Source organism: Asanoa ferruginea (assembly GCF_003387075.1).
Classification (GTDB): Bacteria; Actinomycetota; Actinomycetes; order Mycobacteriales; family Micromonosporaceae; genus Asanoa; species Asanoa ferruginea.
Genome location: NZ_QUMQ01000001.1, coordinates 6,859,427 through 7,304,838, shown reverse-complemented (window position 1 = coordinate 7,304,838; position 445,412 = coordinate 6,859,427). Strand labels below are relative to the sequence as shown.

Annotated in this window: 440 protein-coding genes, 4 pseudogenes and 1 riboswitch (2 of these 445 running past the window's edge); of the genes and pseudogenes, 229 read left to right on the top strand and 215 right to left on the bottom strand. The window is 71.3% G+C overall.

What is annotated here, in order from left to right:
- Window positions 1-1,415, top strand: partial view of a sensor histidine kinase gene (locus tag DFJ67_RS34205; RefSeq protein WP_116072657.1) — the 3' portion only. 142 nt of this gene lie to the left of the window's left edge; 1,415 of the gene's 1,557 nt are visible here — the last part of the coding sequence; the start codon falls outside the window, past its left edge; the stop codon is at window positions 1,413-1,415.
- Window positions 1,412-2,086, top strand: coding sequence for a response regulator (locus DFJ67_RS34200; protein WP_203783371.1), 675 nt, complete (start codon window positions 1,412-1,414; stop codon window positions 2,084-2,086). The genes DFJ67_RS34205 and DFJ67_RS34200 overlap by 4 nt, the downstream gene beginning before the upstream one ends.
- 3 nt (window positions 2,087-2,089) lie before the next feature.
- On the opposite strand, the gene DFJ67_RS34195 is transcribed toward DFJ67_RS34200, so the two are convergent.
- On the bottom strand, window positions 2,090-2,788 hold the full coding sequence (locus tag DFJ67_RS34195) for a polysaccharide deacetylase family protein (protein WP_239097077.1): 699 nt from the start codon (window positions 2,786-2,788) through the stop codon (window positions 2,090-2,092).
- Entirely contained in the window at window positions 2,785-3,870 is a 1,086-nt protein-coding gene (locus DFJ67_RS34190) for a glycosyltransferase (protein WP_116072655.1), read from the bottom strand. The genes DFJ67_RS34195 and DFJ67_RS34190 overlap by 4 nt, the downstream gene beginning before the upstream one ends.
- Before the next feature lie 129 nt (window positions 3,871-3,999).
- Between DFJ67_RS34190 and DFJ67_RS34185 the strand changes: the two genes are divergently transcribed.
- From DFJ67_RS34185 to DFJ67_RS34150, 8 genes are all read left to right on the top strand, one after another.
- Window positions 4,000-5,424, top strand: coding sequence for a sensor histidine kinase (locus DFJ67_RS34185; RefSeq protein WP_116072653.1), 1,425 nt, complete (start codon window positions 4,000-4,002; stop codon window positions 5,422-5,424).
- Window positions 5,405-6,082, top strand: a complete 678-nt coding sequence (locus DFJ67_RS34180) for a response regulator transcription factor (RefSeq protein WP_116072651.1) — start codon at window positions 5,405-5,407, stop codon at window positions 6,080-6,082. The genes DFJ67_RS34185 and DFJ67_RS34180 overlap by 20 nt, the downstream gene beginning before the upstream one ends.
- Window positions 6,083-6,127: 45 nt before the next feature.
- Complete coding sequence (locus DFJ67_RS34175; RefSeq protein WP_116072649.1) at window positions 6,128-6,760, top strand: VTT domain-containing protein; 633 nt, start codon at window positions 6,128-6,130, stop codon at window positions 6,758-6,760.
- An 83-nt stretch (window positions 6,761-6,843) separates the two neighbouring features.
- Window positions 6,844-8,013 (top strand): lysylphosphatidylglycerol synthase transmembrane domain-containing protein, encoded by a 1,170-nt coding sequence (locus DFJ67_RS34170; protein ID WP_116072647.1) that lies wholly within the window; start codon window positions 6,844-6,846, stop codon window positions 8,011-8,013.
- Between the two features lie 35 nt (window positions 8,014-8,048).
- Window positions 8,049-9,179, top strand: a complete 1,131-nt coding sequence (locus DFJ67_RS34165) for a glycosyltransferase (RefSeq protein WP_170216103.1) — start codon at window positions 8,049-8,051, stop codon at window positions 9,177-9,179.
- On the top strand, window positions 9,176-9,991 hold the full coding sequence (locus DFJ67_RS34160) for a PIG-L deacetylase family protein (RefSeq protein ID WP_116072643.1): 816 nt from the start codon (window positions 9,176-9,178) through the stop codon (window positions 9,989-9,991). The genes DFJ67_RS34165 and DFJ67_RS34160 overlap by 4 nt, the downstream gene beginning before the upstream one ends.
- 68 nt (window positions 9,992-10,059) lie before the next feature.
- Window positions 10,060-10,677, top strand: coding sequence for a DedA family protein (locus DFJ67_RS34155; RefSeq protein ID WP_147315709.1), 618 nt, complete (start codon window positions 10,060-10,062; stop codon window positions 10,675-10,677).
- Complete coding sequence (locus DFJ67_RS34150) at window positions 10,674-11,312, top strand: glycerophosphodiester phosphodiesterase (RefSeq protein ID WP_239097078.1); 639 nt, start codon at window positions 10,674-10,676, stop codon at window positions 11,310-11,312. The genes DFJ67_RS34155 and DFJ67_RS34150 overlap by 4 nt, the downstream gene beginning before the upstream one ends.
- Here the strand turns inward: DFJ67_RS34150 and efeO are convergent.
- Complete coding sequence (efeO, locus tag DFJ67_RS44135) at window positions 11,296-13,263, bottom strand: iron uptake system protein EfeO (protein ID WP_116072639.1); 1,968 nt, start codon at window positions 13,261-13,263, stop codon at window positions 11,296-11,298. The genes DFJ67_RS34150 and efeO overlap by 17 nt on opposite strands.
- A gap of 118 nt (window positions 13,264-13,381) precedes the next feature.
- Between efeO and DFJ67_RS34140 the strand changes: the two genes are divergently transcribed.
- On the top strand, window positions 13,382-14,563 hold the full coding sequence (locus tag DFJ67_RS34140) for a hypothetical protein (RefSeq protein WP_116072637.1): 1,182 nt from the start codon (window positions 13,382-13,384) through the stop codon (window positions 14,561-14,563).
- Here the strand turns inward: DFJ67_RS34140 and DFJ67_RS34135 are convergent.
- From DFJ67_RS34135 to DFJ67_RS34100, 8 genes are all read right to left on the bottom strand, one after another.
- Window positions 14,454-15,041, bottom strand: coding sequence for a phosphatase PAP2 family protein (locus DFJ67_RS34135; RefSeq protein WP_170216102.1), 588 nt, complete (start codon window positions 15,039-15,041; stop codon window positions 14,454-14,456). The genes DFJ67_RS34140 and DFJ67_RS34135 overlap by 110 nt on opposite strands.
- Window positions 15,042-15,117: 76 nt before the next feature.
- The gene (locus DFJ67_RS34130; RefSeq protein WP_147315708.1) at window positions 15,118-15,816 is read right to left on the bottom strand and encodes a hypothetical protein; all 699 of its coding nucleotides are present in this window, start codon (window positions 15,814-15,816) and stop codon (window positions 15,118-15,120) included.
- A gap of 71 nt (window positions 15,817-15,887) precedes the next feature.
- Window positions 15,888-17,294, bottom strand: a complete 1,407-nt coding sequence (locus DFJ67_RS34125) for a hypothetical protein (RefSeq protein WP_116072631.1) — start codon at window positions 17,292-17,294, stop codon at window positions 15,888-15,890.
- Window positions 17,291-18,037, bottom strand: coding sequence for an ABC transporter ATP-binding protein (locus DFJ67_RS34120; protein WP_116072629.1), 747 nt, complete (start codon window positions 18,035-18,037; stop codon window positions 17,291-17,293). Before DFJ67_RS34120 ends, DFJ67_RS34125 begins: the two co-directional genes overlap by 4 nt.
- Window positions 18,034-18,714 carry a hypothetical protein gene (locus DFJ67_RS34115; protein ID WP_203783372.1) on the bottom strand — a complete coding sequence of 227 codons (681 nt, stop codon included), beginning with the start codon at window positions 18,712-18,714 and terminating at the stop codon, window positions 18,034-18,036. The genes DFJ67_RS34120 and DFJ67_RS34115 overlap by 4 nt, the downstream gene beginning before the upstream one ends.
- A complete protein-coding gene (locus DFJ67_RS34110; protein WP_116072627.1) occupies window positions 18,711-19,250 on the bottom strand; it encodes an RNA polymerase sigma factor in 540 nt (179 codons plus the stop codon). The genes DFJ67_RS34115 and DFJ67_RS34110 overlap by 4 nt, the downstream gene beginning before the upstream one ends.
- Window positions 19,251-19,308: 58 nt before the next feature.
- Window positions 19,309-19,977 (bottom strand): response regulator, encoded by a 669-nt coding sequence (locus DFJ67_RS34105; RefSeq protein WP_116072625.1) that lies wholly within the window; start codon window positions 19,975-19,977, stop codon window positions 19,309-19,311.
- Complete coding sequence (locus DFJ67_RS34100; protein WP_203783374.1) at window positions 19,974-21,140, bottom strand: sensor histidine kinase; 1,167 nt, start codon at window positions 21,138-21,140, stop codon at window positions 19,974-19,976. Before DFJ67_RS34100 ends, DFJ67_RS34105 begins: the two co-directional genes overlap by 4 nt.
- Before the next feature lie 176 nt (window positions 21,141-21,316).
- Here DFJ67_RS34100 and DFJ67_RS34095 point away from each other — a divergent pair, with 176 nt between their 5' ends.
- Together DFJ67_RS34095 and DFJ67_RS34090 are read left to right on the top strand one after the other, a co-directional pair.
- Window positions 21,317-22,054, top strand: coding sequence for an ABC transporter ATP-binding protein (locus DFJ67_RS34095; RefSeq protein ID WP_116072623.1), 738 nt, complete (start codon window positions 21,317-21,319; stop codon window positions 22,052-22,054).
- The gene (locus tag DFJ67_RS34090) at window positions 22,051-23,097 is read left to right on the top strand and encodes an ABC-2 membrane transporter-related protein (protein ID WP_116072621.1); all 1,047 of its coding nucleotides are present in this window, start codon (window positions 22,051-22,053) and stop codon (window positions 23,095-23,097) included. The genes DFJ67_RS34095 and DFJ67_RS34090 overlap by 4 nt, the downstream gene beginning before the upstream one ends.
- On the opposite strand, the gene DFJ67_RS34085 is transcribed toward DFJ67_RS34090, so the two are convergent.
- Entirely contained in the window at window positions 23,090-24,328 is a 1,239-nt protein-coding gene (locus DFJ67_RS34085; protein WP_203783376.1) for a HAMP domain-containing sensor histidine kinase, read from the bottom strand. The genes DFJ67_RS34090 and DFJ67_RS34085 overlap by 8 nt on opposite strands.
- A complete protein-coding gene (locus tag DFJ67_RS34080; RefSeq protein ID WP_116076969.1) occupies window positions 24,325-24,975 on the bottom strand; it encodes a response regulator transcription factor in 651 nt (216 codons plus the stop codon). Before DFJ67_RS34080 ends, DFJ67_RS34085 begins: the two co-directional genes overlap by 4 nt.
- A 127-nt stretch (window positions 24,976-25,102) precedes the next feature.
- On the opposite strand from DFJ67_RS34080, the gene DFJ67_RS34075 reads away from it, so the two are divergent.
- From DFJ67_RS34075 to DFJ67_RS34050, 6 genes are all read left to right on the top strand, one after another.
- Window positions 25,103-25,717, top strand: a complete 615-nt coding sequence (locus DFJ67_RS34075; protein WP_147315707.1) for a hypothetical protein — start codon at window positions 25,103-25,105, stop codon at window positions 25,715-25,717.
- Entirely contained in the window at window positions 25,710-26,789 is a 1,080-nt protein-coding gene (locus tag DFJ67_RS34070; RefSeq protein ID WP_147315706.1) for a peptidoglycan-binding protein, read from the top strand. Before DFJ67_RS34075 ends, DFJ67_RS34070 begins: the two co-directional genes overlap by 8 nt.
- Window positions 26,786-27,478, top strand: a complete 693-nt coding sequence (locus DFJ67_RS34065) for an ABC transporter ATP-binding protein (RefSeq protein ID WP_116072615.1) — start codon at window positions 26,786-26,788, stop codon at window positions 27,476-27,478. The genes DFJ67_RS34070 and DFJ67_RS34065 overlap by 4 nt, the downstream gene beginning before the upstream one ends.
- Entirely contained in the window at window positions 27,475-28,659 is a 1,185-nt protein-coding gene (locus tag DFJ67_RS34060) for an ABC transporter permease (RefSeq protein ID WP_116072613.1), read from the top strand. The genes DFJ67_RS34065 and DFJ67_RS34060 overlap by 4 nt, the downstream gene beginning before the upstream one ends.
- Window positions 28,660-28,760: 101 nt before the next feature.
- Window positions 28,761-29,717, top strand: a complete 957-nt coding sequence (locus tag DFJ67_RS34055; protein WP_116072611.1) for an alpha/beta hydrolase — start codon at window positions 28,761-28,763, stop codon at window positions 29,715-29,717.
- Window positions 29,714-30,610 (top strand): alpha/beta fold hydrolase, encoded by an 897-nt coding sequence (locus tag DFJ67_RS34050; protein WP_116072609.1) that lies wholly within the window; start codon window positions 29,714-29,716, stop codon window positions 30,608-30,610. Before DFJ67_RS34055 ends, DFJ67_RS34050 begins: the two co-directional genes overlap by 4 nt.
- A gap of 1 nt (window position 30,611) precedes the next feature.
- Here DFJ67_RS34050 and DFJ67_RS34045 read toward each other — a convergent pair whose 3' ends face one another.
- Entirely contained in the window at window positions 30,612-31,235 is a 624-nt protein-coding gene (locus DFJ67_RS34045) for a hypothetical protein (protein WP_203783378.1), read from the bottom strand.
- Between the two features lie 229 nt (window positions 31,236-31,464).
- Here DFJ67_RS34045 and DFJ67_RS34040 point away from each other — a divergent pair, with 229 nt between their 5' ends.
- Together DFJ67_RS34040 and DFJ67_RS34035 are read left to right on the top strand one after the other, a co-directional pair.
- The gene (locus DFJ67_RS34040) at window positions 31,465-32,058 is read left to right on the top strand and encodes a malonic semialdehyde reductase (RefSeq protein WP_116072607.1); all 594 of its coding nucleotides are present in this window, start codon (window positions 31,465-31,467) and stop codon (window positions 32,056-32,058) included.
- Between the two features lie 13 nt (window positions 32,059-32,071).
- Window positions 32,072-32,821: an SDR family NAD(P)-dependent oxidoreductase gene (locus DFJ67_RS34035; RefSeq protein WP_116072605.1), complete on the top strand. Its 750-nt coding sequence runs from the start codon at window positions 32,072-32,074 to the stop codon at window positions 32,819-32,821.
- Window positions 32,822-32,889: 68 nt separating this feature from the next.
- On the opposite strand, the gene DFJ67_RS34030 is transcribed toward DFJ67_RS34035, so the two are convergent.
- Entirely contained in the window at window positions 32,890-33,633 is a 744-nt protein-coding gene (locus DFJ67_RS34030; RefSeq protein ID WP_147315705.1) for an IclR family transcriptional regulator, read from the bottom strand.
- Between the two features lie 158 nt (window positions 33,634-33,791).
- On the opposite strand from DFJ67_RS34030, the gene DFJ67_RS34025 reads away from it, so the two are divergent.
- From DFJ67_RS34025 to DFJ67_RS34000, 6 genes are read left to right on the top strand one after another with little or no spacing between them, the layout of a single operon-like run.
- The gene (locus tag DFJ67_RS34025) at window positions 33,792-35,240 is read left to right on the top strand and encodes an aldehyde dehydrogenase family protein (protein WP_116076966.1); all 1,449 of its coding nucleotides are present in this window, start codon (window positions 33,792-33,794) and stop codon (window positions 35,238-35,240) included.
- Between the two features lie 7 nt (window positions 35,241-35,247).
- Window positions 35,248-36,630, top strand: a complete 1,383-nt coding sequence (locus DFJ67_RS34020; RefSeq protein WP_116072601.1) for an MFS transporter — start codon at window positions 35,248-35,250, stop codon at window positions 36,628-36,630.
- Window positions 36,631-36,639: 9 nt separating this feature from the next.
- Window positions 36,640-40,026, top strand: coding sequence for an AMP-binding protein (locus DFJ67_RS34015; RefSeq protein ID WP_116072599.1), 3,387 nt, complete (start codon window positions 36,640-36,642; stop codon window positions 40,024-40,026).
- Window positions 40,026-41,156, top strand: a complete 1,131-nt coding sequence (locus DFJ67_RS34010) for a DUF3419 family protein (protein WP_170216101.1) — start codon at window positions 40,026-40,028, stop codon at window positions 41,154-41,156. Before DFJ67_RS34015 ends, DFJ67_RS34010 begins: the two co-directional genes overlap by 1 nt.
- A complete protein-coding gene (locus DFJ67_RS34005) occupies window positions 41,153-41,752 on the top strand; it encodes a class I SAM-dependent methyltransferase (RefSeq protein WP_116072595.1) in 600 nt (199 codons plus the stop codon). The genes DFJ67_RS34010 and DFJ67_RS34005 overlap by 4 nt, the downstream gene beginning before the upstream one ends.
- On the top strand, window positions 41,749-42,567 hold the full coding sequence (locus tag DFJ67_RS34000; protein ID WP_170216100.1) for an alpha/beta fold hydrolase: 819 nt from the start codon (window positions 41,749-41,751) through the stop codon (window positions 42,565-42,567). The genes DFJ67_RS34005 and DFJ67_RS34000 overlap by 4 nt, the downstream gene beginning before the upstream one ends.
- Here the strand turns inward: DFJ67_RS34000 and DFJ67_RS33995 are convergent.
- On the bottom strand, window positions 42,545-44,236 hold the full coding sequence (locus tag DFJ67_RS33995) for a methyltransferase (RefSeq protein WP_116072591.1): 1,692 nt from the start codon (window positions 44,234-44,236) through the stop codon (window positions 42,545-42,547). The genes DFJ67_RS34000 and DFJ67_RS33995 overlap by 23 nt on opposite strands.
- Before the next feature lie 101 nt (window positions 44,237-44,337).
- Here DFJ67_RS33995 and DFJ67_RS33990 point away from each other — a divergent pair, with 101 nt between their 5' ends.
- Both DFJ67_RS33990 and gap read left to right on the top strand, forming a co-directional pair.
- Complete coding sequence (locus DFJ67_RS33990; RefSeq protein ID WP_116072589.1) at window positions 44,338-44,922, top strand: TetR/AcrR family transcriptional regulator; 585 nt, start codon at window positions 44,338-44,340, stop codon at window positions 44,920-44,922.
- Window positions 44,923-44,926: 4 nt separating this feature from the next.
- On the top strand, window positions 44,927-45,937 hold the full coding sequence (gene gap, locus DFJ67_RS33985; RefSeq protein WP_116072587.1) for a type I glyceraldehyde-3-phosphate dehydrogenase: 1,011 nt from the start codon (window positions 44,927-44,929) through the stop codon (window positions 45,935-45,937).
- On the opposite strand, the gene DFJ67_RS33980 is transcribed toward gap, so the two are convergent.
- Entirely contained in the window at window positions 45,934-46,683 is a 750-nt protein-coding gene (locus DFJ67_RS33980) for an SDR family oxidoreductase (RefSeq protein WP_116072585.1), read from the bottom strand. The genes gap and DFJ67_RS33980 overlap by 4 nt on opposite strands.
- A gap of 78 nt (window positions 46,684-46,761) precedes the next feature.
- Here DFJ67_RS33980 and DFJ67_RS33975 point away from each other — a divergent pair, with 78 nt between their 5' ends.
- Both DFJ67_RS33975 and DFJ67_RS33970 read left to right on the top strand, forming a co-directional pair.
- Window positions 46,762-47,751, top strand: coding sequence for a lysylphosphatidylglycerol synthase transmembrane domain-containing protein (locus DFJ67_RS33975; RefSeq protein WP_116072583.1), 990 nt, complete (start codon window positions 46,762-46,764; stop codon window positions 47,749-47,751).
- 27 nt (window positions 47,752-47,778) lie between these two features.
- The gene (locus DFJ67_RS33970; RefSeq protein WP_147315703.1) at window positions 47,779-48,267 is read left to right on the top strand and encodes a hypothetical protein; all 489 of its coding nucleotides are present in this window, start codon (window positions 47,779-47,781) and stop codon (window positions 48,265-48,267) included.
- A 10-nt stretch (window positions 48,268-48,277) separates the two neighbouring features.
- On the opposite strand, the gene DFJ67_RS33965 is transcribed toward DFJ67_RS33970, so the two are convergent.
- Window positions 48,278-48,688: a TIGR03618 family F420-dependent PPOX class oxidoreductase gene (locus DFJ67_RS33965; protein WP_116072579.1), complete on the bottom strand. Its 411-nt coding sequence runs from the start codon at window positions 48,686-48,688 to the stop codon at window positions 48,278-48,280.
- Window positions 48,689-48,723: 35 nt separating this feature from the next.
- Between DFJ67_RS33965 and DFJ67_RS33960 the strand changes: the two genes are divergently transcribed.
- Complete coding sequence (locus DFJ67_RS33960; RefSeq protein ID WP_116072577.1) at window positions 48,724-49,494, top strand: hypothetical protein; 771 nt, start codon at window positions 48,724-48,726, stop codon at window positions 49,492-49,494.
- Window positions 49,495-49,547: 53 nt separating this feature from the next.
- Window positions 49,548-50,588, top strand: a complete 1,041-nt coding sequence (locus tag DFJ67_RS33955) for a fatty acid desaturase family protein (RefSeq protein WP_116072575.1) — start codon at window positions 49,548-49,550, stop codon at window positions 50,586-50,588.
- 4 nt (window positions 50,589-50,592) lie between these two features.
- On the opposite strand, the gene DFJ67_RS33950 is transcribed toward DFJ67_RS33955, so the two are convergent.
- The gene (locus DFJ67_RS33950; RefSeq protein WP_116072573.1) at window positions 50,593-52,188 is read right to left on the bottom strand and encodes an FAD-dependent oxidoreductase; all 1,596 of its coding nucleotides are present in this window, start codon (window positions 52,186-52,188) and stop codon (window positions 50,593-50,595) included.
- A gap of 86 nt (window positions 52,189-52,274) precedes the next feature.
- Between DFJ67_RS33950 and DFJ67_RS33945 the strand changes: the two genes are divergently transcribed.
- From DFJ67_RS33945 to DFJ67_RS33935, 3 genes are all read left to right on the top strand, one after another.
- Window positions 52,275-52,502, top strand: coding sequence for a 2TM domain-containing protein (locus DFJ67_RS33945; protein ID WP_116072571.1), 228 nt, complete (start codon window positions 52,275-52,277; stop codon window positions 52,500-52,502).
- A 134-nt stretch (window positions 52,503-52,636) separates the two neighbouring features.
- Window positions 52,637-53,689, top strand: a complete 1,053-nt coding sequence (locus DFJ67_RS33940; protein ID WP_116072569.1) for a hypothetical protein — start codon at window positions 52,637-52,639, stop codon at window positions 53,687-53,689.
- Window positions 53,690-53,829: 140 nt separating this feature from the next.
- Window positions 53,830-54,354, top strand: a complete 525-nt coding sequence (locus DFJ67_RS33935) for an IPT/TIG domain-containing protein (RefSeq protein ID WP_116072567.1) — start codon at window positions 53,830-53,832, stop codon at window positions 54,352-54,354.
- 127 nt (window positions 54,355-54,481) lie between these two features.
- Here the strand turns inward: DFJ67_RS33935 and DFJ67_RS42405 are convergent, their stop codons facing one another.
- From DFJ67_RS42405 to DFJ67_RS42400, 3 genes are all read right to left on the bottom strand, one after another.
- Window positions 54,482-55,123, bottom strand: coding sequence for a hypothetical protein (locus DFJ67_RS42405; RefSeq protein WP_147315702.1), 642 nt, complete (start codon window positions 55,121-55,123; stop codon window positions 54,482-54,484).
- Window positions 55,120-55,404, bottom strand: coding sequence for a hypothetical protein (locus tag DFJ67_RS33925; RefSeq protein ID WP_147315701.1), 285 nt, complete (start codon window positions 55,402-55,404; stop codon window positions 55,120-55,122). The genes DFJ67_RS42405 and DFJ67_RS33925 overlap by 4 nt, the downstream gene beginning before the upstream one ends.
- A 266-nt stretch (window positions 55,405-55,670) precedes the next feature.
- Window positions 55,671-56,699 (bottom strand): LacI family DNA-binding transcriptional regulator, encoded by a 1,029-nt coding sequence (locus tag DFJ67_RS42400; RefSeq protein ID WP_170216099.1) that lies wholly within the window; start codon window positions 56,697-56,699, stop codon window positions 55,671-55,673.
- A gap of 175 nt (window positions 56,700-56,874) precedes the next feature.
- Between DFJ67_RS42400 and DFJ67_RS33905 the strand changes: the two genes are divergently transcribed.
- The 11 genes from DFJ67_RS33905 to DFJ67_RS33855 all read left to right on the top strand — a co-directional run bounded on the left by DFJ67_RS33905 (window position 56,875) and on the right by DFJ67_RS33855 (window position 69,318).
- Window positions 56,875-57,942, top strand: coding sequence for a Gfo/Idh/MocA family protein (locus tag DFJ67_RS33905; protein WP_170216098.1), 1,068 nt, complete (start codon window positions 56,875-56,877; stop codon window positions 57,940-57,942).
- A 52-nt stretch (window positions 57,943-57,994) separates the two neighbouring features.
- Complete coding sequence (locus DFJ67_RS33900) at window positions 57,995-58,978, top strand: Gfo/Idh/MocA family protein (protein ID WP_116072554.1); 984 nt, start codon at window positions 57,995-57,997, stop codon at window positions 58,976-58,978.
- A complete protein-coding gene (locus DFJ67_RS33895) occupies window positions 58,975-59,979 on the top strand; it encodes a Gfo/Idh/MocA family protein (RefSeq protein ID WP_116072553.1) in 1,005 nt (334 codons plus the stop codon). Before DFJ67_RS33900 ends, DFJ67_RS33895 begins: the two co-directional genes overlap by 4 nt.
- Window positions 59,976-61,064 carry a Gfo/Idh/MocA family protein gene (locus DFJ67_RS33890; protein WP_116072551.1) on the top strand — a complete coding sequence of 363 codons (1,089 nt, stop codon included), beginning with the start codon at window positions 59,976-59,978 and terminating at the stop codon, window positions 61,062-61,064. Before DFJ67_RS33895 ends, DFJ67_RS33890 begins: the two co-directional genes overlap by 4 nt.
- A gap of 32 nt (window positions 61,065-61,096) precedes the next feature.
- Complete coding sequence (locus DFJ67_RS33885) at window positions 61,097-62,446, top strand: extracellular solute-binding protein (RefSeq protein WP_116072549.1); 1,350 nt, start codon at window positions 61,097-61,099, stop codon at window positions 62,444-62,446.
- A gap of 7 nt (window positions 62,447-62,453) precedes the next feature.
- Window positions 62,454-63,392 (top strand): carbohydrate ABC transporter permease, encoded by a 939-nt coding sequence (locus DFJ67_RS33880; protein ID WP_116072547.1) that lies wholly within the window; start codon window positions 62,454-62,456, stop codon window positions 63,390-63,392.
- On the top strand, window positions 63,389-64,204 hold the full coding sequence (locus DFJ67_RS33875) for a carbohydrate ABC transporter permease (RefSeq protein ID WP_116072545.1): 816 nt from the start codon (window positions 63,389-63,391) through the stop codon (window positions 64,202-64,204). Before DFJ67_RS33880 ends, DFJ67_RS33875 begins: the two co-directional genes overlap by 4 nt.
- Window positions 64,201-66,210 carry a beta-galactosidase gene (locus DFJ67_RS33870; protein ID WP_116072543.1) on the top strand — a complete coding sequence of 670 codons (2,010 nt, stop codon included), beginning with the start codon at window positions 64,201-64,203 and terminating at the stop codon, window positions 66,208-66,210. The genes DFJ67_RS33875 and DFJ67_RS33870 overlap by 4 nt, the downstream gene beginning before the upstream one ends.
- Before the next feature lie 49 nt (window positions 66,211-66,259).
- Window positions 66,260-67,639, top strand: coding sequence for an FAD-binding oxidoreductase (locus DFJ67_RS33865; protein WP_203783409.1), 1,380 nt, complete (start codon window positions 66,260-66,262; stop codon window positions 67,637-67,639).
- 67 nt (window positions 67,640-67,706) lie between these two features.
- Entirely contained in the window at window positions 67,707-68,303 is a 597-nt protein-coding gene (locus DFJ67_RS33860) for a HEAT repeat domain-containing protein (RefSeq protein ID WP_116076964.1), read from the top strand.
- 7 nt (window positions 68,304-68,310) lie between these two features.
- Complete coding sequence (locus tag DFJ67_RS33855) at window positions 68,311-69,318, top strand: HEAT repeat domain-containing protein (protein ID WP_116072539.1); 1,008 nt, start codon at window positions 68,311-68,313, stop codon at window positions 69,316-69,318.
- On the opposite strand, the gene DFJ67_RS33850 is transcribed toward DFJ67_RS33855, so the two are convergent.
- The gene (locus tag DFJ67_RS33850) at window positions 69,296-69,865 is read right to left on the bottom strand and encodes a hypothetical protein (protein WP_147315699.1); all 570 of its coding nucleotides are present in this window, start codon (window positions 69,863-69,865) and stop codon (window positions 69,296-69,298) included. The two genes, DFJ67_RS33855 and DFJ67_RS33850, sit on opposite strands and share 23 nt — an antisense overlap.
- A 252-nt stretch (window positions 69,866-70,117) precedes the next feature.
- Here DFJ67_RS33850 and DFJ67_RS33845 point away from each other — a divergent pair, with 252 nt between their 5' ends.
- Window positions 70,118-70,702, top strand: coding sequence for a VOC family protein (locus DFJ67_RS33845; protein WP_239097079.1), 585 nt, complete (start codon window positions 70,118-70,120; stop codon window positions 70,700-70,702).
- A gap of 56 nt (window positions 70,703-70,758) precedes the next feature.
- On the top strand, window positions 70,759-71,574 hold the full coding sequence (locus tag DFJ67_RS33840) for an SAM-dependent methyltransferase (RefSeq protein ID WP_116072533.1): 816 nt from the start codon (window positions 70,759-70,761) through the stop codon (window positions 71,572-71,574).
- Between the two features lie 402 nt (window positions 71,575-71,976).
- Here DFJ67_RS33840 and DFJ67_RS33835 read toward each other — a convergent pair whose 3' ends face one another.
- Complete coding sequence (locus tag DFJ67_RS33835) at window positions 71,977-72,546, bottom strand: TetR/AcrR family transcriptional regulator (RefSeq protein ID WP_116072531.1); 570 nt, start codon at window positions 72,544-72,546, stop codon at window positions 71,977-71,979.
- 48 nt (window positions 72,547-72,594) lie between these two features.
- On the opposite strand from DFJ67_RS33835, the gene DFJ67_RS33830 reads away from it, so the two are divergent.
- Window positions 72,595-73,545 carry a zinc-dependent alcohol dehydrogenase family protein gene (locus tag DFJ67_RS33830; RefSeq protein ID WP_116072529.1) on the top strand — a complete coding sequence of 317 codons (951 nt, stop codon included), beginning with the start codon at window positions 72,595-72,597 and terminating at the stop codon, window positions 73,543-73,545.
- A 2-nt stretch (window positions 73,546-73,547) separates the two neighbouring features.
- Here the strand turns inward: DFJ67_RS33830 and DFJ67_RS33825 are convergent, their stop codons facing one another.
- Complete coding sequence (locus tag DFJ67_RS33825) at window positions 73,548-76,082, bottom strand: DUF4062 domain-containing protein (RefSeq protein ID WP_147315698.1); 2,535 nt, start codon at window positions 76,080-76,082, stop codon at window positions 73,548-73,550.
- Between the two features lie 27 nt (window positions 76,083-76,109).
- The gene (locus DFJ67_RS33820) at window positions 76,110-76,544 is read right to left on the bottom strand and encodes a hypothetical protein (RefSeq protein WP_116072525.1); all 435 of its coding nucleotides are present in this window, start codon (window positions 76,542-76,544) and stop codon (window positions 76,110-76,112) included.
- A gap of 154 nt (window positions 76,545-76,698) precedes the next feature.
- Between DFJ67_RS33820 and DFJ67_RS33815 the strand changes: the two genes are divergently transcribed.
- From DFJ67_RS33815 to DFJ67_RS33805, 3 genes are all read left to right on the top strand, one after another.
- Window positions 76,699-77,271 carry a dihydrofolate reductase family protein gene (locus DFJ67_RS33815; protein ID WP_116072523.1) on the top strand — a complete coding sequence of 191 codons (573 nt, stop codon included), beginning with the start codon at window positions 76,699-76,701 and terminating at the stop codon, window positions 77,269-77,271.
- A 110-nt stretch (window positions 77,272-77,381) separates the two neighbouring features.
- Window positions 77,382-77,819 (top strand): Rid family detoxifying hydrolase, encoded by a 438-nt coding sequence (locus DFJ67_RS33810; RefSeq protein WP_116072521.1) that lies wholly within the window; start codon window positions 77,382-77,384, stop codon window positions 77,817-77,819.
- Window positions 77,816-78,109 carry a DUF1330 domain-containing protein gene (locus DFJ67_RS33805; protein WP_116072519.1) on the top strand — a complete coding sequence of 98 codons (294 nt, stop codon included), beginning with the start codon at window positions 77,816-77,818 and terminating at the stop codon, window positions 78,107-78,109. Before DFJ67_RS33810 ends, DFJ67_RS33805 begins: the two co-directional genes overlap by 4 nt.
- An 18-nt stretch (window positions 78,110-78,127) precedes the next feature.
- On the opposite strand, the gene DFJ67_RS33800 is transcribed toward DFJ67_RS33805, so the two are convergent.
- Window positions 78,128-79,273: a hypothetical protein gene (locus tag DFJ67_RS33800; protein ID WP_116072517.1), complete on the bottom strand. Its 1,146-nt coding sequence runs from the start codon at window positions 79,271-79,273 to the stop codon at window positions 78,128-78,130.
- Between the two features lie 42 nt (window positions 79,274-79,315).
- On the opposite strand from DFJ67_RS33800, the gene DFJ67_RS33795 reads away from it, so the two are divergent.
- Window positions 79,316-80,521, top strand: coding sequence for a PP2C family protein-serine/threonine phosphatase (locus tag DFJ67_RS33795; RefSeq protein ID WP_116072515.1), 1,206 nt, complete (start codon window positions 79,316-79,318; stop codon window positions 80,519-80,521).
- Here the strand turns inward: DFJ67_RS33795 and DFJ67_RS33790 are convergent.
- Genes DFJ67_RS33790 through DFJ67_RS42395 form a run of 4 tightly spaced genes read right to left on the bottom strand, consistent with a single transcriptional unit; the run spans window position 80,495 to window position 86,532 of the window.
- Complete coding sequence (locus DFJ67_RS33790) at window positions 80,495-81,358, bottom strand: hypothetical protein (RefSeq protein ID WP_116072513.1); 864 nt, start codon at window positions 81,356-81,358, stop codon at window positions 80,495-80,497. The genes DFJ67_RS33795 and DFJ67_RS33790 overlap by 27 nt on opposite strands.
- A 50-nt stretch (window positions 81,359-81,408) precedes the next feature.
- Complete coding sequence (locus DFJ67_RS33785) at window positions 81,409-82,323, bottom strand: NADP-dependent oxidoreductase (RefSeq protein ID WP_116072511.1); 915 nt, start codon at window positions 82,321-82,323, stop codon at window positions 81,409-81,411.
- A gap of 50 nt (window positions 82,324-82,373) precedes the next feature.
- Window positions 82,374-84,179: a response regulator gene (locus DFJ67_RS33780; RefSeq protein ID WP_170216097.1), complete on the bottom strand. Its 1,806-nt coding sequence runs from the start codon at window positions 84,177-84,179 to the stop codon at window positions 82,374-82,376.
- Entirely contained in the window at window positions 84,157-86,532 is a 2,376-nt protein-coding gene (locus DFJ67_RS42395) for a GAF domain-containing protein (RefSeq protein ID WP_147315697.1), read from the bottom strand. Before DFJ67_RS42395 ends, DFJ67_RS33780 begins: the two co-directional genes overlap by 23 nt.
- A gap of 513 nt (window positions 86,533-87,045) precedes the next feature.
- On the opposite strand from DFJ67_RS42395, the gene DFJ67_RS33775 reads away from it, so the two are divergent.
- Complete coding sequence (locus DFJ67_RS33775) at window positions 87,046-87,516, top strand: hypothetical protein (RefSeq protein WP_147315696.1); 471 nt, start codon at window positions 87,046-87,048, stop codon at window positions 87,514-87,516.
- Between the two features lie 76 nt (window positions 87,517-87,592).
- Window positions 87,593-87,880 (top strand): DUF2277 domain-containing protein, encoded by a 288-nt coding sequence (locus DFJ67_RS33770; protein ID WP_116072505.1) that lies wholly within the window; start codon window positions 87,593-87,595, stop codon window positions 87,878-87,880.
- On the opposite strand, the gene DFJ67_RS33765 is transcribed toward DFJ67_RS33770, so the two are convergent.
- Complete coding sequence (locus tag DFJ67_RS33765; RefSeq protein ID WP_203783390.1) at window positions 87,870-88,514, bottom strand: CPBP family glutamic-type intramembrane protease; 645 nt, start codon at window positions 88,512-88,514, stop codon at window positions 87,870-87,872. The two genes, DFJ67_RS33770 and DFJ67_RS33765, sit on opposite strands and share 11 nt — an antisense overlap.
- 52 nt (window positions 88,515-88,566) lie before the next feature.
- Here DFJ67_RS33765 and DFJ67_RS33760 point away from each other — a divergent pair, with 52 nt between their 5' ends.
- Genes DFJ67_RS33760 through DFJ67_RS33750 form a run of 3 tightly spaced genes read left to right on the top strand, consistent with a single transcriptional unit; the run spans window position 88,567 to window position 89,774 of the window.
- Entirely contained in the window at window positions 88,567-88,959 is a 393-nt protein-coding gene (locus tag DFJ67_RS33760) for an SRPBCC family protein (protein ID WP_116072503.1), read from the top strand.
- Window positions 88,960-88,967: 8 nt separating this feature from the next.
- Entirely contained in the window at window positions 88,968-89,363 is a 396-nt protein-coding gene (locus DFJ67_RS33755; protein ID WP_116072501.1) for an HIT family protein, read from the top strand.
- Window positions 89,364-89,366: 3 nt separating this feature from the next.
- Window positions 89,367-89,774 (top strand): YkvA family protein, encoded by a 408-nt coding sequence (locus DFJ67_RS33750; RefSeq protein ID WP_116072499.1) that lies wholly within the window; start codon window positions 89,367-89,369, stop codon window positions 89,772-89,774.
- Window positions 89,775-89,826: 52 nt separating this feature from the next.
- Here DFJ67_RS33750 and DFJ67_RS33745 read toward each other — a convergent pair whose 3' ends face one another.
- On the bottom strand, window positions 89,827-90,291 hold the full coding sequence (locus tag DFJ67_RS33745) for a YdbT family protein (RefSeq protein WP_116072497.1): 465 nt from the start codon (window positions 90,289-90,291) through the stop codon (window positions 89,827-89,829).
- A 177-nt stretch (window positions 90,292-90,468) separates the two neighbouring features.
- Here DFJ67_RS33745 and DFJ67_RS33740 point away from each other — a divergent pair, with 177 nt between their 5' ends.
- Window positions 90,469-91,608 carry a serine hydrolase domain-containing protein gene (locus tag DFJ67_RS33740; RefSeq protein WP_116072495.1) on the top strand — a complete coding sequence of 380 codons (1,140 nt, stop codon included), beginning with the start codon at window positions 90,469-90,471 and terminating at the stop codon, window positions 91,606-91,608.
- On the opposite strand, the gene DFJ67_RS33735 is transcribed toward DFJ67_RS33740, so the two are convergent.
- The 3 genes from DFJ67_RS33735 to DFJ67_RS33725 form a co-directional block, all read right to left on the bottom strand.
- Window positions 91,601-92,203 (bottom strand): dihydrofolate reductase family protein, encoded by a 603-nt coding sequence (locus tag DFJ67_RS33735; protein WP_116072493.1) that lies wholly within the window; start codon window positions 92,201-92,203, stop codon window positions 91,601-91,603. The two genes, DFJ67_RS33740 and DFJ67_RS33735, sit on opposite strands and share 8 nt — an antisense overlap.
- 6 nt (window positions 92,204-92,209) lie before the next feature.
- Window positions 92,210-93,373, bottom strand: coding sequence for an acyltransferase family protein (locus tag DFJ67_RS33730; protein ID WP_116072491.1), 1,164 nt, complete (start codon window positions 93,371-93,373; stop codon window positions 92,210-92,212).
- A gap of 67 nt (window positions 93,374-93,440) precedes the next feature.
- A complete protein-coding gene (locus DFJ67_RS33725; RefSeq protein WP_116072489.1) occupies window positions 93,441-94,022 on the bottom strand; it encodes a copper resistance CopC family protein in 582 nt (193 codons plus the stop codon).
- A 143-nt stretch (window positions 94,023-94,165) separates the two neighbouring features.
- Between DFJ67_RS33725 and DFJ67_RS33720 the strand changes: the two genes are divergently transcribed.
- Entirely contained in the window at window positions 94,166-94,711 is a 546-nt protein-coding gene (locus DFJ67_RS33720) for a hypothetical protein (protein WP_116072487.1), read from the top strand.
- Entirely contained in the window at window positions 94,683-95,105 is a 423-nt protein-coding gene (locus DFJ67_RS33715; protein ID WP_170216096.1) for an Imm1 family immunity protein, read from the top strand. The genes DFJ67_RS33720 and DFJ67_RS33715 overlap by 29 nt, the downstream gene beginning before the upstream one ends.
- Here DFJ67_RS33715 and DFJ67_RS33710 read toward each other — a convergent pair.
- Window positions 95,097-96,032 (bottom strand): EamA family transporter, encoded by a 936-nt coding sequence (locus DFJ67_RS33710; RefSeq protein ID WP_116072483.1) that lies wholly within the window; start codon window positions 96,030-96,032, stop codon window positions 95,097-95,099. The two genes, DFJ67_RS33715 and DFJ67_RS33710, sit on opposite strands and share 9 nt — an antisense overlap.
- 68 nt (window positions 96,033-96,100) lie before the next feature.
- Between DFJ67_RS33710 and DFJ67_RS33705 the strand changes: the two genes are divergently transcribed.
- The 9 genes from DFJ67_RS33705 to DFJ67_RS33665 all read left to right on the top strand — a co-directional run bounded on the left by DFJ67_RS33705 (window position 96,101) and on the right by DFJ67_RS33665 (window position 105,304).
- Window positions 96,101-96,625, top strand: coding sequence for a CGNR zinc finger domain-containing protein (locus DFJ67_RS33705; protein WP_116072481.1), 525 nt, complete (start codon window positions 96,101-96,103; stop codon window positions 96,623-96,625).
- Between the two features lie 32 nt (window positions 96,626-96,657).
- A complete protein-coding gene (locus DFJ67_RS33700) occupies window positions 96,658-97,332 on the top strand; it encodes a hypothetical protein (protein ID WP_116072479.1) in 675 nt (224 codons plus the stop codon).
- 220 nt (window positions 97,333-97,552) lie between these two features.
- Window positions 97,553-99,034: a sugar ABC transporter ATP-binding protein gene (locus DFJ67_RS33695; RefSeq protein ID WP_116072477.1), complete on the top strand. Its 1,482-nt coding sequence runs from the start codon at window positions 97,553-97,555 to the stop codon at window positions 99,032-99,034.
- Window positions 99,031-100,089: an ABC transporter permease gene (locus DFJ67_RS33690; protein WP_116072475.1), complete on the top strand. Its 1,059-nt coding sequence runs from the start codon at window positions 99,031-99,033 to the stop codon at window positions 100,087-100,089. The genes DFJ67_RS33695 and DFJ67_RS33690 overlap by 4 nt, the downstream gene beginning before the upstream one ends.
- Entirely contained in the window at window positions 100,079-101,113 is a 1,035-nt protein-coding gene (locus tag DFJ67_RS33685) for an ABC transporter permease (protein ID WP_239097080.1), read from the top strand. Before DFJ67_RS33690 ends, DFJ67_RS33685 begins: the two co-directional genes overlap by 11 nt.
- Window positions 101,110-102,180 (top strand): rhamnose ABC transporter substrate-binding protein, encoded by a 1,071-nt coding sequence (gene rhaS, locus DFJ67_RS33680; RefSeq protein WP_116072473.1) that lies wholly within the window; start codon window positions 101,110-101,112, stop codon window positions 102,178-102,180. The genes DFJ67_RS33685 and rhaS overlap by 4 nt, the downstream gene beginning before the upstream one ends.
- A 74-nt stretch (window positions 102,181-102,254) precedes the next feature.
- Window positions 102,255-103,424 carry an L-rhamnose isomerase gene (gene rhaI / locus DFJ67_RS33675; protein ID WP_116072471.1) on the top strand — a complete coding sequence of 390 codons (1,170 nt, stop codon included), beginning with the start codon at window positions 102,255-102,257 and terminating at the stop codon, window positions 103,422-103,424.
- Window positions 103,425-103,453: 29 nt separating this feature from the next.
- Window positions 103,454-104,278, top strand: coding sequence for an alpha/beta fold hydrolase (locus DFJ67_RS33670; RefSeq protein WP_239097081.1), 825 nt, complete (start codon window positions 103,454-103,456; stop codon window positions 104,276-104,278).
- A gap of 93 nt (window positions 104,279-104,371) precedes the next feature.
- Window positions 104,372-105,304 carry a hypothetical protein gene (locus tag DFJ67_RS33665; RefSeq protein WP_203783391.1) on the top strand — a complete coding sequence of 311 codons (933 nt, stop codon included), beginning with the start codon at window positions 104,372-104,374 and terminating at the stop codon, window positions 105,302-105,304.
- A 38-nt stretch (window positions 105,305-105,342) separates the two neighbouring features.
- Here DFJ67_RS33665 and DFJ67_RS33660 read toward each other — a convergent pair whose 3' ends face one another.
- From DFJ67_RS33660 to DFJ67_RS33650, 3 genes are read right to left on the bottom strand one after another with little or no spacing between them, the layout of a single operon-like run.
- On the bottom strand, window positions 105,343-106,812 hold the full coding sequence (locus DFJ67_RS33660) for an MFS transporter (protein WP_116072467.1): 1,470 nt from the start codon (window positions 106,810-106,812) through the stop codon (window positions 105,343-105,345).
- A 28-nt stretch (window positions 106,813-106,840) separates the two neighbouring features.
- Window positions 106,841-107,182 carry an ArsR/SmtB family transcription factor gene (locus tag DFJ67_RS33655; RefSeq protein WP_116072465.1) on the bottom strand — a complete coding sequence of 114 codons (342 nt, stop codon included), beginning with the start codon at window positions 107,180-107,182 and terminating at the stop codon, window positions 106,841-106,843.
- Window positions 107,179-108,084 (bottom strand): LysR family transcriptional regulator, encoded by a 906-nt coding sequence (locus DFJ67_RS33650; protein ID WP_116072463.1) that lies wholly within the window; start codon window positions 108,082-108,084, stop codon window positions 107,179-107,181. The genes DFJ67_RS33655 and DFJ67_RS33650 overlap by 4 nt, the downstream gene beginning before the upstream one ends.
- Before the next feature lie 72 nt (window positions 108,085-108,156).
- Here DFJ67_RS33650 and DFJ67_RS33645 point away from each other — a divergent pair, with 72 nt between their 5' ends.
- Complete coding sequence (locus DFJ67_RS33645) at window positions 108,157-109,122, top strand: EamA family transporter (RefSeq protein WP_116076956.1); 966 nt, start codon at window positions 108,157-108,159, stop codon at window positions 109,120-109,122.
- 153 nt (window positions 109,123-109,275) lie between these two features.
- Here the strand turns inward: DFJ67_RS33645 and DFJ67_RS33640 are convergent, their stop codons facing one another.
- The 6 genes from DFJ67_RS33640 to DFJ67_RS33615 form a co-directional block, all read right to left on the bottom strand.
- Window positions 109,276-110,526, bottom strand: coding sequence for an enolase C-terminal domain-like protein (locus DFJ67_RS33640; RefSeq protein WP_239097082.1), 1,251 nt, complete (start codon window positions 110,524-110,526; stop codon window positions 109,276-109,278).
- Complete coding sequence (locus tag DFJ67_RS33635) at window positions 110,523-111,413, bottom strand: NAD-dependent epimerase/dehydratase family protein (protein WP_203783393.1); 891 nt, start codon at window positions 111,411-111,413, stop codon at window positions 110,523-110,525. Before DFJ67_RS33635 ends, DFJ67_RS33640 begins: the two co-directional genes overlap by 4 nt.
- Complete coding sequence (locus DFJ67_RS33630) at window positions 111,397-112,221, bottom strand: carbohydrate ABC transporter permease (RefSeq protein WP_116072459.1); 825 nt, start codon at window positions 112,219-112,221, stop codon at window positions 111,397-111,399. Before DFJ67_RS33630 ends, DFJ67_RS33635 begins: the two co-directional genes overlap by 17 nt.
- The gene (locus DFJ67_RS33625) at window positions 112,218-113,177 is read right to left on the bottom strand and encodes a carbohydrate ABC transporter permease (RefSeq protein WP_203783394.1); all 960 of its coding nucleotides are present in this window, start codon (window positions 113,175-113,177) and stop codon (window positions 112,218-112,220) included. The genes DFJ67_RS33630 and DFJ67_RS33625 overlap by 4 nt, the downstream gene beginning before the upstream one ends.
- Entirely contained in the window at window positions 113,178-114,536 is a 1,359-nt protein-coding gene (locus DFJ67_RS33620) for an extracellular solute-binding protein (RefSeq protein ID WP_116072457.1), read from the bottom strand. It abuts the gene before it with no gap.
- Between the two features lie 113 nt (window positions 114,537-114,649).
- The gene (locus DFJ67_RS33615; RefSeq protein WP_116072455.1) at window positions 114,650-115,657 is read right to left on the bottom strand and encodes a LacI family DNA-binding transcriptional regulator; all 1,008 of its coding nucleotides are present in this window, start codon (window positions 115,655-115,657) and stop codon (window positions 114,650-114,652) included.
- Window positions 115,658-115,813: 156 nt separating this feature from the next.
- Between DFJ67_RS33615 and DFJ67_RS33610 the strand changes: the two genes are divergently transcribed.
- Complete coding sequence (locus DFJ67_RS33610) at window positions 115,814-116,404, top strand: AMP-binding enzyme (protein WP_116072453.1); 591 nt, start codon at window positions 115,814-115,816, stop codon at window positions 116,402-116,404.
- Here DFJ67_RS33610 and DFJ67_RS33605 read toward each other — a convergent pair whose 3' ends face one another.
- The 4 genes and pseudogenes from DFJ67_RS33605 to DFJ67_RS44125 form a co-directional block, all read right to left on the bottom strand.
- Complete coding sequence (locus DFJ67_RS33605) at window positions 116,405-118,729, bottom strand: putative bifunctional diguanylate cyclase/phosphodiesterase (RefSeq protein WP_116072451.1); 2,325 nt, start codon at window positions 118,727-118,729, stop codon at window positions 116,405-116,407. It abuts the gene before it with no gap.
- 7 nt (window positions 118,730-118,736) lie between these two features.
- Window positions 118,737-119,786, bottom strand: a complete 1,050-nt coding sequence (locus tag DFJ67_RS33600; protein WP_170216094.1) for an FIST signal transduction protein — start codon at window positions 119,784-119,786, stop codon at window positions 118,737-118,739.
- Window positions 119,787-120,060: 274 nt separating this feature from the next.
- The gene (locus DFJ67_RS44130) at window positions 120,061-121,665 is read right to left on the bottom strand and encodes a hypothetical protein (protein WP_244940447.1); all 1,605 of its coding nucleotides are present in this window, start codon (window positions 121,663-121,665) and stop codon (window positions 120,061-120,063) included.
- Window positions 121,666-122,251: 586 nt separating this feature from the next.
- Window positions 122,252-122,581 (bottom strand): annotated as a pseudogene (locus DFJ67_RS44125) (M14 family zinc carboxypeptidase); the annotation flags it as partial.
- Between the two features lie 528 nt (window positions 122,582-123,109).
- Between DFJ67_RS44125 and DFJ67_RS33590 the strand changes: the two are divergent.
- Window positions 123,110-123,406 (top strand): DUF4287 domain-containing protein, encoded by a 297-nt coding sequence (locus DFJ67_RS33590; protein WP_116072447.1) that lies wholly within the window; start codon window positions 123,110-123,112, stop codon window positions 123,404-123,406.
- A 22-nt stretch (window positions 123,407-123,428) separates the two neighbouring features.
- A complete protein-coding gene (paaK, locus tag DFJ67_RS33585; RefSeq protein ID WP_116072445.1) occupies window positions 123,429-124,706 on the top strand; it encodes a phenylacetate--CoA ligase PaaK in 1,278 nt (425 codons plus the stop codon).
- On the opposite strand, the gene DFJ67_RS33580 is transcribed toward paaK, so the two are convergent.
- The 3 genes from DFJ67_RS33580 to DFJ67_RS33570 form a co-directional block, all read right to left on the bottom strand.
- Window positions 124,703-125,830 (bottom strand): acyltransferase family protein, encoded by a 1,128-nt coding sequence (locus DFJ67_RS33580; protein ID WP_116072443.1) that lies wholly within the window; start codon window positions 125,828-125,830, stop codon window positions 124,703-124,705. The two genes, paaK and DFJ67_RS33580, sit on opposite strands and share 4 nt — an antisense overlap.
- A gap of 106 nt (window positions 125,831-125,936) precedes the next feature.
- Window positions 125,937-126,566: a maleylpyruvate isomerase N-terminal domain-containing protein gene (locus DFJ67_RS33575; protein WP_116072441.1), complete on the bottom strand. Its 630-nt coding sequence runs from the start codon at window positions 126,564-126,566 to the stop codon at window positions 125,937-125,939.
- A 16-nt stretch (window positions 126,567-126,582) separates the two neighbouring features.
- Window positions 126,583-127,005, bottom strand: coding sequence for a TOBE domain-containing protein (locus tag DFJ67_RS33570; protein ID WP_116072439.1), 423 nt, complete (start codon window positions 127,003-127,005; stop codon window positions 126,583-126,585).
- Between the two features lie 177 nt (window positions 127,006-127,182).
- Here DFJ67_RS33570 and DFJ67_RS33565 point away from each other — a divergent pair, with 177 nt between their 5' ends.
- From DFJ67_RS33565 to DFJ67_RS33550, 4 genes are read left to right on the top strand one after another with little or no spacing between them, the layout of a single operon-like run.
- Window positions 127,183-128,370 carry an acyl-CoA dehydrogenase family protein gene (locus DFJ67_RS33565; RefSeq protein WP_116072437.1) on the top strand — a complete coding sequence of 396 codons (1,188 nt, stop codon included), beginning with the start codon at window positions 127,183-127,185 and terminating at the stop codon, window positions 128,368-128,370.
- Entirely contained in the window at window positions 128,367-129,449 is a 1,083-nt protein-coding gene (locus tag DFJ67_RS33560) for an acyl-CoA dehydrogenase family protein (RefSeq protein ID WP_203783397.1), read from the top strand. Before DFJ67_RS33565 ends, DFJ67_RS33560 begins: the two co-directional genes overlap by 4 nt.
- Window positions 129,446-130,198, top strand: coding sequence for an SDR family oxidoreductase (locus DFJ67_RS33555; protein WP_116072434.1), 753 nt, complete (start codon window positions 129,446-129,448; stop codon window positions 130,196-130,198). The genes DFJ67_RS33560 and DFJ67_RS33555 overlap by 4 nt, the downstream gene beginning before the upstream one ends.
- Complete coding sequence (locus tag DFJ67_RS33550) at window positions 130,198-130,812, top strand: TetR/AcrR family transcriptional regulator (protein ID WP_116072432.1); 615 nt, start codon at window positions 130,198-130,200, stop codon at window positions 130,810-130,812. Before DFJ67_RS33555 ends, DFJ67_RS33550 begins: the two co-directional genes overlap by 1 nt.
- Before the next feature lie 658 nt (window positions 130,813-131,470).
- Here DFJ67_RS33550 and DFJ67_RS33545 read toward each other — a convergent pair.
- The 4 genes from DFJ67_RS33545 to DFJ67_RS33530 form a co-directional block, all read right to left on the bottom strand.
- Complete coding sequence (locus tag DFJ67_RS33545; RefSeq protein WP_170216093.1) at window positions 131,471-134,062, bottom strand: tetratricopeptide repeat protein; 2,592 nt, start codon at window positions 134,060-134,062, stop codon at window positions 131,471-131,473.
- A 1,243-nt stretch (window positions 134,063-135,305) separates the two neighbouring features.
- Window positions 135,306-136,253, bottom strand: coding sequence for an FAD-dependent oxidoreductase (locus tag DFJ67_RS33540; protein ID WP_116072428.1), 948 nt, complete (start codon window positions 136,251-136,253; stop codon window positions 135,306-135,308).
- A gap of 77 nt (window positions 136,254-136,330) precedes the next feature.
- A complete protein-coding gene (locus tag DFJ67_RS33535; protein WP_116072426.1) occupies window positions 136,331-137,119 on the bottom strand; it encodes an SDR family NAD(P)-dependent oxidoreductase in 789 nt (262 codons plus the stop codon).
- A gap of 94 nt (window positions 137,120-137,213) precedes the next feature.
- The gene (locus DFJ67_RS33530; RefSeq protein WP_116072424.1) at window positions 137,214-137,777 is read right to left on the bottom strand and encodes a TetR family transcriptional regulator; all 564 of its coding nucleotides are present in this window, start codon (window positions 137,775-137,777) and stop codon (window positions 137,214-137,216) included.
- Between the two features lie 107 nt (window positions 137,778-137,884).
- Here DFJ67_RS33530 and DFJ67_RS33525 point away from each other — a divergent pair, with 107 nt between their 5' ends.
- The 3 genes from DFJ67_RS33525 to DFJ67_RS33515 are packed head-to-tail and all read left to right on the top strand — an operon-like array spanning window position 137,885 to window position 140,305.
- The gene (locus tag DFJ67_RS33525; protein ID WP_170216092.1) at window positions 137,885-138,460 is read left to right on the top strand and encodes a TetR/AcrR family transcriptional regulator; all 576 of its coding nucleotides are present in this window, start codon (window positions 137,885-137,887) and stop codon (window positions 138,458-138,460) included.
- Window positions 138,461-138,520: 60 nt separating this feature from the next.
- A complete protein-coding gene (locus DFJ67_RS33520; RefSeq protein ID WP_116072420.1) occupies window positions 138,521-139,459 on the top strand; it encodes an NADP-dependent oxidoreductase in 939 nt (312 codons plus the stop codon).
- A 12-nt stretch (window positions 139,460-139,471) separates the two neighbouring features.
- Window positions 139,472-140,305, top strand: coding sequence for an enoyl-CoA hydratase/isomerase family protein (locus DFJ67_RS33515; protein WP_116072418.1), 834 nt, complete (start codon window positions 139,472-139,474; stop codon window positions 140,303-140,305).
- 262 nt (window positions 140,306-140,567) lie between these two features.
- Here the strand turns inward: DFJ67_RS33515 and DFJ67_RS33510 are convergent, their stop codons facing one another.
- Genes DFJ67_RS33510 through DFJ67_RS33500 form a run of 3 tightly spaced genes read right to left on the bottom strand, consistent with a single transcriptional unit; the run spans window position 140,568 to window position 143,786 of the window.
- The gene (locus tag DFJ67_RS33510; RefSeq protein ID WP_116072416.1) at window positions 140,568-141,650 is read right to left on the bottom strand and encodes an alcohol dehydrogenase catalytic domain-containing protein; all 1,083 of its coding nucleotides are present in this window, start codon (window positions 141,648-141,650) and stop codon (window positions 140,568-140,570) included.
- A complete protein-coding gene (locus tag DFJ67_RS33505) occupies window positions 141,647-143,098 on the bottom strand; it encodes an aldehyde dehydrogenase family protein (RefSeq protein WP_116072414.1) in 1,452 nt (483 codons plus the stop codon). The genes DFJ67_RS33510 and DFJ67_RS33505 overlap by 4 nt, the downstream gene beginning before the upstream one ends.
- Before the next feature lie 4 nt (window positions 143,099-143,102).
- Window positions 143,103-143,786, bottom strand: a complete 684-nt coding sequence (locus tag DFJ67_RS33500) for a TetR/AcrR family transcriptional regulator (protein WP_116076951.1) — start codon at window positions 143,784-143,786, stop codon at window positions 143,103-143,105.
- 87 nt (window positions 143,787-143,873) lie between these two features.
- On the opposite strand from DFJ67_RS33500, the gene DFJ67_RS33495 reads away from it, so the two are divergent.
- From DFJ67_RS33495 to DFJ67_RS33475, 5 genes and pseudogenes are all read left to right on the top strand, one after another.
- Window positions 143,874-145,022, top strand: coding sequence for an acyl-CoA dehydrogenase family protein (locus tag DFJ67_RS33495; protein WP_116072412.1), 1,149 nt, complete (start codon window positions 143,874-143,876; stop codon window positions 145,020-145,022).
- Between the two features lie 24 nt (window positions 145,023-145,046).
- A complete protein-coding gene (locus tag DFJ67_RS33490) occupies window positions 145,047-146,231 on the top strand; it encodes a thiolase family protein (RefSeq protein WP_116072410.1) in 1,185 nt (394 codons plus the stop codon).
- A gap of 32 nt (window positions 146,232-146,263) precedes the next feature.
- Window positions 146,264-147,025, top strand: coding sequence for a 3-oxoacyl-ACP reductase FabG (gene fabG, locus DFJ67_RS33485; protein WP_116072408.1), 762 nt, complete (start codon window positions 146,264-146,266; stop codon window positions 147,023-147,025).
- 32 nt (window positions 147,026-147,057) lie between these two features.
- Window positions 147,058-148,231: pseudogene (locus tag DFJ67_RS44605) on the top strand (acyl-CoA dehydrogenase family protein).
- Window positions 148,228-148,683 carry a MaoC family dehydratase gene (locus DFJ67_RS33475; RefSeq protein WP_116072406.1) on the top strand — a complete coding sequence of 152 codons (456 nt, stop codon included), beginning with the start codon at window positions 148,228-148,230 and terminating at the stop codon, window positions 148,681-148,683. Before DFJ67_RS44605 ends, DFJ67_RS33475 begins: the two are co-directional and overlap by 4 nt.
- Before the next feature lie 178 nt (window positions 148,684-148,861).
- Here the strand turns inward: DFJ67_RS33475 and DFJ67_RS33470 are convergent, their stop codons facing one another.
- Window positions 148,862-149,257: a hypothetical protein gene (locus DFJ67_RS33470; RefSeq protein WP_116072404.1), complete on the bottom strand. Its 396-nt coding sequence runs from the start codon at window positions 149,255-149,257 to the stop codon at window positions 148,862-148,864.
- Window positions 149,258-149,434: 177 nt separating this feature from the next.
- Between DFJ67_RS33470 and sthA the strand changes: the two genes are divergently transcribed.
- From sthA to DFJ67_RS33385, 17 genes are all read left to right on the top strand, one after another.
- A complete protein-coding gene (sthA, locus tag DFJ67_RS33465) occupies window positions 149,435-150,835 on the top strand; it encodes a Si-specific NAD(P)(+) transhydrogenase (protein WP_116072402.1) in 1,401 nt (466 codons plus the stop codon).
- A gap of 1,813 nt (window positions 150,836-152,648) precedes the next feature.
- Window positions 152,649-153,248, top strand: coding sequence for a sulfite oxidase-like oxidoreductase (locus DFJ67_RS33460; protein ID WP_116072400.1), 600 nt, complete (start codon window positions 152,649-152,651; stop codon window positions 153,246-153,248).
- Window positions 153,218-153,985, top strand: coding sequence for a ferredoxin reductase (locus DFJ67_RS33455; protein ID WP_116072398.1), 768 nt, complete (start codon window positions 153,218-153,220; stop codon window positions 153,983-153,985). The genes DFJ67_RS33460 and DFJ67_RS33455 overlap by 31 nt, the downstream gene beginning before the upstream one ends.
- An 11-nt stretch (window positions 153,986-153,996) precedes the next feature.
- Window positions 153,997-154,278 carry a DUF6510 family protein gene (locus DFJ67_RS33450; protein ID WP_116072396.1) on the top strand — a complete coding sequence of 94 codons (282 nt, stop codon included), beginning with the start codon at window positions 153,997-153,999 and terminating at the stop codon, window positions 154,276-154,278.
- Between the two features lie 25 nt (window positions 154,279-154,303).
- Window positions 154,304-154,636, top strand: a complete 333-nt coding sequence (locus DFJ67_RS33445) for a type II toxin-antitoxin system PemK/MazF family toxin (RefSeq protein WP_239097084.1) — start codon at window positions 154,304-154,306, stop codon at window positions 154,634-154,636.
- Between the two features lie 85 nt (window positions 154,637-154,721).
- A complete protein-coding gene (locus tag DFJ67_RS33440; protein ID WP_116072394.1) occupies window positions 154,722-155,507 on the top strand; it encodes an alpha/beta fold hydrolase in 786 nt (261 codons plus the stop codon).
- A gap of 168 nt (window positions 155,508-155,675) precedes the next feature.
- Entirely contained in the window at window positions 155,676-156,266 is a 591-nt protein-coding gene (gene clsA / locus DFJ67_RS33435) for a cardiolipin synthase ClsA (protein WP_239097085.1), read from the top strand.
- A 44-nt stretch (window positions 156,267-156,310) separates the two neighbouring features.
- A complete protein-coding gene (locus DFJ67_RS33430; RefSeq protein ID WP_116076946.1) occupies window positions 156,311-157,165 on the top strand; it encodes a DUF881 domain-containing protein in 855 nt (284 codons plus the stop codon).
- Window positions 157,166-157,498, top strand: a complete 333-nt coding sequence (locus DFJ67_RS33425) for a small basic family protein (RefSeq protein ID WP_116072392.1) — start codon at window positions 157,166-157,168, stop codon at window positions 157,496-157,498.
- 16 nt (window positions 157,499-157,514) lie between these two features.
- On the top strand, window positions 157,515-158,582 hold the full coding sequence (locus DFJ67_RS33420; RefSeq protein WP_116072390.1) for a DUF881 domain-containing protein: 1,068 nt from the start codon (window positions 157,515-157,517) through the stop codon (window positions 158,580-158,582).
- A gap of 21 nt (window positions 158,583-158,603) precedes the next feature.
- Window positions 158,604-158,981 (top strand): glycine cleavage system protein GcvH, encoded by a 378-nt coding sequence (gcvH, locus tag DFJ67_RS33415; RefSeq protein ID WP_116072388.1) that lies wholly within the window; start codon window positions 158,604-158,606, stop codon window positions 158,979-158,981.
- 158 nt (window positions 158,982-159,139) lie between these two features.
- Window positions 159,140-159,592, top strand: a complete 453-nt coding sequence (odhI, locus tag DFJ67_RS33410) for an oxoglutarate dehydrogenase inhibitor Odhl (RefSeq protein ID WP_089243529.1) — start codon at window positions 159,140-159,142, stop codon at window positions 159,590-159,592.
- Between the two features lie 72 nt (window positions 159,593-159,664).
- Entirely contained in the window at window positions 159,665-160,336 is a 672-nt protein-coding gene (ftsR, locus tag DFJ67_RS33405) for a transcriptional regulator FtsR (protein WP_116076945.1), read from the top strand.
- A 173-nt stretch (window positions 160,337-160,509) separates the two neighbouring features.
- Entirely contained in the window at window positions 160,510-160,977 is a 468-nt protein-coding gene (locus DFJ67_RS33400) for a bifunctional nuclease family protein (protein WP_116072386.1), read from the top strand.
- Window positions 160,978-161,139: 162 nt separating this feature from the next.
- Window positions 161,140-161,715 (top strand): MerR family transcriptional regulator, encoded by a 576-nt coding sequence (locus tag DFJ67_RS33395; protein WP_116072384.1) that lies wholly within the window; start codon window positions 161,140-161,142, stop codon window positions 161,713-161,715.
- Between the two features lie 53 nt (window positions 161,716-161,768).
- Window positions 161,769-162,107, top strand: coding sequence for an ArsR/SmtB family transcription factor (locus tag DFJ67_RS33390; protein WP_116072382.1), 339 nt, complete (start codon window positions 161,769-161,771; stop codon window positions 162,105-162,107).
- Complete coding sequence (locus tag DFJ67_RS33385; RefSeq protein ID WP_116072380.1) at window positions 162,104-162,571, top strand: SRPBCC domain-containing protein; 468 nt, start codon at window positions 162,104-162,106, stop codon at window positions 162,569-162,571. Before DFJ67_RS33390 ends, DFJ67_RS33385 begins: the two co-directional genes overlap by 4 nt.
- On the opposite strand, the gene DFJ67_RS33380 is transcribed toward DFJ67_RS33385, so the two are convergent.
- From DFJ67_RS33380 to mgrA, 3 genes are read right to left on the bottom strand one after another with little or no spacing between them, the layout of a single operon-like run.
- Window positions 162,568-163,623 carry a hypothetical protein gene (locus DFJ67_RS33380; protein ID WP_116072378.1) on the bottom strand — a complete coding sequence of 352 codons (1,056 nt, stop codon included), beginning with the start codon at window positions 163,621-163,623 and terminating at the stop codon, window positions 162,568-162,570. The genes DFJ67_RS33385 and DFJ67_RS33380 overlap by 4 nt on opposite strands.
- 31 nt (window positions 163,624-163,654) lie before the next feature.
- Window positions 163,655-164,395: a SanA/YdcF family protein gene (locus DFJ67_RS33375; RefSeq protein ID WP_409362898.1), complete on the bottom strand. Its 741-nt coding sequence runs from the start codon at window positions 164,393-164,395 to the stop codon at window positions 163,655-163,657.
- A 21-nt stretch (window positions 164,396-164,416) separates the two neighbouring features.
- Window positions 164,417-165,415: an L-glyceraldehyde 3-phosphate reductase gene (gene mgrA, locus DFJ67_RS33370; protein WP_116072376.1), complete on the bottom strand. Its 999-nt coding sequence runs from the start codon at window positions 165,413-165,415 to the stop codon at window positions 164,417-164,419.
- Between the two features lie 63 nt (window positions 165,416-165,478).
- Window positions 165,479-165,579: riboswitch (glycine riboswitch) on the top strand.
- Between the two features lie 85 nt (window positions 165,580-165,664).
- On the opposite strand from mgrA, the gene gcvP reads away from it, so the two are divergent.
- The gene (gcvP, locus tag DFJ67_RS33365) at window positions 165,665-168,487 is read left to right on the top strand and encodes an aminomethyl-transferring glycine dehydrogenase (RefSeq protein ID WP_116072374.1); all 2,823 of its coding nucleotides are present in this window, start codon (window positions 165,665-165,667) and stop codon (window positions 168,485-168,487) included.
- A gap of 185 nt (window positions 168,488-168,672) precedes the next feature.
- Here the strand turns inward: gcvP and DFJ67_RS33360 are convergent, their stop codons facing one another.
- Window positions 168,673-168,873 carry a DUF5999 family protein gene (locus DFJ67_RS33360; protein WP_116072372.1) on the bottom strand — a complete coding sequence of 67 codons (201 nt, stop codon included), beginning with the start codon at window positions 168,871-168,873 and terminating at the stop codon, window positions 168,673-168,675.
- 123 nt (window positions 168,874-168,996) lie between these two features.
- On the opposite strand from DFJ67_RS33360, the gene DFJ67_RS33355 reads away from it, so the two are divergent.
- The 3 genes from DFJ67_RS33355 (at window position 168,997) to DFJ67_RS33345 (ending at window position 171,911) form a co-directional block, all read left to right on the top strand.
- Complete coding sequence (locus DFJ67_RS33355; RefSeq protein ID WP_116072370.1) at window positions 168,997-170,211, top strand: chorismate-binding protein; 1,215 nt, start codon at window positions 168,997-168,999, stop codon at window positions 170,209-170,211.
- Window positions 170,212-171,208: 997 nt separating this feature from the next.
- Complete coding sequence (locus tag DFJ67_RS33350; RefSeq protein WP_116072367.1) at window positions 171,209-171,643, top strand: SRPBCC domain-containing protein; 435 nt, start codon at window positions 171,209-171,211, stop codon at window positions 171,641-171,643.
- Window positions 171,644-171,719: 76 nt separating this feature from the next.
- On the top strand, window positions 171,720-171,911 hold the full coding sequence (locus DFJ67_RS33345) for a CsbD family protein (RefSeq protein ID WP_116072365.1): 192 nt from the start codon (window positions 171,720-171,722) through the stop codon (window positions 171,909-171,911).
- Between the two features lie 39 nt (window positions 171,912-171,950).
- On the opposite strand, the gene DFJ67_RS33340 is transcribed toward DFJ67_RS33345, so the two are convergent.
- Window positions 171,951-173,339 (bottom strand): KamA family radical SAM protein, encoded by a 1,389-nt coding sequence (locus DFJ67_RS33340; protein ID WP_116072363.1) that lies wholly within the window; start codon window positions 173,337-173,339, stop codon window positions 171,951-171,953.
- 126 nt (window positions 173,340-173,465) lie between these two features.
- Here DFJ67_RS33340 and kdd point away from each other — a divergent pair, with 126 nt between their 5' ends.
- The 9 genes from kdd (at window position 173,466) to DFJ67_RS33290 (ending at window position 184,239) form a co-directional block, all read left to right on the top strand.
- A complete protein-coding gene (kdd, locus tag DFJ67_RS33335; protein WP_116072361.1) occupies window positions 173,466-174,491 on the top strand; it encodes an L-erythro-3,5-diaminohexanoate dehydrogenase in 1,026 nt (341 codons plus the stop codon).
- A 4-nt stretch (window positions 174,492-174,495) separates the two neighbouring features.
- Entirely contained in the window at window positions 174,496-176,052 is a 1,557-nt protein-coding gene (locus DFJ67_RS33330) for an amidohydrolase (protein ID WP_116072359.1), read from the top strand.
- A gap of 8 nt (window positions 176,053-176,060) precedes the next feature.
- Window positions 176,061-177,623 (top strand): lysine 5,6-aminomutase subunit alpha, encoded by a 1,563-nt coding sequence (gene kamD / locus DFJ67_RS33325; protein WP_203783481.1) that lies wholly within the window; start codon window positions 176,061-176,063, stop codon window positions 177,621-177,623.
- A complete protein-coding gene (kamE, locus tag DFJ67_RS33320) occupies window positions 177,620-178,363 on the top strand; it encodes a lysine 5,6-aminomutase subunit beta (protein WP_275407646.1) in 744 nt (247 codons plus the stop codon). The genes kamD and kamE overlap by 4 nt, the downstream gene beginning before the upstream one ends.
- Window positions 178,360-178,740: a 3-aminobutyryl-CoA ammonia lyase gene (gene kal / locus DFJ67_RS33315; protein ID WP_459348953.1), complete on the top strand. Its 381-nt coding sequence runs from the start codon at window positions 178,360-178,362 to the stop codon at window positions 178,738-178,740. Before kamE ends, kal begins: the two co-directional genes overlap by 4 nt.
- Window positions 178,737-180,419 (top strand): glutamate mutase L, encoded by a 1,683-nt coding sequence (locus DFJ67_RS44110; protein ID WP_239097125.1) that lies wholly within the window; start codon window positions 178,737-178,739, stop codon window positions 180,417-180,419. The genes kal and DFJ67_RS44110 overlap by 4 nt, the downstream gene beginning before the upstream one ends.
- 545 nt (window positions 180,420-180,964) lie before the next feature.
- Window positions 180,965-182,761, top strand: coding sequence for an apolipoprotein N-acyltransferase (gene lnt, locus DFJ67_RS33300; protein ID WP_409362902.1), 1,797 nt, complete (start codon window positions 180,965-180,967; stop codon window positions 182,759-182,761).
- Window positions 182,758-183,555 carry a polyprenol monophosphomannose synthase gene (locus tag DFJ67_RS33295; protein WP_116072352.1) on the top strand — a complete coding sequence of 266 codons (798 nt, stop codon included), beginning with the start codon at window positions 182,758-182,760 and terminating at the stop codon, window positions 183,553-183,555. Before lnt ends, DFJ67_RS33295 begins: the two co-directional genes overlap by 4 nt.
- 45 nt (window positions 183,556-183,600) lie before the next feature.
- Window positions 183,601-184,239: an FxsA family protein gene (locus tag DFJ67_RS33290; RefSeq protein ID WP_116072350.1), complete on the top strand. Its 639-nt coding sequence runs from the start codon at window positions 183,601-183,603 to the stop codon at window positions 184,237-184,239.
- Between the two features lie 60 nt (window positions 184,240-184,299).
- Here DFJ67_RS33290 and DFJ67_RS33285 read toward each other — a convergent pair whose 3' ends face one another.
- The 4 genes from DFJ67_RS33285 to DFJ67_RS33270 form a co-directional block, all read right to left on the bottom strand.
- Window positions 184,300-184,641, bottom strand: coding sequence for an RNA polymerase-binding protein RbpA (locus DFJ67_RS33285; RefSeq protein WP_116076937.1), 342 nt, complete (start codon window positions 184,639-184,641; stop codon window positions 184,300-184,302).
- Between the two features lie 282 nt (window positions 184,642-184,923).
- Complete coding sequence (locus DFJ67_RS33280) at window positions 184,924-186,105, bottom strand: coiled-coil domain-containing protein (RefSeq protein ID WP_116072348.1); 1,182 nt, start codon at window positions 186,103-186,105, stop codon at window positions 184,924-184,926.
- Between the two features lie 146 nt (window positions 186,106-186,251).
- Window positions 186,252-187,052 (bottom strand): ABC transporter permease, encoded by an 801-nt coding sequence (locus DFJ67_RS33275; protein ID WP_116072346.1) that lies wholly within the window; start codon window positions 187,050-187,052, stop codon window positions 186,252-186,254.
- Entirely contained in the window at window positions 187,049-187,993 is a 945-nt protein-coding gene (locus DFJ67_RS33270) for an ATP-binding cassette domain-containing protein (protein ID WP_116072344.1), read from the bottom strand. Before DFJ67_RS33270 ends, DFJ67_RS33275 begins: the two co-directional genes overlap by 4 nt.
- An 80-nt stretch (window positions 187,994-188,073) precedes the next feature.
- Here DFJ67_RS33270 and DFJ67_RS33265 point away from each other — a divergent pair, with 80 nt between their 5' ends.
- Both DFJ67_RS33265 and DFJ67_RS33260 read left to right on the top strand, forming a co-directional pair.
- Entirely contained in the window at window positions 188,074-188,817 is a 744-nt protein-coding gene (locus tag DFJ67_RS33265; RefSeq protein ID WP_116072343.1) for a TetR/AcrR family transcriptional regulator, read from the top strand.
- A 43-nt stretch (window positions 188,818-188,860) separates the two neighbouring features.
- Window positions 188,861-189,142, top strand: a complete 282-nt coding sequence (locus DFJ67_RS33260) for a DUF2087 domain-containing protein (protein WP_116076935.1) — start codon at window positions 188,861-188,863, stop codon at window positions 189,140-189,142.
- Here the strand turns inward: DFJ67_RS33260 and DFJ67_RS33255 are convergent.
- Complete coding sequence (locus tag DFJ67_RS33255; RefSeq protein WP_116072342.1) at window positions 189,127-190,332, bottom strand: RNA polymerase sigma factor; 1,206 nt, start codon at window positions 190,330-190,332, stop codon at window positions 189,127-189,129. The genes DFJ67_RS33260 and DFJ67_RS33255 overlap by 16 nt on opposite strands.
- A 50-nt stretch (window positions 190,333-190,382) precedes the next feature.
- Between DFJ67_RS33255 and DFJ67_RS33250 the strand changes: the two genes are divergently transcribed.
- The 5 genes from DFJ67_RS33250 to DFJ67_RS33230 are packed head-to-tail and all read left to right on the top strand — an operon-like array spanning window position 190,383 to window position 195,651.
- Window positions 190,383-191,156 (top strand): alpha/beta hydrolase family protein, encoded by a 774-nt coding sequence (locus DFJ67_RS33250; RefSeq protein WP_116072341.1) that lies wholly within the window; start codon window positions 190,383-190,385, stop codon window positions 191,154-191,156.
- Between the two features lie 54 nt (window positions 191,157-191,210).
- Window positions 191,211-192,155, top strand: a complete 945-nt coding sequence (locus DFJ67_RS44105; protein ID WP_116072340.1) for a hypothetical protein — start codon at window positions 191,211-191,213, stop codon at window positions 192,153-192,155.
- Window positions 192,152-193,819, top strand: coding sequence for a peptidase M16 family protein (locus tag DFJ67_RS33240; protein WP_147315694.1), 1,668 nt, complete (start codon window positions 192,152-192,154; stop codon window positions 193,817-193,819). The genes DFJ67_RS44105 and DFJ67_RS33240 overlap by 4 nt, the downstream gene beginning before the upstream one ends.
- Window positions 193,820-193,835: 16 nt before the next feature.
- Complete coding sequence (locus DFJ67_RS33235) at window positions 193,836-194,786, top strand: threonine ammonia-lyase (protein WP_116076934.1); 951 nt, start codon at window positions 193,836-193,838, stop codon at window positions 194,784-194,786.
- Window positions 194,787-194,829: 43 nt separating this feature from the next.
- Window positions 194,830-195,651: an alpha/beta hydrolase gene (locus tag DFJ67_RS33230; RefSeq protein ID WP_116072336.1), complete on the top strand. Its 822-nt coding sequence runs from the start codon at window positions 194,830-194,832 to the stop codon at window positions 195,649-195,651.
- A 10-nt stretch (window positions 195,652-195,661) separates the two neighbouring features.
- Here DFJ67_RS33230 and DFJ67_RS33225 read toward each other — a convergent pair whose 3' ends face one another.
- Complete coding sequence (locus DFJ67_RS33225) at window positions 195,662-196,033, bottom strand: YciI family protein (RefSeq protein ID WP_116072334.1); 372 nt, start codon at window positions 196,031-196,033, stop codon at window positions 195,662-195,664.
- 250 nt (window positions 196,034-196,283) lie between these two features.
- A pseudogene (locus tag DFJ67_RS44800) lies at window positions 196,284-196,409 on the bottom strand (Type 1 glutamine amidotransferase-like domain-containing protein); the annotation flags it as partial.
- A gap of 64 nt (window positions 196,410-196,473) precedes the next feature.
- On the opposite strand from DFJ67_RS44800, the gene DFJ67_RS33215 reads away from it, so the two are divergent.
- Both DFJ67_RS33215 and DFJ67_RS33210 read left to right on the top strand, forming a co-directional pair.
- Window positions 196,474-197,016, top strand: coding sequence for a P-loop nucleotide/nucleoside kinase family protein (locus DFJ67_RS33215; RefSeq protein WP_116076932.1), 543 nt, complete (start codon window positions 196,474-196,476; stop codon window positions 197,014-197,016).
- Window positions 197,013-197,690: a nucleotidyltransferase domain-containing protein gene (locus tag DFJ67_RS33210; RefSeq protein WP_170216091.1), complete on the top strand. Its 678-nt coding sequence runs from the start codon at window positions 197,013-197,015 to the stop codon at window positions 197,688-197,690. Before DFJ67_RS33215 ends, DFJ67_RS33210 begins: the two co-directional genes overlap by 4 nt.
- On the opposite strand, the gene DFJ67_RS33205 is transcribed toward DFJ67_RS33210, so the two are convergent.
- Complete coding sequence (locus tag DFJ67_RS33205) at window positions 197,680-198,603, bottom strand: NAD(P)/FAD-dependent oxidoreductase (protein ID WP_116072330.1); 924 nt, start codon at window positions 198,601-198,603, stop codon at window positions 197,680-197,682. The genes DFJ67_RS33210 and DFJ67_RS33205 overlap by 11 nt on opposite strands.
- Window positions 198,604-198,671: 68 nt before the next feature.
- On the opposite strand from DFJ67_RS33205, the gene DFJ67_RS33200 reads away from it, so the two are divergent.
- Window positions 198,672-199,232, top strand: coding sequence for a helix-turn-helix domain-containing protein (locus DFJ67_RS33200; protein WP_116072328.1), 561 nt, complete (start codon window positions 198,672-198,674; stop codon window positions 199,230-199,232).
- Window positions 199,233-199,249: 17 nt separating this feature from the next.
- Here DFJ67_RS33200 and DFJ67_RS33195 read toward each other — a convergent pair whose 3' ends face one another.
- Window positions 199,250-199,660 carry a DUF2000 domain-containing protein gene (locus DFJ67_RS33195; RefSeq protein WP_116072326.1) on the bottom strand — a complete coding sequence of 137 codons (411 nt, stop codon included), beginning with the start codon at window positions 199,658-199,660 and terminating at the stop codon, window positions 199,250-199,252.
- 50 nt (window positions 199,661-199,710) lie between these two features.
- Here DFJ67_RS33195 and DFJ67_RS33190 point away from each other — a divergent pair, with 50 nt between their 5' ends.
- Entirely contained in the window at window positions 199,711-200,526 is an 816-nt protein-coding gene (locus DFJ67_RS33190; RefSeq protein ID WP_116072324.1) for a helix-turn-helix domain-containing protein, read from the top strand.
- Between the two features lie 21 nt (window positions 200,527-200,547).
- Window positions 200,548-201,504, top strand: a complete 957-nt coding sequence (locus DFJ67_RS33185; RefSeq protein ID WP_116076930.1) for a tyrosine-type recombinase/integrase — start codon at window positions 200,548-200,550, stop codon at window positions 201,502-201,504.
- Window positions 201,505-201,773: 269 nt separating this feature from the next.
- Here DFJ67_RS33185 and DFJ67_RS33180 read toward each other — a convergent pair whose 3' ends face one another.
- Entirely contained in the window at window positions 201,774-202,949 is a 1,176-nt protein-coding gene (locus DFJ67_RS33180) for a winged helix DNA-binding domain-containing protein (protein ID WP_116072322.1), read from the bottom strand.
- Window positions 202,950-203,045: 96 nt separating this feature from the next.
- Between DFJ67_RS33180 and DFJ67_RS33175 the strand changes: the two genes are divergently transcribed.
- From DFJ67_RS33175 to DFJ67_RS33145, 7 genes are read left to right on the top strand one after another with little or no spacing between them, the layout of a single operon-like run.
- Window positions 203,046-203,612, top strand: a complete 567-nt coding sequence (locus tag DFJ67_RS33175) for an ArsR/SmtB family transcription factor (protein WP_116072320.1) — start codon at window positions 203,046-203,048, stop codon at window positions 203,610-203,612.
- Window positions 203,609-204,856: an MFS transporter gene (locus tag DFJ67_RS33170; protein WP_116072318.1), complete on the top strand. Its 1,248-nt coding sequence runs from the start codon at window positions 203,609-203,611 to the stop codon at window positions 204,854-204,856. The genes DFJ67_RS33175 and DFJ67_RS33170 overlap by 4 nt, the downstream gene beginning before the upstream one ends.
- Window positions 204,857-204,911: 55 nt before the next feature.
- On the top strand, window positions 204,912-205,478 hold the full coding sequence (locus tag DFJ67_RS33165) for an RNA polymerase sigma factor (RefSeq protein ID WP_116072316.1): 567 nt from the start codon (window positions 204,912-204,914) through the stop codon (window positions 205,476-205,478).
- Window positions 205,475-206,431, top strand: coding sequence for a zf-HC2 domain-containing protein (locus DFJ67_RS33160; protein WP_116072314.1), 957 nt, complete (start codon window positions 205,475-205,477; stop codon window positions 206,429-206,431). The genes DFJ67_RS33165 and DFJ67_RS33160 overlap by 4 nt, the downstream gene beginning before the upstream one ends.
- A gap of 41 nt (window positions 206,432-206,472) precedes the next feature.
- Window positions 206,473-207,159, top strand: coding sequence for a hypothetical protein (locus tag DFJ67_RS33155; RefSeq protein ID WP_147315693.1), 687 nt, complete (start codon window positions 206,473-206,475; stop codon window positions 207,157-207,159).
- Window positions 207,156-207,989 carry an ABC transporter permease gene (locus DFJ67_RS33150; protein ID WP_116072310.1) on the top strand — a complete coding sequence of 278 codons (834 nt, stop codon included), beginning with the start codon at window positions 207,156-207,158 and terminating at the stop codon, window positions 207,987-207,989. Before DFJ67_RS33155 ends, DFJ67_RS33150 begins: the two co-directional genes overlap by 4 nt.
- Window positions 207,990-208,002: 13 nt before the next feature.
- A complete protein-coding gene (locus DFJ67_RS33145) occupies window positions 208,003-208,881 on the top strand; it encodes an ABC transporter ATP-binding protein (protein ID WP_116072308.1) in 879 nt (292 codons plus the stop codon).
- 81 nt (window positions 208,882-208,962) lie between these two features.
- Here the strand turns inward: DFJ67_RS33145 and DFJ67_RS33140 are convergent, their stop codons facing one another.
- Entirely contained in the window at window positions 208,963-210,510 is a 1,548-nt protein-coding gene (locus tag DFJ67_RS33140) for an Hsp70 family protein (RefSeq protein ID WP_170216090.1), read from the bottom strand.
- A gap of 43 nt (window positions 210,511-210,553) precedes the next feature.
- Here DFJ67_RS33140 and DFJ67_RS33135 point away from each other — a divergent pair, with 43 nt between their 5' ends.
- The 9 genes from DFJ67_RS33135 (at window position 210,554) to DFJ67_RS33095 (ending at window position 220,331) form a co-directional block, all read left to right on the top strand.
- Window positions 210,554-211,312, top strand: a complete 759-nt coding sequence (locus DFJ67_RS33135; RefSeq protein ID WP_409362901.1) for a glycerophosphodiester phosphodiesterase family protein — start codon at window positions 210,554-210,556, stop codon at window positions 211,310-211,312.
- Between the two features lie 14 nt (window positions 211,313-211,326).
- Complete coding sequence (locus DFJ67_RS33130; protein ID WP_116072304.1) at window positions 211,327-212,727, top strand: MFS transporter; 1,401 nt, start codon at window positions 211,327-211,329, stop codon at window positions 212,725-212,727.
- Between the two features lie 37 nt (window positions 212,728-212,764).
- Window positions 212,765-213,454, top strand: a complete 690-nt coding sequence (locus tag DFJ67_RS33125) for a thymidine kinase (protein ID WP_409362900.1) — start codon at window positions 212,765-212,767, stop codon at window positions 213,452-213,454.
- Window positions 213,455-213,509: 55 nt separating this feature from the next.
- Window positions 213,510-214,055 carry an RNA polymerase sigma factor gene (locus tag DFJ67_RS33120; RefSeq protein ID WP_116072300.1) on the top strand — a complete coding sequence of 182 codons (546 nt, stop codon included), beginning with the start codon at window positions 213,510-213,512 and terminating at the stop codon, window positions 214,053-214,055.
- Window positions 214,052-214,837 carry a cupin domain-containing protein gene (locus DFJ67_RS33115; RefSeq protein ID WP_116072298.1) on the top strand — a complete coding sequence of 262 codons (786 nt, stop codon included), beginning with the start codon at window positions 214,052-214,054 and terminating at the stop codon, window positions 214,835-214,837. The genes DFJ67_RS33120 and DFJ67_RS33115 overlap by 4 nt, the downstream gene beginning before the upstream one ends.
- Window positions 214,834-215,712 (top strand): ABC transporter ATP-binding protein, encoded by an 879-nt coding sequence (locus DFJ67_RS33110; protein ID WP_116072296.1) that lies wholly within the window; start codon window positions 214,834-214,836, stop codon window positions 215,710-215,712. The genes DFJ67_RS33115 and DFJ67_RS33110 overlap by 4 nt, the downstream gene beginning before the upstream one ends.
- A complete protein-coding gene (locus DFJ67_RS33105; protein WP_116072294.1) occupies window positions 215,709-217,307 on the top strand; it encodes a hypothetical protein in 1,599 nt (532 codons plus the stop codon). Before DFJ67_RS33110 ends, DFJ67_RS33105 begins: the two co-directional genes overlap by 4 nt.
- A gap of 4 nt (window positions 217,308-217,311) precedes the next feature.
- Window positions 217,312-218,004, top strand: a complete 693-nt coding sequence (locus DFJ67_RS33100; RefSeq protein ID WP_147315692.1) for an ABC transporter — start codon at window positions 217,312-217,314, stop codon at window positions 218,002-218,004.
- A 644-nt stretch (window positions 218,005-218,648) separates the two neighbouring features.
- Window positions 218,649-220,331: an acyl-CoA dehydrogenase family protein gene (locus DFJ67_RS33095; protein ID WP_170216089.1), complete on the top strand. Its 1,683-nt coding sequence runs from the start codon at window positions 218,649-218,651 to the stop codon at window positions 220,329-220,331.
- Between the two features lie 70 nt (window positions 220,332-220,401).
- Here DFJ67_RS33095 and DFJ67_RS33090 read toward each other — a convergent pair whose 3' ends face one another.
- Genes DFJ67_RS33090 through DFJ67_RS33080 form a run of 3 tightly spaced genes read right to left on the bottom strand, consistent with a single transcriptional unit; the run spans window position 220,402 to window position 224,499 of the window.
- Window positions 220,402-221,082 carry a hypothetical protein gene (locus DFJ67_RS33090; protein ID WP_116072288.1) on the bottom strand — a complete coding sequence of 227 codons (681 nt, stop codon included), beginning with the start codon at window positions 221,080-221,082 and terminating at the stop codon, window positions 220,402-220,404.
- The gene (locus tag DFJ67_RS33085; protein ID WP_116072286.1) at window positions 221,079-222,926 is read right to left on the bottom strand and encodes a dynamin family protein; all 1,848 of its coding nucleotides are present in this window, start codon (window positions 222,924-222,926) and stop codon (window positions 221,079-221,081) included. Before DFJ67_RS33085 ends, DFJ67_RS33090 begins: the two co-directional genes overlap by 4 nt.
- 52 nt (window positions 222,927-222,978) lie before the next feature.
- Window positions 222,979-224,499: a dynamin family protein gene (locus DFJ67_RS33080; RefSeq protein ID WP_116072284.1), complete on the bottom strand. Its 1,521-nt coding sequence runs from the start codon at window positions 224,497-224,499 to the stop codon at window positions 222,979-222,981.
- A 236-nt stretch (window positions 224,500-224,735) separates the two neighbouring features.
- Between DFJ67_RS33080 and DFJ67_RS33075 the strand changes: the two genes are divergently transcribed.
- Both DFJ67_RS33075 and DFJ67_RS33070 read left to right on the top strand, forming a co-directional pair.
- The gene (locus DFJ67_RS33075; protein WP_116072282.1) at window positions 224,736-228,098 is read left to right on the top strand and encodes a LuxR C-terminal-related transcriptional regulator; all 3,363 of its coding nucleotides are present in this window, start codon (window positions 224,736-224,738) and stop codon (window positions 228,096-228,098) included.
- Between the two features lie 25 nt (window positions 228,099-228,123).
- Entirely contained in the window at window positions 228,124-228,654 is a 531-nt protein-coding gene (locus tag DFJ67_RS33070) for a LuxR family transcriptional regulator (RefSeq protein ID WP_116072280.1), read from the top strand.
- A gap of 260 nt (window positions 228,655-228,914) precedes the next feature.
- On the opposite strand, the gene DFJ67_RS33065 is transcribed toward DFJ67_RS33070, so the two are convergent.
- The 10 genes from DFJ67_RS33065 to DFJ67_RS44100 form a co-directional block, all read right to left on the bottom strand.
- A complete protein-coding gene (locus DFJ67_RS33065; protein WP_116072278.1) occupies window positions 228,915-229,283 on the bottom strand; it encodes a hypothetical protein in 369 nt (122 codons plus the stop codon).
- Between the two features lie 132 nt (window positions 229,284-229,415).
- Window positions 229,416-230,207, bottom strand: a complete 792-nt coding sequence (locus DFJ67_RS33060; protein WP_116072276.1) for a lysophospholipid acyltransferase family protein — start codon at window positions 230,205-230,207, stop codon at window positions 229,416-229,418.
- A 29-nt stretch (window positions 230,208-230,236) separates the two neighbouring features.
- Entirely contained in the window at window positions 230,237-230,713 is a 477-nt protein-coding gene (locus DFJ67_RS33055) for a pyridoxamine 5'-phosphate oxidase family protein (protein WP_116072274.1), read from the bottom strand.
- Between the two features lies 1 nt (window position 230,714).
- Window positions 230,715-231,449 carry a hypothetical protein gene (locus DFJ67_RS33050; protein ID WP_116072272.1) on the bottom strand — a complete coding sequence of 245 codons (735 nt, stop codon included), beginning with the start codon at window positions 231,447-231,449 and terminating at the stop codon, window positions 230,715-230,717.
- 94 nt (window positions 231,450-231,543) lie between these two features.
- Window positions 231,544-232,380, bottom strand: a complete 837-nt coding sequence (locus DFJ67_RS33045; protein ID WP_116072270.1) for a patatin-like phospholipase family protein — start codon at window positions 232,378-232,380, stop codon at window positions 231,544-231,546.
- Between the two features lie 239 nt (window positions 232,381-232,619).
- Window positions 232,620-233,258, bottom strand: coding sequence for a hemerythrin domain-containing protein (locus tag DFJ67_RS33040; RefSeq protein WP_116072268.1), 639 nt, complete (start codon window positions 233,256-233,258; stop codon window positions 232,620-232,622).
- 15 nt (window positions 233,259-233,273) lie between these two features.
- Complete coding sequence (locus DFJ67_RS33035) at window positions 233,274-233,624, bottom strand: DoxX family protein (protein WP_116072266.1); 351 nt, start codon at window positions 233,622-233,624, stop codon at window positions 233,274-233,276.
- Window positions 233,621-234,043, bottom strand: a complete 423-nt coding sequence (locus tag DFJ67_RS33030; RefSeq protein WP_116072264.1) for an ester cyclase — start codon at window positions 234,041-234,043, stop codon at window positions 233,621-233,623. The genes DFJ67_RS33035 and DFJ67_RS33030 overlap by 4 nt, the downstream gene beginning before the upstream one ends.
- A gap of 43 nt (window positions 234,044-234,086) precedes the next feature.
- Complete coding sequence (locus tag DFJ67_RS33025) at window positions 234,087-235,247, bottom strand: RNA polymerase sigma factor (RefSeq protein WP_170216088.1); 1,161 nt, start codon at window positions 235,245-235,247, stop codon at window positions 234,087-234,089.
- 2 nt (window positions 235,248-235,249) lie between these two features.
- Window positions 235,250-235,588: a YciI family protein gene (locus tag DFJ67_RS44100; protein ID WP_116072262.1), complete on the bottom strand. Its 339-nt coding sequence runs from the start codon at window positions 235,586-235,588 to the stop codon at window positions 235,250-235,252.
- A 156-nt stretch (window positions 235,589-235,744) separates the two neighbouring features.
- Between DFJ67_RS44100 and DFJ67_RS33015 the strand changes: the two genes are divergently transcribed.
- A complete protein-coding gene (locus DFJ67_RS33015; protein WP_116072260.1) occupies window positions 235,745-236,281 on the top strand; it encodes a DUF6817 domain-containing protein in 537 nt (178 codons plus the stop codon).
- Between the two features lie 319 nt (window positions 236,282-236,600).
- Here DFJ67_RS33015 and DFJ67_RS33005 read toward each other — a convergent pair whose 3' ends face one another.
- A complete protein-coding gene (locus tag DFJ67_RS33005) occupies window positions 236,601-237,029 on the bottom strand; it encodes a GNAT family N-acetyltransferase (RefSeq protein ID WP_116072258.1) in 429 nt (142 codons plus the stop codon).
- 154 nt (window positions 237,030-237,183) lie between these two features.
- Between DFJ67_RS33005 and DFJ67_RS33000 the strand changes: the two genes are divergently transcribed.
- Together DFJ67_RS33000 and DFJ67_RS32995 are read left to right on the top strand one after the other, a co-directional pair.
- The gene (locus tag DFJ67_RS33000; protein ID WP_116072256.1) at window positions 237,184-238,116 is read left to right on the top strand and encodes an NAD-dependent epimerase/dehydratase family protein; all 933 of its coding nucleotides are present in this window, start codon (window positions 237,184-237,186) and stop codon (window positions 238,114-238,116) included.
- Window positions 238,113-239,048 (top strand): RNA polymerase sigma-70 factor, encoded by a 936-nt coding sequence (locus DFJ67_RS32995; RefSeq protein WP_116072254.1) that lies wholly within the window; start codon window positions 238,113-238,115, stop codon window positions 239,046-239,048. The genes DFJ67_RS33000 and DFJ67_RS32995 overlap by 4 nt, the downstream gene beginning before the upstream one ends.
- On the opposite strand, the gene DFJ67_RS32990 is transcribed toward DFJ67_RS32995, so the two are convergent.
- Window positions 239,049-239,840, bottom strand: coding sequence for an endonuclease/exonuclease/phosphatase family protein (locus tag DFJ67_RS32990; protein WP_116072252.1), 792 nt, complete (start codon window positions 239,838-239,840; stop codon window positions 239,049-239,051). It lies immediately after the preceding gene.
- Between the two features lie 178 nt (window positions 239,841-240,018).
- On the opposite strand from DFJ67_RS32990, the gene DFJ67_RS32985 reads away from it, so the two are divergent.
- Genes DFJ67_RS32985 through DFJ67_RS32970 form a run of 4 tightly spaced genes read left to right on the top strand, consistent with a single transcriptional unit; the run spans window position 240,019 to window position 244,887 of the window.
- Window positions 240,019-241,401 (top strand): IucA/IucC family protein, encoded by a 1,383-nt coding sequence (locus DFJ67_RS32985; protein ID WP_116072250.1) that lies wholly within the window; start codon window positions 240,019-240,021, stop codon window positions 241,399-241,401.
- The gene (locus DFJ67_RS32980) at window positions 241,398-242,960 is read left to right on the top strand and encodes an IucA/IucC family protein (protein ID WP_116072248.1); all 1,563 of its coding nucleotides are present in this window, start codon (window positions 241,398-241,400) and stop codon (window positions 242,958-242,960) included. The genes DFJ67_RS32985 and DFJ67_RS32980 overlap by 4 nt, the downstream gene beginning before the upstream one ends.
- Entirely contained in the window at window positions 242,950-244,086 is a 1,137-nt protein-coding gene (locus DFJ67_RS32975) for a type III PLP-dependent enzyme domain-containing protein (RefSeq protein WP_116072246.1), read from the top strand. The genes DFJ67_RS32980 and DFJ67_RS32975 overlap by 11 nt, the downstream gene beginning before the upstream one ends.
- A 9-nt stretch (window positions 244,087-244,095) precedes the next feature.
- Entirely contained in the window at window positions 244,096-244,887 is a 792-nt protein-coding gene (locus tag DFJ67_RS32970) for a PDDEXK family nuclease (protein WP_116072244.1), read from the top strand.
- On the opposite strand, the gene DFJ67_RS32965 is transcribed toward DFJ67_RS32970, so the two are convergent.
- The 4 genes from DFJ67_RS32965 to def all read right to left on the bottom strand — a co-directional run bounded on the left by DFJ67_RS32965 (window position 244,869) and on the right by def (window position 248,656).
- On the bottom strand, window positions 244,869-246,821 hold the full coding sequence (locus DFJ67_RS32965) for a sigma-70 family RNA polymerase sigma factor (protein ID WP_116072242.1): 1,953 nt from the start codon (window positions 246,819-246,821) through the stop codon (window positions 244,869-244,871). The two genes, DFJ67_RS32970 and DFJ67_RS32965, sit on opposite strands and share 19 nt — an antisense overlap.
- 160 nt (window positions 246,822-246,981) lie before the next feature.
- Window positions 246,982-247,716 (bottom strand): arginase family protein, encoded by a 735-nt coding sequence (locus DFJ67_RS32960; protein ID WP_116072240.1) that lies wholly within the window; start codon window positions 247,714-247,716, stop codon window positions 246,982-246,984.
- 8 nt (window positions 247,717-247,724) lie between these two features.
- Window positions 247,725-248,042, bottom strand: coding sequence for a hypothetical protein (locus DFJ67_RS32955; RefSeq protein ID WP_239097124.1), 318 nt, complete (start codon window positions 248,040-248,042; stop codon window positions 247,725-247,727).
- A 116-nt stretch (window positions 248,043-248,158) separates the two neighbouring features.
- Window positions 248,159-248,656 carry a peptide deformylase gene (gene def, locus DFJ67_RS32950; protein ID WP_116072234.1) on the bottom strand — a complete coding sequence of 166 codons (498 nt, stop codon included), beginning with the start codon at window positions 248,654-248,656 and terminating at the stop codon, window positions 248,159-248,161.
- Window positions 248,657-248,778: 122 nt separating this feature from the next.
- Between def and DFJ67_RS32945 the strand changes: the two genes are divergently transcribed.
- Window positions 248,779-249,351, top strand: a complete 573-nt coding sequence (locus tag DFJ67_RS32945) for a histidine phosphatase family protein (RefSeq protein WP_116076917.1) — start codon at window positions 248,779-248,781, stop codon at window positions 249,349-249,351.
- Here DFJ67_RS32945 and DFJ67_RS32940 read toward each other — a convergent pair.
- The gene (locus DFJ67_RS32940) at window positions 249,323-249,793 is read right to left on the bottom strand and encodes an Lrp/AsnC family transcriptional regulator (protein WP_116072232.1); all 471 of its coding nucleotides are present in this window, start codon (window positions 249,791-249,793) and stop codon (window positions 249,323-249,325) included. The genes DFJ67_RS32945 and DFJ67_RS32940 overlap by 29 nt on opposite strands.
- A 104-nt stretch (window positions 249,794-249,897) precedes the next feature.
- Here DFJ67_RS32940 and DFJ67_RS32935 point away from each other — a divergent pair, with 104 nt between their 5' ends.
- On the top strand, window positions 249,898-250,248 hold the full coding sequence (locus tag DFJ67_RS32935; protein WP_116072230.1) for a YciI family protein: 351 nt from the start codon (window positions 249,898-249,900) through the stop codon (window positions 250,246-250,248).
- 8 nt (window positions 250,249-250,256) lie between these two features.
- Window positions 250,257-250,610, top strand: a complete 354-nt coding sequence (locus tag DFJ67_RS32930; RefSeq protein ID WP_116072228.1) for a YciI family protein — start codon at window positions 250,257-250,259, stop codon at window positions 250,608-250,610.
- 197 nt (window positions 250,611-250,807) lie between these two features.
- Here the strand turns inward: DFJ67_RS32930 and DFJ67_RS32925 are convergent, their stop codons facing one another.
- The 4 genes from DFJ67_RS32925 to DFJ67_RS32910 are packed head-to-tail and all read right to left on the bottom strand — an operon-like array spanning window position 250,808 to window position 255,262.
- Window positions 250,808-251,965, bottom strand: a complete 1,158-nt coding sequence (locus DFJ67_RS32925; protein ID WP_239097123.1) for an RNA polymerase sigma factor — start codon at window positions 251,963-251,965, stop codon at window positions 250,808-250,810.
- A 10-nt stretch (window positions 251,966-251,975) separates the two neighbouring features.
- Window positions 251,976-253,118, bottom strand: coding sequence for an acyl-CoA dehydrogenase family protein (locus DFJ67_RS32920; RefSeq protein ID WP_116072226.1), 1,143 nt, complete (start codon window positions 253,116-253,118; stop codon window positions 251,976-251,978).
- Window positions 253,115-254,218 (bottom strand): M24 family metallopeptidase, encoded by a 1,104-nt coding sequence (locus DFJ67_RS32915; RefSeq protein WP_116072224.1) that lies wholly within the window; start codon window positions 254,216-254,218, stop codon window positions 253,115-253,117. The genes DFJ67_RS32920 and DFJ67_RS32915 overlap by 4 nt, the downstream gene beginning before the upstream one ends.
- 9 nt (window positions 254,219-254,227) lie before the next feature.
- The gene (locus DFJ67_RS32910) at window positions 254,228-255,262 is read right to left on the bottom strand and encodes a DUF4037 domain-containing protein (protein WP_116072222.1); all 1,035 of its coding nucleotides are present in this window, start codon (window positions 255,260-255,262) and stop codon (window positions 254,228-254,230) included.
- A gap of 53 nt (window positions 255,263-255,315) precedes the next feature.
- Between DFJ67_RS32910 and DFJ67_RS32905 the strand changes: the two genes are divergently transcribed.
- Window positions 255,316-255,963: a DUF899 domain-containing protein gene (locus tag DFJ67_RS32905; protein ID WP_116072220.1), complete on the top strand. Its 648-nt coding sequence runs from the start codon at window positions 255,316-255,318 to the stop codon at window positions 255,961-255,963.
- A 50-nt stretch (window positions 255,964-256,013) separates the two neighbouring features.
- Here DFJ67_RS32905 and DFJ67_RS32900 read toward each other — a convergent pair whose 3' ends face one another.
- From DFJ67_RS32900 to DFJ67_RS32870, 7 genes are all read right to left on the bottom strand, one after another.
- Window positions 256,014-257,201: an RNA polymerase sigma factor gene (locus tag DFJ67_RS32900; RefSeq protein WP_275407647.1), complete on the bottom strand. Its 1,188-nt coding sequence runs from the start codon at window positions 257,199-257,201 to the stop codon at window positions 256,014-256,016.
- A gap of 19 nt (window positions 257,202-257,220) precedes the next feature.
- Complete coding sequence (locus DFJ67_RS32895) at window positions 257,221-257,571, bottom strand: YciI family protein (protein ID WP_116072218.1); 351 nt, start codon at window positions 257,569-257,571, stop codon at window positions 257,221-257,223.
- A gap of 104 nt (window positions 257,572-257,675) precedes the next feature.
- The gene (locus DFJ67_RS32890) at window positions 257,676-258,359 is read right to left on the bottom strand and encodes a response regulator (RefSeq protein ID WP_116072216.1); all 684 of its coding nucleotides are present in this window, start codon (window positions 258,357-258,359) and stop codon (window positions 257,676-257,678) included.
- Window positions 258,356-261,145: a sensor histidine kinase gene (locus DFJ67_RS32885; protein ID WP_116072214.1), complete on the bottom strand. Its 2,790-nt coding sequence runs from the start codon at window positions 261,143-261,145 to the stop codon at window positions 258,356-258,358. Before DFJ67_RS32885 ends, DFJ67_RS32890 begins: the two co-directional genes overlap by 4 nt.
- Window positions 261,146-261,208: 63 nt before the next feature.
- Entirely contained in the window at window positions 261,209-261,736 is a 528-nt protein-coding gene (locus DFJ67_RS32880) for a 2'-5' RNA ligase family protein (protein WP_116072212.1), read from the bottom strand.
- Between the two features lie 69 nt (window positions 261,737-261,805).
- Entirely contained in the window at window positions 261,806-263,260 is a 1,455-nt protein-coding gene (locus DFJ67_RS32875; protein WP_116072210.1) for a hypothetical protein, read from the bottom strand.
- A gap of 1,247 nt (window positions 263,261-264,507) precedes the next feature.
- Window positions 264,508-264,924, bottom strand: coding sequence for a MarR family winged helix-turn-helix transcriptional regulator (locus DFJ67_RS32870; protein WP_203783477.1), 417 nt, complete (start codon window positions 264,922-264,924; stop codon window positions 264,508-264,510).
- A gap of 84 nt (window positions 264,925-265,008) precedes the next feature.
- On the opposite strand from DFJ67_RS32870, the gene DFJ67_RS32865 reads away from it, so the two are divergent.
- Complete coding sequence (locus DFJ67_RS32865; protein WP_239097121.1) at window positions 265,009-265,470, top strand: MarR family winged helix-turn-helix transcriptional regulator; 462 nt, start codon at window positions 265,009-265,011, stop codon at window positions 265,468-265,470.
- Window positions 265,471-265,490: 20 nt separating this feature from the next.
- Here the strand turns inward: DFJ67_RS32865 and DFJ67_RS32860 are convergent, their stop codons facing one another.
- Window positions 265,491-267,194: a glycoside hydrolase family 10 protein gene (locus DFJ67_RS32860; RefSeq protein WP_116072204.1), complete on the bottom strand. Its 1,704-nt coding sequence runs from the start codon at window positions 267,192-267,194 to the stop codon at window positions 265,491-265,493.
- Between the two features lie 262 nt (window positions 267,195-267,456).
- Here DFJ67_RS32860 and DFJ67_RS32855 point away from each other — a divergent pair, with 262 nt between their 5' ends.
- The gene (locus tag DFJ67_RS32855) at window positions 267,457-269,532 is read left to right on the top strand and encodes a putative bifunctional diguanylate cyclase/phosphodiesterase (RefSeq protein WP_239097120.1); all 2,076 of its coding nucleotides are present in this window, start codon (window positions 267,457-267,459) and stop codon (window positions 269,530-269,532) included.
- A 179-nt stretch (window positions 269,533-269,711) separates the two neighbouring features.
- Window positions 269,712-270,566: an SGNH/GDSL hydrolase family protein gene (locus DFJ67_RS32850; protein ID WP_239097119.1), complete on the top strand. Its 855-nt coding sequence runs from the start codon at window positions 269,712-269,714 to the stop codon at window positions 270,564-270,566.
- Window positions 270,567-270,602: 36 nt separating this feature from the next.
- Here the strand turns inward: DFJ67_RS32850 and glgB are convergent, their stop codons facing one another.
- The 3 genes from glgB to glgC all read right to left on the bottom strand — a co-directional run bounded on the left by glgB (window position 270,603) and on the right by glgC (window position 277,282).
- Window positions 270,603-272,705, bottom strand: a complete 2,103-nt coding sequence (gene glgB, locus DFJ67_RS32845; RefSeq protein ID WP_116076906.1) for a 1,4-alpha-glucan branching protein GlgB — start codon at window positions 272,703-272,705, stop codon at window positions 270,603-270,605.
- A gap of 52 nt (window positions 272,706-272,757) precedes the next feature.
- Window positions 272,758-274,740, bottom strand: a complete 1,983-nt coding sequence (locus tag DFJ67_RS32840) for an alpha-1,4-glucan--maltose-1-phosphate maltosyltransferase (RefSeq protein ID WP_116076908.1) — start codon at window positions 274,738-274,740, stop codon at window positions 272,758-272,760.
- 1,309 nt (window positions 274,741-276,049) lie between these two features.
- Window positions 276,050-277,282 (bottom strand): glucose-1-phosphate adenylyltransferase, encoded by a 1,233-nt coding sequence (gene glgC, locus DFJ67_RS32835; RefSeq protein WP_116072202.1) that lies wholly within the window; start codon window positions 277,280-277,282, stop codon window positions 276,050-276,052.
- A 92-nt stretch (window positions 277,283-277,374) separates the two neighbouring features.
- Between glgC and glgA the strand changes: the two genes are divergently transcribed.
- Window positions 277,375-278,568, top strand: a complete 1,194-nt coding sequence (gene glgA / locus DFJ67_RS32830; protein WP_116072200.1) for a glycogen synthase — start codon at window positions 277,375-277,377, stop codon at window positions 278,566-278,568.
- A gap of 682 nt (window positions 278,569-279,250) precedes the next feature.
- On the opposite strand, the gene DFJ67_RS32825 is transcribed toward glgA, so the two are convergent.
- From DFJ67_RS32825 to DFJ67_RS32805, 5 genes are read right to left on the bottom strand one after another with little or no spacing between them, the layout of a single operon-like run.
- Window positions 279,251-280,270, bottom strand: coding sequence for a zinc-dependent alcohol dehydrogenase family protein (locus DFJ67_RS32825; protein WP_203783475.1), 1,020 nt, complete (start codon window positions 280,268-280,270; stop codon window positions 279,251-279,253).
- Window positions 280,267-281,100, bottom strand: a complete 834-nt coding sequence (locus DFJ67_RS32820) for a class I SAM-dependent methyltransferase (RefSeq protein WP_116072198.1) — start codon at window positions 281,098-281,100, stop codon at window positions 280,267-280,269. Before DFJ67_RS32820 ends, DFJ67_RS32825 begins: the two co-directional genes overlap by 4 nt.
- An 11-nt stretch (window positions 281,101-281,111) precedes the next feature.
- Entirely contained in the window at window positions 281,112-281,351 is a 240-nt protein-coding gene (locus DFJ67_RS32815) for a hypothetical protein (RefSeq protein ID WP_116072196.1), read from the bottom strand.
- A gap of 44 nt (window positions 281,352-281,395) precedes the next feature.
- Window positions 281,396-281,824, bottom strand: a complete 429-nt coding sequence (locus DFJ67_RS32810; protein ID WP_116072194.1) for a hypothetical protein — start codon at window positions 281,822-281,824, stop codon at window positions 281,396-281,398.
- Between the two features lie 55 nt (window positions 281,825-281,879).
- Window positions 281,880-284,567 (bottom strand): helix-turn-helix transcriptional regulator, encoded by a 2,688-nt coding sequence (locus DFJ67_RS32805; RefSeq protein WP_116072192.1) that lies wholly within the window; start codon window positions 284,565-284,567, stop codon window positions 281,880-281,882.
- A 143-nt stretch (window positions 284,568-284,710) separates the two neighbouring features.
- Here DFJ67_RS32805 and DFJ67_RS32800 point away from each other — a divergent pair, with 143 nt between their 5' ends.
- The 3 genes from DFJ67_RS32800 to DFJ67_RS32790 all read left to right on the top strand — a co-directional run bounded on the left by DFJ67_RS32800 (window position 284,711) and on the right by DFJ67_RS32790 (window position 287,282).
- On the top strand, window positions 284,711-286,057 hold the full coding sequence (locus tag DFJ67_RS32800; protein WP_116072190.1) for an alpha/beta hydrolase family protein: 1,347 nt from the start codon (window positions 284,711-284,713) through the stop codon (window positions 286,055-286,057).
- A gap of 75 nt (window positions 286,058-286,132) precedes the next feature.
- Complete coding sequence (locus tag DFJ67_RS32795; protein ID WP_170216086.1) at window positions 286,133-286,594, top strand: VOC family protein; 462 nt, start codon at window positions 286,133-286,135, stop codon at window positions 286,592-286,594.
- Between the two features lie 28 nt (window positions 286,595-286,622).
- Complete coding sequence (locus DFJ67_RS32790; protein WP_147315690.1) at window positions 286,623-287,282, top strand: hypothetical protein; 660 nt, start codon at window positions 286,623-286,625, stop codon at window positions 287,280-287,282.
- 106 nt (window positions 287,283-287,388) lie between these two features.
- Here the strand turns inward: DFJ67_RS32790 and DFJ67_RS32785 are convergent, their stop codons facing one another.
- Window positions 287,389-288,027 carry a hypothetical protein gene (locus DFJ67_RS32785; protein WP_116072184.1) on the bottom strand — a complete coding sequence of 213 codons (639 nt, stop codon included), beginning with the start codon at window positions 288,025-288,027 and terminating at the stop codon, window positions 287,389-287,391.
- Between the two features lie 112 nt (window positions 288,028-288,139).
- Here DFJ67_RS32785 and DFJ67_RS32780 point away from each other — a divergent pair, with 112 nt between their 5' ends.
- Genes DFJ67_RS32780 through DFJ67_RS32770 form a run of 3 tightly spaced genes read left to right on the top strand, consistent with a single transcriptional unit; the run spans window position 288,140 to window position 291,200 of the window.
- Window positions 288,140-288,655, top strand: a complete 516-nt coding sequence (locus DFJ67_RS32780) for a PadR family transcriptional regulator (protein ID WP_116072182.1) — start codon at window positions 288,140-288,142, stop codon at window positions 288,653-288,655.
- Complete coding sequence (locus DFJ67_RS32775) at window positions 288,652-289,389, top strand: ABC transporter ATP-binding protein (RefSeq protein ID WP_239097118.1); 738 nt, start codon at window positions 288,652-288,654, stop codon at window positions 289,387-289,389. Before DFJ67_RS32780 ends, DFJ67_RS32775 begins: the two co-directional genes overlap by 4 nt.
- A 5-nt stretch (window positions 289,390-289,394) precedes the next feature.
- Window positions 289,395-291,200: an FtsX-like permease family protein gene (locus DFJ67_RS32770; protein ID WP_116072180.1), complete on the top strand. Its 1,806-nt coding sequence runs from the start codon at window positions 289,395-289,397 to the stop codon at window positions 291,198-291,200.
- A gap of 4 nt (window positions 291,201-291,204) precedes the next feature.
- Here the strand turns inward: DFJ67_RS32770 and DFJ67_RS32765 are convergent, their stop codons facing one another.
- Genes DFJ67_RS32765 through DFJ67_RS44795 form a run of 3 tightly spaced genes read right to left on the bottom strand, consistent with a single transcriptional unit; the run spans window position 291,205 to window position 293,325 of the window.
- On the bottom strand, window positions 291,205-291,597 hold the full coding sequence (locus DFJ67_RS32765; protein WP_116072178.1) for a DUF3052 family protein: 393 nt from the start codon (window positions 291,595-291,597) through the stop codon (window positions 291,205-291,207).
- 9 nt (window positions 291,598-291,606) lie between these two features.
- Window positions 291,607-292,518: a YobF C-terminal domain-containing protein gene (locus tag DFJ67_RS32760; RefSeq protein ID WP_116072176.1), complete on the bottom strand. Its 912-nt coding sequence runs from the start codon at window positions 292,516-292,518 to the stop codon at window positions 291,607-291,609.
- Window positions 292,519-292,533: 15 nt separating this feature from the next.
- The gene (locus DFJ67_RS44795; RefSeq protein WP_116072174.1) at window positions 292,534-293,325 is read right to left on the bottom strand and encodes a MerR family transcriptional regulator; all 792 of its coding nucleotides are present in this window, start codon (window positions 293,323-293,325) and stop codon (window positions 292,534-292,536) included.
- A gap of 193 nt (window positions 293,326-293,518) precedes the next feature.
- Between DFJ67_RS44795 and DFJ67_RS43010 the strand changes: the two genes are divergently transcribed.
- Window positions 293,519-293,686 (top strand): hypothetical protein, encoded by a 168-nt coding sequence (locus DFJ67_RS43010; protein ID WP_170216085.1) that lies wholly within the window; start codon window positions 293,519-293,521, stop codon window positions 293,684-293,686.
- A 3-nt stretch (window positions 293,687-293,689) separates the two neighbouring features.
- On the opposite strand, the gene pepN is transcribed toward DFJ67_RS43010, so the two are convergent.
- Window positions 293,690-296,053, bottom strand: a complete 2,364-nt coding sequence (pepN, locus tag DFJ67_RS32750; protein WP_116072172.1) for an aminopeptidase N — start codon at window positions 296,051-296,053, stop codon at window positions 293,690-293,692.
- Between the two features lie 267 nt (window positions 296,054-296,320).
- Entirely contained in the window at window positions 296,321-297,745 is a 1,425-nt protein-coding gene (locus DFJ67_RS32745) for an MFS transporter (protein ID WP_116072170.1), read from the bottom strand.
- 128 nt (window positions 297,746-297,873) lie between these two features.
- Here DFJ67_RS32745 and DFJ67_RS32740 point away from each other — a divergent pair, with 128 nt between their 5' ends.
- The 7 genes from DFJ67_RS32740 to DFJ67_RS32710 all read left to right on the top strand — a co-directional run bounded on the left by DFJ67_RS32740 (window position 297,874) and on the right by DFJ67_RS32710 (window position 303,444).
- Window positions 297,874-298,455, top strand: coding sequence for a TetR/AcrR family transcriptional regulator (locus DFJ67_RS32740; RefSeq protein WP_116072168.1), 582 nt, complete (start codon window positions 297,874-297,876; stop codon window positions 298,453-298,455).
- Between the two features lie 46 nt (window positions 298,456-298,501).
- A complete protein-coding gene (locus DFJ67_RS32735; protein WP_170216084.1) occupies window positions 298,502-299,407 on the top strand; it encodes a phytanoyl-CoA dioxygenase family protein in 906 nt (301 codons plus the stop codon).
- Window positions 299,408-299,418: 11 nt separating this feature from the next.
- Window positions 299,419-300,171, top strand: a complete 753-nt coding sequence (locus DFJ67_RS32730) for a class I SAM-dependent methyltransferase (protein ID WP_239097117.1) — start codon at window positions 299,419-299,421, stop codon at window positions 300,169-300,171.
- A gap of 76 nt (window positions 300,172-300,247) precedes the next feature.
- Window positions 300,248-301,348 carry an S-(hydroxymethyl)mycothiol dehydrogenase gene (locus DFJ67_RS32725; protein WP_116072164.1) on the top strand — a complete coding sequence of 367 codons (1,101 nt, stop codon included), beginning with the start codon at window positions 300,248-300,250 and terminating at the stop codon, window positions 301,346-301,348.
- A gap of 15 nt (window positions 301,349-301,363) precedes the next feature.
- Entirely contained in the window at window positions 301,364-302,152 is a 789-nt protein-coding gene (locus tag DFJ67_RS32720; protein ID WP_116072162.1) for an SAM-dependent methyltransferase, read from the top strand.
- A 69-nt stretch (window positions 302,153-302,221) separates the two neighbouring features.
- Window positions 302,222-302,485, top strand: a complete 264-nt coding sequence (locus DFJ67_RS32715) for a hypothetical protein (protein ID WP_147315689.1) — start codon at window positions 302,222-302,224, stop codon at window positions 302,483-302,485.
- Between the two features lie 95 nt (window positions 302,486-302,580).
- Window positions 302,581-303,444 (top strand): alpha/beta fold hydrolase, encoded by an 864-nt coding sequence (locus tag DFJ67_RS32710; protein ID WP_116072158.1) that lies wholly within the window; start codon window positions 302,581-302,583, stop codon window positions 303,442-303,444.
- 40 nt (window positions 303,445-303,484) lie between these two features.
- Here the strand turns inward: DFJ67_RS32710 and DFJ67_RS32705 are convergent, their stop codons facing one another.
- Together DFJ67_RS32705 and DFJ67_RS32700 are read right to left on the bottom strand one after the other, a co-directional pair.
- On the bottom strand, window positions 303,485-304,261 hold the full coding sequence (locus DFJ67_RS32705; RefSeq protein WP_116072156.1) for a hypothetical protein: 777 nt from the start codon (window positions 304,259-304,261) through the stop codon (window positions 303,485-303,487).
- Window positions 304,262-304,333: 72 nt separating this feature from the next.
- Window positions 304,334-305,422 (bottom strand): serine hydrolase domain-containing protein, encoded by a 1,089-nt coding sequence (locus tag DFJ67_RS32700; RefSeq protein WP_116072154.1) that lies wholly within the window; start codon window positions 305,420-305,422, stop codon window positions 304,334-304,336.
- A gap of 122 nt (window positions 305,423-305,544) precedes the next feature.
- Between DFJ67_RS32700 and DFJ67_RS32695 the strand changes: the two genes are divergently transcribed.
- The gene (locus DFJ67_RS32695) at window positions 305,545-306,201 is read left to right on the top strand and encodes a phosphotransferase family protein (RefSeq protein WP_239097116.1); all 657 of its coding nucleotides are present in this window, start codon (window positions 305,545-305,547) and stop codon (window positions 306,199-306,201) included.
- On the opposite strand, the gene DFJ67_RS32690 is transcribed toward DFJ67_RS32695, so the two are convergent.
- A complete protein-coding gene (locus tag DFJ67_RS32690; protein ID WP_116072150.1) occupies window positions 306,202-307,035 on the bottom strand; it encodes an SDR family oxidoreductase in 834 nt (277 codons plus the stop codon).
- 103 nt (window positions 307,036-307,138) lie between these two features.
- Here DFJ67_RS32690 and DFJ67_RS32685 point away from each other — a divergent pair, with 103 nt between their 5' ends.
- From DFJ67_RS32685 to DFJ67_RS32670, 4 genes are read left to right on the top strand one after another with little or no spacing between them, the layout of a single operon-like run.
- On the top strand, window positions 307,139-307,975 hold the full coding sequence (locus tag DFJ67_RS32685) for a helix-turn-helix domain-containing protein (RefSeq protein ID WP_239097115.1): 837 nt from the start codon (window positions 307,139-307,141) through the stop codon (window positions 307,973-307,975).
- Window positions 307,976-308,014: 39 nt separating this feature from the next.
- Window positions 308,015-308,338: a PadR family transcriptional regulator gene (locus tag DFJ67_RS32680; protein ID WP_116072146.1), complete on the top strand. Its 324-nt coding sequence runs from the start codon at window positions 308,015-308,017 to the stop codon at window positions 308,336-308,338.
- 5 nt (window positions 308,339-308,343) lie between these two features.
- Complete coding sequence (locus DFJ67_RS32675; RefSeq protein WP_170216083.1) at window positions 308,344-308,856, top strand: PspC domain-containing protein; 513 nt, start codon at window positions 308,344-308,346, stop codon at window positions 308,854-308,856.
- Between the two features lie 18 nt (window positions 308,857-308,874).
- Window positions 308,875-309,603, top strand: a complete 729-nt coding sequence (locus DFJ67_RS32670; protein WP_116072142.1) for an SDR family NAD(P)-dependent oxidoreductase — start codon at window positions 308,875-308,877, stop codon at window positions 309,601-309,603.
- Here the strand turns inward: DFJ67_RS32670 and DFJ67_RS32665 are convergent.
- The 6 genes from DFJ67_RS32665 to DFJ67_RS32640 form a co-directional block, all read right to left on the bottom strand.
- Complete coding sequence (locus DFJ67_RS32665; protein ID WP_116072140.1) at window positions 309,578-310,234, bottom strand: HAD family hydrolase; 657 nt, start codon at window positions 310,232-310,234, stop codon at window positions 309,578-309,580. The two genes, DFJ67_RS32670 and DFJ67_RS32665, sit on opposite strands and share 26 nt — an antisense overlap.
- Window positions 310,235-310,347: 113 nt before the next feature.
- Entirely contained in the window at window positions 310,348-310,854 is a 507-nt protein-coding gene (locus DFJ67_RS32660; RefSeq protein ID WP_116072138.1) for a monooxygenase family protein, read from the bottom strand.
- Window positions 310,855-310,935: 81 nt separating this feature from the next.
- Window positions 310,936-311,439 carry a nitroreductase family protein gene (locus tag DFJ67_RS32655; protein WP_116072136.1) on the bottom strand — a complete coding sequence of 168 codons (504 nt, stop codon included), beginning with the start codon at window positions 311,437-311,439 and terminating at the stop codon, window positions 310,936-310,938.
- Window positions 311,440-311,444: 5 nt separating this feature from the next.
- Window positions 311,445-312,836 carry an FAD-binding oxidoreductase gene (locus tag DFJ67_RS32650; RefSeq protein ID WP_116072134.1) on the bottom strand — a complete coding sequence of 464 codons (1,392 nt, stop codon included), beginning with the start codon at window positions 312,834-312,836 and terminating at the stop codon, window positions 311,445-311,447.
- Between the two features lie 57 nt (window positions 312,837-312,893).
- Window positions 312,894-313,502, bottom strand: a complete 609-nt coding sequence (locus tag DFJ67_RS32645; RefSeq protein WP_116076898.1) for a TetR/AcrR family transcriptional regulator — start codon at window positions 313,500-313,502, stop codon at window positions 312,894-312,896.
- Window positions 313,503-313,507: 5 nt separating this feature from the next.
- Window positions 313,508-314,869 (bottom strand): FAD-binding oxidoreductase, encoded by a 1,362-nt coding sequence (locus DFJ67_RS32640; protein WP_116072132.1) that lies wholly within the window; start codon window positions 314,867-314,869, stop codon window positions 313,508-313,510.
- A gap of 123 nt (window positions 314,870-314,992) precedes the next feature.
- Between DFJ67_RS32640 and DFJ67_RS32635 the strand changes: the two genes are divergently transcribed.
- The 3 genes from DFJ67_RS32635 to DFJ67_RS32625 are packed head-to-tail and all read left to right on the top strand — an operon-like array spanning window position 314,993 to window position 316,529.
- Window positions 314,993-315,292: an antibiotic biosynthesis monooxygenase gene (locus tag DFJ67_RS32635; protein WP_116072130.1), complete on the top strand. Its 300-nt coding sequence runs from the start codon at window positions 314,993-314,995 to the stop codon at window positions 315,290-315,292.
- A complete protein-coding gene (locus tag DFJ67_RS32630) occupies window positions 315,292-316,284 on the top strand; it encodes an NADPH:quinone reductase (protein ID WP_116072128.1) in 993 nt (330 codons plus the stop codon). Before DFJ67_RS32635 ends, DFJ67_RS32630 begins: the two co-directional genes overlap by 1 nt.
- A gap of 41 nt (window positions 316,285-316,325) precedes the next feature.
- The gene (locus DFJ67_RS32625; RefSeq protein ID WP_116072126.1) at window positions 316,326-316,529 is read left to right on the top strand and encodes a hypothetical protein; all 204 of its coding nucleotides are present in this window, start codon (window positions 316,326-316,328) and stop codon (window positions 316,527-316,529) included.
- A 90-nt stretch (window positions 316,530-316,619) separates the two neighbouring features.
- Here DFJ67_RS32625 and DFJ67_RS32620 read toward each other — a convergent pair whose 3' ends face one another.
- Both DFJ67_RS32620 and DFJ67_RS32615 read right to left on the bottom strand, forming a co-directional pair.
- A complete protein-coding gene (locus DFJ67_RS32620; RefSeq protein WP_116072124.1) occupies window positions 316,620-317,807 on the bottom strand; it encodes a CapA family protein in 1,188 nt (395 codons plus the stop codon).
- 89 nt (window positions 317,808-317,896) lie between these two features.
- On the bottom strand, window positions 317,897-318,202 hold the full coding sequence (locus tag DFJ67_RS32615) for a putative quinol monooxygenase (RefSeq protein WP_116072122.1): 306 nt from the start codon (window positions 318,200-318,202) through the stop codon (window positions 317,897-317,899).
- Between the two features lie 96 nt (window positions 318,203-318,298).
- On the opposite strand from DFJ67_RS32615, the gene DFJ67_RS32610 reads away from it, so the two are divergent.
- The 3 genes from DFJ67_RS32610 to DFJ67_RS32600 all read left to right on the top strand — a co-directional run bounded on the left by DFJ67_RS32610 (window position 318,299) and on the right by DFJ67_RS32600 (window position 320,864).
- Window positions 318,299-318,835 carry a winged helix-turn-helix transcriptional regulator gene (locus tag DFJ67_RS32610; RefSeq protein ID WP_116072120.1) on the top strand — a complete coding sequence of 179 codons (537 nt, stop codon included), beginning with the start codon at window positions 318,299-318,301 and terminating at the stop codon, window positions 318,833-318,835.
- 93 nt (window positions 318,836-318,928) lie between these two features.
- A complete protein-coding gene (locus DFJ67_RS32605; RefSeq protein ID WP_116072118.1) occupies window positions 318,929-319,255 on the top strand; it encodes a putative quinol monooxygenase in 327 nt (108 codons plus the stop codon).
- Window positions 319,256-319,370: 115 nt separating this feature from the next.
- Window positions 319,371-320,864 (top strand): sensor histidine kinase, encoded by a 1,494-nt coding sequence (locus DFJ67_RS32600; RefSeq protein ID WP_116076896.1) that lies wholly within the window; start codon window positions 319,371-319,373, stop codon window positions 320,862-320,864.
- Here the strand turns inward: DFJ67_RS32600 and DFJ67_RS32595 are convergent.
- A complete protein-coding gene (locus DFJ67_RS32595; RefSeq protein WP_203783472.1) occupies window positions 320,861-321,148 on the bottom strand; it encodes an AAA family ATPase in 288 nt (95 codons plus the stop codon). The two genes, DFJ67_RS32600 and DFJ67_RS32595, sit on opposite strands and share 4 nt — an antisense overlap.
- Window positions 321,149-321,227: 79 nt before the next feature.
- Between DFJ67_RS32595 and DFJ67_RS32590 the strand changes: the two genes are divergently transcribed.
- From DFJ67_RS32590 to DFJ67_RS32580, 3 genes are read left to right on the top strand one after another with little or no spacing between them, the layout of a single operon-like run.
- Entirely contained in the window at window positions 321,228-321,731 is a 504-nt protein-coding gene (locus DFJ67_RS32590; protein ID WP_116072116.1) for a SigE family RNA polymerase sigma factor, read from the top strand.
- A complete protein-coding gene (locus tag DFJ67_RS32585; protein WP_116072114.1) occupies window positions 321,728-323,104 on the top strand; it encodes a PD40 domain-containing protein in 1,377 nt (458 codons plus the stop codon). The genes DFJ67_RS32590 and DFJ67_RS32585 overlap by 4 nt, the downstream gene beginning before the upstream one ends.
- Before the next feature lie 9 nt (window positions 323,105-323,113).
- Window positions 323,114-323,842 carry a class I SAM-dependent methyltransferase gene (locus tag DFJ67_RS32580; protein WP_116072112.1) on the top strand — a complete coding sequence of 243 codons (729 nt, stop codon included), beginning with the start codon at window positions 323,114-323,116 and terminating at the stop codon, window positions 323,840-323,842.
- Here the strand turns inward: DFJ67_RS32580 and DFJ67_RS32575 are convergent.
- Both DFJ67_RS32575 and DFJ67_RS32570 read right to left on the bottom strand, forming a co-directional pair.
- Complete coding sequence (locus DFJ67_RS32575) at window positions 323,839-324,951, bottom strand: TolB-like translocation protein (RefSeq protein ID WP_211333979.1); 1,113 nt, start codon at window positions 324,949-324,951, stop codon at window positions 323,839-323,841. The genes DFJ67_RS32580 and DFJ67_RS32575 overlap by 4 nt on opposite strands.
- A gap of 38 nt (window positions 324,952-324,989) precedes the next feature.
- The gene (locus tag DFJ67_RS32570) at window positions 324,990-325,550 is read right to left on the bottom strand and encodes an RNA polymerase sigma factor (RefSeq protein ID WP_116072110.1); all 561 of its coding nucleotides are present in this window, start codon (window positions 325,548-325,550) and stop codon (window positions 324,990-324,992) included.
- Between the two features lie 44 nt (window positions 325,551-325,594).
- Here DFJ67_RS32570 and DFJ67_RS32565 point away from each other — a divergent pair, with 44 nt between their 5' ends.
- Window positions 325,595-327,007: a serine/threonine-protein kinase gene (locus DFJ67_RS32565; RefSeq protein ID WP_116072108.1), complete on the top strand. Its 1,413-nt coding sequence runs from the start codon at window positions 325,595-325,597 to the stop codon at window positions 327,005-327,007.
- Here DFJ67_RS32565 and DFJ67_RS32560 read toward each other — a convergent pair.
- The 4 genes from DFJ67_RS32560 to DFJ67_RS32545 all read right to left on the bottom strand — a co-directional run bounded on the left by DFJ67_RS32560 (window position 326,998) and on the right by DFJ67_RS32545 (window position 331,206).
- On the bottom strand, window positions 326,998-327,603 hold the full coding sequence (locus tag DFJ67_RS32560; protein ID WP_147315688.1) for a hypothetical protein: 606 nt from the start codon (window positions 327,601-327,603) through the stop codon (window positions 326,998-327,000). The genes DFJ67_RS32565 and DFJ67_RS32560 overlap by 10 nt on opposite strands.
- Before the next feature lie 91 nt (window positions 327,604-327,694).
- Window positions 327,695-329,122: an MFS transporter gene (locus DFJ67_RS32555; protein ID WP_239097113.1), complete on the bottom strand. Its 1,428-nt coding sequence runs from the start codon at window positions 329,120-329,122 to the stop codon at window positions 327,695-327,697.
- A gap of 30 nt (window positions 329,123-329,152) precedes the next feature.
- The gene (gene sigJ, locus DFJ67_RS32550) at window positions 329,153-330,052 is read right to left on the bottom strand and encodes an RNA polymerase sigma factor SigJ (RefSeq protein WP_116072104.1); all 900 of its coding nucleotides are present in this window, start codon (window positions 330,050-330,052) and stop codon (window positions 329,153-329,155) included.
- Entirely contained in the window at window positions 330,049-331,206 is a 1,158-nt protein-coding gene (locus DFJ67_RS32545) for an NAD(P)/FAD-dependent oxidoreductase (protein ID WP_116072102.1), read from the bottom strand. The genes sigJ and DFJ67_RS32545 overlap by 4 nt, the downstream gene beginning before the upstream one ends.
- A gap of 174 nt (window positions 331,207-331,380) precedes the next feature.
- Here DFJ67_RS32545 and DFJ67_RS32540 point away from each other — a divergent pair, with 174 nt between their 5' ends.
- Both DFJ67_RS32540 and DFJ67_RS32535 read left to right on the top strand, forming a co-directional pair.
- Window positions 331,381-332,328 (top strand): hypothetical protein, encoded by a 948-nt coding sequence (locus DFJ67_RS32540; RefSeq protein WP_147315687.1) that lies wholly within the window; start codon window positions 331,381-331,383, stop codon window positions 332,326-332,328.
- 52 nt (window positions 332,329-332,380) lie between these two features.
- Window positions 332,381-333,088 (top strand): helix-turn-helix domain-containing protein, encoded by a 708-nt coding sequence (locus DFJ67_RS32535; protein WP_116072098.1) that lies wholly within the window; start codon window positions 332,381-332,383, stop codon window positions 333,086-333,088.
- Here DFJ67_RS32535 and DFJ67_RS32530 read toward each other — a convergent pair.
- Entirely contained in the window at window positions 333,073-333,645 is a 573-nt protein-coding gene (locus tag DFJ67_RS32530) for a dihydrofolate reductase family protein (RefSeq protein ID WP_116072096.1), read from the bottom strand. The two genes, DFJ67_RS32535 and DFJ67_RS32530, sit on opposite strands and share 16 nt — an antisense overlap.
- A 103-nt stretch (window positions 333,646-333,748) precedes the next feature.
- Here DFJ67_RS32530 and DFJ67_RS32525 point away from each other — a divergent pair, with 103 nt between their 5' ends.
- The gene (locus DFJ67_RS32525) at window positions 333,749-334,369 is read left to right on the top strand and encodes an L-threonylcarbamoyladenylate synthase (RefSeq protein WP_116072094.1); all 621 of its coding nucleotides are present in this window, start codon (window positions 333,749-333,751) and stop codon (window positions 334,367-334,369) included.
- Between the two features lie 15 nt (window positions 334,370-334,384).
- Window positions 334,385-335,587, top strand: coding sequence for an MFS transporter (locus tag DFJ67_RS32520; RefSeq protein WP_116072092.1), 1,203 nt, complete (start codon window positions 334,385-334,387; stop codon window positions 335,585-335,587).
- Window positions 335,588-335,590: 3 nt separating this feature from the next.
- Here the strand turns inward: DFJ67_RS32520 and DFJ67_RS32515 are convergent, their stop codons facing one another.
- A complete protein-coding gene (locus tag DFJ67_RS32515) occupies window positions 335,591-336,751 on the bottom strand; it encodes an RNA polymerase sigma factor (protein WP_203783483.1) in 1,161 nt (386 codons plus the stop codon).
- 21 nt (window positions 336,752-336,772) lie between these two features.
- Complete coding sequence (locus DFJ67_RS32510; protein WP_116072088.1) at window positions 336,773-337,183, bottom strand: YciI family protein; 411 nt, start codon at window positions 337,181-337,183, stop codon at window positions 336,773-336,775.
- A 138-nt stretch (window positions 337,184-337,321) separates the two neighbouring features.
- On the opposite strand from DFJ67_RS32510, the gene DFJ67_RS32505 reads away from it, so the two are divergent.
- Window positions 337,322-337,831 carry an NfeD C-terminal domain-containing protein gene (locus DFJ67_RS32505; protein WP_116072086.1) on the top strand — a complete coding sequence of 170 codons (510 nt, stop codon included), beginning with the start codon at window positions 337,322-337,324 and terminating at the stop codon, window positions 337,829-337,831.
- A gap of 11 nt (window positions 337,832-337,842) precedes the next feature.
- Complete coding sequence (locus DFJ67_RS32500) at window positions 337,843-339,348, top strand: flotillin family protein (RefSeq protein WP_116072084.1); 1,506 nt, start codon at window positions 337,843-337,845, stop codon at window positions 339,346-339,348.
- A gap of 2 nt (window positions 339,349-339,350) precedes the next feature.
- Here the strand turns inward: DFJ67_RS32500 and DFJ67_RS32495 are convergent, their stop codons facing one another.
- The 3 genes from DFJ67_RS32495 to DFJ67_RS32485 form a co-directional block, all read right to left on the bottom strand.
- Complete coding sequence (locus tag DFJ67_RS32495; protein WP_116072082.1) at window positions 339,351-339,911, bottom strand: DJ-1/PfpI family protein; 561 nt, start codon at window positions 339,909-339,911, stop codon at window positions 339,351-339,353.
- A 112-nt stretch (window positions 339,912-340,023) separates the two neighbouring features.
- On the bottom strand, window positions 340,024-341,655 hold the full coding sequence (locus DFJ67_RS32490) for an MDR family MFS transporter (protein ID WP_116072080.1): 1,632 nt from the start codon (window positions 341,653-341,655) through the stop codon (window positions 340,024-340,026).
- 96 nt (window positions 341,656-341,751) lie between these two features.
- The gene (locus tag DFJ67_RS32485) at window positions 341,752-341,952 is read right to left on the bottom strand and encodes a hypothetical protein (RefSeq protein WP_116072077.1); all 201 of its coding nucleotides are present in this window, start codon (window positions 341,950-341,952) and stop codon (window positions 341,752-341,754) included.
- Window positions 341,953-342,015: 63 nt separating this feature from the next.
- Between DFJ67_RS32485 and DFJ67_RS44470 the strand changes: the two genes are divergently transcribed.
- Together DFJ67_RS44470 and DFJ67_RS44465 are read left to right on the top strand one after the other, a co-directional pair.
- Complete coding sequence (locus DFJ67_RS44470; RefSeq protein WP_280525920.1) at window positions 342,016-343,677, top strand: glycoside hydrolase family 38 N-terminal domain-containing protein; 1,662 nt, start codon at window positions 342,016-342,018, stop codon at window positions 343,675-343,677.
- 25 nt (window positions 343,678-343,702) lie between these two features.
- Window positions 343,703-344,980, top strand: coding sequence for a glycoside hydrolase family 38 C-terminal domain-containing protein (locus tag DFJ67_RS44465; protein ID WP_280525919.1), 1,278 nt, complete (start codon window positions 343,703-343,705; stop codon window positions 344,978-344,980).
- Here the strand turns inward: DFJ67_RS44465 and DFJ67_RS32475 are convergent.
- Entirely contained in the window at window positions 344,977-345,846 is an 870-nt protein-coding gene (locus DFJ67_RS32475; protein ID WP_116072075.1) for an NAD(P)H-binding protein, read from the bottom strand. The two genes, DFJ67_RS44465 and DFJ67_RS32475, sit on opposite strands and share 4 nt — an antisense overlap.
- A 93-nt stretch (window positions 345,847-345,939) precedes the next feature.
- On the opposite strand from DFJ67_RS32475, the gene DFJ67_RS32470 reads away from it, so the two are divergent.
- Window positions 345,940-346,320 (top strand): winged helix-turn-helix transcriptional regulator, encoded by a 381-nt coding sequence (locus tag DFJ67_RS32470; RefSeq protein ID WP_116072073.1) that lies wholly within the window; start codon window positions 345,940-345,942, stop codon window positions 346,318-346,320.
- 21 nt (window positions 346,321-346,341) lie between these two features.
- Here DFJ67_RS32470 and DFJ67_RS32465 read toward each other — a convergent pair whose 3' ends face one another.
- Window positions 346,342-346,782 carry a universal stress protein gene (locus tag DFJ67_RS32465; protein WP_239097112.1) on the bottom strand — a complete coding sequence of 147 codons (441 nt, stop codon included), beginning with the start codon at window positions 346,780-346,782 and terminating at the stop codon, window positions 346,342-346,344.
- A gap of 256 nt (window positions 346,783-347,038) precedes the next feature.
- On the opposite strand from DFJ67_RS32465, the gene DFJ67_RS32460 reads away from it, so the two are divergent.
- A complete protein-coding gene (locus tag DFJ67_RS32460) occupies window positions 347,039-347,632 on the top strand; it encodes a TetR/AcrR family transcriptional regulator (RefSeq protein WP_239097111.1) in 594 nt (197 codons plus the stop codon).
- Between the two features lie 3 nt (window positions 347,633-347,635).
- On the opposite strand, the gene DFJ67_RS32455 is transcribed toward DFJ67_RS32460, so the two are convergent.
- The 4 genes from DFJ67_RS32455 to DFJ67_RS32445 all read right to left on the bottom strand — a co-directional run bounded on the left by DFJ67_RS32455 (window position 347,636) and on the right by DFJ67_RS32445 (window position 350,022).
- Window positions 347,636-347,836: a DUF4926 domain-containing protein gene (locus DFJ67_RS32455; RefSeq protein WP_116072069.1), complete on the bottom strand. Its 201-nt coding sequence runs from the start codon at window positions 347,834-347,836 to the stop codon at window positions 347,636-347,638.
- Window positions 347,833-348,297: a DUF6883 domain-containing protein gene (locus DFJ67_RS42390; RefSeq protein WP_147315686.1), complete on the bottom strand. Its 465-nt coding sequence runs from the start codon at window positions 348,295-348,297 to the stop codon at window positions 347,833-347,835. The genes DFJ67_RS32455 and DFJ67_RS42390 overlap by 4 nt, the downstream gene beginning before the upstream one ends.
- Window positions 348,298-348,404: 107 nt before the next feature.
- Window positions 348,405-349,397 carry a hypothetical protein gene (locus tag DFJ67_RS32450; protein ID WP_147315685.1) on the bottom strand — a complete coding sequence of 331 codons (993 nt, stop codon included), beginning with the start codon at window positions 349,395-349,397 and terminating at the stop codon, window positions 348,405-348,407.
- Between the two features lie 22 nt (window positions 349,398-349,419).
- Complete coding sequence (locus DFJ67_RS32445; RefSeq protein WP_116072065.1) at window positions 349,420-350,022, bottom strand: hypothetical protein; 603 nt, start codon at window positions 350,020-350,022, stop codon at window positions 349,420-349,422.
- 511 nt (window positions 350,023-350,533) lie between these two features.
- On the opposite strand from DFJ67_RS32445, the gene DFJ67_RS32435 reads away from it, so the two are divergent.
- The 3 genes from DFJ67_RS32435 (at window position 350,534) to DFJ67_RS32425 (ending at window position 354,932) form a co-directional block, all read left to right on the top strand.
- Window positions 350,534-352,345, top strand: a complete 1,812-nt coding sequence (locus DFJ67_RS32435) for a CocE/NonD family hydrolase (RefSeq protein ID WP_116072060.1) — start codon at window positions 350,534-350,536, stop codon at window positions 352,343-352,345.
- 61 nt (window positions 352,346-352,406) lie between these two features.
- Window positions 352,407-354,626, top strand: coding sequence for an SEL1-like repeat protein (locus DFJ67_RS32430; RefSeq protein WP_147315684.1), 2,220 nt, complete (start codon window positions 352,407-352,409; stop codon window positions 354,624-354,626).
- Between the two features lie 81 nt (window positions 354,627-354,707).
- On the top strand, window positions 354,708-354,932 hold the full coding sequence (locus tag DFJ67_RS32425; protein WP_116072056.1) for a hypothetical protein: 225 nt from the start codon (window positions 354,708-354,710) through the stop codon (window positions 354,930-354,932).
- On the opposite strand, the gene DFJ67_RS32420 is transcribed toward DFJ67_RS32425, so the two are convergent.
- The 10 genes from DFJ67_RS32420 to DFJ67_RS32375 form a co-directional block, all read right to left on the bottom strand.
- The gene (locus DFJ67_RS32420) at window positions 354,929-356,245 is read right to left on the bottom strand and encodes an Nramp family divalent metal transporter (RefSeq protein WP_116072054.1); all 1,317 of its coding nucleotides are present in this window, start codon (window positions 356,243-356,245) and stop codon (window positions 354,929-354,931) included. The two genes, DFJ67_RS32425 and DFJ67_RS32420, sit on opposite strands and share 4 nt — an antisense overlap.
- An 8-nt stretch (window positions 356,246-356,253) precedes the next feature.
- Window positions 356,254-357,945, bottom strand: coding sequence for a chaperonin GroEL (gene groL, locus DFJ67_RS32415; RefSeq protein WP_116072052.1), 1,692 nt, complete (start codon window positions 357,943-357,945; stop codon window positions 356,254-356,256).
- An 11-nt stretch (window positions 357,946-357,956) separates the two neighbouring features.
- Window positions 357,957-358,982, bottom strand: a complete 1,026-nt coding sequence (locus DFJ67_RS32410; RefSeq protein ID WP_116072050.1) for an NAD(P)-dependent alcohol dehydrogenase — start codon at window positions 358,980-358,982, stop codon at window positions 357,957-357,959.
- Window positions 358,979-359,659: an iron-sulfur cluster assembly protein gene (locus tag DFJ67_RS32405; protein ID WP_116072048.1), complete on the bottom strand. Its 681-nt coding sequence runs from the start codon at window positions 359,657-359,659 to the stop codon at window positions 358,979-358,981. The genes DFJ67_RS32410 and DFJ67_RS32405 overlap by 4 nt, the downstream gene beginning before the upstream one ends.
- Complete coding sequence (locus DFJ67_RS32400; RefSeq protein ID WP_116072046.1) at window positions 359,656-360,705, bottom strand: amidohydrolase family protein; 1,050 nt, start codon at window positions 360,703-360,705, stop codon at window positions 359,656-359,658. The genes DFJ67_RS32405 and DFJ67_RS32400 overlap by 4 nt, the downstream gene beginning before the upstream one ends.
- A 5-nt stretch (window positions 360,706-360,710) precedes the next feature.
- Window positions 360,711-361,085 carry a propane 2-monooxygenase effector subunit MimD gene (mimD, locus tag DFJ67_RS32395; RefSeq protein ID WP_116072044.1) on the bottom strand — a complete coding sequence of 125 codons (375 nt, stop codon included), beginning with the start codon at window positions 361,083-361,085 and terminating at the stop codon, window positions 360,711-360,713.
- Complete coding sequence (locus DFJ67_RS32390) at window positions 361,082-362,251, bottom strand: ferritin family protein (RefSeq protein ID WP_116072042.1); 1,170 nt, start codon at window positions 362,249-362,251, stop codon at window positions 361,082-361,084. The genes mimD and DFJ67_RS32390 overlap by 4 nt, the downstream gene beginning before the upstream one ends.
- On the bottom strand, window positions 362,251-363,294 hold the full coding sequence (locus tag DFJ67_RS32385) for an NADH:ubiquinone reductase (Na(+)-transporting) subunit F (RefSeq protein ID WP_116072040.1): 1,044 nt from the start codon (window positions 363,292-363,294) through the stop codon (window positions 362,251-362,253). Before DFJ67_RS32385 ends, DFJ67_RS32390 begins: the two co-directional genes overlap by 1 nt.
- 9 nt (window positions 363,295-363,303) lie before the next feature.
- On the bottom strand, window positions 363,304-364,956 hold the full coding sequence (locus tag DFJ67_RS32380; protein ID WP_116072038.1) for a ferritin family protein: 1,653 nt from the start codon (window positions 364,954-364,956) through the stop codon (window positions 363,304-363,306).
- A 79-nt stretch (window positions 364,957-365,035) separates the two neighbouring features.
- Complete coding sequence (locus tag DFJ67_RS32375; protein WP_116072036.1) at window positions 365,036-365,275, bottom strand: hypothetical protein; 240 nt, start codon at window positions 365,273-365,275, stop codon at window positions 365,036-365,038.
- Between the two features lie 149 nt (window positions 365,276-365,424).
- Here DFJ67_RS32375 and DFJ67_RS32370 point away from each other — a divergent pair, with 149 nt between their 5' ends.
- Together DFJ67_RS32370 and DFJ67_RS32365 are read left to right on the top strand one after the other, a co-directional pair.
- Entirely contained in the window at window positions 365,425-367,224 is a 1,800-nt protein-coding gene (locus DFJ67_RS32370) for a sigma-54-dependent Fis family transcriptional regulator (protein WP_116072034.1), read from the top strand.
- A gap of 23 nt (window positions 367,225-367,247) precedes the next feature.
- On the top strand, window positions 367,248-367,769 hold the full coding sequence (locus DFJ67_RS32365; protein ID WP_116072032.1) for a DUF2716 domain-containing protein: 522 nt from the start codon (window positions 367,248-367,250) through the stop codon (window positions 367,767-367,769).
- Between the two features lie 25 nt (window positions 367,770-367,794).
- Here the strand turns inward: DFJ67_RS32365 and DFJ67_RS32360 are convergent, their stop codons facing one another.
- From DFJ67_RS32360 to DFJ67_RS32320, 9 genes are all read right to left on the bottom strand, one after another.
- A complete protein-coding gene (locus DFJ67_RS32360; protein WP_116067088.1) occupies window positions 367,795-368,820 on the bottom strand; it encodes an IS30 family transposase in 1,026 nt (341 codons plus the stop codon).
- A gap of 116 nt (window positions 368,821-368,936) precedes the next feature.
- On the bottom strand, window positions 368,937-369,959 hold the full coding sequence (locus tag DFJ67_RS32355; protein WP_116072030.1) for a phosphotransferase family protein: 1,023 nt from the start codon (window positions 369,957-369,959) through the stop codon (window positions 368,937-368,939).
- A complete protein-coding gene (locus tag DFJ67_RS32350; RefSeq protein ID WP_203783964.1) occupies window positions 369,956-370,672 on the bottom strand; it encodes an SDR family oxidoreductase in 717 nt (238 codons plus the stop codon). The genes DFJ67_RS32355 and DFJ67_RS32350 overlap by 4 nt, the downstream gene beginning before the upstream one ends.
- A gap of 53 nt (window positions 370,673-370,725) precedes the next feature.
- The gene (locus tag DFJ67_RS32345; protein WP_116072026.1) at window positions 370,726-371,355 is read right to left on the bottom strand and encodes a TetR/AcrR family transcriptional regulator; all 630 of its coding nucleotides are present in this window, start codon (window positions 371,353-371,355) and stop codon (window positions 370,726-370,728) included.
- Complete coding sequence (locus tag DFJ67_RS32340) at window positions 371,352-373,286, bottom strand: acetoacetate--CoA ligase (protein ID WP_203783967.1); 1,935 nt, start codon at window positions 373,284-373,286, stop codon at window positions 371,352-371,354. Before DFJ67_RS32340 ends, DFJ67_RS32345 begins: the two co-directional genes overlap by 4 nt.
- Window positions 373,286-374,494: a sugar ABC transporter permease gene (locus DFJ67_RS32335; RefSeq protein ID WP_116072022.1), complete on the bottom strand. Its 1,209-nt coding sequence runs from the start codon at window positions 374,492-374,494 to the stop codon at window positions 373,286-373,288. Before DFJ67_RS32335 ends, DFJ67_RS32340 begins: the two co-directional genes overlap by 1 nt.
- Window positions 374,491-375,258 carry an ATP-binding cassette domain-containing protein gene (locus tag DFJ67_RS32330; RefSeq protein ID WP_239097410.1) on the bottom strand — a complete coding sequence of 256 codons (768 nt, stop codon included), beginning with the start codon at window positions 375,256-375,258 and terminating at the stop codon, window positions 374,491-374,493. The genes DFJ67_RS32335 and DFJ67_RS32330 overlap by 4 nt, the downstream gene beginning before the upstream one ends.
- Window positions 375,255-376,403, bottom strand: coding sequence for a substrate-binding domain-containing protein (locus tag DFJ67_RS32325; protein ID WP_116072020.1), 1,149 nt, complete (start codon window positions 376,401-376,403; stop codon window positions 375,255-375,257). The genes DFJ67_RS32330 and DFJ67_RS32325 overlap by 4 nt, the downstream gene beginning before the upstream one ends.
- Before the next feature lie 107 nt (window positions 376,404-376,510).
- Window positions 376,511-378,259, bottom strand: a complete 1,749-nt coding sequence (locus DFJ67_RS32320; protein ID WP_116072018.1) for a flavin-containing monooxygenase — start codon at window positions 378,257-378,259, stop codon at window positions 376,511-376,513.
- A gap of 134 nt (window positions 378,260-378,393) precedes the next feature.
- Between DFJ67_RS32320 and DFJ67_RS32315 the strand changes: the two genes are divergently transcribed.
- Window positions 378,394-379,566, top strand: a complete 1,173-nt coding sequence (locus DFJ67_RS32315) for an acyl-CoA dehydrogenase family protein (protein WP_116072016.1) — start codon at window positions 378,394-378,396, stop codon at window positions 379,564-379,566.
- A 378-nt stretch (window positions 379,567-379,944) separates the two neighbouring features.
- Here the strand turns inward: DFJ67_RS32315 and DFJ67_RS44790 are convergent.
- The 6 genes and pseudogenes from DFJ67_RS44790 to DFJ67_RS32285 form a co-directional block, all read right to left on the bottom strand.
- Window positions 379,945-380,898: pseudogene (locus tag DFJ67_RS44790) on the bottom strand (B12-binding domain-containing radical SAM protein); the annotation flags it as partial.
- 38 nt (window positions 380,899-380,936) lie between these two features.
- Window positions 380,937-381,851: a phosphatase PAP2 family protein gene (locus DFJ67_RS32305; RefSeq protein WP_116072014.1), complete on the bottom strand. Its 915-nt coding sequence runs from the start codon at window positions 381,849-381,851 to the stop codon at window positions 380,937-380,939.
- Between the two features lie 43 nt (window positions 381,852-381,894).
- The gene (locus DFJ67_RS32300; RefSeq protein ID WP_116072012.1) at window positions 381,895-382,779 is read right to left on the bottom strand and encodes a siderophore-interacting protein; all 885 of its coding nucleotides are present in this window, start codon (window positions 382,777-382,779) and stop codon (window positions 381,895-381,897) included.
- Window positions 382,776-384,878: an iron ABC transporter permease gene (locus DFJ67_RS32295; RefSeq protein WP_116072010.1), complete on the bottom strand. Its 2,103-nt coding sequence runs from the start codon at window positions 384,876-384,878 to the stop codon at window positions 382,776-382,778. Before DFJ67_RS32295 ends, DFJ67_RS32300 begins: the two co-directional genes overlap by 4 nt.
- Entirely contained in the window at window positions 384,878-385,855 is a 978-nt protein-coding gene (locus DFJ67_RS32290) for an ABC transporter substrate-binding protein (protein WP_239097412.1), read from the bottom strand. Before DFJ67_RS32290 ends, DFJ67_RS32295 begins: the two co-directional genes overlap by 1 nt.
- A complete protein-coding gene (locus DFJ67_RS32285) occupies window positions 385,852-386,670 on the bottom strand; it encodes an ABC transporter ATP-binding protein (RefSeq protein WP_116072006.1) in 819 nt (272 codons plus the stop codon). Before DFJ67_RS32285 ends, DFJ67_RS32290 begins: the two co-directional genes overlap by 4 nt.
- 118 nt (window positions 386,671-386,788) lie before the next feature.
- Here DFJ67_RS32285 and DFJ67_RS32280 point away from each other — a divergent pair, with 118 nt between their 5' ends.
- The 7 genes from DFJ67_RS32280 (at window position 386,789) to DFJ67_RS32250 (ending at window position 395,327) form a co-directional block, all read left to right on the top strand.
- Window positions 386,789-387,709, top strand: coding sequence for an endonuclease/exonuclease/phosphatase family protein (locus DFJ67_RS32280; protein ID WP_116072004.1), 921 nt, complete (start codon window positions 386,789-386,791; stop codon window positions 387,707-387,709).
- 117 nt (window positions 387,710-387,826) lie between these two features.
- Window positions 387,827-388,843: a LacI family DNA-binding transcriptional regulator gene (locus tag DFJ67_RS32275; RefSeq protein WP_116072002.1), complete on the top strand. Its 1,017-nt coding sequence runs from the start codon at window positions 387,827-387,829 to the stop codon at window positions 388,841-388,843.
- Window positions 388,844-388,870: 27 nt separating this feature from the next.
- On the top strand, window positions 388,871-390,136 hold the full coding sequence (locus DFJ67_RS32270; protein WP_116072000.1) for a sugar ABC transporter substrate-binding protein: 1,266 nt from the start codon (window positions 388,871-388,873) through the stop codon (window positions 390,134-390,136).
- Window position 390,137: 1 nt separating this feature from the next.
- Window positions 390,138-391,097: a carbohydrate ABC transporter permease gene (locus DFJ67_RS32265; RefSeq protein WP_239097413.1), complete on the top strand. Its 960-nt coding sequence runs from the start codon at window positions 390,138-390,140 to the stop codon at window positions 391,095-391,097.
- Window positions 391,094-391,945, top strand: a complete 852-nt coding sequence (locus tag DFJ67_RS32260; protein ID WP_116071996.1) for a carbohydrate ABC transporter permease — start codon at window positions 391,094-391,096, stop codon at window positions 391,943-391,945. Before DFJ67_RS32265 ends, DFJ67_RS32260 begins: the two co-directional genes overlap by 4 nt.
- 8 nt (window positions 391,946-391,953) lie before the next feature.
- Window positions 391,954-393,489, top strand: a complete 1,536-nt coding sequence (locus tag DFJ67_RS32255; RefSeq protein WP_116071994.1) for a glucoamylase family protein — start codon at window positions 391,954-391,956, stop codon at window positions 393,487-393,489.
- Window positions 393,486-395,327 carry a GH39 family glycosyl hydrolase gene (locus DFJ67_RS32250; protein WP_116071992.1) on the top strand — a complete coding sequence of 614 codons (1,842 nt, stop codon included), beginning with the start codon at window positions 393,486-393,488 and terminating at the stop codon, window positions 395,325-395,327. The genes DFJ67_RS32255 and DFJ67_RS32250 overlap by 4 nt, the downstream gene beginning before the upstream one ends.
- Before the next feature lie 778 nt (window positions 395,328-396,105).
- Here the strand turns inward: DFJ67_RS32250 and DFJ67_RS32245 are convergent.
- Window positions 396,106-397,098, bottom strand: coding sequence for an NADPH:quinone oxidoreductase family protein (locus DFJ67_RS32245; RefSeq protein WP_116071990.1), 993 nt, complete (start codon window positions 397,096-397,098; stop codon window positions 396,106-396,108).
- 96 nt (window positions 397,099-397,194) lie between these two features.
- Between DFJ67_RS32245 and DFJ67_RS32240 the strand changes: the two genes are divergently transcribed.
- Window positions 397,195-397,800: a TetR/AcrR family transcriptional regulator gene (locus DFJ67_RS32240; protein ID WP_116071988.1), complete on the top strand. Its 606-nt coding sequence runs from the start codon at window positions 397,195-397,197 to the stop codon at window positions 397,798-397,800.
- Here DFJ67_RS32240 and DFJ67_RS32235 read toward each other — a convergent pair.
- On the bottom strand, window positions 397,790-398,635 hold the full coding sequence (locus DFJ67_RS32235; protein ID WP_116071986.1) for a serine hydrolase: 846 nt from the start codon (window positions 398,633-398,635) through the stop codon (window positions 397,790-397,792). The two genes, DFJ67_RS32240 and DFJ67_RS32235, sit on opposite strands and share 11 nt — an antisense overlap.
- Window positions 398,632-400,161 carry an arylsulfotransferase family protein gene (locus DFJ67_RS32230; protein WP_116071984.1) on the bottom strand — a complete coding sequence of 510 codons (1,530 nt, stop codon included), beginning with the start codon at window positions 400,159-400,161 and terminating at the stop codon, window positions 398,632-398,634. The genes DFJ67_RS32235 and DFJ67_RS32230 overlap by 4 nt, the downstream gene beginning before the upstream one ends.
- A 117-nt stretch (window positions 400,162-400,278) precedes the next feature.
- Here DFJ67_RS32230 and DFJ67_RS32225 point away from each other — a divergent pair, with 117 nt between their 5' ends.
- Window positions 400,279-400,638, top strand: coding sequence for a hypothetical protein (locus DFJ67_RS32225; RefSeq protein ID WP_203783968.1), 360 nt, complete (start codon window positions 400,279-400,281; stop codon window positions 400,636-400,638).
- 1 nt (window position 400,639) lies between these two features.
- Here the strand turns inward: DFJ67_RS32225 and DFJ67_RS43005 are convergent, their stop codons facing one another.
- The 5 genes from DFJ67_RS43005 to DFJ67_RS32200 form a co-directional block, all read right to left on the bottom strand.
- Window positions 400,640-401,962 carry a hypothetical protein gene (locus DFJ67_RS43005; RefSeq protein ID WP_170216082.1) on the bottom strand — a complete coding sequence of 441 codons (1,323 nt, stop codon included), beginning with the start codon at window positions 401,960-401,962 and terminating at the stop codon, window positions 400,640-400,642.
- Window positions 401,959-402,438 carry an RNA polymerase sigma factor gene (locus DFJ67_RS32215; protein ID WP_239097414.1) on the bottom strand — a complete coding sequence of 160 codons (480 nt, stop codon included), beginning with the start codon at window positions 402,436-402,438 and terminating at the stop codon, window positions 401,959-401,961. Before DFJ67_RS32215 ends, DFJ67_RS43005 begins: the two co-directional genes overlap by 4 nt.
- Before the next feature lie 51 nt (window positions 402,439-402,489).
- Window positions 402,490-403,323 (bottom strand): NmrA family NAD(P)-binding protein, encoded by an 834-nt coding sequence (locus DFJ67_RS32210; protein WP_116071980.1) that lies wholly within the window; start codon window positions 403,321-403,323, stop codon window positions 402,490-402,492.
- A gap of 68 nt (window positions 403,324-403,391) precedes the next feature.
- Entirely contained in the window at window positions 403,392-403,940 is a 549-nt protein-coding gene (locus DFJ67_RS32205) for a carboxymuconolactone decarboxylase family protein (RefSeq protein ID WP_116076883.1), read from the bottom strand.
- On the bottom strand, window positions 403,922-404,887 hold the full coding sequence (locus DFJ67_RS32200; protein ID WP_239097415.1) for a nucleoside hydrolase: 966 nt from the start codon (window positions 404,885-404,887) through the stop codon (window positions 403,922-403,924). Before DFJ67_RS32200 ends, DFJ67_RS32205 begins: the two co-directional genes overlap by 19 nt.
- 95 nt (window positions 404,888-404,982) lie before the next feature.
- Between DFJ67_RS32200 and DFJ67_RS32195 the strand changes: the two genes are divergently transcribed.
- Entirely contained in the window at window positions 404,983-406,116 is a 1,134-nt protein-coding gene (locus tag DFJ67_RS32195; protein ID WP_116071976.1) for an anhydro-N-acetylmuramic acid kinase, read from the top strand.
- 3 nt (window positions 406,117-406,119) lie between these two features.
- Here DFJ67_RS32195 and DFJ67_RS32190 read toward each other — a convergent pair whose 3' ends face one another.
- The 4 genes from DFJ67_RS32190 to DFJ67_RS32175 all read right to left on the bottom strand — a co-directional run bounded on the left by DFJ67_RS32190 (window position 406,120) and on the right by DFJ67_RS32175 (window position 415,707).
- Window positions 406,120-407,262 (bottom strand): multicopper oxidase domain-containing protein, encoded by a 1,143-nt coding sequence (locus DFJ67_RS32190; protein ID WP_147315683.1) that lies wholly within the window; start codon window positions 407,260-407,262, stop codon window positions 406,120-406,122.
- A 102-nt stretch (window positions 407,263-407,364) separates the two neighbouring features.
- Window positions 407,365-411,351 carry a ThuA domain-containing protein gene (locus DFJ67_RS32185; protein ID WP_116071972.1) on the bottom strand — a complete coding sequence of 1,329 codons (3,987 nt, stop codon included), beginning with the start codon at window positions 411,349-411,351 and terminating at the stop codon, window positions 407,365-407,367.
- Window positions 411,352-411,386: 35 nt separating this feature from the next.
- A complete protein-coding gene (locus DFJ67_RS32180; protein WP_203783974.1) occupies window positions 411,387-412,574 on the bottom strand; it encodes a multicopper oxidase domain-containing protein in 1,188 nt (395 codons plus the stop codon).
- Between the two features lie 16 nt (window positions 412,575-412,590).
- A complete protein-coding gene (locus DFJ67_RS32175) occupies window positions 412,591-415,707 on the bottom strand; it encodes a 3-keto-disaccharide hydrolase (protein WP_147315682.1) in 3,117 nt (1,038 codons plus the stop codon).
- A 318-nt stretch (window positions 415,708-416,025) separates the two neighbouring features.
- On the opposite strand from DFJ67_RS32175, the gene DFJ67_RS32170 reads away from it, so the two are divergent.
- A complete protein-coding gene (locus DFJ67_RS32170) occupies window positions 416,026-416,790 on the top strand; it encodes a class I SAM-dependent methyltransferase (RefSeq protein ID WP_116071968.1) in 765 nt (254 codons plus the stop codon).
- Here the strand turns inward: DFJ67_RS32170 and DFJ67_RS32165 are convergent.
- From DFJ67_RS32165 to DFJ67_RS32150, 4 genes are all read right to left on the bottom strand, one after another.
- Window positions 416,785-417,414: a LysE family translocator gene (locus tag DFJ67_RS32165; RefSeq protein ID WP_116071966.1), complete on the bottom strand. Its 630-nt coding sequence runs from the start codon at window positions 417,412-417,414 to the stop codon at window positions 416,785-416,787. The two genes, DFJ67_RS32170 and DFJ67_RS32165, sit on opposite strands and share 6 nt — an antisense overlap.
- Window positions 417,411-417,965 (bottom strand): DUF4232 domain-containing protein, encoded by a 555-nt coding sequence (locus DFJ67_RS32160; protein ID WP_116071964.1) that lies wholly within the window; start codon window positions 417,963-417,965, stop codon window positions 417,411-417,413. The genes DFJ67_RS32165 and DFJ67_RS32160 overlap by 4 nt, the downstream gene beginning before the upstream one ends.
- The gene (locus DFJ67_RS32155; protein WP_116071962.1) at window positions 417,962-418,942 is read right to left on the bottom strand and encodes an MBL fold metallo-hydrolase; all 981 of its coding nucleotides are present in this window, start codon (window positions 418,940-418,942) and stop codon (window positions 417,962-417,964) included. The genes DFJ67_RS32160 and DFJ67_RS32155 overlap by 4 nt, the downstream gene beginning before the upstream one ends.
- Window positions 418,943-419,016: 74 nt before the next feature.
- Complete coding sequence (locus DFJ67_RS32150) at window positions 419,017-419,904, bottom strand: serine hydrolase (protein ID WP_116071960.1); 888 nt, start codon at window positions 419,902-419,904, stop codon at window positions 419,017-419,019.
- A 17-nt stretch (window positions 419,905-419,921) separates the two neighbouring features.
- On the opposite strand from DFJ67_RS32150, the gene DFJ67_RS32145 reads away from it, so the two are divergent.
- On the top strand, window positions 419,922-420,908 hold the full coding sequence (locus tag DFJ67_RS32145; protein WP_239097416.1) for a LysR family transcriptional regulator: 987 nt from the start codon (window positions 419,922-419,924) through the stop codon (window positions 420,906-420,908).
- Window positions 420,909-421,056: 148 nt separating this feature from the next.
- On the opposite strand, the gene DFJ67_RS44460 is transcribed toward DFJ67_RS32145, so the two are convergent.
- Both DFJ67_RS44460 and DFJ67_RS44455 read right to left on the bottom strand, forming a co-directional pair.
- A complete protein-coding gene (locus DFJ67_RS44460) occupies window positions 421,057-421,344 on the bottom strand; it encodes a LysE family translocator (RefSeq protein ID WP_203783980.1) in 288 nt (95 codons plus the stop codon).
- Window positions 421,344-421,787 carry a LysE family translocator gene (locus DFJ67_RS44455; protein WP_203783981.1) on the bottom strand — a complete coding sequence of 148 codons (444 nt, stop codon included), beginning with the start codon at window positions 421,785-421,787 and terminating at the stop codon, window positions 421,344-421,346. The genes DFJ67_RS44460 and DFJ67_RS44455 overlap by 1 nt, the downstream gene beginning before the upstream one ends.
- Before the next feature lie 91 nt (window positions 421,788-421,878).
- On the opposite strand from DFJ67_RS44455, the gene DFJ67_RS32135 reads away from it, so the two are divergent.
- A complete protein-coding gene (locus DFJ67_RS32135; protein WP_116071956.1) occupies window positions 421,879-422,448 on the top strand; it encodes an RNA polymerase sigma factor in 570 nt (189 codons plus the stop codon).
- Complete coding sequence (locus DFJ67_RS43000) at window positions 422,445-422,867, top strand: hypothetical protein (RefSeq protein WP_170216081.1); 423 nt, start codon at window positions 422,445-422,447, stop codon at window positions 422,865-422,867. The genes DFJ67_RS32135 and DFJ67_RS43000 overlap by 4 nt, the downstream gene beginning before the upstream one ends.
- A 4-nt stretch (window positions 422,868-422,871) precedes the next feature.
- Here DFJ67_RS43000 and lysA read toward each other — a convergent pair whose 3' ends face one another.
- The 5 genes from lysA to DFJ67_RS32105 all read right to left on the bottom strand — a co-directional run bounded on the left by lysA (window position 422,872) and on the right by DFJ67_RS32105 (window position 426,931).
- Window positions 422,872-424,221, bottom strand: a complete 1,350-nt coding sequence (gene lysA, locus DFJ67_RS32125; RefSeq protein ID WP_116071954.1) for a diaminopimelate decarboxylase — start codon at window positions 424,219-424,221, stop codon at window positions 422,872-422,874.
- Window positions 424,157-424,489: an Lrp/AsnC ligand binding domain-containing protein gene (locus DFJ67_RS32120; protein WP_170216080.1), complete on the bottom strand. Its 333-nt coding sequence runs from the start codon at window positions 424,487-424,489 to the stop codon at window positions 424,157-424,159. The genes lysA and DFJ67_RS32120 overlap by 65 nt, the downstream gene beginning before the upstream one ends.
- Window positions 424,490-424,662: 173 nt before the next feature.
- Window positions 424,663-425,031 (bottom strand): hypothetical protein, encoded by a 369-nt coding sequence (locus DFJ67_RS32115; RefSeq protein ID WP_116071950.1) that lies wholly within the window; start codon window positions 425,029-425,031, stop codon window positions 424,663-424,665.
- Between the two features lie 128 nt (window positions 425,032-425,159).
- The gene (locus DFJ67_RS32110; protein ID WP_116071948.1) at window positions 425,160-425,822 is read right to left on the bottom strand and encodes a response regulator; all 663 of its coding nucleotides are present in this window, start codon (window positions 425,820-425,822) and stop codon (window positions 425,160-425,162) included.
- Window positions 425,819-426,931 (bottom strand): sensor histidine kinase, encoded by a 1,113-nt coding sequence (locus tag DFJ67_RS32105; protein ID WP_203783982.1) that lies wholly within the window; start codon window positions 426,929-426,931, stop codon window positions 425,819-425,821. The genes DFJ67_RS32110 and DFJ67_RS32105 overlap by 4 nt, the downstream gene beginning before the upstream one ends.
- Window positions 426,932-427,066: 135 nt before the next feature.
- Between DFJ67_RS32105 and DFJ67_RS32100 the strand changes: the two genes are divergently transcribed.
- Genes DFJ67_RS32100 through DFJ67_RS32090 form a run of 3 tightly spaced genes read left to right on the top strand, consistent with a single transcriptional unit; the run spans window position 427,067 to window position 430,271 of the window.
- Entirely contained in the window at window positions 427,067-427,996 is a 930-nt protein-coding gene (locus tag DFJ67_RS32100; RefSeq protein WP_116071946.1) for an ATP-binding cassette domain-containing protein, read from the top strand.
- Entirely contained in the window at window positions 427,993-429,498 is a 1,506-nt protein-coding gene (locus tag DFJ67_RS32095; protein WP_116071944.1) for an ABC transporter permease subunit, read from the top strand. The genes DFJ67_RS32100 and DFJ67_RS32095 overlap by 4 nt, the downstream gene beginning before the upstream one ends.
- Window positions 429,495-430,271 (top strand): ABC transporter permease, encoded by a 777-nt coding sequence (locus DFJ67_RS32090; RefSeq protein WP_116071942.1) that lies wholly within the window; start codon window positions 429,495-429,497, stop codon window positions 430,269-430,271. The genes DFJ67_RS32095 and DFJ67_RS32090 overlap by 4 nt, the downstream gene beginning before the upstream one ends.
- 68 nt (window positions 430,272-430,339) lie before the next feature.
- Here the strand turns inward: DFJ67_RS32090 and DFJ67_RS32085 are convergent, their stop codons facing one another.
- Complete coding sequence (locus DFJ67_RS32085; protein ID WP_116071940.1) at window positions 430,340-430,852, bottom strand: LPXTG cell wall anchor domain-containing protein; 513 nt, start codon at window positions 430,850-430,852, stop codon at window positions 430,340-430,342.
- Window positions 430,849-431,448 (bottom strand): sortase, encoded by a 600-nt coding sequence (locus tag DFJ67_RS32080; RefSeq protein ID WP_170216079.1) that lies wholly within the window; start codon window positions 431,446-431,448, stop codon window positions 430,849-430,851. Before DFJ67_RS32080 ends, DFJ67_RS32085 begins: the two co-directional genes overlap by 4 nt.
- 176 nt (window positions 431,449-431,624) lie before the next feature.
- Here DFJ67_RS32080 and DFJ67_RS32075 point away from each other — a divergent pair, with 176 nt between their 5' ends.
- Window positions 431,625-431,903 carry a hypothetical protein gene (locus DFJ67_RS32075; protein ID WP_147315681.1) on the top strand — a complete coding sequence of 93 codons (279 nt, stop codon included), beginning with the start codon at window positions 431,625-431,627 and terminating at the stop codon, window positions 431,901-431,903.
- Between the two features lie 49 nt (window positions 431,904-431,952).
- Here the strand turns inward: DFJ67_RS32075 and DFJ67_RS32070 are convergent, their stop codons facing one another.
- The 3 genes from DFJ67_RS32070 to DFJ67_RS32060 are packed head-to-tail and all read right to left on the bottom strand — an operon-like array spanning window position 431,953 to window position 433,714.
- Window positions 431,953-432,597 (bottom strand): NIPSNAP family protein, encoded by a 645-nt coding sequence (locus tag DFJ67_RS32070; protein ID WP_239097417.1) that lies wholly within the window; start codon window positions 432,595-432,597, stop codon window positions 431,953-431,955.
- On the bottom strand, window positions 432,594-432,974 hold the full coding sequence (locus DFJ67_RS32065) for a hypothetical protein (RefSeq protein WP_116071932.1): 381 nt from the start codon (window positions 432,972-432,974) through the stop codon (window positions 432,594-432,596). The genes DFJ67_RS32070 and DFJ67_RS32065 overlap by 4 nt, the downstream gene beginning before the upstream one ends.
- Before the next feature lie 23 nt (window positions 432,975-432,997).
- Window positions 432,998-433,714: a M15 family metallopeptidase gene (locus DFJ67_RS32060; protein ID WP_116071930.1), complete on the bottom strand. Its 717-nt coding sequence runs from the start codon at window positions 433,712-433,714 to the stop codon at window positions 432,998-433,000.
- A gap of 27 nt (window positions 433,715-433,741) precedes the next feature.
- Here DFJ67_RS32060 and DFJ67_RS32055 point away from each other — a divergent pair, with 27 nt between their 5' ends.
- Both DFJ67_RS32055 and DFJ67_RS32050 read left to right on the top strand, forming a co-directional pair.
- On the top strand, window positions 433,742-434,584 hold the full coding sequence (locus DFJ67_RS32055) for a L,D-transpeptidase family protein (RefSeq protein WP_147315680.1): 843 nt from the start codon (window positions 433,742-433,744) through the stop codon (window positions 434,582-434,584).
- Between the two features lie 158 nt (window positions 434,585-434,742).
- Window positions 434,743-435,726, top strand: a complete 984-nt coding sequence (locus tag DFJ67_RS32050) for a sporulation protein (protein WP_116071926.1) — start codon at window positions 434,743-434,745, stop codon at window positions 435,724-435,726.
- A gap of 219 nt (window positions 435,727-435,945) precedes the next feature.
- Here DFJ67_RS32050 and DFJ67_RS32045 read toward each other — a convergent pair whose 3' ends face one another.
- The 9 genes from DFJ67_RS32045 to DFJ67_RS32005 form a co-directional block, all read right to left on the bottom strand.
- Entirely contained in the window at window positions 435,946-437,562 is a 1,617-nt protein-coding gene (locus tag DFJ67_RS32045) for an AMP-binding protein (RefSeq protein WP_116071924.1), read from the bottom strand.
- Between the two features lie 23 nt (window positions 437,563-437,585).
- The gene (gene amaP / locus DFJ67_RS32040; protein ID WP_116071922.1) at window positions 437,586-438,161 is read right to left on the bottom strand and encodes an alkaline shock response membrane anchor protein AmaP; all 576 of its coding nucleotides are present in this window, start codon (window positions 438,159-438,161) and stop codon (window positions 437,586-437,588) included.
- The gene (locus DFJ67_RS32035; RefSeq protein WP_116071920.1) at window positions 438,161-438,694 is read right to left on the bottom strand and encodes a DUF6286 domain-containing protein; all 534 of its coding nucleotides are present in this window, start codon (window positions 438,692-438,694) and stop codon (window positions 438,161-438,163) included. The genes amaP and DFJ67_RS32035 overlap by 1 nt, the downstream gene beginning before the upstream one ends.
- Window position 438,695: 1 nt before the next feature.
- On the bottom strand, window positions 438,696-439,136 hold the full coding sequence (locus DFJ67_RS32030) for an Asp23/Gls24 family envelope stress response protein (protein WP_170216078.1): 441 nt from the start codon (window positions 439,134-439,136) through the stop codon (window positions 438,696-438,698).
- Window positions 439,137-439,171: 35 nt separating this feature from the next.
- On the bottom strand, window positions 439,172-439,414 hold the full coding sequence (locus DFJ67_RS43415; RefSeq protein WP_211333978.1) for a hypothetical protein: 243 nt from the start codon (window positions 439,412-439,414) through the stop codon (window positions 439,172-439,174).
- A gap of 5 nt (window positions 439,415-439,419) precedes the next feature.
- Complete coding sequence (locus DFJ67_RS32020) at window positions 439,420-439,728, bottom strand: Asp23/Gls24 family envelope stress response protein (RefSeq protein WP_116071916.1); 309 nt, start codon at window positions 439,726-439,728, stop codon at window positions 439,420-439,422.
- A gap of 11 nt (window positions 439,729-439,739) precedes the next feature.
- Window positions 439,740-440,240: an Asp23/Gls24 family envelope stress response protein gene (locus tag DFJ67_RS32015; protein ID WP_116071914.1), complete on the bottom strand. Its 501-nt coding sequence runs from the start codon at window positions 440,238-440,240 to the stop codon at window positions 439,740-439,742.
- An 89-nt stretch (window positions 440,241-440,329) separates the two neighbouring features.
- Complete coding sequence (locus DFJ67_RS32010) at window positions 440,330-444,550, bottom strand: P-loop domain-containing protein (protein ID WP_116071912.1); 4,221 nt, start codon at window positions 444,548-444,550, stop codon at window positions 440,330-440,332.
- A gap of 67 nt (window positions 444,551-444,617) precedes the next feature.
- Window positions 444,618-444,941, bottom strand: coding sequence for a hypothetical protein (locus tag DFJ67_RS32005; protein ID WP_116071910.1), 324 nt, complete (start codon window positions 444,939-444,941; stop codon window positions 444,618-444,620).
- Between the two features lie 79 nt (window positions 444,942-445,020).
- Here DFJ67_RS32005 and DFJ67_RS32000 point away from each other — a divergent pair, with 79 nt between their 5' ends.
- Both DFJ67_RS32000 and malQ read left to right on the top strand, forming a co-directional pair.
- Entirely contained in the window at window positions 445,021-445,371 is a 351-nt protein-coding gene (locus tag DFJ67_RS32000) for a hypothetical protein (protein WP_116071909.1), read from the top strand.
- Window positions 445,371-445,412, top strand: partial view of a 4-alpha-glucanotransferase gene (gene malQ / locus DFJ67_RS31995; RefSeq protein ID WP_116071907.1) — the beginning only. 1,872 nt of this gene lie beyond the right edge of the window; only the first 42 of its 1,914 coding nucleotides appear in the window; its start codon is at window positions 445,371-445,373; the stop codon falls past the right edge of the window. The genes DFJ67_RS32000 and malQ overlap by 1 nt, the downstream gene beginning before the upstream one ends.

The following is a 445,412-nucleotide window of genomic DNA, read 5'->3' as shown; positions in this document are numbered from 1 at the left end:
CGATCGCGGCGAACCTCGCGGCCAACGACACGGTCCGACAGGGCGTCGGCGATCCGATCTGGCAGGAACCGCTGGCCGCGGTGGCGGAGACCGCGCGCAGCGTCTCCGGCTCCTCCTTCGTCGTGCTCACCGACGCCGGCGGGACCCTCCTGACGGGCCCCGACCGGGGTCGACGGGCGCCCCTCGCCGACAGCGACGGGCTGGCCGGCCGGGGCTGGCTCGGCGTCGTCGACGACGGGTCACGGTTCCTGGTGGCACACGAGCCCATCCTGGACCCGGCCGACGCGCACGTCCTGGGTCTGGTGATCGCCGGCAAGGCCTACCCGTCGTTGCCGGAATTGATCGCGGCCGCGACGCCCGACCTGCTGACCTACCTGCTGCTCGGCTCGGTCCTGGGTGTCAGCGGCTCGCTGCTGCTCGCCCGGCGGGTGAAGCGGCAGACGCTCGGGCTGGAGCCGCGCGAGATCGCCGGCCTGGTCGAGCACCGCGAGGCCATGCTGCACGGCATCAAGGAAGGCCTGATGGGGCTCGACACCGCGGGTCGGGTGACGCTCGCCAACGACGAGGCGGTCCGGCTGCTCGGCCTGCCCGCCGACGCCACCGGCCGGCCGTTGCGGGCGATCGTCGGCGAGCCGCTCGCCGAGCTGTTGACCGGCGGCGCCGACGAGCCCGACGCGGTGGTCGTGCAGGACGCCCGGGTACTGGTGCTCAACCGGATGCCGGTCGTCGTGCGCGGCACCGCGGTGGGCACGGTCACGACGCTGCGCGACCAGACCGAACTGTCCTCATTGGAGCACGAGCTGGCGCTGAGCCGCACGGCGACCGACACGCTGCGGGCCCAGGCTCACGAGTTCACCAACCGGCTGCACACCATCTCCGGGCTGCTCCAGCTCGGTCAGTACGAAGAGGCGGTCAACTTCATCATCAGCGCCGGCGAGGCACAGGAGGCGTTGAGCAACGAGGTGCAGTCGCGGATCGCCGACCCGGCCCTCGCCGCGCTGATCATCGCCAAGGCCAGCGTCGCGGCAGAGCAACTCGTGTCGTTGGTCGTGCGGCCGGACAGCCGCATTCCCGGGCCGCTGGAGGACCGGCTCGCCGCCGACCTCGTCACGGTCACCGGCAACCTGGTCGACAACGCCATCGACGCGGTGTCGCCGGGTGGCCAGGTCGAGGTCAGCGTCCGGCGCGACGGCGGCGACGTGGTGGTCGTGGTGCGTGACTCCGGCCCGGGTGTCGCCAGCGAACTGGCCGAGAAGGTGTTCCGCAGCGGGTTCAGCACCAAGAGCGGCGACGGCCACCGCGGGCTGGGTCTGGCGTTGGTCAGCAAGGTCTGCGCGGCCCGGGGCGGTTCAGTCTCCGTGGCGGGACCGACGTTCACGGCGCGGCTGCCGCGCCAGAAGCGGAGCGGGTCGTGATCCGGGTCCTCGTCGTCGACGACGACTTCATGGTCGCCCGGGTGCACACCGGGCTCGTCGAACGGGTGCCCGGGTTCACCGTCATCGGGGTGGCGCACACCGGCGAGGAGGCGCTGGCCGCGGTCGACCAGCTCGCGCCCGACCTGGTGCTGCTCGACATCTACCTGCCGGACATCTCCGGGCTCGAGGTGCTCCGCCGCCTCCGCGAGCAGGACAGCCCGGTCGACGTGCTGGTGGTGACCGCGTCGCGCGACGCGCAGACCGTGCGCGGCGCGCTCCGCGGTGGCGTCGTGCACTACGTGGTCAAGCCGTTCTCCTTCGAGACCTTGCGGTCCAGTTTGGAGCGTTACGCCACCGCACTGCATCGCTTCGCCGCGGCCGGCGCGGACGCGGCGGCGCAGACCGACGTCGACAAGCTGTTCGGTGCCCTCCGGCAGACCGACACGACGCTGCCCAAGGGCCTCAACCCGACGACCGCCGATCTCGTGATCGCGGTGCTCCGCGACAGCCCGACCGACCTGTCGGCGGGGGAGTGCGCCGAGCAGGCCGGGTTGTCGCGGGTCAGCACCCGCCGCTATCTGGAATACCTGGCGCAGACGGGCAAGGCCGAGGTGCGGCGGCGGTATGGCGGCACCGGCCGGCCGGAACACCGCTACCGCTGGGTCCGCTGACCCTCACGCCATCCGGTGCTCGCCGAGCGGGCCGATCGTCCACCCTCGACGGTCGCAGGCCCCGGCGAGTGGGGTGACCGCGCCGAGGGTGGCGCGCCAGGAGCCCGGTGCCGACTGGGTGTCGCTGTCGTGCAGCAGGACCGTGGCGCCTCCGGCGAGCCGGCGCGTGACGGTGTCGTACACGGTCCCTGGGGTGGCCCGGGCCGTCCAGTCGCGACCCCAGTCGGTCCAGAGGACGGGGCGCATGCCGAGCTCGGCCGCCGCCGCTTGGGCGGCCGGGGTCAGCACGCCGTAGGGCGGTCGGTACCACCGCGGCTGAACCCCGGTCACGGTGGCCACGCTGGCGTAGCCCCGGTGCAGGTCGTCCCGGGTGGCCGACGGGCTGCGGGTGGGTAGCAGGCGATGGCGGTAGCCGTGCAGCGCTACCTCGTGGCCGTCGACGACGATCCGGCGCGCCAACGCAGGGTAGGCGGCGGCCTGTTCGCCGAGGAGGAAGAACGTCGCGCGTACGCCCAGCCGGTCGAGCAGCTCCAGGAACGCCGGTGTCGACGACGGATGGGGTCCGTCGTCGAAGGTGAGCGCGACGTGCCGCCGGTCCCCGACGCCGGCGAGCGCCGGAGCCACCACCTGCAGCGAGGGCGCGAGCGCCGGAGCGACGGCCGTCGCGGCGATGGCCAGCGCCGCACGCCAACCTCGGTTCACGTCGCCGGCGCCAGGTCGGCGACCGGCGCTCCCAGCAACCGCGCCAGCGCGTCGGCCGGCAGGGGCGCGGTCACCGGCTGCGGCGGCACCGGGCACGGATCGCGCAGCGCCGCCCTGAGCTGGGCACGGTCACGGCACCAGGCGGACAGTCCGGCCTGTTTGAGCGCCGCGGCGTTGGCGGTGCCGTGGCCGGGCAGAGCCCGGTAGGCCAGCAGCGGCACACCCGCGGCGATCGCCTCCCAGCAGGTCATCCCGCCGGCGTTGTGCACCACGACGTCGGCGGCCCGCAGCAGTTCGGCCATGTCGGCGACCCAGCCCAGGGTGATGCCCGGCCCGCCACTGACCAGCCGCCGGTGCAGCCGCGTGTTGTGGCCGCAGACGGTCACCGGCGTGGCCAGCCCGGTGGCGGCGATGTCCCGCGCGGTGTGCGCGAGCTGTCCGGCACCCCAGGATCCGCCGACCACCAGCGCGATCGGGCCGTCCGGCAGGCCCCAGCGCGCGCGGGCCGCGCGCCTCTGCGCCTCGGTGCCCGGGCGGAACTCGGGACCGACGGCCGGAGCGCAGACGAGGATCCCGCGCGCCCCGAGCCGATGGGCCTGCGCCGCGGCGACGGTGTCCACCGCCATGTGCGTGTCGACGCCGTCGGACACCCACAGCGGATGCACCGACGGGTCACAGAGAAAGGTGGCCACCGGCGAGGCCAGCCGGCCGGTGGCCCGGAGCCGGCCGAGCGTCTGGCTGGCGAACGGGAAGGTGGACACGACGAGGTCCTCCTGCCCGGTCAGGGCCGCCTGGACCCCCGGAGCCGCCGCCCGGGCGACGGCGCCGGCGGCCGCCCCGGCCAACGCCGGCCGGCGCAGGGCGCCGACGAGCGCGCCCCAGCTACCCGGTGCCCTGCGGAGCTGGGCCGCGTAGAGCTCGGAGAGCCGATGCCCGGCCCCGGCCGGCAGCAGATCGAGGAAGTCGTGCCGGGTCACCGTGCAGCCGCGCGCGACAAGTGCGGTCGTCAGCTGGTCGGCGGCCTGGTCGTGCCCGGCGCCGATGCTGGCCGAGATCATCGCTATCCGCGGGGTTGGTCGCATGCTCTGGGGCCCTCCTGCTGGCAGCGGTCGCCGCCCGTGCCTGCGGGACGCTAGGAAGGCCGCCCTGAGAATGGGCTGAAGCGCGCCTGTTCAGCGTGTTCTCAGGCAGGGGGGTCCTACGCTTCGAAGGTGACGGCCGCCCTTCGACGCAGCGCGCAGCCCTGGGCTGCGCGGCTGGGCAGCGTCCGCGTGCGCACCGCGCTGGCGGCCGCCGCAGTCGTCGCCTGCGCCGTCCTCCTCGCCGGCCTTGGCCTGCTGCTCACGACCCGGGCCACCCTGACCGGCAACGTCGACGCCGCCGCCGACCAGCGGACCGGGCAGGTCGTCGCCGCCCTCCAGGCCGACGACCCCACCCGCCTCACGCAGACGCTGCAACCCGGCGCCGGCGATCGCACCGCCGTGCAGGTGCTCGACCGCTCCGGCCGGGTCCTGGACGCCTCGCCCGACCTCGCCGGCCGGGGCCCGCTGACCACCGCCCGCCCGGCTCCGGGGCAAAGCGTGACGCAGGAACGGCTGCTCTCACCCGGCGACGAGGACAAGTTCCGGATCGTCGTCACCGGGGCGCAGACCCCCGAGGGTGCGCGGATCGTGGTGGTCGGCCAGTCGTTGCGACCGGTCAACGAAAGCGTCGAGGCGATCGTGCGGGCGGCGCTCGTCGGGGTGCCGGTCCTGGCGGTCGTCGTAGCCCTGGCGACCTATCTGTTTGTCGGCAAGTCGCTGCGCCCCGTCGAGGCGATCCGCCGCCGCGTGTCGACGATCACCGCCAGCGACCTGCGTACCCGGGTCCCGGTCCCGTCCGCCCGCGACGAGGTCGCGGCGCTGGCCGAGACGATGAACGCGATGCTCGACCGGCTCCAGGGCGCCGCGGAGACGCAACGCCGGTTCGTCGCCGACGCGAGCCACGAGCTGCGCAGCCCGCTGGCCACCCTCCAGGTCGGGCTCGAGCTCCTCGAGGCCGCCGATCCCGCCCACGGCCGGCAGGTGCGGCGCATGCGGGGCGAAACCGCCCGGCTGAGCCGGATCATCTCCGATCTGCTGTTGCTGGCGCGGGCCGACGAGCACGGGTTGGCCGTGCGGCACGACGACGTCGACCTCGACGACCTCGCCTACGTCGAGCGCGATCGCCTGCACGCCGAACATCCCGAACTGCGCATCGAGTCGCGCATCCGGCCGGCCCGGGTGCGCGGCGACGCCCACCAGCTCGAGCGGGCGATCCGCAACCTGTGCGACAACGCCGCCCGCTACGCGCGACACGTCGTGACGCTGACGGTCGCGGCCGACGACCACGGCACCGACCTGCGGGTCGACGACGACGGTCCGGGCATCGACGAAGCCGACCGGGAACGGGTCTTCGACCGGTTCGTGCGGCTCGACGACAGTCGTACCCGATCAGATGGTGGCTCTGGCCTCGGACTGGCGATCGTGCACGAGATCGTCGCCAGTCACGGCGGGCGCATCACGGTCGAAACCTCGGCCAGCGGTGGCGCTTCGCTGCACATCTGGCTGCCGAGCGGTTCCGGAAAAGGGGGCGACGATGCGGATTCTGCTCGTTGAGGACGAGGTCGCGCTGGCCGAGATGGTCCGCGAGGGGCTGACCGGGGAGGGCTTCGCGGTCGACGTCATGCACACCGGGCCCGACGGGTTGTGGGCGGCGACCGAGCATCCCTACGACGTCGTCGTGCTCGACATCATGCTGCCGGGCATGAGCGGGTACGAGGTGTCGCGGCAGTTGCGGGCCCGCGAGGTCTGGACGCCGATCCTGATGCTGACCGCCAAGGACGGCGAGTATGACCAGGCCGACGCCCTCGATCTGGGCGCCGACGACTACCTCACCAAGCCGTTCTCGTTCGTGGTCCTGGTCGCCCGCCTGCGCGCGCTGACCCGCCGCGGCGCGCCCGCACGGCCGACCGTGCTCACCGCCGGCGACCTGTCGGTCGATCCGGCCCGGCGACGCGTGACCCGTGGGAACGATGAGATCACCGTGACGAGCCGCGAGTTCGCGTTGCTGGAGTTCCTGATGCGCCATCGCGGCGACGTGGTCAGCAAGACGGCGATCATCGAGAACGTGTGGGACATGAACTTCGATGGCGACCAGAACATCGTCGAGGTGTACGTCCGCTACCTGCGCCGCAAGATCGACCTGCCCTACGGGAAGGCGGCGATCGAGACCGTGCGCGGCACCGGCTACCGGCTCGCGGCCGACGGGGGCTGACGGGCTTTCAGGCTACGTTCAGCCTCGCCGACGCACGGTGGTCAGGTGACAGCCAACCTCGGGTTCCTCGACCCCGCCCAGTTGATCTCCACGTTCGGGCTGATCGGGATCCTGGTCGCCGTCTTCGCGGAGTCGGGCATCCTCGCGGGCTTCTTCCTGCCCGGCGACTCGTTGCTCTTCACCGCCGGGCTGCTGGTCGCCGGCGGCGCCCTGCACGCTCCACTGTGGTTGGTCTGCCTGCTGATCAGCATCGCGGCGATCGCCGGCGACCAGGTGGGCTACCTGTTCGGCCGCAAGGTCGGGCCGGCCTTGTTCCGCCGGCCGGACTCACGGCTGTTCAAGCAGGAGAACCTGCGCCGGGCGGAGACGTTCTTCGCCAACCACGGCGGCCGCTCGGTGGTGCTCGCGCGGTTCGTGCCTATCGTGCGCACGTTCACGCCGGTCGTGGCCGGCGCCGGCCGGATGTCCTACCGCACTTTCGTGACTTACAACGTCATCGGCGGCATCGCCTGGGGCACCGGAGTCACCGTCGCGGGCTACTTCCTGGGCCAGATCGGCTTCGTCCGCTCCAACGTCGAGCTCATCCTGATCGCCATCGTCGCGGTGTCGTTCATCCCGGTGGTCATCGAGTTCGTGCGGCGCCGGCGGGCGACCATGGCCGCGACCTCGCGGCCCTGACCGCGACGTCCGTTTCAGCGGTCCTTCAGCCGCCGGTTGCGAGATTCGGTCCGGCAACCCGTGGACGGCGTACGGAGGACGGCATGACCTGGCGTCGGCAGCGACGTATCGGCCTGTTCGTCATCGGCGTCGTCGTGGCGGGCTGGGCCGCGCTGCACGCCTCTTCCGTCGGTGCGTCCTGGTCCTCGGCGTGGCACTTGATCGACCAACTGGGCTGGCGCTGGCTGGCGGGGCTGGCCGCCCTGTGGTTCCTCGGCCTGTGCGTGCACACCGTCGTGTTGACCGCCTCGATGCCGGGGCTCTCGCACCGGCGGGCGCTGACGCTCAACCTGTCGGGCAGCGCGGTCGCGAACGTGCTGCCATTGGGCGGGGTCGCCGGAACCGTCCTGAATCTCGGCATGGTCCGCGGCTGGGGCCACAGTGGACCGGACTTCGCGCGGTTCGTCGTGGTGTCCAAGGCCGCCGATCTGGTGGCGAAGCTGCTGACCCCGGCGCTCGCCCTGGCCGGCCTGCTGCTGTGGGGGCTGATAGAGCCCGCCCGGCACGACGTGCCCTGGGCGTTGGGCGCGGCGGCCGGCGCGGTGGCCGGATGCCTGGTGGTGTGCGCCCTCGTGGGCCGGGTCGGCCCGCTGCTGCGGCTGGTGACGCTGGCGGAGCGGGGGTGGACGTGGCGCTCGCGCCGCTCGCACCGCTTGGGCCGCTCGCACCGCTCGGGCCGCTCGGGCCGCTCGGGCTGCTCGGGCTGCTCGGGCCGGTCGGGCCGCTCGGGCCGCTCGGGCTGCTTGGGCTGCTCGGGCCGCTCGAACCGCTCGGGCCGATCCGGCCGCTCGGGCCGTGATCCGGCGCCGGGATGGACCGCGGCGGTCACCCGGCTCCTCGACGGCACCGACCGGTTGGTGCGGCGGCGCTGGGCGTCGCTGACCTGGGGGATGGCCGGCTACTGGGTGCTCCAGGGCGCGCTGCTGTGGCTGTGCATGGTGGCGGTCGGCGTGCACGTCGCGGCGCCGGTGGTGTTCGCCGGCCTGGTCGCCGAGCGGCTGTTGACCCTGCTGGCCCTCACCCCGGGCGGCGCGGGCGTGGTCGAGGCCGGTGCGATCGCGGTCCTGATCGCCCTGGGCGTCGCACCCACCGGAGCGCTGGCCGGCATCCTGCTCTACCGCGCTTTCGTCTTCCTCGCCGAGATCCCCGTCGGGGGCATCGCCACCCTCGCGTGGCTGATCAGCCGCCGCGCTGTCGCGCGCCGGCCGGCATGAGCGGCCCCGATCCTTCCGCCTGGAGGCCACCAGCCATGCGCATCGCCCATGTCACCGACGTCTACCTGCCGCGCCTGGGCGGTATCGAACTCCAGGTGCGTGACCTGGCCGCGCGCCAGAGAGCCGCCGGCCACGACACGGTCGTGGTCACCACCACCGCTGGACCGCACCCGTTGGCGGACAGCGGCGATCCACCGGTGGTGCGCCTCGACGCGTCCGGCGCCGGCTTCGGCCCGTACCGCGTCATCCGGGGTCATGCCCTGGCCCGGTCCTTGGCCGAGCGCCGGGTCGACGCGGTGCACGTGCATCTGTCGGCGTTCTCGCCGTTGAGTTGGGCCGCGGCGCGCGTGGCGGCCGGCGAGGGGCTGCCGACGGTGGTGTCGGTGCACTCGATGTGGCACGACATCGCCCCGATCGCCCGCCGCTACGCGCGTTGGCAAGGGGCCGGCGACTGGCCGGTCGCGTGGGCGGCGGTCAGTTCGGCGGCAGCCGGGGCCGTCCGGGAGGTGCTCGACGGCGCGGCGGTGGCGGTGCTGCCCAACGGCATCGACCCCGACGCCTGGCTCCTGCCCGCCGGCCCGGCGGGCGACGTGCCGACGGTCGTCAGCGTGCTGCGGATGGTGCGCCGCAAACGACCACGGGAGCTGCTGCGGGCGTTGCTCACGCTGCACGCCTCCCACCCCGGACGGTTCCGAGCGGTGCTCGTGGGTGACGGCCCGCTGCTGCCGCGCCTGCGCCGCGACCTCGACGCGGCCGGGGTCGGCGGCGTCGAGCTGACCGGGGCGCTCGACCGCACCGAGATCCGGACGCTGCTGGCGGGCGCGGATCTCTACCTGTCGCCGGCGCCGCGGGAGTCGTTCGGGATCGCCGCGTTGGAGGCCCGAAGCGCCGGCCTGCCGGTCATCGCCCGCGCCGGCACCGGGGTGGCGGACTTCATCCACGACGGGGTCGAAGGGTGGCTGGTCGACTCCGACGACGGCCTGATCGCGACGGTCGCCGCGCTGCTCGACGATCCGGGGCGGCTGAGCGCTGTCGCCGCGCACAACCGCGCCGTCGCCCCGCGGGTGCACTGGCAGAGCGTCCTCGACCGCGCCGACGCCCTCTACGCCGACGCGGCGCGGCGCCAGGGGCGCCTGCTCGGCGAGCTGATCGGCAGTCCGGCATGAACTCCGTGGACGAGCGGCGCTTCACGGTCGTCGCCTTCCACGCCCACCCCGACGACGAGGCGCTGCTCACGGGTGGGACGCTCGCGCGGATCGTCGCCGAAGGGCACCGGGTCGTGCTGGTGGTCGCCACGCTCGGGCAGGCCGGTCTGGCTGCCGGGCCCGGCGGTGACGCGCTGGCCGCCCGGCGCCGCGGCGAACTGCTGACGTCGGCGTCGATCCTCGGCTGCGCCCGGGTGGTGACGCTCGACTATCTGGATTCCGGTCTGCACGACGAATCCGCGCCGCAACGGTTCGCGGCGGTCGCGGTGGAAGTCGCGGCGGCACGGCTGGCGGAGATCCTGCGGATCGAACACGCGGACGTGCTGACCACCTATGACGCGCGGGGTGGCTACGGACATCCCGACCACGTCCAGGTGCACCGCGTCGGCGCGCTGGCCGCGCGGCTGGCGGGCACGCCGGTGGTGCTGGAGGCGACGGTCGACCGCCGGTCGCTGCGCCCGCTGCTCGCCGCGCTGCGGGTCGCCGGACGGCTGCTACCGAGACTGCCGTTGCTCGGCGCCCGCACGGCGTTCACCGCTCACGCGGAGATCACGCACATGGTCGACGTGCGGCCGTTCCTGAGGCGGAAACGCGCGGCGCTGCGAGCGCACACGAGCCAGACCGAGGGCGGGCGCGGGTTACGCACGATCGCCGTACTCAGCCGGCTGCCCGGCCCCGTGTTCGCCGCGGTGGCCGGTCACGAGTGGTATGTCGAACCCGGCCGCCGCCCCGGCGAGCCGTTCGCCGACGACATCTTCGCCAGCCTGCGCTGACCTGTTAAGGCCAGTCTCAGGGCCCGTCCGCAATGCTGTGAAATATCCGGGCGAAAGGGGCGAGCGTGGTGGGACAGCTGATCCACGCGGTGCTGACGATGCCCGCCTGGGCGGTCTACGGCGCCGTGGCGGCGTTGGCGTTCGGCGAATCGGCCGCGTTCGTCGGGTTGGTGCTGCCGGGCGAGACCGCGTTGCTGCTCGGCGGTGTCGTCGCCGCGAGCGGCCGGATCAGCTTGCCGGTGATGGTCGTGCTGGCGATCGTGGCGGCGGTCGTGGGTGATTCGGTGGGCTACGAGATCGGGCGGGTCGGCGGTCTGGCGATGCGCGGCAGCCGGGCTGGGAGGTTCATCGGTGCGGCGCGGTGGGACCGGGCGGAGACGTTCATGACCCGCCACGGTGGCTGGGCGGTGTTCGGCGGGCGCTGGGTCGGCCTGATGCGCGCGCTCGTGCCGGCGCTGGCGGGGATGACCCGGATGCCATACCGGCGGTTCCTGCTGTTCAACGTCGCCGGTGCGGCGCTGTGGGCCACCGCCGTGGTCCTGGGCGGTTACCTCGCCGGTGCGTCCTGGCAGCGCGCACAGGCCTATCTGGGCCAGGCCAGCGTGGTCCTGGCGATCGTGGTCGCCGGCGTGATCGCGATCGCGGTCGCGGGCCGCTGGCTGATGCGTCGGCGGGCGAAGGCATGAACGGCGGACCGGGTTTGATCGCGGTGGCCCATCGCGGCGGCAACCGGATGGCCGACCTGCGCGCGGCCCTGGCCTCGGGCGTCGACGCGATCGAGGCCGACGTGCACTTCATACACGGCACGCTGCGCGTTCGACATGGTGCGATCGCCGTAAGCCGACATGCGCCGACCCTTGAGGAGATCCTGACGACCGCCGACGGTGGTCCGCGCCTGCTGCTCGACCTGAAAGGGCCGTCGCTGGCCGTCGCCGACGAGGTCGCCGCGATGCTCAGCGACCGCTTCCCCGATCTTCCGGTCGCCGTGTGCACCAAGCAGTGGCGCATGTTCGACGCCTTCGCCGAGGGCTCACCGGTTCAGCGGGTCTACACCGCACGCACGTCGCGGCAGCTCACCCGGCTCCGGTTCCTGATCCGCCGCTCACCGGTCGGTGCCGCCTCCGTGCGGCAACAGTTGCTGAACCCGGACGTCGTCGACGAGCTACGGGCGGCCGGGGTGACCGTGCTGGTCTGGCCGGTCGACTCCGACGCGGCCCTCGCGGACGCGCGTCGCCTGGGCGCCGACGGGGTGATCGGGAAGAACCTCGCGTTGCTCAGGTCCCTCGTGACCGAACGGGAAGCGACTAGCGGGTGGCGATGACCGCGGCGACCGTGCTGACCGGCTCGGCGAGGGCGTCGATCGCGTTGGCGAGCGCCCGCACCTGTTCGCGGGTCAGGTCGGCGTAGGAGACGTAGCCGTCGCCGCGCCGATGGGTTGCCAACAGCTCGGTGACGGTCGCGAAGCCCTGGTCGATCCGCACGCCGAGATCGGGCTGCCGCGCGTCGAGAATCGGGCGCAGCGCGGCGATCGCCGCTTTGGAGCCCTCGACGTTGGCCGCGAAGTCCCACAGGTCGGTGTGCGAGTAGCGGTCCTCCTCACCGGTGACCTTCTTGGTGGCGACCTCGTCGAGCAGGCTCTTGGCGCCGTTGGCGAGGTCGAGCGGGCGCAGGGTGGTGGTCGCCAGCCGGTCGCGCAGCGCGGTCACGTCGGCGAGCAGCGTGTCGGCGATCGCCGCGTCGGCCTTCAGATCGGCGTTGCTCCAGAGGTCCTTCTCCAGCCGGTGGTAGCCCGTCCACGCCGTGCCGGGATCAAGGTCGCCGTCGCGGGCGTCGATGCGCGGATCGAGGTCGCCGAACGACTCCGCGACGGTCTCGATCCGTTCGAAGTAGGTCCGCGCGGTGGGGTAGAGCCGCTTCGCGGTGGCACGGTCTCCCTTTCGGACGGCCGTGGTGAAGGCGGCGGTGGCGTCGACGAAGGCACCCGCCTGGGTGCGGACGTAGCGTTCGTAGCTCGCGGCCGCGGCGGCCAGCGCGGCGTCGTCGGCCAACGCCGGCGATGACGAGCCGGTGACGGTCAGGGTGGAACGGATGCCGTCACCAACCATCCCGGGTTTGCAGACCGCGGCGTAGGAGCCGGCCGGTAGCTCGACCGTGAGCCGCCGGGCCAGGCCCGGTGCGATGTTCTCGACCTCGCCGACGATGCGCTCGCCCTTGGCGTACACGTAGAACTCGGTGATCTTGGATCCGCTGTTGGTGATCTCGAACGTGTGGGTGCCCGACGCCAGGCTGGCGGTGGCGAGCCCGCACGTCGTGTCGCCGGCGTCGACGGCGATCGGCGGGTTGGCCGGCGCCTCTGCGGTCGGGCTGCCTCCGCAGCTCGCCGGCAGCAGCGCGACGATCGCGGCGACTCCACCGATGCCAAGGGCGCGGGCCGGGGCCTGGGCGGTCGGCGTGGGGCGGGTCGGCGTGGGGCGGAAGAACAGGGCCAGGACGATCGCCGCGAAGCCCACCCACGCGACGACTTCCAGGACGGTCGCCTGCGGCGTGATGTTGACCGTGCCGGCCAGCACGGTGGCATACCAGGAGGTCGGGTCGATGGTGGTGGTCAGGTCGTAGGCCTGCTGCTGACCGCCGGGCAGGATGCCGGCGACCTGTAGGCCGTGGACGCCGTATTTGAAGATGCCCGCGGCGACGAGGACGAGCAGGGCGCCCGTCCACGCGAAGAAGCGGCCCAGGTTGATCCGGGCCACCGCCCTGGCCATCGCCCAGCCGAGCAGCACGGCGGTCGCGACGCCGGCGACCATGCCGATCAGCGGTGCCGTCGTGGTGGACGCGCTCTCCGCCGCCGCGAAGACCAGCAGCACCATCTCGACGCCTTCGCGGACGACGGCCAGGAACGCCATCCCGGCGACCGCGAGGCCACCCATCGCGAGCGCTTCGTTGAGCTTGCCGGTCAGCTCACCCTTCAGCGTCCGGGCCGTGCGCCGCATCCAGAAGATCATCCAGGTGACCAGGGCGACTGCCGCCAGGGAGGTGACCGCTTCGAACAGTTCCATCCGGGTGCCGCTGCGCAGCGAGTCGGCAACGGTGGTGAGCAGGACGCCGAGCGCGGCGGCGACGACGACGGCCGCGCCGACGCCGGCCCAGACCTGGAAGAGCCGGTCCCTGCGGCCGGCCTTGACCAGGAAGGCGGTGAGGATGCTGACCACGAGCGAGGCCTCGAGGCCGTCGCGCAGTCCGATGAGGAAGCTCGCGAAGAAGGCGGTGCTCATCAACCCTCCGGCAGCACAGGCTAACCTAACGGCGACAACCTCCTACATCTTGTAGGTGTTGTCAAACCGGATCACCTTTTCAGGGCGGCCTCAGATACGCGCTCCTAGCGTCCGGGCCATGGTGACCTCGACGCGGACCGTGGCCCGACTGTCGGCGGTCGTGGTGGCCGGCTGGTCGGTGCTGTGGTTCGCGGTCCTCATCGGGCGGGGTGGCGGGTCGTGGCACTACTTCGTGCAGGGTGCCCAGCTCCTGGCGGATCTCGACGACGCCGTCCGCGGTGGGTTGCACGTCTACGCCGCGGCGCCGGTCCTGCAGATCGGGCCGGTCGCCCTGGTGGCCGCGCTGGCGGCGATGCCGCTCGGGGCGGGCGGCGCGCTGCTGGCCTGGCAGATCCTGGGTGCGCTCGCCGGTGTGCTGGTGCTGCTGGAGATCCGGCGGATCGCGCGGCTCGTGCGGCCCTTCCAGGACCGGCAACTGCTCGACCTGAAGGTGACCAGCGTGGCGATCTTCGTCGTGCCGGTCTGGATGTTCCTGGCCGTCGGGGCCGCGCATCTCGACGACGAACTCGCCCTGCTCTTCGCCGTCTTCGCGGTGCGCAGGGCGCTGCTGGGCCGCGCGGTGAGTGCCGGACTTCTGCTCGGGCTGGCGGTCGACGCCAAGCCTTGGGCGGTGCCGTTCGCGTGCCTGCTCCTGCTGCTCGGCCGCCCGCGCCTGGTCGCGGTGGGAGCTGCCGTCATGGCGGCCATTGTGGCGGTCGGCTGGCTGCCGTTCTTCCTGGCCGACCCGGGCACCAGCAACGCGGTGCATTTCACGATCGTCAACACCCCGTTGTCGGCGCTGCGGGTGCTCGGCGTGGATGACCCACGCACCCCGCCGTGGGTGCGGCCGGCCCAGGCCGTGCTCGGAACTGGGTTGGCTCTTATGGCCTTCCGCAGGCGCCGCTGGCCGGCGATCGTGCTGGTGGCCGTCGCGGCCCGACTGGTGCTGGATCCCGGCACCAACAAGTACTACGTGGCCGGACTGGTCGTGGGTGCCGCGCTCTGGGACGTCGTCGGCTCGCGCCGGCTGCTGCCCTGGTGGACGGGCCTCGCGTGCCTGACGCAGTTCTCCGCCCGCTGGGTGCCGATGCCGGACAGCGCGCACGGGTGGCTGACGCTGCTGTATTTCCTGGGCTGCTGTGTCCTCGCAGTCAATCGCGGAGCCGGATGGCCACCGCGCACAGCGGCACCACCGTGGCGGCGAGCAGCCAGCCACCGATCACATCGGTCGGCCAGTGCACCGCCAGGAACACCCGGCTGAGCCCCACCCCGACCGCCCAGACGGTCACCACCGCGATTCCCGCGGACCGCCGCGGACCGGGATCGACGAGGCGGAGGAGCAGGGCGACCGCGACCAGCGCGGCCAGCGTCGACGACGTGGTGTGTCCCGAGGGGTAGGCCCAACCCTCGGCCGGAGCCAGCTGCTCGGCGGGGCGGGGGCGGGCGACCGCGGCCCGCACCGCCCACCTGACGGCGGTCGTCGACACGGCCGCGACCACCACGAACGCGGCCGCACGCCACAGCCGGCCGGCGAGTAGCGCGGCCACGGTGACCAGGCCGGCCAGGATGAGCACCGCGCTGCCGCCCGTGCGGGTGAGCGCGGCCATCAACGAGTGGAGCGCCGGATGGTCGAGGCTTGCCGACCGGGCGCTGTTCACCAGCGCCGCGTCAGCGTGGATCAACGCACCGGCGTGCGCGGCGACGGCGATCGTGAGTCCTGCGAAAACGATCGCCGTCACCGCGGGTGGGAGGAGCCGAAGCCCGGGTGTGTGCATAGGGTCCGATCCTCGCACCTACAACTTGTAGGTGCACGGTTCAGGCCCGGGTTTTCGCCTCTCGTGACCCCCGCACCATCAGCAGGATCAATCCGGCGCCGAACACCAGACCGGCGCACCACGCGGCCTCGACGTCGGACGAGGGGTGGGCCGGCCAGAGCCACGGCGTCGTCAGCGCCGGCGGGTGCCACTGCGTGTAGAGGGCGTAGATGCCGGCGACGAGGTAGGCGGTCGGGCCGGTCCAGGCCAGCGAGCCACCGAACGCGACCGCGCACAGCAGGCCGATGCCGGTCGAGCCGACCGTGTTGCGCAGGGCGCCGAGGGCGCCGCCGGCCAGTGGAGCGCCGGCCGTGAAGGCCGCCAGCGCGCCGACGGCGATCGCGGTGAGGGCCAGCGCGCTGCCGAGCCGCAGGAACGGCAGCCACCGGCCGGTCGCGCGTTCCGGGTCGCCGAACGGGCTCGCCGTCGTGGCCGCGATGACGACCGCGCACCCGGTCTCGAAGAACAGCGGCAACTGGAGCGCGCCGTAGGCGTCCCAGTTGCCGTGCAGCGCGACTCGCAACCCGAGGGCGCAGGTCAACAGCATCACCACGGCCAGGGGTACGCGCCGGCTGGCCAGGTGCAGTGCCACCAGCCGCACGCCGCCGGTCGCCGTACCGCGCCCGCTGGTTAGCCGCGGTGTCGCCGGCCGCACGCCGCCGGTCGCAGCACCGCGGGGGCTGATGAGGCGCGATGTCACCAGCCGCACGCCGCCGGTCGCCGCACCGCGCCGCCTGGTGAGGCGCGGCGGCACAGGTCGTACGCGGCCGGTCACGGCAGGTCCGCCAGGGTGAGCTGGCCGGCCCGCAGCGCCGGCAGGTGTGCCATCAGCCAGGCGTGCCGGGTGGCGGCCGGCAGGGCCGCGAACCGCTGCGCGGCCTCGGCGACCGGGCTGCCCGGCGGCAGGGTCGAGGTGTGCGCCAGCGCCTCCGTCACCGCCGCCTGCGCGTCGTCCGCACCGCGGCCGCCGCCGGTGAGGCTCTGGACGAGGTCGCGGGCCATTCCCCCACGTATTTCCCCGGCCAGTTCTTCGGCGCTCAGCTGGTGGGCCAACTGGGTGGGCAGCAGCACGTTGAACACGGGCGGGGTGCCGGTGACCGCCGCGCCGGCCCGACCGATGCCCGCGTCGTTGCCGGAGCGCTGCTCGTAGGCCGCGGCGACCTGGTCGACCCGCGCCGGCGCGCCGGGCAGGCCCGCCACCTCGGTCAGCACCGGCGCGAGCCCATCCACCACCGCCGGCAGGTAGCGGCGGTAGGCCGGGTGCACGCACACGGGGATCGGGGTCTGGCTGCACACCGCGGTGTGCGGAACCGGGCGGTCGTAGGCACCGTTGTGCAGGATCGGGATGGCGATCATGCCGTGCTGGTCGAGGTGACCGGTGCCGGCCAGGGCGATCCCGGTGCCGGCGCCGAGGACACCGGCGACGGTCAGGGCGGTAGCCGACCGGCGCAGCCACCGACCGCCGGCGGCCGCGGGCAGGCCGAGCACGCCCAGCAGCGCCGCGGTGAGGCCGGCGAGGAAGAGGATCTGGGCGATCGCGAGGTCGGGCAGGTAGCGGTAGAACGTCGCGATGCCCTCGTCGGCGCCCAGCGACCAGGGATTGGCGACCAGGGGTGAGATCTGCCAGGGTGAGCCGTACCCCTGGATGAAGTTGGCGCTGATCTCCAGTGCGAGGAAAGCGCCGATGGCCAGCACCGGGGGAGTGAAGCGGCTCGGCCGCAGCGCGCCGGCGGCGAACCCGAGCGCCGAGAAGGCCGGCAGGCTCGCCGTGCCCACCACGGCCGGCCACCACAACGGCCCGCCCCAGGCGCCCTCGCCGGCGGTGACCGCATACAGCACACCGACGCAGCCCAGATAGGCGACGATGGCCCAGCAGGTGGTCGCAGCCCACGCGCCGAGTTGCCGGGCCCACCGAGGGCGGGCGCTGCCGACCACCAACTCCTTGACGCCGTGCCGGCCCTCCCGCGAGCCCGACCACGCCGCGGCGCCTACGACAAGGGGAACGAAGACCGCCAGCGACGAGGTCTGCATGGCCGTCGCCCGTAGGTTCCACATCGGAGGGTAGGCCATGCCCGGGCGGTAGGTGACGAACCAGAACAGCAGTGCTGCCAGGGGGAGTAGCCACAGCATCACGTTGTTGCGTAACTCCAGCCGCAGCAGCCGGGCCGCCGCCGTCACGACCGCACCTGCGCCAGCACCGCGCTGTAGCCGCGCTCCAGCGGGGCGTCGCCGGCGGCGGACGTGCCGGCGCCGCGGGCCGTCAACTCGTCGGGCGTGCCGTCGAAGGCGATCCGGCCCTGGTCCATCAGCGCGACCCGCGTGCAGGCCGCGCCGACGTCTTCGACCAGGTGGGTGCTGACCACCACGGTGGTGCGCTCGCCGAGGTCGCGCATCAGGGCCCGGAACGCTACGCGTTGCTCGGGATCGAGGCCGGCCGTCGGCTCGTCGAGCAGCAGCAGGTCGGGATCGTTGACGATCGCTTGCGCGATGCCGACCCGGCGCAGCATCCCGCCCGAGAGGGTGCGCAGCTTTGCGGTCGCCTTGTCGCCCAGATCCACGCGCTCGACGGCGGCGGCCACCGCGCGCGGCACCCGCGCGGCCGGCACCTCCTTGAGCAGCGCGAAGTATTCGACGAACTCCACCACCGTGAACCGCGGGTAGAAGCCGAGGTTCTGCGGCACGTACCCCAGCCTGCGTCTGATCTGTCGCCGTGGCCCGTAGCTGCCCGGATCGTGGCCCAGCAGGCGGATCCGGCCCGACGACGGCGGCACGACGGTCGCCATCATCCGCAACAGCGTCGTCTTGCCAGCACCGTTGGGACCGAGCAGGCCGAACACTCCCGGGCCGACGTCGAGGCTCACACCGACGACCGCCTGGGTGCGCCTGAACCGCCGGGTCAACTCGCTGATCTCGACGTTCATGAGGTTCCTCTCGATATCCGGGTCGCGTAGCCGACGATCAGCGCGCAGCAACCGGCGAACGCCAGGTAGGGCAGGAAAAGGGTGGTCTCGGTGACGGCGGCGGTGAGCCGCCCGGCGGCCATCTGTCCGGAAAGGACAGTGATCGCCCAGCCGGCCAGGCCCGCAGCCACGCCGACGTTGGCCGACCGGGCGACGGTCGCGGCGGCCAGGGCGAGCGCGCACACCGCGGTCATCGGGACCAGCCAGCCCACCGTGACCGCTGTCGCCGTGCCCGACGCGACCGAGGCGGCCAACCCGAGCGCCGCGTTGAGGCCGAACACGGCGAGTGCCCGGACCAGCAGCACCATCCGGTCGCTGACCGCCGCGCTGCGGGACAGCTCCCAGGCGGGGTCGACGCCGGGCCCGTAGGCGTAGGCGATGCCCGCCGCCGCGATGCCCGGGGCGCACAGGGCCACGAACGGTGTCCCGGTGCCGCGAGTGGCCAGCACCCCGGCGGCCAGCACCACCGCGGTCGCGACCACCCACCCGAGCAGCAGCGACGGCGTGGTCACCAGCGCCCGTGCCAGACCGGGCGACCGCAACAGTCGCCGCGCGGCCCGCTCGACCGGCCCGGGCCGGCGCGCCCACACCTGCGCGGCCACGCCGATCCAGACCCGGTCGAGGTCGACGTCGCTCATCGCGCACCTCCCCGGCCACCGAGGGCGGCCCGCATCAGCCGCCGGACGTGGTATGCGCGGCTCTTCACCGTCCCCGGCGGGACGCCCATCAGCTCGGCCACCTCGGCCACCGTCCTGTCCTCGACATACATCAGCCGCCAGGTCTCGCGTTGCGCGCTGCCGGCCGCGCCGAGCGCCTCGACGGCGTCGGCGAGCTCGGCCCGGGACAACGCCGCCTCGGCCGGATCGGGCACCCGCTGGTCGCCATCGGCGGCCAGCGCCGCCAGCAGGTGCTCAGGGTTGCCGCGCCGGCGCAGCCACATCGCGGCCTGCCGGCGCGCGATGCCCCACAACCAGCCACCGGCGCCGTCGTGTCGATAGCCCCCGGCACCCCGCCACACGGCGAGGAACGTCTCCTGGAGCACGTCTTCGACGTCGGCGGCCGGCAGCACGGCGCGCAGCCGGGCGGCGAGCCACGGCGCGTGCCGGGCGAACAGCTCCCGCAGCGCGGTGTCGTCACCACCGGCCACGGCTGCGATCAACTGGTCGTTGTCCATCGCTTCTTTGTTGCGTTTCCGCGCCGATCGGTTCACTGCCGCGGGCACTTATTTCCGCTCACGTGTGGCGCGGAACGCGGACCAGGCCCGCTTCGTAGGCGGCGATGACCAGTTGGGCCCGGTCCCGGGCGGCGAGCTTCATCAGCAGCCGGCCGACGTGGGTCTTCGCCGTGGAAAGGCTCACGTGCAGGTGGGCCGCGATCTCGGTGTTGGACAGCCCGAGGCCGACCAGCGTGAGGACCTCGCGCTCCCGCTCGGTGATCTCGGCCAGCGCGGTCGCCGGCCCGGGCAGCGGCGCCGGGCGGCGGGTGAACTCCGCGATGAGCCGGCGGGTGACGCCGGGGGCGAGCAGGGCGTCACCGGCGGCGACGACGCGGATCGCCGAGAGGAGGTCGGCCGGTCGGGTGTCCTTGAGCAGGAAGCCGCTGGCGCCGGCGTGCAGGGCCGCGAACACGTACTCGTCGAGGTCGAAGGTGGTCAGGATCAGCACCTTGACCTGGCCGGTCGCCGGGTCTTCGCTGATCCGGCGGGTCGCTTCGATGCCGTCGAGGTCGGGCATCCGCACGTCCATCAGCACGAGGTCGGGCTTCTCCCGCCGGGCCACGTCGACGGCTTCGGCACCGGTGGCGGCCTCGCCGACCGTCACCAGGTCGGGTGCGGTGTCGACCAGCACCCGGAAGCTCCCTCGGACCAGCGCCTGATCGTCGGCGACCACGACGCGGATCACGGCGCCGCCGGGAAGGTCAGGGGGAACCGGGCGGTGACCCGGAAACCCGCCCCGGACCGGGGACCGGCCTGGAACTCGCCGCCATACATGCCCACCCGCTCGCGCATGCCGGCGATGCCGTGCCCGGCTCCGGGTGCGGCGGGGCCGGGTCCGTCGTCGACGACCTCGACCGTGAACGCGTCGGCCGCGTAGGCGACGATCACCTGGCAGCGGTCGGTGCCGGCGTGCTTGATGACGTTGGTGACCGCTTCCTGAACCACCCGGTAGGCCGCCAGGTCCAGTCCGGCGGACAGGCCGGCCGGCCTGGAGCCGGTGACCTGGAGGTCCACCCGGACGCCGGCTGCGGCGGCCCGGGTCACCAGCGCACCGAGGTCGGTCAGGCCCGGTGCGGGCGCCGGGTCCTCGTTGCCGTCGTCGCGGAGCACGCCCAGCAGCGCCCGCATCTCGCGCAGGGCGCCCCGGCTGGTCTCCTCGATCGACGACAGCGCCCGGCGGGCCTCGTCGGGACGTTCGACGGCGACGTGGTTGGCGACCCCGGCCTGCACCGCGATGACGCTCATCGTGTGCGCGACGACATCGTGCAGCTCGCGGGCGATCCGCAGGCGCTCCTCGCTGACCGCGCGGCGGCCTTCCGCGTGCCGTTCCAGCCGCTCGCGCTCGCGGACGCCGGCGGCGTACATCCGTTGCTGGCGCACGGCGTAGCCGATCGTCCACGCGGTTGTGATCAACAGCGCCATCCCCGCGATCATCGTGAGCCGGTTAGGACCGGGGCCGCCGTATGGGTCCGCCAGGACGACGCCGGCCACCACGATCGTCCCGGCCAGCAGCCCCAACGCCTCGGTGCGGTCCAGGCGGACCGGGACCATGTAGATCACGAAGGCGACGGCCACCCACGGCGCCGGGAACGTCGTGATCCCCATCGACAACACCGCGACGAGCACGACGAGGGCGAGCGCCGTGCGGGTGGACCGGCGCCGCATCCCGGCGGCGACCGTCGCGGCCACCACGACGGCCGCGTCGGCGTTGCTCGGGCCCCGGGTGCCCAGCGGGCCCTGCGCGAAGTAGGTCGACAGCGCCACCAGCAGAGCCGCCGCCACGCAGTCGACCGCGACCCACTGCGCCGGCGTCAGACGCCGGATCAGCGGCGGGCGCAGCGGGTCCATCGCCACACGGTAGCCGGCACCGTGGCGGTCGGCGTCAGTCTGTGGACCGGTGTACCTGAGTCCAACCGGCGGCCGCGAAGTCTGGTCCCAGGCCCGACGATCTTCGTCGCCCGCCGCGCGACGGTGGACCGCGTCACCGCGCTGGGCGGTGCACTGCCTCGGAAGGAGGGTGCCTGATGACCGACGTCATCACCGCCCGCGGGTTGGGCAAGCGATACAAGGGCAGATGGGCGCTGACCGAGTGCACGCTCTCGATCCCGGCCGGCCGGGTGGTGGGGCTGGTCGGTCCCAACGGCGCCGGAAAGACGACGCTGCTCAACCTCGCGGTCGGTTTCCTGGCGCCGACGACCGGCACGGTCGAGGTCCTCGGCCGGCGCCCGGGTTCGAGCCTGGCCGAAGTCGGTTTCGTGGCGCAGGACGCACCTGTCTACACCTCGCTGTCCGCCGCCGATCACCTGAAGCTCGGCGCCCGACTGAACCCGGGTTGGGACGCCGGCTACGCGACGAGCCGGGTCCGCGGCCTCGGGATCGACCCGGGCAAGCCGGCCGGGAAGCTCTCCGGCGGGCAGCGTGCCCAACTCGCGCTCACGCTGGCACTGGCCAAGCGACCGCGGCTGCTGATCCTCGACGAGCCCGCTGCCAGCCTCGACCCGTTGGCCCGCCGCGAGTTCCTCGAACAGCTCGCCGACGCGGTCGCCCAGCGCGAGATGAGCGTCGTGCTCTCCTCCCACCTGGTCTCCGACCTGGCCCGGATCTGCGACTACCTCATCGTGCTGGACACGGCCCACGTGCTCGTCTCCGGCGCGATCCAGGATCTGCTGGCCGCCCATCCCGGCAGCGCGCCGAATCTCGAAGACCTCGTCCTGGCCTATCTGACCCAGGGACGCCGCGACACCGAGGAGGCAGCGAAATGATCTGGTTGACCTGGCGGCAGTTCCGCGTGCAGGGCTGTGCCGTGCTCGGCGCCGTCGTCGTGGTGGTGGTCGCGCTGGCGGCCAGCGGGCCGCATCTGGCACACCTCTTCGACACGAGTGGCCTGGCGTCGTGCGCCTCCGACTGCCAGACCGCCCAGGCCCATTTCGCCGCGGCCGTCGACGGAAGTAGGGCCTACCCGCTGTTGTACTTCGCCGGGCTGGCCGTCAGCTACGCCACGCCCGCCATTCTGGGCATCTTCGGGGGCGCCCCGCTGATCGCCCGCGAGCTGGAGGCCGGCACATTGCGGCTGGCCTGGAGCCAGAGCGTCTCCCGCGTCCGCTGGGCCGTGACGAAGGTCGGGCTGCTCGCGTTGGTCGCGGTGCTGGCGACGGGGTTGCTCAGCCTGACCGTGACCTGGTGGTCGGGCCCGATCGACCGCGCGGCGGCGCTCGCGGGCGAGGGCCAGGGGCTCGGCTTCCCGCACCGGTTCATGCCGCTGGTCTTCGGCGCCCGCGACATCGTCCCGATCGGTCACGCGGCGTTCGCCTTCGCGCTCGGTGTCACGGTCGGCCTGTTGGTGCGGCGCACCCTGCCGGCCATGGCCCTCACCCTCGCCGCCGTCGCCGCGATCCAGGTGTTGGTGCCGACGACGCTGCGCGCCCACTACCTCGCGCCCGAGCAGACCAGCACGGCGATGTCGTTCACCCCCGACGCGCCGCACTCGATCTTCATCACCGACAACACCCTGGAGGTCTCGATGCCGGTGACACTGCCCGGCGACTGGATCACGTCGGTCCACGCGATCGACGCCGCCGGGCAGCCGTTCACCGGGCCCGCACCGCAGGTCTGCCTGTCACCGACAAGCTCCCTGGCCGAATGCGACGCCGCCATCAACCAACTGCACCTGAGCCAACGCGTCGCCTACCAGCCCGCGAGCCGCTATTGGACCTTCCAGTGGCTGGAGACCACCGGCTACCTGGTGCTGGCCCTTGCATTGAGCGCGTTCTGCGTCCTACGCGTCCGCCGCGTTCGGCTCACCTAGCCCCATCGGGAAGACGGGCGGGCAGGCTGACCGTGACGCTGAGCCCGCCGTCGGGTGGCGCGTCGGCCACCGCCGAACCACCGTGGGCCGTCGCGATCGACGCGACGATCGCGAGGCCGAGCCCGAAGCCGCCGTCGCCCGTGCGGTCGCGCAACCGCCGGAACGGCTGGAACAGCCCACCGACCGCGTCCGGCGGGATGGTCGGACCCGTATTGGCCACCGTGAGCACCGCCCGGCCGTCGACGGTCGCCGTCGTCAGCCACACCTCGCCGCCCGGCACGTTGTAGCGCATCGCGTTGTCGTAGAGGTTGGCGGCGAGCCGCTCGAGCAGGATCGGGTCGCCCGTGGCCGGCGCGGGCGCCAGCGACGTGTGCAGCCGTGCTGTAGGGGCGGCGCCGGGAGCGGCGTCGACGGCGTCCTCGAGAATCGTGGCGAGGTCGACGGGATCCCGCCCGACCAGGCCGCGGTCGGTGCGGGCCAGCGTCAGCAAGGCCTCGATCAGCGCCTCGGCGTGGTCGACCGCCGCCCGGACGTCCCGGCCCATCGCCTGCAACTCGTCGTTGGTCGGCGCCGGCTTCGCGAGCACCACGTCGACGGTCGCCCGCATCACGGTGAGCGGGGTGCGCAATTCGTGGCCGGCGTTGGCGATGAACCGGCGCTGCCCCTCGAACGCCGCCTGCAACCGGTCGAGCATGGCGTCGAACGTGTCGGCCAACTCCCGGAGCTCGTCGCGTGGGCCGGTCAACGCCACCCGCGCCGCCAGGTGGTGCTCGGACGCGTCCCGGGCCGCCGCGGTGATCCGGTGCACGGGGCGCAACACCCGGCCGGCCACGATCCACCCGGCGACCGCGGCCAGCAGGGTGACCCCCGCCAGGGTGCTGAGCGAATACCAGAGCAGGCGGTCGAGCGTCGCCGCCCGCTGGTTCTTCGCCCCCTCGATGATCCCCTCCTTGTAGGCCGCCTCGCACTTGTTCTTCAGCAGGGTCACGTCGGGCTCGTCCTTGAGCACCTTCTGGCAGTTCTCGTCGAAGAACTCCCGGGCGAGTTGGGTCTTCGGCACCCCCTGCACCATGACGGTCGTATCGTTGGGTTTGTCGCCGGCCGCCACCGGGTCCGGCAGGTTGGCGGCCAACATGGCATAGGTGACGCCGACGACGATCGCGCCGCACGCGGCGAACAGTCCTGTGTAGAGCAACGTCAGCCGGACGCGGACCGTGAAACGCGGCCTCACAGCCGATACCCCCGACCCACGACGGTCTCGATCAGCGGTGGCGTCCCGAGCTTGCGTCGCAGCCGGGTGAGCGTCACCGACACGACGTTGCTGAACGGGTCGGCGTTGGCGTCCCACACGTGTTCCAGCAGCTCCTCGGCGCTGACCACGGCGCCGTCGGCGGCGGTCAGCATCTCCAGGACCCCGAACTCCTTGCGGGTCAGCGAAAGGACCCGGCCGGCGCGGGACACCCGGTGCCGCGCCCGGTCGACGGTGAGGTCGCCGCGCCGGATCACCGGTGGCGCCGACGGAGCGCGCCGGCTCAGTGCGCGTACCCTCGCGATCAGCTCCTGGAAGGCGAACGGCTTGCCGAGGTAGTCGTCGGCACCCAGCTCCAGCCCGTCGACCCGGTCGTCGACGGCCGCGGCCGCGGTGAGCATGAGGATGCGGGCGCCCCCGTCGACGGCCGCGAGCGAGCGGCACACCTGGTCGCCGTGCACGACCGGAAGATCCCGATCCAGGACCACGACGTCGTACGCCGGTCCGTCAGCCGCGGTGAGCGCCGCCGCGCCGTCGTGCACCACGTCGACCGCCATCCCCGCGTCGCGCAGGCCCTCGCCGATCCGGGCGGCCAACGTCAGGTTGTCCTCGACCACCAACACCCGCATGGCGCCCATTGTGCGCCGGCCCGGGTGACATCGGTCCTACATGCGGCGTAGCGGTGATGTCACCGCCGGCTCGGTAGACCTGTCGCACGAACTCTTGACCCGGGGGTGTGGAGTGAGACTCCGAGTGGTGGCCGTAGCGGCCATCGTGACCATGCTCAGCGCGTGCAGCGCAGCGCCGTCGACGCCGACGGTGCCCAGCCTGCCGCAGGCCAGCGGCGGCCCGTCCGCCGACGCTTCCAGAGGCACCGACGCGAACCCGAACGGGACCACCGGTGATGCCACCGCGGCGCGGCGGACCGCGCTGCACAACGCCGCCGAATGCATCCGCCAGCACGGTGCGCCGCGCTACCAGGACCCGGTGCTGACCGCGAACGGTCAGGTCTACACCGACGCCCGCACGCTGCAGGACAGCATCGAGGAGTCCGCGCTCGACGACCTCGAGGCGGCCTGCGGTGAGTTGATCCGCGCGGCGCGGTTCGCACCGGACGATCAGGCGCCGGCGCCGCCGAAGGTGGTCCAGGCCGGCGTCAAGGTGGCCGAATGCATGCGGGCCAACGGTTTGCCCAACGTCAAGGACCCGACCGCCGACAGTCCGTTCACCCCCGGGCACGGGTTCGGGCACAGCCCCGACGAGCTGCCCGGCGGGAAGGACGACGCGTTCATGCGGGCCGGCGACGCGTGCAAGGACCTGATCAACGAGCTGAACCGCCTGTCCAGTCTCGGAAACCTCGGCGATGCGTAGGCGGGCGGTGCTGGCCGGAGCGGCCCTGGTGGCCACCGGGACAGCGGGTGCCGGCTGGTGGCTGCGCAGCCAGCCCGCGGCGGAAGCAACCGCCGCCGAGGTGCCGACCGGGACGGCCTCCGTCGTCAAGACCGACCTGTCGACGACCGTCCAGGTTCCGGGCACCCTCGGCTACGCCGGTTCCTACTCGGTCTACGCGCAGGGCGGTGGCGGCGTCGTGACGGCGCTGCCGCAGCCCGGCAAACTGATCACCAGGGGCCAACAGGTGTACGCCGTCGACAACCGACCCGTCCGCCTCTTCTACGCCGACCGGCCCGCGTGGCGACCGCTGGCGCTCGGCGTCACCGGCGGCCCCGACGTGCGCGCCGTGGAGAAGAACCTCGTCGCGCTCGGTCATGCCACGACCCGGAACTTGACCGTCGACGGCAGGTTCACCCGGGCGACCGCGGCGGCGCTGCGGCGCTGGCAGGACAAGACCCACCAGGCGGTCACCGGCCGCCTCGAACTCGGCACGGTCACGTTCCAGCCCGGCCCGCTGCGGGTCACCACCGTCAACGGGCACGTGGGTGCGCCGGCCGGCGGCGACGGCGAGCCGCTGCTGGTCGGCACGTCCACGACGGTCGCGGTGACCCTCGCCGTGCCGGCGAACCGGACCTACCTCGTACACCTCGGCGATGCCGTCACCGTGGACCTGCCCGGCGGCACCGCCGAGCCCGGGCGGGTGACCGCGCTGTCGACCGTCGCGGCCGAGCGCGACGAGAACGATCCCGGGCGCGGTCCCGGCCAGACCACCGTTCCCGCGACCGTCACGCTCGACCACCAGGTCGCCGCGGCGACGTTCGACCAGGCACCGGTTCAGGTCAACGTCACCGGCAAGGCCGTCAAAGGTGTCCTCGCCGTCCCGGTCACCGCGCTGGTCGCGCTTGCCGGTGGCGGCTGGGGGCTCTACCTGGTCGACGGTGCCGAACGGCGGCTGATCGGCGTCACGCCCGGCCTGTTCTCCGACACCCTCGTCGAGGTCAGCGGCGGCGACCTGCGGGAGAACGCGACGGTGGAGGTGCCGGCGACGTGAGAGCCCTGGAGCTGCACCACGTCAACAAGGTCTACCCGCCACCCACCGCCGTGACGGCGCTCGCCGACGTCGACCTGGTCGTCGACGCCGGCGAGACGGTGGCCATCACCGGCGCGTCGGGCGCCGGCAAGTCGACGCTGCTGAGCATCCTCGGCACCCTCGAACGGCCGACCAGCGGCGTGGTCCGCATCGCCGGGACCGACACGTCGGCGATGAGCGACCCGCAGCTCTCGGCGGTCCGCGCGACCAGCCTCGGCTTCGTCTTCCAGCAGTTCTACCTGCTCGAACACCTGAGCGTGCTGGACAACGTGGCGACCGGCCTGGTCTACCGCGGCCTGCCCGGCAACGTCCGGCGGGAACGCGCGGCCGGCGCCCTGCGCCAGGTCGGCCTCGCCGAGCGGATGCGGCACAAGGCCGGCCAGCTCTCCGGCGGCGAACGGCAACGCGTCGCGATCGCCCGGGCGATCGTCGGCCGGCCAGCCGTGCTGCTGGCCGACGAGCCGACCGGAAACCTCGACTCGGCCACCGGTGCGGAGATCACCGAGCTGTTGGCGGGGCTGGCCGACGACCGCACCACGGTCGTGCTGATCACCCACAACGCCGACGTCGCCGCGGCGATGGGCCGCCAGATCCACCTCCGCGACGGCCGGATCGTCGAAGACTCCACGGAAAGGGACCGGATCCGATGAGCTCACGGCTGCGTCTTCCCGACGCGATCGCGTTGGCCACCGTCGGCCTGCGCGCCCGGCGGGTCCGCTCGGCGCTGTCCGCGCTCGGCATCGCGATCGCGATCGCCGCCGTGGTCGCCGTGCTCGGCATCGCCGAGTCGTCGAAGGCCGACCTGCTCGACCAGCTCGGTGAGCAGGGCAACCTGCTCACCGTGGCCTCGGCGCAGACGACCAACGGCCGGTCGATCCCGCTGCCGGTCACCGCCGAACCGATGATCGCGCGGATCCCGCCGGTCCGCACGGTCACGGCCGTCGCCGCGGTCGACAACGTGACCGTGCGGCGCAGCGCGGCCATTCCGGAGGTGCGGACCAGCGGCATCAACGTCCTCGCCGCCGGACCCTCCCTTTTGGACACGCTGTCCGCCCGGATGCTGCGGGGCCATTACCTGGACGCGACCGCCGAGCGCTACCCGGTGACGGTGCTCGGCTTCGAGGCGGCCCGGGTCCTCGGAATCGGCACGCTGACCGACCCGACCCAGGTGTTCCTGGGGGAGCGCTACGTCACCGTCGTGGGCATCCTCGCACCGGTGGCGGTCGCACCGGAGGTCGACATGGCCGCGCTGATCAGCTTCGGGGCCGCACACGACCTGTTCGGGATGGAACGCAACGCCACCCGGATCTACCTCCGCGCCGACCCGGACCAGGTGGCCGCGGTCGCATCGGTGCTGGCGATCACGGCGTCACCGACCCGCGACGAAGACGTGCAGGTCCGCCGCCCGTCCGACCTGCTGGTGGCGCGGATCGCGGCGAAGGGCACGTTCGTCGGCCTGTTCCTGGGCCTGGGCGGCATCGCGCTGCTCATCGCCGGCGTCGGCATCGCCAACATCATGGTGATCTCGGTCCTGGAGCGCCGCGGCGAGATCGGGCTGCGCCGCGCGCTGGGCGCCCGCCGCCGGCACGTCGCCGTCCAGTTCCTGCTGGAGTCGACGCTCCTGGCGGTGATCGGCGGCGTGCTCGGCGCCGGCCTGGGCGTGCTGGCGACGGCGGTCGCCGCCCGCATGGCCGGGAACACCCTGGCGATCCCGCCGTCGGCGCTGGTGGCCGGCTTCGGGGCCGCGTTGCTGGTCGGCGCCCTGGCGGGCGTCTATCCGGCGGCGCGCGCCGCCCGGATGTCGCCGACCGAGGCGCTCCGCACGTTGTAGCCGCCGGGTCGCCGCGCGATCTCCCGGTTGCTGGGGCCCGCGTGTCACAGACTTGGCGGCTGCCCGGTCTGGACTGGTGACCACAGAAAAGGGGAACCCCAATGAACAACCACGTCCTCGAGCCGGCCGCACAGGAAATCGCCGACGCCACCGCCAAACCGCCCTTCCTGCCCGAGCTCGGCGTCGACGGCGCCCGCAAGGTGCTCGACGACATCCAGGCCGCGCCGATCGCGAAGCCCGACGTCGACGAGACCTGGATCACCGTGCCGGCCGCGGTGGGCGACGTGCGGGTGCGCATCGTCAAGCCCGTCGGCGCCGCCTCGGCCCTGCCGACCATCCTCTACGTGCACGGCGGCGGCTGGATTCTCGGCAACGCCGGAACCCACGACCGGCTCGTGCGCGAACTGGCCACCGGGGTGCGGGCCGCCGTCGTGTTCGTCGAATACGACCGCTCGCCCGAGGCCCGCTATCCGGTGGCGATCGAGCAGGCGTACGCGACCGCGCAGTGGATCACCGAGCACGGTGCCGCCGAGGGCCTCGACAGCTCCCGGCTCGCCATCGCCGGGGATTCCGTCGGCGGGAACATGACCGCGGCCCTGACGATCCTGGCCAAGCAGCGCGGCGACGTCACCTTCGTGCACCAGTCGCTCTACTACCCCGTCACCGACGCGGGCCAGGACACCGACAGCTACCGCGAGTTCGCCGAGGGGCCCTACCTGCGGGCCGCGTCGATGGCCTGGTTCTGGGACGCCTACCTGCCCGAGAAGGACAAGCGCGACGAGATCACCGCGTCTCCGCTCCGGGCGACCGTCGCAGAACTCGCCGGACTGCCCGAGGCCTTCCTGATCGTCGACGAGAACGACGTCCTGCGCGACGAGGGCGAGGCCTACGGCCGCAAGCTCACCGCGGCCGGCGTACGCACGACCAGCGCCCGCTACAACGGCACCCTGCACGACTTCATGATGCTCAACCCCGTGCGGGACACCGCCGCCTCGACGGCCGCCGTCGAGCAGGCCATCCACGTCCTGCGCAAGGCATTCGGTAAGGCGGCGCGATGATCCGGCGGGTCAGCACCGAGGTGCTGGACGTGGCCTACCAGGACGTCGGCGACGGCCAGCCGGTCATCCTGCTGCACGGGTTCCCCTACGACATCCACAGCTATGTCGAGGTGGCGCCCCTGCTGGCCGCATCCGGCTACCGGGTCATCGTGCCCTACCTGCGCGGGCACGGACCGACCCGGTTCCGTCGCCCGCAGACTCCCCGGTCGGGGCAGCAGGCCGCGCTCGGAGCCGACGTCATCGACCTGATGGACGCCCTAGCCATTCCCCGCGCGGTCCTGGCCGGCTATGACTGGGGCGGTCGTGCGGCCTGCGTCGCGGCGGCCCTGCGGCCCGAGCGGGTCACCGGGCTCGTGTCGGTCAACGGCTACCTCATCCAGGACATCAGCGCCTCGGCCCGGCCGCTGCCGCCCGACCTGGAAGCCGGCTTCTGGTATTTCTTCTACTTCCTGACCGATCGCGGCCGCGCCGGCCTGACCGCGAACCGGCGGGAGATCGCCGAGGTGATCTGGCGACGCAACTCGCCGAAGTGGACGTTCGGCGGCGCCGATCTCGATCGGGCCGCCGAGGCGTTCGACAACCCCGACTACGTCGACGTCGTCCTCCACTCCTACCGGCACCGGCTCGGGCACGCCGCCGGCGCACCCGAGTACGCCGACGCCGAGGCCGCACTCGCCCTGTCGCCGGCGATCACCGTTCCAACGGTCACCCTCGACGGCACGGCCGACGGGAACTTCCCCGCCACCGACGGCAGCCCGGGCGCGGGACATTTCACCGGCCCGCGCATCCACCACCAGGTCCCCGACGCGGGGCACAACCTCCCGCAGGAGGCACCCGGCGCCTTCGCCGACGCCGTGCGGGAGGTGGCCGCCCTCGCGGCCGGCCAACGGTGACTCAGGCGGCCGGGAGGTCGAAGCCGGAGGCGATGTTCAGGGTCGTGGCGAAGGTGAGATACATCAGCCACAGGCCGACGAGAATGTGGACGGCGCCCAGTGCCTTCTCGCCGAGGTTGACCGACTCCCGGCCGTCCGGGCCGACCCGGACGCCGAATTTGAAGCTGGCGAAGAACTCCGCGATGTAGACCACCGCGAGCCCGACGAACAGCACCCCGAGGGGCCAGGAGCTCGCCCGGAAGAACACCGTCGCACCCAGGCTCGAGATGATGACGAACGGGATCGACATGAAGCCGTTGGGCCGGGCGTCGGCGCCGCGCGCCCGGTTCCAGCCCAGGGCGAACCAGTGGATGCCATACGCGCTGAACGCGAGCGCCGCCATGTAGTTGGCCTTGCTGCCGGTGAAGACCGGGAACCAGCTCAACCCGATGAACAGCAGGATGCCGACGAGGAACTGGCAGAAGCCCGGCAGCCAGATGCCCCAGACGCCGTTGGCGCGGTCGACGTGCTGGTCGCGTCGGGGGAAACCGAGCAGCTCCTGCGGGCCCCAGATCAGGTAGCCCGTGCCCAGGCCGAAGAACCCGAGGGCCACCGGCGCGAACAGTGAGGGAGGAAAGCTGGACACTGCAGAATTATCAGCCAATTTGCGTACGCCAGTGCCGGTTTCGACTGAAATGACGGGGAGCTTTTCGCGAGCCGGGCATGCTGATCGCTCCCGAGGGGGCACGTGCAGCCAGTTGTTCCGGTGAGCGGAAAGTTCGCGGATCACGAGATTGTCGAAGGGTTGATGCCGACCGACGCTGGGTCAGCGGCCGATGAACGGCCCGAAGCTGACTCACCAGAGGACCGGATGAATGTCTCTCCTGATCGACGACACAGCCCAGAATCTCCTGTTCCGCACGGCCCGCACGGCCAACACGTTCACCGAAGAGTCGGTGACCGACGGGCAGATGCGCGCCGTCTACGACCTGATCAAATATGGACCCACCGAGATGAACGGCCAGCCGCTGCGGATCGTCCTGGTGCGGTCGCCGGAGGCACGCGACCGGCTGCTGGTCCACATGGACGACGGCAACAAGGCCAAGACCGGCAGCGCGCCGCTGGTCGCGATCATGGCCGCCTACACCAACTTCCACACTGACCTGCATCGCACGTTCCCGCACGCACCGACCGCGCGCGAGAAGTTCGACCGAGACGAGGAGTTGCGCGTCGGGTCCGCGCGGTTGAGCGCGGCGCTCCAGGTCGGCTACTTCATCCTCGGCGTGCGCGCGGCCGGCCTGGCCGCCGGGCAGATGGTGGGGTTCGACGCCGCGGGCATCAACAAGACCTTCTTTCCCGATGGCGAGCACGAGGTGCTCGCCGTCATCAACCTCGGTAAGCCCGGCGCGGACGCGTGGTTCGGCCGCGGCCCGCGGCTCGACTACGACGACGTCGTCACGACGGCCTGAAGGAGGAACAGCCATGTCAACACAGACGCACGAAGGCCGGGTGGCGGTGGTCACCGGCGCCGCTCGTGGCATCGGCCAGGCGATCGCGCGCCGGCTCGCCGAGCGTGGCGCGACGATCGTCGCGATCGACCTCGCCAGCCCCGACGAGACCCTCGCGCTGATCGACGAGTCCGGCCAGGTCGCGGTCGGCCGCACGGTCGACGTGTCCGACCCGGAGCAGGTCGCCGCCGTCGGTGCCGGGATCGTCCGCGAGTTCGGCCGGGCCGACATCCTGGTCAACAACGCGGGAATCCTCCCGCACATCGGCATCGACGAGCTCGACTACGCCACCTGGCGGCGGATCCTCGCGGTCAACCTCGACTCGCAGTTCCTGATGGTCAAGGCCCTGCTGCCGGCGATGCGCGAGCGTGGCTGGGGGCGCATCGTCAACCTGACCTCCAACTCGATCATCACGACGCAGGCGAACCTGTCGCACTACATGGCGAGCAAGATGGGCGCGATCGGCTTCACCCGCGGCCTGGCCAACGATGTCGCCGCCGACGGGATCACGGTCAACGCTGTCGGGCCCACGCTCAGCCGCACGCCGGGAGCGCTGCTGGAGCACAGCGAGGAGGCGTTGCGGGCGGCCGCCGCGAGCCAGGCCATCAAGCGCAACGGTGAACCCGACGACGTGGCCGGCACGGTCGCGTTCCTGACCAGTGACGACGCGAGCTTCGTGACCGGGCAGACGATCATGGCGGACGGCGGCTACGCCCGGCTCTGAACACCGCCGCCCGAGGGGCGCCATCCGCACGGCAGGGGGAGCGGGTGGCGCCCCTCGGGCGTGCGGGATCAGGTGTCGAGCTCGGCGCCGAGCGCGTTGGCCGCTTTGGTCAGGATGCCGCCGATCCACGGCAGCGTGCTCTCCGGCAGTCGGGTGGTCGGCCCGGCGACGGCCAGCGCGCCACGGACCCGGCCGTAGATGTCGACCACCGCGGCGCCGATCGCGGTGATGTCGGGTTCGACGCCGGCGATGTTGACCGCGTAGCCCCGCTGGCGGGTCTCCTCGAGAACCGGCGCCAGCGCGGGGTCGCCGGCGACCTCGGGGCCCAGGCAGCTCACCAGATTGTCGGGCGAGAGGTGGGCCAGGATGGCCCGCCCGGGCGACGACAGGGTCGCCGGGTGTTCGAGCCCGAGCCGTAGGCCGGCCCGCAGCGATCGGGGGGACTCGTGCCCCGCCAGGAAGCGGGTGCGGCCGTTGTGCAGCACGGCGACGTGCACGGTCTCGCCGAGTTCGGTGGCCAGCGACGCCAGGTAGGGCTCGGCGCGGCGGACGAGCTCGCCCTCGGCCCGGTCGCGTGCACCGGCGAGCTCGAACAAAGCCGGGCCGGGCAGGTAGGCCCGGCGGCCGGGGCCGGCCGGGCGCACCACGTGGCCGCTGGCCTCCAGCGCGGCGAGCAGCCGGTGCGCGGTCGACGTGGGTATCCCGGACTCGGCCGCGAGCTGACCCAGGCGGGTCTCGCCATGCTCGGCCAGCACGGCGAGCAGCCGCAGCGCGCGCCGGACGACGGACTCGGCGGTGTCATTCTCCCGCATGGCAGAAGAGTAGCCGGAGAGCCAGGTCGCTGCCACCGTGCTTTTTTCCGCCGGGTGGAAGATCAGCCGGGGCGCGGTTTGGCTCACCCGGGGTCCCGGTGACACGTTCGGCTCGGGCGCCCGGCCGGGTGCCCATCGCAGACACGAAGGTCGAAGAGATGAGCACGCTCAGGACAGCGCGGCACTGGATCAACGGAAAGTGGGTCGACTCGGCGCGGCACGGCGACAGCGTCAACCCCGCCACCGGGGAGGTCGTCGGGCACTACGCCGACGCGGGTCAGGAGGAGGCGGAGCAGGCCGTACGCGCGGCCACGGCGGCCTTCCACGAGACCACCTGGGCCCACGACATGGAGTTCCGCACCAAGGTGCTCCTGGAGATCGCCGCGTCGTTCCAGCGGCACGAGCGGGAACTCGCCGACCTCACCACCCTGGAGAACGGCAAGACCATCTGGGAGGCCGAGTTCGAGGTCGGCTTCGCCAAGGGCAACTTCACCACGGCGGCCGCGCTGGCGCAGACGACGTACGGCCGGGTCATGGAGGTCGAGCCCGGCAAGCACACGATGGTCGTGCGCGAGCCCGTCGGCGTCGCCGCGGTGATCACGCCGTGGAACTCGCCGACCGCGTTGCTGGCCCGCGACCTCGCGCCGGCCCTGGCCGCCGGCTGCACTGCCGTGGTCAAGCTGCCCGGCCAGACCCCACTGCTCAACGAGGCGATCAGCCGGGTCTTCGAAGACGTGCCGAGCCTGCCGGCGGGCGTCGTCAACGTGCTCACCGAAAGCGGCAGCGAAGCCGCCAAGTGGCTCGTCGACAGCCCGGACGTGCCGGCGATCATGTTCACCGGCAGCACGCCGACCGGCCGGGCCATCGGTGCCGCCGCCGCTAAGCACGTCAAGCGGGTGGGCCTGGAACTGGGCGGCAAGACCCCGCACATCGTCTTCGACGACGCCGACCTCGACGCCGCCCTGCCGGTCATCGAGAAGTCGCTGACCATCTTCACCGGCCAGTTCTGCATCACCGCCGGCCGGCTGATCGTGCAGCGCGGCGTCTACGGGACGGTCAAGCAGCGCCTCGCCGAGCGCCTGGCCAACGTCACCGTCGGCCCCGGCGCCGACCGGTCCGTCGACATGGGCTCGCTGATCGACCAGGCCGGCGTCGAGCGGGTGGACCGGCTGGTCGAGGAGGCCATCGCCGCCGGCGCCGTGCCGGTCGTGCGCGGCGGCCCGGCCCGCGAGGGCGACCTCGCCAAGGGCGCGTTCTACCGGCCGACCCTGCTCGAGGTCACCGATCCGGCGCTGCCCATCGTGCACCAGGAGGTCTTCGGCCCGGTGCAGACGATCCAGGTCTTCGACACCGAGGCCGAGGCGATCGCGCTCGCCAACGACAGCGAGTACGGCCTCGGTGCCAGCGTCTGGAGCAGCGACGTCAACCGCCCGCTGCGGGTCGCCCGGAAGGTGCAGGCGGGCATGCTCTGGATCAACGACTGGGGCCAGTTGCCGAACCAGTTCGAGATCGGCGGCTACAAGCAGAGCGGTGTCGGCCACGCCAACGGCCCGGGCGGCATCGACCACTTCCTCGAATACAAGACGATCACCCAGAAATTCGCCTGAGCCGACCATGAACCGACCGCCCGCCGTCCGTGCCGTCGCGTTCGCCGTCGTCGCGGTCTTCGTGATCTATCTACCCATCACCGCCGTCAGCGTCGCGCTGACCACCATCGGCGCCGCGACCGGCGCCTCGACCGCGGGCCTGCAGTGGGTCACCGTCAGCTATGTCATCCCGATGGCAGCGGTGATCCTCTCCGCCGGCGTCTTCGGCGACCTGCACGGCCGCCGGCGGGTGTTCCTGATCGGCATGGCGCTGACGGCGGCGGGCACGGCGCTCGCCGCCGCCAGCGCCGCGTTGCCGGGGCCGTTGACCGTCCTTTGTGTAGGACAGGCGGTGACCGGCGTCGGCGGTGGCCTGCTCCTGCCGACGACGCTCGGGCTCATCGCCCACGCGGTCCCGGAGCCCGGCCGGCGGGCGCGGTTCATGGCCGCGTGGGCGACCGGACTCGTCGGCGGCCTCACGGTCGGGCCACTCACGTCCGGCATCATCCTGCGGTACGCCGGCTGGGGCTGGATCTTCGCGCCGGTCACGGTGCTCGCGGTCGGCACCGCCGCCTTCGCGGCCCGCTGGCTGCCCGACTCCCGGTCGCCGGAGGGCCGGCACCTCGACTGGCCCGGCCAACTGCTCGCCACCGTCGCCATCGCGGCCAGCATCTTCGGCGTCATCGAGGGCGGAGCGGCCGGCTGGGGCTCGACCCGGGCGGTGATCGGGTTGGGCGTCGGCGCCGCCGCCCTGGCCGGGTTCCTGCGGGCGGAGGCACGCTCCACGTCGCCGCTGCTGAACCTGGCGCTGTTCCGCTCGCCGGCGTTCAGCGCGGCGGGCGTCGCGGCGCTCGTCGCGCTGTTCGTGCTGGTCGGCACGACCTTCCTGCTCAGCCTCTACTTCGGCGCCGGACAGCACCTTTCGCCGCTGGAGATCGCGGTGCGCCTGCTGTTTCTCAACGGCGTCGCCGTGGTCGCCAACCCGTTCGTCGGCCGGCTGCTCGGCCGCTGGTCACCGATCGGCCTGCTGGCCGTCGGGCTGGCACTCGGGGCCGTCGCCATGGTGCTGCTGACCGGTCTGCGGCCCGACACCGGCCTCGGTGACGCCGCCTGGCGGCTGGCCGTCCTGGGTGTCGCCAACGCGTTCATGCTCAGCGCGGTCGCGGTGGCGGCCATCCACCGCGTCCCACACCATCTCGCCGGCATGGCCGCGGCCGGCAACACCGCGCTGCGCCAGTATGGCGGCACGCTGGGCCCCGCCGTGCTCGGCGCGATCCTCACCACCCGGATGACCGCCGGAGCATCCATGGTGGACGCGATGCACACCGCCCTCACCGTCAACGCGGCCCTGTTGGTGGCCGCGGCTGTCGGGTGTGCGCTGACCGTACGCCGGGATCGATCGCGGGTGTAGCTTCCGGGAATGACCGCGAGCCTTCTCGCCAGAATGGTCGAGCGTCTCGACGTCGCCCCTCGGGCGCCCCTGTTCGCGTTCCTCGATCGCCACGGCAACGAGGTGGACTCGGCCGACTACGAGGAGATCGTGCGGCGCGCGGCGGGGGCCGCCGACCTGCTCGAAGCGGCCGGGGTCGGGCCCGGCGACCGGGTCCTGCTGGTCTTCCCGCCCGACGGCGGTCTCGAGTTCGTCGCCAGCTTCCTCGGCTGTGTGCTGCTCGGCGCGATCGCGGTCCCGGCCGCGAGTCCCGACCCCCGGCATCTCGATCGCGAGCTGCCCAAGCTCCGCCACCTCGTCGACGACAGCGGCGCCCGCGTCGCGCTCACGCACGCCAGATACCGGGCGCTCACGACGCTCGCGTCGGTGCGCGACGGCGTGACCAACCTGTTGCGCGGCCGCGAGGCGGCGGCCTGGCCCAGGCTCTCGTGGCTCCTGTCCCACCGCATCAAGCGGGCCGAGCCGGACCGGGCCGCGGCCCGACTCGCCCGCGCGGCCAGCAGGTTCGGCCCCGACGACATCGTCTACCTCCAATACACCTCCGGCTCGACGTCGGCCCCCAAGGGCGTCGTCGTGCGCCATAAGAACCTGGTCCACAACCTCGAGCTCATCGCGCGCAGCACCCGGGTCGACAGCGACTCGGTGCTCGTCGGCTGGGTGCCTCTGTTCCACGACATGGGCCTGGCCGGCGGGATCCTGAACGCGGCCTACACCGGGGCCCGCTGCGTCTACTTCTCGCCGCTGACCTTCCTGGCCGCGCCCCGCCTCTGGCTCGACGCGATCGACCGCTACCGGGCCACCCACATCGCAGGACCCAACTTCGGTTATGAGTACGTGCTGCGCGGCATCCGCGACGGCGACACGTTCGACCTCTCGTCGCTGCGAGCCACGCTTCAGGGCGGCGAGCCGATGCTGGCCGCGACGATGGATCGCGTCGAAGCCGGGCTGGCTCCGATGCGCTTCGACCCGGCGTCGTTCTGCAACGTCTACGGCCTGGCCGAGGCGGTGCTGTTCGTCAGCGGCCGGATCGGCCGGAAGCCGACGCTGCTGCGCGGCGACCGGGCCGTGCTGGATCGCGACGGGGTGATCACGCCTCCCGTGCCCGACGCACCCGCGGTGACGCTCGTGGGCAGCGGCGTCCCCGACGCGGGGCTCGGCGTGTCGGTGATCGCCGTCGACCCGGTCACCCGGCGGCCGCGGCCGCCGCACGTCGTGGGCGAGATCTGGATCTCCAGCCCGAGCGTGTCGAGCGGCTACTGGGGACGCTCCGAGGAGGAGAACGCGGCCACCTTCGCCGCGCGGCTGGAGGGCGGCGACGAGCGGCGCTTCCTGCGCACCGGTGACCTCGGTGTCATCGGCGACGACGGCGAGGTGTTCATCTGCGGCCGCCTCAAGGACCTGATCATCGTCGGCGGTCGCAACATCCATCCGCAGGACCTGGAGGCGGCCGTGGTGGCCGCCGACCCGATCCTGCGGCCCGGCAACGCGGTCGCCTTCGGCGTGCACGTCGACGGCGTCGAGCGGGTCGTGGTGGCGGCCGAGGTACGCAAGAAGGTTCTCGCGGGCAGGGAGCCTGTCCCGCTCGACCGTGCGGCGTCCGCGATTCGCGCCGCGGTGGCCGCGCACAGCGGTGTGCAGTGCCACGAGGTCCTGCTGCTGCGGCCCGACAGCCTGCCGAAGACGACCAGCGGAAAGCTGCGGCGCGGGGAGTGCGGGCAACAGTGGACGGACGGCTCCCTGCGCCCGCTGGCGCTCACGGGACAGCACCGTCCGACGGCGCGGAGCGACGCTGATCCGGGATACCTGCTCCGGCTGCTGCAAACCGAGGTCGCCGCCGTGTTGGGGCTGTCCGAGCCCAACGACATACCGGTCGACCTGCCGCTGCGCGACGCCGGCCTCGACTCGCTCGGGCTGCTCGACCTGGCCACCCGCATCGAGGACCGCACCGGAGCGCGCGTCGAGCCGGCCAGCATCACCGACGGATCGACCCTGCGGGCGATCGCGGCTGTGGTCCAGAGCCGATTCGAGCTGGCGCCCGCCGACCCGGAGGAAGCCACGAGCGCATCGCACACCGGCGAGGTCCCGTTCAGCCCCGCGCAGGCGCACGCCCTGCGACTCGGGCAATGGAACTGGTGGAACCGCGCGGTCATGCTCGACGTGCACCGCCGGCTCAGTCCGGAGGGCCTGCGCCGGGCCACGGCCGCGCTGGTCGCCCGGCACGACTCGCTGCGGCTGCGCTTCCGGCGGGACGACGGCCGCTTCGCACAGCGCTACGGCGACATCGAAACCAGCTTTGCCGTCGAGTCGGTCACCTCCAGCGAGCCCGACGAGGAGCTGCTGAACCAGCAGCATCGCCGCCTTCGCATCGAGAACGGCCCCGTCCTGCGCCTGCTGCTGGTGGAGACCGGCTCGGCGCAGCGCCTCTTCATCACCGTCAATCACCTCGTGATGGACGCCGTCACGATGGGCATCCTGGTCGACGAGCTCGACCGCCTCTGCCAGCTCGACGAGCGGGGCGAGCGCCTCGCGCTGGCGCGTACCTCCGAACGCTTCGAGGTCTTCGCCCGCTGGATGAACGACTTCGCGCGTGGCGCCGCCACCGCCGATCTGGATTTCTGGCGCGCGCAGCTCGATGTGCCGCCGCCCGTCGCCTACGACCCCGGCATCCGGATGAAAGACGTCGTGAGCGCCCGCCAATACCTCGGGCCCGACGAGACGCGCGCGCTGCGCGACCTGCGCGTCGACGGGCGCCGCGCCCCACTGGCGACGACGCTGCTCGCGACGCTGGTGCGAACCGCTCAGCGCCAGTGGAGCTGCGGTCGCCTCGCGCTGAAGCTGTCGAGCTCGGGCAGACAGCCGGCGGTGCACGGCCTCGATCTCTCGCGGACGGTCGGCGACATGCATTGCAGCTTCCCGCTGGCGTTCGACGACAGCGCACACCAGAGCCCGGCGGAGACGCTGTCCGCGGTGGCCGAACGGCTCACCCGCGTGCCGTCGGCGGGCCTGTCGTTCGACGCGCTCAAATATCTGAACGACGATCCGATCGTGCGAAAGAGCATCCTCGATGCGCCGGCGCCGACGCTCTGGTTCAACTTCCAGGGCGAGGCGCCGACCCGGAGCCGCGGCGGCCTGTTCTCGCTGCGGGCGGGGCCGCTCGGCGACATGTGGGACCCGGAGTGCGGGGTCAAGCAACCGCCGCTCTACCTGGAGTGCTCCGTTGTCGAGGGAACGACGTGCGTCGAGTGGTTCTACTCGCCCCGCCACCTCGGATGGTCGGGCGGGGAGATCGACGGGTGGATGGCCCGGTTCGACGACGAGGTCCGCGGCATGGCGCGCAGCGGTGGCACCACACCCTGATGGCCCAACTCGCCGACCGCGCGTTCGCCGCGACCTTCAAGCGCATCTTCACCTTCTCCCTGCTCTACGAGGACTCGGAGGTCGACAACCGCGTGCTGGGGCTCGACCAACGCTCGCGGGTGCTGGCGGTCAGCGGGGCCGGCTGTGGGGTGGCGGGTCTGCTCGCGGCGCACCCGGCGCGGATCGACGCGATCGACACCAATCCGCACCACCTGGCGTTGGCCGCGCTCAAGGTCGCCGCGGCGCGCCGGGTGCGGTCGCACGCCGAGTTCTATGAACTCCTCGGCCGCGGCCGGCACGGCGACCCGGAGCAAACCCTCCGGCCGCTGATGAACGGCCTGCCGGACTGGGTGGGGCGCTATTGGAGCACGAACTACCGACGCTTTCAGCGCAACTTGTACGCCGAGGGCCTGGCCGGCACCTTCCAGCGGTGGCTCCGGCGGAAGGTGGGCCTCGACGCGGACTTCCTGCGCGCCCTGCACCGGCTCCCGCCCGCCGACCGGCTCGCCCGCCTCGCCCCGATCTTCGCCTCGATCAAAGGCTCGGTGCCGATCCGCACGGTGGTCAACACACCGCTGTTCCTGCTCGGCATCGGCGTCAACTTCGAGCAACGGCAGCGCAACCTGCGGGCCAACGCGGCGGCGACCATGATGGACGTCGTCGCCGCCCGTTTCGAACGGCTCGCCCAGACCGACCTGGAGACGAACTGGTTCGTCTGGGTGGCGTTGACGGGGGAGTTCAACCACGATCACCCCGAGGCAGTTCCGCCGTACCTTCGGGCGGAGAGCCACCGGCGCTCGCTCGTGGCGCCGACCGAGGTGGGCTTCCATCGCGCGTCGCTGCAACGGATGGTCGCCGACGCGGCGCCGGGGCAGTGGTCGCACTTCTCCCTCTGCGACGTGCTCGACTGGCTGCCGACCGACGCGCAGCGGCACCTGTTGCGGGGGATCGCCAGGGTGGGTGGGCCGAGTGCCGTCGTCCTGACCCGCAGCGTCGAAGACGCGTGCGTCGTCGACCGGGTCGGCCTGTCCGACCTCTACGAACGCGTCGAGCCCGCCTCGAGCCAGGCGAGCGAGCAGGAGCGCACCCGGCTCTACGGCCGGGTCAACCTTTACCGGGTCATCGCATGACGCCGGACGCCCAGGCGGCCCATCGCGCGTTCCTCGACCGCTACTACCGGCTCACCCATCACGTCTACGACGCAACGCGGAAATACTTCCTGTTCGGCCGCGACGGCGTGCTCGACAGGCTGCTGGCGAGCGACTGGACGACGCTCGTGGAGATCGGCCCGGGCACCGGACGCAACCTCGCCCGGATCCACCGGCGCCGGCCGACCGCGACGCTCGGCGGGTTGGAGGCCAGCGACGTCATGCGCGCCCACGCCCGCCGCCGCTGCCCGTGGGCGCGGATCGATGCCGGCTTCGCCGAAGACGGCGACATCGGTGCCGTCCTCGGTGCGCCGCCGCAGCGGATCCTGATGTCCTACTGCCTGTCGATGTTCACCGACAAGGGCCGGGCGATCGACAACGCGCGACGGCACCTCGCGCCGGGCGGCGAGCTGTGGGTGGTCGACTTCGCCGACCTAAACGGGCTACGGGCGATGCGGCGGTTCCTGTCCGCGTTCCACGTCGAAGCGGTGCCGGACGACCTGCTGCACCGCCACGGCGCCAGCCACGTCTCGCACGGGCCGCTCCGCTACTTCGTCGTCGCGCGCTTCACCGCGTGAGCGGGCTGTCGCGCCACTGGGTGCAGCGCGGCGGCGTGCGGCTGTCGTATCAGGTCCGCGACGGGCCGGACCCCGCACTCGTGTTGCTGGCCGGCTACGGCCGCTCGGGGAGCAGTTGGCTGCCTTGGCTCGAGCGGGTGGGTCCGCTGCCCTATCGAGTCGTGCTCGTCGACCACCGCGGCACGGGCGGGTCGGCGCGCTCTCTGCGGCCCTACACGCTCTCGACGGTGGCTGATGACGCCGCCGCCGTCCTGGGCGCCGCCGCCGGTCACGCTCCCGCCCTCGTGGTGGGGGAGTCGATGGGCGGGATGGTCGCGCAACTCCTCGCTCTCCGGCACCCGGGGCAGGTCGGCGGGCTGGTGCTGTCGGCCAGTTCGGCCCGCGCCGACTTCTCGCGCGCGTTCCTGCGTTCGCTGCCGCTGACCGTCGCGGCGGCGGTCTCGAAGGACGTCCGGGTGTGGTCCATGTGCGATCGCCTGCTCGTCCACGAGAACAAGAGCCCGAGCGATGCGCACGAGCTGTTGGCCCCGCTCCGGGAGATCCAGCGGGCGGAGCCCTATTCGCGGGTCAACTCGCTCCTCCAGGCGGCCGCGATGTCGTTCCATCGCACGGCCGGCCGGCTCGGAGCCGTCGGCGTGCCGGTCGAGGTGCTGGTCGGGGCCGGCGACCGGGTGCTCGCGCCGCGCAACTCACGCGTGCTGTCGGAATGCCTTCCGGACGCGCGGTTGACGGTCCTGGCCGATGCCGGGCACGCGATCCCGTTCGAACGACCGATGGAGCTCCTGCGCGCCGTCAAGCGGTTGCGGGCTCGGTAACACGGAAGAACGCGGCCCGGCAGATGAGCGGCACGAGCAGCACGCTGTGCAGCGCGAACTGTCCCGCCGCCCCGCGCTCGCGCTGGTAGGAGCTCATGTAGGTCCGCTCCCGGAACACGATGTGGGACAGGTCCTGCGCCACCCAGCCGAAGACCAGCAGCCCGACGGAGACCGGCCAGATCAGCGTGGGCAGGGCGAGGTAGGCGGCCAGCACGACACCGGTGAACAGGACCGACGTCAGCGCGGTCTGATCGGGTGCCGTGTAGGCGCAGAAGAACGCGTAGCCGACCGCGACGAACGACACCGCCACCGCGGGCGTCGGGCCGACCAGGCCGACGAGCCCGAAGATGCCGAGCAGGCCGAGCCCGGTGGTGACGAGGTGGACGACCACGTTCCCGGTCCGCCGATGGAACCGCGCGAAGTCGCGGTAGGTCTCCTCGAAGCGGAAGGCCACGTGCCGGCCCGCTAGCTCCTGGCACAGCACGAGCACGTAGCAGGCCACGTGCCCGACCAGCAGCGGCCACCACGCCGCGCGGAACGGTGCGTGCAGCGCGAGCCCGGCGAAGCCGACGAGCTTGCCGACGATCATGGGATGCGGAATGACACCGTAGGGGAAGCCCGTGACCCTGCCCGGCGGGACGACGCCGAACTCCGCGCCGAAATAGGTGCGGTCGGAGCCGAGCCGCAGGAACGCGAGCCCGGACAGCCCGAACCCGACGGCCGCGACCGCGAGCGACGGCACATCGAGCCCCTCCTGCCCGTATTGGTAGAACAGCGTGCCGAGCGCGATGAGCTGGAACAGCGTCGCGTCGCGCGCGAACCGGCCGGGCTCGACCGCGCGGAACGCGTAGGCGAAGACGTAGAGGAGGTAGTGGACGAAGCTGAACAGGTAGACCCGCTCCGTGGGATGGCCCGCGGACGCGACCCAGAACAGCAGCACGACGAGCAGGTTGAGCACGCCGACGTATTGGAAGAACAGCGGGTAGAGAAACGTGCCGACGTTGACGATCGCGCCGAGGAACCGGCCGATCGCCGACTGCGGGTTCTTGCTCGCGACGAAAAGCTGCCGTGCCCGCCGGTTGTAGGTCTCGTTCCACCCCTCGAAGAGCGATTGGAACGGCGCGAGCCACCGCGGTGCGACCGCGTAGTGCACCTTGAGGCAGATGCGGCTGTCGTCGAGGAGGTCGTCGGGGTCGCCGGTCTTGGTGATGTGGTGGATGTCGCGGTTGTAGTCGAACCAGCAGAACTGACCCGTACGCAGCGTGTCACCGCGCCGCTGGGCCGAGAAGATCGTCGTGACGCGGTCGTTTCCCCGCACGACGACCAGGCAGCGCAGCAGCGTCATGAACGGCAGTAGGCCGAACGGCCCGTCGATGTGGTGCTGGAGGAACGCCCGGTCGGAGCCCTTGGCGCCCATGTTGGAGACGTAGACCTCGTTCATCCCGTCTACATTGTGGACGGTGTGGCCGGGAAAGGCCGCCTCGATGCTCGCCCGGATCGCGGCCGAGTCCTTGAGCCCGCCGAACGCCGCGCGCTCGGCCGGCGGAAGCTCGGCCTCCCATTCGTGGAACGTCTCGCGCGGATCGAGCTCCTGCCGGTCCACATAGGCCAGCATCGTCGCGAGGTGGCCAGCGTGTGACTCGTCGACGGATCCGACCCCGGGCTTCATGCGACCATCCTCGCGCCGAGGCGGGCGATGCGGTAGATCCGGTGGCCGTCCATCCAGAGCCTCTCCAACCCGCTGTACCTACTGGTATGTACACTAGGACCATGGACTCGCGAGAACTCCTGGTCGACACGATGAGCGAGCTGATGTGGGAGCGTGGTTACGCCGACACCAGCCCGCGCCACGTGCGCGAGCGGTCCGGCGTGGGCCAGGGCAGCATGTACCACCACTTTTCGACCAAGCGAGACCTGGCGCTGGCCGCGCTCGAGCGCAACATCGCCGACCTGCTGCCGGCCGCGTCCGAGCTCGACGGCCCCGGCGACCCGATGGCCCGCATCGAGGCCTACCTGATGCGTCCCCGCGCCGCCCTGAAGGGCTGCAAGGTCGGGCGGATGACCCAGGACCCCCAGGTCCGCGAAGACCCGGTGCTGCTCGCCCCGGTCGCGCGCGCGTTCGCCGAGGTCCACGTGAGCTGGGTGAGGGTGCTCCGCGAGGCGGTCGCCGCGGGCCAACTGCGCGACGACCTCGACCCCGAGCAGCTCGCACACACCCTGATGGCCGTGCTCCAGGGCGGCTACGTGCTCGCGATCGCACAGCAGGACCAGGGCCCGTTCGACGACGCCCGGGCCGGCGCGCTCGCCCTGCTCCGCGCCGCCAAGCCCAACCCTAAGATCAACAGGAGGAAATGAAGTCATGACGGTACGCATCGGCATCAACGGGTTCGGGCGGATCGGGCGCAGCTACCTGCGCGCGGCCCTGGCCAATAACGCCGACGTCGAGGTGGTCGCGGTCAACGACCTCGCCGACGCCCGCACGCTGGCGACCCTGCTCGAGTGGGACTCCATCTCCGGCCACCTCGACGGCGTCGCCGCTGACGGCGACACGATCGTCGTGCAGGGCCGGCAGATCAGGGTCTTCGGGCAGTCCGACCCGGCGACCATCCCGTGGGGTGAGGCCGGCGCCGATGTCGTCATCGAGTCGACCGGCTTCTTCGCCGACGGCGTCGCGGCGGCGGCCCACCTCAAGGGCGGCGCGCGCAAGGTCGTCGTCTCGGCGCCGGCCAAGGGCGACGTCCCCACCTTCGTTCTCGGGGTCAACGACGACACGCTCGACCCCGACAGCCACGACGTCTTTTCCAACGGCTCGTGCACCACCAACTCGCTGGCGCCGTTGGCCAAGGTGCTCAACGACGCGTTCGGCATCGAGTCGGGCCTGATGACGACGGTCCACGCCTACACCGGCGACCAGCGTCTGCACGACGCGCCGCACTCCGACCTGCGCCGGGCCCGCGCGGCGGCCGTGTCGACGATCCCGACGTCATCGGGCGCGGCGAAGGCGATCGGCAAGGTCATCCCCGAGCTCGACGGGCGGCTGACCGGCGCCGCGCTGCGCGTGCCCGTCCCGGTGGGCTCGATCACCGACCTGACCGTGGTGCTCCGGGAGCGCGCCGATGTCGAGGCCGTCAACGCGGCCTTCCGCGAGGCGGCCGCCTCCGAGAGGCTGCGGCACTACCTCCAGTATTCCGAGGCGCCGCTGGTGTCCGCCGACATCGTCGGCAACCCCTACTCGTCGATCTTCGACGCCCCGCTGACCCAGGCGATCGGCAACCAGGTCAAGGTGCATGGCTGGTATGACAACGAGTGGGGCTTCGCCAACCGCCTCGTCGAGTTCTCGGAGCGGATCGGCGCACGGGCGGCGGCTTAGGCAGGCTGGGCGGCACGCCAGTCGGCCAGCCGGATCGCGCCCGGGCGGTAGTCGCCGACCGGCACGACGGTGTCGTCGTGCATCGTCTGTCCGAAGTAGCGGGCGGCCGGATCGGCGACCACCCGGCGCGGATCGTCCTTGGCGGCCAGGGTGTCCCGGATCACCTCGTCGAACCGGAGCCGCTCCGGCCCGGCCGTCTCGATCGCCGCGTTGACCGCTGCGGCGGCGGCCGCGTCCGCGACCGCCGCCGCGACGTCGGCCGAGGCCATCGGTTGGAACGCGACCGGCGCGATGTGCACGGTGTCGCCGTCGGTCGCGGTGTCGGCGATGGAGCCGAGAAACTCGAAGAACTGCGTCGCGCGCACCACCGTGTAGGGAGCGCCCGACTCGCGGATCAGCTTCTCCTGCGCGACCTTCGCCGGCAGATATGAGCTCTCCGGGCTCCGCTCGGCGCCCACCACCGACAGCGCGACGTGGTGCCCGACCTTGGCCGCCTTCTCCGCGGCGAGCAGGTTTCCGGTCGACTTCTGGAAGAACGCCATGACGTCGTCGGGCGCGAACGAGGGCGAGTTCGTCACGTCGACCACGACGTCGGCCCCTGCCACGGCGTCCGCGACGCCGTCGCCGGTGACCGTGTTGACCCCGGTCGACGGCGACTGGGCGACGACCTCGTGCCCCTTCTCGCGCAGCAGTTTCACCACCTGCGAGCCGATCAATCCGGTTCCCCCGAACACCACGATCTTCATCTCAACCCCCGCTAACTGAGACTTCCCATCCGACGGTACGCTCGCCCCGCAAGAAACGTCAGGTATCTTAGGAGTGGGATGGACCACCGTCGCTGGCTGCGCCGCGCGCTGGTGGTGGGCCTGTTGGGCCTGTTCGCCGTCGAGCTGGTGCTGGGCTGGCCGGCGCTGGCCTCGGCGGTGACGCAGGTGCGGGCCCCGCACGGGGGTCCGCTCGCGGCCGCGTTGTTCGCCGCGCTGGCCGCGATGAGTGTCTACGCCCGGATGCAGCGCCACCTGCTGTCGTCGGCCGGCGTGCGGGTGTCGTTGCGCCGGCTCCTGGCGCTGACCTTCGCGGCGCACTCCCTCAACGAGACGCTGCCCGGTGGACCCGCCTTCTCGACCCAGCTCAACTACCAGCAACTGCGCCGCTTCGGTGCCACCCCGGCGATCGCCTCCTGGTGCATCGCCCTGTCCGGCATCCTGTCGACCGCCGCCCTCGGCGTGGTCACCGCACTGGGGGCGGTGGCCGGCCACGGCCGTCCGCCGTGGCTATCGCTGCTCGGCCTGGCCATCACCATGCTCGTCGTCACCGGCGGCGTACGCCGGATCCGCCGCCACCCCGAATCCCTGGTGCCGGTCGTGCGTTCCGTGCTGACGCGGCTCAACCGGGTGCGCCGGCGACCTGCCGACGACGGACTCGAACAGGCGCGCGCCCTGCTCGGCCAGTTGCGCGGTGCCCGGCTCACCCCGGGTCACGCCGTGGCGGCGGCCGCGTACGCCGTGCTCAACTGGTTGTTCGATGCCGGCTGCCTCTGGCTGTGTCTGGCCGCCATCGCGCCCCGGGCGGTCAGCCCCACCGTGCTCCTGCTCGCCTTCTGCGCCGGGATGGCCGCGGGCACTTTGACGATCGTGCCCGGTGGCCTCGGCGTCATCGACAACGCGGTCGTGGTCGGTCTGACCGCCGGCGGACTCGACACCCCGACCGCGATCGCCGCCGTCGTGCTCTACCGGCTCATCACGCTGGGCCTGGTGATCGGTGCCGGCTGGATCGCCTGGCTCGTCATCCGGCGCGATCGGCGGACCGCTTGACCGGCACTGGTAGCGTGGCGCCCCGACGTGACGATCATGGGGGAATCATCGATGCAGCGGACCCGGCTTGTCCTCAGTGGCTTGGCAATCACGGCGTTGCTCGCGATGTCTGCTTGCGACTCGGCGGAATCGCCGGCTCCGGTGCCGTCGAACACCGGTCCGACCACCGCCGCGCCCACCATCTCGGCCAACCCGGCCCCCGACGCGGCCACCGCGAAAGCGTGCGACGACATCAAAAAGGACATCGCCGATAACGCCGACAAGGTGGGCAAGGCCGAGAAGATCGGTCCGCCGGCCGGGCACATCGCGGTCAGTGCCCAGTGGGTCGCCGGCTCGGCCGCGGTCATCGCCCATTCCATCGGCGCCAACGAGCAGGTCAGCGCGGCCGCCGACAAGGTGCAGCAGGAAATGGCGGCGCTGAGCGAGGCCTACAACAAATCCGCCGACGCCAAGCCCAGCAAGAAGAAGCTGGAGGCGGCAATCAAGGAGCTGACCACCGCCTGCTCGGCTACCTGACCGGCGCTTCTCAGGCGTTCTTGAGCTCGCCCCACCCGTGCCAGCGCTCGACCTCGACCCGGGCGACGACGCGGGGACGCACCCGATCCGCGTACGCGCTGCCGGTGTAATGGGTTGCCAGGCGGTCGATTTCCCGCAGTCCGACGTCGTCGATGATGGAGATGACCCGGCCCTGCAGGCTGACGTGGGTATACCAGTCATCGCGCGCCAGCACCGTCAGCGAGACCCGGGGATCGGCGTGCAGGTGCTTGAGCCGGGCCCGCTTCGCATCGAGTCCGAGCAGTACGATTCCGTCGTCCTCGAGCAGATACCAGGTGGCGACGGTGACCGGGCGGCCGTCCGCGGCGACGGTGGCCATGACCGCGGGGTTCGGCTGCCGCAGCAGGTCGACGACCCGCTCCGGCAAGGGTGTAGTTGGCATTGCCCCAGCTTAGAACTCAAGATCGGATCGAGACGATGAGGATCCGCCGGGTAGTCGCGGTCGGTGCGGGGGTCGCCGCGCTGACGGCGGCGTGGTTCGAGGCGACGTACGAGTCCGATGACGGCTTGTGGGCGTCTATGGCGGTGCGTTTGTCCCCTTCGGCGGCCTTGGTGGTGGCGGGTATTGTTCCGCTGCTGCGCCGTTCGTCGGTCACCGTCGCTTTCGTGACGGCGGCCGGCAATCAGGTTTTCCGCACGCGGCCGGCGGCGATCGCGATCTGGTGGCCGGCGGTGGTCGCGGTCGCGCTCACCGCCAACTTCGCGGCTTTCGCGCCGACCACGTGGGAGCCCGGCACCGACCCGGAATGGCAGGTCGACGTCATGCAGGTGGTGTTGACCGCCTTTCTGGGCCTGATGGCCGCGACGGTCGTGGTGGTCTACCTCCGCGGCGTGTGGTTGGGCCGGCCGGCCGTCGAGCTGACCCGCGACGGGGTGCGGGTGCTGGCGCAGTTCGGCTACCGCTACGCGCCGTGGGATGAGGTGCAGCCGGGAACTCCGTTGCGGCCTGTTAAGCGCACAGACAACTTTTCGTTGAGCGTGACCGGGTCCAACCTCGCCCGCTGGTGGGGGATCGCCATCGTCCCGTTCCTCTGGCTCGACATCCACCCGTGGTTCCTGACCGACGCGATCCGTTACTACGTCGCACATCCGGAGCACCGGGCCGCGATCGGGACGGCCGAAGAACACGACCGGCTGCGCCATCTGCTCTCCGAGGCCGCTTCTGTTGGTGGTGCTAGCCACCCGTAGAGCCGGACGCTAGCGTTACTGACTTTCGCGGCGTTAGCCCGTTTGATTGAGCTATGACGATTACGATGGCGCCGCCGCGCCCGACGACTGGCAGCGACTTCGCCATCCTGTCCCGTCGCATCACCGGCGCCGGGCTGATGCAGCGCCGGCCCATCTATTACGTGGCGCGGCTCAGCGTCGTCTCGTTGATGCTGATCGGCGGTTGGACCGCGTTCTTCCTGATCGGCTCGTCGTGGTGGCAGCTTGTCACCGCCGCGTTCCTCGCCGTCACCTTCACCCAGGTCGCCCTGGTGGCGCACGACCTGGCGCACCGCCAGGTGTTCCGCACCAAGCGGCCCAGCGAGATCGCGGGCCGGATCGCCGGCAACCTCGGCGTGGGCATGAGCTACGGCTGGTGGATGGACAAGCACACCCGGCACCACAACAACCCCAACCACGACGACCTCGACCCGGATGTGGCGCCCGAGGTGCTGATCTGGGCCACCGAGTCGGCGCTGGGCCGGCGCGGGCTGAAGGGCTTCATCACCCGGCACCAGGCCGCCCTGTTCTTCCCGCTGCTGACGCTGCTGGCCATCGACCTGAAGGTGTCGAGCATCAAGGCCCTGCGCGCCGGCGTCGTGAAGCACCGCAAGCTGGAGAGCGCCCTGCTGGTCCTGCACGCGATCGGCTACCTGGTGGCGCTGTTCACCGTGCTCTCGCCGCTACAGGCGATCGCCTTCCTGCTGGTGCACCAGGCACTGTTCGGCGTCTACCTCGGCATGACGTTCGCGCCCAACCACAAGGGCATGCCGCACCCGACCGGCGCCGAAGACTATCTGCGCAAGCAGGTGCTGACCTCACGCAACGTACGCGGCGGCTGGCTGACCGACGCGGCGCTGGGCGGGCTCAACTACCAGATCGAGCACCACCTGTTCCCGGGCATGCCGGCACCGAACCTGCGCAAGGCCCAGCCGATCGTCGAGGCACACTGCGCCGAGATCGGCGTGGCGTACGTGCAGACCAGCCTCGTCACGTCCTACCGCCAGGCGCTGGGCTACCTGCACGAGGTGAGCGCACCCGCCCGGGCGGAGCACGCGGCGCGACGCGCGGCCTGACGCCTCAGTCGCGGGCGAGCGCGGCGTGCACGGAGGAGACCGCGCTCGCGCCGTCGCCGACGGCGGTGGCCACCCGTTTCGTCGACCCGGCGCGCAGGTCTCCGGCCGCGAACACCCGGGGAACGCTGGTCTCGAACGGTAGCGGCGCGGTGGGCAGCCGGCTGTCGGTGAGAACGAAGCCGCCGTCGTCTTTCGCCACGCCGGAAAGCCAGCCCGACACCGGGTCGGCGCCGATGAAGCAGAACAGCGCCCGGGAGTCCAGCCGGCCCCGCTCGGTGACGACCGAGTGGAGGGTTTCGCCGCCGGCCAGTTCGCGGACCGTGCTGTTGGGGTGCACCTGGATCAGCGGATGCGCCCGGATCCGGTCGGTCAGGTAGGACGACATCCGGGCGCCGAGGTCGGTGCCGCGGATGATCAGGTCGACCGTCGCGCCGCGCGCGGCGAGGGACAGCGCCGCCTGCCCGGCCGAGTTGGCGCCCCCGACAACGGTCACCGGCTGATTCTCGTAGCCCCGGACGTCAAGCTCCGTGGCCGCGTACCGGATGCAGCCCGATCTTTCGAAGTCTGCCCATTGTGGAATGTCGAGGCGCCGGTAGTGCGCCCCGGTCGCGGCGACAACGGCTCGGCAGTTTATCCGGGTGCCGTCTTCGAGCACGACGGTTGGCCGCTGTGCCACCGCCAGGTCGAGGCCGGCCACCGCGCAGGGCGAGTAGATCCGGACGCCGAACTTGAGCGCCTGGACCATCGCCAAGCGGGTCAGGTGCTCGCCGCTGATCCCCTGCGGGAAGCCGAGGTAGTTTTCGACGCGGGCGCTCTTGGCGGCCTGGCCGCCGAGCCCGGTGCGGTCGAGCAGGACCGTGTTGAGGCCCTCGGACGCGCCGTAGACCGCGGCCGCGAGACCCGCCGGACCGGCACCCACGACGACGAGATCGATCGTGTTCCCGTCTGGCCGGTAGGTGAGGCCGAGCGCCTCGGCGATGGCTCTGGGTGTGGCGCGGCGCAGCGCCGTACCGTTGAAAATCGCCGCAGGCAGGTCGTCGTGGCTCAGCTCGGCCAGCCGCATCAGCGAGCCCCCGGAGTCGGAGGCCGCGTCGAGCCAGGCGTGCGGCAGCAGCAGTTGGGTCACGTAGGTGCGCAGCTCCAGCGTCTCGGCGGCATCCCGTTGGCCGACCAACTCCAAGGCGTTGCCGGCCGCGTCGCCGATGACCTCGCGCCGTTCGCGGAACGCCTCGATCAGGATGTCGGCGATGTCGACCTGCTCCGCGAGGGCCCGGCGCAACATCGGCGCCCCGATCCGGACGACCTCCCCGCCGGTCACCACCCGGCAGGTGAGGTAGACATGCTGACCGGTCAACAGGTTGAGCTCGCCCAGGAAGTCTCCGGGGACACCGCGGTAGATCAACCGCTCCGGCTCGATCACCGTGGCGTTGCGGACGATGTCGACGGTCGCCGACCGGAGCAGGAAGAAGTCGTAGGAGTCGTCGCCGGTGGTGAACAGATCCCGCCCGGCCTCGGCCTGCTCGACCTCGCCGTAGCCGGCGAGCCGGCGGAACTGCTCGTCGTCGAGGACCAGACCGCGCCGCCCCACACCGTCGTTCACGTGGTTCCCTCGCGTAGTTGACGAGCACTGAACGAAGTCGGGCCCGCGTTCCGTTGGTATCAAGAGCGTCGATCTACCGTGCGCTCATGAACTATAAACCCGCGGGAATCCGGCCCCAGCCGACCGCAGCCGCCCTGAAACTTGGTCTGTGGATCCATGTGCTCAGCTACATCGTCGGCAATCTGGTTCAGATCGTGTTGTGGTGGATCCTGACCCCGGACATCTTCTTCTGGCCGCTCTGGTCGATCGTCGGCTGGGGCATCGGGCTGGGATTCCACGTCTGGGGTGTCCGCCGCTTCGCCGCGTCCCCCTAATGGCTGAATCACGGACTCAATCGGATGATTCCGGCTAAGTGGGCATATCGCCTGCGAAGAATCGTCGTTGCCATGTGTTCGTCCCAGCGGATCGCGGATGCGCGCCACGTGGCAACGACTCCGGAAGGTCCTTCATGTACGTTCGCCACCTGCTGGCCGCGACAGTCGTCTTGGGAAGCGTCGCCCTGGCCCAGCCCGCTGCCGCGTCCGCACGCGCCTTTGTGCCGTGCAACGCGGCCGCACTGCAAACCGCGGTCGTCGCGGCCAACACGGCCGGTGGGGGCACGCTCGACCTCAGCCCCGCCTGCACCTACACCCTCACCACACCGGCCGTCGGAGACAACGGCCTGGCGGTCATCACCACACCGATCCGGATCAACGGCAACCTCGCAACGATCACCCGTGCGACGTCGGCCGCCGATTTCCGCTTCTTCGAGGTCGGTGGAACCGGCAACCTCACGCTGAACGCGGTGAAGCTGAGCAACGGCCGCGCGATCAACGGTGGCGCGATCCAGGTCAGCACCGCCGGCGCCCGCCTGACACTGGTCGGCAGCACCGTCACCGGCAACACGGCCACGGCCGTCGGTGGCGGCGGGATCCTCAACTTCGGCACGGCGGAGATCAACGGCAGCACGCTCCGCAACAACACCGGGTTTCTGGGCGGCGCGTTCAACTCCCAGGCGAACAGCACGACCACGTTCAAGAACAGCACGGTGAGCGGCAATCACGGCGTCGTCGGGGGCGGTCTCGGCATCCTGGGCACCGTCACCTTGAACGGCACCCGGATCGCGAGCAACGATGCGACCGGATCGGGCGCGTTCGGCGGGGGAGTGGCCAACGGCGGCACCCTGACGGTGACCGGCGGCCTGACCCACGACAACGTGGCCAACGGCGCCAACGCACACGGTGGCGGTCTCTACAACCAGGGCACGCTGAAGGTCACCAGCAACGTGCTCTCCGGCAACGCGGCGACGGGCACCAACGCCCGCGGCGGCGCCATCTACATCGAGGGCGGCGGCAGCACCCTGGAGAAGCTCACGATCCTCGCCAACCGGGCGACCGGAACCGACGCCACCGGCGGCGCCATCTTCCGCCAGTCCGGGGCGGTCCTTTACGCCGGCAATACCCTGGCCGGCAACAAGCCCAACAACTGCGGCAACCCGAGCACGGTTGCCGGTTGCGCGTAGCCGCACATCGCGCGGGCCTGCCCGGGTCTCGTTCATCGGGCAGGCCCGCCTCTTTATATTTTGCCCCGTTACCTCCCGTTTCCGATTTCGTTGCTCCGGTCAGCAGCTCTCTCTGCCGCTTGACGTAAACGGGGGAAACGATGGGATTTTTCCGGCGAGCATCAACAACCGCGTTGCTGGCACTCGCGCTCGTGGGCCTGGCCAGCCTCGGCCCGGCAGCCGCCGACGCGGCGGCGGCCGCCCCACCCGGCCCGACACCGACCGACGTGCCGGCGCCGATCGTGGGGATCGACTCGGTCTCTCCACTGAGCGGCCCGGCCCGGGGCGGCTTCGTCATCACCGTGACGGGGGTCGGCTTCGCGCCGGACCAGACCACGGTGCGGCTCTGCGACATCGACGTGCCACCCGCTGACGTCTCGGTCAACGGCGCCGGCAACGTGCTGACGTTCACCGCTCCGCCGTGCACGGCCGGGCGGACCCAGCTCGTCGTGAGCACGCCGACGGGCTCGTCGTCCACGGTCTACCGCTACGAGTCCGAGGACACCCTCCCGGTCACCGGCGCCCCGGTCTGGCTACCACTCGCGACGGGCTCGGTGCTGAGCCTGACCGGCGGCTTCCTGCTGTTCCTGACCCGCCGCAGGTCACCTCGACGCACCTACTGCTGATCTGGACCGGCGCACAGCGGCGAGGCGTGCCCTCGCCGCTGTGCACCCCGGCCTCAGATCAGTGACCTCGGATTCGAGATAGCCACCAACTGCCACTGCGGCCTCGGCGTCATTGGTGCTCCGTCGATCAAAGGCTTTGCCTGCTGGTCGTCGGAGACGACAGCTCTTCGGGTCCGTCAACCCAATTGCGAATCGACGGAGACAGGCGGCCGTTGCGCACGGCTCCATCAGGCTCTGCGGCGACAACGACGAACGCGGTCAACAGTTGCCCGACAGGCCTCCCCCCTGCTGGCACTCTCCGCTCCGCGAGCACGATCCTGCGATCTCGAGCCGACAGGAACACGAACTCCTCGTATGGCGTCATGTCCAGAAAGCGCAGACGGGCGATTCTGCCGATGATTAGCCTGACGAACATGTCATCGCTGGAGCCGGCAGGTCGATAGTTTTTCTTGTCACCCCGCCGGGTGAACTTTGCCACCGGCTCAGTCCCGAGAGCGAGCTCTCGATGCAGGTGACGGCGCGCTGCCGCCAGCTCATCTGGCGAGGCTCGCCCAGCGACCATGACCCCGTGCGCGTATCCCATGCCGTGGGTGCTGGAAGCGTTGTAATTAATAGTCCGGAAGACCTCTGCAAGCGCCTGATTGAGATCTAGCGGCGGTGGCGACGACGGGGATCCATAGTTGATGTCAAAGTGGTATCGCTCTTCGCTCTCCACAAGAGACTGCCCTTCACGAATGGAGTCCGTTCTCAACCTGTGCTCGTCGATCACCCGCTGACCATGGCACCTATGAGCGCGAAGAACAGGCAGGCGCCGCCTACGGTGGCTGCGGGAACTGCCCAGCTAGCACCGAAGATCCAGGCGACGAGAGCGATCCCTAGAGAAAGTAGCCCGGCGGCGACAAGGACTCCTTGCAACTTTGCGGCCAAGCCACCGATCAACGCGCCAATGACGAGCACCAGGACCACGGCCAAGAATCCGAGGACAACCTTGCCGATCACGCCAAGTCGATCCCCGGGTGTCTGCGCCCCCAATGAAACGATCATTTCCATGAACGTGACCCCAGACCAAGACGGGATAGCAGGAACCTCTGAGCGTTCTTAAAGTACGGGATCGGGCACCGACGTAAAACCTCGAAGTTGCCTGCGGTTACCACGAAAGAGTGCCAAGAACAACATGGGCAAGCGCCACTATCCCGCCTTTGATCAATGCGTGGCGGATCTGCCGCGACCGAGGCGCCTATTTCGCTATGCCGTGCTGTGCGAAACGTGCGTCGGCGGCGGGTCGTGGCGAGTGACGGACCTGGCCGGCATTCGAACTACCGAGCGGCCCGCGGTGTCGAGTCGCGGACGATCACCTGAGTCGGCAGGACGATGTGGCGGCTGGTCAAAGGCTCGTCGCCGAGCATGGCGAAGAGCATGTGCGCCGCCGCGTGCCCGGTCTCCTGTAACGGCATGCGCACGGTCGTCAGCGCCGGCTGTGTGTGCGCGGCCAGCGACCGATCGTCGAACCCGCTGATCGCGACGTCGTCCGGCACCGACAGCCCCAGCGTGCGGGCGGTCTCGAGGACGCCCGCCGCGATCGTGTCCGACGCGCAGACAATCGCATCGGGACGGTTGGGACCGCGCAGCAGGTCGAGGGCCACCGCGGCGGCCGCGGCCGTGTCGAACGGGACCGACACTTCGCGGGCGCCCGGGATGCCCGCCGCCTTCACCGCCGACCAGAAGCCCGTCGAGCGGAGTTTGCACGCCGACACGTGGGTAGGGCCGTTGAGCAGCACGAGTGAGCGCCGGCCGCCGGAGATCATCAGCTGAGTCAGCTCCGTGGCCGCCGCGTCGTGGGTGCAGTCGACCCAGCCCACGCCCGGGAGTTTGCTGCGGTGGCCGATCAGCACCGTTGGGGCGCCGAGGCCTACCAACTGCTTGATGATCGGGTCTCGGGCGCCGGCTGCCGGCAGGACCACGCCGTCGACGCGGCGGCGGCTTACCGTGTCGAGCACGTGTGCAGACTTCTGGCCTGACATCGTCAGCAGCAGCAGGTCGTAGCCTGCCCGCTCGGCCGCGTCGCCCAACGCGCCCAGTAACGCCGGGTAGACCGGGTGTAGCACTACCTCCGACGCGTGCAGCGGGAACAGCACGCCCAGCGTGCGGCTGCGGCCCGTCGAGAGTTGGCGTGCCGTTGGGTCCACCCGGAAGCCGTGCTCCGCGATGACGGCCGAGATCCGGTCGCGGGTCGCGGCGCCGACGCCTGGTTGGCCGTTCATCGCGCGGGAGACCGTCCCGGCCGAGACGCCGGCCAGGGCGGCGATGTCGCGGATGGTCAGTCTGTCGTTCTTCGCTGCGGTCACGCCGGCTCGACCTCCAAGATCCACGCAACCGGTTGCGCTGTTGCGGCGCAACGCTACCAGGCGGCTTCGAGAAATCTTCTCGTAACCTCTTGTGCCCATCTCACCGTCGGGCCCAAGATTACGCAACCGGTTGCGTAAACCGGTTGCGTACCCCCGGGGGTTAAGGAGAAAGTCTGTGTCTGACCTGGGCATCGGCATCGTCGGCCTGCACAACCACTACCACGCCTACCCGTTCGCCGACTATCTGCGCCGCGGGCTGCCGGGCCTGCGCCTGGTCGGCGTGGCCGACGAGCGCGCCGACCTGGCCAAGGAGTTCGCCGCCGACTACACCGACGGCGTCTGGACCGCCGACTACGCCGACCTGATCCGCCGCGACGACGTCGACGCGGTGATCATCACGTCCTACACGTCGGCACATGCCGACCACGTCGAACTGGCCGCCGCCGCGGGCAAGCCCGTGCTGCTCGATAAGCCGATCGCCACCACGATGGCCGACGCGCGCCGCATCGTAGACGCCGCCGAGCGCGTCCCGGTCATGATGGCCTACCTGCTGCGCTACCTGCCGGTCTACCGCCAGGCGCTGGACGCGGTCCGCGAGGGCGCGGTCGGCGACCTCGTCTCCGGCTTCTACTCGATCCGCTTCCCGGTCGGCGCGATCACCGACTCACCCAAAACCCAGGACCAGGGTTGGTACGCCGACCCCGTCCGCGGCGGCGGCGGCGGTTTCCTCGACCACGGCGTGCACTTCACCGACTTCTTCCGCTGGTTCTTCGGCGCCGAAGCAGTCAACGTGACGGGCCAGATCGGCACGCTGACCTACAAGCAACTCGGCGTCGAGGACTACGGCATCGCCACGTACACATTGGACACCGGCGCGATCGTCACCGTGGAGAGCACCTGGCACGCCGCCGACTACTTCGGCCCGCTCGCCTCCCCGGACCACGCCGAGCTCAGCGGGACCCGGGGCGAGATCGCGCTGCACTACCAGAAGAGCCCGCAGACCGAGATCCAGGGCATCGACCCGCCCTGGCTGGGCCGCCGCTACATCGACCTGGTCGGCGAGGAGCGCTACGAGGCGTGCTACCGCGACCTCCTGCTCGCCTTCCGCGACTGGGTCAACGGTGGAGAGCAAAAGGATCTCCCCACCGCGTACGACGGCCTCAAAGCCCTGGAAATGATCATCGGCGCCTACCAGGCCGCCGAGACCGGCACCCGCGTGACGTTCCCGCTGGAGACCCGATGAGCGCCCGCCGCGAACCCAGCCCGAGTCGGACCGCGCGAAGCGAGGCACGAGCATGACCGTCAACATCGCCGTCGTCGGCACCGGCCGGATCGCCCGCGTACATGCCGAGGCATACAAGCATGTCAGCGGCGGCCGCCTGACCACCTGCACCGACCCGATCAACACCGCGGCGGAAGCCTTCGCGACCGACTACGGCCTCACGATCGCCCCAGACCTCGACGCCATCCTCGCCGACGACACCGTCGACGCGGTCCTGCTCGCGAGCCCCAACGCCGTGCACGCCGACCAGACCATCGCCGCCCTGAAAGCGGGCAAGCACGTCTTCTGCCAGAAGCCGATCAGCCTGACCCTGGCCGACGCCGACCGGGTCGTCGAGGCCGCGGCCAACAGCGACCGCATCCTGCAACACGGCTTCATGCTGCGCTTCACCCCACCACTGCCGGGCCTCAAACAGCGGATCGCCAGCGGCGAGTTGGGCGAGCCGATCGCCTCCCGCGCCGCCGTCTTCGGCTGGGAACCGACCAACGACTGGTTCTACGACCCGGCCCAGGGCGGCGGCGTCATCCTCGACACCCTCGTGCACTTCGGCGACCTCGTGCAATGGCTCTTCGGCCCGGCGACCACGGTCTACACGGCCGGCGGCGCCTACGTGCTCGAGGGCGCCAAGCGCCACCGCAGCCCCGACAACGCGACCGTCACCGTCACCCACGACACCGGTGTGGTCACCAGCATGTATGTCACCTGGACGGCGGGCCACGGCAACTTCACCATCGAGGCGTACGGCAGCGCCGGCGAAGCGGCCGTCGACCTCGTGCAGGCCCAGGCGATGCGCACGTTCGACAAGACCACCGGCTGGGGCTACCCCGACCTGCTCTGGGACTACGGCTACCAGGGCGAGCAGCAGTATTTCGTCGACCGCATCGCCGGCCGGGTCGACGGCTCCCAGGCCGCGACCCCGCGCCAGGCCCGCGACGCCCTCTCTCTGGTGCTGGCCGCCCAGCGCTCGCTCGACGAGGGCACGGCGGTGAAGCCATGATCGGCGTGAGCGTCATCGGTGCCGGCTTCTGGGCGCGCGAGATGCACCTGCCCGCCCTGGCCCAGTTCCCCGGCGTCAAGATCACCAGCGTGGTCGCCACGAGCCAGGAGTCGGCCGAGCGGGCCGCCGGCCCCTACAAAACCAAGGCGTTGACCGACATCGCCGCAGCCGCAGCCGACCCTGACACCGACGTGCTCGACATCGTCGCACCGCCGGACATCCACCTCCCGGCGGTCGAGATCGCCGCGGCGCACGGCAAGCACGCCATCTGCATCAAGCCACTGGCCCGCAACCTCGACGAGGCCGACCGCATGCTCGCCGCCGTCGAGGCCGCCGGCACCCGGCTGTTCTACGCCGAGAACGTCCCGTTCATCCCGGCACTGCACGAGGCCCGCAAGGCCGTCGACGCCGGCGAGATCGGCGAGGTGTTCCGGGTCAAGGCCTGCGAGGGCATCGGCCAGCCACACTCACCGTGGTTCTTCGACCCCGAAAGGTCCGGCGGCGGCGCGATCCTCGACATGGCCGTGCACAGCCTGGAGTTCTGCCGCTTCTTCGCCCAATCACAACCATCCACTGTGTACGCCGAAGCCGGCACCTTCGTACACCAGAAGCGAACGACGGCCGAGGACACCGCCGTGCTGACCGTCCGGTTCGCCAACGGCGTCATCGGCCAGTGTGAAGACAGCTGGAGCCTGGCCGGCGCGATGGACTCCCGCTTCGAGATCTTCGGCACCGAGGGCCGGATCCTCGTCGACAACCTCCACCGCCAGCCGCTCCAGGTGGTCAACCAACACGCCGGCTGGTCGTACCCCCTGCCGATCGCGGGCCTGGTCGCCGACGGACATCTCGCGATGCTCGGACATTTCCTCGACTGCCTGCGCAGCGGAGCGCCGTCGCTCAGCGACGGCCACGTCGGCCGCGACGTGCTCGCCGTGGTCGACGCCGCATACCGATCCGTGGCCAGCGGCCGCCGGGAAGAGATCAAGGAGACGACACGATGACCGACCTGCGGATTGGCATGGTCAGTTGGGCCCACGTGCACGCCGAGTTCCGGGCCAAAGCCATCAGCGAGATCCCCGGCGCCCGGATCGTCGCGATCAGCGACGACGACCAGGATCGCGGCAGGGCGGCCGCCGCCCGGCACGGCGTCGACACGTTCGTCGAAGACTGGCGCGACCTGGTCACCCGCGACGACGTCGACATCGTGATGGTGCACTCGGAGAACAGCCGCCACGCGGAGCAGGTGGTCGCCGCGGCCGAGGCAGGCAAGCACGTGTTCTGCGAGAAGCCGATCGCCACGACCGTGGCGGACGCGACCGCGATGGCCGAGGCCGTGCGAAAAGCGGGCGTCGACGGCACCGCCGCCTTCGTCAGTCGATTCTCCAAGGAGGCCGACCGGGCCAAGAAGATCGTCGACTCCGGCGTGCTCGGCCGGGTGCTGCTGACCCGTGGCTTCATCGGCCTGGCCGGCATCGCGGAGATCGGCTGCCCGCCGGACATGACCGCCTGGATGAACGACCCGGTGCTCGGCGGTGGCGGCGCCTGGATCGACGAGGGCTCGCACGGCATCGACCTGCTGCGCTGGCTGGTCGGTGAGATCACCGAGGTGTCGGCGTTCACCGCCAACCGGCACAAGCCCGACCTCGATGGTGAGGACATCGCCGTGGCGCTGCTGCGCTACGCCGACGGCGGGCTCGGCGAGATCGGCACCGTCTGGAGCCTGTCCGCCGACATCGGGATGCGCAACAACCTGGAGATCTACGGCACGGACGGCACGCTCGTCATGCGGGCGACCGACCCGTTCCCGCGGGTCGAGGTCTACCGGTCGGGCGACGATCCGCTCTACCGCGGCTGGACGACACCGCACATCGAGGCGGACGCCACGGAGCCCCACGACTACGGCTCCTGGCCGCCGCACACCCACCACTACAAGCGCGAGGTCGCCTCCTACCTGCATCGGGCAGCGGCCGGCCTGCGTCCCTTCGGACCCACCCTCGACGACGGTCTGGCCTGCCTGCGGGTCATCGCCGCCGGCTACGAATCTGCTGGTAAAGGCGGCGGAGCAGTAGCAACGCTTGATCAATAACCGCTAACTTGGCCCCGGAAGGAGATTCGGATATGGCAAGACCACAGCGACAGGTCCGGCGCTGGTCCGGATTCGCGATCGCCCTGGTCGTCGCTTCGGCGGTAGTCGCGTGCAGCGGCGGCACCGGCGGATCGGGCGGCTCCGGCGACGGCGACCCGAACGCCGCTCCGGCCAGCGCCGGCGGCCCGATGGGTCGCTTCCCCGACGACAAGCTCGTGCTGTCCCGCTGGGCCGGCGATCCCTGGACCAGCGGCCAGAAGGACGCGGCGGCCGCCTGGGCGAAGGACACCGGCGGCTCGCTCGACCTCGACGCCGTCCCCTACGAGAACCTCCACGACAAGCAGGCGCTGGCGCTCGCGGGCGCCGGCGGCTACGACATCCTCTACGTGCACCCGAGCTGGTTCGGTGAGTTCGCCAAGGCCGGCTATCTCGCCCCGATCGACGACAAGCTGGCCGACCCGAAGCGCAACCCGGGCGGGTTCTCGGCCGACTCCTTCCTCCCGAACGTGCTCGCGCAGGGCAAATACGACGGCAAGCAATACTGTCTGCCCGACTTCGTCTCGACCACCGTGCTCGCCTACCGCAAGGACGTGTTCGAGAAGAACGGCCTGAAGCCGCCGACCACCCTCGACGAGGTCGCCGCCGACGCGGCCACGCTCAACGGCAAAGACGGGATGGCCGGCATCGCCCTGCCCGGCAAGCGTGGGGGAGCGGTCGCCGACGTGATGGGCTCGCTGCTCACCGCGCAGGGCAACTGGTGGTTCGGTGCCGACGGCAAGACCACGCTCGACAAGAGCGCGGCGGCCAACGCGGTCCGGTTCTACGTGCAGGCCGCGAAGAACGCGCCCAGCGGCGTGCTCAACTTCCACGTCGACGAGGCGTCGACCGCGGCGGCGCAGGGCAAGGCCGCGATGATCATCAGCACCACGCCGTCGCTCCAGGCGCTGGAAGACCCGGCCAAGTCGTCGACGGCCGGCAAGTGGGGCTACGCCCCGCTCGCCTTCACCGCTGACAAGCCGGCCGGCGAGCTCATCTACTGGAACTGGTGCATCGCCGCGAAGTCGACGCAGCAGGACGCCGCTTATTCCTTCCTCCAGTGGTACACCAGCGGCGAGCAGCAGGCGAAGGTCGCGATCGCGGCGGCCACCGGCGGGGCGACCAAGGACTTCTACACCAACCCCGACGTCGCCGCGAAGCTGCCGTTCCTCGACGCGATGAACAAGGCCCTGACCACCTCCAACCCGCAGCCGAGCGTAGCGGCCTGGCCGAAGGCCCAGGACCAGATCGAGCTGGCGGTGCAGGAGGCGATCCAGGGCAAGAAGTCTCCCGAACAGGCCGCCGACGCGATGTATCAGGCCGTGTCGTCGGCGCTTGGTGGGTGATCGACGGGTGGACACCCTGACGCGGCCCGGGCCGGTGGACTCACCGGTCCGGGCCGGGCCCCGGCGCCGCGGGCGCCACGGCCGCCGGCTCGGCTACGGCATGCTCACGCCATCGCTGGTGGTGCTCGCCGTGCTGATCATCCTGCCGCTGGCGTACTCCCTGGTGCTCTCGCTCTTCTCCTGGAAGCTGACCGACCTCAACCTGCCCAAACCGTTCGTCGGGTTCGACAACTACACGCGGATCCTGCACGACGCGACGGTCGGCCGGGCGCTGGTCAACACCGTGATCTACGTGGTCGGCGCGATCAGCGTCGAACTCGTCCTCGGCTTCGTGGTCGCGGCGGCGCTGTTCGAGATGACCAGGGGCCGCAAGCTCGCCAACGCGCTCATCCTGCTCCCGATGATCATCGCGCCGGTCGTCACCGCCCTGCTCTGGCGCTACCTGCTCGATCCCCAGTTCGGCCTGGTCACCCAGCTCAGCGACGCGGTCGGGCTGCCGAGCGGGATCGGCTGGTTCGGCTCGTCGGGCCTGGCCCTACCCTCGCTGATCGCGGTCGACGTCTGGCAGTGGACGCCGTTCGTCGTGCTGGTGATGCACGCCGGCATGCTGTCGATCAACGAGGAACAGTTCGAGGCGGCCCGCGTCGACGGCGCCGGCCACCTGCGGATCCTGCGCAGCATCGTGCTCCCCGCGATCGTGCCGCAGATCCTGTTGATCCTGCTGTTCCGCACGATGGACACCTACCGGATCTTCGACACGGTCTTCGTGCTCACCAAGGGCGGCCCCGGCCTGTCCACGGAGACGATCGGCCTCTACACCTACCGCACGGGCTTCTCTTACTTCGACATGGGGTACGCGATGGCGCTGAGCGTTTTCATCCTGCTCACCGTGCTGGTGATCTCGGCGTTCTACATCCGGCTGCTGCGCCGGCGGGAGGCGCTGTGAAACGGTGGACCGTCGCGAGCTACACGATCGTCGTCGTCTTCCTGCTCGTCGTGCTGGTGCCGATCGCGGCCGTGGTGGTCAACTCGCTCAAGGTGCCGGCCGACATCTTCACGCCGTCGCTGAAGCTGGCCTTCACCCCGACGTTCGACAACTACGCCAAGGTGCTCGGCGACCTGCACTTCCAGACGTTCCTGATGAACAGCACGCTGGTGGCGCTCGGCAGCACGGCGCTGTCGCTGGCGGTCGGCGTGCCGGCCGCCTACGCGCTGGCCCGCCTGCCGATCCGCGGTCGCGAACTGTGGGCCGGCGGCATCCTGTTCACCCGGATGGTGCCCGCGGTCGCCCTCGTCGTGCCCATGTATGTGATCTTCCAGCGCACCGAGTTGCTCGGCACCTACTTCGCGCTGATCGCCGCGCACACCACCTTCAACCTGCCGATCGTGATCTGGATGATGCGCTCGTTCTTCGAGGAACTCCCGCCCGACCTGGAGGAGGCCGCGCTCGTGGACGGCTCGGGCCGGTTCGGCGCCTTCTGGCGCGTGGCCCTGCCGCTGACCGCGCCCGGCCTCGCCGCCACCGCCGTGCTCTGCCTGCTCTTCTCCTGGAACGAGTTCCTCTTCGCCCTGGTCCTGTCGGGGCGCGACACCCAGACTGTGCCGATCGGGGTGGCCAGCTTCATCGGCACCGTCTCGGTCGACTGGGGCGGCAGCTCCGCCGCGGCCGTGCTCGCACTGGTGCCGGTCTTCCTCCTCGGCCTCGTCGCCCAACGCTTCCTGGTCCGCGGCCTCACGTTCGGGGCGGTGAAGGGATGATCATCGGCGCCCAGTATTACCGTCCCCCGAACCCGCCCCACGAAGACTGGGACCGCGACCTGGAGCGGATGCGGGCGGCCGGCTTCGACACCGTCAAGCTGTGGGCCTGCTGGTCGTGGATGCAGCCCACGCCCGACGCGATCGACTTCGCCGACCTGGACCGGCTTTTCGACCTCGCGCACCGCCACGGCCTCGGCGTGGTCGTCAACACGATCCTGGAGAACGTGCCCTACTGGCTGGCCGCTTTACATCCCGCGGCGCACTACCACGACCACGAGCAGCGTCCGGTGCGGCTGACCGCCGCGATGAACACCCCCGGCGGCGGCTGGCCCGGCCTCTGTTTCGACAACCCCGCCGTGTGGGAGGCCGCCGCGTCGTTCCTCACCGCCGTGGTCGAGCGCTATCGCGCGCATCCCGCCCTGCGCGTGTGGGACGTCTGGAACGAGCCCCACCTCGAGCCCGCGTCCTACTTCCCGGACCGCCTCTACTGCTATTGCGACGCCTCGGTGGCCACGTTCGTCGCCGGCCTGCGCGCGTCCTACGGGTCTCTCGACGCGCTCAACGACGCGTGGTCGCGGCGCTTCTCCTCGTGGGACCAGGTCGAGCCGCCGCGGCTCTTCGAAGCGGTGCCCGACATGATCGACTGGCGATCGCACTGGTTCCGCAACCTGGCGGGCTGGCTCGACCGCCGCTGCGCCGTGGTGCGCGCCGCCGACCCCGCCCACCCGGTGATGACCCACGTGGCGCTGAGCGGCTTCACCGGGCAGCTCGCGACCCACACGCTCGACGAGTACACGCTGACCTCGCCGATTGACGTCTTCGGCACCTCCAGCTTCCCGACCTGGCTGATGGCCGACGACCACGTCGAGCACCTGTTCAACCTGGACACCGCGCGCGGTGCCGCCGACGGGAAGCCCTTCTGGCAGGCCGAGTTGCAGGGCGGCCGCGGGCGGCGCGACGGGCGGCGCAGCACGCCGCACCCGGTGCCGTCGACGGTCGCGTTGTGGATGTGGAACGCGCTCGCGGCCGGTGCTTCCGGGGTGGTGTTCTGGCAGTGGCGGCCGGAACTGCTCGGCCCCGAGTCGCCCGGTTATGGGCTGTGCGCTCCGGAGGGCAGCGTGACCACGCGGGTGGCGGCGGCCAGCGACTTCGCCGCCGCGGTGCGGGACCTCGACGGTGCCGTTGCCGAGCCCGGGTCGGTCGGCCTGCTGGTGTCCCGAGAGTCGGCACTGCACGCGTTCGCGACGGACCGCTCGATGTCGCTCTACCGCGACGCCATCCTGGGCGCCTACCGGCTGCTGCTCGACGCGGACCTGCCCATCGAGATCCTGCACGCCGACCGGGTCGCCGCAGACGGGGTGCCAGCCCACATCCGGTCCCTCTATTGGCCGATGCCGTCGGTCGTCACTGTGGAGTTGGGCTCGTCGTTGGCGGACTTTGTCCATCATGGAGGGACGCTGGTGTCGGAGGCCGCCCCGGGCGAGCACGACCAGCTGGGCCGGCGCCGGCCGACGGTGCCCGGCGCGGGCATGGCGGAGCTCTTCGGGGCGCGCCAGGTCGATGCCGACATCGTCACGTCGGTCGAGGTGGGCGGGCTGACGGGGACGTGGCAGCGCGAGACCCTGGCGGTGGCCGACGGCACGGTCGTCGCGACGTTCTCCGACGGCACACCGGGCATCGTGCGCAAGAGCGGCGCGGTGCTGGTCGCCACCTACCCATCACTGTCCTATGCCACCACGGCCGACGCCGACACGCGGTCGGCGCTGCTCGCCCTGCTCGCGCCCGAACGCCACCGCACCCTCACCTGGGACCTCCCCGGGCCCGGGCTGCTCCACCGCGTGCTGACCACACCCGACGGCGGCCGCGTCGTCGTGGCGGTCAACTGGACCAACGAAGAGCAGAAAGCGGTGCTGGGCGGCGCGGGCGTCACGGTGCCGGCCCGCACGGGAACCCTGTTTCCGATGGTGTCCTCTGTTGAAGCTGCGCCCCCTTCCCCACGCATCTAAGCTGGCGGATTTCCCACCCTCGGGAGAAACCTTAACCGGGGGGTACGACATGACTGCCATGATCGAACTGGAGGCTCTCGCCCGCGAAGTGACCGGTCCGGTGGTGGTGCCGGGCGACGACGGCTACGCCGCGGAAGCCGCGACGTGGAACCTGGCCGTGATCCAACGCCCGGCCGTCGCCGTCGGCGCGACCTCGGCCGCCGACGTGCGGGCCGCCGTCCGGTTCGCCGCCGAAAACGACCTGCCGATCACGGTCGTCGCCACCGGACACGGCACCGTGCTCGACTCCGACGGCGGGCTCCTGCTCAACGTACGGCGGATGAACGACATCCGGATCGACACGGCAGAGCGCACGGCGACGATCGGCGCGACGGTCGAGGCGCAGGCACTGGTCGAGGCCGCCGCCGAGGTGGGCCTGGCGCCGCTGGCCGGCTCGTCTCCCAACGTCGGGGTCGTCGGTTACACGCTCGGCGGCGGGCTGAGCCCGACCCTCGGCCGCACCTACGGTTACTCAGCCGACCACGTGCGGGCATTCGAGATCGTCACGGCCGACGGCGAGCAGCGCCAGGTCGACCCGGAACACGAGCCGGACCTGTTCTGGGCCGTCCGCGGCGGCGACGGCAACTTCGGCGTGGTCACCTCGCTGACCGTCGACCTGCTGCCGATCACCCGGCTCTACGGCGGCGGCATGTACTTCGCCGGGGAATACACCCCGCACGTGGTCGAGGCCTGCCGCCAGTTGACCGCCACGGCCCCGGAGGCGCTCACCGCGTCGATGGGTTTCCTGCGGTTGCCGCCGGCGCCGTTCATCCCGGAACCGCTGCGCGGCCGGTTCAGCGTCCACGTGCGATTCGCCTACCTGGGCTCGGCCGACGACGGCAAGCGGTTCGCCGCCGACCTGCGGGTGACCGCGCCCACCCTGGTCGACACGGTGGCGGAGATGCCGTTCACCGCGATCCCGGGCATCCACGCGGACCCGGTCGATCCACTGCCGGCGTACGAGACGACAGCCCTGCTCCGCGACTTCCCGCCGGAGGCAGCGGACGCCATGATCACGGCGGCCGGCCCCGCGGTCGACACGCCCGCGCAGGTGGTCGAGCTTCGACCGCTCGGCGGCGCGCTCGCCCGGCAACCGGAGGTGCCCAACGCCGTCGGCACCCGCGACGCCGGATTCCAGTTCCTGGCCGGCGCCACCGGGGAGATCGGCGCCGCGGAGGACGTCCGCCCGCCGCTGACCGCGATCGTCGACGCCATGACCCCGTGGATGACCGGCCGCGCGATGGCCAACTTCATCGGCGTCTACGACACGACCCCGGAAACGGTCCGCCGTGCCTTCGAGCCGGCGACCTACGACCGGCTCGCCCGGATCAAGCGCGCCTACGACCCGACCAACCTGTTCCGGCCCAGCCACAACATCCCGCCGGCATAGGCCGCCGCCAGCGGTTTGACCTTGACACGGTGGCAAGGGGTTCACTGTGGCCAAGGAGGTGGTCCGGATGACCATGGCGAAAACAGACACGGGAGCACTCCGCGGGCTGGCGAACAGTAGCGAGTCGGTCCGGCTCCAGGCAGCGCTGGCGATCGGCACGAACCCGGACCCCGCGTTCGTCGACCCACTCGTCGAACGCTGCGCGATCGAGCCGGACTTCTTCGTGCGCGACATGCTCACCTGGGCGCTCACCCGGCACCCGGCGTCGGTGACGGTCCCGAAGCTCATGGCGGAACTCAGCGAAGAGCGGGCCCAGGCCCGCAGCCAGGCGCTGCACACGCTGTCCAAGATCGGGGATCGGCAGGCGTGGCCGGCGATCACCCACGCGCTGCTGACCGACGCCGACGACGAGGTGGCGCGGAGCGCCTGGCGGGCCGCCGTCCTGCTCGTACCCGAAAATGAAGTGGAAGATCTGATCACCGTGCTGGCGAGCCAACTCGGACGCGGCGGCCGGGAGACGTGGTTGAGCCTGAGCCGCGCGCTGGTCGCGCTCGGCGACGCGATCCTGCCGACGCTGCGCGCCGCCGCGACGAACGCTGACCGGCGACGGCACGCGGCCGCCACCGAACGGATGTTGCGCGACCCGGATGGCAGGCAGGGGTGACAAGAGCGTGTTGATCGGTGACGTGGCCCGGCGGTCGGGGGTCAGCGCCCGCATGCTGCGGCATTACGAGGCGCTGGGCCTGGTGCGGCCGGCGGACCGCACCGGGGCCGGCTACCGCGAATACTCCAGCGACGACATCCGGCGGATCTTCCACATCGAGAGCCTGCGGTCCCTGGGGCTGTCGCTGCGTGAGGTCGGGCGTGCGCTCGACGACCCCGGCTTCGCGCCGGGGGCCCTCGTCGAAGACCTCGCCCGCCAGACCCGCGAACGCATCGCGGCCGAGACGGAGCTGCTCACCCGGCTGCGCCGGATCGGTGCCGCGGAACCGGCCGGCTGGGAAGAGGTCCTTCAGGTCGTCGCACTCCTCCAGGGTCTGGGCTCGGAGAGTGCGGGGCGGCGCCAGCGCGCGGCCCTGTCCGCGGTCGACGAGGCCCCGCTGCCGGTGGAGGCGCTGGTCGAGGCGGCGCTGAGCGAGTCGGACCCCAACGTCGCCGGGGCCCTCCGTTGGGCGCTGGCCCAGTTGGGCGACGGCGGTCTGGTGCTGCTCGCGGAGGGCCTCGGCGCACCGGACCAAGAGGTGCGCGAGCGTGCCGTCCGATCGATCGCCGAGATCGCGACCGCGGCGGCGACGGCGGTGCTGCACGACGCCCTTACCAACCAAGACATCGTCGTACGCCGGAATGCCGCCCTTGCCCTCGGCGCCCGCGGCGGAGCCGAGGCGGTCCCGACCCTGATCGACATGATCGTGGAGGAGGCCAACGACGCCGACGCGGCCGACGCGCTGAGCGCGCTGGCGAGCGATCCGGTGTTGGCGGACCGGATCGCCGCCGCGCTCGTCGACCGCCTCTCGGCCGAACCGGCGGCCCGGCAACGGCTGACCCAGGCGCTGGCGGACATCCCGGGAAGCACGGCGTCGGGCGCCCTCGAAGAGCTCGCACACGACGCCGACCGCGCCGTCGCGTTGACCGCGACCTACATCCGCCAGCTACGAGCTACGGGTGGTGGCGCTCGCTGAGATCGGCGAGGAGTTCGGCGCGGTCGCGGTGCAGGTTCGTCGAAGGGAAATCGGGCGCTCGCTCCCGCACCGCACTCCACGTGAGGTGCACGACGGCATAGCCGGCATCGTCCCGGATCCGGAACAGCACGTCGTCGCAGACAGTGCAGGCCGCGACCAGGTCGAGGCTTCTGCCGGCGAGGGCATGCGCTTCGGCGACCTCCCGGTCGAACTGGGCGTGCAGGGCCCGTCGCCGGTCCGCGCAGGTGTCGAGGTTCTGCCAGTGCGCGGGCAGGATGATCTCGTCGCCGCCGACGATCACGCCGCCATCGCCGAGCAGCAGGCCCTCGCGGTAGCGGCTGTCCTGGTACTCGACGAGGTGACTGGCGATCAGTTCGATCGCCAGCGCCGCGGCGAGGCGCAGGCCGTCGCCGTAGAAACCGGTCCTCGTCGTCGGGTGAGACGAAGCCCGAGTCGAAACGGCTTTGCCACGCGAGCAGTCCCGCGCGTGCCGTGTCGCTGATCGGCAACGAGCCAATGTCCAACGGCGACACGAGTCCCGCTCCATCGGTGAGGGAGAGGACGACGCCGTGGGGGTGTTCGGCGCGAACCGTGATTCGAGCACGCACACGGGGGATGGTCGCACAACGAAGCCGAGGCGGTGCGGGTGAGTCTGCCGCAGCGTCTGGGGCTGTCGTGTCCATCTCTCCGCGCCGACCACGCCTCTGGCACGCCGTAGGTCGGGGATACTGTCCACGAACGCGCTGCCAACGACTGGGAGACTGCGATGGCAAAGGCCCAGAACGGTGCAAATCCGGATTTGAAGCTTGAAGTGATCACCATCCCGGTCGCGGATCCTGAGCGGGCGAAGGCCTTCTACGCCGGTCTCGGGTGGCGGCTCGACGCCGACCTCGTCCTCGGCGGCAGCCGGGCCATCCAGTTCACGCCGCCGGGATCGCTGTGTTCGATCCACTTTGGCATCGGCAGCCCGCCCACTCCGGAAGGCACCCCGCCGGGGTTGTTCCTGATCGTCACCGACATCGAGAAGGCCCGGGCCGACCTGATCGCGCGCGGTGTCGAGGTGGGTCCGATCTTCCACCGCACGGCCGACGGTGTCGCCGATGGTCCCGACCCTGACCGCAACAGCTACAACTCGCTGGCCGCGTGGTCAGACCCCGACGGCAACGGCTGGCTGCTGCAGGAGATCGTCAACCGGCTGCCCGGCCGGATCGACAGCGGGATCACCTCCTACTCGTCGGTCGCCGACCTGGCCAACGCGATGCGCCGCGCCTCCGAGGCACACGGTGAGCACGAGAAGCGCACCGGCCAGGCCGACGCCAACTGGCCTGACTGGTATGCGACCTACATGGCGAGCGAGCAGTCCGGAGCCGAACCGCCGAAGTGATCCACATTCGACTATCATGGCCGCGTCCGCTGCGGGGCTGTGAGGAGTCGAATGCCATGACCGACGAGATTGCCGTTCCGGCCAACCTGCACGCCGACCGGCCGCACCCGGCGCGGGTCTACGACTTCCTGCTGGGCGGCAAGGACAACTTCGCGGCCGATCGGGCGGCCGCCGAGGCCGGCCTGCGGGCCAACCCCAACAGCCGCATCCCACCGCGGGAGAACCGGGCCTTCCTGCGGCGGGTGGTGCGCCACCTCGCGGCCGAGGCCGGGATCCGCCAGTTCCTCGACATCGGCACCGGCATCCCGACCGCGCCCAACGTGCACCAGGTCGCGCAGGAGGTGGCACCGGAGGCGCGCGTCGTCTACGTCGACAACGACCCGATGGTGCTCGCCCACGCCCGGGCCCTGCTGACCAGCGGCGGCCAGGGCCGCACCGAATACATCGACGCCGACCTGCGCAACGTCGACGCGCTGCTGGCGTCGAAGGAACTCCGCGCGGTCATCGACCTCGACCAGCCGGTCGGACTGCTGCTGATCGCGATCATGCACTTCGTCGGCGACGACGACGATCCCTACGCCATCGTCGGTCGGCTCCTCGATGCCCTGCCCTCGGGCAGCTATCTCGCGTTGTCGCACCTCACCGGCGATTTCGACCCGGGCGCCTGGGAGGGCGTCGCCGCCGTCTACCGGCGCAGCGGCGTCACCATGCAGGTCCGCTCCAAGCCGCAGATCGAGCGCTTCTTCGACGGCCTCGACATGATCGAGCCCGGCGTCCAGGTGCTGCCGGCCTGGCGCCCCGACGCGGACAGCGGCGAAACCCCAACCGACACCCAGGTCTCGGTGTACGGAGGCCTCGCCCGCAAGCCATGAGGCGTGGCGCGCGGCAGTGAGGCGTGGCCCGCGGCAGTGAGGCGTGGCCCGCGGCCGGTGAGGCGTGGCCCGCGGCCGTGAGGCTTCGCGGGCAGGCGTGGGGCCCGGCGGGCAGGCGTGAGGTTTGGCGGGCTGGCGTGAGGTTTGGCGGGCTGGCGTGAGGTTTGGCGCGCAGGCGTGAGGCTTCGCGGGCAGGCGTGAGGTTTGGCGCGCAGGCGTGAGGTTTGGCCCGCGGCCGTGAGGCTTCGCGGGCAGGTGTGGGGCCCGGCGGGCAGGCGTGAGGTCTGGCGCGCAGGCGTGAGGTCTGGCCCGCGGCCGTGAGGCTTCGCGGGCAGGCGTGAGGCCTGGCGCGCAGGCGTGAGGCCTGGCCCGCAGCCGTGCGGCCTCGCCCGCAAGCCTTGATCAGGCGGGCGCCTCGAAGGCCCGGATCGCGAGCAGGGCCAGCCGACGGGAAGCGGCCACCCGCGCCTCGACGGAGCCGGCGTGCAGCCCGCCGTTGGCCATCAGCACCAGGACAAGATCGTCGACCCGAAAGTCGGGTCGCAGGTGGTCGGCGGCGCGGCGGGCGAGTTCGCCGAGCAGGCCGAGCGCGCGTTCGCGGGCCGCGGCCAGGTCGATGGCGTGCGGAAACGCCGCGGTGAACGCGGTCGTGAAGCCCCGGTTGCGGGCGTGTAGCTCGCACAGCCGCTCGATCACGACGCGGAAGCCTTGCCACGGATCAGGGTCTGCTAGGCCGTCCTCGATGACCGCGTGGCAGGCGTGCATCTGCTCCTTGAACGCGTCGGTGACCAGCGCCTGCTTGGTCGGGAAACGGCGGTAGAGAGTGGCGGGGCCCACCCCGGCGCGCCGGGCGATCTCGCGCATCGGGACGTCGAGGCCCTGGGTGGCGAACACCGTGCGGGCTGCTTCCAGCACGCGCTCGCGGTTGTCGCGCGCGTCCGAGCGCAGCGAGTGAGGCAACTGGTCGACCACGCTCTCACTTTAGCTAACCGGACGCCGGCGTCCACTACCGTCGCGATCATGAAGGCAGTTGTGATCAAGCAGTTCGGCGGCCCTGAAGGGCTGGAACTCGTGGACCTCCCCGACCCCACTCCGGGGCCGGGACAGGTGCTGATCGCCCCGGCGGCGATCGGCGTCGGCGGCGTCGACGTCGTGATCCGCAGCGGTGCCCTGGCCGCCTACGGCTTCCGGGAAGGTCACATCCCGGGCGGCGAGGTGGCGGGGACGGTGACCGCGGTCGGTGACGGCGTCGACCGGACCTGGATCGGCCAGCGGGTCTGGGCGTTCACCGGGACCGGCGGCGGCTACGTCGAGCAGGCGGTCGCCCCGATCGCGGAGGTGCTCCCGCTCCCACCGGGCCTCTCCGGGGAAGACGCGGTGACGCTCGGCAGCTCCGGGGTCGTCGCCCACTTCGGTCTAGCCCATGCGCACTTCGCGAAGGGCGAGACCGTGCTGGTGCGGGGCGCGGCCGGCAGCATCGGGATCATGACGGTGCAGCTCGCCGCCCGCGGTGGTGCCAGCGCCGTCGCGGTCACCACCTCGTCCGCGGAGCGTGGCCGCCGACTGCGCGACCTCGGTGCGACACACGTGCTCGACCGAGCGGGCAGGGACGGCCCGGGCTACGACGTCATCATCGACGTCGTGGCGGGCGAGGGCCTCCCGTCGTTCTTCGACCGGCTCAACCCCAACGGCCGCCTGGTCGTCGTCGGCGCAGTCGGTGGCCAACCGCCGGCCGACTTCGGCACGAGGTTGATGGCCGCGTTCCAGAAGTCGATGTCGTTCGCGACCTTCAGCGCCGCGACGGTGGCCGACCCCGCCCGACGCGCGGTGCGGGCGGAGCAGTTCGCCGCCGCGGTCCGGGGCGAACTCCGCCCGGTGGTGCACGAGGTGCTCCCGCTGGAGCGCGCGGTGCTGGCGCACCAGAAGATGGACGCGGGCGAGGTGTTCGGGCGGATCGTGTTGACGCCGTGAGGTCAGGGCCGCGCCGCGAGTTCGAGCACGTCGTCGAGGGCCAGGCTGGCACCGCGGGCGGTCAGCCGGCCATAGGGCTCATCGCCGAGCCGGCTTCGCAGGTGGTCGGCGATCTCGGCATGGGCCGGCTGGTCGATGCTCCACACATCAGAACCGAGCGTCCCGCGTACGCCCAGCGCGGCGCCGAACAGCGTCGCGGCCCGGTCGGTGTCGCCGGTCTCCTCGGCCACCGCCGCCAGCCCGTCCAGCGCCCGCGGGATCGTCTCCCGGCTGCCGAACGTGACGGCCCGGTCCAGCGCCTGGTCGAGTTCGCGCGCGGCCGCCGCGGCGTCACCGAGCCGCAGGTGTGCCCAGCCGAGCGCGATGAGGCCGTTGCTGGCCAGGACGTCGTCTTCGAGCCGCGCGGCGAGCCGGCCGCCCTCCTCGAGCGGCGCGATCGCGTCGCGCTCGTGGCGCATCGTGACCCGGGCCGACCCGAGCGCGCACAGCGCGAACATCAGCCACCACGGCTCGTCGAGCCGGCGGAACGTGTCGACGGCGCCGAGGAGCTGCCGCTCGCTGCGGCCGGGGTCGGCCGTGACGCCCATCAGCGCCAGCGCGACCACCGCCGTCGCCGCGGCGCGTTCGTCGCCGCGCTCGACGAACCGGTCGTAGGCCGGCGGCAGCACGTCGGCCGCCCGGTCGTAGTTGGCCCGCAGGAACGCCATCATCCCGAGGACCAGCCGGGCGTTCGCGCGGTTGTCGTCCGAGAGGGCCGGTCCAGCCACGACCCGGGCCATCGCCTCCTCGAAGTCGCTGGCCAGCCCCTGGGTGAAGAGCACGGGCCAGATCGCCAGCCCCATCCGTACCGCTGAATCGATGTCGTCTTCGTCAATGAACCACCGCACCGCCGCGCGCAGGTTGTCGTGGTCGGCGACGCACTCCTGCACGAGCGGCCGGACCTTGGGGCTGCCCGCGACGGCGGCGCCGATGTCGAGGGTGAGCTGCCGGAAATAGACGGCATGCTGCTCCCGCAACCGCCTGGCCTCGCCGGCGTCTTCCAGCCGCCCGGTCGCGAAATCCCGCACGATCTCGAGCATCGCGAACCGGGGCTCGCCGTGCACCGAATGGTCCGGCCGGAGCAACGCTTTGTCCACAAGGGACGCAAGACCGTCGAAGACCGGTGCGCCGCAGATCGTCTCGGCGGCCTCCAGCCGGAAGCTGCCCGCGAATACGCCGAGTCGCGCGAACAGGACGCGGTCGGGCTCGTCGAGCAGGTCGTAGCTCCACGCGATCGTCGAGTGCAGCGTCCGCTGCCGCGAGGGCAGGTCGCGTGCGCCGGGGGAGAGCAGGTCGAGACTGCTGTCCAGCCGATGCATCAGGTCGTCGAGCTCGAGCATCCGGGTACGCGGTGCGGCCAGCTCGATGGCCAAAGGCAGACCGTCGAGGCGGCGGCAGATCTTCGAGATCGTGCGCACCTGCGCGGCATCCAGACGCAGGTGTACGCCGGCCGCCGCGGCCCGATCGGCGAAAAGCTGGACCGCGTCGGAGTGCTGCGAGTCGTCGGTGCTGTCGGACCACTCGGGCACGCCGAGCGGCGGCACCTCGAACACGTTCTCCCCACTGAGGTGCAACGGCTCCCGGCTGGTCACCAGCACGGTCAGGCGGGAGGTGCGGGCGACCAGGTCGGCGACCATCGGCGCCACGTCGATGACATGCTCGAAACTGTCTAGCAGCAGCAGAATCCGGTGCGCGTCAACGGATCCGGCGATCGCGTCGCCCAGCGACACGCCCGGCGTCTCGGGCACACCGAGCGCGGCGGCGATCGCGGGCGGCACCTGCTCCGGCGCCGAGAGCTGGTCGAGGTCGACGGTCGCGATGGACTCGAACGTGGGCGCGACCGTTGCCACGAGCTCCACCGCCAGGCGGGTCTTCCCGATGCCGCCGGGACCCACCAGTGTCACCAGCCGGGTCTGCGGGTCGGTCGCCAACGCCCGCAACGTCTCCAGCTCGTGCCGCCGCCCGATGAACCTGTTGGTCGAGGTCAACCGGTGCAGGTCGTCGTGCTTCGGCGCGTCTTCTTTCGTTTCAGCGGCGGGATTGAAGCGCTCGCTGAGCAACAGCGCCAGGTCGCCGCCGATCAGCGCGACCAGCTCGTCGGGATGCGCGAACGTGCGGTAGGAGACCCCGTTGCGGGCCACCCGCTCCAGCATCTCGGCCAGCCGGGGCTCGCGGTCGGGTGCCGGGAGTTGCACGTACACCAGTTGCGGTTTGCCGCCCGCGGCCAGAAACTCGTCTTCGAGCCCGGACACGTCGCGGCCCGGCTCGATCGTGCCGTAGCTCTCGCCGTAGATCGCCACGAACACGTCGCTCTGGTTGAGGTAGGCCAGATAGAGGTCGCGCGGGGGGTAGGGCCGGGCGCCCAGCTCGAACATCACCGGCGTCAGGTGCAGCTGCTCGATGGCCCGCCGGGCGGCGACACGCGCGTCTGCCAGCTCGTTCATCGTGGAGCTGACGAAGACGCGTAGCCGCTGATCGGGTGTCCTGATCTCGGGCATGAACACTCACCTTCCGGCAATCGAAGCCTAACGCGGTGGACCCTCGGGTCGCGGCCGTTCGCGCCTGGCTGAGGCGTCGCGCACCAGCGTCAGCACGATGACGAGCAGCCCGAGCAGTGCCACGACCGCGTTGGCCGTCGTGAGGAACACCGCCTGCCCGACAGTGGCGTGGTCCAGGTGGGTCAGGTGAAAGAAGAAGTGCGGAACAGCGAACACGGAGTACGCCGCCGCGGCGGGAATGGTGAACACGGCGCGCGGTGACACGAGGGCGATGCCCAGCACGACCGCGAGGCCGAGCGTGGCGCCGCCGAAGTCGCGTGCGTAGTGCTCGCTGAACGGGGGAGTGAGCGTGACGGTCGGGAAGTGGTTGTAGAAGCTCTCGGGAAAGGCCTGGTTCCAGAACCCGACGAGCAGCTCGTCGAGGAACAGGATGGCCAAGGCGATCCGGATCAACACCGTCATAGTGGTCCTGTCTACCTCAAACCCCGCAAAATATCGGGTCGCTCCGACGAGCTGCGGCTGGCTGTATCGCGTACCGACAACTTTGCCTGTCTTGACAAATCTTCTTGTCGGTTAGACCCTTGAGACACACACACGACTGAGCAAGGGATCTTCAATGCGCACTCTGATCAGCACTGCCTTCATCTCGCTCGACGGTGTCGTCGAGTCCCCGGGCGGCGAAGCGGGCTACCGGAACGCCGGATGGACCTTCAAGGACGTCGACTTCCTCCTCGACGCCTACGAGATCAAGGGTCGGGAGCAGCTCGAATCCACCGCGATCCTGATGGGCCGGATCAGCTACGAGGTCTTCAGCCCGGTCTGGCCGCACATGGAGGAGTTCACCCACTACAACGCGCTGCCGAAGTACGTCGTCTCCACCACCCTCGCCGAGGAAGACCTGGTCACGAACTGGGGCGAGACCACGATCCTGCGCTCACTCGACGAGGTCGCGGCTCTCAAGCAGACCGAGGGCGGGCCGATCATCGTCCACGGCAGCGCCTCCTTGAACCACAGCCTCTCGGACGCCGGCCTGATCGACCGCTACCACCTGCTCGTCTTCCCGTTGCTGCTCGGCGCCGGAAAGCGACTGTTCAGCACGACGGACAAGGACACCCAGAAACTGAAGCTCATCGAGCACGACGTGTACGCCAACGGCCTGCAAAAGCAGGTCTTCGAGGCGATCCACTGATGTCGGCCCCCTGCGGGCGCGGGATGCCCGCGCCCGCAGCGCCGTGCCTATCCCCGGCAAGGGTTTTGGCTAGCATCGCGGTCTGATCCGCCGTTCTGGAAGGAGAGGTCATGACCCGAGAGGCGATCTCGAGCGAGGGCGCGCCCGCCGCGCTCGGCCCATACAGCCAGGCGATCATCGCCGGCGGATTCGTCTTCTGTTCCGGCATGGCCGGGATCGACCCCGCCACCGGGGCGATCCCGGAGGGAATCGAAGCCCAGACCGAGCAGGCACTGCTCAACCTCGCCGCGGTCCTGGCCGCCGCCGGCGCGTCGATGGCCGACCTGGTCAAGACGACGATCTTCTACGCCGACGTGAACGACTTCGAGAAGCTCAATGCGGTCTACGCACGGCACATGCCCGACCCGCCACCGGCCCGCTCCGCACCCGCCAACGTCCGACTCCCGCGTGGCCTGCTCGTCTCGATCGAGGCAGTGGCGGTCCTGCCACCGCAAGATGGGGACCCTTTCGAGGGCGGGAACCAGAGTGGCGTCATCATCGAGGCATGACGGCATACTGGATCAACACGTTCACCGCCATCCATGACGAGGCCCGGCTTGCCCGCTACGTCGAGCTGGCCGGCCCGGCGATGCGGGCGGCGGGCGGAGTGTTCCTGGCCCGCGGCAACCCGGTGCATGTGCTCGAAGGCGCCGCCGCTCTGCGAACCACCATCATCCGCTTCGAAAGCGCCGACGCCGCTGTTGCGGCGTATCACAGCCCCGCATACCAGGAGGCGCTCGCGGCACTTGGGGATGGCGCCGAACGCGACATCCGCATCCTGAACGCTGTTGAGGACTGACAGCCGTTGGATGAGGGGCTAGATGCCTTCAAGGTCGGGGATAAATGACGCCTGGTCGCCTGGTCTGGGTGGGTCCGTCGAGACCGAGCCGTCAGCGCCAACGATGGCTGGACGGTGGCGGTAGGTCAGCTCGGGCGGCGGCACGACAGCGGGCAGGTCGGCGCGCGGCCGGATCTGTTCGCTGGCGCGAACGAGACCAGGGGTGACCAGGTCCGCATACGGGCGGCCATACCAGCTCAGCCACATGGGTACGGGTGGCAGGCCCTGCCACGTCTGTCCATTGAGGATGTGCTCGGCCGAGTGCGTGAGCGATTCCTTGGTGGGCCAGCTGCGGTTGCGGGACACGAGATGTCCCGGCTCCTCCTGTGCCGCGGCGAAGAACGCGCCGAACGTGCGGGCGGCGGTCGCGAACAGGTCGACCAGGGCCTCCCGCCACCGGTCGTCGGCGCGGACGAGGCCGCCGTCGAAACTTAGTTCGATCCGGCCGACGGTGGGCCGTTCGTCACCGGCCGCCGGGTTCGGTGGGTTCGCTGAACCGCCGAAGCACGGCCGGCTCGCTCGCCAGAACAGATAATCGTCCGCCGCGCCGCGGACCGCTTCAGTGAACGGTTGCGGTTCGGCTCGATCGAACCGGTGCGGTGGCGGTTCCCAGTGCCCGTAGCGGGTGGGAAGTGCCTCCGGGCAGCGGCGGGCGAGCAGGTCCACTATCTGCCCGGCGGCATCGGCCCAGCGGGATGGAGGGACAAACCAGTCCATCCTCACCATCGAGGTGGAACGCTCGACGGCCGGCACCGCCATCTTGCGTCGCCCGCGGGGCCAGATCAGGCCGTCCCGCCGTGGGTCCATCGCCGCACCGTCGGTCTGCTCGGCGATGTGCCGGGCCAGCGTACGCAGCAGGGTAATTGTGGCTTTTGTCGCGCCGGCGGTGGTCGAGAGCTGCACCATCCATCGAGGGGCGAGGCAGGCGGCGGCGAGCATCTCGTCGAAGTCGTCGGCCTCAGCCGGGTCCGGGCCCCAGACCTCGATGAACTCCCCGGATGATGGGCTACCCAGCACCAGGTGGTCCGGCTCTTTGGCCAGGGCCAACGACCGCTCGCCGGCCCACGCCTCCACCAGGTCGGTTCGCATCGCGCGATGGGCGGCGATCGTGACGTCGTAACTCACCGGCCCAGGCTAGTGCGGTTGGCCTGCGACTAGGGTGGTGGCGTGGCGCAGGCCGACGAAGCGGTGCGCCGGCTGCTGACGCAGGCCCCGCTCGCCGGGCCCGACGAGCTGCCGGCGCTGGTGGCCGGGATCGCGCCGTTGATCGACGCTCGCGACATCACCATCTTCCTGGCCGACTACGCGCAGGTGAGCCTGGTGCCCCTGACCGAGCCGGGCCGATCGGCCGAAGCCGCGTCGATCGACTCCACCCTCGCCGGCCGTGCGTTCACCACGCTCGAGGCCCAGCGCGGGCCGGGCCGGCTCTGGGTGCCGCTGCTCGACGGCTGTGAACGGCTCGGTGTGGTCCAGTTCGAAAGCGATGCCGAGCTGGAGGAGACCACGGCCCACGAGGTGACCGCGTGCGTGGCCCAACTGCTGAAGAACCGCCGGGCCTACGGTGACACCGTCGAGCGGCTGCGCCGCCGAGAGCCGATGCAGGTGGCGGCCGAGATCGTCTGGGGCCTGCTGCCGCCGCTGACGTTCGCCGCGAGCGACGTGGTGGCCACCGCCGTGCTCGAACCCTGCTACGACGTCGGCGGCGACGTGTTCGACTACGCGCTCAACGGCGACGTGCTCAGCGTCGCCCTCTTCGACACCTGCGGCCACGGCATCAAGGCCAGCGCGCTCGCGTCGCTGGCCGTAGGCGCCTACCGCAACGCCCGCCGAACGGGTCTGGATCTGGCCGCGACGGCCGTCAGTCTCGACCGGTGGTTCAGCTCCGAGCATCGCGGGCTGTTCGCCACCGCCATAATGATCGAGCTCGACCGGCGTGACGGCACGCTGCGCACCATCAACGCCGGCCATCCCGGCGCCCAACTCGTGCGGGACGGTAAGGCGATCAAGGAACTACCCGGCCCGACCGCGCTGCCGCTGGGTCTCGGGTACTTCTCCGCCGAACCGCCGCGGGTCCACGAAGAGATGCTGCATCCGGGCGACCGCGTGCTGCTCTACACCGATGGCGTCACCGACGCCGTCAACCTGGCCGGCGAGCGGTTCGGCCTGGAGCGCCTGCTCGATCTCGTGCAGCGGGCCCTCAACGACGAGCTGCCGGCGCCGGAGACCATGCGGCGACTGGTGCAGTCGGTGCTCGACCACCACGGCGAGGGCCTCCAGGACGACGCGACCGCCGTGCTGATCGAATGGCGTCCAGCCCGCGATCCCTGGGCTAATGGGCGTGCCCGGTCAGTTGGCGTCGAGCCGACCGTATGAGACCAGGGTGCGCAGGCTTTCCAGGGTGACGATCCCGCGCCATTCGAGGAGCGCGGCCTCGCCCGGCGGTTCCCACGCCACCGGCCAGCCGCCGTCGGGCTGCTGGTCGCGCTCCAGGCGGTCGAGGTGGGCCTGGATGACCTCTTCGGCGAACAGGCTGCGCCACGGGCTGTCGGCATCGGCGGCCACGGTCAGCGGGCTCAGGCCGTACGCCGGATCGTCGGGATCGAGCTTGAACCACGACGCGCTGGTCAGCGCGTCGCGGACCTTGGCCACCGCGGCGCGGGCGCGCTCCTGCTCCGGGGTGTGCGCGAGAAAGCCGAGCACCTCGGCCAGGGCGTGCGCGTCGGTCGGCAGGTCGGCGGTGTCGATCTGCTCCCAGCACCAGGCCGCGGCCGGCTCGATCCACGGGTGGTCGACGCGGAGTTCGTAGAGCCGGCCGACGATGCCCGCGGTCGGGTTGAGGCCCGGCTCGTAGGTCCACTCCGACCAGTGCTCTGCCCGGGGATAGTCCTCGATGACCGGGAAGGCCAGCGGCACGGCGACGCCGACCTTCGCCAGGTAGTCGCACGCGGCGTGGACCAGCGGCAGGTCGACGGTCCTGGCGGCGGCCATCGCGGCGAGCGCGCACTCGACGTCGATGGGCAGGCTGGCCGGGCAGCGTTTGTCGGGCTCGAGCCCGTGCCCGAAGCCACCGTCGTCGTTGGCGTAGCCGCGCACCGCGTCGACCACACCCTGGCCCGGGGCGCCCTCGAAGCAGGTGGCGAACAGGCGCCGCTCGACCAACCGGCCCGTACGCCGGATGAAGTCACGTCCATCCAGGAATCGCGCAGTCATGCCGGCGAGGTTAGTCGCCGGGTTTTCGCGGCGGCTTGAACGAATCGGACCTAGGTCGTCAGCACGATCTTTCCGCGCAGCCCGCCCGCCTCGACGAGCCGGTGAGCCTCCGCGGCTTCGCGCAGTGGCATCGTGGCCGCGACCCGGGTTCTTAGGGTTCCCGCCGCGGCCTGCCCGACCAGGTCGGCCAGCACTTCGCGCTCGAGGTGGATGAGCTGGAGCTGCTGGTTGATGTCGCGGCTGGGGTCGATCGGTGCCGTCGGCCGGGTGGTCACGACGATGCCGCCGTCCTTGACGGCTGCGGCTGCGGGGTCGCCGAGCGGGATCGCGTCGATGGCCACCGCCACCGGCCCGATCGAGGCCAGTTCAGTTTCGCGGGTGATCACCTCGGCCGCGCCGAGACCGCCGACCCACGCCTGGTCGTCGTGGGTGGCGACGGCGAGGACGCGGTGGCCGCGTTGCGCGGCGAGCTGGGCGGCGAACCCGCCGACGCCGCCGCTGGCGCCGGTGACCAGCACCGTCGAGGCGTCGGCGAGGGACAGCAGCGCCAGCGCCTGGTGTGCGGTGACGGCGTTGAGTGGCAGCGTGGCCGCGGCGGCGTGGTCGAGACCGTCGGGCAGCGGCACAAGCCATTCGGCGTCCATCGCGACGAGCTCGGCGTAGGCGCCGGGGGTGCCCCGGGTCAGGTACCACGGGATCATGCCGACGACGCGGTCGCCGACCCGCAGGTCGCTGACGTCGTCGCCGACGGCGGCCACCTCGCCGGCGACGTCCCAGCCGGGCAGGAAGGGCGGCGGCACCGGACCGCCGGGAATCATCCCGACCCGAGCGGCGATGTCGGCCGGCTGCACACACGCCGCCCGCACCCGCACCACGACCTGCCCCGGACCCGCCACCGGATCGGGCAACTCGGCCACTCGCAGACCCTCGGGCCCGCCCAACTCAGCGACGATCACGCCATACACGCGTCCAGTATGGGGTCGGGATCGACAGTTGCGAAAGCCGGCTACTCGACTCACGGGCTCGACTTAGGAAGCTCCAAGGCTAGGGAGTACTGCGCAGCGAGCCACATCGTCATGCGTAGCCGAGAAACCGGATCGAGTCGGAAACCTAGACTGCGGACGGCATAACGGACGCTCGTGGCGATGTACTCGCGTAGCGGAACCTCACCGAAGCACTCCTTCATCGATTCTAAAACCAACGCACACTGCCGTGCCCAACCATTTGCCGGCACCTCGCCCACACCTAAGAAAACCGCCCGATACAATGCCTTTTCGTCGATAAACCGTTGCTCCATGATGTCGATGACGTTGGCTTGATCGGTCGGGGACGGGTTTACGTCAATGTCGGGCGGGCAGGCGTCACGTATTAACGTAGCGTCGGCAAGTCGAATAGACGACTCCAAGCAAACTACATCGATGCAACGGGGTCCGGGGCCGGAGTTTCGAAAGTCGATAAGTGAACTGCGATGATAGGTCCGCCCATCTGCAGAGCCATCGGTTTCCAGTACGCGAGAGCATTCGAGGAGGACATTTCCTCCGTGCATGTCTCCATGAACCAAACAGGCAGGCGCTTGGTAAAGGAGCCGACCCCAACCCAGAATGGATACATCCGGCAATGCGAGGTTGCCACCGGACGGTGTCCCAAGGTAAGCACTTACCCCACGGGGAAGGTCATACCTTTGGACTTTCGGCCATGTGGTCCAGGCCTTCTCTATCTCCTGAAGCTGCCTCTCGGCCTCGCGGCATGAGCGTTGCAAGTCGGTCTTAAAGGTCGCCGAGAAATAGGAGCCTATGTCCATAGGTGCACAGGGAGTTCCATACCAATCCTTCCTGGCAAATAGTGACCTGAGTGCCTCCGACGACGTTGTTTCGTCACCAGAGGCCAGATCTTCGACCAGAACTTCGTCGAGCGCGACGAGATCATGGTTGTAGGTGCCACCTGCAAAGCTGTAGACGAGACCGCCGAGAGCATCGGCAGCTGTCACTGCTAACAGCTCAACACGATGACTGAGTTCCACGCCATACCGCACGTATTCATGGAATCGCGCAGCTTCGTCAAATATGTCATACTTTGGTCCGACCTTGAGCACCGTTCGATGGCCAGAGCCGGCGGCAGGTATGTTCGCAAACGCGACCCGCACGTCGGCGTTCACCACTACAGCCGCGCTTAGTCCGCGACGCTCCATCGGAGTTAACTCGATGATCACTTCGGACTCGCGGCGGCGCGAGCCCGGGATATCTACGAATAGAGCTCGTAGGAGCCGGTCAACCTCGGTTGCGATTTCGTCCTTGGATTTGCGAAGGTTGACCTTGCCGTCAAGCCCCTTGTATCGATATCGCTGCCTAGCGATTTCGCTGGCGAGTTCAGTCAGGCCGTGAGCGCTAGCCCGCCGTCGCACAAACTTCTGGATCAGCTCCCCAACTCGGATTGATAGCGTGGCGCCCAGATTGTCCGTCTTATCCAAGAAGCCGCCCAAGCGCCAGGCTGACGCTGATCCTGTCAGCTTTAGCAGCTTAAGAGCGTCTTCTTTGAGTTGATATCTAGTCATGAGGATGACGCGGGTTGACAGATCCGCCGCGTCGATACGGCGGTACACCTCTAATCCGATATGAAGGTCGTCCTTGCCATATACGTCTAACAGCGCTAAATCATACAAACGTTCGCTGAGCAACAGGCTGGCCTTATCGGCATCGGGAGCGTAATCGATTGTGACTGAGTTGCCAAAACTAGCCAAGCTTTGGCGCACCACCTGGTGAAATTCGTCTTCGTCGTCCAGGACCAAGATGCGGTACGACTCAACCGTCGTTGGCTGTGTCACGGAGGACCTCCACAGGGACAATAACGGTCGTACGCAGCCCGCGACCGCCTTGGATTGGGACGGCATGAATGTGCGCACCGACGCGCCGAGCGTTGAGGCCCGCGATATAGGTGCCTAGCCGAATCTCTCCGTTCAGAGTTTCTGTCGGATAGCGATAGAGCGTTGTGCAGAAATCGGTTTCTAGTATTCGCTCGGTGAGGTTTTCGATCACGATCACCGCGCGTCTTGCTCCCCCAAGTCGCACAACGTCGAAGCGCACCCTAGGTACGCGCTCACCATTGAAGTCACGCCCGTCGGGCGAGGAATGGTAGCTGACATTGCGAAAGACACTGTTCAGCACCGTTGAGACAGCTCGGGACGCCCGCGGCGATAGTTTGATATGGAATAGCGTCTCAGTCGGGCATTCTGTGGATGCCGCCAACTCGGCGTTTCGAAGGTTGTCACCTACAATCTGCCACAGACTCTTTGCCGGGAGCGTGGCAGGCATGTCCGGTTCTCGAAGATCTTGAATTAGGGTTCGCAGCGACTCCGCTTTGTCGATCAAGGCCTGTCTTAGATCCTGCGACGATACGCTCTCTAGGCCTTTCTGAAGGGCCGACAGAACCCCGCTGTACTCGTGTCGCTTTCCCAGTGCGTGCGCGGTGCGATCGAGCAGGCCACTCTCAATCTCCGCTCTAGCGTCGGCCAGTGTCCGGCCGACTGCGCCCGAGAGCGCCATGATGAGAGGAAGAAAGGGGGCGTAGTTGTCAACGAAAGGGCTCTCAAGATTGAGAGTGCCTGCCAGGACTCCTTCGATTCTGACGGGAACGCACAGCGTTGATACTGTGCCTGGTCTGACCTCGGGAAAGTGGGAGTTTCCACGGATATTCGGGGCGTATTCTTCATGGCCGTCGCGCATCACGTCCCAATGGAGTCCAGGGTCTCCTTCTCGTTCCCTCTCATATGGATCCTCGAGACGCTCAGCTGGATGGGCGGCGACCCTGGCCAACGCCAGACCATGCGGCCGGGTGGTCTCCGCGTCCGGCAACGCAATTCTAAGGGTAACAGAATGGCTGTGCGTGCTGTCAGCAAGCTGCTTTAGTGGTTGGGCAAAGCGAGCAGTGGCTTGGATGATGTCCTTCGGCCATCCAACTCCAATGCTGGACTCGATCTTCTTTCCGGAGGTTTGGAGCCGCCTCGGCGATCCGCTCCTCAGAACGGAGATCGCGTTGGCAATCTCGCGAGTCGCAATATTCGTTCGGAATAGCGCGAGGCGCAATGCAACATTCCGGACGAGTGCGCGTTCGTAGGCACTATACCCGCGCGGTTCACCTGCCGGATGAAAAAGAACTATCGCGCCAACAGCGGGTGCCAAGGTATCAGCGAGCGGCCCAGAGATTGGAGTAACGAGTTCGGTCCCGCCGTCAGCCTCCACTGCTGGAGTCAGCGCCTCCGCCGCTCGGCTGCTGCTGATTCTTTGGTACGCTCGATGACGTTCGACGGACCACCCGAGAGTCGTCTTCTCGCCAAGAGCGATTGATCCAGGAAATGCGAAACCAACGCCGGCCTGCGACGCTACCCTCTGAAACGTCGGCGGGCTACTCGACGTTGAACTAAAATAGACGGCGCCGCCAACGCTTCCGGTGATCTCAATTGCCAGCGAAAGAGCCTTCTGGGAGACCGCCTCAAGTGACATTTTCTTGTGCTTGGCGGAGGAGAATGAAAGGCGTTGCATCACCTGCTGCATGACGACCGCGTCTCGGCGGGCGTTGGCCTCTGCGGTGCATTTGAGCATGACGCCGATGTCTGCCAATTCGCGGCTCGCCGTGGCCGCTTCGATTAAATTGCCGGGTTGAAGGAGTAGCAAAGATCGGGCTTCCCCTGCCCATGGTTCGACGCCGGACTTTCCGGTATGACTTCTCACTATCCCTGACCACGTTGTGGCAGAAACCGTTTCTCTCACGTTCTCGGGGAGGTATGCCCTGCCGTCGCCTTGGCTATGCGAGATGCTTAGGATACTTGTAGCGGCGGCGGTTGCCACGTCGTCCGGCAAGCGCGCCTCTCCGTCTTTGATCGCAAGTTCACCGAGGCTCACAAGAAAATTGTTGACTGTGCGATTGACGTCTCGATACTCCGCAGCACGGAGCCATTCGGAGAGTGCTCGAACAATTTCCGGTGGACTTCCGACGGCCCACGTGAGCGATCGCATGACAAACTCATGATCGACCGCAATGTGGATGATTATCTGCGCATCGATTGTTTTTCGAGCGCGTTCGAGCTGGAACTCAATTTCGGTTACCGGGCAGTATTCGCCCCGGAGTATGTAGTCGCCGCGGTGCCATGACTGTGCCGGGATCTTGGCATCTAGCTCCACTAGTGCTGGTCACCTCGCAAAATCGATACATAGTATGTCTCGTGTCGCCATGCCTCCGTTGATTGCGCGTGCGATGCGTTTACCCAGTTCGTACCATAGCCCCAGACCGATGGATAGCCCCCGAAGGCTTCGATCCGGGTATATCAACAGCTGTATCTGCCCCTGAGGCTGGGCTACTGAGCTGATCATCGTCGCTGGCCTCCCGGCGGCACGCCCCCCGCCTAGGGCGCTAGGGGTTGTCGATCACTAGCGAGCTATCTATCGGGGGAAGACGAAGGCTAAGCTGTCGAACCGCGCGTGTTCTAGCGTTCTCGATCATGTCTGGACGGAGATGTAATGTTCGCTGAGATTAAAGAAGTAGTGCAGTGGTCGTCGGTTCCGCTCTTGTGGTTGTCTGGTAAGGCTAACCGGAAGCGCCTCTCTGGCGCTCGCATCGAGATCATTGCGATGATTATGTGTTCTCGCCCCACGCCTAGCCTGCTCATGGTCCAGTCTGTATATGACGATTGCTGGATGCCTGCGCAAGAGGGTGTGAATTATCGGGAATCGTTCCTTGCGGCCGTCGCAAGGGGCCTTTCCGAAGAGTGTGACGTCTCTATCTTCGACCGCGAGGGCCAGTTGAAGTCCAACTACTACCTGCGCGACATCGAGTATGTTGACACCCTTTGGCTTCCATATGAGCGTTGGGGTGAGAGGGCCGTTGTGGGTGGTTCTGAGGACAATTTCTTTTCTCAGATACAAATGCGAAAGAAGGCATACTGGGCGGCGTTTATAATTGTTGATCAGATGAAGGCGGTGCAGGGTAGGCCTAACCTTCGGGAGGTCAACAGAGTCGAGTGGAAGACGTTTGATAACGCGGCAACCCTTATTCGGGGGAACCGTTCGGATAAGGCTGAGTTGTTGTTTCGGTGCCTTCAGAAGGGCATGCAGCACCTGGTCGGGTCCCGTCGAGCCGATGAGTGGCTTCCAGAACTAGCCGACTAGCAGAGCCACCTGGCATCGCAAAAGAGGCGAACAGTGAGATGTGGCGGGAGACCGTTCCCGCTGCCATGCTGGTTGGATGTGCAGGAACATCCGGGTGTTGAGCAACTTCGAGCCGCCCGCCACCGAAGACGAGATCGAGGCCGCCGCGCTGCAATACGTGCGCAAGGTCAGCGGCACGACGAAGCCGTCGGCCGCCAACCAGGAGGCGTTCGACGAGGCCGTGCGCGTGGTGGCGGAGGCCACGCGGGCGTTGCTCGGGGAACTGGTGATCAAGGCGCCACCGCGCGACCGGGAGACCGAGGCCGCCAAGGCCAGGGCCCGCGCCGCCGAGCGCTACGGGCCCCGGGCCGCCGCTACCGCGTGATGGAAGCGCCGTGGTAGAAGAGGTCGCCGAGGCCGATGGTGAAGGCGAGCACCCCGTAGAGGCTGTGTTCCACCGAGGCCACCAGCAGTGACCGGGTGCGCTGGAAGCGCCGGGCGAAGAGCCAGCCGCCGGCCAGCGTGAGCAGCACCGACCAGAAGCTGCCGAGGATGATGTGCGCGAACCCGAACGCGACCGCGCTCGCGGCGGCGGCCGCCCATCCGGTGCCGAACACCGGCGCGTAGCGGTGCAGCAGGAAGGCGCGGAACAGCAGTTCCTGCGGATAGACCGACAGCAGCGGATAGAAGATCACCACGGCCAGCCAGATCCACGGCGACTCGCGCGGCAGGTCGAACAGGTGGTCGGGCCGGATGACCGCGACGGCGCCGATGCCGACCACGGCCGCGGCCGCCCAGGTCAGCAGGACCGGGCGCAGCGCGGGCCGCAGGGCCTCCCGCCGCCAGAGGTCGCGGCGGTCGAAGTCCGGCTGCCGGCGAAGCCACCAGAGCGCGAGCCCGCCGAACACCAGCAGGACCGGTATCGGGCTGCCCGGGCTGCCGAGCAGGGCGTAGCCGCCGACGGCGACGAAGAAGAGCGCGCCGAACTCGACGCCGCGGGCGAGGGGAGGGTGCCGCACACGCCGGAGGCTACCGGCCGGGTTCCACCGCCTGCGTGGTAGGACTGATGGGGTGATCTACGAGTCGCACCACGTGAGTGTCGCCATCGCCCGATCGCCCGCCGAGGTCTACGCGTTCGCCGCCAACCCGGCCAATCTGCCGCGCTGGGCCGCGGGGTTGACAGGGTCGATCGCGAACGTCGACGGCCGGTGGCTCGCGGAGACGCCGGACGGCCCGGTCGAGGTGGCGTTCACACCGCCCAACGAGGTCGGGGTGCTCGACCACGACGTGACGTTCCCGTCGGGCCAGAGGTTCTACAACCCGATGCGGGTGTTCGCGAACGCCGACGGAAGCGAAGTGGTCTTCACCGTCTACCGCCGCGAGGGAACGAGCCGCGAGGCCTTCGAGGCCGACGCGGTCGCGGTGCTCACCGACCTGCGGGTGCTCAAGTCACTTTTGGAATGATGCCCGTTATGGCAACCGTCTTCTCCATGATCATCGCCGGCGAGCTGCCCGGCCGGTTCGTGCATCAGGACGACGAGGTGGTCGCCTTCCTGAGCATCGCGCCGCTCACGCCCGGCCACACGCTCGTCGTGCCGCGCGCCGAGGTCGACGACTGGACGACTCTCGACCCGGCGCTGTGGTCACACCTGACGGGGGTAGCGGCGCGGATCGGAGTGGCGGTCCGGACCGCGTTCGACGCGCCCCGGGCCGGCCTGGTGATCGCCGGCTTCGAGGTGCCACATGCCCACGTGCACGTCTTCCCCGCGCGCGGGCTGGCCGACTTCGACTTCGCCAACGCGCGACCGGACACGCCGGCGGCTGAACTCGACGACGCACACCGACGCCTCCTCGCGGCCCTCGACTAGACCATGTGGCAGGCGCTGATCGCCATCGCGGCCGGCGTGCTGCTGGTCTGGCTCGCCCTCGTGGCGGCGCTGCTGATCGGCCGGCCGGGTGGTGCGCAACTCCGCGAAGCGGTCCGCATCCTGCCCGACCTGGTCCGCCTGTTGGGCCGGCTGGCGAAAGACCGGACCCTGCCACGTGGCGTACGGGTCCGGCTCGCGCTGCTGCTCGCCTACCTGGCGCTGCCGATCGACCTGATCCCCGACTTCATCCCGGTCCTCGGCTACGCCGACGATGCGATCCTGGTCGTCATCGTGCTGCGCGGCACCATCCGCCGCGCCGGCCTACCGGCCGTCCAACGGCACTGGCCCGGCACGGACGCCGGCTTCGCCGCCCTTCAACGCCTGACCGGTGCCCCAGGTGTCGGCGCCTGACCGTAGGCCGGCGTCGTCGACTGCGGGCCTTACGCTGCTTGATCGGCTGCGCTCATCCCTCCACCGTGGTCTCACGGGGCGGTGTGAGCAGGGCGCGTAGGCGTTCGGTCGTGGCTTCGGCGGCCTTGATCGAATATGAGCCGATTCCGGTGATGGGTAGCGGGGCGGTGCCGTCGCGGAAGTGCAGGACGGGTGCGTGGATGGTGATGCCGGCCCGGGCGTCGACGGCGGCGCATTCGACCGATTCGACCTGTGACCAGGGTATGAACCGCTGCCTGCTGTCGATCTGACTGCGGATGCGGATGCCGTTGTCGTCGATGCGGATTCCGAGACCCAAGGCGCGCCAGATTCCCCACAGCGATGCGGGGACGATCGTGACACCGAGGATGATGCCGAACCAGTCTCGCTTCGCGATCACGTCCGCGTTGAAGTAGGTCGTTCCGATCAGCAGGAACACGGCAAAGCAGATGACCAGTATGGCGATCTGGATCCGTGGACGAATGGTGATCGGCGACATGCCCCGCATGCTAGCTCCGATGATCATCCTTCTGCTGACCGTGACCCGGTCTAGTAAGGGACAACCCCCAAGCCACATCGGGATCTTCCCGCATAGTCGTGTCGCGTGTGGAAGGGCTAACTTCCTAACGCGTCGGGCCATTGGCGCCCGGAAGACGGGGATCCGGAAGGGGATCACATGAGTGCGTTGACACGCGTACTGAGCGGCGCACTGGTGTTGACCCTGGCGTCCTCTGTCTACCTGGGCACGGCGCAGGCGTCCGCCGGGCCCGCCCACCACACCACGGTCCAGCAGCTACTGGACCGGTTGACCGGCGAAGACGGAGCGCCCGGAGCACTCGTGGAAGTGCGTGATCGCACCGGCGTCAGCAAGCTGACCAGCGGAGTCGCGGACCTGCACACAGGCGCGCCGATGACCGACGACGTCAACTTCCGCATCGGCAGCATGACGAAACCGTTTGTCGCGACGGTCGTGCTGCAGCTCGTCGGCGAGCATCGCATCGCGCTGGATGCCCCACTCGAGCGCTATCTGCCCGGCCTCGTCCGCGGGAACGGCAACGACGGCCGGCGCATCACCGTGCGGAACCTGCTCCAGCACACCAGCGGCCTGCCCGACTACCTGACCTACCTGACGCCGCAGGAGATTCTGTCCGATCCCTACGCCCATCACGACCAGAACGAACTGCTCGGAATCGCGCTCGCGCATCCGCGGCTGTTCAAGCCGGGCGCGAAAGGCAGATGGAGTTACTCCAACACCAACTACCTGCTGGCGGGAATGCTGATCGAGAAGGTGACCGGCCACAGCTACGGCACGGAGATCAGGCGCCGCATCGTCGTGCCCCTCCAACTCGGCGACACCGAGGTGCCCGGAGACGCGGTAGCCATCCCAGAGCCGCACCCGCGCGGCTACGCACGCCCCGCACCCGGCGCCGAACCGATCGACGTGACCGAGTTCAACCCGTCCGTCGCCGCCGGATCAGGCGACATGATCTCCAGTGCCTCCGACATGTCGCGCTTCCTCGACGCGCTCCTGCACGGGCGACTGCTACGCCCGGCGCAACTCGCCGAAATGACACACACCAAGAGCACCGGACTCGAGGACCACAGCGCGTACGGGCTGGGCCTGTTCACATGGTCGCTGCCGTGCGGCGGCGTCTACTGGGGCCACCCGGGCGACATCCTGGGCTTCCAGACGATGACCGGCGCCACCACAGACGGCCGGCAGGCCACGGTCATGGTGAACCTCGACCCGGGTGGCACGGAGGAACAGGACGCCGACCTGCGGGCCGCGGTCGCGACCGCCTTGTGTGTCAGTTGAGCACGTCGTAGGTCAGGTGAGTCGCATGTGGAGAGACGATCACGTCGACCTGGCGTAGCCGTGGGGTCGGCTGGTCCGCGGGGGAGAACAGCGGCGTGCCGCCGCCGACCAGACACGGCGACAGGTGGATCCGGAGTTCGTCGGCCAGGCCGAGCAGCACGCTCTGGCGCACGACCTCCGCCCCGCCCATCACCACCACGGTCTTGTCGCCCGCCTCCGTTCTCGCGCGGTGGACCGCCTCCGCGATGTCGGTCGCGAAGCTGAACCTCGGGCCGAGCCGCCACGAAGACGGCGGGGAGTGGGTCACGACCAGCACCGGCGGCCCGCCCGTCGCCTGGTCGGTGCCCGCGCCGTAGCCGAGCTCGTCGGTCCAGCCGTGTGGCCCGTCGACGAAGTCGAACAGCCGGCGGCCCATCACCACGGCGCCGGTCTGGTCGAGGCCTCGGCACAGGATTTCGGAGTCGATCGGGTGGCCGGCGAAGACCCAGCTATGGATCACCTCGCCGCCGATGCCGAGGCCGTGCTCGTTGTCGGCGCCGGGGGCGGCCACATAACCATCGAGTGAAATGGAGATGTCTGCGACAACCTTGCCCATATCTCCTCAGCCTACGCCGACCTCCGACGGCTGGGGAGCGCGCTGGGCGGGGATCGCCCGGCGCGGCTGGCGGCGGCGCAGCAGGCGCATCGCGGGCAGTTCGACATATCGGTGCAGGGGGAACGCGACCGCGTAGGAAAGCACCAGGAAGGCCAGGGCCAGCGGGACCGCCTGCCAGGCCGGGTAGTCGTGTGACCGGCCCAGGATGATCATGCCGGTGGTGAGGATCGTGAGATGCACGAGGAAGAAGGCGTACGAGGCGTCGCCCAGCCGGATCAGCACCGGGTGTCGCCACACCGACCGTGCGCCAGCAAGGTCGGCGGTGGCCGCGGCGGGGATCAGCAGTGCGGTCGTGGCCAGCACGGCTGACGTGTCGCGTACCTGATGCGGCAGCAGGTTGACGATCAGGTAGTTGGCGGCGAACAGCGCCGACGCGACCGGCAGGCCGGGGCCACGCCAGGCGCCGGAGCGGACCAGCAGCGCCAGCACGATGCCGAGCGCGAACTCGATCGCCCGGGTCGCCGGCAGGATGTAGACGAACCAGCGCTGGTAGGCCGGGTCGACGAACGCGTGCGCGAACGCCGGCATCAGCAGCCCGAGCGCGACCAGGGCCACGGCCGAGATCGCCAGTGCCCGGCCGGCCAGGCGGCGCAGCAGCAGGTAGAGCAGCGGGAACGCGGCGTAGAAGGCGATCTCGCAGGAAAGCGACCAGGCTACCGGGTTGATGCCGAGATAGGTGACATCGTCCGGAAACCAGGCTTGTACGAGGAACAGGCTCGTGCTCAGGTTGTGCCCGTTGACCTGGTTGACCCGGTTGCCCACCGGGTCGACGAGGTCGCCGATGTATTTCGACGCCACCGCGAGACCCAGCGCGACCACGTAGGCCGGGTAGATCCGCAGCACCCGACCCGCCCAGAACCGGCCCAGCCCGCGACCGGGTGCGGGGCCGGGGCCGCGCGCCGCCCAGGTGAGCACGAAACCGGAGAGCACGAAGAAGAACGAGACGCCGAGGTCGCCGGGGTCGAGCAGCAGGTGCCCGAGCTGGTGGGCGGCTCCGCCGACCGGGATGAACGAGTAGGCGTGCACGCCGAACACGAGGAGCGCGGCGGCGAAGCGCAGACCGGTGAGGGAGGGCAGCCGGGGGGCGGACGCCCTGGGGGAGTCGGGCATAGAAAAGCGACCCTAGCCGGGGGTTCCGGCTATCGCATGCCCACGCGCCCGGTTTGTGGAAAACGGCTCACGAACGTGGCCGGCGCCGTCGCAGCAGCACCAGCACCAGGATGGCCAACACGACGACGGCACCCGCGCCGGCCGCGGCGAGCCCGACCGGCGACATCCCACCCTCGTCGATGGCGGCAACCGGGACTGTGACGGCCGTGGGGCTGGCCGCAGCGGAGACCGGCGAGGGCGACGCGGCCGACGGCGACGGGGATGGAGACGGGGCCGGCGGCGCGTACTTGTTGGTGAACGTGTAACTGCCCGAGATCTTGTGCCCGTCGCCGGACACCGTCTGCCAGGCGACCGTGATGACACCGACCCCGAGCGGCGACACCGGCTGGGTGATCGTCTTGTCGAGCGCCTTCGCACCGTCGACCTGGTAGGCGCTGCCGTCGGCGCCGGTCACGACGACCTTCGTGCCGGCCTGCTTGATCAGCCCGCTGAAGGTCAGCGTCACCGTCTCGAGCGGCTTCGTCACGGTCGCCTTCGCGGCCGGCACCGCCTTGGACAGCTTGGTGTGTGCGGACGCGGGCGTGGCCGGTGCGACGACCACGACCAGCCCGACCAGCAGTGCGGCCATGGCGGCGGCATAACGGCGCATCGATCCTCCCGGGTGTTCCGGACACGCTAACCGCTGGCGGCAACCGGTGTGCGGACCGACGACTGTCAGAAGATTGCGGGAACTTTCCCGGCCCGCGCGGCGACAGGTGTGACATCCGCGAGCCCGGCGGCGCTGGTGATCGTGTGGATGAGTCGCTGACCGAACGCCTCGACGACCTGGAGTGGTGGCTGCGGGTGCTCGGCCGCCCGGTCGTCGACCTGCTGGTGCCCGGCCTGCCGCCGGACGCGACCAGCCGGCACGGCCCGGTGCCGGCCCGCGTCGCCGAGTGGTTCGGCTGGCACGACGGCGTCATCCGGGTCGCGGGCCAGGACCATCAGGACATCGAGATCATTCCTGGGTACGCGCCGCTGGCGCTCGCCGAAGCGGTCGGCCTGCGTCCCGAATACGACGACGATCCGGCGCTCGGCGACGCCTGGCTCCCGCTGCTGGCCTCGGAAGCAGGCGACCTGTTCGCCGCGTCCTGGTCGGGCTCCGACGAGCCCCGGGTGGTCGCTATCCGTGCCGGCGAGCCGACCCGCGTCGAGTTTCCCGACCTCGGCGCGATGGTGGCGCTGTTCGTCGACTGCTTCCGCCGCGCCGCCTTCGCGGTCGGTGCCGACGGCCGGCTGACCACCGACCCGGCCCTCTATGACCAGTTGTATGACGAGCTCACCAGTCCTCGCGGCTGACCCCGTGCGGCTCGAACGCGACCGCTGGCGCGACGGCCGGGCCGAGCGCCGGTGGCATGACGACCCGACGTCGGACCAGATCGAGGCGGCGGTCCGGGCACTCGACCAGGAGACCCGCACCGAGGTCGTGCTGACCGGCCACGACGATCAGTATCTGGCCGTCGAGGGCGGCAACGGGCGCTATCTCGTGCAACTCGGCTCCGACGTGGACGACGACCGGATCGTGCTGCGGTCGGTCGACGCCGCACCGGGCGACGAGGTCGTCGTCGCGGCCGGCCAGCCCCGCCGGGTGGCCCGCCGCGACATCGTCGACCTCGACACCGCGCTGCGTGCGGTGCGGTCGTTCGCGAAGGACGGCCGGCCCGACCCGACGCTGCACTGGGCGTCAGGCTGAGACCAGCACCTCGGCCGGCTTGCGCTCGTCGAGCCGGACCAGCACGACGCCGGCGATGATCAGCGCTCCGCCGGCGATCTGCACGGGCGTGGGCAACTCGTCGAGCACCAGCCAGGCGATCAGGACGGCGAACAGCACCTCGGTCAGGCCGACGAACGAGGAGAGCCGGGCGCCGAGTGCGCGGGCGGCCACGATGCCGGCCACGTAGGGCACGACGGCGGCGACCAGCGACAGCCCGGCCACCGGGACCAGCCAGCTCACCCGTTGGCCGCCCAGGCTGACCGTGCCGAACGCGGCGTGCATGGGCAGCAGGCCGACCGCGCCGAGCAGCACCAGCAGCACCGCGCCGATCCCCAGGCCGGCCGTCGCGAGGGCCAGCGGAGGCACTCCTTCGCCGTCGGAGTCGCGGGCGCCGAGCACGAAGTAGGCCGCCAGCCCGACGCCGGCGAGCAGGCCCCACAGCACGCCGACGAGGGAGAGCCGGGCACCCCCGCTCAGGTCGAGCACCAGGGCCAGGCCGACCACCGCGGTGACCGCACCGGCGGCGGTCAGGGCGCGCGGCCGCTGGCCGTGCACCGCCCACATCCAGAACACGACGAGCACCACGCCGAGGTATTCGAGCAGCAGCGCGACGCCGACCGGCAGGTAGCGGATCGCGTTGAAGAAGGCGACCTGCGCGATGCCGACGCCGAGCACGCCGAACAGGACCAAACCGGTCAGGCCGCGCCGCACCGCGGCCCAGCGGCCGCGCAACGCGATCGCCGCCGGGACGGCGAGCACCGCCGCCGCGGTGCCGACCCGGATGGCGACCGCTGCCGGTGCCGACCAGCCGGCGTCGAGCAGGGCGTGCGCGAGCGGGCCCGAGGTGCTGAACGTGAGCGCGGAGAGGAGCGCGAACAGCAGGCCGAGCGAGCGGGTCGGTGGCATGGATCCCCTGTCATCACCAAAGGCGGCTTACACTGATGACGGTAGGGGGCCGGACTGCAAGGGGCAAGATGGTTTTCGCTCATGACACGGAAGCGGCGTTGACGACGCTGGCGGCGCTGGTCAACACGCCGCTGCGCGACCTGGCCGCCCTCGACGCGTTTCTCGGCGAGCATCAGATCAGCGGGTCCCGCACCCACACCCAGGCCGAACTCGACGCGGTCCGCGCGCTGCGACCGCGGTTCCGCCGGTTCTGGGAGGTCGGCGAAGACGAACTGGTCGAGAGCGTCAACGACCTGCTGCGCGAAAGCCGTCCGCTGCCGCAACTCGTCCGGCACGACGGCTGGGGCTACCACCTGCACGCGGTGCCGCCGGAGGTGCCGGTCGCCGTGCGGTTGACCGTCGAGGCCGGGATGGCCCTGGTCGACGTGGTCCGCACGGGCGCGCTGGACCGGTTGCGCACCTGCGCCCACCCCGACTGCGCCGACGTGCTCGTCGACCTGTCCAAGAACCGTTCGAAGCGCTTCTGCGACGGCGGCTGCGGCAACCGGGCCGCGGCGAGCGCCTACCGGGCGCGGCGCGCCGGCCGCCCTTGATCCGACCGACGTCCACGTAATACCGTCCATCGATGTCGCGGAAGACCGGTAAGCCGTCCTACGTCCGCCAGGCCGAGCAGGCGCGCGCCCGCCGCGTCCCGCTCGCGGCCACCATCGCCGGCCTGGTGATCGCGGCGCTGGTCGCGGGCCTCGTCGGCTATTTCGTCGGCCGTCCCGACGCGACCACCCGCGCGATCGACGACATCAAGGCGCAGGAGGCCAAGCGCGACGTCGACCAGATCCGCGACCTCACCGCGGTCGCCCGCCGGTCGCAGGAGACGCTGACCACCCTGCTCAACGCGTTCGACACCGCGGTCGACGGCACGAAGCCGGTCGACGCGGCGACCGTCAAGAGCTGGCAGGAGACGGTCAAGGGCCTGGTCACCGCGCACGCCGACAGCCCGTCCGGCACGACCGCGACCAACGTGGCCCGGGGTGGGTTCCGCGGCGCGGTCGCCGACTTCCAGGTGGCGGTCGACATCTACGCCCAGGCCGTTGCCGCGCCACCCGAGGGACGCGCCGCGTTGACCGCGATCGCCGGCCGGGCCCGCACCGCCGCCGCGACCGCCTGGTCGGTCGCCGCCGCCCAACTCGACCAGATCAATGTGGACGCCGGCTTCGGTCACCAGCACGTCTACCTCGAGACCGAGCAGGGCAGTGGCGCCTTCACCGCCGACGGCGAGGAAGAGGGCCACACCGGCGGGTAGGCCGTGTCCTGCCGATCATCGCGGCCAGCGCCGGGCCCAGCCGCCGCCTGGCGGCGTACAACACCCGGCATGCCGGCAATCCCGGGCCACGTGCTGCGACCCCGGTTCGGCTCACGATGATCGACAGGACAGGGCCTGACAAACCCTTGACGGTGATGGATCGACATCCCTAGTGTCTTCAGCACGGCGTCGGTGAAACGTTTCACGACCGGGAGGTGCGATGCTGTCGCTGCAGCGGGTGAGCAAGTCGTTCGGCGCCGTCGCGGCGCTCCGCGACGTCGACCTGGAGCTGGTCGCCGGCGAGGCGCACGCCCTGGTCGGCGAGAACGGCGCCGGCAAGTCCACTCTGGTCAAGATCCTCGCGGGCGTGCACCCACCCGACACCGGCACGATCCTGCTCGACGGCGCGCCGGTCACGTTCGCCGGCCCGGCCGACGCCCGGGCGGCCGGCATCGCGGTGATCTACCAGGAGCCCACCCTCTTCCCCGACCTCTCGGTCGCGGAGAACATCTTCATGGGCCGCCAGCCCCGCCGGAGCCTGCGCCGGATCGACACCGCGGCGATGCGCGAGCGGTCCGCCGAGCTGTTCGCCCGCCTCGGCGTGCGGCTCGACCCCGACCGCCCGGCCCGCGGGCTGTCCATCGCCGACCAGCAGCTCGTGGAGATCGCCAAGGCGCTGTCCACCAACGCCCGGGTGCTGGTGATGGACGAGCCGACCGCCGCACTGTCCGGCGTGGAGGTCGAGCGGCTGTTCGCGGTCGCGCGGTCGCTGCGCGACGCCGGTGCCGCGGTGCTGTTCATCTCGCACCGCTTCGACGAGGTGTTCGACCTGTGCCAGCGGATCACGGTGATGCGCGACGGCCGCAAGGTCGACACCGCGCCGGCCGCGGAGCTCACCGTCGACGCCGTGGTCCGCAAGATGGTCGGCCGCGACGTCTCGACCCTGTTCCCCAAGCTCGACAGCACGGCCGGCGACGTGCGGCTCGACGTGCGCGGGCTGACAAGGCACGGCTTCTTCGACGACGTCAGCTTCCAGGTGCGGTCCGGCGAGATCGTCGCGCTGGCCGGCCTGGTCGGCGCCGGCCGCAGCGAGGTGGTCCGCGCGGTCTTCGGCGTCGACCGCCCCGACGCGGGCCAGGTGCGGGTCGACGACAAGCCGCTGCCGCCCGGCGACACCCCGGCCGCGATCGCCGCCGGCCTCGCGCTGGTGCCGGAGGACCGGCGCCAACAGGGCCTGGTGATGGAGCTGTCGGTCGAGCGCAACACCACGCTGCCGCGGCGCTGGGCGCTGTCCCGAATAGGGCTGCTCTTCGGCGGCGCCGAGCGCCGGGCGTCGGCCACCTGGACCGAGAAGCTCCAGGTCAAGGCCGGCCGCCCGACCGACCCGGTGAGCACGCTCTCGGGCGGCAACCAGCAGAAGGTCGTGCTCGCGAAATGGCTGTCGACCCGGCCCCGGGTGCTGATCGTCGACGAGCCGACCCGCGGGATCGACGTGGGCACGAAGGCAGAGGTGCACCGCCTGCTCTCCGAGTTGGCGGCCGACGGAGTGGCGGTGTTGATGGTCTCCAGCGAGCTGCCGGAGGTCCTGGGTATGGCCGACCGGGTGCTGGTCATGCGCGAAGGCCGGCTGGTCGCCGACATCCCGCGGGCCGGCGCCGACGAGGAGTCGGTGATGGTCGCCGCGACGGGAGCCGGCTCATGACCGCGCTGCCGACCGCGCCGCCCGGGCCAACAGGGCCGACCGCACCGACCGAGCAGAGCGCACCGACCACAGCCGTCCACCGCGTCTTCGTCGTCCGTGAACTCGGCATCGCGCTCGCGCTGCTGCTGCTGGTCGCGGTCACCTTCGCCACCAACACCCGGTTCCTGTCGGCCCAGAACGTCAAGGACCTGCTGCTCGGCTCGACCATCCTGGCGATCCTCGCGGTCGGCCAGGCGATCGTCATCATCACCCGCAACGTCGACCTGTCCGTCGGCTCGATCCTCGGCCTGGCCGCGTTCGCCACCGGCACGATGCTGCAAAGCGCACCGGGCCTGCCGATCCCGGTCGCGATCGTGGTCGGCATGGCCCTGGGCGCCGCCTGCGGCGCGGTCAACGGCGGCCTGATCGCCGCCGCCCGGGTGCCCGCGCTGGTGGTCACGCTCGGCACGCTCTACGTCTTCCGCGGCATCGACTACACCTGGGCCACCGGCCGCCAGATCAACGCGGCCGACATGCCACACGGCTTCCTGCGGATGGGCAACGCCAGCATCCTCGGCATCCCGGTGCTGGCCCTGTTCGCCGTCGTGGTGCTGGTCGCCGCCGGCCTGTTCCTGCGCTGGTACCGCAGCGGCCGCGAGCTCTACGCGATCGGCAGCGACCCGGATGCGGCCCGGCTCTACGGCATCCCGGTCGGCCGGCGGGTGTTCTGGGCGTTCGTCACCAGCGGCGCTCTCGCCGGCCTGGCCGGCGTCCTGCACGCGGCCAGGTTCGGCACGATCGACGCCAACGCGGGCCTGGGCCAGGAGCTCAACGTTGTCGCCGCGGTCGTCGTCGGCGGCGTCGCCATCTTCGGCGGCAGCGGCTCGGTCTACGGCGCCGCGCTCGGCGCGGTGTTGCTGACCACGATCGGCAGCGCCCTCCCGGTGCTCGGCATCAACCCGTTCTGGCAGCGCGCCGCGGTCGGCGCACTGATCCTGGCCGCCATCGGCCTGGACCGCTCGCTCGCCGTGCGGATGGCCCGCCGGCTCCGGGGAGGCAGCGACCGTGGCCGTTGAGACGCCCGTCCGCGAGCCGGTGAGCCCACCGCGGGCGACCGCGCGCGGCCTGCTCGGCTCCTGGGACCTCCTGGTGCTGGTCGCCCTGGTGCTTGTCGTGGTGGTCGGCACCCTCACCATCGACGGCGTCGGCAACCCGCGCTTCTACCGGTTCGTGGTGCTCGAGGCCATCCCGATCGCGCTGATCGCGCTGCCGATGACGCTGATCGTGATCACCGGCGAGATCGACCTCAGCGTCGCCAGCACGGTCGGCCTGACGTGCAGCGTGATGGGCAAGCTGTGGCAGTCCGGCCTCACCTCGCTGCCCGCGCTGATCGCGATCAGCCTTGTGCTCGGCGCCGTCCTCGGCGCGGTCAACGGCCTGTTCGTCACCGTCTTCGGGCTGCCCTCGCTCGCCGTCACCATCGGCACGCTGGCCCTCTACAGAGGACTCGCCTACGTCGTGCTCGGCGACAAGGCGGTCGCCGACTACCCGGTCGAGTGGACCCGCGACATGATCGCGCCGATCCCCGGCACCGTCATCCCCTGGTTCGTGCTCGTCGTCGCCGCCCTGGCGGTGCTGTTCGGCGTGCTGCTGCACGCCACCCCGATCGGCCGCGGGCTCTACGCGATCGGCAACAACGCCGAAGCCAGCGCGTACTCCGGCATCGCGGTTATGCGTACCAAATTCTGGTTGTTCGTGGCGACCGGCGTGGTCGCCGCGTTGGCCGGCGTCTTCTGGACGTTCCGGTTCGCGTCCGCCCGGGCCGACAACGCCGACGGCCTCGAGCTGTCGGTGGTGGCGGCCGTGTTGTTGGGCGGCGTGTCCATTTTCGGTGGCCGAGGCGGCCTGCTCGGTGTGGTCGCCGCGGTCGCGCTCCTCGGCACTTTACGCAACGCGTTGCAACTGGCCGACGTCCCGGCCAACGCGTTGACGATCGTCACCGGAACGCTGCTCATCGCTTCCGTCGTCGGGCCCAACGTGGTGCGGATGGCACGCGGGCGGCTGCGCCGACGACCCCCTGAGGAAAGGACCCAACCATGAGGATCACAGGTGTACGCCTTGTCGCGACAACCGTCCTCGCGGCGTTGACGCTGGCCATGGGCGCTTGCGCCGACGACAGCGGTAGCGACGCGGGTGCCGGTTCGGGCACCGACACCGGCAGCAACTCCTCGGGCACCATCAAGGAGGGGCTGAAGGTCGCCTTCCTGCCGAAGCAGGTCAACAACCCCTACTTCGACACCTCCGACAACAAGGGCGGCAAGGTCGCCGTCGGCGAGTTCAAGGGCACGTTCAGCCAGACGGGCCCGTCGGAGGCGAGTCCGTCGGCCCAGGTGTCCTACATCAACACGCTTTCGCAGCAGCAGACCGATGTGATCGTGGTGTCGGCCAATGACAAGGACGCGATCTGCGGCGCGCTGACGGAGGCCAAGTCGGCCGGCGCGAAGATCGTCACCTACGACTCGGACACCAAGCCGGAGTGCCGCGACGTGTTCGTCAACCAGGCGACCGCCGACGGCATCGCGAAGTCGCAGATCAAGCTGATCTCCGACGCGGTCGGCGCCGACGGCGGTGAGATCGCGATCCTGTCCGCGACAGCGAACGCGACGAACCAGAACGCCTGGATCGAGATGATGAAGACCGAGCTGGCCAAGCCGGAATATTCGAAGCTGAAGCTGGTCGACACCGTGTATGGCGACGACAAGGACGAGAAGTCCTTCCAGGAGGCGCAGGGCCTGCTGGCCAAGCACCCCAACCTCAAGGGCATCATCTCGCCGACCACGGTCGGTGTTGCGGCGGCGGCGCGTTACCTGTCCGGGTCCTCGTACAAGGGGAAGGTGCAGTTGACCGGTCTTGGCACCCCCAACCAGATGCGCGCGTTCGTGAAGGACGGCACGGTCAAGGCGTTCGCGTTGTGGAACCCGGCCGACCTGGGCTACCTGGCCGCTTACGCCGGTGGTGCGCTGGCCTCCGGGATGATCACCGGCAAGGAAGGCGACAAGTTCAAGGCCGGCAAGCTCGGTGACTACACGGTCGGTGCCAACGGCGAGATCGTGCTCGGTGACCCGTTCACGTTCGACTCGTCCAACATCGACCAGTTCAACTTCTGAGTTCTGGTGGAGGGTGGCGTGCGCCGGATCTGCCTTCCCGGCGCCGCCACCTCGACGGTGCGCTGGGAGCAACCATGAGCGAAACCCGGGCACGGGTGCTGGCCGCCCTTCGGGAGCAGCGGATCGAGACGGCGTCGTGGGCGTTCGGGAATTCGGGGACCCGGTTCAAGGTGTTCGCGCAGGAGGGTGTGCCGCGGAATCCCTACGAGAAGATCGCCGACGCGGCGACCGTGCACCGGTTCACCGGCGTGGCGCCGACGGTGGCGTTGCACATCCCGTGGGACAAGGTCGATGACTACGCCGATCTGGCGGCGTACGCGAAGGAGCGTGGGGTCGCGCTGGGTGCGATCAACGCCAACGTGTTCCAGGACGACGACTTCAAGCTGGGCTCGGTCACCCATCCGTCGCCGGCCGTGCGGGCCAAGGCGCTGGCGCACCTGGTCGAGTGTGTCGACATCATGGACGCGACCGGGTCGCGTGACCTGAAGCTGTGGTTCTCCGACGGAACCAACTATCCGGGCCAGGACAACGTTCGTGCCCGGCAGGACCGGCTCGCGTCCGCGTTGTCCGCGGTATATGACCGCCTTGGTGACCAGCAGCGGATGCTGCTCGAATACAAGCTGTTCGAGCCGGCCTTCTACATGACCGACGTGCCCGACTGGGGCACGGCGTACGCACACTGCCTGTCGCTCGGTGATCGTGCCCAGGTGGTGATCGACACCGGGCACCACGCTCCCGGCACGAACATCGAGTTCATCGTGGCGTTCCTGCTGCGGGCCGGGAAGCTGGGTGGTTTCGACTTCAACTCGCGCTTCTACGCCGACGACGACCTGATGGTCGGCGCGGCCGACCCGTTCCAGCTCTTCCGGATCATGTGCGAGATCGTCTCGGCGGACGCCTTGGCGCCCGCGGCCGGCATCGCGTTCATGCTCGACCAATGTCACAACATCGAGCCGAAGATCCAGGCGGTGATCCGCTCGGTGCTCAACGTCCAGGAGGCCACCGCGAAGGCCCTGCTGGTCGACGCCGCCGCGCTCGACGCGGCCCAGCGCGCGGGCGACGTGCTGGAGGCCAACGAGGTGCTGATGGACGCCTACCAGACCGATGTCCGGCCGATGCTGCGCGAGCTGCGCGCTGACATGGGGCTCGACCCCGATCCGGTCGGCGCGTTCAAGCGCTCGGGCTACCTGGAGAGCGTGACGTCCGCGCGGGTCGGCGGCAGCGCGGCTGGATGGGGTGCCTGAATCGGGGCGAACTACGTAGCATGGTCGGGGTGACCAACACCGACTGGACCGCCGAGACCACCGGGACCGGCGGATATGCCGACGTCAACGGCATCAACCTCTACTACGAGACCTACGGCACCGGCCGGCCGATGATCCTGCTGCACGGCGGCCTCGGCTCCGGCGAGATGTTCGGGCCGATCCTGCCGCAGCTGGCCGCCGCGCATCAGGTGATCGCCGTCGACCTGCAGGGGCACGGGCGCACCGCCGACATCGACCGGCCGATCACCCTCGACGCGATGGCCGCCGACATCGCCGCGCTGATCGACCACCTCGGCCTCGACCACCCCGACGTGGTGGGCTACTCGCTCGGCGGCGGCGTCGCGATGCACGTCGCGGCCAACCACCCCGACAAGGTCCGCCGCATGGTGATGGCATCGGCGTTCCTGAAGACCGAGGCGGTCTATCCGGACCTGCGGGCCCAGCAGGGCCAGGTCAACGCCGCCGCGGCCGCGTTCATGGTGGACACGCCGATGTACCAGCTCTACCAGAAGGTCGCGCCGCGTCCCGAAGACTTCCCGCGCCTGCTCGACAAGGTCGGCGCCTTCATGGCCAACGAGTTCGACTTCACCGAGAAGGTGCGCTCGCTGACCGTCCCGACGATGGTCGCCGGCGCCGACGCCGACCAGGTGCCGCCGAGCGAGTTCATGCGGATCTTCGAACTCCTCGACGGCGGCCATCGCGACGGCGGCTGGATGGGCGAGGGCCGCCCGCAGGGTGGCCACGCCCTGGCCATCGTCCCGGGCGTGACCCACTACTCCCTCTTCAGCTCGCCGCTCTTCGCCACGATGGTGCTGAGCTTCCTCGACGATTGATTGCGGGGCAGCAAGTTCTGACGGTTGTCGATACGGTGTCGTGCGGCGCACCGGCCGGTGCGCCCTACCGCATCGCACAACGGGGAGTTCTTGATGCTGCTCAAACGGATGGCAAGGCTCGGTGTGGCCACCGGTCTCGTCAGTGGAATGGTGTTGGCGTTCGCGGCCGCCCCGGCCCAGGCGGCACCGACCAGCACGACGTCCTACTCGTTCACCAGCGCGGCCGGCGACTACATCGGCGGCGGTCAGACGCGCGACTACCAGGCTCCCGCGGCCGACATCCGGATCCAGGGCACCGCCGGCTACGTGACGGTGCGGGTCGACGCCGGCGACGAGTGGTGGACGATCGATCTCGCCGCACCCAACGGCGAGGTGCTCAAGCCCGGTCGCTATCTCGACGCCGAGCGCGCCGCCTTCCGCACCGGCCGGTCGCCTGGCCTCGACGTGTCGGGGACCGGGCGGGGATGCAACGAGGTGTACGGCAGCTTCTGGATCGACCAGATCGGCACCGCCGCCGACGGCACGGTGACGCTGCTGGACGCCCGGTTCACCCAGAACTGCGAATCGTCGAGCGCGCCGCCGTTGAAGGGCACGGTCAAGTTCGCCGCCTACCCGCTGTCCTACAAATACGTCAGCGACAGCGGCGACTACATCGGTGGCGGGATCTCCAAGTCCTACACCAACGCCCTGTCGGTCTTCACCCTCTCCGGGAACGCGAGCGGTGTGGCCTACTCGGTGTCGGGCCAGCGTGACGACTGGACGGTCAACCTCACCCCGCCCGCGGGTCAGACGCTCAAGCGCGGCACCTACACCGACGCCCAGCGATACCCGTTCAACGAGGCCGGCCACCCCGGCCTGTCGGTGAGCGGCAACGGGCGCGGCTGCAACACGTTGACCGGGCAGTTCACCATCCGCGAGATCGCCTTCGACTCCGCCGGGGCGGTGATCGCGTTGTTCGCGACCTACGAGCAGCACTGCGAGGGCGACACCGCCGCCCTGCGCGGCACCATCCGCTACTTCGCCTGAGCCTCGGGGGCGCGGCCGTCCGGTCGCGCCCCCGATCGCTAGTTCGCCACCTTGGCTTCCAGGCCGGGGACGCCGGCCACGGCGGCCTCGGCGTAGGACTCCTCGTCGCGGATCGCGACCGCCGGCTCGACGTGCCGGTGGTTGCGCGGCACCAGGAGCGCGGCCAGGGCGGCGCCGACGGACGCGAGGCCCAGCGCCGCGAACCCGTAGCGGTAGCCGTTCTCGGTCGGTAGCCCGTTCGGCAGCACCTGGGCACCCACGATGCTGGCCATCAGCGCCGCCCCGAGGGAGCCGCCGATCGTGCGGATGTTGGCGTTCATGCCGTTGGCGACGCCGGTCTGGTGTGCCGGCACCGCTGCCACGACCACATTGGACATCGTCGCGAACGCGGCGCCGAAACCGAGACCGAGGACGGCCATCGCGAGCAGGATCTCCCACTGCCGGTCGTGTGCCAGCGTGAGGATCGCGAACGACGCGACCGCCAGCAGCGTGCCGCCGACCAGCACGGTCTTGGCCCCGAACCGGTGCGTGAGCCGCGGCCCGGCCAGGCCCGAGAGGAACATCGCCACGCTCATCGGCAGGATCAGCAGGCCGGCCCGGGTGACGGTGGCGCCGAAGCCGTAGCCGGCCGATGACGGCGTCTGCATGAAGGCCGGCAGGAAACCGAGCAGGCCGTAGAGGCTGATGCCGAAGAGCAGCGCGACCAGGTTGGTGGTCCAGACCGCGGGGGTACGCATCATCCGCATGTCGATCAGCGGGCTCGCCGACCGCGCCTCGACGACGACCCAGGCGGCGGCGAGCACCACGGCGGCCAACAGCAGGCTCAGCACGCGGGTCGAGCCCCAACCCCACTGCGCGGCCTCGGTCAGCGGCACGAGCAGGGCGACCAGCCAGGCCGCGAGAAGCACCGACGCGGTCAGGCTGAACCGGCCCGGTGCCCGCACGCCCGACGACGGGACGCGGAACCAGGTCACCGCGGCGGCCAGCAGGACCATGATCATGGGTAGCCAGAACAGGGCGCGGTAGTTGAGTGCGTCGACGATCGGGCCAGCCAGGACCACGCCGAGACCGGTGCCGATTCCGAGCACGGCGGCGATCAGGCCGACGGCACCGGCGACGCGTTGGCGCGGCAGCGTGTCGCGGACGATGCCGAAGGCCAGCGGCAGCACACCGCCGCCGAGGCCCTGCACGGCGCGGCCGACGAGCATGACGCCGATGTTGGGCGCGACGGCCGAGATCGCGGAGCCGACGGCGAGCGCGACCAGGGTGACGAGCAGGATCTTCTCCTTGCCGGCGCGGTCACCGAGGCGACCCAGGATCGGCGTGAAGATCGACGCTGACAGCAGGTTGACGGTCAGCACCCAGGTGACGGTGCTCTGGGTGGTGTGCAGGTCGCGCTGGATCACCGGCAGCACGGGCGCGATCAACGACTGGATCAGCGCGTACGACAGGACGCCGAGGAGGAGCACGGGAACGACAAGGCGGGTGGTGGCGCGAGGCTGTAGCACGGTACGAACGTACGCGTACTATCGAACCTTAAGCAATGACGCCCGCGTGTGAGGGAGCCGACGTCGCGACGGCGCCGAGGATCGCGTCGAGCAGGCCCGGGAAGCGCGCGTCGAGGTCGTCGCGGCGCAGGCAGGGCCGGCGGTTGCGGCCGTCGAGGCGCACCCCGATCACGCCGCCCTCGCGCAGGATCCGCCAGTGGTGGGTCGCGGTCGACTTCGGCAGGTCGGCCAGCAGCTCACCGCAGTTGTAGGCGTGGTCCGGATTGGCCGCGAGGGTGGCCACGACGCGCTGCCGGATCGGGTTCGACAGCGCTTCCAGGACGCGGGAGAGATCCAGTTGCTCTCGGCTGGGCTGCGACAGGACCGTCATTGTTCGACTGTACTCGTACCGCCCCACGACTCGTGCAGCGCCGCGACCGCCGCCTTGATCGCCGGGCGGGCGGCCGCCGCGGCCCGCCAGGCGACGGTCACCCGGCGGGTCGGCCGGGGTGCCACGGCGAGCGTGACGACGCCGGCCGGCAGAGTCGGGCGGGCCAGCCGGGGCAGCATCGCCACCCCGAGGCCGGCCGCGACCAGCGTCAGTTGCGTCTCGAACTCGCCGACCAGGAAGTCGGGCTCGACGCCCGGTAGCACCCGCATCAGCCACTCGTAACAGATCGCACCCGGCGGGGCGGCGATCCACCGCTCGCCGCGCAGTTGGTCGCGGCGGACCGGGCCGGTCGTCGCCGCCAGCCGGTGGCCGGTCGGCACCACCAGGTCGGCGACATCGAGGCCGAGTTCGGTCGCCGTGATCCCGGGCGGCCAGGTCAGCGCCGCCTCCGGCCAGTCGTCGAGCACCGCCAGGTCGACGTGGCCGCGTTGCAGCATGTCGAGCGCGTGGTGCGGGTCGCCTTCGATCAGGCCCGTACGCAGGTCGGGGTGGTCGGCCGCCAGCCGGTGCAGCGCGTGCGGCATCAGCCCGCGGCAGGCCGTGGCGAACGCGGCCACCGTGAGCCGCCCGGTCACCGTGTCGCGCTGCGCCGCGAGCGCGGCGTCGGCCTCGTCGAGGGCGGCCAGCACCTTGGCCGCGTGCGTCGCGAGCACCCGGCCGGCCTCGGTCAGCCTGATCCGCCGGCCGTCCTTCTCGACCAGTGTGGCGCCGGTCTCGCGTTCGAGCTTGCCGAGTTGTTGGGAGACCGCACTCGGCGTGCAGTGCAGGGCCGCGCTGGCCGCCAGCACCGTCCCGTAGCTGGCCACCGCGTCGAGCGCGCGCAGCCGACCCACATCGATCATGTAGCGAGGCTACCTGGACGGTGAAGGAACTGTCGCTGGTGCTACATGGTCCGGCGCACTGACGATGACGGCGTGAAACCACGCGACATCGCTCTCGCCATCGGGGTGACCGCCCTCTGGGGTGTCAACTTCGTCGTCATCCGGGTCGGCCTCGACCACTTCCCGCCGCTGATGTTCAACGCCCTGCGATTCAGTTTCGCGGCCGTGCCGGCGGTCTTCTTCGTCGGCCGCCCCCGTGTCCCGTGGCGCTGGGTGTTCGCCGTCGCGATGGCCCTCGGCGTCGCCAAGTTCTCGCTGCTGTTCGCCGGGATGGCGGCCGGGATGCCGGCCGGCCTGTCCTCGCTGATCCTGCAGAGCCAGGCCATCTTCACGGTGCTGCTGGCCGTGCCCCTGCTGCGCGAGCGACCCGGCCGCCGCCGCCTGCTCGGCCTCGCGGTCGCCGCGGTCGGCGTGGTGATCGTGGCCGCCGGCCTGGGTTCGGACCTCCCCGGCGGCGCATTCGCCCTGGTGATCGCCGCGGCCGCCGCGTGGGGCCTGTCCAACGTGGCCACCCGCAAGGCCGGCAGCACCGACGCGCTGCGCTTCATGGTCTGGGTCAGCGCCCTGGCCGCGCCGTGGCTGATCGCCCTGTCCCTGCTGGTCGACGGCCCGGCGGCAGACCTGGCCGCGTTGCGCGACGTGAACGCGGCGGCCATCTTCGCGGTGCTGTTCGTCGCCGGCGCCGCCACCCTCGGCGGCTTCGCCGCATGGGGCCACCTCATCAGCCGGTACGGTGCCTCGACAGTCGCACCGTTCGCCATGCTGGTGCCGTTGTTCGGCATCGCCAGCGCGGCGCTGCTCCTCGACGAACCGGTCCACCCGACCGACATCCTCGGCGGCCTGTTGGTGGTAGGCGGCGTTTTGGCCGGCCTGGACCGGACCCGCCCACAGCTTCCTCTCGCCGACCCCGACGAAGCAGCGCCGCCCGCGGAAGGTGGGCCGCACCATCTGGCTGCGCTGGGCCGGGCCGGCATTACGGCCGCCCGGGACAAGGTTTGACCGCTGAGCTGGCCGCACCGTCTGGCGGCGCTGCTTCGGGCCGGCCTTGCGGCCGGCCGGCGGGGACAAGGTCTGACCGGGCAACGGACCAGACGGCAGCATCTCGCCGCAAAGCGCCTGGCGCTGGGGCGCGCGGCGCGACCGAGCGGCCGCCTACGGCGGTTCGAGGGCGCCGTCGGGGCGGCGGATCCGGGTTGACCAGCGCTCGTGACCGTAGTGCTTGGGCGGGTATTTCGCGGCCGCGCGCTCGTCGAGGTCGATTCCCCAGCCGGGCGCGTCCGACGGCGTCAGATAGCCGTTCACCGGCCGCAGGGTCCCGGGGAACACCTCGTGCACCGCCTCGGCGTAGACGTGCCCCTCCTGGATCCCGAACGCGTGGCTGGACACGTCGAGCGCCAGGTTGGCCGCCATCCCGACCGGCGAGACGTCGGCGGGGGAGTGCCAGGCGGTGCGTACCCCGGCCAGCTCGCACAGCGCTGTCAGCTTGCGTGCCGGTGTCAGGCCGCCGATCGCCGAGATGTGCAGCCGCAGCAGGTCGACGCCGCCCGCGAAGACCAGGCGGGCCGCGTCGCCGACCGAGCCGACCTGCTCGCCGGCCGCGATCGGGACCGCCGCGGCCGCCCGCAGCTCCGGCAGCCGGTCGTAGTGTTCCGGTGCGATCGGGTCTTCGACGAAGAACAGCCGGTAGGGCTCCAGCGACCGGCACAGCACCAGCGCCTGCTTCACCGTCAGTCGACTGTGGACGTCGTGCAGCAACGAGACCTCGTCGCCGAGGGCGTCGCGGGCCGCCGCGAACAGTTTCGGGGTTGCCGCCAGGTAGTGCTCGACGTCCCAGCCGTCGGGGTAGGGCGCGTCGGGGTAGCCGCCGGGGATGCCGGGCGCGCCATACGTGCCCACCCCGGGACCGCCGGTCTGCAACCGCACGTGCCGCAGGCCCTGACCGATGAGCTTGTGGGCGTCGTCGATGGTGTCGCCGATCGTGGCGCCGCTGGCGTGTAGGTAGATCGGCACCGCCGCGCGGACGCGGCCACCCAGCAGTTCGTAGACCGGCATGCCGGCCCGCTTGCCGGCGATGTCCCAGAGCGCCATGTCCAAACCGGACAGTGCGTTGTTGAGCACCGGGCCGTCGCGCCAGTATGAGGACAGGTGCACCATCCGGGTGAGGTCCTCGATGTCGGCGGGGTGCCGACCGACGACCAGCTGCGCCAGGTGCTCGACGGTGGCGGCCACGGCCGTGGCGCGCTGGGTGAAGGTGGCGCAGCCCAGGCCGTACAAACCGGGTTCGGAGGTGTCGACCCTGACCACGACGAGCGTCGCCTCGGGCGCGGTGACGATCGCCCGGACCCCGGTGATCCGCAGCCCGTCGCGCGCCGCCCAGGGTGGCTGGGTGTCGAGCATCGTCATACGGGTTCCTCCTCGGCTGCCGCCAGCGGACTAGAGCCTAACGGCACCAGATGTGCGGCCGTGAAGCCGAGCAGCCGCTGTGCCGGCTCGAGCGCGACCGGCACCGCCCGGCCGGGAAACCGGGCCCGCACCGGCACCTCGGGCAGGAACGCCGCCAGCAGGTCCTCGGTCGGGTAGGGGGCGAGGGTCTCCGGCGCGGCCACGAAGAGCACGTGCGCGCCGGCCGGTGCGGCGGTCAGCCCCAGCAGGCAGGCGGCCGCCGCGTCGGCGGTGTGCAGGTAGGTCCACAGCTCCAGCGCGCCGGAACCCGGGTCGGTGCGGAACTCCTCCGCCCGCCGGGCCAGCCGCGCGTCGCCGCCCAGAAAAGGGAAGCGCAACGCGGTCACCGCGATCCCGTGCCGGCGGGCCACCATCGCCGCGGTCGCCTCGTCGGCCTGCTTCGACAGTGCGTAGGGGTCGGAGACCTGGAGCGGGTGCCGGGCGTCGACGGGCAGGTAGCGTGGGCGCAGCGGGACCTGCGCCCACGCCAACCCCAGCACGGACATGCTGCTGGCCAGCACGATCCGCCGCACCCCCGTGACAGCGGCTTCGTGCAGGACGGCGAACGTGGCCCGGCTGTTGCCGCCGAAGACGGCCAGCGGCGTGTCGAGGGTCGGTGCCGGGATCGCGGCCAGGTGGATCACCGCGTCGACGCCGGCCAGTGCCCGCCGGACCAGGTCGGGGTCGCCGGCGTCGCCGGTGAACACCCGGTCGGCGGGCAGGTCGCCGGGGTCGGCCCGGTCCAGTGCGGTGACCGGCACGCCCCGGCCGGCGAGGGCGTCGAGGACGGCCCGGCCGAGCAGGCCCGCGGCGCCGGTCACCAGCACGCGTTCAGTTCTTGACGGCACCGGACAACCCGTTGACGAAGTAGCGTTGCAGCGCGAGGAACAGCAGGATCACGGGCACGACCAGGATCAACGACCCGGCCATGATCTCGTTGTACGAGGGGACCGTGCCGGACGCAAGTTTCTCCAGCGCGAGCGGCAGCGTGTAACGCGACTCATCGTTGAGGGAGACCCGGGTCAGCACATACTCGTTCCAGGTCGGCACCGCTGTCAGCACCCCGATGGTGATCAGGGTCGGCCGGGCCAACGGCAGGTAGACCCGACAGAAGATGCGCAACTCGCCGGCGCCGTCGGCGGTCGCCGCGTCGTGCAGGTCGACCGGCACCGCGCGGAACGCGTTGGTCAGCATCAGCACGGCCAGCGGCGCGGTGCCGTTGACGAACGGCAGGATCAGGCCGGTGTGGGTGCCGAGGATGTCGAGCTTGTTCTCCAGGATGGTCAGCGGCAGCAGCACGGTGATGCTCGGCACGAACAGCAGCGCGACGAAGAACCAGAACACGAAGCGCCGGCCGGGGAAGTCGATCATCGCGAACGCGTAGCCGGCGAGGCTGTAGATGACCAGCACGCCGAGCACCGTGAGGCCGGTGACCTTCAGGCTGTTGAGGAAGTAGTCGAAGAAGTGCAGCCGGCTCCAGGTGTCGGCGAGGGTGGCCAGGGTCGGCCGGTGCGGCACGAGGTGGCCGCCCTCGAGGATCTCCAGCCGGTCCTTGAACGCACCCGACACCATCCAGGCGAAGGGGTAGAGGCTGACCGCCGCGTACACCGTGAGGGCGAGGTAGGCGACCACGGCGCCGGCGCTGGGCCGCCTCATTGCCGGCTCCGCAGCAGGCGGGCGTTGACCACCGCGAGCAGCAGCGCCGCGATGAAGATCAGCCAACCCAGCGCGCTGGCGACGCCGAGGGTCGGCGACAGGCTCTGCAGGAACGCCTGCTGGTAGGCCTCCAGGCCGAGCACGTCGGTGTGGCCCCCGGGGCCGCCGTTGGTCATGATCAGGAAGATCTGGAAGCCCTGCATGGTGTCGCGCAGCCCGAGCAGCAGGATCGCCACCGTGATCGGCACCAGCAGCGGCCAGGTGATGTGCCGCAGCCGGCGGACCGGGCCGGCACCGTCGAGCGAGGCCGCCTCGATCACCGCCGGGTCGATCGCCTGGAGGCCGGCCAGGTAGAGCAGCATCGCGACCGGCACGCTGCCCCAGATCATGATGACCACCAGGGCGGGCAGCGCGGTGTCGGGGTCGGCGAGGAAGCCCTGCGGCCGGGACAGGCTGCCCAGCCCGACCGAGCGCAGCGCGAGGTTGACCGCGCCCTGGGGTTCGAGCACGTAGCGCCAGGCGTAGTAGACCGCGATGCCGGCGGTCACGTAGGGCAGGAAGAACACCGAGCGGAGCAGGCCGCGCAGCCGGGTGATGCTGTTGAGCAGCGTGGCCAGCGGCAGCGCGATCAGCACCGTGCCGAGCGAGACGGCCACCATGGCGATGCCGGTGTTGACCGCCGCGTTGCGCACCTCGGGGGCGAGGCGGGGATCGGCGAAGAGCAGGTCCTTGTAGTTGTCCAGGCCGACCCATTCCCAGGTGGGGGAGAAGCCGTTCCACTTGGCGAAGCTCAGGCCGAAGCTGTAGACGAGGGTGTAGAGCCCCATGGCCAGGAACAGCAGCACGGCCGGTGCGATGAAGGCGTAGCCGACGAGCGCGTTGCGGCCGCGCCGGGTGGTGCGGCGCGGCTCGGTGACGAGCCGCGCCGCGATGGTGGCGGTGTCGGTCGCGGTCACTTACTTCGCGTCCCACATCGCCTTGATGACCGTGTCGAGCGTGCGGCCCGTGCCGGCCGCGTCGGCCTCGCCGAGCGGCGAGAGCTTGAGCAACGGGTTGCCCATCTCGACCTCGTCGTAGTCCGGCGGGCGGAAGCCGCGGTTGCCGGCGTCGTAGGTGTTCTGAGCCGGCCCGGTGAAGAACTGTTGCAGTGCCGCCAGGTCGGGGCCGATCAGCGACTCGGCCTGCGTGCCCAGGTCGGTGGCCGGCAGGTCGAGCGACGCCTTGGCGAAGATGCCGGCGCCCTCGGGCGAGGTGAGGAAGTCGACCCACTGCGTGGCGCCGCTCTTGTTGGCGCTGGTCGAGGTGACCGCCAGGCCGGTCAGGGCCAGCGGCGCCAGCCGCAGGTCGCTGACCGCGCCGCCGGTCGCCGGCGGGATCGGGAAGGCCAGCACGTTCTCGGGCTTCATGTTGTTCTGGGCGAGGAACGCCAGGGTGAACGTGCCGCCGACGTTGAACGCCGACTTGCCCTGCGCGAACGCGATGTCGGCCTCGTCGATGCCCAGCGCGCTGGCGCCGGGGATCCAGTAGGGCTTGAGCTGAGAATAGAGGTCGAGCGTCTTGACGCCGTCGGGCGAGCCGAAGCCGGCCGTGGTGCCCTTGCCGAACAGCGCCTCGAACTTCTGCTGGCCGAGGTAGGCGAAGGCGAGCTGCTCGTAGATCCAGTTGAAGCCGGTCTGGGTCACCTTGAGGCCGAGCGAGAGGCCGCCCTGGTCCTTGTCGGCAGTCGTGGTGGCCTTGAGATAGTCGAGGAACTGCTCCCAGGTCGCCGGCGGCTTGGTCGGGTCGAGCCCGGCGGCCTTGAGCTTCTCCTTGTTGGCGTAGACGATGCCGAAGGTGCCGGCCGTGAACGGGACACTGTAGAGGCTGCCGACGGTCGCGCCGGACAGTTCCTCGATGGTGTCCTTGCGCTGCTGGGTGACCCGCCCGGACTCCCGGGTGCTGGGCAGGAACCGGTCGAGCTTGGCGTCGAAGTCGCCCTTGAGGTCGGCGAGCAGCCCGCCGCCGCCGACCCGCATGTCTTCGCCACCCGAGTGCAACTCCAGCACGTCGGGCAGGTCCTTGGTCTGCGCCGCGCTCTGGATCTTGGCGGTGAACACGTCGTCGGGTGTGAACGCCTCGATCTTGACGTCGGTGCCGGTCTTCGCCTTGAACGCCGCGGCGGCCTGTTGCAGTGCCTCGACGTGGGTGCGCTTGAACGTCCACATCGTCAGGGCGCCGCCGGTCGCCTCGCCCTCGTCGTCGCTGCCACAGGCGGCGACACCGAGGGTGAGCGCGACGGCGGCCACCGCTGCGAGGATGCGTCTGTTTCCGATCATGGTCTGGCCCTCCCGCTGGACGAAGGGGATCTATCGGGCTAGCAAATCGTTAAGACTGACCGGCAATCTACTCGTAACCCAGCGGAAGTCAAGAGGGTCGATATGGAAGATCGTCAGGCTGACTGCCGGCGCACCAGCCGGGTCGGGATGACGATCTCCTTCGGCGGGCCGGCCACGCCGTTGATCCGGTCGAGCAGCAGCCGGGCGCAGGCCATGCCGATCTCGCGGGCCGGGTTGGCGATGGTGGTGAGCTGCGGGGTGACCAGGGTGGCCGCCTCGATGTCGTCGAAGCCCATCACCGCGAGGTCGTCGGGCACCCGCAGGCCCCGCTCGCGGGCCGCGTCGAGCGCGCCGATCGCCATCATGTCGTTGGCGCAGAGCACCGCGTCGGGCCGCTTGCGTTGCCGGATCAGCTTTTCCACCCCGTGTGCGCCACCGGCCCGGCTGAAGTCGGTGTGCACCACCATGTTCTGCTGTGGACCGATGCCGGCCTCGGCCAGCGCCGCCCGATAGCCGGCCACCCGCTCGGCGGCGGGCCCCTCGGCCGCCGGGCCGCAGATGAAGGCGATCCGCCGGTATCCATTGTGGATCAGATGGCGGACCGCCTCGCGGGCGCCGCCCTCGTCGTCGCTGTGCACCAGGTCGACACCGGTCTGCGCGGCGCGGCCGCCGAGCCGGACCACCGGGATCTGCGCGTCGATCACCGGCTGGAGGTCGTCGGCGTGGGTGTGGAAGACGGCGAACGCGACCCCGTCGACCTGCCGGGAGATCATCTTGTCGAGGGCGGCGCGTTCGAGGTCGCGTACCCCGTTGGTGTTGGTGATGATCTCGTCGTAGCCGGCCGGGCCGAGCACGTCTTGCACCCCGCGGGCCAGGACCGGGTAGAACGGGTTGGTGATGTCGGGGATGACCAGGCCGATGGTCAGGCTGCGACCGGCCCGCAGGCCGCGCGCCACCACGTTGGGCCGATAGCCGAGTTCGGCGATCGCGTCCATGATGCGGCGCCGGGTCTCCGCCGACACCGGCCGGCGCCCGTTGAGCGCGTGCGAGACCGTGGTCGCGCTGACTCCGGCAAGCTGCGCGACCTGGCCGATCCGCGGCCGGTCGCCGCGAAACGCCACCCGGACCTCCTCGGTTCTTTAGGTCGGCACAGCCTACCCCCTCGGCAGTGATGACCGTCTAACTCCGGGAGACACGCCGACGGGCGTGATGCCCGAACGTAGTTGCCCAGTGACCTAAAGTTACCGACGTTTGCCACAACGGGGGAGTCACGGGGAATGGGATCGTTGCATGTCGCGCTGCCCGCGGACGGGCGGCTGCACCTGCTGCGGGAGTGGGGGCACGAGCTGCCCGCCATCCGGCGATGGGCCGCGGAACGGGACATTCCCGTGGCCGACGACGCCGACCCGCAAGCGATCCGCGCCCTGTTGCGCGCCACCTACCTGCGGCTGGTCCCGACGCGGGTCATGGCGCTACCGCCGCACGACACCATGTTGTGGCTTCCGCCGCCCGTGGCCCTGTTGCACGCGGCGGGTGTGCCGGTGCGGCGCGCCACGCTCGTGCCCGAACGGCGCCGGCCCAGCGTCCGCATCCGCGGCGGCCGGTCCGATCCGGAGGTGGCCGAGGCCGCGTTGGCGGCGGCGGACGAGGTCGACGAGTGCGCGGTGCTCGCGATCCGGGAGGGCACCGGCACGGTGCTGCGGGGATATCTGACACTGCTGCCCGGCTGGCGGGCCGACGAGGCGGTGCTCCGCGACTATCTGGCGGCGCGACTGGCCGCGCCGCGGGTGCCGCGCAGCCTGGTGGTGCTCGACAGCTTCCCGCGCACCGCGGAAGGCGCCATCGACCGGGCGGCCCTCGCCGCCTAGTCAGCGCCCGCGCTGGGCCCGCAGGGCCTCGGTGGCCCGCTCGACCGACAGCGGCAGCGAGATCAGGTGGCCCTGGCCGAAGCCGCAGCCCAGGTCGAGCAGTGCGTCGAGCTGTGCCTGCGTCTCGATGCCCTCGGCGAACGCCTTCATCGACAGCGAGTCGGCCACCGCCATGATGGCCTGCACGATGCCCCGGCCGCCGTTGCCGGCGTCGTTCATCGCCGCCACGAACGCCCGGTCGATCTTCAGCCCTTCGACCGGGAAGCGTTGCAGGTAGGCCAGGCTCGAGTAGGACATCCCGAAGTCGTCGAGCGCGAAGTGCACGCCGGCCTCGCGCAGCGCGCTCACCTGAGCCGAGATGTCCTCGTCGGTGTCCATGTGCTCGGTGACCTCGAGCCAGATGTCGCCGGGGTCGACGCCGGCCGCGCGGATCACGTCGAGCAGGTCGCCGTGCCCGCGTTCGAGCTGCACGGCCGAGATGTTGACGCCCATCGTCAGGTGGGCCTCGGGGAACTCGCGCTGCCACGCGGCGAGTTGGCGGCACGACTGATCGAGCACCCACGCGCCGATCGGCACGATCGCGCCGGTCTCCTCGGCCAGCGGGATGAACACGTCGGGCGGCACGTTGCCGCGCTCCGGGTGGCGCCACCGGGCCAGCGCCTCGAACGACCGGATGGTGTTGGTCTTCAGCTCGACCATCGGCTGGAAGACCACCGCGAGCTGGCCGCGGTCGAGCGCCTCGGACAGGTCGGAGCGCAGGTCGAGCCGGTCGATCGAGCGGTGCGAGGCCTCGTCGTCGAAGACCTCGAGGCGGCCGCTGCCGCGGGCCTTGGCCGCGTACATCGCGGCGTCGGCGTCGCGGAGCATCGCGCTCGCCGAGGCGATGCCGCGCCGGCCGAGCACCGCGCCGATGCTGGCGGTGACCTCGACCCGCTCGCCGCGCAGCGGGAACTCGTCGCTGAGCGCCACCTGGATCCGCCGGCCCATGTCGGTGAGGTCGGTCAGGTCGGACGCGCCGCTGATCAGCAGCACGAACTCGTCGCCGCCGAACCGGGCGAGCATGTCGCCGGGCCGGACGACCTTGCGCAGCCGCTGTGCGACCTGCTGGATCAGCTCGTCGCCGGCCTCGTGGCCGAGCCGGTCGTTGACCGCCTTGAACTTGTCGAGGTCGAAGAAGAGCAGCCCGGCCGCGCCGGTCGGCGAGGTCGCCAGCGCCTCGTCGATCCGCTGTGCGGCGGTCATCCGGTTGGCCAGGCCGGTCAGCGGGTCGCGCGAGGCCCGCCGGTGCAACTCCTGCTCGCGGGCCTTCAGCCGGCGGTAGAGCTCGCCGTTGCTGATCGCCGCGCTCAGGTAGCTGGCCAGCACGACCGCGACCTCGACCACGGACTTGCCGAACGAGCGGGCCCGCCGGCCCTTCGCGGCCAGCACGGCGATCACCGCGTCGTCGCGCATCACCGGCACGAGCAGCAGCGGGTCGTCGCCGGAGCCGGGGCCGACGTAGGGCTCGCCGGCCGCCAGCCGGGCCCAGCCGGGCAGGTCGGCGGCGGGAGTCGGCCAGCGCTTGTTGACGTCTTCACCGGCGTCGGCGGCCGCGGCGACCTCGGCCAGGTCGTCGCGGACGGTCAGGATCCAGGCGGAGTCGGTGCCGGTCAGCTCGCGCAGCAGCACCGCCGCGTCGTCGAGCAGCGAGCCGACATCGAGGTGGCGGGCCAGCCCGGGGCCCGCCTGGGCGAGCCGTTCGATCGCCGCGCCGCGCTCGCGGGCCTCGACGGCCGAATACATCCGGTAGGCCATCGAGAGCAGCACCTGGAGGTCGGCCGGGGTGAACAGGTCGCCGCCCCGGCGGTAGAGCACGAGCAGGTCGCCGGCGAACTCCGAACCGACGCCCGACAGGGGTATCCAGGCCGCCGAGGCCTTGTCGGCCTCGTGCAGGGGCGGGGGGCGGTCGGCGGCCTCGGCCGGGTGCCGTGCGGCGGCGCTGCCGGAGGTGATCACCCGGCGGGCGGTCGGGCCGAGCGTCCATCCGGTGGTGAACGCGGGGTCGTCTTCGGGGAGCCCGCAGGAGGCGGTGACGAACAACCGGTCGTCGATCGCCTCGGCGATGCACACCACGTCGGCGGCGAACACCTCGGAGAGCACCGTCAGCGTGCGGTCGATCAGCCGGCCCGGGCTCGACGGCGTGCCGATCACGGTCAGCAGGCGGATCAGCCGGGCGGTGTCGCGGTAGGCCGCGGCGGCCGCACCCTCCGCCCTGGACAGTGCGGCACGCAGTGTCTCCGCGTCGGTGTCGGAGCGCGGCGCGGATGCTTCCCCGTAGGCGGCCATCGGGCGCTCAGAGCGCCATCGCGGCGATGGTGGCGTTGTGGTAGCCCGCGACGCCCGTGGTGCGCGCGAACTCGCCGTAGGTGTAGTAGCCGAACGTGGGCGTGTCGCCGGCCGCCTCCTGGAGCCGCCGGGCCTCCTCGTGGCCGCGCTGGCCCAGGATGTCGAGCCGGGCGACACAGTCGAACACCAGCACCACAGCCGGTTCCTCGCCGCCCATGACCTCTTCGACCGTCTGCTCGCCGACCTCCAGCAGGTCTTCGGGATCGCAGGAGACCACCTGCACCGCCGAGTAGGGCGGCATCGGCGAGAAGGTGCGCAGCTTGCCGTCACTGTCTATGAACGCGCCCCGGATCAGCAGCGAGCCGTCGGGCTGGATGAGCCCGAACGCGTGCTCGGAGTGATAGCCGCCGGCCTTCTCGTAGAGCTTCTTGGCGCCCGGGTCACGCGGCCGGAAGTTTTCCTGGTAGACCTCGAGCGCGGGCCGGCCGCCGAGCTCGCTGACGATCTGCCCGTCGACCCCGCTGAGCATCAGCGGCAGGCTGGTCGCCCGCCAGCCGTGCTTGCCGACCACCCGCAGCGGCCGGTCGGAGCCGATCCAGACGGCGACCGCGGCGTCTTTGAGCACACGGTCGCCGGCGAACACGAAGGTCTCGGCGAGCTGCCGGTCGTCGGCGGCCGCGCCGCCGATCACCGGAACCTGGAAGCCGGTCACCTTGTGGATGCCGTTGAGCAGCTCCTGCTGGTCGCCGGCCAGGCCGTCGGAGAAGATCAGGACCGCCTCGTGCGGCGAGCGGACCGGGCCGGTGGCGTCGAGAGCGGCCCGGGCCAGTGCCCGGCCGGCCCGGGTGGCGTCGGCCTGCACGCCGGTGGCGTGGCCGAGGCCGAAGCGGTAGCCGCCGCCGGCGAGCGCGAGCACCGCGATGCCGCTGCCCGGCTCGATGAGCTGGCCGTGCTGGAGCTGGCCGGAGCTGGTCGCGCCGGCGATCACCGCCGAGCCGGTCGCCGCCGCCACGGTCTTCAGGACCGCGGGCAGGTCATACCGGACAGACGCGTACACCAGAACCAGGTCTGGCTCTTGGCCGTCAAGTGGACGTAACGCTTCGTCGACCGCTGTTTCGGCGGCCAACCGGGCGTCGGTGCCGTTTCCGGTGCCGACCCCACAAATCGCTTTGGTGCTGGTCAGGACCCTCACCCCCGCGCGCATGCAGTGCTGGGACAACCACCGATTGTAGTGGTGAGGGTACTTCGTCTTCAGGTATGAGTGGCGACGGTCATAAGGCGCGAACCCGGTGGTTCCGGCAAAGTGCCGGAACCACCGGGCGCGCGGTGACTCAGCCCACGACCGACTTGAGCGGGATCCCGGCTGCGCGCAGGTCACTGACCAGATCGCGCAGGTACGGGTGCTCGTCGGCCTGAAGGCCTTCGGGGTTGGGGATGAGCAGGTAGGCCGAACCGTCGGCCTGGCTCACCCGCGCCGTGTCGGTGTAGGTGTCGACCACCGACTCGGTGCGTGCGAGGTCGGCCGCGGCGACCTGGATGGTGATCGGCCGCCACTCACCGCCCAGGTTCTCCGGTGCCGGCAGAGCCGCTGCGGCGGCCCGGGCCGGATCGACCGTCGCCGGCGCGGCCCGACGCGCCGACGGCGCGGCCGGGGACGCCGGGTAGAGAACGGCGTTGGCCAGCATCTGGATGCCGCTCTCGTTGTAGGCCCGGAACAGCGGGTTGTAGGCGAACAGCACTGCCCGGCCCGCCCCGGTCGGCTCGTCGACCAGCGCCGCCGTGCCCTTCAGCGTGTCGGCGCCGGCGGTGTAGCCGTTGTACCAGAACGTGTCGTCGCTCGGGTAGGTGAGCACGTTGATGCCGGTGGTGCTGGGCGTGAGGATCGAGTCGTTGTTGTTGAACTCGAAGTCCTCGGCCGGGCGGGTCGCCGCGACCGGGCTGGCGTGGTCGACGTCGACCCGGAAGTGCGAGCCCACGACCTCGTAGTCGGCCGGCTTGGCCTTCTCCGTGGTCGAGGTCAGCCCGGCCGCCCGGGCCATCCGGGTGCCCTCGTTGCGCAGCCCGATGTAGGTGTTGCCAGCCGCGACCCAGGCCCGCAGGTTGGCCTGGCCCGCCGCGGTGAGCCCGCCGGTCGCGTTGGAGCCGTCCGGCACCAGCACCACCGAGCGCTCGGTGAACGCCGGCGCGTTGTTGTTGATGTCGGCGGTGGTGACCGGGGTCAGGTGCAGGCCCCAGCGCTTGCCGAGCACGTAGCGCGCCTCGCCGTGCGAGCCCGACGTGGTGGAGATGCCGGTGCCCTGGAACAGGCCGACGTCGGGCAGGGTGAGCGCCGGGCCGGTGGACGGCTTGCGGCTGGCACCCATCGTGACGCCCAGGCCGAGCGCCCGGTCGTTGAGCGCCGCGGTGAGGTCGGCCTCGGGGAACGTGGTGTGGCCGGTCTCGGGGTCCTGGCGGACCTCGACGCCGGCGCCGAGCAGGGCGAAGGTGAACTCCGCCGCGCCGGCCGAGTCGCGCTGGAACTGGTAGGAGCCGCCCTTCGGCGCGGTGGCCGCCTTGCCGCCCGCCGGCCGTGCCACGCGCTGCACGTTGGGGTGCAGGTCGTCGCCGGTGTAGATGGTGTCGATGCCCATCAGCAGCGGGTTGCTCCACGACGACACGTCGTAGAAGTACGGGAACGGCACGTAGGGGTCTTCGCCCAGCGTCGCCTGGATCCAGTGCTTCTGCGGCTGCTCCATCGGGATCCAGTAGGCGCCCTTGGGCACGGTGAGGTTGTCGGCGGTGCGTCCGCCGAACACGTGTGCCTGCGGCACCGTGATCGGCGCCTTGACCTCGTAGACCTCGACGTCCATCGCGCGCAGCCGCTCGACCAGCTTGCGCACGTCGGCGAGCTGCCGGTCGGGCAGCAGGAAGTAGGACTTGACCTTGACGTCGGCCACCGGGAACTTGCACCGTGTTGTCGGGCTGGACGACCTCGTTGGGCTCCAGCTCGCCGGCCTTGCCCTCGGCCAGCGCGTCGGTCCAGATCTTGAAGTAGCTGTTCAGGACCTCGCGCTTGTTGTCAGCCGCCCAGCCGGTCGTCGACCACTGGGTGTTGAACTGCTGCTGCACCCGGTCCTGGACCGCCGAGGCGCTGCCCTTCTCGTACGTCATGCCAGCGGCGCCGAAGCCGGTGGCCGGCACCGTGTCCCCGTACCCCATGTAGAAGAGGTCGTAGGTGTCGTAGTTGAAGTAGCACTCGGTGGTCACCGTGTCGGTGCAGGCGCCGTTGTAGCCGAAGCCGGCCTTGTTGGCCTCACCGATCCGGTTGATCCAGTCGACCGGCGCGTCCGCGATCTCGTGGTGGATCGGGTCGGCGTTCGGCGGAAAGAAGTAGCGGCGGCTGCCCATCTCGTGCGCGTCGATGAAGACCTGCGGCGGGAACTTGCGGAGCAGCTCGATCTTGCCGTCGGTCTCCGGCTGGCTGCGGGCGAACCAGTCGCGGTTGAGGTCGAAACCGAAGTCGTTCTGCCGCCGGTTGGCGTCGCGGCCGTCCGGGTTCTGGGTCGGCACGATGACCGTGAGGAGGTTGTCGTTGCGGTCCTTGACGTCACAGGACAGGCCCGCGGCCAGCTCGTAGAGCGACTTCAGCGAGGCGTCGGCGCCGCTGGTCTCGCCGCCGTGCACGTTGCCGGCGATGTAGACGATGGCCGGATCGTCGTGTGCGATCCGGGCCGCCTTGGACGCCGCCATCGTGCGCGGGTCGCGCAGGTCGCGGATGTCCTCGGCGATCTTCGCGAGGCCGTCCTTGGTGACGTGGGCCGAGTCGGAGACGATCGCGTAGGGCAGCGGCTGGCCGGTCACGCTGGTGGCCATCGTGCCGGTGACCACGCGGTCGGAGGCATTGTCGACCGCCGCGAGGTAGCGGCGGATCTCGTCGTTGGTGACGACGCGCTGCTGGCCGACGCCGAGCGGGAAGCCGAGGAAGGCCTCCGGGCTCGGTACGTCGGCGAGGCGCGCGCCGGGGTTGGGGTCACAGGCTGGAGCGGCTCCCACGGAGGAGCCGTTGAGCAGCGGCAGCGTGCCGGCGAGCAGCAGCACAGCCGCAGCACCCGCCAACCGTTTTGCGCGGTTCGGTAGTCGCATTAAACCCGCTTCCCTTCCCGGAAAGGTGGAGTGAAAGGCAAAACGAGCCTAGGACCTGGCATTTCCCAAGGTCAAGATCCGAACGGCTAAGCCCATTTACTGCGGTGAATGGCATTAAATACCGTCTAATCGGGCGAAGTCGATCGTGGACCGGGCCGCGCCGCAACCCGCCAGAAATTTTTCCGGCGCGATGTCGAAACCGGCCCGGCCCGTTCGCTGCGGACGTAGACACCACCCACACCAACGAAGGAGACCGACATGTCGTTCCAGGCCTACCTCGACGCGGCGGAGGACAAGACCGGCCGGACCCCGCGGCAGCTCGTCGACGAGGCGATCGCCAAGGGGTACGACGCACCCGCGGTGAAGGCGACCACGATCGTCGAGTGGCTGCGCGACGACTACGGCCTCGGTCGCGGCCACGCGATGGCGATCGTGCACGTCATCAAGAAGGGTCCGAAGATCCCCGGCAAGCACGTCGGCGGCACCGGCGCGCACCGGGACGCCTCGGACACCCTCTGGCTCGACGGCAAGGCGGCGCGGGGGAGCCAGGCCTAGATCGCGGTGGCATGCTGGGCCCATGCCGCTTGAACCCATCGAGCGGGCGTCGGTCGACGAGCTGCGCGCCCTCCAGCTGCAACGGCTCCGCTGGTCGGTGCGGCACGCCTACGACAACGTCCCGCACTACCGGTCCGCGTTCGACGCGGCGGGCGCCCACCCCGACGACCTCAAGACCCTCGACGACCTGGCGGCGTTCCCGACCACCAGCAAGGAAGACCTGCGGGCCAACTACCCGTTCGGCATGTTCGCCGTTCCGCGCGAGCAGGTGGTGCGGGTGCACGCCTCGTCGGGCACCACCGGCCGGCCGACCGTGGTCGGCTACACCCGCGACGACATCGCGATCTGGGCCAAGCTGGTGGCGCGCTCGATCCGGGCTTCCGGCGGCCGGCCCGGCGACGTCGTGCACGTCGCCTACGGCTACGGGCTGTTCACCGGCGGCCTCGGCGCCCACTACGGTGCCGAGGAGCTGGGCTGCACGGTGGTGCCGGTCTCGGGCGGGATGACCGAGCGGCAGGTGCTGCTGATCCGCGATTTCGAGCCCGACATCATCATGGTCACGCCGAGCTACCTGCTGGCCATCGTCGACGAGCTGGAGCGGCAGGGCGTCGACCCGCGCGGCACCTCGCTGCGCCTGGGCATCCTCGGCGCCGAGCCGTGGACCGAAGACATGCGCCGCGAGATCGAGCAGCGGCTCGGCATCGACGCGGTCGACATCTACGGCCTGTCCGAGGTGATGGGCCCGGGCGTGGCCAACGAGTGCGTGGAGACCAAGGACGGCCCGCACATCTGGGAGGACCACTTCTACCCGGAGATCATCGACCCGGTGACCGGCGCCGTGCTGCCCGACGGCTCGTTCGGCGAGCTGGTCTTCACCTCGCTGACCAAGCAGGCGATGCCGGTGATCCGCTACCGCACCCGCGACCTGACCCGGCTGCTGCCCGGCACGGCCCGCCCGATGCGCCGGATGGAGAAGATCACCGGCCGCACCGACGACATGATGATCGTGCGCGGCGTCAACCTGTTCCCGACGCAGATCGAGGAGCTGATCCTCGGCACGGCCGAGCTGTCGCCGCATTTCCAGTGCGTGCTCAGCCGCAGCGGGCGGCTCGACTCGTTGACGGTCCGCGTGGAGCGGCGGCCGGAGGTCCTTCCCGGGGTCGCCGCGGGCGCTGCTTTGACCTTGGCCGCCAAGGTCAAAGCCACGATCGGGGTGACGGTGGCGGTCGAGGTGGTGGATCCCGACGGCGTCGAGCGCTCGATGGGCAAGATGCGGCGGATCGTCGACAACCGGCCCTAAACCGGCAGCAGCCGGGGACGTCGCTTCGCGGCCAGGTCCTCCACCCAGCCCACGTGGATCACGATCAGCACAAGCAGCCACAGGGTGATGGCGGTGTAGCCGACCTCGGCCAGCACGTCGCCGAACACCCAGACGTGCAGCCAGTCGCCGAGCGGGAAGGCGGCCGTGATCGCCACGTTGTGCCACAGGTAGATGGTCACCGCGCGCGAGTTGAGCAGGGTGACCGCGGCATCGGTGCGGTGCCGCTTGGTCAGCCAGTCCATTTTGGGCGCCAACCGCAGCAGCACGAGCACGAAACCGATCGAATAGATGGCGTACGCCGGTGGGTTGTCGCCAAGGTCGATGCCGTTCTCGCCGGGGTGGGTGACGACCCAGCCGACCGCGCCGGCGGTGGCCACGATGGACACGGCGAGGATCACCGGGAAGCGCACCTTGCGCAGGTCGCCGTCGCGGTGCGCGAAACCGAGGATCCAGCAGGCCGCGAACGTGAGCACGTCTTCGATCACCGAGGCGGACCGGTCGCCGAACGGCCACGCCGCGTGGTCGAACAGCGGCAGCAGCACCAGCGGCGCCAGCACCGTCGCGAGCCGGGCCTTGCGGTAGAGGGCCAGCAGCAGCGGGGAGAGCAGCACCAGCCAGAGGTAGGTGACCAGATACCAGAGGACGCCGCTGACCGGTTCGGCCCAGGCGGTCGCCGGCGGCTCGGCGACCGGCACCAGCCAGAGCAGGAATGCCGGCCACTGTGGATGGTCGTCCCAACCGAGCACGAGCATCGCGGGTACGAACACCGCGGCCAGCAACCACAACGCCGGCAGCAACCGGCGCAGCCGGCCGCGCACGGCGCGGGTGGCCGACCGGTCGACCGAGCGGGCCATCAGCGAGCCACCGAGCGCGAACATCACGCCCATCGCCGGGAAGCCCATGCCCAGCCAGGCGACCGGGAACATGTGGAACAGCACCACCCGCACGATGGCCGCCGCGCGGAGCAGGTCGAACCAGCGGTCCCGGCCTTTGGTGTCCACGTTGGATGGCGCTGGCGCGGCCGGTGCCGCATGGGCCGGTGCCGGCATCGTCGCGGTGTGGTAACGCGGCGGTCCGACCCAGTCGTCATTCCGTGTGGTCACCGGCCGACCATAACTACGGTGGGTGCCCGCCGTGGCTGATCGTCCCTCGCGCGGGCGACGGCCGTCCGGGTCGTCATTTCCGGCCGATCGAGCCGTAACCTCCCGGTCAGAGCGCGGAGATCGTCTCCGGCGCGCGCTCCCGGCGGCTGAGGCCGCGCAGCACCGCGGTCTGGCCGTGCCGCGCGACCGCCAGCGCGGTCAGCAGCCCGAGCACGGGGGTGATCACCGGCGGCGGGAACGTGGGGGTCGGCAGGCCGACGCTGACCGCGATGTCGTCACTGTGGACGCTGATCTCCATCATCCGGGTGACCAGCAGGTCGTCGAGCGTCAGTGCCCAACCGGTCCAGATCAGCACCGACCGGTCGGGCTCCAGCCCGGGCAGGATCGACCGCAGGGTGGCGAGTTCGGCGTGCGCCCGCTCGATCAGCGGCGCGTGGCCGACGGCGGCGTAGTCGTCGCTCTGCCCCCGGATGGCCACGTTGGCCGGTGCGTCGATGTCCTGGCCGAGCCACGCCGCCGCGGCGTAGTGGGCCATCAGGTCGCGCGGCTCCTGCTCTGAAGCGGGCTTCTCGACGGCCTCGATCACCTGGTGGAACTGCCGCGCGAGGTGGCCGGCCAGGCCGCCGACAGTGAGCCCGGTCAGCGCGCTCGGCTCGGTCCACCGGTCAGCGACCGCCCGGTCGGCGAGCAGGTCGACGGCGATCGCCGCCGCGTCGAGGAATGCCGTGCGGTGCATGCGGTGGATCTTAGCTTCACTCGACGGCGACGCTGACCTCCGTCGCCTTGACCAGGGCGACCACCTCGTCGCCCTCGCTGAGGTCGAGGTCGTTGACGGCGTCGTTGGTGACCACCGCGGTGAGCGCGCCGCCACCGTCGACCGCGACCTTCAGGGTGGTCATGGCGGCGCCGCCGGTCAGCGACGTGACGCGGCCGGGGAGCTGGTTGCGGATGCTCACGTCACCGACCGCACCGGTGGCCAGCGCGACGTCGGTCGCCTTGACCAGCATGGTCACCGGCAGGCCGGCGATGAGCTGGAGCTCGTCGGCGCTCTCCCGGGTGATCGCGGCGGTCAGATCCTGTCCGCTGGACAGGCGGGCCTTCACGGCCGCCATCGCCTCGCCCCGGGACACCGAGAGGATCGTGCCGTCGAGCTGGTTGCGGATGCTGAGTCGCATGAGCTAGTCCATTCGCGATCAGTTGATGCGATTTTGTCCTCTCCATCCTGCCCTCGGCGCCCGACCCCGAAACCGCGCGACACGCCCTGGCCGTGGCGTCACGGGCGGTCGGCCACTAGATTGCAGTCTGAGTGCAAATTCTTGAGCCGACCTTTGACCTTGATCAGGAGGGGCGCGATGGCGGAGCCCATCACCGAGGCCGACCTGCGGGAGCGGATCTCGGCGTTCCTGGCCGACCACGACCCGGCCGGCGATCGCCTCGCCTTCCTGCGCGCGCGCTTCGACGCCGGGTTGGCCTGGGTGCACTTCCCGGTCGGGCTCGGCGGGCTCGCCGCCGGACGGGCGCTTCAGCCGGTCGCCGACGACGCGTTCGCCGCCGCCGGGGCCCCCGACAACCGGCCGTCCCGGATCGGCATCGGCCTCGGCATGGCGGCGCCGACGATCCTCGTGCACGGCACCGACGCCCAACGCACCCGCTTCCTGCGTCCGCTGTGGACCGGCGAAGAGGTGTGGTGCCAGCTCTTCAGCGAGCCCGGCGCCGGCTCCGACCTCGCCGGCCTGGCCACCCGGGCCCGCCGCGACGGCGACGGCTGGCTGCTCGACGGCCAGAAGGTGTGGACCTCGATGGCCCACGTCGCGCGCTGGGCGATCCTGCTCGCCCGCACCGATCCCGACGTGCCCAAGCACGCCGGGCTGACGTTCTTCGTGCTCGACATGACCGCACCCGGCGTCGAGGTGCGGCCGCTGCGCCAGCTCACCGGCGAGGCCGAGTTCAACGAGGTCTACCTGACCGGCGTCCGGGTGCCCGACGAGCACCGCCTCGGCGACGTCGGCGCCGGCTGGAAGGTCGCGCAGACCACACTGATGAACGAGCGGGTGTCGATCGGCGGCGGCGCGCTGCCCCGCGAAGGCGGCATGATCGGCGTGCTGGCCAGGGCCTGGCGCGAGCAGCCGGCCGTGCGTACCCCCGGCATGCACGACACCGTCATGCGGCTCTGGGTCCGCGCCGAGGCCGCCCGGCTGACCGGCCTGCGGGTCCGGCAGCAACTCGCGGCCGGCGCGCCCGGGCCCGACGGCTCGGCGGTCAAGCTCTCGTTCGCCACGCTCAACCAGCAGATCTCCGCCGCCGAACTCGACCTGCGCGGCGACGAGGGCCTGCGCCGCGATTCGTGGGCGATGAGCCGCCCCGACGACGTCGACTTCACGGGCCGCGACACCGGCTACCGCTATCTGCGGGCGAAGGGCAACTCGATCGAGGGCGGCACCTCCGAGGTGCTGCGCAATATCATCGCCGAGCGGGTGCTCGGCCTGCCCGCCGAGCCGCGGGTCGACACCCGCGTCGCATGGAAGGACCTGCCCCGATGAGCGACCTGCTGGACCTGCTGGAGTCGCCGGACGAGCAGGACCTGCGATCCGGCGTACGCGACATGCTGGCCGCGGAATGCCCCTGGCAGACGGTGCTGTCGTTCGTGTCGGAAGGCGCCGAGGCCTACGACGCGAAGCTCTGGCGCACGGTGGCCACCGGCATGGGCCTGGCCGGCCTGCTGGTCCCCGAGTCGCAGGGCGGCGCCGGCGCCCAGTGGCGCGCGGCGGCGATCGTGGTCGAGGAGTTGGGCCGGGCCGTCGCGCCGGTGCCGTTCGTGTCCAGCGCGGTGGTCGCCACCACGGCGCTCGGCTCGTCCGACGAGCCGTCGTTGCTGGGCCGGCTGGCGTCGGGCGAGCTGACCGCGGCGCTGGCGGTGCCCTATGGCCTGTGGTCGGCACCCACGCTGCTGTCGGTGGTGGACGGTGCGGTCACCGGCACGGTGCGCGGTGTTGCCGACGCCCTCGGAGCCGGTTTGCTGCTGGTCCCCGCCGACGACGGCCTCTACGCGGTCGACGGCGCCGCGGTCCGGCGTACCCGGGTGCTCTCTCTTGATGAGACCCGTCCGTTGGCCGACCTGGAGTTCCGCGCGGCGCCCGCCCGCTTGGTCGGCTCGCTGTCGGCGGTGCCCTGCGCGCTGCGGGCGGCGGCCACGATGACCGCGGCCGAGCAGATCGGGCTGGCGTCGTGGTGCCTCGATGAAACAGTCGGCTACCTCAAGGAGCGCTACCAGTTCGGCCGCCCGGTCGGTTCGTTCCAGGCGCTCAAGCACCGCCTGGCCGACCTGTGGGTGGAGCTGACCCAGGCCCGCGCGGTCGTCGCCTACGCGGCCGCCGACCTGGCGGCCGGCGCGGCGGACGGTCGGGTGGCGGCGTCGCTCGCCAAGATCGTAGGGTCCGAGGTCGCGGTCCGCGCGGCCGAGGAGTGCGTGCAGATGCACGGCGGCATCGGCTTCACCTGGGAACACCCCGCCCACCTCTACCTCAAGCGGGCCAAGGCGACCGCGGTCGCGTACGGTTCGCCCGACCGGCACCGCGCCCGCCTGGCCACGCTGGTCGACCTACCGCTGGAGGAGTCGTGACCGCTTCCCTGACCGGCCGGGTGGCACTGGTCACCGGCGCGAGCCGGGGCATCGGCCTGGCGATCGCGGCCCGTCTGGCCGCCGCGGGCGCGAAGGTCTGCGTGACCGCCCGCAAGCCGGACCCGCTCGCCGAGGCCGTCTCTCTGTTGGGTGGCCCGTCGGTCGCGCTCGGTGTGGCCGGCCGCGCCGACGACCCCGAGCACCGGGCCGCGGCTGTCGCTTCGGCGACGGAAGCGTTCGGGCCGATCGACATCCTGGTCAACAACACCGGCATCAACCCGGTCTTCGGCCCGCTGATGGAGATGGACCTCGGCGCGGCCCGGAAGATCTTCGAGGTCAACCTGCTGTCGGCGCTGGGCTGGGTCCAGGAGGTCTACGGCGGCGCCGCTCGTCCCGGGGTGGTCGTCAACGTCTCGTCGGTCGGTGGCCGGGTGCCGCCGCCCGGCATTTCCTTCTACGGCATCACCAAGGCGGCGCTGGAGCACCTGACCCGCTGCCTGGCGGTGGAGATGGCACCGCACGTGCGGGTCAACGCGGTCGCGCCGGCGGTGGTGAAGACGAAGTTCGCGACGCTGCTCTACGAAGGCCGCGAAGACGAGGTCGCGGCCTCTTACCCGCTGGCCCGCCTGGGCGTCCCCGACGACGTGGCGGCGGCGGTCGCGTTCCTGGCGTCCTCTGAAGCGGCCTGGATCACCGGGCAGACGCTGGTGATCGACGGCGGGGTCACGCTGACCGGGCGGGGCGCCTGATGGCCATCGGTTCGCCAGGCCCCGAGACCGAGCGCGTCGACGGCCGCACGGCGCGGGCGGAACGCACCCGGGCGGCGATCGTCGACGCACACCTGGCCCTGATCGGCGAGGGCGACCTGCGCCCGACGGGGGAGCGGATCGCGGAGCGGGCCGGGGTGTCGCTCCGTGCACTGTGGACCAACTTCAAGGACATGGAAACCCTGTTCGAGGCCAGCGGCGCCCAGGTGCTGGGCTCCTACGACGCGGCCTACGTGCCGGTGCCGCCGGACCTGCCGCTGGCGGAGCGGGTGGCCCGCTACTGCCGGCAGCGGGGGCGGCTCATGCAACTGATCGCGGCACCGGCCCGGGCCGCCGCGGTGCGCGAGCCGTTCTCGCCACAGCTACGCCGCAACCGCCAGAAACACATCGACCGGGTACGCGACGAGGTCACCCAGGTCTTCGCCGTGGAGTTGCGGCTCGCCGGACCGGAAGCCGACACGTTGCGCGACGCCTTGATCGCCGCGTCGATGTGGCCGGCCTGGTCCATGCTCCGGGAAGGCCTGTCACTGTCTCCGGAGGAGGCGGAGAAGGTGATGACCCGCACCATCGCCGCACTCCTGACCGCCGACGCGTAACCACGCCCCGGATCGCGCGGTGAGCCGTGGCTTGATCCGAACACCCCCGATGGAAAGCGCTTGCACACAAGCCATATCTGTAGCCCGATCTTTGGCCTTCTCCGTTTCGGATATCTCCACAATTTACGGGCCCGCTTGTGGGTACGGGTCGGGATGCAACGGCACGCAGCTAGCGGGCGCCCAGCAAACAGCAGCCAGCCGAGCGCCTGCACCCCGGGTCTGTCGCAGGGCCTGAGCCCTTTTAAGCGCTGAGGTGGCGAGCGGGTGGCACGGCTGTCGGTGCCGATCAGAAGGTTTTCAGCGCGAGGTGGAACCCGCATCCTTAATCATGAGTCTCACTATTTCGGCGTTCTCCTAGACCAGCAGCGCGTAGCGAAGGCAGAGTGGGGCGCGGGCACTGCTCGAAGCGATCTAGGGCCAACGGCTCGCTTTCCGGGGTGAGACCCGCAAGCCCGAGTACAACGCAAAGCAGGACGCTCGATAATGTATGAGCGACGTCGCGGGCGTCGACGCCGACCTGCGATCAGGTCGACCAGTCGGCCGAAACGGTCGACGGCTCTCTCGCAGGAGATAAGCGAACCATCGGTCATCAGCCGTGGAGGACGCCCATAACTGTCATTGTAGTCAACGCAGTCAATGTCCGGAGGTTGGAGGAGCGTCACGGGGTGTCGGTTCCGACCTCTCGCTGCCGACCTAGCCACCCCAGAACCTCCACCCGAAGCTCCCGTGCCGCAGCGAGTTGCGGTCGGTACTCGTCGGCACCGCGGGCAACGAGAGTCTGCAAGATTCCTGCATACTCCGCAACCACGGCCAAGGCTGTTTCATACTGCCCTGTAGACGTCAGGTGGTGGCACAGGTAATCGAGATCCTTCGTGTACTCGGCGGCGTCGTGCTCTCGGCAAACATCTAACAACTGTTGGATCGCTTCGTGCGATTCCCTTTCGCGGCCTAGTTTCCACAAGTCGAGATTGAGGCTGAGCAACGTCATGGCCATTTCGGTCGAGTCTCGCGGCGAGTGTTCGTTTGCAGATCGCCGAAAATCGGCCAAAGCCCGGCGGGAATAGATGACGGCTTCCTCGTGCCGACCAACCGATCCAAGGAGCTGACCAAGACTATTACTCGCCGCCGGCAGACCGTGGTCGTTTGCAAGCATTTCGAATAGTTGAATGGCCTTCTCGGTCAACGCGGAGGCATCGCCGACTCTGCCAGCGTCGTCTAGACACGCCCGAAAGAAGCGGACCCGTCCTCCCAGCTCTTCCGCCGTTTCGTGATTGAACTCAGCAAGGTCGAGGGACACCTCTACTGCTTCTCGGATTAGTTTGATCGACTCGTCCGCCTCGCCAAGAAACCAACGTGCGCGCGCCAGACTATGCAACGACCTCGCCAGTCCGATTCGTCCACCACCGCGATGTCCTGCACCGATTGCCTCGCGATACAGTCGAATCGACTCGGCGGCATGAGACTTTGAGTCGTCCCACCTCGACTGGTCTTGCAAAAGAATACTGATATTGAGCAGCGCGGCCGCGACTAGCGTTTGCGAGTTGGATACGCTCGCGCCCAAACCGCGGCGAATCCTTAGGGCCTCTGTAAAGGCTTCCAAGCCGCCTTCCAACTCGCCTAGATCATGCAAGGCACTACCCAGCGTCGTAAAAGACTGCCCAAGTGCAACCGCAGTCTCGGCTTGAGGGAAAGCCGAATGCTGTAGCATCTCGATTGTTCGCGACGAAACATCGCGTGCCTCTGCGAGCCTCCCCAGCTTAAGTAGCTCAATGCCCGCTTGAGTCAGCGCATTGCCCAATTCGGCAGCGTAGTCCGCAGGAGGCCGGTTTAGCTCGTTATATAGCTTGATAGCTGCGGACGTCGCCTCGTAAGCCTCTTCGACGTAACCAGCGTCTAGCCGTTTCCGGCCGAGGTTGAGAAGAGCATTAGCTCTGTCGGCCGGACGTATTTTCTGGGCCAGTCGATGTTCGGCAACAACTTCTTCGATTCTGGCCGCGCTTTCATATAATTCAATATCCGGATCGGTCATGTAGTCGCTGATCGCCGCTAAGGCGACGTAATCGATTTCGGGAATGGTAAGCAAACGCGTCAAAGCGGCCGGCCCGGCCGCGGTTGCTAAGCTAGGCCGCAGCCGAAGAGCGGGCCACAAATGGTCTCGGGCAATGTGTGGCCATCGCCGCGCTACTTCGACGAGTACTGTCATGATCTCTGGCGCGTGTCCTGTTGGCTGCTGCGTCTCCGGAAGATCGAGAAGCCAATCAATTGCGGTTGGCGTCCAGTGTGCATCAATGGGGTATGAGACGTCGTGGCCTGGCATTTGCAGGGCGATGAAGTCTTCGCCTAGACGGTCGGGGAAGAGGGGCTCTAACACCATTCCGGGCGCTGCGGGGGGATAGCAGATGGCGTGATCTCGAAGAACTTTCGCCCCAGTTTCCACGGCGGTAGCGACGTGCGTGCGGCTGAGCAATGATAAACCATCTTCATAACTGACTGATCGGGTGAGCGTGGCTAGGAAGGTCGCTTGTGCCATTACGGCCGGCTCGGTGAAGTTCGGGTCTCGGGCGTGGATAGCCTCCCACTCTTGGCGCTCTCGTCGAAGTAGATATGCAGATAACCCGTCGGGGTCTGTCGGGAGCCTCTCTCCGGATAAGTGAGCATGGACAGATGCCAACGCGGCCATGTGTATCGCGAGCAACAGCCTGAATTCGCGCCTGTCTAGATCGTCGGGAGCACGGATATCCGACGCTCTCACCCTCAACGCTTCGGCAAATGCGTCTCGTGCGCTATTAAACACCTCTTCGCGGGCATGGCGGCTTTCCGCCATGGGGGGCAAGGCGAACGCGTCCGCGTGAATTTCGGGATCGGAAAAGTGATCAAGCGTGTCGACTATCGACTGCCACCAGAGACCGGCCGGACGGGCAAGTACTAGGACTCGTAGCGGCACACGCACCAACCTGCGGTGTTGAACAATAAGGGTGCGCAAGTCATTGGTAGGCCATCGCTCTCCATAGTCGACAACGATGAGCAACCCCCGCCCGGTCACGCTGAGTTGCTGCTCGCCAACTATGTCGTCGGTGAGACCGAGGAGCTTTATGCTGCTAGCTTCCGCGACTGTCCAACCTGCGCTTGCAGAAAGTTCGGCCAGTTTACCTGCCAAGCGGGTCTTACCTTGGCCGCCTGGGCCGTACAACAGGCGGACTCCGATCGACATCCGCGGGTCATCGAGCCACTTGTACATCTTCTCAAGCACGTCGTCTCGGCCGGACCACCACGGAACCAGGCGACTGCGGGCGGCGAGTAGCCAACTTGGCTGCCGTTCGGACCGTGATCGCGCTGGCGGCGGCGTCGGATCGTGCGGTATCAACACATACGGCGGTGACCCCTGATGCACGAAGACGTACTGGTCCCCGTGTTGAACGGAAAATACTTGACCTTGGTCTCGAGCTTCGTTGCGTACCTCCGATCCTTGGCCGGACGGCAGCGCATTCGGCGATGTGTCGGCGAACTCGGTCATAATCGGCCACGTCCTGGATCGTCAGCGATTCTGGTTGTCCCCGTGCTGCCGTGTCAGTTCGGTGAATCTCGCTTGTGTCATCAAGGTGAACTTAGAGATCCATCCTGGACACCGAAAGTCATGGTATGGCCGCTCGCGACGTTCATTTGAAGATGCGTCTTCGCTGTAGCCGCAGCACCGCGCGATGCAGCGGGTGCGGCGCCGTCGATGCCCTGGTGTTCGATCTTCCGGGAGCGCCAGCCTTGAGCCAACCCTCCGGCGCAAGCGGCACTCCCATAGAGCCCGCGACACTGGGCCGTTGGTCCCCGGGACGATGCCCTTCGGTGATCAAGAACCGAGCCACGATGCTAACGCCGCTCCATGAACTCGTCGAGCCACTTGCCGGTGTCAGCGGCGCCGAACGCGACCGACGGGCTGCCTGCCACGAAGATGGGTACAGCGACGGTGGCCTTGCGTCCTCGGCCCATGACTCATTTTCGTCGAGCATCGCCATCGGGGTATCGCCGCAGCGGTGTACACAATCGGACAGGATTGCAGCCTGAGCACGACCACTCGCGGTTTGCCTTGCCGGATCTGGGTTTCGTGGTCGCGGCGAGCTGTGTCGGACCGGCGGCTCAGCATCTCCCGCGGAGCGTCGTATGTAGACCCTCGACCGCAGCGGTTGCGTCGGAAGGTTCTGTCGAGATCATGTGCACGGGATCTGGGCTGGGAACGGGTCGTGTGATGATCGTGTGCGCCCGGTCTGGGCGACATGCCGTCGCGAATCTAGGTGGCGTGCACTTGATCATGGTCCCGGCGGTCGATGAACCGGTCGATGCTGGGGCACCCGCAACTGTCGATTGTGCCGCCGCGCAACATCGTTCCTGACCCGGGTCAGGTCCTTCGGTCTTGACTGCGACGAACGACGGACAGTGAGCCTGGCGGGAGCGACGGTCGTGCCCATCGCGGACCCGAGCAATGGTCGGGGCGATCTTGATCCTCAGCTTCCGGTGATCAGGCGGGCGGATTCGCGGGCGCAGCCCCACGAGAGGCTGACCCCGGTGCCGCTGTGGCCGTAGTTGTGCACGATCAGGGTCCGGTCGTCGCGCCATTCGACGGTGACGCGGACCGAAGGGCGGTCGGGGCGTAGGCCGGTCACCGTCTCGATGACGGTGGCGTCGCGCAGGCGGGGCTCGACGCGGCGGCAGCGTTCGAGGATGCGCGCGGTGAGGTCGTCGTCCGGGGTCAGGTCGTAGCGGTCCGGGATCCGGATGCCGCCGCAGACCACGCGTTCCGGGTGGGGCATGAAGCTGGTCCACTCGGCGTCGCGTCCGAGTTCCATGAAGGCGTCGTCGAGGCCGGGGTTGGTGAGGATGACGTGCTGGCCGAAGACGGGTCGCAGGGTGTCGTCGCCGGCCAGGTCGCGGGCGCCCAGGCCGGTGCAGTTGACCACGCGCTCGCCGGCGTCGGCGAGGTCGGTGACCCGGGTGTGGTCGATGTGGACACCCGCCGCGGCGAGCCGGCGTTCGAGGTGGCCGAGGTAGGTCGGCATGTCGACCACCGGCATCCGGCCCCACGAGCCGGCGGCGAATCCGGGCGGCAGTTCGTCGCTGGTGGCGGCGCGGAGGCCGGAGATCATCGTGACCTGTGGCGGCAGGTCGCCGTCGGGTAGGGCGTCGCCGACGGTCAGTACGTTCGCGATCCGCACGCCCGTGGTCGGGTCGGTCGCTAGACGCTGGAAGTCGTCGAGCGACTGTGCCGTCCATTCCAGGGTCTTGTCGAACGGTGGTTGGAACGACGGTCCCCAGAGGGCGCCCGCGACCATGGAGGTCGTCTCGCGCGTGGGTCGGTCGGTCAGCACCCTGGTCGGCACGCCGCTTTCAGCCAGCACGACCGCCGTGGTCAGGCCGCTGACCCCGGCGCCGACGACGACCACCTCGTCATCCATCGCGACCCCCCGCCTCGGTTCGCGTCCAGGCTAGACCGCAGCCACGCGTCTGGCGTCGACGCGTGGCTGCGGGGCGGTCAGTTGCGGTAGCGGTCGGCGGGTACCGAGCGGGACAGGTTGGGGATCAACGTCTGGCGGGCGGCGTCGAACTGGTCCCAGTGCGCGATGTCCGGCAGGGAGAGCAGGGTCATCGGCTCGCCCGCGTCCAGGCCGGCGAGAGCGGCGTCGACCGCGTCGTCGGCGGACATCACCCACTCGTCCGGCATCGCGGTGACCTCGATGCCGGAGCCGTCCCAGAACTCGGTGCGCACCGCGCCGGGGAAGACCGCCTGCACGCGGATCCCGGTGTCGGCGAGCTCCTGCTGGAGGGCCTGGGTGAAGGCCACGACGTAGCTCTTCGTGCCGCTGTAGACCGCGCTGACCGGCAGCACGTTGAACGCCAGGGCGGACGACAGGTTGATGATCGTGCCGGTGCCCCGGCGGGTGAAGCCCGCGAGCGCGGCCGTGGTGAGCCGGGTCAGCGAGGTCACGTTCAGCGTGATCAGCTTCTCCAGCTGGGCCGGGTCGGCCTGGGCGAGCGGGCCGAAGACCGTTCCGCCGGCGTTGTTGACCAGCAGCGCGACCGACTCGTCGGTCCGCAGGCGATCTTCGAGCGTCGCGAGGTCGGTCGGGTCGGCGAGGTCGGCGGCGAGCACCTCGACCGAGCGCCCGGTGCTCTCGACAATCTTGCTCGCGACGGCGTCGAGCCGGGTCTTGTTGCGGGCTACGAGCAGGAGGTCGTAGCCGCGGCGGGCGAGGCGGTCGGCGTAGACGGCGCCCATGCCGGTCGAGGCTCCGGTGACTACGGCGATGTTCGGGTCAGACATGGGGGTTCCTTCGAAATCGGAATCGGTTGCCAGCCTGGGGCCGGCACCGCGTGACTCCGTTAGATTATGCCCATCATCTAAAAGCCGCAAACGCTCAGCTCTGTGTGGGGAGTGCTTTGAGGGCCGCCGCGAGGATTCGTTCCGAAAGGTCGGATCCGGCGGTGGCGCGGGCCAGGGTCAGGGCGCCGACCAGGGTCGAGAGGGTGGCGAGGTCCTCGTCGCTGTCGGTCGCGAGCCAGCGGGCGAACATCTCGACACCCTCGGCGTACGCCGGTCGGGCTGAAGCCTCGAGATCCTCGCCGGCGATGTTGGAGGCCAGGCCGGTGGTCGGGCAGCCCGCCCCGACATCGTCCCGGTGCTCCGTCGACAGGTAATAGTCGATCAGGTCACCCTGGGCGGCCCGGTGGTCGCCGGGGTGCCGGGCGTCGAAGTCGGCGAGCAGTGCGGCGAGATCGGCGAACGCCTGGACGGTGGCCTCGGTGAGCAGCGCCTCCTTGGAGGCGAACTGCTTGTAGAACCCGCCGTGGGTGAGGCCGACCTCGGCCATCAGATCGGCGACGCTGACCGCCTGGACGTTGCGCTCGCGGAACAGGCGCGCCGCCGCGTCGACGACCCGCCTGCGGTTCTCCAGCGCCTGCGCCTGTGATACCCGTCCCATGCCTCCCATTATAGATGAGATCTCTCATCTATTGCAGCCTGCGCCGGGGCGGGGTAGCGTACCGATCGTTCCCAAAAGCGATTGTCCGGCGAAGGGGGGTTGGTGCGATGGCTCGGCAGAAGGAGTTCGACCCGGATGTCGCCCTTGATCGCGCGATGACCCTGTTCTGGGAGCAGGGCTACGCGAAGACGTCGATGCAGGAGCTGGTCGCCCGGATGGGCATCCACAAGCGCAGCATGTACGACACCTTCGGCGACAAGCGGGCCCTCTACCTGAAGGCGCTGGACCGCTACGCCGAGACGGTCGAGCAGGTCAACGTCGCGGCGGCCGAGCGCCAGACCGACGGCCGGGCCGCGCTGCGTGGCCTGTTCGAGTCGGCGTTGCCCGGTGGCGGGCAGCAGCCCCTCGGCTGCCTCTCGGTCAACACCGCGACGGAGCTGGCCCTGCGTGACCCGGACGCCGCGGCCCGGGTGGAGAAGAGCTTCGCGCGGCAACAGCAGCTCGTGCTCGACCTCATCCGGCGCGGCCAGGAGACCGGGCAGATCGCTGCCCACCATGATCCGCGCGGCCTCGCGCTGACCCTGTTCAACGCCTGGGTCGGCCTGCGGGTCCGGGTGCGCACCGGCGCCCCGCGCGCGCAGCTCCGCCAGATGGTCGACGACATGATGACCATGCTCGACTGATTTTTTTTTTGCTTCGATTCCGCACCGATCGTTCCCAAATCTCACCTGGAGTCAATCGAGATGAAGGCCATCACCCAGCACGTGTACGGGCCGCCGGACGTCCTCGAGCTCAGCGACGTACCGCGCCCCGAGCCGCTGCCCACCGAAGTGCTCGTCCGGGTGTACGCGGCCGGGGTGAACCCGATCGACTGGAAGACCCGCGGCGGCCAGGGCCTGCCGGGCATCGGCGAGCCACCGTTCGTGCTGGGCTGGGACGTCTCCGGCGTGGTCGAGGAGGTCGGCTTCGGCGTGCACACGCTGCGCCCCGGCGACGAGGTCTACGGCATGCCGTGGTTCCCGCGCCAGGCCGGCGGCTACGCGGAGTACGTCGTCGCGCCCGCACGCCAGTTCGCCCTCAAGCCCGCCCGGCTCGACCACGCGCACGCCGCGGCCGTGCCGCTCGCGGGCCTCACCGCCTGGCAGGCACTCGTCGACGCCGCGCGCGTCGTACCCGGCCAGCGGGTGCTCGTACACGCCGGCGCCGGCGGCGTCGGCCACCTGGCGGTCCAGGTCGCGAAGCTGTTGGGCACGCACGTCATCGCTACGGCGCGCGGTCCGCACCACGACTTTTTGCGCGACCTGGGCGCCGACGAGGTCATCGACTACACCCAGCGACCGTTCGAAGAGGTCGTCGGCGAGATCGACATCGTTCTCGACCTGGTTGGCGGCGACACCAGCCTGCGGTCGCTGGACACGCTCCGGCCGGACGGCCTGATCGTCCCGGTCCCGGGAGCGTCGCCCGAACTGCTCGCGGAGGCCGGTCGCCGGTCGCTGACGGTCACCCCGTTCCTGGTCGAACCCGACGGCGCGACGTTGGCCAGGCTCGCCCGCCTGATCGACGGCGGCGACCTACGCGTCGAGGTCCGCAAGATCTTCCCGCTCGCCCAGGCGGCCGCCGCGCACGCCGACGGCGAGCAGGGACGCAACAAAGGAAAGCTCGTGCTGAGCGTCGCTCACTGACGAAGGAAGACCATGACCCAATTCACCAAGACCGAGATCAGCGACTCCTACTGGCGGATCACCTTCGCCAACGGCGACATCAACCTGATGGACGTCGACAGCATCGAGGAACTCGCCGACCTGGTCACCGAGATCGAACAGGCACCCGACCTCAAGGTCGTGGTGTTCGACAGCGCCAACCCCGACTTCTTCATCGCGCACTGGGACATCCGCAGCGACAACGACCGCGTGCTGGCGATGCCCCCGGGCCGCACGGGGCTGCACCCCTTCCTCGACAACCTCGTGCGGCTGAGCCGGGTGCCCGCCGTCACGATCTCCGCCATCCGCGGCCGCACGCGCGGCGCGGGAAGCGAGTTCGCCCTGGCGACGGACATCCGCTTCGCGGGCGACAAGGCGATCCTCGGCCAGTTCGAGGTGGGCATCGGCGCGGTACCCGGCGGGGGCGCCATGGCCCGTCTGGCGTATCTGGTCGGCCGCGCCCGCGCGATCGAGATCGTCCTCGGCGGGGACGACTACTCCGCCCAGGATGCCGAGCGCATCGGGTACGTGAACCGCACAGTCCCCGACGCCGAGTTGGATGCCTTCGTGGACGCGTTTGCCCGGCGGGTTGCCGGGTTCGAGAAGTATGCCGTCGCCGGTGCGAAGCAGTTCATCGACGACGCTACGTTGCCCGACGATGCGGGGTTCGGGAAGGGGTTGGAGGCGTTCTTCCAGACGGCTTTCCGCCCTGAGTCGGCGGCTCGGGTCGCTGCTCTCTTCGAGCGGGGATTCCAGCAGCGGGACGGGGTCGAACGGGATCTCGGGCAGCGGGTCGCCGAGTATCGGGCGGTCGCCGAGCAGCGGTAGTGCGCGTCGGCTTGCCCCACGCTCCGGCTGGCCGCGGTCGTCGTCTCCTCTTGACGTCGCGCTGACAGTCGGCCGAACGTGAGAGACCCCTGAGCAGACCGGAAGGTCCGCCGGGGGTCTCTCGCGAGTCGTTATGGCAGGCTGGCCGACCGTCGCCCACCACTGGGCGCGTGGGGCAAGGCCGTGCCCGCCCTCAGGCGCGCGGCCCGCCATGGCCGGGGCCTGCCACAAGGTCACGCCCATTCGGCGTGGTCCGGGTGGGTCAGTCGAACAGCACGACGGAGCGGGCGCCCTCGCCCCTGGCCATGCGGGTGAAGGCGTCCGGGGCGGCCTCCAGCGAGATGCGGTCGGTGATCAAGGGGGACAGGTCGAGCGATCCGTCGTGGACGGCCGCGGCCAGCACGGGCAGATCGCGGTCGGGGTCGGAGGATCCGTAGACCGACGACCGCAACGTGCGCGCCGAGTGGAAGATGTCGAGCGCGCCGAGGCTGACCAGGTCGTCGCGGGCGCCCATGCCGACCACGGTGACCTGACCGCCGCGCCGGGTGGCGCGCCAGGCCGCGCCGATCGTGGCGGAGCGGCCGACGCACTCGATCGCGTGATCGGCGCCGCGGCCGCCGGTCAGGCCGCGCACCGCCTTGGGCACGGTGTCGTCGGAGGGCAGGAAGTGGCTGGCGCCGGCCTTGAGCGCCAGGTCGCGTTTGGCCTCGCTCAGGTCGACCCCGATCACCGGGTCGGCGCCCGCGGCCCGCGCGGCGATCAGCGTGGCCAGGCCGACGCCACCGAGGCCGATCACGACGACCGACTGGCCAGCCTGGACGGCGGCCGTGCGGTTGACGGCGCCGGTCGCGGTCAGGACCGCGCAGCCGAGCAGCGCGGCGACATCGGGTGGCAGGTCGGCCGGGACCCGAATGACCGCGTGACTCGGCACGACGACCTCCTCGGCCAGCGCACCGAGGCCCAGCGTCACGTGCGCCGCCTCGCCGGACGCCAGCCGCCCGCGCGGCGCCGACGGGCGGCCGCCCTCCGCGCACAGCCACGGCTCGCCGTGCGTGCAGTGCCAGCATTCGCGGCACGGTGGTGCCCAGTTGAGCACGACGTGGTCGCCGACGTCGACGCGGTGGCCGGCGCCCTCCGGGCCCACTTCGATCACCACGCCGGCGGCCTCGTGGCCGAGGACCAGCGGGTAGGACGGTGCCAGCGTGCCGTTGACCATCGACAGGTCGGAGTGGCAGACGCCGGCGGCCCGGATGCGCACCCGGACCTCGCCCGGCCCGACCGGCGGCAACACCACGTCGGCGACGTGCGGCTCTTCACGCGTACCCGAAACGATTAATGCTTTCATCGTTGGATCGCTTTGGTCTCGAGGAATTCGGACAGGCCGTGCTGGCCCAGCTCGCGGCCCACGCCGGACTGCTTGTAGCCGCCGAACGGCGCCCGCGGGTTGAACGCGCCGCCGTTGATGTCGACGGCGCCGGTGCGCAGGCGGCGGGCGACCGACAGGGCGCGCTCCTCGTCGCCGGACCAGACCCCGCCGGCCAGGCCGTAGCGGGAGTTGTTGGCGATCGCGACCGCCTGGTCGTCGTCGGAGAACGGGATGATCGACAGGACCGGGCCGAAGATCTCCTCCTGGGCGATCGTGTCGTCGGGGTCGACGTCGGCGAACACGGTCGGCGCGATGAAGAAGCCGCGGGCCGGCACCGTCGCGTCGGGCCCGCCGGAGACCAGCCGGGCGCCGTCGGCGAGGCCCTTGTCGATGTAGGTGCGGACCCGGTCGCGCTGCCGCTCCGACACCAGCGGGCCGAGCCGGGTGCCCGGGTCGAACGGGTCGCCGGTCACGTAGCCGGACGACGCCGTGGCGGCCAGGTCGACCGCCTCTTCGTAGACCGATCGGTGCACGAGCATGCGGGTCCACGCGGTGCAGGTCTGGCCGGCGTTGAGGAACGCGTTGCCGACGCCCACCTTGACGGCCTTGGCCAGGTCGGCGTCCTGGAGGATCACGTTGGCCGACTTGCCGCCCAGCTCCAGCGTCACGCGGGCGATGCGGTCGGCGGCCAGCCGGCTGATCGCCGCGCCGGTCGCCGCCGACCCGGTGAACGAGACGACGTCGACGTCGGGGTGTGCGGCCAGCGCCGAGCCGGCGACCGGGCCGGAGCCGGTGACCAGGTTGACCACGCCGTGCGGCAGGCCCGCCTCGTCGATCGCGTCGAACAGCAGGTAGGCCGTCAGCGGGGTCAGCTCGGCCGGCTTGAGCACCACCGTGCAGCCGGCGGCGAGCGCCGCACCGACCTTGGCGACCACCTGGTGCAGCGGGTAGTTCCACGGCGTGATCGCGCCGACCACGCCCGCCGGCTCGCGGAAGACCAGTGAGTTGCCGATCGTCTCCGGCTCGATCTCTTCACGCGCCAGCGCCACGTAGTCGCGCAGCACCGTCAGCGGCAGGCCGGTCTGCACGCGTTGGGCCACTTTGAACGGGGTGCCGACCTCGATCGCGATGGTCGCGGCGATCTGCCCGGCCCGCGCGGTGAGCGCCGCGAGCAGCCGGTCGAGGTGATCGGCGCGGGCCGCGGGGGACAGGTCGGCCCACGGACCGAACGCCGCCCGCGCCGCCGCCACCGCGCGGTCGATGTCGCCGCTGCCGGCGGCGGGCACGTGCGCGACGACCTCCTCGGTCGCCGGATCCTGCACCGGCATGGGCAGGGCGTCGAGCGGGGTCACCCACTCGCCGTCGATGTAGAGACGGTCGCGGTCGGCCACCTTGGCGGTGGCCCGGCCGGCGTCGGCCTGGTCCATGCGTTTACCTCCCGGTGGGGGCGGAGCGGGCAGTGCCGTGGAATCGGTGTGGCGCGTCACCGACCACCTCTTCATACGTGATGCGGAGGCCCTTGATGACCGCTTCGAGGCCAAGCTCGAACGCGCCTTCGTCGACTTCACGCTGATGGGCGGCGAGCCGGTGGGCCTGGCCGAGGTGGGGGTAGTCGGACGAGACGTAGATCGCCGGGTCGGACGCGAAGCCGCGGGCGAACGAGCCGAGCGCCGAGCCGGCCACCAGGTAGCGCATCAGGGCGCCGATGTGCGTCGCCCGTGCCGGTGGCCAACCGGCCCGGACCAGGCCGCCGTAGACCGCGTCGGCCATCGCGAGGGCGCGCGGTCGCCGGCCCGGACCGCGAGCGAGGTAGGGAACGATGTGCGGGTGCGCGGCCAGGGCGGCCCGGTAGGACCGGCCCCAGATGAGCAGCGCCTCGGGCCACTCGTGGGTGGCGAAGCAACTGATGTCGACGTCGGCCGTGATCGCGTCGGCGACGGCGTCGAGGATCGCGTCCTTGTTGGGGAAATGGTTGTAGAGCGACGGGCCGCGGACCCCGAGCTGCGCGGCCAGCCGCCGGGTGGACACCGCCTCGAGCCCTTCGGCGTCGATCAGCTCGGCCGCCGTGTCGACGATGCGCTGCCGGGTGAGCAGCGCCTGGCGCGGTCGGGGCATCGGCGGCACTCCTCTCCGGTCTCCGGTTGACGCACAACTCTTCGTGTCGGGGTGGACAGCTAAAACTACCACCGTTAGTTTATCTGCGTGGACCTCATCTTGTCACCGGAGCACGAAGCGAGTCGTTCGCTCGCCGCCGACTTCGTCGCGCGCGAGGTCACGCCACACGCCGCCGAGTGGGACAGGCGCGAGGCGGTCGACCGTTCGATCATCAAGCGCCTCGGTGACCTGGGCTTCCTCGGCCTGACCATCCCGGAAGAGGTCGGTGGTTCCGGTGGCGACCACCTCACCTACTGCATGGTGCTCGAGGAACTCGGCCGCGGCGACTCCGCGGTGCGCGGCATCGTCTCGGTCTCGCTGGGCCTGGTCGCCAAGACGATCGCAGCACACGGGTCCGACAGTCAGCGCACGACGTGGCTGCCCCGACTGTGTTCCGGCGCTTCGCTCGGCTGCTTCGCGCTGACCGAGCCGGGCACCGGCTCCGACGCCGCCAACCTGACCACGAAGGCCGTCCGCGACGGCGTCGACTGGCTGATCAGCGGCTCCAAGATGTTCATCACCAACGGCACCTGGGCCGATGTCGCGCTGGTCTTCGCCCGCACCGGCGGGCCCGGTCCACGCGGCGTCACGGCGTTTCTGGTCGAGACCGACACGCCGGGCCTGACCCGCCGCGAGGTGCGCGGCAAGCTCGGCCTCCGGGGCCAGGCAACGGCAGAGCTGACCTTTGATGGCGTACGCGTCAGCGACGCGGCGCGGCTCGGCCCCGAGGGCCACGGTTTCAAGATCGCCATGTCCACTCTCGACAAGGGACGGATGTCGCTGGCCGCCGGCTGCGTCGGGCTCATGCAGGCCTGCCTCGACGCGGCGGTGCGCTATGCCGGCGAGCGCACCCAGTTCGGCAAGCCCATCGCGGCACACCAGCTCGTGCAGCGACACCTCGCCCAGATCGCCGTCGACACCGCGGCCGCCCGGCTGCTCGTCTGGCGGGTCGCCGACCTGATCGATCGCGGTCAGCCGTTCGGCACCGAGGCGTCGATGGCCAAGCTGTTCGCCAGCGAGGCCGCGGTCCGTGCGGCCGAGAGCGCGGTCCAGGTGTTCGGCGGCTATGGCTACATCGACGAATACCCGGTCGGCAAATACCTGCGCGACGCCCGGGTCACCACGCTCTACGAGGGCACCAGCGAGATCCAGCAACTCCTCATCGGGCGGGCGCTCACCGGCGTCGCCGCCTTCTGAGCCAGGAAAGGTCAGGCACACACCATGCGACCGGTCTACTTCGCCGCGGCACGGCGTACCCCCATCGGACGCCTGCGCGGCGCGCTGTCGGCGGTCCGCGCGGATGATCTCGCCGCGCGGGCGCTGTCGGGTGTCCTCGCCGATCTGCCGGCGCTCGATCCGGCGCAGGTCGACGACGTCTACTGGGGCGCCGCCAACCAGGCGGGGGAGGACAACCGCAACGTCGCCCGGATGGCGGTGCTGCTCGCGGGCCTGCCCGAGACGGTGCCGGGCGCGACGCTCAACCGGCTGTGCGCGTCCGGGATGGAGGCGGTGACCAGCGCGGCGCGGGCGATCGCCGCGGGCGACGCCGACATCGTCGTGGCCGGCGGTTCCGAGTCGATGAGCCGGGCGCCGTTCGTGCTGCCGCGGCCCGACGAGGGGCTGCCGCGCGGCATGGAGATCGTCGACACCCGGCTCGGCTGGCGGCTGGTCAACCCCCGTATGCGTGACCTGCACGGCGTGCTGAGCATGGGCGAGACCGCCGAGGAGGTGGCCCGCCGCTACGACATCTCGCGGGAGCGCCAGGACGCGTTCGCTCTGCGCAGCCACCAGGCCGCCGCGGCGGCGACCGCGGCCGGCGACTTCGCGGCCGAGTTGCTGCCGGTCACCCGCCCCGACGGCGCGACGGTCGAGGTCGACGAGGGGATCCGCGCCGACACGACGCTGGAGAAGCTGGGCGCGCTCAAGCCCGTGTTCCGGAAGGACGGCACGGTCACGGCCGGCAACTCGTCGCCGCTCAACGACGGCGCGGCCGCCCTGGTGCTGGTCAGCGAAGAGGTGTTGGGCGAGCTGGGGCTCGAGCCGCTGGGTCGCTGGGTCGGCGGCGCGAGCGCTGGTGTGCACCCCGACGTGATGGGCATCGGTCCCGTGCCGGCCACCCGCCGCGTCCTCGACCGGCGCGGCTGGAAGCTCGACGACATCGAGACCGCCGAGCTCAACGAGGCGTTCGCCGCGCAGGCGCTCGCCGTCGTCGACGAGCTCGGCCTCGACGAGCAGCGGGTCAACCCGTCCGGCGGCGCGATCGCGATCGGTCACCCGCTGGGCTGCTCCGGCGCCCGCATCATCACCACACTGCTGCACCGGATGCGCCGCACCGGCGCCCGGCGCGGTCTGGCCACCATGTGCGTCGGCGTCGGGCAGGGCACCGCGGTGCTGGTCGAGCGCTGAGCCAATCACCACCTGAGCAGGGAGATTTCCAGATGAGTGCAAGGTTCGCCGATCGGGTCGCGATCGTGACCGGCGCGGCGCAGGGCATCGGTGCCGCCACCGCACGCCGGCTGGCCAGCGAGGGGGCCCGGGTCGCGGTGGTCGACCTCGACGCAGATCGCAGCGGTGCCGCCGCTGACGAGATCAAGGCCGCCGGCGGGATCGCGACCGGCTACGGGTGCGACGTGACCGACGCCGAGGCGGTCGCCGCGATGGTCGACGCCGTCGTGGCCGACCACGGCCGGCTCGACATCCTGATCAACAACGCCGGCATCACCCGCGACAACATGCTGTTCAAGATGCCCGCCGCCGAGTGGGACGCGGTGATCACCACCAACCTGACCAGCATGTTCCTCTGCTGCCAGGCCGCGCAGAAGCCGATGGTGACGGCCCGCTACGGCAAGATCGTCAACCTGAGCAGCCGGTCCGCGCTCGGCAACCGGGGCCAGGTCAACTACGCGGCCGCCAAGGCCGGCGTGCAGGGGCTGACCGCGACACTGGCGATCGAGCTCGGCCCGTTCAACATCAACGTCAACGCCGTCGCGCCCGGCTACATCGCCACCGCGATGACCGCCGCGACCGCGACCCGGGTCGGCGCCGCTCCCGAAGACCACCAGCGGATGGCGGCCGACGCCACCCCGCTGCGCCGCGTCGGGCAGCCCGACGAGGTCGCTTCCGTCATCGCGTTCCTGGCCAGCGACGACGCGTCCTACGTCAGCGGCCAGACGCTCTATGTCAACGGCGGCGCGCGCTAACCGCGTCGGCTCCGGGTCTGGGGAGGACCATCGTGGACTTTTCGCTTGGCGACGAGGAGAAGGCGATCCGGGAGACCGCCCGGACCTTCATCCGCAAAGAGGTCATGCCGCTCGAGCAGGAGGTGCTGCGCCGCGAGCGGGCCCATGAGCCCGGGCTGCGCCTCGACGAGCTGCGCGAGCTCCAAGGCAAGGCACGCGCGTTCGGCTTCTGGGGTCTCGCGACCCCGGAGGCCTACGGTGGCATGGATCTGCCGGCCGTCATGCAGTCGCTGATCTGGACGGAGATCGGCCGTTCCTGGGTGCCGTTCCGGTTCGGCGGCGAGGCCGACAACATCCTGTTCTTCGCCAACGAGGAGCAGAAGGCCGAGTTCCTGCTGCCGGACCATCGAGGGCGAGCGCATCTCCTGCTTCGCCATCACCGAGCCCGGGGCCGGCTCCGACGCGGCCAACATCCGGATGACCGCCCGCCGCGACGGCGACGACTGGATCCTCGACGGCGAGAAGACCTTCATCACCAACGGCAACGACGCCGACTTCGCCATCGTCGTGGCGGTCTCCGACAGCGGCCAAGACGTCCGCAACGGTGGCAGCACCGCGTTCCTCGTCGACCGGTCCATGGGCTGGCGCTCCGAGTTCATCCCGACGATGGGCGAGGGCGGCCCGGCCTCGCTGGTGTTCGACTCGGTCCGCGTCCCGGCCCGCAACGTGCTCGGCGAGGTCGGCCAGGGCTTCGCGCTCGGCATGCAGTGGATCGGCAAGGGCCGCTACATCATCCCGTCACACGCGGTCGGCACGGCCGAGCGCGCCCTGCGGATGGCCATCGAGCACGCCAACACCCGCGAGACTTTCGGCCGTCCGCTGTCGTCCAACCAGGCGATCCAGTGGATGATCGCCGACTCGGAGACCGAGCTCGAGGCCGCGCGCTGGCTGATCCTGCGTGCGGCGTGGACGGTCGACCAGGGCCTCGACGCCCGCCACGCGTCGTCGATGTCCAAGCTCTACGGCGCCCGCATGGTCAACGACGTCGTCGACCGCGTGCTCCAGATCCACGGCGGCATGGGCTACACCCGCGAGCTGCCGATCGAACGCTGGTACAGGCAGGTCCGCCTGCTGCGCATCTTCGAGGGCACCGACGAGATGCAGCGCCTGATCATTTCCCGCGACCTGCTCCGCGGTTACACCGAGATCGGAGGACACCTGGCATGAAGCGCGAGTTCGCGTCTGTGGAGGAGCTCACGGCGGCCGTCGGCGAAACGCTTGGCCCCGGCGAGTGGCAACCGATCGACCAGGCAAGGGTCAACCTCTTCGCCGACGCCACCGACGACCACCAGTGGATCCACGTCGACCCCGAACGCGCCGCGGCGGGCCCGTTCGGCGGCCCGGTGGCCCACGGCTTCCTGACCCTGTCCCTGTTGCCGTCGCTGGTAGGTGCTCTCTACACGGTCAAGGGCACCCGCATGGGCGTCAACTACGGCCTCAACAAGGTCCGCTTCCCGGCCCCGGTGCGCGTCGGCACCTCCATCCGCGTCCGCGCCGAGATCGCGAGCGTCGACCCGGTCGCCGGCGGCGTCCAGCTCGTAGCCCGCGTCACCGTCGAATCCGACGGCGGCGAGAAGCCGGTCTGCGTAGCCGAAACCGTGAGCCGCCTCTACGTCTGACCGTCGACCGGGCCGGGCGGCACGCAGAGAAGCCAGCCCGGCCCGCTCACGGGTGCGAGGCGGGGACTCCTTGCGGCGCCGTGGTGCTGGCAGAGCTCGTGGCTGGAGCTGCGACGCGATCGCTGTCCGCCTCAGGTGCGGCGTGTCCGCATGCCTTGGCCATCGTCACGTGCGTGGTTCATCGCGAGGCTGCGACGTGGTCCAGTTCGCCTGTTCGCAAGTCGGGTCGGCCCCAGAAGTCGCCGACGTGGGTGGCGAAGACGGCGACCAGGCCGCACGGGTCGGCGTAAACCACGTAGAAGCCGATTCTGTGGTGGAGTTCTCTGACCACGTCGGGTGGCCGCAGCCGCAGCCGTTCGGTGCCGTCGGGGTTGAGGACCGCCGCGTTGTCGAGGCGGGAGTCCTGCCTCACGTTGGCTTCGACCACGATGATGCTGGGTGGATCAGGCCATGCGATGACCGAGGACGGTGCCGTCGGATACCGCTTCGTGATCGTGTCTCGGCCGTATGTCCAGGTGACCGCGCTGTCGCCTTTGTCCCACCGGAGTTCGATGGGCTGCGCGGCCGTGGTCATGCGGCCAGTGTCCGGCATCGGACAGAACCCCGCGATAGAGGGCGGGCTGGGGGAGGGCCGGGCACCGACCGCCGCATGCCGATCGATGTGGGTGGCGGCGGTGGCTGTCAGCCGCCCGTTGTCCACAGGCGAAAACGGAGATCCCAAAACTTAACGTGAGACTGTCAGACTGACCGCATGTACGACTTTGACGTGCTCGTGCTGGGGTCGGGGCCTGGCGGACAGAAGGCGGCGATCGCGGCGGCGAAACTGGGCCGGCGGGTCGGGATAGTCGAGCGCGACAACATGATCGGCGGGGTGTGCATCAACACCGGCACGATTCCGTCGAAAACGTTGCGCGAGGCAGTGCTCTATCTGACGGGTCTCAACCAACGGGAGATGTACGGGCAGAGCTACCGGCTCAAAGAAGACATCACCGTCGCGGATCTCGCGGCCCGGACGCAGCACGTCATCGGCCGTGAGGTCGACGTGATCCGCAACCAGCTCACCCGCAACCGGGTGTCGCTGCTGAGCGGGTTCGGCAAGTTCGCCGACCCCAACACCCTGAGCGTGACCGACTCACGTGGCCGCGAGTCGCACGCCAGCGCGGCCAAGGTCGTCATCGCCTCCGGCACCCGCCCGGCGCGGCCGTCGTCGGTCGACTTCGACGAGCGCACGATCATCGACTCCGACGGCATCATCAACCTGGAGCGGGTGCCGCGGTCCATGGTGGTCGTCGGCGCCGGCGTGATCGGCATCGAATACGCGTCGATGTTCGCCGCCCTCGGCACCAAGGTCACCGTCGTCGAACGCCGCGACCGCATGCTCGAGTTCTGCGACCTCGAAGTGATCGAGGCGCTGAAATACCACCTCCGCGACCTGGCGGTCACCTTTCGCTTCGGCGAGTCAGTCGCGTCCGTCGAGCGCTACGCCGAGGGCGCCGTCGCGGTCCTGGAGAGCGGCAAGAAGATCGCCGCCGACACCGTGATGTATTCCGCAGGCCGCCAAGGCACCGCCCCCGACCTGGCCCTGCAGGCCGCAGGACTGTCCTCCGACGCCCGCGGCCGACTAGCGGTCGACGAACACTTCCGCACCGAGGTGCCACACATCTACGCGGTCGGCGACGTGATCGGCTTCCCGGCCCTGGCCTCCACGTCGATGGAGCAGGGCCGCCTGGCCGCACACCACGCCTGCGACGAACCGGTCCGAGCAATGCCGGCACTTCAACCCATCGGCATCTACACGATCCCCGAAATCAGCTTCATCGGCCGCACCGAAGACGACCTCACCGAGGCCCGGGTCCCCTTCGAAGTAGGCATCGCCCGCTACCGCGAGCTAGCGCGCGGCCAGATCATCGGCGACTCCTACGGCATGCTCAAACTCCTGGTCGGCTCGGAAGACGGCCGCCTGCTGGGCGTCCACATCTTCGGCACGGGCGCCACCGAACTCGTCCACATCGGCCAGGCCGTCATGGGCTGCAACGGCACAGTCGACTACCTGGTAGACGCGGTCTTCAACTACCCAACCCTGGCCGAGGCCTACAAGGTCGCCGCCCTCGACGCAATGAACAAGATGCGCCACCTGTCCCGCCTCCAGTGACACCCACGCCGACCTTGCCCGCAAGCCCGGCGTGGGCGTTGACGTTGCGGGCTTGCGCGGCGTGAGCGTTGACCTTGCCGGCTTGCGCGGCGCGGGCGTTGACCTTGCCCTAGCCCGGCCGGACGCCGACCTTCCCGGCAAGTCCGGCCTGGCCGTCGACCTTTCCCGAAAGCTCCGCACTCACGTTGATCGTTGTCTGCTAGCTCCGCAGGCGAGCAACGATCTTCGCTGCGCCGCTGCGCCGCTGCGCCGCTGGGCCAGCGGCGGCGCTGGGCGTGCGGGGCGGCCTAGGTCGAAGCCGCGGTAGGCCGCGCCAACCGGCTGGAATGCCGGTTCGCCACCTGACCAGACATTGACGCGAAGTCGGACCCGCTAGCGGTGATCGGCAGGACCGGGCCGTTGCCCGATCTGGGGAGCCGTATCTGTTAAGTCGATCTTCCGTCTGACAGATCCCCCGCCTCAGATGGGGTGCAGGTCTTCACCAGCGTGAGCCAAGCCAAGCCAAGCCGGAGTCGTGGCGGCGGCACGGCTCAACCCCCATCCGGGGCGGCGGACGTGGTGAATCGGAGATCGAATTCCCACATGTAGCGCCCCAGATCGCCCATGTTGGGCGGTCGCTGACGGCCGCGCGAGCGACCGTGGGGCCTTCGCGCGCGTCGTGGCCCTAACGCGCAGGTGGTGGCGGGGTGGGGTTTACCACGTGGCGATGCCGGGGCGGCGGATCCTGTTGATTCGGAGATCGACTTACTAAATGTGGCGCCCCAGATCGTCGTGTCAGGGCGCGCGCCGCGGGCGTGCGCTGCTTCACGAGCCGCCGGGGTCGGTGGCGATCTGAGGACGGACCGATCACCATCGTCCTAGGACGCTCTAGGGGTAGTGCGGCCCAGCACCCGCGAGTTGGCCCCGATGAAGAGTGCCGAGAACCATCGGGCAGAGTTCCGCCGGGCCGCCAGGTTGGGTGCGCCGGCCCTACCTGGCGGACCGCAGGAAGCAGCACCTGGCTGGCTGCGGACGACGGGCAGCAGGCCGGGAGGCGGCCACCAACCTAGGCGGCCGTATCGACAGGCAGCAGGCCGAGAGCTCGGCCGGCAACCGAGGTGGCCGCATCGGCAGGCCCAAGGCCAGGCGGGCGTTAGCCGCGGGTGGATGCGCAGGTCCGAGCCGGCCGGCCGCCGAGGTGGCCGCATCGGCAGGCCCAAGGCCAGGCGGGCGTTAGCCGCGGGTGGATGCGCAGGTCCGAGCCGGCCGGCCGTCGAGGCGGCCGCATCGGCAGGTCCAAGGCCAGGCGGGCGTCAGCCGCGGGTGGATGGGCAGGTCCGAGCCGGCCGGCCGCCGAGGCGGCCGCATCGGCAGGTGCAAGGCCAGCCGGGCGGTCAGCCGCGTGGGATGGGCCGCTCGAGCTGGCAGGCCGCTCGAGCTGGCAGGCCGCTCGAGCTGGCAGGCCGCCGAGGTGGCGGGCCGTCCGAGGTCGCCATCGGGAGGTCCAAGGCCGGCCGGGCGGTCAGCCGCGTCGGATGGGCAAGTCCGAGCCAGCCGGGCAACCGAGGCGGCCCGCACCAGCAGGTCCAAGGCCGCCCGGCCGTCAACGTCTGGACATCGGCAGATCCGAGGCTGAGTGCGCCATCAGAGCGGACGATGCGAGGGCACCACGCCCACCCGACCCCCGAAGATCCGAGGGCGACCCCCCACCAAGGCCCGGCCGGAACCGGCCCCATCCTGGATGCAACACGGCAAACCGCGACCGACGTGAATTACCGGACCGGCTGGGCGCAGTTTGTGTCCTTGCGATCTCCGGGCTGGTAAGACTTTGGGGATGGGCATCGTCTCACCGGGATTCTTCGGCCGCCGGCGGTCGGGTGACGTCAAGTTGCCGCCGGGGCAGTATCTGACGCACGACTTTCCTGTGCTTTCCGCAGGGCCGACGCCCAGGATTGATCTTGAGGGTTGGCAGTTTTATGTTTCCACCGAGAATGGGCAGCGGAAGCAGTGGAGTTGGAAAGAGCTGACCTCGCTGCCGTCCGAAGACATCACCACTGACATCCACTGCGTGACCAAGTGGTCGAAGCTTGGCACCCAGTGGAAGGGCGTCGCCGTCGAGACGTTGCTCGCCGATGTCGAGACCGCCGCTGACTACGTGATGGCGCACTCCTACGGCGGCTACACCACCAACGTCCCGCTGGAGGATCTGCTCAACGGGCAGGCCTGGATCGCCTACCAATACGACGGCGAGCCGCTTCAGCCGCAGCATGGCGGGCCTGCCCGGCTGCTCGTCCCACATTTGTACTTCTGGAAGTCCGCCAAGTGGGTGCACGGCCTCGAGCTGATGCTCGCCGACGAGCCGGGCTTCTGGGAGACCGCCGGCTACCACGATTACGGGGACCCATGGCGCGAGCAGCGGTACCAAGGCGACTGAGCGCCAACCGGCTGGAGTGGCATGTCGCCACCCTGACCGGCCGCCGGCGCGAGACCGACTCCGCGAGCACCTTGATCCTCGAGGTGCCCGACTGGCCCGGCCACCTGCCGGGGCAGCACGTCGACGTCAAGCTGACCGCCGAAGACGGCTACTCGACCGAGCGTTCCTACTCGATCGCCAACGCCGCCGACGGCAACCGGGTCGAGCTGACCGTGCAGCGGGTGCATGACGGGGAAGTGTCCCCATATCTGCTCGAGGGCATGAACATCGGCGACCCGATCGAGATCCGCGGGCCGATCGGGGGCTGGTTCGTGTGGCGTGACATGGAGACCGACCCGGTCGTGCTGATCGGCGGCGGCTCCGGTCTCGTGCCGCTGATGGCCATGATCCGGGCCCGGGCCGCGGCGGGCAGCCGGGTGCCGTTCCGGCTGATCTACTCGGTGCGCACGCCGGCCGACGCGATCTACGCCGACGAGCTTCGCACCAGGGTCAGGGACGACAAGGGCCTTGACATCGCGTACGCGTACACCCGTGAAGCTCCGCCCGAATGGCCTGGTCAGGTGGGTCGGCTCGGGCTCGCCACCGTCGCGACGCACTCCTGGCCGCCCGATCTGATGCCGGCGTGCTTCGTCTGCGGCCCGACCGGGTTCGTGGAGACCGTGGCCAACATCCTGGTCGCGCAGGGGCACGAACCTCGCAAGGTCAAAACCGAGCGCTTCGGGCCTAGCGGGCCGTAAAGGAGACAGCGATGACCGATCAGTTCACCGACGGTAACGCCCTCGCCGGGCCGTTCATGGAGATTTTCGCGGTCGACCTGTCCATGGCGCAGGGCACCTGCGCGCACTGTGGCATGCACGGGATGGTCGCGCAGATGCACGTGTACGACCACGCGCCCGGCCTCGTCGCCCGCTGCCCGAATTGCGAGCAGGTGAACATGCGGCTGGTCCGCGGGCCGGATCGGGCCTGGCTTGACATGCGTGGCGTGGTCGCGCTCGAAATACCGCTGGCGGCACCCACCGAACGGGCGTGACGACCCGTACGATCGGCGGTGATTGGTGGGTGAGCACGCGTTGAAACAGGGCGAGGTGTGGACGATCGGGCAGCGGGCCGATCTGCGCTACCGCGTGGTGGTCCTCTCCTCCGAAGCCCACAACGACCGCCCCGGCGCCTCGCCGTTCTGCGCGCCCGTCGTCCGCCAGCGCGGCAATCCCGACGATCTGCCGCCGTTCGCCATCGCGCTCGCCGAGACCGACCCGATCTCCGGTGTGGTCGTGCTCAACCGGATGCGCCGCCTGCCGCCCTCGATCGGCGCCGAGCGGCTCGGGCTGCTCACCGGCGCCAGCATGGCCCGCATCTCGGCCAGCCTCCGCGAGCTCTTCGACCTCTGAACACCCGCTAAATCGGTCGCGCCGACAAGCCGGCTACGGTCTACTGACCGCGAATTCTTGTCGCTCGATCGAGGAGTGTTGACGCTTGTCCGACACAGCCGGGCTTGCCGCCGTCGTCGAAGGTTCCGGACCACCCGTCGTGCTGGTGCACAGCGGGGTCGCCGACCACCGGAGCTGGGACCGGGTCGCGGCCGTGCTGGTGGCGACGCACACCGTCATCCGCTACGACCTGCGCGGGTTCGGCGCCACGCCGCCGCCGACCGAGGGCTTCCGGCACCGCGACGACCTGGCCGCGCTGCTCGACGGGCTGGGCATCGAGCGGGCCGCGATCGTCGGCAACTCCTTCGGTGGCTACGTGAGCCTCGAGTTCGCCACCCGCTGGCCGGAGCGGGTCACCCACCTCGGCCTGCTCGCCTCGTCGCTCGACGGCCGCGACTGGGGTCCGGAGATCCGGGCCTACGGCGCCGCCGAGGGCAAGCTGCTCGACGCCGATGACATCGACGGCGCGCTGGCGCTCAACCTCGACATGTGGGCCCGCGGCCCCGTCCGGGAATGGTCGCCCGAGCTGCGGGCGCTGGCCGACGAACTGGCGCCGGCGATGCGGATCTCGCTGGCCAACCAGCAGCAGACCGAGTCGTTCGAGCTGCCCGACGACACCGAGCCGCCATCGACGCGGCTCGACGTGATCACCGCTCCGACGCTGGTCGCGGTCGGTGAGAGCGACGTTCCCGACTTCGTGGTGATCGCCCGCCTGCTGGCTGACACGATCGCCGGAGCGCGGTTGCTCGAGCTGCCCGGCGCGGGCCACGTCCTGCCTGTCGAGCGACCGAAAGAGATCACTGCGGCGGTTCTCGAACTGTTGGCGCGCTGAGCGCGGGCCCGGCCCGCTCGGCGTGTCATGACAGGGCCGATATAGTGGCACCGCCAATGATCAGGGGGTTGGTCCCGCGCGCCGTCCGCGTCCGTTCGCGGCCGCCGGCGGTGGGTGGCACTGCGGAGACAGTGCCGGGGGAGGCCCGTCGCGCTGGAGGAGGCTGCGGTGTCGCGTACGCCTGCCGTCGCAGCTGACCGTGTCCTGACGCTGCCCAACCTGATCAGTTTCCTGCGGTTGCTCGGCGTTCCGGTCTTCATGTGGCTGATGCTCGGGCCGCACCATGACGTCGCGGCCGTGATCGTGCTGACCGTCGGTGGCAGCAGTGACTGGATCGACGGCTGGGTCGCCCGCCGGCTCGGCCAGGTCAGCAGGCTCGGTGAGCTGCTCGACCCGCTCGCCGACCGGCTCTACATCCTGGCCGTGCTGGTCGCGTTCACCTATCGCGAGATCGTGCCCTGGGAGTTCACCGCCGCCCTGGTCGCCCGCGAGCTGATGATGGTGATCTGTCTGGCCGTGCTCCGACGCAACGGGTTCGGCCCGCCGCAGGTGCACTACCTCGGCAAGACCGCCACCTTCATCCTGCTGGCCGCCTTCCCGGTGCTGCTGCTGGCCGTCGCCGTGCCGTCCATCGCGACCGGCGCCGCCGCGATCGGCTGGGGGCTGGCCTGGTGGGGCATCGTCCTCTACTGGATCGCCGGTTTCCTCTACGTCGGCCAGGCCTCCCGCGTGATCCGGGCGGGGCGGGAACTGGCGTGAGCGAGCCGGAGGAGGAGCCGCGCCGGGCGTCCGCGCGCCGCTGGATGTCGCCCGACTTCCTCTCCGAGCTTTTCAGCAACCCCCTTGATCCGGGGTACGCCGACGCGGCCGCCCGCCGCGCCAAGGAGGGGCCGCCGACCGGCTGGCGGCACGGCAGCCGCCGGGTCGCGGCGGTCATCGTCGCCGGGCTGATCGGTCTGCTGTTCGCGGTCGCCTACCGGCAGACGGTCGCCGACGAGCCGCGCCGCAGCCAGGCCCGGGCCGACCTGGTTACCCAGATCAAGCAGCGCCAGGACGCCACCGACAACCTGCGTAACCAGGCCGACGGGCTGCGCGACGCGGTCGCCCGCGAGCGCGACGCGGCCCTCGGCGGCGACGAGGCGGCCCAGCGGCGCGACGTCGAGGCCGCGACCGGGCTGCGCCGGGTCACCGGCGACGGGCTGGTGGTCCGGCTGGCCGACGCCCCCGACGCCGACGAGAAGGCCGACGAGAACGACCTGGGCCGGATCTTCGACCGCGACCTGCAACTGGTGACCAACGCGCTGTGGGCGTCCGGTGCCGAGGCGATCGCGATCAACGACCAGCGGCTCACGGCGACCTCGACGATCCGCAAGGCCGGTGGGGCGATCCTGGTCGACTTCCGGCCGGTCACCAGCCCCTACGAGATCCGGGTGATCGGGCCGCGCGATCTCGAGGACCGCTTCGCCGACACCGCGGCGGCCGCGTTGATGCGCAAGGTGGCCGACGGCGAGCACATCGGCTTCGACACCCGCCGCCAGGACGACCTCAACCTGCCCGCGGCCACCGAGCCGCAGCTCAACTACGCGACCCGTCCGACGCCGGCCAGCGCGACTCCCACGCCCGGCGTCACCTCCTCGAGCCCGTCCGGAGGCGGCTAGATGATCCCCGTTCTCGCCCTCGTCGTGGGCGTCGTCCTCGGCATCGTGTTCGGCCCGACCGTGCCCGGTTGGCTCGAGCCCTACCTGCCGATCGCGGTGGTCGCGGCCCTCGACGCCGTGTTCGGCGGTGTCCGCGCCAAGCTCGACGGCATTTTCGACGACCAGCAGTTCGTCATCTCGTTCATCTCCAACGTGCTGGTCGCCGCGCTGATCGTCTACCTTGGCGACCAGCTCGGCGTGGGCGGGCAACTCTCCACCGGCGTCGTGGTCGTCCTCGGCGTCCGCATCTTCGGCAACGTGGCCGCGATCCGCCGACACCTGTTCCGGGCCTGATGCGGGAGGACCGACGATGACCGACGACCCCCGCGAAAGCGGCACACCCGCGGAGCCGGCCAAGCCGGCCCGCAAGCCAACCCCTGGTCGCCAGGCGGCCAACCGGGCCTCCGCGCCGGCCCAGCCCCCCGAGCCTGAGCTGGGCCAGGAAGAGGCCACGGTGCGGCTCTCCCCGGTCACCCCGAGCACAACCGGGGAGCTGTCCCCACCGGAGCCCGAGCCAGAGACGGAGACGGAGACCAGCGAGGCGCCGGAGGCGGCGGACGACGAGGCGACCGTCGCCCTGCCCCGGGCCGAGCGCTCCACCGGCGCCACGGTCACGCCGCCGCCCGTATCCGATGAAGGCGAACCCGAACCCGAAGCGGACCCGGCGCCCGCGCGTGCGGTGCGCAAGCGACGCGGCACCGCGGGTGTGATCATTCTCGTGTTGTTGGCCCTGCTCGGCTTCACCCTGGCGGTGCAGTTGCGCGGGAAGTCCGTCGACTCCGACCTGGCCGCCATGCGCGAAGACGACCTGGTCCGCCTCCAGTCCGACCTCCAGGGTCAGGAAGACCGCCTCCAGCGCGAGATCGCGTCCCTTGAGGACAGCCAGCGGCAGCTCCAATCCGGCGCGCAGGGTCGGGCCGCGGCGATGGAGGAGGCCAAGAAGCGGGCCGACGAGTTGGCCATCCTGGCTGGCACCGCGGCGGCGCAGGGGCCGGGGCTGACCATCCGGTTCGTCGCCGGTCCGGAGCCGATCGCGGCGTCCGACATCCTCAACGCGGTGCAGGAGTTGCGCGGCGCCGACGCCGAGGCCATGCAGATCGCCGGTGTCGACGGCACGACGGTGCGGATCGTGGCGAGCACCTACTTCATCGACGCCGACGGCGGGATCGAGGTGTCCGGTAAGCGGTTGACCGGCGCTTACACGATCACGGTCATCGGCGATCCACCGACGATGCGCACCGCGCTCAACATTCCGGACGGGCTGGTGCCGTCGATCAAAGCCGACGGCGGTAACGTGATCGTCGACGAGCACGACACGGTCGACGTCACGGCCATCGCCGAGCCCGTCAATCTCAAGCACGCCAAGCCGGTGAGCTGACCGACGAAGAAGGAACCGATAGTGATTCCTGACGACCTGCGATACACCGCCGAACACGAATGGGTACGCGGCGGCGACGGTCCCGCGCGCGTGGGCATCACCCACTTCGCGCAGGACGCGCTCGGCGACATCGTCTACGTCCAGCTTCCCGAGCAGGGCGCGCAGGTCTCCGCCGGCGACTCGTTCGGCGAGGTCGAGTCCACCAAGAGCGTCTCGGAGATCTACGCTCCGATTTCCGGGACGGTCGTGGCACGCAACGAGAAGCTCGTCGACGAACCGGAGACGATCAACTCGGACCCCTACGGTGCGGGTTGGCTGGTCGAGATCGAGCCGAGTGACCCGGCTGCTCTCGACGGCCTGCTGACGGCCGCCGCCTACCGGGAAATCACCGAGGGTTGATCCAACCCTTCGGAGCGTCCAGAAGTGCCCGCGCGTCTGGTTGACCCTGGATTTCAGGGCTGGCTAGGCTCGCGAGGTTGTTTTTGACTTGTTCAAGTTGCTGCCCAAAGGGGCCGGGGTGTCCGGCGCCGCTGCCGAAAGATCCGTGAGGTGGACCGATGACGCGCCCCGACGACGAGTTTCCCCCACTCGACGTCACGTCGACGCTCAACCTGGGCTCGCTCGACGAAGTGCTGGAGGGCCCCGACGCTGACGTCGTGCCCGGCCGCATGTCGGGCTCGCTGCCGCCGGGAATGGCCTTGCTGGTCGTCCGGCGCGGCCCCAACGCTGGCGCCCGGTTCCTGTTGGACCACGACGTGACCACGAGCGGCCGGCACCCCGACAGTGACATCTTCCTCGACGACGTGACGGTCTCCCGTCGCCACGCCGAGTTCCACCGCGACGGCGGCACCTTCACGGTGCGCGACGTGGGCAGCCTCAACGGCACCTACGTCAACCGCGAACGGGTCGAAGCGGCGACGCTCAGCAACGGCGACGAGGTGCAGATCGGCAAGTTCCGGCTGGTGTTCATCGCCGGTCCACGGCCCGACGAGGAGTCCGCGCGCGGCTGACGCGGGAGGCGACGCGTGACCGAACGTGCCCCGGGCGCGGCGGCCGGCGCCGACCCGCGCACGCTTCCGCGTATGAGCATCGGTGAGGTCCTGGCCGAACTGCGCCCGGAGTTCCCTGACACCACCATCTCCAAGCTGCGCTTCCTCGAGGCGGAGGGGCTGGTCGAGCCGCAGCGCACGCCGGCGGGCTACCGCAAATACAGCTGGCGCGACGTCGACCGGCTGCGTTTCGTGCTGACCGCGCAACGCGACCGCTACCTCCCGCTGCGGGTGATCCGGGCCGAGCTCGAGGCGTGGGAGCGCGGCGACGACGTCGCGCCCCGGCGTCCCGTGCTGGTCGCTGTCTCCGACGAGCCGGCCGCGCCGCCGGCCGACGCGCTGGTCCGGCGGGCGGAGCTGGTCGAGCGCACCGGCATCGACCCCGGCAGCCTGGCCGAGCTGGAGGAGCTGGGCATGGTGACCCAGCGCACCCCTGGCTGGTACGACGCCGACGCGCTGGTGATCGCCGCGGCGGTGGCCGGCCTGGCGTCCTACGGGCTCCAGGTGCGCCACCTGCGTGGCTACAAGGCGGCGGCCGACCGTGATGTTGGCCTCTTCGCGCAGCTGGTCGGGCCGCTGGCCCGGCAGAACGACCCGGCCGCGAAGGCCCGGGCGGCCGCGGCTGCCCAGGAGCTGACCGGCCTGGCCCAGCAACTGCGAGCAGCGCTGGTCCGGGCCGGCCTACGCGACACGCTCGGGCGCTGAGCCCGGCCCGCGCGGCGGGCCGGGCTGCCCTCCGCTCACACAGATCACGTAGGCTCGAAGCCGGTTCCCCCTTCGGCACCGACCGCGCGTGCGGGACGCGCTCCGTCCGCGCGTGTACCGTGCAAGGAAGGGGCCGGCGACGGTGCTGGGAATGACGACGACACGGAGGCGCGGTGCGTGAGCTGAGCGTGGTCGGGGTTCGGGTCGAGTTGCCCAGCAACCAGCCGATTGTGCTGCTCCGAGAGGTCGAGGGCGACCGCTACCTGCCGATCTGGATCGGTGCGGTGGAGGCCACGGCGATCGCCTATGAGCAGCAGGGCGTGAAGCCGGCCCGGCCGCTGACCCATGATCTTCTCCGTGACGTGCTGGCTGCCCTCAAGGCGCCGCTCAACGCCGTGGAGATCGTCGAGCTGAAGGAAAACGTCTTCTACGCCGATCTGTTGATCGGCGACAACAACCTGCGGGTCTCCGCCCGCCCCAGCGACTCGATCGCGCTCGCGCTCCGCGTGGGCGCCCCGATCCGCTGTGCCGAGCAGGTGCTCACCGAGGCCGGCATCGTGATTCCTGACGAGCAGGAAGACGAGGTTGAAAAGTTCCGGGAGTTCCTCGAGCAGGTCCGCCCGGAAGACTTCGCGGGCTGAGCCTCGGCCGGGTCCTGCGCAGGGCTCGGGTGATGTCCTCAGATCGCGGCGTGTCGGCGCAAAGCCTGCGCCCCGCGCACCGATCTGAGCTATAGGGTTGGCGCTGTTGACGGGTGCGCGTCCCGGCACGACGCGGCACCCCGCTGGCGGGGAGGTAGCCACATGCCCGACCCACGTGATCCTGATCCTGCGGGTAGACCCGACACCGACGCACCGTCGGTCCCCACTGACGACGACTCCGTCGGCTACCGAGGCGTAACCGCCTGTCACGCGGTCGGCATCAGCTATCGCCAGCTCGACTACTGGGCCCGCACGGCACTGGTCGTGCCGAGCGTCCGCGACGCCTCCGGCTCCGGCACGCAGCGCCTCTACTCGTTCCGCGACCTGGTCGTCCTCAAGGTGGTCAAGCGCCTCCTCGACGCCGGCGTCTCATTGCAAAACATCCGCAAGGCGATCGAGACACTGCGGTCCCGCGGCGTCGGCGACCTCGCCGGCATCACGCTGATCTCCGACGGCACCACGGTCTACGAGTGCCGATCCCCGGAAGAGGTCGTCGACCTGCTCCAGGGCGGCCAGGGCGTGTTCGGCATCGCCATCGGCGGTGCGTTCAAGGAGATCCAGGGCTCGCTCTCGCACCTGCCCGCTGAGCCCGCCGAGCCGGCCCCGGTCGAGGCGGAAGACGACGCGCCGACCGGCGACGAACTCGCCGCCCGCCGCGCCCGCCGCCGCGCCGGCTGATCCCCGACACTTAGCCCTTGCGCTAACCATCTTCGGCCGCAATACTTAGCCTCATGGCACAGTATTCGGCCGCGCTCGACGACGTGTTCGTCGCCTTGGCCGACCCGACCCGACGTGGCGTCATCCGGCGCCTCGGCCGCGGTCCGACCAGCGTGGGCGATCTGGCCCGCGAGTTCCCGATGACGCTGCCGTCGTTTATGAAGCACGTGCGCACGCTGGAGTCGAGCGGGCTGATCAGCACGCTCAAGGCCGGCCGGGTGCGCACCTGCGTGCTCAACCGCGAACGGCTCGCCGTGCTCGACGACTGGCTCGCCGAGCAGCGCCGCGTCTGGGAGGACCGCACCGACCGCCTGGAGAGCCTCGTCACCAGCACCGAGGAGAACCGACCATGAACCCCGACCTGGACCTGACCCTCGACCGCGTGATCCGCGCACCGCGAGCGACCGTGTGGCGCGCCTGGACCGACCCGGCCCGCCTTGCCCAGTGGTGGATCCCCGCGCCGAGCCGATGCCGGGTCGATCGCCTCGAGGTCCGGCCCGGCGGGGCATTCGTGACTCAACTCAGCGACGACGGTGCCGCGTTCGTCCCGCATATGGACGCCGTGTTCCTGGTCGTCGACGAGCTCGAGCGGATCGTGTTCACCAACGCGATCGACAGCGCCTGGCGCCCCGCCGAGGCGGCACCGGTCGCGATGACCGCCGAGATCACGCTGCGGGACCACCCGGACGGCACCGACTACCGGGTCGTCGTGCGGCACGGCGACCCGGCCGCCCGCGCCCTGCACGAGAAGTTGGGCTTCGAAGACGGCTGGGGCACGGTCACCGGCCAGCTGGCCGCGCTGGCCGAGGCCGATTAGCGGGTCGCTCCCGAGGTCTTGCTGACGATCAGGCCGCTGGTGTCGACGACCTCGAAGTTGTTGCCGGTCAACGACTTCAGCGCGCGCAGCGCGTCGTTGTCCCAGTGGTCGTCGGGCGCGCCGGAGATGAACCAGGCCGACCCGTGGTCGGCGACGATCACGCCGTAGCGCTTCATCGCCTCGGCGACGATCCGCGCCTGCTTGGGCATCGAGGCCGTGTTGACCGACGTCTTGAGCCGCAGCCGCTGGCCGAGCTGCGGCAGGTTGGCGTCGGTGGCCGACGACGCCGAGTGGGTGGCCGGCCAGGTGAAGCCGCTGCGGGTCTTCGGCACGGTGATCCGGATCGCGTGGTTGATCCGGCCGGCCGCGACCTCGTCGTAGCGGACCAGCCCCGCGAAGATCGACAGGCCGGACGCGTCGGCCGAGGTCCAGCCGGACGGCCGCAGCTTGTTGGAGCGCAGGTCGAACACCGCGCCCGAGCCGGCCCGCCAGCCGCTGCCCTGGGGGAACGCGGAGAACAGCTCGTAGACCTTGCAGGCCGACTTGTCGAAGGCGATCACGTGCCGGTCGCCGTCGGCCTGTGGGCCGCCCTCGATCTTCGCGTTGGCCGGGATCGGGTACGGGCCGCGGTCGCTCTCTGACGCGTACTCGAAGGAGACGTTGATCTTCTTCTGCCCGGCGGGCACGGTGGTGACCGGGATCCCGATCGGTGCGCCCTCGTAGTCGCCGGAGCCGAAGTCGGGATGCATGGCCGCGCCGGCGCCGATGCTGGCCACCATCGCCGTCGAGCGCGGGTGCACCGGCAGCTTCGACACGTCGGCCCGCCAGACGTTGTCGGCCGGTAGTTGCCCGTTGCACCCGGCGGCGGGTGCGCGCGTGGCGGTCGGGGTGGGCCGAGCGGGCCCGTGCCCGAGCTTGTCAGCGCCGGTGACCGCAGCGGTGGCCGAAGCGCCGGGCGTGCCGACCGCACCGGACGGCGTCGCCTCACCGCCGCATCCGGCTAGAAAGGCAACAAACCCGACGATCGCCACGGTACGGAGGGGAGCGCGCACCCGGGCATCCTGCCACGATTGCCGGCCACGATCACCCTGCCAGCGCGTCGTCGACTCCGGTCTCCCGCGGCCCGAGGAACACCGGATCGCGCCCGGTCGCCACGTCCCACGCCGCCTTGACGCCGGCGAGCCGCTCGCGGAACGCGCCGCGGTCCCACGCCGTCTTGAACTTCTTGACCGACGTGTCGCCGACCCCGACCGCGTCGATGCCGGCGTCGCGGCACAGCGCCACGGCCCGGTCGATGTGGAAGCTCTGGGTCACCACGATGAGGTGGTCGACACCGAAGATCTTCTTGGCGCGTACGCAGGAGTCGTAGGTGTCGAATCCGGCATGGTCCTGCACCACCCGGCGCGCGGGCACGCCGCGGTCGACCAGCCATGTGCTCATCGCGCCCGGCTCGTCATAGGCCCACTCGCCGTGGTCGCCGGAGACCAGCACGGCCCGCACGGTCCCGGCGTTGTAGAGCTGGCGGGCCAGGTCGAGCCGGGCGGCCAGGAACGGCGACGGCGTCCCGTCGGGGTAGACCTGCGCCCCGAGCACCAGCACCACCGGCGCGGCCGGCACCGTCTGTAGCGAGTAGACGTGGCCGCGGGCGGCGGAGTGCAGCCACAGCCCGCTGCCGAACACCGCCGCCGGCACCGCGATCACCAGAGCGGCAAGGGCGAACAGCAGCGGCCGCAGCCAACGACGCCACCGCCGGCGCGGGGCGGCGGCGGCTGGCGACGGGGGCGGCGATGCGGGCGACGGTTGCACCGCCCCATTGTCGATCACCGCCGCCACCCGTGCGGGCGCTCAGGCCGGGTTGGTGAGGGCCCCGTCGATCGCGTCGAGCTCGTCGTTGGACAGTGCCAGGTTGTCCAGCGCGCCGACGTTGTCCTCGAGCTGCTTGACGCTGCTCGCGCCGATGATCAGGCTGGTCATCCGCTCGTCCCGCAGCGCCCACACCAGGGCGAGCTGGGCCAGCGTCTGGCCACGGCCGCGGGCGATCTCGTTGAGCTCGCGGACCACGGCCATCGTCTGGTCGTCGAGCGCGCTCTCCTTGAGGAAGCCGCCGGTCGCGATCCGCGAGTCGGCCGGCACGCCGCCCAGGTAGCGGTCGGTCAGCAGGCCCTGCTGGAGCGGGCTGAAGGCGATGCAGCCGGCGCCGACCTCCTCCAGCGTGTCGAGCAGGTTGTCGCGCTCGATCCACCGGTTGAGCATCGAGTAGGAGGGCTGGTGCAGCAGCAGCGGCGTACCCAGATCGGCAAGGATCTTGGCCGCGGCAGCGGTCTGCTCGGAGGTGTAGTTGGAGATCGCGACGTATTGCGCGCGCCCGGAGCGGACCGCGTGGTCCAGCGCCGCCATCGTCTCCTCCAGCGGCGTGTCCGGGTCGGGCCGGTGGTGGTAGAAGACGTCGACGTAGTCCAGGCCCATCCGCTTCAGCGACTGGTCCAGCGACGAGATCAGGTATTTGCGCGAGCCCCATTCACCGTAGGGGCCGGGCCACATCAGGTAGCCGGCCTTGGTCGAGATGATCATCTCGTCGCGGTAGGGCTTGAGGTCGCGGGCCATGATCCGGCCGAAGTTCTCCTCGGCGGATCCCGGCGGCGGGCCGTAGTTGTTGGCCAGGTCGAAGTGGGTCACCCCGAGGTCGAACGCGCGGTGCAGAATGTCCGCTTGCGTGTCCAGGGGGCGTCCGTGGCCGAAGTTGTGCCAGAGGCCCAGGGAGACGGCGGGGAGCCGGACCCCACTGCGGCCGGCCCGGCGGTAGGTCATGGAGTCGTAACGGTCATCGGCGGCGAGGTAGGTCACGGCAGACAGCGTAGGTGAGGAGACCTCGCGAACATCAACACTGGTACCGTTAAGCCTGCCGACACCATCCGCGTGGGAGAGATCGCCGGTCTGTTCAGACCGGGCGGCGCCGAAGGGGCAAATCCTCCCCGGAACCTCTCAGGCAAAAGGACCACGCGGACATGGCGACTCTGGAGGACCCGTTTCGGGGCCGACAGAGGGGGAGGTTGCTCCTCGACCTCGATCCCTCGCTCTCCAGGAGTTCCGTCGATGACCGATTTCGCAGACCGCCACATCGGGCCTGACCGCGAGAGCGAGCGCCGGATGCTCGACTCGGTCGGCTACGGCACGGTCGACGAGTTGATGGACGCCGCGATCCCCGAGGTGATCCGCTGGCACGGCACCCTCGACCTGCCGCCGGCCGCGTCCGAGGCCGAGGTGATCGCCGAGCTGCGCGCGCTGGCCGACCGCAACACGGTCAACGTCTCGATGATCGGCAACGGCTACTACGGCACCCACACGCCTGCCGTGATCCGCCGCAACGTGCTGGAGAGCCCGGCCTGGTACACGGCCTACACGCCCTACCAGCCCGAGATCAGCCAGGGCCGGCTCGAGGCCCTGCTCAACTTCCAGACGATGGTCTCCGACCTGACCGGCTTGACCACGGCCAACGCGTCGATGCTCGACGAGGCCACCGCGGCCGCCGAGGCGATGACCCTGGCCCGCCGGGCGTCGAAGACCAAATCTCCGGTGTACGTCGTCGACGCCGACACCCTGCCGCAGACGCTGGCCGTGATCGAGGGGCGCGCCGAGCCGCTCGGCATCACTGTTCTGGTGACCGATTTGTCCGCCGGCCCCGCCGCTCTGCCCGCGGAGTTCTTCGGGCTCCACCTGCAATACCCGGGCGCGTCCGGGGCCGTGCGGGATCACTCTTCGTTGGTTGCCGCCGCCCACGAGGCGGGCGCACTGGTCGCCGTGGCGGCCGACCTGCTCGCGCTGACGCTGCTGCGGTCGCCGGGGGAGATCGGTGCCGACATCGCGGCCGGCACGACGCAGCGGTTCGGCGTACCCATGGGATTCGGTGGTCCGCACGCCGGTTATCTCGCGGTCCGCGCGGGCCTGGAGCGGATGCTGCCCGGGCGGCTGGTCGGGGTTTCCCGCGACGCCGACGGGGCCCCCGCCTACCGGCTCGCGTTGCAGACCCGTGAACAGCACATCCGCCGGGAGAAGGCGACCAGCAACATCTGCACCGCCCAGGTGCTGCTCGCGGTGATCGCCAGCATGTACGCGGTCTACCACGGGCCCGACGGGCTGCGGTCGATCGCCCGGCACGCGCACTCGCACGCGGCGCGGTTGGCGGCGGGGCTGCGGGCCGGCGGGGTCTCGGTCGCTGACGAGGCGTTCTTCGACACGGTGACGGCGTCGGTGCCGGGCCGCGCCTTTGATGTGGTGGCCGCTGCCGCGTCGCGGGGGGTCAACCTCCGGCTGGTCGACGCCGACCGGGTCGCTATCGCATGTGACGAGACCACTGTTGCGGCCCACCTCTCGATCGTCTGGGAGGCGTTCGGGGTGCCGGAGTTCTCTGGCGCTTCCTCTGCTGCGTTGCCTTCGGATCTTGCCCGCACCTCCGACTTCCTGACCCACCCGGTGTTCCACGAGCACCGGTCGGAGACGGCGATGCTGCGCTACCTGCGGCGGCTCTCCGACCTCGACTACGCGCTCGACCGCGGCATGATCCCGCTGGGCTCCTGCACGATGAAGCTCAACGCGACCACCGAGATGGAGCCGATCTCCTGGCCGGAGTTCGCCAACATCCACCCGCACGCGCCGGCCTCGCAGACGGCCGGCTACCGGTCGCTGATCAGCTCGCTGGAGACCTGGCTGGCCGAGGTGACCGGCTACGACGCGGTGTCGGTGCAGCCCAACGCCGGGTCGCAGGGTGAGCTGGCCGGCCTGCTGGCGATCCGCGGCTACCACCGCTCGCGTGGCGACCTCGAGCGTGACGTCTGCCTGATCCCGTCGTCGGCGCACGGCACCAACGCCGCGTCCGCCGTGATGGCCGGCATGCGGGTCGTGGTCGTGGCCTGTGACGACGAGGGCAACGTCGACCTGGTCGACCTCGACGCGAAGATCGCGGCGCACGCCTCACGGCTGGCGGCGATCATGGTGACCTACCCCTCGACCCATGGGGTGTACGAGACCGGCATCGCCTCGCTGTGCGCCAAGGTGCACGACGCCGGCGGCCAGGTCTACGTCGACGGTGCCAACCTCAACGCGCTGGTCGGGTTCGCCAAGCCCGGCAAGTTCGGCGCCGACGTGTCGCACCTCAACCTGCACAAGACGTTCTGCATCCCGCACGGTGGCGGCGGTCCGGGTGTCGGTCCGATCGGCGTGCGCGCTCACCTGTCGCCGTTCCTGCCCGGTGACCCGCTGGGCGCTGGTGCTGACTCTGCTGGTGTCGCCGTCTCGGCGGCACAGCACGGTTCGGCGGGCATCCTGCCGATTCCGTGGGCCTACCTGCGGATGATGGGTGCCGAGGGGCTGGCCCGGGCGACCGGCGCGGCGGTGCTGGCGGCCAACTACGTGGCGGTGCGGCTGCGCGAGCACTACCCGGTGCTCTACAGCGGCAACAAGGGCCTGGTGGCCCACGAGTGCATCCTCGACCTGCGCCCGCTGACCAAGGCGACCGGCGTCTCGGTCGACGACGTGGCCAAGCGGCTGATCGACTACGGCTTCCACGCGCCGACGATGTCGTTCCCGGTGGCCGGGACGCTGATGGTCGAGCCGACGGAGAGCGAAGACCTGGCCGAACTCGACCGGTTCTGCGACGCGATGATCGCGATCCGGGAGGAAATCACCAAGGTCGGCTCGGGTACGTGGCCCCGCGACGACAACCCGCTGGCCAACGCACCACACACGGCGGCGATGGTGTCGGGTGACGAGTGGTCGCACGCCTACCCGCGCTCGGTGGCGGCGTATCCGTTCGGCGTGTCGCGCGTCGGCAAATACTGGTCGCCCGTGCGCCGCATCGACGGTGCCTTCGGCGACCGGAATCTGGTGTGCGCGTGCCCGCCGCCGGAGGCGTTCGAGTAGCCCGGGGCGGCGCGGTGGCCGGGGTGAGCGACGGTGCTCGGAAGGGGGAACTCGCTGGCTCCCCCTGGAAGGGGGCTTTAGGCTGTGGCTCCCCGCCAGGTCCCTGGGCAGGGGGCCTTGCCGCTGGTTTTGCGGCCCTGGGTCTGGGGGCCTTGGCTTCTGGTGCCTATCGCGTGCGCTGCCTGCTAGGCGGCGAGGGCGTGGCGGGCGGGGCCACGGTGGGGCGCGATGCTGCTGCCGTCGGGGAGCAGTTCACCGGTGTCCTCGAAGAGGATCACGCCGTTGCAGAGCAGGCTCCAGCCTTGCTCCGGAAAGCACGCGACGGTGGTGGCGGCATCGCGATCGGTGGCTTCGGCAGAGGGGCAGTGCGGTTGGTGCTGGCACATCAGGGTCTCCGGACGATGGGGGTGCTGTGTCATGGTTCACATGACCAGTAGCGGACGCTACTCCCTTGGGCGGGGCGCGTACGAGCAACTAACGGCGCTAGCACGAAAGAATCCACCCTTCGTATGAGTAACTTCGGACCGATCGGCGTGGAAACGCTCCCACAACCTGCTACCGGTTTTGCTGGTGTAGCCGCTACATGCACTCTCCGTATAAGAGAGCGCTCCCGTATGGAGTGGCGCTCCACGGAGGGTGGCGATCCGGCCCAGCATCTCGAAGATTTCCTCACCGCTGACGGACTGAACGTGCGGTCGTTCTCTTCCCCCAGACTGTCACGCTCCGTAGCCAAAAGCGAGGCCATCTCAGTCTGCGGAGCGGCCATTCTGATCTCCGCAGCGGGGGCGGCCGCGATGCTCAAGCGCGGCCCTGTGGCGAAGCCCACGCCGGCACCGGCCGTACCAGATCTGGCTGTAGTGGTATATGAGCACGCTGATGCTCCTGAGACCCGCCACTGGCCGATTTCGGACTGGCGGCTGGGGGAGTGGGAGCCGAGCTGGACGCCTCTTGAGCACGGTTTTGCGGTCGCGGCGGCCCGCGAGGCGATCGGTCGCGGTGACGTCTATCAGGTCAACGTGGTGGGCCACGCGTCGGCGCCGTACGTCGGTGATCCACTGCCGGCCCTGGCCCGCCTGGGCGGCCTGCCAGGCGCCCATTACGGGGGAGTGCTGACCGGCGCGGGTTGGGCGGTCGGCTGCGCCTCACCGGAGACCCTGATCCAGGTGATCGACGGCCGGGTGATCACCAAGCCGATCAAGGGCACCCGCCCGGCGACGGCGGCCGGCCGGCGGGAACTGCTCGCGTCGTCCAAGGAGCGGGCAGAGCACATCATGATCGTCGATTTGGCCCGCAACGACCTGGGCCGGGTGGCCCGGACCGGCTCGGTCCGCGTCGACGAACTCTTCGCGATCCGCACCTGGAGCAACCTGTGGCAGGCGGAATCGGTCGTCTCGGCTGAGCTGGCCGACGGAGTCGGCCTGGCCGAGCTGCTCCGGGCCACGTGTCCCGGCGGCTCGGTGACGGGTGCCCCGAAGCTGGCGGCCCTGCAGCAGATCGCGGCACTGGAACCGGTCGGCCGCGGGCCCAGCATGGGCGCGTTGGGTTGGATAGACGCGAACGGCAACCTCGACCTGGGCCTGACCATCCGCACGGCCGCAGCTGATGCAGACCGTTTGCACCTGTGGGCCGGCGGCGGCATCACCTGGGGCAGCGAGCCAGAGGCCGAGGTGGCCGAGGCAGCGGCGAAGGCGGCCCCCATCCGCCGCTTGCTGGCATCATCCTAGGACGCCGCAGGCAGTGCGGGCCCGGCAATCTCAGCCGCGCACCAGGCGGTGTGGGCCGGACAATCTCAGCCGCGCACGCCGTTACGGGCGGGTGGCCCCGCTCGCCAACGGCCGGTAGGCGGGTCACGCCACGCCGCGGAGTCGTGCGCGGCTGTTGCCACGGCGGCGGCGCGGCTGCTCGCCGCGGTCCAGGCGTGTTGGTGCGCGGCTGTTGCCACGGCGGCGGCGCGGCTGCTCGCCGCGGTCCAGGCGTGTTGGTGCGCGGCTGTTGCCACGCCGGCGGCGCGGCTGCTCGCCGCGGTCCCGGCGTGTTGGTGCGCGGCTGCTCCCGCGCCGGCGGCGCGGCTGCCTCGCGGCCGTCCTGGCGTGTTGGTGCGTGGCTGTTGCCGAGCCGGCGGCGCGGCTGCTCGCCGCGGTCCAGGCGTGTTGGTGCGTGGCTGTTGCCGAGCCGGCGGCGCTGCTGCTCGCCGCGGTCGTGGGCGTGTTGGTGCGTGGCTGGCGTGGCCCCTACCGCAGCGGTCGCCGACCGCGATCATCCCTGCGCCGGCGGCGCAGGGATGTGGGCGTGTCGACAGCGACAGGAGGGAGGGTGGCGTCAGCCACCAATCCGGACCGTCTCGGGTCACCGCTCGTTGATCAACGAAGCCGGCACCGGAGATCTAGGAAAAGCGTTGTAGTCATAGCTACAACGCTTTTCCTAGATCTCCGGGATTGCTCTGGATCGCCCAAGGCGATCAGGTCATATCCATACTTTTCCGCCCGCCCCCGGGTCGCCGTCCGTGGATTCGGCCAGCCCACATCGAGCTCGGCCCGGCGTCGGCGCGCCGGGGTTAGTGGGAACCGGCCGACCTCGCGCTGATCCGTGCCCGATCAAGCTGCGCAGGCCCTGGGATGGCGGACAGAGATCAAACATTCATCCTAGGATGCTCTACAGGGTGTGCGCCGGCTGACAGACTTCACACGACGGCTACGACGGGGGAGTGGCGTGCACGTTTCGATGCCGACGCAGACGGATCCTTGGCTTCGGGTCACTGTCGACGTGCCCGGTGTGACGCCCAGCGACGTCATCGGTGCCTTTCTCGACCCGGCCGCGGTGCGGCGTTGGTGGGGTGGCGCCGAACTGACTGTGGAGCCGGAGATCGGTGGCCGCTACGTCGCCTACTTCGATCGGCTCGGTCAGACCATGCGCGGCGTCGTCACCGATCTCGACCAGGCCACCGGGCGGTTCGGGTTCTCCTGGTCCTGGGATCACGCGCCCGAGCTGCCGGCCCGCCGGGTCGATGTCAACGTCGACGCCGGTGCCGTGTTGCGGCTCGCCCAGGGCGACTACGACCAGAGCAGCCGGATCGACCGGGACGAGGCGCGTAGCCATCGCGAGGGCTGGGAGTTCTTCCTGCCGCGCCTGGCCGAGGTGGTCACCCAGCAGCGCTGAGGTTTCGCGCCCGTTCGCCCAGGGAATCTATTGGTTGTCCGAGGTAAACAGTCGGCGATCCTATTTTGGAGTGACGATGAGCTTCACCGACAAGGTGCGGAACAAGGTCGAGGAACTCAAGGGTGGCGCCAAGGAGAAGGTCGGCGACGCCACCGACAACGAGCAGCTTCAGGCCGAAGGCCAGGTCGACCAGACCGACGCCCACGCGAAGCAGGCCGGCGAGCACGTCAAGGACGCGGGCCGCGACGTTCGGGACGCCTTCAAATAGCCGGAACAGAAAAGGGCCCCCGAACCGGGGGCCCTTTTCTCATGCCTGCGTCTCCCACCAGTCCTGGCCGGACTTGGGGAGCGTGTCGATCGGGTCGTAGTAGGGGAAGCGTTTTGTCAGCGCCTCGCCGTCGGCCGACTCGATCGAGGTTCGATAGTTCTTCGTCCAGTAGGAGATGCCGCGCTCGCGGTCATATTCGGTGAGCATGTGCACCCAGCGCTTGCCGACGAACGGCACGTCGCAGACGATCCGCGGGGTCGCGTACCCCGGGAGGTAGCCCATCAGGTCGTGCTGGAGTTGGTGTGCCTGCCAGACCGGGACCCGCCAGTGTTCGGCGTTGGGGATCATGTCGCACATGTAGAAGTAGTAGGGCAGGATGCCGGCCTCCCCCTGCAGCGCGAAGCAGAGGTCGAGCAGGTCGGCCGTGGTGGCGTTGACGCCGCGCATCAGCACGCCCTGGTTGCGTACGTCGCGGACGCCGACCTCCAGCGCGGTCTGCGCGGCCTTTGCGACCAGCGGCGTCAGCGACTGCGCGTGGTTGACGTGGGTGTGGATGGCCAGGTTGACGCCGCGGCGGGCGGCGGTGCGGGCGACCCGCTCCAGGCCCTCGACGACGTCGGGCTGCAGCCAGTGTTGCGGCAGGCCCATCAGCGCCTTGGTGGCCAGCCGGATGTCGCGCACGGTCTCGATCGACAGCAGGCTCATCAGGTAGGACTCGAGGTTGCGCCACGGCACGTTGGCCACGTCGCCGCCGGAGACGACCACGTCGCGGACCCCGGGGTGGGCCTTCAAGTAGGAGATGTGCGCCTCGTACCGGTCGACCGGCTTGAGGGTCAGTTTGAGTTTTTCGACGGCTGGCGTGGAGTTGCCGACCAGGTCCATCCGGGTGCAGTGCCCGCAGTATTGGGGGCACGTCGACAGCAGTTCGGCGAGCACCTTGGTCGGGTAGCGGTGGGTGAGCCCCTCGGCGACCCACATGTCGTGCTCGTGCAGCGAGTCGCGCGACGCGTAGGGGTGCGACGGCCAGTCGGTGCGCCGGTCGGAGGCGACCGGGATCATGTAGCGGCGCACGGGGTCGAGGTAGAACGCCTCGGTGCTCATCGTGCCGCCGGACATCATGGTGTTGAGCATCTGTGGCGTGACCAGCATTGACATGGTCGCGAGGGCCTTCTGGTCCTCGAGAAGATCCTTGTAGAAGGTCTCCCCAACCAGATCACCGAGTACGGCCTGTAGTTGCTTGACGTTCTTGACGCAGTTGACCCGCTGCCATTGAGCGGACTCCCACTGGTCGCGGGTGATGTGCCGCCAGCCGGGGAACCGGGTCCAGTCGGGTTCGACGAGTGGGCGGCGCCGGTATTCGTAGGGCTGGCCGCCACCTGTCGCGGCCGGGGCCGCTTCGGGGGTTCGCGGTCCGAGGTCGACCGTCACGTGCTCCTCCTCTTTCCGCCGGTGGGGGTGTACCGCAGCGAGCGAAGGCTACTGGAAAATCTTTTGTCTACAAACTATTCTGCCGTAAGTTTTCCTGTCTCGCCGAAGTGATCAAGGAGTCCTCCCGTGACCTCACCGGTCGGCCTGCACCGCGTCGTTGAGCCGGCCGGCGTGCTGCCTCAGGCAGCGTGGCGTGTGGACAATCGTCCCGAAATCGGGCCTAACGAGGTGCGGATTCGGGTGGAAAGGCTCAATCTCGACGCTGCCAGCTACCGACAGTTGCGGGAGAAGCACGCTGGCGACGGCGAAGCGGTGCGCGCCGAGGTGCTGAGCATCGTGGAAAACCGGGGCAAGATGCACAACCCGGTGACCGGCTCCGGCGGGATGCTGATCGGTGTGGTCGAGGAGGTCGGCCCCCGTTCTCCCCTCCAGGTCGCCGTCGGTGACCGCGTCGCTACGCTCGTATCGCTCACGCTGACCCCGCTGCGGATCACCGACGGCCTCAAGGGCTGGGACGGTGGCAGCGAGCAGGTCCCGGCCGAGGGGCACGCGATCCTGTTCGCCCGGTCGATCGTGGCGAAGCTTCCCGAAGACCTTCCCGCCGAGCTCGCTCTCGCGGTGCTCGACGTATGCGGCGCGCCGGCGCTGACCAATCGGGTGGTCCAAGCCGGCGACACGGTGGCGGTGCTCGGTGGTGCGGGCAAGAGCGGTTCGCTCACGCTCGCGGCCGCCCGGCGCGCCGGCGCGCGTCGCACGGTCGGGATCGTGCCGACCGAGAGCGAGGCCGACCGGCTGCGGACGGCCGGCCTCGCCGACGAGGTGGCGATCGCCGACGCCCGCGACCCGGTCGCCCTGGCCGAGGCGGTCACCCGCGCGCTGGGCAAGCCGGCCGACGTCACCGTGGTCTGTGTCGACGTGCCGGGCTGCGAGCACGGCGCGATCCTGGCCACCGACGAGGGCGGCACAGTGATCTTCTTCTCGATGGCGACCAGCTTCGCGGCCGCCGCGCTGGGCGCCGAGGGCCTGGCCGCCGACGTGACGATGCTGGTCGGCAACGGGTACGTGCCGGGGCACGCCGAGTTCGCGCTCGACCTGCTGCGCGCCGAGCCGGCCGTTCGGAGCCTCTTCGAGCAACGCCTGCGGGCAGACTGAACCCATGGAATCGACGCTCTACACGGGCGGCGCCCTCTACGCGCCGGCCGAGCCCCAGGCGACCGCGCTGCTCGTCCGCGACGGGCGGATCGCCTGGCTGGGTCCCGACGCCGACGCGCCGGCCGCCGATGTCACCGTCGACCTCGGTGGCGCGCTGGTCACGCCGGCGTTCGTCGACGCGCACGTGCACGCCACCGACACCGGGCTGGTGCTGACCGGGCTCGACCTGAGCGCGGCGGCGTCGGCCGGTGAGCTGCTCGACGCGGTGGCGCTCTACGCGACGACCCAGCCGGCCGACGCGATCGTGATGGGCCACGGCTGGGACGAGTCGAAGTGGCCGGAGCAGGTCCCGCCGACCGCCGCTGACCTCGACCGGGTCGCCGGCGGCCGCCGGGTCTACCTGACGCAGGCGTCGGTGCACAGTGCCCTGGTGTCCAGCGCCCTGCTGGCGGCGGCACCGCGCGCGGCCGGCGAGCCCGGTTTCAGCGACACGGGCTGGTTGCGGGAGGAAGCCCATCACGCCGCCCGCGAGATCGCGCTCGGTTCCCTGTCCCCGGCGCAGCGAGCGGCGGCGCAGCGGACCGCGTTGACCCGGGCAGCGCAGGTGGGCATCGGTGCGGTGCACGAGTGTGGTGGCCCCGGCACGTCGAACGAGGACGACTTCACCGGCCTGCTCGCCCTGGCCGGCCCGGCGCACGGGCTGCCCGAGGTCTACGGCTGGTGGGGCGAGCTGATGGCGGCGGCGAAGGCGAAGGAGCTGGGTGCGGTCGGTGCCGGCGGCGACCTCTACGCCGACGGGGCGCTCGGCTCGCGCACGGCGTACCTGCGTGAACCGTTCCTGGGTGGTGGGGGTTGTGGTTTCTCCTATGTCACGGCGGAGCAGGCGCGTGACCACATCGTCGACTGCGCCCGGCACCGGACCCAGGGCGGCTTCCACGCGATCGGTGACGCGGCGCTGGCCGAGGTGCTGGAGGGCTTCTCGGGTGCGGTGAAGGTGCTCGGTGTCGACGTGGTGCGGCAGGCCCGGCACCGGATCGAGCACGCGGAGCTGGTCGACAAGGCGATGATCGCGGCTTTTGTCGAGATGGGCATCACGGCGAGCATGCAGCCGGCCTTCGACCGGCTGTGGGGCGGACCGAGGCAGATGTACGCGCAGCGGCTCGGCGTGGCCCGCTCGATGGACTCGAACCCGATGGGCGCCCTGCACGGTGTCGGGGTGACGCTGGCGTTCGGTTCGGACTCGCCGGTGACGCCGCTGGACCCGTGGGGTTCGGTGCGGGCGGCGGTGTCGCATTTCAACCCGGCGCACCGGATGGCGGTCCGGTCGGCGTTCGCGGCGCACACCAAGGGCGCGTGGCGCTCGATCCACCGGGACGGCGAGGGTGTGCTGGCCAAGGACGCGCCGGCGACGTTCGCGGTCTGGCAGACCCCGGCCGGGCATTCGGGCGGGTTGCCGCACCTGGTGTCGCAGGTGTTGGAGGAACGCGGTCCGGACGACCCGACGCCGTTGCCGAGGTGCCTGCGCACCGTCGTGCGCGGAGTGACGATCTTCGAGGAGTGAGTGAGCGGATGGCGAAGCTGGATCTCGACCCGGCCCTCGTGTCCCGGGCCCGGGAGCTGGCCCGCCGGGCCGGGCAACCGGTCGTCGACCTGGCCCGCAGCCACACGACGGTGTCGGTGGAGCGGGCGGTGCTGCGGCTGGCCGGGGTGACCGGTGCCGACCCCGACGGGATCCCGTGGGTCAACCGGCTGGTCGACGCGGTTGTCGACGAGGTCGGGTTGGCGCACGGGGTCGCGCTGCCGGTCTTCGACGCGCTGGCCCGGGAGGGCCTGACGGCGGCCGACCTGACGCTGCTGGCGCAGAAGGCGGCGGCGGGGAGCGTGCGGTTCGGCGTACCCGATGGCAAGTCAGCGACGGCGGCGCGCAAGGTGGCGCGGCGGGCGACGGCCGCGGGCCTGCGCACGATCGACCGGCGGCGGGCCGAGCGCGATCGGTTGATCAAGCGGTTCGGTGACCCCGCGCAGCGGCCGTGGATCTATCTGATCGTGGCGACCGGCGACATCTACGAGGACATTCCGCAGGCGCAGGCGGCGGCCCGGGCGGGCGCTGATGTGATCGCGGTGATCCGGTCGACGGGGCAGTCGCTGCTCGACTACGTGCCGGAGGGTCCGACCCGGGAGGGGTTCGCGGGCACCTATGCCACGCAGGAGAACTTCCGGTTGATGCGGGCGGCGTTGGACGAGTCGTCGCGGGAGCTCAAGCGTTATGTGCGGTTGACGAACTATGCGTCGGGGCTCTGCATGCCGGAGATGGCGACGCTGGCCGGGCTCGAACGGCTCGACATGATGCTCAACGATTCGATGTACGGGATCCTGTTCCGCGACATCAACCCGATCCGCACGTTCGTCGACCAGCGGTTCTCCCGGCAGGTGCACGCCCGGGCCGGGATCATCATCAACACCGGCGAGGACAACTACCTGACCACCGCCGACGCGGTCGACGAGGCGCACACGGTCACGGTGTCGCAGTTGCTCAACGAGTTCTTCGCGCACGAGGCGGGCCTGGCCGACTGGCAGCTCGGCCTCGGCCACGCGTTCGAGATCAACCCGGATGTGCCGGAGTCATTCCGGCTCGAGCTGGCGCACGCGCTGCTGGCCCGCGAGCTGTTCCCGGACGCGCCGCTGAAGTGGATGCCGCCGACCAAGCACATGACCGGCGACGTGTTCCGCGGCAACCTGCTCGACGGCTTCTTCAACCTGGCCGGGACGATGACCGGCCAGGGCATCCTGCTGGTCGGCATGATGACCGAGGCGGTCGTGACGCCGTGGCTGTCCGACCGCGACATCGCGCTGCAGAACGTGCGCTATGTGCTCAACGCGGCCGGCGGGCTGCACGAAGACTTCGTGCCGGCGCCGGGCGGGTTCATCCAGCAGCGGGCCAACCAGGTGCTGGCCTCGGCGGTGGGGTTGCTCGAGAAGATCTCCGGTGACTCGTTGTTGACCGCGATCGCGGAGGGCACGTTCGGGATCATGAAGCGGCCGCCTGACCGGGGCAAGGGGCTCTCGGGCGTCGCGCGGCACGCGGACGGCTACTTCAACCCGGCGACCGAACTGTTGGAGGCTGGGCAGTGAGCATCGTGCGGCCCTACGGGGACACCACCGGGGACGGGATGGTGCAGCTGTCGTTCACGCTGCCGCTCGCGCACGACAAGCGGGCCGAGGGTGCGGCGCTGCAGCTCGCGTCGAAGATGGGCATGGACCCGGCGATGCTGGTGCACGCGAAGCAGATGGGTGACGGGTTCACGTTCTTCGTCGTCTACGGGCGGGTCAACCACCTGGTCGACGTGTCCAAGGTCGAGGTGCTGGAGCGGTCCTACCCGCTGCTGTCGGCCAAGGAGGTCAACGCCGTGGTGAAGCGGCGGCTGCGCCGGAAACTGTCGGTGGTCGGTGCTTGTATCGGGGACGACGCACACACGGTGGGGATCGACGCGATCCTCAACGTGAAGGGGATCGCCGGCGAGAAGGGGCTGGAGTATTACCGGGAGCTGAAGGTGACCAACCTCGGCGCGCAGGTGACCGTGCCGGAGCTGATCGCGGCCGCCCAGCGGGAGCGGGCCGACGCGGTCCTGGTCTCGCAGGTGGTCACCCAACGCGACGCGCACCTGCACAACACCCGGGAGATGTCGGCGGCGTTCCGGGAGGCGCTGCCGGCCGGCAAACGGCCGCTGCTGGTGGTCGGTGGGCCGCGGTTCGACGAGACGATGGCGGGGGAGCTGGGCGTGGACCGGATCTTCGGACGGGGCACGACACCGGGTGAGGTCGCTTCCTACCTGGTGCACGCGCTGGTGGCTGAGAAGGAGGCGGTGGCGTGAAGGATCTGGTGGTCACCCATCGGCGGTATGTGCCCTACTCGCACGCCCACTACGGCGGCAACCTGGTCGACGGCGCCTACGTGATCGGCCTGTTCGGCGACGTGGCCACCGAGGTGTGCATCCGGATGGACGGCGACGAGGGCCTGTTCGCGTCCTACCAGGACATCCAGTTCCGGGCGCCGGTCCGGGCCGGTGACGTGCTCGACATCGAGGCCCGGGTGGTCGACGTGGGCAACCGCAGCCGGGTGATCGAGTTCGAATGCAGGGTGGTGTGCCGGTCGCGGCCGCAGCACGGCGCGTCGGCGGCCGAGGTGCTCGACCCGCCGGTGGTGGCCACGACGGCGATCGGCACGGTGGTCGTCCCGCCGAAGCCGTGAGCCTGGCGCTGTGCGCCGACGTCGGGTCGACCTACACGAAGGTGGTGGTCGTCGACCTCGACGGCGGCGCGGTCGTCGCGGCGGCCGACCACCCCACGACCGCGGGCACCGACGTGCTGCACGGCCTCGACGCGGCAGCGGCCGCGACCGGGGTGGTCGTTCCCCCGTCGTCCTGGTACGTCTGCTCGTCGGCCGGCGGCGGTCTGCGGCTGGCCGTGGTCGGCTACGAGTCGCTGGTCACCGCGCAGGCCGGGCACCGGGTCGGGCTGTCGGCGGGTGCCCGGGTGGTGCACGTGTCGGCGGGGCCGCTGGGTTCGCTGGCGGCGCTGCGTTCCGCGCGGCCCGATGTGGTGTTGCTGGTCGGTGGCACCGACGGCGGTGACGCGGCGGTGCTGGAACACAACGCGCGGCGGCTGGCCCGGGCGCGGTGGCGGGTGCCGGTGGTGCTGGCCGGCAACGCTGCTGTCCGCGACGAGCTGGCGGGGGTGTTGCGCTCGGCCGGGGTGCCGGTCACCGCTACGGACAATGTGCTGCCGCGGATCGGGGTGCTGGAGCCTGGGCCGGCGCGGGCGGCGATCCGGGACGTGTTCCTGTCCCATGTGATCGGTGGAAAGGGGCTCTCGCGTGGGCGGCGGTTCCCGTCGCTGGTGCGGGCGGCAACGCCCGACGCGGTGCTGACTGGCGTCGAGGTGCTGGCCGACTATCTCGGCGGCGACCTGCTGGTGGTCGACGTCGGCGGCGCCACCACCGATGTCTACTCGGTGCTCACCCCCGACGGCCGCACCGACGACGTCGCCGGCACGATGTGGCGCTCCCGGACCGTCGAAGGTGATCTCGGGATGCGCTGGAGTGCCCCAGACGTGATCAACGCCGCACTGGCCGAGCGGCTGTTGGTCGGGCCAACGGGCGCGGACGGCCCTGCGGTCCGCGCCGGGCAGGTGGGAACGCGTGGCTCGGGCACGGCCGGTCAGGCTGGCCTCACGGGCCACGCAGGGATGCGCGGCTCGGGCGCGGGCACAGACGGCCAGGCTGGCCTCACGGGCCACGCAGGGACGCGTGGCTCGGGCGCGGGCACAGACGGCCAAGCTGGCCTCACTGGCCACGCGGGGACCCCCGGACCGGACCCGGGCACGGACGGCCCCGCGGGCAACCTCGGGCCTGTGGGGACGCATGGCTCGGAGGTGGCTGCCATGGGCCCCGGGCGTTCGGCGCTCCGATTCGGCGTGGACACCCCGGAGGCGGCGCGGAACGCGGCGGGACGATCCGACGTGGATGCCGAATTCGCGGTGCTGGAAGCAGCGGCGGCCGCGCGGGCGGCGACGCCCGGGTTCGTGCCGTCGGATGACGCGGAGCGGGCCATTGACCGGCGGATCGCGGCGTTGGCCGCGACGATCGCGGTGCGGCGGCACGCCCGGGGGCCGGCCGGCCGGGCCGGACGTGATCTTCGTGACGCGCGGCTGCTGGTCGGGTCCGGTGGGGTGTTGCGGCACGCCACGCCGGGCGAGGCCAAGGAGGTCCTCGACGCCGTGCTGACCGACTTCGCAGGCGGGTGGGCGGTGCCGCGGGCGGCGACCCCCGTGATCGACGTGTCCTATGTGCTCGCGGCGGCCGGATTGCTCGCCGCGGACCATCCGAACGCGGCACGGGCGCTCCTCGATCGGCACCTGCGCGGGGCATGATCGGGCATCCGCCGACGACGATCAAACGGCCATTCCCAACACGCCGACGCGACACGCCGGGCCGCGCAATCGCGTGTCTCACAACGGTTGACACGGCCGGGGGTGTGCCGCGTACCGTCGTTGAGTCCTACACGGGAAGTGGCCTGTCGTTCGCTCATCCCTCACACCCGCTGGCCGAGCGGGGCCGGTGGTCCGCGACCATCCGGCTGCCGCGGCGGCCAGGTCCAGCGGGTCGGGGGACGGCCGGCGCGGGGCGGCGCACCGAGCCGCCACGAACGAACAGGTCGCCGATTCCGGTGTACGGGCAAGGGGGAAAGTGCGGCCAGTAGACAACGGCCCGGCGGGGGTATCCAACCGTCGTCCGGTCGGAACGAAGGTCACGCGGACAGCCTTTGCCACACCGGCCGGGGAAGGGCCTGGGAGCATCGGGGCGTGACCGCGAGGTCACGCCCCGATTTCGCGTTTCGGGGCGGCTCTGTCGGGACGGCTCGCGATCTTGGTGGTGGGCTGTCGTACCCTTCCCGCATGGGTGAGCGATGGTGACCATGGTCGAGGCGGCGCAGGAGGCTGCCGCACCGCCGGCACCCCGGCCGCTGCCGGCCCGGGCCGCCCTCCCGATGGCGATCGCCGCCGGCCTCACGCAACTGCTCGCGTTCCCCCGCTACGACCTGTGGTGGCTGGCCCCGGTCTCGGTCGCCCTGCTCGCCGCCGCCGTGCACCGGCGCCGCGCGCGGGCCGGCGCCGGCCTGGGCCTGATCACCGGGCTGGTGTTCTTCGGCCCCCTGCTGGAATGGACCAACCTGCACACCGGGGTGCTGCCCTGGGTGCTGCTGTTCGTCGCCGAGGCGCTGTTCATCGCGCTGCTCGGCGCGGCGGCCGCCTATGCGAGCCCGCTGGTCGACCGGCACCGCTGGACCTGGCCGCTGCTGACCGGGCTGCTCTGGGTCGGCCAGGAGGCCGCCCGCGACCGCACCCCGTTCGGCGGCTTCCCCTGGGGACGGCTCGCCTTCAGCCAGGGCGACTCGCCCGCGCTGCGCTTCGCCGCCCTCGGCGGCGCCCCACTGGTTACCTTCGTCGTCGCCCTCATCGGCGGCCTCCTCGTCGCCGCGGCCTGGCCGCGCGGCGGTTGGGCGCGCCGCGGCACTCCGGCCAAGGACGGATCGAAGGCAGGGACGGTGAGCCACGAGCCGGTTGAGGACGGGTCGTCACCGAGCCGCGAGCCGGCTCAGGGCCGTCCGCTAGGCGGTCCGGCATGGCGCCGCCCAGGCCGCGCCAGCGTGCTGCTCGGTGCCGGCGCCATCGCGCTCGCCGCGGCCGGGCTCCTGGTGCCGGTCGGCGGGTCCGCGAGCGGGCCGCCGGTGCGGTTCGCGATCGTGCAGGGCAACGTGCCGCGGCTCGGCCTCGACTTCAACGCCCAGCGCCGCGCCGTCCTCGACAATCACGTCAACGGCACCGTCGAGCTGGCCGGGCGGGTCACCACCGGGCAGGCGCAGCAGCCCGACCTGGTCATCTGGCCGGAGAACTCCAGCGACGTCGACCCGTTCCTCGACCCGCAGGCAGCCGCCGAGATCAGCCGCGCCGCTGACTCGATCAAGGCGCCGATCCTGGTCGGCGCGGTGCTGCGCGGCCCGGGCGAGAACCAGGTCCGCAACGCCGGCGTGGTCTGGCTGCCGGGACAGGGGCCCGACGAGTCCCGGATGTATATCAAGCGGCATCCGGTGCCGTTCGCCGAATACATCCCGCTGCGGAACATCGCGCGGATGGTCAGCAAAGAGGTCGACCGGGTCCGGTCCGACTTCGTCGCCGGCACTACACCGGGTGTGCTCGACATGGGTCCGGCCACCGTCGGCGACGTGATCTGCTTCGAAGTGGCCTACGACGGGATCGTCCGCGATACGGTGACCGGCGGCGCCGGGATCCTCGCGGTGCAGACCAACAACGCCACGTTCGACGAGTCCGAGGCCCGGCAGCAGCTCGCCATGGTCCGGCTCCGGGCCGTCGAGCACGGCCGTGACGCGCTGATGGCCTCGACAGTGGGTGTGTCGGGGTTCGTCGGCACCGACGGATCGGTGCGCCAGGAAACGGGCTTCAACACCCCGGGTGTCCTGGTCGCCGAGATGACTCCACGCGCAACGCGTACGCTTGCTACGCAGTTGGGGTATTGGCCCGAGATGGTGTTGTCCGGTCTCGCCGTGGCCGCGTTGGTCGCCGCGACCGTGATCCGGCGCCGGCCTGTCCACGCGACACCCAGCGCCATCGGGCCGGAGTTGAGCACATCGGCGACACCTCAGATCAAGACGGCGGCGGACGAGGCCGGCGGGACGCGAACGGAGTCAGGGTGAGCGAGGGCAACACGCCGGGCGGCGACGTGACGGAGGGCTACCCGGGTGTCGGACGGGTGCTTGTCGTGGTGCCGACCTACAACGAGGCGGACAACCTCGAGATCATCGTCGGCCGGATCCGGCGGGCCGTGAACGCGGCCGAGATCCTGGTCGCCGACGACAACAGCCCCGACGGGACCGGCGCGATCGCCGACCGGCTGGCCGCCGAAGACCCGCACATCCACGTGCTGCACCGGCCCGGCAAGCAGGGCCTGGGCGCCGCCTACGTGCAGGGTTTCCGGTGGGCGATCGACCACGGCTACGACGCCGTCGTCGAGATGGACGCCGACGGCTCGCACGCCCCCGAACAGCTTCCGGTGCTCCTCGACGCCGCCCGCACCGCCGACGCCGTGATCGGCTCCCGGTGGACGCCCGGCGGCAAGGTGGTCAACTGGCCCTGGCACCGGTTCGTGATCTCGCGGGTCGGCAACACCTACGTGCGCCTGGCGCTGGGCATGCCGCACGGCGACGCGACCGGCGGCTACCGGGTCTACAAGATCCCGGTGCTCGAGAAGATCGACTTCGAGACGGTGGCGTCACAGGGCTATTCGTTCCAGGTCGAGCTGACGTGGCGTACCCACAAAGCCGGATTCAAGATCGTCGAGGTGCCGATCACGTTCGCCGAGCGCGAGCGGGGCGCCAGCAAGATGAGCTCGTCGATCGTGCGCGAAGCGCTGATGCGGGTCACCGTGTGGGGCCTGCGGTCCCGCCGTGACGCGCTGTTCGGCCGCCGCGACACCAACGCCAAACCCTGACACGACCCTGACGCCAGGCGTGCGTACGCGTGTCATGCTGGATTGATGCGACGAGGAAGGCTGGCCCGCTGGCTGCCGTTGGCGATTCTGATCACCGCGGTGGTCGAGATCGCCGTGTTCGTGCTGGTCGCACATTGGATCGGCTTCGGTTTCACGGTGCTGCTGGTGCTGGCCGCCTCGGCGGCGGGCGTGTTGCTGCTGCGCCGCGAGGGAATGCGGGCGTGGCGGGGCTTCAGGGCCGCCGCTGATGCCGGGCAACCTCCGGGCAACCAGGTCACCGACGGTCTCGTGGGGCTCGGCGCCGGCGTGCTGCTGGCGACTCCGGGCCTGGTCACGGCCGCGCTCGGGATCCTGCTGGCGTTGCCGCCCGGTCGGCAGCTCGCGCGGCTGGTGACCCGGCGGGCGACCGAGCGGCGGATCTCCTCCGCCGCGGCCGGCGACCTGTTCGGCCCGCGCCGGGTCCGGGTGCGCCGTGGTGCGCCCCGCCCGCCGGACGACGGCGGGTCCGGCCCCGGCCGTGGCCCTGGCCCTGGTCCGACCGTGACCGGTCCTGGTCCGACCGTGACGGGTCCGGCCGAGCCCGGCCCTGCGCGCGTCCACACGACGACGCCGACCAGCACCGGCGAGCCTGGTCCGGTGATCGAGGGCGAGGTCGTCGAGGGCGAGATCGTGGAGCGCCGCTGACTTTGGCATGAAAAAGCTCCCGCACCCCAGCCAAGGGGTGCGGGAGCTTTTTTGCTAGCTCTACTTGCCGCCGCGTCGGGCCCGAACCTCTTCGAGCCGCTCCGCCAGGATGTCCTCGAGCTCGGCGATGGAACGCCGCTCCAGGAGCATGTCCCAGTGGGTACGCGGGGGCTTGGTCTTCTTCTGCTCCGGCTCGCTGCCGTCGACCAGGCGAGCCACGCTGCCGTCGAACTTGCATTCCCAGGTCATCGGGACCTCGGCGTCGACCGCGAACGGCACCTCGAACTGGTGCCCCTTCGCGCACAGGTACTCGCGGGTCTGACGCGGGGCGAGCTCGGTGTTGCGGTCGGATTCGTAGCTGACTGCGCCTAGTCGGCTGCCGCGCAGCATGCGCTCGCCCATGATCGGCTCTTCCCCTCGGTCGTCTTGCTTGTCGTCCACACGAAACAACGACGGGCGAACCCGGAAAGATTCCCGGCGCCCACGCGCGTCCCGCTCCTTACAAAGGTACGTCGTCGTAAACGGTCAGAGCGTAGCGGCAGACGCGACTTCATGAGCGATTTCACGGCGACGCGTGCCAGGAGTTTTCCGGACCATTGATCCGATTGTCCGTCATGTCCCTAGGTAAACGGCCGTTCAGCGGATGCGATCTGCGTCACCGGCGCCGAACGGCCATCCTGATCGTCAGTGCGCAATGGGCTGCGCCGGCAGGTCAGCTGTGGATGGCGGGGTCGTGGCGGCGCGGTTCGCGCCCAGGGTGGCAAGGGCGGTGGCGAGGTCACCGACCTGGCCGGCGAGCTGCGCCGCCCGGTCACGGGCGGCGTCCCGCTCGGCGGTGGCGTCTTTGAGCCGGGCGCGGAGATCTTCCTGCGCGGCCTCGGCCGCGGCTCGGGCCTGCCGCAGGTCCTGCTCGCGCTCCTTGGCCCGGTCGCGTTCGGCGGCCAGCTCCCGCTCGGCGGCGCGGGCCTCGTCGGTGGCCGCCCGGACCGCGGCGCGCGCGTCTTCGGTGGCCGCTTGGGCCGCGGCGCGCGCCTCTTCGCTGGCCGCTTGGGCGGCGGTGCGGGCCTCTTCCGTGGCTGCTTCGGCCGCGGCGGTCGCGGTGCGGGCCTCGGCGGCGGTGCGGTTGGCGGTCTCGGCCTCGGCCTGGAACCGGGCGGCCTGGTCGAGCGCTGCGGCGGCGGCCTCGGCGGCGCGGCGGGCGTCGGCGCGGGCGGTGTCCCGGTCCCGGGTCAGGTCGGCGACCTGACGGCCGGCCGAGTCCAGCTCGCCCCGCAGCGCCCGGACGTCCCGTCGGGCGGCGTCCCGGTCGGCCTCGGCCTGGGCCCGCAGAGCGGTCGCGGCGGACGCGGCCTGCTGCGCGGCGTCGCGGAGCCGCTCGGCCTCGCGGGCGACGGCGGTGGCCTCGTCCGCCTGCCGGCGCGCGGCCTCGGCCCGGTCCTTGGCGGCGGCCGCGTCGCGGCGGGCACCGTCGCGTTCCTGGCGGGCCGCGTTGGCGTCGGCGGCGGTCTGCTCGGCGGCCTGGCGGGCATCGTCGCGCGCGGTCTGCGCGGCCGCGACTGCGGTGGCGGCCTCGGCGCGTATCTGCGCGATCTGGCTCTCCACCCCCGCCGGCGACAGCTCCGCGTGCAGGGCGTCGGAGAGCGTCTCGACGACCTGATCGAGCCGGTCGACGACCTCCCAGGTGCGGGCGATCTGACCGGTCAGCCCGGGCGCGCCACGCTGGCGCATCCGCGCGTTGCGGGACGCCTTCTGGCACTCGCCGTCGTTGTCGCGGCAGTAGCGGAAGGGCCGGCCCGCACCGACGTTCTGGGCAACGGGGCGGCCACAGTGGGCGCAGGGCCGGGTATCGGCTTCGACGGTGTCCACGGTGAACGCACGCTACCGACCCGAGTGCCCCGGCGCGTCACGCCGCGCCGCGCCGTCAACCCTCGCGCCGCAGACGGCCGTGTGCGGTCGGCGACGCCTCCGGAGGCGGAGCCTTCGACCAGGCTCCACCTCCGCGACACACCGCGCTAGCGGTCCAGGTTGCGGTAGCGGTGGACGGACAGCGGCCAGAAGATCGCGATCAGCAGCGTCGGCCACACGATCGCCATCAGGATCGCGTGTTGTTCCACCCACGACGAGCCGCCCCAGCCTGGGTTGTCGAACAACTCCCGGGCCGCGCCCACTGTCGACGAGAGCGGGTTCCACGACGCGATCGCGCCCAGCCACCCTGGCATGCTCGACGGCGCCGAGAAGGTGTTGGACAGGAAGCCCAGCGGCCAGACCAGGATCTGCACCGCCACCAGGGCGCCCTCGCCGCGGACGATCAGGCCCAGGTAGATGCCGATCCAGAGCATCGCGAAGCGGAGCAGGAGCAGCAGGCCGAACGCGCCCAGGGCCGCCGCCAGGCCCGAATGCCACCGCCACCCGATGGCCAGCCCGCACAGCACCAGCGCGGCCAGCGAGACCACCGCGTTGAGCAGGTCGGCCACGCTGCGGCCGACGACCACCGCCGACGAGGCCATCGGCATCGAGCGGAAACGGTCCGTGACGCCCCGGGACACGTCCGTCTTGATCGCCTGGAAGGTGCCCTCCAGGCCGAACACCATGGTCAGCGCCAGCGTCCCCGGGATCAGGAACTCGCGGTAACCCGCGGCCCCGGAGCCGCCGGGGACCGCCATGCCGCCGCCCAGCAGGTAGCCGAACATCAGCACGATCATCACCGGGAACAGCAGGCCGATCACGACCTGGGCCGGTTGCCTCGCCCAGTGGTCCAGGTCGCGGCGGGTCAGGGTGGCGCCGTCGGCGAGCGCCCAGCGCAGCCGGTTCATGCCGCCACCCGCTCGCGGCCGGTCAGGTGCAGGAAGACCTCGTCGAGGGTGGGCCGGCGCAGGGTCACGTCCTCGACTGCGATCCCGGCGTCGCCGAGGCCGCGTACCACCGCGGTCAACGCCGCCATCCGGTCCGCGACCGCGACGCCCACGCGGCGGTCGTCCACCGACGTGTCCGGGGTGTTCCCGGTGATCCGCTCCAGCAGCGCCGCCGCGGCCGGCAGGTCCGCCGCCGCGGCGACGACCAGGTCGATGCGGTCGCCGCCGAGTTGCGACTTCAGCGCCGCCGGCGTGCCCGACGCGACCACCGTGCCGTGGTCGATCACCGTGACGTGGTCGGCGAGCCGGTCGACCTCCTCCAGGTATTGCGTCGTGAGCAGCACCGTCGTGCCGGCCGCGACCAGGGTGCGGACCGCGTCCCAGACCTCGGTGCGGCTGCGCGGGTCCAGGCCCGTGGTCGGCTCGTCGAGGAACAGCACCGGCGGCGCCGTGATCAGGCTCGCCGCGAGGTCGAGCCGCCGGCGCATCCCGCCCGAATAGGTGCTGACCGCCCGCGAGCCCGTGTCGGCCAGGCCGAAGCGGGACAGCAGGTCCGACGCACGCTGCCGCGCCTCCGCCGCGCCCAGGTGGTAGAGCCGGCCGAACATCTCCAGGTTCTGCCGGCCCGACAGGATCTCGTCGACGGCCGCGTGCTGGCCGACGAGGCCGATGTTGGCGCGCACCCGGTCGGGGTCGCGGCCGACGTCGAAGCCGGCCACCGTCGCCGTGCCGCCGGTCGGGCGTAGCAGCGTGGTCAAGATCCGGACCAGGGTGGTCTTGCCCGCGCCGTTCGGGCCGAGCAGCCCGTGCACGGAACCCGCCGGCACCGCCAGGTCGACGCCCGCGAGCGCGTCGACCGTGCCGAACCGGCGGCGCAGGCCCTGCGCCGTCACAACATCCATGGGCCACCCCTTATGATCGGTACGCTGTACGGAGCACTCCGTACGGCGTACGGTACACCGTACGGAACGAGGTGCCAACGATGGCTGTCGAATACACCGGAACCGGCGACCCGGCGCGGAGCATGGCGCTGCTCTGGCGCGCCGCCGACCGGGAAGGGCGCACCGGGCTGTCGGTCGACCGGATCGTCGCTGCCGCCATCGCGCTCGCCGACGGCGACGGGCTCGCGGCCCTGTCGATGCGCAAGGTCGCCGACCGGCTCGGTGTGGGCGCGATGTCGCTCTACACCTACGTCCCCGGCAAGGGCGAGCTGGTCGACCTGATGATCGACCAGGTGCTCGGCGAGATCGACCGGCCGGAGCTGCCCGGCGACTGGCGCGCCCGCCTCGAGCACGTCGCCCGCGGCAACCTCGCCCTCTACCGCGCCCACCCGTGGCTGCTCCAGGTCGGCACCGCCCGCCCGCCGATGGGGCCCAACCTGCTGGCCAAATACGACTACGAGCTCGGCGCGCTCGACGGCACCGGGCTCTCCGATGTGGACATCGACACGCTGCTGACCTCGGTGCTGGCCTACGTCACCGGCGCCGGGCAGGCGGCCGTCGAGGCGGCCCAGGCGCCGGCGCGCAGCGGGATGAGCGACGACCAGTGGTGGGAGGTGCAGGGCCCGCTGCTGGAGAAGGTGTTCGACCCGCAGCGCTTCCCGCTCGCGGCCCGGGTCGGCGCCGCCGCCGGCGAGGAATACGGCCTCGGCGACCCCGACCGCGTGTTCGACTTCGGCCTGCAACGCCTGTTGGACGGCATCGAGGCCTTCATCAGAAAGCACTGAAACCGGGATGCCGGCCCCACCGTCGCCCGGATACCGTGGCCTGATGGACCTCGACCAACGCCGTGCGCGCATCCTCGGCGCGTTCCTCCGCGACGGCCGGCTCACCTCGATCCCGGCCCGCGCCGCCAAGCGCCAGGTCGTCCTCGAGCACATCGTCACGGTCTTCGAGCCGGGCGTGAAGTTCCCCGAGAAAGAGGTCGACGCGGCCCTGCGCGCGTTCTACGAGCCCGACTGGGTGTCGCTGCGCCGCCACCTGATCGACACCGGGCTGATGGCCCGCGAGGCCGGCCTCTACTGGCGCACCGGCGGCTACGTCGAGGTCTGAGCCGCCCGCCCCTCCAGATAGGCGCGCTCCGGCGCGCTGAGCGTCTGCCGGGCGGCCTGCTCGTATTCAGCTCGCGCACCAGCAAGATCGCCGGCCATCTCCAGTAGATGAGCCCGCACCGCCGCCACCCGGTGATGCCCTTCGAGCACCGGCCCGGCGGCGGCCAGCGCGTCAAGGCCTGCGGCCGGCCCGTGCACCATCGCCACCGCCACCACCCGGTTCAGCGTCACCATCGGCCCCGGCGCGATCCGGTCGAGGGCGTCGTACAGGCCCAGGATCTGCCGCCAGTCGGTGTCGGCGGCGGCCTCCGCCTCGTCGTGCACCGCGGCGATCGCCGCCTGGAGCTGGTAGGGACCGACGGCCGTGCTGGTCAACGCCGCACTGACCAGGTCGACCCCCTCGACGATCGCGGCCCGGTCCCAGCGCGAGCGGTCCTGCTCGTCGAGCGGCACCAGCGCACCGTCGGCGCGGGTGCGGGCCGGCCGGCGGGCGTCGGTGAGCAGCATCAGCGCCAGCAGCCCGGCCACCTCGCCGTCGCCGGGCAGTCGCTCGTGGAGCTGCCGCGCCAGCCGGATCGCCTCCGCTGTCAGCTCGACCCGGTGCAGCCGCTCGCCGGAGCTCGCGGTGTAGCCCTCATTGAAGATCAGATACAGCACATGGAGTACGGCGGCCAGCCGCGCCGGCAGCTCCTCCGGCGGCGGCAGGGTGAACCGCGCACCGGCCGCGCGGATCGTCGCCTTGGCGCGGCTGATCCGCTGCGCCACCGTCGCCTCCGGCACCAGCAGCGCCCGGGCGATCTCAGCCGTGGTCAGCCCGCCGACCGCCCGCAACGTCAACGCCACCTGCGACGCCGGGGTCAGCGCCGGATGGCCGCACAGCAGCAGCAACGTCAGCGTGTCGTCGCGCGCCGGTCCGGGCGCGGCCGGTGCCGGGGTCAGCCGCGCGACGGTCTCCTCGCGGCGCTCCCGGGCGCTGTCCCGCCGCCAGGCCGCGATCCGGGCCCGGGACGCGACCGTGACCAGCCAGCCGCGCGGGTTGTCGGGCACACCGTCGACCGGCCACCGCGTCGCGGCCGCCAGCAGCGCCTCCTGGACGGCGTCTTCGGCCGCGTCGAAGTCGCCGAAGTGGCGCACCACCGCGGCCAGCACCTGCGGTGCCAGGTCGCGCAGCAGCGGTTCGAGGTCGGCCACCGCCCGATTCTCGCTCGCGCGCCGGCCCCGGCGGGGGCACACTGCCGGGCGTGAACGAGATACCGAGGTTCCTGCGCCCGTTCGTCGTCGACCACCCCGACCTGCCGCCGGCGGTGAGCGCGGCCGGCAACCTCGACCTCTACCTGCCCGGCGGTCCCGGGCCGCACCCGGTCGTGCTGCTCGTGCACGGCGGCCCGGTCCCCGACGACCTGGGTGTGTCGCCGCGCGGCTGGCCGGTCATGCGCGGCTACGCGGCCCTGCTGGTCGCCGCCGGTGTCGCGGCCGCCGTGGTCGACCACCGCCTGCACGTCGTCGACGCACCGGAAGGGCCCACGGTCGACGCGGTCAGCGCCGCCGCCGACGTCGCCGCGGCCGCCGCGACCCTGCGCGCCCGCACCGATCTCGACGGCGACCGGGTCGGCTACTGGGTGTTCTCCGGCGGCGGGCTGCTCTCCGCCGACTGGCTCCGCGACCGCCCGGCGTGGCTGCGGGCGATCCTGCTGAGCTACCCGCTGCTGGCGACCCCGGCCCCGCTGCTGCCGGTCGAGGAGCGGCTGCACCTCGACCCGCGGTTCGCCCCGATCGAGGCGGTCGCCGAAGCCGGAGCGCAGGCGCCGCCGATCGTGCTGACCCGGGTCGGTCGGGAGCGCCCGCTGCTGGCCGGCTTCGTCGAGGAGTTCGTGACCGCGGCCGCGAACACACCGCTGGAGATCATCGACGTGCCGGACGGCCAGCACGCGTTCGACGTGCTCGACGACACCGACCAGTCCCGCGCGGCGCTGCACACCGCCGTCGCCCGGGCGGTGGAGTTGATCCGGCGCTGAGCCGATTGTCCGCCGGGGCGCCGGCCCCGTCATAGATCACCTACGCTCCCGCGCATGCCACCCGCCGCACCGCTGGTCTTCGACGAGAACGCCGCACATCCCGACGTCTGGGAGGTCCGGGTCGCCCTCGCCGCCAAGGACTGGGCAGCGGTCACCGCGACCGTCGGCCGGCAGCACGGCGGTGCGCGTACCCAGCTGATCCGGTGGGCCGGTGGCACCGCCGACCGGGCGTTCCTGGAGAGCGTCCGCGCGGCGGACCCGGCCGATGGTCTGGCCGCCGCGCTGCTCGGCCAGCGGATGACCACCGACGCGTGGGCGATCCGCACCCGCAACCTGGCCCGCGACGTGTCCCCGGCGCAGTTCCGACGCTTCCACGCGATGCTGCGGGAGGCCGAGGAGATGCTGGTCGACGCCGTCGCGCACAACCCGGCCGACCCCGCGGTCTGGTGCATCCGGCTGATCACCGCGCGGGGCCTCGAGGTGGGCCAGGCCGAGGTGCGCCGCCGCTACGCCGCCGTGGCCGCCCTCGATCCCCACCATCTCCCGGCCCAGGAGCAGGTGCAGCAGCAGCTCTGCCCGAAGTGGGGCGGTAGCTGGGCCGAGATGGACGCGTTCGCGCAGGACGCGACCCAGGCCGCCCCCGAGGGCGCGCACAACGGCGTGCTCGTCGCCGACGCCCTCTACGAGCACCTGCTGCTGGACGGCGGCAACCGCGACAAGCTCCTGCGGAACAAGGACAACCGGCAACGGCTGGCCGAGGCCGCCGACCGGTCCGTGCTGCATCCCGCGTTCGAGCGGACCTTCGGCTGGGTGGCGGTCGCGAACTCGTTCGCGCTGATGCTGTGCCTGGTCAAGGACTGGGGCCGGGCGAAGCGGGTCTTCGAGATCGCCGGACCGTGGGTCACCGAGCACCCGTGGCACCTCGTCGGCGACCCGGTCGCGAAGTTCGCGCGCTACCGCGGCCGCGCGGCCGGATCCCGCTGGCGGCGGCCGTGGTGAGCCACGTCGAGGTCGACGGGGTGCCGACCCTGGTCGCACCCACCGTCGGGCCGGCGCGGGCCGGGCTGGTGTTCCGGGTCGGCCAGGCCGACGAGACGCTGGCCCGCCGCGGCCTCACCCACCTGGTCGAGCATCTGGTGCTGCACCCGCTCGGCGGCAGCACCTACCACCACAACGGCAGCACCGGCCAGACCACCACGACGTTCTACGTGCAGGGCGGCGGCGACGACCTCGTCGACTTCTTCGCCCGCGTCTGCCGGTCACTGGCCGAGCCCGACGTCGGGCGGCTCGCGATGGAACGCGACGTGCTGCGCACCGAGGCGACCGGCCGCGGCTCCGGGCCCGCCCGCGACCTGCCGCTGTGGCGCTACGGCGCGCGCGGCTACGGCCTGCTCAGCTACCCGGAGTGGGGGCTGAGCGCGCTGACCGCCGACGAGGTGCTGGAGTGGATCGCCACCCACTTCACCCGGGAGAACGCCGTTCTGTGGATCGCCGGCGACGGCGTACCCGATGGATTGCGCCTGGATCTTCCGCACGGCCGGCGCCAGCCCTTGCCTGCGGTGACCTCGGCGCTGCCCACGACGCCGGCGTTCTTCAACGGCGGCGGCCCGGCCACCGCGGTGCACGCCGTGGTGCCCGAAGCGCCGGCCGGCATCGTCTACGCCCACCTGCTGCAACGCCGGCTGCACCGGGCGCTACGGCTGGACACGGGCCTGTCCTACACGACCGCGGTCGAATACGTCGAGCGTGGCGACGGACAGGCGACGGTCACGGCGTACGCGGACGCGCTGGTCGACAAGCAGGACGCCGTGCTCGGCGGCTTCGTCGACGTGCTGGCCGGGCTGCGCGCCACCCCGGTCGCCGGCACCGAACTCGCCACCGCGGCCACGACCGCCGCCCTTGAGGCCGGCGGCACCGACGCGGCCGCGCAGGGCCTGCCCGGCCAGGCGTTCCGGCTGCTCACCGGCCGCCCACTGGTCGACGTCGACGCGCAGGTCGCGGCGCTGCGGGCGGTCACGGCCGCCGACGTGCACGCGACCGCGAAACAGGCGCACGCGTCGGCACTGCTGATGACCCCGCCCGGCGGCGCCGAATGGGCCGGGTACACGCCCGCGCCGACGACCTCGAGGACCCGGGCCGGCGGGCGCGGCCACGTGCCGACCGCCGGCGGCGGCCCGGTCATCCACCTGGGCGCCGACGGGGTCAGCGCGGTCGACCCGGACGGCAACGTCGCCACGGTGCGCTACGACGAGATCGCCGTCGTGCTCGGCCACCCGGACGGGTCCCGGCTGCTGATCGGAAACGACGGGATCGTGGTGGCCGTCGACGTCGACCGCTACCCCGACCTGAACGCCGCGCAGCTCGACCGGCGGGTGCCGCCCGGGCTGCTGGTGGCGCTGCCGGGCCCCCCGCCGCCAGCCTCGGCGACCCCCAACCTCGGTGCGCGGTGGGCGCGGCGGCTCACGCCGGGCTGGTTGCGGCTGGGTGCGCTGGGGCTGGTCACCGCGGTCGTCGGCGGCGCGGCGCTGGCGTACACCGTGGGGATGGTCTTCGGTCTGGTGGCGCAGGTGCGGGTGCTCGGCGTGATCGGGGGCTGGGTGATCGCCGGCTGGTTCGGTCGCGCCTTCCTGCGGGCCTGGACGGCGGAGCGTGCCCGGGCGTGATGCGAGAATCGCCGGCGTGATCGCACCCACCCTCGACGACGTGCGCGCCGCCGCCACCCGGATCGCCGGCGTCGCGCACCGCACCCCGGTCCTGCGCTCCCGCACCCTCGACGGGCTCGCCGGTGCGGAGGTGTTCCTCAAGGCCGAGAACCTGCAACGGATCGGCGCGTTCAAGTTCCGCGGCGCCTACAACGCGGTGTCGCGGCTGTCGGCGGAGCAGCTGGCCCGGGGCATCGCGGCCTACTCGTCGGGCAACCACGCGCAGGCGGTCGCCCTCGCGGCACGCGAGCTGGGCAGCAGCGCGGTGATCCTGATGCCCGCCGACACGCCCGCGTCGAAACAGGCGGCGGTCACCGGGTACGGCGCCGAGATCCAGACCTACGACCGCTACACCGGCGACCGGGTGGCGCTGGGTGAGGCGCTCGCGCAGGCGCGCGGGCTGACCCTGATTCCGCCGTACGAGCATCCCGACGTGATCGCCGGCCAGGGCACGGCCGCGCTGGAGTTGCTCGACGAGGTCGACGGGCTCGACGTGGTGATGGCGCCGGTCGGCGGCGGCGGGCTGATCGCCGGAACCGCGACCGCGGCGAAGGGGCTGCGGCCCGACATCCGGATCGTCGGCGTCGAACCTGTCGACGGCGACGACACCCGGCGGTCGCTGGCGGCCGGGGAACGGGTCCGGATCCCGGTGCTGCGCACGATCGCCGACGGGCAGGCCGCCGACATCCCCGGCGAGCTGACCTTCTCGGTCAACCAGCGGCTGGTCGACGAGATCGTGCTGGTTACCGACGACCAGATCCGCGACGCGATGCGGTTCGCGTTCGACCGCCTGAAAATCGTGCTGGAACCCAGCGGCGCGACCGGCCTGGCCGCGGTGCTGACCGGGCAGTTCAGCGGCCGGGTCGGCGTGATCCTGTCCGGCGGCAACATCGACACGGTCCGGTTCGCCGAGGTGCTCGGGCGCTGATATCGGTGGCCCGGCCGCCGGGCGCGACACTACGGTCCTGCCCATGGTGGAGACCTTCGTGACCGCCGGCGGGCTGCGGCTGTGGACCGAACGCATCGGCGATCCCGACCACCCGCCGGTGCTGCTGATCATGGGGTCGGCCGCGCAGGGCATCACCTGCCCCGACGCGCTGGTCATCCGGCTCGTCGAGCGCGGCGCCCAGGTGATCCGGTTCGACCACCGCGACACCGGCCGGTCGAGCGTCGTCGACTTCGATGCCCAGCCGTACGCGCTGGCCGACCTGGCCGCCGACTGCCTGGCGGTGCTCGACGGCCACGGGCTGGCGACCGCCCACGTGGCCGGCATGTCCATGGGCGGCATGATCGCGCAATGGTTGGGCGTGCACGCGCCGGGCCGGGTCCGGTCCCTGACGCTGCTGACCAGCTCGCCGATGGGTAATCGGTCGGGCGACTTACCGCCGCCGGCACCGGAGTTTCTGGCGCACCTGGCCGCGGGCCTGGCGCCCGGGGTGGAGTCCGACGTCGAGCTGTTCCGGGTCTTCAACGGGCCGGTCCGGCCGTTCGACGAGCCGGGCGCCCGCGCGATGCTCGAGCGGGCGTGGGCGCGGGCCACCGACCCGGCCGCGGCCAGGAACCACGACCGGGCCGGCCGGACGTTCGCACCCGACCGGCTCGCCCCGCTGTCGTCGATCACCGCCCCGACGACGATCGTGCACGGCGACCAGGACCCGGTCTTCCCGCTCGCACACGGCGAGGCCCTGGCGGCCGCCATCCCGGGCGCCCACCTGCACGTGGTGCCCGGGATGGGCCACATCTTCTATTCGCCGGGCCTGCCGGAGGAGATCGCCGACCTGATCCGGCTCTGACCCGAGGCGTTCAGCGCCCGTCAACCTCGCGCAGAATCGCTTCCGATTCGGGGTCCGGCATGATCACCCGAACCTCCTGCGCACAGCGACAACTGACGGCGATCTTGGCGGCCCACTCCAGCGCCTCTTCGCGCGAGGCGACGTCGATGACCGAGAACCCGCCGATGACCTCTTTGGTCTCCGGGAACGGGCCGTCGGTGATCATGCCGTCCGTGCCCACGATGCTCGCCTGCTGCCGTTCGACTCCGATGCCGAACACCCACACCCCGGCGCTGATGGCCTCCCGGACCACCTCGTGCGAGGCCTTGCCCACGTCAGGCATGTCCTCGGCGGGGATGTGATCCATCGCGCCGTCATTGAACGAGATCAGATACCGCGTCATCTCTCATGACTCCCTAGTCCTGGCGGCCCACTCCGGCAGCCTCTCATCTGTTCTACGAACGACCCGCCCCGGATACGACGCTGCGCCCAACGAATCCTGATCCGGATTACTGGATTATTAATACCGGTAATCCAGTAATTCGGATCGGGTGTGCTCCGCCCAAAAACGGGCTACACCATAATGACCGTTATGTTGTACCGGGGTCTGGGTGCCGTTATGGCGCGGGGAAGAGCGTCCAGGTCCCCTCGGTGAGGTGCGGGAAGATGGAGAAGTCGACGAGCCCGGGCATGCGGTCGTCGGCGAACTCTGGCCCGACGCGCGGGGTCAGCACCAGGCTGCCGGCGCTCAGTCCTACGTAGACGATGTCCTGCAGTGAGTTCTGACGACGGAAATGGATTGGTGGGGCGACGCTGGCAGGCGACACTGTGCGGGTGCCGTTGATGATCCGACCTACGTTGCTGCTGACCGTGGGGCTCCCGGGGTCGGGGAAGACGACGCTGGCGAAGCGGGTTGCCGACGAGCATCGGGTCCTGCGGCTCACGCCCGACGACTGGATGGCGCCGCTGTTTCAGCACAACGATGCCGGCGGGCGCCGCGACATCCTCGAAGGGCGGATGATCTGGACCGCGCACGAGGTGCTGCGCAGCGGGGCTTCCGTCATTCTGGATTTCGGGTGCTGGTCGAGTGAGGAGCGCTACGCGATCCGGGCTGTCGCCGAGATCGCCGGCGGCCGGTTCGAGCTGGCCTATCTCGAGATCGGTGAGGACGAGCGCCGGGCCCGGGCAAGCCGCCGGTGGATCGAGATGCCCGGGTCGACCTTTCCGATGACCGACGCCGACCACGATCTCTACCTGGCGTCCTTTCACCCGCCGACCCCGGAGGAGCTGGCCTACGCGCCGATTCCGGACCCGCCGCCCGGCGTCGGCAGTTGGCTGGAGTGGGCGAGCCAGCGCTGGCCGACCCTGCCGCGGTTCGACCGGTGAGCGCGTACGAGGAACTGCTCGCCCGTGCGGAGGCCGACCCGGGCGTGGTGGGCCTGATCCTGTCGGGGTCGCAGGCGCGCGGTACGGCCGGCCCGCACTCCGACCATGACGTCTTCGTGGTCGTGCCGGAACACGACGGCCGGTGGGTCACCTCGCTGACGCCGGCACTGGACACGGCCGTCCTGACCGTCGACGAACTGGCCGACGTGTCCGATCGGTGGGCGCGCTACGCGTACCGTGGCGCGGTTGTCCTTCTTGATCGTCTTGGCGGTCGGATCTCTTCGCTGGTGGAAGCACAGGCCACGCTGGCGCCGGCCGAAGTGGACGCGTTCGTGCGTGAACAGCTCGACGGCTATATCAACTTCGTCTACCGGGCCGCGAAGAGTCGCCGGGACGGGCATGCCGACCTGGCCCGGCTCGACGAGATCGAGGCCGGGCCGTGGCTGCTGTGGACGCTGTTCGCGCTGCACGGGCGGGTCCGGCCCTACAACAAATATCTGCGCTGGGAGCTCGAGCGTTATCCGCTGCCCGCGCCGTGGACGGCCGAGCGGCTGATCGCCGAGCCTCCGTCGGCGTGGTTCACCGAGCTCGAACGGCTCGCGCGGGCACGCGGGTTCGGCGACGTCGTCGACGGCTGGGACGACCTGAGCCTGCTGCGGTCGGTCAGCCCATAGCGAGGCGGGCGTCCTCCATCGCCAGGTCGGCGTTGATCATCGCGCCGGCCGTCAGGCCCTCAGCTGCGCTGACGATGACCTGGGCGCGCAGGTCGGAGATGTTGCCCGCGACCCAGACTCCGGGGACGGTCGTCGCGCCGTTGGGGTCGGCCTTGACCGCCGTGCCGATCACGTGGTCGCCCATCCTCACCGGCTCGATCTCGGCGCCCAGGTCGGTGAGCAGGCCGTCGCGGGCGACCATCCGGGTGGCGGCGACCCACGCGTCGCGGGTCAGCGTGGTGCCGCCGGCCAGGTGGGCGGTGCGGTCGGGGTCGAGGCGCGTGATCCGGTCGTCGATGAGTTTGACGCCGCGGGCTTTGAGTTGGGCGGCTTCCTCTTCGGTCGGACCCGGCTGTCCATTGAGGATGACCACGAGGTCGTCGGTCCACTGGCGCCACAACAGGGCCTGGTGCGCCACCATCGGCGTGGTGGCGATGATGCCGATCGCCTGGTCGCGGACCTCCCACCCGTGGCAGTAGGGGCAGTGCAGCACGTCGTCGCCGAGCCGCCCGGCCAGGCCCGGGATGTCGGGCAGTTCGTCGGTCAGGCCGGTAGTCACCAGCAGTCGGCGGGCGCCGAGCAGCCGGCCGTCGTCGAGCGTCACGGTGAAACCGGCGTCGGAGGCCTTGGCGGCGGTGGCCGTACCCGTGACGAACAGGCCGCCGTAGCCGGCCACCTCGGCGCGGCCGAGGGCGAGCAGTTCCGCGGGCGGCGTGCCGTCGCGGGTGAGGTAGTTGTGCACGTGGCCGGCGGCCGCGTTGCGGGGTGTGCCGTTGTCGATCACCAACACGCTGCGGCGGGCGCGGGCCAGGGTGAGGGCGCCGGCCAGCCCGGCGGGGCCGCCGCCGACGATGATCACGTCATAGGTTTCCATGCCGTCGACGGTGCTCCACCCTCGCGAAGATTGGCAATTTTCGTTGCCGTTCTGGCAAATTTTATGGCATGGACCCCAACAACGTCGGTGAACGGCTCCGGGCGCTGCGCCGGCAGCGCGGCGCCACCCTGGCCGAGCTGTCCGCGGCGACCGGCATCTCGGTCAGCACCCTGTCGCGGCTGGAGGCCGGGCAGCGCAAGCCCACGCTGGAGCTGTTGCTGCCGCTGGCCCGCGTCCACCAGGTGCCGCTCGACGAGTTGGTCGGCGCGCCCGAGACCGGTGACCCGCGCGTGCATCCGCGGCCGATCCGCCGGGGCGAGATCACCTGGCTGCCGCTGAGCCGGCGACCCGGCGGGATGCAGGCGTTCAAACAGATCATCCCGGCCCGTTACGCGCCGCAGGGCTATGACCTTCAGACGCATGAGGGGTACGAGTGGTTCTACGTCCTCTCCGGCCGGGTGCGGCTGGAACTCGGCGAACACGACCTGACGATCGAGGAGGGCGAGGTCGCCGAGTTCGACACCCGGACCCCGCACGGGATCACCAATCCCTACGACCAGCCGGCCGAGGTGCTGAGCCTGTTCGGGCCGCAAGGGGAGCGGATGCACGTGAGGGCGCGGACAAAGTGAGCAGAGCCGAGCGCGGCCTAAGGGTGCAGCGCCGCGCCCTTGACGACCTTGTCGACGTCGCCGCGGGGGCCGTAGATCGCCAGGCCGACCAGGTCGAGCTTGTCGGCGTGGACGGCGGCGACCGCCGCCCGGTTGTCGGCGTCGTTGCCGGTCGCGAACAGGTCCGCGGTGAACACCGCCGGGACCAGACCGCGGCGCAGCGCCCGCTCCCGGGCCGCGGTGAGCAGGGCGGCGTCACCGGCGAAGACCATCACCGGTTGGCGGAACATCGGCAGGTAGGGGGTGCCGTCCGCGTCCGCGTACGGTTGGCCGATGGTTTCCGGTCTCGTGCCGGCGATCCCGCTGACCAGGAACGCGGTCACGTTGAGCCGCTGCCAGGGTGCCAGGTCGTCGCGGAGCAGCACGGCGATCTTCGTGTCGAACCTCATGCCGCCCAGCGTGCCGGCCGCGGCGGGGCCCGGTCTTGTACGTTCCTGACATGGACGGCCAGCGGCTGCGGGCCTGGCGACCGGCGGTGCCCGGCGTCGCCGAGGTGCTGCACGCCCGGTTCGTCACGCACGCCTACCCGCTGCACACCCACGACGCCTGGACGCTGCTCGTGGTCGACGACGGCGCGATCCGCTACGACCTCGACCGGCACGGCCACGGCGCGGTCGGCGACCAGGTCACCCTGCTGCCGCCGCACGTGCCGCACGACGGGCGGTCCGCTACCCCCGGCGGCTTCGTCAAACGGGTCCTCTACCTCGACGCCGGTGTCGTGGGCCTCGACCTGGTCGGCGCCGCGGTCGACCATCCGGCCTTCGCCGATCCGCTGCTGCGCCGCCGGGTCGGCCAGCTACACCGGGCCCTCGACGGCCCGGGCGAGGAATTGCACGCGGAGAGCCGCCTGGCGCTGGTCGTCGAGCGCCTGCACGACCACCTCGGCAAGGCGCGGCCCGCACCGCCGCCCCGGCGGCTGGCCCGCGACCTGCGCGACCTGCTCGACGCCCACGTGACCAGCGGCCTGACGCTGGACGCGGCGGCCGACCGGCTGAGCGCCCACCCGACCCACCTGGTCCGCGCGTTCACCGCCGAGTTCGGCCTGCCGCCGCACGCCTACCTGGTCGGCCGGCGTGTCGACCGGGCCCGGGCGCTGCTGCTCGCCGGCCAGCCGGCCGCGGCCGTGGCTACGAACGCCGGTTTCTACGACCAGGCGCACCTGACCCGCACGTTCCGTCGCTACCTCGGCACGACGCCGGCGAAGTTCGCGACGGGCGCGGCGCGCCGCCCGCCCGCGCCGGCACCCGCGCTCTAGCGTCACCGCGTGACCTCGCTCGTGCCGGCCGGCCTCGGTGGCGTGCCGGCGTCGCGTGCCGGCGGCGCGGGCGAGTTCACCGACGCGTGGCTCGCCAACCGCCGGCTCTCGCCGCACACCCGCTCCGCCTACCGCCGTGACGTGACCCGCTGGCTGGCCTGGTGCGACGCCCACGGTCTCGACCCGCTCGCGGCGACGTTCCTCGACGTCAACACCTACGCCCGCGAGGTCGAGGAGACCGCCGCGCCGACCACGGTGGCGCGCAAGATGTCGGCGCTGTCGAGCTGGTACGACTTCCTGGTCAAGCTCCGCGCCCTCGACGCCAACCCGGTCTCCGGCGCCGACCGCCCCCGCGTCGACCGCGACCACTCGGCGACCATCGGGCTGACACCGCAGGAGGTCGACGCCCTGCTGCGCGCGGCCGCCGCCGCGACCGGCCCGACCGCCGCCCGCACCAGGGCCGCGCTGGCCCTGCTGGCCGACCTCGGCCTGCGCGTCGGCGAACTCGTCTCGCTCGACGTCACCGACCTGGGGGAGGAGCGCGGCCACCGCAGCATCCGGTTCACCGGCAAGGGCGGCAAGCACCGCCGCCGGGCGCTGACTCCCGGCACGGCAGCGGCGGTCGACGCTTACCTGACCGAGCGGGCCGCGGCGGCCGGCGTCAACGTCGGCGTGCTGGCCGGGCCACTGCTGGCCACCGCGTCGGGCGGGCGGCTCGACCGGCACGCCGTGTTCCGCCTGGTCCGCCGGATGGCCATCGCCGCCGGCATCCCGGCGGCCGAGCGGCTCTCACCGCACTCGCTGCGGCACGCGTTCGCGACCACCGCCCGCGCCGAGGGGGTCGCCCTCGAAGACGTGCAGGACGCGATGGGGCACGCCGACCCGCGCACCACCCGCCGCTACGACCGCGACCGGCACAACCTCGACCGCGATCCGGCGTACGCGATCTGGGCCGCCCGGGCCCGCCGTACCCCCTAGCCGGGGTTGCTTCGTCAGCGGGCATCGCCGAGTGCTCGCGGTGCTGGCCTACGTCAACCGGTCATAGTCCGTCCTGTTTCGTGGCCCAGGCCGGGCCGAATCCGGGCGTGCCGCGCCCGAGCCGGCAAGCTCCCGGCGCGCCAGGGCTGCGGTGCGCGCTTCGCCGAGCGGCGGCCTGGCTGCGGGTCAAAGCCGCGATGCGGCAAGGCGTAGCTGGGCCGCCGCGGACGAAGGCCGCGGTGCAGCGAGGCAGCCGGGCTGCGGCGGACCTACGCCGACAGCTCTCGGTCGAGCGGCGTGCGGAACTTCGGCTTGACCCGCACGTCGCCGAGCCAGTCGGCGAGCTCTGTGGCGGCCGTCGCGACGCGTTTCTTTGTGCTCGTGGGGACCTCCTCGAGGAAGCGGTGGACGATGTGGCCGTCGGCGTGTTGGGCCCAGCCGCCGACCACACGGCCGTCGGCCCAGATCGTCGGGCCGGGGTTGCCAGAACGGTCGAACAGGGCCGGCGCGTGCGGCCCCAGATACCAGTCGCGGCCGACCCAGCCCATGATGGTCGGGTCGAGGGCCGGTAGCAGCGCCACCCACGGGTCGGGTGACTCGACCGGGGCGGTGTCGTCGGCGAGGACCACGCCGGTCTCGCCGCCGTCGAGCGTGACCTCTTCGACGTCGAGGGCGGCCAGTGCGGCCTTGACCTGGGCACCGGTCCAGCCGGCCCACCACTTGAGGTCGGCCGGGGTGGCCGGGCCGAAGCGGGCCAACCAGAGCCGGGCCAGGTCGACCCGGGCAGCGGCCGCGTCGTGGCGGTGCAGGCCACCCTCGACCCAGCTGTCAGCCGGCGCCCATTCGTATTGTGTGGACAGCCACGAGCCCCGTGGCCGGCCGCGGACGATCATGCCCTGCATCGAGAGCAGGTTGAGCACCCGCGACGTGATCAACGGCTTCGCGCCGTAGCTCTTGTCTTCGTCGATCGAGAGTTGGGTGCGCAGCCGGGGCTCGTCTTCCGCGAGCTGCGCGGCGGTCGCCGAGCCGCGGGCGACCAGCGCCGCGAGGGTGCTGCGCTCGACGTCGCGCAGCCACTCGTCGTCACAGTCGTGGCCGGCCTCGGCCAGGTGTTTGAGCAGCAGCTTGCGTTGCACGACGGCGATCGCGTCGGTGCAGGCCGCCTGCACGATCGGGGCGTGCTCCAGCGGCGCGACGAACATCGTGCGGCGCATGCCGAGCATCCGGATCAGCGTGCGGTCCTCGTACAACGCGTGCTCGATGTCCTTGACCACCGGTGCGTGCAGTCGCGCCGCAGCGGACAGGTAGACGGTGGCCGGGTCGGTGGCGTGCAGCACGACGAGGCCGCGGGTGACCTCGACCGGGTCGTGGGCCGCAGGGCCGGCCAGGCGGTGGCGGATGGCCAGGCGGGCCCTTCGCTCGGTGGTGTCGATGCGTCGCGTCACGGCAGGGATCGTCGCACGAGCCACCGACAGAAACCCGTACCCTCGGATGCAAAGACTCTCTTGCAAAGAAGTCGATGCAAAGATATCTTTGCATCTATGACAGAGCGTGAAGTTCGGGTAGACGCGACAACGCTGCGCGGGCTCGCCCACCCGCTGCGGGTGCGGATTCTCGGCCTGTTGCGTGAGCACGGGCCGGCCACCGCGACCACTTTGGCCGAACGGCTCGGCCAGTCGACCGGCGCGACCAGCTACCACCTGCGGATCCTGGCCACCTACGGCTTCGTGGTCGACGACCCCGAGCGCAACGTCGGTCGGGAGCGCTGGTGGAAGGCCGCGCACCGGAGCACGACCATCGATGTCGACCCGGCCAACGCACCGCCCGAGACGGAGGGCTACCTGCGGGCGGTCGCCGCGCAATATGCCGATCGGGTCGAGCGGTTCCTCGACGAGATGGCCTCGATCCCGGCGCCGTGGGGCGATGCCTTCACGATCAGTGACTGGCCGCTGCGACTCACCGCCGAGGAGGCCGGCGCGCTGCACGGGGAGATCTTCGCGCTGCTGGACCGCTACCGGCGCGACGACCGCGAGGCCCCGCAGCCCGAGGGCACCGAGCGGGTCGTCGTGCAGGTGCAGATCCTGCCGTTCCCGGAGGCCGAGCAGTGAACCGGCGCGGGCTGGTCACCCTGCTCAGCGCCGAGGTGGTCTCGGCCGTCGGCACCCGGATGAGCGCGCTTGCGCTGCCCTGGTTCGTGCTGGCCACGACCGGTTCGGCGACTCGCGCCGGAGTGGTCGCGTTCGTCGAGATGCTGCCCTACGTCGTCGCCTCGGCGGCCGGCGGCCCGCTGATCGACCGGATCGGCGGCCGCCGGTTCAGCATCGGCGCAGACGCGATCAGCGCGGTCGCGGTCGCGGCCATCCCGCTGCTGCACGACCGGATCGGCTTCGGCGGCCTGCTCGTGCTGGTCGGCATCGCCGGCGGTCTGCGCGGTTTCGGCGACACGGCCAAGCACGCGATCTTCCCCCGGGTCGCCGAGGCGTCCGGCATCGAGATGACCCGCGCGACCAGCCTGCAGGACGGTCTGTCCCGGCTGGCGACGCTGCTGGGCGCCCCGGCCGGCGGCGTGCTGATCGCGGTTCTCGACGCGCCGACCGTGCTGCTGTTCGACGCGGCCACGTTCGCGGTCTCGGCATTGCTCGTCATCGCGGTGCGGGTCGGGCCGGCGGCGGCGCCGGTCCAGGAGGAGTCCTACGGCCGCGCGCTGCGGGCCGGGTTCGACTTCGTCCGGCGCGACAAGCTGGCCGGTGCGATCGTGTTCATGCTGGCGGCCACCAACCTGTTCGACGCCGCCTACCAGTCGGTGCTGCTGCCGTTGTGGGCCACGATGATCGGGTCGCCGGTCGCGCTCGGCGTCGCAGGCGCGTCGTTCGGCATCGGCGCGGTGCTCGGCAACGTGGTGTTCACCGCGTTCGCGCCCCGCGCCCCCCGCTGGGCCCTGTTCACGCTGGGCTTCCTGGTCGGCGGCGCGCCGAGGTTCGCCGCGGCCGGGCTCTCCGACGCGATCTGGCTGCTCTGCGCGGTGTCATTCCTCGCGGGCCTGGCACTCGCTGCGGTCAACCCGATCCTCGGCGCCGTGATGTACGAGCGGATCCCGCCACACATGATGGCCCGCGTGCACGGCCTCGCGACGGCGGTGAGCTGGGCGGGCATCCCGCTCGGCGGCCTGATCGGCGGTGCGGTCGCGGGTGCGGTCGGCGTCCGCTGGGCGATGCTCGGCGTCGGCGCCTGCTATCTGGTGGTGTCGGTGGCGCCGTTCGTCTGGCCGGTCTGGCGGAAGCTGGACGAGCGGCCGGCGGCTTCCGTCCCTGGCCAACGTGCGGTTCCGGCGGACGAGCCCGCGGTGAGCTGACACATTTTCCGTTCCGGGGGTGAACCTCCGGGCCTCCAGGTGGTACCCACTCACGATGGACGGGTCCGACGAGGCGTTGGTCGGTCGCGTGGCGGGCGGTGACGAGCAGGCTCTCGAGCTGCTCCACGCCCGCCACGCGACCGTGCTGCTGCGCTATGCGCTCCAGCTCACCGGCGACCGCGGCCGCGCCGAGGAGGCGGTGCAGGACACGTTCGTCGGCGTCTGGCAGAGCGCCGCGGCCAGGTTCGAGCACGGATCCACCGTGCGCACCTGGCTGTTCGGCATCTGCCGGCGCCAGTGCGGCCGGCACACCCGGGCGGTCCCACCACCAACCCGGCCGCTGGCGGAGGCCGTCGACCTGCCCGACGGCGCCGCGCGGCCCGAGCAGGTGGCCCTGGCCCGCGCCGACGTCACCGCGGTCGGCGCCGCCCTGGCCCGGCTGCCCGACACCCACCGCGAGGTGCTCCACCTGGCCTTCGCGGCCGAGTTGCCCCACGCCGAGATAGCCGCGCTGCTGGGCATCCCGGTCGGCACGGTCAAGAGCCGCCTGTTCAACGCCCGCGCCGCCCTGGCCCGCGCGCTCCCCGTCGACCACCTGACCGCGAAGGAGACGGGCCGATGACCCATCCGGTCGATGACCTGGCCGCCTACGCCGCCGGCACGCTTCCGCCGCCGACGGCGACGAGAATCGCCGACCACCTGCGGGGTTGCGCGCCGTGCCGCGCCGACGCCGCGTCGTGGTCCGCGTTGGCGACGGGGATACGCGCGGCCACAGCGGCCGCAACCCCGTCGGAGGCACCGTCGTTCGCGGCGGTCCGGGCGCGGCTTTCCGGTCCAGCGCCCGCGGCCCAGCGGTTGCACCGTGCAGAGGCCGCTCCTGAGCCACCGCCGATCGCGGCGGCGCCGGTCTACGCGCCGGCGGGCCCGCGTCGCTGGTCCGCGTCGGCGCGGGTGGCGTGGGGTCTGCTGACCCGGCAGTTCCGGGTGGTCGGCTGGCGGGTGTGGGTGGTGGCGGTCGTGGTGATCGCCGCCGGGGCCGGCTACGCCGGCACGGCTCCGCCCGGTCTGGCCGGCGACCTGCTCTCGCTGATCGTTCCGCTGGTCGCCGCGCTGGCGGTGGCGGCCGCCTGTGGCGCTGACGGCGAGGCGGCCGAGCTGGTTCGGGCCACGCCGACGTCGACCCGGGTGCTGGTCCTGGCCCGCCTGACCCTGGTGCTGGCGGTCACCGTCGGCATCGGCACGGCCGCCTCGGCCGCCGTGGCCCTGCCGCGCGGCGATCTCGGCCTGGCCGAGCTGTTCGTGACCTGGTTCGGTCCGCTGGTCCCGCTGTCGGCGATCAGCTTCGCGTTGGCAGTGCTGTGGCGCCCGGAGGCCGGCGTCACCGCGGCGACGGCGTTCTGGGTGCTGCGTCTGATGGCGCCGAGCCAGATCTTCGACCACGCCCTCGCGCCCCTGCTCGATGCCCTGTGGAAGCCGGGCCCGGCGCTGCTCCTGGCCGCCGCGGCGGTGGCGGTGGCGACGGTGGTGCTGGCCCCGCTCGCCGGCCGCCACAGCCTGCGTGGAGCGATGTCATGAATTTCAGTGAACCTCCGGCCCTCCGCGCGGTACCCATCCCCGTGAGACTCAGCATCTGGTTACACGAGGCGCGGCGGGCCGGGCTTGCCGCATTGGTCGCCCCACCGGCGGCGCTGCTGCTCGCCGCGGTCCTGGCGGGGTTGGTCCGGGTCAGCGGAGGCTCCCGAGGGCAGGTCGAATACCTGCTGCTCGTCGGGCTCGAGGCGATCGCCCCGCTGGCGGTCGCGATGGTCGCGCTGACCGTCGTCACCCGCGAGGGCTGCCGCGAGCTGCACCTGTCACTGCCGGTCCCGCACCTGGTCACGATCGGCCGACGGTTGGGTGTGGTCGCGGTCGTGACGGCCGTGCTCTGCACGGCCTACGCGGCGGTGGTGGCGCTGACCGGCTATCAGACCGGCCCTGGCGGTGCCGCCGCGCTGCTGGTCTGGGCCGCACCCGCGGTGTGGCTGACCGGTTTCGCGGCGCTCGTGGCGGCCGTCACCCGCAGCCCGGTGCTGGCCAGCACCGCCGTCGGCATGGTCTGGCTGGCCGAGGAGATCTGGACGTCCGCCTTCGTCGGCAACGGCCTGCTGCGACCGATGTTCCTGTTCTTCACCAGCCGGACCGGTGACGGCCCTGGCTGGGCCGGCAACCGCGTCGGGCTGCTCTCCGGGGGCGTGCTCATGCTGGCGGCCACCGCCGCCGTCCTGACCCGGCCCGAACGACTGCTGACCGAGGAGGAGGCGTGACCGCGCTACTGGCGGTGGCCCGCTACGAGCTCCGGATGCAGGCCCGCAAACGATCACTCTGGATCTCGGCGGCACTCCTCGGCGGTGTCCTGGTGCTATTGCAGGGCGACCGCGGCCCGCGGAGCCTGCCGGCCGGCACGCCCCCGCGCGAGGTGATGGCCACCTGGGCGCTGCTGTTCTCGATCCTGATGCCCCTCGCCTACGGCATGCTCCTGGCCGACCGACTCGTCCGCGACCGCAAGCTCCGGGTCGAGCCGTTGCTGGAGAGCCTCCCGCACGCACCGGTCACCCGCCTGGCCGGCAAATACCTGGGCGGCATCGCGGCGTGCGGCCTGCCGGGCCTGGCCGCGCTGCTCGTCGCGGCGACTGTCGAATTCACCTACCGGCACGACCCGGGCCTGTTCATCTGGGCCCTGGTGGCGTTCGCGTTGGTCACCTTCCCCGGGATCGCGATGGTCGCCGGCTTCGCGCTCGTCTGCCCGATCATCGTCTCGGCGCCGCTGTTCCGCGTGCTGTTCGTGGGCTACTGGTTCTGGGGCAACATGCTCGCCCCCGGCCTGCTGCCGTCACTGACCGGCACGCTGCTCACCCCGATCGGCGACTACACGGTCACGTGGCTGCTCGGCAACAACGGCCCAGCCCTGTTCGCCGGCAACCCGGGCTGGCTGACCTTCCTGCGCCCCGACCCGTCCGGCGCGACTGCCGCCGCCAGCGTCGCCGTGATCATCCTGTGTGGCCTGATCCCGCTGGCCGTCGCCGCACTGGCCAGTCACCGCCAGGCTCGCGCGACCTGGCCCGCCCACGAAGCCCGGTCCACCGCGACCGTCTGAAAGGACCAGCACCGTGCACATCGAAATCGCTGACCTGCGGCGCCGGTTCGGCCGGGTGACCGCCCTCGACGGAGTCGACCTCGACGTGGCAGGCGGCATGTATGGCCTGCTCGGCACCAACGGCGCCGGCAAGACCACCCTGATGCGGATCCTCGCCGGCGTGCTCCCGGCCACCTCGGGCCGCGTCCTGGCCGGCGGGCACGACCTGTCGACCCGGGCCGGGCGGCTCGCGGTGCAGCAACGCCTCGGCTACCTCCCGCAGGACCTCGGCCTCTATCCCGACCTGACACCGGCCGAGTTCCTGGATTACGTCGGGCTGCTCAAGGGCCTCGACGACCGGGCCGCCCGCCGCCGGCAGGTCGACGAGCTGCTCGACCTGGTCGGCCTGACCGGCGTAGCCGGCCGCAAACTCAAGGGCTTCTCCGGCGGCATGCGCCGCCGCGTCGGCATCGCCCAGGCCCTGCTCGGCGACCCGGCCCTGCTCATCGTCGACGAGCCGACCGTCGGCCTCGACCCCGAGGAGCGCATCCGCTTCCGCACCCTGCTGTCGAGCCTGGCCGGCGGTCGCACCGTCCTGCTGAGCACCCACATCGTCGAAGACGTGGCCCAGACCTGCCGCCAGACGGCTGTCCTCGCCGCCGGCCGCGTCCTGTTCGCCGGCGCGGTCACCGACCTGACCGCCCGCGCCGAGGGCGTCACCTGGGAGATTGTCACGTCGGGCCCGCCACCCACCGACGGCGTCGTGGTCTCGGCGATCGCCCGCGCCGACGGCACCCACTACCGGGTCGTCAGCCGGCAACCGCCGGGCCCGGACGCCGTTCCGGCAACCCCATCTCTGGAGGAGGGCTATGTGGCGTTGATGCGCACGGCACAGGTCGCGCCAGTCGGGTGAGCGCCAGGCTGGCCGGGCTCGGCACCTGCGCCTTTCCGCGCCTCGGCAATGTCCCGCACAGCGGCGCCACCGCGTGAGCCGTCAGCCGTTGGCGAGCAGAACCACGAGCACAACCGCGGCCACGAAGACGAGCACGCTGAGGATGACCACCCAGGCCAACCCGGCGCGGCCGGCCGTCGACATCGTTCGCGCTGCCCGGTCGCGCTGCACGGGCACGGCGTAACCGGCCGCCGGGCTGGCGGGCGCCGGATACCCCGCCTCACTCATTGGACCGGCGGGCGCCGAATACCCCGGCTCACTCGTTGGGCCGGCGGGCGGGGGATATCCGGGCCCACCCGCCGGGCTCGCCGGCGCCGGATATGTCGGACCACCCATCGGGCTGGTGGGCGCGGGATACGCCGGCCCACCGAAGGGGCTGGCGGGCGCGGAAAGCGGGGGCCCACTCGCAGCACCCGGCCCACCGGTTGGGCCGGCCGGCGCCGGATACCCGGGGCCAACCGGCGGCGGCATCAGCATCGTCTGCGGAGTGACCGGCCGCCGCTGAGCCGGCACCCGATGACCGGGCGGCGCCGGCTCGACGCTGACCGCACCCTGCGCCACCACCGTCTCGGGCTGCTCCAGCGCCGTCGGAGCGATTCCCAACTCCTGATGGATCATCCGAGCGACCAGCGGCATCCGGCTCGACCCGCCCACGAGGAACACCCCGACGAGATCCTCTTCAGCCAACCGCGCGTCCGCGATCGTCCGTTCCAGGCACTCGACCGTCCGCGCCAGCATCGGCCGCGCCAGCGCCTCGAGTTCGTCGCGGGTCACGTGTGCGGCGACTTCCAGCCCGGGCACGTGCACGTCCGCCGACGAGGTCCGCGACAGCGCCTCCTTGGTGCCGCGCACATCGTCGTAGAGCAGCGCCCGCTGCCGCCGGTGTGCTGTGTCGGTCGGTGTCAGCAGCGCATTCCACACCGCGGTCCGCGACGGCGAGTAGGCCGCGCCGAGATGCTCGACCAGCGCCTGGTCGAGGTCGAGCCCGCCGACGTCGGCCAGTCCGTGCGCGGAGAGGACCGAGAACCCGGCGGGGGAGCGCCGCACCACCGCCGCGTCGAACGTGCCGCCGCCGAGGTCGTAGACCGCCAGCGCGGAGCCCGGCGGCATCGTCCCGCGCAGCACCGCCGTGAAATAGCGTGCCGCCGCGACCGGCTCCGCCAGCAGCGTCGGCGTTCCGGGCAACCCGGCCGACTCCGCTGCCGCGACCAACACCTCGCAGCGCACCGACGACCACCCCGCCGGATGCGTCAACACCACCGAGTAGGCCTCACCGGCCCACCGCCGCGCTTCCTCGCCGACCCGCGCCAGCACGGCCCCGATCAGCGAGGACACCGCCACGGAGGAAGAACCGAGTAGGACCGTACCCTCGTCGACCCGGCGTTTGGGGTTGGGTTCGAACCGGGCCGGGTCGAGCCGCGCCGCCCGCACCGCGTCCTGACCTGCGACCAGCCGCCCGCCCGGATCGAGGTAGACGGCCGATGGCAGCAGCGGCGAGCCGTCGAACAACAGCGGCCGGGCCGGCGCACCATCGACGGCGACCACCGCCACCGTGTGCGAGGTGCCGAAATCGATGCCCACCGCCCGCATGGCCGCCACCCTATCGTCGCTTGCGGCCGGCATACTCCGTCGCGTGCACCCGTACCTTGATGCGCCCACGCCGCTCGCCTTCGCCCACCGGGGCGGCGCCGCCGAGGGTGACGAGAACACGGCCGAGGCCTTCGCCCGCGCGGTCGACCTCGGCTACCGCTACGTCGAGACCGATGTGCACGGCACGCGCGACGGCGTCGCGGTCGTCTTCCACGACTCCGACCTGCGCCGGCTGACCGGCCAACCAGGCAAGATCCGCGACCTGACGAGCAAAGAACTCGCCACGGTACGCGTCGCGGGTGCGGCCGCCGTACCCCGGCTGGATGATGTCCTGGCCGCGTGGCCGCAGGTGCGCTTCAACATCGATGTGAAGGCGTCGCCGGGCATCGAGCCGACCGTGCGGGCGGTCCGCGAGGCCAAAGCCGCCGACCGGGTGCTGCTGGCGAGCTTCAGCGACTCCCGCCTGGCCCGGGTGCGGGCCCTGGCCGGCCCGGAGGTCGCGACGTCGCTCGGCATGCGTGGCGTGACCCGTCTCTGGCTGGCATCGCGCGGCAACCGGCCGGTCCGGATGCACCCGTCGGTGGTCGCCGCCCAGGTCCCGGTCCGCTACGGGCGGCTCACCGTGACAGATGCCCGCTTCGTCGCGTACGCGCATCGGCTCGGTCTTCAGGTTCATGTCTGGACGATCGACGAACCCGGCCCGATGCACCACTTACTTGATCTGGGCGTGGATGGCATCATGACCGATCGCGTCGACGTGTTGCGCGACGTCTATACCGCCCGCGGCCTCTGGCCCGCCTGACCAAAGGACGACCGATGGCCGAGGTCACCGCCGCCACATCCGTGGCTGCCGCGCCGCCACCGAGCACGCGGCGGGAGCGGTCGGGCTGGTACTTCTACGACTGGGCCAACTCGGCCTTCCAGACCACGGTCATCACCGTGTTCCTCGGGCCGTTCCTGACGACCGTGACCGAACTCGCCGCCGGCTGCGCGCTGGGCGCCGACGAGTGCTCCGGGCGGGTCCATCCACTGGGGATCGGGATCGCGGCCGGCTCCTTCTACCCCTACCTCATCTCGCTGTCGGTCCTGCTCCAGGTCTTCGTGCTGCCGATCGTCGGCGCGATCGCCGACCGCACGCCGCACAAGAAGCGGCTGCTGGGCGTCTTCGCGTTCATCGGCTCGCTGGCCACGATCCTGTTCGCGTTCGTGACCGGTGAGCGTTACCTGCTCGGCGGGCTGCTGTTCCTGATCGCCAACATCGCGTTCGGCGCCGCATTCGTGGTCAACAACTCGTTCCTGCCGCAGCTCGCCGCGCCCGATGACCGCGACAAGGTCTCCAGCCGTGGCTGGGCCCTCGGCTATCTCGGCGGCGGCCTGTTGCTGCTGCTCAACCTGGTCGCCGTGATGCTGCTCAGCGAAGACGGCAACGACCAGCGCACGATGGATCTGGCCCGGTGGTCGATCGTGTCGGCGGGCGTCTGGTGGGCGGCGTTCACCGTGCTGCCGCTGCTCTGGCTGCGCGACCGGCCGATCGTGGTGTCGCCCGACGTGCCGACCCCGCGCGGCAACGTGCTCACCGATGGGTTCCGGCAGCTCGGCGGCACGTTGCGGCACCTCAAGGCCTACCCGCTGACCTTGTTCTTCCTGCTCGCGTTCCTGGTATTCAACGACGGCATCCAGACAGTGATCACGCTGGCCAGCCAATATGGCACCGAGGAGCTCAAGCTCGAGCAGAACACCCTGATCGTGACGATCCTGATCGTGCAGTTCCTGGCGTTCGGCGGCGCGCTGGCCCTGGGTCGGCTGGCCGAGCGGATCGGCGCCTGGAAGACGGTGCTGCTCAGCCTGGTGCTGTGGATCGGCGTGATCGTCGCCGCGTTCTGGCTGCCGGCCGAGGAGCCGCTGCCATTCATGATCCTCGGCGCGTGCATCGGCATCGTGCTGGGCGGCAGCCAGGCGTTGAGCCGGTCGCTGTTCAGCCAGATGATCCCAGTGGGCAAAGAGGGCGAATACTACGGATTTTATGAAATCAGCGACAAGGGTACGAGTTGGCTCGGGCCGCTGGCCTTCGGATTGGTGTTCCAGCTCACCGATTCCTACCGCATCGGCATCGTGTCGCTGGTGTTCTTCTTCGTCGTGGGCTTCTTCCTGCTGCTAGCGGTGCCGATCCGGCGCGCGATCGTGGCCGCGGGAAACACGCCGCCGCGCGTGCTGTGAACCGATCTCGCGTATCCGGCGGTTAGGCTGCCGGATCGTGACCGACGACTCCGCACTGGCCTCGACCTGCCACGCCGCCGGCGACGGGCGGCTGCGCCACGGCGCGGCGCTCAAGTTCTTCTGGGGTCCGATGGACTGCGGCAAGTCGACGATGGCGCTGCAGATGAACTACAACCACGCCCGACAGGGCCGGCGCGGGCTGGTGCTGACCCGCATCGACCGCTGGCTCGGCCCGCGGGTGACCAGCCGGATCGGGCTGGCCCACGATGCGATCGAGGTGACGTCCGACCTCGATCTGGTTTCCTTGGTCCGATCGAAATGGGCCGCGGGTGTCGGTGTCGACTATCTGATCTGTGACGAGGCCTGCTTCTACGAGGAGCAGCACATCGAGCAGATGGTCGAACTGGTCGACTGTTACGACGTCGACGTGTTCGCGTTCGGGCTGGCCACCGACTTCCGGTCGGTGCTGTTCCCGGCCGCGCGGCGGCTGTTCGAGTTGGCCGACGCGGTCGAGCGGATCCAGGTCGAGGTGCTCTGCTGGTGTGGACGGGAAGGCCAGCTCAACGCCCGGATCGTCAACGGGGTGGTGGCGCGCTCCGGTGAGCAGGTGGTGATCGGCGATACGGCGGCCGACGCCGACGTGCGCTACCAGGTGTTGTGCCGGCGCCACTTCATGGCCGGTGACCTGGGTTCCGCGCCGCCACAGCCGGCCCTGCCGGGCATGTGAGAAATTCTTCCGGCTCCTGCGAACCGGATCGCCCTCTCGATCCGATGAAGAGTATGTGAGACCACCACCCACCGACGCCGACCTGCTGGCCCAAATCGCCGATGGCGACCGGGCCGCGTTCGAGGCGTTCTACCGCCGGCACGCGCCGTGGCTGTCGCTGCGGCTGCGCCACCGGTGCCCCGACGACGGGCTGGTCGACGAGGTGGTGCAGGAGACCTTCCTCGACGTGTGGCGCGGTGCCGCCCGCTTCCACGCGTCACCCGCCGCCGACGTCGCCGGGTGGCTGTGGCGGGTCGGCTCCCGCCGGCTCGTCGATGCCCTGCGCAAACGACATTCCCGCGACCGGCTCGGTCGGCTGCTGGCCCGATTCCGGCGCCGCGACGAGCCCTCCGCCGAAGAGCAGGTGCTGGTCGGGGTCGAGCACGGCGACCTGGCTGGCGCGCTGGCCCGGCTGTCCCCCGAGCTGCGCGCCGTCATCCAGGCGACCGTGATCGACGGACTGTCCACCGCCGAGGCCGCGGTCCTGCTCGGCATCCCGACCGGCACCGTCAAGTCCCGGGCGATGCGCGCCCGCCAACAGTTGCGTGCGGAGCTGACATGAGCACCTGGCACGTTCCCGACGACGACCTGCGCCGCTACGCGGGCCGAGGCCTCGCACCTCCGTTGCTGTGGTCGACGGAAACCCACCTGGCCGCCTGCCCCGAGTGCCGCACCCGAGTGGCCGTTTTCGTGCCCGTCGACGACGGTTGGGCCCGGCTCGACGCGGCCCTCGACGCGCCGCGACCCGGCCCGGTCGAGCGGCTGCTGGTCGCGGTCGGGGTGCCCGACCACACCGCCCGGCTGCTCACGGCGACGCCGGCGCTCCGAGTGTCGTGGCTGGCCGCGGTCGCGGTGACGCTCGTGCTCACGGCCGTGGTCGCCCACGCCGTCACCCCGGCGGTGTTCCTCGGCGTGGCGCCACTGCTGCCGCTGGTCGGTGTCGCGGCGTCGTTCGGTCCGGGCATCGACCCGACCTACGAGATCACCGTGACGTCGCCGGTCCACGCGTTCCGGCTGCTGCTGTTGCGCTGCGTCACGGTGCTGGCCGCCAACACCGTGCTAGGCGTGCTCGCCAGCGTCTTCCTGACCGGCGTCGCCGCAGCCTGGTTCCTGCCCTCGCTCGCGTTGACCGTCACGACGTTGCTGCTCTCGTCGCGGCTCAGCCCGGTGCTGTCCGCCGTCGGGGTGGGCGCGGTGTGGGTGCTGGTGGTGACCTGGGCCGGCCCGCTGCCGTTCTCTGCCGCCGGGCAGCTCTCGCTGCTCGCCGCCGCCGCGTTGTTCTCCGTGCTGCTGGCCCGCCGGGCTGCGGTCTTCGACGTGCTACCGACCCGGAGGTTCCGATGACCCTCAGTTCCGCGACCGACGTCGCGGTCCGCGCCGACGGTGTGGTGCTGCGCTACGGCCGCACCACCGCGCTCGACGGGGTCTCCCTGTCGCTCGGCACGGGCGTGACGGGCCTGCTCGGTCCCAACGGCGCTGGCAAGACCACGCTGCTGCGGGTCGTCGCCACCGCGGTGCGTCCCGATGCCGGCAGCGTCACGGCGTTCGGGCACGACGTGCTCAGCGGCCCGGGCCGGCTCGCGCTGCGCCGGCGGCTGGGCTACCTGCCGCAGGATCCCGGCTTCCACCCGTCGTTCACGGCGTTCGAGTTCGTCGACTACGTGGCGATCCTCAAGGAGCTGACGGTGCGGTCCGCCCGCCACGCCGAGGTCCGCCGGGTGCTCAACCAGGTCGGCCTCGACGCACAGCGCGGCAAGCGGATGCGGGCCCTGTCGGGCGGCATGCGCCAGCGGGTCGCGCTGGCCGCCGCCCTGGTCGGCGACCCGGCGCTGCTGATCCTCGACGAGCCGACCGTCGGCCTCGACCCCGAGCAGCGGATGCGGTTCCGCGAGCTGTTCGCCGACCTCGGCGAAGACCGCGCGGTGCTGCTGTCGACCCACCAGACCGAAGACGTGATGTCGCTGTGCCGCACGGTCGTGGTCATCGACCAGGGCCGGGTCCGCTTCAGCGGCACCCCGTCCGACCTCGCGGGCCTGGCGGCCGGCCGGGTGTGGACCAGCGACGCCCGCGCACCGGGGGCGCTGGCCTCGTGGCGCACGGGCACGGGCAACCACCGCCACGTCGGCGACCCACCGGCCGGTGCGGTGTTGCTGGAGCCGACGATCGAAGACGGCTACCTGACGCTGGTCGACCTGCGCACCACCGAGGTCCAGCCGTGACCGCCGTCGTCGAGGCCCCGCCGACGGTGACGCCGGTCGGCGCGGTGGCCAGCCGACGCCGGGCCACGCTCGCGCTGGCCCGAGTCGAGGCGGTCCGGATGCTGCGCCACCCGGTGACGGTCGCCGCATTCCTGCTCTACCTGGGCCCGTGGGCGTGGATCCTGTTCCGCCCCGGCGCCGACCGCTACCCCGTGCTGCACACCACGGTCGTCAGCCTGCAGATGGCGGCGATGCTGGTGCTCGGCGGCGCGGCGCTGGTGGTGGCCAACCTGGCGACGCTGCGCGAGCGGCGGCACCGCACCGACGCGGTCTCCGACCTGCTGATCCTGCCGCCGGCCTGGCGCACGACGGCGTTCCTGCTCGCGGTCCTCGCGCTGGCCGGCCTCGCCCTGCTCGTGCTCGTCGCCCAAGTGACGCTGTTGGCCCTGCTGCCAGGCCGCGCCGGCGTCGTGGTCGTGTTCGACGTGGCCATCCCGGCCGGGATCGTCGCGGTCCTGGGCGCGGCCGGCGTCCTGCTGGCTCTGCTGGTCCGGTCGCCGATCGTCGCACCCCTCGCAGCCGTGGCCTTCGCTGCCGCGGGCTTCGTCTCGATCGCGTCGGTCGCCACGGGCGCGGCGTGGGGCCGGCTGCTGCCGATGCTGCCCGACGAGGTGCCGTTCGCCCTGCCGGCGGCCTTGGTCGACCGGCCATCCGGCCGCCATCTGGCCTACCTAGGCGGCCTAGCGTTGGTGCTGACCGCGCTGGCGCTGTTGCGGTCCGGCGCTCGTGCCCGGGTCGGCGTGCCGCTGCTGGCCGGAGCCCTCGCGGTGACGGTGGCGGCGGGCATCGCCCAGTTCGACCGCGACGAGAGGGTCCAGGCGGCGCGGGTCGCCGCCAACGCCGATCCGTCCACGCTGGAGACGTGTCAGGTGCGCACCGGCGTCACCTACTGCGCCTTCTCCGACTTCACCTCCTGGATCCCGGCGTGGGCCGAGGTGGTCGGCGACGTCTCCGCGCTGGTTCCAGCGGCCGCGACGACGGCCGGACCGCCGCTGGCGGTGCGGCAGCGGGTCTGGGCCGACGGATATCAGGCCAACGGCGTCTTCGGCCCGGCCGACGAGGATGCGACGGGCCAGGCCCAGCAGGCGAGCGACGCGGCGGCCGGCACCCCGGAAGCCGTCCCGGTCGGCACCAAATGGGGCGACGACGAGTCCGCGGCGGTCCTGGCCGCGAGCGTCGCCTACCGGTTCGTGACGGGACGCACGGTGTCCGGCCGCGCCAGCGCCTGTGGCGGGCAGGCTGCCCTGGTCGTCTGGCTGGCCGGCCAGGCGAGCCCGCGCACCGCGGCCGGCGTGCGCGCCCTCGACGACCACAGCTTCGGCGCGCTGGCCTTCGCCGACCCGTCCCTGCGCACGTGGCTGTCCGTCGACGACCGCGACGCCGCGCTCGGCCTGACCCTGCTCGCCCGTCCGGCGGCCGAGGTCGCGCCGGTGGTGTCCGCGCACTGGTCCGAGCTGACCGCGCCGGAGACCAGCCTCGAAGCGGCGGCGGCGCTGTTCAACGTGCCGGCCCTACCCGCGCCCGAGCAGGGCGCCAGCACCCGCTGTGAGGGCTGACGTGATGCCCGAGGTCGCGCCGCGGCGCGCTCCGGTTCTCGCGGCGGTCGCGGTCCCCGCGGTGCGGGCGGGGCTTTGGTCGCCGGTCCTCGCCGCGATGTTGGTCGGCTACGCCATGGTGGGGCTGCCGGCGGTGATCGGTGGGCCGTCGTCGCCCAACCTGGTCGTGATCCTGTTGCGGCTCGCGGCGCTGTGCGCCGGGCTCGGGGTCGGGTTCGCCTTCGACGATCCGGCCCGCCCGACGACCGCGACCGCGCCGGCCCCGGCGTGGCTGCCGCTGGCGGCTCGGCTCACGGCCCTGGCCGTCGCTTCGGCGGCGTGGTGGTGCGCCACCCTCGCTACCGGCATGGCGGCCGCCGGCGACGCGGCGGCCGCGCTCCCGGGCGGCGACCTGACACTCGAGGCGGCCGCGGTGTTCGTCGGGGCCGCGGCAGTGGCGTCGGTGGTCTGGCGCCGCGCCGCGCGCGGGGTGGTCGGCCTGGTGGCGGCGCCGGCGTTCCTTGTTGTCGTCGTGGTGGTCACGTTGCTTCCCGACCGCATTCAGCTGCTGGTCGGCCTTGACAGCGACACGGCTTGGGACGCCGCGCATGACCGCTGGTTGGTCGCGCTGGTGCTGGGCGCGGCGACGGTGCTGGTCGCGGCCACCTGGCGGCCACGACCGTTGCGCCGGTCGGTGCCGGCCTCTGGGCACCGATAGCAGGGGGTGGCGGCGACCGACTCACCGCCGCCTGCCGGTTGCGACGTCACCCAGGGGTCGGTGGCGGCTCGGCGGTTGCCGTGTCGCCCAGGCGTCAGCGCCGGCCCGGCGGTTGCCGTGTCGCCCAGGCGTCAGCGCCGGCCCGGCGGTTGCCGCGTCGCCCAGGCGTCGGTTGGTGGCTCGGCGGTTGCCGTGTCACCCAGGCGTCAGCGGGGGGCTGGCGGTTGCCGCGTCGCCCAGGCGTCAGCGCCGGCCTGGCGGTTGCGACGTCACCCAGGCGTCGGGTGGCGGCTCGGCGGTCGCCGTGTCACCCAGGCGTCGCGCGGGCCTGGCGGTTGCCGCGTCGCCCAGGGCGTCAGCGCCGGCCTGGCGGTTGCCTGGTCACCCGGGCGTCGTCGGCGGCGTGCCGGTTGCCCTTCCGAGTGATCGGCCGTGGCCTGCTCATGCCGCCGCGGCGGCGGAGCGTTCGCCGGTGCCGGCTGCTTTGGGCGGCGTCGCGGCGGAGTTGATTCCGGCCCTCGGGGGTGGCCGCCGTCCGCAGCCAGGGTGACGCCGTCCGGCGCATGCCGCGTGGTTGCCTGGTCGCGTCGGGCCGGCGTCGATTACCGTCGGGGCCAACCCGTTCCCGCCGCGAAGGAGCGCCCATGGCCCGGTTCGTGCAGCCGTTGCCGCCGCCGGAGGATCCCTACGCGGGCGATCGGTTCCTGCGGCTCTGGCTCGACCGGCAGCTCGGCGCGGCGGGGCACGCACTGGCCAAAGCGCGGTTGACCGACCTGGCCGCCGACGTCGTCGGGTCGTTGAGGGCGGCCCACGCCGACGCGGAGGCGCATCCGCCGACCCTGGTCCGCTACGACCCGTGGGGGGCGCGGATCGACCGGGTCGACACGTCGGCCGGCTGGCAGGCGCAGCGGGCCGCCGCCGCCCGGCACGCCGTCGTGGCACTGCCCTATCTGGACGAGACCCGGGGCACCTGGGGTGCCGCGACCCGCAGTGTCCAACATGCCCTGCTGCACCTCTACGGCCCGGAGTCGGCGACCTTCTCCTGCCCCGTCGCGATGGCCGACGGCGCCGCCGCGCTGCTGTCCCGCGGTGACGTCGACCGCGACGTCCGCGACCGGTGGCTGCCCCGGCTGCTGTCCACCGACCCCGACACCGCGATCACCAGCGGGCAGTGGATGACCGAGTCGCAGGGCGGCTCCGACCTGGCCCGCTCGTCGACCGTCGCCCGCCGCGACGGTGACCGGTGGCTGCTCACCGGCGACAAGTGGTTCTGCTCGGCCGCCGACTCCGCGATGGCGGTCGCCCTCGCGCGGCCAGACGGTGCCCGGCCGGGCAGCCGGGCGCTGGTGCCGTTCCTGATGCCCCGCTACGCCGACGGTGCGTCGTCGGGTGCGCCGGCCGCGGGTGTCACCGTGCACCGGCTGAAGGACAAGCTCGGCACCCGGGCCCTGCCGACCGCGGAGATCGGGCTCGCCGACGCCACCGGCATCCCGCTCGGCGACCCGACCCAGCCGGGCCTGGTCCGCGCGATGACGCTGGTGGTCATCACCCGGCTGCACAACGCCGCCGCGGCGGCCGGTGGGATGCGGCGGGGGCTCGACTACGCCATCGCGTACGCGAAAGCCCGCCAGGTCGCCGGCGGCCTGCTCTTCGACTCACCGCTGCACCGGGCCACCCTGGCCACCCTCGCCGTCGACGCGATCGGCGCGTTCGCGCTGGCGGGGCACGCGTTCGCGCTGCTCGGGCGGGTCGAGGTCGGCTCCGATCCGGCCGCCGCGGCCGAGCTCCGGCTGGTCGCGCCGCTGGCGAAGCTCGCCACGGGGCGGCTGGCGGTCTCGTCGGCCAGCGAATACGTCGAGTGTTTCGGCGGCGCCGGCTACGTCGAGGACACCGGCGTGCCGCGGCTGCTGCGCGACGCCCAGGTGCTGCCGATCTGGGAGGGCACCACCAACGTGCTCGCCCTCGACGCGCTGCGGGCGGTCGCCCGCGACGACGCCGCCACCCCGGTGGTGGCCCGGGTCGCGGCCGCCGCCGATCTCGCGCGGGGGCTCTCGCCGGCGGTCGCCGACACGCTGGCCGGCGCGGCCCGCGACCTTGGTGCCGAGTTCGCTGAGGTGGCGGCCGATCCGGCCTCGGCCCCGGTGGTAGCCGGCGCCCGTGGGCTGGCGTTGCGCACCGCCTACGTGCTGGCCGCCGCCGTGCTGGTCGAGCAGGCCGCCGACCGGGACGAACTCGCCGAGATCGCGGCGCGGTTGTGGGCGCGGCGCTGGCTACGCGGTGAGGACATCGCCGTCGACGCCGCGAACAACGCCGACGTCCTCTGCTGACAGGGCCGCACGCCCGCTGTGCGGCACTCCTCCGCCGACAGCGCTGCACGCCCGCTGCGCGGCATGACGCCTACGACGTCGGCGGTCCCCAGAAGCGGGCAAGAGCCGACGTCGCGGGGTCGTCGGACCCCAGCAGCGCGTCCCAGCCGGCGCTGGCCGATGTCGGATCAAGACCGGCGTAGGCCGCCAGCTCCGACACATCGGGCACGTCCGTCGGGAGCGGATCGGCGTCCGGAAGCCCGATCCCCAACGCCGACGCGTCGGTCCACGGCGGGCCATCGATCGGCGAGATGTCGTGAAGATCCAGGGCGGCCGGGAACTCCGGCGAGGGCCAGACCCCGTCGGTGTAGGCGGCGACATCCGGGTCGACGGTGAACAGCCCGGCGTCGTGCACGCCGGCCAACCCGTCGTCGCCGATGCCGGTGCCGTCGTCAAGACCGTCGGACCAGTCGTGGTGCTCGCTGACCAGCGCGTGCGGGGCGAACGGATCGCCGGCGTCGAAGCCGCCGTCGTCGCCGTAATCCACCTGGTCGTCGTGCCCCGGCAGGTCGTCGTGCCCGGTGAGGTCGTGGTGACCAGCCAGGTCGCCGCCGAGCCCGTCGGGCACGTCGCTGCCGAACGGGTCCGCGTCGTCGTGGTGGAACCCGGCGTCGTGGTGATCGCCCGACCCGTCGTACCCGGAATGGTCGTCGGATCCGTCGTACCCCGAATGGTCCGAATGCCCGTCGTCCCAGTTCCAGTCGTCGCTCATGACAGCTCCTGGTCGTCGGTGGTGGCGGCGGGTGCCAGGGTCCGTGCCCGGACGAGCACGGTGTCGACCTGTTTGATGCGGGAGCGGATCGCCTCGCGCTCGGCGGCGATCCCGGCCCGGCGGCGGGCGCGCTCGGCCTTGTCGTCGGCGAGCGCCTTGTCGATCTCGGCGATGTGCGCGTCGAGCTGCTGGAGCCGCTTCTCGATGGCGTCGTCGAGGGCCAGCGTCAGCGCGTACTGCAAATCCGTGAACCGGTGCATGATCTCGTCGGACAGGGCGGCGCGGGCCTCGCCGAGCACGTCGCGCAGCCACAGCCGGGCCTGGGCCCGGTCGCTCTGCGCCCGCCGCCGGTAGAGGATGAACGCCCCCGCGGCCAGCCCCAGCCCCAGCCCGGCGACCGGGACGAGCAGGCCACCGCCGAGCAGCGCGCCCGCGCCGAGTGCCGACGCGCCGGCCATCGCGCCGCGGCCGGCCATGAACGCCATGCCGCCGGCCGACATCGCGATCATCATGTTGTCGGTGCCGGTGTCCCGGGGTGGCCGGCTGGTCAGCGCGTGCCGCAGCGTCGCGTTGAGCCGGGCCAGCACGAACTGGAGCTCGTCCGCGCCGAATACCTGGGCGAGGACTTTCTCGGCGACGTTGCGGAACCGGGACTCGAGGTCCTGCGACAGCCGGATCGACAGCGCCTGCAAAGCCGTGTCGAGCTCGCTCGGCAGCGCCTTGAGGTCTTCGCTCTTCGCCTTGTCGATCCGGGTGAGCTGCTCGTCCTGGAGCTGGGCCACGTACGTCCGCAGCTTTCCGGTCGCCTCCACCCGGGCCCGCTGCGTCTCTGTGTTGAGCGTGAGCGACCACTGCCGCGACTCGGTCCGCTTGCGCGCCGCCAGCGCCGTCCGGTCGGCGCGGGCCTTCGCCACGTCGGCCGGGTCGGGGTCGCTGGCGGTCAGGCGCTCGCCGGCCCGCAGGTCGAGCCGCACCAGCTCGCTGCGCACCGCCCGCAACACGTTGGCCTGCCGCAGCAGGTGGCCCTTGCCGGCCAGCTCGATCAGCGCGTGCTGGAGCCCGGCGATCCGTGACTCGCGGACCAGCTCGGCGCCGGCCTCGCCGGGCAGCGTCATCGACAACTGCGCGAGCCGCGCCGACACCGGGAACCACGGCGCCTGCGCGAACCGCGGCGCGTGCGTCTGCAGCTGGGCGCGGTCGTCGGCGAGGATCGTCCGCCAGCCCGGGTAGGCGTCGGTCTTGGTCAGCGCGAACACCACCACGTTGACCCGCTTGCTGGCCTCGATGAGGAACTCCAGCTCGGGGCGGGTGAACGGCCCGGACGCGTCGACGACGAACAGCAGCGCGCCGGCCTGCGTCGCCGCGTCGAGGGCAATCTCGGCGTGCAGTGGGTCGAGGCCGCCGGTGCCCGGCGTGTCGACCAGGCTCAGATATTGCAGCAGCGGCGCCGAGTGGGTCACCTCGACCCGGCGCGGTGGCCGGGCGCCGTCGGGCAGGCGGCCGAGGGTGGTCGCCCAATCACGCAACTGCGCCAATTCCAGGGGTACGGGCTGCGCCTGGTCGGGCAGCCACGCCCGCGCGCCGTGCGGGTTGCCGGGCACGAACTCGAGGTAGGTCGCCGTCGCGACGGCCGCGTCGACCGGCGACAGGTCGGGCACCCCGATCAGCGCGTTGACCAGCGAGCTCTTGCCCCGCTTGGTCTCACCGACCACGACGATCGACGGCCGGGTGACGGCGCGGCGCCGGATCGCCTCGATGTCGGCGGCCGCGTCGGCGTCGGCCCGCCGCAGAAACGCCAGCGAGCCGTCGACCGCTTCGCCGAGAAGCGCGGACAGGTCAGTCATGCTCGGTCCTCACTTCGCGCTGCCCGGCGGGACCTCAGGCTGGATCGTCCGCTCATGAGGCCACCCCCTCGCGCAGGCGCTGCGAGAGCAGGTGGAAGCCGCGGTGCACGACCAGCGCGACCCGCGACTGGGCCGGGCTCGCACCGGCGACCGCGAACACCCGCCAGCGTGCGGCCGCGTCCAGGGCGGCCTTGCGCAGCTCGTCGGCGCCGGCGGTGGGCAGGCTCAGGATCCATTGCGGATCGTGCGACAGGGCCAGCCGGGTCAGCTCCTGCTCCATCGGCGCCGGCAGCTCGACCGCGCCGCCGCTGACCTGCTGGGCCGCCTCGAGCAGCCGCAGCCGGTGGTATTCGGGGCGTTGCAGCACCCGTTCGATCGCGTCGCGCAACACCTCCCTGTCCGGAATGCTGTCGGCGTGCCCGGCGGCCTTCTCCAGGGTCGACAGCGCCCAGCCGGCCTTGATCGCGTCGGTGCGCCAACGGAAGGCGTGGTCGAGCGTGTGCCGCAGCCGCGGGAACCCGGACACCTGGTAGAGCATCCGCACCAGGTCGCCGCTGCCCAGCGTCGGGCGGGCGGCGAGTTGCGCCAGCGAGAAGCCGATCCCGTAGAGGTCGAGCAGGGTCAACAACCGTTGGCGGTGCTCGCCGGACACGGGTGCGGGTCGTGAGACGAACAGGTCAACGGATGCGAGCAGCAGCGTACGCTCGGCCACCGACAATCCGGCCAGCGCGCGCAGCGCCTCGCAGTCGGCGGCGGTGAGCCGGCCGGCCTCGGTCGTCTCGGCGAGCAGCCCGACGACCGGCACCACGCCGGACACCACCCGGCGCAGCGTCTGTGCCTGGTCGCCGGCCAGCCGCTCGGCGACCGGCCACGGGTCGCCGGGCGCCTCGACCAGCTTGTCGGCCTTGTTGAACAGCCCGACCGAGTTGATCGGGTTGCTGGCCAGCCGGGCCGACACCGACCGGAACGCCTCGAGCGCGGCCACGTCGTCATCGCGGACGGCCTGGGTGAACACGTACACGATCGCTTCGGCCCCGGAGATGGCCCCCGCGGAGTCGGCGTCGAGCCCGTCGTCGATCGGCGCCGTGTTGTCCTGGAACAGGAACCGGCGCGCGCCGGCCGACACCGACGCGTTCGTCGACGACAGCCCGGGCGTGTCGACCACGGTCAGGTCGCGCAGGTTGGCGCTGGTCAGGGCAACATCGACAAAAGCCACCTCAGCCGCGGGTACGCCCAGCCGCTGGGGAATCATCCCCGCTTCGTCGAGGGGCAGGCTGAGGCGGCTGCCGTCGCGGCGTACGACATCGATCCGGTCTGAGGTCCCGTAACGGAACTGGGTGACCACCCGGGTGCACTCGCCGACCTCGGTCGGCGCCACCCGGCGCCCGATGAGCGCGTTGACCAGCGTCGACTTGCCCGCCTTGAGCCGGCCGGCGATCGCGACCCGCAGGGGCTCGTCGAGCCGCTGCCGCACCCGCCGCACCTGAAGACGCGCGGCGTCGGAGGTGAGCCGCGGCCCCACCTCGTCGCAGAGCCCGGCGACGACCTGCCGCAGCGCGATCGGAGCCGTCACGCCCGGACACTCCCCTGCAAACCGCCCCAACCGGGCATGCCACCCGCGCTGGGCTCGTCAGGGCGCGGGCCGTCGGCGACAATAACGATGGCCCGGCGGGGGTGCGCGGTCATTGTGGCGTGGTCCTCCTGGCTGGGTCGGCTCGACCAACACTACGAATATCCTGCCGGCGGCAGGATCCCATGTTCGTGCCACCGGAGTACGTGTCGCCGGGGGCCCCGAGGGTCGGAGGATGAGTGCCGCACGCACCGGGCACCGGTGTCGCCGACCGTGCCGCCGGCGAACCGGCCGGCACGGCGCCCGACGACGCCGTCGCGGGGGCCCGCGCGCTGCTGGCCAGCCCCGGCCTGGTCGTGCTCACCGGCGCCCCCGGAGCCGGCCGCAGCACCGCGCTGCGGGACCTGGCGGCAGCGTTCCGCGGCCCGGTCTTCGCGGGCGGCGGCCTGGCGATGCTCCAGGACGTCCCGGCGCTGGCCCTGTCCCGGGCGGTACGGGTCCGCCTGCCGGCCCACGACGTCGCGCTGCTGGCCGAGGCGGTCCGCTCGCGGGTCCGGTCCGGGCTGCTCGTGGTCGACGATCTCCAGTGGGCCGATCCGGCGACGATCGCTGCCGTGGCGGCGTTGGGCGCGCATACCCGGGCCGTGGTCGCGCTGCGCACCCCGCACCGGTTGCCGGCCGAGGCGGTGTCCGCCCTGCGTGCGGCTTCCTCGGGGTGGTTGGCACTGCCGCCGCTGTCGGTCGAGGCGGCCACCGAGCTGGCGCGCCGGGTCGCGCCCGCGCTCGGCGAGGCGGCGGTCGCGGATGTGGTCCATCGGGCCGGGGGAATTCCGCTGGCGGTGACCGCGCTGGCGCGGCACGCCGGGTCCGGTCGGCCGGCCGCCGGGTCTCGGGGGCCGGACGCCACGGACGCGTTTCCGGCTCTGGTCGCCGTCGATGTGCCCGAGGTTGATCAGGTCGCTTACGCGGTCGCGGAGGCGCTGGCCGACCTGACCCGCCCGGCCCGCACGGCGATGGCGGCCCTCGGGCTGCTCGGCCGCCCCGCCAGCCCGGCCCTGCTCGGCGCCGGTGTCGAGGAGCTGCGCGCAGCCGGTCTGGTCGTGCCGGTCCCGTCGGCTGGTGGGCTTGCCCTGGACGTGATGGGCGCTAGCGGTGCCGGGAATCTCGGTCCCGCAGCTTCGAACCCACCGCCCAGTGGGTTCGCGGCCGGTGGCAGTGCCCGGAATGGCGCTTCGGTTCCGGCGGCCGGCGAGTTCGTGACTGGGCCGGAGGGCGGTGCAGCCGTCCGGCAGGGCGCTTTGGTTCCGCCGGCCGGCGAGTTCGTGGCCGGGCCGGCGGGGGGCGCAGCTGCTCAGGAAGGCGCTTTGGTTCCAGCGGCCGGCGAGTTCGCGGTCGGACGGGAAGGCGGCGTAGCCGCCCAGGAAGGCGCTTTGGTGGCGCGGGCCGGCGAGCTCGCGGCCGGGCCAAAGGGCGACGCAGCTGCTCAGGAAGGCGCTTTGGTTCCGCCGGCCGGCGAGCTCGCGGCCGGGCCGGAGGGCGACGCAGCCGCTCCGGATGGCCGCCAGGTTGTCACGGCTGGCGGGCTCGAACCGGCCAGGGACGTGTCGGAGCCCGGGGACACTCCCGCTGGTGGCAGCGCACGTAGTTGGTCGCCGGCCCAGCTCGAACGAAGTGGGGACGGTTCCCCGCAGGGCGCGGACGGCGGCCGCGTGGTCGCGGCGGCGACGCCCGGCGGGGCGCCGGCCGTCAACGCCGCCGACGGCGGCCGAGACATCTCGGCGCAGGCTCGAGTCGTTGCCCAGAGCGGCGAGGTCATCACCCAAGCAGGCGATGCGGCCGATGGCGCTCAGGTCAGCGGCGGCGTGTCGGCGGCAGCGTTCGGACCCGAGGACAACGCGCCCCTCAACGGACCGCCTGGGGCCGACCTGGTCGCGCCCGCGTCCCCCTACCTCGCCGAGGTCGCGGCCGGCATGCTCGACGCCGATGCCCGGGCCGCACTGCATCGGCGGCTCGCCGAGCTGACCCCCGACCGCGAAGCCGCCCGGCATCTCGCCGCGGCCGGCGACCATGCGGCCGCGGCGGCGCGGGCCGTCACCGCGGCAGCACGAGCCAGCACCGCCGGGGAGCGTGCCGAGCTGCTCCTGCTCGCCTGTGACCTGCCCGGCGCCCGGCCGACCGAAGCGACCCGAGTTGGCGCCGCGGCGGCTGCCCTCGAAGCCGGGCGGCCCCGTGCCGCGGTGCGAGCGCTGGCCGCCGCCGGACCGCTCGGTGTCGACGCCGCCGTGCTGCGCGCCGAGGCGTTGCTCCAGCTCGGTGACCTCGCGGGGGCGCGGGCGGCGGCGGCGCCCGTACCCGATGACGCTCCTGAATCGGTCCGTGCGGGCCGCGACCGGGTGCTGCTGCTTGCCCGCCTGGCCACCGATCCGGCCGGTGCGCTGGACGCCGCGGCACGGCTCGGTGACCCGCCGGCCCACGCTGGGCTGCGCGCCGCGGTCGCCGCGGTCCGGGCGGCCGGGCGGGTACCCGGCTGGGAGTACGGGCTCGCATCCGCCGCGGAGGCCGCCGCCGTGGCCGGCGATCCGCTCGCGACCCGGTGGAGTGCATGGCTCCTCGTGGAGACGCTCGCGGCCGACGGGCGGTTGACCGAGGCGGCCGCCACCGCGGAACGGGCGGCGGTGGCGTGCGCGGCCGACCTCGCCTACAGCTGGCAGGCCCGGTTCCTGGCCGCCGCCCTGTGGTGCGTGGCGTTGCGCGGCGATCCGGCCGGTACGCCCGTCGACGACGTGGTGCGCCGGGCCGCCGACCTCACCGACCGGACGGTGCCGGCGCTGGCCAGGGCGTACGCGGTCGCCGCCGCCAGCCTGGTCGAGGCCGACGGTGGCCTGCTCGCTCCGGCCCGCGCCCGGCTGGCCGCCGCCGCGCCCGCTCCGGCCGCCGCGGCGTTGCTCGACTGGGTGGGCCGGGAGGCGGCGTGGCTCGACGGGCAGCCCGACCTGGCCGCGCAACCCGACGCCGGCGCCGGGGCACCGCCGTTGGTCGACGGGCTGCGCCGGATCACCGCGCGCTGGGCGGCCTACGACGGTGCGGTCGGCGATCGTGATCCGGCGGAACTCGACGCGACGGACGTGGCGTCCGCCGGGCTGCCCGCGGTCCGCGAGACCCTCGCCGCGTGGTCGGGTACGGGAGGCTTCGACCGGGCCGCCGCAGCGTGGCACGACCTGGTCGTCCGCGAGGAGGTGCGCTGCCTGCTGGCCGCGGGCGTGCACGAGAACGATCCGGAGCGTGCGGTGTCCGCGCTGCTGGCCGCCGAACGTCTGGCCGAGGCGGCTGGCCTGGTGGTGCTGCTCGGCCGGGCGCGGCGGGCATTGCGCCGCCACTCGGTGCGGCGGGAGACGCGCGGGCCCCGATCCGGGTCGGAGCTGACCGAGCGGGAGCGCGACGTGCTGCGCCTGGTCGCCCGCGGCGAACCGAGCCGGCGGATCGCGGGACAGCTCGGCATCTCGGCCGAGACGGTGGAAACCCACATCCGGGCGGGGATGCGCAAGCTCGGCGCCCGCACCCGCACCGCGGCCGCCGCGATGGCGCTGGAGCAGCTGCGATGACCCAGGCGCCGAGGGAGGTGCGGCGGTGAGCGACGACCAGCCCCGCTATGTGCTGCCCAGCGCCGGCGACGCGACCGCGGTGCTGCGCCGGTTGTCGCGCTCCGGCTGGGTCACCCGCGAAGGCTTCGCGCTGACCGAGCAGGCGTGGGACCTGACCGGCAACCGGTTGCTGCTGTTCGGCCGGGTACCCGACCGGGAAACCGTCCGGCTCGTCGTCCTGGCCGCGGCCCGTGGCGCCGGCGTCGTGGCGATCACCGACAGCGGCGGCGACATCGGCCGGGCCCTGCTCGCCGACCTGACCCGGTTGGGTCCGGTGCACCGCGACGCGGGCGGCGCGGAGCCCGCCCCGGACGGCGGCAGCCCCGGCGAGCTGATCCCCGAGCAGCGGGCGCTGCTCGACCGTCTCGCCAACGGCGAGACCATCGCCGCGGCCGCGGCGGCCGAGTTCCTGTCGCTGCGCACGGCCAACCGCCGCATCGCGCAGGCCCGCGCCACGCTGGGTGTGCGCACCACCCGCGAGGCCGTCCTGGCCTACCTGAGCCAACGCCACGGCTGACCTGCCCAGCCGCCGCGGTCCTGGCAGGCGCCGCACCGAACCGCGCAGCCGGCCGGATGGCTGCCAGCTGGCGCCCGGGTCTCGCGGTCGCACGTCAACTCCCGCTCGAGCGCGGACCGGAAGCCGGCGCCACGGGTCGCGGTCGCACGTCAGCTCCCGCTCAAGCGTTGACCTGAAGCCGGCGCCGCGCGCTCGCAATGGCACGTCAGCTCCCGCCCGAGCGTGGACCGGAACCCGGCGCCGCGGGTCGCGGTGGCATGTCAGCTCCCGCTCAAGCGCGGACCGGTCGTGGCCTCGTGCCGAGCGGGTCCCGCCACGATCGCCGTGATCTTGCGGAGCAGGGACTCGATCGTCTGCCCGGCCACGAACGCGTCGGCGCGGTCGTCGATCTCGTTGGCCGACTCCCAGTCCCATTGGCCGTGGCCGAGGGACATCACGAACCAGAGGCGGCCGTTGGCGGGGTGGAGGAACAGCGCGCACCGCCAGTGGTCGACCAGCAGGGTCATCGGCTGCGTGGGGCAGGTGACCAGGCAGGCGCAGCCGTTGGTGTTGTAGTCGGGCCGTTGGAAGCCCTGGTGGACCGGGCAGTGGCAGTCACAGAGCCGATCCTGCGGGTGGGTCATCGTCATCGGGCTCTCCGGTTGCGAACGTCGGCGAGGCGCTCAGAGCTGGGCGCACGACCGAGAATGCCGGCCCGCCGCCGGTGACGCGGCCGCGATGAGCCGACCTGTGGATAAGGCGCGCGTTGTGGAAAACCCGGGTCAGGGACGGCGGCGGTAGCGCCGTGAGACGTCTACGGGTCGGGTTGCGTCGATGAAGCGGGGGCCTTCGAGTTCGTCTGGACGGATCGCCGCCAGGGTGGTGGTCAGGCCCTCGATGATGCGTTCCGTCGCGCGCTGCGCCGAACCGGGCACGCCCGGGACCAGGTCGGACAGGTCGATCGGTGCGCCGAAGCGGACCTTGATGATCGGGCGGTGGATCATCGAGCGGGCCGCGCCGCGGACGATGCCCTTGAACGACGTCACGTAGGGCACCACCTCGTGTGAGCCCCACTGCGCGACCGGGACGACCGGGGCGCCGCTGGCGAACGCCAGCCGGGCCGCGCCGGTCTTGCCCCGCTCGGGCCACATCGTCGGGTCCAGGCCGATGCGGCCCTCCGGGTAGACCATCACCACCGAGCCCTCCTTGACCGCGTCGGCGGCGACCTGGAGGGCGTCGCCGACCGTCGCGGTGCGGCGGTCGACGCGGATGTGGCCGGCGGCGCGCATCACCCGGCCGACCACCGGCGCCCGGAACAGGCCGCCGGTCGCCATGATGCGCGGGGCGATCCGCCGGACGCGGGTCGCGGCGGTGAGCACGATTGGGTCGAAGGGGCTGATGTGGTTGGCGGCCAGGATCAGCGGGCCGTGGCGCAGTCCCTCGGGCACGTCGCCGCTGACCCGGACCCGGGCCAGGATCGGCATCAGGAAGCGGGCCAGCCATTGCAGGAACAGCCAGAACCGCGGCGGCCGCCACGTCGTGGCGGGCGCGGTCGGCGTCGGCTCGGCCCTCATCAGCAGATGATCATCCCACACCCGCCGGGTCAGCGTTCGAAGAGCCGCACCGCTTCGCCCGGGCGCCACAGCTGGATGACCATCTTGTCGACCTGCTCGTTGAGGCCCGTGTGGACGACCTCGCGCAGGTCGCAGCGGAACAGGTGCATGCCGGCCGGGTCGCCCTCGCCGACCACCGACTGGAAACGGTCGGGGTCGGTGACCACCTCGACGCGGCCGGAGACCTTCGACTCACCCGGCCACGACGCCGGGTCGTCGCCCGGGTCGACGGTGGCCGAGTGCAGCGCGAAGCGCGGGTCGCGCAGCAGGTCCTGCGCCTTGCGCGCCTGCCACATGCTGCCCAGCCACACGTCGTCGCCGGCGAAGATGGCCTCGATGCCGCTGATCCTGGGTGCGCCGTCGCGGCGGAGGGTGGCCAGCGTCTTGTGCTTGTTGGCGTCGAACGCCGCCCGCACCCGCGCCGCCAGCTCCGGGGCCTCCGCCGCGAAAACCGACCAGGACGCCATCTCAGCCCACGTCGCGCAGCTCGGCCAGGCGGGCCTCGATCTCGGCGAGCTCGGCCCGCAGCTTCTCCGCCTGCGACTCGGCCTCGGCCCGCTCCGACGACATGATCTGCTCGACCGCCTCGTGAACGCCGGGCACGTCGACCAGGGCGACCATCTTCAGTGCCTCGGCCGGCCGGATCACATAGGGCTTGGCCAGCGCCTTCGTGCCCTGCGCGGCCGCCACCGTCCACTCACCGTCGGCGTAGGCCAGCGTCACCGTCAGGCCCGCCGGGCCCTTGGGCTTGGCCGTCTTCGCGGCCCGCTTCACCGGGCGGGGTGCCTCCGTGGACTCCTCCACCGTGGACGTGCTCACCTTGATCTCCTCACGTGGTGCTGGAACAGGGGCGGGGGCCGTGGGCGGAAGCAGGCCCGGACCCGGTGGTGGCTCGGCGACCGGTGCCGGCGCCGCCTTGGCCGCGGCGGTCTTCGCGGGCGAGGCGGCCCGGCCGGCGCCGCGTGGCGCGACGGCCAGGTCGGTGGGGGAGAACGGCAGCTCGTCGCGGCCGAAGCGGACCACCACGAACTCGTCGGAAACGTCTGGATCGGTCAGCTCGATCACCTGGCCGGTCTGCCCCTCGATCTGGCCGGCCGCGGCCGTGAACACCACCTTGGGCTTGCGCCCGGCGGCGAGACCGTCGCGGATCGACGACAGCTCGTCGGTGGACAGACCGCGGACAGCGGTGCGCGCGGCGGCCATCAGGGAACCCCTCTCGTCCGTACACCTGTTTGATTTTGTGCAGGCTTTTCTTACCAGGCGGCTACGACAAAACCGAAACCGGCGCGCCGGACCGTCATGACCAGACCGCCGCGACCCGGGCCGCCTCGGCCGCGGCCTGCGCCCGCCCGGCCCGCGCCGACGGTGCCCGCGCCGCCAGGTCCAGCACGTTTCGGCCGATCGCCCGCCGCGCCGCCGGGTCGGGCGTGACCATCACCACCTGCGCGCCGGCCCGGCGCAGCGACGCGAGCTGCCGGTCGAGCCGATGGTGCCGACCGATCGCCCGGGCGATCGGCGCCAGCAGCACCACCCGGTCACAGCCGACGGCCAGGTCCACGTTGGTCGTCGAGCGGACACCACCGTCGACGTAACGCCGCCCGTCGATCGTCACCGGCGGCCACACACCCGGCACCGCGCAGCTCGCACCGACCGCGTCGATGATGCCGACCCCCGACTCGCGGGTGAACACCGCCGTCTCGCCACTGCCCGCGTCGACCGCCACGATCCGCAGGTCACGCTCCGGCCACTCGCTGGCCGGCAACCGCGCCGCGATCACCTCACGCCGGCGCGCCTCCGGCATCGTCGGGGCCCGCAACGCCATCGCACCGACGCGCGCGGCGGCCCGCACCGGATCGCGCGAGCGCGCCGACGCCCACACCCACTGCGCGATCGAGTTCCAGCCGAGCTTGGCGGTCGTGTCCGCCTCCGGCGGCAGGAGCTGACTGGCATAAAGATCTTCCACGGGTACGCCGGCCGCGATGCCCGTGCCCACGAACGAACCTGCCGACGTGCCGATCAGCACATCGGCGCTGACCAGGTCGATGCCGGCTTCGGCGAGGCCAGCCAGCATCCCGAACTCCCACGCGATCCCGGTGACGCCGCCACCGCCACAGACCAGCGCCCTACCGCCCATGCGCACCTCCGCTGAAAGTGCCACACAGGCTACGGCCTAGATGGCCGTGAAGACGACCGCCAATTCGCGCGGCGGCCGGCTCGCGAAATTTTTGGAAACTGCCGCCGTGTGTCGGTGAACCCTTGGCCGCCCACCCGGTACCCATTCCCGTGACACTCAGAACCTGGATGCGCCTGGCCGTGCTCGCCTGGCTCTTTGTTCGATGGCGGGCCGGCCCCCACCAACCGGCCCGACACCGTTCATTCCGCGCTGCCGGCACTCCATCGATCCATGGCTGCGTAGGCGGGTTCCCACTGGCTCTTGTATGCCAGCCGTGCCGGCTCGGGCAGTGGGGCGAGCATCTTCGCGACGACCTGCTCGTCCGCGCCGTCCAGCAGCCAGGGCAGGATCTGAGCGGCGTCCGCGCCGACCAGCCTTCCGTTGACCTGGCCGAAGTGCAGCCACTGCTGCTCGGTGACGATCTCCTGCATCAACGGCAGCGCCTCGGTCTCCTCGTGTTTCAGATGCCCGCTCAGCCCTGCGGCGAGGGCGTCGGTGAGCCCGCCGAGCCGCTCCGGCCCGGCCTCCGGGTCGACCAGCGCGGCGTCGATCGCGTCCAGGAGCGGGTCGATGGCGTCGTGCTCGGCCTCCATCGCGTCCAGCAGCGCCAGGTCGTCGGGGCGGTTGGCGGCGGTCGTGCGCATCTGCGGCCACAGCGCCTCGTCCTCGGCGGTGTGGTGCAGGTGCAGGGCCTTCTTGAACAACGCCCAGCCGGCGGCGTTGCGCAGGACCCGCCGCGGGTCGTCGTCGGCCCGGGCCGTGGCGCGGGCGATCAGTTCCAGGTCGCGGCGCAGCGCGGCGTGTGCGGCATACATGGCGGTCATGTCGAGCTTGCTCATGGGTTTCTCCTCAGATCACGAGCCGTAGGGGCCGAAGCGTCCCCAGGCGACAAACACGGTCAGCGCGAGCAGCACGGCGGTGACGCCCACGCCGGCCGGTTCGCGACGCCGGACGTGCACGGCGGCCGCCAGCGCCATCAGCACTGCCAGGCCGGTCGCGGCCAGGGGTGCCAGCACCGGCACGACGAGGCCGATCCCGCCGGCCACCTCCGGCACGCCGATGAACCGCACGGTGGGTGCGGAGAAGTCGTCCACCCACGCATACCGGCCGGCGAGCTGCTCTTTCGACTGCACGAGCTTCGACAGGCCGGACGCGACGAACATCGCCGCGAGGAGGGCCTGCACCACCCACAGGACGACGTTCACCCGGCGAAAACGCCGAGTTGGCGCAGTTGGGCCAGCACGTCGACGACGCCCCAGATCTCGACGATCCGGCCGTCAGCGAAGCGCACGATGAAGATCTCGTCGTATTCGACGTGTCGGCCGGTCGCCGGGATGCCGCGATACTCGCCCTGGTGGGTGCCGGTGACCGTCTGCCGATACACGACCTTGTCGCCCTCGACGATGACGTCCTCCGTGCTGACGTGCACGTCCGGGAAGGCGCGCAGCAGCACCGTCCACACCCGCTTCATCGCCTCCTGGCCGCCCACGCCCATGGGCACCGGCGCGTGGAAGATCACGTCGGGGTCGACGACCTCGTCGATCGTCTTCGCGTTCAGGTCGAAGTCGCGGCTGTTGACGGCGTTGTGGAAGCGGCTATACACCGCTGTGTTCTGTTCACTCATACCCAGGCGACGAGCCGGGGCGTGCCGAGGGGACAGGCCCGGGTCAGAGATCTTCGAGGCGCCGGGTCAGGAACCGCCGCTCGGGGGTCGAGGCCGCCAGTTCCAGGGCGCGGCGATACGCGGCCCGCGCCTCGCCGGGTCGGTCGAGCCGGCGCAGAAACTCCCCGCGGGTCGAGTGGAAGTAGAGATAGCCGTCCAGGTCGAGAGCGTCGACGGCGCGCAGCGCCGCGGCCGGGTCGCCGGCCTGCGCGACCGCGACCGCCCGGTTGAGCTCGACCACGGGGGAGCCGGTGAGCGCGACCAGCCGCCCATACATGTCAGCGACCCGCGGCCAGTCGATCCGCTCCCGGGTCTGCAGCGACGCGATCATGGCCTGCACCACGTAGGGGCCGCGGCCGCCGAGGGTGATCGCCCGGTCCAGCACCGCCCGGCCCGCCTCGATCTGCTCGGTGTCCCACAGCGTGCGGTCCTGGTCCTCCAGCAGCACCAGGTCGTCGCCGGCGAAGCGGGCCCGCCGACGGGCGTGGTGGATCATCATCAGCGCCAGCAGCCCGTGCGCCTCGGGCTCGTCGGGCATCAGCGCGGCCAGCACCCGGCCCAGGCTGATCGCCTCAGCGCCGAGGTCGACCCGGCCCCGATAGCCCTCGTTGTAGATCAGGTAGAGCACGGCGAGCACCGCGTCGAGGCGCTCCGGCAGCAGGTGCGCGCCCGGCACCGCGAACGGGATCCCGGTCGTCTTGATCTTCGTCTTGGCGCGGGTCAGGCGCCTTTTCATCGTCTCCTCGGAGACCAGGAACGCTCGCGCGATCTCGGCGGTCTCCAACCCACCCAGGGCCCGCAGCGTCAGTGCCACCTGGCCCTCCAGCGGCAGGGCCGGGTGGCAGCAGGTGAAGATCAGCTCCAGCCGCTCGTCCTTGAACACGGTGTCGTCGACCTCCTCCGTGGTGGTGGCCTCGGGCACCGGCAGCAGCCGGATCTTCTCGGCCAGGGTGCGGTCCCGGCGGATCCGGTCGATCGCCCGGTTGCGGCCCGTCGTCACCAACCACGCACCCGGATTGTCCGGCATCCCCGACGCGGGCCACCGCTGTGCCGCGATCGCGAATGCCTCCTGCGCGGCGTCCTCGGCCCGGTCGAAGTCGCCCAGATACCCGACCAGGGAGGCCAGCACCCGGCCCCACTCGTCTCGGAAGACCTGCTCCAGCACGGTCAGCGCCGCACCACCGGGCGGACCTCGACCACACCACCCATGCGGGCGGCGGGGACCCGAGCGGCCATCTCGAGCGCCTCGTCGAGGTTGTCCGCCTCGATCAGGCAGATGCCGCCCAGCACCTCCTTGGTGTCGGCGAACGGGCCGTCGGTCATCAGCATCTTCCCGCCGACCACCCGGACGCTCGTCGCGTTCTCCACGGACTCGAGCTGTGCCGCCTGGACGCAGCGGGGGTCGTCCTCGATCGTCTCGTACTCGGCGATCAACGCCACGCGTTCGGCGTCGGACAGGGCCTCGCCATAGCCGCGCTCCGCGTAGATCATCAGGGCGTACTGCATCGCTTACCTCCGGGATCGGCGGGCTCTCACCAGCACGACGAACGAGCAGGGCCGCGGGGGACAGTCCCCTCCGCACCATTTCAACGCGGTCCGGGCCCGCACCACCAGTTGATCATGCCGTGGGGCAGGGGAGGGGTCTCATTACAGTTGATACGCATGGGGAACGAGGGAGACGTGCGGGCGTGGCTGCGGGAGCGCGGCGCGCAGGCGATTCCGCATCCCGGCGGCACGTTGTACGCGCATCTGTCGCGGGTGTGCGAGCGGCTCGGCGCGCTCGGTGTCGACGCGGACGTGCGGGTGGCCGGTCTCGCGCACGCCGCCTACGGGACCGACGGGTTCGACGTGGTCCTGCTGGATGCCGCCGACCGTGCGCCGCTGCGGGAGTTGGTCGGTGCTCGCGCCGAGGAGCTCATCTACCTCTACGGGGGCTGTGATCGGGGCCGCACGTGGAAGCGGCTGGCGCAGACCCGGGAGGTGTGGAGCCGGTTCACGGGTGAGTGCGCCGCGCCCGATGAGGCGACGGTGCGAGGGTTCATCGACCTGAGCATCGTCAACGAGCTTGACGTCGTCGAGCAGGATCCGACGATCGGGGATCGCTTCGGCGACTACTTCCGGGCCGTGTTCCACTCGTGGGAGGGGATCGCGTCCACATCGGTCAGTGAGGAAGCACGTCGGGTGCTGGCGACCGCGTGACGGCTCGACGCTGCCAGCTACCGACAGTTGCGGGAGAAGCACGCTGGCGACGGCGAAGCGGTGCGCGCCGAGGTGCTGAGCAAGGGCGCGGCCATCGGCCGTTGTTCCACGACCGCCGGGCGCCGCGCCGCCGGGCGGGCGGGCGCTCCAGCAGCCGGCCCAACCCGGCGCGGTCTGCTCCGATCCGGCCGAGGCGATTGGGCCCCGCAGGTCCGCTGTGTATCTGCCCAGCAGTTCGGGGCCGTCCGGACATCGTGGGCTGGAGCCGCCGCCCGTGGCGGGCCCGGCGCGCCACGGGAGCATGTCCACAAGGTCCGATTCAGGATGGTCGCGCCACATAACCCGTTTTAGCGTCGGCCGAGAACCCGCACGCGCGGTAGAACCCGTGTGTCGCCGGATCCCGCGACCCGGTCATCAGCATCACCTTGTAGCAGCCGGCGTCCCAGGCGGCCCGCAACGTCCCGGCCATGATCTGGCGGCCCAGGCCGGTGCCACGGTGGGCGGCGTCGACGACGACGTTCTCGATCACGGCGTAGGGCGACGCGGAACGGGTGAGGTTCGGGATCACGTTCAGGTAGGTCGTCGCGACGACCGCGCCGGACATGTCGAGGACGAACAGGTGCAGCGCTGGCGACGCCAGGATCGTCTGGAACACCGACGAGCCGCCGACCGGTGGATCCGAAGGGTGCAACTGCCGGTAGAGGGCCATGATCGGTGCGAAGTCGTCGGGGCCGGCCACACGGAACATGTCAGGACACCCCGCCGATTACCGGTTGTTCGATAATGTACATTATGTAAACCTGTGGGTGTCGGGCACGGGAAACAGCTTCCCCCATGTCACAGCCGCGCGGGCCGTCTCGTCTCGAGTTTCAGATGGGCAGGCTCAAGGAAGGTGACAGATCATGCGAGTTTTCGTGGCGGGCGGCGCCGGGGTCCTCGGACAGCGGCTCGTGCCCCAGCTCGTGGCGCGCGGCCATCAGGTGACGGCGACCACCACCAACGCGGCCAAGGTCGGCGCGATCGAACGGCTGGGTGCTGACGGGGTCGTGATGGACGCGCTCGACGCCGCCGCCGTCGGTGAAGCGGTCGCCAAGGCCCAACCCGACGCGATCGTGCACCAGATGACCGGGCTGAGCCGCACTCACGGGGGCAAGCCCGACCTGAAGCACTTCGACCGCTGGTCGCGGCCGACGATCCGCCTTCGCACCGAGGGCACCGACCACCTGCTCGCCGCGGCCCAGGCGACCGGCGTGCCGCACTTCGTCGCGCAGGGGTACGCCAACTGGAACGGGCAGCGCTCCGGCGGCTGGGTCAAGACCGAGCAGGATCCGCTGGAGTTGCATGAGGGCACGGCCGCGTACACCGGGATGATGGCCTTGAAGCACGTCGAAGACGTGGTGGTCGGCGCCGGCGGTGCGGTGATGCGCTACGGCGGGCTCTACGGGCCCGGCGCCACCGACGACCAGGTCGAGCTGATCCGCAAGCGGCAGTTCCCGCTCGTCGGCCAGGGCACCGGGTACGCGTCGTGGATCCACCTCGACGACGCCGCCAGCGCCACCGTCCTCGCGCTCGAGCAGCACGCCACCGGGGTGTTCAACATCGTCGACGACGAGCCGGCCCCGGCGAACCAGTGGCTGCCCTACCTGGCCGAGTGCGCGGGCGCCAAACCGCCGATGCGGATCCCGGTCTGGTTGGCCCGCCTGCTCGCCGGTGAGGTCGTGGTGCGGATGATGACCGAGGGCCGGGCCTTCTCCAACGCCAAGGCCAAGCGCGAGCTCGGCTGGGAACCGCGCTACCCGTCGTGGCGGCTGGGGTTCAAAGAGGAGCTGACGTGACCACCCGCACCGACGAGTTCGAAGAGCTGCGGCCGCTGCTGTTCTCGATCGCCTACCGGATCCTGGGCAGCGTCACCGAGGCCGAAGACGCCGTCCAGGAGTCCTGGCTGCGCTACCAGGCCTACCCCGGCGAGCCCGCCGAGCCCAAGGCGTTCCTGTCGGCCGTGGTCACCCGGATCTCGATCGACGTGCTGCGGTCGGCGCGGGTGCGGCGGGAGGCGTACGTCGGCCGGTGGTTCCCGGAGCCGCTGCTGACCGACCCCTACCAGGACCCGGAGCGCTCGGCCGAGCTCGCTGACTCGCTGTCGACGGCGGCTCTGCTGCTGCTGGAGCGGCTCAGCCCGCTCGAACGAGCCGTTTTCGTGCTCCGTGACGTGTTCGCCTTCGACTTCCCGGAGATCGCGGCCGCCGTGGAGCGGTCGGAGGCGGCATGCCGGCAGCTCGCCGTCCGGGCGCGCCGGCACATGGACGAGGGCCGGCCCCGGTTCGCCGCCGACCGCGCGGAGCGGGAACACCTCGCCGAACGGTTCTTCGACGCCTTCCGGGAAGGTGACGTCGACGGGCTGCGGGACCTGCTCGCCGCCGACGCGCAACTGGTCGGCGACAGCGGCGGCAAGGCACCCCTGTGGGGCAACGGCATCTTCGGCGCGGCGAACGTCGCGCGGGCACTGACCTCTCTGAGCGAGCCGTTCACCCGCATCGGCGGGGTGTTCGAGCCGCACGAGGTCAACGGGCAGCCGGGCGCGATCTTCCGGGACCGCGACGGGAAGGTCGTCAACACCTGGACGCTCGACATCGCCGACGGGCGGATCCAGACGATCCGTGCGGTGCTCAACCCCGACAAGCTCGGCCACGTCGGCCCGGTCGCCGACGCGTGGGCGGTCATCAGGGAGACGAACCGGGCCCGGACCGCTCCCCCGCTCCCCTCATGATCACTGCAGGGGGAGGTCGATGACCAACGGTCGGTGGTCGGAGACCGCCACCGCCGGCGTCGACGCGGTCGCGTCCCACGGCCGCCGACCCCAGCCGCGCGGGTCGGCGAGCACGTGGTCGAGTTGCACCCGCGGCGCCGACGACGGGAACGTCGCCAGCCGGCCCAGCGGCCGCCACCCCGAGCCGACCGAGGCGGGGCCGGCGGGCAGGTTGAGGTCGCCGAGCAGCAGCCGGGGCGCCGGCATGCTGCGCATGACGCGGACCACGCGGCGGAGCTGCCACAGGTTCCAGCCGGGCACGAACGACAGGTGGGTGGCGCCGACCGTGAGCAGGCCCATCGGGGTTTCCACCACGGCCACGAGCAGCACCCGCGGCTCGTCGCGCAGCAGCATCGGCCTCCCGCGGCCGCCGGGGCCCAGCGCGTAGATCGGGCCGGGCACCGGTGACGGGGACAGCCGCACCGTCCGCCACGACCGCACGGGATAGCGGCTGACCAGGCCGATGCCGTAGTTGGGCTGATCAGCGCCGTCGTCGTCGAACGCCAGCGGCCGGTAGCTCTCCCCCGGCGTGCCGACCACGGCCGCCACGAACCGGTGCGCGACCGCGCCGGTCGCCTCGGCGGCGAGTGTGGTCAGGTCGAGCGAGCCGGAGCGCGGCTGGAGCCGGTCGACCTCCTGGAGGGCGAGCAGGTCGGCGTCGATGGTCGCCACGGACTCGACGAACCGCTTCTGGTCGACGATCCCGTCGTCGATGGACCGGCCGTGTAGGACGTTGAAGGTCGCCAACCGCACCTATGCACCCTACGGGGAATGTGACAGGGTGGCCGCGTGATCTTCAAGCTGTTCGTCTGCCTGGCGCTGGCGTTCATCCTGATCGGGATGGCCGGCCTCTACGTGCGGCGCTCGCGCGACCGCTGACGGTCCGGGGTGGACGACCATAGGTAAGGATGCCCTTAGTAGGCTCTCCGGTGTGAGCAGCGCGAAGGCGGAGCCCGACCCGTCGAGCACCTCGCGATGGCTCGCCCGCCACCGCCCCGATCTGCATGCCGCCTACCTGCGGGAACTGCCCGGCGCGCGCGACGAGATCCAGCGCCGGCTCGCCGACGCCATCAACCGCGAACACATCATCGGGTACGCGACCTCCGCCCGGTTCGCCGCCGAGCTCGAGAACAGCGTCGCCAACCTCGCCCTGGCCCGCGCCAACCAGCCCGCCCCCGACGGCGGCCCGCCGGCCCTGACCCGCCCGGTGCCGCCCAACTGGGAGCAACTCGTCGTCGACGGGCACCCGCTGCACCCGGGCTGCCGCACCCGGACGGGCCTGACCACCGCTGACGTCCTGGCCTACGCCCCCGAGCACCACACGACCGTCGACCTCGTCCAGGTGGAGGTGCCGGCCGACCGCTGGCACACCACCGGCGCCGGCCTGCCCCCGCTGCTGCACCTGCACCCCTGGCAGGCCGCCCGCGTGCTGCCCGAGCACCCGGAGCTGCGCCCGGTCGGCACCCGCAGCGCCCGGCCACTGATGTCGCTGCGCACCCTCGCCCCGCTCGACGACCCGAGCCTGCACCTCAAGACCGCCGTCGACGTGCAGATGACCAGCGCCGTGCGCACCGTCTCCCCGGCCGCCCTCACCAACGGCCCGACCCTCACCGCGTTCCTGGCAAGCCTTCAAAGCCCGCTGACCGTGCTACGCGAACTCGCCGGCGGCGCCGTGCGCACCGAGGACGGCCAGCCCGACCGCCGCCTGGCCGTCATCCACCGCCAGGCCCCACCGGCACACGCGATCCCGGTGGCGGCCCTGTCCGCGCCCTCACCGGCCGACGGCGCGCCGCTCGCGTGCGAAGCGATCAAAAGCGGCTACGGCGGCGACCCACGAGAGTTCCTGACCGACCTCACGAACGTCCTGGTCACCGGACCAAACCAACTCCTCGACCTCGGCATCGGCCTCGAAGCACACGGCCAGAACACCCTGGTCACCCTCGCCGGTGGACGCCCCGACCGGCTCTACTACCGCGACGTCGGCGGCATCCGCGTCGACCCCGCCGTGCTGCGCCGCAAGGGCATCGCACCGCCACCGCTGCACGGCGACCTCACCTCCGCCGACCCCGACGAGCCGGAGACCACCCTGCACGCCGCCCTCACGGTCGTCCTCGGCCAACTCGTCACCACCCTGGCCGGCGCGACCGGCACCCCGCCCGCGGAGCTGTGGGCCGCCTGCGCCCGCACCGCCGGCGACCGGCTCACCCGACGCGACACCCTCCCGATCAAGGCGACCACCACCATGCGCCTCGCCGCCGACCCGCTCGAACCCCGCTGGGCCTACATCCCGAACCCGCTGACGGACCGCCAGTGAGCCTCGACAACGCCGCCCGGCACACCGCCGAGAACCTCAACCGCGTCGCACCCACCCTCGTCGCACCGTTCCGGGCCGCCCTGCCGCGCGCCGCCGCCACCGTCGCCCGTCGCCTCGCCGGCGCCCTCTACCGGGAGGACATCGGCGACGCCCGGGAACGGTTCGCCGGCATCGGCCGCCGCCACGGCTTCGACCGCATCGAGATCGACAAGCTCGGCGACGAACCGCTCACCGACCTGCTGCCACCCGGCGCCCACGGGCTCGCCGAGGAGCTGACGAACGCCACGGTCAACCTCGCCCTCGCGTACGCCCGCCCGAAACCGGACAGCCCCGGCCCGGATCCCGACGCCCGCGCCCTGGAATACGAGCGCGTCGCGATCGACGGGCACAACCTGCACCCGTGCGGCCGCACCCGGCTCGGCTGGGACACCGCCGACACGCTGCGCCACGACGTCGAGGCGGGCACCACCACGATCGTGTTCGTCCGGGCGCACCCCGACCTGCTGATCGGCGACGACCTCGGCGCGACCCTCGCCGACCTCTACCCGCAGGCGGGACGCGGCATCCCGGTCCATCAGTGGCAGCGCGACACCGTCCTGCGGCACCGCTACGCCGACCTCTACGCGTCCGGCGCGCTCAAAGACGTCGACGGGTCCATCGAGGCCGCACCCACCGCCGCGGTCCGCACGCTGCTCCTGCCGCCGGATCACGACGGCCACCGCCGCTACCTCAAACTGTCCCTCGACATCCAGGTCACCAGCACCCGGCGCAGTATCTCCACCGCCAGCACCCGCAACGGGCCGGCCATCTCCGCCCTGCTGCACCGCCTCCTGGAAGACGACCCCACCGTCATCCTGCTCGCCGAGACCGCCGGCACCGCCCTGGCCGCCGGCACCGGACGCGACGGCTCCGCGATCCTGCGCGACGGCCTCGACAGCCACCTCGCACCCGGCGAGACCGCCATCCCCGGCGGCGGCCTCACCGCCGGCGACACCCTCGACCACCTGGTCGGACCCGGAGCGGGGACAGCTCTCCGCTTCGTCGCCGACTACGCCCGGCTGCTGCTGCCACCCGTCGTCGGCCTCGCCGCCCGGCACGGCATCGCCCTCGAGGCCCACCTCCAGAACTGCCTGCCCACCTTCGTCGACGGCCGACCACACCGGATCGCGTTCCGCGACTTCGCCGGCCTGCGCCTCTACCTGCCCAGGCTGGCCGACCCGCCACCGCTGTGGCCCGGCTCCGTCGTCGCCACCGACGACGTCGACGTGATGCGCGCCAAGCTCGGCTACACCGCCCTCCAGGCCCACCTCGGCGAGCTCATCGTGCGGCTCACCCGCTCACACGACCTCGACGAGGACCGCGCCTGGCGGGCCGTCCGCGACGCCCTCGACGAGGCCTACGAGCCGCTGCGCGCCGACCCCGCCAGCGCCGAGGCGGCGAAGGCTGACCACGCCGCCCTAACCGCCCGGATGGTCCCGCACAAGGCCCTCGTCCGGATGCGGCTGGCCGGCGCCGGCGACCGCTACGTACCCGTGCACAATCCGCTCCATGGTCCCTGAGCCGGTCAGAGCCGCACTGAGCCAAGCGCAGCGGCCCGTCTGCGCCTACGTCTACGACCCGCGCGTCGCCGTGGACCGGATCACCGCCATCCGCGCCGCCCTCCCGGCAGGAACGCGAGTCCTCTACGCCGTCAAAGCCAACGGCAACCCCAACCTGCTGCGCGCCATCGCCGCGCACGCCGACGGCCTCGAGGTCGCCTCAGGGGGTGAACTCGCCCTGGCGCTCGCCGCCAACGCGAAAGAGATCGCCTTCGCCGGCCCCGCCAAGACCGACGCCGAACTCGATGCCGCCGTCGACGCCCAAGCGATGATCCACGTGGAGAGCGCCCACGAGGCCCGCCGCCTCCTCCACCTGGCCGCCGGCCGCCCCGTCCGGGCCGCGCTGAGGGTCAACCGCACCGCCGAGACACCCAGCGGCTCCCACCGGATGACCGGCACGCCGACCCCGTTCGGGATAGGCGAAGACGACCTCGACACGGTGCCCCGCGAGCTGAACCCCACCGGCTTCCACCTGCACGCCGTCTCCAACAACCTCGACGCCGCCGCACACGCCCGGTTCATCGACGACGCCGTCGCCTGGTCCGTCACCAACGCCGAGCGCCTGGGCATCCCGCTGCGCTACGTCAACGCCGGCGGCGGCTTCGGCATCGACTACACCGGCGACGCCCACTTCGACCTCGACCAGCTCCACATCAGGAAACCCCCAAACGGGGTGACCCTCACCGTCGAACCCGGCCGCTTTATCGCCGCCGACGCCGGCTGGTACGCCACCGAAGTGATCGACCTCAAACGCAACCACGGCCGCTGGTTCGCCGTCCTGCGCGGCGGCACCCACCACTTCCGGCTACCCGCCGCCTGGGGCTACAGCCACCCGTTCACCGTGCTGCCGGTCGAGCACTGGCCCCACCCGTACACCCGTCCGGAGGTTTCCGATGTTCCGGTCGACGCCACCGGCGAGCTGTGCACCCCCCGTGACGTGCTCACCCGCGGCCAGCATGTCGAGCGCCTGCGGGTCGGCGACGTGCTCGTCTTCGCCCGGACCGGCGCCTACGGGTGGGACATCTCGCACCACGAGTTCCTGCGCCACCCGCACCCGGAGGTGTTGACCGTCGGAGGCGTGGGTTAGCGTCGGCCCGTGACGCCAACCATCGCGCGCGCCGGCCGCCGGGTCCACACCGGACGCCGCCTCGGCCAGGTGATCGGCCGCAAGCCCACCGGCGTCACCGCCGGGCAGTGGAACACCGCCGGCTCCGTCGTCCTCGACTACCTCGTGACCGACGCCGCCACCGACCGGCCCGAGTTCGCGCTGCTGTTCACCGACGACACCGCCGGCGGCGCCGCACGCGTCACCCGGATGACCACCGCGGTCTGCGACGCCGTCGGCCTGCCCCTGATCCGCATCGGCTCACCGACCCTGACCGCGGCACACCACGGCGACCAGATCATGGGGTACGTCCTGGACGCGCGCGAGTTCGGCGTGGACTACCGCGACATCGTCGGCCGCCTCCCCGACGGCCGCACCGGCTACGTCAACGACCTGTCCTCGGTCGCCCGCGCCGCCGCCGTCGACGCCTACAGCGCCCGCGAGGTCTTCGACCCGATCATCCGCGGCATCCGGGTCCGCTGGGCCGGCGGCCCCGCCGAGGGCTGGGCCTGGCTACAGCTCCGCGAAGGCGGCTACGTCTTCGAACGCGTCCGCCTCGCCGAGCACCGCACCACCTGCGGCGTCCCCGCCGACCGGCTCGCCGAAGACCTCGCCGGCGCTGCCATCGGGCAGCGCCTCAAGGTCCGCGACAGCGCCGAACCCGACCTCGTTGACCACGCGACCATCGAGGCCGGGCTCCGCGACCTGTCCGCCCGCCGCGCCGAACTCCTCGACGGGTTCCCCTACGAGCACCTGCTCGCGGATCAGCCCGCCGCCCGGTAGGCGGTGCCCATCGGCGTCAACTGGCCGCTCTCCTTGTAGAGGCCGGTGTGGCTGTCCGACGTCGACGGCAGCCCGAACCAGGAATACCGCTCCACGTAGGACAGGCCCTGGAGCATGTCCGTCGCCCCGTTGATGAACGCCACCTGCTGCGCGTCCGTCGGGTAGTGCGCACCCGAGCCGTCGAACCGGATCAGCGCGAACTCGGTCAGCCAGATCGGCAGCTTGTATTTCGCGTACACCTGCTGGATGTAGCCCTTGAGCTGCCCCACGGCCGCCGACGAGAAGTCACCCCCGTACCAGTGCAGGGTGATGAAGTCGACCCGGTAGCCCTTCTGCTTCGCGCCCTTCATGAACTCGTCGAGCCACTTGCCGGTGTCAGCGGCGCCGAACGCGACCGACGGGCTGCCCAGCCGCATCCCGGTCGCCTGGAGCTTCGGCCACAGCTCCAACGCCTTCGCCGGCGTCATGTTGGCCTGACCCGCCATGTCCGGCTCGTTGAAACCGAGCAGCGTGTCACCCTCGCGCTTGGCCTGCGCGATCGTCGAGTCGGTCGCGTTGGCCGTGCCCCAGATCATCGGCACGAACTCGACACCCGACGCCGGCATCCGGTCGTTGTTGGAACCCCAGTTGTAGTACCAGGACGCGCCGACCGCCTTCAGGCCCGCGTTCACCGCCGGGAAATCCCACACCGCGGCACCCTTCTTCGCCGTCTTGCGGGTCGGCGGCAACGGCGCCACCGGCTTCTTCGTCGTCTTCTTCGGGGTCGGTGTCGCGGTGGGGGACGCCGGCGGCGCCGTCGTCGGTGCCGGATCTGCCGAGGGTACGAGCGACGGGGCCCCCGAGACCGCAGGAGGCAACACGGCCGCGGCGGGCACCGCGTCACCATCGCGCACGACCCCGAACGTGACCACCGCGGCGGTCGCCACCGCGACCGTGGCCGCGGCGGCCGCGATCGGCTTGCTGATCACGAACCCGTGCAGCAGCTTCGTCAGCCACGCCGTCTTGCCGGCGGCGCCCGTGCTCGCGGCTGTGGCCGTCGTGCCCGTGGCGCCCGGTAGCGCGGCCGCGCCGGTCGCGGTCGTGGCGGTGTTCCAGCCCGCACCCGCCGCGGCGCCGACGACGCCACCGGCGGACGTGCCGCCGGCGGCCATCGCCGCCGCCAACCCGGCCACCGGTGCGACCAGGCCCACGCCGGCCAGCAGCCGCTCGGCGGCCACCAGCTGCGTCCAACTCGACCCGCAGTGCGGGCAGTCGCGCGCGTGCCGGGCCAGCCGCTTGCGCCACAGCGCGTCCGGGCGCCCCGACCAGCCGGCGACCACCGCGTTGAGTTCCTCGCAGCGGGGCCGGGCGTGCAGGGCCCGCACCAGCACCCGGGCGGAGTCGAGCCGCTCCTTCATCCGCTGCACGCGTACGGCGGCATGCTGGTTGGTCAGCCCCAGCGACTGTGCCAGCTCATCGCGGGTCAGCTCGCCCGACGACTCCAGCCACCACAGCGACAGCAGCTCCCGGTCGTCCGGGTCGAGCCACCGGGTCGCCTCGGCCACCTCGCGCCGCTGCCCCGACAGCTCCAGCCTCAGGATCGTCAACTCGGCGAAGTCGGCGCCCGGGTCGGTGAGGTTGTAGTCGTCGGCGGGATAGCCGAGGTGACCGGCCTGCCGCGCCCGGTAGGGGTCCGCCTGCCGGTCGCGTACCTGCCGCACCGCGATCGCGACCAACCACGCCCGGAAGCTCGCCGGGTCGCGCAGCTGACGCAGGCCGGTCACACAGCGCAGCATCGTCTCCTGCACGACGTCGTCGACATCGGCGTGCCCGTCGAGCGCGCGACCGACCACGTTGTAGACCAGCGGCAGATACTCGGCGACCAGCCGGTCGACCGCCCGCGGATCACCGTCGCGAGCAGCGACGACCAACGCCTGCTCGTACCCTTCGCGCATCGCACCTCTCCTTGAAGCCGCCCCATCGTGGCGCACAGGAGACGACCGGGGCGAGCGCCGGATAACAGTTTTAAGGCGCACCTAGAACTTCCCGACCGGCCCCCTAGCGCCATCGGCGCTGACTTGCCCTTGCGACTGGCCGCACTACCCGTAAGGCGTCCTAGGATGCAAGAAGTGCAGCGAGGGTTTCCGTGGCCCGGCTGTTGGGGGCGTCGTGCCAGGTGCCGGCGATGTCCACCGCGGCCACGCGGCCGGTCGCCAGGACCCGCTGGACGGCCTCCAGCACATCTCCGGTGGACGGGCCACCCGGTGCCGGGAAGCGCAGGCCGGGCAGCTCGGCGGAGTCGATCACGTCGACGTCGACATGCAGCACCAGCGGGCCGTCCGGCAGCGCCAGCGCGTCCACCGGCTGCCGGACCAGGCCGCTGGTGGCCAGGTAGGCGACCTCGGCCGGGTCCAGGTCACGCCCGTCGACGAGAACGGCCCGCTCGATCGGAAGCGGCCGCAGCCCGAGTGGCCCGGCGAGCAGGTCGGGGTGCGCACCGAGGGCCAACCGCAACGACAGGCCGCCGAGGTAGCCCGAGGTCGTGGTCTCCAGCGTGTGCACGTCGCCGTGCGCGTCGAACCACAGCAGCCCGGGGTCGAGCCCGGCCCGCTGGAGGCCGGCGATCGTGCCCAGCGCGACCAGGCAGTCGCCCGAGACGACGGTCGGCACCGCACCGGCCTTTGCGTCCTCGGCCACGACGGCCGCGACCGCACCGGTCAGGGAGGCGAGCCGCTCCCAGATGGTCCCGTCCGGAAACTCCGGCTCCACGGTCACACTCGCGCCCGGCAACACGAGGCTGTCATCAGCCAACCGCTCGTCATGGTGGTAGGGCACCCGAAAGATCGTCACGCCGCAGGCTAGCTTCCCGCCCACGGCGGCGCGAAGTGGCTCAGGTATGCGCACGCCCGCGGAAGTGGATCGCCCCAATACTGATGCGGCATCCGGTGGACGTGCCCGGCGCAGAACTCGGCGAGGTCGACCGTGAGCGCGACGCGCTCCACCGGCCGACCCTCGAAGTCCTCGTTGACCTGCACCAGCAACGGCTCCGCATGCCAACCCGAGGCGTCGAACGCCCAGCCGTCCCAGCTGGCGTAGACGTGGAACGGATACCGGTCGCCATCGAGCAGCAGCGCCACCAGCCCGATCGACCGCTCCGGATAGGCGTCCCGGCACACCCAGGCAAGGATGTGGCACGCGCCGGCGGCGAAGAACGCCTGATCGGGCCGCTCCCACGAGACGCGCTGGTCCGACCGCTCCAGGGCCGTCCGGCGGAACGCTCCCGCCGCCCGGATCAGCGCCGCTTCCAGGGCTCGGCGCGGATCGCCCGCAGCGCCTCGCGCCGGGTCTGGCCGCGCAACGTGTCGACGAACAGGCGGCCGGCCAGGTGGTCGGTCTCGTGCTGGAAAGCCCGGGCCAGGAACCCGCTGCCGGACACCGTGAGCGGCTCACCGTGCTGGTCGAAGCCGGTCACCGTGGCGTGCATGGCCCGCGGCGTCGGGAAGTAGAGCTCCGGAATGGACAGGCAGCCCTCGTCACCGTCCTGCAGCTCCTCGGAGACCGTAAGAGTCGGATTGACCACATGACCCTGCTGGCCCTCGGCGTCGTAGACGAACACCCGGGCGCTGACGCCGATCTGGTTGGCGGCCACGCCGGCCCGGCCGGGCTCACCGAGCAACGTGTCCATCAGGTCCGTGACCAGCGACCGCAGTTCCGCGTCGAAGCTGCGCACGGGGTCACACTCGGCCCGCAGCACCGCGTCGCCGAGCAGCCGGATAGGACGGACGGTCATGGAGCCGACCCTACCGGTCCCCCGCCGCCGGTTTGATCTACGGACCCGGGCACACCCCCTACGGCGTCCTAGGACGATGATTCGGCCAGCGAATCGGGCGGCGCTCCGGTTGGATGGACGGCATGGCGGAGATCGTGCTGGTCCGGCACGGGCAGACCGAGTGGAGCCGGACCGGCCAGCACACCTCGTACACCGATATCGACCTGACCGCCGACGGCGAGCAACAGGCCCGCGAGATCGGCGCCCGACTCGCTGGGCGGCCGTTCGCCGCCGTGATCAGCAGCCCGCGCCGCCGGGCGCTGCGCACCGCGGAGATCGCCGGCCTGCGGGTCACCGAGGTCGACGACGACCTGGCCGAGTGGAACTACGGCCGCTACGAGGGGATCACCTCAGCGAAGATCCACGAAGACCACGACCCGATCTGGTCCCTGTGGACCGACGGCGCGCCCGGCGGCGAGACGCCCGCGCAGGTCGGCGTGCGGGTCGACCGGCTGCTCGCCAAGGCGGCCAAGCTGCTCGACGAGGGTGACGTCGCGCTGGTCGGCCACGGCCACTGCCTGCGGGTCGTCGGGGCGCGCTGGATCGGGCTGGGCACCGAGGGCGGTGGGCTGCTCAAGCTCGACACCGCGACCCTGTCCGTGCTCGGCTTCGAGCACAGCACCCGGGTCATCCAGCAGTGGAACTCGGGTCAGTGAGCGTCATCTTCGGCGCCCGGCCCTCGTAGGGCGTCGACAGCACCACCGTCGTGCGGTGCGTGACGTTGGCCGAGGTCCGGATCTCCTGGAGCACCCGCTCCAGGTCGGCCGGGCCGGCCACCCGCACCAGCAGCAGGTAGAAGTCGTCGCCGGCCACCGAGTAGCACGACTCGATCTCCGGGATGTGCGCGAGCCGCTCGGGCGCGTCGTCGGGCTGCGACGGGTCGAACGGGCGGATCGCCACGAACGCGGCCAGCGGCAGGTCGATCGCGTCGTAGGCGACCTTGGCCGTGTAACCGTGGATCACCCCGCGCTGCTCGAGCCGGCGGACCCGCTGGTGCACCGCCGACACCGACAGCCCCACGCGTTCGGCGAGGTCGGTGTAGGACAGCCGGCCGTCGGCGGTCAGGGCTGCGACGATGGCGCGGTCAATGTCCTCCACGCGCAAGAAACTACCGGCAGGTTCCCTCCACTGCGATGTCGATCCCGCCACGGTGCCGTTCGTCATCCCAATGGCACGGTCGGAAGAGACAGAAAGGCGAGCGAATGCGGTACGTGATGATGATTTGTGGACCCGAGTCCAACTGGGAGGGCCCGGAAGCCGATGTGGTGATGGAGACCATCAACTCCTGGTGGGAGAAATGGAGCGCCGCGGGCGTGATCGTCGACGGCGGCGCCGAGTTGCAGCCGGTCGCGACGGCCAAGACGGTCAGCCGAGGTGCCGACGGCAAGGCCGTGGTGACCGACGGCCCCTACATCGAGATCAAGGACGTGGTCGGCGGTTTCATGCTGCTGGAGGCCGACTCGATCGACGACGCGATCGCCTGCGCCGCGACCTGGCCGGGCATCGAGGCGCTCGGCGACCAGGTCGAGGTCCGGCCAACCATCGAGCGCTAGGGGTACGCATGCGGTTCCTGATGCTGATCAGCGGCGAGGAGGCGGCCTGGAGTGGCGACGACGAGGCCACCCGGGAGGTGATGGGGCAGATCCGCGACTGGTACGCCCGCTGGCTGCCCACCGGCAAGGTCCTACCGGGCGGGGCGATGCTCGGCCCGGCCGCGGAGACCCGCACGATCAGCGCCGGCGATGCGGGCCGCACCACGGTGACCGACGGACCTTACGTCGAGCTGAAGGAGGTCATCGGCGGCATCGTGCCGCTGGAGGTCGCCGACGCCGACGAGGCGGTGGCCATCGCCGCAACCTGGCCGGGCATCGTCCCGTTCCGGGAGACCGTGGAGGTGCGCCCGATCCTGAACTGACGCTGCCATGCGGCGGCGGGGGCGCCGTGCGGCCGGACCGCTTGTGAAGCGGGGCGAGCGCCGTGCGGGCGGAGCTCCGTGCGGGCGTGCGGCCGGAGCCTTTGTGAAGCGGCGCGAGCGCCGTGCGGCCAGAGCACCGTGCGGGCGTGCGGCCGGAGCGCTTGTGAAGCGGCGCGCGCGCCGTACGGCGGCGCAGTTCAGGAAGTGAGTGCGGCGAGGCGGCGGGCGAGCAGGTCCCGTTCGGCGTCGTTGGTGGCCAATGCCAACGCCCGGCGGGTCGCGTCCGCCGCCTCCGCCGTGCGGCCCAGCCTCGACAGCAGGTCGGCGCGGGTCGCGTGCCACATCCGGTAGCCGGCCAGCCGCTCCTCCAGCGCGTCGGCCTCGGCCAGCGCCGCCTCCGGCCCGTCGACGAAGCCGGTCGCCACGGCCCGGCTCAGCGCTACCACCGGCGAGGGGCGCAGTTCCAGCAGCCGGTCGTAGAGGCCGCGGACGGCGGCCCAGTCGGTCGCGGCGTAGGACGGTGCGAGCGCGTGCTGCGCCGCGATCGCGGCCTGGAGTTGGTAGAAACCCGGCGGGCCGAGGGTGGCGGCGCGGCCGAGGCGGCGTACCCCTGAAATGATCATGTTGCGGTCCCAGCGGGACCGGTCCTGGTCGGCCAGCAGCACCAACCGGCCGACCTCGTCGACGCGGGTGGCTGCCCGGGCCTCGTGCAGGGTGAGCAGCGCGGCCAGGCCCTCCGCCTCGGCAGAGGTCGGGATCAGCGCGGCGAGTTGGCAGGCCAGTTCGAGGCCCTCGCGGGCGAGGTCGCGCCGCACCGCGTCGTAGCCCTGGTTGAAGACCAGGTAGACGGTGGCGAGCACGGCCGGCAGCCGGTCGCCGGGCACGTCGAACCGGGCGCCGCGCAGGGTCCGCTTGGCCCGCACCAGCCGCTGCGCCATCGTCGCGGTCGGCACCAGGTGGGCGGCGGCGATCTCCTCGGTGGTCAGGCCACTGACGGCCGAGAGCGTGAGCGCGACCTGCGACGGCTCGCTGAGGTCCGGATGGCAGCACGTGAAGATCATCGCGAGCCGGTCGTCGCCGGTCGGTTCGGTGGGCGGCTCCAGGGCGAGCCGGGCCGCCTTCTCCCGGCCGGTCGCCTCCCGGCGCAGCCCGTCGAGAGCCTTGCGCCACGCCGTGGTGACCAGCCAGCCCGCCGGCCGCTCCGGCACTCCCTCGGTCGGCCAGCGGCGCAGCGCCTCGCCCACGGCGTCCTGGAGGGCCTCTTCGGCCCGGTCGAGGTCGCCCAGGCGCCGGGCCAGCACGGCCCGCATCCCGGCCGCCTCGGTGCGCCACACGGCCTCGAGCGCATCGACCACGACCGCGAGGCTATCCCTTCGCCAGCGACCGCGAGATCACCAGGCGCTGGATCTGGTTGGTGCCCTCGACGATCTGGAGCACCTTGGCCTCGCGCATGAAGCGCTCGACCGGGTGGTCGGCGACGTAGCCGTAGCCGCCGAGCACCTGGACGGCGTCGGTGGTCACCCGCATCGCCATGTCGGTCGCGAACAGCTTGGCCTTGGCGGCCTCGGTCGAGTAGGGCCGGCCGTGGTCGCGCAGCCGGGCCGCGGCCAGGGTCAGCGCGCGGGCGGCGGCGACCTGGGTGGCCATGTCGGCGAGCATGAAGCCGACGCCCTGGAAGTCGACCAGCCGGGTGCCGAACTGCTCGCGCTCCCGGGCGTATCCGGCCGCGTAGTCGAGGGCCGCCTGGGCCAGCCCGACCGCGCAGGCGGCGATGCCGAGCCGGCCCGAGTCGAGGGCGCGCATCGCGATGCCGAAGCCCGTGCCCTCGTCGCCGACCAGCCGGTCGGCCGGCACCCGGGCGCCGTCGAACGCGATCTGCGAGATCGGCGACGCATGTAGGCCCATCGTGCGCTCCGGCGCCTGCGGCACGATGCCCGGCGTGTTGGCGTCGGCCAGCAGGCAGGAGATGCCGCCCGGGCCGGGGCCGCCCGTGCGGGCGAAGATGTTGAAGAAGTCGGCGTCGTGGGCGTGGGTGATCCAGGCCTTGGTGCCGTTGACGACGTAGGCGTCGCCGTCGCGGACCGCCCGGGTGGTCAGCGCTCCCGCGTCGGAGCCACCCTGCGGCTCGGAGAGGCAGTAGGCGCCGAGCAGCTCGCCGCCGAGCATGTCGGGCAGCAGCTTGCGCTGTTGCTCGGTGCCGACCGAGGCGACCGGGTAGCAGGACAGCGTGTGCACGCTGACCGCTTCGGCGGCCACCAGCCAGCGCGACGCGAGGATCTCCAGGACCTGGAGGTAGACCTCGTAGGGCTGGCCGCCACCGCCGTATTCCTCGGGGTAGGGCAGGCCGAGCAGGCCGGCGCGGCCCAGGACCCGGATCGCCTCGCGCGGGAACGCGCGGCGGGCCTCGTGGTCGGCGGCGATCGGCGCCAGTTCCTGGTCGGCGATCTCCGCGGTGAGGTCGAGGAGATCTCCGGCTTCCTCGGTGGGCAGGATGCGGTCGATGGTCATAGTTCGGCCAACTCCGTAGTTGTCGTGTTGAGAACGTCTGCTCCCCCGCCGGCGCAGACGACGATGTCTTCGATGCGGGCACCGGCGTGGCCCGCGAGATAGATGCCGGGCTCGATGGAGAACGCCATGCCGGGCTCCAGCGGCCGGTCGTTGCCGGCCACGATGTAGGGCTCCTCGTGCCCGTCGAGGCCGATGCCGTGGCCGGTGCGGTGCAGGAACGCGGCTCCGTAGCCGGCGCCGGCGATCAGGTCGCGGGCGGCCGCGTCGACCTGCTCGCAGGTGACGCCTGGGCGGACCGCGTCGACGGCGGCGCGCTGGGCGGCCCGCAGCACCGCGTAGAAGTCGGCGACGTCGGCCGGCGGCCTGCCGACCACGTAGGTGCGGGTCGAGTCGGAGCAGTAGCCCGACGGCATGGTGCCGCCGATGTCGACGACCACCGGCTCGCCCTCCCGGATCACCCGGTCGGCGGTGCCGTGGTGCGGGCTGGCGCCGTTGGGGCCGGACGCGACGATCACGAAGTCGACGGTGGCGTGCCCGGCGGCCAGGATCGCCTCGGCGATGTCGACGCCGACCTGCCGCTCGGTGCGGCCCGGCCGCAGCCACTCGCCCATCCGGTCGTGCACCGCGTCGATGGCCGCGCCGGCCGCGCGCAGCGCCTCGACCTCGGCCGGTGACTTGCGCATCCGCAACTCGGCGAGCACGTCGCCGGCGAGGCGCTGCTCGGTGCCGGGCAGGGCGGCCCGCAGGCCGAGCACCTGGGCGGCCCACATCCGGTCGCCGAGCGCCACCACACTGGGTGGCCCGTCGAGGGCCTCCACCACCAGCGGGTAGGGGTCGTCGCCGTCGCGGTGGTCGACGATCCGCAGGCCACGGGTGGCGACCTCGGCCGCGGGGCGCTCCAGGGTCGGCACGATCAGGGTCGGCTCGCCCCGGGCGGGCACCACCAGGCAGGTCAGCCGCTCCTGGGCGTGCGCGTCGTAGCCGGTCAGGTAGCGCAGGTCGGAGCCGGGCGTGATGAGCAGCGCGTCGAGGCCAACACCGGCCGTCGCACGCTGGGCGGCCACCAGCCGCTCGGGTGGGTAGAGCTCCGCACTGAGCACACCGTTAGCTTAACGGTCGTTCGGGCCGGCCGGCGGTCCCTCGAACCCGCGCGCCGCGGCCCGGGCACGTCCGACATGCGACAACACGTCGGTGCTGTCGACGAACTGGTCGACGGCGCCCACCAGGGGCCGGTCGCGCAGCCCGGGATCGGTGATCTTGGCGGTCAGCGCGGCCGCGTACCGGGCACCGCCGAGCACCGTGTAGGGCCGGTGGTGGAAGCGGCCCGGTGTCGGGTCGACGGCGGTGCCGAGGACCTCGTTGGTGCGCTCCCCCGCCGTGCTGGCCGCGGCGACCAGATGCCGCTCGCGCTCGCGCCAGCCGGTGGCGGCCAGCGCGGCGGCCAGTTGTGTGTGAGGGGCGCCGGGCAGACGGGCAAAGGCGGTGCCGAGCCATTTGGTGTACGGCGGGTAGCGGCGCTCCAGGAGCAGGAACAGCCGCATCAGGTCGCGGGCCAGCCGGGCGGCGACGATCCGGCTGCCCAGGTCGTCGCCGGCCTCGCCGCACCGGCCGACGAACGGCTCCTCCTGGTCGATCCGGGTCCACTGCGCGGCCAGCACGTAGCGCCAGACGTCGTCCGGGTACCAGGCCAGGGCGGCCCGGGCCGCGGTCAGCCCGCCGAGGTCGTCGTGGAACACCGCGCCGCCGGTGAACTCGGCCACCCGCTGCGTCGGCAGCGCCAGCCAGTCTTCGGTGGTGGGCGTTTCCTTGATCCCGAGGCTGTCTCGCAGATAATCGTCGAGCGGGTCGACGGTGACGCCGAGCAGTTGGCCGCCGTCTGCGTGTGGCCGGGTCGGTAGGCCGTGGAAGGTCGCCGGCAGCGCGGCGTCGATGACCGCGCGGGCGGCCGCGACATCGGCCTTGCCGGCGACGAAGACCTGCAACCGCGGACCCCAGTCGTGGTCCATCGACCGGGCCGTGTCGAAGCCGAGCACATCGGAGCCGGTGTCGACCCGGGCCGCCGCGTAGGGCTTCCCGCGCAGGGCCGGACCGACCACCTCGTCGTGCAGCCGCCGGCTCACCGTCAGCCCAGGCGTGAACGTCATGTCGTACCCCCGGGATAGGGTTGTTTGATCACTCACGGTGAGAGGACAGGACCATGGCTCATCCCGAGATCGTCTCGCGCGAGCAGTGGCAGGCGGCCCGCGACGCCTTGCTGGTCAAGGAGAAAGCGGCCACCCGCGCACTGGACGCGCTGGCCGCCGACCGGCGCCGGCTGCCGATGGTCCGGATGCGTGACGATTATGCGTTCGCCGGCCGCGACGGCAAAGCGAGTTTGCGCGACCTGTTCGAGGGCCGCGACCAACTCGTCGTCTACCAGTTCATGGACAACGGCCCCGACGACATCTGCTCCGGCTGCGCCAGCTTCACCGACAACGTCGGCCGCCTCGAACACCTCCACGCCCGCGGCGTCTCCTACGCGGTCGTGTCCAACATGCCGCTCGAGCAACTCGAGCAGGTCCGCCACCGGATGGAGTGGACGGTCCCGGTCTACTCGTCGCGCGGCACCACGTTCAGCGACGACCACGGCGCCGGCGGCGGGTTCGGCCTCAGCGTGTTCATCACCGACGGCGTCGACGTGTTCCAGACCTACCACACGGATGCCCGCGGGGTCGACCGGCTGCGCTTCGACTTCAACATCCTCGACCTGACGCCCTACGGCCGGCAGGAAAACTGGGAAGACTCCCCACTCGGCTGGCCCCAGACCGAGCCCTACAGCTGGTGGCGCCTCCACGACGAATACTGACCAGGCACCGGCGAGCCGCCCGGCTTGCGGCGCCAGCAGGCCGCTACCAATTACGCGCCGGCGAGCCGCTGGCGCAGCCGCTCTGCCTGCGGCGCCGGCAGGCCGCAGGCGACCGCCCGCTGATGGGCCGTCGCCGCCTCCGCACCGCGGTCGAGGCGGTGCAGGAGTTCGGCCCGCGACGCGTGCCACCACGGATAGCCGGCCAGGCCGTCGATCGCGTCGACCAGCGCCAGCCCGGCGGCCGGCCCGTCGCGCTCGGCGACCGCGGCCGCCCGGTTGAGCCGTGCCACCGGCTGGTCCGAGATGGACAGCAGCACGTCATACCAGGAGACCACCGCGTCCCACGGCGTCGCCCGATAGCTGGGCGCCAGGTCGTGGCAGGCGGCGATGGCGGCCTGCACGACATAGGGGTCCGGCCGGTCGGCGGTGCGCCGCAACGCGGTGCCGACCAGTTCGACGCCCTCGCGGATCGTGCCGGCGTCCCAGCGCGACCGGTCCTGGTCGGCCAGCAGCACCGGCAGGCCAACGGCGTCGACCCGGGCCGGCCGGCGGGCGTCGTGCAACAGCAGCAACGCCAGCAGGCCGCCCGCGGTCGCCTCGTCGGGCATCAGCGCGACCAGCAGCCGCGCCAGCCGGATCGCCTCAGCCGTGAGACCCGTGCGCAGGACGTCGGCGCCGCTGCCTGCGGCGTACCCCTCGTTGAAGATCAGATAGATCGTGGCCGCGACGGCCCGCAGCCGGCCCGGGAGCTGTTCCGCGGCGGGCACCCGGTAGGGGATCCGCGCCTGCGCGATCTTCTGCTTCGCGCGGGTCAGCCGTTTCGCCATGGTCGCCTCGGGCACCAGCAGCGCCCGCCCGACCTCGGCCGTCGAGAAGCCGCCGAGGGTACGCAGCGCGAGCGCGACCTGCGCCGGCTCGCTCAGGGCCGGGTGGCAGCAGGTGAAGATCAGCCGGAGCAGGTCGTCGCGGACCACCTCGGGCGGTTCGCCGCCGGGATCGGCCAGCATCATCGCGGCCGCCTCCTTCCCGGAGCGGCGCGCCTCGCGGCGGATCAGGTCCACCGCGCGGCGCTTCGCCGTCACAACGAGCCAACCGCGCGGGCTCGCCGGCACGCCGTCGACCGGCCAGCGCTCCAGCGCCCGCACGACCGCGTCCTGCACCGCGTCTTCGGCCAGGTCGACGTCGCCGGTCACCCGGACCATGGTGGCCAGCACCCGGGCCCGTTCGTCCCGGACCAGGCGGGTCAGCTCGTCCGTGTCAGTTCCCGAAGTCGATCACCGGACGCACCTCGACGGCACCCGCCCAGGCGGCCGGGATCCGGGCCGCGAGCTGCACGGCCTCGTCGAGATCGGCACACTCCATCAGGTAGAAGCCGGTCAGGGCCTCCTTGGTCTCGGCGTAGGGGCCGTCACTGACCACCACGTCGCCGCCCTTGCCGCCGTTGACCCGCACGGTCGTGGCGGTCGCGGTCGGATACAGGGCCTTGCCGCCCCGCAGCACCGCCTGGGCCGCCTGGCCGAACTCGTTGTATTCGGCCATCTCCGCCGCATACTCGGGCCGGGTCCAGTCGACGTCGGCCGTGTAGGTCATCGCTGCGTACAGTGGCATGCTCGCGCTCCTCGCTCTGCCGGGCCGGCGCCTCTCACCGGCCTCCACGATAAGGACGATCGGCGGACCGGCGGGCAGGACACCCGCTGGAAAAAGAATCGGGCTCACGGGGCGAAGCGGTAGCCCATCCCCGGTTCGGTGAGCAGGTGCCGCGGGTGGCCCGGGTCGGCCTCCAGCTTGCGGCGTAGCTGCGCCATGTACTGCCGCAGGTAGTTGGTCTCCGTCTGATACTGCGGGCCCCACACGTCCTGGAGGAGCTGGCGCTGGCTGACCAGCTTGCCCGGGTTGCGCAGCAGGATCTCCAGCAGGTGCCACTCGGTCGGGGTGAGCCGCACCTCGGCGCCGCCCTCGGGCACCTCGACCAGCCGGGCCGACAGGTCGACGGTGAACGCGCCGACCTTGACCGTCGGGGTCGCGTCGGTGGTGCTGCCCATCCGCCGGGTGACCGCCCTTATCCGGGCCAGCAACTCGTCGACCCCGAACGGCTTGGTCACGTAGTCGTCGGCGCCCGCGTCCAGCGCCGCCACCTTGTCGGCGCTGTCGGCGCGGCCGGACAGCACGATGATCGGCACGGTCGTCCAGCCGCGCAGGCCGCGGATGACCTCGGTGCCCTCCATGTCGGGCAGGCCCAGGTCGAGCACGACCAGGTCCGGCGGCCGGGCCGCCGCGGAGCGCAGCGCGGTGCCGCCGTCCGCCGCCACGTCCACCTCGTAGCCGCGGGCGCGCAGGTTGATCCGCATCGCCCGCAGGATCTGCGGTTCGTCGTCGACCACCAGGATCCTGGTCACCGTGTGTCGTCCTCGTCGCTTTCACTCTGGCCCGGTTCGGGCTCGCTCGGATCGGGTTTGGGCAGCCGCGACGGGTGCACCGGCTCGGGCACCGGCCCGACGTCGAGCCGCGCGGGCTCGTCCGCCGGCAGGTCCGGCGGGGATGCCGAGCCGAGCCGCGACGTCAACTGGGAGTCCCGCGGCCAGCGCCGCAGCCGCTCCCGGATCGCCTGGTCGGCCAGCTCGGTCGCGCGGGTCTCGGTCGGCTCCACGCCGACCTCGTCGGAGGGCAGGGTCAGCACCATCGTCAGGCCGCCACCCGGCGTCGTCTCCGGCACCAGCGAGCCGCCCATCGCCTCCGCGAGCCCGCGCGACAGCGCCAGCCCGAGCCCGACACCCTCGTGGTTGGTGTGGTCGCCGAGCCGCTGGAACGGCTGGAACACCCGGTCGCGGGCCTCGGTGGGGATGCCCGGACCGTGGTCGATCACCCGCAGCGCGACCTGGCCGGCGTGCTCGCTGCCGGTGATCTTCGGCGGCTTGCCGTCGGGGCTGAACCGGATCGCGTTGCCGATCACGTTGACCAGGATCCGCTCCAGCAGGCCCGGGTCGGCGCGGACCAGCGGCAGGTCGTCGGGCATCCGCAGGACCACCGGCCGGGCCACGTTGCCGAGCTCGTCGAGCGCCCGCGGCACCGCCTCCTCCAGGCCCAGCGACGCCGGCACCACGCCGAGGGCGCCGGCCTGCAGGCGGCTCATGTCGAGCAGGTTGGCCACCAGCCGGCTCAGCTTGTCGAGCGACTCGTCGGCGGTGGCCAGCAGCTCGTCGCGGTCGTCCGGGGAGAACTCCACCTCGTCGCTGCGCAGGCTGGTCACGGCGGCCTTGGCGGACGCCAACGGGGTACGCAGGTCGTGGCTGACCGCCGCCAGCAGCGCGGTGCGCATCCGGTCGGCCTCGGCCAGCGGCAGCGCCTCGGCGGCCTGCTCGGTGAGCCGCTCCTGGCGCAGCGCGATCGCCGCCTGGGCCGCGAACGCCTCCAGGATCCGCCGGTCGCTGGCCTCAAGAGTCGTCCCCCGCAACACCAAGGCAAGATCATCGCCAATGGGTACGTCGCCCGTCCCCTCGGCCGGGCTGTGGCTCGGTGGGGTGCCGTCGACGGCCGCCACCCGCCAGGCGGCCGGATCGCGCCGCCGGTCCGGCACGTCGACCGCTCCCGGCGCCCGCTCCAGCAGCGTCACCGACTCCAGGCCGAACATCTCGCGGAGCTGCCGCAGCAGCGCCTCCAGCGGCCGGGCGCCGCGCAGCACGCTGCCTGCAACGGTTGCCAGGGTCTGTGCGTCGGCACTGGCTCCCGCGGCCTCCCGGGTCCGGGTCGCGGCGGTGTCCACCACGGCGCTGACCGCCACCGCGACCACCACGAACACCGCCAGGGCGAGCAGGTTCTCCGTCTCGTTGACGGTGAACTTGTGCAGCGGTGGCGTGAAGAAATAATTGAGCAGCAGGAAGCCCACCACCGCCGAGGTGATCGCCGGCCAACGTCCGCCGACCAGGGCGACCACGACGACCCCGAGCAGGAACAGCATCATGTCGCTGGCCAGCGACAGGTTGTCGGTGAACGGCACCAGGATCGCGGTCAGTGCCGGCAGCCAGATCAACGCGACCAGAAAACCGGCGATCCGCCGGCTGCGCGACAGCGCCGCACCCCCGGCCCGCCAGCGCCGCCGGCCGCGCCCGATCTCCTCGTGGGTGACCAGGTGCACGTCGATCGGCCCCGACTGCGCGGTCGTGGTGACCCCGACCCCGGCCGAGAAGAGCTGGGCGATCCGCCCACGCCGGCTGCCGCCGAGCACGAGCTGGGTCGCGTTGACGCCGCGGGCGAAGTCGAGCAGCGCCCGCGACACGTCGGCGCCGACCACCTGGTGGTAGGTGCCGCCGAGGCTCTCCACCAGCAGCCGCTGCCGGCCCAGCAGGGTCGGGTCGGCGTCGACCAGCCCGTCACTGCGCGCGACGTGCACGGCCAGCAGGTCGGCACCCTTGCTCCGGGCGGCGATCCGGGCGGCCCGCCTGATCAGCGTGGCGCCCTCCCGGCCGCCGGTGAGCGCGACGACGACCCGCTCCCGCGCCTCCCAGGTGGCGCCGATGCCGTGCTCTTCGCGGTAGCGGTCGAGCTGCTCGTCGACCTTGTCGGCCAGCCAGAGCAGCGCCAGCTCGCGCAGCGCGGTCAGGTTGCCGACCCGGAAGTAGTTGCCCAGCGCCGCGTCGACCTTCTCCGGCGGATAGACGTTGCCGTGCACCATCCGCCGGCGCAGCGCCTCGGGCGTCATGTCGACCAGTTCGACCTGATCCGCGCCGCGTACGACACTGTCCGGCACTGTCTCTCTCTGCACGACGCCGGTGATCTGTTCGACCACGTCGTTGAGCGATTCGAGGTGCTGGATGTTGACCGTGGAGAGCACGGTGATCCCGGCTTCGAGCAGCTCCTGGATGTCCTGCCAGCGCTTCTCGTTGCGGGAGCCGGGCACGTTGGTGTGCGCGAGCTCGTCGACGACCGCGACCTGCGGGTTGCGGTTGAGGATGGCGTCGACGTCCATCTCGGTGAACCGCGCGCCCCGGTAGCTCATCTCCTTGCGCGGCATGATCTCGAGGTCGTCGAGCATGTCCGCGGTGTGCGGCCGCCCGTGCGTCTCGACGAACCCGATCACCAGGTCGGTGCCCCGCCCGGCCCTTCGCTGGGCCTCTTCGAGCATGGCGAAGGTCTTCCCGACGCCTGGTGCCGCGCCGAGATAGATCCGCAACTGTCCCCGAGCCATCGTGTTCCATACTCCCGCGCCGCGCCGGTCCACCGGGCCGATCTTGACACGTTCGCTACACCGTTATGCGGCACCGAACGCGAACCGTGCCGCCGTGTGCCACGAGTCCGGTTCCGGCGCGCCCACCATCAGCCAGACCTCGCGCGGCTCGGCCCGCAGCGGCAGCCGCGCGGTCACCGCCGCCGCCGCGCCGCGCAGGGCGTCGGCGGGAACATCATGACCAATCGTCAAATGGGGTACGACGTCCGCGAACGCCCCGCCGTAGGGCGGATGGTCGGGGAACCGCGCCCAGAGCGCCTCGGTGAGCGCCCGAAACGGCGCGTCGGGCCGCGGCGCCAGCCAGGCGACCTGCTCACCGAACCAACTGACCTGGGTGAACTCGACACTGAACCGCGGCGTCGCCCCCACCGTCTCCCGCACGGCGTCGAGCACGTCGGGCGTGAGCGCGTCCGGCGCGACGAACGGGTAGAGCGCGGTCACATGCGCCGGCACCCCCCACCGCGCGGCCGAGTCGTACCGCGCCCGGTAGGCACCGACGGCGTCTTCCGCCTCGGGCACCGGCACGATCAGCGCGGTCTCGATCCCCTCCACGCCGACAGTGTCGATGCCGAAGCCTCCTAGATCAAGAACCGGGCACACCCCCTAAGGCATCCTAGGACGTTAGCCTCGGGCCGAGCCCCACCCGAGCAGGGCGGCAATACCCAGGGCACTGCGCGGCGCGTACGCACATCGCCACAGCCCGCCGTGGGCCGCGTACTCCGCTTCCTCGTGCCAGACCTCGTTGGCCGGCCGCGGCGGGTTACGCAGGTCGTGCACCAGGAGCGCCGCCATGAGCGTGTTGCTGGTGGCCGGTTCGAACACCTCGACCCCGAAGCGGTGCGCACCCGCGTACGCCGCCGCCAATGCCCTGTTCTTGACCACCGACCGCGTCCGCGTAGGCGGCGCGACGTTCATGCTGACGGTCGCACCCTCCGCCCGGGCCACCGTCGCCCGCCACCGATGCACCCGCTTGGCCAGCGCGTAGTTGGGCCCCTGCTGCGCGACCAGCGAGTCACAGATCCCCGGGTCATCGCCCGGCGCGTAGTTCCGCCGCAACATCCGCCCACCCGACAGCAGCCGCAGCGGCCGGCGCAGGCGCGCGACCCCTTCGGGCGCCCGGTAGGCCCGCTCGGCATGCGCGACGGCGTCACCCGGCACGGCGAACACATCGGTAGGCGTGGCCAGGAACGCGAGGGCCGTGTCCGGCCGCGACTGCCGCACGTGCCCGGTGAGCGCGTCGACGGCGGTGCTGAGCCGCACATTGATCGCACCGTCGGCGTAGACGTAGTTGCCCAGCACCAGCCTCCCGTCGAGCCCCTCGAGCCACCCCGCGACGGCGCCGATGCCATGCAGCAGATCGGCGCCGGCCCGCTCCGCGAGGTCACCGTCGCCCTTGGTGGCCGGCACGAGCAGCCTCCCGCCGTAGCGCCCCGCGGTCTCGAACAGCCGCCCCCACAGCGCAGGCCGGGCCAGGTCAACGGCCGCGACGGTGTTACCCCACCGCAGCAACGACGGCACAGGCCCCATCTCGGCGCCGGCCCCGAGTGCGACGACGGTGGTCCCGCCAAGGTCGAGCCAGTCGGGGTTGTCCTGCACGGCGCGGACGGCCTCGGCACAGGACGGCTCGATCACACCCTTCTCAATCCAGGCGTCGAGCCGGCGCTTGATCCCGTCGCCACGCAGCCGCTCGCCCCGGTAGGGCAGCGTGAACTCCTTGTCGACCGTGCCCTGCCCACCGAGAGTGGCGGTGGAGACCGCCTCCCCTTGGGCGGTGAAGGCAGCCGCGAGTGGCTCGACATCGCCGGTCTCGGTGCGGAAGCGCATCCGCTCGCCCATGGAGGCGAGCCCGTCTCGCGCGATCCGCCGGGCGGCGTCGCCGTCGCCGAGGCCGGCCTCGACCAGCCGGCGGAAGTGCACGAGATAGCCGCGACGCCAGTCGGTCTCGCGCTGGGCGGCGGCCGCGCCGATCGGGTCAACGCCCCTCAGCGCATCGGCGACCACCGCACGGCCTAGCGACGAGGTGACGCCGGTGCCGCTCGCGGTGGGCGGGAAGATGACGCCGCTCGGTTCGGTCATCGGCACATCATCGCTTGCCATGCCGCCGCGCGCATCGGCCGACTTTGCTCTGCACCCCTGTAGGCACCGCCAGCCGTCGTGGGTGCTGCCCACAGGGGTGCAGAGCAAGGACACTTTGCATTGCTGCCATATAGGCCCCGCCCGTCACCAGGGGTGCTGCGTATATGGCAGCAGAGCAGAGCGGCGGAAGGACTACCGGCCGGGCATCGGCCGACGACCCGATCTGGGGCGGCTGGCCAGCACGACACGCCAATGCAGCTACACATCAAGCGCCCCAGATCAGACCCAGCGGCAATCTCGTGGCGCCGCGCGCACCCGGACGCCCGCCTTCACCCATGCCGGCGCCGCTCGCAGCAGCAGCCGGTCTTTAGCTCGACCGACGTTGCCCGGGCCCGGTCGCCGTCGTCCGGGCCGAAAAGCGCTTATCTGCCCCACTTTCTGCGCCCGGCTCAGAGCGGGTCTCGGAGATCTAGGAAGAAATAGGTAGCCCTGACTACCGATTTCTTCCTAGATCTCCAGACCCGGGCGGCAATGCCCGCGTCACCAACCGCCAGACCCACCCCCACGAGCCCTCCTTAGTGGCCAGACTGAGCGCCAGCCGCCCGCTCCGCGCCAAGCCGCCGCTGCGCTTGCGCCACAGCGATCTGGGCGCACGGACCGGGCCCATTAGCCGCCCAACCCGCACAGCACCGCGGCCCCGTGCGCCGAAACGCGTGTCTGGGGGCTCTGGACCATGCCGTTGAGCCGCGCCACGGCATATCCCGCGGCCTCGTGCGCCACAACGTGTACTTGACGCCCCGGACCAGGCCTGTGAGAGACGCCCAACCTCGCGGCACCGCGCTGCCGCGTGCTCCGCAACGTGTATCTGACGCCCGGGACCAGGCCGGTGAGAGTCGCCCAACCTCGCGGCACCGCGCTGCCGCGTGCTCCGCGACGTGTATCTGACGCCCGGGGACTGGCCCGGTGAGAGCTGTCCAACCTCGCGGCACCGCGCTGCCGCGAGCTCCGCAGCCTCCGTCTGAGCACCCGAACCGCCCGCGAGCCACTCGGCGGCACAGCGCCGGGCCCGCAAAAGCCATCCCGGACCAGCAGCCTGCGCGGATGCGCAACACCCCGTAGATCGTCCTAGGACAGAGCCCATCCCGCACCCTCTGACCAGACACATCGCCAGGCTTTGCTCTGCTCACATATACGCACCGCCGCGGACAGCCCGGCGGTGCGTATATGTGAGCAGAGCAAGCAGGACATCACGCCATCGACAGCACTGCGTTCGCTCGAGTCAGTACCGTCTCCAGCACCCGCCCAGCCACCGCCAACTCCCCCGCCGGCAGGTCACCCCACAGCGACTGAGTGACTGGCCCGACGGCCGCACGGACAGTCCCCCACCTCGCCGCCCCTTCCTCCGTGGCCTCGAAACCGCCACCCAAAGCAGGCCGCACCAGCCCCAGCGAAGCCAGCTCCGCGAGACGCGACTGAGCCACGGCCGGCGAGACCCGCAGCGCCTCCGAGAGTCGCGAGACCACCGAAGCCCCGCCACCCGTCACGGTCAGCGTCAGCGCCACCCACTGCGACGAGTTGATGCCGACGCCGGCCAACTCGCGCTCCAGGATCGCGTTCAGCGCCTTCTCGGTCCGGCCGATGAGTTGTGCGTTGAAGTCCGTCATGACCAACTCCATCCACTCGTTCGTCTCACTAACGATCGAAGCTAGTTCGTTAGTGGCACTAACGCAAGTGGTAGGATCATGGGCGTGAGCGGGACCACGCATGAAGGCCCGGCGCGGCTGAGCGGGCTAACCACCCGCCTGCTGGCGCTGGCCGCGACGCACTCCGACCGGGTTGTCAACGAAGCGCTCGCCGGCGCCGACGCCCGCAAGTGGCACTACGCCGTGCTTGCCACGCTCGACGAGTTCGGCCCCGCCAGCCAGGCGCAGCTCAGCGACCGCACCCGGATCTACCGCAGCGACATCGTCGCCGTCGTCAACGAGCTCGCCGAGCGCGGCCAGGTCGAGCGTGCCCCCAACCCCGACGACCGCCGGCAGAACGTCATCACCATCACCACCGCGGGCCGCCGCCAGCTGGGAAAACTCGACAAGCTGCTGAAAACCGCACAGGACGAGGTGCTCGCCCCGCTGGCCCAGGAAGAACGCGACCAGCTCGCGCACCTTCTCCGCAAGCTGGCCCGGCATGACGATGGGCGGCCCGCGACATAACGGGCCGCCCACCGAAACGATCACACCACCGCGCAGGAAGCGCCGTTCACCGTGAAAGTGGTCGGCTCACCGACCCCGCCGGTGTGCGACCCGTTGAAGCCGATCGTCGTCGAGCCGCCCGGTGCGAGCGTCGAGTTCCACGACAGCGGCGCCGCCGTCACCGCCTGGCCCGACTGCGTCCAGGTCGCCGACCAGCCCGGCGGGGTGATCTGCTGGCCGGCCGGCAGCGTGAAGGCCAGCGTCCACGCCGACAACGCCGACGCGCCCGTGTTGGTCAGCACGACGCCGGCGGTGAAACCCGACGTGCCACCCCACGGGCTGATGGTGTACGCGACCCGGCACGAAGAAGGCCCCGAACCGCCGCCCGTCGTGGTGGTCACCGTGACGGCCGGCGACAGCGCCGACGTGTTTCCGGCCGCGTCACGGGCCCGCACCTGATACCGGTAGGTGGTCGACGCCGCCAGCCCACTGTCCACGAAGGACGCCGACGACGATGTGCCGACGACCGCGAAAGAGCCGCTCGAACCGGCCCGCAGCACGTCATACCCAGCGACGCCCACCGCGTCAGTGGATGCGGTCCACGACAACGACAGGCCCGACGAGGTCACTCCCGACGCGACCGGCGTGCCCGGGGTGGTCGGCGGCGTGGTGTCGGGCACCGGCGTGGAACCGTCGTCCAACGCGTCGTGCACCGCCGTATAAGAAGGCTTGGTGGCGTAGTTCGCGTCCCACAACAACGCCGCGCCCTCGCCCGAGAACACGTCCGGCACCCACGAATACTTGTCGGTGAAGCCCCAGATCGTGATGCCGGCACAGGCGGTGACGGCCAGGCACGCCTGCACCACGTTGCGATAGTAGGTGGCCTGCGTCGTGTCCTTCGTGGAGTCGCGCGGCGTCTGCATCCGCACGTCCAACTCGGTCACCCGCACCTGCACCCCGAGCGCCGCGAACCGTTCCATGTTCTCGCGGACCTGCGACGGGAACCCGTACTGGATGGCGAGGTGGCCCTGGAACCCGACGCAGTCGACCGGCACGCCGTCGGCGCGCAGTTGGCGGACGAGGTTGTACATGGCCGTGCTCTTCGCGTTGATGCCCTCGACGTTGTAGTCGTTGATGCACAGCCGCGCGTTGCTGTCCGCCGCCCGGGCCAGGCGGAACGCGTCGGCGATGTAGGACGAGCCCAGCGTGTTGAGCCAGAAGCTCGTACGCAGGTTGCCGTTGTCGTCGAACACCTCGTTGACCACGTCCCACGAGACCACGGCCGGGTTGCTGGCGTAGCGGCCGACGACCGTCGCGATGTGGTCCTGCATGGCGGTGCGCATCGCGGCGGCCGACAGGCCCTGCACCCAGCCGGGGGTCTGGCTGTGCCACACCAGCGTGTGGCCGTGCACCTGCTGGTTGTTGGCGGTGGCGAAGGCGACCACCTGGTCGGCGCCGGCGAACGTGTAGTTGCCGTCGGACGGCTCGGTCGACTCCCATTTCAGCGCGTTCTCGGGGGTCACCTGGTTGAACTCCGACGCCGCGATGGTGCGGTAGGCGGCCTCGTTGGCCAGCGGCCCCGTGTTGGCGGCGTAGCCGATGAACTTGCCGCGCGCCTCGGCGTGCACGCGCAGGGGCGCGTCGGCCGCGGCGGGTGGCGCCACGATCAGCGGCGCTGCGAGAGCCGCGGCGACGGCGATCACAGCCGTCCGCGCCGGGCGGGCGCCGCGGGCAGGGATGATCATGGGGACGGTTCCTCCTCGCGATGGGTGTACGTGCGGCAGCGCCACGCGACGACCGCCGGCGCCCTGCTCGCCCGCGTCCCGCCCGGAGGACAACGGCACCCGGCACGCCCATCCGTGGAGCAACATCGATGGAAGCGCTCCCATCGTGGAGCCGGAGAACGGCCGCGTCAATAGCTTTCGATACTCGGCTGTGATTCGGATTAAACCTGATTCGCCCAATTTAATAGTGACTTATCCGAGAATCGTTCGTACGGTGGACGTGATGTTCAGGGTCGACGCGGCACCGGCTCCCTGGTCCCCCCGGGTCGGTGAGGTCGTTCAGGGGTCAGCCGGCTGGCGTGCCCAGCCGATGCTGGTCGTCTACAGCGCCGTCGTGATGCTGCTGGCCGCGCTGGGCCTAGTCCTGGCGTTCACCAACGGCAACCCCAGCGCCGGCACCGCCCACCCCGAGTGCTGGCTGCTCGCGGGCCTGGCCGTGCTCGCCGACGCCCGCGCGTTCATCGCCACCGGGCGGGGCGGGCGACCGGTGATCGTCTGCCCCTCGCTGTGCTTCTCCTTCGCGATCCTGCTGCACTGGGGGCTGGGCCCGGCGATCGCGGTCCAACTCGCCGCGGCCGCGGTGGTGGCCTGGCGGATGCGCTACCCGCCCTTCCGGGCCGCGCTGATGGCCTCACAGTTCGCGGTCGCGTCGACCGCCGCCTACGGCGTGCTCTCGCTCGGCAGCGGCGAGCTGCTCCAGACGATCAACGCGAGCGACGCCCTGCGGGACGTGGTCTCCGTGGTCGGGGCCGCCGCGGTCTGGCTGATCACCTACCAGCTTCTACGCTCGATCGCCGGCCTGGTTTCCCGGGGCCGCCCGAGCTACCAGGTGCTGCGCCCGGCGCCCACCTACGAGCTGCTCTTCATCGCGGCCCTGCTGCTGCTCGCCCCGGTGCTGGCCGTCACCGCCTGGATGAGCGCGGCCTTCGTACCCCTGGTGTTCGTGCCGCTCTATGCCGTTGAACGGATGGCCCGCCTGGCCGCCGAACGCGACCGGCTGGCCCGCCGGGACCCGCTCACCGACCTGTCCAACCGCACCGGGTTGCGGGCGGCGTTCTCCCGGCTCCGGCCGACCGAGGACGACCCGGCCCATGACCCGCCGCTGGCCATGCTGCTGCTGGACCTCAACCGCTTCAAGTACGTCAACGACGCGCTCGGCCACGAGGTCGGCGACCGGCTGCTGGTGGCGGTCGGGCAGCGCCTGCGCGCCGCGGTGCCCGAGACGGCGACCGCGGCCCGGCTCGGCGGCGACGAGTTCGCGGTGGTGGCGCCGGTCACCACCGAGACCGAGGCCCGCCGGCTGGCCGAGGCCATCACCGACGCGATGGCGACCCCGGTGCTGCTCGACGGCCTCCAGGTCGACATCACCGGCTCGATCGGGATCGCCCTCGCACCGCGCGACGGCGAGGACTTCCCCACCGTGATGCGGCACGCCGACGTCGCCATGTATCTCGCGAAGCAGCGCGGCTGGCCGGTGCAGGTCTACCGGGCCGAAGACGACCACAACAACCCCGAGCGGCTGGCCCTGCTGAGCGACTTCCGGCGCGCGCTGGAGAGCGGCGGCCCGGGCGAGGTGACGCTGCACTACCAGCCGCAGGTCGACATCGCGACCGACCGGGTCGTCGGGTTCGAGGCGCTGCTGCGGTGGGAGCACCCGACCCTCGGATCGATCCCGCCGTCGGAGTTGCTGCGGATCGCCGAGCACACGCCGGTCATGCGGATGATCACGCAGCGGGTGATAGACGACGTGGTCGCGCAGCAGGCCACGTGGCTCGCGGCCGGGGTCACGCTGCGGACCTCGCTCAACGTCTCCATCCGGGATCTGCACGGCGACGAGATCGTCAAGCAGCTCACCGCGCGGTTGGCCGAATACGGCGTGCCGGCCTCGCTGATCCAGGTCGAGGTCACCGAGAGCGCGCTGACCGCCGACCTGGCCCAGTTGCGGGCCACGATCCAACGCCTCGCCGCGGCCGGCGTCGCCATCTCGCTCGACGACTTCGGCACGGGCTACTCGTCGTTGCAGCACCTCCGGCGGCTGCCGCTCGGCGAAATCAAGATCGACCGGTCGTTCGTCGCCGGAATCGCACACAACGCCGACGACGCGGTGATCGTGCGGTCCACCGTCGACCTCGCCCGGGCGTTGGGCCTGCGGGTGGTCGCCGAGGGCGTGGAGAACCGCTACACCGCCCGGCTGCTGAGCGAGGCCGGCTGCGACGTGGGCCAGGGCTACCTCTACGCGCCGGCCATGCCCGGCGATGCGGTGCTGGCCTGGCTGGGCCGCCACCCGAGCAACGCCTAGCGCCTGACCTGCGCAAACACAGCGGCGTGGCGCGCACCGCAGGAGCCGCGGGGCGGGAAGGCTGTCGTTGCGGGTGGGGCGAAACCTCGTACGCAGCCATTGTCATCGATCTTACACCGAGTTAACGTGCGTGCACTCGCCGTTACCCGGCGGTAACTCGTGCTCCCTTGGGAGGTCGCGTGAGCCCAACCACATCCCCCCACCGCCGGCTGTTCGCGTTGCTCGCCTCGTCCGCGCTCTGCGTGGGCGCCGGGCTGTTCGCGGTCAGCTCGCCCGCCCAGGCCGACCCCGGGCCGCCGCCCTCGTCGATGGCCAGCATGGGTGACTCGATCACCCGCGGCTTCAACGCCTGCGGCTTCTACTTCGACTGCACGTCGCGGTCGTTCAGCACCGGCACCGATTCCGGCATCAACAGCCACTACCAGCGGATCCGCGCGAAGAACAGCGCGATCAACGGGAAGAACTACAACCAGGCCGCCTCCGGCGCCAAGGCCGACGACATGCCCGGCCAGGCGACCGCGACCGTGTCGCGCAACCCGCAGTACGTGACGATCCTGATCGGTGCCAACGACGCCTGCACCAGTTCCGAGTCGTCGATGACCGCCGTGGGCACCTTCCGCGGCTTCATCGACACGGCGCTCGGCACGCTCAAGAGCGGGCTGCCCAACGCCAAGGTCGCCGTGATCAGCATCCCCGACATCAAGCGGCTCTGGGAGGTCGGCCGCACCAGCGGCACCGCCCGCACTGCCTGGTCGCTGTTCGGCATCTGCAAGTCGATGCTGGCCAGCCCGACCTCGACCTCGGCCGCCGACAACGCCCGGCGCGACCGGGTGCGGCAGCGGGTCGTCGACTTCAACGCGCAGCTCGCGGCCGCCTGTGCGGCCTACGGGCCCAACTGCGACTTCGACGACAACGCCGTGTTCAACTACCCGTTCAGCTTCAACCAGGTCTCCGGGTGGGACTACTTCCACCCCAACGCGGCCGGCCAGGCCGCGCTCGCCCAGGCCAGCTACGCGGCCGGCTTCAACTGGTGATCGGGCTGGGGCCCCGGTGCGGGGCCCCACCCTCAATCACGCGGGCCGCAACCAGAGCGCGCCGAGCGGCGGCACCCGCAGCCGGGCCGAGGCCGGCATGCCGTGCCAGTGCACGTCTTCCGTGTGGACCGCGCCGAGGTTGCCGACACCCGAGCCGCCGTAGTCGGCCGCGTCGGTGTTGAGCACCTCGGTCCAGGCGCCGGCGCGCGGCAGCCCTATCCGGTAGTTCTCGTGCGGGACGGCCGCGAAGTTGACCACGCAGACCAGCGGCGAGCCGTCCGGCGCGAGCCGGATGAACGCCAGCGTGTTGTTGGCCGCGTCGTCGGAGACGATCCAGCGGAAGCCGGCCGGAGTGGTGTCCTGCGACCACAGCTCGGGCGCGCCACGGTAGATCGCGTTGATGTCGCGCACCATCCGCTGGAGGCCGGAGCGCTGCGGGTCCGACGGCAGCGACCAGTTGAGGCCCCGCTCCTCGTTCCACTCCTCGTCGTCACCGAGCTCGCAGCCCATGAACAGCAGCTGCTTGCCCGGATGCGCCCACATGAACGCGAGCAGCGCCCGCACGTTGGCCAGCCGCTGCCACAGGTCGCCGGGCATCTTGGAAAGCAGCGAGCGCTTACCGTGTACGACCTCGTCGTGCGAGATGGGCAGCACGTAGTTCTCGCTCCACGCGTACACCATCGAGAAGGTCACCTGGTTGTGGTGGTATTGCCGGTGGATGGGCTCCTTCGACGCGTAGAGGAGCGTGTCGTGCATCCATCCCATGTTCCATTTGAAGCCGAAGCCGAGGCCCCCGCCCGAGGTGGGCCAGGTGACGCCGGGATAGGCGGTCGACTCCTCCGCGATCATCACGACGCCGGGGTGGTGCTTGTAGACGGTCGCGTTGGTCTCCTGGAGGAAGCCGATCGCGTCGAGGTTCTCCCGGCCGCCATACTGGTTGGGCTCCCACTGCCCGTCCTGGCGCGAATAGTCGAGGTAGAGCATCGACGCGACCGCGTCGACCCGCAGGCCGTCGATGTGGAACTCGGCGCACCAGTAGAGCGCGTTGGCGACCAGGAAGTTGCGCACCTCGCGGCGCCCGTAGTCGAAGATGTACGTACCCCAGTCGGGGTGTTCGCCCCTGCGCCAGTCGCCGTGCTCGTAGAGCGGCGTGCCGTCGAACCGGGCCAGCGCCCACTCGTCGCGCGGGAAGTGCGCCGGCACCCAGTCGAGCAGCACCCCGATCCCCGACTGGTGCAGCCGGTCGACCAGATAGCGGAAGTCGTCGGGGTCGCCGAACCGGGCGGTCGGCGCGTAGTAGCCGGTGACCTGGTAGCCCCACGAGCCGCCGAACGGGTGTTCCATCACCGGCAGGAACTCGACGTGGGTGAAGCCCATCTCGACGACGTAGTCGGTGAGCTGGTCGGCGAGGTCGCGATAGCTGAGGCCGGGCCGCCACGAGCCGAGGTGCACCTCGTAGACGCTCATCGCCTCCTGGTGCGGCTTTGCCGCCACCCGGCGGGTCATCCACTCCGCGTCTTTCCAGTCGTAGGACGATTCGTCGACGACCGACGCCGTGCGCGGCGGGATCTCGGTGCGCCGGGCCAGCGGGTCGGCCTTCTCGCGCCAGACACCGTCGCGGCCCAGGATCCGGAACTTGTAGCGGTTGCCCACCCCGGCGCCGGGCACGAAGATCTCCCAGACGCCACTGCTGCCCATCGACCGCATCGGCCAGCCGTCGTGCGGCCCCCAACCGCTGAAGTCGCCGATCACCCGCACGCCCTGCGCGCTCGGTGCCCACACGGTGAACGAGACGCCACCGTCGCGGGCGTGCGCGCCGAGCGCCTCCCAGAGCCGCTCGTGCCGGCCTTCGTTGATCAGGTGCAGGTCGATCTCGCCGATCGTCGGGCCGTGCCGGTAGGGGTCGTCGTGCTGCCGCCCGTCGGCGTCGATCCGATAGTCGAAGACCTCGCCGGGGACGGTGACCTCGAAGATCCCTTCCGGGTGTACGCGGGTCGCCGGGTGGCTCTCGTCGCCGACCACGACGGAGACCGAGTCGGCGCCACGGCGCAACGTCCGGATGGTGGTGCGCCCGTCGCGCGGATGCGCGCCGAGTGTCGCGTGCGGATCGTGCACCGCACCGGAGATCAACTCGTCCATCATCAGGTCATTCCCTACCTCACCCCGCGCCGCCCGGCGCGGTCCATCGCCCTCACCGACGCGGTCGCACCGAGAGGATGTGCGCCGGCTCGAGGAACGGGTCGAGCCGGACCGCGTTGCGCTGGCCCCAGTCGTAGGTGGCCCCGGTGAGCTGGTCGGTCGCCACGAAGCGTTCGTGCCAGTCCAGACCCAGCGCCGGCATGTCCAGTGTGGTGTTTCCCCACTGCGTCCCGCTCGAATCGAACGAGCAGATGACCAGAACGGTGTTGTCGACCCGCGGGTCACGCTTCGACCAGCACAGCAGCGCCGGGTTGTCGATGTCGTGGAAACGCAGGTTACGCAGCCAGTGGAGGGCCGGATTGTCGCGCCGGACCGCGTTGAGCCGGCCGAGGAAACCCGCCAGCGACCGGCCCGCGGCCTCGGCGCCGGCCCAGTCGCGCGGGCGGAGCTGGAACTTCTCGTTGTCGAGGTATTCCTCCGCGCCCGGCCGGGCCACGTGCTCGAACAGCTCGTAGCCGGCGTAGACCCCCCACGACGGCACCAGCATGCTGGCCAGCACCGCCCGGATCTTGAACATCGGCGGGCCGCCGTGCTGGAGCGTCTCGTGCAGGATGTCGGGCGTGTTGGGCCAGAAGTTGGGCCGCATGTGGTCGGCCGCCGCGACCAGCTGCTCGCAGTATTCCCGCATCTCCCAGGCCGACGTGCGCCAGGTGAAGTAGGTGTAGGACTGGCTGAAGCCGATCTTGCCGAGCCCGTTCATCATCGCCGGCCGGGTGAACGCCTCGGCGAGGAACAGCACGTCGGGATCGACGGCCTTGACCTCCGCGATCAACCAATGCCAGAAGTTGACCGGCTTGGTGTGCGGATTGTCCACCCTGAAGATCTTGACGCCTTGCGCGACCCAGTGCAGGACGACCCGCCGGATCTCCTGGCGGATCCCCTCGGGATCGTTGTCGAAGTTCAACGGGTAGATGTCCTGATATTTCTTCGGCGGGTTCTCCGCGTAGGCGATCGTCCCGTCGGCCCGCGTGGTGAACCACTCCGGGTGCTCCTTGACCCACGGGTGGTCGGGCGCACACTGCAGGGCAAGGTCCATCGCGACCTCGAGCCCGTGCTCGGCGGCCTTGGCGATGAAGGCCCGAAACTCGTCGAGCGTGCCGAGCCGCGGGTGGATGGCGTCGTGCCCACCCTCCTCGGCACCGATCGCCCAGGGCGAGCCGACATCGTCTTCGTCGGCGGCCAGCGCGTTGTTCTTACCCTTGCGGTTGACCCGCCCGATCGGATGGATCGGCGGCACGTAGAGCACGTCGAAGCCCATCTTCGCCACGCCCGGAATCCGCGCCTGCGCGGTCTCGAACGTGCCGTGCCGGCTGTGCCCGTCCTTCACCACCGCGCCCTCGGAGCGCGGGAAGAACTCATACCAGGCGGAGAACAAAGCCTTCTTACGATCGACCCACACGGGGTACGCGTCGCCGCGGCTCACAAGTTCCCGCACCGGGTAACGCCAGAGCAGCTCGGCAAGGCCCAGCGCCGGCGAGACCCTTATGCCGAGCGCCAGATCGTCGGCGCGTAGGGCCTCGGCCGCCTTGGTCACCCGAGCGCGCTGGTCGTCGGGCACGCCATCGGCGGCGCGGTCGAGCAGGGCGGCGCCCTCGACGAGGTCGTTGGCCAGGTCAGTGACGTCCTGCCCGGCGGCGATCTTCTTCTCGACGGCGTCGCGCCAGCTCAGGTAGGGGTCGCTGAACGCCTCCACCACGAAGCTGCCCTCGCCGACCGAGGTGGGGCTGAAGGTGGCATGCCAGCGGTCGGTGCCCGGCGCGCCCGGGTCCATCCGGGTGAACGGCGCCTCGGTGCCATCGGCGTCCCGCCAGACCACGTTGCAGCCGACGGCGTCGTGGCCCTCGCGGAAGACTGTTGCGGAGACCGGGACGATCTCGCCTACGACCGCCTTGGCCGGGTACTTGCCGCCACTGACCACCGGGCGGACCTCGTCGATCGGAATCCGGCCGTCGCCCGGGTTGGGCTCGACCGGCACCTGCCGCCCAGCCTTCGGCGCCGGTCCCTTGGCGGGCTCGACCGCGGCGGCCGACTCGGCCAGAGCCGGAGCCTTGGCGGCCTCGGCCGCCGCCGGGGTCTTCGCGGGCTCGGCCAACGCCGGGTCCTTGGCGGGCTTGGCCGGATCCGGGGCGTTCGCCGGCTCGGCCAAACCCGGGGCTTGCTCGGCGATCGCCGGAGCGGCTCCAGCCGCGAGTGGGTCTGGCGTTTCGGCGGTCGTGGGGCGGTCATCGGCAGCCGCGGCCGCAGGCGCGGCCGACTCGGCCAGAGCCGGAGCCTTGGCGGGCTCGACCGCCGCTGGCGCCTTCGCCGACTCGGCCAAAGCCGGGCCATTGGGGGCGTCCGCCGGAGCGGCGGCCTCCCTCGCGTCTGCTTCCAGCCGCACCGGGTCGGGCTTGGCCACGGGCAGCGTCGGCACCGGGTTGACCGGGGCCGAGGGCGGAGTCTCGGCCGCCGTGGGTTCCGGCTCTGAGCTAGACATCGCGGGCGAAGCCTCGGCCGCCGTAGGTTCCGGCCCTGGACTCGACACTGCAAGCGAAGCCTCCGCCGCCGCGGGTTCCGGCCCTGGACTCGACGCCGCAGGCGAAGCCTCGGCCGCCGTGGGTTCCGGCTCGGGATTCGCGGGGCTCGGCGCCGCGGGCGTGGATGCGTCCGCGGTCCGCGGTGGCGTTTCGGTCGCTGCCGGGTCCTGCTCCGGGCGCGCGGATGCCGGCTTAGCCACCGACGGCATCGGCACCGGATTGACGGGGGCGTTCCCTAGGGCGGCGGCCTCCGTCGGGTCCGGACCCGGCCGCGCCGGGTCGGGCTTGGCCTCGGACGGCGTCGGCACCGGCTTGACCGGCGCCGGGGACGTAGTCTCGGCCGCGGTGGGGTCCGCTTCGGGCATCGCAGCCGCCGGCTCGGCCTTGACGGCTACCGCCGGTTCCGCCTTCGCAGCCGCCGGCTCGGCCTTCACGGCTACCGCCGGTTCCGGCTTCGCAGCCGCCGCCGGTTCCGGCTTCACGGCCGCCGCCGGTTCCGGCATTGCGCCCGCCGCCGGCTGGGGCTTCGCGGCGGCTGGCGTGGCGGTTGTGGCGGTCTTGCCGGGAGGGGGTTTGGGGACGGCTCGGACGCCCGGCGGGCCGGGCTTGGCCGGGGTCCTTCCGGGGCTCGCGGCCGGGGGCGGGGACGCCTCGCCAGGGGCGTTCGTGGGCGGCACGGGATCGACCTCAGCCATGATCTCCACCGTAGTCGGGTCTCCGGCCGCCGTCGCGTCGAGGACGAGGATTGTTCGCGGTTGTCGGGTTCGGTCAGGCGTCGACCCGCTGGCCCTTGCCGATCACCACGATGCCGTTGTCGGAGACCGTGAAACGGCGGCGGTCGCGCTCCAGGTCAACCCCGATCTCCGCCCCCTCGGGGACCACCACGTTCTTGTCCAGGATCGCGTTGCGAACGACCGCGTGGCGGCCGATGTCGACGCCCTCCATCAGGACCGAGCCGGACACGTGTGACCACGAGTGGACCTTGACGTTGGGGGATACCACCGAGTTTTCCACCAGCGACCCGGAGATCACCGCGCCGGGCGAGACCATCGAGCCGACCGCCCGGCCGACCCGCTCCTGCCAGCCGTGCACGAACTTGGCCGGCGGCCACGGGTTGTAGTCGGTGTAGATCGGCCACTCGAAGTTGTAGAGGTTGAACACCGGGTGGATGGCGATCAGGTCCATGTGCGCCTCGTAGAACGAGTCGAGCGTCCCGACGTCGCGCCAGTAACCCCGGTCGCGGTCGGTGCTGCCGGGCACGACGTTGTCGGCGAAGTCGTACACGTTGGCGCTCTGCTTCTCGACCATCATCGGGATGATGTTGCCGCCCATGTCGTGCTTGCTCGACGGGTTCTGCGCGTCGCGGGTGACCGCGTCGATCAGCGCGTCGGCCCGGAACACGTAGTTGCCCATCGAGGCGAAGATCTGGTCGGGCGCGTCCGGCAGGCCGCGGGCGTCGGTGGGCTTCTCGCGGAACGCCTGGATCCGGCGGCCGTCGCCGGCGACCTCGATGACGCCGAACTGGTCGGCCATCGCGATCGGCTGCCGGATGCCGGCGACGGTCACGTCGGCGCCCGACTCGATGTGTTGGGCGACCATCTGGGCCGGGTCCATCCGGTAGATGTGGTCGGCGCCGAACACGATCACGTACTCGGGCTTCTCGTCGTGGATCAGGTTGAGGCTCTGGTAGATCGCGTCGGCCGAGCCCGCGAACCAGCGGGGACCGAGCCGCTGCTGTGCCGGCACCGGAGCGACGTAGTTGCCCAGCAGGTTGGACATCCGCCAGGTCTTGGTGATGTGCCGGTCGAGCGAATGCGACTTGTATTGGGTCAGCACGACCATCTTCAGATAGCCGGCGTTCGCCAGGTTGGAGAGGACGAAGTCGATCATCCGATAGATGCCGCCGAACGGGACGCCCGGTTTGGCCCGGTCTGCGGTCAGTGGCATCAGGCGTTTGCCCTCGCCGCCAGCGAGAACCATCGCGAGGACTTTGGGTGCCATGAGCAGACGCTAGCCACCGTCGGCTTCCGGCACCAGCGGAGGGGCGCCCCGTCCCAACGCAGTTTCCGGTCCGGGCACCTAAGGTTTCCGGTGTGGACAGGATTCGAGTCGACCTCCTCACCCGGGAATACCCGCCCGAGGTCTATGGCGGCGCTGGCGTACACCTGGAATATCTGGCTCGTGACCTGCGGCGACTCGCCGACGTAAGGGTGCACGCGTTCGGGGCTCCGCGGTCCGAGCCGGGGGTCACCGCCTATCCCGATCCGCCCGGGCTCAAGGACGCCAACCCGGCGCTGCGTACGCTCGGCGTCGACCTGGAGATGGCGGCCGGCACCGCGGGCACCGACGTGCTGCACAGCCACACCTGGTATGCCAACCTGGCCGGCCACGTCGCCAAGCTGCTGCACGGCGTGCCGCACGTGGTGACCACGCACAGCCTCGAGCCGTTGCGCCCCTGGAAGGCCGAGCAACTCGGCGGCGGCTACCGGCTCTCGTCGTGGGCCGAGCGCACCGCGATCGAGGCCGCCGACGCGGTCATCGCGGTCTCCGAGGGGATGCGCCGCGACGTGCTCACCGCCTACCACGCAGTCAACCCTGATCGGGTACGCGTAGTGCACAACGGCATCGACACGCTGCAATACCAGCCCGATCCGTCAACCGGTGTCTGGGCGAGGATCGGCGCCGACCCGGGCCGCCCGACCGCGATCTTCGTCGGCCGGATCACCCGGCAGAAGGGCCTGCCCTACCTCCTGCGCGCGGCCCGCGACCTGCCGGCCGACGCGCAACTCGTGCTGCTCGCCGGCGCGCCCGACACCCCGGAGATCGCCGCCGAGGTGCGCGACCTGGTCGACGAGCTGCGCCAGCGGCACGACCGGATCTTCTGGGTGCCCGAGATGCTGCCCAAGCCAGACGTGATCCAGCTGCTGACGCACAGCACGGTGTTCGTCTGCCCGTCGATCTACGAGCCGATGGGCATCGTCAACCTGGAGGCGATGGCCTGCGAGACCGCCGTGGTGGCGACCGCGACCGGCGGCATCCCCGAGGTCGTCGACGACGGCGCGACCGGCGTGCTGGTGCCGATCGACCAGGCCACCGACGGCACCGGCACGCCCCTCGACCCGGACCGCTTCGTCGCCGACCTGGCGTCCGCCATCAACGCCCTGCTCGGCGACCCGGAGCGGGCAAAACAAATGGGCATGGCCGGCCGCGAACGGGCGGTGACCCACTTCTCCTGGGCCTCGATCGCTGAGCGGACGATGGCCGTCTACGAGTCGGTGTTGCACTAGGAGTCGTCGAGGACGGCCGGCCGCCGCGCCGGGCCTTATTTTCCGCGCCATTGATTTTGCATAATCGAAAGCCCCGGGCAGGGCAGAGATTCCGCTTGTGATAGGCGACAATTGATGTATGCGGCAGCTCCAATTCTTCACCACCAAAGAGCTCGCCGTCATGCGCGACCGCACCGCAGCCCGCAATTACTCACCCGCAAGCGAGGAGTTCCGCCGCGAGCACCAACGCCATCGCGCCTGGGGCTTGACGCGGCGCCACGCCGAACGTCTACGTCGCATACCTGACGCTGACAGCGACTCCCGCACACCGACCGAGACAAACCGCCCCGGCCCACAGGCGGAAGGATCGCCCCAGTCGCCCGCCACGGCATCGACCAGCCCGACGGAAAACACGTCGTCACGGATGGCGGAACATACTCCGAAGGTTCAAGCAAAGACCACACCCGACCAACCCATTCCACCGGCAATAAGATTGCCGCCGGCGGTTGCCGCTGCATCAACTAGTCCGATCACATATGCGCCGTCGCGGGTGGTGAGAGCTACACCGAAGTGCCAATCGAGATGCGTAACACCAACTGGGAACCACGGACCAGGACGCCCGCCGCGAGTCCCGCCGGCGACGAGAGGACCACCGGCCACGTTGCGCCCATCGCCATTTGGAGCAACCTCGCGGGCACCACACCTAGGGCACCAGCACCGCCACGCCGTCGACGCGGTCGCTGGCCAGGTCGGCCAGCGCGCGGTCGGCCTCGGCCAGTGGATAGTCCTGCCGGTGCACGATCGGCGGGTGGCGCAGCGCCTCGGCCAGGAACGCCCGGCCGTCGGCGCGGGTGTTGGCGGTGACGCTGCGCAGCGTTCGCTCCTCGAAGAGGTGCTGGTCGTAGTTCAGGACCGGGATGTCCGACAGGTGGATGCCGGCGACCGCCAGCGTCCCGCCCCGGTCGAGGTTGGCCAGCGCGACCGGCACCAGCGTGCCGACCGGTGCGAACAGGATCGCCGCGGCCAGTTTCTCCGGCGGGCGGTCGTGGTCGCCACCCGCCGTAGTGGCGCCCAACTCCAGCGCCAGCCGCTGCGCCGCCATCGACCGCGTCATCACGTGCACCGTGGCGCCCTGCGCGATGGCGACCTGGGCGATCAGGTGGGCCGACCCGCCGAAGCCGTAGATGCCCAGCGCGCCGCCCGGCGGCAGTTCGGCGCGCAGCAGCGCCCGGTAGCCGATGATGCCGGCGCACAGCAGCGGCGCCAGTTCCCGCGGGTCGCGGTCGGCCGGCAGCGGGTAGACGTAGTCCTGCGGCGCGGCCGCGTATTCGGCGTAGCCGCCGTCGGCGTCCCAGCCGGTGTAGCGCGACGCCGGGCAGAGGTTCTCCGTGCCGCGCCGGCAGTAGACGCAGGTGGTGTCGGTGTGCCGCAGCCAGGGCACGCCGACCCGGTCGCCGAGCGAGTAGACGGTGGCGCCGGAGCCGCGCGCGACGACCCGGCCGACGATCTCGTGCCCGGGCACCACCGGGCTGCGGTGCGGCGGCAGGTCGCCCTCGGCGACGTGCAGGTCGGTGCGGCAGACCGCGCACGCCTCGACCTTGAGCAGCACCTCGTCGGGCTCGGGGACCGGCACCGGCAGCTCGACCCGGCGCAGCGGGTGGGTGTCGAGCGGGCCCGGGTCGACCACCTGCCAGGCGGTCATCGTCTGCGGTAGGTCGGTCACCCACCCATCTTTACCGCTTGGAGCGTGTAGGTGAGCGGAACGCGCGCGCGACCCTCGGTCAGCCGCCACTCGAGGTCGTCGCCGCGGACCATCCGGCCCGGCAGACCCTCCCACGGCGCGCTGTCGTGCTCGACCAGCATGGTCAACCGCAGCCCGTGGTCGAACAGGGCGGTCACGATCTCGCCGAGCCCGTGGTTCCAGCTGTGCGTCTCGTTCTCGGTGAACACGGCGTCGGTCTCGACGTAGGTGCCGCCCTCGACGTAGACCAGCGGATCGGCGGTCTCGAAGTAGGGATAGCGGATCACCAGGTCAGCGCCGTCGGCCCGCGCGTCGTCGATCGACCAGAGCACCGGGTGCCCCTCGCGGATGAACAGCCGGCCGCCGGGCTTGAGCAGCCGAGCCACCACCTGCGCCCACCGCTGCACCGACGGCAGCCAGCAGAGCGCGCCGATCCCGGTGAAGACCAGATCGAAAGACTCATTCGGGAGTACGTCGGCAGCGGCGTAGACGTCGGACTCGACGAACTCCGTCGGGTCGCCGAGCCGCTCGGCGAGCTTGCGCGCCTCGGCGATCGACGCGGTCGAGAAGTCGAGGCCGGTCATCCGGGCGCCCAGCCGCGACAGCGAGATGGTGTCGGTGCCGATGTGGCACTGGAGGTGGACGCCGCGCAGGCCGCGCACGTCACCGAGGCGGGGCAGGTCGAAGCGGACGTCGCGGCTGAGGAACGCCGGGTCGGCGCCGAACTCGGCGAGCGAGTAGTCGGGCGACGCGGCGTGCGCGGGCGCCCGCTCGTCCCAGTTGGCCTGGTTGACGGTGCGGTAGTCGGTCACGCGCCGGGAAGCTACCAGATGAAGCCGAGGTAGAGCTCGGTGCCGGCGGCCCCGCTGCAGCGGTAGGCGTCGGCCTCGCTGGTGCGGACCGCCGCGCTGCCGGCGGCGACGCAGTCGGCGTTGCTGGCGTAGCTGCCCTGGCGTTGCCAGGTGTAGATGCCGGCCTGCGAGGGCGCGGCGGCGATCCCGGTGATGGCGGCGGCGACCGCCCCGACGACGGCCAGCCGGACAGCGTTGGTGCGCAGCGACATGGTGGAGCCCTCCCCCGTGGAAGCTTCAAAGTCCGGAATGGACGCTAGCCAGGCGGTTGCTGACCAGTCAAGTCCTTCGATGCGTCGACACGCTGGCGGCGCAGCTCGTACCCGATGATCGCGATGGTGTAGAAAACCGCGTCAGCGGCCAGCTTGCCGGCGACGACGCCGCTGGTCGCGGTGCCCAGGGCGCGGGTCGCGAGATACATCGCGCCCGGGCGGACCAGCAGGGTGTCGAGCACCTCGGCCGGGCCGAACTCGACGACCATGTCGCGGACCACCCGGCCGGGGCGGTTCCCGGCGCGCAGGTCGCGCACGAAGATCATCGTGTAGAAGCCGATGGTCTCGCCGATCGTGCCGGCGACGGCGGCGGCCTCGGGTGAGTCGACGGCGGCCGCGGCGAGCAGTGCGCCGGTGATGCCGGCGGCCTCGGCCGGGGCATAGCGGGCCAGCCACTCACGTATCCGACCCACCGCTGGTCAACGATGGGTCGGGCGGGGCGTGGTGCTCTCGAACGGGCGTCACCCGTCAGCGGCGCAGCTCGCGCCGGGAGGTGATGCGCAGCTTGGCGAAGATCTTGGAAAGGTGCCATTCGACGGTACGCGGGCTGAGGAAGAGTCGTTCGCCGATCTCCGGGTTGGACAGCCCTTCCCGGGCGAGCCGGGCGATCTGCGCCTCCTGCGCGGTCAGCCGGCCGGTGGGCGGGGCGGCGCGCTTGTGCGCGGTCTCCCCCGCGGTCGCCAGCTCGCGCTCCGCCCGCTCGGCGAAGCCCTCCATCCCGCGGTCGGCGAACTCGGCGTGCGCGACCCGGAGCTGCTCCCGGGCGTCGGCCCGGCGCCCCACGCGGCGCAGCCATTCGCCGTAGACGAGGTGGGCCCGCGCCTCCTCGCCGCGCAGCGGTGTCGCGGCCAGCAGGTCGATCGCCGCCCGGTAGTGCTCCTCGGCGGCCGGGCCCTCGGTGATCAGCGCCCGGCTGCGCTCCTCGATGCCCAGCGCCCACTCGGTGCCGGCGGCCGCGGTGGCCGCCGCGAGCCGGTCGAAGGCCGCCGCCGCCTCTTCGGGCCGGCCGGCCCGGGTCGCGCCCTCGACGAGCTCGGCCAGGATGCCCCACGGCGGGAAACCGAGCACCGGCGGCTCGTGGTCCTCGCTCGCGGCGGCGTCGGCCGCGGCCGGGTACTCGCCGCGCCCGTTGTGCAGCACCGCCAGCGCCCAGGCCACCGCGACCAGGCCGGCGCCCTCGCCCCGGCGCCGCACGTCGGCGGCCGTCGCCTCGGCGAGCGCTTCCGTCTCGGCGGTCTCGCCCCGCCACGCGCCCAGCATCAGCTCGCCGAGCGGCAGGAACGGGCGGGCGGTGGTCGCGTCGGTCGCGGCCCGCAACTGGTCGAGCAGGCCCGCCGCGGCACCCAGATCGCCGGTCAGCACGTCCGCGGCCATCCGGGAGTTGAGCGCCGCCGGGAGGGTCGACAGCGCGCCGTTCTCCCGGGCCAGCCGGACGAACTTGCCGGCGAGCCGTGGCCAGCTCGGGAAGTCCCAGACCTGGGTCGACGTCACGCAGGCCAGCCACAGCCAGCGGACCGCGTCCGGCCCGACGGCCGGCCCGTCGCGGAACGCGACCACCGCGCGCCGCAGCACCGGCAGAGCGGCCGGGTAGCCGTCGGTGAAACGCATCGCCAACCCGTCGAGCAGCAGGTCGGCGGCGCGCGGCGGGTCGGGTGCCGGTGGGCCGGCGCGGGCCGCCAGCGCGGCCTCCCGCAACTGCCCCTCGCCGAGCGCGCCGGCGAACATCGCCGCCGAGATGGCCTCCAGGTAGGTGGTCCGGGCCAGCTCCGGATCGAGCGCTTCCAGGTCGGCGGCAGCGGCGCGGAGCAGCGGGGAGGCCGCCGCGTCACGGTTGCGGATGAACGCCACCCGGGCCCGGAGCAGCCCGGCCTCGGCCCGTTGGACCTTGTCCGGCCCGCCCGCCTCGGCCAGCGCGATCAGGGCCAGCGCACGGTCCGGCGAGCCGGCCTCCAGGCTGCATTTCGCGGCCAGCAGGGTGCGGCGGGTCCGGCGGGCGGGATCCCCGGTCAGCTCGGCCGACCGGAGCAGGAAGCTGGCCGCCGCGGCGAGGCCGCCGCGGGCCATCGCCTGGCCCGCCGAGCGCTCGAGCCGGTCGGCGATCTCGTCGTCGGGGCCTTCCACGGCCTGCCCGGAGTGCCAGGCGTGCCGGTCCGGGTCCAGCTCCCGGTCGGTCGCCTCGGCCAGCGCCGCGTGCGCCTGCCGCCGCTGCGCGTCCGGCGCGGCGGCGTAGATCGCCGACCGGACCAGCGGATGCCGGAACCGCACCTGGGGACCGATCTCGATCAGCCCGGCGGCAGCAGCCGGCGCCACCGCGCTGGCCGGGATCCGCAGCCGTTCGGCGGCCCGCCAGAGCAGCACCGGGTTGCCGGTCGGGTCGGCGGCGGCGACCAGCACGAGCAGTCGGGTCGACGTGCCGAACGCGGCCAGCCGGCGGCGGTAGTGCTCCTCCATCCGGGCCGGCAGCGGGGCCTCCCCGGGCGTGCCGGGCGCGGGGGCGAGTTCCAGCAGGGCGAGCGGGTTGCCGCGGGCCTCGGCGATGATCCGCTCCCGGACCGGCTCGTCGACCGGGCCGAGCAGCACCGTGCTCAGCAGGGCGCGGGCGTCCTCGTCGGCCAGGCCGGCGATATCGAGGGTGGGCAGCCCGACCAGCTCCGCGGGCTCCGGGTCGCGAGTGGCGAAGACCAGGGCGACCGACTCGGCGCGCAGCCGGCGGGCCGCGAAGGCGAGCGCCTGCAACGAGGCCCGGTCCACCCAGAGCGCGTCGTCGACCACGGCCACCAGCGGCTCCTCGGTCGCCACCTCGGCCAGCAGGCTGAGCACGGCCAGACCCACCCGGAACCGGTCCGGCGGCGGGCCCTCGCGGCTGCCCAGTGCGATCTCCAGGGCGGCGCGCTGCGGTTCCGGCAGGCCGCCCAGGCGGTCCATGAACGGCGCGCAGAGCTGGTGCAGGCCGGCGAAGGCGAGTTCCATCTCCGACTGGACGCCGCCGGCGGCGACCACGCGGCAGCCGGACGCGCGCATGGTCAGGTGGTCGAGCAACGCGGATTTCCCGATGCCCGGCTCACCCCGGACCACCAGCGCCCGGCTCTCCCCCGCCCGGACCGCGTCCAACAGTTCGTCGCACACGGCGCGTTCGGGGCGCCTCCCTAGCAACATCCCGGCTCCTCACGGCCACGATAGGCCGGGCGGTGCCCCGGGCGTGGGCGGACGGGGTTTTCGCACTGACAGTGCAGTATTGACACCCGTAAGCCGGCCTGCCTACCGTCAACTCCCCAAACCCCTCGGGGAGGAGCGCGACGATGCGCCGTACCCTCCTGTTCCGCGTCCTGGTGTCCACGGTCGCCGCCGTCACCGCGGTGACCGCCCTCCCCGCGGCGGCGGCCGCCGGGGGCACACCCGGCGACCAACCACTGCCCGGCTACACGATCGTCAACCCGCCACTCGCGCCGGCCACCGCGGGCGGCCAGCCGACCACCGTCAAGCAGGGCACCCACGCGCACGCCGCCTACATCATCGAGGTCCCCGCGCACTGGAACGGCGACCTGGTCATGTGGGCACACGGCTATCGCGGCCAGGGCACCGTGCTGACCGTCGACCCGCCGGCCTTCGGGCTCCGCCAACGCCTCCTCGACCAGGGGTACGCATGGGCGGCGTCCTCCTACACCGGAAATGGTTTCGACATCCGCGCGGGCGTCCTGAGCACCAAGGACCTGACCGACCACTTCGGCCGGACGGTCCGCCGGCCACACCACACCTACATCGCGGGCGTCTCGATGGGCGGCTACATCATCGGCCGTGCGCTCGAGGAATACCCGCGGCTCTACGACGGCGCCCTGCCGATGTGCGGCGTCATGGGCGACCAGCGCCTGATCGACTACTTCCTCGACTTCCAACTCACCGCCGGGGCGCTCAGCGGCGTCAAGACCTACCCGGCCGGCGCCGACTACCTGACCTCGGTGGTGCCGGCGGTGCAGCAGCAACTCGGCATCGCGGCGATCACGCCGCTCGCGCCGGAACCGACCAACGCGCTGGGCCGGCAGTTCCGCGACATCGCCGTCAACCTGACCGGCGGCCCCCGCCCGGGCGCGGCGGCGTCGTTCGCCTACTGGAAGAACTTCGTCTTCTCGCTCAGCGCGCCGAGCGCGTCCTCGGACACGCCGGCGCAGGACCCGGGCCTGATCTCGACCAACCTGTTCACGCGCTACACCCCCAACACGCCGGTGAACGTGAACCGTTCGGTCCAACGGGTCGCGCCGGAAGACGTCTACCAACGGGTGTCCACCCGGCTCACCCAGGTGCCGAAGATCGAGGGCCGGCCGCGGGTGCCGGTGCTGTCGCTGCACGACCTCGGCGACATGTTCGTGCCGTTCGTCAACGAGCAGCAATACAAGGCTGACGTCGACCGCAACGGCCGCGGTCGCCTGCTCGTGCAGCGGGCCGTCCGGGCCACCGAACACTGCGAGTTCAGCCCGGCCGAGGCCGGCGCCGCCTGGGACGACCTGGTCGGCTGGGTGCGACATGACCGCAAGCCGGCCGGCGACCGCCTCGACGCCCGCTCGGTGGCCGCACCCGACTTCGGTTGCCGGTTCAGCGACAAGGCGGCGTACGCGACCGGCACCCGCCGGCTGTTCCCCGCCTGCCCCTGACGAAAGGCCTATGTTCGGGTTCGCCCGCCACGCACCCCGCCGGCGGGCGAACCCGAACATCGAATGGGGTACGCCATGTCCGAACGGCCGGAGAACCTGCGGTTCCTCTCCGGGCTCATCGTGGTGTCGACCGAGCCCGAACGCCTGGTCCACTTCTATCGCGACCTGCTCGGCGTGCCGCTGGTGGAAGAGCGGCACGGCGATTCGGAGCCACACTGGGGTTGCGAGCTCGGCGACGTGCATTTCGCGATCCACCCGGCCGACGACTACCCCGGCGAGGCGACCGGTGGCGGCGGGATCAAGCTCGCGTTCCAGGTGTTCGACCTGGACCCGCTGGTCGCCTGGCTGGCCACGCACGGCGTCGAGACGAGCTATCCGCCGGTCGAGTTCGGCACCGAATCGCGGATCACCGCGGTCCGCGACCCGGACGGCAACCTCGTCGAACTCACCCAGTTGGGTCCGTCCTGGCTCGACCACCTGCGGGCACACCGGGCCGCGGGCGGTGATCTCGTCGCACACTGGAGCGAGCGTCGTTAGTTCCGGTATGGAGACGACGGTCGGTCGGGTGACCACCACGGTGGCCGGTGGGTTGGTGGTGCTCTGCGCCACCGGCGCGGCGCTGTCGGCGGCCGTGCCAGGCCGGGGCACGTATGGCACTCTGCGCGGTTGGAACTATCCCGCCGCGGTGTGGCCGCTGTTGGCCGCCCTGGCCTGCGCCGGGGTGGTGATCGTGATCCGGCCGGAGTGGCTCCGGCCCGCCGCCGTCGTCGCCGCGGTCGTCGGTGCGCAGGTCGCCGGCTACGGCGTGGTCGCGGTTCGGGACTGGTTCAACGCCAACGGGGCGCAGGACATGGCTTCGCACAATCTCGCGACCGTGGTGACCTTCGCGGCCGCCGTCGCCGTCTGGGCCACCGTCGCGACGTGCGTGGCTGTCGGCCTGCTGTGGCGCGAGCCGACCGGGGTGGCGCTGCCGGGTTTCCGGGCCCTGGTCGTCGGTGGCATGGTGGCGGTCGGTCTGCCGTTCGCGCTCGGCGCCGCGTTCCGCGACCTCGACATCACCAGCCTCGGCCAGTACGCCCTGACTTATTCGCTCCCTTGGGGAGCGGCCCTGGCCGCGGCCGGCTGGCTCGACAACGGCGAGGCGCTCGCGGCACGCGCGACGGTCGCCGGGTCGGCGGTGCTCGCCGCGGTCACGGTCGGCGCCGCCTTCGCGAGCTACGCCTGAGCTCCTGCCGCGCTCGAAGATCGCGGCGCCCGCGCGAGCGATGCCCGAGCCGTTCGATCCTGCCGAGCGCGAAGATCGCGGCGGCCCGCCTCGCTGAGACCGGGACCTACTGCTGGGCGTTGATGATGTCGCGCTGCCGGCCATAGCGGTGCATCTGGTAGACGCCGTGCAGCAGAATCAGCACGACGCCGACCGCGACACCTGAGGTGATCGCGGCGCCGAGGCTGGTTGTGGGCTGATAGACCAGCAGCGCGACCCCGGCGCCGGCGACGATCGAGTTGATGATGCCGATCGCCGACGAGATCGTGAAGAACACGCCGCGCCGGTAGCCGCGCTGGCCAATCTCGATCATCTCGTTGGGTGCGCGTTCCGTGGCCACCGGGAAGTAGCGGTCCGCGCCCGGCAGCAACGTGCCGTAGTAGCGGCGGATGCGTTGGATCGACACGAGCGCGGCGACGTCTTCGAGCGACGTCTCGACCAGTCGTTCGTAGGTGAACACGCCGAGGATGAACACGACCGGGATGATCACGGCGAGGAAGTAGAGCGCGAAGTGCGTCGAGGCCAGGAAGCCGAACGCGACCAGCGAGCTCGACAGCGTCATCAGGTAGAGCGACGCCCGGCTGCTCGACTCGTTGACGGTGATCCCCCGCGCCGACTCCAGCACGAAGTGCTCGGTGAGTAGCGCGTTGAAGAACGCGAGCGGGCGGTCCGCGATGGCGTCGACGGACTCGTCGGCCGGCGGCACGCGCCGAGGTTGAGGGTCCACAATCTCCACATTCCATCATGGAACTCCCATGTGGTTGACATTCCCGAGGGATAACCGTTAGCTATAGGGGCTAACGGTTAGAGGGGGTGCGATGCAGCAGGAAGTGTTGCTGGCGATGCTCGCCAAGGAGCCGTCACACGGCTACGAGTTGCGGGCGCGGCTGCGCGACGCGCTCGGCCCGCTCGGCGAGGCGCTCAACGCCGGCCAGGTCTACGTCTCGCTCACCCGCCTGGAGAAGGCGGGCCTACTGGCGGCCGACGGCGGCGACCGGTCCGATCGCAAGGTCTACGCGCTCACCGCCGAGGGCCAGCAGCGGGTCGCCGAGTGGATCGCCGAGGTGAGCTGGCCCAAGCCCGACCTGGCGGAGTTCCACCTCAAGCTGGTCGCGGCCGCCGCGGCCGGGATCGCCGACCCGCTCACCATTGTCGACACCCAGCGCCGCGAGTTGCTGCGCCGGCTGCGCGAGGCACAGCGCGCCGCGATGGCCGAGCCGGCCGGCTCCAACGCGGCGCTGCTGCTGGAGGGCGTGGTGCTCCGGCTCCAGGCCGACCTGCGCTGGCTCGAGGCGTGCGAGCAGACCTGGACCCACCGAAGGAGCGGATCGTGACCACCGCACCCATGCTGCGCGCCCGCGGCCTGCGCAAGGAGCACGGCCGGGGCGCTGGCCTGGTCCGCGCCGTCGACGGCGTCGACCTCGACGTCGCCGCCGGCGAGACGGTCGCGGTGATGGGCCCCAGCGGCTGCGGCAAGTCGACGCTGCTGCACCTGCTCGGTGGCCTCGACCGGCCGTCCGGCGGTGAGGTGTGGCTCGACGGCAGCCGCGTCGACGACCTCGGCGAGAAGGCCCTGGCCCGCATCCGGCGCACCGCGGTCGGCTTCGTCTTCCAGGCCTTCCACCTGATGGAGGAGCTCACCGCCGTGGAGAACATCGAGTTGTCGGCGCTGCTGGCCGGCCGCTCGCCGCGGGCCGCCCGGCGGCGGGCGGAGGAGTTGCTCGAGCAGGTCGGCCTGGCCGACCGGGCGCGGTTCCTGCCGTCGGCGCTGTCCGGTGGCCAGCGGCAGCGGGTCGCGGTCGCCCGGGCGTTGAGCAACGAACCGCTGGTCGTGCTCGCCGACGAGCCGACCGGCAGCCTCGACAGCGCCGCCACCCTCGACGTCCTGCACCTCTTCGAGAGCCTGCACCAGGCCGGCCAGACGCTGGTCATCGTCACCCACGACGCCCGGATCGCGGCCACCGCCGACCGGCTGATCTCGATGCGCGACGGCGCGTTCGTCGACGAGACCAGGCTGACCGGCGGCAGCACCGGGCACCTCGGTGCGCTCGTCGGGCTGGAGGACTGACCGCGATGGGCCGGATCCTGCTCGTCACCCGCCTCGCCCTGCGCGACCTGCGGCGCCGCCGCACCGAGGCCACGCTGCTGCTGCTCGCCATCATGGCGGCCACCACGACGCTGACCCTCGGGCTCGTGCTGCGCGACGCGGCCAGCGACCCCTACCAACGCACCAAGGTGGCGACCAACGGGCCCGACGTCGTCGCTGGCGCCGCGTCGCCAAATGACCTCGAAAGCCTGACCGGCGCTCCCGGCGTCGTCGACCACAGTGGACCGTTCCCGATCGCCCCGGCCACGCTGGAAACGAAGGCTGGCAGGTCCGACGTGCAGGCACTCGGTCGCGACACCGCGACCGCCCCGGTCGACCAGCCGGCGCTGCGCGAGGGCGGCTGGGTCCGCGACGGCGGCGTCGTGGTCGAGGCCGCCTTCGCCGACGCGCTCGGCATCACAGTCGGCGATCCGATCACTGTGGACGGTCGCCCGTTCGCGGTGGCCGGCGTCGCGGTCACCGCCGCCCTGGCCCCGTACCCGGGGACGCGGTGCATCGTTCTGGTCCCCTGCGCGCACGGCGCGCCGCCCGAGGAGCCGCTTCCGGCGGACCTGTTGCGCAACCCCGGCCTGATCTGGTTGACCCAGGCGGACCTGCGCGGCCTGCACCCCGACTCGCTGTCCTACGCACTCAACCTGAAGCTGGCCGACCCCGCGGCAGCCCCGTCATTCGCGGCTGACCAGCACATTCGGGTGGAGCCGTGGCAGGAGGTCCTCGCCGAGGCGACCGAACTGGCCGGCGACGCCCGGATCCTGCTGCTCATCGGCGCCTGGCTGCTCGGCCTGCTCGCGGTGGCCAGCCTCTCGGTGCTGGTCGGCGGCCGGATGGCCGATCAGACCAGGCGCGTGGGCCTGCTCAAGGCGGTCGGCGGGACACCGGGCCTGGTCGCCACCGTGCTGCTCGCGGAGTACGTCGTCGTGGCCCTGGTCGCGGCCGCCGCCGGGCTGGCCGCCGGGGCGCTGACCGCCCCGCTGCTCACCCGGTCGAGCCCGGGCCTGCTCGGCACCGCGGGCACGCCGTCGCTGACCTGGCCGACGATCGGCCTGGTGACCGCGGTCGCGCTCGGCGTCGCGGTGGTCGCCACCGTCGTCCCGGCCTTGCGCGCCGCCCGCACCAGCACCATCACCGCGCTGGCCGACGCGGCCCGCCCACCCCGGCGCACGGGTTGGCTGATCGCGGTCTCGGCGCGGCTGCCGGTCACGCTGCTGCTCGCCCTCCGGGTCGCCGCCCGCCGCCCGCGCCGGGTCGTGCTCGCCGTGCTCAGCGTCGCGATCACGGTCAGCGGCATCTTCGTCATCCTGGTGCTCGACGCGTTCCTGACCTCCCGCCCGTTCGCGGCCGGCTACGACCAGGCCCAGACCGACTCGCTGCGCCAGGTGCTGCTGGTCGTGATGGTCATCCTGCTGAGCCTGGCGGCGGTCAACGCGGTCTTCATCACCTGGGCGACGGTGCTCGACAACCGGCACTCGTCGGCGCTGGCCCGCGCCCTCGGCGCCACCCCGCGCCAGGTGACCCTGGCGCTGGCGGCCGCCCAGGTGCTCCCGGCCCTGGCCGGCGCCGTGCTGGGCATCTTCCCGGGCGGCTACGCCCTGTTCCAGGCGATCATCGCGATCACCGGCGGCGACAGCGACCGGGCCACCTTCCCGTCGCTGTGGCAGTTGCTGGCCCTGGTCGCGGCGACGGTGCTGGTGGTGGCGGGGCTGACCGCGCTGCCGGCCCGCCTCGGCGGCCGCCGCCCGGTGACCGCGACGCTCCAGGCCGAACACGCGTGACCGCTCAGGCGCGGCGTTCCTTGCGCCAGACGAGCTTGAGGGCCGACCAGTCGTGGTCGAGGGCGGCGACCTTCACGTCGACGAGACCCCGCGGCAGCGCGGCGTCGCGGATGGCGTTCTCGGTGACCTCGCTGACGTGACCGGCGGCCTTGCGCGGCCAGGCCACCCAGAGCGCGCCGGCGGGAAAGATCCGCCGCTCGTTCCCGGCGATGACCGCGTCGACGGCCGGCAGATCACGGGCGAAGGCGACGATCACGTCGGCCGCGGCGGCGGAGCGGTCGGCGTCGTGCGGCTCCTCCTCGAAGGCCCAGCCGTCGTCAGCGCCGACCACGTCCCAGGTCGCGCCGGGGCGGATACCCAGCTTGGCCAGTTGCCTGGTCCCGGCGTACCCCGTCATCGCTTGATGTTAGGTCAGGGCGGACCGCAGCTTGTCGTAGGTGGGTGCCAGCTCGCGCAGCGCGGCGGCCGCCTTGCCGAGGTCACGCGTCACCATCGGGTGCTGCAACGAGCCGACCAACCGCGCCTGGGTCGTGGCGATCCGCGCCGCCTCCGGAAAGCCGGCCAGCCGCAGGCAGTCGGCGGTGTCGCTGAGCCGTCGCGCGCCGACCCGGATGGCGAAGTAGATGAGATGCTCGCGCAGCCCGTCGCCGGCACCGGCCTCGATGAGCTGGGCGACCCGCTCGGCCGCCTCGCCGTTGCCCAGGCTGCCGGGCGGCATCTTCGGATCCCCTTCCATCGCCAGCCACGCGATGGCGGCCGGGATCGTCGACCGGATCGCGTCGGCGTCGGCCACGTCGGCGACCTTCACGAAGTCGGTGCGCATGGTGTAGGGCTGGCCGTAACTGACCGTCTCCGCCCGCCACGCGAGCAGGAAATCTTCGACGGGCACCTCGGCGTACGGGTAGCCGTGTGGATCGTGCACCAGCACCCGCTCGTCGTTGACGTCGAGCACGACGACGAAATGGTCGGCACCGATCGGCCCGGTCATCTCGGGGTGGTGGCGCAGATGCCCCATCTCCAGCGGACCGGCCCACACCGGCCCCTTCCCGGCCGCGGCGGCAAGCCGGGCAAGCGGGTCTCCCCCGCTGCTCGTCGCGGATGTCCAGCCGATCGCCGCCAACGCCTGGTCGAACCCCTGCTCGGGATCCCACCCATAGGCGTCGAAGAACACCAGGTTGCCGCCGACTAGCTGCATGCCGAAGGGCCCGCCGGTGGCGACCTCGATGACCGCGGTCGACGGCGACCGGTCGCCGAGGAGCATCGCGAAGGAGTTGGCGTAGCAGTAGGGGCCGTTGCCCACATAGGGAAGGTGGCGCACGGAAAGCCTTTCGGGTCAGCGGACGACCGGGTAGGCCACGTCGAAACGCGCCCCGGTTCCCGGATAGATCTCATAGGGATGGCCGGTGCAGGTGACCCCGGCCCGGGCGTCGGTCCAGGCCTCGACCGCGTCGTACACCCGCAAGATCAAGGGAAGATCCTCATACCGCTCGGGTACGGGCAGGAAGGCCTCGACATGCGCGGGCACGAGCCGGATGTGCAGATCGCCGGCCGGCTCGACGCTCCCGTCGTAGGTGACCGCCACCTCGACCAGCCCGTCGCTGTCGTACGTCACCAGATCCTGGAAATACACGAGCTTGGTGCCGTCGCCGGGCAGCCCCGAAGCCCGCAGGTGCGCCCGGATGTCCCGCTCCGCCGCGCGGACCAGCTCCGGCAGGGCACCCGAACCGATCCGCCGGCTGCGGCACAGCACCTTGGTGGCGGGCACGTCGCGGAGGCCGACCGCGTCGAGCAGCGCGGCGTCCGTCACGGACACCGCCTCGATCACCGCCGCGCTCTCGTCGAGCAGCCTGCGCTGGGTCCGCAGCCAGCCGCGCAGCTCGAGCTCGCGGGCGTCAGGCGTGAGGTCCGCGAGGAAGCCGATCCGGCCGAGCGGCAACCCGAGCGCCCGCAGCCGCGCGATCAGCCGGGCCCGCGGCAACTGGTCGGGGCTGTAGGAGCGGTATCCGGTCGCCGGATCGACCCGGGCGGGCACCAGCAGCCCCTGCTCGGCGTAGAGCCGCAACGCCTTCGGCGACAGCCGCGCGGCCGCCCCGAACTCGCCCGGCAGCAGGTGTTTCCTCTCCACACCGCGAGTCTGCGGCGCGCCCCAGGGGCGAGGTCAAGTCACTCGAGGCCGTCGTGCGAGATCGCCGCACATGACACCGACGTCGACCGTCGCGGGAAGGTCGAGGTGACGCTGCCGCATTCCATTTCCCTCGACGCATGGCCGGGCCGCAGACGGGTAGGCGCAGGTGACAGACGATCCTGAGGAGGATCCGGTGAGCGAGCCAGAAGAAAGCCAGGAGAAGACCTCGAAGACCGACGCCGTACTGCTGAAGCCTGTGCTCAAAGACCTCAAGGACCTCAAGGCCGGCGAAGATCTCGACCCGCCCGAGAGCCGCCGCCGTTCGTCGCGCAAACAGGACGGCACGGACAAGAAGGGCTGAACGTCAGGCCGCGCGGTCGTCGAGTTCGTCCTCCCAGGCCCGCCGCAGCACGGTGGGCACGTCGGCGCGCAGCGCGTCGCGTACCAGAGACAGTTCCTCGTCGGTCAACGGCAGCGCTGGGAACGCGGCGCCGACCGCGGCGGCGAACGCCGACCCGCGGGCGGCCAGCGACGGTGCGAGCGTGACGTAGGCGGCGACATACGGCGCGACCAGGTCCCGCTGCGACAGTGACCAGAGCCCGTCGGCCAGCGCCCGGAAGCGGCTGACCGGCACGTCGGCGTCCTCCGTCATCGCCGCCCAGGCCGCCGACTTCGCCTCGGCCGTCGGGCGGGCAGCCAGCGCCGTCAACGCGCCGAGATCGGCCCCGGCCGTGCCGTCCCGCAGCCGCTCGGCCTCGATCTGCGCGGCGTCGATGCCGCCCAGCTCGGCCAGCCGGCGTACGACGGCCCAGCGCAGCTCCGGGTCCAGCGCCCAGCCCTGGTCGGTCGCGTCCGCGTCCAGCCAGCGCCGCAGCAGCGCGGTGTCGCTCGTGCTCCAGGCCAGCCCGCGCGCCAGGGCGACCGCGCGCTGCTCGTCCGGCTCGGCGTCGAGCGCGCAGGCCGCGGCGACGGGCTCGAGCGACGCCGGCATCCGGCGCACCATCCGCAGCGTGCGACTGAGGGCCGCGGCCACCAGGGTCGGCGACGGCTCGCGCGGGAGTTGCCGCGCCAGCAGGTCCAGGTGGTCGGCCGGCGACACCTGGTCGAGCATCGTCGTCCAGAGCACCGCCCGCACGAGCGGGTCCGGCACGTCGGCCAGCCCGCGCGACACGGCGCCGGCCGAGACCGGATCCAGCGCGATCCGGGCGAACGTCTCGCCGTACGCGTTGGGCACCACCACCAGCCCGGCCCACTCCGGCAGCGCGAGCGGCTCGTCGGCGAGGTCGACCAGCCGCGTGCCGACCAGCTCCAGCGACGCCGAGAACGCCGCCACGGTGAACCGGTGTGGCCGCACGCCGTCGCGGGTCAGCACCGGCACGTCGCCGCGGCGGGTGACCCGGATCGTGTCGTGCCCCGACTGCCGCAGCCAGACCCGCGCCCAACCGCGCACGTCGCGCGGCGAGGCGGCGTCGAGCGCCGACAGCAGGTCTTCGAGCGTGGCGTTGTCGAACCGGTGCTTCGTGAGGTGCGCGTTCACCCCCGCCAGGAAGTCCGCCTCGCCCAGCCAGGTCACGAGCTGGCGGAGGACCGCGTTTCCCTTCCAGTAGGAGATCTCGTCGAAGATGGTCGTGCCGGTGTCCACATCGGGCACGTCGGCCGCGTTCGGTGCCACCGGGTGCGTCGACCGACGCCGGTCGGCGAGGTAGGCGCGGGGCTTGTAGGCCGCCTCGAACGACACCCGGGTGCCGGCGAACCCGGCCGCCGTCTCGGCCACCTCGAAGCCCATGTAGTCGGCGAACGACTCGTTGAGCCAGACGTCCTCCCACCAGACCGGGGACACCAGGTCGCCGAACCACATGTGCGACATCTCGTGCGCGATCACCTCGGCGCGCTGGCGGCGGTCGTCGTCGGTGACCCGCGTCCGCGGCAGCATCGACTCCTCGAACGTGACGCAGCCCGGGCACTCCATCGCGCCCCAGTTGAGCTCGGGCACGAACACCTGGTCGTAGGAGTCGAACGGGAACGGCTCGGTGAAGATCTCGGCGTAGTGGTCGAAGCAGACCTCGGTGACCCTGCGCAACTCCGCGGCGTCGCGGTCGAGCTCGGCGGCCAGCGAGCGGCGGGCGTGCCAGCCCATCGCCAGGCCGCGATGCTCCCACCGCACCGAGTGGTAGGGCCCGGCCACCACGGCGAACAGGTCGCACGCGATCGGTTGAGTGGTGGCAAAACCGAATTGACCATTCTCGGCGTACGTCGGGAGCCCGTTGGACAGCACCGTCCACGTTGGATCCGCCGTCACCGTCAGCGTGATCGGTGCCCGCAGGTCGAGCTGGTCGAAGCAGGCGAACAGCCGCTGGGTGATGTCGACACCGAGATACCCGCCGACGTAGCGCTCACCGTCGACCGGATCGGTGAAGGTGTGCATGCCCTCACCGTCGGTGACATAACGCAGCCGGGCGTCGACGACCACCTCGTGCGGCCCGGGTGTCAGGCCGGCCAGGGCGATCCGGCTCCCGTCGTACCCCGGAATGATCGTCGATCCGTCGAGCGTCACCTCGAGCGCCTCCGCCCGATGCAGTTCGAGGAACGTGTCACCGCCGGTGGTGGTGAACCGGACGGCGACCCGGCTGCGGAACGTGTCCGCGGCCGTGACGTCGAGCGCCAGATCGTAGGAGACTTCGGCGAGCATGGCGGCCCGGGCCCGGGCCTCGTCCAAGGTCAGCGACACCCCGACAGGCTATGGCCTGACCGCCGGCGCTCCCGACGTCCCCCGGTCAGCCGGCTCGGTTGAGCTCGGCGAGGGCTCGGCTGAACTCCTCGGGCGGCAGCACGATGCGGTCCGGCAGCCTGCGGAGCACCGCACGCGAGGCGCGTGAGTCGCGACGACAGAGGGGTGTCGCCAGGTCCGCGTCCGGCGCACGGCGCGTGGACTGGTCCCGTCGTCACCGGGTCGGTACCAGCCTGGCATCCGCCGCATCCTCAAGCGCCCCCGCCGTCACGCGGTGCGGCGGCGGCCCCAGGGCAGGACCAGCGAGGCCACGACCGCGACCAGGCCGGCGGCCGCGCAGACCCAGAAACCGTAGGTGAACGCGTCGTCGGTGGGCAGGCCCTGCGGTGTGCTGTGCGAGGTGATGACGGCCGCGACGACGGCGGTGCCGATGCTGCTGCCGATGGTCCGGGCGATCGTGTTGACGCTGGTCGCCTCGCCGGTCTGGGCGGCCGGAACGCTCTCGATGATGGCGTTGGACATCGCCGCGAACGCCAGGCCGATGCCGGCACCGGTGAGGATTCCGGAGAGCAGCATCTGCCAGATCGCGTCGTGTGCGACGGCCGGCAGCGCGAACGCCACCACGACCAGGGAGACACCGAGGAACATCGGGAGCTTGGGGCCGAAGCGGCGGTCGAGCAGGCCGGCCAGCGGGCCGAAGACCACCATCGTCAGCACCGTGGGCAGCAGGAACAGGCCCGACTGGGACACCGACTTGCCGAAGCCGTAGCCGGTCGCCGCGGGCAGTTGCAGCAGCGTCGGGATCAGCAGGAACGTGCCGAACATCGCGAAGCCGAGACCCAGGGCGACGACGTCGGTGGCCCAGACGCCACGCAGGCGCATCAGCCGCATGTCGACGAGCGGCTCGCCGACCCGCAACTCGACCAGGACGAAGACGACCAGGGCGACGAGGCCGAGCACGAGCAGGCCGACGGTCGAGGTCGCGCCCCAGCCCCAGCTCTGGCCCTTGCTGATCGCGAGGAGCAGCGAGACCAGCGCCACGGACAGGATCCCGGCGCCGAGCACGTCGAGGCGACCCGGTTTGCGGACCGGCGACTCGGGGATGCCGAAGATCGCTCCGACCAGGGCGATGACCACGACCACCAGCGGGAGCCAGAACAGCCAGTGCCACGACAGGTGCTCGACGATCGGGCCGGCGGCCACGATGCCGACGCCGGCGCCGACGCCGAAGATGGCCGACAGCAGGCCGACGGTGACGCCGACCTTTTCGCGGGGCAGTTCGTCGCGGACGATGCCGATCGACAGCGGCAGGATGGCGCCGGCGGCGCCCTGGAGGGCGCGGGCGATGATCAGCACGATCAGGTTGGGTGCGAGCGCGGCCAGCAACGTGCCGAGCAGCAGCACCGCCAGCACCACGATGAGCACGCGGCGCTTGCCGACCATGTCACCGAGCCGGCCGAGGATCGGCGTCAGCACCGACGCGGACAGCAGGTAGGCGGTCAGAATCCAGCTCACGTCGGCCGTCGAGGCGTTCAGGTCCTGCCCGATCGTCGACAACGCCGGCGCGACCAGCGACTGGAGCACCGCGAAGGCCAGACCGCCCAGCGACAGGTAGAGCACGACGAGCGTGCTGTTGGGGCGCCGGCCGGCGGGGCGGGCGGCTTGGCGCGTTAGCTCGATGATCTCTGTCATGGAATCCCCGAAGCGCGTTGTAAACAGTTGCTGACTTGGCCAGTATCCGCACCTCAAGCCATAAGTCAACAATGGTTTACCTCACACTTGATCCGCTTGTACGCTGGCCACGAAAGGAGGACCGACTGATGACCATCGCCCGGCGCCGCGACGCGGCCGGCACCCGTCAGCTGCTGCTGCGTGCCGCCCGGAGCCGGTTCGCGCGCAACGGGTACGCGGCGACGACCGTCCGCGACATCGCCGACGAGGCCGGCGTCAACGTGGCGCTGATCAGCCGCTACTTCGCGTCCAAGGAAGGCCTGTTCGAGGCGTGCCTCCAGGGTGTCGGCCACGAACTCGGCGACACGGTCCGCTCCGACGTGGGCTTCGACCAGGTGCCCCGCACCATCGCCCGCCAACTTTCCGGCCAGCACGTCGGCGAGCACCCCAACCAACTGCTGCTCCTGCTGCGGTCGTCCGGCGACGAGCGGGCCGAGGAGATCCGGCTGGGCATCCTGCGCTCGTTCGCCGAACGCCTGGCGGCCGCGACCGGCCGCCCTCCGGACGGCGACGACGAGCACCTGCTCCGCGCCCAGATCGCCCTCTCGGCCGCCCTCGGGCTCGCTCTGCTCCGGTCAACGACCACAATGGAGCCCCTGGCGTCGGCGCGGGAGCAGGATCTGATCGGCCCCATCGAAGATCTCTTCCACGCGCTGCTGCCGGGCGCCTGACGAAATCCGGTTGCCAGCGCGGCTCGCGCGCCGGGATCCTGGCCGGGTGGACGTGGACCTCGACACCTGGCAGCGCGACGGTTTCCTGATCCTGCCGGGCTTCGTCCCCGCCGACGACCTCGCGTTGGCCACCCCCGAGCTCGACCTGATGTTCCCGTCCGCTCACGGCTTCCATTCGGGCACCGATCCCCGTCGCGACCGCTTCATCGGCGACGAGTTCGCCGGCATCGACACGTTTCCGTTCGCCAGCCCACGATTGAACCTGCTCGCCGTGCACGACCGCGTCCTGGCGCTGGCCGCGCACCTGCTGGGCGACGACGACATCCTCATCTACGGTGCCGAGGCCTGGGCCAAATACACCGGGGCCTGCGACTACGACCAGGACCTGCACCGCGACTACCTCGGCCACACGCTCCTGGTGCCCAGCAGCACACCGGGTTGCCGGCAGGTCGAGATGTTCGTCTTCCTCCACGACGTCCCGGAAGAGCTCGGCCCACCGCACCTGGTCTCCCGCCGCCACACCGCACACCTGCCGGCCGTGCCCAACTGGTTTCTGCGGGCCGGACAAGACGGCGGCTCGCGCTTCGCCAACGACAGCGGCAGCCCCGACCTCTACGCGGCCGAGGTCTCCGGCGCCGGGCCGGCCGGCACCGTCATCGCGTTCGAGCCCGGCACGTTCCACCGGGGCACCGGGCTGACCGCTCCCGGCGGCGCGCGCTACAGCATGCAACTGTGCTTCCGGCCGGCCAGCGTCCACTGGGGTCAGCGCGTCGGCTGGGCCGAGCGGAGTTTCTCCGACGCGTGGGCCGAATTCGTCCCGCGGGCCACCCCGCGCCAGTTGCGGGCGTTCGGATTCCCGCCACCGGGGCATGCTTACTGGACGCCGGAGACCCTGGCCGGCATGGCCCAGCGCTACCCGGCGCTCGACCTGCGCCCCTGGCAGCCCGCCTAGGAGGAAGAAGCTTGTTCGACTACGACGCCGAACTGCGCCAGCACAACCTTCGGCTGCGCGCCGCCGCCGCGGTCGGACCGCACGACCGGGTGCTCGACATCGGTTGTGGCGGCGGTCAGACCACCCGGGAGGCCGCCGAGGCCGCGGTCAACGGCAGTGCGGTGGGCGTCGACATCTCCCCGCGACTGCTCGAACAGGCCCGCGCGCGCAGTGCGGGGCTGCCCAACGTCGCCTTCGAACAGGCCGACGCCCAGGTTCACCCGTTCCAGCGCGCCTCCTTCGACGTCTGCATCAGCCGCTTCGGCACGATGTTCTTCGCCGATCCGGTCGCCGCGTTCAGCAACATCGCGCTCGCCCTGCGCCCCGGGGCCCGGCTGGTGCTGCTGGTCTGGCAGGACGCCGACCGCAACGAGTGGTCGACGGTGGTCCGGCAGGCCCTCAGCGCCCCCGCCAAGGCCGGCCCCAACGCGTTCTCGCTGGCCGACCCCACCGCGACGGAGAAGATCCTGACAGCGGCCGGGTTCACCGGGATCGGCTTCACCGACGTCCGTGAGCCGGTCTACTACGGGCCGGACACCGCGGCGGCCTACCACGCGATCCTTGAACTTCAGCAACCCACCGGCGTGCTGGCGGCGCTCGATCCGGCAACCGCCGACGAGGCCCGCGCGCGGTTGCGGGCCGCCGTCGCGGCGCGCGAAACCGCCGACGGCGTCTTCTTCGACTCGCGTGCCTGGCTGATCACCGCGCGCCGCGACGACGCGTGAACCCGGGTCATCTTTAGGGTTCAATAGGCACGTCGCAGCCGCGCGGCTCAAGGCTCAGCAGGCAAGGAGCGTCGAGATGCAGCAGGTTCAGGGCGTGGTCGCCCGCAAGAAGGGTGCCCCGGTCGAGATCGTCACGATCAACGTGCCCGACCCGGGCCCGGGCGAGGCCGTGGTCAAGGTGCAGTCCTGCGGGGTCTGCCACACCGACCTGCACTATCGCGACGGTGGGATCAACGACGACTTCCCGTTCCTGCTCGGCCACGAGGCCGCCGGCATCGTCGAGTCGGTCGGCCCCGACGTCAGGGGCCTGGCGCCCGGTGACTTCGTGGTGCTCAACTGGCGCGCGGTCTGCGGCCAGTGCCGCGCCTGCACGCGCGGCGACCTGCACTACTGCTTCGCGACGCACAACGCCAAGCAGAAGATGACGCTCGACGACGGCACCGAACTCTCGGCGGCCCTCGGCATCGGCTCGCTCGCCGAGAAGACCCTGGTGGCCGCCGGCCAGTGCACGAAGGTCGACCCGGCGGCCCGACCCGCGGCGGTCGGCCTGCTCGGCTGCGGCGTGATGGCCGGCATCGGCGCCGCGATCCACACCGGCGGGATCACCCGCGGCCGGAGCATCGCGGTCATCGGCTGCGGCGGCGTCGGCGTGGCCGCGATCGCCGGTGCGGCCCTGGCCGGCGCGAGCCCGATCATCGCCGTCGACATCGACGCGAAGAAGCTGGCCAAGGCCAAGGAGCTGGGTGCCACCCACACCGTCGACTCCTCGAAGACCGACCCGGTCGAGGAGATCAAAAGAATCTGCGCCCAGGTGTACGAAGGTGCCGACGGCGCCGACGTCGTCATCGAGGCCGTCGGCCGCCCGGAGACCTGGAAGCAGGCGTTCTACGCCCGCGACCTGGCCGGCACGGTCGTCCTGGTCGGCGTGCCGACCCCCGACATGAAGGTGCCCGACCTGCCGCTGATCGACGTCTTCGGCCGCGGCGGCGCGCTGAAGTCGAGCTGGTACGGCGACTGCCTGCCCAGCCGCGACTTCCCCATGCTGGTCGACCTCTACCGCCAGGGCCGCCTCGACCTCGACGCGTTCGTCACCGAGGAGATCGCCCTGACCGACGTCGAGGCGGCGTTCGACACCATGCACCGCGGCGACGCCCTCCGGTCCGTCGTCATCTTCTAGAACAGGAGCCTGTGGATGACCGACCTCACGGCGCAGCTTCAGTCCGACATCCCGCACGCCGCCCGCATCTGGAACTACTGGATGGGCGGGGTCGACAACTACCCCGCCGACCGCGCGGCCGGTGACGCCGTCGCAAGCGTCTACCCGGAGATCCGCCTGATGGCCCGCGACTCGCGCCGGTTCCTGACGCGCGCGGTGCGCTTCCTGGCCGCCGAGCGAGGCATCCGGCAGTTCCTCGACATCGGCACAGGCCTGCCGGTCATGCAGAACACCCACGAGATCGCGCGCGAGATCGCGCCGGAGACCCGCACGGTCTACGTCGACAAGGACCCGCTGGTGCTGGTGCACGCCCAGGCGTTGCTCGGCGAGGCCGGCTCCGACGAGCAGGTCACCTATTTGCAGGCCGACTATTACGAGCCCGAGAAAATCATCGCGGCGGCCGCGAACACCCTCGACTTCTCCGCGCCGGTGGCCGTGATGTTCATGGGCGTAATGGGCTACGAGCCCGACCTGACGGTGGTGCGCTCGATCATCGACCGGGTAGTCGCCGCGACGGCGTCGGGCAGCTATCTGGTCTTCTGGGACAGCACCGACACAACCCCCAGCGTCGTCGAGGGCGCCAAACGCCTCGTGGAAAGCGGCGGCGACGAATACCACCTGCGCAGCCAGGCCGAACTGGCCTCGATCTTCACGGGCCTGGACCTGGTCGAGCCGGGCCTCGCTCAGATCACGGCCTGGCACGCCGACCCCGACGAGGAGCCGGAGCAGACCGACGCCTTCGGCGGGGTGGCCCGCAAACCCTGAGGCCACGACCAAGCCAAGACAACGCTGCCGTCCGTTACCGGCGGGAAGCACGAGCGGGATGATCAAGCGATGGATTCCGCAAGCCGGATGACGATCGACACACCCTTCGTCATCGTGCACGAACCCACCTTCGTCGCACGATTTGTCCTCGACGCCAGCGAGATAAAGGTCGTGGACAATGTCGATGCGTTCGTCGACCTGCCCGATGGATCGAGCTGGGCACTCACGATCTTCACCGTCGACGAGGTGCGCCGCCTGCTCCAGCACCGGGAGGCGCATAGCCCTCGACCGCCGAGCGCCAGGCAGGTCGGGCTGGAGGGCGCTGGTGGCTGAGCTGGCGTGGCCCACTGGCCAGTGGCGGATGCGGGCGGCCAACCCCCGCGCGCAGGCTTTGGGCTCGGCTCAAGTCTCGTGATCGGGGGAACGTGATGACTACTTTTCGTACCGTCAAAGCCGGTGGTGTTGATGTCTTCTTCCGGGAAGCCGGTGATCCGGGCGCCCCTAAGCTGCTGTTACTCGGTGGCTTTCCGGCCTCGTCGCACCAGTTCCGGAATCTGATTCCGGCCCTGGCTGACCGGTTCCACGTCGTTTCGCCCGACTACCCCGGGTTCGGCAACACCGAGATGCCCGATCCGGCGCAGTTCGACTACACCTTCGACCACCTGGCCGATGTCGTCGACGAGCTGTTGGAGCGGATCGGGTTCACCGGGCCGATGGGCATCTACATGCAGGACTACGGCGGCCCGATCGGCAACCGGCTGATTGACCGGCACCGCGACTGGCTCTCGTGGCAGGTCATTCAGAACGCCAATTTGTACGTCGAAGGCTTCACCGACGTATGGGCCGGCGTCAAGGCGATGTGGCAGGACCGGAATCCGCAGACCGAAGCACCCGTGGAGGGGCTGCTCGGGCCCGAGGGCATCGAGACCGTCTACGTCCACGGCGCGAAGGATCCGACTCTGATCAGCCCGGACAACTGGAACATGGACCTGTGGTTCCTGAGCCGCCCCCACGCGCACAAGGTGCAGCTCGATCTGTTCTACGACTACCAGTCCAACCTGGCCCTCTACCCACAGTGGCAGGAGGCGCTGCGCACCTACCAGCCCAAGACGCTGGTGCTGTGGGGGCAGAACGACATCTTCCTGACCCCGGAGGGCGGCGAGGCCTACCTGCGCGACCTGCCCGACGCCCAACTGGTGCGCCTCGACTCCGGGCACATGGCCGTGGAAGACCGGCTCGAGGAGATCGTCGACGCCGTCAACGCGTTCTACGCCGAACGGGTCGCCGGGTGAGGGGAACGAAGCCGAGGGGCACTGGCAACGGTGCCCCTGGCTACTGCGGCGGAAGCAGAAGAGGGTCGCCCAGACCGATGCCGGGCAGCCCGCCACCGTTTTGCCCGCCGGCGGCGTCGACACCTGCCTGCAACGGGCTCTTGAGCTTCCCCGGCGCGTAGAGCTGGATCCGCATTCGCGAAATGCCGGCCACGCTGAGGTCGATCTTCGCCGGATTGCCAGGTGTGGTGGTGAAGGTCTTGGGTGGGCGGCCGTCGAGGGTGACGTCGACCCGGTAGTTGCCGGTGCTGGTGTCCAGGACCGCGGCCGTGGCGGTGAAGCGGGCGAACTTTCTGCCCAGCGTCACCTCGCGCGTTTGTGGGGAAGATCCGTCGCAGTACAACGAACATTCGTAGACCAGTGCCCGGCCGTAGGTCGTGCCATCGATTTCGATCGTGCCGGATTCGTCGAGATCGATGCTGCTGTTGGTGTCGACGCTCACGGAGGGCAGATCGAGCAGGGAGCTGGCCATGATCAGCGGCGGGTCCACGTCTGTCGGTGTGGTCGAAGGCGCAGGAGGCTCCTGCGACCGGGTCGGTGGCGCGGGCGTCGTCGAGCCCGGCGCCGGCGTGGGACCCTCGCCCCTGGTTGGCGTGTCGCTGTCGGGTTGAGACATGAGCTGGGCCGCGGTTTGGACGCCGGCGAACACGAGCAGGCCCACCACCAGCCCGGCGAGGTAGGGCCGGAGGCGGTGGGTTTTGTCGACCATGGCGTCGGCCAGGACGCCGGCGAGCCCGCCGCCGAGCAACGCCGCCAGTGCGGCGACGAATGTCCACATGTGAACCAGTGTGAGACATTGACGAACGATCTTCGCGGCGGCCCCAGTGACCGGCCATCCGCCCGGTTCAGCTCAGCTGGAGGAGCTGTCCCAGAATGCCATCGCGAGGGCGAAAGCGCGGAGGTCGCCGGTGGTGGTGCCGGACATCTTGTTCATGGCGTACGCCATGGTCGTGCGGGCGTCCAGGTCGATGATGGCCAGCGAGCCGCCGTACCCTCCCCAGTAGAGGGTGTTCGGGTTGGGCATGAAGCCCGAGTTCAGCGCGAAGCCCAGCCCGAACCTGATCGGCACGCCCAGGACCAGGTCGACACCGTCGACCTGCGGCTCCAGCGCCCGCCGGCAGCCGGCCTCGGACAGGAAGCGGCGCCCACCCACCGTGCCGCCGTTGGCGAGGATCGCGTGGATCGTCGCCACCGCGCGGGCGTTGCCGATGCCGCCGATCGCCGGGATCTCCGCGCCGCGAAACCGCCGCGTCCGCGTGACGTCGACTTCCAGGTGCGGGTTCTCCGCCACGTTCACCTGCAACTCGCTGTCGCCCACCGGGGGCGGTGCCGCCGGTGGGATCAGGTCGGCGACCCGCGCGTCCTCGGACGCCGGCAGGCCGATGTGGAAGTCGGCGCCCAGCGGCGCCGCGACCTCCTCGCGGAACACCGTGCCCAGCGAGCGCCCGGTGATCCGCCGCACCACCTCGCCCACGAGGTAGCCCTGGGTCAGACCGTGATAGCCCGACGCCGTGCCGGGTTTCCAGAACGGTTCCTGGGCGGCCAGCAGCGCGGTCGCCTTGTCCCAGTCGTAGAGGTCGTCCTCGGTGATCGGCTCCCGCCAACCGCACAGGCCGGACGAGTGGCTCATCAGGTGTGCGACCGTCACGTCGTGCTTGCCCGCGGCAGCGAACTCCGGCCAGTAGCGCGCCACCGGCGCCGCGAAGTCGAGTTCGCCGCGGTCGGCGACCAGCAGCGCGGTCAGCGCCGTCATGGTCTTCGTGGTGGAGTAGACGCCGACGATCGTGTCGGCCTGCCACGGGCGGGTGCGGGCCGCGTCGGCGAAACCGGCCCATAGGTCGATGACCGTCGCGCCGTCGACGGTGACCGCGAACGAGGCGCCCACGTCGTCACCGCTGGCCAGGTTGGCCTCGAACGCGGCCCGCACATCCTCACCCATCCGCCGACCATGAAGGACCACCGGGCTGGTGTCCAGCCATATACGGTGCTTCCTGTGGCGGATGGGTAGATCGCTCGAGTGGGCCGCGTCGTGCGTCGACAGTGCCGCCCGGGGTCGTGAGCGTGCGGGCGTTGCACGCCGGCGACGGTCCCTGGTTGCTCCGGGTCGAGTCGGCGAGGCGGTCGGTCGAGGTGGTGCTGCGGGCGCCGACGCCGCGGATCGATGGCGACATGATCGCCACCAACGTCGCCGCGCTCCTCGTGGCGGAGCGGCATTCCCTCCCGGCCCCGCGGCTTCTCGGCGCTGACGTGGACGGCCGGACCACGGGCGTGCCGGCCAGCGTCGAGACCCTCGTCGAAGGATCGAGTGCCTGGCCGGCGCGGGCCAGCGTCGACCACCTCCGGGCCGCCGGCGCTGCGATTGCCAGGGTCCATCGGATAGCGATCGCACCGTCGGCCCACCTGCCGCTGCGGGAACGGCCGATCGCGGTCGACGACTTCGCGAAAGAGCGGCGGCTGGGGAAGATGCCGACCACGCGACTGCTCGATCGGGCCGACGCGGTGATCCGCGATGTCCGGGTCACGGCGGGCGCGCCGATCCTCGTACACGGGGATGTGTGGCCTGGAAATCTGGTCGGACAGACGTTGATCGACTGGAAGACCGCCGACGGGGCCTACTGGGACGCGGTCGCCGCGTTGAACACGCCGACCGAATGCGATCCCCCGGAGCACACCGCGCGCCGCGACGAGTTCCTGCGCGCGGCGCTGGCGCGGCTGTAGCTACGCCTTGTCGGTCGCCGCCGCCGACTCCCGTTGGGTGCGCACGTCGGCGAGCCGGGCGGTCAGGGCGGCTTCCATGGCGGCGAACGCGTCGCTGCCCAGCACCAGTCGGCGCGGCGCGGTGTCCTGGTCGACGCTGGCGATCATGGCGGTGGCCATCCGGGCCGGGTCGCCGATGCCGACGGTCGTGCGTTCCGTGAGGATGCGGCGGATTCCGGCGGCGGGGGTGGCGTCGTAGGCCTCGATGCGGTCCGCGAGCACCGATCCGCCGTAGCGGAAGTTGGTGTGCGCACCGCCCGGCTCGACGATCGTGACACCGATGCCGAGCGGGGCGACCTCCGCCGCGAGCGCGTCCGCGAAGCCTTCGACGCCCCACTTCGTGGCGTGGTAGAGCGACCCGCCCGGCCACGCCACCTGGCCGCCGACCGAGGACAGTTGCAGGATCCGGCCGCCGCCCTGCCGGCGCAGGTGTGGCAGCGCGGCCCGGATCAGCCGGATCGAACCGGTGAGGTTGGTCGCGATCTGGTGCACCACCTGGTCGTCGGTCAGTTCCTCGGCGGCGCCCATCAGGCCATACCCGGCGTTGCTGACGACCACGTCGATCCGGCCCAGGTCGGCCCAGGCCTTGTCGACGACCGTGGTGATCTCGGCCGCGTCCGTGACGTCGAGGTGGGCGGCGTGGAAGGCGTCCGGCCAGCGGGCCGCGAGGTCGTCGACGCTGCCAGGAGTGCGGAACGTGCCGGCGACGCGGTCGCCGCGGGACAGGAGTTGCTCGCTGAGGTGCCGGCCGAAGCCGCTGTTCGCACCCGTGATGAGCCAGGTTCGGGAAGTCATGCCACCAACCTGCGGCCACCGCGGCGGATCAGCCATTTCCCTGGTGAGAGGGGTGCTGTCAGGGCTACCCAGCGGTGGGCGGCACCGGCATATGGTCGAACGCGTGAACCTGATCGGCGAATACCTGCGGGCCCGGCGCGAGCTGATCCGGCCCGAGGACGTCGGGCTGCGCGACAGCGGCCATCGGCGGGTGCCGGGGCTGCGCCGCGACGAGTTGGCGATGCTCGCCGGGGTGAGCACCGAGTACTACACGCGGCTCGAGCAGGGCCGTGACCGGCGTCCGTCGCCGCAGGTGCTCGACGCGATCGCCCGCGCGCTCGGCCTCGACGAGGACGCCACCGCGCACCTGCACGCCCTCGGCGCACCGCAGACCCCTCGGCGGCGGCGACCGGAGCGGGTGCGACCGGGCGTACAACTGCTCCTTGATGCCTGGCACACCACGCCGGCGTACGTGCAGGGCCCGCTCCAGGACGTGTTGGCCGCCAACCGGCTGGCCGTCGCGTTGTCGCCGATCTTCACGCCGGGCGGCAACATCATCCGGTCGGTGCTGCTCGATCCGGCGGTGCAGGCGTTCCTGCCCGGCTGGGAGGAGCGGGTCGGCAGCCTGGTCGCCGCGCTGCGGTTGATGGTCGGCCCCGACGTCGACGACCCGCGGCTGACCGACCTGGTCGGCGAGCTGTCGGTGAAGAGCGACCTGTTCCGCCGGCTCTGGTCGCGGCACGACGCCAAGCCGCACCCGGGCGGCGGCCTGCACCGGATGCGTCACCCGATCGTCGGCGAGCTCGAACTGCACTACGAGAAGTTCGCCGTCACCGGCGCCGACGGACAACTGCTCGTCGTCTACCGCGCCGCGCCGGGCTCGCCGAGCGCGGACGCGCTCGCGCTGCTGGGCACGTTGCCGGCGGAATCCACCCCGGTCAGAGTCGGGTCGACGTCATAACCCTTGGCCGAAGGTACCTTGCTCTGCCAAGGTAGTGACATGCAGGCAGACCCCAAACTGGTGGCGTTGCGGCGCGGCCTGCTCGAACCGCTCGTGCTCGCCGCCGTCGAGTCGCGGCAGCGCTACGTGGCGGAGATCCTCGCCGCGCTGCAGGACGCCGGCTTCCCGGCGCAGGAGGGCACGCTCTACCCGCTGCTGAGCAAACTGCGCCGCGACGGGCTGCTTGACCACGAATGGCGCGAGTCGCCGGCCGGCCCTCCCCGCAAATATTTCTCCCTCACCGCCGCCGGCAAGGGCCAACTCGCCGCGTTCCGCGACCACTGGAACGAGCTTTCTCACATGATCAACACGATCGGACGATGAGACCCATGGACGAGCCGACTTTCGTACGCCTGACCGGTCATGTCACGGCTTTTCCCGCCACCCTCGCGGCGCGCGACGCCCTGCGGAGCTATCTCGACGGCGCCCGGCGGCAGTTGCTCGCCGACCCGGACGCCGACGAGATCGTCCGCGATCTCGAGTCGGCGATCGGCGACCGGTTGAGCTCATTTCCCGGCCCGGTGACCGGCGCCGAGATGGCGGCGGTCCTGGCCGAACTCGGCCCGGTGCGCCCCACGGTGCCGGCCGCCCGTGTCCAGCCGCGTGGCCGTTTCTGGTGCCGGATCAAGGAGGGCAACTGGTTCGGCGGGGTCTGCCTCGGCATCGCGGCCCGCGGTGAGTTCGACGTCGACTGGGTGCGCACCGTGGTCCTGCTGCTGACCCTGGTCACCGGGGGCCTGCTCGGCGTGGCCTATCTGATCCTGCTGCTGTTCCTGCCGGTCGTGCCGACGGTCGCCGAGTATGAGCGCCTGCGGGACGGGGTTGAGCTCAACCCGGCTTGAGGTGTTTGGCTGTCCGCCATGGATCTCACGGGGCTACGCGTCGCTGTCACCGGCGCCGGTCGAGACACCGGGCAGATGCTGGCCGAGGCCTTCGCCGCGCGCGGCGCCCGGGTCTTTCTCTCGGCCCGCGACCCGGCGGCGGCCGCGCGGGTCGCCACCCTGATCAACTCGCGCGGGGCAGCGCAGGCCGAAGCGTTTCCGTGCGACCTGGCCGTGCCGGACTCGGTCCGCGCGTTCGCGGATTTCGTGGCGGCCCGGACGCCGTTCCTCGACGTGCTAATCAACAACGGCGCCGTCTACGTCGACGGAGCCGACCTGGCCGACGCGTCGGACGACACGATCGAAACGGTGATGGCCGCCGGCGCGACGGGCACGATGCTGTTGACCAGACACCTGCTGCCGTTGCTGCGGGTCTCGGCGCGGCCGGACATCGTCAACCTGATCTCGGCGTGCGGGGAGCCGGGGCATCACCGGTCCGGCGCCCATCCGGCGTTCTACGCGGCGAAGCACGCCCATGCCGGGCTCGCGGAGATCCTGTCGTATCGGCTGCGGCCGGAGGGCATCCGGGTCATCTCGTTGTTCCCGCCGGACTTCGTGCAGGACGGGCCGCGCGCTGCCGACGGCGACCTGACCGCGAGTTCGGTCGTCGACTGCGTGCTGTTCGCGGTCGGTCAGCCGCGCGACTGCTTCATCCGCGAGTTCCGCTTCGAACAGTCGGCGCTCACGCCTGCGCAGCCCAGGCGGTGAGCTCGTCATCGGTGAGCGAAGCGTAGGTCCGGTCCGTGTCGAGCGTCGTGTCGGGGATCGAGGGCACGCCGATGACATACATCCCCGCCGCCCTCGCCGAGGCCACGCCGGTGCGGGAATCCTCGAAGGCCACGCTGCGCGCCGGTTCGGCGCCGAGTCCCGCGCACGCCGCGAGGTAGAGATCCGGCGCCGGCTTCGGCCGCTCGACGTCTTCGGCCGCGTAGACGAACTCGAACAGGTCCGTCAGCCCGGCCGAGTCCAGCGCGGCGTCGACGAAGGCGCGCGGGCTGTTGCTCGCGACGGCGACCGGAACGCGCTCGCGCAGCGTCTTGACCAGTTCAAGCGCTCCCGGCAGCGCATCGGCACCAGCCGCGAGCTCACCGGCGACAAGGTCGCGCAGTCGGCTTGCCAGAGCCGGACCTTCCCCGGGCCGTCCGAAACGAGCGGCCATCGCGACACCGGCGGCTTCGAGCGTGCCACCGATGAGCAGCTTCTTCTCCGCGATCCCGAACCCGTGCCCGTGCTCGGCGAAGATGGCCGTCTCGGCGCGGGTCCAGCACGTCTCGGTGTCGACCAACAACCCGTCGCAATCGAACACGACCGCCGCCACAGCGCCGGGCAACCCCGTCATCGACGCCTCCCCCTGATCACCGACCTTAGCGGCGAAGCACCTGGAGATGGGTCGGCGGGGGCAGCCCTTCATCGCGGTGGTCATCCTCCCGGGCCGCGACTCCGCCAAGCGGACTACGCCTCGTAGAGTTCCTTCTCGCTGAGGACCGGGGCGCCCGCGTCGGTGCGGCCCAGGCGCGCCGCCGAGCCGAACATCGGCCCACGCGCGCGCTGCAGCCCCGCGAACTGGCCGAAGCCCAGCGGTTTCGGCACGTCGTCGTAGACCGCCTCCATGCCGCCCTTGACCGCGTAGGTCTCGTGCCAGAAGCCCGTGCCGCCCGAGTCTTTCAGGAAGCTCATCCACCACTCGCGGTGTTCGGCGGTCCGCGCGTATTCGAGCAGTGACGGCAGGTCCCGCCAGTACTGCCGCATCCCCATGTTCATCGGGAAGATCGAGTAGTAGACCGGCTCGTGCAGCAGCAACCCCTCGGGCTTGCCGGCCACCGACTGGCTGATCTTGCGGCCGAAGCTGAAGAAGGTGCGGATGCCGTAGAGGTGGTTCACCCGCATGCCGAGATACATGACGATCAAGTCCGGGTATTCGGACAAGTCGACCGTCTGCCGGTTGACTCGAGTTGGCATCTCAAGGCTCCTTGGTCTCGGGGTGTCACCTCGGGCTCACCATACGACCGCGCACTTGACGGCGACTGAACGAAAATGATGTCACCAACGGCCGCGATGCACGACCTCGTCGAAGGGACGGCGGTTGGGTCGCCGGAGCGGGCGCAGCGGCCGGTCGGCCGGATAGCCCACGCCGATCAGGTAGGCCACGTCATGGGTGTCCGGCACGCCCAGGATCGCGCGGGCCTTGGCATGGTCGCCGACCGACGAGTGGCCCGTGCCGATGCCCAGGTCGGCCGCCGCGAGCATCATCGCGTAGGTGGCCTGGCCCAGGTCGTATTGGTCGAGCACCGCCTCCGGCGCCGGCAGCACCAGCGCGATGGCGGCCGCCGCGACCGCGATGTGGCCCGCCGACTGCCACACCGTCGCCAACTCGGCCAACTGGGCGCGGTCGGTGACCACGACGAAGTCCCAATGCTGGCGGTTCGACGCCGACGGCGCGCGCCAGCCGGCCTCCAGGATCCGATTGAGGTCCTCATCGGACACCGGATCGTGAGTGTAGGCGCGGACGTTGCGTCGGGCTCGGATGGCGTCCCAGGTCTCCATGCGACTCACACTCCCGGCGCGATGTTGTGGTTGACGCGGAACATGTTGGCCGGGTCGTACTCCCGCTTGACCTCCACCAGCCGATGGTAGATGTCCGGTTTCCAGGCGCGGGCGACCGCTTCCGGCGTCGTGTCGTACCCGGTGAGGAAGTTGGCCTGTTTGCCGCCCGTTGCCCATGGGGCCATCGCGTCGGAGATGGCCTTCAGCGGCGCACGGAACTGCTCCCCCTCGCCGGGTTCACCGGCCGCGCCGGCGAAGACGTGGAAAGCGGCGTCCCGGTTGCCGACGGAGTTGGGCAGGCTGGGTTCGTCAGCGAGCTCCCCGCCGAGCTGGCGCACCTCGATCAGCGCGATCGGGAGGTCGACGCCCGGGCCGGCCGCCTCGATCAGCGCGTCGGCCGCCTCCGCCGGAAACTCGCCGAGCAATGACGACATCTCGTACGTGGCTGCCGGGTCGACCGGGTCCTGGTGGATGGAGGCGAAGCCGGTGTAGGGCATCTCGGTCACCGTGTCGATCAGCGCGGGCGCGGCGGCGCGCAGGTCGGCGATCAGCCGCTCCCCCTCGGCCGGCGGGCCCAGGTAGGAGATCCGCACGTGCACCGTGAAGCGGTCGCGCAGCGGTTCCGGGATGACCGGCGCGTCGGGCAGCCGCATGAACGCGAACGAGATCGTCAGCTCGCGCGGCGCGGAGACGAGCAGCCGGCGGAACGCGTCGACCACGGGCCGGACGTGCTCGCCCGCGAAGTAGATCCCGCCGCCGTAGAGCTGCGTCACCGGCACCAGGTCCATGGTGAGCGAGGTGACCACGCCGAAGTTGCCCTTGCCACCGCGGATCGCCCAGAAGAGGTCGGGTTCCTGGTCGGGGTCGACGTGCCGGAGCTCGCCGTCGGCGGTGACGACCTCGGCGGAGCGCACATGATCGGCAGCCCAGCCGTAGCTGCGGCCCAGGGTCGCGCTGAGCCCGCCACCGAGGGCGTAGCCGACCACGCCGACGTTGGGCGACGAGCCGGCCAGCGGCGCCAGGCCCGCCCGCGCCGCCGCGTCGACCAGTGGCTGGGCCCGGACGGCGGCGCCGATGGTCGCCGTGCGGCCTTCCGCATCGACCTCGATGCCGTCCATCCGCTCCAGGTTGATCATGAGAGCGCCGTCGGCGGGCATCGGCGCCTGGTGACCGGTGGCGACCGGATCGACCGGGAGGTCGTGCGCGCCGGCGAAGCGGACGGCGGCCTGCACGTCGGCGGCGGAGGTCGCACCGACCACGACGGCCGGATGCTCCACCAGAGACATGTTCCAGCCGGTCGTCTCCGGCCCGAAGCCCTTGTCGCCGCGTGCCAGCACCGGGCCGGTCACGTCGGCGGCCAGCCGCTCGAGATTGTCCTGATCGATCACGTAGGTCATGCGTCGCCCCTCTGGTCTCGCTGACACCTCAAGCCGGGGGGCTCTCCGCCATCGACGCTATCGTCCGGGTGGCCCGGCGCCCAGCATCAGCCGGAGCTGGGCCAACAGGACGTCGCGGAACTCCACCGGCGACGGCATGGGCTGGTCCTGCACCCGCGAGACGATCAGCCCGACCAGGGCCGCGAGCAGCAGGTCGGTGACGGCCTCGGCGCTGTAGGGGAGCGTGAAGTCGCCGCGCTCGGCGCCCTCCCGCACCGCCGCCAGGAACGGCGCCCGGTAACGCGCCTGCACCTCCGCGCTGTAGCCGCGCAGGTCGGCGTCGCGCATCGCCGACCGCCAGAACTCGACCAGCAACTGCCGGGTGCCGGCCGGGTTGTGCAGGCTCCGGTCGACCATCGCGACCAGCCGTCGCCACGGGTCGGGTTCCGCGGTGGCCACCGCCTCCAGGGCGGTCACCTCCTGGTCGGTGAACGCCTCCATGGCCTCGATCACCATGTCTTCGCGCGAACCGAAGTAGTTCTGGAGGGTGCTGATCGCGACGCCGCTGGCCGCCGACACGTCGGTGAACCGGGTGTTCTCGTAGCCTCGCTCGGCGAGCACGGTCGCCACCGCGGAAAGGACGGCGGTGCGCCGCTCGCCACCAGCCCGCCTGCGTCGCACCGCCATGGCGTTCACGTGCGGGGCGGGATGTTGAAGGTCCAGCGGAACATGTTCCCCGGGTCCCAGGTGGTCTTGACCGTCCGGAGGCGCTCGTAGGTCGCCTCGTCATAGGCCGCCCGCACCCCGTCGACGGACGCGTCCGCCGGCGACAGATAGCCGGGGTGCCGCTTGTCGCCGAGCCGGCCGGTCAGGGCCGACCCCGCCTCCTGCTGGTTGACCGGCGCACCGGGCGGCACGAAGGTCAGGGCCAACAGAGCGAAGGCGACATCACGGCGTACGGCGTTGGGCGGCTGCGGCGGTGTCGCGAACGCACCACCGAGCTGGGTCAGGTTGACCAGCGTGAGGCTTCCGTCGGAGTCGGGACCGGCGTACGCCAGAATCGTGTCCATCATGGATGGTGTCAGCTCGTCGAGCAGCACGAAATGCTCGACGCCGGTGGCCGGATCGGTCGGATCGTTGGCGATCGACGCGATCTGCCCGACGGGCAACATGGTCACGGTGTCGGCGAGCACCGGGGCCGCTGCCCGCAACGGGGCGATGAGCGCTTCGCCGTCGACCGCCGGGCCCGGGTAGGCCACCCGCACGAAGATGCTGAGCTTGCCGCGCATCGACTCGGGCACGAACGGCAGGTCGGGCGCGCGCAGGAAGATGATCGACGAGGTCAGCGCGTCGGGCGCGGTGGCGGCGAGTGACCCGTAGGCCGCCAGGACGGCCGCCGCGTCTTCACCCGCGTATTGCAGCGAGCCCGCGTAGACCTCCGCGACCGGGAAGAGGCTGAACTCGAGCGCGGTGACGACGCCGAAGTTGCCCTTCCCGCCGAGCAGGGCGGCGAACAGGTCCGGGTCGGAGGCCGGCGTGACGTGGCGGAGTTCGCCGTCGGCGGTCACGAGGTCGACCGCGCGCACGTGGTCGGCGGCATAACCGAACGCCCGGCCGAGCGCGATGCTCACCCCACCGCCGAGCGTGTAGCCGACGACGCCGACCTGTGGCGAGGAACCGGCCAGCGGAGCCAGGCCCACGTTGGCCGCCGCCTCCACCACCTGTCCCCAGGTGACGCCCGCTTCCACCCGGGCGGTGCGGCGCACGCTGTCGACGGTCACCCGGGTCATCCGCCGGGTGGTGATCAGGACCGCCTCCCCCGAGACCGGCAGGGAGGGGCCGTGCCCGCTGTTGAGCACCGCGACCGAGCGGCCCTCCTCCGCCGCGAACCGGACCGCCGCCTGGACGTCGGTCGCGTGGGTGGCCCCGATGATCACGTGTGGTTCGTGGGTAACGACTGTGTTGAACACCGCCGCCTCGTCGGCGAAACCGGCGTCGTCCGGGAAGAGGACGGGTCCGCGGACCGAGGTCAGCAGCGCTGGAATGTTCGACATATCACGCCTTTCGGTATCCCAATACGGTACCGCCGTACCGACCGGACCCAAAATTGGTCCAGATTTGTGACAGTCACAGATCGGGACTAGTTTCGACCGGGTACGACGAGGAATCGAGGAGCTATGACCACCGTCGAAATGACGCGTTTCCGCGTGCCCGAAGCGCGCGCCGAGGCCCTGCTGGCCGCCCGACCGGCCATGCTGAGCGACTTCCAGAGCGACCGCGCCGGCTTCCTCGGCGCGCGGCTGATCCGGCTGGGCGCCGACGAATGGCTCGACATCGTCTTCTGGCGCACCAGCGAAGACTTCGCCGAGTCCCGCCGCCGCGGCGCCGACCGGCCGGGCATCAAGACTTTCTTCGGGCTGATCGACGAGGTGATCAGCTCCGAGGAAGGGACCACCAGCGATCCGGTCGGTGCCTGATGCGGGCCGCCTGGTATGACCGGCAGGGTCCGGCGCGCGAGGTGCTCGAGGTCGGCGAACTGCCCGATCCGCGGCCCGGCGACGGCGAGGTCCGGGTGCGGGTGTCCGTCTCCGGCATCCACGTCGGCGATCTGGGCAAACGGCAGGGCTGGTGGGGGTCCACCATGCCGTTCCCGCGGGTCGTACCGCACGGCGACGGCGCCGGGACGATCGACGCCGTCGGGCCGGGCGTCGACCGGTCCCGGGTGGGTGAACGGGTCTGGGTCTACCTGGCCCAGTCCTACCGCCCGTTCGGCACCGCCGCCGAATACACCGTGGTGCCGGCCAACCACGCCGTCCCGCTGCCCGAGAGCGTGCCCTTCGAGCAGGCGGCCGGGCTCGGCATCCCGGGCATCACCGGCCACCGGGCGATCTTCGCCAGCGGGCCGGTCGACGGCCAGCGGATCGTGGTCACCGGCGCCCTGGGTGCCGTCGGCCGGGCCGCGGTGGCGGTGGCCCGGCGGGGCGGGGCCACCGTGATCGCCACCGTGCACACCGCCGGCCAGGTCAAGCAGGCGCTGGCCGCGGGTGCCCACCACGCGGTCGCGACCGAGAGCGGCGACGTGGCCGCGAAGATCCTCCGGAAGACCGGCGGCGAACCGATCGACCAGGTGGCCGAGTTGGCCTTCGACACGAACCTGCTGACCAACCTGGAGATCCTGGGGTACGGCGGCACGATCGCCACCTACGCCACGACCGCGGCCGAGCCGACCGTCCCGTACTGGCAGCTCGCCTTCAAGAACATCACGCTCCAGTTCCTGAGCAACGACGACTTCCCCGAGCCGGCGAACGAGGCCGCCGCGGCCGATCTGACCGCCGCGCTGGTCGCCGGCGACCTGCACTACCCGATCGCGGCCCGGTTTCCGCTGGCGGAGATCGCCGAGGCGCAGGAACTCGCCGAACACAGCGCGGGCAAGGGCCGCGTCGTCCTGACCCTCGACGGATCGGGCTAGGCTGGTGCCGACCACGTTGTGCGGCACCCGGGAGAAAACTCATGTCCGACGAAGAGAACACCCCGACGGACGAGACGCCCGACGAGGCGGCCGAGGAGACACCGACCTTCGCCAACCGGGCCGAGCGCCGCGCCAAGGGCAAGACCAAGGGCAGCCAGCAGCACCAGCACGGCAGCGGCGGCTTCACCGGCAAGGGCGGCACTTTCCAGCCGCCCCGCAACTACGGCAGCCGCCGCAGCGGCTGAGGCCGCTCAGCTGGTGCAGCGGCTGAGGCCGCTCAAGTTGGTGCAGCGGCTGAGGCCGCTGCGGCTGTTGGCGCGGCTCAGGCCGCGGGCTCAGCGCTCGACGACCAGGCCCGGGGCGGCGCGACCGGACACGTGACCCGCGGTGCGGCGCCGCGACGCCTGGCAATCCCGGCGGAGAGCGGCTGAGTTGCGCGGGTTCGCGGCGCAGCGGGCCGCGTCGAGCACCCGCGCCGGGCCGCTGCCCAGCAGCATCCAGGTCGGCAGCGCCTCGGCACGGGCCACCTGGAACCGGCCCGGTGCCACCTCGGCGACGGTGAAGCGGGCCATCGTCCCGTCCCGGGTGTCGAGGGAGAAGTCCTGGCCCGAGACGTGGTTGCCGAGGCCGTAGGCCACCCACTTCGACCCGATGCGCTCGAACGGCTGCACCACGTGCGCGTGGTGGCCGAGGATCAGGTCGACGTCGGGCGAGCGGAGCACCTGGCGGGCCACCGCGCGCTGCTGCGCGTTGGGTTCGTGCGAATACTCCGTTCCCCAGTGGATGGACGCGATGACGAACTCGGCGCCGGCCGCCTTGGCGTTGTGCGCCTGGCGCAGCAGCGCGGCGACGTCGAGTTCGTTGGCCAGCCAGGGCTTGTCCTTCGGCTCGACCAGGCCGTTGAAGCTGAACGTGAAGGACACGTGCCCGACCCGCACGCCGTCGACGTCGTAGATGGTGGGGCGCGCGGCCTCAGCGGCACTGCGCGCGGTTCCGGTGTGTGAAATGCCAACGGCATCCAGGGCGTCGAGGGTACGGTCGATGCCGGCCGCGCCACCGTCGAGGCTGTGGTTCGACGCCGTCGAGCAGGCGTCGTAACCGGTGTTGCGCAGTGCCGGGGCGATCTGCGGCGGCACCGAGAAGATGGGATAGCCCGAGAACGGGCCGCCCGGCCGCCCGACCGGCGTCTCGAGGTGGCAGATCGCCAGGTCGGCGGCCCGGACCACCGGCGCGACGTCCCTGAACAAGGGCGCGAAATTCTGCCACAGTCCAGAGTGGAGCAACACGTCGCCGCTGGCCAGGACCGTGAACGTGCGGGGAACCCAGGCGGGAGCGGACGGCGCCGGCGTGGGTGCCGGCCATTGCTCGAGCTTGAAGGCGGGCGCGGCACCGCCCGTGCCGGGCGTCGTCTTCGGTGCCGCGCGGACAGCGGCGGCCGGGCCGGATCCGGCGTCAGCCAACAGGCCTGGGCCGAACACCAACAGGAAAGCGGCCCCCACGATGACCGTGCGACGGAACGGCATCCGTGCAGAGTGGCGGATCTAGGTATGCGAATCCAGAGTTTCGGTCATTTTCGGTGGCCCGTCCTGGCCCGGTCGCCGCTTGGATCCCGTTATGCGTTGGCCTTGTCGCCGATGAGGTTGCCGCGCATGAGCCAGTTAGGACCCTCGGCGTAGTTGCTCGCCTCGGCGAAGAACGCGCCGAAGTAGGGGCCGCTGGCGTGGGTGTTGAACGCGTCGGCGTCGGCGTAGACCTCGTTGAGGTAGAAGAGGTCCGGGTTCTTCTCGTCGGCGATCACCTCGAACCGCTCCGAGCCGGGCTCGTTGGCCATCGAGTCGCGCGCGGTCTTCTTGGCGGCCCGCACGAAGTCGTCGCGGTGGTCGGGCTGGACAGTGAACGAAACCAGGAACTGGTACATCGAAAAGCCTCCTCGAAGCGGCTGGTTCAGTGACTGAACTAGGTCAGCCTAGCACCGCCAGTTCAATGACTGAACCCAAACGGGTAGACTCGAGTTGTGTCGCTACCCAGCACCTACCCGGACCGCAACTGTTCATTGGCGCGAGCGCTGGAAGTCCTCGGCGAGCGCTGGACGCTGTTGATCATTCGGGACGCCTTCTACGGCGTACGCCGATTCGGTGATTTCGCCACTCAACTCGGCATCCCGCGCGCCAGCCTCACCAGCAGGCTCAAGTTTCTCGTGGCCGAGGGCGTGCTGGCCCGTGGCGAGGACGCGGCCGGCAGCGTCGAATACCGGCTCACGGCCAAGGGCATCGAGCTGTGGCCGGCCCTGCGCACGCTGATGGCCTGGGGCGACGCCCACTACTCCCCCGCCGGCGTGCGACGCACCCAGCGCCACGATGACGACGGCGGCCTGCTCGACATCGACGGGCGCTGTGCGCTGTGTGGGCGGATCGTCCCGGTCGCCGAGACCCGGATGGAGCCCGGTCCCGGCTTCGCGCCGGAGGCCGCCGACGTCGATCCCGTGTCCCAGGCGATGAACACGCCCCGGCTCCTGCTCGAACCCATCACCACGACCGGCGTACGCGGATGAGCGGATCATTCTGCGACACCCTCCGGGGCCCCACGCGGGGACAATGAGCCGGCGCGGTCCACGAGGGGTCGCCCGGTCAAGAGGAGGCTTCGGATGATCTTCATTACCGCCAAGTTCCGAGTCAAGCCCGAGCACGCCGAGCAGTGGCCGGCCATCTCGCGCGACTTCACCGAGGCCACCCGCGCCGAGCCCGGCTGCCTCTGGTTCGACTGGTCCCGCAGCCTCGACGACCCCACCGAATACGTGCTGGTCGAAGCGTTCCGCGACGGCGACGCGGGCGGCGCCCACGTCGGCTCCGACCACTTCGCACAGGCGCAGAAGACGCTGCCGGCCTACCTCGTGGCCACGCCGAAGATCGTCAACGCCACCCTCGACCAGGACGACTGGTCGCTGCTCGGCGAGCTGGCGGTCCCGGAGTGACCCGCTGACTCACAGCTAACTGCCAGCAGGCGGGCGGTGCGTGGGGCTGTCGATGTCGGGCATGCTGCTGGGGAACACCCGGTCCGGGTTTTCCTCGGGGAGGGATGTGCCGACGATGACCGGGTCGATCCCGCTGCGGGTCAAGCTCGTCGCCGCGGTGCTCACGCTGGTCACCGCGGCCCTGCTGATCATCGGCGCCAGCAGCGCCTACTTCCTGCGCAGCTACCTGGTCGGCCGCATCGACGAGGAACTGGTCCGCTACCTGAGCCGGTTCGAGCAGTCGATGCCGTCGGACAGCCCCGGCGGCCTGCCGTCCGACTACCTGGTCGCCGCGACGGACCCCGACCGGGCCACAGTGGAGGTCCTCCGCGACGACCGGTTCACAAAGGCCGACCTGCCGGGCGCGATCGACAGCGCGGCGTTCTACCAGCAGCACGCCGGCGCCGACCCGTTCACCGCGGGCTCGGGCAGCAAGGCGCTGCGCTGGCGGGTCGTCGTGGGCGACCTGGGCGACGACCGCTACGTCGCGGTCGGCCAGGATCTCTCCGACGTGGACTATGCCGTCGCCCGCCTGATCTGGATCGACGCCCTGGCCGGCGGCACGGTGCTGATCCTGCTGGCCATCGCGGGCGCCGGCATCGTCCGCAGCAGCCTGCGCCCCCTCAACGAGATCGAACAGACCGCGGGAGCGATCGCCGCCGGCGACCTGTCGAGGCGCATCCCCGACCCGGAGCCCGGCGTCGCCCGCCCCCGGTCCGAGCTGGGCCGCCTGTCCCGCGCCCTCAACGCGATGCTGACCCAGATCGAGTCGGCGTTCACCGCCCGGGCCCGCTCGGAGGCCACGGCCCGCGACGCCGCCGCGGCGGCGCAGGCATCCGAATCGAGGGCCCGCCGCTCGGAGGAGCGGATGCGCCAGTTCATCGCCGACGCCTCACACGAACTGCGTACCCCGCTGACCACGATCCGCGGCTTCGCGGAGCTCTACCGGCAGGGCGCCGTGGCCACGACGGCCGACACGGCCAAACTGGTCCGCCGCATCGAAGACGAGGCCGCCCGGATGGGCCTGCTCGTCGAAGACCTCCTGCTGCTGGCCCGCTTGGACCAGGAACGCCCGGTCACCCTGGCGCCGGTCGACCTGCGGGTGCTGGTCGCCGACGCGATGCTGGCGGCCCGCGCGAGCGCACCCGAACGCGAGATCACCATGGACACGACCGCGGCCCCCGGCCCGCTGGTGGTGAACGGCGACGACCGCCGGTTGCGGCAGGTGCTGAGCAACCTGCTGAGCAACGCGGTCACCCACACGCCGCCGACGGCCACGATCAACATCGCGCTGCGGGCGGAAGACGACGGGTTCGCGGTGATCGACGTACACGACACGGGTCCGGGCCTGTCACCCGAGCAGGCGGATCGCGTCTTCGAACGCTTCTACCGCGTCGACGACGCCCGCACCCGCCGGGACGGCTCCACCAGCACAGGCCTGGGCCTCGCCATCGTGGCGGCTTTGGTCGCGGCCCACGGCGGCACGGTCCGGGTGCACAGCGAGCCGGGCGTGGGCACGACGTTCGCCCTCCGGCTGCCGCTCACCGAGACCGCCCCGGAGGGCGACTAGGCCGCGAGCCGTTCGACGAGGTCGCGGTAGGCGTCTTTCATCGGCAGCTCCCGCTCCACGGTGATCAGCGGCTGCCAATCATCCGGGGACGGGTTGGTGTTGTCCACCACGACATCGCGCCCGTCGGTCAGGAGGTCGTTGATCAGCCGCAGCTGCCGCCGCTGACGGTGCCGGGCGTTGCCGAAGTCGTCCTTGCTCACGACGGTGTGGCTGGCCGCCAACGCCTGCCGGCAGTAGGTGCTCTTGCCCGACGCCTGCAACCCGACCAGGATGACCAACTCCACGCCGACAGTGTGCCCAACCTTGAATCCCTGCCCCAACCATTAAGGCGCCGGGCGGCGTTCTACCGGGCGAGGGGGTGCGATGGCCGAGACGTTCCACGAGTTCGTGGTGTCCCGTTCGCCGGCGTTGTCGCGGCGGGCCTACCTGCTCACCGGTGACCACCAGCTCGCCGAGGATCTGTTGCAGAGCGCCCTCGCGAAGACCTACCGGCACTGGCGGCGGATCAGGGACGGCGATCCCGAGGCCTACGTCCGGCGCGTGATGTATCACCAGCAGATCTCCTGGTGGCGCCGGCGCCGGCCGGCCGAGCGCCTCGAGCCGGAGCCCACCGACCGGCACGCCGTCGACCACTCCGACGCGACCACCCTCCGGTTGGCCGTGGCTGCGGCGCTGCGCCAGCTCACCCCACGCCAGCGGGCCGTGGTCGTGTTGCGGTTCTTCGAGGATCTGACCGAGGCACAGGTGGCCGACGTGCTCGGCTGCTCGCTCGGCACCGTGAAACGGCACGGGCACGACGCGATCCGCCGGTTGCGGGTCATCGCGCCCGACCTGGTCGACCGCGCCCCGGAGAGGAGCCCGCGATGACGACCCGGCTGCGTGAGTCGCTGCACGGCGCGGCGGGCGACGTGCCCGCGTACCCCGTCTATGAGAAAGCCCTCGCCACCGCACGCCGCTCCCGCCGGCGTGCCGGGCTCGCGGCCGCCGCGGTGCTGGCTCTCGTCGGCACGGCGCTGCCCCTTGTGGACACCAGCCCGGCTCCGACCACTGACGGGAAGACGGACGCCGCCTTGCCCGACCGGATCGGCGTGCCGCCCCTCGGCAGCTTGCACGCGACGGATCGGCCGCGGCTCGGCTCGGCCTCGGTGATCTTCACGGGTCAGGGTTCGGGCCTGGAATACGGCGATGAAGGCAGCCTCATCACGGTCGTCGGCGCGCACGACGACCGCTACCGGATCATCCGGGGCGAGATCGAGGCGCGGGCCGGTGTGGACACGGTGCTGTCCGCCGACGGCCGCCAGGTCGCCTTCAGAGCCGTCTCCTCCCTGCGTTCTGCCGTGGAGATCGTCGACCTGGTGACGGGACATAGTCGCGACGTGGGCAGCGGGGTGGACGGCACGGTCATGATCGACCCGGTGGCCTGGTCACCGGACGGCCGGGCGCTCGTGGTGCGATCCACGGTTCCCGTCGATGCCGAGCGCACCGACTACCGGCACGTGCTGAGCGTCGTCTGGCCCGGCACCGACCGGCACACCCGGCTGGGCGAGGCCGAGAACGAGGACGGGCTGGGAACGGCGGTGGCGTTCGCACCCGACGGCACCAGGCTCGCGTTCCAGACCGGGCGGACGGTCACCGTCGGCGACGTGGACGGCCGGCGGCTCGCGTCGTTCACCCTCGCCGCCGACGCCGAGCTTGCCGGCAAGGGCGCCTGGAGCGCCGATGCCCAGACGCTCACTGTCGCCCGGCGCGGCATCGACAGTTGGCGCCTCGGGCGGGTCGACGCGGCCACCGGTCGGGACCTCGGCCTGGTCGACACGCCCACCGTCACCAACGTGACCGCCATCCGGCTGCTCGGCTGGGCCGTGGACGGGTCGGCTCGGGTGGTCGCCTATGTGCCCGGCCCGCACGCGCCGGGTGCGTTCAACTCACCGCTCGATGTGGACTCCCGAATCGACTACTTCAATGTCGGCACCGTCCGGATCCTGGCCCTCTCGCCCGGCGCCAGCGCGCCGACCACCCTGCTGGTCGCACCCGACGACGTGGTCTCGATCGACGTCGCCGACGCCGTGGTCCACGGCGGTCGCACCCGCGAGGCGCACCCACCCGGCGGGGTCGGTCCCCGATTCTGGGTCTGGACCTCGTTCATCCCCCTCCTGCTGGCCGCGATCGTGGCCTTCCGCCGTCGCAAAGGCCTGGCGCTCTGGCTCGACGACCGGCGGGTGACGCGGTCCCGCGGGTAGTCTCGGTCGGTGTTCTCGCCACAAGGCCCGTCGCTGCGCGAACTGACCGTCCAGGCGCTCTCGTCGGTCGAGCGCGGCTACGACCTGCTGGCGCCGAAGTTCGACTACACGCCCTTCCGCACGCCGGACAGCATTCTCGGCGCGACCACCCAGGCCCTGTCCGCACGCGGCCCCTTCACCGACGGCCTCGACGTGTGCTGCGGCAGCGGCGCGGGCATGTCGGTGCTCCGGTCGCTGTGCCAGGGCCGGACCATCGGCGTCGACTTCAGCGCGGGCATGCTGGCACAGGCGAAGAGCGCACATCCGGACGCCACCTGGGTACGCGCCGACGTGCGCGCGATGCCCTTCGCACCCCGTTTCGACCTGGCGGTCAGCTTCGGTGCGCTCGGCCACTTCCTGCCCGAAGAGCTTCCCGCCCTGTTCGAGGGAGTCCACCGCGCCCTGCGACCCGGCGGGCTCTTCGCCTTCCCGATCGGCACCATGCCGCCCCGCACGGCGGTCGCGCACTGGGTCACCCTCGGCTTCGACCTGACCATGCGCGTCCGCAACGCGGTGTGGCGCCCACCGTTCGTCATGTACTACCGCACCAACCCGCTGCGCGACGTTCTCACCGACCTGACCACGGCCGGCTTCGCCGCGGAGTCCGTAGCCCTGACCGAACTCGGCCAGCACGGCGACGGCAGCCCGCGCTGCCAACTCATCCTGGCCCGCAAGCCACTGGCAGCAGCCCCGGCCTAGCGGCGGATCACCTTGTTGATGGCGGCCCGGTGCCGCAACCACATCGGATCGTCATCCTCCGCGGTGGTCACGGTCGCCAGGTCCTCGGGCGTCCAGGTCCGATCCCCATCGGTCACCACGTGTTCGCCGTCGCCGACTTCCTCGGTGCTGTCCACGAACGCGGTGACCAGATCCCGCGAGGCAGCGTCCGCGGCCGGACGGTCGGGCGTCGCCACGAGCGCGAGTTCACCCGCGGCGGTCGCGACAACGAGGTCGCCGGCCGCCGTGGCGGCCAGGGCGGTCACCCGACAACCAGGCAGTGGGTCGTGGGTGACCCACGTGCGGTTGGCCAGGTCGAGTTCGACGAGCGGCCCGGTCCGGGTGCCCACCCAGAGCACGCCGGACTGGTTGGCGAAGGCGATGTTGTGCCGCGACCAGGCGCTCGCCTTCTCGAGCCAGTCCGCCGGCGGCGGATAGCCCGGGTAGGGCTGGCCGAGCGTGGTCTTCAGCACCAGCTCGAGCGAGGGAAACGCGAAGACATCCAACGAGTTCTCGTACGCGTTGCCGCGGATCGCGAGGTATCGACCGTCGCGGCTGAAGATCGGCGGCGCGTAGGAGTCGGCCGCCAGGATCAAGGCCTTGCGCAGGACGCGCATCGGGCCCCGGCCGTCGACGAGCGCGAACAGCACGTGGGTCGCACCCTGCTCGCTATGGACCGTGGCGACCAGCCCGCCGGCCGGGTGCGGCGCGATCCCGGTGTCCCACCACGGACCGGAGCTGACGACTCCCGAAGGGACGTCGAGGATGGCTGACCCGGTGCCGGACGGTGACGCCCACAGCTCCCGGCCGTCCGGGCTGAACGCCAGACCGCTGTAGGCCGGAGCGACACCGTCCACGTCGGAAGCCCCGGCCGCCGTCCACCGCACGACCCGACCGGGTAGTGCCACCATCAGCGACGGCTCGTGCGGATGCCACGCCACCGCCGGCGTCCCCCCGGCCCGATCGTCAGCGTAGGCAGGCGAGTCCGCGCCGACGCTGCCGACCTGACGAAGGCCGGGGGTCTCCCAGACGTGGACCGCCGGACGCCCGGCGTCCAGGCCGGCGACCAGCGGCAGGCGCGGACGGCACACGAGCCGCTCGACCACGGGCCCAGGGACGACCGCCCGGATCACCGGTCGGCGGTCGTGCCGGCCAGGGAGGCGCGGACGTGGCGGCGGGCGTCGTGGATGCGTGACTTCAGGGTGCCGAGCGGGATGGCCAGGTGCTCGGCGATCTCCTCGTAGCTCAACTGGCACACGTCGCGCAGCACCAGCGGGGCGACCAACTCCGGGCGGTGCGCTTCGAGTCGTTCGAGGGCGTCGAGGAGGTCGAGCCGCGACCCCGCGATCACGCTCGTCGTGCGCGGATCGGCGGCGTCGATGGGGAGCAACGCCGTGGGTTGTTCGCTGGACCGGCGTTTGAGGGTGCGGTAGGTCTGGCGGGCGCAGTTGGCCGTGACGACGTAGAGCCAGGTCGAGAAGCGCGACCTCCCCGCGAAACCGTCGATGTTGCGCGCGACCTGCAACAGCACGTCCTGGCAGGCTTCCTCGGCGTCCTGCCGGCACGGCAGGAAGCGCTGGCACTGCCGCAACACCTGGGGGCCGATCGCGCTGAGCAGCGCGTCCAGCGCGCCGGTGTCGCCGGTCGCCGCGCGGGCGGCCAGGTCTTCGAGGTGACGATCGTCGGCCATCCGCGGTCCCCGTTTCTTCGCGTTGGGTGCCCCATAATACGGGCGTGTCAGTGCCGGAAAAGATCGGCCGATATCGCATCGTGCGGCGTATCGGGTCTGGAGCGTTCGCCACGGTGTGGCTCGGGGCCGACGACGCGCTCGACGCCCAGGTGGCCATCAAGGTGCTGGCCGACAACTGGTCCTACCACTCCGACCTGCGCATGCGGTTCGAGCAGGAAGCGCGGATCATGCGCCGGGCCGACTCGGTGCTGCTGGTGCGGGTGCTCGACGTGGGTGAGCTGCCCGACGGCCGGCCCTATCTGGTGATGCCCTTCGTGGCCGGCGGCACGCTCGCCGATCGGCTTTCCGCCGGACCGTTGCCGGTGCGGGAGGCCCTGCGCGTCGCCGTCGACATCGGCCGCGCCGTCGCGGCGTTGCACGAGGCCGGCGTGCTGCACCGCGACCTCAAACCGTCCAATGTGCTCTTCGAACCCACGGCCGGCCGGGATCGGGTCCTGGTCGCCGACCTCGGCCTGGCCAAGGCGCTGGCCAACGCGTCGGGCTTCACGATCGCCGCCGGCACGCCCGGCTATATGCCGCCCGAGCAGGCCACCCCCGGCGGTGGTCTGGACACCAGAGCCGACGTGTACGCGATCGGCGCCACCCTCTACCACATGCTGACCGGCCGCCCGCCCGAGCCGGGTTGGTCGGGTTCGGCCAGGACCCGCCGGCCGTCGCAGGCGCGGCCCGGCCTACCGTCCATGGTGGACGAACTGGTGACCCGCGCCCTGCAACCCGACCCCCGGCAACGCTGGGACTCCGCCACCGCCATGGTCGACGAACTGGAGCGGGTCACCGCGGCGCTCGAACGCGAGACCAGCCGCACCCGGGCGCTCCGGTGGCTGCGGCGGACCGTCGGCGCCGGCATCTCGATCGCCGCGGTGCTGGCGGCCACGGGTGCCAGCGCCACGCTGCCGGCTCGGTACGGCTGGGTACGCGTACACGATGCCGGTGGTGATCTGTCTGTCGCGGTGCCACCGGGCTGGGCCGGCGAGCTGAAGGACGACGGCTGGAACCCGTCGGTGCTGCGCCTTCCCGCCGGCCACGCGCCGGGGCTGGTGGCCGCACCGGACCTCGCCGTCTGGCCCGACCCCGCCAGCGCCATGCCCGGCGTGTTCGTCGGCGCCAGCCGGGCCCTGCTCGCCGGCAGCCCGACCCCGGCGCTGCCCAGCCACCCGTCGTGTGTGGAGGAGCCACAGCGCACCGTGTATGTGGACGGCAATCTCGCCCGGGTGCGGCGCTGGACATCGTGTGGCTCCTCCGTCTCTTTCAGCGAGGTGGTGTTCGCCGTGCCGGGTCGTGGCTTCGGCGTCTACGTGCAGGTCAAGCAGGTCGGCGACGCCGACGTCACCGACGAGATCCTGGCCAGCCTGCGGGTGTCCAACAGGCTGGCACCGCAGGCCGGCCGCTACTCGTAGCAGTCCTGGTGCGCATGCTGGAGGGTCAACTCGGTGACCTTGCCGCCGTTCACGGCGATGCGGTAGACGGCCTGGTTGCTCACCTTCACGAAGACCTTCTCGTAGTCGCCGTCCCCGTCGACGAACTGCCGCTTCGGGTAGATCCGTCGCATCTCGGCGGTCGAGGTGCCCACGCGTACTCCCTCGGGCGTCTTCATGGTGCCCCAAGCGTTGATGGCGATGAGCCCGAGCGTGGGCGAGACGAAGACGGCGCCCTTGCCCTGCGGGAAGCCGCGCAGATAAGCGATCCGGCAGCCGGAGTTCGTGAAGGGCGTCAGCATCCCGGTCGCCTTGGCCTGCTTCTCGGTCATGCCGATCTTCAGTGCGCCGTAGCCGGCCGGCCCGAGCAGAAGCGGCGCCCTGGTGGCCTCGATGGTGGAAGAAGGCGTCGAAGCCGGGGTGGTCGGGGTGACCGTGGGAGCGGTCGCGGTAGGCGCGGCCACGGTCGGCGCCGGTGAGCCGGCCGGCGCCGCGTCACCGACCTGGTGTTGCACGGGCGAGCAGGCCGCTGCGAACAGCAGGCAGGCGACGACCCCGATCAAACGTGTTGCACGCATCAATGACTCCTGGCGGTTCCGATTGGGCTGTTGTCGTGAGGTTCGATGCGCCCACATCGGATCTGGTTCGCCGAGCGGAGTCGGCTATCCGTCACACCTGCGAAGAGCCTCGGGCTCGGTGACCGGCGACCACGTCTGAGGTCGCCGCGACCAACGCGATAGCCATGAACAGTATCGTCACCAGCAGACCGGTGCGGAACGCCTCCGAATAGTCGCCTCGGGAGGACGCGAGCCGGTCGAAGAAGACCGCGCCGATCGCCGCGATGCCGATCGCGGAACCGATCCGCTGCCCGGTCTGGAGCACTCCGCCGGCGCTGCCCGCCTCGGCCACCGGCACCTGGCTCAGCGTGAGGTTCTGGTTGGGGCTGATCACCAGCCCGCTGCCGATGCCGGCGACCAGCAGCGGCAGCGCGGTCGCGAAGCCCACGCCCCGGCCGGCCACGAAATGCAGCGCGAGCATCACGAAGGCCAGGCCGCCGATCACCATGCACAGGCCGGTGACGACCAGCGCCCGCCCGTAGCGGTTGACGATCCGCCCACCGAGCAGCGCGCCCGAGGCCGAGCCGAGCGCGAACGGTGTCACCGACAGGCCGGCCTCCAGCGGCGAGTAGCGCAGCCCGTTCTGGAGGAACAGCGTGAAGATGAAGAAGGTCGTGGTGAACCCCGCGAAGTAGGTGAGGGCGACCAGCGACCCGAGCGCGAACGAGCGCCGGCGGAACAGGCGCAGGTCGACCAGCGGCGACCCGCCGCCGCGCAGTTGCCGCAGCTCCCAGATCACGAAGAGCCCGAGGACCGCCAGGCCGGCCACGATCAGGATCCACACGATCGGGCCGTGCCACTGCTGTTGCTGCACCAGCGGCAGCAGGATCAGCGCGACGCCGCCGCCCAGCAGCACGACGCCGACCGGGTCGACGCCGCGCCGCTGGCGGTGCTCGGCGGGCGTGCCGGGGATCCACCGCGAACCCAGCGTGATCGCGACGACGCCGACCGGGATGTTGATGAAGAAGATCCATCGCCAGCCCGACTCGGCGCCGGCGATCGCGATGATCGCACCGCCGAGCAGCGGCCCGAGGGCGGTGGACACGCCGATGGTCGCGCCGAGCGCCCCGAACGGACGGCCGCGTTCGGCCGGCTTGAACATCTGCTGGACCAGACCCGACACCTGCGGGTTGACCACGCCGGCGGACGCGCCCTGCACCAGCCGGGCGCAGATCAGCCACAGCTCACTCTGCGCGAAGCCCGCGGCCGCACTGGCCACGGTGAACCCGGCCAGCCCGAGGACGAACAGCCGGCGCCGGCCGTGTGCGTCGCCGAACCGCCCGGCCGGCACCAGCACGAGACCGAACGCGAGGGCGTAGCCGGACAGCACCCACTGGAGGCCGCCGGAGCTGAGACCCAGGTCGTTCTGGATCGACGGCAGCGCCACGTTGACGATGCTGACGTCGAGCAGCGTCATGAACGCCGCGATCAGCGCGACCGTCATCGCCCGCCAGCGCGCGTCCACCACGTTCTCGGACATTACGGCACCCGACGGCGACCGCCGGGCGACTTACCGGCCGATCCGGCGCGGGACCGACAGGGCGGCGAGCTTGTCGGGGTTGCGGACGGCGTACACATTGGTGATCTTGTGGTCGATGATCTCGATCAGGAAAACGCCCTCGGTGTGGTCGCCGACCCGGGCGACCACCGCCGGCACGCTGTTGCAGGTGGTGATCCGCAGCCGCAGGCCCGGAAGCTGCCCCCGGCCGTGGAAGAGGTCCATCATGACGGCGGCCACCTTCCGGGCGCCGACCACCGGCCGGCGCGCGGCGGTGGCCTTGCCGCCGCTGTCGGCGGTCCAGGTGACGTCGGGCGCGAGCAGGGCGAGCAGCCCACCCAGGTCACCGGTGGCCGCCGCGGTCATGAACCGCTCGGTGACCTGGGCCGTCCGCGCGGCGTCGGCGGGCTGGAACCGCCGTCGCCGGGCCCGCACGTGCGAGCGGGCGCGGTGGGCCATCTGGTGCACGGTCGGCACCGACCGGCCCACCGCGGCGGCGATCTCGTCGTAGTCGAAGCCGAACACCTCGCGCAGCACGAACACCGCACGCTCGTCGGGTCCCAGCGTCTCGAGGACCACCAGCATCGCCATCGACACCGACTCGGCGAGCACGACGTCGGCGGCGGGGTCGTGCTGGTCGAGCAACAGCGGTTCGGGCAACCACGGGCCGACGTAGTCCTCGCGCCGGCGCGCGTTGGCCCGCACCGCGTTGAGGGCCTGCCGGGTCACCAGCCGGGCCAGGTAGGACCGGCTGTCCCGGACCGTCGCGAGGTCGACCCGCGCCCACCGCAGATAGCTGTCCTGGAGCACGTCGTCGGCCTCGGTCGCGGAGCCGAGCAGCTCGTAGGCGATCGTGAACAGCAGCGGCCGGAACAGCGTGAACCGCTCGGCGTGCTCGGCGTGGGTGTTCACGCGGACGCGACCGCCCGGCCGCCCTTGACCCAGGCCGCCGAGCCCGGCCTGCTGGCCTCGCGCCGGATCCGGCCCACCGCGACCTTGCAGGCCATCTCCTTGATCATGGCGCCGGGGCGCCCGCCGATGAAGACGTTCACCACGCTGTCGTCCCTGCGGGCGAGCTGTCGCATGGCGGCGCTCCGGCCGAGGCTGACGCACGACCCGGTGAGGGCCTGGTTGATCACCGCGGGCTCGGTGCCGGCGATGTGGCTCAGCACCGTGTTGGCGGCCTGCGCGCCCAGCGGGCCGGCGGCCTGGCAGCTCATCCGCAACGGCTGGCCCGACGGTGCCGCGGCGTCGCCGGCCGCCACCACTCGGTCGTCGTCGAGGCTGGTCAACGTCTCGTCGGTGAGCAGCCGGCCGAGCGGGTCGGTGCGCAGCCCGCTCGCGGCCGCCAACTCCGGCACGCCGAACCCGGTCGCCCAGATCGTCAGCGCGCTCGACCGCACCGTGCCGTCGGCGAACACGATCGCACCCGGCCGCACCTCCGCCACCCGGTCAGCTTCGCGCACGGTGACACCGTGCCGCGACAGCCATCTGGCCGCGTAGCGGCGACCGGGCGCGCTGACGGCCGGCATCAGCGTTCCACCGCACACCATCGTGACGGCGCGGCCCTGCTCGGCCAGTTCGGCGGCCGTCTCGATGCCGGTCAGCCCGCCGCCGACGACGGTGATCGGCGCGTCGAAGGGCAATTCGGCCAACCGGGTACGCAGCCGCCGGGCACCCTCGTACTCGGCGATGGGGTGGGCGAACTCGGCCGCGCCCGGCACCGACGCCGGTATCGCCGCCGTGCTGCCGACCGCGTAGATGACGTGGTCGTAGTCCAGCGTGGCGCCCGACGCCAGCCGCACCACGCGGGCGGCGGTGTCGATCCGGGTAGCGCTGTCGACCACCAGCCGGACGCCCGCGCCGAGCAACTCGCCGTAGGAGACCGTGGCGTCGGCGGTGCCTGCCGCGAGTTGGTGCAGCCGCACCCGTTCGACGAAGTCCGGCCGGGGATTGACCAGGGTGATCTCGACGTCGGCGCGCAACCGCAGGTGGTTGGCGGCCAGCGCGCCGGCGTAGCCGCCGCCGATGACGACGACCTGGTGACGTGTCATGTGCTCAGTCATGCCACCAAGACACCGCTGAACGACAGAACCTGACGCGAGGTGACGCGGGTCACCCGGTAAGTCGAGGAGTCGACCGGTGGGGGTGACCGTCCGTTCAGAGCTGGCAGGTCAGTCGTTGATGTCGATAGAGCCGCGTCCAACCGGGACGCGCCGGCTATCGAGGAGTGTCCCTTGTTGAAACGTGCGTTGGGCGGGCTGCTCGCCGCCCTGGCGGTGACGAGCGGCATCGTCGCGGTGTCGGCCGTGTCGGCGTCGGCGACGGCGCCGCAGAACCGGTGTGCGACGTCGACGTTGGAGAACACGCGGGGTTGGACGACCACCGCGGGCGGCACGGTGAAGATCGTGCCGGACGGCGTCCAGGTGGCCACGCCGGGCCAGGACTCGTCGGTGCAGTACCGCTACACCCTGCCGACCCGGGTGCGGCTCTCCGAGGTGTCGACGCTGAGCTACCAGACGACCAAGCTGGACGGAACGGGCAACATCCCGGCGGGCAACGACGCCGCGCTGCCGGCCTACCGGCTGTTCCTGGACCTGACCAACAACGGTTCCGTCGACGGCGCGATCGTCTTCGAGCCCTACTACCAGATCAGCGGCAACCCGGCCCGGGGCCAGACACAGACGTGGGACGTCGACGCCGGCAAGTTCTGGACGGGCGCGACCATCCCGGGCATGGTCACGCAGGGCGGCGGGTCCTACGCCGACAACAAGACGCTGGCGCAGATCCTGGACGCCAACCCGCAGGCGCGGATCGTCGCGATCTCGATCGGGCAGGGCACCTACAACAATGGCACGGTCGCCCGGGTCAACAACGTGCGGTTCGCCGCAGGCCGGGTGTGCCAGGTGCTCGCCTGGAAGGCGCCCGCGGTGCCGTCGTGGCAGGTGTCCTTCACGCCGGCGCGGTGCGGTGACCGGTCGAGCGCGGTGACCGTCGTCAACACGGGTCGGATCAACATCACGGTCCGCTTCAACAACGAGCGGACCCAGATCGTGCGGCCGGGGCGGTCGGTGGTCGAGCGGTTCCGGTCCGGCCGGGTGTCGGTGTTCGTCAACGGGCGCCAGGCCGGCCAGTTCCGCTACCAGCAGGTGGCCTGCCGCTCGCTGCACGCCGACAGCCGCCGCTAGCCGTGTTTCGCGGTCCGGGCGGCGCGCGCCGCCCGGACCGTATCCTCGGCAGGTGGCACTGCGGTTCGAGACACGCTCGTCCGACTCGCCCTGGGTCGACACGGTGTGGACCTGCACGAGCGACCACGTCACCGAGATGACGTCGGTCGCCGCGGTCTGCTGGGGCCTGGTGTTCTGGGAGCGCGAGGGCACGGCGTACGCCAGCATCTCCGGCCCCGAGACCAGGACCGGCACTGCGCCGGTGCCCGAGGGCGCCACGTTCGTCGGCATCGAGTTCGCGGTGGGCACGTCGTTGCGGGCCGTGCGCACACCCGACCTGGTCGACCGCGGCGCCGAGTTGCCCGACGCGACGCGCCGGGCGTTCTGGCTCGACGGCGCCCGCTGGGCGACCCCGGGTGCCGACGACGCCGAGGCCCTGGTCCACCGCCTTGTCGGCGCCGGCGCGGTGGTGCGTGACCCGCTGGTCGCCGACGTCCGCCGGGGCCACCGTCCGGCGATCTCGACCCGGACCGTCGAGCGTCGCTTCCAGGCGGCGACGGGCCTGACCCAGGGCGCCGTGCGCCAGATCGAACGCGCCCGCCACGCCTCGACGCTGCTGGCCGGCGGCACCCCGGTCGCCGACGTCGTCACCAAGCTCGACTATTTCGACGAGCCACACCTGAGCCGGGCGCTGCGCCGCTACGTCGGCCGCACGGCGGGCCAACTCCGGGGCGGCACCGGCGGCGCGATCGCCCTGGCGCTGGATCAGCCGACGTCGTAGATCAGCTTCAGCACGCCGTTCGGGTAGGCGGCCGACTCGCGCAGCCGCAGCGCCTGCTTGGTCTCGTCGGCCCGGCTGAACAGCCCCTTGCCGGCGCCGAGCAGCACCGGGAAGACCAGCAAGTTGTATCGGTCGATGAGACCGGCGGCGGCGAGCCGGCGCGCGAGTTCCGCGCTCCCGTGGATGAAGATCGCGCCGCCGTCGCTCTTCTTGAGCGCGGCCACGTCGTCGGTCGAGCGCAGGATCGTCGTCGGACCCCAGCCGTCGAGCAGCGCGTCGTCGGCCAGCGTGCCCGAAACGACATACTTCGGCAGGCCCTTGTAGCTGGCGTGGTCGTTGGACTCGCGCCAGAACGGTGCGAACGCCTCGTTGCTACGCCGCCCGAACATCAGCGCCGTCGTGTCGGCCAACTCCTCGCCCTTGAGCGCGAACGCCTCGGGCAGGAACTCGACGCTGCCGACCCACCCCTTGCCGCGGTGCTCCTCCCCCGCTCCACCACCCGGCGAGTCCAGGACACCGTCGAGCGACATGAAGCCCGTGTAAACCAGATCACGCATCCGCGGTTCTCTCCCCGATAGTCAGGCGTTGTGGCACCAGGCTAAAACCGAGGAGCAGGGCCGTCTTGTACGGAAACGACAGCGCGCAGGCTAGGCTCCCGCCGTGGCGAGGTACTTCGACATGCACCCGGAGAACCCGGCGCCGCGGGCGGTCGGCCAGGTGGTCGACCTGCTCGACGGCGGCGGGCTGATCGCGTATCCGACCGACTCGCTCTACGCGTTCGGCTGCAAGCTCGGCAACGTCGAGGGCATCGACCGGATCCGCCGCATCCGGCACCTCGACAGCGCACACCATTTCACCCTCGTCTGCCGCGACTTCAGCCAACTCGGCCAGTTCGTGCACATCAACAACACCCGCTTCCGCGCCGTGCGCGCCGCGACGCCGGGCAGCTACACGTTCATCCTGCCGGCGACCAAGGAAGTGCCGCGCCGGTTGCAGCACCCACGGAAACGCACGGTCGGCGTGCGCATCCCCGACCACGTCGTGACCCAGGCCCTGCTCGCGGCGCTCGGCGAGCCGCTGGTGTCGAGCTCACTGCTGCTGCCGGGCGACGACGAGCCGATGACCCAGGGCTGGGAGATCAAAGAACGCCTCGACCACTCGCTCGACGCCGTCGTCGACTCGGGCGACTGCGGCACCACCCCCACCACGGTGATCGACTGGAGCGACGACGAGCCAGTCATCCTCCGCCGCGGCGCGGGCGACCCGTCCCGCTTCGAATAGAGGGCTATCTCAGCGATGACCGCGACCACCGTTCGGGCCGCGACCGCGGCGACCTATGCCGCGTTCATCGGCTCGGGCTTCGCGTTCGCGAGTTGGGCGGCCCGGATCCCGCAGGTGCGCGACCGCCTCGACCTCGACTCCGCCGCCCTCGGCCTCGTCCTGCTCGCGATCGCCGCCGGGTCGCTGCTCGCGTTGCCGCTGTCGGGCCCCGTCGTCACCCGGATCGGCTCGGCCCGCACCGTCACGGCGATGGCGCTGCTGCTCGCGATCGGCCTGACCACCGCCGCCGCCGGCGCGCAGTTCGGCGTGCTGCCGGTGGTGGTGGGCCTGTTCCTGCTGGGCTTCGCCAACGGCGCCTGGGACGTCGCCATGAACGTGCAGGGCACGGTTGTCGAGCGCCACCTCGGCCGGTCGATCATGTCGCGGTTCCACGCCGGCTGGAGCCTCGGCACGGTCACCGGCGCTCTGGTGGGCGCCGCGATGGTCGCGCTGCACGTGCCGGTCGCCGCCCACCTGACGACCGTCGCGGTGGTCGTGGGGGTGCTCGTACCCGCGTACGCCAGACGATTTGTGCCCGATCAGGACCAGACCGGGCCGGGCGCCCAGGATGACCAGCCCCGCGGCAGCGCATGGGCCGCCTGGCGCGAACCGCGCACGCTGCTCATCGGCGTCTTCGTGCTCACCTTCGCGTTCGCCGAGGGGGTGGGCAACGACTGGATCAGCATCGCGGCGATCGACGGGCACGGCGTTCCGGCCGCCGCCGGCACCCTGGCGTTCGCGGCGTTCCTCACCGCGATGACCGTCGGCCGCTGGTTCGGGCCCGGGCTGCTCGACCGCTACGGCCGGGTTCCGGTGGTCCGCCTGCTGTCGCTGGTCGGGATCGCCGGCGTCGCGCTGTTCGTGTTCGGGCCGACGCCGGCTTACGCGTTCGCCGGCACGCTGCTCTGGGGCGTGGGCACCGCGCTCGGGTTCCCGGTCGGCATGAGCGCCGGTGGCGACGACCCGCGCCACGCCGCCGCCCGGGTCAGCGTCGTCGCGTCGATCGGCTACTGCGCGTTCCTCGCCGGGCCGCCCGCCATCGGGTTCCTCGGCCGGCACGTCACCGTGCTCCGCGCGCTGATCGTCGTCGCGGTGCTGCTCGGCGTGGCCGCGTTGATCAGCGCCAGCGTCCGCCCGCTGGAATCCGCGCCGGCCGACGAGGAAACCCTGGTCGCCTGAGGGTCAGCCGGCCCGGGCTCGCGCGGCCTGCCGGACCAGGTGGTCGCGCTCGGCGATGTCGGTGGCCCGATGGGCGGCCTCCGCGTAGGCCGCGCCGGCGGCCGGCAGGTCCCCGGCGAGCTCGTACAGGTGGCCGCGGACCGCATGCCACCGGTGGCGGTCGCCGAGCACCTCGCGCAGCCGGTCGGTCTCGCGCAGCCCCGCTGCCGCACCCAGCACGTGGCCGACCGCGACCGCGCGGGCCAGCACCGCGGCCGGGTCCTTGCGCACCGGGTCGTCGGTGAGGGCGACCAGGTCGTCGTACCAGTCGAGGATCTGCGGCCAGTCGGTCTCCTCGGCGCTCGCGGCGTCGTCGTGCAGGGCGGCGATCGCGGCCTCGACCTGGTAACGGCCCCGCTGGTGCGTGGAAAGGGCTGACTGCAGCACGCGTACGCCCTCGGCGATCTCTCTGGTGTTCCAGCGGCTCCGGTCCTGCCGGTCGAGCGTCACGATGCGACCGGCGGAGTCGAGCCGGGCCGGCAGGCGGGCGTGGTTGAGCAGCATCAGCGCGAGCAGCCCGCGCGCCTCAGGTTCGTCGGTGGCGAGGGTGAGTTGGCGGGCCAGCCGGATCGCCTCGGCGGCCAGGTCGACCCGGCCCGCGTGGCCGGCCGTGTAGACGAGGTAGAGCACCCGCAGCACCACGGCCAGGTCACCGGGCTGGTCGAGGCTGCGGCCGCGCACGGTGCGCTTGGCGCGGCTGATCCGCTGCGCCATCGTCGCCTCCGGCACGTAGAACGCGTCGGCGATCTCGCGCGTGGTCAGGCCGCCGACCGCGCGCAGGGTCAGCGCCACCTGGGAGGCGGGCGCGAGTTCGGGGTGGCAGCAGCAGAAGAGCAGGAAGAGGGTGTCGTCGCCGGCCTCGGTGGCGACCGGCCGCGGCTCGGCAAAGGTCGCCTCCTCCCGGCGGGCCCGGGCGGCCTCGCTGCGGCGGGCGTCGACGAGCCGCCGGGTCGCGACCGTCGCCAGCCACGCGCGCGGGTCGCGCGGCGGGTGCTCGGGCCACACCCGCAGCGCCTCCAGCAGCGCCTCCTGCAGCGCGTCCTCTGCGGCGTCGAAGTCCTCTCCCCGGCGGACCAGGGCCGCGAGCACCCGCGGGACGAGGGCGCGCAGGGCGCCCTCGTCCAACGATTCGGTCGGCACGCGCGGTCAGTCGCTCGCGGGTGCGTCGGACATGACCTCGCGGATGTCGATCCACTCATACATCGGCTCGCCGCCGGGGCCGGGCTCGGACGACACGTAGGCCGCGAGCTCGACCGCGCGCTCGTAGGAGTCGACGTCGATCATGTACCACCCCGCCACCAGGTCGCTGGTCTCGGGCAGCGGCCCGTCACTGGTCACCGGCGCGGCGTCGGGGCCGCCGTAGCGCACGAAGGTCTGCTCCTGGGTGAGCGCCTGCGCGTCGACGAACTCGCCGTTCTTCTCGAGCAGTTCGCCGACGTGCCGCAGGAAGGCCATGTGCGCCTCCACGTCTTCGGGCGCCCACTGGTCCATCGGTGGGATCGGCCGGTGCGGAGCCGGGCCGCCGCGGTAGTGCTTGAGGAGAAGGTATTTCGGCATTTCTGATCTCTCCTGGTGTCATGGGCCCCGCTTTCTCGTGGCCTCACCTGTGGAGCGGAGCCGGTGCCACTTTCTCGACATCGCCGCGTGGCGGGTGGTCGCTACCCTGCATACAGCACGTGGGGAGGGCGGTGTCAAATGAACACGGCCACCGTGGTGTTCCTGGTCATCGGTGGGGCGGGTGCGCTGGTCCTCGCCCTGTCCCTGATCGGCGCCGAGATTCTCCACTTCGGACACGTGGGGTTGCCCGACTTCTTCTCGGTCGAGGCGGTGGCCGGCTTTCTCGGCGCGCTCGGTTTCGCCGGCGCGATCACCAACGAGTTGGGTGGCGCGGTCGCGGTGTCGGCCACCGTCGGGGTGCTCGCCGCCCTACCCACCGCCTACCTCGCCGTCCGCCTGTCCCGCGCGGCCCGCGACATGCACACCGACGCCACGCCCACCCGTGCCGACCTGATCGGCACGGTCGGCGTTGTCGTCACACCGATCACCCCCACCGGGTACGGCGAAGTGCGGATCCGTCTCGGCGGACAGCCCATCAAGCTGTACGCGAAAGCCGACCGGCCGCTCCCGGCGGGCGCCGAAATCTTCGTCATCGAGGCCGCGAGCGAGACGAGCGTCGTCGTCGAGGCGGTCCATCCCCTCACCTGAAGGGCTGTCAGATGCCACTGCTCATCGGGCTCGGCGGCGCCGCGCTGCTGGTGCTCCTGCTGGTCATGTTCGTGCTCTCCCGGATCAAGGTGGCCGGGCCCAACGAGGCTTTCGTGGTGACCGGCCGCAAGGGGCGGGCGACCGTCTCGTCCGACGGCAGCCGGCAGACCGACCTGTCCGGCCAGAAGGTCGTGATGGGCGCTTCCGTCTTCGTCGTGCCGGTCGTGCAGAAGATCCAGTCCCTCGACCTGTCGAGCCGGCGCATCCACGTCGAGATCACCGGCGCGGTGACCAAGCTCGGCATCCGGGCCACGTTGCAGGGCGTCGCGATCGTCAAGGTCGGCGGCACAGAAGACTCGGTCCGCGCCGCCGCGCAGCGGTTCCTGCGCCAGCAGGGCGAGATCGAGCAGTTCACCCGCGAGGTGCTGGCCGGCTCGCTGCGGTCGATCGTCGGCCGGCTCACCGTCGAGGAGATCATCCGCGACCGGGCCGCGTTCGCGTCGGCGGTCGCCGAAGAGGCCGAGCACTCGATGACCAACCAGGGCCTGGTGCTCGACACCTTCCAACTCCAGGACATCCTGGCCGAGGGCTCCTACCTCCAGGATCTCGGCCGGCCCGAGGCCGCGCGGGTGCTCAAGGAGGCGGCGATCGCGGAGGCCCGCGCCCGGCAGGCCGCCGAGCAGGAGCGGTTGCTGGCCGAGGAGGCGATCGCCGAGGCGCAGCGCAACCTGTCGCTCAAGCAGGCCAGCATCCAGGCCGAGGTCGACGCGGCCAAGGCCCGCACGGCGGCGGCCGGCCCGCTCGCCCAGGCGGAGCGCGACCAGGCGATCCTGGCCGAGCAGCAGAAGGTCGCCGAGCGCAACGCCGAACTCAAGCAACGGCAACTCGACACGGAAGTACGCAAGCCCGCCGACGCCGCCCGCTACAAGGTGGAGCAGGAGGCCGAGGCGGCCCGCAACGCCACGGTCCTCAAGGCCGACGCGGCCCGGCAGGCGACCATCGCCGCCGCGCAGGCCGAGGCCGAGCAGTCCCGGCTGACCGGCGAGGGCGAGCGGGCCCGGCGGGCCGCGCTGGCCGAGGCCAACGCGATCGAAGGCGCCAAGGAGGGCGAGGCCGAGCAGCGCCGGCGCACGGCCATCGCCGACGCGATCGAGCGCGAGGGTTCGGCGGAGGCCGCGGCGATCCTGGCCAAGGGCAACGCGGAGGCCGAGGCGATGGCGCGCAAGGCCGACGCGTTCGCCACCTACGGCGAGGCCGCCGTGCTCGACCTGCTCGTGCGGATGCTGCCCCAGGTCGTCGAGGCGGCGAGCCGGCCGATGAGCGCGATCGACAAGATGACGGTGATCTCCACCGACGGCGCGTCGTCGCTCGCCAAGTCGGTGGCCGGCAATGTCGCACAGGGCCTGCAACTCGGATCCGACCTGACCGGCGTCGACCTGCCGAGCCTGCTCGCCCGCCTGGGCAACGTGATCGAGGCCGGCAACGGCGACCAGCCGCCGGCCGTCAAGAAGAAGTGAGGTCAGGCCGGCGCCGCCACGCGCAGCACCTTGAGGAACTCGCGCATCCAGGCCGGGTGGTCGGGCCACGCGCGCCCGGAGACGATCGCGCCGTCGATGTGTGCCTCGCTGTCGACCCAGGTGGCGCCGGCCGCCTTCACGTCGGGTGCGCAGGCCGGGTAGGCGCTGGTCGAACGGCCCTCGAGCACCCCGGCCGCGGCGAGCACCAGCGGGCCGTGGCACAGCGCCGCGATCGGCTTGCCGGCCTCGGCGAAGTGCCGCACGATCCGCAGGCAGTCTTCGTCGGTCCGGATATATTCCGGCGCCCGGCCGCCCGGCACCACCAGCGCCGCGTAGGCCGACGGGTCGACATCGGCGAACGCCACGTCGGCCGCCCAGGTGTGCCCGGCCTTCTCGGTGTAGGTGTCGAAGCCGTCGACGAAGTCGTGCACCACGAACTGGAGCTTCTTGGCCGCCGGCGCGGCCATGTCCACCTCGTAGCCCTCCTCCAGCAGCCGCTGGTAGGGGTACATCACCTCAAGATCCTCGGCCGCATCCCCAGTAATGATGAGCACTCTGGTCATGGTCAACCTCCAACGGATTCGAAGCCCCGCACCCCGATCGTCATCCCGGCCCGCGGTGGGGTCAAGAGCGGGCCCCTCGTCAGCTTCCCGGCAACGAGGGGCCCGATCCTGGTCAGCGGCGGCGGGTGACCGGGGGCTCCGGCTCGGCGACGCCGTCGATCGCTGCGGCCGCTGTCGTGATCGACTGCTCGGTGTCGGCCAGGTCGAGGCTGGTGCGCAGGGTGACCGGGCGGAGCAGGATCGCGGCGACGACGCCGACCACCGCGATCGCGGCCGAGATCAGGAAGATGTGGCCGGTCGCGTCGCCGTAGGCGGCCCGCACGATGTGCTGGAACGCGTCGGGCAGCGCCTCGAGGTTGAGCGCGCTCGTGCCTGACGAGCTCGGGTCGGCCGGCACGCCCGCGGCCGCCAGGTCGTGGGTGATCTGGCTGGTCACCCGGTGGGCCAGCACGGCGCCGAGGATCGAGACGCCCATCGCGCCGCCGAGCGACCGGAAGAACGCCACCGAGGAGCTGGCCGCGCCGATGTCCTTGAGCGCCACCGTGTTCTGCACCGCGAGCACCAGGTTCTGCATGGTCATGCCGACGCCGATGCCGACCAGCAGCATGCCGGCGCCGACGAACACCAGTGAGGTGGTGTGGTCGATGGTGCCGAGCATGACGAAGCCGGCGACCAGGACGATCGCGCCGGTCACGATGTAGGGCTTGATCCGCCCGGACCGGGAGATCAACCGGCCGGCGATGATCGAGGAGAGCAGCACGCCGGCCATCATCGGGATGGTGAGCAGGCCGGCGTGGGTCGGTGAGTAGCCGCGGCCGATCTGGAAATACTGGCCGAGGAAGACCGCGCCGCCGAACATGGCCATGCCGACCGCGAGACTGCCGATGATGGACAGTGCGGTGGTCCGCTGGGTGACGATGCCCAGCGGCACGACCGGCTCGGCCGCCCGCTTCTCGACCAGCACCGCGAGCACCAGCAGCACGACCGCGGCGCCGACCATCGCGAACGTCTGCCACGAGATCCACGGGAACGTGCCGTCGACAAAGGAGATCCAGATCAGCAGCACGCTGACGCCGGCGGCGATCAGGGTCGCGCCCAGATAGTCGATCTTCACGTTGTCGCGCCGGATCGTCGGCAGCCGCAGCGTGGCCTGGAGCAGCACCAGCGCGATGATCGCGATCGGCACGCCGACGAAGAAGCACCAGCGCCAGCCGAGCCACGAGGTGTCGACGATCAGGCCGCCGAGCAGCGGGCCGCCGACCGTGGCCAGCGCCATCACGCCGCCGAGATAGCCGTTGTAGCGGCCGCGCTCGCGCGGCGGGATCATCGCCGCGATCGCGACCTGGACCAGCGCCTGGAGGCCGCCGACGCCGATGCCCTGGAAGGCGCGGGCGGCGATGAGCTGGCCCGCGTTCTGGCTGAGCCCGGCGATCGCCGAGCCGAGCACGAAGATCACGATGGAGATCTGGATGAGCTGTTTCTTGTTGAACAGGTCGGCCAGCTTGCCCCAGATCGGCGTGGTCGCCGTCGCCGTGAGCAGGGTCGCGGTGACCACCCACGTGTACTGGGTCTGCGAGCCGTTGAGCTCACCGATGATGCGGGGCAGGGCGGTCGACACGACCGTGCTGCTGACCAGCGCGACAAACAGCACCAGGAGCAGCCCGCTGAGGGCCTCCAGGGTCTGCCGGTGGCTCATCTGGCCCGGTTGGCCGGTCGGCCGCGCGGTCGTGGTGGTGGCACTCATTTCGGGAGATCCTCCGGAACGTCGTCGATCTCCCTCAGCATCCTCTCAATCTTGCGCTTTGGGCAAGTTTTCCCACTGAGAAACGAGTCACGTCGATCAGTTGCTGGTCAGCTGCTCCGGGTCGATCTCCCGGTCGACCAGCCACTCGCCCAGTTCCCAGAGGTCACGCGGGTGCCGCAGGGGCGCGTGCGCGAGCCGGACCCCGGTGCGCCGGAAGACACTCACCGCGCCGGTGTCGCGCACCTCGATCCGCCACCGCATGCCCTGCCGGCCCGGCGGCGTGTTCCAGACCTGCACGCCTGACTTTTCCCGCAAATAAGGCAAATCATCCGGGGGTACGGAGGTCGATAGGGTCAGGGCGTGCATGACGACCGGACCGTTGTCGAAGATCGTCTTTCCCGGCTCCTGGCGGAGCGGCTCCGGCCGGCGGTGCACCGCGTGGTCGCGGGCCTCGACGTGGCCGCCTGGCACGTACCCGGCGAACCGGTGCCGCCCGCCGTCGCGCTCGCGTCCCAGGCGTTCGAGCGCTTTCCGGTCGGCGAGGCGTGGGGGCCGCCGTGGAGCACCACCTGGTTCCACCTGACCGGCACGGTGCCCGCGGTGCCGGCCGGCGCCCGCGTCGAGGTGGTCGTCGACCTGGGCTGGAACTCCGCGTCGCCCGGTTTCCAGGCCGAGGGGCTCGCCTACCGGCCCGACGGATCGGTCCACAAGGGACTTCACCCGCGCAACGACTGGGTGCCGGTATCGGGGTCCACGGTGGACCTGTTCGTCGAGGCCGCCGCCAACCCGACGGTGCTCGACGGGTTCCGGCCGACCCACCTCGGCGACCTGGCGACCGCCGGCGACGCGCCGCTCTACCGGCTGGTCCGCGCCGACATCACGGTGCGCGACGAGACCCTGGCCGACCTGGTGCACGACCTTTCGGTCCTCGCCGAGCTACAGGCCGGTGAGCCGCGCCGCCACCAGATCCTGCGCGCGCTGTCGCGGGCGATGGACGCGCTCGACCCGGCCGACCTGTCCGGCACCGCCGCGGCCGCCCGCGCCGAGCTGGCCGGGGTGCTCGCCCGCCCGGCCGACGCCAGCGCGCACCGGATCAGCGCCGTCGGCCACGCGCACATCGACACCGCGTGGCTCTGGCCGCAGCGGGAGACGGTGCGCAAGGTCGCGCGTACCGCGGCCAACGTCGTCGACCTTCTCGACACCCATCCCGACCTGGTGTACGCCATGTCCTCCGCACAGCAGTTCGCCTGGCTCGAGGAACACCGGCCCGAGGTGTTCGCCCGGGTCGCCGAGCACGTGCGGGCCGGTCGGTTCGTGCCGGTCGGCGGGATGTGGGTCGAGTCCGACACCAACCTGCCGGGCGGGGAGGCGATGGCGCGCCAGTTCACCCACGGGAAGCGGTTTTTCCTCGACCGCTTCGGCATCGAGACCCGCGAGGCCTGGTTGCCCGACTCGTTCGGGTATTCCGCCGCGCTGCCGCAGATCGTCAAGCTCAGCGGCACCCGCTGGTTTCTCACCCAGAAGATCTCGTGGAACCAGACCAACAAGCTCCCACACCACACGTTCTGGTGGGAGGGCATCGACGGCACCCGGGTGTTCACCCACTTCCCGCCGGCCGACACCTACAACGGCGAGCTGACCGGCGCCGAACTGGCCCACGCGGTGCGCAACTTCCGCGACCACGGCGAGGCGACCCGCTCGCTGCTCCCGTTCGGCCACGGCGACGGCGGCGGCGGACCGACCCGCGAGATGCTCGCCCGGGCCCGACGGCTGCGCGACCTGGAGGGTTCCCCGCGCGTCGCGGTCGAGTCGCCGGCCGCGTTCTTCGCCGGGGCCGAGGCCGAATACGGTTCGCGCGCGCCGGTCTGGGTGGGCGAGCTCTACCTGGAGCTGCACCGGGCCACCTACACCTCGCAGGCCGCGACGAAGCAGGGCAACCGGCGGGCCGAGCACCTGCTGCGCGAGGCGGAGCTGTGGTGCACGACCGCGGACCGTCCGGCACGGAGCCGACTATCCTTATGAGACGCTCGACCGGCTCTGGAAAACCGTGCTGTTGCACCAGTTCCACGACATCCTGCCAGGGTCGTCGATCGCGTGGGTGCATCGCGAGGCGCGCGAAACGTACGCCCGGATCGCTGGTGAATTGGAAGGTTTGATCCACGGCTCCGTCTCGTTCTTCGGTAGCGGTGACAACACCGTGCTCAACGCCTCGCCCTTCGCGCGCGACGGCGTCCCGGCCCTCGGTGGCGGCCGCCCCGTGCCCGCCGAAGGGTCGACGCGGGCCGAGACGCACGACGGTGGCTGGGTGCTCGACAACGGTCTGCTGCGGGTCGTCCTCGACGGGCGCGGGGTGGTGGTCTCGGTGGTCGACCTGGCCGCCGGGCGCGAGGTGCTGGCCGGGCCGGCCAACCTGTTGCAGCTCCACCGCGACGAGCCCAACCGCTGGGACGCCTGGGACGTCGACCCGTTCTACCGCGACCTGGTGACCGATGTGGACGGCGTAACCGCCCTGGCCGTCTCCGACGACACGGTGCGGGTGTCGCGGGCGTTCGGCGCGTCCACCGTCACTCAGGAGATCACGCTGGCGGCCGGCGCGCGGCGGGTCGACTTCCGGGTCGAGGTCGACTGGCACGAGCGGGAGAAGTTCCTCAAGGTGGCCTTCCCGATCGACGTGCACACCGATCACGCCGCGTTCGAGACGCAATACGGGCACCTGACCCGGGCCACGCACGAGAACACCTCCTGGGACGCGGCCCGGTTCGAGGTGTGCGCGCACCGATGGGTGCGGGTCGCCGAGCCGGACTACGGGGTGGCGCTGGTCAACGACTCGACCTACGGGCACGACGTGCGCCGGGTGGCCCGGCCCGGCGGCGGCACGGCCAGCGTGGTGCGGCTGTCGCTGCTGCGGGCGCCGCGCTTCCCGGATCCGGAGACGGACCAGGGCGTGCATGCCATGCGGTACGCGCTGGTGCCGGGCGCCTCGGTGGCGGCTGCCGTCCGGGCCGGGTATGAGATCAATCTGCCGTTGCGGACTGTGCCGGGCTCGGCCCTGGCTCCCCTGCTGCGGGTGGAGTCGACGCCCGCGGACGCCGTGGTGGTCGAGGCGGTCAAGCTGGCCGACGACCGCAGTGGTGACGTGGTGTTGCGGGTCTACGAGGCGCTCGGCGGCCGGGCGACCGCGACGATCTCTGCGGACTTCGACGTAACCGGCGCTGTCGAAACCGACCTGCTGGAGCGCGACCTGGAACCGGACGCGTTGGGCTCAGGGTTGACCCTGCGGTTGCGCCCGTTCCAGATCGCGACCATCCGGCTGCGGCGCCGCTAGCTCAGCTTCGCCAGGTCCTCGGCGATCGTGTCGGCGATCGGGGTCGTCGGGCGGCCGATCAACCGGGACAGGTCGCCCGGCGTGCCGGCCAGGGCGCCCTTGTCGATCGCGTCGTCGACCTCGACGAGAACGTCGGCGAACCCATCGGGCAGCCCGGCACCGACGAGGATCGCCTTGAGCTCGGCCGGGGCGACGGTGACGTGGGCGACGGGCTTGCCACTTTGCCGGCTCACCTCAGCGGCGAACTCGCCGAAGGTCCACGCGTTGTCGCCGCCGAGCTCGTACGCCGTGTTGAGGTGTCCCTCGCCCGTGAGCACGGCGGCGGCCGCAGCGGCGAAGTCCCGCCGGGGCGCGGTGGCGACGCGACTCTCCGGCGCGACGGCATTGGCGATCGCGCCGCGGGCCACGATCCCGGCGACGTCGCCGGTGTACATCTCCGAATACCAGTTGTTGCGCAGGAACGTGTAGGGCAGGCCCGAGGCGAGGATCAGGTCTTCGGTCTCGCGGTGGTCGTCGGCGAGGTGGAACCAGGCGTCCGGGCCACCGAAGATGCCGGTGTAGGCGAACTGGGCCACCCCGGCGGCCGCCGCGGCGTCGATCACGGCCTTGTGCTGCGGCCCGCGCCGGCCCGGCTCGCTGCCCGAGATGAGCAGCACCCGGTCACCGGCGGCGAACGCCCCGGCGAAGCTGTCGGGCCGGTCATAGTCGGCCAGGTGTAGCCGCACCCCTTGGCCGGCCAGGTCGGCGCCCTTCTCGGCGCTGCGGACGACCGCGATGATCCCCTCCGCCGGCACACCGCGCGCGATCAGGTCCCCGATGACCAGGCGACCGAGCTGCCCATTGGCGCCGGTGATGACGATGCTCATGCTTGTTCCTTTTGTCCGAGTGGATGGTCGATGCTAACGCTACGTCGCGTACCCCTCTCGCCGTAAGTACCCACCTTGAAGTAAGGTACTGACATGGCCGTAAGTGAACTCCCGGCGCCCAACGTCAACCGCAGCGACTGCCCGTCGCGGGTCATGCTGGAGCACGTCACCAGCCGCTGGGGCGTGCTGGTCCTGGCGGCGCTGCTCGACCGGTCGCACCGGTTCAGCGAGCTGCGCCGCGAGGTGGGCGGGGTGAGCGAGAAGATGCTCGCCCAGACGTTGCAGACGCTGGAACGCGACGGCTTCGTCAACCGCGACGCCAAGCCGGTCATCCCGCCGCGGGTCGACTACTCCCTGACCCCGATGGGCCGCGACGTGGCCGAGCAGGTGTGGGCGTTGACCCGGTGGGTCGAGGCCAAGGTCGACGACGTTTTCGTGGCCCGCGAGGCCTACGACCGGGCTCGTTTGGGCTAGGCCTGGCCCGGCGCGGACTTTCTAGGGAACGACCACGACGGGCCAGTGGCCGAGGCGGACCAGGCGGGTGGCGATCGAGCCGACGAACTTGTGCCCGGCCTGCGCGGAGGCGCCGACGAAGACGAAATCGGCCTTGATCTGGTCGGCCACGGCGCACAACTCCGAGAACGCGTCGCCGCGCCGGGTGACCAGGGTGATCGGCACGCCGTATTCCTCGGCCGCGCGGTGCGCCTCGGCCCGCAACTCGGCGGCGATCTCGTCGAACGCCTCCTGCTGTGCGTAGCCGACCTGCGGCGCGAGCGAGGCCAGCAGCCCCGGCGCGGCCACGAAGACCATGGTCAGCCCGCAGCCCTGGCGCCGGGCGACCCCGAACGCCGACGCGGCCGCGCGCAGCGAGGTGTCGGTGCCGTCGACACCGACCATGACCACGCGCGGGCCGTCGGTGCCACGCTCGAACTTCATTGCGCGTACGGCCGGACCGTAATGTTCCTCATCCGGATGCCGCGCCACCGAGGTGCCCATTTCGCGCCTGATCCTTTCGGGTCACCAGAGGCCTGCGAGGTGTCGGCGCTCCGCGTCCCATCCTTGTCGCCAACCCGCCGGGCCGCCACCGACGCACGGATGTGAGCGCAACGCGCGTTCAGCTTGCCATCAGATTTCTCGATGCGCAAAGTTGCCCATTGAGCAATGCTTCGGAGGGCGCGATATCGTCCTAAGCGTGGAGACGGCGACGGCGGAGGCGCAGACCCTTCGCGAGCGTAAGAAGGCGGCGACCGCCGACGCTCTCCATCGCGCGGCGATGGAGTTGGCGATCGAGCGAGGCCTGCCCGAAGTAACGGTCGAGGCGATCGTCGACGCGGCCGAGGTGTCGCGCCGGACGTTCAGCAACTACTTCGCCAACAAGGAGGACGCCCTCCTCCACGGCGAACGCGAACGCCTGGACCGCATCCTCCAGGCGCTGCGCGCCCGCCCGGCCGGCGAGCCGGCCTGGTCGGCGATCCGCGCCAGCACCCGCGCGCTGTTCGACGAGGAGGGTGAGCCGGATCCGGAATGGGTGGCCCAGAGCCGCCTGATCCGCCGCCACCCGTCACTGATCGGCCAGCAGCTGGCCCGCCATGCCGAGTTCGAGCACGACATCGCCGAAGAACTCACCCGCCGGGTTGGCGACGCGATGCGCGCCCGCCTGCTGGCCGCTGCGTTCACGGCGAGCGTCCGCCTGGGCGCCGACGTCTGGCTCGAACGCCGCGGCGAAGCCACGCTGACCGACGAGATCGACCGCATGCTGGCCGCGATGGGCGAACGCTTCGACTGAGGGTCAGGCGTCGCGCTCGACATCTCCAGGCCGCACGGTTAACAGCGCGATCGTCTCACCGGTGGCCGGATCGGAGACCTCGACCTCGAACTCCCCGTCGGCATACTTCTCGACGACGTAGCCGTGCATGCCGGCCATGACTCCGTCACCCACGAATCGCGACGTGACGACGCGCACCCGGTCGTAGAGCTGGATCTCGGTCATCGTGCGAACCCCGTAAACGGTGTGTTGAGCGTGATAGATCCATCCGGCCGAATCATCCAACCAGTCTTGACGGTCGTCGAGCGCCCGGCGGCGTCGCCGCGTCCGACGAGGTCGACGGGAATGGTAATCCGTTGTCCATGCTGATCCGCGCGGCCCAGCGTGAACTCGCCCGCCGCGTAGCGGGCGTTGCCTTGTCGAGTGAACTCCGTGGCCAACTGCTCGCTGTGCTCACGGTCGTAGCCGTAGGACCGGAATACCTTGTCCTTCCCATGCGTCGCGCCAGGTTTGAAGATGTAGTCGCTGAACTTCCGGACCGTTTCGGGCGGAGCGCCCGGAACTCTGGCTGATCGCGGCGGCGCGGTGGCCCGCGAATGATGTCCCGCACGCTTCTCGGCCTTCCTCAGGTAGCGCAGCGCGGCGCGGATCAACCGCCCGCCCTGACCACCCCGCCGACCAGCCATGCCAGAACTCCGCCGACCCTCCGCCGCGCCGTTCCTGGAATTCTTCGCAGTCATTCAGCGCGGGAGCAGACTCGGAGTGCGCCAGGAAGCGGCAGAACGTGGTGAACTCAGCTCGGGTCGTTTTGCTGGTCGATGGTCTGTGGTGCGGTCGCCTGCCAGGCGGCGTTGTCCAGGAGCTGGCTGCGGGTCGCGAGGCGGCGCAGTGCGGCGATGGTGGTGTCGCTGAGTTCCGGCCCGCTGTAGCCGACGTAGACGACCACCCCCGGTTGCGGCTCCCAGGCCAGCGTGGCGTTGCCGCCGGCCACCGTCGACACCACGGCGGGAAAGCCGTCGACCGGTCCGACGTCGACGACGTCCGGGGCGGCGAAGAGCCGGTCCTCGAAGCCACCCCCACTGGTCACTCCGGTGTAGACGAGCCCGCCGCCGAAGATCGCGCCCTCCCCCACCGACTCGCCGCCGTAGCGCAGTTCGTGGATGCTCGGCGGTCGGTATGGTCCGCTGGCCACCACCCGCAACCCGGCCGGTGGCGACACGGTCGGGCGGTCGTCGACCACCTTGGTGGCCGCGGCGATCGCGATCAGGTCGGCTTGGCTCAAATCCCCACGCACCTGGGCGTGCGCGCCGGCCACCGGCCAGGTGACCAGCCGCGCCGCGGCGACTGCCCGCACGCCGCCGACCATGACGGGCCGACCAGGAGCAGGCGGATCCACCGGGAACGTGACCACCGCGCCGTGCCGGCCGAGTGAGCCGTTCGGCCGGCGAACGACCACCGTCCACGGCCCGTCGAGGGCGGCGCGGTCGCAGCTGACGGAGGCGGAGCCGGTGTCGGCCAGCCTGAGTCCAGCCACCTCCGTGGTGGGTGCCGGCTGCTGCCCCCGGCCGACGGGAACGCACGGCGGACCTGACGGCGGCGTCAGGTCGACCGCGTCGGTGGTCGGTGCGCTGGTCGGGGCCGGCGGGGGTGCCGCCTGCTGCGCTAAACGGCCGCGGAACGCGACGAAGGCGACCACCGCGACGACGACGGCGCACAGCGTGATCGCGATCAGCCACCGCGGCGGCCGTCGGGGTCCGTCCGAGCCGAAGCTGATGACGTCGCTCACGGGGTCCATTGTGCTCGGTCGATCAGTCGGTCTGCTGGCCCTGCCGCTCGACCAGGAAGGCGCCGAGGCCGGGCTCGGCCACCTGGCGGCGGTAGAACTCGCCGGCGGACGTGCGCATCAGTGCCAGCGAGGCCACCACCACGGTGAGCAACTCGCCGGTGATCAGGAGGCTGCGTGTGTTCGCGTACCAGCCCGGCAGCAGCACCGACCAGGCCTGCTCGATCACCTCACGGGAACCGTCCGGCGGGCTGAAGTTCTCCGGGCTGTTGGCGAGCCCGACCCCGAAGAGGAACACGGCAAGCAGCGCCGCACCCCAGACCGCCACCCGCGCCGCTTGCGTCCGGCGCCGCACCACAAGGGCGAGCACGGCGAAAACCACGATGGCACCGGCCGCCACCGCGACGCTGTAGTTCAGCGCACCCTGGACCCGGTCCACCCAGTCGGGCGCGTCGTCGACCGCCAGCGCCGACATCGCCTGCAGGAAGCCCGGCGCGGCGTCGTTGACCTGACCGGCGGCCACCCAGGTCGCGATGACGTCGATCGCACCGAAGACGGCGGTGCCAGCGAGCAGCAGCGACGCGAGGACCACCGACCGCGGCGGTCGGGCATCAGAACTGGTGGTCACGGGCACAACCTTCCGGTAACGATCAAAGGACCGGCAGCGTATTCACCGCCGTCTCGCGAGCACAAGGCCGGATCGAAATCGACTACTGCCCTGCCGGCCGCGTGCCCCTAATCTTCGCCATGTCGAAGGACCAGGTGCACGCGCCAAGCTCTGTCGCCAGGTGCGCAACACGGTCGAAGCCGGACGTTGGGGCTTCTTCACCGAGGACGCGACCGAAAGCGGAGATCGCCGCCTTCGAGAAGGCCTATCCCGCCGCCTGGACCCGCCTACACGCCCTGAAGCTCAACACCGACCCGACGGACAACCTCGGGCCAGCGGCACGCGCCCGGCTCGAGCGGCTGATCCACCGCGCCGAGCAGGACGGCCCGGCCCCAGTGCGCTGAGCGTTCGAGACACCGATGATCGGCGGCTGTCAATGGTGACAAAACAATCTCACTCGGGCGGTCAAACCGGACGCTGAAGGGCTAGCGTCGACTCTCGCAGAGATACTGCTCTATCGCTGGGAGGTCAGATGAACGTACGCAGGCGGATAACAGCCGCTGCCGCCGGTGCCCTGATCACGATTGCGACGCTCGCCGTAAGTGGGCCGGCCACCGCCGCCACTCCATCGTCGACGCCGGTCCACGACGGGATCACCCACGAGGAGAACCCGCGCGTACCCGAAGGTGCCGTGTGGACGGAGCACTACTTCCCGTCCGCCGACCACAGTGGCGTCGAGTTGCACGCCGACGTTCTGCGTCCCGCCAACCTGCCGCAACGCGCCATAACGCCGGTCATCCTCGCCGTCGGGCCTTACTTCGGGCACGCCGGTCAGACCGGGCCGGAAGGGTGGGCCCAGACCGGGCCGTCCAACCGGTTCGAAGACTTCACCAGCGGCACCAACCTCTTCGCCCGCGGCTACACCTACGTGATGGTCGACCTGCGCGGCTTCGGCGGGAGCACCGGCTGCCTCGACTGGGTGGGGCCCGGCGAGCAGGCCGATGTGAAGGCCGCGATCCAGTGGGTCGCGAAGCAGCCGTGGTCGACGGGCAAGGTCGGCATGTACGGGAAGTCGTACGACGCGGTGACCGGTCTTGTCGGTAACAACCTGCGCCTCCCCGCGCTGAAGGCCGTCGTGGCGCAGGAACCGGTGTGGAACATGTACAACTACCTGTTCAGCAACGGTGTCCCCCGGCCCAATGTGACCGGCACGCCCAACGCCTACAACGGGATCGCCACGATGGCCGGGCTGTCCGACGACAGCGACCGTTACAAGGCGAATGCCGACTACGAGGTGAGCCACCCCGAGTGTCTCGCCGACAACCTGACGAACAACAACAACCCTGACCTCGACTCGCCCTACTGGCGGGCGCGCAACCTCGCCGCGAAGGCCAAGGGCACGAGCACTCCGTTGTTCATCACCCAGGGCTTCATCGAGAACAACACCAAGCCCGAGGACGCCGAGGAATACCTCGACAACCACCGCGGCTTCGAGCGGGGTTGGATGGGACAGTGGGAGCACGTCCGCGGCAACGAGACCAACGGGGCCGGGCAGTTGCTCCAGGGCCGCGCCGGTTTCTTCGACGAGGTCATGCGCCTCTACGACCACTACCTGAAGGGCGCCAAGCCCTCGGTGCAGGATCCCGCCTTCGCCATCGAGGACAACACCGGCGGGTGGCGCGCGCAGTCGTCCTGGCCGACCTCGGCCTCGTCGCGCACCACGGCCGACCTGCTGAACGGCCAGTACGTCGACGACGGCATCGCCTCGGCGCTCGCCGCGAACGCCGACGCTGACCAGCAGTGGGACATGGAGCACTACACCGATCCCAGCCCGCTCGCCGCCAGCAACCGAGCGCCGATGCAGGCGGCGGCCGACACGCACAGCTACTTCACCTGGTCCACACCGACCACGTCCCGGGTGCGGATCACCGCCACCCCCGACATCACGCTGAACGCCAGCGCGACCGGCAACGTCATGGTGCGGCTCTGGGATGTCGCGCCGGACGGCACCGCGGTGATGTTCGACGAGAACGTCGCGCTGATCGAACGCGCCGGCCGGGTGACGTTCGACCTGAAGTCGACCGACTGGACCTTCGAGCTGGGCCACCAACTCGGCGTTCAGCTCGGCACGATCGGCAGCGGAAGCTGGCGCGACACCCCCAGCGGCAACACGATCCAGGTCAGCCGGGCCAAGCTGGGTCTGGAACTCCAGAACCCCCGGTATGACGTGCCCACCCAGGGCGACCGGTCGCCGTTCCTCGACACCTACCTGCGACAGTTCACCCGCACGCTGACCGACGTCGGCGAGGGCACCTTCCCGCTCGCCGTCCGCGGGCGACCATAAGAGCAGTGGTCTGCCCGGCCCCAGCCACGGGCCGGGCAGACCCCGCACAAAGGGAGACGGCTTGCGACACCGGCGGCAGGTGATCGGCGCCCTCGCGACGTCTTTGATCACGATCTTGATCCTGCCGCTCCTGACGAACGTGTTGTCCCATGACCTTGAGGCGTGGGTCGACGACCACCCTCTGCTGGCGTGGACGATCACGCTCGCGCTCGCGACATTGCTGGCGACGGCCGCGGCCCGGGTGGTGCAACAGCCGTCAAGAAAGGCACCGCCCGAGCTGACGGTGTCGACGACATTGGACCCGTTGGCAATGGGCGTCAAACCCGCCGTCCCTGGCGGACCGGACACCGCGCCGACAATGCCGACCTACGTCGAGCGCGACTTCGACGAGAGTCTGCGGTGGATGGTCGCGGACGGCGGCTTCGTCTGCCTCCGTGGGCCGGCGGCAGCAGGCAAGACCCGCAGCGCGACCGAGGCGATTCGTCGGATGTGCCAAGGGCGTCGGCTGTTTCGCCCCGACGGGCCGGCCGCACTGCTCAAGCTGGCTGGCACCGCGAATGCCGTCGTGTGGCTCGATGACCTCGAGCGTTTCCTCGGCCCCGGCGGACTGGACACGGCGCTGCTGGAGCACCTCTGCGCACCGGCCGATGTCGTCGTGATCGCCACGATTCGCGATGCCGAACTCGCCAAGCTCCAACACGCGGCCTGGATCCGCGACGAGGGCGCTCCCGAGGTCACGGATGCGGGCGCGAGACTGTTGACGCAGCTCGACCCTCGTCGCATGATCGCGGTGTCGGCGCAGCTCACCGACGCGGAACGCGGCCGGGCGCGGTCGACCCTCGATGACCGGGTCCGCGGCGCGCTCGACGGCGAGGGCGGGTTCGGCGAGAGTCTGGCCGCGGCGCCGGCACTGTTGCAGCGCTGGTCCGTCGGGGAGGGTGCGCTGTTCGCAAGCGGCCAAGCGGTGATCAGCGCCGCAGTCGACTGCCGGCGGGCCGGTTACGCCGCGCCAGTGCCCTTCGCCGTTCTCGACGTCCTGCACCGCCACTACCTTCCGGCGCCGTGGCGGAATCGGGGCGACCTGCCCAGTCTCGACGCCGCGTTGGAGTGGGCCTCCCAGCCGATGATGGGTGCGAGTTCCTGCCTGATTCCGCTGGCCGGCCGGCGATACCTGGCGTCGGACTATCTGTTGGACCGGACCGCTGCCGGTGCCGGGCCGGTGGGCGCGCAGCGGGTGCGGGCGCCGGTCTGGGCGGCGTTGTCCGACGTCGGCGACGACCACCACCTGGTCACCATCGGACTCGCGGCATCCCAGGAGCAGGTGTACGAGGTCAGCGAGCGGGTGTGGCTCCGTGCCGCCCACCATGGCAACGAATGGGCGATGCTCCTCCTGGGAATGCTGCTCGTCCAACTCCGCCGGCCCGACGAGGCCGAGGAATGGCTGCGGCGCGCGGTGGAGGGTGGCTGCACCCCGGCGCTGGGACCGCTGGGCTATCTGTTCCTGCTCCGCGGCGACACGACCGAGGCCGAGCGCTGGATGAGGCAGGGCGCGACCGCGGGTGACGTCGGATCCATGAGCGTCCTGGGCCTGCTGTTGCGGCGTGCCGGCAACGACGCCGAGGCGGAGCGTTGGTTGCGGAAGGCCGCCGACGCGGGCCACCCGCAGGCCATGGTGCGGCTCGCCCTGCTGCTTGCCGAGCGCGGCGCGGTCGAGGAAGCAGATCAATGGGCGCAGCGCGCCGTGGATGCCGGCCATTCCGCCGCCCTCACGACCCTCGCGCTGTTACAGCAGGATCCGAGCCAGGCCGAGCCTCGGTTGCGCCGGGCGGCCGATGCGGGACGGGCAGACGCGCAGGCCCTGCTCGCGACCATCTATGCCGAGCGCGGCGAGCTGGCTCGCGCCGAGCGGGTGGCGCGCGGCGCGGCCGAGGCCGGCGACGTGATGGGGATGATGGTGTTGCACGGCCTGCTTGCCCACCGGGGTGCCACCGAGGAGGCCGAGGAGCTGCTGCAAGAAGCCGCCCGACGCGGCGAGCCCACCGCCATGACCGCGCTCGGGAGGCGTTTCGCCGAGGACGGCGACCTCGCCGAGGCCGAGGCGTGGCTGCGGCGCGCGGCGGACACGCAACATGCTCCCGCCATGATGCTGCTGGGCGCGTTGTTCTTGGCCGCGGGCCGGATCGACGAATCCCGGGAATGGTTTCTCCACGCGAAATCGTCGGGCGCGCGGGACGCCGCCAGGATCTTGGCGACTCATTTCCCCGCGGGCGACGGCTCGTGAGGGCACCGCGTCCTCGACAAACCTTGTCCCCTGTCTCAGGATGAGACAGGGGACGACGCCGACAGGCGGTGTGATGCGGAGATGGAGCCGACGACGTTTGGGCAGGTCGCCGAGTTGGTGGCCGGGCTCGGCGCGCTCGGGGTCCTGACCGCCACGCTCAATCTCTTCGCTCTTCGCGTGGTGAGAATCGACGAGGTGCCGGGTTGTGTGCAGGCCCGCATCCGTTGGTGGAGTGCGCACAACCCGGCGTTTCTGGTCGTCAGCGCCGGCGTCACCGTTGCCGGCCTGATCATGATGGCGCTCTAGCCGCCGAGGAACGTGTCGTAGAGCAGGAACAGGTTCAGCGCGATGATCAACCCCGCGATCGTCGCGGCCACCAGGTTGGTCACGCGGTTGTTCACGAACGTGCCCATGATGTCGCGGCGGCGGGTCAGCATCAGCAGCGGCACGAGCGCGAACGGGATGCCGAACGACAGCACCACCTGGGAGATCACCAGGCTGTCCGTGGCCGGCAGGCCCAGGCCGAGCACCACCAGCGCCGGCGCCATCGTCACCGCCCGCCGCACGAACAGCGGGATCTGGCGGCGGATGAAACCCTGCATGACGACCTGACCGGCGTACGTGCCGACGCTCGACGACGACAGCCCCGAAGCCAGCAGGGCCACGGCGAAGGCCAGCGCGGCACCGCCGCCGACGAGTTGGCCCAGGCCGGCGTGGGCCGCCTCGATCGAGTCGACGTCGGCGTGGCCGCGGCCGTTGAACAGCGACGCCGCGATGACCAGCATCGACAGGTTGATCAGGCCGGCCGCGCCCAGGCCGACCACCACGTCGAGGCGCTGGAAGCGCAGCAACTCGCGGCGTTCCGCGTCGTCGCGGCAGGCCACCCGCGACTTGGTCAGGGCCGAGTGCAGGTAGACCACGTGCGGCATGACCGTCGCCCCGATGATGCCGCAGATCAGCAGCAGGCTGTCGCCGCCGGCCAGGTGCGGCACCAGCCCGGCGGCGAACGCGGCCGGGTGGGCGCCGACCACGATCAGGTCGTAGAGGAAGCCGAGGAAGACGATGCCGAGCAGCGCGACGATCGCCAGCTCGAAGCGGCGGTAGCCGCGCTGCTCCAGGGCCAGGATCGCGAAGGCGACCACCGCGGTGATGATGCCGGCCGCGAACAGCGGCACCCCGAACAGCAGGTAGAGGCCGACGGCGGCGCCGACGAACTCGGCCAGGTCGGTGGCCATCGCGATGATCTCGGCCTGCACCCACAGGCCGCGGGAGACCGGCTTCGGTAGGTGTTCGCGGCACAGTTCCGGCAGGTCGCGGCCGGTGGCCACGCCGGCCTTGGCCGACAGGTACTGCACCAGCATCGCCATCAGGTTGGCGACGACGATGACCCAGACCAGCGTGTAGCCGAACTTGGCTCCGGCGGTGAAGTTGGTCGCGAAGTTGCCCGGGTCGACGTAGGCGACGGCGGCGACGAACGCCGGGCCGAACAGCGCGATCACCCCGCGCAGCCGGCCCCGCGACCGCAACTGCCGCAGCGCCGACTCGGCGTCAGGGGCAGAAGAGACAACCGAGGCAACCGGGGCGACGGCGGGAACGCCGTCGCCCTTCACCGGCCCCATGGACAGACCTAGCCGACCGACGGGCCGAGGCCCAGCGACTGCGGCGTACTCGAATCAGGTGACGGTTGCCGCAACCCCTCATCCAGCGGGCCGAACTCGGTCATCAGCGCCGCGCTGCCGCCCCACGGCGTCTGCTCCTCGGCGACCAGCGTGTTGGTGGTCAGCAGCAGCCCGGCGACCGAAGCGCCGTTCTGCAGTGCCGACCGGGCCACCCGCAGCGGGTCGACGATGCCCATCTCGACCATGTTGCCGAACCGGCCCTCGAGCGCGTCGAATCCGTCGTCGGGGCCGAGTTGCGAGATCCGGGCGACGACCTCCTGGCCGGAGTAGCCCGCGTTGGCCGCGATCAGGAACGCCGGCTCGGTCAACGCGCGGCGGACGATCTCGACGCCGGTCGCGTAGTCGTCCTTGACGTCGAGGTCGTCGAGCGCGCCCTCGGCGTGCAGCAGCGCGGCGCCGCCGCCCGCGACGATGCCCTCGGCCATCGCGGCCCGGGTCGCCGACAGGGCGTCCTCGACGCGGTGCTGGAGTTCCTTGAGCTCGGCGTTGGTCGGCGCGCCGACCTTGATCACGGCGACCTTGCCGGACAGCGCCCCGATCCGCTCGGTCAGCACGTCTTCGTCGGCACCGAATGTCGCCCGTTCGAGCTCGGACCGCATCTGGGTCAACCGGAACTCCACGGCTTCGCCCGACCCGCCGCCGTCGACGATCGCCGTGCGGTCGGCGTTGACCCGCACCTGCGCCGCCCGGCCGAGCTGGTCGATCGTCATCGTCTCCAGGGTGAACCCGGAGTGCCGGCTGTAGACCGCTCCCCCGGTGATCGCCGCGATGTCTTCGAGCTTGTGCAGGCGCCGGTCGCCGAACCCCGGCGCGCGCACCGCGACGCATTGGAACACGCCGTTGACGTGGTTGTGCGCCAGCATCGACAGGGCCGTGCCCTCGACGTTTTCCGCGACGATGACCAGCGGCCTCGGCGCCCGCATGATCTTGTCGAGGATCGGCATCAGTTGCTGGACCTTGGTGATTTTCTCACTGCACAGCAGGATATATGGGTCGTTGACGATCGCCTCCAGACTCGCCGGATTGGTCACCATGTAGGGCGAGATGTAGCCGTTGTCGAACTCGAAGCCCTCCACGAAGTCGACGCTCATGCCGTGCCGCGGCGCCTCCTCGACGGTGACGATGCCGCCGTCGCCGACGGTGTGCAGCGCGGCCGCGATGACCGAGCCGACCGCGTCGTCGTCGTTGGCCGAGATGGCCGCGACCCGGGCCAGTTCCTCCTGTGTGGACACCGGGCGGCTGACGCTGCGCAGGTGCTCGACGAGCCGCTCCACGGCCAGATCCACACCCCGCTTCACGAGTACGGGGTTGGCGCCCGCCCCGATCGCCGTCATGCCCTCGTGCACGATCGCCTGGGCCAGCACCGTCGCGGTGGTCGTACCGTCGCCGACGATGTCATTGGTCTTGATCGCCGCTTCCTTGACCAGTTGGGCACCCATGTTCTCGAACTGGTCCTTGAGGTGGATCTCCCGTGCGATGGTCACGCCGTCGTTGGTGACGACCGGGGAACCGGTGATCTTCTCCAGGATGACGTTGCGGCCCTTGGGGCCGAGCGTCGACTTGACCGCCTCGGCCAGCTTGTCGACGCCGTTGAGGAGGAGGTTGCGCGCTTCAGCGCCGAAGCGCAGTTCCTTGGCCATCGGAAGGCTCCTTAGGGCACGAGAATGGCGCGGCCGCGGACCCGGCCGGCATCGAGGTCCTGGATCGCGTCGACCGCGGCGTCCAGCGGATAGGTGCGGGTGTGCAGCGTGACCTTGCCGGCCTGGGCGAGCACCATCAGCTCGGCGAGGTCGTTGTAGGTGCCGACGATGTTGCCGACGATGTTCCGCTCGGTGGAGATGATGTCGAGGGTCGGGATGTGCACGGTGCCGCCGTACCCGATGACGAAGTAGGAACCGGCCCTTGCCGTCATCGCGAACGCGTCGGCCTCGGCGCCCTGCTCGGCGACGAAGTCGAGCACGAGGTCGGCGCCGCGCCCACCGGTCAGGTCCTGCACGGCCTGCACCTGCGAGCCGTCGGCGACGACGGTCTCGTTGGCGCCGATCTGCGCGGCGAGCTTGAGCGCCTCGGGGTTGCGGTCGACCACGATGATCTTCGTGGCGGTCAGCGCCGCCAGGCACTGGATGCCGATGTGCCCGAGGCCGCCGGCACCGATGACGACGGCCGCGGTGCCCGGGTAGAGCAGCGGCACGGCCTTGCGCACGGCGTGGTAGGCGGTGATGCCGGCGTCGGCGAGGGCCGCGACGTCCTTGGGTTGGGTCGCCGGGTCGAGCTTGACGCAGGCGCGCTCCGAGGTGAGCAGGAACTCGGCCATCCCGCCGTCGCCGGACAGGCCGGGGAACGAGCTGTTGACGCAGTGCATGTCGTCGCCGGCCCGGCAGGCCCGGCACAGCCCGCAGGTCGGCGTCGGGTGCAGGATCACCGTGTCGCCGACGGCGACGCTGGACACGGCCGAGCCGACCTCGTGCACCCAGCCCGCGTTCTCGTGCCCGAGCGTGTAGGGCAGCGCGACACCCATCGCCGCCGACCACTGCTCCTCGATGATGTGCAGGTCGGTCCGGCAGACGCCGGCGCCGCCGATCCGCACGAGCACGTCGAACGGGCCCTTCACGGTCGGTTCCGGCACCTCCTCGACCACCGGCAACTGGTGGTACGCGTGCAGCCGTACGGCTTTCATTGGTCCTCCACTCCGTAGCGGTGCCGCAGCATCCCGCGGCAGATGCCGGTGTTGGCGTCGAGGCTGGTGCGGGTCAGCCGGGCCTTGCGCAGGTGCAGCGGCACCGCCGCGTCGCCGACCGCCGCTCCGGAGGCGGGGTCGACGAGCAGCGGTGCCGCGTCGCCGGCGGGCAGGCCGAGCTCGGTGCGCCGCCGGCGCAGCCGGTCGAGGGCCGGCGACCATGGCACCTCGCCCAGCGTCAGGGCCGCGAGGTCGGCCGGCGACTTCCCCGCCTCGACAAGTGGCCGGCACACCAGATCGGTGCCGGCCAGGACCGCTTTGCGGAGGAAGTTGACCCGGAGGTTGTCGAGCTCGTCGACCGCCTCCCCCTCGAAGGAGGCGACGAAGCCCGCACGCGCCGCCACCCCCTCGTTGATCGCGTCGGCCGCGAAGTGGTCGTCGAGCACCACCTCCGCCCGGCGCACACCGTCCACGGTGGACACGGCGTCGTAGGCGTCGGCCACCATCAGGTAGGCGAAGTTCGGCGCGCAGAAGTAGGTCGGCAGGCGCAGGTGCACGGCCGCGTCGCCGTCCGGAGACAGCGACGCGGACGCGACGAACCCGAGCACGGTGATCGGCTCGTCGAGCTCGGGATCACGCACCTCGCCGAGGGCGTCGAGCAGGGTGCGCGTGCTCATTGCGACTCGACCAGTGCGGCATCCTCCCGGGCCGCAGGGGTTCCGGCCGCGGCCGGAAGTTGATATTCCGCGGGCACGTCGATGCCGTAGAGCTTGGCCGCGTTGAGCCCGAGGATCTTCTTCTTGGTGGCGGTGGTGACCCGCGGGTAGTCGGAGAACTCGTCGCTCGGGTAGTCCCAGTCGACGAACCCCTCGATCTGCCACTTGGGTTCCCAGATGCCGTAGTCGCTGCCGAACGTCATCTTGTCTTCGCCGACCCAGAACAGCAGCTCGCCCATCACCTTCGCGAAGAACTTCGGCCGGGCGTGCATCAGCCCGCCGATGACGACCGACAGGCCCGCGTACACGTTGGGCTCCTGGGTCGCCATGAAGCAGAAGTCTTCGATCCGCGGCAGGCCCACGTGCTCGACGATGAAGTTGAGCTCGGGGAAGTCGGTCGCGGCGTGGTCGATGTCGGACACGTCGAACGCGTCCTTGTCGAGCGGCCAGATCGTCGGTCCCTTGTGGACGTGGATGTTCTTGATGCCGAGCTCCTGGCAGGCCTCCAGATATTTGTAAGCCGCCGGGTCCTTCAGCGTCCAGCCGCGCGATCCCTCGCGCCACTCGGCGGTGTAGAGCTTGACGCCCTTGGAGCCGTAGCGCTCGACGTTCTCGGCGAGCTTCTTCAGGCCGTCTTCACCCTCGCGCGGGTCCCACCGCGTGTTGGCGATGAACTTGCCCGGGTGCTTCTCACCCAGGGCCGCGTTGCGCTCGGTGGTGTTGAAGCCGTCCTTGTACCACTCGGTCAGGTAGGTCGGCTGGAACACCGCGACGTCGACGTAGCCGTCCTGGAAGACGTCCTTCATCAGGTCGTCTTCGGTGTAGGACATGAACTTCTCGATCGACCAGTGCGTCGCCGGCGGGCCGAGGCCCTGGTAGGCGTGGAAGCACTCGATCCAGCCCTTGGCGTAGTTCTCGGCACCGGGCACCCAGGTTTCCGGGCCCGCCTGCCAGTAGTGCATGTGGCTGTCGACGATGAAGTACTTCTCCCCGTCCTTCTCGTACAAGGCGGTTACCTCCCACCGGCCGTGAGGTCGAAGCCGATGTATTCGGCGGCGTCCTCGGGGTTGGCGAACATGATGGTCCGGTCGTCTTCGTGGATCATGCGGCCGTAGTGGGTCGACATGCTCTCCTCGAACTCGGCCGCGTCGAAGTAGCCGGGCTCCTCGCCGAGCGCCTCGGAGATCTCGTCGTAGACGACGTCCATCCGGTTGAGGGCGTCGACGCGGATCATCGAGGGCAACGGCGTCACGCGTACGTTGTCCTTGGTCTTCATGACCTCCGCGACCACGACGCCGACCTGGTTGTTCATCAGCGTGAAGCCGCACATGTTCGACGCCGAGTTGTCGGACTTGAACGGGCTCTCGGCAACCTTGAACTGCGTCACTGGGCCAGCTCCTTCGGTGTCTCGAGGCCGAGGTCGGTCACGATGCCGTTGAAACGGTTCTTGGCGCTGTCGAGCGCGTCCTCGAAGCGCGGCGGCTTGGAGTCGGGCTGCGACCACAGCGGCTGGAGCGCCCGGGCGGCGGCGATCGAGACCGGTACCCAGTCGGCCAGCCACGAGTGCAGGATCCGGGTGTTGTGCTCGGCGAACTCGCGGTCGGCCGTGAGCAGCTCGAACATCGCCTTCGTGTAGCGCAGGTCGCGCTCGGAGAAGTCGTACTCCTCGGCACCGACGATCGTCGGGGTGACAAAGTCGCCGTTGCGCGGTGCGGCGTGCTGCACCAGGTGGCTGCGGAACAGCTCACCGACGAGGGGTTCGAAGACCACGTTGGCCGCGAAGATGGCTTCGCACCAGTCGTCGATCGCGGTCAGCCGCTCCGCGACCTCGCGTACGCCCTGCCACGCGGGGTCGTTGTTCCAGGCGTCGAGGTGCGCCGAGCCGTCGAAGCCTTCGATCTCCTCGCTCAGCGTCAGGCCGTAGAGCGCGAGGTCCTGCGCGGCCCGGATCCGGTGCATGCTGTTCACCGAGATCGCGTTGTTGTGCATGTTGGTGGGGGCCCGCCGGTTGGCGTTGGCGAACAGGTAGAGGCCGAGGCCGTGGTCGACGTGCATCCACGCGCCGACGTGCCGCTCGACGAACCGCACCCAGTTGGGGTTCCACTGCTCGAAGGCCTTCGAGCGGCGGGCGGCTTCGACATTCTGACCAACCTGGCGTACGACGTTGGCGTTGTAGCGGTAGAGCGAGAGCTCCCATTCCTCGTTGGGGTCACGGAACTCGTGCCAGCCGTGCGCCGGCCAGTCGTAACCCTTGCCGCCCGAACCCGGCCCGCGGGTCGGCTCCGGCCGGTCCGAGCCCCACGCCTTCAGCGCGGTCCAGTCCAGCGGGTAGCCGCCGCGACCGTCGGAGAACCCGTAGAGCCAGCCCTGGGCGAGATAGTGCCGCGGGTCGGGCTGGACCTCGACGGTCACGTCCTCGTAATGGGTCTGCTTGCGCTTCTGCGGGACGTAGTAGTTGAACCGGCGCGCGGTCGAGTCCGGGAACTCCTTCGCGCCGGCCTCGGCGTCGGTGAAGACGGGCTTGGGAACGCTACGTTCCGTCGCGGTCGTCATCAGTCCTCCCCACCTGTCGTCGTGAACTTGTCGTAGTAGATGTGCTTGTCGGGCACGCCGAGCTGGCCGAGCAACGGCATGGCCGCCTCGACCATCGGCGGCGGCCCGCAGAGGTATGCGTGTGCGCGCTTCAGGTTCTGCTCGTGCCGCTTGACCACGTCGGTGATCAGGCCAACCTCGCCGTCCCAGCCGTCGCCGTCCTCGGGTTCGGACAGCGCCGGCACGAACCGGAAGTTGGGCAGCTTCTCCTCGAGCGCCTTGAGCTCGCCCTCGAAGCAGAGATCGCGCCGCCGCCGGGCCCCGTAGTAGAAGACCGCCCGGCGGTCGATCCCGCGCTCCGCCATCGAGCGCAGCAACGCCAGGATCGGCGCGAGCCCGGCGCCGCCGCCGACGAAGATGATGTCCTCGCCCTGCGCCTCGCGGAGGGTGAAGACGCCGAAGGGCCCGGTCAGGTCGAGCCGGTCACCGACGGCCAGCCTCTCGTCGAGGAACGACGAGAAGAGCCCGTCGGGGTAGACCTTGATGACGAACTCCAGCCGCCCGCCCTCGCGGCTGGAGGTGTTCGCCATCGAGAACGAGCGCGTGGCGTCGGTGCCGGGCACCGCGATGTCCACGTACTGGCCGGGGAAGAACGTCAGGTCCGCCGGCTCGATCAGCCGGAGCACCAGGTGCCGGAGGTCGTGCGTCACCGGGTCGATCGACACGACCTCCGCCACGGCGTTCTGGATGGGTAGCCCGGACCGGAGGATCTCCTCGTCGAAGTTGAGCAGCTCGATCGTCACGTCCTCGTAGACGTGGGCCCGGCAGAGGAGCGTGAAGCCCTCCTCCTTCTCGTAGTCGGGCAGGGCGAAGGTCGAATACCGGTCGAGCTCGATGTCGTCGCCGTCGAGCACGAACGACTTGCAGGCCGCGCACTGCCCTTCCTTGCACCCGTGCATGAGCATCAGCCCCTGCTCGGACGCGGAACGCAGCACGGTCTGCTCCTCGTCGACCTCGATCTCGATGCCGACGGGCTCGAACCGGACCCGGTGCTTCTCGCCCATGTTCGGCGGTTACTTGTCGGTGCGGGCGGGGCGGCCGGCCGGCCCGCCCTGGATGTAGGCGGCGTGGAACGCGTTGCGCTCTTCGTCGGTCATCTCGTTGAGCAGCACGTTGGGGCTGAGCAACGGGTCCATCCGGCGCAGGTGGTCGAGCGTCCACATCTTCGACGGGTCGAGGTTGAGGTGCGGCTGCGCGACCAGCGTCTTGCCGTCGTCGCGGACGAAGCCCATGTCGGAGACCACGTCGGCCCAGTTCCAGCCGTGGTAGAGCGTCTCCCACTCGCGGGCGCCGATGAGCTGACCCATGTTGGGCGTCTCGCGGCCCTGGTAGGTCGGGCGGAACGCCTCGACGTCGGTCCACCGGCAGGCCTCGTGGCAGTAGGTGCGCCACTGGCCGTTGACCTCGGCCATCACCATGTCCTCGCGGACCAGGCACGGGACCATGCAGACCCAGCAGCGGTGCGGGTACTGGTAGTCGACGTCCTCGGCGACGATCGGGTGGTGCCCGTTGGGCGTCGACAGGCGGTTGTACTGCTCCCACCACTTGCCGTACCTGTCATACCAGCCCGGGTACTTGTATTCGAACCACTCGAAGTCCTTGTCGGTCATCGGGTCGATCCGCCAGTAGTTGGCCAGCCAGCCGGTCGCGAAGAACTGGGCGACCTCGTGCACGTACCCCTTGTTCCAGATCTGGTTCCAGGCTTCCTCGATGAGGTCGTGCGGAATGACCAGGCCGTACTTTTCCAGGGGGACCAGGTAGGAGCGGTAGTAGTCGTCGTAGATCCAGCGGCGCCACATCTCGGCGTAGGACTCGCGCTCCTTGCGCCGGTCCTTCGTTCCATACTCGATGAAGGTGCCGATCGCGGCGTCGACCACGCGGTGGTTGTTCCACCAGGCATAGCGCAGGTCGCGCTCGAGAAGCTGGTGGTTGCCCTCGTCGGCGAGCGCCATGAGCAGCGTCGCGTAGCCGTTGCTGATGTGCCGCGACTCGTCGGACTGCACCGAGTGGAACACCGTCGGCAGCAGATAGTCGCCGTTCGCGGCGGCCTCGGCCGGCATCGCGACGAACAACGTGTTGGTGAACGCCGTCTCGGCGACGATCGTCAGGTAGATGCTCGCCGCGGTGATCGCGTCACCGGTGATGAACCCCTCGGCGAACTGGCGGCCGATGGTGCCGCAGTAGTCGTTCTGGAAGTTGCGCAGGCTGCTGTTGAAGCCCGCCGGGTCGATGTAGTTGTTCATGTACAAGCGCTTGAGGTTCTGCTGGATCGTCGAGTGCCGAACCTCGTCGATCATCTGGATCGCCTGGCCGTTGTGCAGTTCCGGGTTGGGCACCGTGCGGAACAGCAGCGGCATCGCGCGGGCGGCCGAGATCTCCGGCAACGGGATGATCGACAGGAACAGCTTCTGCCACTCCAGCCAGCGCTCCTGCACCTGGCGGAACATGTTGCCGCGGATCGCGCCGTCGGACGCCCCGTACACCCGGTGGTCCTTCTCTTCCTGCATCGGGAAGTAGGACCGCAGCACCTGCTTGAGCGGGTCTTTCTTCTGCGCCTTCCGGAAGGTGTAGTCGGTGCCGTAGTGGGATACCGGCTGGTGGTAGGCCGGTTCCCAGGACAACTCCTGGATCTTCTGATGAGCCTTGGCCACGCTCTGCCGACTCATAGGTGTCTCCTCACCGTTGGCTGTGCGTCATGCGACGGATCAGACCGCACGTCGGCTCGGGGTGCGGTCTCACATTGAGTCAGGAGTCCTGTTCCTCGAACATCGCGGCGCGGATCTCGGCGAGGTGACGTTTGACGTTCTCGCCGACCTGCCGGTCGCCCTCGGGCGCCGGCTCGATCCCCATGGCGCGCAGAAGATCCGCGGCCGGCCCACCCGGATCCGCGCCGCCCAGGATCGGATGCAGCCCCTGCGCCGCGAGGTGGTGAAAGACCACGTTGACGACGCTCCATGGGTTGAACGACTCGCGCGTCGACTCCATTGGCCGAGTCCACACCCGCCAGCCGGCGGTGGGGTCTCAACATGAGACGGCCCGAATCGGCGCGGAGCGTAACGTGTAACCAGGACGTAACCAGAGCGTGCCCCGGCCATCCCCCGCCGGCGTGCGCTCGACCGGGCAGGGGGCCGTCCATGCCACCGGGTTCGACGTTTCCAGACGAGATCAGCGACACCGAGCAGTTGGCGAAGACGCGTGAACAGTTCCTGACCGCCGAGGCCGTAGACCCCAACCAGGTCCGCGACGCGATCCTGGCATCGTGGTGGCGGTCGAGGCGCTGGAACGTGGCCGCCGACCGGATCGACCTGACCTACCTGCGCGACCCCGACCTCGACACGCCGCTGTCCCGCAGCGCGCTGCCCGTGTTGCGCCATTTGCGCGAACACCTCGACGGCCAGCCGATCAGCATCATCCTGACCGACCCGGCCGGCCTGGTCCTGACCCGGATGGACGCGGGCCGCGACCTCGACACGCACCTCGATCGGGTGAATCTGTCACCGGGCTTCAGCTACGCCGAGGAATTTGTCGGAACGAACGGCATCGGCACCGCGCTGGAGGGTGGCCGCCCGATGCAGGTGTTCGGCCACGAGCACTACGCCGAGCATCTGGAGGATCTCGCCTGCGCCGGCGTGCCGATCCACCACCCGATCTCGGGCAAGACCGTCGGGGCGGTCGACCTGACCTGCTGGCGCAAGGACGCCGATCCGCTGCTGTTGATCCTGGCCAAGACCACGGCCGGCCAGATCCAGCAGGCTCTCCTCACTGACAGCGGCATCCGCGAGCTGGAGCTGCTGCAGGAGTATCTGCGCACGTGCCGGCGTACCGCGGGAATCGTGTTCGCCCTCAACAACGACGTCGTGATGATGAACGACAACGCGCGCCAGGTGCTCGATCCGGCGGAGCAGTCGGTGCTGCTGGCCCAGGCGGCCGAGACGCTGGCCAGCCGGACCCCGACGGCGTCGGTAGTGGTCGAGCTGCCGAGCGGGGTGAAGGCCCGGATGTATTGCCGCCCGGTGCGCGGCGAGGGCCGGCTGGCCGGGGGTGTCGTGCACGTCAAGCTGTCGTCGCCGTCGCGCCCGCGGACGGAGATCGCGTCGGCGCCGCGGATGTTCATGCCGGGCCTGGTCGGGTCTGGTGCGCTGTGGTTGCGCGGCTGCCATCAGGTGCAGGCGGTCTATGACGCGGGCGAGTGGCTCGCGGTCGAGGGCGAGCCGGGGGTCGGCAAGCTGGCAGTGATCCGGGCGGTACACCAGCAGCGGCGGCCGGGGGTGCACTTCGCGGTGCTGGACGCGGCGGCGGCCGGGCGGCATGGGTGGCTGGCGGAGGCTCGGCGGGAGCTCCTCGACGCCGGCGGGACGTTGGTGATCCAACACGTCGACAAGCTGAGCCGGGGGCGGTTGCGCACGTTGTCGCGGTTGTTGGAGGAGGCGCGCGCCGCTGTGCCGCAGCCTTGGGTCGCGGTGACCCTGAGCCAACGCCACGACGGCGGCGAGATGGCGGGGTTGTTGCGCTTCTTCCCGAGCACTGTGGAGCTGCCACCGCTGCGCCATCACGTCGAAGACGTGCAGGCCCTGGTGCCTTTCTTCCTGTCGCGGCTGGTCACGGGCGGGAGTCTGGTGTGCTCGCCCGAGGCGATGCAGTTGCTGGTGCGGTCGAGCTGGCCGGGTAATACGGAGCAGCTGTTCGCGGTCCTGCGTCGGATAGTGCAACACCGCCGAAGCGGAGCGATCCTGCCCGCGGACCTGCCACCAGAATGCCGGACGGTGAGTCGGCGACTGCTGAGCCCGTTGGAGGCCATGGAACGCGACGCGATCGTCCGCAGTTTGATCGACTGGGACGGCAACAAAATCAAGGCCGCAGGCTCCCTCGGCATGTCTCGCGCGACGATCTATCGCAAGATCCACGAGTACGGCATCGTCACACCCGCGAACTGACCGCGGTCGGCTACTGTCCCCCGGTGGCTCCGAAGGCTTACCGCGAACTGGGCGACGACCGGGCCGCCGTTTGGGACCGCTTTTACGCGCAGTTCGACTTCCGGCCCAGCATGACGAGGTTTCCCGCGATCAAGGAGCCGGCGCCATCCGTCACCTGGTCCCTGGCCGCCCTGGACGATGATCCCGGCTACGGCCGGCTCGATCACCTGACCGACGTCGTCCACGCCGGCCTCACGATGGCGTCCGCTAACGGGCCGATCCTGGCTCTCGACTGGCAGCACACCTGTTACGAGGTCTGGCCGGGCCGCATCGGGCCCGACACCGTCGACCCACCGGGCAGTCCGGGATGGCCGCTGTCGCCCTACCCGGACGGCGACTACTACATCTACCTGGCCGAAGACTTCCGGTTCGGCACGTTCGGCCACCCCTGGGAGCATTCGCTGTGCGTGTTCGGCACCGAACTGCTCCGCTCGACCGAGGCAGCCCTGCACGATCTTCTCGGCCGTCCGATCCGCCGCGACGGCTCGGTCTCACCCGAGATCTAGGAAAATTCTGGTAGCTATGGCGGGGTCAACTGGTGGTTGCAACACCGAGTAGTTGGGCCATCTTCTCACTCGGCTTGGCCCAGCCCAGGGTCATGCGGGGTCGGTCGTTGAGTTCGTCGGCGACGGCGTCCAGGCCGGTCTGGTCGATGGTGGTGAAGTCGAAGATCCCTTTCGGGAAGTACTGGCGGAGCAGGCCGTTGGTGTTCTCGTTGCTGCCGCGTTGCCAGGGGCTGTGTGGGTCGCAGAAGTAGACCGGGCAGCCCGTCGCGATGCTGAACCGGGCGTGTAGCGCCATTTCGCTGCCCTGGTCCCAGGTCAGCGACGCGCGCAGCCGCTCCGGGAGCCAGGCCATCGCGGTCGCCAGGCGGGCCACGACATGCTCGGAGACCTTCCCGTCGGGCAGGGCGACCAGGATCACGAACCGGGTATGCCGCTCCACCAGGGTCGCGATCGCCGAGCCACCCGACCCGCGGCGGCGGGTCCCCTCCAAAAGGTCACCCTCCCAATGCCCGGGCACCGCCCGATCCGCGACCTCCGCGGGGCGGGCCGCAATGTTCAACCCCAGCCAGGCCCGACTCGACCGCACCGCCCCACCCGCGACCGCCCGGGGTCGGCGGGCGGCTCGACCGGACCGCAGCGCGACCTGCCGGGACAGGTCCGCGCGTAGGTTCCCGCGGGCCTGCAGATAGATCGCCTGATAGATCGTCTCGTGCGACACCCACATCTCCGACCGGTCGGGATGATCGATCCGCAGCCGGGCGGCCAGCTGCCGCGGCGAGTACCGCCGCCGCAACCCCGCCACCACCACCGACCGCAGCTCAGCGTTGATGACCAGCTTGGCAGGCCGCCGCGGCCGGCGATGGCGCAGCCACGCCGCCCAATCCGCCGCCCGCGGCTTATACGGCTCCCCGTACCGCTCGAACCGGCCCACCTCACGCGACACCGTCGAAGGCTGCCTGCCAAGACGCCGGGCGATCGACCGAATCGACTCACCCCCGGCCCGACCCAACCCGATCTCTTCCCGCTCCGCCATAGACAACCGTGATGCCATACCCACCTCCACACACAACAACGAGGTGGTGTTGCAACCAGCAATTGACTACGCCTATGGCTACCTGTTTTTTCCTAGATCTGCTGGCGCCCGGCGTGTCTTTCGCGGCGCGCCGCTCACGACCTGAGGCGTAGTTCGTGGAGGCCGGCCGCCATCAGGGCGGGGACGGCCTCCTCCGCCTGGGCCGACGTGGCGTCGGCGGCGGCGCCCTGGCGGGCCCGGTAGCTGATCCCCTGGGCGATCACCGCCAGCTTGAAGTTGGCCAGCGCCAGATAGAACGGCCAGTGGTCGAGGTCGACGCCCCGTCGCCGGGCATACGCCTCGGCGATCGCGTCCGCGGAGGGAAGGCGGTCGCTGGCCCACGCGGCGTCCAGGCCAAGGATCGGGTCGAGCTGCGGCTGGCGGTAAACGCACATCAGCGCCACGTCGGTCTGCACGTCGCCGACCGTTGCCAGTTCCCAGTCGACCACCGCCAGCACCTTGCTGATGTCGGTCGCGTCCAGGAGGGTGTTGTCGATCCGGTAGTCGCCGTGGACCACGCCGATGTGGCCTGAGCGCGCCGGCAATGCGGCGACCAACTGGGAGTGCAGGCGCGTCGCGTCGGTTAGGTCGTGGGTTTTGACCTCGTTCCACTGGCGCCACCACAGCCTGACCTGGCGGTCCAGGAAGCCGTCCGGGCGGCCCAGGCCGGCCAGGCCGACCGAAGCCACGTCGACCGAGTGGAGGTCGGCCAAGACCCGGACCAGTTCGGTCACGCAGGACTCGAGCTCCTCCGACGGGTACGCGTCGAGTTGCGCTCGCGTGCGCACCACCTGGCCAGCCACGAAACCGGTGACCGCAAAGGGTGCACCGATGACGGACACGTCCTCGCACAGGGCGACCGCCGGCGGCACCGGCACCGCGCTGTATTGCAGCGCCTGGGTGACTCGCCACTCGCGCGCCACGTCGTGGGCCGACTGGGTCAGGCCGGACAGCGGCGGGCGCCGGACCACCCAGCGATGGACGCCGTCCGTGACCACGTAGGTCAGGTTCGATCGGCCGCCGCTCACCAGCGAAGCGGTCAGTGGGGCGGCGACCGGGACGCCCGACGTCTCCAGGAAGTGACGCACGCCGGGCAGGTCCAGGGCGGCCGCGCTCATGCGGCATACCCGCTGGTTCCGGCGCGCGAGACCACGAGTTCGTTGACCACGCTGCGGGCCGACAGGGAGAGCAGAAAGCCAACCGTCGCAACGACGTCGGCGACCGGGATCATCGACGACGGCGGGACCGTGTCGTGCACCCACGCGCTCATGTCCGTGTCGACGTAGCCCGGCGCGATCGCCGTCGCGGTCACTCCGGTGCCCGACTCCTCCGCGTTGAAGCCGCGGCACAGAGCCAGCAACGCCGCCTTCGTGGCGCCGTAGACAGAGAGCGACGGCTCCGCGTAGACCCCGCCGATCGACGCCAGGGCGATGATCTTCGCGCCGCGCGAAGGGCGACGCGAGGCAGCCGCCCGCAGCAGTGGCAGCGCCGACCGCATCAACAGGAACGGCGCCCGGGTGTTCAGGGCGAACTGCTTCTCGTAGCGCGACACCGGATACCCGTCGAGCGACGCGGCCGAGCCGACGCCGGCCGCGAGCACCAGCGCGTCGAGAGACGAGTGCCGACGCAGGTGCGCCTCCACCACGGCAGCCGGCGCGGACGGATCCGAGAGGTCCAGGTTGACAGACGAAGCCCCGGTCGCGGCCGCTACCTCCGCCAGCCCCGCCGATGAGCGGGCCACCAGCGTCAGGTCCCAGCCCTCCTGGGCCAGGGCGAGCGCGATCCCCCGCCCGATCCCCCGGGACGCCCCGGTGATCACCGCGGACCGCACCGGCCCAGCGTCGCCCGCCCCCGACCGCGCGGCCGAGGGGGTGGTCGGGGCGGTCATCGGTCCGCCGCGCCGGCGATGCCCACGATCGAGCGCGCGATGGTCAGGTAGCGATCAAGGAGCGCGGAGACGGGGAGCGATCCGTCCGGCCGATACCAGGACGCGACCCCCACACAGAGAGACGCGATGGCCCGGCTGGCGTCCTTCGGGTACGGCGTCGAGAACGAACCGTCGCGCACTCCGGCCAGGATCACCTCGTCGAGCATCCGCTGCTGTTCATCCCGCTTGGCGACATACCGCTCCCGGTTGCCCGCTTCGAGGCTGCGCAGCTCGCCGGTCGAGACGATCGCACCGGTACGCCGATACATGTGGAAGAGCAACAGCGACTCGACCAGCGCGTCGAACTGGGAGCGCGGATCCGGCTGCGCCGCGGAAAGGGCCGAGCGGCTGCGGGTCAGCAGTTCGTCGATGATCACCATCATCAGCTCGACGAGGATGTCCTGCTTCGACGGGTAGTAGTGGTAGACGCCGGGCACCGACAGGCCGGAGCGGCGGGCCAGGTCACGCGTGGTCGTGCCGTGGTAACCGTGCTCGTAGAACGCCTCCAGGGCGGCGTCGAGGATGCGCGGGAACTCCAGCGGCCCGTAGTCGCGCCAGTCGGACATCGTCACCTCACTGTGGCTCATCGCGAACCCCGCCTCGCGCGTGCCGCGCTGATGAGCGTGTCGAGCGCCTCCGCATTGTCGACCGCGCCGCGGTTGATGACGCTGTCGGGGTCGGCGCCCTGCAGGATGCGTTTGACCGGGACCTCCAGGCGCTTGCCGGTTCTGGTGTGCGGAAGCTCCGGCACGATGATCACGTCGTCGGGCACGTGTCGGGGGGACGCCCGCTCCGCGATCAGGCGGCGGATCGACGACGCCAGGTCGTCGGGCGGCGGCCAGGCGGTCGGCACCACGAACAGCGGCAGCCAGTAGCCGCCGTCGGGCTCCTCCACGCCGACCACCAGGGCATCGGACACCAACGGCAGAGCGGCCAGCGCGTCGTAGATCTCCGCCGAACCCAGCCGCACGCCGTGGCGGTTGATCGTCGCGTCGGAGCGGCCGAGGATCACGACCGTGCCCCGCGGGGTGATCATGGTCAGGTCACCGTGCCGCCAGACGCCCGGGAACGTGGCGAAATAGGTGTCGTGCAGTTTCTGGCCGGTGGGGTCGTCCCAGAAGCGCAGCGGCATCGACGGCATCGGCTCGGTGATCACCAGCTCCCCCGGCGTGCCGGGCGGGACCGGGTGGCCGGCAGCGCTCCAGACCTCGACGGCCGCACCCAGCGCCGGGGCACTGATCTCGCCGTCGTAGACCGGGGTGTTGGGCGCGCTCGCGACGAAGATCCCGACGATGTCCGTACCACCACTCATCGATCCTAGTTGGACGCTCGCGCTGACGTTCTCCCGGAACCAGGCGTTGGCGGAGGCGGGCAGCACCGATCCGGTGACACCGACCAACCGCAAGGCCGACGCACCCGGCGACAGGCCCGCGCGTTGGGATGCCTCTAGAAAGCCTGGACTCGTCCCGAACACGGTCACGCCGAGATCGGCGACCAGTGACCACAACGAGGGTGTGGGCCGGCCGTCGTAGAGCACGATCGTCGCGCCGTGCAGCAGGCCGCAGACCTGGGCGTTCCACATCATCCAGTTGGGCGTGGTGAACCAGAAGAAGACATCGTCGTCGCGCAGGTCCAGGTGCAGACCGGGCGAAACCAACTGCTCCAGGAGTACGCCGCCGTGCCCGTGCACGATTCCCTTGGGCTTGCCGGTCGTGCCCGAGGTGAACAGCACCCACAGCGGGTGGTCGAACGGCAAGGAAACGCCGCCCGGGACGGGCGAAGCCGCCAGCGCGGACTCCCAGGTGTGTGACGACGGGTGCGGCAGCCCACCGGTCGACACCGTGATCGTGTGCCGCAGCCCCGGCAGCAGCGACCGAAGCTCGTCAACCGCATCGCGGCGGTCGTGCAGCTGGCCGCCGAACCGGTAGCCCGAGCCCGCGATCAGCACCGTGGGCGAGAGCTGAGCCATCCGCTCCGCCGCCGAGTGCGCCGCGTAGTCGAGCCCGGTCTGCGCCCACACCGCGCCGAGAAGCGCGCACGCCGCGAACGCGACGACCCCCTCGACGCAGTTGGGCAGGTAGGCAACAACCCGGTCGCCGGGCCCGACCCCGAGGGAACGCAGGTGCCCGGCAACCGCGGCGGCCTGCGACCGCAGCGAGGCGTAGCTGAGCGACGACCGCGACCCGTCCTCGCCCACCAGGACCACGGCGGCCTGGGCGGAATCCCCGGCCCGCAGGAGGTGCTCGCCGAAGTTGAGCTCACCGCCCGGAAACCAGACCGCGCCCGGCATCTGGCGTGCGGCGAGCGCCTCACGGGGCGGCGCCGACCATTCGACGTCGAAGAACTCGGCGACCGCGGCCCAGAACGCACCGGGATCGGCCACCGACCATGCGTGCAGCGCGCGGTAGTCGGTCACGTCGGGCAACGACGCGCGCCCCGAAACCGAGAGCCAGGTCGCGAACCGCACGATCCGGCTCGCCTGGACGCTCGCCGGATCCGGCAGCCACACCCCGGTCATCAACGCCGCCCGGACAACAGCGAGCCGCGGGTGAGCACCACGTCGACGGCGACGGCCACGATCAGCACCGAGCCCGTCGCGAAATACTGAACTTCGGTCGACAGACCCAGCAGTTGTACGCCGTTGCTGATCGACCCGATCACCAGCGCACCGAGCAGCGCCGCCCAGATCGAGCCCCGCCCGCCGAAGAGGCTGGTGCCGCCGACCACCGCCGCGGCGATCGCGTTGAGCATCAGCGGCCCGGCGCCGGAGGTGACCGAGACGCCGAGTTGGCGCGACGAGTCGACCATGCCGGCGATGGCGGCGCAGACACCGAGGACGAGGAACGAGTAGAGCACCATCCGGCGCACCGGAATGCCGGCGCGCTGTGCGGCCTCGCGGTCGCCGCCGACGGCGTACAGGTGGATGCCGTAACGGGTCTGTGTCGTGGCATACCAGGCGATCAGCAGCATGACCGCGAGGATCAGCAGCGGCAACGGCAGCCCGCGCTGCTGGGTGAGTGTGTAGACGCCGCCGAAGAGCACTGCCGCGACGACCACCGACGGCACGACGACGGCGGCCAGCGAGCTGAGCGAGCCGGTGGACAGCCGCTCACGGCGTTGGAAGAGCCGATATCCGGTGTACGCGAGGGTGCCCGCCACCGCCAGCCCATAGCTCGCGCCCGCCGGGACGGCCGTGCTCGCGATCTTCGCGAACGGGGTGCCGGCCACGCTGACAGTGAACTCGGGCGGCAGCACGACCAGGATGAGGCCCTGGAGGATGACCATGCCGCCGAGCGTCACGATCAGCGACGGCACGCCGAACATGATGATCTGTGCCTCGATGAACGTGACGACCATGCCGGTCGCCACGCCCGCCGCGATGCCGACCGCCAGCGGCTGGCCGTGGTTGACGACCAGCCCGGCGGCAACGGCGGCGCAGACGCCCGACAGCACCGCCGACGACAGGTCGATCTCGCCGACCAGCAGCACGAAGACGACGCCGAGGGCGAGGATCGCGGTGGTCACGATCTGCAGCGTCAGGTTGGTGATGTTCTGGAAGCTCAGGTAGGCCGAGCTCTGGCTGTAGAAGACGGCCCAGATGATCGCGAGGACGACCAGCACCGGGATGCTGCGATTCGCGCGGGCCGCCCCCTCGAAAAGCCGGCCAACCCGGGCCCGGCCGGCCCGAGCCGGTGTCTCGGGCGCGGTGGATGTCGAGACGCTCACGGCTCTCCAGCCTCGTCGTCGGTGGACTCATGGGCCCCGGTGATCGCGCCGACCAGGTCGGCCGGTGTGTATTCGCCGCGGCGGAACTCGGCGACCTTCGCGCCGAGCCGCAGGACCACGATGCGGTCGGCGACCTGCCGCACGTCCTTCATGTCGTGGGAGATCACCACGACACCGCGGCCCTGGTCGCGCAGGCGGTGGATCAGGTCGAGGACCTCGCCGCGCTGGGACACGCCCAGCGCGGCGGTCGGCTCGTCGAGCAGCACCACGGCGGGGTCGCTGATCAGCGCGCGGCCGATCGCGATGCCCTGGCGCTGCCCGCCGGACAGCGCGACGACCGGGGTGTTGAGCGCGCGCAGCTTGACCGACAGCGACTCGAGCACCCGCTGTGCCTGCTCCTCCATCACGTGCCGGCGGACCCGCCTCCCCGACCAGAGAGCGCCGTAGCGCTCCTGGCCGAGGAAGAGGTTCTGCACGGCGTCGAGGTTGTCGCACAACGAGAGGTCCTGGAAGACCGTGCGGATCCCCGCGTCCGCGGCGGCCCGCGGCGACTCCAGCCGCCTGGCCTCGCCGCGGACCCGGATCTCGCCGCCGTCGGGTGACTCCACACCGGACACGATCTTCACCAGGGTGGACTTGCCCGCGCCGTTGTCGCCGACGAGCGCCACGACCTCGCCCTCGTCCACCGACATGTCGACCTCGTGCAGTGCGCGCACGCCGCCGAAATGCTTGGAGAGCTTGGTCAGCTCCAATAACGACGTCACTTGTTCCTCGTCTTGCAGGTCTGGGTGTCGGCGGCCGGGCCGGTGCAGATCTGGGCCCAGGTGAACATCCCGAGGTCGACCGCCTGCTGCACGGCGTCACCGGGGTCCTTGCCGTCTTCGAGGTGGATCAGCGTCGCGTCGAGCTTGGCCGTCGGGACCGCCATCGCACCGTTGTCGATGGTGTCCTTGACCAGGTCGGCCGGCGGCTGCTGGCCACCGATCGCCGCGATCGCGATCTTCGCGGCCGCCTCGGCCTCGACCTTGAACGCCTTGAGCACGTTGTCCTGCTGGTCACCGGTGAGCATGTACTGGAGGCCGGTCAACTCGGGGTTCTGGCCGCCGTACACCGGGATCTTGAGGTTCTTGCCCTTGAGCGCGGCGATGATGCCGGCCGTGATGCCGTCGTAGAAGCCGAAGAAGGCACCGACGCCGTTCTGCGTCTTGGTCAGGCACTGCTCGGTTGCCTTGGTCGCGTTGTCCGGCGCCCAGTCCTTGATGTAGTCCTCGCAGACCACCTGGATGTCGCCGCTGGCGATCAGCGGGTCGAGCACCTTGTTCTGCCCGGCCAGCATCTGGGTGGTGTAGACGTCACCCTTGTTGCCGAACTGCCGGGAGATCTTGACCGGCTTGGCGCCGAGCTTGCCGCTGCTGACCTGCGACGCGAAGTAGGTGGCCTGCTGCGCGCCGACCTTCTCCGGGTCGAAGATCACCTGGCTGTAGAGGGTGCCCTTGACCGGCGGGTTCTCGTAGCCGATCACCGGCACCTTGGCCTGCTCGGCGGCCTGGAGGAGGCCCGCGCTGGTGTTCGGGTCGGCGGCGACGACGACCAGCGCCTTCGCGCCGGCGGCGATCGCCGCGTTGGCCTGCGCGAGTTGCTGGTTGGAGTCGCCGCCGGCGTTGACGAACTTGACCTCGACGGTAGGGTCCAGCGCCTTGATCGCCTTCTCGAACGCCGGGCCGTCCTGCTGGATGTAGCGGGTCGGCGTGGTGTTCGGTGCCATGAAGTAGACGAGCTTCTTGGAGCCGGAACCGCTGCTGCCGGCACCATCGTCGTTGCTGCCGCAGGCGGCGGCGGTGAGAAGAATGCTGGCGCAGGCCGCTCCGGCGATGACCGCCCGGCGGATGGCGCCACGGGAACGCTTCACTGAGAACTCCTTTGGGCTTCGGGATGGGGTCGGGCCCGGGGCGGTCGAGGGCGCGCGGCATCGGGACGGCCCTCAACAGGGCCGTCCGATGCCGGAGCCGGAAACGCTTAGGGCGTAGGGAGTCCCGCGTGCTTCGCGGTGATCTGTAGGGCCAGGTGTTTCGAATAGATGCGGACCCAGGCGAGCGGCCCACCCATATACCAGAAGGCCGGATGACCGGTCCGCCGGTAGAGACCGCCGATCTCGCCGTCGTCGCCGATGCCCAGGACGAGGGGCAGCCGGTCGGCGACCGCGTCGCCGAACAGCCGGCGGGCGGTCTCGCGCATGTTCTTGTAGCCGGTGGCCAGGACCACCAGGTCGGCGTCGAGCGTGCGGCCGTCTTCGAGGCGGATGCCGTCGGCGGTGAACTCGGCGAGGCCGGAGCCCTGCGCGAGCTTGATCTTGCCGTCGGCGATCAGCCCGGAAGCACCCACGTCGATGTAGTAGCCGCCGCCGTACGCCAGCGCATAGCCCATCAGGCCGGTGCCGTCGGGACCGTCGTTGCGCTTGAAGCCGACCGCGTCGAGGGCCGCGAGCAGGTCCGCGTCCTTCTTGGCGGTCTCTTTGACGCCGTCCTTGGCCAGTTCCAGCACGAGCGGCCATGGGGTGCCGGCGGCGAGCAGGTCTGCGTACGCCGTGGGCGGGCCGCCCTCGACGAAGTTGCTGCCGAAGATGGCCGGGATGCCGTGCTCCTGGCTGATGATGTGGGTCGACGAGCGCTGCACGAGCGTGACGTCGGCGCCGGCCTCGTAGAGGTCCTGCGCGATGTCGTGGCCGCTGTTGCAGGCGCCGACGACGACCGCCTTCTTCCCGGCCCAGCTTCCGGCCGAGCTGTGCTGGCTCGAGTGGTAGCTGGTGCCCGCGAAGGTCTCGCGGCCCGGCACGGCGGGCACGTTGGGCTCGCCGGCGGCGCCGGTCGCCAGGATGACGTCACGGGGACGAACGACGCGCTCGCCGTCCGGCGTGCTGACTCGCAACGTCCATCGGCCGCTGGCCTCGTCGAAGTCGCTTTCCGTAAGAGCCGCCGACGTCCAGACGTTGAGCTCCATCGCCGAGGCGTACGACTCGAACCAGTCCGCGATCTTGTCCTTGGGGCAGTAGACCGGCCACGAGGCGGGATAGGGCATGTAGGGCAGGGCGTCGGCCCACACCGGGTCGTGCAGGACCAGCGAGTGGTAGCGCTTGCGCCACCCGTCGCCGACCCGCTCGCTCTTCTCCAGCACCAGCGTGTCGACGCCCATCAGGCCGAGGTTGGCGGCGACCGTCAGGCCACCCTGGCCAGCGCCGATGACGACGACGTCGGGCTCGGAGTCGGCGAATTTCACGTGGTCCTGCCGCTGCTGGAGCCAGTTGCGGCCGTCGGTGCCCGGGTTGTGCCGCGGACCGCGCGACCGGTGCGGGCCGATCGCCCGCTCGTGGCCGCGAAGGTCGTCGAGTTCGGTGAGCACGGTCCAGGCGACCCACTCGCCGTCTTCCTCCACCAGCCGGACGGCGCCGCGGCCGAAGCCGAGCGGGGTCTCGAAGGTGATGAAGCCTTCGACGGGGTCGCCACCGCCGCCGCGGGGACCGAACTCGGTGGTCATCTCCAGGTTCGTGACCGAGCCCGGCTTGAGGTGCTGGCCCAGCATCGCCGCCACGCCCGCGCGGCCCTGGTAGGTGCCCAGGTCCCAGGTGAGGGCCAGCAGGTCGCGCCACCAGCAGTCGCGGGCGAGCAGCGCGGAGGTGCCCGCGGCATCGGCGCCTTGCAGGGCCGCGGTGAATCGGTCCAGCCACGCGGCGAACGTGGCCGCGGCCGCGTTGGGTGTTTCCGTCGCCATTGACGCGCCCTTCCGTCCGTATCAGTCTTGATACAGTCCGAGCGCTCGCTCGGTAGCGAGCAGTCTGGACCTTGCACCGTGTGACGAGCAACACCTGCGTGAAACATTTTTGGAATCTGACCGCGAGGTGCCCCATGACCAGCCATCCCGATGACCTCGTCGCCCGGACCAGGGCGTTCGTCGACGCGCACGTGCTACCGGTCGAAGACGCCAACGACGGCGACGTCACCGCCGCGGGTGGTGACGCACTCCGGGCCGACCTCCAGAAGCTGGCCCGGGAGGCCGGCGTCTTCGCACCGCACGCGCCCCGCGAGTTCGGCGGGCTCGGCCTGGGGATGGTCGACCGGGCGCCGGTCTTCGAGGCGGCCGGGCGGTCGCTGTTCGGCCCGATGGCCCTCAACATCAACGCACCCGACGAGGGCAACCTGCACCTGTTGGAACGGGTCGCGGTCGGCGCGCAGCGGGAACGCTACCTGGCACCGCTGGCCAGGGGCGAACAGCGCTCGGCGTTCGCGATGACCGAGCCACCGCCGGGTGCCGGATCGGACCCGAGCGCGTTGCGAACGACGGCAAGAGCCACCGACAACGGCTGGTCGCTGACCGGGCGCAAGAAGTTCATCACCGGTGCCGACGGTGCCGGCTTCTTCATCGTGATGGCCAGGACCGACGGCGGCGCGACGATGTTCCTGGTGCCCGCCGACCGCCCCGGGATCGAGCTCACCCGGCATGTGCCCACAATGGACCGATCGATGATCGGCGGGCACTGCGAGCTGACGCTGACCGACGTTCGGGTCTCGTCCGACGATGTGCTCGGTGCGGTCGACGAGGGGTTCCATTACGCCCAGGTGCGGCTCGGCCCGGCCCGGCTGACCCACGTGATGCGCTGGCTCGGCGCGGCACAGCGGGCTCACGAGACGGCGGTCGCCTACGTCAGCGGTCGCAGTGCCTTCGGCGGCCCGCTGGCCCGGCAGGGCATGGTCGAGTTGATGATCGCCGACAACGAGATCGACCTGGCCGCCACCCGGTCGCTGCTGCTGACCGCGTGCCGGGTGCTCGACGCCGGCGGGGCCGGGCGCGAGGAGACCTCGCTGGCGAAGGTGTTCGGCGCGGAAGCGCTACACCGGGTCGCCGACCGCGCGATGCAGCTGTGCGGCGGCGCCGGCGTCTCCGCCGACCTGCCGGTCGCCCGGATCGCCCGCGAGATCAGGCCGTTCCGCATCTACGACGGGCCGTCCGAAGTGCACCGCCGATCGCTCGCCCGCCGAGCGGTCCGCCGTTATGGAGCGCCGACCGCCGAAGCTGGCTAACGCCGACTCGAGCAACGGCAACGCCCGGGTGACGCCGCCGGTCCGGATCAGCATGTCCCACACCGGCTCGAACTTCTTCCAGCCGCCGGCGTAGGCCAGGTGCCGCCAGCGATCCCGGCGTTGCTCCTTTGTGGACGCGCCACGCCAGATCGCGCCCCAGCGGTAGAACTCGCGGTAGGCCCGCCAGTAGCCGTCTTCGAGCTGCCGCGGCGTCATCCCGACCGGCCGGTAGACGACGTGCCGGGTGTCGTAGAGGTCCCAGTCGGCATGCACGATCCGGTCGGCCGCCGCCATTCGCCGGTAGAGCCCCGTACCCGGATAAGGGGTCATGATGTGGAACGTCGCGGTCTCGATGCCTTGCTGGACGGCCCACTCGACGGTGCGGTCGAAGACGTCGGGCGTGTCGCCGTCCATCCCGAAGACGAAGCTGGCGTTGACCATCACGCCCTGGTCGCGCAGCCGGCGCACCACGGCCGCGTAGTCACGGCCGATGTTCTGCCGCTTCTTCTGGGTCCGCAGGTTGTCGCTGTTGATGGTCTCGAAGCCGACGAACAGGCTGCGCAGGCCGGCGGCGACGGCCTTCTCCAGCAGCCCGGGCGCGAGCACCGAGTCGACGGTGCCGGCCGCCTGCCAGACCCGTCCGGTGCCTTCCATGCCGGCGAACAGTGCCTCGGCGAAGCGGCGGTTGCCGAGCAGGTGGTCGTCGAGGAAGTAGACGTGGCGGCCCGGCAGCCGGTCGATCTCGGCCAGCGCCGCGTCGACGGTCTGGGTGTAGAACGACTTGCCGCCCTCGAAGAACGCGTCCTTGTAGCAGAAGTCGCAGTGGTGCGGGCAGCCGCGCGAGACCACGATGGAGTTCGGCACGAGATAGCGGTGGCGTTGGATCAGGTCACGGCGCACCGGCGGCAGCCCGGTCAGCGTGCGGGTCGTCGAGTCATAGCGCTTGCGGGCCTCGCCCCGGCGGAACTCGTCGAGGAACACCGGCCAGGTGTCCTCCCCCGGGCCGACGAAGACGGTGTCGGCGTGCGCGGCGGCCTCCTCGGGCAGCGACGTGACATGCAGACCACCCATTGCCACGTGTACGCCGCGGGCGCGGTAGCCGTCGGCCAACTCGTAGGAGCGCCGCGCCGAGGTGATGTAGGGCTGGATGACCACCAGGTCCGGCCGGTCGTCGTCGACCCGGAGGCGCTCGACGTGCTCGTCCCAGATCCGCACCTCGTCGTCGGGGCGCAGATAGCCGGCCAGCGTGGCGAGCCCGAGCGGCGGGAACAACGCGTACTTCACCGGCCGGAACAACGGGCCGGTGGCCTCGGTCAACGCCGGAAGGATCATGGTTACCCGCATGATCCGACGCTACGGATCCGATGTGCTCAGCCGGCGGCGGCGATGTGCAGATCCTGTGCCCGCGCCGCGACGGCCTGTGGCACCACCCGGTGCGCGGTCGCCAGCACCGAGGCGACCAGGAGGCTGGCCGAGCCGGCGATGCCCATCGCCCCGCCGCCGTAGGCGGCCAGCAGCCGGTGCCGGCTCAGCTCGTCGACCGGCGTCGAGAGCACCTGGTTGGTCAGGCCCAGCGCGAGCGCGGCGCCGGCCAGCAACCCGAGCCCGACCAGCGCGAGGGTCACCGTGGCGAACCGGTTGGCCGGGCCGTAGTCGACGTCGCCGTGCCGGCGCTGCGCCACCAGGATGAACAGCCCGGCGATGTTGGCCCAGACGCCGACGACCAGGAAGGCCGCGACCACGTCGCTGGGCCGGTGCCAGCCGGCCGACAAGGTCGCGATGCCGACGATCGCGGCCGCCGCCGCGCCGAGCATGGCGACGGCACCGCGCAGCCGCGCCGGCAGCACCAGCAGCAGCGCGATCACGACGGAGGCGGCGATCGTGCTGTGCCCGCTCGGCAGGCTGTTGCCGGCCGCCGCCCGCTCCATGTCGACGCCGAGTTCGGGCCGGTCGATCAGCCGTTTGAGCACCTGGGTGGTCAGGTTGGCGCCGACGATCAGCAGGATCGTGCCGAACGCCAGCGCGACCCGGCCGCGGATCAGCGCGAGAAAGCCGATCGCCGCCGTGGCGGCGAGCAGCGACACCACCGACACGGTGTTGAGCACGGAGTCGACGGCGCCCTCGATGCGGGCCTGCCCGATCCAGTTGCCGGCCAGCGCGACGGTGTCGAGCAGTTGCCCGTGCGAGGACCGCACGAAGAACCGCGCGACCGCCACGAAGCCGGCGACCTCGACGGCCGCCAGCACCACGAACCACAGGGCCAGCCCGATCGGCCACCTACGCATGCCGAGAAACCTAGCTGACCGCCGGCCGCGCCGCCGGATTGGCTCACGACTCCGCGCGGCCGTGGCGCCAGTAGCCCATGAATGCCACCGACTTTCGGTCCCAGCCCAGCTCCTTGACCAGGTGCCGGCGCAGGGTGGTGATCGCGGCCGACTCGCCGGCCAGCCAGGCGTAGCGCTCGCCGACCGCGCCCTCCTCCGGCACCTCCCAGATGTCGCCGTCGGGGTCGAGCTCGTCGACCACCGCGCGGACCCCGGCCGGGACCGGCTGGCCGGCCACCACGTGCCGGACCGCGGCCACCAGCGGCGCGCCGTAGTCGTGGGCGCCGTCGCGGGACACCCAGGTCACCCGCACGCCGCTCGGTGCGGCCAGCGGCAGGACGTCTTCGGGCGTCGGGACCTCCAGCACCACCTCGCCGCGGGCGTCGCCGGGCAGCCGGGCCAGGATCGCGGCCACCGCCGGCACCGCGGTCTCGTCGCCCGCGATCAGCAGCCGGCGCACCCCGGCCGGCGGGCGGAACTCCAGACCGCCGTGGTCACCGTCGTGCTCGGCGTTGGGGCCGATCAGCACCAGCGGGTCGCCGGCGGCGGCGGTCAGCACCCAGCGGGACGCCGGCCCGCCGTCGCCGTGCACCACCATGTCGACGTCGACCTCGCCGGCGTCGGCCCGCACCTCCGCCGCCGTGTAGGTGCGGATCGGGTTCCGCCGGTCGTCCGGCAGCGCGCGCCAGCGCGACCACCAGTCCTCGTCGGTCGGCAGGTGGTCGAAGCCGTGTGCCGGCACCGGGAGGCACAGCTTGATCCGCTGGTCGTAGCCGTTGTCTGCGAACGCCTTGAGGCAGTCGCCGATGAACGTGACCCGGACGAACGACGGGCTGACCCGCCGCACCGCGCCGACGGTCACGGGGAAGAACCGCCACGAGGGGGTCATGACACACCTCCGGACGCGGTCCGCGACCGCCATAGGAGCCAGACGAAATAGGGAGTGCCGATCAGCGCGGTCACCAGACCGGCCGGGATCTGGGCCGGCGCGATGACTGTGCGGCCGACCGTGTCGGCGGCGCTGACCATCAGCGCGCCGAGCAGGGCGGCCACCGGCAGCACCCGGGCGTGCCGGCCACCGACCAGGGCCCGGGCGGCGTGCGGCGCGACCAGGCCGACGAAGCCGACCACGCCGACCGCCGACACCGCCGTCGAGGTGAGCAGCGCGGCCGAGACGAGAGCGACCATCCGGGTGCGTTCGAGCCGCACGCCCAGCACTCGCGGCGTGTCCTCGTCGAGGGCCAGCAGATCGAGATCACGCCGGGCGTACGCGAGCAGCGGCACCGCGATCGCGAGGGCCACCAGCACCGGCACCACCTGGCCGGCCGTGCGGCCGTAGGTCGAGCCGGACAGCCAGGTCAGCGCCTTGCCGGTGTTCCACGGGTCGGTGGCGATGATGATCATCGAGATCACCGCGAACAGCCCGGTCTGCATGCCGATGCCGACCAGCACCAGCCGGTCGGAGCTGAGCCCGCCGCGCCAGGCCAGGCCGTAGACGATCGCGAAGGCGACCAGCGCGCCGGCACCGGCCACACCGGACATCAACCAGACTGAGGCCAGCGGCGCCACCGAGATGAGGATGACCGCGCCGACGCCGGCACCGGCCGAGATGCCGAGCAGGCCCGGCTCGGCCAGCGGGTTGCGGCAGACCGCCTGCACGGTCGTGCCGGCCACCGCGAGCGCCGCCCCCGCCAGCAGGGCCGCGAACACCCGCGGGTAGCGCTGGTCGAGCACGAACGTGTAGGCCGGCCCGGTCTGGTCGCGGAGCCAGTTGACCACGTCGCCGAGCAGCACCCAGGTGTCGCCGGCGAGCATGCCGACGACCAGCGCGGCGACCGTCAGCGCCGCGCTGATCCCGAGGACGAGCACGAACGCACCCCGGGAGCGCAGCCGGCCGGAGGTCGACTGCGGGGTGTTGCCGGCGTCCCGGTGCCGGCGGGCCAGCCAGATCAGCAGCGCGGCGCCGAACAGCGAGGTGACCACGCCGGTCGGCACCTCGACGCCGGCCTGGGCGCCGATCGCGGCCCGCAGCAGCACGTCGGAGCCGACCACGACGAGCACGCCGACGATGCCCGACAGCGGCAGCAGCACGGCGTGCCGCTGGACGCCGGGCACGACGCGGGCGAGCAGCCGGACGATGACCGGCGCGCACAGGCCGACGAAGCCGACCGGGCCGCACAGCGTCACGGCGGCCGCGGCGAGCAGGACCGTGAACACCACCACGATCAGGCGGGTACGCCGCACGTCCACGCCGAGCACGGTGGCCGGGTCGTCGCCGAGGGCCAGGATGTCCAGCCGCCGGGCGGCCAGCAGCAGGCCGGCCACGCCGAACGCGACGACCGGGGAGAGCCGGGTGACCGCGGCCAGGTCGCTCTGCACCAGGGAGCCGTTGCCCCACGCGTACAGGCCGATGGTGTTCTGCTCGAAGAGCAGGAGGAGCACCGTGGTGAGGGAGCCTAGGGCCAGCGCGACCGCGGTGCCGGCGAGGATCAGCCGGGTCGGGCCGGCCCGCCCGCCGGAGGAGAGGGCGAGCACCAGACCGGCGGCGGCGAGGCCGCCGAGGAACGCGAGCGCGCCGGAGGGCAGCACGCCGAGGCTGACGCCGAAGGCCGACGCGGCGACCACCGCGAGGTAGGCGCCGGCGTTGACGGCGATGGTGTCCGGCGACGCGAGCGCGTTGCGGGCCAGCGACTGGAGGCCCGCGCCGGCGACGCCGAGCGCCGCGCCGACCACCAGGGCGGCCAGCAACCGGGGCAGCCGCGACGCGACCAGCACCTGGGCGGCACCCGCGTCGTCGCCGCCGAAGAGCAGCTTCAGCAGGTCGGCCGCGCCTACCGAGGAGGTGCCCTGGGTGAGGTGGACCGCGGCGAGGACCACGGTCAGGGCGAGGGCGACGGCGAACGCCGCCGCCACCCGGACCCGCTTCGGCGCCGGGCGGCCGGCGGCGGCCGGTGCCTCGGCCGCCGCCTCCATCGTGTCCAGGCTCATCAGGCCCGGTACGCCGCGACGACCGCGTCGATCCATTGGATGCACGACTTCGGTCCACCGAACGTCCAGATGCCCGGGGGCAGCTTCTGCGCGTTGCCGGCCTTGACGAAGTCGAGCGCGTCCCAGATCGCGTTGCCCTTCAGGCCGTCGGTGAAGACGTCGACGCCGTCGGAGGCGTTGTAGAAGAACCGCACGCCCTTGCCGTCGAGCGTCTTCACGCCCTCGACGTCGGTCTGGCCGAGCCCCCACTGTGGATCGCCGGCCTTGGTCCAGGCGTTCTCCAGGCCGATCGCGGTGCCGAGGTCGGAGACCAGCGAGCCCTTGCCGAACATCCGGATCGAGACGGTGCTGCCTTCCTTCCAGCCGTCGGCCATGGCGAACGGCTTGCTGGCCGCGCCGAGCTCGGTCTTCGCCGAGGCGATCCGGGCGTCGAGGTCGGAGAGCAGCTTCTCCCCCTCGGCCTTCTTACCGACCGCCGTCGAGATCATCGTGACGTCGTCGCGCAGCCGGTCGAGGTTGCGCGTGGCGTCGCTGCCGATGGTGACCAGCACCGGCACGTATTTCTCGAGCTGCGCGACGATCGGGGCGCCGCGCTCGGCCTCCATCACGACGAGGTCGGGCTGCAAGGCGACGACCGAGTCGACGCTGGGCTCGCCGCGGGTGCCGACGTCCTTGACCGAGGGGTCGAGCTTGGCCGCGGTGTCCCAGACGGCGTAGCCCTTGGTGTCGGCGCTGCCGACCGGCATCACACCGAGGCTGACCAGCATCTCGGTCTCGCCCCACTCGAGGCTGACCACCCGGGTCGCCGGCTTCGGCAGGGTGATCTCCTTGCCCCGGCCGTCCTTGACGGTGACCGGGCCGGTGGCCGCGTCCGAGGATGACGTGGGCGCCGGTGCGGCGGCCTCCTCGGTGGTGCCGCAGGCACCGACCGCCATGACCGCGACGGCGGCCGCGGCGAACAGGGTCAAGCGCTTCATACGGATTCTCTTTCGGTACGCGACCGGCGATGGTGCCGGCCGACGGGTCGGGTGGTGAGGTGGCCGGTCTCCGGGTCGACGAGCACCTCGACCGGGATGCCGTAGGTCTGCGTCAGGGCCGGCTCGGTGAGCACGTCGCGCGGTGCGCCGGCGGCCCGCACCCGCCCGCCGTCGAGCAGCACGACCTCGTCTGCCACCGCGGCGGCCTGGTCGAGGTCGTGCAGCACCACGCCGACGGCGACGCCGTGGTCGTCGGCGAGGTCGCGGGTCAGGTCGAGGATCTCCACCTGATAGCGCAGGTCGAGGAAGGTGGTTGGCTCGTCGAGCAGCAGCACGCCGGTGTCCTGGGCGAGGCAGGTGGCCAGCCAGACGCGCTGCCGCTCGCCGCCGGAGAGCTCGTCGACCGCGCGGTCGGCCATCCCGGCCACCCCGGTCACGTCGAGTGCCCAGGCGATCGCGCGCGGGCCGTCGGGGTCGTCGGCGCGCCAGCGACCCCGGTAGGGGTGGCGGCCGTAGCCGACCACGTCGCGGACGCTGACGCCGCTCGGGACCGGACGGCTCTGGGCCAGCAGCGTGACCCGGCGGGCGAAGTCGCGCGGGGAGAGTGTCAGGGCCGACTCGTCGTCGACCTTCACGTCGCCGGCGTCCGGCTTGTGCAGCCGCGCGAGCGCGCGCAGCAGGGTCGACTTGCCGCTGCCGTTGGGGCCGACCAGCGCGGTGACCCGGCCGGGACGCAGGGTGATCGACGCGCCATGCACGACCGGCGTGCCGTGATAGGCGAGGTCGAGATCGACCCCGCGCAACTCCTGGGACATGCGGGTTAGGTTAGCCTAATCTTCAAGAAGGTCAACCTAACCTCTGGCGTGGACACTGCGCGTGCCGACACGGGCGGATCGCCCCGATCCGCGTGACAGGCCCGTGTAGCGTCAGACAGTGCTTCCCACACCACGGCGACTCGTCACCGCAGTTGTGGTGTTCGTTGCGCTCGTCGTGACCGTCGCCCTCGCGTTCCACCGCTCCGTGCCCAACGTGGCCGGGTTCGGCAGCGTGCTCGACACCGCCGCGCCGCTGCTGCTGCTCGCCGTGCCGGTGCTGATCCTGGGCGCGGTGCTGGCCCGCACCAAGCTGGCCGTCGTGGCGGCGGTGGTGCCGTTGCTGCTGTGGGGATTCCTGTTCGGCCGCGCCTGGCTGCCCAAGGGCGACCCGGGCGCCACGCAACTGCGGGTGGCCAGCCAAAACGTCAACGCCGCCAACCCCGACCCGACCGCGACCGCCGGCGCGGTGGTGGCGCAGGACGCTGATGTGGTCGCGCTGGTCGAGGTCGCCGACGGGCTGCAGGAGACGGTCGCCGAGACGATGAGCGAGCACTACGACTACCACGTGCGCGTCTCCACGGTGGAGCTGTGGAGCCGATTCCCGATCCGCGACTACGCGCCCGTCGACACGGCGCTGGGCTGGGAGCGGGCGTTGCGCGCGGTCGTCGAGGCGCCCGAGGGCGAGGTCGCCGTCTACGCCGTACACCTGGGATCGGCCCGGCCCGGGGTGACCGCGACCCGCGACCGCTCGCTGCGGGCGCTGGCCGACGCGGTGGCCGGCGACCCCGCGGAGCGGCTGGTGGTGGCCGGCGACTTCAACACGGCGATCACCGACCGGGTGATCGCCCCGCTGCGCGAACACGTCCGCGACGCGCAGGGCGACGCCGGGCGCGGCCCGGGTGCGACCTGGCCCGCGACGCTGCCGGTGATCCGGCCCGACCAGATCTTCTACCGCGGCCTGACCGCGACGACGTCCACTGTGGTGCGCACGCCCGCGACAGATCATCGGGCCGTGGTGGCCGGCTTTCACTTCGGCTGAGCGACCGTCCATGGTGGAACCTGGCGAGATCGGGCCTTGACCGATTTGTCGCGAGGCACACATCGTGAACTCAAAGTTTCGGGATCATGACGAACGGGTAGCTTCGGCGCCGTGGCGATGAAAGCGCTTTCAAAGTCGAAGGCGGCGACCATCTACGAGGTCGCCGAGCACGCCGGCGTGTCGATCGCCACCGTCTCCCGGGCCCTGCGCGACTCCTCTCTGGTCACCGAGGCGACCCGGGCGAGAGTGCGCGCCGCTGTCGAGGCGCTCAACTACACCCCCAACCAGCTCGGCCGCTCGCTGGCCGAAGGGCGGCACGCCGCCAACGGGATCGTCTTCCCCGACCTCACCGGCCCCTACTACGCCGAGGTCGTGCTCGGCTACGAGGAGGCCGCCTCCGAGCTGGGCCGCAGCGTGCTGATCCTGACCACGCACGGCCGGCGCGACGCCGAGGCCGCGGTGCTCGACCTCGCCGGCCGGGTCGACGGCCTGGCCGTCATGGGCAACACCGTCGGCGACGACACCGTGCGGGCGATCGCCGCCACCGGCACCCCGCTGGTGCTGCTGGCCCGCCCGCCGGTCGAGGGCGTCGACACGATCCGCACCCGCAACGAGCGCACCGCCGCCGACCTCGCCGAGCATCTGATCGCACACGGCCACCGGCGGATGGTCTTCGTCGGTGACCCGGCGGCCTCCCCCGACGCGGCCGGCCGTTTTGCCGGCCTGGCGAAGGCGCTGCGCGCGCACGGCCTGCCGAAGCCCGAACTGCGCGTCTGCGACTACGACGTCGAGGCCGGCGAGCGGGTCGGCGCCGAGCTGATGGCCGACCTGCCGGACGCGGTCGTCTGCGCCAACGACGAGGTCGCCCTCGGCGTGCACCTGGCCGCCGAGGCGGCCGGCCGCCGGGTGCCCGACGACGTGGCCGTGACCGGGTGGGACGACGTGCTCGCCGCCCGGTTCGCCGGCCTCACCACAGTCTCCCAGCCGATGCGCGACCTGGGCGCCACCGCGGCGCGCTGGCTCGACGGACGCATCGGCGAACGGAACGCGGGCCCGGATCGCGCCGCGCCCCGGCGCCGGGTCCTTCCCACGCAGCTCGTCGTGCGACGCAGCTGCGGTGCACACCCCTTGTAGGAAACTCCATCCCCTCGGAGGTACGGCATGAGAAGGAGCAGGTTCGCGGCCGTGGCGGCGGTCGCTTTGACGGCCTCGCTCGCCCTGGCCGGTTGCGGTCGCGACTCGGGCGGCGGGCAGGACGAGGCCAAGACGGTTGCCGAAGGCAAGGCCAGCGGCGAGATCACCGTCTGGGCGATGGGCACCGAAGGCGAGAAGCTCGCCGAGTTCGCCAAGGAGTTCTCGGTCGAGAACCCCGACGCCAAGGTCAACGTGACCCCGGTGCCGTGGGACGCCGCGCACCAGAAGATCGCCAGCGCCATCGCGGCGAAGCAGACGCCCGACGTGTCGATGATCGGCACCACCTGGCAGGGCGAGTTCGCCAAGACCGGGGCGCTCGACCCGACGCCGCCGGACCTGATCAAAAAGGACGACTTCTTCCCCGGTGCCTGGGACACCACGATCGTCGACGACACCTCCTACGGCGTGCCGTGGTACGTCGAGACCCGCGGCATCTTCTACCGCAAGGACCTGGCCACCGCGGCCGGCTTCCCGGACGGCCCGAAGACCTGGGACGACCTGACCGCGATGGCCACGAAGATGAAGGCCAACGGCGTGCGGGAGGGCTTCCACCTCCAGCCCGGCAAGACCGGTAGCTGGCAGTCGGTGATGCCGTTCGCGTGGTCCAACGGCGCCGAGGGCGTGACCGCCGACAAGCTGTCGTTCGACAGCCCGGAAATGACCGAGGCACTGGCCTACTACCAGTCGTTCTTCAAGAGCGGGCTGTCCGCGAAGGACCTGCCCGACGGTGCGCTGGAGCCCGACTTCGTCAGCGGCAAGATCGGCGCGTTCATCTCCGGGCCGTGGCACATCGGCCTGCTCGAGGAGAAGGGCGGCGCCGGCTTCGACCAGAAGTTCGCGGTCGCGCCGATGCCGACCAAGAAGACCGGCACCTCGTTCATCGGCGGCAGCAACCTGGCCGTCTTCAAGGACGCCAAGAACCGCGACGCCGGCTGGAAGTTCGTGCAGTGGCTGAGCAAGCCCGACGTGCAGGTCAAGTGGTATCAGGCGGTCAAGGACCTGCCGGCCGTGCAGTCGGCGTGGGACGACAGCACGCTGTCCGGCGACCCGTTCCTCAAGGTGTTCGGCAAGCAGTTGGAGGACGCCAAGGCGCCGCCGGCGATCCCGACCTGGGAGCAGATCGCGGCCTCGTTCGACCTCGAGGTCGAGAAGCTCTGCAAGTCGAATGTGGACGCCGCGACCACGGCGAAGACGATCCAGCAGAAGGCCACCGCCATCGGAACCGGGAGCTGACGTGACCAGCGCCCCCGTGGCGCCGGCTCCGGTGCGGCCGGTCGGGACCACTCCCGACCGGCCGGCCGGGTCGATCCGGCGGCGGCAGCGCCTGCGGCGGGCGCTGACCGGCTGGGCCTTCTCCGCGCCGTACACCATCCTGTTCCTGGTCTTCATGGCCGTGCCGGTGGTGATCTCGCTCGTGATGAGCTTCACCGACCTGCGTTCCACCGACCTGCGCAACCCGTTCGCGGTCAACTTCGTCGGCCTCGACAACTACACCAGGCTGTTCTCCGACGACCTGTTCCTGCGCTCGTCGCTCAACACGCTGGTGTTCGTCGTGATCGGCGTGCCGCTGACCATCGTGCTCGCGCTGGCCGCCGCGACCGCCCTCAACTCGGGCCTGCTGCGCTTCCGGGGGCTGTTCCGGGTCGGCTTCTACCTGCCGGTGGTGACCAGCATCGTGGCGGTCGCGGTGGTCTGGCGGTTCCTGCTGGACCCCGAGGTCGGCCTGGTCAACAACCTGCTCCGGGTGGTCGGCGTCGACGGGCCCAACTGGCTCTTCGACACCAAGCTGGCCCTGCCGTCGCTGATCGTGATGGCGGCCTGGCGCAACTTCGGCTTCCTCATGGTGGTCTTCCTGGCCGGACTCCAGGCGGTGCCGGCCGACCTCTACGAGGCGGCGACGCTCGACGGCGCCAACCGGTGGCAGCAGTTCCGCAACGTGACGCTGCCGATGCTGCGGCCGACGCTGCTCTTCGGCGGCGTGGTGACCGGCATCGGCTATCTCCAGTTCTTCGAGGAGCCGTTCGTGATGACCCAGGGCGGCCCGCTCTCGTCGACGCTGTCGGTGTCCTACCACATCTACAACCAGTTCGGCTTCGGCAACTACGGCTACGCGGCCGCCGGCAGCTACGTGCTCTTCGTCGCGATCGTCGCGCTGTCGGTCATCCAGTTCCGCTTCCTGGGGGAGCGCAAATGACCACAATAGACAGAGCTGGGGTACGCGGCCGCGACCGCGTCGCCAAGGCAGTCCTCTACGCGATCCTGTCGGTCGGGCTGCTGGTCGTGGTCGGCCCGTTCGTGTGGATGGCACTCTCCTCGCTCAAGCCCGAGGGCGAGATCCGCTCGGTGCCGCCGACCTGGCTGCCGCAGACCTGGACGCTCGACAACTTCCGCGACCTGTTCTCCCGGCTCGACTTCCCGCTCTACTTCTTCAACTCGGCCTTCGTCGCCCTCGCGGTGACGGCGGGCAACCTGCTCTTCTGCTCGCTGGTCGGCTACGCCCTGGCCAAGTTGCACTACCCCGGCAAGCGGCTGCTGTTCCTGGCCGTGCTCGGCATGCTGATGGTGCCCGGCATGGTGACCTTCGTTCCGCAGTTCGTGCTGGTCAGCAACATGGGCCTGACCAACTCGTACGCCGGCTTGATCCTGCCCTTCCTGGTCGGTCCGTTCGGCGTGTTCCTGATGCGCCAGTTCCTCCAGTCGATCCCCGACGACCTGATCGAGGCCGCCCGGGTCGACGGGGCCGGCGAAATGCGGATCTTCTGGCGGGTGGTGCTGCCACTGTGCCGGCCGGCGCTGGCCACGCTCGGGATCCTCACGTTCCTCGCGTCCTGGAACAACTTCCTCTGGCCCCTCGTGGTCGCCAGCACGGAGGACAAATACACGCTGCCGGTCGCCCTGGCGCTCTACAGCATCGGGCAGAACCGCACCGACTTCGGCCTGCTCCTGGCCGGCGCCGTCGTGGTCGTGCTGCCGGTGCTGATCGTGTTCATCGTCCTCCAGCGGCACTTCATGCGCGGCATCGCGACCACCGGACTCAAGTAAGGAGACTCATGCGACGCATCCTCGCTCCACTCGTCGCGCTCGCGTTGGTGTTGGCCGGCGGCTCAGCCGCGGTGGCCTCTGACGCGCGCGGAGCCGACCGCACGCTGACCGCCTATGCCAAGGACACCTGGCGGTCGATGGTCGCGATGACCGACCCGCGCACCGGGCTGGTCGCCGACAACATCACCGGAGACCTGCGCACCCCGTCGACCTACACCTCGCCGACCAACATCGGCGGTTACATGTGGTCGGCGGTGGTGGCCCGGGAGCTCGGGTTCATCTCCCGCAAGGAGGCCCGCGACCGGATCAGCAAGACGCTCGACACGCTCGGCCGGCTCGACCACCACGACGCGTCGGGCATGTTCTACAACTGGTATGACCCGCGCGACGGCTCGGTCGTGCACGTCTGGCCCGACGACGGCAGCACCATCTACCCGTTCCTGTCCAGCGTGGACAATGGCTGGCTGGCGGCGTCGCTGCGGGTGGTCAAGGGTGCGGTGCCGGAGCTGCGCGGCAAGGCCGACGCGATCCTGTCGAAGATGAACTTCGGCTTCTACTACAACCCGGCGGCGTCGACGCCGTTCGGTGCCAGCGGTTTGATCGCCGGCGGGTTCTGGGACGCGGCGCCGCCCGGCTGCTCGTTGCCGCGCGACGGGGTCTGGTTCACCTGCAACCACTACGACATCACGGTGACCGAGCCGCGGATCGCCACCTACCTCGGCATCGGGGCGGGCCAGATCCCAGCGGCGGCCTACTTCCACACCATGCGCACGCTGCCGGACACCTGTGACTGGAGCTGGCCCGAGATGAAGCCGGTCGGCTTCGACACCACCTACCAGGGTGTCCGGGTCTTCGAGGGCGCTTACCAATATCGCGGCATCCAGTTCGTGCCGAGCTGGGGCGGCGACATGTTCGAGGCCCTCATGCCCGACCTGTTCGTGCCCGAATCCGCCTGGGCACCGAATAGCTGGGGCCGCAACCACCGCGCGACCGTGGCGGGCCAGATCGAGCACGGGCTCAACGACGCCGGCTACGGCTACTGGGGCTTCTCCCCCGCCAGCAACCCCAAGGGCGGCTACACGGCGTGGGGCGTCGACGCGATGGGCATGGACACCGACGGCTACCCGTCCGACATGGAATTCTCGAAGTACGACGCCGGCTTCGGCGAATGCCGCCCGGCCGGTCCCGCACCGTCCTACGGCGACGGGGTGGTGACGCCGCACGCGGCGTTCCTCGCTCTCCCCTATGCCAAGGGCCCGGTGGTCTCCAACCTGGCCGCGCTGAAGACCAACTTCGACTCTTACGGTCCGGGTGGGTTCTATGACGCGATCGCGGTCGGCAGCGGCACCGTGGCCAAGCGCTACCTGTCGCTCGACCAGGCCATGATCATGGGTGCGCTCGGCAACGAGCTCTCCAACGACCTGATCCGCCGCTCGTTCGTCGACAAGCGCTTCGAGCAGAAGATCCGGCCGCTGATCGGTCAGGAGACGTTCAACATCCCGGCCAACCAACCCCTGCCCCAGCTGCGTGGGGCGGGCGCATGACGGTCGGCGACATCGCCACGCAGGCGCGGGCACAGTGGGTAGCGTTGATGGGCAGCGGCGGTGCGCAGGACCGCGCGCCAGGCGAGCCCGACGCGGCCGACCTGCCCGCGCCGACGGGGCTCGTCGCGCTCACCGGCCGCGGCCAGGTCACGCTGCACTGGGACCCGGTCGAGGGCGCCATCGGGTACGCCGTGCACCGCGCCACCAGCCCCACCGGCCCGTTCACGGTCGTCGACCACGGCGGCGGTGATGTGCTGGCGGTGCCTCATGGGCCGTATGCGGACACGACGGTGGAGCCGGAACGCGAATACTGGTATGCGGTGGCCCCGCTGGCCACCGTGACGGCGATGGGTCCACTGTGTATGCCGGTGCCCGGTGCCGCGGTAGGCCCTTCTTCCTCCGTCGCGCCGCTGCTCCTCTCGGTGTCCGCCGGGGGCGACGCGGGTGCGTTGGCCCGGCCGTGGCGTTTCATGGTCGGGTCGGAGCACCTCTCGCATCTGCTGTCCACGGATCGCACCGGCGGGCGGGAGATCGGCGCTGAGCTGCGGGAGGCGTTGGCCCGCACGCACTCCGCGTTGGGCGTCGAGACCGTGCGGGCGCACGGGATCCTGTGTGACGATCTCGGGGTCTACTCTCTGGCCGCCGACGGCTCGGCTGTCTACGACTGGACCGGGATCGACCAGGTTTATGACACGGTGCTGGCCTTGGGCATGCGCCCGATCGTCGAGCTGGGCTTCATGCCTCGCGATCTGGCGAGCGACCCGTCCCGCACGGTGTTCACCTACGGCGGCATTATTTCGCCACCGAAAGACTGGTCCGCCTGGGGCGATCTGGTCCAGGCCCTGGTCTCGCACCTGGTTTCCCGCTACGGCCTGGAGGCGGTCCGCGACGGTTGGGCGTTCGAGGTGTGGAACGAGGCCAACCTGTCGGTGTTCTGGTCGGGCACGCCGGCCGAATACTGGCGGCTCTACGAGGTCGCGGCCCGCGCGGTCAAGTCCGTTGACCCGGGCTTGCGGGTCGGCGGCCCGGCGACGGCCGCGGTCGGCTGGGTGTCGGAGCAACTCGAGGTGGATGCCCCGGTCGATTTCCTCTCCACCCACATCTACGGCAGCCCGCCGTTGGACCTGCGCGGAATCAACGCGGACCTGCCGTTGTGGTGGACCGAGTGGGGCGTGACGGCGACACACGGCAACGAGGTCAACGACATGGTCTTCGCGGCGACGTTCCTGCTCCGCGGGATGCGCTCAGCAGCCGGCCGCATCGAATCCCTGGCGCCGTGGGTGGCCTCGGACCACTTCGAGGAGCTGGGCCGCCCGCCCCGCTTCCTACACGGCGGTTTCGGCCTGCTGACGGTAGGAAATCTGGCAAAGCCCAAATTCTGGGCGCTGTGGCTGGCCCAGAAGCTGGGCGACACCGCGGTGCCGGCGTCGATGTCGGGCGACGGTGCCGACAGCCTGGTCGAATCGTGGACGGCCCGCGGTCACGACGGGAGGGTCGGCGCGCTGATCTGGAACGGCACGCTGGACCACTCGAAGCGGGATGGTTCGGAAGTCCTGGACCGCTCTGTCACGCTGCGCTTCGACGGCCTGTCTGAAGGCCGCTTCGAAGTGCGGCAGTGGCGGGTCGACGCCGAGCACGGCAACGTGGCCGCGCGGTGGCAGTCGATGGGCGGCGGCGACTGGCCCACCGAGGAGCAGTGGGCCGAACTGACGGCGGCCGACCACCTACCGGAGGCGACCGAGATGTCGATCGTGGAGCCCGAGGGTGGCGTGGTGGAGTTGACGATCGACCTGCCAAACCCGTCGATCGCCTTCGTCGAGCTGACGCCAGTCGGCTAGCACGCACAGCGAGCGCCCGGCCCTCACGACCTTGGGGCCGGGCACTCGCCGTCTTCGCCTTGGGCTAAATGTCGCGCGGCGGCCCATTCGGCGCGGCGGCCGAGCGCAGGGCGAGCCGCCATCTTGGCCGTGCCCCAAGCGCCCACACCGCAGCGCCCAGGCGGCGCGGCCGACAAGCGGGGGCGAGCCCTCGCCGTCTTCGCCCTGGACCAAGGTCCGCCCTGCGGCAACCGGTCCCGGCGAGCGCGGGCCTCGCGGTGCTTGGCCCTGGGCCAAGCGCCCACACCGCAGTGCCCATTCGGCGCGGCCCACTAGCGCGGGCGAGCCCTCGCCATCTTCGCCCTGGACCAAGGTCCGCCCTGCGGCAACCACTACGGGCGAGCACTGCGCGGGCCCCTCGCCGCGCTCGGCCTTGAGCCAGGCGTCCGCCACGCGGCGCCCGTTCGGCGCGCAGGCAAACGCAGGCAGGCGCCCGCCGTGCTCGGCCTTGAGCCACCCGTCCACCCCGCGGCGCCGTTCGGCGCGCAGGCGAACCCAGGTAGGCGCCCGCCATGCTTGGCCTTAAGCCACCCGTCCACCCGCGGCGCCTTTCCGGCGCGCAGGCGGAGCGCAGGGTGGGCCCTCGTCCGCCTTGGCGCTCGGCCAAGCGGCCGCGCCGCGGCTGCCGGTCCGGCACGGCGGCCCGTGCAGCGGACGGTCGCGGTGCAACGGCCTCCGTCTCGGCTACTTCGGACCCATGCCCGCTGCGGATCTGCCGGCGCACCCGCCACCGATCAGCTCACGGTCGCAGTGCCAGCTTGCCCACGGTGGCGCGGGCTTCGAGTTCCGCTAGCGCCTTCGGGCCGTCGGCCAGTTCGTAGATGGTCGGCTGGCCCGGGCCGAGCACCCCCGCGGCGAGGAGGCCGAACAACTCGCCCATCACCTCACCGAAGAGCTGGGGTGCGGCCTGGATCAGCATGCCGATGTTGAGGCCGATCACATGGATCTGGTGCTTGTAGACTAGGTCCCAGTTGGTCAGCGCCGTCTCCCCGCCGGGCAGGCCGTAGACGACGACCCGGCCGGTGACCCGCTTCGCCACCGCCAGGCTGGCGTCCAGGGTGGCGCCACCGACCGACTCGAGCACCAGGTCGACGCCCCCGGTCAGCCGCATGACCTCGGCGGCCAGGTCGCCGCGGCGGGAGTCGACGACGTGGTCGGCGCCCAGCGCGCGCACGAGGTCGTGCTTGCCCGGCGACGCCGCCGCGATCACCGTTGCGCCGTAGTGTTTGGCCATCCGCACGGCCGCTTGCCCGGTGCCGCCTGCGGCCGCGTGGATCAGCACCGTCTGGCCCGCCGTGACGCCGCCCAACGGTCTGAGAGCCGCCAGCGCCGTCGGCCAGTTGACCACCAGGCCCAGCGCCTGCTCGTCGGTCCAACCCGCCGGCACCGGGACCGCGCCGGCCGCGGGCAGCACCAGGTATTCGGCGAACGCGCCGCCGCGGACGCCGACGCCGATCACGTGGGCGCCGGGCGCCAGGCCGGTCACGCCGGCGCCCACCGCGACGACCTCGCCCGCGCCCTCGATGCCCGCCAGATAAGGCGGCTGCGGGCCACCCGCGAACGTGCCGCGGGACTGCGAGATGTCGACGAAGTTGACGCCCGCGGCGGTGACCCGGATCAGCACCTCCCCCACACCCGGGGTCGGGACCGGGGCGTCGGTGATCAGGCGCAGGTCGGTCGGGCCGTTCAGTGACGTCTGCTGCAAGGCGCGCATGGTCTCGGGAACGCTCATCAGACTCGGCTCCTATTTGTTTTTCGAACGATAAATAAACCCTACGGGGTGCGTCAAGGTAAACTGGGTCGAACGCCAAACAAAGTAGGGAGACGGATGGCCAGTCGCGGCAGGCCGCGCACCTTCGACCCGGACATCGCGCTGCGCCAGGCGCTGGACGTGTTCTGGGAGCGCGGCTACGAGGGCACCTCGATCAACGACCTCGCCGAGGCCATGGGCATCGCCTCGGCGAGCATCTACGCCTGCTTCGGCAGCAAGGAAGACCTGTTCCGCAAGGTCATGTTGCTCTACGGCACGACCTCGGGCGCTCCACCGCGGCAAGCGCTGCGCGACCAGCCGACGGCGCGCGCCGCCATCCACGAGATGCTGCGCGCCACCGCCGATCAGGTCACCGGCACGGACACGCCGCACTACTGCATGCTCATCCTCGCCGCCCCCACCGGCGCCGTGGAAAACCATCCGGTCCGCGAGTTCCTGGCCGACCTCCGGCGCGACATGTTCGCCACCATCAGAGACCGACTGGCCCGTGGCGTCACCGACGGCGACCTGAACGCGCCCGCCGCTGGCATCGACGCTGTCGCCCGCTACTACACGACGGTGGTGCAGGGCCTGTCCCTGCAGGCCCGCGACGGCGCCAGCCGCGCCGAGTTGGAAGCGGTCGTCACCTGCGCGATGGGCGCCTGGGAGGCACTTACGGTCTAGGGACCTTGCGCAACTCGTCGACGGCATACCTGGCCACGGCCTCGACCTTCTTCACGCCGTCGGCCTGGGTCTTGTCGTGGTTGGACAGCACCGCCACGAGCCAGTCATGCCCCGGCTCGACGAGGCGGCCGATCGTGTTGACCTGCCAGTCGGCGTTGTAGGTGTCCCAGCCGTTCTTGAGGTAGACCCGCGTGGTCGGCAGGCCAGCCGCGGAGACACCCCAGGCCTGGTCCGCTTCGACCTGGCTCATCAGGTCGAAGAGGTAGGTCCGGCTGTCGTCGTCCAACGGACCCTGCTCGTCCGTGAGCGAGGTGAGCAACCGGATCTGGTCGGCCGCCGTCGTGGTGGTGACCCCCCATCCCGCTTGAGGCAACGTCTCCGTCATGCCGAACACCTTGTTCGCCGCGGTCAGGCCGGCTTTACCTCCGATCCGGCGATACAACGCGGTCGCGGCGACATTGTCGCTCGCGGTGATCATCTTCTTGGCGGCGCTCCGGTCGGCGTCGGTGATCGTCAGAATCCGTTGCTGCGCATAGAGCAGCAGGGCGGCCAGGATGTCGACCTTGACGATGCTCGCGGTCTGGAAGCGCCCGGTCCCGACGGTCAGCGCGACCCCCGACGTGCGGTCCCGCACGGCCACCGAGAGGTTCCCGACGTCCGCCACATACGCCGCGACCTTGGTGCGGGCCGCCGCCAGCTGGTCGGGCGTGGACACGCGACCCGCGGCCTCGGCGCCCGCGTGACGAATGGCGCCCGCCCCGGCCACACCGCCTCCCGCGACCGCCAGCACGGCCGCGGCCAGCAGTCCGCGCCGGGACAGCCCGCGCTCGTTCATGGAGTCCCCGCCGGCGGGATCGTGGTCATCGGCGACGTGCCCAGCGTCTTCCCGGCGGCGTCGAGCGCGTCGGCCACGACGAAGACGGCCGGGCCCGGGAACGGGGCCGCGGTCTCGAAGCCGGCGCGGTCGACCGTGGCCGCGGCGGCGAGTTGATCAGGTCGCAGGCCGGCACGGATCCGCCAGCGTTTGACCTCGGTCGCGCCGTTCCAACTCGCGTAGGCGGTGACCGCCTCGCCGGCGTTGCGGACCGCCGCCACCATCGGCTGGTCGGTGGGCGTGCCGGACCAGTCGAACTTGTACGCCCGATAGGAGCCGTTGTCCGCCGGCAGCGCGCCGGTGGCGACGAGGGTGCCGTCGGCGGCGTACTCCGTGAAATGCGGTTGCTGTCCCCAGCCGACCAACGAGCCGCCGCCGGGCAGTTCCTGCACCGAACCCTGGCTCGGCGCCAGCAGCCCGCCCGGATAAGCCAGCGCGCGGACCAGCGTGGCGGTGCGCGCGGTCTCGTCGACCCGGAGGATCAGGCCGCGCGACGCGGAGGAGCGGGTGGTGATGCCGGCTTCGTTGTCGAAGAGGCCGAGGGTGCCGTCCGAGCGGCGCCGGGCGTCGTGCTGCCATGCGAACGCCGTGTCGGCGCCCATCTTGAAGTCGCTCTTCTTGCCGCCCAGACGCCAACGGATGGCGCCCGACCCACGGTCGATCTTGTAAATCGTCCAGGTGTGCCGGGCCGACATCAGCAGCGTGCCGTCGTCGTCGACGGTCAGCGAGTTGGCGTGCAGGTAGTCATAGGGAATCCGGGCGGTCGCCCCGGCCGGTGGCGGCGCGTAGGACTCGTCGAGCCCGATGTGGTCGCGACCACGCCAGCGGAACAGGATCCTGCCGGTCGCGATGTCGATCTCGTAGATCACCCCGTCGACCAGCGAGGCCTGTGCCGGCCCGCCAACCGGGGACAGATCGGCCGCGACCGGCTCGTAGCAGAAGAAGATCGCACTGCCCTGCGGCGTGATCACCAGGTCATGCTGGTCGGCCGGCGTCGGCCCGGGCGCCCGGAGCCGGCGGATCTCCTGGTAGCTCCGGTCGACGATGACGAACTCGCCGGCCCCGATCCCGTACTTCGGATCGATCGTCCCTTCCCACCAGGTGATCACCGGTTCGCCGGCGAGCCGCTGCACCCGCGCGTCGATCGCGATCACCCCGGGCCCGGTGACCTGCTTGAACCAGACCGGCTGGCCGGCGCCATCCACGAGCAGCGGGCCACGACCACCCAGGCCGGCCGCCGGGGTGAGGAAGACCAGCCCGCTGGCCGTCGACCCTTTGGTCCGCAGATCAACAACCGGAATGGCGAGGTCGGGACGGGTACGGAACGCGCTGAGCGCGGCGGTCGGTGCGGGCGATTGGGCGGGCGCGGTGCGGCCGGCGCGGCCCAGCGCGAAGCCGCCGCCGCCGAGCGCTCCGGCCGCGACCAGGCCGCCGCCGCCCACGAGCAGGCGGCGCCGGGTCACCAGCGGGAATGCGTTGTCGGTCATCGGAATACACCCTGCCGTGCCCGGCTGACCGGAAACCGGGGAGAACCTGTCCGTTGGCTGAACGCGATCACCGGACCGCCATAGCCCCGCGCACCGAAGTGGCTTAGCGTTACGGCCGTGCCCCCCACCGAACCGGGCGCGCTGCGCGAGCGGCTGCGCCGCACCCTCCGCGACGCCCTGCGGGCCCGCGATGCCGTGGCTGCGGGCGCGCTCCGCTCGGCGATCGCCGCGATCGACAACGCCGAGGCGGTGCCGGCGCTCGGGAGGTCGACCCGGCCCCTCGGTGCGGTGGGCCTGGGCGCCACCGAGGTGCGCCGGCGCGAGCTCGACGCGGAGGAGATGGTGCGGATCGTCCGCTCCGAGGCGGCGGACCGGATGGCGGCGGCCGCCCAGTATGAACGCCTCGGCCAGATCGACGCGGCGGCCCGGATGCGGTCGAGCGCCGAACTCCTCGCCGCGATCGTCGACGCGAGCTGAGTCAGCGATCAGCCGCGCGCCGCCGTCGCCGCAGCAGCACCACGAGAACCACCAACGCCGCCACTCCCAGCACCAGGAGAATGACCGCCGCCGTCCGCAGCGGCGACAGCGGCAAGAGAGCCGCGTCGACGTCGAGCGGCGTGCTCCGCGGCACCAGGTCGGCCGCGAGCTGGAAACCACCGACCGCGCCGGACGGGAAGCGGACCATCGTGGTCAGGCTGCGGCCATCGACGGACCTCCTGGTCACCTCGCTTGTGGAGGCCACGTAGAGCGCGTCGCTGCCGTCCCAGCCGAGCACCTTGTCGTCGGGGCCGAACGCGATCGTCGCGGGCTCCGCCGACCGCACGCCGAGCGACCCGCCACGGAAACTCAGTCGGCGGATGTTTCCCAGGTATTCCCCCACCACGAGCAGCATCGGCGGGACGCCCGCGACGGCTGGGCGATCGGGTTCCGGCGACGGGCGCAGTCCCAAGGTCGCGACCTCGCTGCACCGGGCGACCGGGCCGTCGACCGCGACCGGATCGGCCGGCGCCGGCTGCTCCAGCCGGTAGAGCCGCAGCGTGCAGCCCGGCTCGGCCCCGGCGGATACGAGCACGCTCGCGCCCCACGTCGTGAACGCCGCCAGGACGCGGCCGCGGCCGGTGTCCGGCCGGGAATCGGCGACCCGGACGAAGTCGCGGGTCTCCAGGTCGAGCACGCTCACGCCGGCCGGGCCCGCGCCGTTGTCGGTGGGTGTGGCCTGCGTCGCGAACGCCACTCGGCGGCTGTCGGGTGACCAGGCCAGCGGACGGAGCGCCGCCGTCGGGTCGACGGGGTAGTGCTCGACCCGGCCCGTGCGCAGGTCGACCACGTCGACCACGCCCGTCACGGCCGTCGGATCGCTCAACACCACCGCGAGGCCGTCGGGTGACAGCAGCGCGGCGTCCGTCTGGTCGGCGGGGTCAAGATCGCGATAGCTGACCCCGTCGGTCGCGAGCACGACCTTCCGGCCGTTCCGGGTGAACAGCGCGATCGCCCGGCCTGGAGGGTCCTTCGACACCGTGGCGCTCTCCGACGCACCGGCCACGTAGGTAGGCAGCCGGTATGGCGTGAACTCCGTTCCGCCCGGGGTCGGGCGCGGAACGGTCAGGGCCACCGTCGCACCCATGACGATCGCGAAGACGGCCATGGTCGCGATCGCCGCCGGCCACATCCGGGCCACCCGGCGCCGGTTGCGGCGCCGCACGCGGGCGCGGGCCCGGACGGCACCGGACGGCGGTGGCTCCACCGGGATCGCGTCGACGGCGGCCCGGATGCTCTCCGCGACGTGCTGTTCGGAGATCATCGGTCCTCCAGGTGTTCCTGCATGTGTGCCAGGCCGCGGTGCAGGAGCGACTTGGCCGTGCCGACCGGGCAGTCGAGCGTCTCGGCGACCTCCGCCACCGAGAGATCGAGGTAGTAACGCAGGAACAGCGCCATCCGGTAACGCGGCGTCAGCCGCGAGAGCGCGACGCGGACGGCGACGGTCCGTGGATCGGGCGGCACCGCCGGCGGCTGGTCGAACGTGCCGGCATGCCGGCGCTCGAGGATCCGGCGCCGGATCCAGGACGAGCACCGGAACACCACCGACTTGCGCAGGTAGGCGGCGGGCGAGTCAACCTGGTCGATGCGGCGATACCACTCGACGAAGACGTCCTGCACGACGTCTTCGGCGGCCGGCATGCTGCCGATGGTCACGTAGGCGAGCCGGATCAACGAGGCATAGTTCGCCGCATAGACCACATCGAACACATCGGCCCGCGCGCCCGTCTCCACCACCACCACACATAGTCCTCCGAGGACCGGGTTTCGTTGCACCCGTTCGGAAGCCTTCTAGGCGGCTTGTTCCCACGCACCGGTGGCCGCGGTGTCGCGGGCATAGTCGGCGAACTCGCGGGGATCGCGGCCCAGCGCTTCCCGGACACCAGCGGTCGGTTCGACGTTGCGGCCGTCGAGGACCTCGCCGAAGAGATAAACGATCAAACCGATCTCTTCTTCGGGTACGCCGTAGCCGCGCAACTCACCCGCATAAGCGTCCAGCGGCACCGGCACGAACGTCACCTCCCGGCCACTGGCCTTGGCGAGTTCCCGGGCCGCCTCCGCAAAGGTCAGAGCTCGCGGCCCGGTCACCTCGTAGACCCGGCCGGACGGCGCGGACCCGGTCAGCGCGGCCACCACCACGTCGGCGATGTCGTCGCAGTCGACGAACGGCTCCGGCACCTCGCTGGCCGGCAGGACCAGCGTCCCGTCGCGCACCCCGTCGGCCATGAACGCCTCGCTGAAGTTCTGCATGAACCAACTTGCCCGGACCACCGTCCAGGTCGTGCCGGTGCCGGCCACCGCCGCCGCGAGCGCCGCCTCGCTGGCCTGCGCCTCTTCCTCACCGCGCCCCGACAGCAGCACGAGGTGCGCGACCCCGGCGTCGACCGCCACCCGGGCCAGGTCGCCGATCATTGCCGGGCTGCCCGGCACGGCGAGGTCCGGATAGAAGGTGACGTAGGCGGCCCGGACGCCGTCGAACGCGGGTGCCCAGGTCGACCGGTCGGCCCAGTCGAAGCGCCGCGTGCCCTTACGCGAACCGATGCGGACCGGGAGGCCGCGCGACGTGAGCCGATCCGCGACCCGTCGGCCGGTCTTGCCGGTGCCACCGATAACCAAAAATGTCATGGGTCGAGTACAACCCGGGCGGGCGCGCGCCTGAATGGCTCAGACGCTCGCCCGCATACGCGTGCGTCTCAGGAAGGCGGCACGTAGCCGAACTCGACGATCCGCTGCGCCGACGCCGCGTAGGCGCCGGGATCGTCTGGCGCGAACGTGCCCAGACCGTCGACGTAGCGGTTGAACATGCAGAACGCGGCCGCGATCAGCACGGTGTCGTGGATCTCGACGTCGGTCGCACCGGCGTCGCGCGCGGCCGCGACCAGCGCCGGTGTCACCGCGCGGCCGTCGTCGCGCACCGCGGCCGCGATCCGCAGCAGCATCCGCAGCTTGGCCGAGATCGGCGCGGTGTCGGGGTCGGCCCGCACCTGCTCGACCAGCGCCATGCCCGGCGCGAGCTGCGCCGCGGCGAACGCGGAGTGCGAGTCGCGGCAGAAGTCGCACTCGTTGAGCGCCGACACCTGCGCGGCGATCAGCTCCCGCTCACCCCGCGACAGCGAGTTGGGCGCCCGGAGCAACGCGTCGGCGAGCGCGTTGAGCGGCCCGGCGGTCTGCGGCCGGAACCGCATGAGCCCGGTGATCCCGGGCGCTTCCTTCTCGTCGAACCCTAGATCGATGTGTGCGATGACGTCCCTCCCAATTGTCTTACGGCAGCCATCAGCAGGCGCCAGAAGGAATCCACCCGCAGCCCGACCCCGACGGCGTTGGCGACACGTCCGGTGCGGTGGTGCAGGTCGACGACGGTGGCGCCGCGGGTGTGCGTCCCGGTGAGCTCGACGGCGACCGGGGCCGCGACGGTCCGGACGACCGACGCGTCGATGACGGCCGCGACCGCGACCGGATCGTGCACCGGTGGATCCGGGAACCCGAACTCCCGGAGATAGGTGCCGGCGAAGAACGTCATCAGGTCGGCGCAGACCGCGCCCAGGCGGCTGCCCATCCTGCGGAACTCCGCGATGATCTCCGGGGTCGCGCGGGCCTGGTGCGTGACGTTGAGCCCGATCATCGTGGTCGGCAGCCCCGACCGCAGCACGATGTCGGCCGCTTCGGGATCGGTGACGATGTTGAACTCGCCGTAGGGCGTCGTGTTGCCGCGCTCCGTCGAGCCGCCCATGAAGACGACCCGGCGGATCCGCGGCATCACCTCCGGATGGCGACGCAGCAGCAGCGCGACGTTGGTCAGCGGCCCGGTGGCGATCAGGGTGACCGGCTCGGCGGCATCGGCGAGCAGCCGGCGCATCAGCTCGACCGCGTGGACGGCCGCGACCTCGGCGACCGGCACGTCCACGTCGGGCCCGTCGAGCCCGGTCACACCGTGGATGTTGGCGGCCACCACGAGCTCGCCGACCAACGGCCGGTCGCAGCCGGCCGCGACCGGGATGCCGGTGACGCCGGCCAGGGCGAGCACCTTCAGCGCGTTGTGTGTCGTCTTCTCCAGCGTCTGGTTGCCCGCGACGGTCGTGACGCCGAGCAGCCGCAACCGGGGGTCGCCCGCGCCGAGCAGCAGAGCGAGGGCGTCGTCGTGTCCCGGATCGCAATCGATGATCACCGGACGAGCGGCGGACGCTCTCACCAGGCGAGCTTATCGGCCCGTCCGACGGTGCGCAGAGGCAACAATGCGCCCGCAGCGGATTGACGCACACCACCGTGGGGGAACAGGGTGGGTCGATGCGCGTACTGGGCCTGAGCTCCGGCACCTCGCACGACGGCATCGACGCGGCGCTGGTCGACTTCTCCCTGCCGCCGGGCGGCGACACGCTTCGGGCCCGGCTGCTGCACCACGCGACCACGCCCTACGAGCCGGCGCTGCGGGCCGCGATCCTGGCCGCGCTGCCGCCGCACAAGGTCGGCCTCGGTGACGTCTGCGCGCTCGACACCCGGCTCGGCCACGCCTTCGCCAGGGCGGCCACCTCGGCGCTCGACGCGGCCGGCCCGGCCGAGCTGGTCTGCTCGCACGGGCAGACGCTGTTCCACGCCGCCACCGACGGCACCCTCCAGCTTGGTCAGCCCGCCTGGATCGCCGAGCGGACCGGCCTGCCGGTGGTCGCCGACGTGCGGGTGCGCGACGTCGCCGCGGGCGGCCAGGGCGCGCCGCTGGTGCCGGTGCTCGACCTCATGTTGCTGGCCGGGCGGGAAGGCCGATGGGGTGCGGTCAACCTCGGCGGCATCGCCAACCTCACCGTCGCGGTCCCGGACGAGACCTGCGCCTACGACACCGGTCCCGGCAACGCGTTGATCGACGCCGCCGCGCTCGCCGTGACCGGTGAGCCCTACGACCGCGGCGGTGCGCTGGCCGCCAGCGGCACGGTCCGCACCGAGCTGCTCGACCGGCTTCTCGTCGAGCCCTACTACGCGCGCAACCCGCCGAAGTCGACGGGCAAGGAGCTGTTCTCCGCGGCCTATCTCGACGGTGCCGGCGGCTACCAGCCCGCCGACCTGCTCGCCACCCTCACCGAGCTGACCGCGGCCACGGTCGGCGCCGAGCTCCGCCGGCACCGGCTCGACCACGTGCTGGTCTCCGGCGGCGGCGTACGCAACCGGACACTGCTGAAGCGGCTCGCCGCCCGCGCGCCCGGCGTGACGTTCGTGCCCTCCGACGAGTTCGGGCTGCCCGCCGACGCGAAGGAGGCGGTGCTCTTCGCGCTGATCGGCTGGCTCACCTGGCACGGACTGCCGGGTGCGGTGCCGTCCGCCACCGGCGCCAACGGCGGGCGGCTGCTCGGCGCCGTCACCCCCGGCGCCGCGCCGCTGCGGCTGCCGGCTCCGCTGACCACCCTCCCCCGGCGGCTGGAGCTGGAATAGTCGTCAGGGTGCGTGGTCGGCGCTGTGCGGCGCCACCGTGCCGTCGGCGTTGAGCACGTGCAGCATCGTCGACATGCCCTGGTCCGAGTGGAACTGCATGTGACAGTGCAGCATCCAGTTGCCAGGGCCGACCGAGTCGCCGGCGATGATCTGCAAGCCGAACGAGTCGCCCGGGCCGAGCGTCTTGTTGTCGATCACCGCTACCGAGTTGACCAGTGACTTGTCGGTGCCGTCGAGCGTTCCGGTGCGGGTGTCGGCCCACGAGTGCCCGTGCAGGTGGAACGTGTGCACGTCGTTGCCGATCCCGATGACCACGAACTCGATGCGCTCGCCGGGCTTGGCGATCAGGCAGGTCGGGCCGGCCACCGGTTTGGTCGCGGCGCACGTGTCGGTCGCGGCACCGCGCCGCAGATTGATGGACTGGCGGTCGCCGAACGCGGTCACGTAGGTGCGGGCCGGCTTCACGTCGCCCTGGCGGCGCACGATCAGCGCGCCGAACAGGCCCGAGCTCATGCCGGCCGTGCCGTGCGGACCGCCGACCATGTGGTCGTGATACCACCAGTAGCCGGCGGTGCCCTGCGCGCCGGTGGTCGGGTCGCGGGGCTTGGCATACCAGAAGTAGGTGCGCTGGCCGCCGGGCGCGACGTAGGACTTGTTCTCCATGGTGCCGTCCGACGACGCGGTGTATTTGACGCCGTGGGCGTGCAGCGACACCGCGAGCGGGTGGGCGCTGTTGCCGCGCAGTGATTGCAGGGTCGCCGACGACACGTTGTTGTGCAGGGTGATGGCGAGGCACTCGCCCTCGGTCATCTCGATCGTCGGGCCCGGGTAGGAGGCTGACTTCGCCGCCAGGCCGTAGCCCAGCCGGACCTGCTTGGTCACCGGGTCCTTGGCCAGCTCGACCGCGTAGAGCTGGATCGTCCGGTTGGGCTTGGCGCAGCCGTCGGGCTGGGCGGCGGGCGCCGCCGCGACCGCGTGTCGTGCCGGCACCGCGGCGGCTGGACCAGCGATCGGAGCAGCGGCCGGCTGCGCACCGAAGCGCAGGAGCCCGGCACCGAACAGCGTCACGGCGAACACCGCGACGGCCATCACCCGGGGTGCGCTCGCCCAGCTCAGACGTGAGATTTCCTTTTTCGCACGTTGCACGTCCGAGCCTACGACGGCGGCAAGGACCAGCAACGGAGCCGCGCCGATAACCCACAATGACCGGGTACGGGTGGATACCCGTACCCGGTCACCAAGGTTGGATCAGTAGGTGCGCACCCGCACGTTGCGAATTTCGATCAGGTCGTTGTTGCTGTGGTTCTGTAGACCGATGTAACCGCTGATGAACTGGCGCAGGTCGGTCGGCGGGTCACCCGCGCGAGACGACGCCTTGCCCGGCGTGTTGTCGAACTCGTTGATCACCACGCCGTTGCGGATCATCGTGAAATGCTGGCCGACCACGCGGATCTCGTAGTCGTTCCACACGTTCTTCGGCGTCGCGCCGGCCTGGGCCAGCGTGTTCGGGTCGAAGTTGTAGACCGAGCCGGTCTTCTGCGGCTCGCCCGTCTCACCGTCATAGATCTGGATCTCGTGTCCACAGTAGATCGCTACCCAGGCCTGCGACGACCGTGCCGACCCGACCGTGCCGCAGCTTCCCGGCGGCCGCTGCTCCAGCGGGGTACGCGGGTCCGGGAACCTGACGAACACACCGCCGTTGGCCCGGAAGCCCTCCGGCGCGATGTCCTTGAACTGGAGCCGGATGGAGTAGTCCGCGAACTGCTGGTCCGCGTACCACAGCATGCCGAGCCCGCCGGTGCTGCGGATCGAGCCGTCCGGTCGCAGGCCGAACCCACCGCTGGGCGCCTGCCGCCAGCCGGCCAACGAGTAAGCCGTGCCGTTGAACAGGGTCTGGTAGCCGTTGGTGGCGCCGATCGGCGACTGGGTGCCGACCCGCCGGAGCGTGTTGGCCTCCTTGGTGTCGACGACGTGCGACGCCGTCAACTCGGCGATGACCGTCTCGAGGTGGTCGGCGAACGCGCCCCGGTTGGGCCAGGTCGTCTCGTCGTCGATCAGGTCGTTGATCGTGCAGCCGCCGCCGACCTGCCGGTTGGCCACCTCGGTGTCGGTCTCCAGCATGTAGACCGTCGGCCGGGCGTCGGGTGCGACGCAGCCCGCGGTGACCGGGATCGTCGCCGTGACGACCTCACCGTCGGCGTAGGTCACCTTCAGCTTGGCCTGGAAGGTGCCGTAGCGCTTGTAGGTGTGGTTGGGGTGCGGTGCGGTGGAGCCCTTGGTGCCGTCGCCGAAGTCCCACTCCCAGGCGACGCCGCCGACCCGGTTGCTGGAGAAGGCGATGGTCCGGGGCGTGCTCGGGGTCGCCGAGATCGCCGTGGCCGAGGCGGGGTTCGGGGTCGCCTGGCCACCCTGGTAGGTGATCCGGATCAGCTTCTGGTTGCCGTGCAGGGTGAAGAAGCCGCCGCCATAGTCGAGCATGTAGAGCGCGCCGTCCGGGCCGAACTTGGCGTCCATCCACGACTGGAGCTGGGTGGTGCCGTTGCTGCCCGGCGGGATGATCCGGCGCAGGTCCTCGGCGAACGCGGGCGCGCCGGCCGAGGTGGCGGTGTCGGGGTTCACCTGGATGGCGACCCGGTTGTTGCCGTTGGACTCGTCACCGATGAACCACTTGTTCTCCCAGTAGGCCGGCCAGGCGACGCCGCTGTTCACGTCGACCTGCGAGCGGTGGTAGGTCGGGCCGTCCATGATGGCCTGGCCGCCGCCACTCAGGTAGGGCTGGGTGTAGGTGGTCTCCGACTGCACGTAGGTCGGCAGGCCGCTGCCGTCGGTCCGCTTCGGGAAGACCGGGCCACCGCCCTGCGGCGAATACCAGATCATGTTGTCGCGGACCGGCGGGAGGTTGACCAGACCGGTGTTGCGGGGCGACTCGTTCTTCGGGTTGTCGCAGTCATACCAGCCGGTCAGCACGCTCGCGTCGGTCGTGCTGCGGTCGCGGTAGGGCTGCCGGTTGCCCATGCAGTAGGGCCAGCCGTGGTTGCCGGGCTGAGTGATGATCGTCGCGGTCTCGTACTTCGCCGGCCCCAGTTCCGGGCTCGGTGCGCCGGCGTCGGGGCCGACCCACGCGGCGGTCAGCCAGTGGTTGGCCTTGTCCCAGGCGATCCGGGCGATGTTGCGCACGCCCATCACGTAGATCTCCGGGCGGGCCTTGCCGCCACCGCCCTCCTGGCCGGTGAACAGGTTGCCGTCGGGGATCGAGTAGGTGCCGTCGGCCTCCGGGTGGATCCGCAGGATCTTGCCGTTGAGGTTGTTGGTGTTGCCGGCGGTGCGCCGCGCGTCCTGGAACGACAGGCCGGCGAACTCCTCGGTCCAGTTGTTGCCCGAGTAGCCGTCGGAGCCGCCGGACGAGTTGTTGTCACCGGAACCGATGAACAGGTTGCCGGACTCGTCGAAGGTCATGCCGCCGCCGGCGTGGCAGCAGCTGTGGATCTGGGTGTCCCAGTGCAGCAGGTCCTTGCGGGTGGCCTGGTCGATGCTCTGGGTCGCCTTGTCGTAGGTGAACCGGGACACCGTCCGCTGGCCGACCCGCTTCTCCCGGTCGATCGACTCGTGCGGCATCCAGAACACGTAGAACCAGCCGTTGTCGGCGAAGTTCGGGTCGAGCGTGATGCCGACCAGACCTTCCTCGTTCTTGACCAACTCGCTGCCACTGCCCCGGTTGCCCATCACCTTGAGCGTGGTGAGGAGCTTGACCTGTTTGGTACGCGGATCCCAGGAGTGGATCGTGCCGCAGCCGAGCCCCACGTTGGGGTTGTTCCAGTCGACGACGGGCCCGGTCGGGCAGGCCGCCTTGCCGATGTAGAAGACGGTGCCGTCCGGCGCGATGGTCAGGCCGTGCGGCTCGCCGATCTGGTCGAGCTGGCCGGGCTGGTTGGCCGCGGTCAGCCGTTCCACCTTGTAGTTGGACGCGATGGTCGCCTGGCAGTCACCGCGCACCAGGCCGGTGGTCCACTGGATCGCGCCGAGCAGGTGGCCGAGGAACCTGGTGTCGGTGGTGTAGCTCGCGTCGGTGCGCCCCATGCCGGTGTAGAAGGAGCGGCCGCCGTCGTAGTCGCGGCACCAGGAGATCGGGTGGAAGGCACCGTTGCCGCTGAGCCCGGCGTTGTAGGTGTTCTCCTGGACCTGGGCGATGGTCTGCACGTTGCCGGTCGGGTTCGGGTCCCAGTTGATCCACTGGTCCGAGCGGGTCCAGGTCAGCGGCAGGCCCTTGTTGGCCGGGTGCTGGCGGTCGGTCACGCTGACCGTCGCCTGCTGCACGTTGCTCTCCGGCGGCGGCCCGGCGTCGGGGCCGATCAGCCACAGCTCGGCGAGCTGGATCAGCGGCTCACCGCTGTTGGCCGAGATGTCCAGCCGGTAGTACTGGTAGGCGGTGGTGTTGGTGAACGAGAACTGCCGGGTCTGGAACCGTTGCGGGAACACCTCGTTGGTCCGGGTGTCCAGGTCGGTCCAGCTCTGCCCGTCGTTGGAGCCCTGTAGCTTCCAGTTCTTCGGGTCGCGGCCGGGGAAGTCGTTGGCCGAGGTGAGCGCGTAGCGGTTGACCACGGTCGGGGAGGCCAGCTTGCCCTGCGCCCAGCCGGTGTTGGTGCGCACCAGCCACTTGGTGCCGGTCGAGCCGTCGAAGAGCTGAGCGATGCCCTCGTTGGGCGCGTTCTCACCGCTCGCCGCGCGCTCGACGACCTTCTCGGCGTTGGGCAGGCTCGGTGCCGGCCGGGTGCCGATCAGCCCGGTGAACCACTCGGAGCCGGGCTGCGCGCGGGCCGCGTCGTGGACGCCGACGAAACCGCCGCCACCCTTGACGTACGCCTGGAAAGCCGCCTCCTGCGCGTCGTTGAGCGTGACGCCGTTGGCGGACAGGAACACGACGCCGCGATATTTGGCGAGGTTGTCGGCGGTGAACACGGTCGGGTCACTGGACACCTTGACGGTGAAGCCGTTGTCGGTGCCGAGCTTGCGCACCGCGGCGACCGCCTTGGCGACCGGGTCGTCCTGCTGGTCGGTCGGGCCGTGGAAGACCAACACGTTGACGGCGTTGGCACCCCAGGTCGGCGCCACCGCGGCGGCGGCCGGTGCGGATGCCGGCCCGGACAAGATGCCGAGCGTCAGCACGGCCGCCGACACCAGCGCGAACGCGCGGCGTAGCGCCGTTGCGGCGACCCGGCGCCGCTTTCGGTGGGCCATTCCTGCTCCTTCGGGATGCTGCGGGGATCGGATGGTCACTGGTGGGCCCCCTCGTGCCCGGCGTGCGCGGCCGTGGCGTCGGAGGCCGCGGCCGGCGCGTGGTCGGCGCTGTGCGGCGCGAGCGTGCCGTCCGGCTGGAGGACGTGCAGCATCGTCGCCATGCCCTGGTCGGAGTGGAACTGCATGTGGCAGTGCAGCATCCAGTTGCCGGCGCCGACCGAGTCACCGGCGACCACCGTCACACCGAACGAGTCGCCGGGCCCGAGGGCCTTGTTGTCGATGACCGGCACCGCGTCGGCCAGGGCCTTGTTGGTGCCGTCGAGCATCCCGGTGCGGCTGTCCGACCAGGAGTGCCCGTGCAGGTGGAAGGTGTGCATGTCGTTGCCCATGCCGATGACCAGGAACTCGACCCGCTCGCCGGGCTTGGCGATCAGGCAGGTCGGGCCGGGCACCGGGTTGGCCGGGTCGCAGGTGTCGGTCGCGGCGCCGCGCTTCAGGTTGATCGACTGGAGGTCACCGAACGCGGTCACGTAGGTGCGGTTGGGCCGGATGTCGCCCTGCCGGCGCACGACGAGCCCGCCGAACAGTCCGGTGCCCTGGCCGCGGGTCCCATGTGGACCACCGACCATGTGGTCGTGGTACCACCAGTAGCCGGCCGTGCCCTGCGATCCGGCACCACGCGGCTTCGCGAACCAGATGTAGGTGCGCTGGCCGCCCGGCGGCACCCACGAGTCGGTGTGGATGGTGCCGTCGGAGGCCGGCGTGTATTTGACGCCATGGGTGTGCAGCGACACCCCGAGCGGGTGGTTGGGGTCCTGGCGGAGCGCTTCCAGGGTCGCCGCCGGGACGTCGTTGTGCAGGGTGATCGCCAGGCACTCACCCTCGATCATCTCGATCAACGGTCCGGGGTACGAGGCGGTCTCCGGCGTCAGGCCGTAGCCGAGCCGGATCTGGTTGTTGTCACGGGGCAACTCGACCGCGTAGAGCTGGATGCGGCGGTCGGGTTGGATGCAGCCGTCGGGGCGGTCGCCCGGCGCCAGCGCCGCGAGTTCGGCCTGCTGCTGGGTGTTGACGGCGGGGACCGCGGCGGGCGCCCCCGGCCCGGCGGCCGTCAGGCCGCCGAACCGGAGGACCCCCGCGCCGACCAGGGTCACGGCGAGGATCGCGACGGCCATCAGCCGCGGACCGCCGACCGTACCCAGGCGTGAGGTTTCCTTCTCCACTGGTCTTGTCCTTTGCCTACGGGGTCAGCGGTGCGATGCGGACGTTGCGGAAGCTGACAGCGTCGGCCGCGCTGTGGTTCTGGAGGCCGATGTAGCCCTCGGCGTTCTGCCGCCCGTCGGTGCCCGGGTCGTCCGCCCGTGGTGGGTTGAAGAGCTGGCCCGGACCGTTGGTGAACTGGTTGATCAGCTTGCCGTTGCGGAAGATCGAGTAGTGCTGCCCGACGACCCGGATCTCGTAGTCGTTCCAGGTGCCCTTGGCGGTCACCCCCGCGTCGGCCAGGTTGACCTGGTCGAACCCGTACACCGAGCCGCTCTTGTATTGATCGCCCGTCGGGCTGTCGAAGATCTGCAGCTCGTGGCCGTATTTGATGGCCACCCACTCCGGCCGTGGCTCCTGCGGGTGCTGGTGCACCTGCGGGAAGCGGACGAAGACGCCGCTGTTGGCGCGCCCCTCACCGGGTGCGTCGTCGCGCCACTGCAACTTGAGCGAGAAGTCGCCGTAGGTGCGGACCGGGAACCAGAGCATGCCCAGGCCGTCGACCGGCTTGCTGGAGATCGAGCCGTCGGCGTTGCGGCGGAAACCGCCGGCGCCGACCTGCTCCCAGAGCTTGAACGACGCGGCCTTGGTGTCCAGCAGCGGCGTGTAGCCCTGCACCGCCTCGGACTTGCCGACGTTGCTCTCCCGGGCACCCCGGACCAGGCCGTTGCGGTCCTTGAGCGGGATGAAGCCGCGGCTGTGCAGCCGGTCGGCGACCTCGGTGACGTGCGCGACGAACTCCGCGGTGCTGGCCCACGGCGACTCGTCGAGCACGAGGTCGTTGATGCTGCAACCGCGCTCGACGACCCGGTTGGCGACGCCGCTGTTGTGGGTGCCCATCCAGACCGTGGTGCGGTTGTCGGCGACCGTGCAGGTCGGCGCCGGCGGGCCGCTCTCGACCACGGTGAACGTGGTCGACGCGGTGCTGGAGACGTTGCCGGCCCGGTCGGTGGCCCGGTAGCTGAAGGTGTGCGCGCCCGGGGTGTTGACCGTGACCGGCCCGGTGTAGACCAGGTAGCCGCGCCCGTCCAGGGCGTATTCGACCCGCAGCACGCCGGACTCGGTGTCGGTGGCGGTCAGCGTGACGGTCGCGCTGCCGATGTAGGACCAACTGCCGTCGAGCTGACCGGCGAGGGCCGCGTTGACGACCGGCGCGGTGGTGTCCGGGTTGGGCACCGCGACCACCGTGAACGTCGCCGTCTGCGGCGTCGAGGTGTTGCCGGCCCGGTCGGTCGCCCGGTAGCTCACGCTGTGGGCGCCGATCTGGTTGACGGTGACCGGCGCGGTGTAGGCCGCGTAGGGAGCGCCGTCGAGCGAGTATTCGACACTGTCCACACCGGAGCCCGCGTCGGTGGCCGCGATCGTCACCGTGGCCGCGCCGACGTAGGCGCCGGCGGTGTTGCGGGTGCCGGTCACCGTGGCGGTCGCCGCCGGCGGGGTGTTGTCGGGGTTGGGCGCGTCGACGACCGTGAACGTGGCCGTCTGCGGCGTCGAGGTGTTGCCGGCGTGGTCGGTCGCCCGGTAGCTCACGCTGTGTGCCCCGACCTGGTTGACCGTGACCGGCCCGGTGTAGGCCGCGTAGGCGCCGCCGTCGACCGCGTATTCCACGGTGTCCACACCGGACTCCGCGTCGGTGGCGGTGACGGTGACGGTCGCGCTGCCCACGTAGGCGCCGCTCTCGTTCTGGTCACCGGTGACCGCGGCGCTGACGGTCGGCGCGGTGGTGTCCGCGCCGGTGGTGTCCGCGACGGTGAAGGTGACCGTCTCCGGCGTGGAGGTGTTGCCGGCCTCGTCGGTGGCGCGGGCGCTGAGCGTGTGCGCACCCGGCTGGTTGACCGCGACCGGCGCGGTGTAGGCCGCGTAGGGCGCGCCGTCGAGCGAGTATTCGACCGTGGCCACGCCGGAGCCCGCGTCGGTGGCGGCGACGGTGACCGTCGCGGTGCCGACATAGGCGCCCTCGTCGTTGCGCTCGCCGGCGACCGTGGCGGTCACCTCGGGCGCGGTGTTGTCCGGGTCGGGCGCGTCGACCACCGCGAACGCGACCGACTGCGGGCTGGCGGTGTTGCCGGCCTCGTCGGTGGCGCGGTATTGCACGGTGTGCTGGCCCGGGGTGCTGACCGTGACCGGCGCGGTGTAGGCCGTGAACGCACCGCCGTCGAGCGAGTATTCGACGGTGGCGACGCCGGACCCGGTGTCGGTGGCGGTCAGCGTGACGGTGGCGGTGCCCACGTAGGCGCCGTTCTCGTCCTGGTCACCGTCGACGGCCGCGGTCACGGTCGGTGGGGTGGTGTCCTCGTTGGGCTGCACCACGGTGAACTGCGTCGACCCGATCTCCGAGGTGTTGCCGGCCTCGTCGGTCGCGCGGAACCGCACCGTGTGCTGGCCGGGGCTGTTGACAGTGACCGGCGCCGAGTAGGTGCCGAACGGGCCGTCGTCGAGCGCGTATTCCACCCGGGCCACGCCCGAGCCGGCGTCGCTGGCGTTGACCGTCACCGTCGCCGCGCCGACGTAGTTGCCGTTGCCGTCGCGCTCCCCCGCGACCTGCGCCGACACGGTCGGCGCGGTGGTGTCGCCGCCGCCGCCGGTGACCACCAGCAGGCCGGTCATCTGCCCGTGCCCGGGGATCGAGCAGAAGTAGTGGTAGGTGCCCGGGGTCAGCACCACGTCGACCGTGTGCCGGCCCTGGCTGCCGTCCGACGGGTCGGCCACGATGTTGATGTTGACGTCGTTGTTGTAGCGGGGGTCACCGGTGTCGAAGGTCAGCGTGTGCTGCATCCCGGTGGTGTTGCCGGTCGCGGCGCTGTTCTCGAAGACGATGGTGGTGGGGCCCGCGACGGCGGTGGTCGGCACGGACGCGTAGGCCTGGAAGCTGTCGGCGGCCGTCCAGGTGAGCACCTGGGCCTGCAGCTGAGCCGGCGCTACGGCTCCGGCCGGGCTGGTGCCCGACAAGACTCCGGCCAGCACACCGCTGGCCAGCATGACGGTGACGGCGGCCAAGGCCGCCGACGGCCGGCTGAACCGACCCTCGCCGAGTCTGGCGAGCCAGCGCGTTCGCGTGCCACCTCGCACGGAACTGCGCCTGGAAAAAATGGGCATGTCCGGCATACCTTCCGCAAGTCGACCGACAGAGGACGTGGCAAGGCAGACCTCGCCCACCCGAGCTACGGGTCGGCGGTGTCTGATTGGGGGGCGGACGGGCCTGTAACGGCGGGCGAGGTGCACTGCTCACGGCGCCGTTCACATCGATGAAACAATGGGGTCTGGAGCCGACCCTAATCGCTGATCATCGACATGTCCATATCTTTCGATCGTCTAGAGCAGACTTTCATATTCGCCAGCAAAAGTCGGGGTGCCGCCGATCGTTAGCAACCGCTGGGGCGATTCATCGGACCTTCAACCTGGCACAATGGACTGATGAGCTCGCCCCTCGCGGCGTCGTTCCAGCACACCGGCGTCGCCGCCGCCTACGCACACCGCCCGCCCTACCCGGCCGCCGTCTTCGATCTGCTCGCCGATCTGGTCACCGGTTCGCCCCGCACGGTCCTCGATCTCGGTGCCGGCGAGGGCGCGCTGGCGCGCCCACTGGCGTCCCGGGTGGACCGGGTCGACGCGGTGGAGATCTCCGCCGCGATGGTGGCGGCCGGCCGCGCCCGCCCCGGCGGCGACCGGTCAAACCTGTTCTGGCACGTCACGGCCGTCGAGTCGCTGGCACTGCCGGGCCCATACGGGTTGGCCACGGCCGGCGCGAGCCTGCACTGGATGGACTGGCCGCAGACCTTCGCGGTGCTACGACGGGTGCTGGCACCGGGCGCGGTGCTGGCCGTCGTCGAGCAGTCCTACCACCGGCTGCCCTGGCACGACGGGTTGCTCGAGGTGATCGCCCGGCACTCCCGCAACCAGTCCTACGACCGCGGCTTCTCGCTCGTCGACGAGTTGGCCCGGCGCGGTCACTGGCGAATCATCGGACGACACGAGACCCCGCCGACGGAGTTCAGCCAGGCCGTCGGCGCCTATATCGAGCAGTTCCATTCAACATCGTCGCTGGCCAGGGAGCTGATGCCGGCAGCGGAGGCGCTCGCGTTCGACACGGCGGTCGAGGCCCTGGTGAGCGACTACCAACGCCCCGACGGCACGCTGGCGCTGCCGACGACCGCGACGGTCGTCTGGGGAACGCTATAGGTTCTCGGTGGCGAGCCGGGCGCCGAACGCGGTGAGGGCGGCCCCGGTCGCGGCGTCCATCGCCCGCCGCACCCGGCGGCGGCGCAGCACCCCGCGCACCCGGTGCAGGCCGGCGACGACCAGCAGTGAATAGAGCAGGCCGAGCGCGGCATGGGTCAGCGCGAACGCCAGCAGCACCACGACCGGCGTGCCCGGGCCGAGGAACTGCGGCAGCACCGCGAGGTAGAAGACCAGCACCTTCGGGTTGGTGATGTTGGACAGGAAGCCCTGCCGCCAGCCGGTCCAGGCGCTGCCGGCCGCACCGGTCGCGGTGCCGTCCAGCGACGCGTACTCGCCGCGCCAGGCCGAGCGGAACGACTGGGCCGCCAGGTAGAGCAGGTAGCCGATGCCGGCCCACTTGACCGCCGGGAAGAGCGGCTCGATGTGCACGATGACCGCCCCGAGGCCGGCCACCGCGAGCAGGCCTTGCACCACATTGGACGTTGCGATGCCGGCCGCGCTCCATTGGCCCTGCCGCAGGCCGCCGGCGAGGGTGCTGCGCACCGTCACCGCGAAGTCGGCGCCGGGAATGGCGATCAGGACGAGGGCGAACACCACGAAAGACAGGTAGGAACCCCAGTTCACCGGTCGACCTTAGTCCAGGCGTTGACGGCCAGGCGATGCGTCGTACCCACGTCGATGCCGCCGTTGGGGGTGACCAGCTGCGCCGCCGCGCCCTTCGCCGGCGCGACCGTCAGGTGTGCTCCGGTGATCGACTCACCGTCGGTCACCGTGTTGCGCCACAACACCCGCGCCCGGACCGTCTCGCCGGGCGCGACATCGATCGGCTCGGGTGGGCGGTCCCAGACATCCGGCGAGCTGACCGGCTCCGAGCCGGTGCCGACGGTGATCCCGATCGGCCGGCCGTATTCGTCGAGCATGGTGATGACCGGAAAGCCGTCGACGTGGTACGGCCGGTCGCCACAGTTGCGCAGCGTGATGCCGAAGGCCCGCAGACCCGACGCGGCCTCGACCTGGTCGCCACTGATCTCGAAGCCGTCGGGGCAGGTGGCGGCCGTCGGTCCCGGCGCGGATGGCGGCGGCCGCACGGGCGGCGGCGGTGGCGGCACGTCGCAGGCCGCCAGCAGCAGGAGGCCGGCGGCGAGCGACGCGACGCGGGTGGTGCGAGCGGTCATGCGAAGGTGTGCCCAGTCAGGTAGTCGGGGACGACGATCCGGGTCCGCGGCGCGACCCGCCGGATCTGCGTGATCATCGCAGCCAGCCGCTCGCGGTCGGCCGGCGCCACCGCCGGCGGGTTGGTCAGCGGCGTCTCGAAGTTGTCCCAGTGCACCGGGACGACGACGGCCGGCCGGCCCAGCGCTTCGAGCAGCCGCGGCACGTAGTCGTGGGTCGCCGTGCTCGAGGCCATCGCCACCATCGCGATGTCCGGCCGCATCCCCTCGACGTTGCGGGCGACGAAGTCGCTGGCGCCCATGAAGAACACCGCCGGCCCGTCGCGAACCGTGAGCAGGTAGGCGAGCGTGTCGCCCTCCGGAAGATCGGAGACCGTCGCCGGCCGCGGCGGCGGGCTGAGCCGCACGCCCGGGATGCCGATCGAGTAACCGGCGTTGCGGCTGTGCAGCGACCCGACCGCCTCGACGGTGTAGTCACCGAAGTCGAGCACCTCGCCGCCCTTGAGCGGGCCGAGTTGGGCCGCTGGGATGCCTGACGCGAGCCCGAGTTGGTAGGTGGTCATGGTGCCCAGCACCCGCGCGCCCGTGTTGGTCGCGATGTGCGGCACGTCGTTGAAGTGGTCCCAGTGCGAGTGCGTGACGAGAACGGTCTCCGGACGGCCGGTGTGCGCGTCGACGGTGGCGGTGTCGACGGTCAGCGGCGTCGCCGGGTTCATCCCGCCGTCGAAGAGCCCGGTCCTGTATCGGCTCAGGTAGGGGTCGACCAGCACCGTGCGGGCGCCGATGTCGATCCGCCAGCCGGCCGTGCCGAACCAGCGGAACGTGGCGGCGCCGGCCTTCCAGCGGCGCGGTGCGGCGTCGGCGGGGTTGGCTTCGGCGGCGTTGGCGCTGGCCAGTCCGGTCGCCCCCGCGGCGGCCAGCCCGGTCGCGGCGGCGGCGGTGCGCAGTAGGCCTCGGCGGTGCATTCGGGTGTCTGTCATGCGCAGCAGCCCATCATCAACAGGCCACCCACGTCCAAGACCAAGATCTTTACCATTCGATACGGGTACGCATATCAGCGCTGGTCGCGCAGCCTCTCGACGGCCGTCCGCGCCGCTTCCCCGATCGCCAGGTCGACGTCGATCCGGCGGGCCTCGGCACCCAGGCGGGCCAGGGCGAAGACCGACAGGGCGTAGCGGCCGCCGTCCGGATACTCGACGACGCCGGCCTCCATGTGCAGCCCCGGCAGCGTGCCGGTCTTGGCGGAGACGCGGACCTCCGGCGGGAAGCCCGACTGGATCCGGGTCCAGAAGATCTGCCGGGCCATCAGCCCGCGCACCATCGCGGTCGCGGCCGGCGGACCCGCCTCGTCCCGCCAGATCATCCCGAGCAGCCGGCTGACCTCACGCGGCGTGCTCGACGTGGTCCGGGCCGGGTCGAAGACGCTGAGCGCGCGGATCCGTTCCGGCGGCAGGGTCGGGAAGATCCTCACGAACTCGGCGTCGCCGGCGGCACCGACGTCGGCGTACATCGACTCGAGAAGCTCCCGCGGCCCGCCGATGACCCGCGTGCCGGTCAGCCCGAGCTCGGCCGCCAGCAGCGGCAGCACATCGGGCCCGACCCGGCGCATCAGCAGGTCGGCGGCGGTGTTGTCGGTGAAGGCCATCGCGAAGTAGGCCAGGTCACGCAGCGACAGCTCGGCGTCGTCGGCGCAGCCCGCGGTGCCCCAGCCACCGAGCCGGTCCGCGGCCCGCACGATGACCCGCTCGGTCGGGTCGAGCTGCCCGGCCACCGCCTGGCGGGCGAACTCGAGCACCAGCAGGATCTTGAAGATCGAGGCCAGCACCACCGGCTCGTCGGCCCGCAGCGCCAGCTCGGCCCCGCCGTCGATGTCGACGGCGTGTAGCTGCGCGTCGACCCCGACAGCGTCGAAGATCCCGGCGATCCGGCTCAGCGTTGGCACCTGTCGAGGCTACTGATATGCGAACACCTATCCTCGGGCGGATGGACCTGGCCCGGCACCTGCGGCAGTTCCTCGTCGTCGCCGAGGAGCTGCACTTCGGGCGCGCGGCGGAACGGCTCGGCATCGCCCAGCCGCCGCTGAGCCAGACCATCCAACGCCTCGAACGCGAGTTGGGCGTCGCGCTGTTCGACCGCTCCCGCCGGCAGGTCACGCTGACCGTCGCCGGCCGCCTGCTGACCGCCGAGGCGGCCGCGCTGCTGGCCGCCGAGGAGCGGGTCCGGGTGGTGATGCGCAAGGTCCGCGACGGCCAGCTCGGCACCCTGCGCGCGGGCGTGCCACCGGAACTACTGGCGGTCACGTTGCAGGCACTGCTGGCCGGTCTCGCCGACCGGGCGCCGGGCCTCGACGTCGACCTGCACGAGCTGACCAGCGCCGAACAGCTCCGGCTGCTGGCCGAGGCGCGGCTCGACGTCGGGCTGGTGCACCATCCGGTCGACCTGTCCGACGGCCTGCGCGCTGGCCCGGTGGTTGGGGTGCGGCTGGGCGTGATGCTGCCGCGGACGGCCGCGCTGGCCCAGCTCCGCGAGCTCGACCTGGCCGACCTGACCGGCCACGACCTGGCCATCTTCCCGCGGGCGACGGCGCCGGCCTGGTATGACGAGATCCTCGACCGCTGCCGCCAGGGTGGCTTCACCCCGCGCCGGGTCCGGCACGCCCACAACCCGGACTTCCTGCTGGGCCTGGTGCTGGGCCGCCAGTGCGTGGCCTTCGAACCGGAGACGACCGCCCGCCGTGAGCCGCGGGTGGCCTGGCGCCCGCTCGCCGGGCCGGCCCTCGACCGCCGAACGTCGGCGATCTGGCCGGACCGCGCGCCTCACCCGGCGGTCGAGACCTTCGGCACGGTCGCCGCCAGCATCCTGGCCGGTCCCACGCCGTCGCCCCGCCCGGCAACCGCACCGCAACCCTGGTCCGTCGTCTACGACCCACCGCCGCCACGCAGGTGACGCGGGGCTGGCCGATCGACCGTGTTCGGAGGGGCCCGCGCGGGTTGCCTTTGGCCGCGCGGCAGGACACGCCCCTGCCAGGCGTGTCGCCGGCGGGCCAGGGTGTCCGTTCGGGCGCCTACCCCCTGCCGGGCCCGTAGCTAGCGGACTAGTTGTCGATCACCAGGCGGGCGGCGAGGCCGGCGAAGACCGCGGCGGAGATCCGTTCCATCCGGCGGCGGAAGCCGGGTCGGGCGGCGACTTTCTCGGCCAGCGTGCCGGAGAGCAGGCCGGCGGTGCCGTCGACCGACAGGCCGACCACGATGAAGACCAGACCGAGCAGCAGGAGTTGGGTGGTGACCGGCCAGGCGGCCGGGCCGGTGCCGACGAACTGCGGCACGAACGCGAGATAGAACAGGATCACCTTGGGGTTGGCCAGGTTGGTCAGCGTCGCCATCAGGTAGGCCAGGCGGCCGGGCCGGTGCCGACGAACTGCGGCACGAACGCGAGATAGAACAGGATCACCTTGGGGTTGGCCAGGTTGGTCAGCGTCGCCATCAGGTAGGTGCGGCGCAGCGACCGGCGGGCCGGCGGCGCGGTCGGCTCGAGCGCGGCGCGGCTGTTGCGCCAGGTCATCACGGCCAGGTAGAGCAGGAACACGGCGCCGGCGAGGCGCACCACGGTCAGCGCCTGCGGTGCCGCGCGGATCAGCGCGCCGAGGCCGAACGCCGCGGCTGCCGTGTGGATGGCCAGCCCGGTCGACATGCCGAGGGCGGCGAGCACCCCGGCCCGGCGGCCGCCGGCGACCCCGTTGGCGACGACGAACAACAGGTCGGGCCCGGGCGCGAGGGAGAGCAGCGCGCTCGCGACGACGAACGCGAGCAGGAGGTGAGTGTCCACCTCGGAAAATATAGCCGCGGGTGTATCAACCGCGACCGTTAGTGTGTCTGTGGGTCGACAACGGACGTTCGGGCCACGGGAGGAGGGGGTCATGCGCGACGATCCCACCGTCGTCGGGCTGGTCGAGCTGGCCAGGCACGGCGACGCCGGGGCCTGGAACGACCTGGTCGACCGCTACGCGCCGCTGGTGTGGGCGATCTGCCGGCGCTACGGGCTCGGCGGTGCCGATGCCGAAGACGTCGCCGCCTGTGTCTGGCTGCGCCTGGTCGAGCGCCTCGACACGATCCGCGAGCCGGCCGCGCTGCCGGGCTGGCTCGCCACCACCGTGCGCCGGGAGTGCCTGGCCCTGCTGCGTTCCCGGCGGCGGCAGGTGCTGGTCGGCGACGAGTCCGGCCTCGACACGGTCGACGACCCCGCGTTCGAGGAACTGCTGGTGACGCAGGAGCAGCACATCGCGCTGCGGGCCGCGTTCGACAACCTGCCCGAGCACTGCCGGCGGCTGCTCACCCTGCTGTTCGACGATCCGCCGGCGCCCTACGCCGAGATCAGCAGCAGCACCGGCACCCCGGTCGGCGCCATCGGGCCGACCCGCCGCCGCTGCCTCGACAAGCTGCGGAGCGACCCGGTGCTGGCCGCGGTCGCCGGAGCGGAGCAGCCATGAACGACGACGAGATCCTGGCCGCCCTCGCCGCGGCCCGGCACTCCGCCGCCGACGTGCCCGAGCGGATCCGCGAGATCGGCCGGTCGGCGTTCGCCTGGCGCACGGTCGACGCCGAGTTGGCCGCGCTCACCCCTGACCCGGCGGTCGGTGCCCGAGCCGAACCGGCTGCGGTGCGGGCACTGACCTTCGCCGCCCGCGACCTCACGATCGAGGTCGAGGTCACCGACGACGCGTTGCACGGTCAGGTCGTGCCGCCCCAGCGCGGCGAGATCGAGCTACGCGACCGCTCGGGGGTGGTGGCGGTCGCGCAGGTCGACGACGTCGGCTGGTTCGTGCTCGGCCCGGTGCCGCGCGGCATGTTCCGGCTGCACCTGCGCGCCGGAGACGCCGTCGTGGTCACCGAGTGGATCACGATCTAGGCCCCTAGGCGACGTCCCGGCAGAGCACGTCGTCGATCGTTTCCCGCCGCACCACGACGCGGGCCACGCCGTCGCGCACCGCGATCAGCGGCGGGCGCCCGACCAGGTTGTAGTTGGACGCCAGCGGCAGGTGGTAGGCACCCGCGCCGGGGGCGGCGAGCAGATCGCCGGGGCGCAGGTCGGCCGGCAGTGGCACCGACCGGGCGAGCACGTCGCCGGCCTCGTCATGGCGGCCGACGATCGTGCTCGACACCGCCGGGCCGTCGCCGGCCCGGCCCAGCAGGACGGCCGTATACCGGGCTCCGTAGAGAGCTGGCCGGGGGTTGTCGCTCAGCCCTCCGTCGATGGCGACGAGTTGGGTGCCCTCCGGCTCGCGGCGAACCGCCACGACCCGGTACAGGGCCACCCCGGCCCGGGCGACAACCGCCCGGCCCGGTGTCACCACGAGCTCCGGTTCCGGCACGCCCTGGCGTTCGCAAGCCAGGCCCAGGACCGCCCGGGCCCGGCCTGCGAACGCGGCGACAGCGAAGGGGGATTCGCCGTCCACGGCGGGGGCGGCGTGACCCCCACCGATGTTGATCTCCCGGACCAGGATTCCCTTGGTACGGGCAAGATGCCCGGCCACCTGGACCAGTCGCTGGATCGCCCGCTCGTAGCCGCCGAACCGGCTGATCTGCGAGCCGACGTAACAGTCCAGGCCGACCAGTTCCAGCTTCGGCTGGGCGACGATCCGCTTGACCAGGTCGTCGAAGGCCTCGCTGGGCGCCGCGACACCGAACCGGTCGGCGTCGCACGGCGCGGGGATACCCGCGACGCCGTCGAAGACGTTGTCGTGCGGCGGGAGCACCCGGATCAGCACCCGCTGCTTCCGCGTCGCGATCGCGGCGAGCCGGGTCACCTCCGAGGCCGACTCGATGACCACCCGGCCGACGCCGTAGTCGAGCGCGGCCTGGAGGTCAGCGGGGGTCTTGGCGTCGCCGTGCAGGATGATCCGCTCGGCCGGAAAGCCCACCGCGGCGGCGACCGAGAGCTGTCCCTCGGAGTAGACGCTGAGCCCGAGCCCCTCCTCCTGCACCCATCGCAGCACCGCCCGGCTGGTCAGCGCCTTGGCCGCGTACACCACGTTGCCCTTGCCGAAGGCCGCGCCGTACTCCCGGCAGTGTTCCCGAACCTCTCCCTCGTCAATGACGTACGCCGGTGTTCCGTATTGCTCCGCGAGGTCGGCGAGGTCGACCCCGCCGATCGTGATCGCGCCGTGCCCGGTGTGACGGGTGGACGCCGGCCAGATCTCAGTGCAGAGCCGCTGCGGTGGCAACGACGTGCGTAGTGACGGGATGAGATCCGAGAGGCTCATGCCAGCTCCTTGATCGATGCAGGTCGAACGGGCGCAGCACCAGATGGGTCAGGGTGCGCCCGGCCCCGGCGTGGTGCCGGAGCCCGCGGACCAGGCCGTCGAGGGCCGCCATGTCCTGGCACCGCACCCGGACGACGGCATCACTATCGGCGGCGACCCACCAGGCATCGACCACCTCCGGCCGACGTGCCAGGTAGGCCTCCAGGCAGGGCGCGTCCTTGGTGTGGTTGAGCCACACCAGGACCACCGCTTCGACCTCTCCGCTCATGCATTGATCGTGAACCCGCCCGGAGCGCCCGCGACGTTCCTTGACGCGGTCGATACGCCGCGGACCCCGCATCTGACTCGTCCTTGACGCCGACCCCGATAACCCGGTGCTGGCGGGGCGGATGCGACAGCAGCGGCGGGGTGACGACGGTTGTTCGTCACCCCGCGTACGCGCTACCGCGCGTTGGTGCCCAGGGCGGCGTCAGCGGCTTCGATCTCCTTGCGGAACCTGGCGTGCGACCAGGTCTTCTCGTCGCCGACGTTGATCCGGGCCCAGATGCCTTTGGCCGGGCCGATCGCTGTCTGCCGCGGCAGCCGGCGCAGCACCTCGTTGGGCGCGGTGCCGTTGAAGTTCGTGCTCAGGACCACGATGGACCGGTCGGTTACCGCCACGATGCGGCGGCGGAGCAGGGTCTGGCCGAGCAGACCGGCGAAGGCGCTCGCCCACGGGGTGACGCCGGACTGGGCAAGGAAGATCTGCTGGATCTGTTCGCCGGGGAGCAGGGGCTGGGTCCGCTCGATGAGCTTGTCGCGCAGGGCCATCTACGTCATACCTCTCTTGATCATGAGATCAACCGCCCAGCAGTCTAGGAATGCGCGCCCGTCGCGGCTGCCCCGGAAGCGGGGCTCGGCCCGATCGGCTCCCCTGCTGCACCCGAACGGACCGCGCGCTAGGCGCGGCTGCGCGGGACGACCAGCCCCGTTTCATACGCGGCGACCACCGCCTGGGTGCGGTCGCGCAGGCCGAGCTTCGTGAGCATCCGGCTGACGTGGGTCTTGACCGTCTCCTCCGTGACCACCAGGCGGGCGGCGATCTCCGGGTTGGACAGACCCTCGGCCACCAGGCGCAACACCTGGGTCTCCCGCGGGGTCAGCGCCGACAGCGCCGCCGGGTCGGGTGCCGATGGACGGTGTTGGCGGGCGAACTCGCTGATCAGCCGGCGGGTCACGGTCGGCGCGAGCAGGGCCTCCCCCGCCGCGACCACCCGAACCGCGTCGAACAGCGACTCCGCGCGCACGTCCTTGAGCAGGAAGCCGCTGGCGCCCGCGCGGATCGCGTCGTAGACGTATTCGTCGAGGTCGAACGTGGTCAGGATGAGCACCCGCGGGTGTGCCGGCGACGCGGTCAGCAGCCGGGTCGCCTCGATGCCGTCGACGCCGGGCATCCGCACGTCCATCAGCACCACGTCGGGCGTCGTGGCCGCGCAGACCTTCACCGCCTCGGCGCCGTCGGCGGCCGTGCCGACCACGGTGATGTCGGGCTGGGTGGCCAGCAGGCCGGCGAACCCGCCGCGCACCACCTCGTGGTCGTCGGCCACCACCACGCGGATCATCGGTCCTCCTGGGCTGAGGTGGGCAGCGTGGCCTCGACGACGAAGCCGCCGGCGGCGGCACCGCCGGATCCGGTACGCAGTTCTCCGCCGACGGCCGCGGCCCGCTCGCGCATCCCGGACAGGCCGTGCCCGCCGCCAGAGCCGGGCGGCGGACCAGGGCCGTTGTCGCGGATCCGCAGGCACAGCGCGTCCGGACGATAGGTGATCTCGACGTCGACCGCCGCGCCGGGTGCGTGCCGGCGGGCGTTGGTCAGCGCCTCCTGCACGATCCGGTAGGCGGCCAACTCCACGCCCGGGTCCAGCGGCACCGGCGCACCGCTCAGGATCAGCCGGGTGCCCGCGCCGGACGCGTCGCGGGCCTCGTCGAGCAACTCGGTCAACTCGCGCACGCCGGGCTGTGGGCGCCGGTCCGGGACACCGACGTCGGCATCGGAACGGAGGACCCCCAGCAGGCGGCGCATCTCGGTGAGCGCGGCGCGAGCCGTACCCCCGATGGCCAGAAATCTCTGTGCGCCCGCCTCCGGCAACCCCGCGGTCGTCAGCCGCGCGTTCTCCGCCTGCACCGAGATCATCGAGATGTGGTGTGCCACCACGTCGTGCAACTCCCGGGCGATCCGGGCCCGCTCGCCGCGCGCGGTGTGCTCGACCAGCGTCCCGGCGAACGCGTCCTGGGCCGCCAGGTGTGCGGCGTCGGCCCGGCTGACCCGACGCGCGGCGCCGGCCAGCACGCACATCGGCAACAGGCCGGCCAGCACCACCGCGGCCGGGAAGAAGAACGCCAGCACCAGGTAGGGCAGGCCGAGCGGCACCGCCACCCCGAGCGCACCCCGGCGGCCGACCAGGTAGCCGGCCACGAGTTGGGCCAGCAGGCCGGTCACGATCGCCAGCCGGAAGCCGGCCAGCGAGAGCACCGACGCGGCGGTGATCAGCAGCGCGCCGGCGGTCGGGTTGCGCAACGCCAGCGGCGCCGTCGACGCCACCGCGAGCGCGCCGACCACCACCAGGAACTGCGTGGTGACGTCTGACGACGCGGAGCGGGCCAGCACCTCGACGAGCGCGGCCACCGCCAGCACGGCGGCGGCCGCGCGCCGGGTCGCGGGCGGGGTCACGCTGCCATTCTCGCCGCCGGCCGGCGCGGGGTCGTCCCTCGCACCAGGGATGCGCCTGCCCCTCCCGCCAGGGATGCCGAAAATGGCTCCCACGCGGGACGACCCGGAGCGCCCCAGTTCGTAGCGTGACGTGTCATGGAAGCCACCATCGAGGTCACCGACCTGCGCAAGACGTACGGGTCGACCGTGGCGCTGGACGGGATGACGTTCACCGTCACCCCGGGCCGGGTTACCGCGTTCGTCGGGCCCAACGGCGCCGGCAAGTCCACGACCATGCGTGTCGTCCTCGGTCTCGACCGGGTCGACGCGGGCACCGCGCTCATCGGGGGCCGGCCGTACCGCAGCCTGCGCACGCCGCTGCGGCACGTCGGCGCGTTGCTCGACGCATCCGCCCTGCATCCGTCCCGCAGCGGCCGCGACCACCTGCTCTGGCAGGCGCATTCGCAGCGGCTCGGCGGCAAGCGGGTCGACGAGGTGCTCCGGCTGACCGGGCTGGCCGACGTCGGCCGGCGTTCGGCGGGCGGCTACTCGCTCGGCATGCGGCAGCGGCTGGGGGTCGCCGGCGCGCTGCTCGGCGACCCGCCGGTGCTGATGCTCGACGAGCCGTTCAACGGGCTCGACCCGGAGGGGATCCGGTGGATGCGCGGCTTCCTGCGCGCGCTCGCCGCCGAGGGTCGCGCCGTGCTGGTCTCCAGCCACCTGATGAGCGAGTTGCAGGACACCGCCGGCCACCTGGTCGTGGTCGGCCGCGGCCGGGTGGTCGCCGACACGAGCGTCGCCGACCTGATCGCGGCGGCCTCGGGCGACCGGGTCACCGTGCGGACCGCCGCCCGGACCGAGGCGATGACCGCGCTGGCCCGCGAGGGCGCCACCGTCGCGGTGACCGAGCGCGACACCCTGACCGTCGACGGGCTCCCCGCCGACCGGGTGGTGACGGTGCTCAGCGGGGCCGGCGTCCCGTTCTCGGAAGTGGCCGCGCACCGGGCAACGCTGGAAGAGGCATACATGGACCTGACCCGCGACGCCGTCGAGTTCCGCGCCGAGCCGACGGAGGTCGCGCGATGAGCGGGTTCGTCGGGCTCCTGCATGCCGAGCTGACCAAGTTCCGGTCGGTCCGCGGCTGGGTGATCGGCTGCGGGCTCGCCGTCTTCCTGATGCTGCTGTTCGCGGGGCTGGCGGGTGCCGGCAGCAGCCACACCGGCGGAGGTCCCGGTCGCGGCAAGGCACCGGTCGGGCCGGACGGCCTTCCGGTGCTCGACGGGCTCACCCTCGTGCACCAGCCGCTCGACGGCGACGGCACGCTGACCGTGCGGGTCGCGTCGCTGATCGGCTCCGAACCACCAACGGGCGCGCCCGAAGGCGCCGCGCCCACCGCGCCGGACCGGCCGGCGGCGCCGGCGCCGGGACCGGCCGAGCCATGGGCCAAGGCGGGCCTGATCGTGAAGTCGAGCACCACGCCCGGTTCGGCCTACGCGGCGGTCATGGTGACCGGTGGGCACGGGGTACGCATGCAGCACGACTACATCCACGACAAGGCGGGGCCGGCCGACGCGCGCTGGCTGCGGCTGGTGCGAACGGGCGGGACGGTCACCGGGTACGCGTCGGCCGACGGCACCGCCTGGACCGAGGTCGGCACCGCGTCGCTCGCGGCCGGCGACGCGACCGCCGGGATCTTCGTCGCCACGCCCGGGCACGAGGAGTTCGAACAGTTTCTCGGCGGCTCCAGCAGCATGGGCGGCAAGGTCATCGCGACGGGCACGTTCGACAACCTCGCGATCAGCGGCGGCCGTCCGGGTGCCGACTGGGTGACGGCCGACGTCTCCAGCGCCAGCGACCCGCAGGCGCCGCCGGTGGTCTCCACCCGCACCGGCGACACGTTCACCGTGCAGGGTTCCGGCGACGTCGCGCCGACCACCGGCGCTCCGGGGCCGAAGCTCGAGCAGACGCTGGTCGGCAGCTTCGCGGCGCTGACCGTCGTGGCGGTGCTCGGGGTCCTGTTCATCACCACCGAATACCGGCGCGGCCTGGTCCGCGTCACGTTCACCACCACACCGGGCCGGATCCGGGTGCTCGCGGCCAAGGCGGTCGTGCTCGGCGCGATCACGTTCGTCGTCGGCCTGATCGCCTCGACCGGCGCCCTGCTGTTCGGCAAGGCGATCCTCGGCGGCGACGGCTATCCGGCGCCGATCGGCACGCAGGTGCGCCTGGTGGTCGGCACCGCCGCCCTGCTCGCCGTGGCGGCGGTCTTCGCCCTCGCGATCGGCACCATCCTGCGGCGGGGCGCCGGAGCGGTGGCGGCCGTCGTCGTGCTCATCACGCTGCCCTACATCCTGTCGGTGGCGGCGGTGCTGCCGGCCGTACCCGCGCAATGGGTGTTGCGGTTGACCCCCGCCGCGGCGTTCGCGGTGCAGCAGACACTGCACGTGTGGCCGCAGGTCTATCAGGCCTACACGCCGGCGTTCGGCTATTTCCCGCTGTCGCCGTGGGGCGGTTTCGCGGTGCTCTGCGGCTGGACGGTGGCCGCGCTCGCGATCGCCGCCGTGCTGCTGCGCCGGAGGGACGCATGACCGCCGCGTTGCACGCCGAGTGGACCAAACTGCGCACGGTGGCCGGCCCGTTGTGGCTGGTGATCGGGGCGGCGGTGCTGACGGTTTCGCTGAGCGCGGCGGCGGTTGGCGCGGCGAAGTGCCCGGCGGCGGGGTGCGGCCAGGACGCGGTCCGGACCACCCTGACGGGCGTCCAACTCGGCCAGGCGATCGTCGCGGTGCTCGCGGTGCTGGTGATCGGCGACGAATACCGCCACGGCCTGATCCGCACCACGCTCGCGGCGGTGCCGTCGCGGGTGACGCTCCTGGCCGCGAAGGGCGTGGTGGTCGCCGGCGCGACCCTGGCGGCGGCGATCCCGGGGGTGCTCGGCGCCTACCTGGCCGGGCGGCTGATCCTGCCCGGTCGCGGGTTCACCGCCGCGCACGGCTATCCCCCGCTGTCGCTGACCGACGGGGCGACACTGCGGGCGGTGTTCGGCTCGGTGCTGTATCTGAACCTGGTCGCTTTGTTGAGCCTGGGCCTGGCGGCGGCGGTACGCGACGCACCCACCGGGGTGGGCGTCGTGCTCGCGGTGCTCTATCTGGCGCCGGTGCTGATCACGGTCGTCTCGGACCCGGACTGGGAGAAGCGGTTGCGGCAGCTCACCCCGAGCGACGCCGGGTTGTCGATCCAGCACACGGTCGGCGTCGCGGACCTGCCGATCGGGCCGTGGGCCGGGCTCGGAGTGCTGGCCCTCTGGGCGGCGGGGGCGCTCCTGCTGGGTGGGGCGCTGCTCCGCCTACGCGACGCGTAGTTCGCGTTCGCGTCCGCGGGCCGGAGCGGGCCTGGCTCCGGTGCGCGGCAGTGAGCGCTTGCGGCTGGCTAGCGGATGCGGAGCTTGCGGCCCGGCCGGCGGCGTTCGCGGTAGAGGAGACCGGCGCCCAGGGCAAGCAACGCGACGCCGGCCGTCGCCAGCGGCGTGTTCAGGGCGTCGCCCGTGGTGGCCAGCGCCTGCGGCGCGTCGGGCGGGCCGCCCGGGCCGACCCGGAAGCTGCGCAGCGGCGTCGTCTCGGCGGCCCCGTTGGCGCTGGTGCCGGCGGCGTTCAGCGTCCAACTGCCGGGCGCGAGCCCACTCAGCGCACACGACCAGGTCCCCGCATCGCCGACCGCCGCGTCGCAGGACGCCACGTCGATGCTCGGGCCGCTGCCGGCGGCCGCGGTGACGGTCACGGTGGTGCCGGGCCGGGCGGCGCGGCCGGAGACCAGAAGGTCGGCGCCCGACGCGGTCGCACCGCCGACCGGCGTGGTGATGTCGACCGCGGAAGCCGCGCCCCCGGCCAGCCCGAGCGCGAGTGCGGCGGCGCCGAGGCCGACCGCCGTACGCAGGAGAATCATGTGTTGGGCACCTCTCCCGGGAGGTTGGCGGCGTCCTGGAGCGCCGCGGTCACGACGAGCCGCCGGTCGTTGTCCCATTTCGGTTCGCAGGTGGTGAGCGTGAGTGCCGCGGCGGTGGCCCGTTCGCGCGGCGAACCCGGCACGGGCGCGAGCACCTCGACCGCGGTCGGCGCGACCACCCGCGAACCGGTGACGGCGTAGGTGAAGGTGCGCGGCCCGTACTCGACGATCACCTCGTCGCCGGGCGCCAGCCGGTCGAGGTCCCAGAACAGCCCTTTGCTGCGGTGCCCGGCGACGGCGAAGTTGCCGACCTGGCCGGGCAGCGCGGTCTGCGGGTAGTGGCCGGGCGCGTCCGCGATCTCCGCCGGGTCGACGCCTTCCACGACCGCCCAGTGCAGGCCCAGCTTCGGGATGACGAGTCGGGCGAAGGGTGCGCCGATCGCCGGCCGGGTGACGGTCGTCGGCAAGCGCGCGTCGAGGGCCCGCTGGGTGGCCGCGAGGTCGGGAGCGCGCCAGGTCGGCGGCGCGCCGGCCAGGGCGAGCAGGACCAGCCCGGCGCCCACCACGGCGCTGCCTGTCCACCGGCGGGCGATCACACAATGGACGATAGGCACGAACGGCGTTCAACCGGGCCAGAATGCCGATACCGGGCATCGGTCCGCCGACCCGGCAGGCGAATCTGAACGTTCGGCTACCTCGCCGGGGCAGCCGAGATCATCGATGTCCGCGTACGGTGTGGATCTTTGTCACCTTCGAAAACGGGGACCACATCATGGATGTCAGCGACAGCACCTTCAACGCGTACGTCATCGCGCTCGCGGTGTCCGGCGTGATCCAGCTCGTCATCGCCGGGGTGGGCTTCGGCGCCGGCAAGGGCATGCGGGTCCTGAGCGGCCTGTTCGGCGTCGGCTTCCTGGCGTACGCGTTCTACCTCGCCTTCATCTTCGACGGCGGCGAGTTCCGGATGTTCGTCTATGCGTTCATCGCGCCGATCCTGTTCATCGTCCAGCTCGTCCGCGCGCGCGGTGAGCGGGCGAAGCAGGCGGCCTGATCCGACCGCGGCCGGCGCGCGTCCCAACCGGACGTGCGCCGGGCTCCGGTCAGCGCAGCGCCGACCGCGGCGTCGGCGCGAGGCGCAACAACGTGACGGGACCGCCGACGGCCTCGGCCCGCGCGGCGAAGGCGTCGAGGTCGGCCGCGGAGTCGAGGCGGGCGAACCAGACGAACAGGTCCTCCCCCTCGCGCACCGGCAGGGCCGGGAAGGTGTTCGGCTCGTGGATGGTCTGACAGGTGCCGAGCACGGCGGCACCGAGCCGGGGGCGCACCTCGCGGGCGAAGTGGTCGGCATAGTCGGCCACCGCGTCGCCCTCGAGCGCGTGCAGCCCGGCGACGAACACACTGGCGGACGGGACGGCAGCGTCGCGCGGCGCGTACCCGATGAAGGGTTGGATCGCCCGCATGAGCAGCACGTTGTCGGAATCGATCATGGTGGCGTTGGCGGCGTCGCGGTGTTGCTTCCAGACCGGGCCGGAGTAGAACGCGGTGAGGGCGGTCTGGCGGTCGGTCATCGACGGGAACTCGCGTAGCCAGACAAACCGGTCGTCACGGTCGAGATCGCGGAACTGCCCGACGATCCGGGCGCCGTCGGCCTCCTGCGACTCGACGAGGTGCTCGTCGAAGAGGGCAACCAGCGTGTCCCGCCCACCCGGCACGAGGGTGTATTGCCGAAGCTCCACAATCGTCACGCCGATGACCGTAGTCCCTTGATCATTCGGGCCAGTTCCAGGCCCAGGAACAGCAGGGGTACGACCAACCAGAGCTGCCGCACCGAGTAGTAGCGCAGCGTCGCCGGCAGGTCGACGCCGGTCAGTTCGCGTTCGAGCGCGCCCGGGGCGACCAGGGTCAGGGCGTGCACCGCGAGCGGCAGGTAGTTGAGGCCGGCACCGAGCACCCAGACGCCGAACACGACCGGTCCCGGTGGGCCGCCGCGCAGGATCAGGTAGAGGCCGAGGGCCAGACCACCGACCAGCCCGAGCAGGAACTCGCCCAGGATCAGCCAGCGGCGCCAGGCCACGCCGATCGAGCCGTACATGTCGACGGCGGCGAGCTGGCGAACGTTCACGCCCGATCCTCCGTCCACTATGGTTATCGACCGGTCGTGCTGAAGTGTTGGTAGTCCGGGTTGGCGCCGCCGACGTTCCATTTCCAGCCTACTGCCGCGAACGCCTTGACCAGGACGCCGCCCTTGACGGCCATGCCGGGTCGGTAGGGCGAGCGGTCGACGAACGGTCGCCCCTGCGGTGGCAGGACCTCGTCATTGAAGAGGTACGGGTTCTCCACCGGGTTGATGTCGATCGCTTTCCCGTACGCGTGCACCGACCACGACGGTTTGCCCGACGAGACGGCGTTCCGGCAGTTGAACGCCGACGTGTTGTCGGCCGCCATCGACTTGTCGTCGCTGCCGCCGTAGGCGGAGACCGGCTCCAGCCCGCGGATCGGGAAACGCTTCGCGAACAGCGTGCGGAACACCTTCGTCACGTCGGCGGCCACGGTGCGGTGCACGACGATCGTGCCGGTGTGCGGCTGGTCGTCGAAGCCCCAGTAGCTCAGCCGCACCTGGCGCAGGTCGGCCGGGCCGACCGGGCAGCCGGCGTGCCAGCTCGCGCCCAGCTCGGCGGCCGTGACCGGGCTGGTCCTGGCGGCGAAGACAGCGGCGGCTTCCGCGCTCGCGGACGGCGATGGGCTGGCCGACGGAGCCGGCGGCGGCGACCACGTCACGGGTTCGGCCGGTCGCGCACCGCAACCGGCGAGAGCGAGGGTCACCGCCAGCACGAGGAGCCGGTAGGGTTTCGACCGCAGCATCGTCCATACGATACGGATCGGATTTACGTGAGCGCAGTGCGGCGGTCGGCCGTGGCCCTCCTGGCAGTCTTCGCCCTCGCGGCCTGTGCCCAGCCGGTCACCGGCGACCAGGTCGACGGGCAGCCGGCGGCCGCAGCCACCGACGGCGTGGCCCGCGAGCAACTCGCCCGCCGGGCCGACCTCGCACCGACGCCGCACGCGACGCGCCTCGCGCGGCCGACCCAGAAGCCGACGACCAAGGCGACCTCGCCGAGCAACGACGCGGCGCGGCTGCGCACCCTGCCGAGCACCACCAAGCAGGTGATCGTCGTCAAGGCCAACGGCTACGGCACGAGCACCGGCACGCTCCAGGCGTTCGCCAAACAGGGCAACACGTGGAAACCGGCGTTCGCGGCGATGCCGGCGCGGTTGGGCACCAAGGGTTTCAAGGACAGCAAGGTCGAGGGCGACCTCACGACCCCGACCGGCGTCTACTCGTTCGGCGGCACGATGTATGGCATCGCGGCCAACCCCGGCGTCAAGTTCGGCTACCACCGCTTGGTGGAAAACGACTGGTGGAACGAGAATCCGGCGACCGCCGGCTACAACTCGTTCTTCCACGGTGCCAACCCGGGCGGCGCGAGCGAGGCGCTGTGGACGGTCAACCCGCAATACCGCTACTTCGCCGTGATCAACTACAACACGCCGGTCAAGAAGGCGACCCCGCCTCGCGGCAGCGGCATCTTCCTGCACGTGATGGTCCCGGGCCATTCGACCGCCGGCTGCGTCTCGCTGGCCGAGTCCGATCTGGTCAAGGTGCTGCGCTGGCTCGACCCGGCGGCCAAGCCACGGATCGTGATGGCACCGGCAGCGGAGCTCGACCGCTACTAGGTCACTCTCAGCGAACTGTCAGCTTCGCCTGGTAGGGTCGCCCGGCACGGCCGCATTCTCCGATGTGGAGCAATCGCCGAGAAGTGTTGTGCCGCAAGGGCTCCGCTTGATTCAGAGCATGCGACCGACTCTCATTTCGACACCAGGAGATACGACACGTGGTCTTCAAGAAGATGTTGGGCGCCCTCGGGGTCGGCGGGCCCAGCGTCGACACGGTCCTGTCCAATCCCAACACCCGCCCCGGTCTGCCGCTGAGTGGCCAGGTCAACCTCACCGGTGGCACCAGCGACGTCGAGCTCGCACACATCACGGTCGGCCTGGTCACCCGCGTCGAGGTGGATGCCGGCGGCGGCGACCACGCCGCGCTGGGCGAGTTCCACCGCGCCGCCGTCGCGGGCCGCACCCGGCTCGCGGCCGGCCAGCAACTGTCCATCCCGTTCCAGGTCGACATGCCGTGGGAAACCCCGGTCACCGACGTCTTCGGGCAGCGGCTGCACGGTATGACGATGGGGCTGCGCACCGAGGTGGCGATCGACCGCGCGGTCGACAAGGGCGACCTCGACCCGATCGCGGTGCACCCGTTGCCGGTGCACGAGCGCATCCTCGAAGCGTTCAGTGGGCTCGGCTTCCGGTTCAAGACCGCCGACCTGGAGTATGGCCGGATCCACGGCGTGCACCAGACGCTCCCGTTCTACCAGGCGATCGAGTTCTGGCCGGCGCCGCAATACGGGCACGGCATCGCCGAGGTCGAGCTGACCTTCGTCACCAACCCGCACACGGTCGAGGTGGTGCTCGAGTTCGACAAGCGCGGCGGCATGTTCACCGGCGGCCACGACGCCTACGGCCGCTACACGGTGCCACACTCACACGCCGAAACGGCCAACTGGGCCCAGGTCGTCGACGGCTGGGTCCGGCAGGCGCTCGACCAGCGCCAGTCGTTCTACGCCAGCCACGGCGGCGGCCACCACGACATGCCCGGCCAGCACGGCATGGCCGGTCACGGCCACGGTCATCGCGGCGGCGGGATGGGTGGCGTCGTCGCGGGCGCGGCCCTCGGCGTGGCCGGCGGCCTGGTCGCGGGCGAGATCATCGAAGAGGCCTTCGAAGACGACGGCGGCGACTTCGGAGATTTCGGAGAATAACCGGATCCGCGGGGGCGGCCCGGTGCGGGCCGCCCCCGCTCCGGCTCGCCGGCGGCGCCGGCGGGCGGCCAAGCCGGCGGGCGGCCAAGCCGGCGGGCGGCCAAGCCGGCGGGCGGCCAAGCCGGCGGGCGGCCAAGCCGGCGGGCGGCCAAGCCGGCGGGCGGCCAAGCCGGAAGCGGCTGGCCGAGCCGGCAGAGCCGGCGCCCATCCGCGCCAGCCTCAGCCCAGTCCGAGCTCCCGCACCGCCCACTCGCGCATCTCGACCTTGCGGACCTTGCCGCTGATCGTCATCGGGAACGACTCGACCACCCGCACGTAGCGCGGCACCTTGTAGTGGGCCAGCTGCCCCTGGCAGAACTCGCGCACCTCGTCGATCGTCAGGTTCTCCCCCGGGTCGCGCAGGGTCACGCAGGCCATGACGGCCTCGCCGTATTTCTCGTCGGGCACTCCGATCACCTGCACGTCGGAGACCTTCGGATGGCGGTAGAGGAACTCCTCGATCTCGCGCGGATAGACGTTCTCGCCGCCGCGGATGATCAGGTCCTTGATCCGGCCCACGATGTTGACGTAGCCGTCGGACCGCATCGACGCCAGGTCGCCCGTGTGCATCCAGCGGGCCGCGTCGAGCACCTCGGCCGTCTTCTCGGGCTCGTCCCAGTAGCCCAGCATCACCGAGTAGCCCCGGGTGCACAGCTCCCCCGGCTCGCCGCGGCGCAGGGTCACGCCGGTCGCCGGGTCGATGATCTTTACCTCCAGGAAGGGCAGCACCCGGCCGACCGTGCCGGTGCGGGTGTCCAGGTCGTCGTCGACGCGCGTCTGGGTGGAGACCGGCGACGTCTCGGTCATGCCGTAGCAGATCGACACCTCCGACATGTGCATCCGGTCGACGACCTTCTTCATCACCTCGACCGGGCACGGCGAGCCGGCCATCACCCCGGTGCGCAGGCTGCTCAGGTCGTAGTCGGCGAAGTCGGGCAGGTCGAGTTCGGCGATGAACATGGTCGGCACGCCGTAGAGCGAGGTGCACCGCTCGGCGGCCACCGCGGCCAGCGTCGCCGCCGGCTCGAACGACGGCGCCGGGATCACCATGCACGCGCCGTGCGACGTGGCCGCCAGGTTGCCCATCACCATGCCGAAGCAGTGGTAGAACGGCACCGGAATGCAGATGCGGTCCTCTTCGGAATAGCCCAGCAACTCGCCCACGAAATAGCCGTTGTTGAGGATGTTGTGGTGCGAGAGCGTGGCGCCTTTGGGGAAGCCGGTCGTACCCGAGGTGTATTGGATGTTGATCGGGTCGTCGCTGGTCAGGGTGGCGGCCCGGGCTTCAAGATCAGCCGAGGGCACCCCCAGAGCCACCAGGTCGGTCCACGAAGGATCATCGAGATAGACGACGGTGCGCAGTGCGGGGCATTCGCCGGCCACCGACTCGACCATCTCGCGGTAGTCGCTGCCCTTGTGCGTCAGGGCCGAGACGAGCACGGAGATCCCCGACTGGCGCAACACAAAACCGACTTCATGCCGACGGTACGCGGGATTGATGTTGACCATGATGGCGCCGATCGCCGCGGTCGCGTATTGGATCAGCACCCACTCCGGCCGGTTGGGCGCCCAGATGCCGACCCGGTCACCCTTGCCGACTCCGGTCGCGAGCAGCGCCCGGGCCAGTTCGTCGACATCGGCGGCCAACTCGCGGTAGGTCCACCGGCGCCCGCTGGGCACATCGACCAGCGCGTCGCGGTCGGGAAAGCGGGCGACGGTGCGGGCCAGGTTCTGCCCGATGGTGTCGGCCAGCAACTCGGTGTCGGACGGGCCACTGGCGTAAGCGAGCTGCGTCACACCGGCACGTTACCGCGTTCCCGTCACTCCACGCGCGGGCTGCTCTTCTTGCTCACGCCCAGATCGAGGATCACCGGCAACCCCGGTGCGTTGAGCGCCTCCCGGGCATGCGCCAAGGCCTGCTGCTCGATCCGGTCGCGCACCTCGGCGACCCGGGCGTCGGCGGTGAGGCTGACCCGCACACCGAGTTTCGGCTGGATCGCGTCGCCGTAGACCCGGACCTTCGCGTCGTCGACGCCGCGATAGCCCTGGATCTCGTTGGTCAACGCGTCGCGCAGCGCGGTCGCGCCGAGCGTCGTGCGCGCGCTGCCGTCGATCGAGAGGTCGTGGGTCTTCGTCGGCCCGCGCAGCACGGCGATGAGCCAGAGCAACGCCAGCACGCCGAGCACCGTGGCCACCGCGGCCGCGATCGGCCAGAACCACGTGCTGTGGCCGCCGATCCACGACACGGCCGGGTTCTCCAGCAGGGTCCTTTGCGGGAAGCCGCTGGCGAACAGGCCGGTGTTGGCGGCGATGATCGCGCCCCCGATGGCGAGGAAGCAGGCGGCGATGACGATGAGGACGATCCGGGTGATCCGGTCGGCGTGTCCGCGTAGCATCACCGCTCCTTCGCCGTGTCGAGCTTGACGCTGATCCGGGGTGGTCGGCGCAGGTGCAGCGCGTCGACCGCCCGGTGGGTCGCGGCGGCGACCGTCTCGGTGGTGGTGCCCTCCGACTGCTCGGCCCGCCGGCGGGCGTCCACCGTCACCTTGTTGCCGTGCAGTGCGACCCGGGCCCGGCTGATCCCGTCGATGTCACCGACCGCCTGCTGCACCGTGCGCACCACGCTGTTGCGGTCGATCGCGGCGTCGATCTCGTCGTCGGCGCCGCGTACCCGCAACCGTGGCTTCTTGCGCGGAATGAGCTGAAGCGCGAGCAGCACCAGACCACCCAGGACACACAAACCGCCGATGACGCGTACGCTCCGCGAGTCCCAGGTCCGGCTGCCCATCCAGTCGTAGATGCTGTGCCAGTTGACGATCGCCGGCCCGGCCCCGGACCGCTCGAAGATCAGCTCGACCACGATCAGCAGGGCCAGGAACATGAATCCGAGCGCGAAGATGATCGCCAGGATCCGGTTGGCTTGTCTCATGTCAGGACACTCCGTCGACGACGAGGTCGGTCACGGAAATTCGCACCCGTGCCACGGTCAGCCCGGTCCAGGCTTTGATCCGGTCTTCGACCGTGTCCCGGATCCGCTCGGTGACCTCGCTGAGCGAATCGGGCCAGCGGACGCTGATCGCCATGTCGACGTAGACCACCGACGCGTCGATCTGCGCGTTGACCTTGGGTGGAGCGGCGAGGTCGGAGGCGCGGATGCCCATATGCCCGGCGCCCGGCATGATGCTGCCGAACACCCGCGGCGCGGCCGCACCGGCGCGCGGCGTCTCGTAGACCGCCTGCGCCGCGAGCTTGGCCACCACCCGCTCGGAGATCACCACCCGGCCCAGATAGTCCGGGTCCTGGCGTCTCGTCGGAGGAGGCGGGGGCGGAGGCGATGCCACCGCGACACTCGGCTCGGTCGCCGGCGTCATCCTCGGCTCCTCCGCGGACACCGGTCGCTCGTCGGTCACTGGTTGCTCCGCACCACGTTGCTTCGGCCCACGTTGCCGCGGCCCGCGTTGCTCCGCTGGAAGCGGTCGCGCAGGGGCTGCATCGTGGCGCCGACGTCGATGCTTCCGGTCACGACCTTGGTGACGCCGTAGCCGACCAGCGCGAACAGGCCGACCAGGGCGAGGTCGCCGAAGTTTCCGAACGCCACGGCGAAGCCGAGTGCGACTCCGATCGCCGTACCGAAAATCGTCTTGGTCATTGCTCTCAACCCCTCGTGGCTGGCTCCGTGATATCGGCGACCACGATGTCGACCCGGTGCCGGCCGACCAGCGGCGGTACCGCCGACCAGACCTGCTGGGCCAGCTGCCCGACCGTCGACCCCCATCGGAGCCGCACCTGGATGGTCACCACGTCGTCCTCAATCCGGATCCCGGTGACCCGGCGCCGGGGAAGATACGTGGCAGCACCCGCTGGTGGACCGTCGACGAGCGCGTCGACGGCCGGGCAGTCTTCCGCGGCGGCCGCGAGCCTGTCGACGTCGACACCGTCGATCGTGGCGTCGACGTCGGTCATCGGTTGCGCCGTCATGACACCCGTGACTCACCGCTACGGCCGGTGGTGGTGCTCGAGCTGAGGCTGCCGCTGCCCTGGCCGCTGCTCATGCCCTCAGGGTCGTCGGGCAGGTGCACGTCGTTGATGTTGACGTTGACCTCGATGACGTCGAGCCCGGTCATCCGTTCGACAGACGACTTCACGTTGCGCTGGATGCCTCTACCCAGCTCGTTGGCCGACACCCCGTACTCCACCACGATGTCGAGATCGACGGCGGCCTCGTTCTGGCCCACCTCGACCCCCACGCCCTGGCCGGAGCTCGCGGAGGCGCCGGGAATGATGTCTTTCATCGCGCCGACGGTCCGGGCCGTGCCGGAGCCCATCGCGTAGACGCCCGACACCTCCCGGGCGGCCATCGCGGCGATCTTCTGCACGACACCGTCGGCGACCGTGATCTGGCCACCGTTGTGCCCGCCGCCGCGAAGGTGCTGCTCGGCGGAGCCCTGGTCGGTTCTACTGGCAGTCTGCGTCATCACTACGTCCTGTTCGTGAGGATTGATGACAGGTTGTGCGATGACAGTTGACTTACCGTAATCGTTGCTGTTAAACCACCAGATTCCTCTCAACCCAGAAGATCGGCGGCTACCGAATCGACCACTTCGGGGCGGATCTTGGCCAACGTCCGCACCACCGCGGTCCAGCCGGTCAGCGTGAGCGCCTGCGCGAGGAATGGCCCCGCATCGCCCGGATCGACGGTCTCGGCGATGGCCAGAAGGGCCCTCGCCTGTCCGTCGGGCCCACCGGCGCCCCGGGCCAGCTCCGCCGCCCGAGCCGGCTCCCCCGCCGCCGCGGCCGCCCGGACGATCTCGGTGACGGCACGCTCCCGGGCGGCGGGATCGACGATCCGTGCGGCGAGCGCAGCCGCGTGGGTGAAGTCGCCGCCGTTCGCGGCCCGCGCCGCGAGCGGGGCCAGCGCACGGGCCTGTTCGTCGGCGTTGTCGACCAGTTCGGCGAACGCCGCCGCCCGGTCCAGGTCGCCGTCGCGCGCCGCGAGCCGGATCAGGTCGGCCACCACCGGCCCGCCGTGATAGATGTCGGCGACCCGGGCCGCGAGCGCGAGCGACAACTCATGGTCGCCGGCGGACGCCGCGGCCCAGGCGAGCCGAGCGGTCTGCTCGCCGGGTTCGTCGCCGTCGGCGTCGCTGCCGAGGTCGACCGCGCGGTCCAGGTCGTCGGCGCGCAGCGCGGCCCGGATGAGCTCGGCGAACAGCTGCGAGCGCAGGAAACCCTCGTCCATCGACCGCGCCAGCTCAGCGGCGAAGTCGAGGTCGCCACCGAACATCGCGGCGCGCGCCACCTCGCCGACCAGGTCGTCGCGGGCGACGCTGGAGACCGAGCCCGCGATGCCGGCCGCCCCCGCCAGGTCGCCCGCGTCCATCGCCTGGTGGGCCAGTTCGACGAGAATCCCGTCGCGCGCGGTGTCGCCAGGGACCATTTCGGCCAGGAGCCGGGCCCGCTCCCGGTCGCCCAACCGGATAGCGGACGCCGCGCGGGCCTCGATGCTGGCCTCCTGCCACATCGGATCCTGGATCGCCCCGGCCACCCGGGCCGCACGGCTGTCCTCTTCCCGGGCGGCGGCCGCATCCGCGAGCTGCGCCAAGATGTAACCGCGATGGGACGCGTCACCGATCGCCGCGGCCAGCCGTTCCGCGCGGTCGAGGTCACCCGCCTCGATCGCGAGGTCGACCAGCGTGCTGACGGTGTAGTTCTGCTGATCGCCAACCCGGACCAGGAGTGCCAGCTCGAGGGCGCGTTCGTGGTCGCCCGCGGTCGCGGCCTGCCGGGCGAGCCCCGCGTGCAGCAAGCTGCGGTCGCCGGGGTCCGGAATACCGGCGACCGCCGCGTCGGTCTCCGCCCGCAGCACGCCGGCGAGCTCGGGGTCACCGGCCGTGGCCGCGACGGCGGCCAGGGATTGCAGGTTGAGGGCCCGGTCCGTCAGGTCCGCGCTCGTGCGCGCGAGCGCGATCGCGCGGCGCAACGGGTCGCCGCCGGCCGTTGCCGCCGCAACGGCCAACGCCATCACGGCGCCGCCGTCGGCCGCCGCACCCGCGACCGTCGATCGGCCCAGGGCTTCCGCCTCGGCCGCGACGGTTGCCGCGCGGCCGAGGTCGCCGGCCTCCGCGGCGACCCGGGCCAGCACCGCCAGCGCCTCGGCCCGCAGGCTCGGGTCGCTGATCCCCTCCACGATCTCGGCACCGACATCCACCTCGCCGGCCTCGACCGCGCTTCGCACCAGCTCGGCCAACCCGCGGGCGCGCTGCCACGGGTCGACGATCGACTCGGCGCGGACCCGCGCTGTCGACCGGTCGCCACGGTCGAGGGCTTCCCGCACCAGGGTGAGCAGCTCGGCGGCCTGGTCAACGGGATCGGTGAGACGCGCGGCGACGGTGGCCGCCCGGTCGGTGTCGCCGGCCTCGGCCATCGCCCGGACCAGCGCACGCCAGGCGAGCGACCGGCTGTCCACCTCGGAGATGCCGTCCGCGAATACTTCGGCCCGGGCGAGGTCACCCGCCTCGATGGCGAGTTCCACCAGCGCACCGAACGCGGCGGCCCGGTCGGCGCGTTTCCCCGCCGCGAACGCGAGTCGCTCGGCCGCGTCGCGGTCCTCCTTGGCGGCCCTGCGCACCAATTCGGCGACGGCGTCGGCCCGGTCGTCCGTCAGGTCCAGCTCGTCGAGTAGGCGAAATGCCGCGTTGTAGGCCTCGCGGCGGATGGCGAGCCCGGCCAGGGCACCGATCGTGTCGGCCCGCTGCCGCCAGCCGCCGATCATCGCCGCCAGTGCGGCGGCGCGGTCGTAGTCACCCCCGGTGGCGACGTGCCGCGCGAGCTCGTCGAGGGCCTCAGCCTGCTCGGCCTCGTCGTCGATGGCCGTCGCCAGCTCGGCCGCGTCGGCACCGCGCCCGGCCTCGATAGCGGCGCTGACCAGCGCCCGGAGGGTCGAGGTGCGCGACCTCGGGTCGGCGATGGCGTCGGCGAACGTCAACGCTCCGGCGACGTCGCCGCTGCGCAGGGCGGCGTGCGCCAGCCGATCGAGCGCCCGGGTCCGACCACCCGGATGGATCTGGCCGGCCAGACCCGCGGCCCTGTGGTGGTCGCCCCCGGCCCAGGCGGCCTCGGCCAACCCGCTCAAGGTGCGTTCCCGCGTCCGCGGGTCGTCGATGGCCAGCGCCGCGTCCTCCGCCGCCGCCCGGTAGGCCTGTTGCGCCGCCGGGTCGCCTCGCCGGGCGGCGGCCGCGGCCAACTCGGCGAACGCCTTCGACCGGTCTTCGGCCGCGGCGACCTCCCCGACCAGTTCGGTCGCGGCCCGATGCCGGCCGGTCCGCGCCGCCGCCTCCGCCAACTCGGCGAGGGTCGCGGACCGCGAATCCTGATCGGTGATCTCGAGCGCCAGAGCGGCGGCCTGCTCGGCGAGCAGCGCGGCGCGTTCGCCGTCGGTGATGGCGTAGGCCAGGTCGGCGAGCGCGACCGCCTGCCGGGCCGGGTCGGTGATCGACCGGGCCAGCGCCTCGCCCCGCGCGACCTGACCGAGCCTCGCCCAGACCGCCGGCAGCAGGGTCGGCAGGTTGGCGTTCCGCCGCGACAGATGGTCGCGCTGGACGGCGACCCGGAGCAGGGCCGCCAGGTCCGGCTCGCGAGCCGCGACGATCAGGTCCTGCGCCGCCGTGACCTCGACCTGGGCCAGGTTGTCGGCGCCGGTGACGGCCAGCATCCGGTCGTGCCGCACCTCGTCGGTCGCGAGCGCGACCAGCCGCCGGGTGTCACCCGCCGCGATCAGCAGACCGGGGTAGCCGCGGAGCAGGTAGTCGGACGTTTCGGCCGGCCACCCGGCCGCGCGCACGCCGTCGGCCCAGGCGTGCAACCGGCCGCGGTAGTCCGACAGCCGCCGCTCACCCAGGAACGCCATCGCCGACCGCTGGAGTTCCTCGTGGCCGAGCACGTAGACCGGCGCACCGGGCGCCGCCCGGGTCGTGAACGTGCGCCCGGACACGGCGTGCAACGCATCCTCGATCTGCCACGACGGCACACCGGTCAGGGCGGCCAGATCCGCGCCGGAGAGCCCACCGCCGGCCGCCGTCAGCAGGCCGAGCAGGTCCTGCTCGGCCGCCGTCCCCCGCAACAAGCGCTTGAGCTCGCGCTCGGCCTCGCGCCGGACGTCGCCCGCGTGGGGCGACGTGGCGAGGGACCGGACCACCGCGGGATCGCGCAGCGGGTGGTCGCCCGGCACGTCGGCGGGCACCGGCGGGTGCAAGCGGCCGGACACCACCACCCGCAGCCCGTCGGCCGGCCGTGCCGGCAGCAGCCCGGCGATGCTGTAAGCGTCGTCACCCGCGACGACACCGCGGTCCTCGTCGAGGCCGTCGACCACCAGCACCAGCCGCTCGCCCTGCCGCTCGCAGGCCCGGGCCGCCTCGGCGAGCAGCCCGAGCAGGTGCGCGTCGCGGGTGGCCTCGGTCAGATACGCCGGCAGCGCCTGCCCGAGCAGCTCCGCGAGCTGCTCCAGCACGACCGCGACGAAGGCCGCGCGGTCGTGCTGGCCGGCGAGGCGCGCGGTCACGAAGAACGAGACGATCCGCACGCCGGGCGGCGGATGCAGCACGAAGGTCGACATCAGGGCCGACTTGCCGGACCAGGCCGGCGCCCGCCACCAGGCGTAGGGGCCGCCGTCGGGCGCCGTGCAGAACGCCGCCAGCTCCGCGAGCTCGGCGTCGCGGTCGACCAGCGTCGCCGGTGCGATCTGCCGGACCTGCTCGAGATAGGACGAGCGGACCTCGGGAGCCGTCACAAAGGTGTTGTGCTGAACGTTGTGGGAACCGACCTGGACGCCGCGCGCGTGGCTGGCGTCGACCGGCTCAGAAGGTGTTGTGCTGTGTGTTGTGGTCACCCACCTGCACACCCTTCGCGTCGCGCAGGTCGATCCGCGGCCCTTCGGTGAGGCGCAGCAACCGCTCGGCCGCCGCCAGCACCGCCGCGTCGTCGGCCACGCCGCTCGCGGCGAGCTCGTCGGTCGACCACACGCCAGGTGCGGTCTCCACCGCGTCCAAGGACCCCATCCGCCGGGCGACGGCCTCGCGCAGCGCGGAATAGGCGTCCTTGACCGCCGTGCTGACCGTGTCGGTGAGCCCAGCGGACGCACCCGCGGCGAGCGCGGCGGCGACGAGTTCCACTCCACTCATGGCCACCAGGGTAAAGCCACAGTGGTCGATCGCGGCGTGTGCACGGCATGGTCACGGGCGGTTCGGGGAACATGACCCCATGGCCAGGTATTCGCTCAACAAGGACGCCGTGCGCAAGGCGCGGCAGCTCATCGACGCGAAGCAGTACGTGCTCAACAGCGACTGGGGTGTCGTGCAGCCGCGGGCCGACGACGAGAACTCCTATCTCGAGAAGCACTCGTGGGCGGAGCTGTCCGAATGGCACCTCGGGCTGACCGAGGGCGCCGCCGACGAGACCAAGGCCCGCTACGCGTTCGTCTACGGTGACCTGCGCCGGCTGCACCGCAGCGGCCTGATCGCGGTTGTCTACCGGGCCTCGTCGTGGAAGCACAAGGAGGTCGAGTTGGCCGCGCACGACCTGCTGCAATACCTCGACAAGGTGACCGCCTGATGGAGCGCGAGCTGCGCCGGCTCGCCGCGGCACACGGGGTG

What these genes read in the sequence shown, in the direction of transcription:
- DFJ67_RS34190 (WP_116072655.1), bottom strand. Translation starts at nt 3,870, where the DNA reads ATGCGACCAACCCCGCGGATAGCGATGATCTCGGCCAGCATCGGCGCC.
- DFJ67_RS34180 (WP_116072651.1), top strand. Translation starts at nt 5,405, where the DNA reads ATGCGGATTCTGCTCGTTGAGGACGAGGTCGCGCTGGCCGAGATGGTC.
- DFJ67_RS34170 (WP_116072647.1), top strand. Translation starts at nt 6,844, where the DNA reads ATGACCTGGCGTCGGCAGCGACGTATCGGCCTGTTCGTCATCGGCGTC.
- DFJ67_RS34165 (WP_170216103.1), top strand. Translation starts at nt 8,049, where the DNA reads ATGCGCATCGCCCATGTCACCGACGTCTACCTGCCGCGCCTGGGCGGT.
- DFJ67_RS34160 (WP_116072643.1), top strand. Translation starts at nt 9,176, where the DNA reads ATGAACTCCGTGGACGAGCGGCGCTTCACGGTCGTCGCCTTCCACGCC.
- DFJ67_RS34150 (WP_239097078.1), top strand. Translation starts at nt 10,674, where the DNA reads ATGAACGGCGGACCGGGTTTGATCGCGGTGGCCCATCGCGGCGGCAAC.
- efeO (WP_116072639.1), bottom strand. Translation starts at nt 13,263, where the DNA reads ATGAGCACCGCCTTCTTCGCGAGCTTCCTCATCGGACTGCGCGACGGC.
- DFJ67_RS34140 (WP_116072637.1), top strand. Translation starts at nt 13,382, where the DNA reads ATGGTGACCTCGACGCGGACCGTGGCCCGACTGTCGGCGGTCGTGGTG.
- DFJ67_RS34120 (WP_116072629.1), bottom strand. Translation starts at nt 18,037, where the DNA reads ATGAACGTCGAGATCAGCGAGTTGACCCGGCGGTTCAGGCGCACCCAG.
- DFJ67_RS34115 (WP_203783372.1), bottom strand. Translation starts at nt 18,714, where the DNA reads ATGAGCGACGTCGACCTCGACCGGGTCTGGATCGGCGTGGCCGCGCAG.
- DFJ67_RS34110 (WP_116072627.1), bottom strand. Translation starts at nt 19,250, where the DNA reads ATGGACAACGACCAGTTGATCGCAGCCGTGGCCGGTGGTGACGACACC.
- DFJ67_RS34100 (WP_203783374.1), bottom strand. Translation starts at nt 21,140, where the DNA reads ATGGACCCGCTGCGCCCGCCGCTGATCCGGCGTCTGACGCCGGCGCAG.
- DFJ67_RS34095 (WP_116072623.1), top strand. Translation starts at nt 21,317, where the DNA reads ATGACCGACGTCATCACCGCCCGCGGGTTGGGCAAGCGATACAAGGGC.
- DFJ67_RS34090 (WP_116072621.1), top strand. Translation starts at nt 22,051, where the DNA reads ATGATCTGGTTGACCTGGCGGCAGTTCCGCGTGCAGGGCTGTGCCGTG.
- DFJ67_RS34080 (WP_116076969.1), bottom strand. Translation starts at nt 24,975, where the DNA reads ATGCGGGTGTTGGTGGTCGAGGACAACCTGACGTTGGCCGCCCGGATC.
- DFJ67_RS34070 (WP_147315706.1), top strand. Translation starts at nt 25,710, where the DNA reads ATGCGTAGGCGGGCGGTGCTGGCCGGAGCGGCCCTGGTGGCCACCGGG.
- DFJ67_RS34060 (WP_116072613.1), top strand. Translation starts at nt 27,475, where the DNA reads ATGAGCTCACGGCTGCGTCTTCCCGACGCGATCGCGTTGGCCACCGTC.
- DFJ67_RS34055 (WP_116072611.1), top strand. Translation starts at nt 28,761, where the DNA reads ATGAACAACCACGTCCTCGAGCCGGCCGCACAGGAAATCGCCGACGCC.
- DFJ67_RS34050 (WP_116072609.1), top strand. Translation starts at nt 29,714, where the DNA reads ATGATCCGGCGGGTCAGCACCGAGGTGCTGGACGTGGCCTACCAGGAC.
- DFJ67_RS34040 (WP_116072607.1), top strand. Translation starts at nt 31,465, where the DNA reads ATGTCTCTCCTGATCGACGACACAGCCCAGAATCTCCTGTTCCGCACG.
- DFJ67_RS34035 (WP_116072605.1), top strand. Translation starts at nt 32,072, where the DNA reads ATGTCAACACAGACGCACGAAGGCCGGGTGGCGGTGGTCACCGGCGCC.
- DFJ67_RS34030 (WP_147315705.1), bottom strand. Translation starts at nt 33,633, where the DNA reads ATGCGGGAGAATGACACCGCCGAGTCCGTCGTCCGGCGCGCGCTGCGG.
- DFJ67_RS34025 (WP_116076966.1), top strand. Translation starts at nt 33,792, where the DNA reads ATGAGCACGCTCAGGACAGCGCGGCACTGGATCAACGGAAAGTGGGTC.
- DFJ67_RS34020 (WP_116072601.1), top strand. Translation starts at nt 35,248, where the DNA reads ATGAACCGACCGCCCGCCGTCCGTGCCGTCGCGTTCGCCGTCGTCGCG.
- DFJ67_RS34015 (WP_116072599.1), top strand. Translation starts at nt 36,640, where the DNA reads ATGACCGCGAGCCTTCTCGCCAGAATGGTCGAGCGTCTCGACGTCGCC.
- DFJ67_RS34010 (WP_170216101.1), top strand. Translation starts at nt 40,026, where the DNA reads ATGGCCCAACTCGCCGACCGCGCGTTCGCCGCGACCTTCAAGCGCATC.
- DFJ67_RS34005 (WP_116072595.1), top strand. Translation starts at nt 41,153, where the DNA reads ATGACGCCGGACGCCCAGGCGGCCCATCGCGCGTTCCTCGACCGCTAC.
- DFJ67_RS33995 (WP_116072591.1), bottom strand. Translation starts at nt 44,236, where the DNA reads ATGAAGCCCGGGGTCGGATCCGTCGACGAGTCACACGCTGGCCACCTC.
- DFJ67_RS33990 (WP_116072589.1), top strand. Translation starts at nt 44,338, where the DNA reads ATGGACTCGCGAGAACTCCTGGTCGACACGATGAGCGAGCTGATGTGG.
- gap (WP_116072587.1), top strand. Translation starts at nt 44,927, where the DNA reads ATGACGGTACGCATCGGCATCAACGGGTTCGGGCGGATCGGGCGCAGC.
- DFJ67_RS33980 (WP_116072585.1), bottom strand. Translation starts at nt 46,683, where the DNA reads ATGAAGATCGTGGTGTTCGGGGGAACCGGATTGATCGGCTCGCAGGTG.
- DFJ67_RS33975 (WP_116072583.1), top strand. Translation starts at nt 46,762, where the DNA reads ATGGACCACCGTCGCTGGCTGCGCCGCGCGCTGGTGGTGGGCCTGTTG.
- DFJ67_RS33965 (WP_116072579.1), bottom strand. Translation starts at nt 48,688, where the DNA reads ATGCCAACTACACCCTTGCCGGAGCGGGTCGTCGACCTGCTGCGGCAG.
- DFJ67_RS33960 (WP_116072577.1), top strand. Translation starts at nt 48,724, where the DNA reads ATGAGGATCCGCCGGGTAGTCGCGGTCGGTGCGGGGGTCGCCGCGCTG.
- DFJ67_RS33955 (WP_116072575.1), top strand. Translation starts at nt 49,548, where the DNA reads ATGACGATTACGATGGCGCCGCCGCGCCCGACGACTGGCAGCGACTTC.
- DFJ67_RS33945 (WP_116072571.1), top strand. Translation starts at nt 52,275, where the DNA reads ATGAACTATAAACCCGCGGGAATCCGGCCCCAGCCGACCGCAGCCGCC.
- DFJ67_RS33940 (WP_116072569.1), top strand. Translation starts at nt 52,637, where the DNA reads ATGTACGTTCGCCACCTGCTGGCCGCGACAGTCGTCTTGGGAAGCGTC.
- DFJ67_RS33935 (WP_116072567.1), top strand. Translation starts at nt 53,830, where the DNA reads ATGGGATTTTTCCGGCGAGCATCAACAACCGCGTTGCTGGCACTCGCG.
- DFJ67_RS33925 (WP_147315701.1), bottom strand. Translation starts at nt 55,404, where the DNA reads ATGGAAATGATCGTTTCATTGGGGGCGCAGACACCCGGGGATCGACTT.
- DFJ67_RS33900 (WP_116072554.1), top strand. Translation starts at nt 57,995, where the DNA reads ATGACCGTCAACATCGCCGTCGTCGGCACCGGCCGGATCGCCCGCGTA.
- DFJ67_RS33895 (WP_116072553.1), top strand. Translation starts at nt 58,975, where the DNA reads ATGATCGGCGTGAGCGTCATCGGTGCCGGCTTCTGGGCGCGCGAGATG.
- DFJ67_RS33890 (WP_116072551.1), top strand. Translation starts at nt 59,976, where the DNA reads ATGACCGACCTGCGGATTGGCATGGTCAGTTGGGCCCACGTGCACGCC.
- DFJ67_RS33885 (WP_116072549.1), top strand. Translation starts at nt 61,097, where the DNA reads ATGGCAAGACCACAGCGACAGGTCCGGCGCTGGTCCGGATTCGCGATC.
- DFJ67_RS33870 (WP_116072543.1), top strand. Translation starts at nt 64,201, where the DNA reads ATGATCATCGGCGCCCAGTATTACCGTCCCCCGAACCCGCCCCACGAA.
- DFJ67_RS33865 (WP_203783409.1), top strand. Translation starts at nt 66,260, where the DNA reads ATGACTGCCATGATCGAACTGGAGGCTCTCGCCCGCGAAGTGACCGGT.
- DFJ67_RS33860 (WP_116076964.1), top strand. Translation starts at nt 67,707, where the DNA reads ATGACCATGGCGAAAACAGACACGGGAGCACTCCGCGGGCTGGCGAAC.
- DFJ67_RS33850 (WP_147315699.1), bottom strand. Translation starts at nt 69,865, where the DNA reads ATGGAGCGGGACTCGTGTCGCCGTTGGACATTGGCTCGTTGCCGATCA.
- DFJ67_RS33840 (WP_116072533.1), top strand. Translation starts at nt 70,759, where the DNA reads ATGACCGACGAGATTGCCGTTCCGGCCAACCTGCACGCCGACCGGCCG.
- DFJ67_RS33830 (WP_116072529.1), top strand. Translation starts at nt 72,595, where the DNA reads ATGAAGGCAGTTGTGATCAAGCAGTTCGGCGGCCCTGAAGGGCTGGAA.
- DFJ67_RS33825 (WP_147315698.1), bottom strand. Translation starts at nt 76,082, where the DNA reads ATGCCCGAGATCAGGACACCCGATCAGCGGCTACGCGTCTTCGTCAGC.
- DFJ67_RS33820 (WP_116072525.1), bottom strand. Translation starts at nt 76,544, where the DNA reads ATGACGGTGTTGATCCGGATCGCCTTGGCCATCCTGTTCCTCGACGAG.
- DFJ67_RS33815 (WP_116072523.1), top strand. Translation starts at nt 76,699, where the DNA reads ATGCGCACTCTGATCAGCACTGCCTTCATCTCGCTCGACGGTGTCGTC.
- DFJ67_RS33810 (WP_116072521.1), top strand. Translation starts at nt 77,382, where the DNA reads ATGACCCGAGAGGCGATCTCGAGCGAGGGCGCGCCCGCCGCGCTCGGC.
- DFJ67_RS33805 (WP_116072519.1), top strand. Translation starts at nt 77,816, where the DNA reads ATGACGGCATACTGGATCAACACGTTCACCGCCATCCATGACGAGGCC.
- DFJ67_RS33790 (WP_116072513.1), bottom strand. Translation starts at nt 81,358, where the DNA reads ATGACTGCGCGATTCCTGGATGGACGTGACTTCATCCGGCGTACGGGC.
- DFJ67_RS33775 (WP_147315696.1), top strand. Translation starts at nt 87,046, where the DNA reads ATGCCTGCGCAAGAGGGTGTGAATTATCGGGAATCGTTCCTTGCGGCC.
- DFJ67_RS33770 (WP_116072505.1), top strand. Translation starts at nt 87,593, where the DNA reads ATGTGCAGGAACATCCGGGTGTTGAGCAACTTCGAGCCGCCCGCCACC.
- DFJ67_RS33755 (WP_116072501.1), top strand. Translation starts at nt 88,968, where the DNA reads ATGGCAACCGTCTTCTCCATGATCATCGCCGGCGAGCTGCCCGGCCGG.
- DFJ67_RS33750 (WP_116072499.1), top strand. Translation starts at nt 89,367, where the DNA reads ATGTGGCAGGCGCTGATCGCCATCGCGGCCGGCGTGCTGCTGGTCTGG.
- DFJ67_RS33745 (WP_116072497.1), bottom strand. Translation starts at nt 90,291, where the DNA reads ATGTCGCCGATCACCATTCGTCCACGGATCCAGATCGCCATACTGGTC.
- DFJ67_RS33740 (WP_116072495.1), top strand. Translation starts at nt 90,469, where the DNA reads ATGAGTGCGTTGACACGCGTACTGAGCGGCGCACTGGTGTTGACCCTG.
- DFJ67_RS33735 (WP_116072493.1), bottom strand. Translation starts at nt 92,203, where the DNA reads ATGGGCAAGGTTGTCGCAGACATCTCCATTTCACTCGATGGTTATGTG.
- DFJ67_RS33730 (WP_116072491.1), bottom strand. Translation starts at nt 93,373, where the DNA reads ATGCCCGACTCCCCCAGGGCGTCCGCCCCCCGGCTGCCCTCCCTCACC.
- DFJ67_RS33725 (WP_116072489.1), bottom strand. Translation starts at nt 94,022, where the DNA reads ATGCGCCGTTATGCCGCCGCCATGGCCGCACTGCTGGTCGGGCTGGTC.
- DFJ67_RS33715 (WP_170216096.1), top strand. Translation starts at nt 94,683, where the DNA reads ATGACGAGCTCACCAGTCCTCGCGGCTGACCCCGTGCGGCTCGAACGC.
- DFJ67_RS33710 (WP_116072483.1), bottom strand. Translation starts at nt 96,032, where the DNA reads ATGCCACCGACCCGCTCGCTCGGCCTGCTGTTCGCGCTCCTCTCCGCG.
- DFJ67_RS33705 (WP_116072481.1), top strand. Translation starts at nt 96,101, where the DNA reads ATGGTTTTCGCTCATGACACGGAAGCGGCGTTGACGACGCTGGCGGCG.
- DFJ67_RS33700 (WP_116072479.1), top strand. Translation starts at nt 96,658, where the DNA reads ATGTCGCGGAAGACCGGTAAGCCGTCCTACGTCCGCCAGGCCGAGCAG.
- DFJ67_RS33695 (WP_116072477.1), top strand. Translation starts at nt 97,553, where the DNA reads ATGCTGTCGCTGCAGCGGGTGAGCAAGTCGTTCGGCGCCGTCGCGGCG.
- DFJ67_RS33690 (WP_116072475.1), top strand. Translation starts at nt 99,031, where the DNA reads ATGACCGCGCTGCCGACCGCGCCGCCCGGGCCAACAGGGCCGACCGCA.
- rhaS (WP_116072473.1), top strand. Translation starts at nt 101,110, where the DNA reads ATGAGGATCACAGGTGTACGCCTTGTCGCGACAACCGTCCTCGCGGCG.
- rhaI (WP_116072471.1), top strand. Translation starts at nt 102,255, where the DNA reads ATGAGCGAAACCCGGGCACGGGTGCTGGCCGCCCTTCGGGAGCAGCGG.
- DFJ67_RS33665 (WP_203783391.1), top strand. Translation starts at nt 104,372, where the DNA reads ATGCTGCTCAAACGGATGGCAAGGCTCGGTGTGGCCACCGGTCTCGTC.
- DFJ67_RS33655 (WP_116072465.1), bottom strand. Translation starts at nt 107,182, where the DNA reads ATGACGGTCCTGTCGCAGCCCAGCCGAGAGCAACTGGATCTCTCCCGC.
- DFJ67_RS33650 (WP_116072463.1), bottom strand. Translation starts at nt 108,084, where the DNA reads ATGATCGATGTGGGTCGGCTGCGCGCGCTCGACGCGGTGGCCAGCTAC.
- DFJ67_RS33640 (WP_239097082.1), bottom strand. Translation starts at nt 110,526, where the DNA reads ATGACGATGCTCGACACCCAGCCACCCTGGGCGGCGCGCGACGGGCTG.
- DFJ67_RS33630 (WP_116072459.1), bottom strand. Translation starts at nt 112,221, where the DNA reads ATGAGGCGGCCCAGCGCCGGCGCCGTGGTCGCCTACCTCGCCCTCACG.
- DFJ67_RS33620 (WP_116072457.1), bottom strand. Translation starts at nt 114,536, where the DNA reads ATGATCGGAAACAGACGCATCCTCGCAGCGGTGGCCGCCGTCGCGCTC.
- DFJ67_RS33610 (WP_116072453.1), top strand. Translation starts at nt 115,814, where the DNA reads ATGGGATCGTTGCATGTCGCGCTGCCCGCGGACGGGCGGCTGCACCTG.
- DFJ67_RS33605 (WP_116072451.1), bottom strand. Translation starts at nt 118,729, where the DNA reads ATGGCCGCCTACGGGGAAGCATCCGCGCCGCGCTCCGACACCGACGCG.
- DFJ67_RS33590 (WP_116072447.1), top strand. Translation starts at nt 123,110, where the DNA reads ATGTCGTTCCAGGCCTACCTCGACGCGGCGGAGGACAAGACCGGCCGG.
- paaK (WP_116072445.1), top strand. Translation starts at nt 123,429, where the DNA reads ATGCCGCTTGAACCCATCGAGCGGGCGTCGGTCGACGAGCTGCGCGCC.
- DFJ67_RS33575 (WP_116072441.1), bottom strand. Translation starts at nt 126,566, where the DNA reads ATGCACCGCACGGCATTCCTCGACGCGGCGGCGATCGCCGTCGACCTG.
- DFJ67_RS33570 (WP_116072439.1), bottom strand. Translation starts at nt 127,005, where the DNA reads ATGCGACTCAGCATCCGCAACCAGCTCGACGGCACGATCCTCTCGGTG.
- DFJ67_RS33565 (WP_116072437.1), top strand. Translation starts at nt 127,183, where the DNA reads ATGGCGGAGCCCATCACCGAGGCCGACCTGCGGGAGCGGATCTCGGCG.
- DFJ67_RS33560 (WP_203783397.1), top strand. Translation starts at nt 128,367, where the DNA reads ATGAGCGACCTGCTGGACCTGCTGGAGTCGCCGGACGAGCAGGACCTG.
- DFJ67_RS33550 (WP_116072432.1), top strand. Translation starts at nt 130,198, where the DNA reads ATGGCCATCGGTTCGCCAGGCCCCGAGACCGAGCGCGTCGACGGCCGC.
- DFJ67_RS33540 (WP_116072428.1), bottom strand. Translation starts at nt 136,253, where the DNA reads ATGGATGACGAGGTGGTCGTCGTCGGCGCCGGGGTCAGCGGCCTGACC.
- DFJ67_RS33535 (WP_116072426.1), bottom strand. Translation starts at nt 137,119, where the DNA reads ATGTCTGACCCGAACATCGCCGTAGTCACCGGAGCCTCGACCGGCATG.
- DFJ67_RS33530 (WP_116072424.1), bottom strand. Translation starts at nt 137,777, where the DNA reads ATGGGACGGGTATCACAGGCGCAGGCGCTGGAGAACCGCAGGCGGGTC.
- DFJ67_RS33525 (WP_170216092.1), top strand. Translation starts at nt 137,885, where the DNA reads ATGGCTCGGCAGAAGGAGTTCGACCCGGATGTCGCCCTTGATCGCGCG.
- DFJ67_RS33520 (WP_116072420.1), top strand. Translation starts at nt 138,521, where the DNA reads ATGAAGGCCATCACCCAGCACGTGTACGGGCCGCCGGACGTCCTCGAG.
- DFJ67_RS33515 (WP_116072418.1), top strand. Translation starts at nt 139,472, where the DNA reads ATGACCCAATTCACCAAGACCGAGATCAGCGACTCCTACTGGCGGATC.
- DFJ67_RS33510 (WP_116072416.1), bottom strand. Translation starts at nt 141,650, where the DNA reads ATGAAAGCATTAATCGTTTCGGGTACGCGTGAAGAGCCGCACGTCGCC.
- DFJ67_RS33505 (WP_116072414.1), bottom strand. Translation starts at nt 143,098, where the DNA reads ATGGACCAGGCCGACGCCGGCCGGGCCACCGCCAAGGTGGCCGACCGC.
- DFJ67_RS33500 (WP_116076951.1), bottom strand. Translation starts at nt 143,786, where the DNA reads ATGCCCCGACCGCGCCAGGCGCTGCTCACCCGGCAGCGCATCGTCGAC.
- DFJ67_RS33490 (WP_116072410.1), top strand. Translation starts at nt 145,047, where the DNA reads ATGCGACCGGTCTACTTCGCCGCGGCACGGCGTACCCCCATCGGACGC.
- fabG (WP_116072408.1), top strand. Translation starts at nt 146,264, where the DNA reads ATGAGTGCAAGGTTCGCCGATCGGGTCGCGATCGTGACCGGCGCGGCG.
- DFJ67_RS33475 (WP_116072406.1), top strand. Translation starts at nt 148,228, where the DNA reads ATGAAGCGCGAGTTCGCGTCTGTGGAGGAGCTCACGGCGGCCGTCGGC.
- DFJ67_RS33470 (WP_116072404.1), bottom strand. Translation starts at nt 149,257, where the DNA reads ATGACCACGGCCGCGCAGCCCATCGAACTCCGGTGGGACAAAGGCGAC.
- sthA (WP_116072402.1), top strand. Translation starts at nt 149,435, where the DNA reads ATGTACGACTTTGACGTGCTCGTGCTGGGGTCGGGGCCTGGCGGACAG.
- DFJ67_RS33460 (WP_116072400.1), top strand. Translation starts at nt 152,649, where the DNA reads ATGGGCATCGTCTCACCGGGATTCTTCGGCCGCCGGCGGTCGGGTGAC.
- DFJ67_RS33455 (WP_116072398.1), top strand. Translation starts at nt 153,218, where the DNA reads ATGGCGCGAGCAGCGGTACCAAGGCGACTGAGCGCCAACCGGCTGGAG.
- DFJ67_RS33450 (WP_116072396.1), top strand. Translation starts at nt 153,997, where the DNA reads ATGACCGATCAGTTCACCGACGGTAACGCCCTCGCCGGGCCGTTCATG.
- DFJ67_RS33430 (WP_116076946.1), top strand. Translation starts at nt 156,311, where the DNA reads ATGTCGCCCGACTTCCTCTCCGAGCTTTTCAGCAACCCCCTTGATCCG.
- DFJ67_RS33425 (WP_116072392.1), top strand. Translation starts at nt 157,166, where the DNA reads ATGATCCCCGTTCTCGCCCTCGTCGTGGGCGTCGTCCTCGGCATCGTG.
- DFJ67_RS33420 (WP_116072390.1), top strand. Translation starts at nt 157,515, where the DNA reads ATGACCGACGACCCCCGCGAAAGCGGCACACCCGCGGAGCCGGCCAAG.
- odhI (WP_089243529.1), top strand. Translation starts at nt 159,140, where the DNA reads ATGACGCGCCCCGACGACGAGTTTCCCCCACTCGACGTCACGTCGACG.
- ftsR (WP_116076945.1), top strand. Translation starts at nt 159,665, where the DNA reads ATGAGCATCGGTGAGGTCCTGGCCGAACTGCGCCCGGAGTTCCCTGAC.
- DFJ67_RS33395 (WP_116072384.1), top strand. Translation starts at nt 161,140, where the DNA reads ATGCCCGACCCACGTGATCCTGATCCTGCGGGTAGACCCGACACCGAC.
- DFJ67_RS33390 (WP_116072382.1), top strand. Translation starts at nt 161,769, where the DNA reads ATGGCACAGTATTCGGCCGCGCTCGACGACGTGTTCGTCGCCTTGGCC.
- DFJ67_RS33385 (WP_116072380.1), top strand. Translation starts at nt 162,104, where the DNA reads ATGAACCCCGACCTGGACCTGACCCTCGACCGCGTGATCCGCGCACCG.
- gcvP (WP_116072374.1), top strand. Translation starts at nt 165,665, where the DNA reads ATGACCGATTTCGCAGACCGCCACATCGGGCCTGACCGCGAGAGCGAG.
- DFJ67_RS33360 (WP_116072372.1), bottom strand. Translation starts at nt 168,873, where the DNA reads ATGTGCCAGCACCAACCGCACTGCCCCTCTGCCGAAGCCACCGATCGC.
- DFJ67_RS33355 (WP_116072370.1), top strand. Translation starts at nt 168,997, where the DNA reads ATGAGTAACTTCGGACCGATCGGCGTGGAAACGCTCCCACAACCTGCT.
- DFJ67_RS33350 (WP_116072367.1), top strand. Translation starts at nt 171,209, where the DNA reads ATGCCGACGCAGACGGATCCTTGGCTTCGGGTCACTGTCGACGTGCCC.
- DFJ67_RS33345 (WP_116072365.1), top strand. Translation starts at nt 171,720, where the DNA reads ATGAGCTTCACCGACAAGGTGCGGAACAAGGTCGAGGAACTCAAGGGT.
- DFJ67_RS33330 (WP_116072359.1), top strand. Translation starts at nt 174,496, where the DNA reads ATGGAATCGACGCTCTACACGGGCGGCGCCCTCTACGCGCCGGCCGAG.
- kamD (WP_203783481.1), top strand. Translation starts at nt 176,061, where the DNA reads ATGGCGAAGCTGGATCTCGACCCGGCCCTCGTGTCCCGGGCCCGGGAG.
- lnt (WP_409362902.1), top strand. Translation starts at nt 180,965, where the DNA reads ATGGTCGAGGCGGCGCAGGAGGCTGCCGCACCGCCGGCACCCCGGCCG.
- DFJ67_RS33290 (WP_116072350.1), top strand. Translation starts at nt 183,601, where the DNA reads ATGCGACGAGGAAGGCTGGCCCGCTGGCTGCCGTTGGCGATTCTGATC.
- DFJ67_RS33285 (WP_116076937.1), bottom strand. Translation starts at nt 184,641, where the DNA reads ATGGGCGAGCGCATGCTGCGCGGCAGCCGACTAGGCGCAGTCAGCTAC.
- DFJ67_RS33275 (WP_116072346.1), bottom strand. Translation starts at nt 187,052, where the DNA reads ATGAACCGGCTGCGCTGGGCGCTCGCCGACGGCGCCACCCTGACCCGC.
- DFJ67_RS33270 (WP_116072344.1), bottom strand. Translation starts at nt 187,993, where the DNA reads ATGGATGTTGTGACGGCGCAGGGCCTGCGCCGCCGGTTCGGCACGGTC.
- DFJ67_RS33265 (WP_116072343.1), top strand. Translation starts at nt 188,074, where the DNA reads ATGGCTGTCGAATACACCGGAACCGGCGACCCGGCGCGGAGCATGGCG.
- DFJ67_RS33260 (WP_116076935.1), top strand. Translation starts at nt 188,861, where the DNA reads ATGGACCTCGACCAACGCCGTGCGCGCATCCTCGGCGCGTTCCTCCGC.
- DFJ67_RS44105 (WP_116072340.1), top strand. Translation starts at nt 191,211, where the DNA reads ATGCCACCCGCCGCACCGCTGGTCTTCGACGAGAACGCCGCACATCCC.
- DFJ67_RS33230 (WP_116072336.1), top strand. Translation starts at nt 194,830, where the DNA reads ATGGTGGAGACCTTCGTGACCGCCGGCGGGCTGCGGCTGTGGACCGAA.
- DFJ67_RS33225 (WP_116072334.1), bottom strand. Translation starts at nt 196,033, where the DNA reads ATGACGCGGTATCTGATCTCGTTCAATGACGGCGCGATGGATCACATC.
- DFJ67_RS33215 (WP_116076932.1), top strand. Translation starts at nt 196,474, where the DNA reads ATGATCCGACCTACGTTGCTGCTGACCGTGGGGCTCCCGGGGTCGGGG.
- DFJ67_RS33205 (WP_116072330.1), bottom strand. Translation starts at nt 198,603, where the DNA reads ATGGAAACCTATGACGTGATCATCGTCGGCGGCGGCCCCGCCGGGCTG.
- DFJ67_RS33200 (WP_116072328.1), top strand. Translation starts at nt 198,672, where the DNA reads ATGGACCCCAACAACGTCGGTGAACGGCTCCGGGCGCTGCGCCGGCAG.
- DFJ67_RS33195 (WP_116072326.1), bottom strand. Translation starts at nt 199,660, where the DNA reads ATGAGGTTCGACACGAAGATCGCCGTGCTGCTCCGCGACGACCTGGCA.
- DFJ67_RS33190 (WP_116072324.1), top strand. Translation starts at nt 199,711, where the DNA reads ATGGACGGCCAGCGGCTGCGGGCCTGGCGACCGGCGGTGCCCGGCGTC.
- DFJ67_RS33175 (WP_116072320.1), top strand. Translation starts at nt 203,046, where the DNA reads ATGACAGAGCGTGAAGTTCGGGTAGACGCGACAACGCTGCGCGGGCTC.
- DFJ67_RS33165 (WP_116072316.1), top strand. Translation starts at nt 204,912, where the DNA reads ATGGACGGGTCCGACGAGGCGTTGGTCGGTCGCGTGGCGGGCGGTGAC.
- DFJ67_RS33160 (WP_116072314.1), top strand. Translation starts at nt 205,475, where the DNA reads ATGACCCATCCGGTCGATGACCTGGCCGCCTACGCCGCCGGCACGCTT.
- DFJ67_RS33140 (WP_170216090.1), bottom strand. Translation starts at nt 210,510, where the DNA reads ATGCGGGCGGTGGGCATCGATTTCGGCACCTCGCACACGGTGGCGGTG.
- DFJ67_RS33130 (WP_116072304.1), top strand. Translation starts at nt 211,327, where the DNA reads ATGGCCGAGGTCACCGCCGCCACATCCGTGGCTGCCGCGCCGCCACCG.
- DFJ67_RS33115 (WP_116072298.1), top strand. Translation starts at nt 214,052, where the DNA reads ATGAGCACCTGGCACGTTCCCGACGACGACCTGCGCCGCTACGCGGGC.
- DFJ67_RS33110 (WP_116072296.1), top strand. Translation starts at nt 214,834, where the DNA reads ATGACCCTCAGTTCCGCGACCGACGTCGCGGTCCGCGCCGACGGTGTG.
- DFJ67_RS33100 (WP_147315692.1), top strand. Translation starts at nt 217,312, where the DNA reads ATGCCCGAGGTCGCGCCGCGGCGCGCTCCGGTTCTCGCGGCGGTCGCG.
- DFJ67_RS33095 (WP_170216089.1), top strand. Translation starts at nt 218,649, where the DNA reads ATGGCCCGGTTCGTGCAGCCGTTGCCGCCGCCGGAGGATCCCTACGCG.
- DFJ67_RS33090 (WP_116072288.1), bottom strand. Translation starts at nt 221,082, where the DNA reads ATGAGCGACGACTGGAACTGGGACGACGGGCATTCGGACCATTCGGGG.
- DFJ67_RS33085 (WP_116072286.1), bottom strand. Translation starts at nt 222,926, where the DNA reads ATGACTGACCTGTCCGCGCTTCTCGGCGAAGCGGTCGACGGCTCGCTG.
- DFJ67_RS33065 (WP_116072278.1), bottom strand. Translation starts at nt 229,283, where the DNA reads ATGACGATGACCCACCCGCAGGATCGGCTCTGTGACTGCCACTGCCCG.
- DFJ67_RS33060 (WP_116072276.1), bottom strand. Translation starts at nt 230,207, where the DNA reads ATGAGGGCCGAGCCGACGCCGACCGCGCCCGCCACGACGTGGCGGCCG.
- DFJ67_RS33055 (WP_116072274.1), bottom strand. Translation starts at nt 230,713, where the DNA reads ATGGCGTCCTGGTCGGTTTTCGCGGCGGAGGCCCCGGAGCTGGCGGCG.
- DFJ67_RS33050 (WP_116072272.1), bottom strand. Translation starts at nt 231,449, where the DNA reads ATGGCCGCCGCGCGCACCGCTGTCCGCGGTCTGTCCACCGACGAGCTG.
- DFJ67_RS33045 (WP_116072270.1), bottom strand. Translation starts at nt 232,380, where the DNA reads ATGGGCGGTAGGGCGCTGGTCTGTGGCGGTGGCGGCGTCACCGGGATC.
- DFJ67_RS33040 (WP_116072268.1), bottom strand. Translation starts at nt 233,258, where the DNA reads ATGAGCAAGCTCGACATGACCGCCATGTATGCCGCACACGCCGCGCTG.
- DFJ67_RS33030 (WP_116072264.1), bottom strand. Translation starts at nt 234,043, where the DNA reads ATGAGTGAACAGAACACAGCGGTGTATAGCCGCTTCCACAACGCCGTC.
- DFJ67_RS44100 (WP_116072262.1), bottom strand. Translation starts at nt 235,588, where the DNA reads ATGCAGTACGCCCTGATGATCTACGCGGAGCGCGGCTATGGCGAGGCC.
- DFJ67_RS33015 (WP_116072260.1), top strand. Translation starts at nt 235,745, where the DNA reads ATGGGGAACGAGGGAGACGTGCGGGCGTGGCTGCGGGAGCGCGGCGCG.
- DFJ67_RS33005 (WP_116072258.1), bottom strand. Translation starts at nt 237,029, where the DNA reads ATGTTCCGTGTGGCCGGCCCCGACGACTTCGCACCGATCATGGCCCTC.
- DFJ67_RS33000 (WP_116072256.1), top strand. Translation starts at nt 237,184, where the DNA reads ATGCGAGTTTTCGTGGCGGGCGGCGCCGGGGTCCTCGGACAGCGGCTC.
- DFJ67_RS32975 (WP_116072246.1), top strand. Translation starts at nt 242,950, where the DNA reads ATGGTCCCTGAGCCGGTCAGAGCCGCACTGAGCCAAGCGCAGCGGCCC.
- DFJ67_RS32965 (WP_116072242.1), bottom strand. Translation starts at nt 246,821, where the DNA reads ATGCGCGAAGGGTACGAGCAGGCGTTGGTCGTCGCTGCTCGCGACGGT.
- def (WP_116072234.1), bottom strand. Translation starts at nt 248,656, where the DNA reads ATGACCGTCCGTCCTATCCGGCTGCTCGGCGACGCGGTGCTGCGGGCC.
- DFJ67_RS32945 (WP_116076917.1), top strand. Translation starts at nt 248,779, where the DNA reads ATGGCGGAGATCGTGCTGGTCCGGCACGGGCAGACCGAGTGGAGCCGG.
- DFJ67_RS32935 (WP_116072230.1), top strand. Translation starts at nt 249,898, where the DNA reads ATGCGGTACGTGATGATGATTTGTGGACCCGAGTCCAACTGGGAGGGC.
- DFJ67_RS32930 (WP_116072228.1), top strand. Translation starts at nt 250,257, where the DNA reads ATGCGGTTCCTGATGCTGATCAGCGGCGAGGAGGCGGCCTGGAGTGGC.
- DFJ67_RS32920 (WP_116072226.1), bottom strand. Translation starts at nt 253,118, where the DNA reads ATGACCATCGACCGCATCCTGCCCACCGAGGAAGCCGGAGATCTCCTC.
- DFJ67_RS32910 (WP_116072222.1), bottom strand. Translation starts at nt 255,262, where the DNA reads ATGACGTTCACGCCTGGGCTGACGGTGAGCCGGCGGCTGCACGACGAG.
- DFJ67_RS32905 (WP_116072220.1), top strand. Translation starts at nt 255,316, where the DNA reads ATGGCTCATCCCGAGATCGTCTCGCGCGAGCAGTGGCAGGCGGCCCGC.
- DFJ67_RS32895 (WP_116072218.1), bottom strand. Translation starts at nt 257,571, where the DNA reads ATGCCACTGTACGCAGCGATGACCTACACGGCCGACGTCGACTGGACC.
- DFJ67_RS32885 (WP_116072214.1), bottom strand. Translation starts at nt 261,145, where the DNA reads ATGGCTCGGGGACAGTTGCGGATCTATCTCGGCGCGGCACCAGGCGTC.
- DFJ67_RS32875 (WP_116072210.1), bottom strand. Translation starts at nt 263,260, where the DNA reads ATGACCGAACCGAGCGGCGTCATCTTCCCGCCCACCGCGAGCGGCACC.
- DFJ67_RS32870 (WP_203783477.1), bottom strand. Translation starts at nt 264,924, where the DNA reads ATGACGGACTTCAACGCACAACTCATCGGCCGGACCGAGAAGGCGCTG.
- DFJ67_RS32860 (WP_116072204.1), bottom strand. Translation starts at nt 267,194, where the DNA reads ATGATCATCCCTGCCCGCGGCGCCCGCCCGGCGCGGACGGCTGTGATC.
- DFJ67_RS32855 (WP_239097120.1), top strand. Translation starts at nt 267,457, where the DNA reads ATGTTCAGGGTCGACGCGGCACCGGCTCCCTGGTCCCCCCGGGTCGGT.
- glgB (WP_116076906.1), bottom strand. Translation starts at nt 272,705, where the DNA reads ATGGACGAGTTGATCTCCGGTGCGGTGCACGATCCGCACGCGACACTC.
- glgC (WP_116072202.1), bottom strand. Translation starts at nt 277,282, where the DNA reads ATGGCACCCAAAGTCCTCGCGATGGTTCTCGCTGGCGGCGAGGGCAAA.
- DFJ67_RS32815 (WP_116072196.1), bottom strand. Translation starts at nt 281,351, where the DNA reads ATGTCGCTGCGCACCAACGCTGTCCGGCTGGCCGTCGTCGGGGCGGTC.
- DFJ67_RS32805 (WP_116072192.1), bottom strand. Translation starts at nt 284,567, where the DNA reads ATGTTGCTAGGGAGGCGCCCCGAACGCGCCGTGTGCGACGAACTGTTG.
- DFJ67_RS32800 (WP_116072190.1), top strand. Translation starts at nt 284,711, where the DNA reads ATGCGCCGTACCCTCCTGTTCCGCGTCCTGGTGTCCACGGTCGCCGCC.
- DFJ67_RS32795 (WP_170216086.1), top strand. Translation starts at nt 286,133, where the DNA reads ATGTCCGAACGGCCGGAGAACCTGCGGTTCCTCTCCGGGCTCATCGTG.
- DFJ67_RS32780 (WP_116072182.1), top strand. Translation starts at nt 288,140, where the DNA reads ATGCAGCAGGAAGTGTTGCTGGCGATGCTCGCCAAGGAGCCGTCACAC.
- DFJ67_RS32770 (WP_116072180.1), top strand. Translation starts at nt 289,395, where the DNA reads ATGGGCCGGATCCTGCTCGTCACCCGCCTCGCCCTGCGCGACCTGCGG.
- DFJ67_RS32765 (WP_116072178.1), bottom strand. Translation starts at nt 291,597, where the DNA reads ATGACGGGGTACGCCGGGACCAGGCAACTGGCCAAGCTGGGTATCCGC.
- DFJ67_RS32745 (WP_116072170.1), bottom strand. Translation starts at nt 297,745, where the DNA reads ATGACAGAGATCATCGAGCTAACGCGCCAAGCCGCCCGCCCCGCCGGC.
- DFJ67_RS32740 (WP_116072168.1), top strand. Translation starts at nt 297,874, where the DNA reads ATGACCATCGCCCGGCGCCGCGACGCGGCCGGCACCCGTCAGCTGCTG.
- DFJ67_RS32725 (WP_116072164.1), top strand. Translation starts at nt 300,248, where the DNA reads ATGCAGCAGGTTCAGGGCGTGGTCGCCCGCAAGAAGGGTGCCCCGGTC.
- DFJ67_RS32720 (WP_116072162.1), top strand. Translation starts at nt 301,364, where the DNA reads ATGACCGACCTCACGGCGCAGCTTCAGTCCGACATCCCGCACGCCGCC.
- DFJ67_RS32715 (WP_147315689.1), top strand. Translation starts at nt 302,222, where the DNA reads ATGGATTCCGCAAGCCGGATGACGATCGACACACCCTTCGTCATCGTG.
- DFJ67_RS32710 (WP_116072158.1), top strand. Translation starts at nt 302,581, where the DNA reads ATGACTACTTTTCGTACCGTCAAAGCCGGTGGTGTTGATGTCTTCTTC.
- DFJ67_RS32705 (WP_116072156.1), bottom strand. Translation starts at nt 304,261, where the DNA reads ATGTGGACATTCGTCGCCGCACTGGCGGCGTTGCTCGGCGGCGGGCTC.
- DFJ67_RS32700 (WP_116072154.1), bottom strand. Translation starts at nt 305,422, where the DNA reads ATGGGTGAGGATGTGCGGGCCGCGTTCGAGGCCAACCTGGCCAGCGGT.
- DFJ67_RS32690 (WP_116072150.1), bottom strand. Translation starts at nt 307,035, where the DNA reads ATGACTTCCCGAACCTGGCTCATCACGGGTGCGAACAGCGGCTTCGGC.
- DFJ67_RS32680 (WP_116072146.1), top strand. Translation starts at nt 308,015, where the DNA reads ATGCAGGCAGACCCCAAACTGGTGGCGTTGCGGCGCGGCCTGCTCGAA.
- DFJ67_RS32675 (WP_170216083.1), top strand. Translation starts at nt 308,344, where the DNA reads ATGGACGAGCCGACTTTCGTACGCCTGACCGGTCATGTCACGGCTTTT.
- DFJ67_RS32670 (WP_116072142.1), top strand. Translation starts at nt 308,875, where the DNA reads ATGGATCTCACGGGGCTACGCGTCGCTGTCACCGGCGCCGGTCGAGAC.
- DFJ67_RS32665 (WP_116072140.1), bottom strand. Translation starts at nt 310,234, where the DNA reads ATGACGGGGTTGCCCGGCGCTGTGGCGGCGGTCGTGTTCGATTGCGAC.
- DFJ67_RS32660 (WP_116072138.1), bottom strand. Translation starts at nt 310,854, where the DNA reads ATGCCAACTCGAGTCAACCGGCAGACGGTCGACTTGTCCGAATACCCG.
- DFJ67_RS32655 (WP_116072136.1), bottom strand. Translation starts at nt 311,439, where the DNA reads ATGGAGACCTGGGACGCCATCCGAGCCCGACGCAACGTCCGCGCCTAC.
- DFJ67_RS32650 (WP_116072134.1), bottom strand. Translation starts at nt 312,836, where the DNA reads ATGACCTACGTGATCGATCAGGACAATCTCGAGCGGCTGGCCGCCGAC.
- DFJ67_RS32645 (WP_116076898.1), bottom strand. Translation starts at nt 313,502, where the DNA reads ATGGCGGTGCGACGCAGGCGGGCTGGTGGCGAGCGGCGCACCGCCGTC.
- DFJ67_RS32640 (WP_116072132.1), bottom strand. Translation starts at nt 314,869, where the DNA reads ATGTCGAACATTCCAGCGCTGCTGACCTCGGTCCGCGGACCCGTCCTC.
- DFJ67_RS32635 (WP_116072130.1), top strand. Translation starts at nt 314,993, where the DNA reads ATGACCACCGTCGAAATGACGCGTTTCCGCGTGCCCGAAGCGCGCGCC.
- DFJ67_RS32630 (WP_116072128.1), top strand. Translation starts at nt 315,292, where the DNA reads ATGCGGGCCGCCTGGTATGACCGGCAGGGTCCGGCGCGCGAGGTGCTC.
- DFJ67_RS32625 (WP_116072126.1), top strand. Translation starts at nt 316,326, where the DNA reads ATGTCCGACGAAGAGAACACCCCGACGGACGAGACGCCCGACGAGGCG.
- DFJ67_RS32620 (WP_116072124.1), bottom strand. Translation starts at nt 317,807, where the DNA reads ATGCCGTTCCGTCGCACGGTCATCGTGGGGGCCGCTTTCCTGTTGGTG.
- DFJ67_RS32615 (WP_116072122.1), bottom strand. Translation starts at nt 318,202, where the DNA reads ATGTACCAGTTCCTGGTTTCGTTCACTGTCCAGCCCGACCACCGCGAC.
- DFJ67_RS32605 (WP_116072118.1), top strand. Translation starts at nt 318,929, where the DNA reads ATGATCTTCATTACCGCCAAGTTCCGAGTCAAGCCCGAGCACGCCGAG.
- DFJ67_RS32600 (WP_116076896.1), top strand. Translation starts at nt 319,371, where the DNA reads ATGACCGGGTCGATCCCGCTGCGGGTCAAGCTCGTCGCCGCGGTGCTC.
- DFJ67_RS32590 (WP_116072116.1), top strand. Translation starts at nt 321,228, where the DNA reads ATGGCCGAGACGTTCCACGAGTTCGTGGTGTCCCGTTCGCCGGCGTTG.
- DFJ67_RS32585 (WP_116072114.1), top strand. Translation starts at nt 321,728, where the DNA reads ATGACGACCCGGCTGCGTGAGTCGCTGCACGGCGCGGCGGGCGACGTG.
- DFJ67_RS32570 (WP_116072110.1), bottom strand. Translation starts at nt 325,550, where the DNA reads ATGGCCGACGATCGTCACCTCGAAGACCTGGCCGCCCGCGCGGCGACC.
- DFJ67_RS32560 (WP_147315688.1), bottom strand. Translation starts at nt 327,603, where the DNA reads ATGCGTGCAACACGTTTGATCGGGGTCGTCGCCTGCCTGCTGTTCGCA.
- DFJ67_RS32555 (WP_239097113.1), bottom strand. Translation starts at nt 329,122, where the DNA reads ATGTCCGAGAACGTGGTGGACGCGCGCTGGCGGGCGATGACGGTCGCG.
- DFJ67_RS32545 (WP_116072102.1), bottom strand. Translation starts at nt 331,206, where the DNA reads ATGACTGAGCACATGACACGTCACCAGGTCGTCGTCATCGGCGGCGGC.
- DFJ67_RS32530 (WP_116072096.1), bottom strand. Translation starts at nt 333,645, where the DNA reads ATGCGTGATCTGGTTTACACGGGCTTCATGTCGCTCGACGGTGTCCTG.
- DFJ67_RS32520 (WP_116072092.1), top strand. Translation starts at nt 334,385, where the DNA reads ATGACCGCGACCACCGTTCGGGCCGCGACCGCGGCGACCTATGCCGCG.
- DFJ67_RS32510 (WP_116072088.1), bottom strand. Translation starts at nt 337,183, where the DNA reads ATGCCGAAATACCTTCTCCTCAAGCACTACCGCGGCGGCCCGGCTCCG.
- DFJ67_RS32505 (WP_116072086.1), top strand. Translation starts at nt 337,322, where the DNA reads ATGAACACGGCCACCGTGGTGTTCCTGGTCATCGGTGGGGCGGGTGCG.
- DFJ67_RS32500 (WP_116072084.1), top strand. Translation starts at nt 337,843, where the DNA reads ATGCCACTGCTCATCGGGCTCGGCGGCGCCGCGCTGCTGGTGCTCCTG.
- DFJ67_RS32495 (WP_116072082.1), bottom strand. Translation starts at nt 339,911, where the DNA reads ATGACCAGAGTGCTCATCATTACTGGGGATGCGGCCGAGGATCTTGAG.
- DFJ67_RS32490 (WP_116072080.1), bottom strand. Translation starts at nt 341,655, where the DNA reads ATGAGTGCCACCACCACGACCGCGCGGCCGACCGGCCAACCGGGCCAG.
- DFJ67_RS32475 (WP_116072075.1), bottom strand. Translation starts at nt 345,846, where the DNA reads ATGAGCATCGTCATCACCGGCGCCAATGGGCAGCTCGGTCGCCTGGTC.
- DFJ67_RS32470 (WP_116072073.1), top strand. Translation starts at nt 345,940, where the DNA reads ATGGCCGTAAGTGAACTCCCGGCGCCCAACGTCAACCGCAGCGACTGC.
- DFJ67_RS32465 (WP_239097112.1), bottom strand. Translation starts at nt 346,782, where the DNA reads ATGAAGTTCGAGCGTGGCACCGACGGCCCGCGCGTGGTCATGGTCGGT.
- DFJ67_RS32455 (WP_116072069.1), bottom strand. Translation starts at nt 347,836, where the DNA reads ATGACCGAGATCCAGCTCTACGACCGGGTGCGCGTCGTCACGTCGCGA.
- DFJ67_RS42390 (WP_147315686.1), bottom strand. Translation starts at nt 348,297, where the DNA reads ATGGCTGGTCGGCGGGGTGGTCAGGGCGGGCGGTTGATCCGCGCCGCG.
- DFJ67_RS32435 (WP_116072060.1), top strand. Translation starts at nt 350,534, where the DNA reads ATGAACGTACGCAGGCGGATAACAGCCGCTGCCGCCGGTGCCCTGATC.
- DFJ67_RS32425 (WP_116072056.1), top strand. Translation starts at nt 354,708, where the DNA reads ATGGAGCCGACGACGTTTGGGCAGGTCGCCGAGTTGGTGGCCGGGCTC.
- DFJ67_RS32420 (WP_116072054.1), bottom strand. Translation starts at nt 356,245, where the DNA reads ATGGGGCCGGTGAAGGGCGACGGCGTTCCCGCCGTCGCCCCGGTTGCC.
- groL (WP_116072052.1), bottom strand. Translation starts at nt 357,945, where the DNA reads ATGGCCAAGGAACTGCGCTTCGGCGCTGAAGCGCGCAACCTCCTCCTC.
- DFJ67_RS32410 (WP_116072050.1), bottom strand. Translation starts at nt 358,982, where the DNA reads ATGAAAGCCGTACGGCTGCACGCGTACCACCAGTTGCCGGTGGTCGAG.
- DFJ67_RS32405 (WP_116072048.1), bottom strand. Translation starts at nt 359,659, where the DNA reads ATGAGCACGCGCACCCTGCTCGACGCCCTCGGCGAGGTGCGTGATCCC.
- DFJ67_RS32390 (WP_116072042.1), bottom strand. Translation starts at nt 362,251, where the DNA reads ATGACGACCGCGACGGAACGTAGCGTTCCCAAGCCCGTCTTCACCGAC.
- DFJ67_RS32385 (WP_116072040.1), bottom strand. Translation starts at nt 363,294, where the DNA reads ATGGGCGAGAAGCACCGGGTCCGGTTCGAGCCCGTCGGCATCGAGATC.
- DFJ67_RS32380 (WP_116072038.1), bottom strand. Translation starts at nt 364,956, where the DNA reads ATGAGTCGGCAGAGCGTGGCCAAGGCTCATCAGAAGATCCAGGAGTTG.
- DFJ67_RS32375 (WP_116072036.1), bottom strand. Translation starts at nt 365,275, where the DNA reads ATGGAGTCGACGCGCGAGTCGTTCAACCCATGGAGCGTCGTCAACGTG.
- DFJ67_RS32370 (WP_116072034.1), top strand. Translation starts at nt 365,425, where the DNA reads ATGCCACCGGGTTCGACGTTTCCAGACGAGATCAGCGACACCGAGCAG.
- DFJ67_RS32360 (WP_116067088.1), bottom strand. Translation starts at nt 368,820, where the DNA reads ATGGCATCACGGTTGTCTATGGCGGAGCGGGAAGAGATCGGGTTGGGT.
- DFJ67_RS32355 (WP_116072030.1), bottom strand. Translation starts at nt 369,959, where the DNA reads ATGAGCGCGGCCGCCCTGGACCTGCCCGGCGTGCGTCACTTCCTGGAG.
- DFJ67_RS32345 (WP_116072026.1), bottom strand. Translation starts at nt 371,355, where the DNA reads ATGAGCCACAGTGAGGTGACGATGTCCGACTGGCGCGACTACGGGCCG.
- DFJ67_RS32340 (WP_203783967.1), bottom strand. Translation starts at nt 373,286, where the DNA reads ATGACCGGGGTGTGGCTGCCGGATCCGGCGAGCGTCCAGGCGAGCCGG.
- DFJ67_RS32320 (WP_116072018.1), bottom strand. Translation starts at nt 378,259, where the DNA reads ATGGCGACGGAAACACCCAACGCGGCCGCGGCCACGTTCGCCGCGTGG.
- DFJ67_RS32315 (WP_116072016.1), top strand. Translation starts at nt 378,394, where the DNA reads ATGACCAGCCATCCCGATGACCTCGTCGCCCGGACCAGGGCGTTCGTC.
- DFJ67_RS32305 (WP_116072014.1), bottom strand. Translation starts at nt 381,851, where the DNA reads ATGCGTAGGTGGCCGATCGGGCTGGCCCTGTGGTTCGTGGTGCTGGCG.
- DFJ67_RS32300 (WP_116072012.1), bottom strand. Translation starts at nt 382,779, where the DNA reads ATGACCCCCTCGTGGCGGTTCTTCCCCGTGACCGTCGGCGCGGTGCGG.
- DFJ67_RS32295 (WP_116072010.1), bottom strand. Translation starts at nt 384,878, where the DNA reads ATGAGCCTGGACACGATGGAGGCGGCGGCCGAGGCACCGGCCGCCGCC.
- DFJ67_RS32290 (WP_239097412.1), bottom strand. Translation starts at nt 385,855, where the DNA reads ATGAAGCGCTTGACCCTGTTCGCCGCGGCCGCCGTCGCGGTCATGGCG.
- DFJ67_RS32285 (WP_116072006.1), bottom strand. Translation starts at nt 386,670, where the DNA reads ATGTCCCAGGAGTTGCGCGGGGTCGATCTCGACCTCGCCTATCACGGC.
- DFJ67_RS32275 (WP_116072002.1), top strand. Translation starts at nt 387,827, where the DNA reads ATGAAAGCGCTTTCAAAGTCGAAGGCGGCGACCATCTACGAGGTCGCC.
- DFJ67_RS32270 (WP_116072000.1), top strand. Translation starts at nt 388,871, where the DNA reads ATGAGAAGGAGCAGGTTCGCGGCCGTGGCGGCGGTCGCTTTGACGGCC.
- DFJ67_RS32260 (WP_116071996.1), top strand. Translation starts at nt 391,094, where the DNA reads ATGACCACAATAGACAGAGCTGGGGTACGCGGCCGCGACCGCGTCGCC.
- DFJ67_RS32255 (WP_116071994.1), top strand. Translation starts at nt 391,954, where the DNA reads ATGCGACGCATCCTCGCTCCACTCGTCGCGCTCGCGTTGGTGTTGGCC.
- DFJ67_RS32250 (WP_116071992.1), top strand. Translation starts at nt 393,486, where the DNA reads ATGACGGTCGGCGACATCGCCACGCAGGCGCGGGCACAGTGGGTAGCG.
- DFJ67_RS32245 (WP_116071990.1), bottom strand. Translation starts at nt 397,098, where the DNA reads ATGAGCGTTCCCGAGACCATGCGCGCCTTGCAGCAGACGTCACTGAAC.
- DFJ67_RS32240 (WP_116071988.1), top strand. Translation starts at nt 397,195, where the DNA reads ATGGCCAGTCGCGGCAGGCCGCGCACCTTCGACCCGGACATCGCGCTG.
- DFJ67_RS32235 (WP_116071986.1), bottom strand. Translation starts at nt 398,635, where the DNA reads ATGAACGAGCGCGGGCTGTCCCGGCGCGGACTGCTGGCCGCGGCCGTG.
- DFJ67_RS32230 (WP_116071984.1), bottom strand. Translation starts at nt 400,161, where the DNA reads ATGACCGACAACGCATTCCCGCTGGTGACCCGGCGCCGCCTGCTCGTG.
- DFJ67_RS43005 (WP_170216082.1), bottom strand. Translation starts at nt 401,962, where the DNA reads ATGATCTCCGAACAGCACGTCGCGGAGAGCATCCGGGCCGCCGTCGAC.
- DFJ67_RS32210 (WP_116071980.1), bottom strand. Translation starts at nt 403,323, where the DNA reads ATGACATTTTTGGTTATCGGTGGCACCGGCAAGACCGGCCGACGGGTC.
- DFJ67_RS32195 (WP_116071976.1), top strand. Translation starts at nt 404,983, where the DNA reads ATGCGCGTACTGGGCCTGAGCTCCGGCACCTCGCACGACGGCATCGAC.
- DFJ67_RS32185 (WP_116071972.1), bottom strand. Translation starts at nt 411,351, where the DNA reads ATGGCCCACCGAAAGCGGCGCCGGGTCGCCGCAACGGCGCTACGCCGC.
- DFJ67_RS32175 (WP_147315682.1), bottom strand. Translation starts at nt 415,707, where the DNA reads ATGCCCATTTTTTCCAGGCGCAGTTCCGTGCGAGGTGGCACGCGAACG.
- DFJ67_RS32170 (WP_116071968.1), top strand. Translation starts at nt 416,026, where the DNA reads ATGAGCTCGCCCCTCGCGGCGTCGTTCCAGCACACCGGCGTCGCCGCC.
- DFJ67_RS32160 (WP_116071964.1), bottom strand. Translation starts at nt 417,965, where the DNA reads ATGACCGCTCGCACCACCCGCGTCGCGTCGCTCGCCGCCGGCCTCCTG.
- DFJ67_RS32155 (WP_116071962.1), bottom strand. Translation starts at nt 418,942, where the DNA reads ATGACAGACACCCGAATGCACCGCCGAGGCCTACTGCGCACCGCCGCC.
- DFJ67_RS32145 (WP_239097416.1), top strand. Translation starts at nt 419,922, where the DNA reads ATGCGAACACCTATCCTCGGGCGGATGGACCTGGCCCGGCACCTGCGG.
- DFJ67_RS44460 (WP_203783980.1), bottom strand. Translation starts at nt 421,344, where the DNA reads ATGGCGACGCTGACCAACCTGGCCAACCCCAAGGTGATCCTGTTCTAT.
- DFJ67_RS32135 (WP_116071956.1), top strand. Translation starts at nt 421,879, where the DNA reads ATGCGCGACGATCCCACCGTCGTCGGGCTGGTCGAGCTGGCCAGGCAC.
- DFJ67_RS43000 (WP_170216081.1), top strand. Translation starts at nt 422,445, where the DNA reads ATGAACGACGACGAGATCCTGGCCGCCCTCGCCGCGGCCCGGCACTCC.
- lysA (WP_116071954.1), bottom strand. Translation starts at nt 424,221, where the DNA reads ATGAGCCTCTCGGATCTCATCCCGTCACTACGCACGTCGTTGCCACCG.
- DFJ67_RS32120 (WP_170216080.1), bottom strand. Translation starts at nt 424,489, where the DNA reads ATGAGCGGAGAGGTCGAAGCGGTGGTCCTGGTGTGGCTCAACCACACC.
- DFJ67_RS32115 (WP_116071950.1), bottom strand. Translation starts at nt 425,031, where the DNA reads ATGGCCCTGCGCGACAAGCTCATCGAGCGGACCCAGCCCCTGCTCCCC.
- DFJ67_RS32110 (WP_116071948.1), bottom strand. Translation starts at nt 425,822, where the DNA reads ATGATCCGCGTGGTGGTGGCCGACGACCACGAGGTGGTGCGCGGCGGG.
- DFJ67_RS32100 (WP_116071946.1), top strand. Translation starts at nt 427,067, where the DNA reads ATGGAAGCCACCATCGAGGTCACCGACCTGCGCAAGACGTACGGGTCG.
- DFJ67_RS32095 (WP_116071944.1), top strand. Translation starts at nt 427,993, where the DNA reads ATGAGCGGGTTCGTCGGGCTCCTGCATGCCGAGCTGACCAAGTTCCGG.
- DFJ67_RS32090 (WP_116071942.1), top strand. Translation starts at nt 429,495, where the DNA reads ATGACCGCCGCGTTGCACGCCGAGTGGACCAAACTGCGCACGGTGGCC.
- DFJ67_RS32085 (WP_116071940.1), bottom strand. Translation starts at nt 430,852, where the DNA reads ATGATTCTCCTGCGTACGGCGGTCGGCCTCGGCGCCGCCGCACTCGCG.
- DFJ67_RS32075 (WP_147315681.1), top strand. Translation starts at nt 431,625, where the DNA reads ATGGATGTCAGCGACAGCACCTTCAACGCGTACGTCATCGCGCTCGCG.
- DFJ67_RS32060 (WP_116071930.1), bottom strand. Translation starts at nt 433,714, where the DNA reads ATGCTGCGGTCGAAACCCTACCGGCTCCTCGTGCTGGCGGTGACCCTC.
- amaP (WP_116071922.1), bottom strand. Translation starts at nt 438,161, where the DNA reads ATGCTACGCGGACACGCCGACCGGATCACCCGGATCGTCCTCATCGTC.
- DFJ67_RS32035 (WP_116071920.1), bottom strand. Translation starts at nt 438,694, where the DNA reads ATGAGACAAGCCAACCGGATCCTGGCGATCATCTTCGCGCTCGGATTC.
- DFJ67_RS32030 (WP_170216078.1), bottom strand. Translation starts at nt 439,136, where the DNA reads ATGACGCCGGCGACCGAGCCGAGTGTCGCGGTGGCATCGCCTCCGCCC.
- DFJ67_RS43415 (WP_211333978.1), bottom strand. Translation starts at nt 439,414, where the DNA reads ATGACCAAGACGATTTTCGGTACGGCGATCGGAGTCGCACTCGGCTTC.
- DFJ67_RS32020 (WP_116071916.1), bottom strand. Translation starts at nt 439,728, where the DNA reads ATGACCGACGTCGACGCCACGATCGACGGTGTCGACGTCGACAGGCTC.
- DFJ67_RS32015 (WP_116071914.1), bottom strand. Translation starts at nt 440,240, where the DNA reads ATGACGCAGACTGCCAGTAGAACCGACCAGGGCTCCGCCGAGCAGCAC.
- DFJ67_RS32005 (WP_116071910.1), bottom strand. Translation starts at nt 444,941, where the DNA reads ATGAGTGGAGTGGAACTCGTCGCCGCCGCGCTCGCCGCGGGTGCGTCC.
- DFJ67_RS32000 (WP_116071909.1), top strand. Translation starts at nt 445,021, where the DNA reads ATGGCCAGGTATTCGCTCAACAAGGACGCCGTGCGCAAGGCGCGGCAG.